The organism is Brachybacterium netajii (SeqCode) (genome assembly GCF_054114245.1).
In genome coordinates, this window is the sequence record NZ_JBSYXB010000002.1 from 57,672 (window position 1) to 516,674 (window position 459,003).

General features: G+C 72.3%; 401 protein-coding genes, 6 tRNA genes, 1 other RNA gene, 1 pseudogene and 1 riboswitch (2 of these 410 running past the window's edge). Of the genes and pseudogenes, 213 read left to right on the forward strand and 196 right to left on the reverse strand.

The features are described 5' to 3' along the window. The 7 genes from ACXET9_RS04020 to ACXET9_RS04050 form a co-directional block, all read left to right on the forward strand. Positions 1–632 carry the 3' portion of a M20/M25/M40 family metallo-hydrolase gene (locus ACXET9_RS04020; protein ID WP_457885066.1) on the forward strand. Its footprint begins 784 nt before the window's first position, so the window shows 632 of its 1,416 coding nt (coding positions 785–1,416); its start codon lies off the left edge, out of view; the stop codon is at positions 630–632. Then, positions 625–894, forward strand: a complete 270-nt coding sequence (locus ACXET9_RS04025; protein ID WP_457885067.1) for a hypothetical protein — start codon at positions 625–627, stop codon at positions 892–894. Before ACXET9_RS04020 ends, ACXET9_RS04025 begins: the two co-directional genes overlap by 8 nt. Positions 895–1,063: 169 nt before the next feature. Further along, entirely contained in the window at positions 1,064–1,420 is a 357-nt protein-coding gene (erpA, locus tag ACXET9_RS04030; RefSeq protein ID WP_457885069.1) for an iron-sulfur cluster insertion protein ErpA, read from the forward strand. 364 nt (positions 1,421–1,784) lie between these two features. After that, positions 1,785–2,714: an aa3-type cytochrome oxidase subunit II gene (ctaC, locus tag ACXET9_RS04035; RefSeq protein WP_457885070.1), complete on the forward strand. Its 930-nt coding sequence runs from the start codon at positions 1,785–1,787 to the stop codon at positions 2,712–2,714. Continuing rightward, entirely contained in the window at positions 2,711–4,426 is a 1,716-nt protein-coding gene (gene ctaD, locus ACXET9_RS04040) for an aa3-type cytochrome oxidase subunit I (protein WP_457885072.1), read from the forward strand. The genes ctaC and ctaD overlap by 4 nt, the downstream gene beginning before the upstream one ends. Before the next feature lie 3 nt (positions 4,427–4,429). Then, on the forward strand, positions 4,430–4,846 hold the full coding sequence (gene ctaF, locus ACXET9_RS04045) for an aa3-type cytochrome oxidase subunit IV (protein ID WP_457885073.1): 417 nt from the start codon (positions 4,430–4,432) through the stop codon (positions 4,844–4,846). A gap of 263 nt (positions 4,847–5,109) precedes the next feature. Then, complete coding sequence (locus tag ACXET9_RS04050) at positions 5,110–5,400, forward strand: hypothetical protein (RefSeq protein ID WP_457885075.1); 291 nt, start codon at positions 5,110–5,112, stop codon at positions 5,398–5,400. A 991-nt stretch (positions 5,401–6,391) separates the two neighbouring features. Here ACXET9_RS04050 and qcrB read toward each other — a convergent pair. The 4 genes from qcrB to ctaE form a co-directional block, all read right to left on the reverse strand. Continuing rightward, positions 6,392–8,068 (reverse strand): cytochrome bc1 complex cytochrome b subunit, encoded by a 1,677-nt coding sequence (qcrB, locus tag ACXET9_RS04055; protein WP_457885077.1) that lies wholly within the window; start codon positions 8,066–8,068, stop codon positions 6,392–6,394. Positions 8,069–8,072: 4 nt separating this feature from the next. Next, positions 8,073–9,131 carry a cytochrome bc1 complex Rieske iron-sulfur subunit gene (gene qcrA / locus ACXET9_RS04060; protein ID WP_457885857.1) on the reverse strand — a complete coding sequence of 353 codons (1,059 nt, stop codon included), beginning with the start codon at positions 9,129–9,131 and terminating at the stop codon, positions 8,073–8,075. A gap of 11 nt (positions 9,132–9,142) precedes the next feature. Continuing rightward, entirely contained in the window at positions 9,143–9,943 is an 801-nt protein-coding gene (gene qcrC / locus ACXET9_RS04065; RefSeq protein ID WP_457885078.1) for a cytochrome bc1 complex diheme cytochrome c subunit, read from the reverse strand. Between the two features lie 88 nt (positions 9,944–10,031). Next, the gene (gene ctaE / locus ACXET9_RS04070; RefSeq protein ID WP_457885080.1) at positions 10,032–10,763 is read right to left on the reverse strand and encodes an aa3-type cytochrome oxidase subunit III; all 732 of its coding nucleotides are present in this window, start codon (positions 10,761–10,763) and stop codon (positions 10,032–10,034) included. A gap of 224 nt (positions 10,764–10,987) precedes the next feature. Between ctaE and trpD the strand changes: the two genes are divergently transcribed. Further along, positions 10,988–12,070, forward strand: a complete 1,083-nt coding sequence (gene trpD, locus ACXET9_RS04075) for an anthranilate phosphoribosyltransferase (protein ID WP_457885081.1) — start codon at positions 10,988–10,990, stop codon at positions 12,068–12,070. A 121-nt stretch (positions 12,071–12,191) separates the two neighbouring features. Here the strand turns inward: trpD and ACXET9_RS04080 are convergent, their stop codons facing one another. The 3 genes from ACXET9_RS04080 to ACXET9_RS04090 all read right to left on the reverse strand — a co-directional run bounded on the left by ACXET9_RS04080 (position 12,192) and on the right by ACXET9_RS04090 (position 16,173). After that, entirely contained in the window at positions 12,192–12,473 is a 282-nt protein-coding gene (locus tag ACXET9_RS04080) for an Lrp/AsnC family transcriptional regulator (protein WP_457885083.1), read from the reverse strand. A gap of 54 nt (positions 12,474–12,527) precedes the next feature. Then, complete coding sequence (locus ACXET9_RS04085; protein ID WP_457885084.1) at positions 12,528–14,273, reverse strand: DEDD exonuclease domain-containing protein; 1,746 nt, start codon at positions 14,271–14,273, stop codon at positions 12,528–12,530. A 91-nt stretch (positions 14,274–14,364) separates the two neighbouring features. Continuing rightward, positions 14,365–16,173 (reverse strand): AMP-dependent synthetase/ligase, encoded by a 1,809-nt coding sequence (locus ACXET9_RS04090; RefSeq protein ID WP_457885085.1) that lies wholly within the window; start codon positions 16,171–16,173, stop codon positions 14,365–14,367. Between the two features lie 140 nt (positions 16,174–16,313). Here ACXET9_RS04090 and ACXET9_RS04095 point away from each other — a divergent pair, with 140 nt between their 5' ends. Beyond that, the gene (locus tag ACXET9_RS04095; protein ID WP_457885087.1) at positions 16,314–17,249 is read left to right on the forward strand and encodes an ROK family glucokinase; all 936 of its coding nucleotides are present in this window, start codon (positions 16,314–16,316) and stop codon (positions 17,247–17,249) included. A gap of 58 nt (positions 17,250–17,307) precedes the next feature. On the opposite strand, the gene ACXET9_RS04100 is transcribed toward ACXET9_RS04095, so the two are convergent. Next, the gene (locus ACXET9_RS04100; RefSeq protein WP_457885088.1) at positions 17,308–17,946 is read right to left on the reverse strand and encodes a hypothetical protein; all 639 of its coding nucleotides are present in this window, start codon (positions 17,944–17,946) and stop codon (positions 17,308–17,310) included. Then, the gene (locus tag ACXET9_RS04105; protein WP_457885090.1) at positions 17,943–18,719 is read right to left on the reverse strand and encodes an alpha/beta hydrolase; all 777 of its coding nucleotides are present in this window, start codon (positions 18,717–18,719) and stop codon (positions 17,943–17,945) included. The genes ACXET9_RS04100 and ACXET9_RS04105 overlap by 4 nt, the downstream gene beginning before the upstream one ends. A gap of 74 nt (positions 18,720–18,793) precedes the next feature. Between ACXET9_RS04105 and ACXET9_RS04110 the strand changes: the two genes are divergently transcribed. Beyond that, positions 18,794–19,510, forward strand: a complete 717-nt coding sequence (locus ACXET9_RS04110; RefSeq protein WP_457885091.1) for a lysophospholipid acyltransferase family protein — start codon at positions 18,794–18,796, stop codon at positions 19,508–19,510. Positions 19,511–19,584: 74 nt separating this feature from the next. Beyond that, positions 19,585–20,979 (forward strand): class II 3-deoxy-7-phosphoheptulonate synthase, encoded by a 1,395-nt coding sequence (locus ACXET9_RS04115; protein WP_457885093.1) that lies wholly within the window; start codon positions 19,585–19,587, stop codon positions 20,977–20,979. A 174-nt stretch (positions 20,980–21,153) separates the two neighbouring features. Here the strand turns inward: ACXET9_RS04115 and ACXET9_RS04120 are convergent, their stop codons facing one another. Further along, complete coding sequence (locus ACXET9_RS04120; RefSeq protein WP_457885095.1) at positions 21,154–23,271, reverse strand: PASTA domain-containing protein; 2,118 nt, start codon at positions 23,269–23,271, stop codon at positions 21,154–21,156. Positions 23,272–23,403: 132 nt separating this feature from the next. On the opposite strand from ACXET9_RS04120, the gene ACXET9_RS04125 reads away from it, so the two are divergent. Next, positions 23,404–23,757: an Rv2175c family DNA-binding protein gene (locus ACXET9_RS04125; protein WP_457885096.1), complete on the forward strand. Its 354-nt coding sequence runs from the start codon at positions 23,404–23,406 to the stop codon at positions 23,755–23,757. Positions 23,758–23,822: 65 nt separating this feature from the next. Here ACXET9_RS04125 and ACXET9_RS04130 read toward each other — a convergent pair whose 3' ends face one another. Then, positions 23,823–24,980: a polyprenyl synthetase family protein gene (locus ACXET9_RS04130; protein WP_457885098.1), complete on the reverse strand. Its 1,158-nt coding sequence runs from the start codon at positions 24,978–24,980 to the stop codon at positions 23,823–23,825. Positions 24,981–25,114: 134 nt separating this feature from the next. On the opposite strand from ACXET9_RS04130, the gene ACXET9_RS04135 reads away from it, so the two are divergent. The 11 genes from ACXET9_RS04135 to ACXET9_RS04185 all read left to right on the forward strand — a co-directional run bounded on the left by ACXET9_RS04135 (position 25,115) and on the right by ACXET9_RS04185 (position 36,832). Next, positions 25,115–26,422, forward strand: coding sequence for a hypothetical protein (locus ACXET9_RS04135; protein WP_457885100.1), 1,308 nt, complete (start codon positions 25,115–25,117; stop codon positions 26,420–26,422). 2 nt (positions 26,423–26,424) lie between these two features. Beyond that, the gene (gene metX, locus ACXET9_RS04140) at positions 26,425–27,618 is read left to right on the forward strand and encodes a homoserine O-acetyltransferase MetX (RefSeq protein WP_457885858.1); all 1,194 of its coding nucleotides are present in this window, start codon (positions 26,425–26,427) and stop codon (positions 27,616–27,618) included. Between the two features lie 66 nt (positions 27,619–27,684). Continuing rightward, positions 27,685–28,125, forward strand: a complete 441-nt coding sequence (locus ACXET9_RS04145; protein WP_457885102.1) for a universal stress protein — start codon at positions 27,685–27,687, stop codon at positions 28,123–28,125. A 163-nt stretch (positions 28,126–28,288) separates the two neighbouring features. Then, positions 28,289–29,686 (forward strand): RNA polymerase sigma factor, encoded by a 1,398-nt coding sequence (locus ACXET9_RS04150; protein WP_457885104.1) that lies wholly within the window; start codon positions 28,289–28,291, stop codon positions 29,684–29,686. A 1-nt stretch (position 29,687) separates the two neighbouring features. Next, the gene (locus ACXET9_RS04155) at positions 29,688–30,257 is read left to right on the forward strand and encodes a GNAT family N-acetyltransferase (protein ID WP_457885106.1); all 570 of its coding nucleotides are present in this window, start codon (positions 29,688–29,690) and stop codon (positions 30,255–30,257) included. A gap of 129 nt (positions 30,258–30,386) precedes the next feature. Next, entirely contained in the window at positions 30,387–31,229 is an 843-nt protein-coding gene (locus ACXET9_RS04160) for an HAD family hydrolase (RefSeq protein WP_457885108.1), read from the forward strand. After that, positions 31,226–32,098 carry a MurR/RpiR family transcriptional regulator gene (locus ACXET9_RS04165; protein ID WP_457885110.1) on the forward strand — a complete coding sequence of 291 codons (873 nt, stop codon included), beginning with the start codon at positions 31,226–31,228 and terminating at the stop codon, positions 32,096–32,098. The genes ACXET9_RS04160 and ACXET9_RS04165 overlap by 4 nt, the downstream gene beginning before the upstream one ends. After that, positions 32,085–33,029, forward strand: coding sequence for a carbohydrate ABC transporter permease (locus ACXET9_RS04170; RefSeq protein WP_457885112.1), 945 nt, complete (start codon positions 32,085–32,087; stop codon positions 33,027–33,029). The genes ACXET9_RS04165 and ACXET9_RS04170 overlap by 14 nt, the downstream gene beginning before the upstream one ends. Before the next feature lie 88 nt (positions 33,030–33,117). Further along, positions 33,118–34,461 carry an extracellular solute-binding protein gene (locus ACXET9_RS04175; protein WP_457885113.1) on the forward strand — a complete coding sequence of 448 codons (1,344 nt, stop codon included), beginning with the start codon at positions 33,118–33,120 and terminating at the stop codon, positions 34,459–34,461. Between the two features lie 86 nt (positions 34,462–34,547). Next, a complete protein-coding gene (locus tag ACXET9_RS04180) occupies positions 34,548–35,486 on the forward strand; it encodes a carbohydrate ABC transporter permease (RefSeq protein ID WP_457885115.1) in 939 nt (312 codons plus the stop codon). Further along, complete coding sequence (locus ACXET9_RS04185; RefSeq protein ID WP_457885116.1) at positions 35,483–36,832, forward strand: MBL fold metallo-hydrolase; 1,350 nt, start codon at positions 35,483–35,485, stop codon at positions 36,830–36,832. Before ACXET9_RS04180 ends, ACXET9_RS04185 begins: the two co-directional genes overlap by 4 nt. 147 nt (positions 36,833–36,979) lie before the next feature. On the opposite strand, the gene ACXET9_RS04190 is transcribed toward ACXET9_RS04185, so the two are convergent. Continuing rightward, a complete protein-coding gene (locus tag ACXET9_RS04190; protein WP_457885117.1) occupies positions 36,980–37,198 on the reverse strand; it encodes a DUF7455 domain-containing protein in 219 nt (72 codons plus the stop codon). A 129-nt stretch (positions 37,199–37,327) separates the two neighbouring features. Between ACXET9_RS04190 and ACXET9_RS04195 the strand changes: the two genes are divergently transcribed. Genes ACXET9_RS04195 through ACXET9_RS04205 form a run of 3 tightly spaced genes read left to right on the forward strand, consistent with a single transcriptional unit; the run spans position 37,328 to position 41,228 of the window. Then, positions 37,328–39,463 carry a DNA gyrase/topoisomerase IV subunit B gene (locus ACXET9_RS04195; RefSeq protein WP_457885119.1) on the forward strand — a complete coding sequence of 712 codons (2,136 nt, stop codon included), beginning with the start codon at positions 37,328–37,330 and terminating at the stop codon, positions 39,461–39,463. Further along, positions 39,460–40,245, forward strand: coding sequence for an imidazole glycerol phosphate synthase subunit HisF (hisF, locus tag ACXET9_RS04200; protein ID WP_457885121.1), 786 nt, complete (start codon positions 39,460–39,462; stop codon positions 40,243–40,245). The genes ACXET9_RS04195 and hisF overlap by 4 nt, the downstream gene beginning before the upstream one ends. Then, positions 40,242–41,228, forward strand: coding sequence for a metallophosphoesterase (locus ACXET9_RS04205; RefSeq protein ID WP_457885123.1), 987 nt, complete (start codon positions 40,242–40,244; stop codon positions 41,226–41,228). The genes hisF and ACXET9_RS04205 overlap by 4 nt, the downstream gene beginning before the upstream one ends. A gap of 32 nt (positions 41,229–41,260) precedes the next feature. Here the strand turns inward: ACXET9_RS04205 and ACXET9_RS04210 are convergent, their stop codons facing one another. The 5 genes from ACXET9_RS04210 to ACXET9_RS04230 all read right to left on the reverse strand — a co-directional run bounded on the left by ACXET9_RS04210 (position 41,261) and on the right by ACXET9_RS04230 (position 46,828). Continuing rightward, on the reverse strand, positions 41,261–41,644 hold the full coding sequence (locus ACXET9_RS04210) for a hypothetical protein (protein WP_457885124.1): 384 nt from the start codon (positions 41,642–41,644) through the stop codon (positions 41,261–41,263). 287 nt (positions 41,645–41,931) lie between these two features. Continuing rightward, positions 41,932–42,090 carry a hypothetical protein gene (locus ACXET9_RS04215; protein WP_457885126.1) on the reverse strand — a complete coding sequence of 53 codons (159 nt, stop codon included), beginning with the start codon at positions 42,088–42,090 and terminating at the stop codon, positions 41,932–41,934. Positions 42,091–42,203: 113 nt separating this feature from the next. After that, on the reverse strand, positions 42,204–43,064 hold the full coding sequence (locus tag ACXET9_RS04220) for a D-hexose-6-phosphate mutarotase (protein ID WP_457885127.1): 861 nt from the start codon (positions 43,062–43,064) through the stop codon (positions 42,204–42,206). A 145-nt stretch (positions 43,065–43,209) separates the two neighbouring features. Continuing rightward, positions 43,210–44,325, reverse strand: a complete 1,116-nt coding sequence (locus ACXET9_RS04225; protein ID WP_457885129.1) for a hypothetical protein — start codon at positions 44,323–44,325, stop codon at positions 43,210–43,212. A gap of 46 nt (positions 44,326–44,371) precedes the next feature. Next, a complete protein-coding gene (locus ACXET9_RS04230) occupies positions 44,372–46,828 on the reverse strand; it encodes a DNA gyrase/topoisomerase IV subunit A (RefSeq protein ID WP_457885130.1) in 2,457 nt (818 codons plus the stop codon). Between the two features lie 113 nt (positions 46,829–46,941). Between ACXET9_RS04230 and ACXET9_RS04235 the strand changes: the two genes are divergently transcribed. The 3 genes from ACXET9_RS04235 to ACXET9_RS04245 all read left to right on the forward strand — a co-directional run bounded on the left by ACXET9_RS04235 (position 46,942) and on the right by ACXET9_RS04245 (position 51,510). Continuing rightward, positions 46,942–49,659, forward strand: a complete 2,718-nt coding sequence (locus ACXET9_RS04235; RefSeq protein ID WP_457885132.1) for a bifunctional acetate--CoA ligase family protein/GNAT family N-acetyltransferase — start codon at positions 46,942–46,944, stop codon at positions 49,657–49,659. Between the two features lie 104 nt (positions 49,660–49,763). Continuing rightward, positions 49,764–50,345 (forward strand): DUF5998 family protein, encoded by a 582-nt coding sequence (locus ACXET9_RS04240; protein ID WP_457885134.1) that lies wholly within the window; start codon positions 49,764–49,766, stop codon positions 50,343–50,345. 4 nt (positions 50,346–50,349) lie between these two features. Continuing rightward, positions 50,350–51,510 (forward strand): alkaline phosphatase family protein, encoded by a 1,161-nt coding sequence (locus ACXET9_RS04245; RefSeq protein WP_457885135.1) that lies wholly within the window; start codon positions 50,350–50,352, stop codon positions 51,508–51,510. A gap of 90 nt (positions 51,511–51,600) precedes the next feature. On the opposite strand, the gene sepH is transcribed toward ACXET9_RS04245, so the two are convergent. Continuing rightward, on the reverse strand, positions 51,601–52,989 hold the full coding sequence (gene sepH, locus ACXET9_RS04250; protein WP_457885137.1) for a septation protein SepH: 1,389 nt from the start codon (positions 52,987–52,989) through the stop codon (positions 51,601–51,603). Between the two features lie 318 nt (positions 52,990–53,307). Between sepH and ACXET9_RS04255 the strand changes: the two genes are divergently transcribed. Beyond that, complete coding sequence (locus ACXET9_RS04255) at positions 53,308–53,607, forward strand: DUF4193 domain-containing protein (RefSeq protein WP_457885139.1); 300 nt, start codon at positions 53,308–53,310, stop codon at positions 53,605–53,607. A gap of 145 nt (positions 53,608–53,752) precedes the next feature. On the opposite strand, the gene ACXET9_RS04260 is transcribed toward ACXET9_RS04255, so the two are convergent. Beyond that, the gene (locus tag ACXET9_RS04260) at positions 53,753–54,343 is read right to left on the reverse strand and encodes a DUF3093 domain-containing protein (protein ID WP_457885141.1); all 591 of its coding nucleotides are present in this window, start codon (positions 54,341–54,343) and stop codon (positions 53,753–53,755) included. A gap of 73 nt (positions 54,344–54,416) precedes the next feature. Here ACXET9_RS04260 and dut point away from each other — a divergent pair, with 73 nt between their 5' ends. The 5 genes from dut to acnA all read left to right on the forward strand — a co-directional run bounded on the left by dut (position 54,417) and on the right by acnA (position 61,173). After that, complete coding sequence (gene dut, locus ACXET9_RS04265; protein ID WP_457885142.1) at positions 54,417–54,926, forward strand: dUTP diphosphatase; 510 nt, start codon at positions 54,417–54,419, stop codon at positions 54,924–54,926. A gap of 2 nt (positions 54,927–54,928) precedes the next feature. Beyond that, positions 54,929–55,660 carry a DUF3710 domain-containing protein gene (locus tag ACXET9_RS04270; protein ID WP_457885859.1) on the forward strand — a complete coding sequence of 244 codons (732 nt, stop codon included), beginning with the start codon at positions 54,929–54,931 and terminating at the stop codon, positions 55,658–55,660. Then, the gene (locus tag ACXET9_RS04275) at positions 55,657–56,439 is read left to right on the forward strand and encodes a DUF3159 domain-containing protein (RefSeq protein WP_457885144.1); all 783 of its coding nucleotides are present in this window, start codon (positions 55,657–55,659) and stop codon (positions 56,437–56,439) included. The genes ACXET9_RS04270 and ACXET9_RS04275 overlap by 4 nt, the downstream gene beginning before the upstream one ends. Before the next feature lie 168 nt (positions 56,440–56,607). After that, complete coding sequence (locus tag ACXET9_RS04280) at positions 56,608–57,930, forward strand: class I SAM-dependent RNA methyltransferase (RefSeq protein WP_457885146.1); 1,323 nt, start codon at positions 56,608–56,610, stop codon at positions 57,928–57,930. Positions 57,931–58,374: 444 nt separating this feature from the next. Beyond that, positions 58,375–61,173, forward strand: a complete 2,799-nt coding sequence (gene acnA / locus ACXET9_RS04285) for an aconitate hydratase AcnA (protein ID WP_457885147.1) — start codon at positions 58,375–58,377, stop codon at positions 61,171–61,173. A 232-nt stretch (positions 61,174–61,405) separates the two neighbouring features. On the opposite strand, the gene ACXET9_RS04290 is transcribed toward acnA, so the two are convergent. The 4 genes from ACXET9_RS04290 to ACXET9_RS04305 all read right to left on the reverse strand — a co-directional run bounded on the left by ACXET9_RS04290 (position 61,406) and on the right by ACXET9_RS04305 (position 64,263). Next, positions 61,406–61,885: a hypothetical protein gene (locus tag ACXET9_RS04290; RefSeq protein ID WP_457885149.1), complete on the reverse strand. Its 480-nt coding sequence runs from the start codon at positions 61,883–61,885 to the stop codon at positions 61,406–61,408. A 244-nt stretch (positions 61,886–62,129) separates the two neighbouring features. After that, on the reverse strand, positions 62,130–62,927 hold the full coding sequence (locus tag ACXET9_RS04295; RefSeq protein WP_457885860.1) for an SDR family NAD(P)-dependent oxidoreductase: 798 nt from the start codon (positions 62,925–62,927) through the stop codon (positions 62,130–62,132). A 2-nt stretch (positions 62,928–62,929) separates the two neighbouring features. After that, on the reverse strand, positions 62,930–63,211 hold the full coding sequence (locus ACXET9_RS04300) for a hypothetical protein (RefSeq protein WP_457885151.1): 282 nt from the start codon (positions 63,209–63,211) through the stop codon (positions 62,930–62,932). Between the two features lie 143 nt (positions 63,212–63,354). Next, a complete protein-coding gene (locus tag ACXET9_RS04305) occupies positions 63,355–64,263 on the reverse strand; it encodes a LysR family transcriptional regulator (protein WP_457885153.1) in 909 nt (302 codons plus the stop codon). Between the two features lie 134 nt (positions 64,264–64,397). On the opposite strand from ACXET9_RS04305, the gene ACXET9_RS04310 reads away from it, so the two are divergent. From ACXET9_RS04310 to ACXET9_RS04325, 4 genes are all read left to right on the forward strand, one after another. Continuing rightward, positions 64,398–65,435 (forward strand): alcohol dehydrogenase catalytic domain-containing protein, encoded by a 1,038-nt coding sequence (locus ACXET9_RS04310; RefSeq protein ID WP_457885155.1) that lies wholly within the window; start codon positions 64,398–64,400, stop codon positions 65,433–65,435. Beyond that, positions 65,432–66,778, forward strand: coding sequence for an MFS transporter (locus tag ACXET9_RS04315; RefSeq protein WP_457885156.1), 1,347 nt, complete (start codon positions 65,432–65,434; stop codon positions 66,776–66,778). Before ACXET9_RS04310 ends, ACXET9_RS04315 begins: the two co-directional genes overlap by 4 nt. After that, positions 66,775–67,860: a flavin monoamine oxidase family protein gene (locus tag ACXET9_RS04320; protein WP_457885158.1), complete on the forward strand. Its 1,086-nt coding sequence runs from the start codon at positions 66,775–66,777 to the stop codon at positions 67,858–67,860. The genes ACXET9_RS04315 and ACXET9_RS04320 overlap by 4 nt, the downstream gene beginning before the upstream one ends. Before the next feature lie 187 nt (positions 67,861–68,047). Continuing rightward, complete coding sequence (locus tag ACXET9_RS04325; protein WP_457885160.1) at positions 68,048–69,964, forward strand: 1-deoxy-D-xylulose-5-phosphate synthase; 1,917 nt, start codon at positions 68,048–68,050, stop codon at positions 69,962–69,964. Between the two features lie 98 nt (positions 69,965–70,062). Here ACXET9_RS04325 and map (ACXET9_RS04330) read toward each other — a convergent pair whose 3' ends face one another. From map (ACXET9_RS04330) to ACXET9_RS04350, 5 genes are all read right to left on the reverse strand, one after another. After that, complete coding sequence (gene map / locus ACXET9_RS04330) at positions 70,063–70,884, reverse strand: type I methionyl aminopeptidase (protein ID WP_457885161.1); 822 nt, start codon at positions 70,882–70,884, stop codon at positions 70,063–70,065. Next, a complete protein-coding gene (locus ACXET9_RS04335; RefSeq protein ID WP_457885162.1) occupies positions 70,881–71,891 on the reverse strand; it encodes a COX15/CtaA family protein in 1,011 nt (336 codons plus the stop codon). Before ACXET9_RS04335 ends, map (ACXET9_RS04330) begins: the two co-directional genes overlap by 4 nt. Positions 71,892–72,035: 144 nt before the next feature. Continuing rightward, positions 72,036–72,845: an ABC transporter permease gene (locus tag ACXET9_RS04340; RefSeq protein ID WP_457885164.1), complete on the reverse strand. Its 810-nt coding sequence runs from the start codon at positions 72,843–72,845 to the stop codon at positions 72,036–72,038. Next, entirely contained in the window at positions 72,842–73,747 is a 906-nt protein-coding gene (locus ACXET9_RS04345; RefSeq protein WP_457885166.1) for an ABC transporter ATP-binding protein, read from the reverse strand. Before ACXET9_RS04345 ends, ACXET9_RS04340 begins: the two co-directional genes overlap by 4 nt. A gap of 66 nt (positions 73,748–73,813) precedes the next feature. Then, entirely contained in the window at positions 73,814–74,890 is a 1,077-nt protein-coding gene (locus ACXET9_RS04350) for a glutathione S-transferase family protein (protein ID WP_457885168.1), read from the reverse strand. A 484-nt stretch (positions 74,891–75,374) separates the two neighbouring features. Here ACXET9_RS04350 and ACXET9_RS04355 point away from each other — a divergent pair, with 484 nt between their 5' ends. The 6 genes from ACXET9_RS04355 (at position 75,375) to ACXET9_RS04380 (ending at position 80,398) form a co-directional block, all read left to right on the forward strand. Further along, a complete protein-coding gene (locus ACXET9_RS04355) occupies positions 75,375–76,136 on the forward strand; it encodes a helix-turn-helix transcriptional regulator (protein WP_457885170.1) in 762 nt (253 codons plus the stop codon). Then, the gene (gene sufB / locus ACXET9_RS04360) at positions 76,133–77,560 is read left to right on the forward strand and encodes a Fe-S cluster assembly protein SufB (RefSeq protein WP_457885171.1); all 1,428 of its coding nucleotides are present in this window, start codon (positions 76,133–76,135) and stop codon (positions 77,558–77,560) included. Before ACXET9_RS04355 ends, sufB begins: the two co-directional genes overlap by 4 nt. Further along, the gene (sufD, locus tag ACXET9_RS04365) at positions 77,560–78,873 is read left to right on the forward strand and encodes a Fe-S cluster assembly protein SufD (RefSeq protein WP_457885172.1); all 1,314 of its coding nucleotides are present in this window, start codon (positions 77,560–77,562) and stop codon (positions 78,871–78,873) included. Before sufB ends, sufD begins: the two co-directional genes overlap by 1 nt. Next, positions 78,873–79,211 carry a non-heme iron oxygenase ferredoxin subunit gene (locus tag ACXET9_RS04370; protein WP_457885174.1) on the forward strand — a complete coding sequence of 113 codons (339 nt, stop codon included), beginning with the start codon at positions 78,873–78,875 and terminating at the stop codon, positions 79,209–79,211. The genes sufD and ACXET9_RS04370 overlap by 1 nt, the downstream gene beginning before the upstream one ends. Positions 79,212–79,278: 67 nt before the next feature. Then, positions 79,279–80,037 (forward strand): Fe-S cluster assembly ATPase SufC, encoded by a 759-nt coding sequence (sufC, locus tag ACXET9_RS04375; protein WP_457885176.1) that lies wholly within the window; start codon positions 79,279–79,281, stop codon positions 80,035–80,037. Positions 80,038–80,068: 31 nt separating this feature from the next. Beyond that, positions 80,069–80,398, forward strand: coding sequence for a metal-sulfur cluster assembly factor (locus tag ACXET9_RS04380; protein ID WP_457885178.1), 330 nt, complete (start codon positions 80,069–80,071; stop codon positions 80,396–80,398). A gap of 75 nt (positions 80,399–80,473) precedes the next feature. On the opposite strand, the gene ald is transcribed toward ACXET9_RS04380, so the two are convergent. Then, positions 80,474–81,589: an alanine dehydrogenase gene (gene ald, locus ACXET9_RS04385; protein WP_457885180.1), complete on the reverse strand. Its 1,116-nt coding sequence runs from the start codon at positions 81,587–81,589 to the stop codon at positions 80,474–80,476. Between the two features lie 191 nt (positions 81,590–81,780). Here ald and ACXET9_RS04390 point away from each other — a divergent pair, with 191 nt between their 5' ends. The 28 genes from ACXET9_RS04390 to pyk all read left to right on the forward strand — a co-directional run bounded on the left by ACXET9_RS04390 (position 81,781) and on the right by pyk (position 113,924). After that, a complete protein-coding gene (locus ACXET9_RS04390; RefSeq protein WP_457885182.1) occupies positions 81,781–83,385 on the forward strand; it encodes an ABC-F family ATP-binding cassette domain-containing protein in 1,605 nt (534 codons plus the stop codon). Positions 83,386–83,518: 133 nt separating this feature from the next. Further along, positions 83,519–84,130 carry a MarR family transcriptional regulator gene (locus tag ACXET9_RS04395; protein WP_457885184.1) on the forward strand — a complete coding sequence of 204 codons (612 nt, stop codon included), beginning with the start codon at positions 83,519–83,521 and terminating at the stop codon, positions 84,128–84,130. Between the two features lie 178 nt (positions 84,131–84,308). Next, positions 84,309–84,866, forward strand: coding sequence for an elongation factor P (gene efp, locus ACXET9_RS04400; RefSeq protein WP_457885186.1), 558 nt, complete (start codon positions 84,309–84,311; stop codon positions 84,864–84,866). A 1-nt stretch (position 84,867) separates the two neighbouring features. After that, positions 84,868–85,404, forward strand: coding sequence for a transcription antitermination factor NusB (gene nusB, locus ACXET9_RS04405; protein WP_457885187.1), 537 nt, complete (start codon positions 84,868–84,870; stop codon positions 85,402–85,404). 152 nt (positions 85,405–85,556) lie between these two features. Further along, positions 85,557–86,156 (forward strand): bifunctional pyr operon transcriptional regulator/uracil phosphoribosyltransferase PyrR, encoded by a 600-nt coding sequence (pyrR, locus tag ACXET9_RS04410; RefSeq protein ID WP_457885188.1) that lies wholly within the window; start codon positions 85,557–85,559, stop codon positions 86,154–86,156. Continuing rightward, positions 86,153–87,109, forward strand: coding sequence for an aspartate carbamoyltransferase catalytic subunit (locus tag ACXET9_RS04415; protein WP_457885190.1), 957 nt, complete (start codon positions 86,153–86,155; stop codon positions 87,107–87,109). Before pyrR ends, ACXET9_RS04415 begins: the two co-directional genes overlap by 4 nt. Next, positions 87,106–88,470 carry a dihydroorotase gene (locus ACXET9_RS04420; protein ID WP_457885192.1) on the forward strand — a complete coding sequence of 455 codons (1,365 nt, stop codon included), beginning with the start codon at positions 87,106–87,108 and terminating at the stop codon, positions 88,468–88,470. Before ACXET9_RS04415 ends, ACXET9_RS04420 begins: the two co-directional genes overlap by 4 nt. Further along, positions 88,470–88,985 carry a PH-like domain-containing protein gene (locus tag ACXET9_RS04425; protein ID WP_457885194.1) on the forward strand — a complete coding sequence of 172 codons (516 nt, stop codon included), beginning with the start codon at positions 88,470–88,472 and terminating at the stop codon, positions 88,983–88,985. Before ACXET9_RS04420 ends, ACXET9_RS04425 begins: the two co-directional genes overlap by 1 nt. Beyond that, positions 88,982–90,166: a glutamine-hydrolyzing carbamoyl-phosphate synthase small subunit gene (carA, locus tag ACXET9_RS04430; RefSeq protein WP_457885195.1), complete on the forward strand. Its 1,185-nt coding sequence runs from the start codon at positions 88,982–88,984 to the stop codon at positions 90,164–90,166. The genes ACXET9_RS04425 and carA overlap by 4 nt, the downstream gene beginning before the upstream one ends. After that, positions 90,166–93,525, forward strand: coding sequence for a carbamoyl-phosphate synthase large subunit (carB, locus tag ACXET9_RS04435; protein WP_457885197.1), 3,360 nt, complete (start codon positions 90,166–90,168; stop codon positions 93,523–93,525). Before carA ends, carB begins: the two co-directional genes overlap by 1 nt. Continuing rightward, a complete protein-coding gene (pyrF, locus tag ACXET9_RS04440; protein WP_457885199.1) occupies positions 93,522–94,382 on the forward strand; it encodes an orotidine-5'-phosphate decarboxylase in 861 nt (286 codons plus the stop codon). The genes carB and pyrF overlap by 4 nt, the downstream gene beginning before the upstream one ends. Positions 94,383–94,594: 212 nt before the next feature. Beyond that, the gene (mihF, locus tag ACXET9_RS04445) at positions 94,595–94,921 is read left to right on the forward strand and encodes an integration host factor, actinobacterial type (RefSeq protein ID WP_457885201.1); all 327 of its coding nucleotides are present in this window, start codon (positions 94,595–94,597) and stop codon (positions 94,919–94,921) included. Continuing rightward, positions 94,918–95,523, forward strand: coding sequence for a guanylate kinase (gene gmk, locus ACXET9_RS04450; RefSeq protein WP_457885203.1), 606 nt, complete (start codon positions 94,918–94,920; stop codon positions 95,521–95,523). The genes mihF and gmk overlap by 4 nt, the downstream gene beginning before the upstream one ends. 84 nt (positions 95,524–95,607) lie before the next feature. Then, entirely contained in the window at positions 95,608–95,970 is a 363-nt protein-coding gene (rpoZ, locus tag ACXET9_RS04455; protein WP_457885205.1) for a DNA-directed RNA polymerase subunit omega, read from the forward strand. A 45-nt stretch (positions 95,971–96,015) separates the two neighbouring features. Beyond that, positions 96,016–97,386: a bifunctional phosphopantothenoylcysteine decarboxylase/phosphopantothenate synthase gene (locus ACXET9_RS04460; RefSeq protein WP_457885206.1), complete on the forward strand. Its 1,371-nt coding sequence runs from the start codon at positions 96,016–96,018 to the stop codon at positions 97,384–97,386. Then, entirely contained in the window at positions 97,383–98,591 is a 1,209-nt protein-coding gene (gene metK / locus ACXET9_RS04465) for a methionine adenosyltransferase (protein WP_457885208.1), read from the forward strand. The genes ACXET9_RS04460 and metK overlap by 4 nt, the downstream gene beginning before the upstream one ends. Further along, positions 98,588–98,968 (forward strand): phosphoribosyl-AMP cyclohydrolase, encoded by a 381-nt coding sequence (hisI, locus tag ACXET9_RS04470; RefSeq protein WP_457885210.1) that lies wholly within the window; start codon positions 98,588–98,590, stop codon positions 98,966–98,968. The genes metK and hisI overlap by 4 nt, the downstream gene beginning before the upstream one ends. After that, positions 98,965–100,602, forward strand: coding sequence for an anthranilate synthase component I (locus ACXET9_RS04475; protein ID WP_457885212.1), 1,638 nt, complete (start codon positions 98,965–98,967; stop codon positions 100,600–100,602). The genes hisI and ACXET9_RS04475 overlap by 4 nt, the downstream gene beginning before the upstream one ends. Beyond that, positions 100,599–101,276, forward strand: a complete 678-nt coding sequence (locus ACXET9_RS04480) for a Trp biosynthesis-associated membrane protein (protein ID WP_457885214.1) — start codon at positions 100,599–100,601, stop codon at positions 101,274–101,276. Before ACXET9_RS04475 ends, ACXET9_RS04480 begins: the two co-directional genes overlap by 4 nt. Positions 101,277–101,387: 111 nt before the next feature. Beyond that, positions 101,388–101,627, forward strand: a complete 240-nt coding sequence (locus tag ACXET9_RS04485; protein WP_457885216.1) for an HGxxPAAW family protein — start codon at positions 101,388–101,390, stop codon at positions 101,625–101,627. After that, positions 101,624–102,091, forward strand: a complete 468-nt coding sequence (locus ACXET9_RS04490) for a DUF2752 domain-containing protein (protein ID WP_457885218.1) — start codon at positions 101,624–101,626, stop codon at positions 102,089–102,091. Before ACXET9_RS04485 ends, ACXET9_RS04490 begins: the two co-directional genes overlap by 4 nt. A 40-nt stretch (positions 102,092–102,131) precedes the next feature. After that, positions 102,132–102,962: an indole-3-glycerol phosphate synthase TrpC gene (gene trpC, locus ACXET9_RS04495; RefSeq protein WP_457885219.1), complete on the forward strand. Its 831-nt coding sequence runs from the start codon at positions 102,132–102,134 to the stop codon at positions 102,960–102,962. Next, a complete protein-coding gene (gene trpB / locus ACXET9_RS04500) occupies positions 102,962–104,398 on the forward strand; it encodes a tryptophan synthase subunit beta (RefSeq protein WP_457885221.1) in 1,437 nt (478 codons plus the stop codon). The genes trpC and trpB overlap by 1 nt, the downstream gene beginning before the upstream one ends. Next, positions 104,395–105,219: a tryptophan synthase subunit alpha gene (gene trpA / locus ACXET9_RS04505; RefSeq protein ID WP_457885223.1), complete on the forward strand. Its 825-nt coding sequence runs from the start codon at positions 104,395–104,397 to the stop codon at positions 105,217–105,219. Before trpB ends, trpA begins: the two co-directional genes overlap by 4 nt. A 5-nt stretch (positions 105,220–105,224) precedes the next feature. Beyond that, positions 105,225–106,154 carry a prolipoprotein diacylglyceryl transferase gene (gene lgt / locus ACXET9_RS04510; RefSeq protein ID WP_457885225.1) on the forward strand — a complete coding sequence of 310 codons (930 nt, stop codon included), beginning with the start codon at positions 105,225–105,227 and terminating at the stop codon, positions 106,152–106,154. A 129-nt stretch (positions 106,155–106,283) separates the two neighbouring features. After that, a complete protein-coding gene (gltB, locus tag ACXET9_RS04515) occupies positions 106,284–110,864 on the forward strand; it encodes a glutamate synthase large subunit (RefSeq protein WP_457885226.1) in 4,581 nt (1,526 codons plus the stop codon). Continuing rightward, positions 110,857–112,335: a glutamate synthase subunit beta gene (locus tag ACXET9_RS04520; RefSeq protein WP_457885227.1), complete on the forward strand. Its 1,479-nt coding sequence runs from the start codon at positions 110,857–110,859 to the stop codon at positions 112,333–112,335. The genes gltB and ACXET9_RS04520 overlap by 8 nt, the downstream gene beginning before the upstream one ends. A 119-nt stretch (positions 112,336–112,454) precedes the next feature. Further along, positions 112,455–113,924 (forward strand): pyruvate kinase, encoded by a 1,470-nt coding sequence (gene pyk, locus ACXET9_RS04525; RefSeq protein WP_457885229.1) that lies wholly within the window; start codon positions 112,455–112,457, stop codon positions 113,922–113,924. A gap of 542 nt (positions 113,925–114,466) precedes the next feature. Here pyk and ACXET9_RS04530 read toward each other — a convergent pair. Further along, positions 114,467–114,549: transfer RNA gene (locus ACXET9_RS04530), tRNA-Leu, on the reverse strand. Positions 114,550–114,672: 123 nt separating this feature from the next. On the opposite strand from ACXET9_RS04530, the gene ACXET9_RS04535 reads away from it, so the two are divergent. Both ACXET9_RS04535 and ACXET9_RS04540 read left to right on the forward strand, forming a co-directional pair. Then, positions 114,673–115,323 carry an ANTAR domain-containing response regulator gene (locus ACXET9_RS04535; protein ID WP_457885230.1) on the forward strand — a complete coding sequence of 217 codons (651 nt, stop codon included), beginning with the start codon at positions 114,673–114,675 and terminating at the stop codon, positions 115,321–115,323. An 86-nt stretch (positions 115,324–115,409) separates the two neighbouring features. Next, entirely contained in the window at positions 115,410–116,780 is a 1,371-nt protein-coding gene (locus tag ACXET9_RS04540; RefSeq protein WP_457885232.1) for an ABC transporter substrate-binding protein, read from the forward strand. 18 nt (positions 116,781–116,798) lie between these two features. Here the strand turns inward: ACXET9_RS04540 and ACXET9_RS04545 are convergent, their stop codons facing one another. Next, the gene (locus ACXET9_RS04545; protein ID WP_457885234.1) at positions 116,799–117,254 is read right to left on the reverse strand and encodes a hotdog fold thioesterase; all 456 of its coding nucleotides are present in this window, start codon (positions 117,252–117,254) and stop codon (positions 116,799–116,801) included. A gap of 54 nt (positions 117,255–117,308) precedes the next feature. Between ACXET9_RS04545 and polA the strand changes: the two genes are divergently transcribed. The 7 genes from polA (at position 117,309) to aroD (ending at position 126,518) form a co-directional block, all read left to right on the forward strand. Then, positions 117,309–120,002, forward strand: coding sequence for a DNA polymerase I (gene polA, locus ACXET9_RS04550; protein WP_457885236.1), 2,694 nt, complete (start codon positions 117,309–117,311; stop codon positions 120,000–120,002). Positions 120,003–120,234: 232 nt separating this feature from the next. Continuing rightward, positions 120,235–121,716: a 30S ribosomal protein S1 gene (gene rpsA / locus ACXET9_RS04555; protein ID WP_457885238.1), complete on the forward strand. Its 1,482-nt coding sequence runs from the start codon at positions 120,235–120,237 to the stop codon at positions 121,714–121,716. 166 nt (positions 121,717–121,882) lie between these two features. Next, a complete protein-coding gene (locus ACXET9_RS04560) occupies positions 121,883–122,713 on the forward strand; it encodes an HAD-IIA family hydrolase (RefSeq protein ID WP_457885240.1) in 831 nt (276 codons plus the stop codon). 71 nt (positions 122,714–122,784) lie between these two features. Next, positions 122,785–124,017: a chorismate synthase gene (aroC, locus tag ACXET9_RS04565; protein WP_457885242.1), complete on the forward strand. Its 1,233-nt coding sequence runs from the start codon at positions 122,785–122,787 to the stop codon at positions 124,015–124,017. After that, positions 124,014–124,553, forward strand: coding sequence for a shikimate kinase (locus ACXET9_RS04570; protein ID WP_457885243.1), 540 nt, complete (start codon positions 124,014–124,016; stop codon positions 124,551–124,553). The genes aroC and ACXET9_RS04570 overlap by 4 nt, the downstream gene beginning before the upstream one ends. Further along, entirely contained in the window at positions 124,550–125,653 is a 1,104-nt protein-coding gene (gene aroB / locus ACXET9_RS04575) for a 3-dehydroquinate synthase (protein WP_457885245.1), read from the forward strand. Before ACXET9_RS04570 ends, aroB begins: the two co-directional genes overlap by 4 nt. Positions 125,654–125,669: 16 nt before the next feature. After that, on the forward strand, positions 125,670–126,518 hold the full coding sequence (gene aroD / locus ACXET9_RS04580) for a type I 3-dehydroquinate dehydratase (RefSeq protein ID WP_457885247.1): 849 nt from the start codon (positions 125,670–125,672) through the stop codon (positions 126,516–126,518). A 251-nt stretch (positions 126,519–126,769) separates the two neighbouring features. Here aroD and ACXET9_RS04585 read toward each other — a convergent pair whose 3' ends face one another. Continuing rightward, positions 126,770–127,750 (reverse strand): trimeric intracellular cation channel family protein, encoded by a 981-nt coding sequence (locus ACXET9_RS04585; protein WP_457885249.1) that lies wholly within the window; start codon positions 127,748–127,750, stop codon positions 126,770–126,772. Positions 127,751–127,800: 50 nt separating this feature from the next. Between ACXET9_RS04585 and coaE the strand changes: the two genes are divergently transcribed. Both coaE and uvrB read left to right on the forward strand, forming a co-directional pair. Then, positions 127,801–128,445, forward strand: coding sequence for a dephospho-CoA kinase (coaE, locus tag ACXET9_RS04590; RefSeq protein WP_457885250.1), 645 nt, complete (start codon positions 127,801–127,803; stop codon positions 128,443–128,445). A gap of 9 nt (positions 128,446–128,454) precedes the next feature. Further along, entirely contained in the window at positions 128,455–130,560 is a 2,106-nt protein-coding gene (gene uvrB / locus ACXET9_RS04595) for an excinuclease ABC subunit UvrB (RefSeq protein WP_457885253.1), read from the forward strand. Positions 130,561–130,590: 30 nt separating this feature from the next. On the opposite strand, the gene ACXET9_RS04600 is transcribed toward uvrB, so the two are convergent. The 4 genes from ACXET9_RS04600 to ACXET9_RS04615 form a co-directional block, all read right to left on the reverse strand. Next, positions 130,591–131,061 (reverse strand): hypothetical protein, encoded by a 471-nt coding sequence (locus ACXET9_RS04600; RefSeq protein WP_457885255.1) that lies wholly within the window; start codon positions 131,059–131,061, stop codon positions 130,591–130,593. A 119-nt stretch (positions 131,062–131,180) separates the two neighbouring features. Further along, complete coding sequence (locus ACXET9_RS04605) at positions 131,181–131,510, reverse strand: hypothetical protein (RefSeq protein WP_457885256.1); 330 nt, start codon at positions 131,508–131,510, stop codon at positions 131,181–131,183. Between the two features lie 301 nt (positions 131,511–131,811). Further along, positions 131,812–133,545 carry a bifunctional 3'-5' exonuclease/DNA polymerase gene (locus ACXET9_RS04610; RefSeq protein WP_457885861.1) on the reverse strand — a complete coding sequence of 578 codons (1,734 nt, stop codon included), beginning with the start codon at positions 133,543–133,545 and terminating at the stop codon, positions 131,812–131,814. Positions 133,546–133,601: 56 nt separating this feature from the next. Further along, positions 133,602–134,258: an MBL fold metallo-hydrolase gene (locus tag ACXET9_RS04615; protein ID WP_457885258.1), complete on the reverse strand. Its 657-nt coding sequence runs from the start codon at positions 134,256–134,258 to the stop codon at positions 133,602–133,604. A 445-nt stretch (positions 134,259–134,703) separates the two neighbouring features. Here ACXET9_RS04615 and uvrA point away from each other — a divergent pair, with 445 nt between their 5' ends. From uvrA to secG, 9 genes are all read left to right on the forward strand, one after another. Continuing rightward, the gene (gene uvrA / locus ACXET9_RS04620; protein WP_457885260.1) at positions 134,704–137,583 is read left to right on the forward strand and encodes an excinuclease ABC subunit UvrA; all 2,880 of its coding nucleotides are present in this window, start codon (positions 134,704–134,706) and stop codon (positions 137,581–137,583) included. Between the two features lie 23 nt (positions 137,584–137,606). After that, positions 137,607–139,571: an excinuclease ABC subunit UvrC gene (gene uvrC, locus ACXET9_RS04625; RefSeq protein ID WP_457885262.1), complete on the forward strand. Its 1,965-nt coding sequence runs from the start codon at positions 137,607–137,609 to the stop codon at positions 139,569–139,571. Continuing rightward, positions 139,568–140,464 (forward strand): RNase adapter RapZ, encoded by an 897-nt coding sequence (rapZ, locus tag ACXET9_RS04630; protein ID WP_457885263.1) that lies wholly within the window; start codon positions 139,568–139,570, stop codon positions 140,462–140,464. Before uvrC ends, rapZ begins: the two co-directional genes overlap by 4 nt. After that, positions 140,461–141,600, forward strand: a complete 1,140-nt coding sequence (locus ACXET9_RS04635; RefSeq protein ID WP_457885265.1) for a gluconeogenesis factor YvcK family protein — start codon at positions 140,461–140,463, stop codon at positions 141,598–141,600. Before rapZ ends, ACXET9_RS04635 begins: the two co-directional genes overlap by 4 nt. Further along, positions 141,584–142,552, forward strand: a complete 969-nt coding sequence (gene whiA, locus ACXET9_RS04640; RefSeq protein ID WP_457885267.1) for a DNA-binding protein WhiA — start codon at positions 141,584–141,586, stop codon at positions 142,550–142,552. The genes ACXET9_RS04635 and whiA overlap by 17 nt, the downstream gene beginning before the upstream one ends. A gap of 273 nt (positions 142,553–142,825) precedes the next feature. After that, complete coding sequence (gene gap, locus ACXET9_RS04645; protein WP_457885268.1) at positions 142,826–143,830, forward strand: type I glyceraldehyde-3-phosphate dehydrogenase; 1,005 nt, start codon at positions 142,826–142,828, stop codon at positions 143,828–143,830. Between the two features lie 150 nt (positions 143,831–143,980). Continuing rightward, positions 143,981–145,183 carry a phosphoglycerate kinase gene (locus ACXET9_RS04650; protein ID WP_457885270.1) on the forward strand — a complete coding sequence of 401 codons (1,203 nt, stop codon included), beginning with the start codon at positions 143,981–143,983 and terminating at the stop codon, positions 145,181–145,183. Beyond that, positions 145,180–145,956: a triose-phosphate isomerase gene (tpiA, locus tag ACXET9_RS04655; protein ID WP_457885272.1), complete on the forward strand. Its 777-nt coding sequence runs from the start codon at positions 145,180–145,182 to the stop codon at positions 145,954–145,956. Before ACXET9_RS04650 ends, tpiA begins: the two co-directional genes overlap by 4 nt. 187 nt (positions 145,957–146,143) lie before the next feature. After that, entirely contained in the window at positions 146,144–146,392 is a 249-nt protein-coding gene (secG, locus tag ACXET9_RS04660; protein WP_457885274.1) for a preprotein translocase subunit SecG, read from the forward strand. A gap of 323 nt (positions 146,393–146,715) precedes the next feature. On the opposite strand, the gene pgl is transcribed toward secG, so the two are convergent. The 4 genes from pgl to tkt form a co-directional block, all read right to left on the reverse strand. Then, on the reverse strand, positions 146,716–148,446 hold the full coding sequence (gene pgl / locus ACXET9_RS04665; protein WP_457885275.1) for a 6-phosphogluconolactonase: 1,731 nt from the start codon (positions 148,444–148,446) through the stop codon (positions 146,716–146,718). Further along, complete coding sequence (gene zwf / locus ACXET9_RS04670; protein WP_457885277.1) at positions 148,443–150,005, reverse strand: glucose-6-phosphate dehydrogenase; 1,563 nt, start codon at positions 150,003–150,005, stop codon at positions 148,443–148,445. Before zwf ends, pgl begins: the two co-directional genes overlap by 4 nt. A 74-nt stretch (positions 150,006–150,079) precedes the next feature. Beyond that, positions 150,080–151,201 carry a transaldolase gene (gene tal, locus ACXET9_RS04675; protein ID WP_457885278.1) on the reverse strand — a complete coding sequence of 374 codons (1,122 nt, stop codon included), beginning with the start codon at positions 151,199–151,201 and terminating at the stop codon, positions 150,080–150,082. Between the two features lie 94 nt (positions 151,202–151,295). Further along, positions 151,296–153,395 carry a transketolase gene (tkt, locus tag ACXET9_RS04680; RefSeq protein WP_457885280.1) on the reverse strand — a complete coding sequence of 700 codons (2,100 nt, stop codon included), beginning with the start codon at positions 153,393–153,395 and terminating at the stop codon, positions 151,296–151,298. A gap of 528 nt (positions 153,396–153,923) precedes the next feature. Here tkt and ACXET9_RS04685 point away from each other — a divergent pair. The 10 genes from ACXET9_RS04685 (at position 153,924) to ACXET9_RS04730 (ending at position 163,760) form a co-directional block, all read left to right on the forward strand. Beyond that, positions 153,924–154,877: a heme o synthase gene (locus tag ACXET9_RS04685; protein WP_457885282.1), complete on the forward strand. Its 954-nt coding sequence runs from the start codon at positions 153,924–153,926 to the stop codon at positions 154,875–154,877. Next, complete coding sequence (locus ACXET9_RS04690; protein WP_457885284.1) at positions 154,874–155,830, forward strand: site-specific tyrosine recombinase XerD; 957 nt, start codon at positions 154,874–154,876, stop codon at positions 155,828–155,830. The genes ACXET9_RS04685 and ACXET9_RS04690 overlap by 4 nt, the downstream gene beginning before the upstream one ends. A gap of 160 nt (positions 155,831–155,990) precedes the next feature. After that, entirely contained in the window at positions 155,991–156,863 is an 873-nt protein-coding gene (locus ACXET9_RS04695; protein ID WP_457885285.1) for a ParA family protein, read from the forward strand. 116 nt (positions 156,864–156,979) lie between these two features. Continuing rightward, a complete protein-coding gene (locus ACXET9_RS04700) occupies positions 156,980–157,792 on the forward strand; it encodes a pseudouridine synthase (RefSeq protein ID WP_457885287.1) in 813 nt (270 codons plus the stop codon). Continuing rightward, a complete protein-coding gene (locus ACXET9_RS04705; RefSeq protein ID WP_457885289.1) occupies positions 157,789–158,955 on the forward strand; it encodes a prephenate dehydrogenase in 1,167 nt (388 codons plus the stop codon). Before ACXET9_RS04700 ends, ACXET9_RS04705 begins: the two co-directional genes overlap by 4 nt. A gap of 20 nt (positions 158,956–158,975) precedes the next feature. Further along, complete coding sequence (gene der / locus ACXET9_RS04710; protein ID WP_457885290.1) at positions 158,976–161,192, forward strand: bifunctional cytidylate kinase/GTPase Der; 2,217 nt, start codon at positions 158,976–158,978, stop codon at positions 161,190–161,192. 132 nt (positions 161,193–161,324) lie between these two features. Next, the gene (locus tag ACXET9_RS04715; protein WP_457885292.1) at positions 161,325–162,254 is read left to right on the forward strand and encodes an NINE protein; all 930 of its coding nucleotides are present in this window, start codon (positions 161,325–161,327) and stop codon (positions 162,252–162,254) included. A 69-nt stretch (positions 162,255–162,323) separates the two neighbouring features. After that, positions 162,324–162,611: a hypothetical protein gene (locus tag ACXET9_RS04720; protein ID WP_457885294.1), complete on the forward strand. Its 288-nt coding sequence runs from the start codon at positions 162,324–162,326 to the stop codon at positions 162,609–162,611. A gap of 52 nt (positions 162,612–162,663) precedes the next feature. Next, the gene (locus tag ACXET9_RS04725; protein ID WP_457885296.1) at positions 162,664–163,137 is read left to right on the forward strand and encodes an NUDIX hydrolase; all 474 of its coding nucleotides are present in this window, start codon (positions 162,664–162,666) and stop codon (positions 163,135–163,137) included. Continuing rightward, complete coding sequence (locus tag ACXET9_RS04730) at positions 163,134–163,760, forward strand: hypothetical protein (protein ID WP_457885298.1); 627 nt, start codon at positions 163,134–163,136, stop codon at positions 163,758–163,760. Before ACXET9_RS04725 ends, ACXET9_RS04730 begins: the two co-directional genes overlap by 4 nt. 52 nt (positions 163,761–163,812) lie before the next feature. Here the strand turns inward: ACXET9_RS04730 and ACXET9_RS04735 are convergent, their stop codons facing one another. Then, complete coding sequence (locus ACXET9_RS04735; RefSeq protein WP_457885300.1) at positions 163,813–164,706, reverse strand: formyltetrahydrofolate deformylase; 894 nt, start codon at positions 164,704–164,706, stop codon at positions 163,813–163,815. A 76-nt stretch (positions 164,707–164,782) separates the two neighbouring features. Next, positions 164,783–165,844, reverse strand: coding sequence for a helix-turn-helix domain-containing protein (locus ACXET9_RS04740; protein WP_457885302.1), 1,062 nt, complete (start codon positions 165,842–165,844; stop codon positions 164,783–164,785). A 194-nt stretch (positions 165,845–166,038) separates the two neighbouring features. Here ACXET9_RS04740 and chrA point away from each other — a divergent pair, with 194 nt between their 5' ends. Further along, entirely contained in the window at positions 166,039–167,286 is a 1,248-nt protein-coding gene (gene chrA, locus ACXET9_RS04745) for a chromate efflux transporter (RefSeq protein WP_457885304.1), read from the forward strand. 114 nt (positions 167,287–167,400) lie between these two features. Here the strand turns inward: chrA and ACXET9_RS04750 are convergent. Next, positions 167,401–167,474 (reverse strand) — tRNA-Pro (locus ACXET9_RS04750). A 195-nt stretch (positions 167,475–167,669) separates the two neighbouring features. On the opposite strand from ACXET9_RS04750, the gene ACXET9_RS04755 reads away from it, so the two are divergent. The 7 genes from ACXET9_RS04755 (at position 167,670) to ACXET9_RS04785 (ending at position 173,167) form a co-directional block, all read left to right on the forward strand. After that, complete coding sequence (locus tag ACXET9_RS04755; RefSeq protein WP_457885306.1) at positions 167,670–168,782, forward strand: intradiol ring-cleavage dioxygenase; 1,113 nt, start codon at positions 167,670–167,672, stop codon at positions 168,780–168,782. A gap of 178 nt (positions 168,783–168,960) precedes the next feature. After that, a complete protein-coding gene (locus ACXET9_RS04760) occupies positions 168,961–170,022 on the forward strand; it encodes a DUF881 domain-containing protein (RefSeq protein ID WP_457885308.1) in 1,062 nt (353 codons plus the stop codon). Further along, on the forward strand, positions 170,019–170,351 hold the full coding sequence (locus ACXET9_RS04765) for a small basic family protein (protein WP_457885310.1): 333 nt from the start codon (positions 170,019–170,021) through the stop codon (positions 170,349–170,351). The genes ACXET9_RS04760 and ACXET9_RS04765 overlap by 4 nt, the downstream gene beginning before the upstream one ends. Then, positions 170,348–171,103, forward strand: coding sequence for a DUF881 domain-containing protein (locus tag ACXET9_RS04770; protein ID WP_457885312.1), 756 nt, complete (start codon positions 170,348–170,350; stop codon positions 171,101–171,103). Before ACXET9_RS04765 ends, ACXET9_RS04770 begins: the two co-directional genes overlap by 4 nt. A gap of 127 nt (positions 171,104–171,230) precedes the next feature. Then, entirely contained in the window at positions 171,231–171,674 is a 444-nt protein-coding gene (locus ACXET9_RS04775) for an FHA domain-containing protein (protein ID WP_457885314.1), read from the forward strand. A gap of 67 nt (positions 171,675–171,741) precedes the next feature. Next, positions 171,742–172,368, forward strand: a complete 627-nt coding sequence (ftsR, locus tag ACXET9_RS04780) for a transcriptional regulator FtsR (RefSeq protein WP_457885316.1) — start codon at positions 171,742–171,744, stop codon at positions 172,366–172,368. Between the two features lie 214 nt (positions 172,369–172,582). Beyond that, a complete protein-coding gene (locus ACXET9_RS04785; RefSeq protein ID WP_457885318.1) occupies positions 172,583–173,167 on the forward strand; it encodes a MerR family transcriptional regulator in 585 nt (194 codons plus the stop codon). A 196-nt stretch (positions 173,168–173,363) separates the two neighbouring features. Here the strand turns inward: ACXET9_RS04785 and ACXET9_RS04790 are convergent, their stop codons facing one another. After that, positions 173,364–174,155 (reverse strand): ParA family protein, encoded by a 792-nt coding sequence (locus ACXET9_RS04790; RefSeq protein ID WP_457885320.1) that lies wholly within the window; start codon positions 174,153–174,155, stop codon positions 173,364–173,366. Between the two features lie 156 nt (positions 174,156–174,311). Between ACXET9_RS04790 and ACXET9_RS04795 the strand changes: the two genes are divergently transcribed. Beyond that, positions 174,312–175,334: a methyltransferase gene (locus ACXET9_RS04795; RefSeq protein WP_457885322.1), complete on the forward strand. Its 1,023-nt coding sequence runs from the start codon at positions 174,312–174,314 to the stop codon at positions 175,332–175,334. A gap of 39 nt (positions 175,335–175,373) precedes the next feature. On the opposite strand, the gene ACXET9_RS04800 is transcribed toward ACXET9_RS04795, so the two are convergent. Further along, complete coding sequence (locus ACXET9_RS04800) at positions 175,374–176,051, reverse strand: TIGR03085 family metal-binding protein (protein ID WP_457885324.1); 678 nt, start codon at positions 176,049–176,051, stop codon at positions 175,374–175,376. A gap of 69 nt (positions 176,052–176,120) precedes the next feature. Here ACXET9_RS04800 and ACXET9_RS04805 point away from each other — a divergent pair, with 69 nt between their 5' ends. After that, a complete protein-coding gene (locus ACXET9_RS04805; RefSeq protein WP_457885326.1) occupies positions 176,121–176,759 on the forward strand; it encodes a TetR/AcrR family transcriptional regulator in 639 nt (212 codons plus the stop codon). Positions 176,760–176,896: 137 nt separating this feature from the next. On the opposite strand, the gene ACXET9_RS04810 is transcribed toward ACXET9_RS04805, so the two are convergent. From ACXET9_RS04810 to ACXET9_RS04835, 6 genes are all read right to left on the reverse strand, one after another. After that, positions 176,897–178,003, reverse strand: a complete 1,107-nt coding sequence (locus ACXET9_RS04810; protein WP_457885328.1) for a Gfo/Idh/MocA family protein — start codon at positions 178,001–178,003, stop codon at positions 176,897–176,899. Next, positions 178,000–178,737 carry a sugar phosphate isomerase/epimerase family protein gene (locus tag ACXET9_RS04815; protein ID WP_457885330.1) on the reverse strand — a complete coding sequence of 246 codons (738 nt, stop codon included), beginning with the start codon at positions 178,735–178,737 and terminating at the stop codon, positions 178,000–178,002. Before ACXET9_RS04815 ends, ACXET9_RS04810 begins: the two co-directional genes overlap by 4 nt. Positions 178,738–178,990: 253 nt before the next feature. After that, positions 178,991–179,992, reverse strand: a complete 1,002-nt coding sequence (locus ACXET9_RS04820) for a sugar phosphate isomerase/epimerase family protein (RefSeq protein ID WP_457885332.1) — start codon at positions 179,990–179,992, stop codon at positions 178,991–178,993. A gap of 72 nt (positions 179,993–180,064) precedes the next feature. Then, positions 180,065–181,204: a Gfo/Idh/MocA family protein gene (locus tag ACXET9_RS04825; protein WP_457885334.1), complete on the reverse strand. Its 1,140-nt coding sequence runs from the start codon at positions 181,202–181,204 to the stop codon at positions 180,065–180,067. 104 nt (positions 181,205–181,308) lie between these two features. Beyond that, on the reverse strand, positions 181,309–182,280 hold the full coding sequence (locus ACXET9_RS04830; protein ID WP_457885336.1) for a PAC2 family protein: 972 nt from the start codon (positions 182,278–182,280) through the stop codon (positions 181,309–181,311). Between the two features lie 136 nt (positions 182,281–182,416). Next, a complete protein-coding gene (locus ACXET9_RS04835; protein ID WP_457885337.1) occupies positions 182,417–183,220 on the reverse strand; it encodes a sulfite exporter TauE/SafE family protein in 804 nt (267 codons plus the stop codon). A gap of 77 nt (positions 183,221–183,297) precedes the next feature. Here ACXET9_RS04835 and ACXET9_RS04840 point away from each other — a divergent pair, with 77 nt between their 5' ends. From ACXET9_RS04840 to ACXET9_RS04850, 3 genes are all read left to right on the forward strand, one after another. Further along, entirely contained in the window at positions 183,298–183,918 is a 621-nt protein-coding gene (locus ACXET9_RS04840) for an HAD-IA family hydrolase (RefSeq protein ID WP_457885339.1), read from the forward strand. A gap of 199 nt (positions 183,919–184,117) precedes the next feature. Continuing rightward, on the forward strand, positions 184,118–186,625 hold the full coding sequence (locus ACXET9_RS04845; RefSeq protein WP_457885341.1) for an FtsX-like permease family protein: 2,508 nt from the start codon (positions 184,118–184,120) through the stop codon (positions 186,623–186,625). A gap of 5 nt (positions 186,626–186,630) precedes the next feature. Continuing rightward, positions 186,631–187,347, forward strand: coding sequence for an ABC transporter ATP-binding protein (locus tag ACXET9_RS04850; protein WP_457885343.1), 717 nt, complete (start codon positions 186,631–186,633; stop codon positions 187,345–187,347). A gap of 10 nt (positions 187,348–187,357) precedes the next feature. Here the strand turns inward: ACXET9_RS04850 and ACXET9_RS04855 are convergent, their stop codons facing one another. Further along, positions 187,358–188,344 (reverse strand): TerC family protein, encoded by a 987-nt coding sequence (locus ACXET9_RS04855; protein ID WP_457885345.1) that lies wholly within the window; start codon positions 188,342–188,344, stop codon positions 187,358–187,360. 205 nt (positions 188,345–188,549) lie between these two features. Between ACXET9_RS04855 and ACXET9_RS04860 the strand changes: the two genes are divergently transcribed. Beyond that, the gene (locus ACXET9_RS04860) at positions 188,550–189,116 is read left to right on the forward strand and encodes a maltokinase N-terminal cap-like domain-containing protein (RefSeq protein ID WP_457885347.1); all 567 of its coding nucleotides are present in this window, start codon (positions 188,550–188,552) and stop codon (positions 189,114–189,116) included. Here ACXET9_RS04860 and ACXET9_RS04865 read toward each other — a convergent pair whose 3' ends face one another. Beyond that, a complete protein-coding gene (locus ACXET9_RS04865; protein ID WP_457885348.1) occupies positions 189,117–189,869 on the reverse strand; it encodes a DinB family protein in 753 nt (250 codons plus the stop codon). Between the two features lie 747 nt (positions 189,870–190,616). On the opposite strand from ACXET9_RS04865, the gene ACXET9_RS04870 reads away from it, so the two are divergent. From ACXET9_RS04870 to ACXET9_RS04880, 3 genes are all read left to right on the forward strand, one after another. Then, the gene (locus ACXET9_RS04870; RefSeq protein ID WP_457885862.1) at positions 190,617–191,642 is read left to right on the forward strand and encodes a carbohydrate ABC transporter permease; all 1,026 of its coding nucleotides are present in this window, start codon (positions 190,617–190,619) and stop codon (positions 191,640–191,642) included. Then, positions 191,639–192,526 carry a carbohydrate ABC transporter permease gene (locus ACXET9_RS04875; protein WP_457885350.1) on the forward strand — a complete coding sequence of 296 codons (888 nt, stop codon included), beginning with the start codon at positions 191,639–191,641 and terminating at the stop codon, positions 192,524–192,526. The genes ACXET9_RS04870 and ACXET9_RS04875 overlap by 4 nt, the downstream gene beginning before the upstream one ends. Before the next feature lie 144 nt (positions 192,527–192,670). Further along, positions 192,671–194,038, forward strand: a complete 1,368-nt coding sequence (locus ACXET9_RS04880; protein WP_457885352.1) for an ABC transporter substrate-binding protein — start codon at positions 192,671–192,673, stop codon at positions 194,036–194,038. A gap of 78 nt (positions 194,039–194,116) precedes the next feature. On the opposite strand, the gene ACXET9_RS04885 is transcribed toward ACXET9_RS04880, so the two are convergent. From ACXET9_RS04885 to ACXET9_RS04895, 3 genes are all read right to left on the reverse strand, one after another. Further along, positions 194,117–194,893 carry a queuosine precursor transporter gene (locus ACXET9_RS04885; protein ID WP_457885354.1) on the reverse strand — a complete coding sequence of 259 codons (777 nt, stop codon included), beginning with the start codon at positions 194,891–194,893 and terminating at the stop codon, positions 194,117–194,119. 55 nt (positions 194,894–194,948) lie between these two features. Further along, the gene (locus ACXET9_RS04890) at positions 194,949–195,746 is read right to left on the reverse strand and encodes a GH25 family lysozyme (protein WP_457885355.1); all 798 of its coding nucleotides are present in this window, start codon (positions 195,744–195,746) and stop codon (positions 194,949–194,951) included. 177 nt (positions 195,747–195,923) lie between these two features. After that, on the reverse strand, positions 195,924–196,628 hold the full coding sequence (locus ACXET9_RS04895; protein ID WP_457885357.1) for a TetR/AcrR family transcriptional regulator: 705 nt from the start codon (positions 196,626–196,628) through the stop codon (positions 195,924–195,926). A 245-nt stretch (positions 196,629–196,873) separates the two neighbouring features. On the opposite strand from ACXET9_RS04895, the gene ACXET9_RS04900 reads away from it, so the two are divergent. Together ACXET9_RS04900 and ACXET9_RS04905 are read left to right on the forward strand one after the other, a co-directional pair. Further along, the gene (locus ACXET9_RS04900) at positions 196,874–199,783 is read left to right on the forward strand and encodes an MMPL family transporter (RefSeq protein ID WP_457885359.1); all 2,910 of its coding nucleotides are present in this window, start codon (positions 196,874–196,876) and stop codon (positions 199,781–199,783) included. Further along, the gene (locus ACXET9_RS04905) at positions 199,780–202,680 is read left to right on the forward strand and encodes an ABC transporter permease (RefSeq protein WP_457885361.1); all 2,901 of its coding nucleotides are present in this window, start codon (positions 199,780–199,782) and stop codon (positions 202,678–202,680) included. Before ACXET9_RS04900 ends, ACXET9_RS04905 begins: the two co-directional genes overlap by 4 nt. A 50-nt stretch (positions 202,681–202,730) precedes the next feature. Here ACXET9_RS04905 and ACXET9_RS04910 read toward each other — a convergent pair whose 3' ends face one another. The 5 genes from ACXET9_RS04910 to ACXET9_RS04930 all read right to left on the reverse strand — a co-directional run bounded on the left by ACXET9_RS04910 (position 202,731) and on the right by ACXET9_RS04930 (position 211,091). Continuing rightward, positions 202,731–206,177 (reverse strand): error-prone DNA polymerase, encoded by a 3,447-nt coding sequence (locus ACXET9_RS04910; protein WP_457885363.1) that lies wholly within the window; start codon positions 206,175–206,177, stop codon positions 202,731–202,733. Between the two features lie 267 nt (positions 206,178–206,444). Further along, the gene (locus tag ACXET9_RS04915; RefSeq protein ID WP_457885365.1) at positions 206,445–208,226 is read right to left on the reverse strand and encodes a Y-family DNA polymerase; all 1,782 of its coding nucleotides are present in this window, start codon (positions 208,224–208,226) and stop codon (positions 206,445–206,447) included. After that, positions 208,223–209,155: a hypothetical protein gene (locus ACXET9_RS04920; RefSeq protein ID WP_457885367.1), complete on the reverse strand. Its 933-nt coding sequence runs from the start codon at positions 209,153–209,155 to the stop codon at positions 208,223–208,225. The genes ACXET9_RS04915 and ACXET9_RS04920 overlap by 4 nt, the downstream gene beginning before the upstream one ends. Before the next feature lie 236 nt (positions 209,156–209,391). Beyond that, complete coding sequence (locus ACXET9_RS04925) at positions 209,392–210,129, reverse strand: hypothetical protein (RefSeq protein WP_457885369.1); 738 nt, start codon at positions 210,127–210,129, stop codon at positions 209,392–209,394. 326 nt (positions 210,130–210,455) lie between these two features. Next, a complete protein-coding gene (locus tag ACXET9_RS04930; RefSeq protein WP_457885370.1) occupies positions 210,456–211,091 on the reverse strand; it encodes a DUF6318 family protein in 636 nt (211 codons plus the stop codon). A 239-nt stretch (positions 211,092–211,330) separates the two neighbouring features. On the opposite strand from ACXET9_RS04930, the gene ACXET9_RS04935 reads away from it, so the two are divergent. After that, positions 211,331–211,570 (forward strand): PspC domain-containing protein, encoded by a 240-nt coding sequence (locus ACXET9_RS04935; RefSeq protein WP_457885372.1) that lies wholly within the window; start codon positions 211,331–211,333, stop codon positions 211,568–211,570. 55 nt (positions 211,571–211,625) lie between these two features. Beyond that, the gene (locus ACXET9_RS04940; RefSeq protein WP_457885374.1) at positions 211,626–212,054 is read left to right on the forward strand and encodes a MarR family winged helix-turn-helix transcriptional regulator; all 429 of its coding nucleotides are present in this window, start codon (positions 211,626–211,628) and stop codon (positions 212,052–212,054) included. A gap of 48 nt (positions 212,055–212,102) precedes the next feature. On the opposite strand, the gene ACXET9_RS04945 is transcribed toward ACXET9_RS04940, so the two are convergent. Together ACXET9_RS04945 and ACXET9_RS04950 are read right to left on the reverse strand one after the other, a co-directional pair. Next, positions 212,103–212,930, reverse strand: a complete 828-nt coding sequence (locus tag ACXET9_RS04945; protein ID WP_457885863.1) for a TrmH family RNA methyltransferase — start codon at positions 212,928–212,930, stop codon at positions 212,103–212,105. A 90-nt stretch (positions 212,931–213,020) separates the two neighbouring features. Then, the gene (locus ACXET9_RS04950; protein ID WP_457885376.1) at positions 213,021–213,815 is read right to left on the reverse strand and encodes an ABC transporter ATP-binding protein; all 795 of its coding nucleotides are present in this window, start codon (positions 213,813–213,815) and stop codon (positions 213,021–213,023) included. A 115-nt stretch (positions 213,816–213,930) separates the two neighbouring features. Here ACXET9_RS04950 and ACXET9_RS04955 point away from each other — a divergent pair, with 115 nt between their 5' ends. Further along, positions 213,931–215,457: an RNB domain-containing ribonuclease gene (locus ACXET9_RS04955; protein ID WP_457885378.1), complete on the forward strand. Its 1,527-nt coding sequence runs from the start codon at positions 213,931–213,933 to the stop codon at positions 215,455–215,457. A gap of 2 nt (positions 215,458–215,459) precedes the next feature. Then, entirely contained in the window at positions 215,460–216,239 is a 780-nt protein-coding gene (locus ACXET9_RS04960; protein ID WP_457885380.1) for a hypothetical protein, read from the forward strand. 30 nt (positions 216,240–216,269) lie between these two features. On the opposite strand, the gene glgA is transcribed toward ACXET9_RS04960, so the two are convergent. Then, positions 216,270–217,466, reverse strand: a complete 1,197-nt coding sequence (glgA, locus tag ACXET9_RS04965) for a glycogen synthase (RefSeq protein ID WP_457885382.1) — start codon at positions 217,464–217,466, stop codon at positions 216,270–216,272. A gap of 79 nt (positions 217,467–217,545) precedes the next feature. Between glgA and glgC the strand changes: the two genes are divergently transcribed. Both glgC and serB read left to right on the forward strand, forming a co-directional pair. Beyond that, positions 217,546–218,784 carry a glucose-1-phosphate adenylyltransferase gene (gene glgC, locus ACXET9_RS04970; RefSeq protein ID WP_457885384.1) on the forward strand — a complete coding sequence of 413 codons (1,239 nt, stop codon included), beginning with the start codon at positions 217,546–217,548 and terminating at the stop codon, positions 218,782–218,784. Between the two features lie 199 nt (positions 218,785–218,983). Continuing rightward, positions 218,984–219,658 (forward strand): phosphoserine phosphatase SerB, encoded by a 675-nt coding sequence (serB, locus tag ACXET9_RS04975; protein WP_457885386.1) that lies wholly within the window; start codon positions 218,984–218,986, stop codon positions 219,656–219,658. A 94-nt stretch (positions 219,659–219,752) separates the two neighbouring features. Here the strand turns inward: serB and ACXET9_RS04980 are convergent, their stop codons facing one another. Both ACXET9_RS04980 and fabG read right to left on the reverse strand, forming a co-directional pair. After that, the gene (locus tag ACXET9_RS04980) at positions 219,753–220,280 is read right to left on the reverse strand and encodes a SixA phosphatase family protein (RefSeq protein ID WP_457885388.1); all 528 of its coding nucleotides are present in this window, start codon (positions 220,278–220,280) and stop codon (positions 219,753–219,755) included. 60 nt (positions 220,281–220,340) lie between these two features. Beyond that, positions 220,341–221,066 carry a 3-oxoacyl-ACP reductase FabG gene (fabG, locus tag ACXET9_RS04985; protein ID WP_457885390.1) on the reverse strand — a complete coding sequence of 242 codons (726 nt, stop codon included), beginning with the start codon at positions 221,064–221,066 and terminating at the stop codon, positions 220,341–220,343. A gap of 127 nt (positions 221,067–221,193) precedes the next feature. Here fabG and ACXET9_RS04990 point away from each other — a divergent pair, with 127 nt between their 5' ends. The 5 genes from ACXET9_RS04990 (at position 221,194) to ACXET9_RS05010 (ending at position 225,973) form a co-directional block, all read left to right on the forward strand. Further along, entirely contained in the window at positions 221,194–223,056 is a 1,863-nt protein-coding gene (locus ACXET9_RS04990) for a hypothetical protein (RefSeq protein ID WP_457885392.1), read from the forward strand. Next, positions 223,053–223,565 (forward strand): hypothetical protein, encoded by a 513-nt coding sequence (locus ACXET9_RS04995; RefSeq protein ID WP_457885394.1) that lies wholly within the window; start codon positions 223,053–223,055, stop codon positions 223,563–223,565. The genes ACXET9_RS04990 and ACXET9_RS04995 overlap by 4 nt, the downstream gene beginning before the upstream one ends. After that, entirely contained in the window at positions 223,562–224,701 is a 1,140-nt protein-coding gene (locus tag ACXET9_RS05000) for an SURF1 family cytochrome oxidase biogenesis protein (protein ID WP_457885396.1), read from the forward strand. Before ACXET9_RS04995 ends, ACXET9_RS05000 begins: the two co-directional genes overlap by 4 nt. Next, positions 224,673–225,485 carry a glycerophosphodiester phosphodiesterase family protein gene (locus ACXET9_RS05005; protein WP_457885398.1) on the forward strand — a complete coding sequence of 271 codons (813 nt, stop codon included), beginning with the start codon at positions 224,673–224,675 and terminating at the stop codon, positions 225,483–225,485. Before ACXET9_RS05000 ends, ACXET9_RS05005 begins: the two co-directional genes overlap by 29 nt. A gap of 137 nt (positions 225,486–225,622) precedes the next feature. Beyond that, a complete protein-coding gene (locus ACXET9_RS05010; RefSeq protein WP_457885400.1) occupies positions 225,623–225,973 on the forward strand; it encodes an RNA polymerase-binding protein RbpA in 351 nt (116 codons plus the stop codon). 100 nt (positions 225,974–226,073) lie between these two features. Here ACXET9_RS05010 and ACXET9_RS05015 read toward each other — a convergent pair whose 3' ends face one another. The 9 genes from ACXET9_RS05015 to ACXET9_RS05055 form a co-directional block, all read right to left on the reverse strand. Then, positions 226,074–226,718 carry an FxsA family protein gene (locus ACXET9_RS05015; RefSeq protein WP_457885402.1) on the reverse strand — a complete coding sequence of 215 codons (645 nt, stop codon included), beginning with the start codon at positions 226,716–226,718 and terminating at the stop codon, positions 226,074–226,076. 16 nt (positions 226,719–226,734) lie between these two features. After that, positions 226,735–227,520, reverse strand: coding sequence for a polyprenol monophosphomannose synthase (locus ACXET9_RS05020; RefSeq protein WP_457885404.1), 786 nt, complete (start codon positions 227,518–227,520; stop codon positions 226,735–226,737). Next, entirely contained in the window at positions 227,520–229,154 is a 1,635-nt protein-coding gene (gene lnt / locus ACXET9_RS05025; RefSeq protein ID WP_457885406.1) for an apolipoprotein N-acyltransferase, read from the reverse strand. The genes ACXET9_RS05020 and lnt overlap by 1 nt, the downstream gene beginning before the upstream one ends. Then, a complete protein-coding gene (locus ACXET9_RS05030; protein ID WP_457885408.1) occupies positions 229,151–229,927 on the reverse strand; it encodes a hypothetical protein in 777 nt (258 codons plus the stop codon). Before ACXET9_RS05030 ends, lnt begins: the two co-directional genes overlap by 4 nt. A 64-nt stretch (positions 229,928–229,991) precedes the next feature. Further along, complete coding sequence (locus ACXET9_RS05035; RefSeq protein ID WP_457885410.1) at positions 229,992–233,045, reverse strand: DEAD/DEAH box helicase; 3,054 nt, start codon at positions 233,043–233,045, stop codon at positions 229,992–229,994. Further along, on the reverse strand, positions 233,042–234,043 hold the full coding sequence (locus ACXET9_RS05040; protein WP_457885412.1) for a diacylglycerol/lipid kinase family protein: 1,002 nt from the start codon (positions 234,041–234,043) through the stop codon (positions 233,042–233,044). Before ACXET9_RS05040 ends, ACXET9_RS05035 begins: the two co-directional genes overlap by 4 nt. Further along, positions 234,040–234,936, reverse strand: coding sequence for a twin-arginine translocase subunit TatC (tatC, locus tag ACXET9_RS05045; protein WP_457885413.1), 897 nt, complete (start codon positions 234,934–234,936; stop codon positions 234,040–234,042). The genes ACXET9_RS05040 and tatC overlap by 4 nt, the downstream gene beginning before the upstream one ends. A gap of 79 nt (positions 234,937–235,015) precedes the next feature. After that, positions 235,016–235,357 carry a Sec-independent protein translocase subunit TatA gene (gene tatA, locus ACXET9_RS05050; RefSeq protein ID WP_457885414.1) on the reverse strand — a complete coding sequence of 114 codons (342 nt, stop codon included), beginning with the start codon at positions 235,355–235,357 and terminating at the stop codon, positions 235,016–235,018. A gap of 146 nt (positions 235,358–235,503) precedes the next feature. Further along, positions 235,504–237,513, reverse strand: a complete 2,010-nt coding sequence (locus tag ACXET9_RS05055) for a WYL domain-containing protein (RefSeq protein ID WP_457885415.1) — start codon at positions 237,511–237,513, stop codon at positions 235,504–235,506. A gap of 69 nt (positions 237,514–237,582) precedes the next feature. Here ACXET9_RS05055 and ACXET9_RS05060 point away from each other — a divergent pair, with 69 nt between their 5' ends. Then, the gene (locus tag ACXET9_RS05060; protein WP_457885416.1) at positions 237,583–238,716 is read left to right on the forward strand and encodes a DUF3866 family protein; all 1,134 of its coding nucleotides are present in this window, start codon (positions 237,583–237,585) and stop codon (positions 238,714–238,716) included. A gap of 21 nt (positions 238,717–238,737) precedes the next feature. Here the strand turns inward: ACXET9_RS05060 and ACXET9_RS05065 are convergent, their stop codons facing one another. The 16 genes from ACXET9_RS05065 to ACXET9_RS05140 form a co-directional block, all read right to left on the reverse strand. After that, positions 238,738–239,169, reverse strand: coding sequence for a PH domain-containing protein (locus ACXET9_RS05065; RefSeq protein WP_457885417.1), 432 nt, complete (start codon positions 239,167–239,169; stop codon positions 238,738–238,740). Positions 239,170–239,329: 160 nt separating this feature from the next. After that, positions 239,330–240,187: an ATP phosphoribosyltransferase gene (gene hisG / locus ACXET9_RS05070; protein WP_457885418.1), complete on the reverse strand. Its 858-nt coding sequence runs from the start codon at positions 240,185–240,187 to the stop codon at positions 239,330–239,332. 113 nt (positions 240,188–240,300) lie between these two features. Then, a complete protein-coding gene (locus ACXET9_RS05075; RefSeq protein WP_457885419.1) occupies positions 240,301–240,564 on the reverse strand; it encodes a phosphoribosyl-ATP diphosphatase in 264 nt (87 codons plus the stop codon). A gap of 102 nt (positions 240,565–240,666) precedes the next feature. After that, on the reverse strand, positions 240,667–241,371 hold the full coding sequence (pnuC, locus tag ACXET9_RS05080) for a nicotinamide riboside transporter PnuC (RefSeq protein WP_457885420.1): 705 nt from the start codon (positions 241,369–241,371) through the stop codon (positions 240,667–240,669). A 95-nt stretch (positions 241,372–241,466) separates the two neighbouring features. Further along, a riboswitch (FMN riboswitch) is annotated at positions 241,467–241,585 on the reverse strand. Positions 241,586–241,657: 72 nt separating this feature from the next. Further along, positions 241,658–242,344 carry a ribulose-phosphate 3-epimerase gene (gene rpe, locus ACXET9_RS05085; RefSeq protein WP_457885421.1) on the reverse strand — a complete coding sequence of 229 codons (687 nt, stop codon included), beginning with the start codon at positions 242,342–242,344 and terminating at the stop codon, positions 241,658–241,660. A 38-nt stretch (positions 242,345–242,382) separates the two neighbouring features. Beyond that, on the reverse strand, positions 242,383–243,957 hold the full coding sequence (locus tag ACXET9_RS05090) for an RsmB/NOP family class I SAM-dependent RNA methyltransferase (RefSeq protein WP_457885422.1): 1,575 nt from the start codon (positions 243,955–243,957) through the stop codon (positions 242,383–242,385). After that, complete coding sequence (gene fmt / locus ACXET9_RS05095) at positions 243,954–244,925, reverse strand: methionyl-tRNA formyltransferase (RefSeq protein ID WP_457885423.1); 972 nt, start codon at positions 244,923–244,925, stop codon at positions 243,954–243,956. Before fmt ends, ACXET9_RS05090 begins: the two co-directional genes overlap by 4 nt. Before the next feature lie 40 nt (positions 244,926–244,965). Continuing rightward, positions 244,966–247,053 (reverse strand): primosomal protein N' family DNA-binding protein, encoded by a 2,088-nt coding sequence (locus tag ACXET9_RS05100; protein WP_457885864.1) that lies wholly within the window; start codon positions 247,051–247,053, stop codon positions 244,966–244,968. Between the two features lie 119 nt (positions 247,054–247,172). Continuing rightward, the gene (locus ACXET9_RS05105; RefSeq protein WP_457885424.1) at positions 247,173–247,553 is read right to left on the reverse strand and encodes an FKBP-type peptidyl-prolyl cis-trans isomerase; all 381 of its coding nucleotides are present in this window, start codon (positions 247,551–247,553) and stop codon (positions 247,173–247,175) included. A gap of 85 nt (positions 247,554–247,638) precedes the next feature. Then, positions 247,639–248,601, reverse strand: a complete 963-nt coding sequence (locus tag ACXET9_RS05110; RefSeq protein ID WP_457885425.1) for an FKBP-type peptidyl-prolyl cis-trans isomerase — start codon at positions 248,599–248,601, stop codon at positions 247,639–247,641. Positions 248,602–248,715: 114 nt separating this feature from the next. Continuing rightward, on the reverse strand, positions 248,716–250,107 hold the full coding sequence (gene pafA / locus ACXET9_RS05115; protein ID WP_457885426.1) for a Pup--protein ligase: 1,392 nt from the start codon (positions 250,105–250,107) through the stop codon (positions 248,716–248,718). A gap of 94 nt (positions 250,108–250,201) precedes the next feature. Continuing rightward, the gene (locus tag ACXET9_RS05120; RefSeq protein ID WP_457885427.1) at positions 250,202–250,390 is read right to left on the reverse strand and encodes a ubiquitin-like protein Pup; all 189 of its coding nucleotides are present in this window, start codon (positions 250,388–250,390) and stop codon (positions 250,202–250,204) included. 93 nt (positions 250,391–250,483) lie between these two features. Next, on the reverse strand, positions 250,484–252,118 hold the full coding sequence (gene dop, locus ACXET9_RS05125; RefSeq protein WP_457885865.1) for a depupylase/deamidase Dop: 1,635 nt from the start codon (positions 252,116–252,118) through the stop codon (positions 250,484–250,486). A 101-nt stretch (positions 252,119–252,219) separates the two neighbouring features. Then, the gene (gene arc, locus ACXET9_RS05130) at positions 252,220–253,767 is read right to left on the reverse strand and encodes a proteasome ATPase (RefSeq protein WP_457885428.1); all 1,548 of its coding nucleotides are present in this window, start codon (positions 253,765–253,767) and stop codon (positions 252,220–252,222) included. A gap of 79 nt (positions 253,768–253,846) precedes the next feature. Next, the gene (locus tag ACXET9_RS05135) at positions 253,847–254,917 is read right to left on the reverse strand and encodes a tRNA (adenine-N1)-methyltransferase (protein ID WP_457885429.1); all 1,071 of its coding nucleotides are present in this window, start codon (positions 254,915–254,917) and stop codon (positions 253,847–253,849) included. A 43-nt stretch (positions 254,918–254,960) separates the two neighbouring features. After that, on the reverse strand, positions 254,961–256,124 hold the full coding sequence (locus ACXET9_RS05140; protein WP_457885430.1) for a site-2 protease family protein: 1,164 nt from the start codon (positions 256,122–256,124) through the stop codon (positions 254,961–254,963). 237 nt (positions 256,125–256,361) lie between these two features. On the opposite strand from ACXET9_RS05140, the gene ACXET9_RS05145 reads away from it, so the two are divergent. Further along, the gene (locus tag ACXET9_RS05145) at positions 256,362–257,171 is read left to right on the forward strand and encodes a PAC2 family protein (protein WP_457885431.1); all 810 of its coding nucleotides are present in this window, start codon (positions 256,362–256,364) and stop codon (positions 257,169–257,171) included. Positions 257,172–257,257: 86 nt separating this feature from the next. On the opposite strand, the gene mshC is transcribed toward ACXET9_RS05145, so the two are convergent. The 3 genes from mshC to ACXET9_RS05160 form a co-directional block, all read right to left on the reverse strand. Continuing rightward, positions 257,258–258,514 (reverse strand): cysteine--1-D-myo-inosityl 2-amino-2-deoxy-alpha-D-glucopyranoside ligase, encoded by a 1,257-nt coding sequence (gene mshC / locus ACXET9_RS05150; protein WP_457885432.1) that lies wholly within the window; start codon positions 258,512–258,514, stop codon positions 257,258–257,260. A gap of 43 nt (positions 258,515–258,557) precedes the next feature. Then, the gene (locus ACXET9_RS05155) at positions 258,558–259,430 is read right to left on the reverse strand and encodes an undecaprenyl-diphosphate phosphatase (protein WP_457885433.1); all 873 of its coding nucleotides are present in this window, start codon (positions 259,428–259,430) and stop codon (positions 258,558–258,560) included. 250 nt (positions 259,431–259,680) lie between these two features. Further along, positions 259,681–260,010 carry a DNA primase gene (locus tag ACXET9_RS05160; protein WP_457885434.1) on the reverse strand — a complete coding sequence of 110 codons (330 nt, stop codon included), beginning with the start codon at positions 260,008–260,010 and terminating at the stop codon, positions 259,681–259,683. 185 nt (positions 260,011–260,195) lie between these two features. Between ACXET9_RS05160 and ACXET9_RS05165 the strand changes: the two genes are divergently transcribed. Beyond that, positions 260,196–260,438, forward strand: coding sequence for a DUF5703 family protein (locus ACXET9_RS05165; RefSeq protein ID WP_457885866.1), 243 nt, complete (start codon positions 260,196–260,198; stop codon positions 260,436–260,438). A gap of 75 nt (positions 260,439–260,513) precedes the next feature. Continuing rightward, a complete protein-coding gene (locus tag ACXET9_RS05170; protein ID WP_457885435.1) occupies positions 260,514–261,014 on the forward strand; it encodes a hypothetical protein in 501 nt (166 codons plus the stop codon). A gap of 29 nt (positions 261,015–261,043) precedes the next feature. Here the strand turns inward: ACXET9_RS05170 and ACXET9_RS05175 are convergent, their stop codons facing one another. The 13 genes from ACXET9_RS05175 to ACXET9_RS05235 all read right to left on the reverse strand — a co-directional run bounded on the left by ACXET9_RS05175 (position 261,044) and on the right by ACXET9_RS05235 (position 273,070). Next, positions 261,044–261,925, reverse strand: coding sequence for a TrmH family RNA methyltransferase (locus ACXET9_RS05175; protein ID WP_457885436.1), 882 nt, complete (start codon positions 261,923–261,925; stop codon positions 261,044–261,046). Further along, positions 261,922–262,401 carry a tRNA (cytidine(34)-2'-O)-methyltransferase gene (locus tag ACXET9_RS05180; protein WP_457885867.1) on the reverse strand — a complete coding sequence of 160 codons (480 nt, stop codon included), beginning with the start codon at positions 262,399–262,401 and terminating at the stop codon, positions 261,922–261,924. Before ACXET9_RS05180 ends, ACXET9_RS05175 begins: the two co-directional genes overlap by 4 nt. Before the next feature lie 128 nt (positions 262,402–262,529). After that, positions 262,530–262,618, reverse strand: a tRNA-Leu gene (locus ACXET9_RS05185). Between the two features lie 93 nt (positions 262,619–262,711). Beyond that, positions 262,712–263,137: a hypothetical protein gene (locus ACXET9_RS05190; protein WP_457885437.1), complete on the reverse strand. Its 426-nt coding sequence runs from the start codon at positions 263,135–263,137 to the stop codon at positions 262,712–262,714. 100 nt (positions 263,138–263,237) lie between these two features. Further along, complete coding sequence (locus tag ACXET9_RS05195; protein ID WP_457885438.1) at positions 263,238–264,161, reverse strand: shikimate dehydrogenase; 924 nt, start codon at positions 264,159–264,161, stop codon at positions 263,238–263,240. A 4-nt stretch (positions 264,162–264,165) separates the two neighbouring features. After that, a complete protein-coding gene (gene mltG, locus ACXET9_RS05200) occupies positions 264,166–265,371 on the reverse strand; it encodes an endolytic transglycosylase MltG (RefSeq protein WP_457885439.1) in 1,206 nt (401 codons plus the stop codon). Continuing rightward, entirely contained in the window at positions 265,368–265,955 is a 588-nt protein-coding gene (gene ruvX / locus ACXET9_RS05205; protein ID WP_457885440.1) for a Holliday junction resolvase RuvX, read from the reverse strand. Before ruvX ends, mltG begins: the two co-directional genes overlap by 4 nt. Next, positions 265,952–268,642, reverse strand: coding sequence for an alanine--tRNA ligase (alaS, locus tag ACXET9_RS05210; protein WP_457885441.1), 2,691 nt, complete (start codon positions 268,640–268,642; stop codon positions 265,952–265,954). The genes ruvX and alaS overlap by 4 nt, the downstream gene beginning before the upstream one ends. A 130-nt stretch (positions 268,643–268,772) precedes the next feature. Then, positions 268,773–269,399 carry a 30S ribosomal protein S4 gene (rpsD, locus tag ACXET9_RS05215; RefSeq protein WP_457885442.1) on the reverse strand — a complete coding sequence of 209 codons (627 nt, stop codon included), beginning with the start codon at positions 269,397–269,399 and terminating at the stop codon, positions 268,773–268,775. Positions 269,400–269,535: 136 nt separating this feature from the next. Next, positions 269,536–270,921, reverse strand: coding sequence for a replication-associated recombination protein A (locus ACXET9_RS05220; RefSeq protein WP_457885443.1), 1,386 nt, complete (start codon positions 270,919–270,921; stop codon positions 269,536–269,538). Between the two features lie 28 nt (positions 270,922–270,949). Continuing rightward, a complete protein-coding gene (locus ACXET9_RS05225) occupies positions 270,950–272,053 on the reverse strand; it encodes a quinone-dependent dihydroorotate dehydrogenase (protein ID WP_457885444.1) in 1,104 nt (367 codons plus the stop codon). Between the two features lie 97 nt (positions 272,054–272,150). Then, a complete protein-coding gene (locus ACXET9_RS05230; protein ID WP_457885445.1) occupies positions 272,151–272,711 on the reverse strand; it encodes a hypothetical protein in 561 nt (186 codons plus the stop codon). Continuing rightward, positions 272,708–273,070: a hypothetical protein gene (locus ACXET9_RS05235; RefSeq protein ID WP_457885446.1), complete on the reverse strand. Its 363-nt coding sequence runs from the start codon at positions 273,068–273,070 to the stop codon at positions 272,708–272,710. The genes ACXET9_RS05230 and ACXET9_RS05235 overlap by 4 nt, the downstream gene beginning before the upstream one ends. A gap of 107 nt (positions 273,071–273,177) precedes the next feature. Here ACXET9_RS05235 and ACXET9_RS05240 point away from each other — a divergent pair, with 107 nt between their 5' ends. From ACXET9_RS05240 to sucB, 3 genes are all read left to right on the forward strand, one after another. Beyond that, entirely contained in the window at positions 273,178–274,632 is a 1,455-nt protein-coding gene (locus tag ACXET9_RS05240; protein WP_457885447.1) for a leucyl aminopeptidase, read from the forward strand. Positions 274,633–274,877: 245 nt separating this feature from the next. Then, a complete protein-coding gene (gene lpdA, locus ACXET9_RS05245; protein ID WP_457885448.1) occupies positions 274,878–276,281 on the forward strand; it encodes a dihydrolipoyl dehydrogenase in 1,404 nt (467 codons plus the stop codon). A gap of 19 nt (positions 276,282–276,300) precedes the next feature. Then, positions 276,301–278,001 (forward strand): 2-oxoglutarate dehydrogenase, E2 component, dihydrolipoamide succinyltransferase, encoded by a 1,701-nt coding sequence (sucB, locus tag ACXET9_RS05250; protein ID WP_457885449.1) that lies wholly within the window; start codon positions 276,301–276,303, stop codon positions 277,999–278,001. Positions 278,002–278,173: 172 nt separating this feature from the next. Here the strand turns inward: sucB and ACXET9_RS05255 are convergent, their stop codons facing one another. Then, positions 278,174–280,099 carry a hypothetical protein gene (locus ACXET9_RS05255; RefSeq protein WP_457885450.1) on the reverse strand — a complete coding sequence of 642 codons (1,926 nt, stop codon included), beginning with the start codon at positions 280,097–280,099 and terminating at the stop codon, positions 278,174–278,176. A 192-nt stretch (positions 280,100–280,291) separates the two neighbouring features. Here ACXET9_RS05255 and lipB point away from each other — a divergent pair, with 192 nt between their 5' ends. From lipB to ACXET9_RS05270, 3 genes are all read left to right on the forward strand, one after another. After that, positions 280,292–281,053, forward strand: coding sequence for a lipoyl(octanoyl) transferase LipB (lipB, locus tag ACXET9_RS05260; protein WP_457885451.1), 762 nt, complete (start codon positions 280,292–280,294; stop codon positions 281,051–281,053). Between the two features lie 65 nt (positions 281,054–281,118). Continuing rightward, on the forward strand, positions 281,119–282,141 hold the full coding sequence (gene lipA / locus ACXET9_RS05265) for a lipoyl synthase (RefSeq protein ID WP_457885452.1): 1,023 nt from the start codon (positions 281,119–281,121) through the stop codon (positions 282,139–282,141). Positions 282,142–282,170: 29 nt separating this feature from the next. Next, positions 282,171–282,899, forward strand: a complete 729-nt coding sequence (locus ACXET9_RS05270; protein WP_457885453.1) for a DUF4191 domain-containing protein — start codon at positions 282,171–282,173, stop codon at positions 282,897–282,899. Positions 282,900–283,324: 425 nt separating this feature from the next. On the opposite strand, the gene ACXET9_RS05275 is transcribed toward ACXET9_RS05270, so the two are convergent. After that, entirely contained in the window at positions 283,325–283,759 is a 435-nt protein-coding gene (locus ACXET9_RS05275; protein WP_457885454.1) for an RDD family protein, read from the reverse strand. Between the two features lie 269 nt (positions 283,760–284,028). Between ACXET9_RS05275 and glnA the strand changes: the two genes are divergently transcribed. Further along, entirely contained in the window at positions 284,029–285,459 is a 1,431-nt protein-coding gene (gene glnA / locus ACXET9_RS05280) for a type I glutamate--ammonia ligase (protein ID WP_457885455.1), read from the forward strand. A 129-nt stretch (positions 285,460–285,588) separates the two neighbouring features. On the opposite strand, the gene ACXET9_RS05285 is transcribed toward glnA, so the two are convergent. The 9 genes from ACXET9_RS05285 to ACXET9_RS05325 all read right to left on the reverse strand — a co-directional run bounded on the left by ACXET9_RS05285 (position 285,589) and on the right by ACXET9_RS05325 (position 298,450). After that, complete coding sequence (locus tag ACXET9_RS05285; protein ID WP_457885456.1) at positions 285,589–287,136, reverse strand: glycoside hydrolase family 5 protein; 1,548 nt, start codon at positions 287,134–287,136, stop codon at positions 285,589–285,591. A 340-nt stretch (positions 287,137–287,476) separates the two neighbouring features. Next, the gene (locus ACXET9_RS05290; RefSeq protein ID WP_457885457.1) at positions 287,477–288,487 is read right to left on the reverse strand and encodes a LacI family DNA-binding transcriptional regulator; all 1,011 of its coding nucleotides are present in this window, start codon (positions 288,485–288,487) and stop codon (positions 287,477–287,479) included. 69 nt (positions 288,488–288,556) lie between these two features. Continuing rightward, positions 288,557–290,158, reverse strand: a complete 1,602-nt coding sequence (locus ACXET9_RS05295) for an ABC transporter permease (RefSeq protein WP_457885458.1) — start codon at positions 290,156–290,158, stop codon at positions 288,557–288,559. Then, positions 290,155–291,198 carry an ATP-binding cassette domain-containing protein gene (locus ACXET9_RS05300; protein ID WP_457885459.1) on the reverse strand — a complete coding sequence of 348 codons (1,044 nt, stop codon included), beginning with the start codon at positions 291,196–291,198 and terminating at the stop codon, positions 290,155–290,157. Before ACXET9_RS05300 ends, ACXET9_RS05295 begins: the two co-directional genes overlap by 4 nt. 189 nt (positions 291,199–291,387) lie before the next feature. Then, the gene (locus ACXET9_RS05305; protein WP_457885460.1) at positions 291,388–292,305 is read right to left on the reverse strand and encodes a hypothetical protein; all 918 of its coding nucleotides are present in this window, start codon (positions 292,303–292,305) and stop codon (positions 291,388–291,390) included. A gap of 31 nt (positions 292,306–292,336) precedes the next feature. Then, positions 292,337–295,456 (reverse strand): bifunctional [glutamine synthetase] adenylyltransferase/[glutamine synthetase]-adenylyl-L-tyrosine phosphorylase, encoded by a 3,120-nt coding sequence (locus tag ACXET9_RS05310; RefSeq protein ID WP_457885461.1) that lies wholly within the window; start codon positions 295,454–295,456, stop codon positions 292,337–292,339. Between the two features lie 33 nt (positions 295,457–295,489). Then, positions 295,490–296,827, reverse strand: a complete 1,338-nt coding sequence (locus ACXET9_RS05315; RefSeq protein WP_457885462.1) for a glutamine synthetase family protein — start codon at positions 296,825–296,827, stop codon at positions 295,490–295,492. A 272-nt stretch (positions 296,828–297,099) separates the two neighbouring features. After that, positions 297,100–297,714, reverse strand: a complete 615-nt coding sequence (locus tag ACXET9_RS05320) for a hypothetical protein (protein ID WP_457885463.1) — start codon at positions 297,712–297,714, stop codon at positions 297,100–297,102. 178 nt (positions 297,715–297,892) lie between these two features. Then, on the reverse strand, positions 297,893–298,450 hold the full coding sequence (locus tag ACXET9_RS05325; RefSeq protein ID WP_457885464.1) for a hypothetical protein: 558 nt from the start codon (positions 298,448–298,450) through the stop codon (positions 297,893–297,895). 171 nt (positions 298,451–298,621) lie between these two features. On the opposite strand from ACXET9_RS05325, the gene panB reads away from it, so the two are divergent. After that, entirely contained in the window at positions 298,622–299,449 is an 828-nt protein-coding gene (gene panB / locus ACXET9_RS05330; RefSeq protein ID WP_457885465.1) for a 3-methyl-2-oxobutanoate hydroxymethyltransferase, read from the forward strand. Positions 299,450–299,540: 91 nt separating this feature from the next. On the opposite strand, the gene ACXET9_RS05335 is transcribed toward panB, so the two are convergent. Further along, positions 299,541–299,723, reverse strand: a complete 183-nt coding sequence (locus ACXET9_RS05335) for an SPOR domain-containing protein (protein WP_457885466.1) — start codon at positions 299,721–299,723, stop codon at positions 299,541–299,543. A gap of 38 nt (positions 299,724–299,761) precedes the next feature. Between ACXET9_RS05335 and map (ACXET9_RS05340) the strand changes: the two genes are divergently transcribed. Both map (ACXET9_RS05340) and ppgK read left to right on the forward strand, forming a co-directional pair. Continuing rightward, positions 299,762–300,649 carry a type I methionyl aminopeptidase gene (gene map / locus ACXET9_RS05340; protein ID WP_457885467.1) on the forward strand — a complete coding sequence of 296 codons (888 nt, stop codon included), beginning with the start codon at positions 299,762–299,764 and terminating at the stop codon, positions 300,647–300,649. 131 nt (positions 300,650–300,780) lie between these two features. After that, positions 300,781–301,566, forward strand: coding sequence for a polyphosphate--glucose phosphotransferase (ppgK, locus tag ACXET9_RS05345; RefSeq protein WP_457885468.1), 786 nt, complete (start codon positions 300,781–300,783; stop codon positions 301,564–301,566). A gap of 79 nt (positions 301,567–301,645) precedes the next feature. Here ppgK and rnpB read toward each other — a convergent pair. Then, positions 301,646–302,002: RNase P RNA component class A (rnpB, locus tag ACXET9_RS05350), an RNA gene on the reverse strand. Between the two features lie 133 nt (positions 302,003–302,135). On the opposite strand from rnpB, the gene yaaA reads away from it, so the two are divergent. Beyond that, a complete protein-coding gene (gene yaaA / locus ACXET9_RS05355; RefSeq protein ID WP_457885469.1) occupies positions 302,136–302,939 on the forward strand; it encodes a peroxide stress protein YaaA in 804 nt (267 codons plus the stop codon). A 96-nt stretch (positions 302,940–303,035) separates the two neighbouring features. Here yaaA and ACXET9_RS05360 read toward each other — a convergent pair whose 3' ends face one another. From ACXET9_RS05360 to ACXET9_RS05370, 3 genes are read right to left on the reverse strand one after another with little or no spacing between them, the layout of a single operon-like run. Then, positions 303,036–303,872, reverse strand: a complete 837-nt coding sequence (locus ACXET9_RS05360; protein WP_457885470.1) for a Nif3-like dinuclear metal center hexameric protein — start codon at positions 303,870–303,872, stop codon at positions 303,036–303,038. Continuing rightward, positions 303,869–304,345, reverse strand: coding sequence for a Fe-S cluster assembly sulfur transfer protein SufU (sufU, locus tag ACXET9_RS05365; protein ID WP_457885471.1), 477 nt, complete (start codon positions 304,343–304,345; stop codon positions 303,869–303,871). The genes ACXET9_RS05360 and sufU overlap by 4 nt, the downstream gene beginning before the upstream one ends. Then, complete coding sequence (locus ACXET9_RS05370) at positions 304,342–305,619, reverse strand: aminotransferase class V-fold PLP-dependent enzyme (RefSeq protein WP_457885472.1); 1,278 nt, start codon at positions 305,617–305,619, stop codon at positions 304,342–304,344. The genes sufU and ACXET9_RS05370 overlap by 4 nt, the downstream gene beginning before the upstream one ends. Before the next feature lie 144 nt (positions 305,620–305,763). Here ACXET9_RS05370 and ACXET9_RS05375 point away from each other — a divergent pair, with 144 nt between their 5' ends. Next, entirely contained in the window at positions 305,764–306,006 is a 243-nt protein-coding gene (locus ACXET9_RS05375) for a hypothetical protein (RefSeq protein WP_457885473.1), read from the forward strand. Here ACXET9_RS05375 and ACXET9_RS05380 read toward each other — a convergent pair. The 3 genes from ACXET9_RS05380 to ACXET9_RS05390 all read right to left on the reverse strand — a co-directional run bounded on the left by ACXET9_RS05380 (position 305,990) and on the right by ACXET9_RS05390 (position 309,480). Continuing rightward, positions 305,990–308,770, reverse strand: a complete 2,781-nt coding sequence (locus ACXET9_RS05380; RefSeq protein ID WP_457885474.1) for a cation-translocating P-type ATPase — start codon at positions 308,768–308,770, stop codon at positions 305,990–305,992. The two genes, ACXET9_RS05375 and ACXET9_RS05380, sit on opposite strands and share 17 nt — an antisense overlap. Before the next feature lie 188 nt (positions 308,771–308,958). Then, a tRNA-Val gene (locus tag ACXET9_RS05385) sits at positions 308,959–309,032 on the reverse strand. A gap of 31 nt (positions 309,033–309,063) precedes the next feature. Then, the gene (locus ACXET9_RS05390; protein WP_457885475.1) at positions 309,064–309,480 is read right to left on the reverse strand and encodes a DUF3052 domain-containing protein; all 417 of its coding nucleotides are present in this window, start codon (positions 309,478–309,480) and stop codon (positions 309,064–309,066) included. A gap of 424 nt (positions 309,481–309,904) precedes the next feature. On the opposite strand from ACXET9_RS05390, the gene aceE reads away from it, so the two are divergent. From aceE to ACXET9_RS05415, 5 genes are all read left to right on the forward strand, one after another. Next, positions 309,905–312,649: a pyruvate dehydrogenase (acetyl-transferring), homodimeric type gene (gene aceE, locus ACXET9_RS05395; RefSeq protein ID WP_457885476.1), complete on the forward strand. Its 2,745-nt coding sequence runs from the start codon at positions 309,905–309,907 to the stop codon at positions 312,647–312,649. 190 nt (positions 312,650–312,839) lie between these two features. Then, a complete protein-coding gene (locus ACXET9_RS05400; protein ID WP_457885477.1) occupies positions 312,840–313,781 on the forward strand; it encodes an ACP S-malonyltransferase in 942 nt (313 codons plus the stop codon). A 2-nt stretch (positions 313,782–313,783) separates the two neighbouring features. Next, entirely contained in the window at positions 313,784–314,785 is a 1,002-nt protein-coding gene (locus ACXET9_RS05405; RefSeq protein WP_457885478.1) for a beta-ketoacyl-ACP synthase III, read from the forward strand. Between the two features lie 131 nt (positions 314,786–314,916). Continuing rightward, positions 314,917–315,165 (forward strand): acyl carrier protein, encoded by a 249-nt coding sequence (locus tag ACXET9_RS05410; RefSeq protein WP_457885479.1) that lies wholly within the window; start codon positions 314,917–314,919, stop codon positions 315,163–315,165. Between the two features lie 81 nt (positions 315,166–315,246). Continuing rightward, entirely contained in the window at positions 315,247–316,488 is a 1,242-nt protein-coding gene (locus ACXET9_RS05415) for a beta-ketoacyl-[acyl-carrier-protein] synthase family protein (protein ID WP_457885480.1), read from the forward strand. A 53-nt stretch (positions 316,489–316,541) separates the two neighbouring features. On the opposite strand, the gene ACXET9_RS05420 is transcribed toward ACXET9_RS05415, so the two are convergent. The 9 genes from ACXET9_RS05420 to dusB all read right to left on the reverse strand — a co-directional run bounded on the left by ACXET9_RS05420 (position 316,542) and on the right by dusB (position 324,869). Continuing rightward, a complete protein-coding gene (locus tag ACXET9_RS05420) occupies positions 316,542–317,033 on the reverse strand; it encodes a DUF3145 domain-containing protein (RefSeq protein WP_457885481.1) in 492 nt (163 codons plus the stop codon). A gap of 85 nt (positions 317,034–317,118) precedes the next feature. Continuing rightward, entirely contained in the window at positions 317,119–317,607 is a 489-nt protein-coding gene (locus tag ACXET9_RS05425; RefSeq protein ID WP_457885482.1) for a peptide deformylase, read from the reverse strand. Then, on the reverse strand, positions 317,604–318,089 hold the full coding sequence (locus tag ACXET9_RS05430; RefSeq protein WP_457885483.1) for an OsmC family protein: 486 nt from the start codon (positions 318,087–318,089) through the stop codon (positions 317,604–317,606). Before ACXET9_RS05430 ends, ACXET9_RS05425 begins: the two co-directional genes overlap by 4 nt. 102 nt (positions 318,090–318,191) lie before the next feature. After that, positions 318,192–318,264, reverse strand: a tRNA-Asn gene (locus ACXET9_RS05435). Between the two features lie 118 nt (positions 318,265–318,382). Next, positions 318,383–319,546: a LacI family DNA-binding transcriptional regulator gene (locus ACXET9_RS05440; RefSeq protein WP_457885484.1), complete on the reverse strand. Its 1,164-nt coding sequence runs from the start codon at positions 319,544–319,546 to the stop codon at positions 318,383–318,385. A gap of 214 nt (positions 319,547–319,760) precedes the next feature. Then, a tRNA-Ile gene (locus ACXET9_RS05445) sits at positions 319,761–319,834 on the reverse strand. A 421-nt stretch (positions 319,835–320,255) separates the two neighbouring features. Further along, positions 320,256–322,256 (reverse strand): DNA primase, encoded by a 2,001-nt coding sequence (dnaG, locus tag ACXET9_RS05450; RefSeq protein ID WP_457885485.1) that lies wholly within the window; start codon positions 322,254–322,256, stop codon positions 320,256–320,258. 1 nt (position 322,257) lies between these two features. Then, entirely contained in the window at positions 322,258–323,619 is a 1,362-nt protein-coding gene (locus tag ACXET9_RS05455) for a deoxyguanosinetriphosphate triphosphohydrolase (protein WP_457885486.1), read from the reverse strand. 8 nt (positions 323,620–323,627) lie between these two features. Continuing rightward, entirely contained in the window at positions 323,628–324,869 is a 1,242-nt protein-coding gene (gene dusB / locus ACXET9_RS05460; RefSeq protein ID WP_457885487.1) for a tRNA dihydrouridine synthase DusB, read from the reverse strand. 392 nt (positions 324,870–325,261) lie between these two features. Here dusB and ACXET9_RS05465 point away from each other — a divergent pair, with 392 nt between their 5' ends. The 8 genes and pseudogenes from ACXET9_RS05465 (at position 325,262) to ACXET9_RS05500 (ending at position 333,080) form a co-directional block, all read left to right on the forward strand. After that, the gene (locus tag ACXET9_RS05465) at positions 325,262–326,266 is read left to right on the forward strand and encodes an LLM class flavin-dependent oxidoreductase (RefSeq protein WP_457885488.1); all 1,005 of its coding nucleotides are present in this window, start codon (positions 325,262–325,264) and stop codon (positions 326,264–326,266) included. A 38-nt stretch (positions 326,267–326,304) separates the two neighbouring features. Beyond that, positions 326,305–326,442: pseudogene (locus tag ACXET9_RS05470) on the forward strand (ROK family transcriptional regulator); the annotation flags it as partial. Between the two features lie 54 nt (positions 326,443–326,496). Next, positions 326,497–327,408: an ROK family protein gene (locus tag ACXET9_RS05475; protein WP_457885868.1), complete on the forward strand. Its 912-nt coding sequence runs from the start codon at positions 326,497–326,499 to the stop codon at positions 327,406–327,408. 247 nt (positions 327,409–327,655) lie between these two features. After that, positions 327,656–329,686, forward strand: a complete 2,031-nt coding sequence (locus tag ACXET9_RS05480) for a beta-galactosidase (protein ID WP_457885489.1) — start codon at positions 327,656–327,658, stop codon at positions 329,684–329,686. Positions 329,687–329,941: 255 nt separating this feature from the next. Next, on the forward strand, positions 329,942–331,033 hold the full coding sequence (locus ACXET9_RS05485) for a sensor histidine kinase (protein ID WP_457885490.1): 1,092 nt from the start codon (positions 329,942–329,944) through the stop codon (positions 331,031–331,033). Further along, a complete protein-coding gene (locus ACXET9_RS05490; protein WP_457885491.1) occupies positions 331,033–331,731 on the forward strand; it encodes a response regulator in 699 nt (232 codons plus the stop codon). The genes ACXET9_RS05485 and ACXET9_RS05490 overlap by 1 nt, the downstream gene beginning before the upstream one ends. A gap of 113 nt (positions 331,732–331,844) precedes the next feature. Next, positions 331,845–332,345: a hypothetical protein gene (locus ACXET9_RS05495; RefSeq protein WP_457885492.1), complete on the forward strand. Its 501-nt coding sequence runs from the start codon at positions 331,845–331,847 to the stop codon at positions 332,343–332,345. A gap of 27 nt (positions 332,346–332,372) precedes the next feature. After that, positions 332,373–333,080 carry a YceI family protein gene (locus ACXET9_RS05500; RefSeq protein ID WP_457885493.1) on the forward strand — a complete coding sequence of 236 codons (708 nt, stop codon included), beginning with the start codon at positions 332,373–332,375 and terminating at the stop codon, positions 333,078–333,080. A 135-nt stretch (positions 333,081–333,215) separates the two neighbouring features. Here the strand turns inward: ACXET9_RS05500 and ACXET9_RS05505 are convergent, their stop codons facing one another. Beyond that, on the reverse strand, positions 333,216–334,607 hold the full coding sequence (locus ACXET9_RS05505; protein ID WP_457885494.1) for a glycine--tRNA ligase: 1,392 nt from the start codon (positions 334,605–334,607) through the stop codon (positions 333,216–333,218). A 135-nt stretch (positions 334,608–334,742) separates the two neighbouring features. Here ACXET9_RS05505 and ACXET9_RS05510 point away from each other — a divergent pair, with 135 nt between their 5' ends. The 5 genes from ACXET9_RS05510 (at position 334,743) to ACXET9_RS05530 (ending at position 338,659) form a co-directional block, all read left to right on the forward strand. Next, on the forward strand, positions 334,743–335,732 hold the full coding sequence (locus tag ACXET9_RS05510; RefSeq protein WP_457885495.1) for a metal ABC transporter substrate-binding protein: 990 nt from the start codon (positions 334,743–334,745) through the stop codon (positions 335,730–335,732). Continuing rightward, on the forward strand, positions 335,729–336,601 hold the full coding sequence (locus tag ACXET9_RS05515; protein ID WP_457885496.1) for a metal ABC transporter ATP-binding protein: 873 nt from the start codon (positions 335,729–335,731) through the stop codon (positions 336,599–336,601). Before ACXET9_RS05510 ends, ACXET9_RS05515 begins: the two co-directional genes overlap by 4 nt. After that, positions 336,598–337,506, forward strand: coding sequence for a metal ABC transporter permease (locus tag ACXET9_RS05520; RefSeq protein WP_457885497.1), 909 nt, complete (start codon positions 336,598–336,600; stop codon positions 337,504–337,506). The genes ACXET9_RS05515 and ACXET9_RS05520 overlap by 4 nt, the downstream gene beginning before the upstream one ends. 125 nt (positions 337,507–337,631) lie before the next feature. Then, a complete protein-coding gene (locus ACXET9_RS05525; protein WP_457885498.1) occupies positions 337,632–338,018 on the forward strand; it encodes a Fur family transcriptional regulator in 387 nt (128 codons plus the stop codon). Then, positions 338,015–338,659 (forward strand): DedA family protein, encoded by a 645-nt coding sequence (locus ACXET9_RS05530; protein ID WP_457885499.1) that lies wholly within the window; start codon positions 338,015–338,017, stop codon positions 338,657–338,659. The genes ACXET9_RS05525 and ACXET9_RS05530 overlap by 4 nt, the downstream gene beginning before the upstream one ends. 10 nt (positions 338,660–338,669) lie before the next feature. Here ACXET9_RS05530 and ACXET9_RS05535 read toward each other — a convergent pair whose 3' ends face one another. The 4 genes from ACXET9_RS05535 to ACXET9_RS05550 form a co-directional block, all read right to left on the reverse strand. Continuing rightward, the gene (locus tag ACXET9_RS05535; RefSeq protein WP_457885500.1) at positions 338,670–339,470 is read right to left on the reverse strand and encodes an isoprenyl transferase; all 801 of its coding nucleotides are present in this window, start codon (positions 339,468–339,470) and stop codon (positions 338,670–338,672) included. 94 nt (positions 339,471–339,564) lie between these two features. Then, entirely contained in the window at positions 339,565–340,299 is a 735-nt protein-coding gene (recO, locus tag ACXET9_RS05540) for a DNA repair protein RecO (RefSeq protein WP_457885501.1), read from the reverse strand. Between the two features lie 12 nt (positions 340,300–340,311). Continuing rightward, positions 340,312–341,139 carry a methyltransferase domain-containing protein gene (locus ACXET9_RS05545; protein WP_457885502.1) on the reverse strand — a complete coding sequence of 276 codons (828 nt, stop codon included), beginning with the start codon at positions 341,137–341,139 and terminating at the stop codon, positions 340,312–340,314. A gap of 88 nt (positions 341,140–341,227) precedes the next feature. Then, a complete protein-coding gene (locus ACXET9_RS05550) occupies positions 341,228–342,154 on the reverse strand; it encodes a LysR substrate-binding domain-containing protein (protein WP_457885503.1) in 927 nt (308 codons plus the stop codon). 219 nt (positions 342,155–342,373) lie between these two features. On the opposite strand from ACXET9_RS05550, the gene ACXET9_RS05555 reads away from it, so the two are divergent. Then, positions 342,374–343,513 carry an EamA family transporter gene (locus tag ACXET9_RS05555; RefSeq protein WP_457885504.1) on the forward strand — a complete coding sequence of 380 codons (1,140 nt, stop codon included), beginning with the start codon at positions 342,374–342,376 and terminating at the stop codon, positions 343,511–343,513. 69 nt (positions 343,514–343,582) lie between these two features. Here ACXET9_RS05555 and leuA read toward each other — a convergent pair whose 3' ends face one another. The 7 genes from leuA to ACXET9_RS05590 form a co-directional block, all read right to left on the reverse strand. Beyond that, positions 343,583–345,292 carry a 2-isopropylmalate synthase gene (gene leuA / locus ACXET9_RS05560; protein ID WP_457885869.1) on the reverse strand — a complete coding sequence of 570 codons (1,710 nt, stop codon included), beginning with the start codon at positions 345,290–345,292 and terminating at the stop codon, positions 343,583–343,585. Between the two features lie 295 nt (positions 345,293–345,587). Further along, positions 345,588–345,929, reverse strand: coding sequence for a hypothetical protein (locus ACXET9_RS05565; protein WP_457885505.1), 342 nt, complete (start codon positions 345,927–345,929; stop codon positions 345,588–345,590). A 4-nt stretch (positions 345,930–345,933) separates the two neighbouring features. Next, entirely contained in the window at positions 345,934–346,959 is a 1,026-nt protein-coding gene (gene era / locus ACXET9_RS05570) for a GTPase Era (RefSeq protein ID WP_457885506.1), read from the reverse strand. Next, positions 346,949–348,292 (reverse strand): hemolysin family protein, encoded by a 1,344-nt coding sequence (locus ACXET9_RS05575; RefSeq protein WP_457885507.1) that lies wholly within the window; start codon positions 348,290–348,292, stop codon positions 346,949–346,951. Before ACXET9_RS05575 ends, era begins: the two co-directional genes overlap by 11 nt. Positions 348,293–348,320: 28 nt before the next feature. After that, positions 348,321–348,782 carry an rRNA maturation RNase YbeY gene (ybeY, locus tag ACXET9_RS05580; RefSeq protein ID WP_457885508.1) on the reverse strand — a complete coding sequence of 154 codons (462 nt, stop codon included), beginning with the start codon at positions 348,780–348,782 and terminating at the stop codon, positions 348,321–348,323. Between the two features lie 2 nt (positions 348,783–348,784). Beyond that, a complete protein-coding gene (locus ACXET9_RS05585) occupies positions 348,785–349,831 on the reverse strand; it encodes a PhoH family protein (RefSeq protein WP_457885509.1) in 1,047 nt (348 codons plus the stop codon). 6 nt (positions 349,832–349,837) lie between these two features. After that, on the reverse strand, positions 349,838–350,200 hold the full coding sequence (locus tag ACXET9_RS05590; protein ID WP_457885510.1) for a histidine triad nucleotide-binding protein: 363 nt from the start codon (positions 350,198–350,200) through the stop codon (positions 349,838–349,840). 77 nt (positions 350,201–350,277) lie between these two features. Between ACXET9_RS05590 and ACXET9_RS05595 the strand changes: the two genes are divergently transcribed. Further along, complete coding sequence (locus ACXET9_RS05595) at positions 350,278–350,820, forward strand: NADPH-dependent FMN reductase (RefSeq protein WP_457885511.1); 543 nt, start codon at positions 350,278–350,280, stop codon at positions 350,818–350,820. Between the two features lie 123 nt (positions 350,821–350,943). Here ACXET9_RS05595 and ACXET9_RS05600 read toward each other — a convergent pair whose 3' ends face one another. The 3 genes from ACXET9_RS05600 to hrcA all read right to left on the reverse strand — a co-directional run bounded on the left by ACXET9_RS05600 (position 350,944) and on the right by hrcA (position 354,085). Continuing rightward, the gene (locus tag ACXET9_RS05600) at positions 350,944–351,765 is read right to left on the reverse strand and encodes a 16S rRNA (uracil(1498)-N(3))-methyltransferase (protein ID WP_457885512.1); all 822 of its coding nucleotides are present in this window, start codon (positions 351,763–351,765) and stop codon (positions 350,944–350,946) included. A 55-nt stretch (positions 351,766–351,820) separates the two neighbouring features. Then, a complete protein-coding gene (gene dnaJ / locus ACXET9_RS05605; protein ID WP_457885513.1) occupies positions 351,821–352,948 on the reverse strand; it encodes a molecular chaperone DnaJ in 1,128 nt (375 codons plus the stop codon). A 105-nt stretch (positions 352,949–353,053) separates the two neighbouring features. Then, entirely contained in the window at positions 353,054–354,085 is a 1,032-nt protein-coding gene (gene hrcA, locus ACXET9_RS05610) for a heat-inducible transcriptional repressor HrcA (protein ID WP_457885514.1), read from the reverse strand. Between the two features lie 137 nt (positions 354,086–354,222). Between hrcA and ACXET9_RS05615 the strand changes: the two genes are divergently transcribed. The 3 genes from ACXET9_RS05615 (at position 354,223) to ACXET9_RS05625 (ending at position 357,120) form a co-directional block, all read left to right on the forward strand. Further along, positions 354,223–355,113 carry a DUF3097 domain-containing protein gene (locus tag ACXET9_RS05615; protein ID WP_457885515.1) on the forward strand — a complete coding sequence of 297 codons (891 nt, stop codon included), beginning with the start codon at positions 354,223–354,225 and terminating at the stop codon, positions 355,111–355,113. Positions 355,114–355,266: 153 nt separating this feature from the next. Continuing rightward, the gene (locus ACXET9_RS05620; protein ID WP_457885516.1) at positions 355,267–356,004 is read left to right on the forward strand and encodes a DUF4870 domain-containing protein; all 738 of its coding nucleotides are present in this window, start codon (positions 355,267–355,269) and stop codon (positions 356,002–356,004) included. A 123-nt stretch (positions 356,005–356,127) separates the two neighbouring features. Beyond that, positions 356,128–357,120: a hypothetical protein gene (locus ACXET9_RS05625; RefSeq protein ID WP_457885517.1), complete on the forward strand. Its 993-nt coding sequence runs from the start codon at positions 356,128–356,130 to the stop codon at positions 357,118–357,120. Here the strand turns inward: ACXET9_RS05625 and hemW are convergent. From hemW to ACXET9_RS05650, 5 genes are all read right to left on the reverse strand, one after another. Further along, positions 357,065–358,234 (reverse strand): radical SAM family heme chaperone HemW, encoded by a 1,170-nt coding sequence (gene hemW / locus ACXET9_RS05630; RefSeq protein ID WP_457885518.1) that lies wholly within the window; start codon positions 358,232–358,234, stop codon positions 357,065–357,067. The genes ACXET9_RS05625 and hemW overlap by 56 nt on opposite strands. Beyond that, positions 358,231–358,980, reverse strand: coding sequence for an MOSC domain-containing protein (locus ACXET9_RS05635; protein ID WP_457885519.1), 750 nt, complete (start codon positions 358,978–358,980; stop codon positions 358,231–358,233). Before ACXET9_RS05635 ends, hemW begins: the two co-directional genes overlap by 4 nt. Beyond that, positions 358,977–360,851 (reverse strand): translation elongation factor 4, encoded by a 1,875-nt coding sequence (gene lepA / locus ACXET9_RS05640; RefSeq protein WP_457885520.1) that lies wholly within the window; start codon positions 360,849–360,851, stop codon positions 358,977–358,979. The genes ACXET9_RS05635 and lepA overlap by 4 nt, the downstream gene beginning before the upstream one ends. A gap of 134 nt (positions 360,852–360,985) precedes the next feature. Then, positions 360,986–361,906, reverse strand: coding sequence for an alpha-E domain-containing protein (locus ACXET9_RS05645; RefSeq protein ID WP_457885521.1), 921 nt, complete (start codon positions 361,904–361,906; stop codon positions 360,986–360,988). Next, positions 361,887–363,539, reverse strand: a complete 1,653-nt coding sequence (locus ACXET9_RS05650) for a circularly permuted type 2 ATP-grasp protein (RefSeq protein WP_457885522.1) — start codon at positions 363,537–363,539, stop codon at positions 361,887–361,889. Before ACXET9_RS05650 ends, ACXET9_RS05645 begins: the two co-directional genes overlap by 20 nt. Positions 363,540–363,644: 105 nt before the next feature. Between ACXET9_RS05650 and ACXET9_RS05655 the strand changes: the two genes are divergently transcribed. Together ACXET9_RS05655 and rpsT are read left to right on the forward strand one after the other, a co-directional pair. Beyond that, complete coding sequence (locus ACXET9_RS05655; protein WP_457885523.1) at positions 363,645–364,391, forward strand: type II toxin-antitoxin system PemK/MazF family toxin; 747 nt, start codon at positions 363,645–363,647, stop codon at positions 364,389–364,391. 299 nt (positions 364,392–364,690) lie between these two features. Continuing rightward, positions 364,691–364,957: a 30S ribosomal protein S20 gene (rpsT, locus tag ACXET9_RS05660; RefSeq protein ID WP_457885524.1), complete on the forward strand. Its 267-nt coding sequence runs from the start codon at positions 364,691–364,693 to the stop codon at positions 364,955–364,957. A gap of 109 nt (positions 364,958–365,066) precedes the next feature. Here the strand turns inward: rpsT and holA are convergent, their stop codons facing one another. The 8 genes from holA to ACXET9_RS05700 all read right to left on the reverse strand — a co-directional run bounded on the left by holA (position 365,067) and on the right by ACXET9_RS05700 (position 376,205). Further along, positions 365,067–366,053: a DNA polymerase III subunit delta gene (holA, locus tag ACXET9_RS05665; protein ID WP_457885525.1), complete on the reverse strand. Its 987-nt coding sequence runs from the start codon at positions 366,051–366,053 to the stop codon at positions 365,067–365,069. A gap of 32 nt (positions 366,054–366,085) precedes the next feature. After that, positions 366,086–368,539: a ComEC/Rec2 family competence protein gene (locus ACXET9_RS05670; protein ID WP_457885526.1), complete on the reverse strand. Its 2,454-nt coding sequence runs from the start codon at positions 368,537–368,539 to the stop codon at positions 366,086–366,088. Continuing rightward, positions 368,536–369,486 (reverse strand): helix-hairpin-helix domain-containing protein, encoded by a 951-nt coding sequence (locus ACXET9_RS05675; RefSeq protein ID WP_457885527.1) that lies wholly within the window; start codon positions 369,484–369,486, stop codon positions 368,536–368,538. Before ACXET9_RS05675 ends, ACXET9_RS05670 begins: the two co-directional genes overlap by 4 nt. 117 nt (positions 369,487–369,603) lie before the next feature. Continuing rightward, positions 369,604–370,281 (reverse strand): vitamin K epoxide reductase family protein, encoded by a 678-nt coding sequence (locus tag ACXET9_RS05680; RefSeq protein ID WP_457885528.1) that lies wholly within the window; start codon positions 370,279–370,281, stop codon positions 369,604–369,606. A 55-nt stretch (positions 370,282–370,336) separates the two neighbouring features. Next, entirely contained in the window at positions 370,337–371,332 is a 996-nt protein-coding gene (locus tag ACXET9_RS05685) for an NAD-dependent epimerase/dehydratase family protein (protein ID WP_457885529.1), read from the reverse strand. Beyond that, the gene (locus ACXET9_RS05690) at positions 371,329–373,965 is read right to left on the reverse strand and encodes an alpha/beta fold hydrolase (RefSeq protein WP_457885870.1); all 2,637 of its coding nucleotides are present in this window, start codon (positions 373,963–373,965) and stop codon (positions 371,329–371,331) included. The genes ACXET9_RS05685 and ACXET9_RS05690 overlap by 4 nt, the downstream gene beginning before the upstream one ends. Before the next feature lie 56 nt (positions 373,966–374,021). Next, positions 374,022–375,053 (reverse strand): 3-oxoacyl-ACP synthase III, encoded by a 1,032-nt coding sequence (locus tag ACXET9_RS05695; RefSeq protein WP_457885530.1) that lies wholly within the window; start codon positions 375,051–375,053, stop codon positions 374,022–374,024. Between the two features lie 195 nt (positions 375,054–375,248). Continuing rightward, entirely contained in the window at positions 375,249–376,205 is a 957-nt protein-coding gene (locus tag ACXET9_RS05700; protein WP_457885531.1) for a sugar phosphate isomerase/epimerase family protein, read from the reverse strand. A gap of 133 nt (positions 376,206–376,338) precedes the next feature. Here ACXET9_RS05700 and ACXET9_RS05705 point away from each other — a divergent pair, with 133 nt between their 5' ends. Continuing rightward, positions 376,339–376,977: a thymidine kinase gene (locus tag ACXET9_RS05705; protein WP_457885532.1), complete on the forward strand. Its 639-nt coding sequence runs from the start codon at positions 376,339–376,341 to the stop codon at positions 376,975–376,977. Between the two features lie 45 nt (positions 376,978–377,022). On the opposite strand, the gene ACXET9_RS05710 is transcribed toward ACXET9_RS05705, so the two are convergent. After that, positions 377,023–377,433: a hypothetical protein gene (locus ACXET9_RS05710; RefSeq protein WP_457885533.1), complete on the reverse strand. Its 411-nt coding sequence runs from the start codon at positions 377,431–377,433 to the stop codon at positions 377,023–377,025. A 247-nt stretch (positions 377,434–377,680) separates the two neighbouring features. On the opposite strand from ACXET9_RS05710, the gene ACXET9_RS05715 reads away from it, so the two are divergent. After that, entirely contained in the window at positions 377,681–381,139 is a 3,459-nt protein-coding gene (locus ACXET9_RS05715; RefSeq protein ID WP_457885871.1) for a bifunctional proline dehydrogenase/L-glutamate gamma-semialdehyde dehydrogenase, read from the forward strand. Positions 381,140–381,255: 116 nt separating this feature from the next. Here the strand turns inward: ACXET9_RS05715 and ACXET9_RS05720 are convergent, their stop codons facing one another. After that, positions 381,256–382,635 carry a UTP--glucose-1-phosphate uridylyltransferase gene (locus ACXET9_RS05720; RefSeq protein WP_457885534.1) on the reverse strand — a complete coding sequence of 460 codons (1,380 nt, stop codon included), beginning with the start codon at positions 382,633–382,635 and terminating at the stop codon, positions 381,256–381,258. 145 nt (positions 382,636–382,780) lie between these two features. Here ACXET9_RS05720 and metG point away from each other — a divergent pair, with 145 nt between their 5' ends. Then, complete coding sequence (gene metG, locus ACXET9_RS05725) at positions 382,781–384,574, forward strand: methionine--tRNA ligase (RefSeq protein WP_457885535.1); 1,794 nt, start codon at positions 382,781–382,783, stop codon at positions 384,572–384,574. Between the two features lie 73 nt (positions 384,575–384,647). Beyond that, on the forward strand, positions 384,648–385,868 hold the full coding sequence (locus ACXET9_RS05730) for a Fic family protein (RefSeq protein ID WP_457885536.1): 1,221 nt from the start codon (positions 384,648–384,650) through the stop codon (positions 385,866–385,868). A 17-nt stretch (positions 385,869–385,885) separates the two neighbouring features. Here the strand turns inward: ACXET9_RS05730 and ACXET9_RS05735 are convergent, their stop codons facing one another. The 6 genes from ACXET9_RS05735 to ACXET9_RS05760 all read right to left on the reverse strand — a co-directional run bounded on the left by ACXET9_RS05735 (position 385,886) and on the right by ACXET9_RS05760 (position 392,463). Continuing rightward, positions 385,886–387,406 (reverse strand): MDR family MFS transporter, encoded by a 1,521-nt coding sequence (locus tag ACXET9_RS05735; protein WP_457885537.1) that lies wholly within the window; start codon positions 387,404–387,406, stop codon positions 385,886–385,888. A 141-nt stretch (positions 387,407–387,547) separates the two neighbouring features. Beyond that, entirely contained in the window at positions 387,548–388,366 is an 819-nt protein-coding gene (locus ACXET9_RS05740; RefSeq protein WP_457885538.1) for a PIG-L deacetylase family protein, read from the reverse strand. A gap of 9 nt (positions 388,367–388,375) precedes the next feature. Further along, positions 388,376–389,452, reverse strand: a complete 1,077-nt coding sequence (locus tag ACXET9_RS05745; RefSeq protein WP_457885539.1) for an FAD-dependent oxidoreductase — start codon at positions 389,450–389,452, stop codon at positions 388,376–388,378. A 69-nt stretch (positions 389,453–389,521) separates the two neighbouring features. Then, positions 389,522–390,850, reverse strand: a complete 1,329-nt coding sequence (locus tag ACXET9_RS05750; RefSeq protein ID WP_457885540.1) for an O-acetylhomoserine aminocarboxypropyltransferase/cysteine synthase family protein — start codon at positions 390,848–390,850, stop codon at positions 389,522–389,524. 109 nt (positions 390,851–390,959) lie between these two features. Then, positions 390,960–391,592, reverse strand: a complete 633-nt coding sequence (locus ACXET9_RS05755; protein WP_457885541.1) for a DNA-3-methyladenine glycosylase I — start codon at positions 391,590–391,592, stop codon at positions 390,960–390,962. Between the two features lie 10 nt (positions 391,593–391,602). Further along, the gene (locus ACXET9_RS05760; RefSeq protein WP_457885542.1) at positions 391,603–392,463 is read right to left on the reverse strand and encodes a siderophore-interacting protein; all 861 of its coding nucleotides are present in this window, start codon (positions 392,461–392,463) and stop codon (positions 391,603–391,605) included. Positions 392,464–392,564: 101 nt separating this feature from the next. Between ACXET9_RS05760 and ACXET9_RS05765 the strand changes: the two genes are divergently transcribed. Beyond that, entirely contained in the window at positions 392,565–394,025 is a 1,461-nt protein-coding gene (locus ACXET9_RS05765; RefSeq protein ID WP_457885543.1) for a phytoene desaturase family protein, read from the forward strand. Positions 394,026–394,053: 28 nt separating this feature from the next. Further along, a complete protein-coding gene (locus tag ACXET9_RS05770; RefSeq protein WP_457885544.1) occupies positions 394,054–395,547 on the forward strand; it encodes a peptide MFS transporter in 1,494 nt (497 codons plus the stop codon). Positions 395,548–395,566: 19 nt separating this feature from the next. On the opposite strand, the gene ACXET9_RS05775 is transcribed toward ACXET9_RS05770, so the two are convergent. Further along, complete coding sequence (locus tag ACXET9_RS05775; RefSeq protein ID WP_457885545.1) at positions 395,567–396,424, reverse strand: endo alpha-1,4 polygalactosaminidase; 858 nt, start codon at positions 396,422–396,424, stop codon at positions 395,567–395,569. A gap of 63 nt (positions 396,425–396,487) precedes the next feature. Here ACXET9_RS05775 and dhaK point away from each other — a divergent pair, with 63 nt between their 5' ends. From dhaK to dhaM, 3 genes are read left to right on the forward strand one after another with little or no spacing between them, the layout of a single operon-like run. Next, positions 396,488–397,486 carry a dihydroxyacetone kinase subunit DhaK gene (dhaK, locus tag ACXET9_RS05780; protein WP_457885546.1) on the forward strand — a complete coding sequence of 333 codons (999 nt, stop codon included), beginning with the start codon at positions 396,488–396,490 and terminating at the stop codon, positions 397,484–397,486. A 19-nt stretch (positions 397,487–397,505) separates the two neighbouring features. Then, positions 397,506–398,144 carry a dihydroxyacetone kinase subunit DhaL gene (dhaL, locus tag ACXET9_RS05785; RefSeq protein WP_457885547.1) on the forward strand — a complete coding sequence of 213 codons (639 nt, stop codon included), beginning with the start codon at positions 397,506–397,508 and terminating at the stop codon, positions 398,142–398,144. Continuing rightward, positions 398,141–398,563 (forward strand): dihydroxyacetone kinase phosphoryl donor subunit DhaM, encoded by a 423-nt coding sequence (dhaM, locus tag ACXET9_RS05790; protein ID WP_457885548.1) that lies wholly within the window; start codon positions 398,141–398,143, stop codon positions 398,561–398,563. Before dhaL ends, dhaM begins: the two co-directional genes overlap by 4 nt. Here the strand turns inward: dhaM and ACXET9_RS05795 are convergent. The 4 genes from ACXET9_RS05795 to ACXET9_RS05810 all read right to left on the reverse strand — a co-directional run bounded on the left by ACXET9_RS05795 (position 398,550) and on the right by ACXET9_RS05810 (position 402,778). Continuing rightward, positions 398,550–399,596, reverse strand: coding sequence for a LacI family DNA-binding transcriptional regulator (locus ACXET9_RS05795; protein WP_457885549.1), 1,047 nt, complete (start codon positions 399,594–399,596; stop codon positions 398,550–398,552). The genes dhaM and ACXET9_RS05795 overlap by 14 nt on opposite strands. Positions 399,597–399,663: 67 nt before the next feature. Then, entirely contained in the window at positions 399,664–400,527 is an 864-nt protein-coding gene (locus tag ACXET9_RS05800) for a carbohydrate ABC transporter permease (RefSeq protein WP_457885550.1), read from the reverse strand. A gap of 5 nt (positions 400,528–400,532) precedes the next feature. Further along, complete coding sequence (locus ACXET9_RS05805; RefSeq protein WP_457885551.1) at positions 400,533–401,468, reverse strand: carbohydrate ABC transporter permease; 936 nt, start codon at positions 401,466–401,468, stop codon at positions 400,533–400,535. Further along, positions 401,465–402,778, reverse strand: coding sequence for an ABC transporter substrate-binding protein (locus ACXET9_RS05810; protein WP_457885552.1), 1,314 nt, complete (start codon positions 402,776–402,778; stop codon positions 401,465–401,467). The genes ACXET9_RS05805 and ACXET9_RS05810 overlap by 4 nt, the downstream gene beginning before the upstream one ends. Before the next feature lie 166 nt (positions 402,779–402,944). Between ACXET9_RS05810 and ACXET9_RS05815 the strand changes: the two genes are divergently transcribed. From ACXET9_RS05815 to ACXET9_RS05845, 7 genes are all read left to right on the forward strand, one after another. Beyond that, positions 402,945–404,975, forward strand: a complete 2,031-nt coding sequence (locus tag ACXET9_RS05815) for a beta-galactosidase (protein ID WP_457885553.1) — start codon at positions 402,945–402,947, stop codon at positions 404,973–404,975. A gap of 125 nt (positions 404,976–405,100) precedes the next feature. Next, entirely contained in the window at positions 405,101–405,853 is a 753-nt protein-coding gene (locus tag ACXET9_RS05820) for a CPBP family intramembrane glutamic endopeptidase (RefSeq protein WP_457885554.1), read from the forward strand. A 155-nt stretch (positions 405,854–406,008) separates the two neighbouring features. Continuing rightward, on the forward strand, positions 406,009–406,557 hold the full coding sequence (locus tag ACXET9_RS05825) for an HNH endonuclease (protein ID WP_457885555.1): 549 nt from the start codon (positions 406,009–406,011) through the stop codon (positions 406,555–406,557). A gap of 78 nt (positions 406,558–406,635) precedes the next feature. Beyond that, on the forward strand, positions 406,636–407,907 hold the full coding sequence (locus tag ACXET9_RS05830) for an ABC transporter substrate-binding protein (RefSeq protein WP_457885556.1): 1,272 nt from the start codon (positions 406,636–406,638) through the stop codon (positions 407,905–407,907). A 16-nt stretch (positions 407,908–407,923) separates the two neighbouring features. Further along, positions 407,924–408,796, forward strand: a complete 873-nt coding sequence (locus tag ACXET9_RS05835; protein WP_457885557.1) for a carbohydrate ABC transporter permease — start codon at positions 407,924–407,926, stop codon at positions 408,794–408,796. After that, on the forward strand, positions 408,793–409,653 hold the full coding sequence (locus ACXET9_RS05840; RefSeq protein WP_457885558.1) for a carbohydrate ABC transporter permease: 861 nt from the start codon (positions 408,793–408,795) through the stop codon (positions 409,651–409,653). The genes ACXET9_RS05835 and ACXET9_RS05840 overlap by 4 nt, the downstream gene beginning before the upstream one ends. Before the next feature lie 149 nt (positions 409,654–409,802). Then, a complete protein-coding gene (locus ACXET9_RS05845; protein ID WP_457885872.1) occupies positions 409,803–410,132 on the forward strand; it encodes an NUDIX hydrolase in 330 nt (109 codons plus the stop codon). Here ACXET9_RS05845 and ACXET9_RS05850 read toward each other — a convergent pair. Continuing rightward, entirely contained in the window at positions 410,121–411,815 is a 1,695-nt protein-coding gene (locus ACXET9_RS05850) for a cation:proton antiporter (protein ID WP_457885559.1), read from the reverse strand. The two genes, ACXET9_RS05845 and ACXET9_RS05850, sit on opposite strands and share 12 nt — an antisense overlap. A gap of 81 nt (positions 411,816–411,896) precedes the next feature. Between ACXET9_RS05850 and ACXET9_RS05855 the strand changes: the two genes are divergently transcribed. After that, positions 411,897–413,453, forward strand: coding sequence for a UDP-N-acetylglucosamine 1-carboxyvinyltransferase (locus tag ACXET9_RS05855; protein WP_457885560.1), 1,557 nt, complete (start codon positions 411,897–411,899; stop codon positions 413,451–413,453). 31 nt (positions 413,454–413,484) lie between these two features. Here the strand turns inward: ACXET9_RS05855 and ACXET9_RS05860 are convergent, their stop codons facing one another. The 3 genes from ACXET9_RS05860 to ACXET9_RS05870 form a co-directional block, all read right to left on the reverse strand. Beyond that, on the reverse strand, positions 413,485–414,243 hold the full coding sequence (locus tag ACXET9_RS05860) for a sulfite exporter TauE/SafE family protein (protein ID WP_457885561.1): 759 nt from the start codon (positions 414,241–414,243) through the stop codon (positions 413,485–413,487). A 117-nt stretch (positions 414,244–414,360) separates the two neighbouring features. After that, positions 414,361–416,214, reverse strand: coding sequence for an HNH endonuclease signature motif containing protein (locus ACXET9_RS05865; protein ID WP_457885562.1), 1,854 nt, complete (start codon positions 416,212–416,214; stop codon positions 414,361–414,363). 419 nt (positions 416,215–416,633) lie between these two features. Next, positions 416,634–417,458, reverse strand: a complete 825-nt coding sequence (locus ACXET9_RS05870) for a sugar phosphate isomerase/epimerase family protein (RefSeq protein ID WP_457885873.1) — start codon at positions 417,456–417,458, stop codon at positions 416,634–416,636. A gap of 105 nt (positions 417,459–417,563) precedes the next feature. On the opposite strand from ACXET9_RS05870, the gene ACXET9_RS05875 reads away from it, so the two are divergent. After that, complete coding sequence (locus ACXET9_RS05875) at positions 417,564–418,211, forward strand: TetR/AcrR family transcriptional regulator (RefSeq protein WP_457885563.1); 648 nt, start codon at positions 417,564–417,566, stop codon at positions 418,209–418,211. Between the two features lie 37 nt (positions 418,212–418,248). On the opposite strand, the gene aqpZ is transcribed toward ACXET9_RS05875, so the two are convergent. Together aqpZ and ACXET9_RS05885 are read right to left on the reverse strand one after the other, a co-directional pair. After that, positions 418,249–418,989: an aquaporin Z gene (gene aqpZ / locus ACXET9_RS05880; protein WP_457885564.1), complete on the reverse strand. Its 741-nt coding sequence runs from the start codon at positions 418,987–418,989 to the stop codon at positions 418,249–418,251. A 115-nt stretch (positions 418,990–419,104) separates the two neighbouring features. Further along, positions 419,105–419,806, reverse strand: a complete 702-nt coding sequence (locus ACXET9_RS05885; RefSeq protein WP_457885565.1) for a hypothetical protein — start codon at positions 419,804–419,806, stop codon at positions 419,105–419,107. Positions 419,807–419,989: 183 nt separating this feature from the next. On the opposite strand from ACXET9_RS05885, the gene ACXET9_RS05890 reads away from it, so the two are divergent. The 8 genes from ACXET9_RS05890 to ACXET9_RS05925 all read left to right on the forward strand — a co-directional run bounded on the left by ACXET9_RS05890 (position 419,990) and on the right by ACXET9_RS05925 (position 430,833). Beyond that, complete coding sequence (locus ACXET9_RS05890) at positions 419,990–420,727, forward strand: hypothetical protein (protein WP_457885566.1); 738 nt, start codon at positions 419,990–419,992, stop codon at positions 420,725–420,727. A gap of 24 nt (positions 420,728–420,751) precedes the next feature. Then, a complete protein-coding gene (locus tag ACXET9_RS05895; RefSeq protein WP_457885567.1) occupies positions 420,752–422,269 on the forward strand; it encodes a DUF1846 domain-containing protein in 1,518 nt (505 codons plus the stop codon). A 40-nt stretch (positions 422,270–422,309) separates the two neighbouring features. After that, positions 422,310–422,819 carry a hypothetical protein gene (locus ACXET9_RS05900; RefSeq protein ID WP_457885568.1) on the forward strand — a complete coding sequence of 170 codons (510 nt, stop codon included), beginning with the start codon at positions 422,310–422,312 and terminating at the stop codon, positions 422,817–422,819. 54 nt (positions 422,820–422,873) lie between these two features. Then, on the forward strand, positions 422,874–423,269 hold the full coding sequence (locus tag ACXET9_RS05905) for a (deoxy)nucleoside triphosphate pyrophosphohydrolase (RefSeq protein ID WP_457885569.1): 396 nt from the start codon (positions 422,874–422,876) through the stop codon (positions 423,267–423,269). A gap of 67 nt (positions 423,270–423,336) precedes the next feature. Next, positions 423,337–426,261, forward strand: a complete 2,925-nt coding sequence (locus ACXET9_RS05910) for a DEAD/DEAH box helicase (RefSeq protein WP_457885570.1) — start codon at positions 423,337–423,339, stop codon at positions 426,259–426,261. 45 nt (positions 426,262–426,306) lie between these two features. Then, a complete protein-coding gene (locus ACXET9_RS05915; protein ID WP_457885571.1) occupies positions 426,307–427,014 on the forward strand; it encodes a GNAT family N-acetyltransferase in 708 nt (235 codons plus the stop codon). Positions 427,015–427,142: 128 nt separating this feature from the next. Beyond that, positions 427,143–428,801, forward strand: a complete 1,659-nt coding sequence (locus ACXET9_RS05920; RefSeq protein ID WP_457885572.1) for an NERD domain-containing protein — start codon at positions 427,143–427,145, stop codon at positions 428,799–428,801. Further along, complete coding sequence (locus ACXET9_RS05925; protein WP_457885573.1) at positions 428,794–430,833, forward strand: GMC oxidoreductase; 2,040 nt, start codon at positions 428,794–428,796, stop codon at positions 430,831–430,833. Before ACXET9_RS05920 ends, ACXET9_RS05925 begins: the two co-directional genes overlap by 8 nt. 13 nt (positions 430,834–430,846) lie before the next feature. On the opposite strand, the gene ACXET9_RS05930 is transcribed toward ACXET9_RS05925, so the two are convergent. The 3 genes from ACXET9_RS05930 to ACXET9_RS05940 form a co-directional block, all read right to left on the reverse strand. Further along, positions 430,847–431,674 (reverse strand): peptidase C39 family protein, encoded by an 828-nt coding sequence (locus tag ACXET9_RS05930; RefSeq protein ID WP_457885574.1) that lies wholly within the window; start codon positions 431,672–431,674, stop codon positions 430,847–430,849. Then, on the reverse strand, positions 431,667–432,734 hold the full coding sequence (locus ACXET9_RS05935) for an iron-siderophore ABC transporter substrate-binding protein (protein ID WP_457885575.1): 1,068 nt from the start codon (positions 432,732–432,734) through the stop codon (positions 431,667–431,669). Before ACXET9_RS05935 ends, ACXET9_RS05930 begins: the two co-directional genes overlap by 8 nt. A 159-nt stretch (positions 432,735–432,893) precedes the next feature. Beyond that, on the reverse strand, positions 432,894–433,718 hold the full coding sequence (locus ACXET9_RS05940) for a helix-turn-helix domain-containing protein (protein WP_457885576.1): 825 nt from the start codon (positions 433,716–433,718) through the stop codon (positions 432,894–432,896). A gap of 153 nt (positions 433,719–433,871) precedes the next feature. Here ACXET9_RS05940 and ACXET9_RS05945 point away from each other — a divergent pair, with 153 nt between their 5' ends. Next, entirely contained in the window at positions 433,872–435,440 is a 1,569-nt protein-coding gene (locus ACXET9_RS05945) for a DHA2 family efflux MFS transporter permease subunit (protein ID WP_457885874.1), read from the forward strand. Positions 435,441–435,526: 86 nt separating this feature from the next. After that, positions 435,527–436,678 carry a hypothetical protein gene (locus ACXET9_RS05950; RefSeq protein ID WP_457885577.1) on the forward strand — a complete coding sequence of 384 codons (1,152 nt, stop codon included), beginning with the start codon at positions 435,527–435,529 and terminating at the stop codon, positions 436,676–436,678. A 100-nt stretch (positions 436,679–436,778) separates the two neighbouring features. Here the strand turns inward: ACXET9_RS05950 and ACXET9_RS05955 are convergent, their stop codons facing one another. Next, complete coding sequence (locus tag ACXET9_RS05955; protein WP_457885578.1) at positions 436,779–438,161, reverse strand: TM2 domain-containing protein; 1,383 nt, start codon at positions 438,159–438,161, stop codon at positions 436,779–436,781. A 273-nt stretch (positions 438,162–438,434) separates the two neighbouring features. Between ACXET9_RS05955 and ACXET9_RS05960 the strand changes: the two genes are divergently transcribed. From ACXET9_RS05960 to ACXET9_RS05975, 4 genes are all read left to right on the forward strand, one after another. Next, positions 438,435–439,064 (forward strand): TetR/AcrR family transcriptional regulator, encoded by a 630-nt coding sequence (locus ACXET9_RS05960; protein ID WP_457885579.1) that lies wholly within the window; start codon positions 438,435–438,437, stop codon positions 439,062–439,064. Then, complete coding sequence (locus tag ACXET9_RS05965; protein ID WP_457885875.1) at positions 439,064–440,785, forward strand: MDR family MFS transporter; 1,722 nt, start codon at positions 439,064–439,066, stop codon at positions 440,783–440,785. Before ACXET9_RS05960 ends, ACXET9_RS05965 begins: the two co-directional genes overlap by 1 nt. 218 nt (positions 440,786–441,003) lie before the next feature. Next, complete coding sequence (gene recQ, locus ACXET9_RS05970; protein WP_457885580.1) at positions 441,004–443,052, forward strand: DNA helicase RecQ; 2,049 nt, start codon at positions 441,004–441,006, stop codon at positions 443,050–443,052. Between the two features lie 44 nt (positions 443,053–443,096). Next, positions 443,097–444,137, forward strand: coding sequence for an SMP-30/gluconolactonase/LRE family protein (locus tag ACXET9_RS05975; protein WP_457885581.1), 1,041 nt, complete (start codon positions 443,097–443,099; stop codon positions 444,135–444,137). Between the two features lie 40 nt (positions 444,138–444,177). Here the strand turns inward: ACXET9_RS05975 and ACXET9_RS05980 are convergent, their stop codons facing one another. From ACXET9_RS05980 to ACXET9_RS06020, 9 genes are all read right to left on the reverse strand, one after another. Further along, a complete protein-coding gene (locus ACXET9_RS05980) occupies positions 444,178–444,759 on the reverse strand; it encodes a mycothiol transferase (protein ID WP_457885582.1) in 582 nt (193 codons plus the stop codon). Between the two features lie 112 nt (positions 444,760–444,871). Then, positions 444,872–445,246: a DoxX family protein gene (locus tag ACXET9_RS05985; RefSeq protein ID WP_457885583.1), complete on the reverse strand. Its 375-nt coding sequence runs from the start codon at positions 445,244–445,246 to the stop codon at positions 444,872–444,874. Between the two features lie 97 nt (positions 445,247–445,343). Next, entirely contained in the window at positions 445,344–446,060 is a 717-nt protein-coding gene (locus ACXET9_RS05990) for a sirohydrochlorin chelatase (RefSeq protein ID WP_457885584.1), read from the reverse strand. Continuing rightward, a complete protein-coding gene (locus tag ACXET9_RS05995) occupies positions 446,057–446,923 on the reverse strand; it encodes a uroporphyrinogen-III synthase (RefSeq protein ID WP_457885585.1) in 867 nt (288 codons plus the stop codon). The genes ACXET9_RS05990 and ACXET9_RS05995 overlap by 4 nt, the downstream gene beginning before the upstream one ends. A 53-nt stretch (positions 446,924–446,976) precedes the next feature. After that, complete coding sequence (nirD, locus tag ACXET9_RS06000) at positions 446,977–447,408, reverse strand: nitrite reductase small subunit NirD (protein WP_457885586.1); 432 nt, start codon at positions 447,406–447,408, stop codon at positions 446,977–446,979. Further along, complete coding sequence (nirB, locus tag ACXET9_RS06005; RefSeq protein WP_457885587.1) at positions 447,405–450,020, reverse strand: nitrite reductase large subunit NirB; 2,616 nt, start codon at positions 450,018–450,020, stop codon at positions 447,405–447,407. The genes nirD and nirB overlap by 4 nt, the downstream gene beginning before the upstream one ends. After that, positions 450,017–450,922, reverse strand: a complete 906-nt coding sequence (locus ACXET9_RS06010; RefSeq protein ID WP_457885588.1) for a formate/nitrite transporter family protein — start codon at positions 450,920–450,922, stop codon at positions 450,017–450,019. The genes nirB and ACXET9_RS06010 overlap by 4 nt, the downstream gene beginning before the upstream one ends. Before the next feature lie 225 nt (positions 450,923–451,147). Next, positions 451,148–451,576: a cupin domain-containing protein gene (locus ACXET9_RS06015; RefSeq protein WP_457885589.1), complete on the reverse strand. Its 429-nt coding sequence runs from the start codon at positions 451,574–451,576 to the stop codon at positions 451,148–451,150. Positions 451,577–451,656: 80 nt separating this feature from the next. Beyond that, positions 451,657–452,550 carry a LysR family transcriptional regulator gene (locus ACXET9_RS06020; RefSeq protein ID WP_457885590.1) on the reverse strand — a complete coding sequence of 298 codons (894 nt, stop codon included), beginning with the start codon at positions 452,548–452,550 and terminating at the stop codon, positions 451,657–451,659. Between the two features lie 70 nt (positions 452,551–452,620). Here ACXET9_RS06020 and ACXET9_RS06025 point away from each other — a divergent pair, with 70 nt between their 5' ends. The 7 genes from ACXET9_RS06025 (at position 452,621) to ACXET9_RS06055 (ending at position 458,916) form a co-directional block, all read left to right on the forward strand. After that, the gene (locus tag ACXET9_RS06025; protein ID WP_457885591.1) at positions 452,621–453,856 is read left to right on the forward strand and encodes a YeiH family protein; all 1,236 of its coding nucleotides are present in this window, start codon (positions 452,621–452,623) and stop codon (positions 453,854–453,856) included. A 90-nt stretch (positions 453,857–453,946) separates the two neighbouring features. Then, a complete protein-coding gene (locus ACXET9_RS06030) occupies positions 453,947–454,384 on the forward strand; it encodes a TOBE domain-containing protein (RefSeq protein ID WP_457885592.1) in 438 nt (145 codons plus the stop codon). Next, positions 454,381–455,178: a molybdate ABC transporter substrate-binding protein gene (modA, locus tag ACXET9_RS06035; protein WP_457885593.1), complete on the forward strand. Its 798-nt coding sequence runs from the start codon at positions 454,381–454,383 to the stop codon at positions 455,176–455,178. The genes ACXET9_RS06030 and modA overlap by 4 nt, the downstream gene beginning before the upstream one ends. Before the next feature lie 102 nt (positions 455,179–455,280). Further along, positions 455,281–455,976, forward strand: a complete 696-nt coding sequence (locus ACXET9_RS06040) for an ABC transporter permease (RefSeq protein WP_457885594.1) — start codon at positions 455,281–455,283, stop codon at positions 455,974–455,976. Then, positions 455,973–457,112 (forward strand): sulfate/molybdate ABC transporter ATP-binding protein, encoded by a 1,140-nt coding sequence (locus ACXET9_RS06045; RefSeq protein WP_457885595.1) that lies wholly within the window; start codon positions 455,973–455,975, stop codon positions 457,110–457,112. Before ACXET9_RS06040 ends, ACXET9_RS06045 begins: the two co-directional genes overlap by 4 nt. A 44-nt stretch (positions 457,113–457,156) precedes the next feature. Beyond that, complete coding sequence (locus ACXET9_RS06050; protein ID WP_457885596.1) at positions 457,157–458,227, forward strand: cation diffusion facilitator family transporter; 1,071 nt, start codon at positions 457,157–457,159, stop codon at positions 458,225–458,227. Further along, the gene (locus ACXET9_RS06055) at positions 458,224–458,916 is read left to right on the forward strand and encodes an endonuclease III (RefSeq protein ID WP_457885597.1); all 693 of its coding nucleotides are present in this window, start codon (positions 458,224–458,226) and stop codon (positions 458,914–458,916) included. Before ACXET9_RS06050 ends, ACXET9_RS06055 begins: the two co-directional genes overlap by 4 nt. A gap of 4 nt (positions 458,917–458,920) precedes the next feature. Here the strand turns inward: ACXET9_RS06055 and ACXET9_RS06060 are convergent, their stop codons facing one another. Continuing rightward, positions 458,921–459,003 carry the 3' end of an N-acetyltransferase family protein gene (locus ACXET9_RS06060; RefSeq protein ID WP_457885598.1) on the reverse strand. 469 nt of this gene lie beyond the right edge of the window, so 83 of the gene's 552 nt are visible here — the last part of the coding sequence; its start codon lies beyond the right edge, outside the window; the stop codon is at positions 458,921–458,923.

Genomic DNA, 459,003 nt, shown 5'->3' on the forward strand with positions numbered 1-459,003 from the left:
CCGGGCTGGTGCGGGCGGATGACCCGACGGTGGAGATGACCGAGGCGGACTATCGTCGCGACGCCGGCGTCCCCGAGGGGCTCGAGCTCTCCGGCACCGGGCCGATCGCCGCGCGGCTGTGGACGCGTCCGGCGCTGTCGGTGATCGGCATCGACGCGCCCAGCATCCGCGACGCCTCCAACACCCTGGTGCCGGTCGCGAGCGCCAAGCTCTCGCTGCGCATCCCGCCGGGCGAGGTCCCCGCCGACGCGATGGACGCGCTCCAGGCGCACCTGGAGGAGCGGGCGCCGAGCACCGCTCAGGTGACCGTCCGTCGCGGGGAGGAGGGCCGACCGTACGGCGCCCGCCTCGACGGCCCCGCCATGGACCTCGCCCGGGCTGCGCTCGCCGCCGCCTGGGGCGTCCCGGCGGTCGACACCGGCCTCGGCGGCTCCATCCCCTTCATCGCGGACCTGCTCGAGGTGTTCCCGTCGGCCGAGGTCCTCGTCACCGGCGTCGAGGACCCGCAGTCCCGCGCCCACGGCATCGATGAGTCGCTGCACCTCGGTGAGTTCGCCCACGTCTGCCTCGCCGAGGCGCTGATCCTCACCGGTGCGACCGCGCTGCGGCCGGAGGAGGGCTCCGATGCCTGAGGCGCCCCGCGACGGCGGCTCTCGCAGTCCGCAGGTGTCGCCGATCACGGTCCCGCTGCTGCTCCTCGGCCTGCTCGTCGGATTCTTCGCGGGCTATCTGCTGGCGTGGACCGGGGCGATCGTGGTCGGCGTCCTGCTGCTCGGCACGCTGTCGATGGTCCTCTCCGGACGCTCGCGGGACGCCGCCGCGGCGCTCGCCGTCGGAGCGGTCGGCGGATACGTCATCGTCCTCGCCCTCGCGTTCTTCCGCGGCGTCATGTGATGCAGAGGCAGGGGCAGGGACCTTCGTCGGATCATCCCTCGGATCGTCTGTCGGATGGCCTGTCGCCCCGGGCCCGAGCCGCAGCCACGACCGGTTCGCGTCACACGCCCGCCCCCTGCGGGCTCCGCAGGCGTACTCTGGACGCACACCGTTCTTCGAGGAGGACCTCATGACCAGTACGACCGAGCTCCCGACCGCCGCTCACGGAGTGACTCTCACCCCCGGTGCCGCGTCGAAGGTCTCGACCCTGCTCGAGCAGGAGGGGCGCGACGACCTGCGCCTGCGCATCGCCGTGCAGCCGGGCGGATGCTCCGGGCTGATCTACCAGCTCTACTTCGACGAGCGCCTGATGGACAACGACCTCACCGTCGACTTCGACGGCGTCCAGGTCGTCGTGGACAAGATGAGCAGCCCCTACCTCTCCGGCGCGGTCATCGACTTCGCCGACACCATCGAGAAGCAGGGCTTCACGATCGACAACCCCAACGCGCAGAGCTCCTGCGCCTGCGGCGACTCCTTCGCCTGAGCCTCGGAGCGGCGCATGAGGCCGCTCATCCAGGAGGTCGGCCGACGAGCCCGGTCGGACGGTGCAACTGCACCGTCCGACCGGGCTCGTCCCGCATCCGGGAGCAACGTTCGCGTCACAGTCGAGTGATCTGGTCGAAGTGGTGCGCGCCGGTGGTCGGAACACTCTCGGAAGCACGTATGATGACGGGGTGCCGTCAAGTGGTGGTCGCTGTGCGCCCGCCAGGACTCCTTCCTCAGAGGAGTGCGGCACCATGGGCATGCATCGGCCCATGCGAGTACCAGCTCCGCCCCGCGGGGCCGGCGGTCGCCTCAGCGATCGGTCGGCGCCGACGGCCGGAGACATCGAGCGGAAGGTCATCTCTGTGATCCCCCAGGCCCCTCAGCGCTCACGGCGCGGACGCCGCATGATGGCGACAGGCGTCGCTCTGGCAGTCCTGATCCTCTCCGGCTGCACGGACAAGCAGCTGCGGGGCTTCATGCCGGGATACGACGACGGTCAGGTCACCAACCAGACCGAGCGCATCACCAATATGTGGGTCGGCTCCTGGTCGATCCTGGTCATCGTCGGCCTGATCGTGTGGGGCCTCGCCATCTGGTGCGCGGTCGCGTACCGCCGTCGCAAGAACGACACCGGCTTCCCGATCCAGCTGCGCTACCACGTGCCGCTCGAGCTCATGTTCACGCTGCTGCCCGTGGTCATGGTGCTCACCTTCTTCTACTTCACCCAGCGCGACATCCACGAGATCGAGGCGCTCGACGACAATCCCGATGTCGTGATCAACGTCGTCGGAAAGCAGTGGAGCTGGGACTTCAACTACGTCACCTACGACGTGCACGAGCCCGCCGGCGTGCAGTCCTTCGAGACCGGCCAGGAGGGCGCCGCCGAGTCGCTGCCCGTCCTGTACCTGCCGGAGGGGCAGACGGTCGAGTTCCGCCTCGACTCCCGTGACGTCATCCATTCGTTCTGGGTCGTGGACTTCCTCTACAAGAAGGACATGATCCCGGGGCGCACCTCGACCTTCCAGATCGTCCCCACCCGTGAGGGCACCTACGACGGCAAGTGCGCGGAGCTGTGCGGCGAGTACCACTCCGACATGCTCTTCAACGTCGAGGTCGTCTCCCTGGAGGAGTTCGAGGCGCATATGCAGGAGCTCGAGGACCAGGGCTACGTCGGCGAGCTCGGCGTGGACCTCAACCGCAATCAGGAGGACTGGAGCATGCGCGAGGCCTACGACGAAGGCGTCGCCGCGACCCGCGGAGGCTCCCTGGCCGGACAGGAGGGCGACAAGTGAGCGCCCGCACCGCAACTGCCGAGTCGACGCCCACGGCGCCCGCTCGCTTCGAGGAGCCCCAGCGCGGCAGCGCGGGGAAGCTGATCTTCAACCTCCTCACGACGACCGATCACAAGCTGATCGGCATCATGTACATGGCGATGGCCTTCGCGTTCTTCTGCTTCGGCGGAGTGCTCGCGCTGATGATCCGCGCCGAGCTCTGGGAGCCCGGCCTGCAGGTCGTGGTCTCCAAGGACCAGTACAACCAGCTGTTCACCATGCACGGCACGATCATGCTGCTGATGTTCGGCACGCCGCTGTTCAACGGCTTCGCCAACTACCTGGTGCCGCTCCAGATCGGCGCCGTCGACATGGCGTTCCCGCGACTGAACATGTTCGCCTTCTGGCTGACGCTGTTCGGCTCCCTCATCGCGGTCGGCGGCTTCCTCACCCCTCAGGGTGCGGCCTCCTTCGGCTGGTTCGCCTACGCGCCGCTGTCCGACACCACGTTCACCCCTGGCCTGGGCGGTGATCTATGGGTCTTCGGCTTGGGCTTGCAGGGCTTCGGAACGATCCTCGGATCGGTCAACTTCATCACCACGATCATCTGCATGCGCATGCCCGGCATGACCATGTTCCGCATGCCGATCTTCACCTGGAACGTGCTGGTCACCGGCATCCTCGTGCTGATGGCGTTCCCGCCCCTGGCCTCCGCGCTGCTCGCGCTCGGTGCTGATCGACGCTTCGACGCGCAGATCTTCAACCCCGAGAACGGCGGGCCGATCCTCTGGCAGCACCTGTTCTGGTTCTTCGGCCACCCTGAGGTGTACGTCCTCGCGCTGCCCTTCTTCGGCATCGCCTCAGAGATCATCCCGGTCTTCTCCCGCAAGCCGATGTTCGGCTACAAGTCCCTGGTCGGCGCGACGATCTCCATCGCCGCCCTGTCGGTCACGGTGTGGGCTCACCACATGTACACGACCGGTGCGGTCATGCTGGACTTCTTCTCCTTCATGACGATGCTGATCGCGGTGCCCACCGGCGTGAAGTTCTTCAACTGGGTCGGCACGATGTGGAGAGGGTCGATCACCTTCGAGACGCCGATGCTGTTCACGCTCGGCTTCCTCACGACCTTCCTCTTCGGCGGCCTCACCGGCGTCATCCTGTCCTCGCCGGTCCTGGACTTCCATATCTCCGACACCTACTTCGTCGTGGCGCACTTCCACTACGTGGTGTTCGGAACGGTCGCCTTCGAGATGTTCGCCGGCTTCTACTTCTGGTGGCCGAAGTTCTTCGGCTACAAGCTGAGCGAGCGCATCGGCAAGATCCACTTCTGGCTGCTGATGATCGGCTTCCACATGACCTTCCTGATCCAGCACTGGCTGGGCGTGGAGGGAGCACCCCGCCGTTACGTGAACTACCTGGCGGAGGACGGCTTCGAGTGGATGAACCAGATCTCCACGATCGGCGCCTTCATCCTCGGTGCCTCGACGCTGCCGTTCATCCTCAACGTCGTGCTCACCCACCTCAAGGGCAAGAAGGTCGAGGTCGACGATCCGTGGGGCTACGGAGCCTCGCTCGAGTGGGCGACGTCCTGCCCGCCCCCGCGTCATAACTTCCACTCGCTTCCCCGCGTGCGCTCCGAGCGCCCGGCCTTCGACCTCCACCACCCGGAGATCGCCGCGCAGGATCACATGCTGGGCGAGGAGCCCGTGAAGAACCCGAGGAGCAACTGACCCATGAACGCATCCGCGCGCATCTTCTACATCCTCTGCGCCTTCTTCGTCGTGGTCGCCATCGCCTACGGCGTCGTCACCGGGCGCAACCAGCCGATGGGGATCGAGCCGGTCGGCTTCGCCACCCTCCTCGGTGCCGGTGGCCTGGGCGGTCTCATCGGCATCTTCCTGACGCTCAACACGCGGGCCCACAAGGATCGCCCGGAGGATCGTCTCGACGGCGAGGTCTCCGATCAGGCCGGTGTCCAGGGCAGCTTCGCTCCCTACAGCTGGTGGCCCCTCTGGGCCGCCGCTGGTGCGGCGCTGTGCTTCCTCGGCGTCGCCGCTGGCTGGTGGATCTTCGCCGGGGGCCTCATCCTGGCCTTCGTCGGCATCATCGGCTGGGTCCTGGAGTTCTCCTCCGGCCACCACGCGCACTGATCCCGGCGGCCTCGGCGCCGACTGCAGGACGAGGGCCTTGCATCGATTCTTCGATGCGAGGCCCTCGTCGCGTTCCCGAGCTGTCGGGAGCCGGAGGCGGTGCGGCCTCGCCGAAGCGGAGGAATCAGGGACTGCGTGACGCCGGCCCTTGGGTATGCTCAGGGCGCAGACGAGGCATGCAGCGAGCGCACATGTGCAGATGCCCGGCCAGGAGCGTCGGAGGCGATGGCGCGGGGCTGGGGGAGCGAAGGGGGACAGAGCGGATGCTCAAGAGCAGGAAGACCATTCAGGAGCTGGCCGACGAGGACCTGCAGCGTGCCTTCCCGGAGAGCGGGTCGAGTCTCGACACGGCTCTGGACTGGGCACGCGGACAGCTCGACGACGCTGCGCTGGATCCGCAGCGCACTCCGTTCGCCGCTGCGCAGCTGCTCCATCGGCGGAACAGACGTCTGAGGATCGCCACCGCTCGCTACCTCGTCGAGCAGCTCCGGCGAGCTCACGGCGAGGAGCCCCGCCCTGCGCGTGGACCGCGCTGGAAGAACCTTCTGCGCTGAGACGTCGTGGACGGACCTCACGGCGCTGAGCCTCGCCGTGGGGTGTTGTCAGCGCGGGGTGGCCAGCGAGGGTAGAGCCGGCCAGCGCGCGGGCTCTTCTCCTGAACTGTTCCTCCGGTGACTCGGCAGGGCGGGGAGAGGAGTCGAGATCACGCCGGAGGGGCGGCCTGCACCGTCTCCCTCCTGGGTGGAGCTTCCCGACATGGCCCCGCATCATGGAGGCGCCGTGAGACAGCAGCCGGTGAGCCGCTGGAAGCGGATCACCGCGAGCTCATCGACGATGCATCGACTGCACACGGGCGACAGGCAGGCTAGCGATCGGTTGGAGCGGAAGCAACGAGGGAAGCACTCACTCCGCACAGCACAACTGTAATGCACGATAAGATGCTCGATCGCGTTCACGCATTGTAGGGGTGTGACTCTGGGCATCGGGAGGCCGGCGCTCTGGACCGACGGCCTCGTGGCGCGGGGAGGAGGGCGGCCCTGGCTGGATAGGTTCGATCCCGCGCTGGGGGGGGCACGCTCGATGCACGCCGCTTGCTCAGTCGTCCGCCCCCAGATGGCTGCCGTGTCCCGGGCCGGCACGATCGCCGGCCCCAGGGGCACATGTCAGTGGCCCCCACGATGACGAATGCTCGCTCAGCGGGGCAGGGAGCACAGGCATCGGGCCGTCCCGGGGGAGTGGGGGCATCCGCGCGTCGGTCGTCGGCAGACGGCGACAGCGAGCCGGCCGACCGAGCGTGCCAGCGGAACGGCAGAAGGCACCGTCGCCTGGACGCCGGGAGCGAGCTCCTCACCTCGCGGCGAGACGGCTTCGCTGCCGCCGCATTCTGGAACGACTCTGTGGGGGATGCCGCGCTGCGATGGGCCGCGCCGGGAAGCGCCCGTCTCGACCTCCCCGGGCGGCACATGCACAGGGCCCCGGGAGAACCGAAGTTCTCCCGGGGCCCTGTGGATTGCCGTCACCTGCGCGGGCGCAGGACCAGGTCGGTCAGTGGACCGCCTTCTCGGCAGGCGTGCGGTAGTCGCCGCCCGTGACCTCGTCGATCTTGTGCTGGTCGTGGTGCGCGTGCTCGGTGGCCTCGCGCAGCTCCGAGGGCGTGATCGGCTCGATGCTGTCCTTGAAGAAGAACGAGGTCGCCTTCGCACGGAGCGAGGAGACGCCGTTGCCGGCCTTGAGCGGACGGAACGTGTCGTGCTGGACCAGGACCCAGCGGTCGTACTCGTTCAGCGGCTCGTGGATCTCCAGCATCTCGCCGCTCTCGGTGCGGACCACGCGAGAGGTCTCGACGCCGTGCAGCGCGAGCTGGCGCTTGTGGCGCTGGATCGAGATGCACACGCGCTTCGTGATCCAGAACGTCAGGACCGGGCCGACGAAGAACGCGATGCGGAAGAACCAGGTGAGGTTGTTGATCGAGAGATGCAGCGCGATGGCGATGAGGTCGTTCGTCGCCGCGAGAGCCAGGATCAGATAGCTGGTGATCCAGCCGACGCCCAGGCCCGTGCGGACCGGAGTGTTGTACGGCAGGTCCAGGACGTGGTGCTCGCGATCGTCTCCGGTCACCCAGGCCTCGATGAAGGGGTAGAGGGCGAGGAACGCCATCAGGCCGCCGTAGACCACGATCGGGAGCAGGATGTTCAGCGAGATCACGTAGCCGAAGATCGTGAACTCCCAGCCCGGGATAAGGCGGAGTCCGCCGTCGGTCCAGAGCATGTACCAGTCGGGCTGCGAGCCGGCCGAGACGGGGGAGGGGTCGTACGGACCGTAGATCCACACGGCGTTGATCGCCGTCGTCGCGGAGATCAGCGTGATGATGCCGAAGACCAGGAAGAAGAACCCGCCCGCCTTGGCGGTGTAGACGGGGAACAGCGGGAAGCCGACGACGTTGCGGTCGGTGCGACCCGGGCCCGGGTAGTGGGCGTGCTTGTGCGCGACCAGCATGACCAGGTGGATCGCGATGAGTCCGAGGATGATCGCGGGGATCAGCAGGATGTGGATCGTGAACAGGCGCGGGATGATCTGAGTACCGGGGAACTCGCCGCCGAACAGCAGCATAGACATGTAGGTGCCGATGATCGGGACCGCCTTGAAGAGGCCGTCGATCACGCGCAGGCCGTTGCCGGAGAGCACGTCGTCGGGGAGGGAGTAGCCGGAGAAGCCGGCGAACATGCCCAGGACCATGAGCGTGAAGCCGACGAGCCAGTTCAGCTCACGGGGCTTGCGGAACGCACCGGTGAAGAACACGCGGAACATGTGCACGAAGATCGCGACCATGAACACGAGCGCTGCCCAGTGGTGCATCTGCCGGAACAGCAGGCCGCCCTTGACCTCGAACGAGATGTGCAGGGTCGACTCGAACGCACGGCTCATATGAAGCCCCTGCAGGGGCTCGTAGGGGCCGTTGTAGATGACCTCCTCCATGGAGGGGTCGAAGAACATGGTCAGGAACGTGCCCGAGATCAGCAGCACGACGAAGCTGTAGAGAGCCACCTCGCCGAACATGAACGACCAGTGGTCGGGGAAGATCTTGCGGGCGAAGAACTTGACCAGGCCCGCTCCGCCGACGCGCGAGTCCAGGAACTCGCCGCCGACGCTTCCGAGCTGGAGAGCGCGGCTGGGCTTCTCGCCGGCGGTCTGGGACCGGGAACCGGATGTCGTGGTCGTCACGTGATCACTTGTCCTTGTGGATGTCCCAGAAGCTGGGACCGATCGGATCGAGGAAGTCGCCGGCGGCCACGAGGTAGCCCTCGGAGTCCACTTCGATCGGCAGCTGGGGGAGCGGACGGTGCGCCGGGCCGAAGATGACCTTCGCGCCATCGGTCACGTCGAACGTCGACTGGTGGCAGGGGCACAGCATGTGGTGCGTCTGCTGCTCGTAGAGGGCCACGGGGCAGCCCACGTGGGTGCAGATCTTCGAGAAGGCGAGGATTCCCTCGTAGCCGTTGTCCAGGCTGTCCTGGTCCTTGCCGAGCGCCGGGTCGATGCGCACGATCACCGTGGCGGCCTTGGCGCGCTCCTCCATGAAGTTCTCGGTCTCATGGGTGAGGTCCTCGGGCATCACGTGGAAGATCGAGTTCATGACGACCTCGGACGCCTTGATCGGCGTGCCGTCGTGATCGCGGGCGAGGCGCATGCCGGCGCGCCAGAAGGTGTGGTGCAGCTTGTTGCCGGGCAGCGGGCCGAGCGTCGACAGCGGTGCGAGGACCGCGATCGGCAGGGCCGCGAGGGCGGCGACCATCGACGTGACGATGAGCGGACGGCGTCCGATGCCGGACTCGTGCAGGCCGTCGGTGATCATCTCGACCGCGGTCTCGCGCGTCTCCGCATCGCCCTCGAGGGCATGGCGCTCCTCGACCATCTCCTCGTCGGGCATGAGGGTCTTGGCCCAGTGGACCGCGGCGGCGCCGATGAAGAACACGCCGACGGCGAGTCCCAGGCCCGTGATCAGGTTCGACCACCACAGGGCGTCGGTGCTGCCGGTCTCCGCGAAGATGTTCTTCCCGGTCGGCGTGACCAGGAAGTAGGCGAGGACGAAGACGACCGTGCCGATGACGGAGAGGAGGAAGAGGCCGGCGACGACGCGCTCGGCGCGCTTCTCGGCGCGGGGATCGGAGTCCGCCTGGCGGTGGACGTGCGGCGGGAGCCCCGGGTTGGGGAAGCCGCCGTCCTCCTTGGGGACGATGGCGCTGACGCCCTTCGCGGGCGAGCTGCCGTCGAGGTTCTGGTTCATGTCCTTGGTGCTCACTTGGCCTTCGCCCCCAGCCACACGGCGGTGCCGGTGAGGAGGGCGAGGATGATGGTCCAGGCGTACAGGCCCTCGGTGACGGGGCCGAGGGAGCCGAGCGAGATGCCGCCGGGGGTGCCGTTCTCGTCGATCTGCTCGAGGTAGGTGATGACGTCGCGCTTGTCCTCGGCGGAGAGGTTCGAGTCGCTGAACACGGGCATGTTCTGCGGGCCGGTCTCCATCGCCTCGTACACGTGCTTCGCCTCGAGACCGGTGACCTCGGGCGCGAACTTGCCGTAGGTCAGAGCACCGCCCTGGCCGGCCGCGTTGTGGCACATGGCGCAGTTGATGCGGAAGATCTCGCCACCGCGCGCGGCATTGCCCTCGGAGGTGTCGAGGTACTCCTCATCGGGCACGGCGGGGCCGGCGCCGAGGGAGGCGACGTAGGCGGCGAGCTGGCTGATCTGCTCGTCGGTGAACTGCGCGGGCTTGCGCTGGGCCTGGGCGCCGGCGTTCTGCATCGGCATGCGGCCGGTGCCGACCTGGAAGTCGACGGCGGCGGCGCCGACGCCGATCAGCGACACGCCGAGCGTGTTGCCGTCGGAGTCCACGAGGCCCTCGGCGTTGGTGCCATGGCAGGTGGCGCAGTTGGCGAGGAACAGCGCCTCGCCCGCGTCGATGTCGTCCTGCGTGTAGCCCTCAGCCTGGGCGGTGCGCGGCTGGAACGCGACGTACAGCCCGCCGGTCGCGACGAGCGCGAGCAGCAATATCACGAGTAGTGCCATCGGGTGATGACGACGTGCGGCGAGTGCCTTCACGGTTCGGACCTCGATTCGTGGAGGGGACGAGCGGGGGAGGGGTGGAGGGCGAGGGCGTCGGGGCCGGGGGCCCCGTGCGATCTCAGCATCAGAAGATGGTCCAGTTGAAGACGACGTTGATGACGTGGTCCGGGTTGAGGCTCGTCATCAGCGGGTCGAGCATGTACACGACGAAGAAGAGGCCGATCCAGACCACGTCGACGAAGTGCCAGTAGTAGGACAGGCAGATCACCGAGATCTGCTCGTGCTGCGTGAACTTCTTCGCCGAGAACAGGCGCATCAGCACCATGAGGAAGGCGATGAGGCCGCCGAGCACGTGGAGGCCGTGGAAGCCGGTCGACAGGAAGAAGACCGAGCCGAAGGGGCTCGACGACATCGTCACGCCCTTGTGGACGAGCTCGGCGTACTCGAAGGCCTGACCGGACACGAAGACGGCGCCCATGAGGAAGGTGAGCACGAGCCACTCGACGGTGCCCCAGCCGGCGGGGTTGAAGATCGAGCCGATGCGGTGCTTCCGCGGGGCGAAGACCCGGCCGCCGGGGAGGCGGCCCTCGGCCATGAAGACGGCCATCTGGCAGGCGAACGAGCTCGCGACCAGGATGATGGTGTTCACGAGGGCGAAGCCGTGCGTGAAGTTGCTCTGTCCGTCGGCGAACGTGTCCGGCACCATCGAGCGGAGCGTGAAGAACATGGCGAAGAGTCCGCCGAAGAACATCAGCTCGCTCGAGAGCCAGACGATCGTGCCGATCTGCGTCGGATTGGGCCGGCCGACCGCGGGGGCAGCGGCAGCAGGGCGCTCGGTCAAGGTCGCAGTAGTCACGTCACCACTTGTCGTGTCGTCAGTTTCGGTGGTCCAGGTCACGACTCCCAGGCACACCGCAGGGCTCAGCCCTGGGCGGACTCGGCCAGCATATCCCTCCTGACGGCGTGTCACGAACCCAGACACGGGATGGAAGCTCCCCCGTGCGCCGCGTGTGACGTATCCGTGATCCGAGGCGTGACCGGGCAGACCCTTCCGGTGCTCCGCAATGCGATCATCGGGTCATGAGCGAGAACACTCCGACCTGGCCCGGGATCACGTCGCGTCTGGTGCGCGGCGAGCAGCTGGGGGCGCGCGAGGCGGGATGGGCGATGGACGAGGTCATGTCCGGCGGTTCGACGCCGGTCCAGCTCGCCGGCTTCCTCGTCGCCCTCCAGGGGAAGGGGGTCAGCAGCGAGGAGCTGGCGGCCCTCGCCGACTCGATGGTGTCCCATGCGCGCGAGATCGACGTCCCCGCGCGCTCGATCGACATCGTCGGCACCGGCGGCGACATGGCGCAGACCGTCAACATCTCGACGATGGCGGCTCTCGTGATCGCGTCGACGGGCCGGACCGTCGTCAAGCACGGCAACCGGGCGTCCTCCTCCAAGTCCGGGACGGCCGACGTCCTCGAGGAGCTCGGCGTGCGGCTGGATCTGGCCGTCCCGCAGGTGCAGGCGATGATCGCGGAGGTCGGCATCACCTTCCTGTTCGCCCAGGTGTTCCACCCCTCCATGCGCTTCGCCGCCGAGGCGCGCAAGGGGCTCGGCATCCCGACCGTCATGAACATCCTCGGGCCGATCACCAACCCGGGGCGGCCGGGGGCGAGCGCCGTGGGCGTCGCGGACATCGCGGTCGCCCCGATCGTGGCCGGGGTCTTCGCGGAGCGCGGCACCTCCGCGCTGGTCTTCCGCGGGCGGGACGGGCTCGACGAGCTGACCGTCACCGCGCCGTCGGATGTCTGGGAGGTGCGCGGAGGCGAGGTGCGTTCCCATGTCCTGGACCCGCGCGAGGTCGTCGGCATCGAGCTCAGCCCGGCGGACTCGCTCCGCGGGGGTGACGCCGTGCACAACGCGGACGTCGTGCGCCGGGTCTTCGCCGGCGAGACCGACGGCCGGCTGCGATCGGTGCGCGAGGCGGTCCTGCTGAACGCGGCCGCCGGCGCGGTCGCCTTCGACGGCATCGGCGAGGTCGCCGAGGACGGCTTCCTCGAGCGGATCGGCGCCGCCTACCGCGAGGCGGAGGAGGCTCTCGAGTCGGGCCGGCCGACGGACCTCGTGTCCCGCTGGGCCCGCGCATCGCAGGAGGCGTTCGACGCCGCGGTCTGAGCCGCGGTCGACCGGGCGACGAGGCCGCCGTCCGAGGCGGTGCCGGGGGACGTGCGGAGACGAGGAGGGCCGAGGGCGCATCGCGCTCCCGGCCCTCCTCCCGTCTCGGCGGTGCTCGACCTCAGCTGTCGATGCCGAGGTCGAAGGCGGCGTCGAGGTCGCGCTTCGAATAGGTGCGGAAGGCGATGTTGGTGCTCGTGTCGAGCACGCCCTCGACCTTGCTGAGGCGGTCGGCGATGACGTCGGCGAGCTCGTCGTGGGCGCGGACCTTGACGACGGCCACGAGGTCCACGTCGCCCGTCACCGAGTAGACCTGCTCCACGCCGTCGAGGTCGACGATCTCCTGGGCGACCTCGGGAATGCGGTGGGGCTCGACGATGATCGAGACGATGGCCGTGATCATGGGATCTCCTCTGGACGCGGCGCCGGAGCGCCTCGGGCATGCGATGGCACGAGCCTATTCCCTCGCGGCCTGCGCGGTGCGTGCGAAGACCTCGGCGAGACGCTCGGCGGAGAAGCGGGCGCGGGCGGGGACCTCCCAGGAGCCCTCGCAGAGCACGGTGCGCACCCCGTCGCCCTCGAGCCATCCGAGGAGCAGCTCGGTCTCCTCATGGTGGCCCTGGCACAGCGGCCCGGCGAGCTCCTCCTCGCCCTGGCCCGTGAGGGCGAGGGCGCGGGCGGCGGCGAGCGGATCGGCGCGATGGGGGACGAGCAGGGTGCCGGAGAACCGGCCGCGGCGCACGGCGAGGAGCTCCCATCCCCGACCGCCGACGACGGGATCGCTGCTGGGACGAGCGGCGATCAGGAGCGGCACGCGAGAGATCGCACGCAGGCGGGCGGCTCGGCGCGCGGCGCGGAGATAGGCGTCGGCGGTGCGACGGACCCGGTCCGCGTCCTCGTAGCGGCCGGCGCTCGAGTGCACCCGCATGCGCGACGCCGCGTGGACGAGGACCTCCTCGGGATCCTCGAGCATCGCGCGGCGGACCCGGTCGCGATGCCCGCCCCGGCGACCCTGCGCCCCCGCATCACCGGTCCCGTCGGGGCTGCTAGAGCCGTCGGGGCCGACAGAGCCGACAGAGCCGTCGGAGCCGTCGGGCGGATCGTCGAGCCGGCGGCCGCCGAAGGAGGAGCCGGAGCCCAGCACGGCATCGGTCAGGAGCGCGCGCAGGGGTTCGACGTCGTGCCGCGAGGCGAGCGGGCCGATATGGGCGGTGCCGTCGGCCTCGTCGCGGGCCAGCCGTGCGGCGCGCAGGCCCTCGCGGCCGCTGCCCAGGCGCAGCCAGAGGGCCTTCTCCGGGCGCAGGGAGCGGCGGTTCGACGGAGGCTTCTCCCGGCCGATGATGCGCAGCTCGCGGACGGCCGCCTCGGTGGGGGTGACGCACTCGATGACCCGGATCTCCTCGGCGCGGGGGAGCATGTCCAGGACGCGGCGCCGGGTCTCGGCGGCCGTGAAGTAGGTGCGCACCCGCGAGCGCAGATCGCGGGAGGTGCCGACGTACAGCACGGAGCCCTCGGCGTCGAGGAACTGGTAGACGCCCGGCACCGAGGGGATGGACTCCGCGAGGTGCTTCTTGCGCAGCTGCACCGGGGTCGCGCGCCGGTGCGCGGAGACCAGGTCCTCGAGGGTCGAGGCGCCGTGCGGTCCCAGCCGGGCGATGATGGCGTGGAGCACGTCGACGGTCGCCCGCGCGTCCGAGAGGGCCCGGTGATCCGGGGTGATGGAGGCGCCGACGTGCGCCGCGAGGGTCCCGAGCCGGTGGTTCGCGACCTCGTCGCGCCGGTAGACCGTGCGGGCGAGCGCGAGCGTGTCGAGCACGGCGGGATCCGGCCAGGCCACCTCGCAGACGGCCGCCTGCGCGCGCAGGAAGCCGATGTCGAAGCGGGCGTTGTGCGCGACCAGGGCCGCATCGCCGACGAAGTCGAGGAACATCGGGAGGACGGCGTGGATGCGCGGGGCGTCGGCGACCATCCGGTCGGAGATGCCGGTGAGCGAGGCGACGTAGGCGGGGATCGGGCGGCCGGGGTCGACGAAGCTGCGGAACTCCCCGAGCACCTCGCCGCCGCAGACCTTGACCGCGCCGATCTCGGTGATCGCATCGCTGGCCGGGTCGGTGCCGGTCGTCTCGAGGTCGACGACGACCAGGGTGGCCTCCGCGAGCGGGGTGCCGAGATCGTCGAAGCTGAGCTGGCGGCGGGCGGGCATGCAGGCAGGGTACGACGCAGCCCCGACAGTCCGAGCGGTCGGACGGCCGGGGCCGCGAGGTTCTCCGCAGGGGCGCAGAGCAGCCCGAGGATCAGGCGGGCTTGCGGGGCGTCGAGTAGATGTCCTCGATGACCCCGGCGAAGTCCTTGACCACGACGTTGCGCTTGAGCTTCAGCGACGGCGTGAGGTAGCCGTTCTCCTCGGTGAAGTCGGTGTCGATCACCCGGAACACGCGGATGGACTCCGCCCGGGAGACCGTCGAGTTGGCCTTGTCGACGACGGTCTGCAGCTCGGCGAGGACGCGCTGGTCCGTCGCGGCCTCCGTGACCGTCAGCTCCGGAAGGCCGTTGTTCTTCAACCAGGTCGGCAGCATCTCGGCGTCGAGGGTGAGGATCGCCGCGACGAAGGGCTTCTGGTCGCCGGTCACGATGCACTGGCTGACCAGCGGATGCGAGCGCAGCTGGTCCTCGAGCTGGGCGGGGGAGATGTTCTTGCCGCCCGCGGTCACGATGACCTCCTTGGAGCGCCCGGTGATGGTGAGGGAGCCGTCCTCGTCCAGGGAACCGAGATCGCCGGTGCGGAACCATCCGTCGCGCAGGGCCTCGGCGGTGGCCTCGGGGTTGTCGTGATAGCCCTTGAAGACCATCACGCCCTTGACGAGGATCTCGCCGTCGTCGTCGATCGCCACGGTCGCGCCGGGCAGCGGGGGGCCGACGGTTCCAGGCTTGACGTTCCAGGGCAGGTTCACGCCCACCGGGGCGGTGGTCTCGGTCAGGCCGTAGCCCTCGAGGACGGTCACGCCGATGCCGCGGAAGAAGTGCGCCAGGCGCGAGCCCAGCGGTGCGCCGCCGGAGACCGCCCACGAGACCTGCCCGCCCATGGCATCGCGCAGGGTGCTGTAGACGAGCTTGTCGAACAGGCGGTGCTTGAGCTTCAGCAGCGCGGGCACCTTGCCGGCGGACTCGGCCTTCGACCAGGCGATCGCGGTGTCCGCGGCCGTGGCGAAGATCTTGCCCTTGCCGCCGGCGATGGCCTTCGCCTCGGCGCCGTTGTACACCTTCTCGAACACGCGGGGGACCGCGAGCAGGAAGGTCGGACGGAAGGCCTGGAGATCGGGCAGGAGGTTCTTCGTGTCCGCGGTGAAGGCGGTCGTGACCGGCCAGGCGATCGCGAGCACGGTCAGCAGACGGGCGAACACGTGCGCCATCGGCAGGAACATGAGCATCCGGGAGCCCGGCGGGAGGACGTGGTCGCCCAGCAGGGTCAGCGCGCTGCGCGTGGTGTCCACGAAGTTGGCGTGGGTGAGCTCGGCGCCCTTGGGGCGACCGGTCGTCCCCGAGGTGTAGATGATCGTGGCGACATCGGCCATGCGGCGGGAGGTGCGACGCTGCTCGAGCACGTCGTCGTCGATCTCCTCGCCGCGCTCCTTGAGCTCGTCGAGGATGCCGTCGTCGATGACGCCGATGCGGTCGAGATGGGGGAGCTCGCCGCGGACGGACTCCATGTCCTCCCGATGGCGGGTCTGCTCGACGAGGGCGAAGCGCGCCTTGGAGTTCGAGGCGATCCACTGGATCTGGCTCGGGGAGGAGGTCTCGTAGATCGGGACGCTCACGCCTCCGGCCCACCAGATCGCGAAGTCCGCGAGGGCCCACTCGTAGCGGGTGCGCGAGAGGATGGCGACGACATCGCCGCTCTCGACGCCGACGGCGATCAGCCCCTTGGCGACGGCGCGGACCTCCTCGAGGAACGCGGCGGAGGACATGGGCGCGTAACCGCCCCGTCCGTCGGCCCTCTCGAAGACGGGGACGCCCGCGTCGGACGCGACGCGTCCGAGCAGGAGGTCGGTGGCGTTCTCGTCCTCGCGGCTCTGGTGCTGTGCGGCGGTGCCGTACTGCTTCATCGAATCTCCTTCGATCCGGACGGGCCCCAGCTCTTGTCAGCCGGGGACGCTCGCCCGGAAGCGCTGGTGGGTCCTGGGGATTCTACGTCAGCGCACCCTACGATGGTCCTGACATTCGGGGACGACCAGGAAGGGAACACATGCTCTCCATCGGTGTGGACATCGGCGGGACCAAGATCGCGGCCGGGGTGGTGGACGAGGAGGGGCGGATCATCGCCTCGACCACGCGCAGCACTCCGGCGACGGACGCGGAGCTCATCGAGGCGGGCGTCGCGGACGCCGTCGCGGAGCTGCGCGCCGATCACGAGGTGATCGGCGTGGGCGTCGGCGCGGCGGGCTTCGTCGACGCGGATCGCCGCACCGTCCGCTTCGCGGCCAACCTCGCCTGGCGCCAGCATCCGCTGGCCGACCGCATCGAGGCGCTCGTGAACCTCCCGGTCGTCGTCGAGAACGATGCCAACGCGGCCGGCTGGGCCGAGTACCGCTTCGGCGCGGCGCGGGACGCCGAGCACATGCTCATGGTCACCGTCGGAACCGGTCTGGGAGGTGCCGTCGTGCTCGACGGCCGGCTGCTGCGCGGCTCCGGCGGCTTCGCCGGGGAGATCGCCCACATGACGGCGGTCCCCGACGGCCAGTGGTGCGGCTGCGGTCGTCGCGGCTGCCTCGAGCAGTACACCGCCGGCACCGCGCTCGTGCGCGCCGCCAAGCATCGGGCGAAGACCGGCGACCCCGTCATGGCCCCGCTCATCGAGGCGGCCGGCGGCCGGGCCAAGGACATCGACGGACCCCTCATCACCGGGCTCGCCCAGCAGGGCGATCCCGCATCGATCGATCTGATCGCCGAGCTGGGCGATGCGCTCGGACGGGGCGTGGCATCGATCGCCGCCCTGCTGGACCCGAGCGTCGTGGTCGTCGGCGGCGGCGTCGTGGCCGCCGGGGAGCTCCTCATCGGCCCGGCGCGGAAGGCTTTCGAGGCCGACGTCACCGCGAGGATGCACCGCGACATGCCGGAGTGGCTCGCCGCGAGCATGGGCAACGACGCGGGCATCGTCGGCGCGGCGGACCTCGCTCGCTGAGGACGCGTCCAGGATCGGCGCGACGGCGCCGGGGTCCGGTCCGAGCTCCGGCTCGAGATCAGACCTCGGCGCCGTCGTCGTCGCTGCGGTCCGTCGGCACCTTCATCAGCAGGGCCACCAGGCCGCCGAGCGCGGCGGCGCCGCCGAGCCATCCCAGCCACACCGGCAGCGTGTCGGAGACGGCGACCACCAGGAGCAGCGCGAGCCCGCCCAGCAGAGCCGTCCAGCCCCACAGCGTCCCCGAGGTGCCCTCGGGGAGATCGGGATCCGGCTCGATGAAGTCTCCCGGGAGCGGGATGTCGTCGTCATCGTCCCCGTCGAGCTCGGCGTGCCCGGTGCGGGGGCGGGACGGGGGACCGTCGGCCGCCCGGCGCCGCCGGCCTGCGCCGCCGGCGGCACCGGCTCCCAGACCCCCGGCCGACGGATGCGCGGCCCGGGCGCGCGCCCGCGCGTCGGCCGACGGCGGCTCGGCCGGGCTGTCCGGTCCGTAGGAGCCGAAGGCGTCGTCGGCCGAGGGGGCCGACGGAGCGGAGGGTGCGGACGAGGAGGAGCCGCGGCCCGCGGACGGGCCGTCGTCGGCGGCGGGCTCCTTCGGCGCGCGCCCGGGGCGCAGCACCATGCCCTCGCCCTCGAGCATGCGGGCGAACTCCGCATCGACGTCGCGCGGGTCCCTCCGGCCCTCCTCGGGAGCGGTCATCGACCCTCCCGAGCGGGCCGGGGCACGTGCTGGTCCAGGAAGCGCGCCGAGTTCTCGAAGAGCAGCTCGGCGTCGTGGTCCAGCGGCACCAGATGATGGCTGCGCGGGAGCGGGAGGCGCTCGACCTCGCCGCGGACGCCCGCGGCGACGATGTCGCTGTCCGTCGGCGGCACCGTGTGGTCGACGCTCGAGGTCGCGAGCAGCAGGGGGACCTCGATCGCCCCCAGCCCGGCCCGGGTCCGGGAGAAGAGGCGGCGCAGCTCGCCGATCGAGCGGACCGGGAGCCGGTCGTAGGCCTCCTCCTCGGCGCCCTCGAGGGCGATGTCCGAGCCGATCCCCGCCAGGGAGGGGAGCACGCGGGAGAGCGGACGCGCGATCCTGGCGACGGCGGGCAGGGTCATCCCCGGATTCACGGCCACGATCGCCGCGATGCGACCGCGCAGCTCCGCGTCCTCCGCGAGGGCCAGGGTGAGCGCCCCGCCCATCGAGAGCCCCCCGATGGCGATGGGACCGTGGGACTCCGAGAGCTCGAGCGCGGTCTCCCGCAGGGCGCCGTACCACTGGTCGGATGTGGTCGTGGACATCTCCTGCCAGGTGGTGCCGTGACCGGGGAGCAGGGGGAGCTCGACCTCCCAGCCGAGGGCGGCATGGTGCTCCGCCCAGGGTCGCAGGGACTGGGGCGATCCTGTGAAGCCGTGGCACAGGAGGAGGCCGCCGCGCGGACTAGAGTGACCCCGGGCGCGCCAGGGACGGGACATTTCGCTGAACGCCATGGGTCCATCGTCGCACTCGCGCCGACCGTCCACATCCCGGTTCCCCCGCTCGAGCATCCCCGCAGGAGATTCCCGTGCTCTACGACATCGCCAAGCCGCCCGTCGCGGCCCTGCTCCGCCTCGTGTGGAAGCCGGGCATCGAGGGCGCCGAGAACGTCCCGGAGGACGGCCCGGCGATCCTCGCCTCGAACCATCTGGCCTACTCCGACACCGTGATCCTGCCGGCGCAGCTGCGGCGCACGGTCCACTTCCTCGGCAAGTCGGACATCTTCGCCGGAGGATCCCCGGTGAACGCCGTCCTCGCCCGGATGATGCGCGGCCTGAACGTCATGCCCGTGGACCGTTCGGGCGGGCGGGCCTCGGCGACCGCGATCGAGGCGGGTCTCGAGGTGCTGCGCGCCGGCGATCTGCTGGGCATCTACCCCGAGGGGACGCGGAGCCCCGACGGGCGGCTCTATCGCGGGAAGACGGGCGTCGCCCGGTTCGCCCTCGCGACCGGTGCGCCGATCATCCCGGTCGCGATGCTCGGCAGCTTCGAGGCCCAGCGCGGCCGCCGATACATCCCGCGCCGGAGCCCCCGCATCCGCGCCGTGCTCGGCGCGCCCGTCGACGCCGCGGCGATCGCCGCCCGTCTCGAGGGGGCGGAGGAGGCGCGCGTGCTGCGGGCCGTGACCGACGAGGTGATGGAGCGGATCCGGGAGATCTCGGGGCAGGAGCAGGTCGACGAGTACGCCGCCGATGTGAAGCGGCGGCTGCGGGCCGAGGCGGCGCAGCAGCGGCCGACGGGCTGAGCGCGAGCGTGATGCCGGTCCCGAGCGCCGGGACGCGGGCTCCGCGCACGGGCGCGCGCCAGTACCCTGGGAGGGTGACTCAGTACAGCCCCGGCGCCCCCGCTCGTGCGCACTCGTTCTCCCTGTCCGCGGCAGACGACGGCCTCGCGGCGCTCGGCGCATGGCGCGAGCTCCCGCGGGTGCAGCAGCCCACCTGGCCGGATGAGGGCGTCCGCGCCCAGGTCTTCGACCAGCTCCGTGCCGCGCCCCCGCTGGTCTTCGCCGGCGAGGTGGACGTGCTGCGCAGCCGGCTCGCGGCCGCCGCACGCGGCGAGGCGTTCCTCCTGCAGGGCGGCGACTGCGCCGAGACCTTCGCCGAGTCGACGGCCGATCGCATCCGCAACAAGATCCGCACAATCCTGCAGATGTCCGCGGTGCTCACCTACGGCGCCTCGGTGCCGGTGGTGAAGATGGGCCGGATGGCGGGCCAGTTCGCCAAGCCGCGGTCCTCGGACGTGGAGACCCGCGACGGGATCACCCTCCCGACCTACCGCGGGGACGCGGTCAACGACTACGCCTTCACCGAGGAGTCCCGGATCCCCGATCCGAACCGGCTGTGGAGGACCTACACCACCAGCGCCTCGACGCTGAACCTGATGCGCGCCTTCACCGGCGGGGGCTTCGCGGACCTGCGCGAGGTGCACTCGTGGAACCGCGGCTTCACCTCCGGGCCGGGCTACGACCGCTACGAGGAGCTGGCGGCGCAGATCGACAAGGCCATCCGCTTCATGGACGCCATCGGCGCCGACTTCGACGCGCTCAAGGTCGTCGAGTTCTACGCCTCCCACGAGGCCCTGCTGCTGGACTACGAGGAGGCGATGGCGCGCATCGACTCCCGCACCGGCGAGATCTACGGCTGCTCCGGACACTTCCTGTGGATCGGCGAGCGCACCCGTCAGCTCGACGGCGCGCACGTGGACTTCATGTCGCGCCTGCGCAACCCCATCGGCGTGAAGCTCGGCCCCGACGCCTCGGTCGACGATGCCCTGCGCCTGATCGACAGGCTCGACCCCGAGCGCGAGCCGGGCCGTCTGACCTTCGTCTCGCGCATGGGTGCGGGCAAGGTCCGCGACCGCCTGCCGGCGCTCGTCGAGGGCGTGCGGGACGCCGGCGCCCAGGTGGCGTGGGTGACCGACCCGATGCACGGCAACACCATCACCTCGAGCAACGGCTACAAGACGCGGCGCTTCGAGGACATCCTCGATGAGGTCGTCGGGTTCTTCGAGGTCCATCAGGCGCTCGGGACGACCCCGGCCGGCCTGCACATGGAGCTCACCGGCGATGACGTCACCGAGGTGCTCGGCGGTGCCGGCGAGATCGACGAGGCGGGTCTCGCGCGCCGCTACGAGACGGTCGTGGACCCGCGCCTGAACCATCAGCAGTCGCTCGAGCTCGCGTTCCTGGTCGCGGAGATGCTCTCGCGCCGCTGAGCCGGAGACGCCGCCTCGCTGCGGCCGACGCCACGGCCCCTGCGGCCGACGGAAGGGCCCGACGCCTCGGCGTCGGGCCCTTCCGCGTCGGTGATGGGTCGATGATTCCGTCGGCCCGTCGGCCCGTCGGCCCGTCGGCCCGTCGGTGCGCCGGCGCGTCGGTGCGCCGGCGCGTCAGAAGATGGTGATGGTGATCGTCGAGCCCTTGGCGAGCTCGCTGCCGGCCTCGGCGGACTGCTGGTAGACGAGGTCGAAGACCGGGTCGTCGTTCTCGTACTCGACGGTCACGGAGAAGCCGGCGGCCTGGAGGGCGGCGACCGCATCGGCCTCGGTCTTCTTGAAGACGTCGGGGACGGTCACCATCTCGGGACCGAGCGAGGTGACCACCGAGACGGTGTCCCCGCGGTAGGCGGTCCCGGAGGCGGGGCTCTGGGAGATGACGGCGCCGGCCGGGACCGAGCCGGAGTACTGGCTCGTCGAGGTGACGACGAAGCCGCGGCCCTCGAGGGTGCTGCGGGCCTCGGAGCCGCTGCGTCCGACGACGGACGGGATGGAGATCGGTTCGCGGCCCTGGGAGACGACCACATGGACCTCTCCGCCTGCGGGGAGCTCCGCGGCGTCCTGCTCCTGGGAGATGACGACGCCGGCGGCGACGGTCTCGGAGTAGGCGGGGTCGTCCTCGACGATCACGAGGCCGAGGGCCTCGATCTGCGCGGTCGCGTCCTCGAGGGTCTCGCCCTCGACCTCCGGCACGGTGAACAGCTCCACGCCCTTGGAGACGACGAGGCGGACGTTCTCGCCCTTCTTCACCGTGGTCCCGGCCGCGGGGTCGGCGGAGATGACATGCCCGGCGGGGACGGTGTCGTCGAACCGCTCGACGGTGCGGACCGACAGGCCCGAGGCATCGAGCATCGCCTCGGCGTCCCGCAGCTGCGTCCCGGCGAGCACGGGGATGGTGCGGTCGGCACCGGGGCCGGTGTTCGCGTACCAGCCGTAGCCGGTCCAGCCGCCGGTGGCGAGGGCGCCGACCAGGACCAGCCAGGCGAGGGCCGCGAGCGCGGGGGAGCGTCGGCGCGCTCCCTGTCGCAGGTGCCGTCCGCGGCGCCCGCGGGGCCGGCGCAGGACCACCGTGTTGGGGCCGGCGGACTCGTCGTCGGCGGAGCGGGCATCGCCGGAGGGACGGTCGGTGTCGGTGTCGGTGTCGGTATCGCTGTCGGCAGCGGTCCCGTCGGCTCCGCCGTCGGGCGGCCCGTCGGAGTCGGCGGCGTCGAGGGCGCTCTCCGCGTCGACGGCCGGTGGGAGGGCGCCGCCCCAGGAGGGCGGGAAGACGCGCGCATCGCCGTGGAGCTCGGCGACGATCTCGTCGAGGGAGGCGGTCAGACGGGGCACCTCGCCGGTGTCCGGGTCCGAGATCGGCCGCGGGCGGCCGTCGAGCGCCGCGGGGGAGAGCTGCGACTGCAGCTCCCGCACGCTCCGCAGGAGCTCCGAGGCGCTCGCCGGACGCTGCTCCACCCGTCGGTCGCTCGCCCAGGTCACGAGCGCATCCAGCTCCCGGGGAACGCCCTGGGCGCGGACGGAGGGCGCCGGGATGTCCTCGTGCACGTGCTGGAAGGCGATGTGGACGGGCTGATCGCCGAGGAAGGGCTGCGATCCCGTCAGCATCTCGAAGAGCACCACGCCGAGGGAGTACAGGTCGCTGCGCTCGTCGCAGTGCCCGCGGGTGACCACTTCGGGGCTGATGTAGGCGACGGTCCCCAGCAGCGTCGTGCTCGCTGACGAGTTCGAGGTGCCGATCGCGCGCGCGAGACCGAAGTCGGCGACCTTCACGACGCCCTCCGGGTCGATCAGGATGTTCTCCGGCTTGATGTCGCGATGGACGATCCCTGCGGCATGAGCCGCGACGAGCGCTTCGAGGACCTGGGCCGTCACATCGAGCGCATCGCCGACGGTGAGCCGGCCCTCCTCGGTGATCCGCGCACGCAGAGTCTCGCCCTCGACGAGCTCCATGGCGAGGTAGATCCGGTCCTCGTCGGAGCCCTGGTCGAAGACGCCGACGACATTGCGATGGGCGAGCCGCGCGGCGCTGCGGGCCTCGCGCGCGAAGCGCCGACGGAAGTCCTCGTCCTGCGCCAGATGGGGGTGCATGATCTTCAGCGCCACGACCCGGTCCAGCCGCTCGTCGTGGCCCCGATAGACCGTCGCCATGCCGCCGCGCGCGATCGGCTCCTCGACCCGATAGCGGTCGTCGAGGAGCTGGCTGATGCCGGGGGAAGTCGACGTCGCCGAGCTCACGAGGCCACCATAGGAGGCGGCGGTCCCGGGGGTCGGTTCCGACACGATCCGAGGGCCCTGCTGTGGCGAGGCCGACGGCCGGGCGGCAGCGGTCGGCTCGCCCCCGCCGCGCGGACGTGGCACCCTTGCGGTGTGAATGCGCTCGACGATCTCATCTCCGACTGGCTGACCCTGCCCGATGCCGCCCTCGTGCTGGACATCGATGTCTCCAAGGTCCGCCGCCTCATCGACGAGGGCGCTCTCGTCGCCGTGCGCCGCGGGGATCCCGTAGTCCGCTCCATCCCGGCCGAGCTGCTCCTCGACGGCGCGGTCGTCCCGCACCTCCCCGGCACCGTGACGGTGCTGCGCGACGGCGGGTTCGACGACGCCGAGCTCCTCGCGTGGCTCTTCACCGCGGACGAGACCCTCCCGGGTCGGCCCATCGACCATCTGCGCCGCGGCCAGCGCGGCGAGGTCCGACGACGGGCGCTGGCGCTCGCCTTCTGACGCTCGCGGTCAGGCGCGCGACCAGGTCGGGCCGTTGCCCGAGAGCACCGGGCCGCGGCCCGGCCTCAGACCGGCAGCGAGGCGACGTCGGTCGCCTGCGCCGCCAGCCTCGCGAGCCCCTCGACGCCCGGGCCCGTGAGGCCCCTCGCCCCGGTGAGCAGCGCCTCGGCGCGGCGCGCGCGTTCGCGGACGTCCTGCGCGACGGACGCCACAGCGCCGGTGGACACCATCAGTGCGTGCACGGCCGCCACCTGCTCCGGATCCGCCGCGGGGTCCCCGACGGTCCGGCCGATCAGCGCCCGGCCCGCGTCGTCGGCGGCCGCGAGGGTGCGTGCGAGGAGCACGGTGCGCTTGCCCTCGACGATGTCCCCGCCCAGCGGCTTCCCGGTCGCATCGACGTCGCCGACGACGCTGAGGAGGTCGTCGCGCAGCTGGAAGGCGGTGCCGACCTCGACCGCCCAGGCGGCGAGGTCCTCCAGCGCCTCGCCGCTCGCGCCCATCAGCGCCGCGCCGATGCGGACGGGGCGGAGCACCGTGTAGGGGACCGTCTTCCAGCGGATGACCGACAGGGCCGCCGACTCCTCGTCCCCGGTGGATCGGAATCCGCCGGCCTGGTGGAGGATGTCGAGGTACTGGCCCGACATGACCTCGGTGCGCAGGAGATCGAACTCGTCGAGCCCGCGCAGGGCGTCCTCGGCACGCAGCTCCCCGCCGGCCTCGCGGACCAGACGGGCGGCGACCTGCTCGGCCCAGGTCAGGGAGAGATCGCCGAGGACGATGGCCGTGGCCACGCCGAACTCCTCGGGGGAGCCGCCGAGGGAGGCGGTGCGGTGCGCCTCCGCGGCGGCGATATGCAGGGCGGGGCGACCGCGGCGCATCGGCGAATGATCGATCACGTCGTCGTGCATGAGGGCCGCCGCCTGGACGAGCTCGATGGCGGCCCCGGCGCGGGCCAGGGCCTCCGTCCGCTCCTCCGAAGGAGCCGAGCCCAGAGCCGCCGCCCCCGCCCAGAAGCAGAAGCGGGGACGCAGGAGCTTGCCGCCCACCAGGTAGCCCTCCAGGGAGTCGACCAGGATGGTCGTCTCGGGGGCGATCGCCCGCAGCCGCTCCCGCTGCTCGAGGAGGAGCGAGCTCTGGATCGCCTCGATGCGTTCGACCAGGCGGCGGTCGAGATCCTGGGCGGCGGGAAGGGGATGGGCGCTGTGCGCGCCGTGCGTGGTCATCGGGCTGGCACCTCCATGGGGACTCCTCCGATCCTCCCACGTCCGCACCGCGCGGCACTCCTCCCCAATCCGTCGTCGTCCACAGAAGAGACCGTCGTCTCCCGTGCGCATCGCCCGTGCGCCACTGTCGGGGCATGACGACGCACAGCATCTCCGGCCCCGCCCCGCTCCGCACCTCTCCCCAGGCCCCCTCCGCCGACGGCGATCCCGTCGGAGGCGACCGGCGGTTCTCGACCGACGACCCCGCGGCCCTGCTCGCCGAGACCCGTCGGGCGCTGCGCCGTCCGGTGCGCGACTCCTTCGTCCTGATCGCCCATGACGGGCCGGGCAGCAGGCCGACGTTCGCCCGCTCGGCCCTGCGGTTCCTGCTCGCCGACGATGCGATCGACGTCCTCGAGCATCAGTTCGCCGTCCTCCGCGACGCCGGATCGAGCCGGGCGACGGCCCTGGTCGTGATCGGCGACGGCCGCGACGACATCCCGGAGCCGCTGCTCGACGAGTGCGCCGAGCGCCTCGCTCCGCTCGTCATCGCCACCGCCGGCCTCATGCTCCCCGACCCCTTCCCGCTCGACGCGGTGTGGGTCCTGGCGGGCGGCCGAGCCCGGCAGGTCCTCCCCGCCGGCCAGGACGACGGGGACTGGGTCGTGGCGATCTCCCCGGCACTCGCGCTCGCACCGCGCGAAGAAGGCGATGAGGGCGACCCGGCGGAGTGCGACGCGCTCGATCCCGAGACGCTCCGGCGGATCGTCCCGGTCGTCGGCCGAGCCCTGCGCAGCGAACGGCACGGGCCGGACGGCGCTCCGAGAGCCGACGGACGCCGCCGTCCGTCGGAGCGGCACGAGGGCGCAGAGGACATCGCCGAGCTCTTCGCGCTCGCCCGCGGAGCCATCGCGCGGCTGCGCGGCACCGGGGGAGCGCCGGACGCGCCGACGGGAGGGTCCGTGACGGACTGTGAACTCGTGGCACGGCTGCTGGCCGCGCTCGGCGCGAGCGCCGACCACTGGTCGCTGTGGGAACGGTGCGCCGAGCACGGAACGGCCTCGGATCCCCGCGGCGAGGATCTGCTCTCGCGGATCGTCGAGGACCCGGACTTCGCTCCCCATCCCGATGTCGTCGCTGGTGGGGAGTGGTTCCGGAGCCTGGAGGACATGCGCCTGCTGTGCGAGGAGATCCTGCAGGAGGAGCGCTCCGACACGAATCCGCGCGTCCTCGAGGCATGGCGAGGGCTCACCGTGGTGCTGTGCCTGCTGGACTGGTGGAACCATCACCTGGCGGCCGCCGGCGATCTCATCGACGAGCTGCGGGAGCACGATCCCGCGTCGCGTCTGGCACTCTTGCTGATGCGCCTGATCGACGTCCCCCTGCAGCCGGCCTGGCGGCCCTCTGCGCACTCGACGTCATCCTCGGCGCACGCAGCAGGGAAGGAGCAGCAGAGTCCGTGACGATGACCAGCGATCGGCAGAACGAGGCCGAGGCACGCGCTGCCGGCAGGACGGACGACGCTCCCGCCGGCGATGACGACGTGCGGTCGGACGGCGCCTGGCGCCCTGCCGACGGTCCCGGAGACCGGCGCTTCGCCGAGATCGGTCCGCTCCGTCTCGAGAGCGGCGCCGTGCTCGATCGCGTCACCATGGCCTACGAGACCTGGGGCGCGCTCGACGCCGATCGCAGCAACGTCGTCCTCGTCCTCCACGCGCTCACCGGCGACTCCCATGTCCGCGGCCCCGCCGGCCCCGCGCACCCCAGCCCCGGCTGGTGGGAGGACCTGATCGGGCCGGGCCGGTCCATCGACACCGACCGCTGGTTCGTCATCGCCCCGAACGTCCTGGGGGGATGCCAGGGCTCCACCGGTCCCAGCTCCCCGGGCCCCGACGGGCGCCCCTGGGGCTCCCGCTTCCCCTCCTTGACGATCCGCGACCAGGTCGCCGCCGAGCACGCCCTCTGCGCACAGCTCGGACTGCACCGGATCGCCCTGGTCGTCGGCGGCTCCATGGGCGGCATGCGCGCGGTGGAGTGGGCCGTGACCCACCCCGAGGAGGTCCAGCGCCTCGCCGTGCTCGCCAGCTCGGCGCGCGCGAGCGCCGATCAGATCGCCTGGAACTCGGCGCAGATCGCCGCGATCCGCGCCGACGCGGGCTTCCACGGCGGCGACTACTACGACCTGCCGGCGGAGGAGGGCCCCCATCGCGGGCTCGGCGTGGCCCGGCGCATCGCGCACACCACCTATCGGACCGCGACGGAGCTCGAGTCCCGCTTCGGCAATCGCGCGCAGGGAGATGAGGACCCCCTGGCCGGGGGCGGCCGCCACCAGGTCACCAGCTACCTCGACCATCACGCCGCGAAGCTCGCCCGCCGCTTCGACGCGAACTCCTATCTCGTCCTGGCGCAGTCCATGAACACGCATGACGTCGGACGCGGGCGAGGCGGCACCGCCGCAGCGCTCGCCGCGGTGCGGGCGCGCACGCTCGTCGTCGCCATCGACTCCGACCGGCTGTTCCCGCCCGAGCTCGTCCACGAGATGGCCGAGCACATCCCCGACGCCCGGTGGGGACTGGCCCGATCCCCGATCGGGCACGACGCCTTCCTCGTCGCGCATCAGGACCTCCAGGAGTGGATCGCACAGCTCCTGGACGGATAAGCTGACCGGACCCGTCGCCGGGGATGCGTCCCCGGTGCCCGCTTCATCCCCAGGGGGAGCTTCCGCATGACCATCGTGGTGGGCTACTCGCCGTCCGGTCAGGGGAAGGCCGCGCTGCGCGCCGCCGTCCGCGATGCCCGACGCACGCATCAGGACGTCGTGGTCGCGTCGCACCAGTACTTCGACGCCGAGGCCGGGGGCCCCGCCGTCGCCGACGAGGCCGCTGTGCGGGAGGCGCTCGCCGAGCTCGGCGAGGAGGGCCTCGAGGATCTGGACATCACGGTTCGCGACGGCGAGGGTCAGGACATCGGAGACTTCCTCCTCGCACTCGCCGAGGAGCTCTCCGCACGCCTGCTCGTGATCGGCCTGCGCTGGAAGTCGCCCATCGGCAAGCTCAACCTCGGCGCCTCCGCGCGCCGGGTCGTGATGGGAGCCCCCTGCCCGGTGCTGGCGGTCAAGGAGCCGGAGGCGGCGAAGCCCGCCCCGGCCTCCCGCGGGTGGGCCTGACCGCTCATCGCGCCGCGCACCGGCACTGCGCATCAGCACGTCCGTCCCATCGCGCTCCCGGCGCCCGTCCGTCGCGCCGACAGGGGCTGAGTCGGGCTGGGAATAGAACGCTCGGCAGGGCGTTATACTCGACAGGCTTGACGGCACCGTGCCCTCTTGCGCCATGAACCGGTCGACCACCGGTCGACGGCGCACCGCGGACCCGTCAGCCGCGCCGAGACGACCGACCGCCCGAGAGTGCCGGCGCACCACCAGGTGCGCCGCCGGAAGAAGGAACTCTGTGACTCCCGCCAAGACTGCCTCGAAGAGCACTGGGACCGCCCGCGCTGCCTCCACGACGAAGACCGCCGAGGACGCAGGCGTCGACGAGACCGCCGCGACCGAGGAGGCCGCCGCGACCGAGGAGAAGCCCGCGCGCAAGACCGCTGCGAAGAAGAGGGCCGCCTCCACGACGCGGTCCAGGACGACCCGTGCGACCAAGGCGAAGACCGCCTCGGAGAGCGACGACGCCCGGGCCGACGGCGACGACGACTCCGAGGAGGAGACTCCCGCGAAGTCCGCCGCCGACGACAAGGTCGAGGCCTCCGGCGGCTTCGTCTTCAGCGCCGGCGAGGACGACTCCCCGGCGCAGCAGGTCGTCACCGCCGGCGCCACCGCGGACCCGGTCAAGGACTACCTCAAGCAGATCGGCAAGGTGGCGCTGCTGAACGCCGCCCAGGAGGTCGAGCTCGCCGAGCGCATCGAGGCCGGCCTGTTCGCCGAGCAGCTCCTCAAGCGCGACGAGTCGATCGTCAAGACCAAGAAGGGTCGCGAGCTCGCGATCATCGCCGAGGACGGCCGCGCTGCCAAGGATCACCTGCTCGAGGCGAACCTCCGCCTCGTCGTCTCGCTGGCCAAGCGCTACACGGGCCGCGGCATGCTCTTCCTGGATCTCATCCAGGAGGGCAACCTCGGTCTGATCCGCGCCGTGGAGAAGTTCGACTACTCCAAGGGCTACAAGTTCTCGACGTACGCCACCTGGTGGATCCGTCAGGCGATCACCCGCGCCATGGCGGATCAGGCCCGCACCATCCGCATCCCGGTGCACATGGTCGAGGTCATCAACAAGCTCGCCCGCGTGCAGCGGCAGATGCTCCAGGACCTGGGCCGCGAGCCCACCCCGGAGGAGCTGGCCAAGGAGCTCGACATGACCCCCGAGAAGGTCGTCGAGGTCCAGAAGTACGGTCGCGAGCCGATCTCCCTGCACACCCCGCTCGGCGAGGACGGCGACAGCGAGTTCGGCGACCTGATCGAGGACTCGGAGGCCGTCGTCCCGGCCGATGCCGTCAGCTTCACGCTCCTCCAGGAGCAGCTGCACTCGGTGCTGGACACCCTCTCCGAGCGCGAGGCCGGTGTGGTCTCCATGCGCTTCGGCCTCGAGGACGGGCAGCCGAAGACCCTCGACGAGATCGGCAAGGTCTACGGCGTGACCCGCGAGCGCATCCGTCAGATCGAGTCCAAGACGATGAGCAAGCTGCGTCACCCCTCGCGATCCCAGGTGCTGCGCGACTACCTCGACTGAGGTGACGCGCGAACTATCGACGGACGGCGCCGGCACCCCGGGAATGGGGGTCGGCGCCGTCCGTCTGCATCGGGTGGGTCCACAGGACTGGGAATCCCACCGTGACCTGCGGCTGGACATGCTGCGCGCCGACCCAGACGCCTTCTGGGCGCGAGCGGACCAGCTCTCCGCCTGGGATGAGGCGGACTGGAGGCGGGACGCCGCCGGGCCCCGTCGACATATCCAGGTCCGCCGGGGCGGTGCGGTGCTGGGCGGGATCGGCGTGCTGCCCGAGGGATACACCCCGGAGCACCCCCTCCCTGCGGACGCCGTGCATCTCGTCTCCCTCTGGGTGCGGCCCGCCGCTCGCGGCACCGGCCTGTCCGCCCTGCTGCTGCAGGGTGCAACGGAGCTGGCGATGGAGCTCGGGCGTCCGCGCCTGCTCCTCGACGTCGACGCCCGCAACATCCCCGCGCGTCGGCTGTACGAGCGCAGCGGCTTCCGCGCCACGGGGGCGGAGGAAGCGCGCGAGGGGACCGGCAGCCGGTGGATCGAGTACGGCGCCGACGCGCGGAGCATCGCCGGCGCCTGAACGCCGGACCGACCGCGGAGCCGCGTCCGGGATGGACGGCAGGGACGCCCGATGAACGACCGATGAACAGTCGTTCCATGAGCCGTTGAAACTCTGGTCACCTGTTCCAGCCGTGCGTACGGTGGCCATGTGATCAGCACCAGCATCCGGACGGCAGGCCGCCCCGTCGCCGTCCTCGACCTCGACGGAACGGTCGCTCTCGGCGACGGCCCCGCCCGGGCGTATGCAGAAGAGGCCTTCGCGCGCATGGATGCGGCGCAGGGGATGGCCGCCTCCGCCGCCTTCGCCGCCTGGATGGCGGGCGAGACGCAGGACGTCCACGCCGACGCCTACAGCGCCGTCGCCCGGCTCGCCGCCGCACTGCCCGCGCAGGACCTCCAGGAGGCCTACCTCGCCTCCCGTCGTCGCCTCGAGCGGGAATCGCTGGGGGAGAGCACGCCGGCGCGTCTGCGCGACGCGCTCGCGATCATGCGCGGCGCCGACATGGAGATCGTGCTCCTGACCAACTCCCCGGAGGTCGGGATCGGTGCGCTCCTGGGGCGTCTGGGCCTCGAGGACGCCTTCGACCAGGTCGTCGTCGACGCCGGGAAGCCCGCCCGGATCGGCGAGCACATGGCGGTGCTGCTGGGCGAGCAGCCGCCCCATCGGCTCCTCTCGATCGGCGACCACCACGCCAACGACATCGCGCCCGTCATCGCAGCCGGCGGCGTGGGAATGCTCATCACCGGATCCTGGGGGAGGGGCACGGACGCGGAGCATCCCGCGCACGCCTCCGCACCGACCTTCGACGCGCTGCTCCCGGCGATCAGCGACTACTGCGCGGACATCGACGGCGTCGGCACCGCCGCGACGATCGGCTCGCCCGACGTGCGCGGCGCGTTCGACGTGCACGGTGCGTCCGACGTGCGCGGCGCGTCCGACGCACGCGAGGCTGCGGACGAGCGCGACGCTGCAGATGGGGGCATCGCATGAGCACCGGTCCGGCGAACTCCCCGTCCGCCGCCCACGAGGATGCGGTGACGGCGCGCATCGGCGCGCTCCTGCACTCCCTCGGCCCTGCCGAGAAGCAGGTCGCCCAGGCGATCCTCGCGCATGCGGAGCAGATCCCCGACCTGTCCACGCAGGGCCTCGCGGATCTCTCCGGCACCTCCCGCGCGAGCGTCGTGCGCGCCTGCCAGACCTTCGGATACACCGGGTTCCAGCAGCTCCGGATCCTCATGGCCCGCGACAGCACCCTCGCCCGCCCCCACGCCGCGGGCGGGGAGGTGCCGGGGTCCCCGATCCAGGCGATGGGGACGCTCGTCGCGGATCTCGCCGGTGCCGCCTCGCTCCTGGACGCCGCCCAGCTCGAGGCGAGCATCGGGGACCTCGGCGCCGCGCCGAGGATCCTCGTCGCCTCCGGCGGCCTGAGCGCACCGGTCGGAGCCGATGCGGCCGCGCGGCTGCTGCGCCTGGGATGCACGGTGCTGGCGCCCTCGGATCCGCTCGAGGCGGAGATCGCCGCGAGCCTCCTGGGACCGGGCGACGCGTGCCTGGTCATCAGCGCCTCCGGCACCAACGCCGAGGCCGTCCGCACCGCGCGCCGCGCCGCCGCCCGGGGTGCGCAGGTGATCGCACTGGTCGCGGCGCTGGGCACCCCGCTCGAGGAGATCGCGACGCGCACCCATGCCGTCGCCGTCCCTCCGCGGCCCGTCGTCGAGGACCTCGCGATCCCGACCCGTCTCGCCCTGCACCTGCTGGTGGAGGCGCTCGCCGCATCCCTCGCGGTCGGCCTGGGCGAGAGCGGGATCAGCGCCAGCGTCCGCACCCTCGAGGCGGCGAGCGACCATGTCCACGAGTGAGCTGACCGCCCCGGCCCCCGCGGCATCCCCGGCTCCTGCGCGGCGCCGCGTCCCGCGCGCCCTGACCTCCCCGATCGCGTACCTGCTCGTCGCGCCGGCCCTGATCATCTTCGGGATCTGGACGATCTTCCCGACGCTCTACACGTTCCGTCTGTCGCTGTTCGACTGGAACCAGCTGAATCCCGCGATGAGCGAGTTCATCGGCCTGGACAACTACGAGCAGATGATCACCGGCGGGACGATCCCCTCGTTCTGGGAGACCGCCCGGGTCAGCCTCTACTTCGTCCTCGCGAACGTGGTCGTCGGCACGGCCCTCTCCCTGGGCCTCGCCCTCCTGGTGCGGCGCGGCACGCGGGTCATGATCGCCGCCCGGACGAGCTTCTTCCTCGCCTATATTGCTCCTGCCGTCGCGACCGCGCTGATCTGGATGTGGATCTTCAACCCGCGCTTCGGCATCGCCAACGCCCTCCTCGGCGTCGTGGGCCTGGGCCCGATCGACTGGCTGGGCGATCCGCAGTGGGCCATGCCCTCGATCATCATCTACTCCGTCTGGCACGAGGTCGGCTTCCTGGTCCTCGTCTTCCTGGGCGGGCTGCTCACCACGAGCGGCGAGCTGTCGGAGGCCGCGAAGGTCGACGGCGCCGGCCCCCTCCAGGAGTTCCTCCACGTCACCTTCCCGCAGCTGATCCCCTACGTCGCCTTCGTCGTGGTGATCTCCTCGATCTCCTCGCTGCAGGCATTCACCCAGTTCTTCGTCCTCACGGGCGGGGGACCGGGGTACACCACCTCCACCCTCGGGTTCCAGCTCTACCAGCAGGCCTTCGTCCTCGGGAACACCGGGTACGCGGCCGCCCTCGCGGTGGTGCTGTTCCTCATCACCCTGCTGCTGTCCATCGGCCAGCTGCGCCTCTCGGCCCGCCTGGGCCGATGACCTCTGACTGACCCCTGACTGCCCTCCGACCGATCCTCGACGCCCTCCGCGCCGACCGCTCCCTCATCCGTCCCCTCAGGAGGACCCCATGACCGCCATCTCCCGCTCCCAGCGCCTGACCCGTCGGACCGTGCTCGGCGCCGCCTCCGCGGCCGCCGGCGTGCTCGCCCTCGCCGCCTGCGGCAGCTCCTCCGACGACGCCTCGGGCGGCTCCGACTCCGGATCCGGCACCGCCTCCGGGGAGGTCCCCGTCCTCGACGAGGACACGGACGTGACGATCACCTTCATGCACGCCATGTCCTCCGGCACCCAGAAGCCCGCCCTCGAGGCCATCGTCGCGGCCTTCCGGGAGGAGCACCCCAACGTCACCGTCGAGCTGCAGGACCAGCCCGACTACGGCACCCTCCAGACCAAGACCAAGGCGCAGGTCGCCGCCGGGACCGCGCCCACGATCGCGCAGGCCTACGAGAGCTGGGCGGCGGAGTACGCGGACTCGCAGGTGATCGTCCCCCTCGATGCCTATGCGGCGACCAGCGAGGACCTCGCCGGCTTCGCGTCCGGCGTCGTCGAGGACCTCAAGCTGCCCGACGGCCAGACCTGGATGTGGCCCTTCAACAAGTCCGTGGTCGTCGTCTACCGCAACGCCGCCATGGTCCCCGACGCCGCGGCCACCTGGGACGAGTTCGCGACCGCTGCGAAGTCCGCCTCCGCCGACGGGGTCGTCGCCCTGTCCATCGACCCGGGCTCCGCCGCCGGCCCCGCGGGCGGCACCGCGCTGTTCGAGATCCTCGCCGAGGCGATGGGCGGACCGGTCTTCGCGGCCGACGGCACGCCCCAGTTCGACGGTCCCGGCCCCGTCGCCGCCCTCGAGTACCTCGTGGACCTCAAGGATGCCGGCGCCCTCGCGACCGGCACCGGCTACCCGGGCCAGGAGGCGCTGGGTGCGGAGAAGGGCGCCTACGACGTGTCCTCCGTCGCCTCGTACCCCTTCAACCTCGACGCCGTCGGCGGGAAGTTCGAGATGGCGGTGGATCCGCTGCCCGAGGGCTCCGCGGGCACGGCGAACCAGCTCGCCGGCACCAACGTCGTCCTCTTCGCCGCGGCGAGCGATCAGGAGAGGGCCGCCGCCTGGGCGTTCATGACCTTTCTGACCTCGCCTCAGCAGCAGGCCAACTGGGCCGAGGCGACCGGGTACCTGCCCGTCAGCTCCGCCTCCCTCGAGCTCGAGCCGCTGAAGACCGCCGTGTCCGAGCGCCCGTGGATCACCGACGCGCAGGCGCAGCTCGACGTCGCCTCCGCCCTCCCGGCGGTCTCGACCGTGCAGGAGGCCGCCGGTCTGCTCGCCGTCGCGCTCGGCGAAGCGCTGCAGGGCACGACCGCCCCGGCCGATGCGCTCGCGACCGCCCAGCAGCAGGCATCGGGCCTGTCCTGATGCGGTGACGGTCCGGCCGGGCGGGGAGCACCTCGCCCGGCCGGACCGACCTCTCCGATCACTCGTCCCAGGAGCACCGAGGAACCATGAGCGTCCGCACGCGCCGCGCCCCGAGCGCCGTCGTCGCCCCGAGCGTCGTCGGCCCGAGCGCCGCACCCGCCCTGCCGCGCCGCCGTCGAAGGATCCGTCCGGGCGGCATCGCGCTGCAGATCGCCGCGGGTCTGATGGGCCTGCTGTTCGTGCTGCCGCTGCTGTGGACCGTGTTCACCTCGATCTCCGCCGCGCAGGATGTGTACACGATGCCGCCGGTGCTGCGCGGCCCCGCGCAGTGGGGCCATCACGTGAGCGCCGCGATCGACAACTACACGCGGGCCTGGTCCGCCGCCCCCTGGCTGGTCTACTTCCGCAACACGGTGCTGATCGCCGGCAGCGTCGTGGCGCTCACCCTCGCGACCTCCCTGCTGGCAGGGTTCGCGTTCGCCCGCATGCGCTTCCGCGGCCGCGGGCTGCTGTTCCTCGTGGTCATGAGCGTGATGATGGTGCCGCAGACCGTGCTGCTGGTCCCCAACTTCCTGCTCGCCCAGAAGATGGGCCTGTACGACACGTACGCGATCCAGATCCTCCCGTGGGGCGCCTCCGTGTTCGGGATCTTCCTGCTGCGGCAGTTCTTCAAGACCCTGCCCGACGAGATCTTCGAGGCCGCGGAGCTCGACGGCGCCGGCGCCGTGCGGATGCTCGCCCAGGTCGCGGGGCCCCTGGCGATCCCCACCCTGATCTTGGTGGGGCTGAACGCCTTCATGGGGTCCTGGAACGCCTTCATCTGGCCCTACTTCATGACATCGACCGACAGCCTGCGCCCCATCGAGGTGGGCCTGCAGAACTTCCAGGGCGAGAACGGCAACGACTGGACGGGGCTGAGCGCGGCCGTCGTGTTCACGACCCTGCCGGTGATCGCGCTGTTCCTGTTCCTGCAGAAGTACTTCGTGCAGGGCGCGTTCGGCACCGAAGGAGCAGTCCGAGGATGAGCACGACCATCACCGTCCACGGCGGCGTCCGCGTGATCGGGGGGACGAAGATCCTCCTCGAGACGGAGACCGCCCGCGTGCTGCTGGACGTCGGCAGCGACATCGTCGAGGGACCGGATCTGCTGCGCGCCCCCGTGCAGGAGCGCTCGGCGACCGCCGCCGCTGACCGGATCCGGCTGGGCCTCGCCCCGCGGATCCCCGGCCTGTTCGATGCGGACCGGCTCGCAGCGGTCGGACCCGGCGCCGACGAGATCCGCGCGCTCGCCGCCCCGGACCCGCGGGGCCTGACCGTGGTCCTCTCGCATGCCCATATCGACCATGACGGGCTGCTGCCCCTGCTCGCGGCCGAGGTCCGGGTGCTCGCGCATCCGGAGACGATCTCGCTGCATGCGGCCCTCGAGGAGGCGGAGCTGACGCCTCCCGGCACCGCGGCGCGGCTGACCCCTCTGCCCGCAGGGGAGAGCGTGCAGATCGGCGACCTCGAGGTGAGCATCCACCGGGTCGACCACGACATCCTCGGAGCGGTCGGGACGATCGTCCGCGCTCCCGAGGGCGTGCTCGCCTACACCGGGGACATCAACCTCCATCGCGGCGGCGGGGAGCGCACCCGCGCCTTCATCGAGGCGGCCCGCGGAGCGGATGCGCTGGTGTGCGAGACGACCATGCTGAGCTTCGATCCACTTCCCGCAGAGCCCCGCAGCGAGCAGGAGGTCGCCGAGATCGTCGTCGGTGCGCTGACCGCCGTCCCGGGCTCCCTCCACCTGGTCAGCGCCTATGAGCGCGACGTGGAGCGCGCCGCGCTGCTGATCGGCGCGGCGCAGGAGGCCGGACGCACCCTCGTCTGGCCGGGCCGGCATGCCGCGGTCCTCACGGCGATGGGTGTCGAGGGCGTGGCGACCTGGGACGGGAGCAGGCCGCAGAGCGCCGCGCAGGGGAGGGCGGGCGCGCTCGCGCTCTCCCGCGGCGCCTGCTCCGTCGGCCTCGACGCGGTCCTCGCGGCGCCCGGGGGCTTCCTCGTGCAGGCGGATCCCGCGGACATGCCCGCGCTGCTCGATCTCCCGCTGGGGGAGGGCTCGGCGTGGATCCACAGTCAGGGCGAGCCGCTGGGGCCGTTCATGCCGGACTGGCAGCCGTGGCAGGACTGGCTCGCGCACCGGGGCGTCGTCCCGGTCCCGGCCGGGTCCTCCGGCCATGCGGGTCCGGCCGCCCTCGCGGAGATCGTGCGGGGCATCGGACCGGGTCGGGTGATCGCCGTCCACGGCTTCCACCCCGAGCGCCTGCAGATCGAGGGCGTGCCGACGGTGCTGCCCGAACTGGGGGAGGGCGTCCCGCTGCGCGGCGCCTGAGGGGCGCGCCGCGCCCGAGGGCAGGACGCACCCGGGGACGGTGCGAGCCCGGGGACGGTGCGAGCCCGGAGAGGGGACGAGCCCGGCGGACCGTGGTGGCGGTCCGCCGGGCTCGTCCGACGTCGGCTGCGGAGGCCGTCGGGAATGTCAGTCCTCGACCGGCTCCGGCTTGGCGTGCAGGCGCTCGGTCTCGTCGATGACCTCTGCCGCGACGTCGCGCAGGGCGTCGGCGTGAGCGCGCGCGTGGTGGGCGCAGAACAGAAGCTCGCCGCCGACCTGGAGCAGCACCTTGACGTACGCCTGGGCGCCGCAGCGGTCGCAACGGTCCTTCGCAGTCAGCCGGGGGGCTTCGAGAGTGAGGTTCATGGTCCTTTTCTAGCATCCGCTCCGCCCCGGGACGAGGGCTCTGCGCCCTGGTTCGCTGGCGGCGCAACGAACGTGTGAGCGGGGCCCCAATGGCGGGCTCCGTCGGTCCCTGCCCGTAGAATCGCCAGGGTGTCCAGCTCCAGTGAACCTTCGAAGCCCGCCCGCTCGTCCACGGCGTACGACGCCCGCAACCTCCAGGTCCTCGAGGGCCTCGAGGCGGTGCGCAAGCGTCCGGGAATGTACATCGGCTCGACGGACTCCCGGGGACTCATGCACTGCCTCTGGGAGATCCTCGACAACGCCGTCGACGAGGCCCTCGCCGGCCATGGCGAGTCGATCGCCGTCGTCCTGCATCCCGATGCCTCCGTCGAGGTGCGCGACACCGGTCGCGGCGTCCCCGTCGACACCGAGCCGAGGACGGGCCTGACGGGCGTCGAGGTCGTCTACACCAAGCTCCATGCGGGCGGGAAGTTCGGCGGCGGGTCCTATGCCGCCTCGGGCGGCCTGCACGGCGTGGGCGCCTCCGTCGTCAACGCGCTCTCCGCGAGGCTCGACGTCGAGGTCGACCGGGCGGGCAAGACGTATGCGATGAGCTTCCGGCGCGGTCAGGCGGGCGTCTTCGAGGATGGCGAGGAGGGCCCATCGCCCGACGCCCCGTTCACCGCCGCCGACGGACCGGGCGAGCTGCGCATCGTCGGCAAGGCGAAGCGCGGGGTCACGGGCACGCGCGTCCGCTACTGGGCGGACCCGCAGATCTTCATCAAGGGCTCTCATTTTGCGCTGGACGAGCTGCACCGGCGCGCCCGCCAGACGGCGTTCCTGGTGCCGGGGCTCGAGATCGCGGTCACCGATCAGCGGCCCGAGCGCCTGCCCGATCAGCCCGCGACGCGCAGCTACCGCTATGCGGGCGGCATCGGCGAGTTCGTCGAGTACCTCGCCCAGGATCAGAAGATCACCGACGTCATCCGTCTGCAGGGGACCGGCGAGTACACCGAGACGGTCCCCGTGCTCGACGCGCAGGGCCACATGGTCTCCACGGAGGTCGCCCGCTCCTGCGACGTCGACATCGCCCTGCGCTGGGGCTCGGACTACGACACCACCCTGCGCTCCTTCGTGAACATCGTGGCCACGCCCAAGGGCGGCACCCATGTCACCGGCTTCGAGCAGGCGCTGGTCAAGACGCTGCGGAAGCAGGTCGAGAACCAGGCGCGCCGCGTCAAGTTCAACGCGAAGAACGAGAAGATCGAGAAGGACGACACCCTCGCCGGTCTGACCGTCGTGGTGAGCGTGCGCATCGACGAGCCGCAGTTCGAGGGGCAGACCAAGGAGGTCCTCGGCACTCCGGCGATCCGCCAGATCGTCGCGCGGGTTGTGGAGGAGCGGCTGACGGAGTTCCTCACCTCGACGAAGCGGGGCGAGAAGGAGCAGGCCGCGCTCGTCGTCGACAAGGTGGTCTCGGAGATGCGCGCCCGGATCGCCGCGCGCATGCACAAGGAGGTCTCGCGGCGCAAGAACGCGCTGGAGTCCTCGACCATGCCCACCAAGCTCGCGGACTGCCGCACCACCGACGTCGACCGCTCCGAGCTGTTCATCGTCGAGGGCGACAGCGCCCTGGGCACCGCGAAGAACGCCCGCTCCTCGGAGTTCCAGGCGCTGCTGCCGATCCGCGGCAAGATCCTGAACGTCCAGAAGGCGTCGATCACGGACATGCTGAAGAACGCCGAGTGCGCGGCGATCATCCAGGTGCTCGGCGCCGGCTCCGGCCGGACCTTCGACCTCGATGCCGCCCGCTACGGGAAGGTCATCATGATGACCGACGCCGACGTCGACGGCGCGCACATCCGGACCCTGCTGCTGACGCTCTTCCACCGCTACATGCGCCCGCTCGTGGAGGCGGGGCGCGTGTACGCGGCGGTGCCGCCGCTGCATCGGGTGGAGATCATCCACGGCGGGAAGCGGAAGAACGAGCTGGTCTACACGTACTCCGAGGCCGAGCTCCAGAAGCTCCTCGCGAGCCTCGAACGGCGAGGCAAGAAGTACAAGGAGCCGATCCAGCGCTACAAGGGCCTGGGCGAGATGGACGCCGACCAGCTGGCGGACACCACCATGGACCCGCACCATCGCACGCTGCGGCGAGTGCGGATCGAGGACGCCGAGGCGGCCAGCGCGATGTTCGAGCTCCTCATGGGCTCCGAGGTCGCTCCCCGCAAGCAGTTCATCATCGAAGGAGCCGAAGAGCTCGACCGAGAGAGGATCGACGCATGACCGTCGCAGCCCGAGTCATCCCCTGCCTGGACGTCGACGCCGGACGCGTCGTCAAGGGCGTGAACTTCCAGAACCTGCGCGATGCCGGGGACCCTGTCGAGCTCGCCGCCCGGTACGGGCAGGAGGGGGCCGACGAGCTCACCTTCCTCGACGTCACCGCGTCCTCCGGCGGTCGCGACACCATGATCGAGGTGGTCCGTCGGACCGCCGAGCAGATCTTCATCCCGCTGACCGTCGGCGGCGGCGTCCGCTCCGTCGAGGACGTGGACCAGCTGCTGCGGGCCGGCGCCGACAAGTGCGGCGTGAACACGGCCGCGATCAGCCGTCCCGAGGTGATCGGCGAGATCTCCCGCCGCTTCGGCAATCAGGTGCTGGTGCTGTCGATCGACGCCCGACGCGTCACCGACGAGACGCCCGAGGGCACCGCGCGCAGCGGCTCCGGGTTCGAGGTGACCACCCACGGCGGACGTCGCGGCACCGGGATCGACGCGATCGCGTGGATCCGCGAGGTGACCGAGCGCGGCGCCGGCGAGATCCTGCTGAACTCGATGGACGCCGACGGCACCAAGGACGGCTTCGATCTCGAGCTGATCCGCCTGGCGCGGCAGGCGACGAGCCTGCCGCTGATCGCCTCCGGCGGTGCGGGACGGGTCGAGCACTTCCCGCCCGCCGTGCACGCCGGCGCCGACGCGGTCCTCGCCGCGAGCGTCTTCCACTTCCAGGAGATGACGATCGGCGAGGCGAAGGCCGCGATGGCGGCCGACGGCATCTCCGTGCGGTGAGCGCGCCCCTGTCGGTCGCGGCGCGGCGCCCCGAGGCGGGAGGCTCCCGGCGTCGGCGGCTCGCCTCGTCGGCGCTGGTCGTCGCCCTGGTGCTGCTGCTCGGCGCGGGCTGGCTCCTGTGGGACAACCGCCGCCTCGTCGTGACCGAGTACGAGATCGCCGTCGCCTCGGCCCCGGAGGCCGGGGGCCTGCGCATCGCGCAGGTCTCCGACCTGCACGCCGCGGATCATGGATCGTTCCAGGACGATCTCGTCGACGCTATCACCGCGAGCGACCCGGACCTCATCGCGCTGACCGGCGACCTCGTCGATGTCCGCACCGCCGACATCGCCCCCGTGCTCGACCTCGTCGGACGGCTCAGCGCGATCGCGCCCGCCTACTTCGTGCTCGGCAACCATGAAGCCGACTCCGTGCTCCGGGACGAGCTGCTGGAAGGGCTCGAGGACGCAGGCGTCATCGTCCTGCGGGACGAGGCGACGACGCTCGAGATCCAGGGCCGCGAGGTCACCGTCGTCGGCCTCGACGATCCCCGCGTCGCCGCCCGCGAGGGCCGCGAGCGCGAGGACCCGGCGACGGTGCTCGACCGCATCCTCCCCGCGGAGACGGCATCCGACGGGGCCGATGGCTCCGACGAGGCCGACGGATCGGGCCGGGACGGTCGGGCGACCGAGCCCCGCCCGGGTCCTGTCGTGCTGCTCGCCCACCGTCCCGAGCTCCTGGACAGCTACGCCGACGCCGATGCCGGCGTGGACGTGGTGCTGTCCGGGCATGCGCACGGCGGACAGGTGCGTCTCCCGCTGATCGGTCCGCTCGTCGCCCCGCACCAGGGCTGGTTCCCCGAGCTCACCGAGGGAGTCCACCGCCGCGGCGACATGTCGATGGTGATCAGCCGAGGGCTCGGCAACAGCATCATCGGCGTCCGGGTGGGCAACCCCCGTGAGCTCGTGATCGTCGACCTCACGCCGGATGCCGTGCGGATCTGACCGCAGCGACGCGGCGAGGCCGATGACGGCGATCAGCGCAGCATGCCGACGCCGGAGAACAGCAGGGTGTGCTGGTGGCGCTCCTGCTCCTGGGCGCGAACCCGTTCGATGGAGCGCTCGCGGAGCACCGTGCGGGCGATCCGCGAGGAGCGCCGGCGCAGGAGGAACCGGGCGGCGCGTACGACGGAGCGATCGGGCTCGGGGGCCCCGTCGCTCGTCAGGAGCGCGTCGACGGTGCGGCGCAGCTCCAGCAGGTCGGCGCGGAGCGCCGGGTCGACCTGCGACGCCGGGATGATCGGCGCCGCAGCGGTGGGCAGGTCGCGGGCGACGACGGGCGCGTCCGCGAGATCGAAGCGCACCGCGCTGGTCGGCGCCTCGAGATCGGTGAGGGGAGTGAGGACGGTCGTGGGGGTCATGAGCTTCTCCTGGAGGGATCCGGTGCTCCGAGCGTGCTCCGCGGAGAGGACCGTTGCTGTCCTCGAAACGGAGCCCGCGGGACGGAGCGCGCGGAAGCGGGGGATGCGGGGAGGGGAGGGGACGCCCGACCCGATCGCAGACGCGCCGGGGTGCTGACGGGCATGTCGGCGGGCATGCTGACGCCCGGGCGCGTCGGAGCGTGCCGGACTGTGTCGGGGTGCGGGCGGTGGGGGCCCGCCGGCGGTCGAGGGCCCGCGCCGCGGCGGGTGGGCTCGCGGCCGGCGGATCAGCGGGCGCGGAGGGCGGTGACGTCGGCGTCGCGTCGGACTCCGCCGGACGCATCGCGCACGGCGGCACGGCCGTGACCTCGGCGGAGAGCCGAGGCCGAGCCGATGCGGGGCGCCGGGCGGGCGGGCATCGGGATGAGGGGCGTCGTGGTCTCCATAGGAGGATTCGATCAGGTGCGCGGGCGCCGGGCAAGCGAATAAACGCCGCTCCCCGCCGACGATCCGAGGAGCGCGGGCGGGGAGCGGCGGGGTGTCGCGGGGTGCGGAGAGGTCAGGCCTCGATGCGGTAGGTGACGCCGAGCGTGTGCGTCTCGCCGGCGGCGAGGGCGACGAAGCGGTCCTTGTTCACGGCGGGTTCGACGCAGACGAACTGCGGCCAGGCGTCGTCGGGGATGTCGGCCATGCCGGCGGCGAGCTCGGCCCAGGGGTTCCACACCACGGTCGTGGCGGAGCCGCGGGGCGTCGAGACGATCGTGCGGCCGGCGTCGACGACGCGGATCTCGCCGTCGGTCGCGAAGATGCGGTCCGTCGAGCCGGTCAGGCGCAGCGCGCCCTCGGGCTGGAGATCCTCGACGAGACCGCGGGTGTTGTCGAGATAGGAGGCGCCGCCGACGCCCTCGATCGCGATCTCCCGCACGTCGGAGACGGCCAGGTAGGTGTGGAGGGCGGCCTCGAGCTCGAGGGCGGCGCCCCCGGCGGTGATCGCGAGGTCCAGCGACAGCTCGCGGCCGATGCGGACGCTCAGACGGGCGGTGAGGTCGTCGTGGCCGTCGGGCGTGACCAGCTCGAGGACCGCTGCGTCGGCCTCGACGACGGCGGAGACGAGCTCCCAGCGGACGTTGCGGAGCCAGCCGTGCTTGACCTCCTGGTCGCCGCCGCGTCCGGGACCGAACCAGGGCCCGACGAGCGGGATGCCGCCGCGGATCGCGGCCCCGGCGCCGAAGGCGGAGGCGGGGCTCAGCCACAGCACCTCGGAGCCGCCGGCGGGGACCCAGCTGCTCACGTGGGCGCCGTCGAGATGGATGACGGCGGAGGCCGCGGGGATGTCGACGACGACGGCGTCGGCACCATGGTCGACGGCGAGCACCACGCCGGACGGGAGGGAGGGGGAGGAAGCATCGGGAGACGTCATGGGAGCCATCTTCCCACCGCGCCCGGCCGGTCCGCGGGCGCGGCCGTCTGTTGCCGCCCGATGCCCTCGGCTCTCGGCTCTCGGCCCTCGCCCTGCGTGGGCCTCAGTGCTCAGCTCCGAGCGCTCAGCTCCGAGGGCGCAGCGCTCAGCCCTCGGCGGCGGCCGCGTGCTCGTCGACGCCGGCGGCGGCCGCCGCGACCATGCGGATGAACAGGAGCAGCCAGACGTAGACGATGACGGCGGCGCCCATCTCGAAGGCGGTCATGTTCAGGTAGCCCGGTCCCAGGTACAGCACCACCGCGGTGAGCAGCAGCCCCAGCGCTCCGACGGTGACGGGCAGCAGCGCGCCGGGGAGGCGCCGCAGGAGGGCGGGCACGACCAGCAGGGTGATGCCGAAGACGATCACGAGGGTCTGGGCGACCACGTCGTGCCAGAGCACGCTCACCGTCCGCGAGATGAGCGCGACGAGCGCGACGAGGACGCCGAGGGCGGTCAGCAGGGTGCTGACGACGGTCGTCTTCCAGCGGGGCTCGCCGGCGGCCGCGGCCCAGCGCGAGAGGTCGTGCGCGATCAGCTCGGCGACCACGACCAGTGCGGCGCCGGTGAGCAGGAGCGTCATGTTGAAGATGAGGCTGGCCGTGTCCTCGCCCTCGCCGAGCTCGGAGAAGTACCGCTCCCACCAGTAGGGGTCGGGGGCGTTCATCGCGCTGGTGAGGACTCCCACCGTCATGAACACCGCCAGCAGGGTCGCGAGCGAGCGGCCGTCCAGGGCGGAGACGGCGGCGGAGATGACGTAGCAGGCCGCGCCGGTGGCCGCGGCGACCCAGAAGGCACCGGCGAAGCGATCCAGGGCGACGCCCACGAAGGCCGACTGGAAGACCCCGAACAGGGCGCTGACGAGGAAGAGCCCCAGCACGCCGAACAGGAGCGAGAGCCCGATCGTGTCGATCGTGCGCCGCACCCGATGGCGCCCGTGCGGGAAGGCGAGCGCCTCGGGGGCGAGCACCGTCAGGACGAGCGCCGCGGTGATGCTGCCGCAGGCGAGCACGGAGACGGCCGCGACCTGCCCGATGGAGCCGGCTCCGCCGAGAGGGGCGGTGCCGCGCAGCACGATCGCGCCCACGATCGCACCCACCACGGCGCCGGCCCCGCCGAGACGGACATGGAGGGTCTCCGCGCGGGACGCGAGCGAGACGAACGCTGAGCGAGGAGCGCGCGGAGCGTGCGGGGGCCGGGGTGCGGGCGGGGCGGAGGAGGTCACGGGAGCATCCTGCCGCGCTTCGCCCGCGCTGTCTGCCCCGTCCCGGTCAGCCGACTGCGGCGATCGGGACGGCGACGGGCGTGCCGGAGCCGTCGCGGCGGCCGACCGGCTCGGGCAGGTCGATCGGCTGGCCGGCCTCCGAGCAGGCCCGTGCCGGATGGGCGACGACCCAGGCGCCGATCAGCGCGTCCTCGCCGCGGAGGAACCGATGACAGCGGACGCCGCCGGTCGCACGGCCCTTCGCCGGGTACTCGGTGAAGGCGGAGATCTTCAGCGATCCCGTCTGCAGGGTGGGCAGGGTCGCGGAGCTGCCGGCGATGGTGACCACGTCCGCCGGGGCCGTCACGTCGATCGCGCCGAAGGCGATCACGCGGGCTCCCGCGGCCAGCTTGATGCCGGCGACGCCGCCGGCCGCACGGCCCTGCGGACGCACTCCCGAGGACGGGAAGTGCAGCAGCTGCGCGTCGGACGAGATCAGGACCAGATCGAGGTCGGCGTCGTCCTCGAGGTCGACGACGCCGACGACCTCGTCGCCCTCCTTCAGCGTGATGATCTCGAAGCCGTCGGCCTTCGGGAAGTCCAGCTGGACCCGCTTGACGACGCCCTGGCGGGTGCCCAGGGCGATCGCACCGCCGCGCTCGATGTCGGCGCCCTCGGTGCGGATCAGGCCGATCAGGCGCTCGCCCGGAGCGACGTCCACGAGATCCGCGAGCCGCGTCCCGCCGGCGAGCGAGGGGGACTGGGCCGTCGGGGCGAGCGTCGGCAGGTCCACGACGGACAGGCGCAGCACGCGCCCGGCGCTGGTCACGGCCCCGACCTCCGAACGGGTGGAGGTCAGCACGTCCGCCACGATCACGTCGTGCGCGGAGCGGTTCGCGTCCCGCAGGATCGCCTCGTCGCCCGCGACGCGCGCGACGAGGCCGGTGCCGCTGAGCAGCACGCGGCAGGGCTCGTCGGCGACCTCGAGCGAGGCGCCCGCGACGATCGCGGGCTGGTCGGCGGCCTCGAGCAGCACCGTCCGGCGCGGTGTCCCATGCTCGGCGGCGACCTGGGCGAGCTCCGAGGAGACCAGGGCCCGCAGCACCGTCTCGGAGCCGAGGATCTCCTGCAGCTCCTCGATCTCGCGGCGCAGCTCGTCCCGCTCGGTCTCGAGGTCGACCTGCGAGAAGCGGGTCAGACGGCGCAGGCGCAGCTCGAGGATGTACTCGGCCTGGCGCTCCGACAGGTCGAACACGCTCATCAGCCGCGTGCGGGCCGCCTCGGCGTCATCGCTCGTGCGGATGATCTGGATCACCTCGTCGATGTCGACGATCGCCAGCAGCATGCCCTCGACGAGGTGGAGCCGGTCCTGGCGGCGGCCCAGACGGTGCTCGGTGCGCCGGCGCACCACATCCAGCCGGTGGGCGACGAACACCTCGAGCAGCTGCTTGAGACCGAGGGTGCGGGGCTGGCCGTCGACGAGGGCGACGTTGTTGATGCCGAAGGACTCCTCCAGCGGCGTGAACCGGTACAGCTGCTGGAGGACGGCCTCGGGGTCGAAGCCCGACTTCACCGTCAGCACGAGCCGCAGCCCGTGGTGGCGGTCGGTGAGGTCCTGGTAGTCCGTGATGCCCTGGACCTTCTTGGACTGGACCGCGTCCCGCAGCTTCTCGGCGACCTTCTCGGGGCCCACCTGGTAGGGGAGCTCGGTGACGACGATGCCCTTGCGACGGCTGGTGACGCTCTCGACCTTCGTGGTCGCGCGCATCTTGAACGAGCCCCGGCCCGTGCGATAGGCGTCACGGATGCCGTCCAGCCCGATGATCCGACCGCCCCCGGGAAGATCCGGTCCCGGGACGAAGCGCATCAGCTCCTCGAGGTCCGCCTCCGGATGGTCGATCAGGTGCCGCGCCGCGGCGATGGTCTCGACGAGGTTGTGCGGGGCCATGTTGGTCGCCATGCCCACCGCGATCCCGGCCGCGCCGTTGACCAGCAGGTTCGGGTACTGCGCCGGCAGCACCTCGGGCTGGGTGAGCTGATTGTCGTAGTTCGGCACCATCTCGGCGACGTCCTCGTCGAGCGAGGCGGTCAGCAGCTGCGCCGCCGGGGCCGGACGGGCCTCCGTGTAGCGGGCCGCGGCCGGCCCGTTGTCGAGCGAGCCGAAGTTGCCGTGGCCGTCCACGAGAGGGAGGCGCATCGAGAAGTCCTGCGCCATGCGCACGAGCGCGTCGTAGATCGCGGTGTCGCCGTGCGGGTGGAGCTTGCCCATCACCTCGCCGACGACGCGCTGGCTCTTGACATGCCCGCGGTCGGGCCGCAGACCCATGTCGTCCATCATGTAGAGGATGCGGCGCTGGACCGGCTTGAGGCCGTCGCGGGCATCCGGCAGCGCGCGGGAGTAGATCACCGAGTACGCGTACTCGAGGAACGACGTCTCCATCTCGCTGGTGACGTCGATGTCGACGATGGTGCCGTCGACGGCTTCTTCCTCGGGGGTTGACGCGGTGCTTCGTGATCTGGCCATGGAGGACATCATGGCGCATGACCCCGACCGCCCTGCGCTCCGATCCGCCCCGCCGGGGCGTGAGACCGGTCAAACCCGCGACCGCAGCACCCTGCGGCGATAGGATCCCGGACATGGCGGAGAGGCATGGCGGGCGACGGACCGGGCGACGGGGCTCCTCCGCCGCGTCCCGATCCCATCCGGCCTACCCTGCCCACTGGGAGGCGGACATCGCGCTGCGCGACGGCTCCGCCGCGCATCTGCGGCCGATCCGGCCCCAGGACGCCGCCGCGCTCGCCGAGTTCCATGAGCGCCAGTCCGAGAACTCCCGGTACCTGCGCTTCTTCGCGCCGATGCCGCGCCTCTCCCCGCGCGACCTCGAGCGCTTCACCGTCGTCGACCATCGCGACCGCGTCGCCTTCATCGTGCTCGTCGGCGAGGAGATCATCGCCGTCGCCCGCTACGACCGCACCGGGGCCGACGAGGCCGAGGTCGCCTTCAACGTCTCCGACGCCCGTCAGGGGACGGGCGTGGGATCGGTGCTCCTCGAGCACCTCGCGGCGGCGGCCAGGGAGCGGGGCATCGCGGTGTTCACCGCCGAGGTCCTCCCGCAGAACACGCGCATGATCAACGTGTTCACCGATGCCGGCTTCGACGTCCGCCGCACCCTCGACGACGGGGTCGTGCTGGTCTCCTTCCGCATCGACCCCACCGCCCGCTCGCTCGCGGTGATGGCCGAGCGCGAGCACCGCGCGGAGGCCCGGGCGATGGAGCGGCTGCTGCACCCCTCCTCGGTGCTCGTCGTCGGCGCCTCCACCCGGGCGGACTCGCCGGGAGGCCGCTTCCTCGCATCCCTGGACCGCTCCGGCTACCGCGGCGTCGTCCACGTCATCGCCCGCGACGCCTTCGAGCTGCGCGGCCGGCGCGCGCAGGCCCGGATCTCCGACGTCGTCGGGCCGGTGGACCTCGCGGTCATCGCCCTGCGCCGCGAGGCCTGCCTCGACGCGATCGACGAGTGCGCCCGCATCGGCGTCGGCAGCGTCGTCATCCCGACCGAGGGACCCTGGGACGACGACGAGGGCCGCCGCCTGCAGCGCGAGATCGTCGCCCGCGTCCGCCTGCACGGCATGAGGCTGCTGGGACCGGGCTCCTTCGGCTTCCTGCGCACCGACGCGGAGGACCCGCTGAGCGTGTCCCTCTCCCCGGCGATGCCCCGGCCGGGCTCGATCGCCCTCGCCGGGCAGTCCAGCGCCCTCTCCGCGATGCTCCTGGCCGGCGTCGACCAGCGGGGCCTGGGCATCCACGAGTTCGTCGCCGTCGGCAACCGCGCCGACGTGTCCCTCAACGACACCCTCCAGCACTGGGAGGACGACGAGCGGGTCGACGTCATCGCGCTCGCCCTCGAGTCCATGGGCAACCCGCGCAAGTTCACCCGCATCGCCCGCCGCCTCACCCGGCGCACCCCGCTGATCGTGCTCCGCCCCCCGGGCCTGCACGTCAGCGGCACCCCGGGCCATGACGTGCGCCCCTCGACCCTGCCGCGGCGCGCCCTGGACCAGGTGCTGGCCTCCGCCGGCGTCGTGCGCACCGGCAGCGTCGACCACCTCATGGACGTCGTCGACGCCATCGGCCGCCAGGGCCTCCCGCAAGGGCCCCGCGTGGGCCTGCTCTCCAACACCGCCGCTCTCGGCGCCGCAGTCCGCGGCGCCGCCGACGAGGTCGGCATGCAGGTCGTCGTCGACAACCGCAGCGTCCCCCTGGGCACCGATCCGCGACTCGTCCAGCGCGCCTTCACCTCCATCGCCGGCCCCGGCCACGCGGACCTCGTCATCGCCGGGATCCTCGACCCCCTGACCTCCGACCCGGTGGACCAGCTGCGGGAGATGGCCGTCGTCGCCCGACACAGCGAGGTCGCCCTCCTCGTCGTGCTCATCACCACCCACCAGCGCATGCAGGAGGTCCAGCGCGCCGTGCGGGAGGACCCGACGCTGCCCCCGGTGCATCCCACCGCCTTCGACGCCGTGCGCGCCGGCGCCGGGATGCTCGCCGCCGCCCTCCGCCCCGCCGTCGACGAGGAGGAGCCCGCCCGACGGGACGACATCGACCTCGCGGCCGCCCGCGAGATCGTCGACGCCCACCTCCCCGACGAGGCCGGCACCCAGCGCGCCCTCGACCCCGAGGCGACCGCCGCGCTGCTGCGCTCCTACGGGATCCCCGTCCCGGTGAGCGCCCCCGCCGGCACCGTCGAGGAGGCGGCGGAGTCGGCCTCCCGGATCGGCTACCCGGTCGCCCTGAAGAGCACTGACCCCGTCCTGCGTCACCGCACCGACCTGGGCGGCGTGCGCCTGGACATCGAGGACGAGGAGCAGCTGCGGCACGCCTTCGGCCGCATGCGGCGCGACCTGTCCTTCTCCGGCGCCGAGCTCGAGGTCCAGCAGATGGCCCCCGCCGGGGTCCCGATGGTCGTGCGGAGCGTCGAGGACCCCTCCCTCGGCCCGGTCGTCTCCCTGTCCGTCGCCGGCGACGCCACGGACCTCCTCGAGGACATCGCCTACGCCATCCCGCCGTTCAGCGAGCAGGCCGCGGCGCAGCTCGTCGACGCGCCCGCGAGTTCCGTGAAGCTGCGCGGCCTGCGCGGCCTGCCCGCGGCGGATCGTGCCGCGCTCGCCGACGTGGTGGTCCGGGTCGGCCTGCTCGCCGAGGACCATCCGGAGATCGCCTCCCTCGAGCTCTATCCGGTGCTGGTCGCCCGGGAGGGCGTGACCGTCGTCGGCGCGAGCGCGACCGTCGCGAAGGCCCCGAACCGCACCGACGGCAGCCGTCGCGCGCTCGCGGGACCGGCCGGCTCCTGACCGACGTCCGCGGCGCACCGCGACCGCCTCCGGCGCGGGGCCGGCACGGGTCCGACGCGTCCGGTGCGTCCGACGGGCGGCGGCCTGCATGGGAGACTGGGGGCATGACCTCCGAGCTGCCTGCGAACCTCATCGCCGATCTCGAGACCGCGGGCTACTTCCCCCAGACCGCCGCGCAGAGCGTGAGCCTCTCGTTGCGCGGAGCCTCCGTGCTCGCTCACCTGGTGCGGCCCGAGACCACCTTCGACGGACCCGAGGTGCGTCGCCACCTGACCGTCCTCGTGCTGACCCCGACGCACCTGCTGGTCACCCATCTGGACGATGATCCGGCCGATGCGCTCAACCCCAGCCAGGTCGTCTCCACGACGGAGCGGATCCGCCTGCGCCGGATCACCGGCACGGGCCTGTCGCAGGTGTTCGACACCGACGGCTCCCGGGTCCCCGGCGAGGAGGCCGAGATCACGATCGGGCTCACCTGGGACGGCACCCGCCGGATCGATCTCGAGCGGGCGATCTGCGAGGACCCGTCGTGCCAGCTCGACCACGGCTACACCGGCACCACCGCCCCCTCCGACCTCGCCCTGCGCGTGAGCGCGCTGGCGGACGGTCCCGACGCCGTCCAGGCCGCGCTGGCCTTCCACGGGCGCCTCGTCGATGCGGTCGACGAGCTCGACCAGGGCCGCTGAACGCATGGCCGGCATCGTCGATCCCGTCGATCCTGCGGGTCCCGGCCTTCCCGACGGATGGCCCTCCGATCTCCTGCCGCCGCCCTTCGCCGGAGGCGCCCGGCCGGAGCTCCTCGACGTGCTCGCGCCGCTCGCCCCGGCGGAGACCGTCGGTCGCGATGTGGTGGTGCTGCTCGACGGCGTCGGTGCGGAGCTGCTGGCCGCGCATCGCGCGCTGACGCCGGTGCTGCGACGGCTCGCCGACGAGACCCGCGCGGTGCGCACCGTCTTCCCCTCGACGACGGCCACGGCGATGGTCTCCCTGCATACGGCGAGGCCGCCCGTCGAGCACGGCGTCATCGGATGGGTCACCCATGACCCCGCCACGGGACTCGCCCTCAACCAGATCCAGGGGGACCGGGCGGTGGATCCGCTGCGGTGGATGCCGCTGACGACACCGGTGGAGGCCTCCGGCCGGCGGGCGTTCCAGGTCGCGCCCTCCAAGCATCAGGGGTCGCACCTCAGCCGCGTCGCCTATCGCGGATGGGGATTCGTCGGCCACGGCGCGCACGATCGCGCCGATGCGACGGTGATCGCCGTCCGCCGCGCAGGGCCTGACGGACTCGTCCACCTGCACGTCGACGACGTCGACCATGCCGGCCACGTGCACGGGGTCGACAGCGAGCCCTGGCGCGCCGCGCTGGCGGAGGCCGATGCGCTGCTGGGCACCCTCCTGCGCCGTCTCCCGGCGGGGACGCGCCTGCACGTCACCGCCGACCACGGGATGGTCGACACGGATCCCGCGCACACCGTCGACCTCGCCGACCATCCCGCGCTGCAGGATCTCGCGGTGACGGTCGCCGGGGAGTCGCGGGCGCTCGCGCTGGGAACCCGAGGCGCCGAGGAGGCCGCGGCCCTCGAGGCGGGGCTCGCCGAGCTGCTGGGGGAGCGGGCGCTCGTGCTGGGGCGCGAGGCGCTGCTCGCCGCCGGACTGCTGGGACCGCCGGGGCGGCGGCCGGGCGCGGAGATCTCCGGGAGAGTGCCGGACGTCGCCGTCCTCGCTCGCGGACGCTGGATCGTCGACGACTTCAGCCGTCGCCCGGAGTCCGCGCGACGACTGGTGGGCGTCCACGGCTCGCTCACGAGCGCCGAGGCGCTGATCCCGTTGCTGCGCACGACCGTCTGAGACGCGCGACCGTCCGACCCTTCCGGACGGGACGAGGAGCCCGGACGGAGCCTGGGGACGGGGGCGCAGGGAGCGCCCGTCCGCCGGAGCTCAGTCGTGCTTGGAGCCGAAGACGATCTCGTCCCAGCTGGGGATCGAGGCCCGCTTCGACCGGGACTTCGCCGGCTTGCGCGCCGGTGGCTCGCGCCGTTCGCCGTCCCCGGCACGGCCTTCGTCATCGTCCCCGCGGTCGTCGCGTGCGGCACGTGCGCTCCGCGCACGCCTTCCCTCGGCATCCGAGCCGTCGGCATCCGAGCGCTCAGCATCTGAGCCCTCAGCCTCCGCGTCCTCGGCATCTGCGCCGTCGGGAGCGCTGCTCGCGCGGTCGTCGGCGGACGCGAAGCCGGGGAGGGCCGTGAGATCCACGGTGTCCTGGTGATGCAGCGCCGCCCGGGCGGGCGAGGCGGACGACGCGGAGGAGGCGGACGGTGCTGAGGGGTCCTCCCCGGAGGAGACGCGCGCGGCGCTCTCGTCCTCCCGGCGCTCGTCGACGCTCCGGTCGGCCTCTCCGCCGGCGCTGCGAGCGCCGTCGGCGGCATGCTGCTCGTCGGCGCCGTCGACGCTGCGGCGCTGCCAGCGCGGGGAGAGGGGGCTGGCGGGGCGGTCGTCGTCGGCCTCCTCCTCGAGGGTGGACCAGACCGTCGCGGCGTCGGAGCTCTCCGTCTCCGGCGGCGGGACGGAGCGGAGGCCGCGACGCGCGTTGAGCGCATCGAGGTCGGCCTCGCTGAAGGAGCGGTCGGGCGAGGACGAGGCGGAGCGCCGGGCGGGCGAGCCCCCGCGGCGGATCCGGGGGGCGCCGTCGTCGAACTCGCCGTCGGCCTCCACGTCGTAGACGCTGGTCTTGACCGCCATCAGGCGGGCCCGGCCGCGGACCGGCTCCGGGGGAGCGTTCTCGTCGCTGATCCAGCGGGCTTCGTCATCGACCGGCGAGATCGTGCGGGCGTCGAGATCGGCGACCCAGTGCGCCTGCCGGGTCCGACCGGCCGCGGCGAAGGTGAGCTCGAGGGTCCAGGTCCCGTCCGTGCGCCGCCAGGCATCCCAGAGGACGTCCTGCGAGGCCTGCCGTGCGGTCAGCCGCTCGGAGACCACGGTCGCCAGGTCCGGCCCTCCGCGGCCGACGGGGAAGGTGCGGGCGCGATGGGCCGTCCACTCGCGCTCGGCGATGACCGGGCCCTCATAGCGCCGCACATGCTCCACGGCGACCTGGTGGGCTTCCGCGATGTCCTCGGCGCTGCGACCGGAGCGCAGCATGATCTGGATGTCCCGAGGGCGCAGCGGTGCCGGCTCCCCGGTGCGGACGGCGCCCAGGGCGGGCCGGTCGCGGCGGACCGCGGCGCGCAGCGCCTCGTCGATGGGCAGGGCGTACCGCTCGCCGTCGGAATCGACGAGGACGACATGCATCCCGTCGTCGTGGATCCCGTCGAGTTCGAGCTCTCGCATCGTGGTCCTCTCGGTCGAGCCGGCTCGGGTGCGCCCAGGGCGTCTGGCACAGGACCCTAGCGCGCCGACCTCCGCGCTCGTGGGACGCGGCCCTCGACGCTCCGGCGCCCGGAGGTCGCGGAGATCCGGAGCGCGGGGGACGCCGGCCGCGGAACCGGAGGCTCTGTGTTGTCCGACCCATCCGCTTCTGCAATAATGCCGCCGCATTCGGCGTTGCGATGCGAACCGGCCCGGGTAGGGAGTAGGCGCCTCCTTCGCGCAGCATTGCCCCTCGCACCAGGTCGGACGACCTCATGGACAACCAGGAACGGACCGTAGATGGCCACTGATTACGACGCCCCGCGCAAGAACGACGACGAGTCGAACGACGACTCGATCGAGGAGCTGAAGGGCCGACGCAACGAGGCCGCGACTCCCGCGGTGGACGAGGACGAGGCCGAGGCCGCCGACTCGTACGAGCTGCCGGGTGCGGACCTCTCCGGCGAGGAGCTCTCGGTGCGGGTCCTCCCGCGCCAGGCCGACGAGTTCACCTGCGCCAGCTGCTTCCTCGTGAAGCACCGCAGCCAGATCGACCACGTCGAGGGCACGCTCATCATCTGCAAGGACTGCGCCGCCTGAGCCGACGCCCCCGGACGACTCCGGAACCCTGAACGGCGCCCGCCCCCTGCTGAGGGGGCGGGCGCCGTTCGTCGTTCGTCGTGGAGGGCGGCTCCGGCGCGTCGCGCGGGGCCGAGAGGCGTGGGCGGCCTCGAGGACGGGGGCGTCAGGCCGTGCGGCCCGCCCGCTGGCGGGCGGCGCGCAGCGCCAGCGCAAGATCCGCGGGGGCGCGGGAGGACAGCACCCAGGCGGTGGTCGGATCCTCCTCGTCCTGCACCTCGACGCGCAGGCCCCCGTGGATCCAGCCGCGGGTGCAGTGATGGGCGAGCGGGTCGAAGCCCGTGCTCATGGTCCGATCCCAGTCCTCGCCCTCGACCGTCTCCGGCTCCCCGAGATAGGCGACGTCGATGCTCGCGCGCCCGGCGGAGAGACGGGTCCCCTCGACCAGCAGCAGGGGGCTGGCGCCGATCCCGACCGCGATCATCGCGCCGATCCCGACGACGCCGACGATCACCGAGGCGATGGTCGACAGCGGCACGATCACCACGCCGAACAGGGCACCGAACGCGATCAGTACGACCCAGGTGCCGATCCCGGGCGTCAGGCGCTCGCGGTACGCCGGAGCGTCGGCGAGGGGCGCCGCCGAGGACGAGGAGGCGGCAGGCTCCTCGGGCGATGCGGCGCCGGCCCCGGAGGACGATGCGGGGGACGGCGCGGGTGAGGAGGTCAGGGGGGAGTCCCCGGCTGCAGCGGACATGGGGTCATCGTCTCATGCACAGCCTGGACGTCCGATGGAGCGAGCGCGGGCGCGGAGCCTCTAGTCTGGGGCCATGTCTGCTGTGACCCCGACGGGCGCCGCGCTGCGCGCGGCGGACCCGGAAACCGTGCCCGACCTGCGCATCCGGCTCGAGCCGGGCGCTCCGCTGCCGTCCCGCGCCCATGCTGACGATGCGGGCCTCGACCTCGTCAGCGCGGAGGACGTCGAGATCGCCCCCGGCGGGCGCGCGCTCGTGGACACGGGCATGGCCCTCGCGCTCCCAGCCGGGACCGTCGGCCTCGTGTGCCCGCGCTCGGGCCTCGCCGCCAAGCATGGCGTGACGGTCCTGAACGGTCCCGGCATCGTCGATGCCGGCTATCGCGGGACGATCCGCGTCGCGCTGCACAACACGGACCTCGAGCATCCGGTCTCCCTCGTCCGCGGCGACCGCATCGCCCAGCTGGTCATCGTGCCGTTTTTCGCCCCGGCGCTCGCGATCGTCGACGAGCTCGAGGACACCGAGCGGGCCGATGCCGGCTTCGGCTCCACCGGCGGGCACGCCGCGTCGACCCGGGAGGCATGAGCATGGGACTGTTCTCCCGCAAGGGCCGCAGGAGCGGCGCCGACGACACCGCGGATCCGACGACGGAGGCAGGCGCCGGAGCGTCGGCCGACTCCTCGTCGGCGGACGCCGCGAGCTCCGCGGCCGCGCCCCGCGAGGGCGGTCCCTACGACGAGCACGATGCGCCGGAGGCCGACCGCATCGACCTCGGCGCCCTGCAGGTCCCGACGGTCGAAGGCCTCGAGCTGCGCATGGAGGTGGACCAGCGGACGAACGCCGTCACCGGCGCCAACCTCGTCCTCGACGGCTCCTCGATGCAGGTGCAGGCCTTCGCCGCCCCCAAGTCCCGCGGTCTGTGGGACGAGGTGCGCGGCTCGCTGCGCGACTCCGTGGTCAAGCAGGGGGGCACCGCCGAGACCCGGGACGGCGTGTTCGGCAAGGAGCTGATCACGCGCCTGCCGGTCAAGCGCGCCGACGGCCGCACCGGCTACCGTCCGGCCCGGTTCATCGGGGTCGACGGGCCCCGCTGGTTCCTCCGTGCGATCCTCACCGGCAAGGCGCTCGGGGACGCGGACCAGTCCGCGCGCTTCGAGGAGCTGCTCTCGCAGATCGTGGTCGTGCGCGGCGGCGAGGCGATGGCGCCGCAGGAGCTGATCCCGCTGCATCTCCCGGGCCAGCGCCCGGGGCTGATCCCGCAGCGGGCGCAGTCCCTCGACCCCCTCGAGCGGGGTCCCGAGATCACCGAGATCGGATGAGCGCGACGTCCGAGCGCCCAGACGACGCTCATCGGGCCGGCGGCGACGCCCCGCAGGCCGGCGGCGAGACCCCGCGGGGCGGGGGAGCACCCGGGAGCGGGCTCGGCGGCGTGCTACGCCAGGAGCAGTTCTCCGTGTCCGACGCCGTCGGCGGGCCGCGCGGGATCGCCGAGTCCGTGATCCCGACGCTGCTGTTCATCGTCCTGTTCGTCGTGACCCGCTCGATCACCGTCGCCGCGATCGCCGCGGTCGGCGTCGTGGTCATCGCCCTGGTCGTGCGGCTCGTCCAGCGGCAGAGCCCGGCCGGGGTCCTCGGGGGCCTGATCGGTGTGGTCCTCGGAGCGGTCCTCGCCATCCGCTCCGGCGACGGCACGGACTTCTACGCCCCCGGCATCGTCATCAACGCGGTCGCCCTCGTGCTGATCGGGGTCTCGCTCGCGGCGCGCCGGCCTCTCGTCGGCCTCCTGGTCGCGATGCTGGATCCGCGCATGGAGGACTGGGCGCAGGACCCCGACGCCCGCCGCGTCTACACGCGGGCCACCGTCCTGTTCGCCGGGCTGTACGCGGTCAAGCTGGCGGTCCAGATCCCGCTGCTGCTGACCGGGCAGGTCGCGGCGCTCGGGGTGGCCAAGCTGGTCATGGGCCTGCCGGCCTTCGCCCTGCTGGCCTATCTCGTGTGGCTCATGCACCGGGCCCTGCTGGCGCGGCGCGGGCACGGGAGCCCGACCGCCGAGGATTCCGCGGATCCCGAGGGACCCGAGGGCCCCGAGGAGCCCTGATGGCCCTCGACATCCCCCGCCCCGCTCGCCGGGAGGGTCGCGATTCGATGCCGATCCGCCCCGAGGATGCCACCGCTGTCCGTATCGCGGTCATCCGTCTGCGAGACTGATCGCCGAATACTGCGCGCGCACGCCGCGGCTTCCCGCCGCGGAGGAAGGGAGCGGGACATGAGCCCCGATGCTGACGGGACGATGGGCGGAGCGCCCGCCGACGGTCGACTCCTCACCCTGACGGTGGGCCCTCCGGCCGCCGGCGGCACCTTCGTCGCCCGCCATGAGGGGCGGGTGGTCTTCGTGCGCGGCGCCGCCCCCAAGGAGACCGTGACGGTCCGCCTGCTCGACGATCCCGAGGCGCAGGCGTCGGCGCGCTACTGGCGCGCCGAGGTCATCGAGGTGCTCGAAGCGGGCGTCGACCGCGTCCCCACGGTGTGGGACGAGGCCGGCGGCGACGGCGTCGGCGGCGCGGAGTGGGCGCACATCGCGCTGCCCGCCCAGCGTCGGATCGCCTCCGAGGTGATGCAGGAGCTGCTCGGGCGCGCGGGGGTGAGCAGCTATCCCCTCGACCAGGTCCAGGTCGAGCCGGCTCCGCATGACGTCGACGGCCTGGGGTGGCGGACCCGCGTGCGCTTCGCCGTCGACGCCGACGGACGGGTGGGCATGCGCGGCTGGCGCTCGCACGACGTGCGCGACGTCGGCGAGAACCCGCTCGCGGCCCGGGCCATCCGCGACCTCCGGCTGGGGGAGTGGACCGCTCCCGAGGGCACCGAGGCGATCGATGCGATCGCTCCCTCCACCGGTCCGGCGGCCGTGGTGGTGATCGGTCGGGATCTCGATCCGGAGACCCTGGTGATCCCCGAGGCCTGGGGCGATGCCGACGTCTCGGTCCGCACGGCGCGCGGGATGGTGCCGGTGCGCGGCGACGGCATCGTCCGCGAGCGCGTCGGGGAGCGGCTCTTCGAGGTCGGCGCGACCGGCTTCTGGCAGGTGCACCGGCGGGCGGCCGAGCTGCTCAGCGAGGTCGTCGGGGCCGTCCTGAAGGCGCCCCGCGGCGGCAGCGTCTGGGACCTCTACGGCGGCGTGGGGCTGTTCGCGGCGGTCGCCGCCGAGCAGGTCGGCGTCGAGGGGAGCGTGATCACGGTGGAGGGCAACAGGAGGGCATCCGCCCATGCCGCAGTGAACCTCGAGGACCTCCCGCAGGCGTCCACGGCGACGGCCGACGTCACCGACTGGGTGCGTGCGCGCCGCGGCGGCGTGGACGTCGTCGTCCTGGATCCTCCGCGAGCCGGAGCGGGACCGGAGCTCATGGAGCTGCTGACCTCCACGGTGCGTCAGCGCATCGTGTACGTCTCGTGCGAGCCGGCGACCCTCGCCCGCGACCTCGTGGTCGCCGAGAAGGCCGGCTGGCGGATCGCGGACCTGCGCGCCTTCGACCTCTTCCCGCACACGCATCATGTCGAGTCGGTGACCGTGCTCGAGCGCGCTGCCTCCTGAGGCGAGCGCACCCGAGGTCCTGAGGCCGGCGCGCCTGCGGCGGGGCCGTTCCGGAGCGATCCGGGGCGGCCCCGCCGTCGTCGTCGGAGCGGCGCCGGGGTCCGCGGCGAGGCGGGTCCGGCGTCGTCGCGCGGGGGACCGAGCGCCATCCGCAGCATGATCACCGAATTGCGCGAGGAGGAAGTTCGGAAATGGCTGAGGGTCACCTTCTTGAATGCGGACCGCGAGATCCATCTCATGCCGCGCCTCGGCGTTCCGCAGAACCCGCAAGGGCGGGGCATGGTACAGTTATCTTGACGTCAAGATAGTTGATCGGCGACGATCCTCGATGCATCTGCCGAGGTCACGCGGGCCGCAGCCCGGCAGTCGCGCCGGGGCGGCCATGGATGCTGTGAAGCCGATTACGATGGACGAGTTCGCCAATCCATAGAAGGAGCGTGCCCAGTGAGCACAGTCGACTCATTCTCCGCGAAGCAAGAGCTCAGCGTCGGAGGAACCGACTACGAGATCTATGCGCTCGACGCCGTCGAGGGCGCCGAGAAGCTGCCCTACAGCCTGAAGATCCTGCTGGAGAACCTGCTGCGCACCGAGGACGGTGCCAACATCACGGCGGAGCACGTGCGCGCTCTCGCCGCCTGGGATCCCGCGGCGGACCCGTCGGTGGAGATCCAGTTCACCCCTGCCCGCGTGATCATGCAGGACTTCACCGGTGTGCCCTGCGTGGTGGACCTCGCGACGATGCGAGAGGCCGTGCAGGACCTCGGCGGCGATCCTGAGCGCATCAACCCGCTGGCGCCCGCCGAGATGGTCATCGACCACTCGGTGATGATCGACGTCGCCGGCCGCCTCGACGCGCTCGAGCGGAACATGGAGCTCGAGTACGAGCGCAACCGTGAGCGCTACCAGTTCCTCCGCTGGGGCCAGACCGCCTTCGACGACTTCAAGGTCGTGCCCCCGGGCACCGGCATCGTCCACCAGGTCAACATCGAGTACCTGGCGCGCACCGTCATGACCCGCGAGGTCGCCACGGGCGAGGGCACCGTCCTGCGGGCGTACCCGGACTCCTGCGTCGGCACCGACTCGCACACCACCATGGTCAACGGCCTGGGCGTGCTGGGCTGGGGCGTCGGCGGCATCGAGGCCGAGGCCGCCATGCTCGGCCAGCCGGTCTCCATGCTGATCCCGCGCGTCGTGGGCTTCAAGCTCACCGGGCAGATCCCGCCGGCCGCCACCGCCACCGACGTGGTGCTGACGATCACCGAGATGCTGCGCCAGCAGGGCGTGGTCGGCAAGTTCGTCGAGTTCTACGGCGAGGGCGTCGGCCAGGTGCCGCTCGCCAACCGCGCCACGATCGGCAACATGAGCCCCGAGTTCGGCTCGACCTGTGCGATCTTCCCCATCGACGAGGTGACCGTCGACTACCTGCGCCTGACGGGCCGCTCCGAGGAGCAGCTCGCCCTCGTCGAGGCCTACGCCAAGCGCCAGGGCCTGTGGCATGACCCGTCGGTCGAGGCCCAGTACTCCGAGTACCTCGAGCTCGACCTGTCCACGGTCGTCCCCTCGATCGCCGGCCCGAAGCGCCCGCAGGACCGCATCGTCCTGACCGAGGCGAAGGAGTCCTTCCGCCAGGTGCTCCCGGCCTACGCCGGTCACCCGGAGCGCGTCGCCGACAGCGGTGACGTGGCCGGCACCTTCCCGGCCTCGGACCCGGCCGCGCAGGATTCGGACAACGACTCCGGCGGCCGTGCCGTCGAGCACGCGTCCGTCCGCGGTCGCGCCTCGCAGCCGACGCCGGTCAAGGGCACGGACTTCTCGATCGATCACGGCATCGTCTCGATCGCCTCGATCACGTCCTGCACCAACACCTCGAACCCGTCCGTGATGATGGCCGCGGGCCTGCTCGCCCGCAACGCCGTCCAGCGCGGCCTGACCACCAAGCCGTGGGTGAAGACCTCCATGGCTCCGGGCTCCCAGGTCGTCACGAACTACTACACGAAGGCCGGCCTCTGGCCCGACCTCGAGCAGCTCGGCTTCCACCTGGTCGGCTACGGCTGCACCACCTGCATCGGCAACTCCGGCCCGCTGGCGCCCGAGATCTCCGAGGCGATCGCCGAGAACGACCTCGCCGTGACGGCCGTCCTCTCGGGCAACCGCAACTTCGAGGGCCGCATCAACCCCGACGTCAAGATGAACTACCTGGCCTCCCCGCCGCTGGTCATCGCCTACGCGCTCGCGGGCACGATGGACTTCGACTTCGAGAACGACCCGCTGGGCACCGATGAGGACGGCCAGGAGGTCTACCTCAGCGACATCTGGCCCAGCCCGACCGAGGTCGAGCAGGTCATCGGCGAGAACATCACCCAGGAGATGTTCTCCGAGGACTACAAGGACGTCTTCTCCGGCGACGAGCGCTGGCGCGGGCTGGAGACGCCCGAGGGCGCCACCTTCGCGTGGGACGACGACTCCACCTACGTGCGCAAGCCCCCGTACTTCGAGGGCATGGGCGCGCAGCCGGAGCCGGTCCAGGACGTCACCGGCGCGCGCGTGCTCGCCAAGCTGGGCGACTCCACCACCACGGACCACATCTCGCCGGCCGGCGCGATCAAGGCGGACTCGCCCGCCGGGCGCTACCTGCGTGAGCACGGCGTGGAGCGCAAGGACTTCAACTCCTACGGCTCGCGCCGCGGGAACCACGAGGTCATGATCCGCGGAACGTTCGCGAACATCCGCATCAAGAACCAGCTGCTCGACGGCGTCGAGGGCGGGTACACGAAGAACCTCCTGACCGGCGAGCAGGAGTTCATCTACGACGCCGCCCAGGCCTACGCGGAGCAGGACATCCCGCTCGTGGTCCTGGCCGGCAAGGAGTACGGCACCGGCTCCTCGCGCGACTGGGCCGCCAAGGGCACCAAGCTCCTCGGCGTCGAGGTCGTCATCGCCGAGAGCTTCGAGCGCATCCACCGCTCGAACCTCATCGGCATGGGCGTGCTGCCGCTGCAGTTCCCCGCCGGCGAGACCGCCGACTCCCTGGGGATCGACGGGACCGAGACCTTCTCGTTCACCGGCATCACCGCGCTGAACGAGGGCACGACGCCCAAGACGGTCGCGGTCGTCGCCGAGAAGGCCGACGGCACCACCGTCGCCTTCGACGCTGTCGTGCGCATCGACACCCCCGGCGAGGCGGACTACTTCCGCAACGGCGGCATCCTGCAGTACGTGCTGCGCTCGCTCGTCGCCGCCTGACGGCGTCGCCGGCCGCGCGCGGTCCTCGGTGAGGGGACGGGGCGCGGCCGGTGCATCGTCCGAAGGAGATCGCCCCGCCCGGCAGTTCCGGGCGGGGCGATCCCGCGTCTGCGGAGGTTCAGCTCGAGCATGGCGTCCTCGGCGTCCTCGGCGTCCTCGGCGTCGTCGATGCCGAGGGCGTCCTCGTCCCTGCAGCTGCCGCTGCTGGTGAGCCGGTGGAGCGTCCCGGCGATCAGACGTCCAGCCAGTCCATCGCGAAGCCCTCGATCTGATCGCGCGGCAGGACGATGGCGTACCGTCCGTCGGGGACGCGCTTGCGGAAGCCCGCGATGAGCACGCCGATGTCGGGGAGGAGGACTCCCTTGCCGCCGCGGCCCTCGACGGACCGCTCGCGCGCGAACAGCTCGTCGAAGCCCGCCGTCGAGAGGATCTCGATGCCGTCGTGGAAGACGGGGACGTACGCCGCACCGCCCAGGCGCTCGGTGACGGCCCTGCCTCTGCCGGGCTTGAACACGTAGATCGCGGTGAGGGCGCCGGACTCGTCGTCGAACTCGTACTCGGTCGCCCCGCGGACCTCCGTCGTGATCTCCAGAATGCGGTCGTGCGAGGAGCGATCCGGCGGTCCGGCGACCGCAGCGACCTGGGCGGGACTCATCCCGAACCGCACGTCGTCGACGCCCTCGAAGGGGATGATCCGATGGCTCTGCAGCATGGGGCGCCCTTCCGTCGCGGATATCGGCGCCAGCCTAGCGGGGTGATCAGCCGAGCTGGTCGGCCGGGCGGAGCAGGACCTCGTCGATGACCAGGTGCCGCGGCCGCGCGAGGACGAAGGCGAGGACCTCCGAACGCTCCGATGCCGGGCGATCCCGACCGCCTGAGCAGGACGACGCGACGCACCGCACCCGCCCCCGCGACCAGGTGGTGCGCGGGGGCGGGTCCGGCGTCCGGAGGACGGATCAGCTGCGTCCGGCCATCACTCCGCCGTCGGCGTCCCAGATCGCACCGGTCACCCAGGCGCTCTTCTCGGACAGCAGGAAGGCGGCGATCTCGGCGATCTCCTCGGGGATGCCCACGCGGCCGAGCGGATGGAAGGAGTCGAAGCCGCTGATGGCCTCGTCGACCTCGTCCGCGGGGATGAACCCCTCGTAGATCGGCGTCCGCACGACGGCCGGGGCGATCGCGTTGACGCGGATCCGGTGAGGGGCGAGCTCCATGCCCAGGTGCTGGGTCAGGGAGTGCAGTCCCGCCTTGGCCATCGAGTATGCCGACGAGGGCGTGGCGGCGACTGCCTGATGCGCCCACATCGACCCGAGGTTGACGATCGCCCCGCCCTCGCCGCGCGCGACCATGGTCGCCGCGACGGTCTGGGTGATGAAGAACGTCGCCCGATTGATGTCGAGGTAGGAGTCGTAGTCGTCCTCCTCGAGATCGAGGAAGGACTTCGGCACGAACACCCCGGCCGCGTTGACCAGCATCGTGGCGTCGGCATGCTCCGCGGTGAGCTGCTCGCGAAGCCGTGCGACGTCGTCGGGGTCCGTGAGGTCCGCGGCCAGAGCGTGCACGGCGTGCCCGTGGCGCACCAGGCTCTCGCGGGCGGTGTCGAGCTTCGCCCGATTCCGTCCGACGAGGACGAGGTCCGCACCTTCGGACGCGGCCTTCTCGGCGATGGCGAGGCCCATGCCGCTGGTGCCGCCGACGACGATCAGCGTGCGACCCGCGAAGGTCGAGGCGTTCTTCTCGTTCTCGGTGCCCATGGTCACGCGGTCTCGTAGATGCGGACCTGGGGCTCGGCCTGCAGCAGCGGGGACAGGCCGGCGACGACGTCCTCGGTGAACAGGGCGGAGGAGAGATAGGCCTCCGCCTGGGCGACGGTCTCGAAGCCGTGGAGGACCTGGACGTCCTCGTCGCGCACGAGGAGCTCCTTGCTCGTCGCGCCGGGCACGGTGTCGAGGAAGGGCTGCTTGTACTGCGTGTAGACGCCGGCGGCGGCCGGGCGGTCGCCCTCGTCGACGATCAGGGTGATCTGCAGATAAGCCATGGTGATGCTCCATCTCCTGGGGTCGGTTCCGGCCGGTGGACCGGCCGTGTGCCCTCCACGCTAGGAGCGGTGCGGCGTGCTGCGACAGACGAGAAGATCGAATATCGCCATAGGGAACATGAATGACGAAGGCGGCGCAGGGGTCAGGCCCGGGGCTGGACGAGCCGGTCGGCGAGGTCCTCGAGCTCGGCGGCGACCGGCGAGGCCGGATCCCAGACCGCCTCGTAGAAGATCTCCAGGATCTGGCCCTCCGGGTCGAGGAGCTCGCGGTGCGGCGCATCGGGGGAGGCGAGCTTGGACAGGGGGAGCATCGCGGATCCGAGTCCGAGATGGGACCACTCCTCGAGGACCCGGTAGCTGCCGGCCTCGCCGGGATAGGCGGTGGCCGGGATCTCATGATCGGCGATCAGGCTGCGGGTGAAGGTCGTCAGCCCGCAGGTGTCGGGCAGCATGATCAGCTGCCGACCGGCGAGCTCCTCGAGCACGGCGGGCCCGTGCCCGGTATGCGGCTCGACCAGGACCAGCGGCTCGGAATCGATCACCCGATGGGAGTAGCGCGGCATCGGCCCCACGGAGGGCACGACGATGAGGTCGAGGTCGCCGTCGACGAGGGATGCGCGCAGCTCCTCCATGTTGGCCTCGCGCAGGACCAGCTGGCGGTGCGCATCCTGCTCCTGCTCGGGTCGATCGCAGACGGCTCGATAGGCGCTGGCGACGAGCTTGGGGTTGATCAGCGGGGACACGCCGACCCGGACCGCCTCCGGAGCGGGAGCGTTCCAGCGGGTCGCCTCGGCGCGGACATCGTCCAGCGCAGCCAGCACATGGTCGATCCGCGGCAGCATCGCCGTGCCGAACGGGGTCGGCGTCACCCCGCGGGGAGAGCGGTCGAACATCTTCGCGCCGAGGCTCTCCTCGAGCGCGGCGACCCCGTTGGACAGCGCCGGCTGGGTGACTCCGGAGGCTCTCGCCGCGGCGCTGAAGGACCCGGTCTCCGCCACCGCTCGCACGTATCGCATGCCCTCGACGCTCATCCGTCTGTTCTGTTCAGCCATACGGAGATGTTATCGCCGGATTCGATCTCCTCCTCTACCGCGCTCGCGATCGCCTGCGTAGCGTCGCGGAGGATGGCCGCTCGTGCGGGAGCACGGGCCCATCGTGAGCAGGAGCATCGGAGGGAGGGAGCGCGGTGGGAACCACGGCGACGATGATGAGGGTCCGACGACCGGGCGGCGAGCTCCTCGCCGAGCAGGTGCACAGGGACGACCCCGCGGCCGGCTGGGTCGCGATCGAGGTCTCCGCGAGCGGGCTGTGCGGGGCCGACCTCGGCACCGCGGCCGCCGAGCACGCCTCCGCCCCGGTCACGCCCGGGCACGAGATCGCCGGGACGATCTCCGCGATCGGTCCTGCCGTGCGGGGATGGCAGATCGGAGACCGGGTCGCCGTCGGCTGGTTCGGCGGCGGGTGCGGACGCTGCCGCAGCTGTCGCACCGGCGACGTCGTCCACTGCCCCGAGCGCCGGATCCCCGGGATCAGCTACCCCGGCGGCTGGGCCAGCAGCGTCCTCGTGCCGGCCGACGCGCTGGCGCGCATCCCGGATGAGCTCGGCTTCGTCGAGGCCGCTCCGATGGGGTGCGCCGGCGTCACGGCGTTCAACGCCGTCCGCGGCGCGGGCGTCCCCGTCGGCGGGAGGCTGGCCGTCTTCGGCATCGGCGGCCTCGGCCATCTCGCCGTCCAGTTCGCCGCCGCCTCGGGGTACGAGGTCGTCGCGATCGCCCGCGGCCCGGAGCGCGAGGGCGCCGCGCGGGAGCTGGGCGCCTCCCACTACCTCGACAGCGCGTCGATTCCTCCGGGCGAGGCGCTCCGCGACCTCGGCGGGGTCGACGCCATCATCAGCACGGCGTCCTCGACCGAGCCCGTCGCCGAGCTGATCGCCGGACTGCGACCGCATGGGCGACTCGTGCTGGTCGGCGTCGACGGGGGCGCACTCGCCCTCCCCGTCGCGCCGATGGTCATGAACGCCCTGACCGTGACGGGCCATCTCACGGGCAGTCCCGCCGACACCGAGCAGGCCATGGGCTTCGCCGTCCGCCACGGCATCCGCCCGATCACCCGGACCGTCCCGCTCACCGAGGCTGCGACCGCCCTCCAGATGCTCCGCGACGGCGGTGCACGCTTCCGTCTCGTCCTCGAGAACATCCCCGACCCCAAGGATCCCCACGCATGACCACGACGTCCGCACTCCTCCGGCCACCTCGGAGCCGAGTCCAGCAGCGCACCATGATCGTGCTGGTGGTCATGCAGATCATCGGCACCATCGGCGTCGGGGTGGCCCCATCGATCGGCATCCTCATCGCCGGCGAGATCACGCAGGACGAAGCCTGGGCCGGACTCGCGCGCACCGCCAGCACGCTGGGCGCGGCCGTCATGGGCATACCGCTCGGCGCTCTGGCCGCCCGCCGCGGACGACGCGTCGCGCTCTCCAGCGGCTGGTGGACCGCCGCCGCGGGCAGCGCGCTGCTCGTCCTGGCCGCGCAGCGCAGCCTCATCGTGCCCCTGTTCATCGGCCTGTTCCTCATGGGAGCGGGTCTGGCGGTGAGCCTCCAGGCGCGGTTCGCGGCGACCGACCTCGCCGAGCCCCGCCAGCACGGCCGCTCCCTCGCCCTCGTGGTCTGGGTGGGGACGATCGGATCGGTCCTGGGCCCCAACCTCGCCGTGCCCGGCCGCCTGGTCTCCTCCGCCACCGGACTCGGCCTGTACGCCAGCGCCTTCCTCATCGCCGCCGCCTGCATGGCGATCGCCGGACTCGTCTCCTTCGCGCTGCTGCGGCCCGACCCGCTGCTGACGGCGCAGCGCGATGCCGCCTCGTCGGCCGCCGGACCGGCCGACGGCGCCGCTGCCGGATCGGCCGACGGCGCCACCGCAGGAGCGGTCGCCGGGCGCTCCGCCGCGCCGCCCGCCGGGGGCCGTCGGGCCGGCGCGCTCGCCCGGACGTTCGCCGAGCTGCGCAGGAACCATGCAGCCCGCTATGCGGTGGTGGCGATCGTGTCGGCGCAGATCGTCATGGTCTCGATCATGACGATGACCCCGGTGCACATCACCCATCAGGGCGGCTCGGTCGAGATCGTCGGGCTGACCATCAGCCTGCACATCATCGGCATGTACGCCTTCGCGCCGTTGGTCGGACAGCTCGTCGACCGCCTCGGCCACCGCGCCACGATCCTGATCGGCCTGCTGATCCTCCTCGTCTCGCTCCTCCTCGGAGCGGCTCGATCCGACGGCACCGGCTGGATCATCGCCTCGCTCATCCTGCTGGGCCTCGGGTGGTCGTTCGTGAACGTCGCCGGCTCCGCCCTGTTCAGCGCCGTCGTCTCCGCCGAGTCCCGTGCGGCCTCGCAGGGCGGCGTGGACGCCCTGTCGAACCTGTGCGGCGCGACCGCCGCCTTCGCCGCCGGGCCCCTGCTCGCCGCCACCTCGTTCCCGCTCCTGTCCGTCCTCGCGATCGTCGCCCTCGTGCCGCTCGCGGTCCTGGTCATCGCCCGCGCCCCGCAGAACGGGGCCGGATCATGAGGCCCGAGCAGAAGCCCCTCGGCGCCGACGTGATCGTCGTCGGGGCCGGCGCCGCCGGCCTCTCCGCGGCCGACGCGCTCCTCCGGGACGGGCACGACGTCCTCGTCCTCGAGGCCCGCGACCGCGTCGGCGGACGCGCCCGCTCCCTCGAGATCGAGGAGGGAGCGATCGAGCTGGGAGCCACCTGGTTCTGGAGCGACGAGCCCCTCGTCCGGGATCTGACCGAGCAGCTCGGCCTCGCCGTGTTCGCCCAGCATCTCGACGGCGATGCGATGTACGAGGGCCATCAGGTGCAGCGCCTGGAGGGCAATCCCATCGACGTGCCCGCCTCCCGCTTCGTCACCGGGGCCCAGGGCCTGCTCGACGCCGCCGCCCGACGCCTCCCCGACGGCGCCGTGCGTCTCGGCGAGCCGGTCGTGTCGATCGCGGTCGACGCGGCCGGCGCGCTCGTGAGCACGTCGGAGCACCGGTATCGGGCCGCGCACGTCGTCCTGGCCGTCCCCCCGGCGCTCGCGGTCGAGCAGATCTCCTTCTCGCCCGAGCTCCCGCAGCCCGTCCGACGCATCGCCGAGAGCACGGCGGTGTGGATGGGCGGCGTCGTGAAGGCCGTCGCCGTGTACGACCGGCCCTTCTGGCGCGCGGCAGGCCTCTCGGGCTCCGCGATCAGCCATGTCGGCCCCTTCCGCGAGTTCCATGACCACAGCGGCCCGGACGGCTCCCCGGCGGCGCTCTTCGCCTTCGCCCCGGCCGGAGGGCTCCTCGCGCGCGACCAGGAGGGGATCGCCGCAGCGCTGCGCGAGCAGCTCACGCGGATCTTCGGTCCCGAGGCGAGCCATCCGCAGGCGGTCCGTGCGGTCGACTGGAGCGCCGAGCGATACACCCAGCCCGCAGCCGGGAGCGCGGCGGCCACCAGCGGCTTCGGACATCCCGTCTACGACGAGCCGGTGCACGGCCGCATCCGCTGGGCGTCGACCGAGACGTCGCCCGTCCATCCCGGCCACCTCGACGGCGCGCTCGCCGCCGGGCTCCGCGCCGCCGAGGCCATCCGGCGTGCGCCCCGGTCGGCCGGCCGGGGCGCATGACGACGAGCATCCGGGCCGATCCTGCGCACCCCTGCGCGAGAGATCTGCACTGCGTTGCAGACGCCGAGAGGCACCCGTGAAACCCCGGTGAAGATGTGCACAGATGTGACCATGCTGGCCGTCGTCACTGGTCAATGCGACGTAGGGTGATGCCGTCCCTCATCCCCGCAGCGACGGAGGCCTCATCGTGTCCACGCTCAAGGACCGGATCGTCGGCACCGATGCCGAGACGATCCCGTCGGACCCCGATGCATTGCGCGCCCTCGACGCCGCAGAGCTCCCCGAGCTCGCCCGTCGGCTGCGGCGGCGCCTGGTCGAGGTCACCTCCCGCACCGGCGGCCACCTCGGGCCGAACCTCGGCGTCGTCGAGCTCACGATCGCCCTGCACCGCGAGTTCCGCTCCCCGCGCGAAGCGATCGTCTTCGACACCGGGCACCAGGCCTACGTGCACAAGATGCTCACCGGCCGCTCCGAGCTGCTGGGCCTGCGCCGCGAGGGCGGCCTCTCCGGGTATCCCGACCGCGGCGAGTCCGCGCACGACGTGGTGGAGAACTCCCACGCCTCGGGCTCCATCGCCTGGGCCCACGGCATCGACCGCGCCCGCCGTGCCGCAGGGGACCCTGCGGTGGCGCTCGCCGTGATCGGCGACGGCGCGCTGACCGGGGGAGTGGGCCTCGAGGCCCTCAACGAGCTCGCGAGCGACGCAGGCAGCCGCACCGTCGTCGTGCTCAACGACAACACCCGCTCCTACGCCCCGACCGTCGGCGGCCTCGCCGCCCATCTCGGGGCGCTCCGGGCCGGCGCGATCGCGCCCGGCGCGGACGTCTTCACCGCCCTGGGGCTGACCTATATCGGCCCGGTCGACGGCCATGACCTGGACGCCCTCGCCCTCGCGCTCTCCCGTGCACGGGCCGCGGCCGAGGATCCCCGCACCGCCGGCGTCGTCGTGCACGTGCTGACCCGTAAGGGCGCCGGCTACGACCCCGCCGAAGCCGATCAGACGGACCACTGGCATGCCACCGGTCCCTTCGAGATCGAGCCCCCCACGCAGGCGGAGGTCTTCCCGCCGGTCGACGCTCCCGCCCCGGCGACCACCTGGACGGCGCGCCTGGGCGCTGCGGTGCACGCCGCGGCCCGCGCCGACGACCGGGTGATCGCGATCAGCGCCGCCATGGTCGACCCCGTCGGCCTCACCCCGATGCAGCGGGAGATGCCCGAGCGCGTGCTCGACGTCGGCATCGCCGAGCAGCTCGCCCTCGACACCGCCGCCGGCATGTCGCGCGGCGGTGCGAAGCCCGTGGTCGCCCTCTACGCGACCTTCCTCAACCGTGCCCTCGACCAGCTGCTGCTGGACATCGCCCTGCACGACGAGGACGTCACCCTCACCCTCGATCGCGCCGGCGTGACGGGCGACGACGGGCCCAGCCACCACGGCGTCTGGGATCTCGCGCTCGCCTGCCAGGTGCCCGGGATCGCCGTCTGGGCGCCCCGCGACGGCGACCGGCTGGACGCGGCGGTCGCCTCGGCGCTGGCGGTCCGCGGCCCCAGCATGGTGCGCTTCCCCAAGGGAGCCTGCCCCGCCCCGATCGCCGCGCGGGCGACGATCCCGGCGGGGGAGGTGCTCCACGGCGCACCGGTGGGGATCGGCGCGGCCGACGACGCGGCTGACGACGCGGCCGACGACGCGTCCGACGGCGCGGCTCCCGCCGCGGACGGTGCCCCGGATGTGCTCGTCGTGAGCATCGGCGCGCTCGCGGACCGGGCGGTCGACGCCGCGCGGCGCGTGGAGGAGCAGCACGAGGGGCTGCGGGTGATGGTCCTCGACCCCGTGCAGGCGCTCCCGCTGTCCGAGGAGCTCCTCGCCCTGGCGTCGAGCGCGCGCGTCGTCGTGACCGTCGAGGACGGGATCGCCGAGCGGGGGATCGGTGCGGCCCTCGGGGTGCGGCTCGCCCAGCGGGCGAGCGCCTCGGCGCCGGCGCCGGTGCTGCGCACCCTCGGGGTCGCCCACGAGTTCGTCCCCCATGCACGCCGCGATGCGATCCTCATCGATCAGGGACTGGACGTCGACGGCATCGCGCGGTCGATCGAGGGCGCCCTGCGCTGATCCGCCCCTGGAGCCGCCGCTGAACCGCGCCTCGGCCGCCCCTCAGCTGCTGCCGCCCCGTTCCGACGCGCGCGCGGCGAGGCGTCGGATGCCGACGGTCAGCCGAGCGAGCTGCGCGGGGAGGGGTCGTCGGCGCGCGCGGTCAGCACGATCGGATCGCCGTCGGTGACGTAGAGGGTGTGCTCGGCGTGCGCACCGCGGGAGCCGTCGGCCGACAGCTGCGTCCAGCCGTCGGCCGGGTCCACCACGAGCTCGGCGGTCGTGGGGATGAGGAACGGCTCGACGGTGATCAGCTGGCCGGCCACGAGCCGCGCGCCCTCGCCGGGCGTCCCATGGTTCGGGACGAAGGGCGCCTCGTGCATCGTGCGTCCCACTCCGTGGCCGCCGAAGCGGTCGTTGATCGCATAGCCCAGGCGGTGCGCCTCGGTCTGGACCGCATGGCCGATGTCGCCGACGGTGCGGCCCGCGCGGACCTGGTCGATGCCCGCCCACATCACGCTCTCGGTGTCGCGGATGAGCTGCAGGTCCTCCGCGCGCGGAGACCCCACGGCGATCGAGAGGCAGGAGTCGGCGACCCATCCGCCCAGCGAGATCGCGAAGTCCAGCGACAGCAGGTCGCCGTCGGCGAGGACCCGGTCGTACGGGCGGCCGTGCAGGACGCCGTCGTTGACGGAGGTGCAGATGACCTTCCCGAAGGGGGAGGCGCCGAAGACGGGGTGGTAGTCGATGTAGCAGCTGGTCGCGCCGGCCTCGCGGATCAGGCGGTGGGTCTCGGCATCGACGTCCAGCAGATTCCATCCCACGTCGACGACCTCCCGCAGATGCGAGAGGACCTCGGCGACGAACGCGCCCGCGGGCTGCGCCTGCGCGAGGGTCGGCAGCTCGCGCGCGCTCTCGCGGCGGCGTCGTCCGAGGATCATCGGGCGTCCTCCGCCGGTCGCCAGCTGTACAGCGAGACGCAGACCCAGGCGATCCCGGCGGCGAAGAGGCCGGCGCCGAGCATGTGCAGGCCCACCAGCACCTCCGGCAGGCCCGTGAAGTACTGGGCGTAGCCGATGAGGGCCTGGAGAGCGGTGATGCCGACGAGCGTCCAGGCGGCCGTCCGTGCGATGCGGTGGATCTTGACCAGGTGCAGGGCGATCAGCAGGCCCACCAGGAGACCGCAGAACAGCATCACGGCATCCGCATGCAGCCAGGAGATGGTGCGGGCGTCGAAGGGGAGGCGCTCGGGGGCGACGTCGTCGCCGGAGTGCGGGCCGGTCCCGGTCACGAGGGTCCCCAGCACCAGGATGAGGAATCCGACGCCGGACATCACCCAGGTCATCCAGTGCAGCGCCCCGGGGACGAGCGAGCGGCGGCGCGGCTCGTCGCCGTCGTAGAGGCGATGCACCAGCAGCGTCGACAGCGCCACCAGGATCGGGGAGATCAGGAAGTGAGGGCTCACGGCGCCCGGGTGGAGGTCGGCGTACACGACGACCATGCCGACGATCGCCTGCACGGCGGTGCCGATGAGCGGGGTCAGCGCGAGCCAGAACATGCTGCGGCCCTTGTGGCGCAGCCACAGGACGGCGATCAGCAGCAGGGCGACCGCGAAGACGCTCAGCACGCCGGTGAGGGCGCGGTTCCCGAACTCGATGAAGGGGTGGATCCCCGCCTCGAGGGTCAGCTCCGGGGTGAACTCGCCCGGCTCGCAGTTCGGCCAGCTCGAGCAGCCCAGGCCGCTCGCCGTCAGGCGGACGACGCCGCCGGTGACGATGATGCCGATCTGGCACACCAGGTTCCCCCAGAACACGATCGCCGCGATCCGCGCTCGCGCCGCCGGCGACCGGCCGACGGTGCGTTCCCCCGAGAGGGTGATCCGTCCGACGCGCTCGACGGGAGCGGAGGAGACGGGGCGGTCGTCGGCGACGGTCGGGGAAGGGGTCATGACCCCGATCCTAGGACGCGGACCTGAAGGTCCTGCCTCGCACCGGGACCGATCCCGCACGGATCACACGGTCCCTCCCCGATCTCTCCGGCCGGGACAGCCCCCGGTCGGCGTCGGAGCGTCGCGGGTGCTCGAGAGCCCGGTTCAGGAGTCGGTCCAGCGGAACCAGCGCACGACGGCGAGGGCTCCGAGCACCGCCCACAGCGCCAGCACGATCGCTGAGCCGATCGAGAAGTGCGCACCAGCGAGGCAGGCGCGCATGAGCTCTCCGAGGGCGCCCGAGGGCAGGAGATCCACCAGCCCGCGCAGGAAGCGCGGCATCGCGGCGGTCGGCAGCGCGATGCCGCCGACGCCCACGAACAGCACGAACATGAGGTTCGAGACGGCGAGCACCGCCTCGCTGCGCAGGGTCCCGGCGACGAGCAGGCCGAGCGATCCGAAGGCGATCGTCCCGGCGATCCAGACGGGGATCGCCGCGAGGACCCCGGTGATCTCCGGGCGCCAGCCGAGGACCAGCGCGAGCAGTCCGAGAACGATCACCTGCAGCACGTGGATCGCGAGGGTCGCGAGGACCTTGCCCGCGAGATAGCCGTCCCGTCCCAGCGGGGTGGTCGCCACCCAGCGCAGCACGCCGTTGCGGCGGTCGAAGCCGGTCTGGATCGCCTGCGAGGTGAAGGAGGTCGACACGAGGGCCGTGGCGAGGGTCGCGGCGACGGCGGTGTCGATGGCAGCGGTGCCCTCGAGGCGTCCGATCGGGAGCAGACGGAGGGCGATCAGCACCATGGCGGGCAGGGCGATCGCGACCATCAGCTGCTCGCCGTTGGCGAGCAGCGTGCGCGTCTCGAGCCGGGCGTGGGCGAGGACCCGTCGCAGGGCGGGCGCGGGGGCGGGAGCGGGTCGGGCCGTCGTCGGCGACGGGGTCGGGGCCGGGGTCGGCGAGGGGGTCGGGCTCATCGGGTCTCCGCCTGTTCGTCCATGAGGTCCAGGAGCACGGCCTCGAGATCGGCGGCGGCACCGGCCGAGACCTGGAGCCGGGCGCCGTGGCGGGCGGCGGCCTCGCGCAGGTCGCGCTCGAGGGCGTCCCGCGCGGCGGCGGGGAAGCCCGTGGCGGTGGCCCGCAAGGGCACGGCGCCGCCGGTTCCCTGGTGCGAGGCGACGACGTCCTCGACGGTGCCGGCGGCGAGTGCGCGCCCGCGGGCGATCACGCAGACCTCGTCGGCCAGGCCCACCACATCGTCCATCAGATGGGTGGTCAGGAGCACTGCGGTCCCGGTCTCGGCGAGGCTCCGCACGAGACGGCGCACGCGCCGTCGGATCGAGGGGTCCATGCCGGCCGTCGGCTCGTCGAGGAACACCAGCTCAGGGCGTCCGACGATCGCGAGGGCCAGGGCGAGGCGCTGGCGCTGGCCTCCGGAGAGCCGCCGCACGAGGGTGCCGGCGAACTCGTCGATGCCGAGGTACTCGGCGACCTCGTCGACGTCGAGGGGATCCGCGTGCAGCGACGCGCCGTAGCGCAGCAGCTGCATCGCGGCGGCGCCGGAGGCGAGGCCCCCGTCCTGGATCATGACGCCGACGCGCGCGCGATGCTCGGGACCCGCTCGCCAGGGGTCGACGCCGAGCACCTGCAGCGAGCCCGCGTCGGGGCGCAGCAGGCCCGTCGCGCAGGAGATCGCGGTGGTCTTGCCGGCGCCGTTCGGGCCCAGCAGCGCGGTGATCGCGCCGCGCTCCGCGCGCAGGGTCAGGCCGTCGAGCGCGCGGACCGAGCCGAAGGACAGCGTCAGGTCCTCGAGGAGGAGAGCCGCGGAGCCGGGCCCGGTCGCGGGCGGCACGGCGGGGGAGGGGGAGGTATCAGCCATGGCGCGCCCATCGTAGGCCGGGTCGGCGGACCCATCCTGGATGGACGCTCCGCGGCCGGAGGGGGTTCAGCGGCCGGTCGTGCTCAGCGGGGTGTGAGCGGGGTCGACGACCTCGGCGGCCAGCGGCGGCAGCGGGGCCGTGCCCTCGGGGCCCCAGGTGTCGGTCTCGAAGCGGTCGCGGTCATGGGCGTCGACGAAGCCCGACAGGTCGGGGCCGAGCGGCACCACCTGCGTCGGGTTGATGTCGGTCTGCACCGCGTAGTAATGCTCCTTGATGTGCTGGAAGTCGACCGTGTCGCCGAACCCCGGGGTCTGGAAGAGGTCCTTGGTGTAGTTCCAGAGGTTCGGCATGGTCGCCAGCGGCTGGCGGTTGGCCTTGAAGTGGGCGAAGTAGACGGGGTCGAAGCGCACGAGCGTGGGGAACAGACGCACGTCGGCCTCCGTGATCGTGGAGCCCATGAGGTAGCGGGAGCGGGAGAGGCGATCCTCGAGCTCGTCGAGCGCCGCCCAGAGCGCGCGGTACTCGCGCTCGTAGTCCGCCTGGGTGCCGGCGAAGCCGACCTTGTAGACGCCGTTGTTGACGCGGTGGAGCATCCAGCGGTTCAGCTCGTCGATCTCCTCGCGCCGCGCCTCGGGGTAGAGGTCGGGGGCGCCCTCGCGGTGGTGATCGCTCCACTCGGTGGCGAGGTCCAGCGTGATGCGCTGGAAGTCGTTGGTGACGACGGCGCCGGTGGGAACGTCGACGATGGCCGGGACGGTGATGCCGCGGGGGTAGTCCGGGAAGCGCGCGAAGTAGGCCTCCTGGAGCCGCTCGATGCCGAGCACGGGGTCCTTGCCGCCCTCGTCGAGGTCGAAGGTCCAGGAGCGGCGGTCGTGGGTGGGGCCCGCGACCGCCATCGAGAGCGCGTCCTCGAGGCCGAGGAGGCGTCGGGAGATGATCGTGCGGTTCGCCCACGGGCAGGCGCGGGAGACGGCGAGGCGGTAGCGGCCGGCCTCGACCGGCCAGCCGTCGCGGCCGTCGCGGGTCACCCGGTCGTCGATGTAGGTCATATCGCGGGCGAAGGGCTTGCCCTTGCTGACATAGCTGCCCGCCTGATCGTTCTCGTCCTTCAGCGGGGCGTCCTGGGTCCGGGGCTCGGTCATGGCTCTCGCTCTCCCTCTCGTCGATGGCGTCGCCGCACAGGATAGTTGAAAGACAAACTACAATTCAAGGGGAGGTGTCGCGGGCGACGTCCCGCCGCGCGCGGCGGACAGGGCAGTCGGGTTGATCGGGGCGGCCTGGGGAGTGATCCTGCGCACATCATGCACGGTGACGGGGAATTACGCACGGTCGACGGTTCGTAAGGAAGGTTCGCCTTGGTTGCATCCTGGTCGGAACGCGGGATGCTTGAGGGGTGCGGTGGCGCATCGGCTCTGCCGTCGGCGCGATCTCGTGCGGCGGTGACCCTCGTCATGTTCGACGATCGAGCAGCGGATGCGCGTATACTGGACAATGTACATTCTTGGACGAGATGCAGGTCTGAGGGGATCCCGCGCGGTCGGCGGAGCTCACCCCGATCCGGAACGGCCTGAACCGCTCCGGGACCCGCATCCGACCGGAACGACCATCGCAGGGAAGGAGGGGGTCATGAACCAGATCGTCGACGACGCCGTCGCCGCTGTCGACCCCGTGCGCGGCGGCGAGCCGCGCGACACCCGGGAGCGCCTGATCGAGGCGATCTCCGCGCACGGACCCATCACCGCCCGGCGCCTGGCCGAGAGCTTCGGGCTGACCAGCGCCGCCGTCCGACGGCATCTCGCGTCCCTCGAGGCCGACGGGATCATCGCCGAGCACGACGTCCCTGTCGCTCAGCGCGGCCGCGGCCGCCCGAGCAAGGCCTTCGTGCTCTCGAAGTCCGCGCACGAGGAGCTGCCGGGCGGTTACGACGAGCTCGCCGTGATGGCCTTCGACGAGCTCGCGCGCATCGGCGGGGAGGAGGCCGTCGAGCGCATGGCGGACCGCCGGGTCGAGGACTGGCAGCGCCGGGTGGCCGAGAAGGTCGCCGAGCGCGAGGCGGCGGGGGAGACGGTCACGCTGTCGCGGCGGATCGAGCTGCTCGCCGACCTCCTTACCTCGCGCGGCTACGCCACCACGATCCGTCCCCTCAGCGTCCCGCTCCCGGCGCCGGGCTCCCGCGCCGGCGGGACCCGCACGCTGGTGACCGCCCAGCTGTGCCACGGCCACTGCCCCGTCCTGGACGTGGCCGCCGACCATCCCGAGCTGTGCGAGGCGGAGACCCGCGTCATCGCCCGCATCATCGGGTCACCTGTCCAGCGCCTGGCCACCCTGGCCCAGGGCGCGCACGCCTGCACGACTCATATTCCGCTCACCGAGGGAAGGACATCATGACGAGCGCACCAGAGAAGCTCACACAGGACGAGATCATCGACTCCGTGGGCCAGTACGCCTACGGATGGCATGACGAGGACGCGGCCGGAGCCTCGGCCCGCCGCGGCCTGAACGAGGAGGTCGTGCGCGACATCTCCTCCAAGAAGAGCGAGCCCGACTGGATGCTCCAGCGTCGCCTCAAGGCGCTGCAGCTGTTCGACAAGAAGCCGATGCCGAGCTGGGGCGCCGACCTCTCGGGGATCGACTTCGACGCCATCAAGTACTTCGTGCGCTCGACGGAGAAGCAGGCGAGTTCCTGGGAGGAGCTGCCCGCGGACATCCGCGAGACCTACGACCGCCTGGGCATCCCCGAGGCGGAGAAGCAGCGCCTCGTCGCCGGCGTCGCCGCGCAGTACGAGTCCGAGGTCGTGTACCACCAGATCCGCGAGGATCTCGAGGAGCAGGGCGTCATCTTCGTCGACACCGACACCGGTCTGCGCGACTATCCGGAGCTCTTCGAGGAGTACTTCGGCACCGTCATCCCCTCCGGGGACAACAAGTTCTCGGCGCTGAACACCGCCGTGTGGTCGGGCGGCTCCTTCGTCTACGTCCCCAAGGGCGTGCACGTGGAGATCCCGCTGCAGGCCTACTTCCGGATCAACACCGAGAACATGGGCCAGTTCGAGCGCACGCTGATCATCGCCGACGAGGGCTCCTACGTGCACTACGTCGAGGGCTGCACGGCGCCGATCTACAAGTCGGACTCGCTGCACTCGGCCGTCGTCGAGATCGTCGTGAAGAAGGACGCCCGCGTCCGCTACACGACGATCCAGAACTGGTCGAACAACGTGTACAACCTGGTCACCAAGCGCACCACCGTCGAGCAGGGCGGCGTCATGGAGTGGGTCGACGGCAACATCGGCTCGAAGGTCACCATGAAGTACCCCGCCGTCTGGCTGATGGGCGAGCACGCCCGCGGCGAGACGCTCTCCATCGCCTTCGCGGGCGAGGGCCAGCACCAGGACACCGGGTCGAAGATGGTCCACATGGCGCCGCACACCTCGAGCTCGATCGTCTCGAAGTCGGTCTCGCGCGGCGGCGGCCGCAGCTCCTACCGCGGGCTGGTCCAGGTCATGCCGGGCGCGGAGCACTCCGCCTCGACCGTGCTGTGCGATGCGCTGCTGGTCGACCAGATCTCGCGCACCGACACCTACCCGTACGTCGACGTGCGCGTCGACGACGTCCAGATGGGCCACGAGGCCACCGTCTCCAAGGTCTCCGAGGAGCAGCTCTTCTACCTGATGAGCCGCGGCATGGAGGAGACCGAGGCCATGGCGATGATCGTGCGCGGGTTCATCGAGCCCATCGCCCGGGAGCTGCCCATGGAGTACGCCCTCGAGCTGAACCGCCTGATCGAGCTGCAGATGGAAGGAGCAGTCGGCTGATGACAGCCTCTGACACGTTTGATGTGAAGGGTGCCGCGACCGCGGACGAGACCGCAGGAGCCGGGAACGCGGCCGGAGCCGCCCCCGAGGCGGCTGCCGCGACCCTCCTCGCGGAGGCCCCCGCCGCGCCGGAGCTCGAGGACGAGGGCCTCGCCCTGCCGGGCGAGGAGAAGAAGAAGGGCGAGCCCAGCCGCGCCGATCGGATGCGCTCCTCCGACGTGGCCGCGCACCCGGTGCCGGTCAGCAAGATGGAGGAGTGGCGCTTCACCCCGCTGCGCCGCTTCGCGCCGCTGTTCGAGGACGTCGCCACCGACGACCGCGAGGGCGACCCCGCGGTGGACTACGCGCTGGACCTGCCCGAGAACGCGCCCGCCCCGTCGACCCTCGCCCTCGGCGAGGCGCCGCGCGGCTCCGTGCTGGTCCCCGAGGACCGGGCCACGGCGATCGCCACCTCGCGCACCGAGCAGGCCCTGCACCTGGTCGCCGCGAAGAACACCGCCTACGACACGCCGTTCCGCGTGGACATCACCGGCCGCGGCGCGGACCGGCGCGGCAACGCGCACCTGGTGATCGAGGCGGAGGAGTCCTCCTCCTCGATCGTCGTGCTGTACCACACCGGTTCGGTGCAGTACGCGCAGGACGTGGAGATCATCGTCGGCGACAACGCGCAGATGACCGTGATCACCGTCCACGACTGGGACGACGACGCGATCCACATCGCGCAGCACCACTCCCGCGTGGGGCGCGATGCCCGTCTCAAGCACGTCGCGGTCACCCTCGGCGGCAGCGCGGTGCGCCTGAACACGATCGGCGAGTACGCCGCCCCCGGCGGCGAGATCGAGAAGCTCGGCCTGTACTTCTCCGACGAGGACCAGTTCTTCGAGAACCGCCTCTTCATCGACCACAGCGCCCCCCGCTGCACCTCCAACGTCGCCTACAAGGGCGCGCTGCAGGGCAAGGGCGCGCGGTCCGTGTGGGTCGGCGACGTGCTGATCCGCAAGGAGGCCGAGGGGACGAACACCTACGAGCTCAACCGCAACCTGGTGCTCACCGAGGGCGCCCGCGCGGACTCGGTCCCCAACCTCGAGATCGAGACCGGCGAGATCGAGGGCGCCGGCCACGCCGCCGCCACCGGTCGCTTCGACGACGAGCAGCTGTTCTACCTGCGCGCTCGCGGCATCCCCGAGATCGAGGCGCGACGCCTCGTGGTGCGCGGCTTCTTCGCCGAGATCATCCAGCAGATCGACGTCCCCGAGGTGCGAGAGCGCCTCTCGGCCGCGATCGAGGACGAGCTCGCACGGAGCATGAACTGATGACGGACGCCTTCGTCCCCGTCGCCGCCCTGGCGGACCTCGCCCCCGGCGAGGCGATCGATGTCGTCGTCGACGGGATCGAGATCGCCCTGGTGCGCGACGAGGACGGCGGCGTCCACGCCCTCGAGGACCTCTGCTCGCACGATGAGATCGCGCTGAGCGACGGCGACGTCGAGGGATGCACCATCGAGTGCTGGAAGCACGGCAGCCAGTTCGACCTGGTCACGGGTCGCCCGCTGCAGCTCCCGGCCGTCCTGCCCGTGCGGGTCTTCCCCGTGCGCATCGATGAGGGCACCGGTCGGATCCTCGTGGATCCGACCGCTTCCCCCGCCACCTGAACACCCCGGGCGCCGACGCGGCGCCCGCCCACGCTGTCACCAGAACCTCTGGTCAAGGAGAACTTCCATGTCTGTCCTGGAGATCAAGAACCTCCACGCCACCGTCGAGACCCCCGAGGGGACCAAGGAGATCCTCAAGGGCGTCGACCTCACCATCAAGGGCGGCGAGACCCACGCGATCATGGGCCCCAACGGCTCGGGCAAGTCGACCCTCGCCTACGCCCTCGCGGGTCACCCCAAGTACGAGATCACCGAGGGAACCGTCACCCTCGACGGCGAGGATGTGCTCGAGATGAGCGTCGACGAGCGCGCTCGCGCCGGCATCTTCCTCGCCATGCAGTACCCCGTCGAGGTCCCCGGGGTCACCGTGTCGAACTTCCTGCGCACCGCCAAGACCGCGATCGACGGAGAGGCGCCGGCGCTGCGGACCTGGGTCAAGGACGTCAAGGGCGCCATGGACGACCTCAAGATGGATCCGGTCTTCGCCGAGCGCAATGTCAACGAGGGCTTCTCCGGCGGCGAGAAGAAGCGCCACGAGATCCTGCAGATGCAGCTCCTCAAGCCGGCCATCGCGGTCCTCGACGAGACCGACTCCGGCCTCGACGTCGACGCCCTGCGGATCGTCTCCGAGGGCGTGAACCGCGCCAAGGAGACCACGGACGTGGGCATCATGCTGATCACCCACTACACCCGCATCCTCAACTACGTGAAGCCCGACTTCGTGCACGTCTTCGTCAACGGCCGCGTGGCCGAGGAGGGCGGCCCGGAGCTCGCCGAGCGCCTCGAGAACGAGGGCTACGACCGCTACCTCGCCGGCGCCAACTGACGCCGGCCCCGCACCGCACCAGGAGGTTCCCATGAGCGACACCACTCCGGCGGCGACCGTCTCCGTCGAGGACGTCACCGAGGCGATGAAGGACGTCATCGACCCCGAGCTCGGGATCAACGTCGTCGATCTCGGCCTCGTCTACGGCGTCACGGTCGAGGACGGCAACGCCGTCATCGACATGACCCTCACGTCGGCGGCCTGCCCGCTGACCGACCTGCTCGAGGAGCAGACCTTCGCCGCGCTGGATCCCATCACGGAGTCCCACCGCATCAACTGGGTGTGGATGCCGCCGTGGGGCATGGAGAAGATCACCGAGGACGGCCGCGAGCAGCTGCGCGCGATCGGCTTCAACCTCTGAGGCGAGCCTTCTCGTCGACGCGCGGAGGGGGCCCGGGGAGATCCCCGGGCCCCCTCCGCGCCTCTGCGTCCGGGCTCAGCCGAGCACGGACGCGAGGGGGACGCTCTCGATCCCGTGCGCCTCTCCGACGCCCTGCTGGAGCAGAGCCCCGCGGTGCGTGCTCAGCCCCGCGGCGAGCGCGGGATCGCCCCGCAGGGCCTCCTTCCAGCCGTGGTCCGCGATCCGCAGGACATAGGGCAGGGTCGCGTTGGTCAGGGCCGTCGTCGCGGTCACCGGCACCGACCCGGGCATGTTCGCCACGCAGTAGAAGACCGAGTCGTGGACTGCGAAGGTGGGATCCGAATGGGTCGTCGGCCGCGACCCCTCGAAGCATCCGCCCTGGTCGATCGCGACGTCGACCAGCACCGACCCCGGCTTCATCGTCGCGACCATGTCGTCGGTGACGAGCTTGGGCGCCCGACGGCCGGGCACGAGCACCGAGCCGATGACGACATCCGCCCGGGCGACCTGCTCGCGCAGATCCAGCGCCGTCGAATAGCGGGTGCGGATGCCCCCGTGGTGCATCGCCGCGATCTCCGAGAGCCGTCCCAGGCTCACGTCCATCACCGTCACCTCGGCATGCAGCCCGAGCGCCATCAGCGCCGCCTGCTCGCCGACGACCCCGCCGCCGATCACCAGCACCTCGGCCTCGCCGGTCCCCGGCACCCCGCCCATCAGGATGCCCGAGCCGCCCAGAGGCGCCATCAGGTGGTACGCGGCGACCTGCGCGGCGAGCCGGCCCGCGATCGCGCTCATCGGCGCCAGCAGCGGCAGCGACCGGTCCGGTAGCTGCACCGTCTCGTAGGCGATCGCGGTGGTGCCCGAGCGCAGCAGCGCCTCGGTCAGCTCCCGATCCGCCGCCAGATGCAGGTAGGTCAGCAGCACCTGGTCCTCGCGCAGCAGAGCGTGCTCCGCGGGGAGCGGCTCCTTGACCTTCACGATCAGCTCCGCGCGCTCCCACACCTCCGTCGCCGACGGGAGGACCCGGGCCCCGGCCCCGGCGTAGTCCTCGTCCGCGATCCGCGCGCCGCGGCCCGCTCCTGCCTCGACGAGCACCTCGTGCCCGCGGGCGACGAGCTCGTGCACGCCCGCCGCGGTGAGGCCCACCCGGTTCTCGCTGTCCTTGATCTCGCGGGGAATCCCGATGCGCATCCCTCAGCCCTCCGATCCTCTCCGGCCCGTCGACGCTGACGGCTCCGCTCCCAGCATGGCACGGGGGGATCGGGGTGTGGCGCTGGGCACCGGAGCGGAAATGCGCGCGCCGCGACGGCGCGCGCGGACCTAGACTTCCAGGGGCCCCGCCGGGCCCGCCGCCCCCTCCCCGGACTAGGAGCACCCATCCCGTGATCACCGTGCGCGACCTCGCCATCCGAGTCGGAGCCCGCCTCCTGATGGACGACGTCAGCTTCCAGGTCACGCCGGGGGACAGGGTCGGCCTCGTGGGCCGCAACGGCGCCGGCAAGACCACGCTCACCAAGGTCCTCTCCGGGACCCTGCCCGCCACCGAAGGCAGCATCGAGGTCACCGGCGAGCTCGGCTACCTCCCGCAGGACACCCATAGCGGGGACGACTCCGAGTCCGTCCTCGCTCGCATCCTCTCCGCCCGCGGGCTCGACGACGTCCTGGCCAAGCTGCGCCGCGCCGAGGAGGAGATGGGCGACATGAGCCTGTCCGAGGCCAAGCGCGAGAAGGCCATGAACCGCTATCCGCTGCTCGAGGCGGAGCTCGAATCCCGCGGCGGATACGCCGCCGAGGCCGAGGCCAAGCGCATGGCCGCGAACCTCGGGCTGCCCAACCGCATCCTCGAGCAGGAACTCGGAACCCTCTCCGGCGGCCAGCGCCGCCGCGTCGAGCTCTCCCGGATCCTCTTCTCCCAGGCCGAGACGATGATCCTCGACGAGCCCACCAACCACCTCGACGCCGATTCCGTCGTGTGGCTGCGCGACTACCTCATGACCTACCGCGGCGCGCTCATCGTCATCAGCCATGACGTGCAGCTGGTCGAGCAGGTCGTCAACAAGGTGTTCTACCTCGACGCGAACCGCCAGCAGATCGACGTCTACAACATGGGCTGGAAGAACTACCTGCGCCAGCGCGAGGACGACGAGAAGCGCCGCAAGCGCGAGCGGCAGAACGCCGAGAAGAAGGCCTCGGCGCTCACCGCCCAGGCGGAGAAGATGCGCGCCAAGGCCACCAAGGCCGTCGCCGCCCAGAACATGCTCAAGCGCGCCGAGCGGATGCTCGACGGCGTCGAGGGGGAGCGGCAGAAGGAGAAGGTCGCCTCGCTGCGCTTCCCCAAGCCCGCCCCCTGCGGGAAGACTCCGCTCATGGCCGAGGACCTCTCGAAGTCCTACGGGAGCCTGGAGATCTTCACCGGCGTCGACCTGGCCATCGACCGCGGCTCCCGGGTGGTCATCCTCGGCTTCAACGGCGCCGGCAAGACCACCCTGCTGCGCATCCTCGCCGGTGCCGACCAGCCCGACACCGGCGGCATCATCCCCGGGCACGGCCTGCGCATCGGCTACTACGCGCAGGAGCACGAGACCCTCGACGGCGACCGCACGGTCCTCGAGAACATGATGAGCGCCGCGATCGAGCTCCCCGAGGTCGAGGCCCGCAAGATCCTCGGCTCCTTCCTCTTCACCGGCGACGACGTGCACAAGCCCGCGGGCGTCCTCTCCGGCGGCGAGAAGACGCGACTCGCCCTCGCGACCCTGGTCGTCTCGAGCGCCAACGTGCTCCTCCTCGACGAGCCCACGAACAACCTCGATCCGGCCAGCCGCGAGGAGATCCTCGGCGCGCTCGCCGCCTTCGAAGGGGCGGTCGTCCTGGTCTCGCACGATCCCGGAGCCGTCCGCGCGCTGGCGCCGGAGCGCGTGCTGCTCATGCCCGACGCCGTCGAGGACCTCTGGAACGCCTCCTACGAGGAGCTCATCCAGCTCGCCTGAGCTCGTCCGGCTCGCCTGAGCTCATGACTCGCTGCCGACGGCTCACCGCCGACGGCAGGGCCATGTACGCCCTCGACAGACGAATAATCATGTAGCGGCGATATCGCTGGATATCGGCTGATATCATCGCGGCATGCTCGTGCTCTCCTTCTCGCCCCATCGCAGCCGGCGGGGCGACGATCCGCTGCCGGCGCTCGCCGAAGCCCTCGCTCCCATCGGGCTGCGCCGCCCGGTCGAGCGGACCCTGGGCCGCGATGCGATCGCGCTCGCCGATCGCGCGGAGAGCGCCCTGGATGCGGTGAGGGCCGCCGCGGAGCTCGGCGGCTGGTGCGTCGGCGTCGGCGTCGGCCCGGTCGACCTGCCGCTCCCGGAGGAGACGCGGGCGGTGTCCGGCGGGGGAGCGGAGGCCTCCGCCGCCGCGCTGCGGGATGCCCGGGCGACGAGCCAGGTCCCGCTCTCCGTGCAGGCCTCCGACGAGCGCCATGCGAGCACCGCGGCCGACGCCGAGGGCGTGCTGCGGCTGATCGGCTGGATGGTCGCGACCCGGAACCGCGGCCAGTGGCGGGCGGTCCACGCGCTGCGCGAGCATCCGCGGGCGACCCAGCAGGAGCTCGCGGAGCTGCTCGGGATCACGCAGCAGACCGTCTCGCGGGCGATCAAGACCAGCGGATGGCGCGAGGAGTCCGCCGCCGTGCCGCTCGTCGAGCGACTGCTCTCCATGATCGACCTCACCTCGCGGTCGTGATCCGCGGCGCGGCCGGTCGGGGCCGCGCAGGCCGGCGTCGGCCGCGCGCTATCCTGGTGCGCGCGTCGTCCGACGACGACGTGCGCACGTCGCCCCGCGACGGCGCGCCACCCGCATTGCACAACGAGCACACCGCCACGGGCCGTCCCATGCCCCGGCGGATACCCCGAGGAGACCCATGGCGACGACGAACGACCTCAGGAACGGCATGGTGCTGAGGATCGACGGCAACCTCTGGCAGGTTGTCGAGTTCCAGCATGTGAAGCCGGGCAAGGGCCCCGCCTTCGTGCGCACCAAGATCAAGAACGTCCTGTCGGGCAAGACGGTCGACAAGACCTTCAACGCCGGCGTCAAGGTCGAGACCGCGAACGTCGACAAGCGCGACATGCAGTACTCGTACCTCGACGGCGACCTCTTCGTCTTCATGGACACCTCCACCTGGGAGCAGACCAACGTCGCGGCCGACCTCGTCGGCGACGCGAAGGACTTCCTGCTCGAGGGCCAGGACGTCGTCATCGCCTTCAACGACGGCCAGGTGCTCTACGTCGAGCTGCCGGCGAGCGTCGTGCTGGAGATCTCGCACACGGAGCCGGGCCTCCAGGGCGACCGCTCCAACGGCGGCACCAAGCCCGCGACCCTCGAGACCGGCCGCGAGATCCAGGTGCCGCTGTTCCTGGAGACCGGCGTGAAGGTCAAGGTCGACACCCGTTCCGGCGACTACCTCGGGCGAGCCTGACGTGACCGAGGCCCCCGACCCCGCGGCGGGGTCCCCCGCCAAGGGACCCGGACTGCCCCTGCCCGGACGCGAGGGGGAGGAGGTCGCGTTCGAGCGCACCGTGCCGGCTCGCACCGACCGCCTGCACTCGCGGACCCGGGAGCGGATCCGCGCGCTCGACGTCCTCTTCGAGGCCGACGCCCGTCGCCTGCCGGTGATGGACGTGCTCGAGGAGCGCATCGTCCGCACCGCCGCGCAGACCCCGCTGCCGATGCGGGCGCGCGAGCTGGTCGCCGTCTATGCGCGCCACGTCGAGGAGATCGACGAGCAGATCGAGACGCACTCGCGGGACTGGCCGCTGCACCGCATGCCGGCGGTCGACCGCGCGATCCTGCGCCTCGGTGCCGCCGAGGTGCTGTTCGACGCGCCCGAGGCCGAGCGGGGACCGATCATCGGCGAGTACACGAAGATCGCCGAGGCGCTCTCGACGGATGACTCGCCGCGCTTCGTCAACGGGCTGCTGCAGCGCCTGCTCGACCTGCGCGACCTGCTGGGCTGACGAACGGGCCGCAGGGTGCTCTTGCGCACTCCTGCGGTCCGAGGGGCGGTCGGGCTCCCGGATGCCGGCCCCGGCGTCCTACACTCGAACCGGTCCATCCGGGCCGAGCCCCTTTAACGACACGTCCTGTGAGGCGTGGAAGGGAGAGAACGATGAACGATCCAGCAGACCGCACCCGCATCCTGGGTGAGGACGAGATCCGCCGGGCGCTCGTGCGCATCGCCCACGAGATCCTCGAGAGCGGCCATGGGGCCGACGACCTCGTGCTCCTGGGCATCCCGCATCGCGGCGTGCCGCTGGCGCACCGCCTGGCCGGGCACATCCTGGCCGCGGAGGGCATCGAGCGGCCCCTTGCGGACATCGCCGGTTCCCTCGACATCACCATGTACCGCGACGACCTGCGCCGGAACCCCACGCGGGAGCCGAGCCCCACGTCCATCCCGCGCGGCGGGATCGACGGACGCACCGTCGTCCTGGTCGACGACGTGCTCTTCTCCGGGCGCACCGTCCGCGCCGCGCTCGACGCGCTCAGCGCCATCGGCCGCCCGGCCGCCGTGCGCCTCGCGGTCCTCGTCGACCGCGGGCACCGCGAGCTCCCGATCCGTGCCGACCACGTCGGCAAGAACCTCCCCACCTCCCGCGACGAGCGCGTCCACGTGCACCTGCTCGAGTCCGACGGCGAGGACGCGGTCGACATCGTGCGCCCCTCCCGCGGCGACGCCCGCGACGCGGCCGGGGAGGCTCGCGCATGAGGCACTTCATCTCCATCGCCGACCTCTCGCGCGAGGAGGCGGTCTCCGTCCTCGCGACCGCCGAGCACATGGCCGACACCCAGTCGCGCAGCATCCGGAAGCTCCCGGCGCTCGTCGGCTCCACCGTCGTGAACCTCTTCTTCGAGGACTCCACGCGCACCCGGATCAGCTTCGAGGCCGCCGCGAAGCGGCTCTCGGCCGACGTCATCAACTTCTCCGCCAAGGGGTCGAGCGTCTCCAAGGGCGAGTCCCTCAAGGACACGGCCCTGACGCTGCAGGCGATGGGCGCGGACGCGGTCGTCGTGCGCTCGTCCTCGTCCGGCGCGGCGCACCTGCTCGCCCACGCCGGATGGATCGATCAGCCGATCATCAACGCCGGCGACGGCGCCCACGAGCATCCCACGCAGGCGATGCTCGACGCCTTCACCCTGCGTCGTCACCTGCGTCCGGGGGATCCCACCGCCGGGCTGGACGGCCTGCACGTGGTGATCGTCGGAGACATCCTGCATTCCCGCGTCGCACGCTCGAACGTGCTGCTGCTGACCCTGCTCGGCGCGCGCGTCACGCTCGTCGCGCCGCCCGCGCTGGTCCCCGTCGGCGCCTCCGCCTGGCCGTGCGAGGTCCTCTACGACCTCGACGAGGCGCTCGCCGCCGGACCCGATGCGGTCATGATGCTGCGTGTCCAGCGCGAGCGCATGGTCGGTGGCGGCTTCTTCCCCACGGAGGGCGAGTACGCCCGCCGCTACGGGCTCACGACGGCGCGCGCCGCCTCGCTGCCCCCGCGCACCATCGTTCTGCACCCCGGCCCGATGAACCGCGGCTTCGAGATCGCGGGCGACGTCGCCGACTCCGACCGCAGCGTCATCGTGGAGCAGGTCGCCTCCGGCGTCTTCGTCCGCATGGCCGTCCTGTACCACCTGCTCGCCACCGATGCCCGGGAGGATGCCCGATGATCAGCACCGCGACCGCACCCGATGACGATTCCGCGAGCACTCGCGGGACCGGCTCCGCGCAGGAGCGCCGTGCGCTGCTCGTGCGCGGCGGCCGCCTCTACGGCGAGGACGTCCTGGACGTCCTCGTCGAGGACGGTCTGATCCGCGCCGTCGGCACCGCGCTGGAGGCGCCCGCGGGCGCCGAGGTGGTCGACGCCGAGGGCTGCGTCGTCCTGCCCGGCCTCGTGGACCTCCACACCCATCTGCGCGAGCCCGGCGGCGAGGAGGCGGAGACCGTCGACACCGGCACCCGCGCCGCCGCGCTGGGCGGCTTCACCGCCGTCCACGCGATGGCCAACACCACGCCGACCGCCGACACCGCGGGCGTGGTCGAGCAGGTCGCGCGCCGCGGCGATGCGGCCGGATGGTGCACCGTGCGCCCCGTCGGCGCCGTGACCGTGGGGCTCCAGGGCGAGCGCCTGGCCGAGCTCGACGCCATGGCCAGCTCCCGGGCCCGCGTCCGCGTGTTCAGCGACGACGGCAAGTGCGTGCACGACCCGGTGCTGATGCGCCGCGCGCTCGAGTACGTGAAGACCTTCGACGGCGTCATCGCCCAGCACGCGCAGGACCCGCAGCTCACCGCCGGCGCCCAGATGCACGAGGGCGTCGTCTCCGCGGAGCTCGGGCTCGCCGGCTGGCCGGCCGTCGCCGAGGAGTCGATCATCGCGCGCGATGTCCTGCTCGCCCAGCACGTCGGCTCGCGCCTGCACGTGTGCCATCTGTCCACCGCGGGCAGCGTCGACATCGTGCGCTGGGCGAAGGAGCGGGGGATCGACGTCACCGCCGAGGTGACGCCGCACCATCTCCTGCTGACCGACGAGAGCGTGCGCGGCTTCGACGCCCGCTACAAGGTGAACCCGCCGCTGCGCACCCAGGAGGACGTCGAGGCGGTCCGCCGGGGACTGGCCGACGGCACGATCGACATCGTCGCCACCGACCATGCACCGCATCCGCGCGATGCCAAGGACCGCGAGTGGGACCAGGCCGCGATGGGCATGACCGGCCTCGAGACCGCGCTGTCGACGGTGCAGGCGACGATGGTCGACACCGGCGCGCTGACCTGGCGCGACGTGGCCCGCGTGATGTCGGAGGCCCCCGCGCGGATCGGCCGCGACGAGGACCAGGGACGTCCGCTGGCGGCCGGCGAGGTCGCGAACCTCCTGGTCTGGGATCCCCGTCCCGTGCGGACGGTCGACCCGTCGCAGCACGGCTCCCGCAGCCGCAACAGCCCCTTCGCCGGCAGGGAGCTGCCCGGAGCGAACCGTCTCACCGTCCACCACGGACGGGTCACGGTGCGCGACGGCGCCCTGGCGGGCATCTGATGGACCAGATCGTCCCGGTCCTGCTGCTGCTCGCGCTCTTCGCGGTCGCGCTGCTGCTGATGCGGTGGGGCTGGAGGGCGAGGGCGCGCCGGCAGTCCGGACTGCCGGCGCCCGAGTCCCCGGTCCGCTCCGCGGACTGGAGCGTCGAGGACACGGCCGACGGCGTCTACGTGAGCACCACGCTCGCCGGCGGCCCGCTCGATCGCGTCGCGGCCCACGGCCTCGGCACCCGGTCGACGGCCCGCGTGGAGATCGGCCATGACGCCGCGGGCGACCGCGACGCCTGGGCCATCCGACGCCAGGGCGCCCGCGACCTCCTCATCCCCGCGGACGCGATCGAGGAGATCGCCTCCGCCCCCGGCATGGCCGGGAAATGGGTCGGCGGCGACGGCCTGCTGGTGATCCGCTGGCAGCTGGGCGACCAGCTGCTGGACACCGGGCTGCGCCTCGACCACCGTGCCGACCACGACAGACTTCTCCGCATGACCCCGCTGCCCCGGAAGGAGCACCCATGACCGCCACCACCACCACCCCGCGCCGCCGGCGTCAGGTCGACCCCGCCCTGCTGGTCCTCGAGGACGGGACCGTCCTGCGAGGCGAGGCCTACGGTGCGCGCGGCGCGCGCCTGGGCGAAGTGGTCTTCTCGACCGGCATGACCGGCTACCAGGAGACCCTCTCCGATCCCTCCTACGCCGGCCAGATCGTCGTCCAGACGGCGCCGCACATCGGCAACACCGGCGCGAATGCCCAGGACATGGAGTCCCGCCGTGTCTGGGTCCGCGGCTATGCCGTCCGCGAGGCCAGCCGCATCGCCTCGAACTGGCGCTCCGAGCAGAGCCTCGACGACCTCCTGGTCTCCGAGGACGTCGTCGGCATTGCCGGGATCGACACCCGCATGCTCACCCGCATCCTGCGCGAGCAGGGCTCCATGCGCGGCGGCATCTTCTCGGGCGACTCCCTCGCCGCGGGCGAGGACGCCCTGCTCACGCAGGTGCGGGAGCAGCCCGGGATGAGCGGATCCAGCTTCGTCGACGAGGTCACGATCGCCCAGCCCGTCGTGCTCGAGCCCGAGGGCGAGGTCATCGGCACCGTCGCGGCCGTCGACCTCGGCATCAAGGGCGCCTCGCCCCGCAACATGCTGAACCGCGGCCTGCGCGTGCACCTGCTGCCGGCGAGCACGACCCTCGAGGAGCTCCTCGCGGTCGAGCCCGATGCGGTCTTCTTCTCCAACGGCCCCGGCGATCCCGCGGCCGCGACCGCCCAGGTGGAGCTCCTGCGCGGGGTCCTCGACGAGGGCCTGCCGTTCTTCGGCATCTGCTTCGGCAACCAGCTGCTGGGCCGCGCCCTCGGCTTCGGCACCTACAAGCTGAAGTACGGCCACCGCGGGATCAACCAGCCGGTCCTCGACAAGGAGACCGGCAAGGTGGAGATCACCTCGCAGAACCACGGCTTCGCGGTCGACCTGCCGATCGAGGGCGAGCACGTGGCTCCCCACGACGGCGGCCGCTACGGCCGGGCGATCGTCTCCCATGTCGGGCTGAACGACGACGTCGTCGAGGGCATCCGCTGCCTGGACCTGCCCGCCTTCTCCGTCCAGTACCACCCCGAGGCCGCGGGCGGACCCCACGACGCCTCGTACCTCTTCGACCGCCTGGTCGCGCTCGTCCGCGAGCGCGCCGTCTCCAAGGAGTCCTGATGCCCCGCCGCTCCGACATCTCTTCCGTCCTCGTCATCGGGTCCGGACCGATCGTCATCGGCCAGGCCGCCGAGTTCGACTACTCGGGCACCCAGGCCTGCCGCGTCCTGCGCGAGGAGGGCCTGCGGGTCATCCTGGTCAACTCCAACCCGGCGACGATCATGACCGATCCGGACATCGCCGACGCCACCTACATCGAGCCGATCGACCCCGACGTCATCCGCTCGATCATCGCCGCCGAGCGCCCCGACGCGATCCTGCCGACCCTCGGCGGGCAGACGGCGCTGAACGCCGCCGTCGCGCTCTCCGAGAACGGGACCCTCGAGGAGTTCGGCGTCGAGATGATCGGCGCGAGCCTCGACGCGATCCAGAAGGCCGAGGACCGTCAGCTCTTCAAGGAGGTCGTCGACCGCGTCGGCGGCGAGTCCGCGCGCTCGGTCATCTGCCACACCATGGAGGACCTCCTGGCGGGTGCCGAGGAGCTCGGCTACCCGATGGTCGTGCGACCCAGCTTCACCATGGGCGGCCTCGGCTCCGGCATGGCGTACGACGAGGAGGACCTGCGCCGCATCGGAGGCGACGGCCTGCACTACTCGCCGACCACCGAGGTCCTCCTGGAGGAGTCGATCCTCGGCTGGAAGGAGTACGAGCTCGAGCTCATGCGCGACCGCGCCGACAACTGCGTGGTCGTCTGCTCCATCGAGAACGTCGACCCCGTGGGCGTGCACACCGGCGACTCCGTCACGGTCGCGCCGGTGCTGACCCTCACCGACGTCGAGCTGCAGAACCTGCGCGATCTCGGCATCGGCATCATCCGCGAGGTCGGCGTCGACACCGGCGGCTGCAACGTGCAGTTCGCGGTCCACCCCGACACCGGCCGCGTGGTCGTCATCGAGATGAACCCGCGCGTGTCCCGCTCCTCGGCGCTCGCCTCCAAGGCGACGGGGTTCCCGATCGCGAAGATCGCGGCGCGCCTCGCGATCGGCTACACGCTCGACGAGATCCGCAACGACATCACCGGCACCACCCCGGCGTCGTTCGAGCCGACGCTCGACTACATCGTCGTCAAGGTGCCCCGCTTCGCCTTCGAGAAGTTCCCCGCGGCGGACCCGACGCTCACCACCACCATGAAGAGCGTCGGCGAGGCGATGGCCATGGGCCGCAGCTTCACCGAGGCGCTCGGCAAGGCCCAGCGCTCGCTCGACGTCAAGGGCGCGGTGCTCTCCTACGAGGGCCTGCCGCCGAGCGCGGCCGAGGTCTCCGAGCTCATCGACGCCTCCCGGGTGCCCACGGACACCCGCCTGGTCGCCATCGCCCGCGTGCTGTGGGCGGCGGCCGAGGGGATCGTGGATCCCGCCGAGACGATCGAGCGGCTCTTCGAGGCCACCGCGATCGACCGCTGGTTCCTCGACCAGCTCCTGCTGATCGCCGAGCTCGCGGCCGACGTGCGCGGCGCCGAGGTGCTCGACGCGGAGCTGCTGCGCGACGCGAAGCGCCACGGCTTCTCCGACGACCAGATCGGCGCTCTGCGCGGGCAGCACGGGGACGTCGTCAAGGGCGTCCGCGAGGCGCTCGGCATCAATCCCGTCTACAAGACGGTCGACACCTGCGCCGCGGAGTTCGCCTCGCGCACGCCGTACCACTACTCCTCCTACGACCAGGAGACGGAGGTCGAGCCGCGCGAGCGCCCTGCGATCCTGATCCTGGGCTCGGGACCGAACCGCATCGGCCAGGGCATCGAGTTCGACTACTCGTGCGTGCACGCGGCCCTCGCGCTCGGCGACCGCTCGCTGCCCGACGGCGGCTACGAGACCGTGATGGTCAACTGCAACCCCGAGACCGTCTCGACGGACTACGACATCGCCGATCGCCTCTACTTCGAGCCCCTCACCTTCGAGGACGTCGTCGAGGTGTACGAGGCCGAGAAGGCCGCCGGGCCCGTCGCCGGCGTGATCGTCCAGCTGGGCGGCCAGACGCCGCTCTCGCTGGCCCGTCGCCTCGAGGCCGAGGGCCTGCCGATCATCGGCACCAGCCCGGCGGCGATCGACCTCGCCGAGGACCGCGGCCACTTCGGCTCCGTCCTCGCGGACGCCGAGCTGCCCGCCCCGCCCTACGGCACCGCCTGGGGCCTGAACGACGCCCTCGAGGTCGCCCGCGAGGTCGGCTATCCGGTGCTGGTGCGTCCGAGCTATGTGCTCGGCGGGCGCGGCATGGAGATCGTCTACGACGAGGCCCAGCTCATCGACTACGTCGGCCGCAATCTCCCCGAGGGCGGCCGTGCGGAGGCGCCGATCCTCATCGACCGCTTCCTCGACACCGCGATCGAGATCGACATCGACGCCCTGTACGACGGCGAGGAGCTCTACGTCGGCGGCATCATGGAGCACATCGAGGAGGCCGGCATCCACTCCGGCGACTCGGCCTGCACGCTCCCGCCGGTGACCCTGGGCGATGCCGTCCTGGATCGCATCCGCGAGTCCACCCGCCTGATCGCCGAGGGCGTGGGCGTCCGCGGCCTGCTCAACGTGCAGTACGCGCTCAGCCAGGACATCCTCTACGTCCTCGAGGCGAACCCGCGCGCCTCCCGGACGGTGCCCTTCGTCTCGAAGGCCACCGGCGTGCACCTCGCCCGTGCGGCCTCGCTCGTCATGGCGGGCTCGACGATCGCGGATCTGCGCCGCGACGGCATGCTGCCCGTCGAGGGCGACGGCACCCACCTGCCCGACGACTCGCCGATCTCCGTCAAGGAGGCCGTGCTGCCCTTCAAGCGGTTCCGCACCGCCCAGGGCCGTGTCGTCGACTCGCTGCTCGGCCCCGAGATGCGGTCGACCGGCGAGGTCATGGGCATGGACGCGACCTTCCCGCTGGCCTTCGCGAAGTCCCAGCTGGCGATCTCGGGCCAGGGCCTGCCGACCTCCGGCAGCGTCTTCGTCTCGGTCGCCGACGGCGACAAGCGCAGCCTCGTGCTGCCGGTCGCGCGGCTCGCCGCGCTCGGCTTCGAGATCCTCACGACCACGGGCACCGGGCGCGTCCTGCGCCGCTCCGGCATCCCCTGCACCGTGCTGCGCAAGGCCTCCGAGGCCGGCGAGGGGCAGAGCGTGATCGACCTGCTCGAGGAGGGCGCCATCGATCTGGTCCTGAACACGCCCTCGGGCTCCGACGCACGGGCCGACGGCTACGCGATCCGTGCGGCGGCGACCAGCATGGACGTCCCGATCATCACCACCGTCCAGGAGTTCCAGGCCGCGGTCCAGGCCATCGAGGCCCTCCCGGTGGAGCCCTTCGACGTGATGAGCCTGCAGGAGCACACCCGCGTGCTCGACGAGCGGCGCGCGGTCCCCGCCGGGGCGCGCGCATGAGCGGGGGAGCGCAGGCCGTGCGGTCCCTGTCCTTCGGCGAGCGTCTGCAGGCGTCGACGGCCGAGCACGGTCCCGTCATCGCAGGCGTGGATCCCCACGTCGCGCTGCTCGAGGCCTGGGGCCTGCCCGACACTCCCGACGGGCTGCGCTCCTTCTCCTGCGCGGTCCTCGAGGCTGTCGCGGGACGGGTCGCGGCGATCAAGCCGCAGTCGGCCTTCTTCGAGCGCCACGGCTCCGCCGGCGTCGCGGTCCTCGAGGACCTCCTCGCCGCGGCCCGCGAGCAGGACGTCCTGACCATCCTCGACGTCAAGCGCGGGGACATCGGCTCGACGATGGCGGCCTACGCGCAGACGCACCTGCGACCGGGCGCGCCGCTCGAGGCCGATGCGATCACCGTCAGCCCGTACCTCGGCGCGGGCTCGCTCGAGCCCGCGGCCGAGCTCGCCCTCGAGCACGGCAAGGGGCTGTTCCTGCTGGCGCTGACCTCCAACCCCAGCGGGCCCGAGGTCCAGCACGCCCGGGCCGCCGACGGCACGCCGGTGGCGCTGGCCGTGGCGCGACACGCCGAGCGGATCGGCGGAGGAGATGCGGATCGCTGGGGGAGCGCCGGCCTGGTGGTCGGGGCGACCGTCGGCTCCGCCTACGAGGACCTGGGGCTGCGCGAGGCCGCACCGAGCGCCCCGCTGCTGGCCCCCGGCTTCGGCGCCCAGGGCGCAGGGCCGGCCCAGCTGGCCGAGGTCTTCGGCTCCAATGCAGGTCACGTGCTGGTTTCGCTGTCCCGAGGGCTTCTCGCCGCAGGGCCGGAGGTCTCCGCGCTGAGGGCACGGGCGGAGGAGCTCCGACAGAGCTACTCCTGAGTCAGCCCGGAGTCCCCGCAGCACCTCCGTGGCCCGCGGGGACTGCCTGCGGAACGATCCGCGCAGCCCCTCCTCCGAGTGTCGAAACGCACCGGACCAGGGGCTGCGCGTGTCTTTAGTGGGTTCCGCCACGATTGTGGGGTTACGCTCTACGCACACGCGGGGCCTGCCGGCCCGCGCGCTCCACCAGCACAGAACAAGAGGTAAGAACAGTGGCTCTCCCTCCCCTCACCCCTGAGCAGCGGGCCGATGCCCTGAAGAAGGCCGCCGAGGCGCGACGTGAGCGCGCGGCCATCAAGGCCCGCCTGAAGGAAAGCGCCGGCCGCCGCAGCGAGGAGATCAAGAAGGTCCTCGAGGAGGCCGAGACCAACGAGGTCATCGGCCGCCTGCGCGTGGCGGCCCTGCTGGAGGCCCTCCCGGGCGTCGGCAAGGTCAAGGCCCAGCAGATCATGGAGGAGATCGGCATCTCCCCCTCGCGCAAGATCCGCGGCCTGGGCTCCCACCAGGCGGAGAAGCTCGTCGCGCACTTCTCCGAGTGACCGCTCCCTCCGCTCCCGACGGGGCCGGCACCTCCCCGGTGCCGGCCCCCGTCACGGTCCTCGCCGGCCCCACCGCCGTCGGCAAGGGGACGGTGTCGGCCGCGATCCGGGCCCGTTACCCGCAGATCTGGCTCTCCGTCTCGGCGACGACCCGCGCCGCGCGCCCCGGCGAGGTCGACGGCGTCCACTACCGCTTCGTGGACGACGACGAGTTCACGCGCCTGGTCGAGACCGACCAGATGCTCGAGTGGGCCGTCGTGCACGGTCGCAACCGCTACGGCACGCCGCGCGGTCCGGTGCAGGAGGCCGTCGCCGACGGCCGCCCGGTCCTGCTCGAGATCGACCTGGCCGGTGCCCGGCAGGTGCGCCGCACCCTGCCCGGCGCGCGCTTCGTGTTCCTCGCCCCGCCGGACTGGGACACGCTCGTCGAGCGTCTCGTCGGGCGCGGCACCGAGGACGCGGAGGAGCGCGAGCGCCGGCTGGAGACCGCCCGTCGCGAGCTCGCGGCCGAGGGCGAGTTCGACGTGACCATCGTCAACGACGAGGTCGATCGCGCGACCGACGAGCTCGCCGCCCTGATGGGCGTGCGCGACCTCACCTGACCCTGCGGCGCCGGGACCTCGCGCTTCCTCGACGGAAGGCGTATCCTGGAGCGTCGCACGCCCGATTTCGATGAAGGGACTTCCGTGGCCGGAACCGTCGCACAGCCCGAAGGCATCACGAACCCGCCGATCGACCGTCTCCTGGAGACCGTCGACTCGAAGTACGCCCTGGTGCTGTACTCGTCCCAGCGGGCCCGTCAGATCAACGCGTACTACTCGCAGCTCTCCGAGGGCCTGCTCGAGTTCGTCGGCCCCCTGGTCGACGTCGAGAACCAGGAGAAGCCGCTGTCGATCGCGCTGCGCGAGATCGACGAGGGCCTCCTGACCGTCCGCGAGGTCGACGAGGAGGAGTTCGCTGCGGTGAACGAGCCCGATCCCGACGCCCCCGCACCGCTGAAGCTCGGTGACGACGCCCCCGAGGTGCCGCTCACCGACTTCGGCTTCTGACCGACGCCGAGAGCACAACCGCCCCACCAGCGCCGCGGAGGAACGATGAGCAGCGTGCAGCGCACCCTGTCCGGAGCTCGTGTCGTGGTGGGGATCGGCGGCGGCATCGCCGCCTACAAGGCCGCGCACCTCGTGCGCGGCCTCGTCGGTGAAGGGGCCGATGTCCAGGTCCTGCCCACGCGATCGTCGCTCGAGTTCGTGGGCGCCGCCACCTGGGAGGCCCTCAGCCATCATCCCGTCCGCACGAGCGTCTTCGAGGACGTCGACCGGGTCGCGCATGTGCGCACCGGCCAGGAGGCGGACCTCGTCGTCATCGCGCCGGCGACGGCGGATCTGCTCGCCCGCCTGCGCGCGGGCCGCGCCGACGACCTCCTGAGCGCCACGCTGCTGGTCGCCCGCTGTCCCGTCGTCGTCGCCCCGGCGATGCACACCGAGATGTGGGAGCACCCGGCGACCCGCGAGAACGTCGCGGTCCTCCGCGAGCGCGGGATCACGGTTCTCGAACCGGCCGTCGGCCGTCTGACGGGACCGGACTCCGGGCCCGGCCGCCTCCCTGAGCCCGCAGCGATCCTCGAAGCGGCGCGCTCCGCCCTCGCCGCTCCGCGCGCCGGGGACCGTGCGGGAGACGAAGCAGGCTCCGACTACCCGGACGGCTCGGGCAGCACGGTCGGCCTGGAGGGGTCGGTCCCGGTGCGGGACCTCCTCGGGCGCCGGCTGCTGATCACCGCCGGCGGCACCCGCGAGGAGCTCGATCCGGTGCGCTTCCTCACCAACCGCTCCTCGGGCCGGCAGGGCTGGGCCCTCGCCCAGGCGGCGCTCGTGCGGGGCGCCGAGGTGCGGCTGCTCGCCGCGAACGTCGGGCTCGACACCCCGCCCGGGGCGCAGCGGATCGACGTGGGCAGCGCGGCGGAGCTCGCCGCGGCCGTCGAGGAGCACCTGGGGGAGTGCGACGCGCTCGTCATGGCCGCCGCGGTGGCCGACTTCACCGCCGCGGATCGCGCGACGGAGAAGATCAAGAAGACCGGGGACGCGGAGGACGACGTCCCGGTCCTCGCCCTGCGCCGTACGCGCGACATCCTGCGTCACAGCGTGCTCGCCCGCGAGCGCGCTGCCGCCGAGGGGGGAGCGGCGGGGGCCCGCGGGATCCCGGCGATCGTCGGCTTCGCGGCAGAGACCGGCGGAGGCGGTCGCAGCGCCCTCGAGCTCGCCCAGGAGAAGGCGCGCCGGAAGGGTGCTGACCTGCTGGTCTTCAACGACGTCAGCCGCGGTGTCTTCGGCGCCGCGGACAACGACGTGCGGATCCTCGACGCCGCCGGCGAGCACGTCGCCGATGCCGCGGGCAGCAAGGCCGTCGTCGCCCACGCTGTGCTCGATGCGCTCGTCACCCGGCTGTCCCCAGTACCCTGGGACGCATGACGTCCAGCGACCTGCGCACCTTCACCTCGGAGTCCGTGACCGAGGGCCACCCCGACAAGATCTGCGATCAGATCTCCGACGCGATCCTCGACGACCTGCTGGCCCAGGACACCACGGCCCGCGTCGCCGTCGAGACGATGGTGACCACCGGGCTCGTCCACGTGGCCGGCGAGGTCCGCACCGAGGGCTACAGCGACGTCGCGCGGATCGTGCGCGACGTGATCCGCGAGATCGGCTACGACTCCTCCGAGAAGGGCTTCGACGCGGACTCCTGCGGCATCGAGGTGTCGATCGGCTCGCAGAGCCCCGACATCGCCGCGGGCGTCGACGAGTCCTGGGAGCACCGCGACGGCGGCTCGCACGAGGCCCTCGCCGGGCTCGGTGCGGGCGACCAGGGCCTGATGTTCGGCTACGCCTGCTCGGACACGCCCGAGCTGATGCCGCTTCCCGTGCACGCCGCGCACCGGCTCTCGGAGAACCTCTCCGCCGCGCGGCGCGACGGCGTCCTGCCCTACCTGCGCCCCGACGGCAAGACCCAGGTCTCCATCGGCTACGACGACGACGGCGTGGCCCGCTCGGTCGAGGCCGTCGTGGTCTCCAGCCAGCACGACGAGGACGTCGACGTCGACAGCCAGCTGCGCCCGGGCATCCGCCGGGTCGTCATCGCCCCCGTGCTCGAGGAGCTCGCGGGGATCGGCCTGGACGTCTCCGACGTCGACTTCCACATCAACCCCTCGGGCCGCTTCGTCATCGGCGGGCCCAAGGGCGATGCCGGCCTGACGGGGCGCAAGATCATCGTCGACACCTACGGCGGCATGGCCCGGCACGGCGGCGGCGCCTTCAGCGGCAAGGACCCGAGCAAGGTGGACCGCTCCGCGGCCTACGCGATGCGCTGGGTCGCCAAGAACGTCGTCGCCGCGGGACTCGCCGAGCGCTGCGAGGTCCAGGTGGCGTACGCGATCGGCGTCGCCGCTCCCGTCGGCCTCTACGTCGAGACCTTCGGGACCGGCTCCGTCCCGGACCGGCAGATCGCCGCCGCGATCGAGAAGACCTTCGACCTGCGCCCCGCGGCGATCATCGAGGAGCTCGACCTGCTGCGCCCGATCTACGCGAAGACGGCCGTGCACGGACACTTCGGCCGCGAGCTGCCGGAGTTCACCTGGGAGCGCACCGAGCGGGCCGAGGACCTGGGGCGCGCGCTGTGAGCGAGGCGCCCGTCCTCGCCCCGGAGATCGCCGAGCGCCTGAAGCGCGATGAGCACGGACTGGTCGCCGCGATCATCCAGGACGCGGGCAGCCGCGAGGTCCTCATGCTGGCCTGGATGGACGAGGAGGCGCTGCGCCGCACCCTCACCACCGGGCGCGTGACCTTCTGGTCGCGATCGCGGGGCGAGTACTGGCGCAAGGGGGACACCTCCGGCCATGTGCAGTGGGTGCGCTCGGTCGCCCTGGACTGCGACGGCGACGCGCTGCTGGTGCAGGTCGACCAGATCGGTGCGGCCTGCCACCGCGGCACCCCCACCTGCTTCGACGGCGGCGATCTCGATGCGGTCGCCCTGGACACGACGGAACGAGACCGATGATCAGCGATCCCACGACGGACGGCGGCGCGCCCTCCGAGAGCCCCGAGGTCCCGGCGGATCCGGAGACTCCGGAGGAGGAGGCGTACCCCGAGCTGGTCGGCGGGCACGAGGGCGATGCCGTGGGCCTCGTCCAGCCGGATCTGGAGACCTTCCGCGCCCTCGCCGCCCGCCAGCGGGTCGTCCCCGTGACGGTCCGCCTGCTGGCGGACGAGGACACGCCGGTCTCCCTCTACCGCCGGCTGACCGAGGGGGAGGACGCGCGCGGGACCTTCCTGCTGGAGTCCGCCGGCGAGGGCGAGGACTCGCGCTGGTCGATCATCGGGACGCGCGCCCGGGCGGTGCTGACCGAGCGCGACGGGAAGGCCCACTGGATCGGGGACGTCCCCGCCGACGTCCCCGTCGACGGCTCCCCGGTGGAGGCGCTGCGCGCCGTCACCGATGCCTTCCGGGCCGCCCGGATCCCGCACCTCCCGCCCTTCACCGGCGGCATGGTCGGCTTCATCGCCTACGACGCCGTGCGCCACTGGGAGAAGCTGCCCGACGCGCCGCCCGACGAGATCGGCATCCCCGACCTCTCGATGCTCCTCGCCGAGGACGTCGTCGTGCACGACGCCCACGACGGGACCGTGCTCCTGGTCGCGAACGCCCTGAACCTCAACGCGACCGAGGACGGCGTGGACGCCGCCCACCGGGACGCGGTCGCGCGCCTCGAGGCGATGCGGGAGCGCCTGCGGCGGCCGCTGAGCTCCTCGGCGATGGTCTACGAGACGATCCGCGACGTCGAGCCCAAGGCTCGCACCGCGCAGCTCGAGTACGAGGACGCGGTGCGCGAGGCCGTCCGCGACATCGTCGACGGCGAGATCTTCCAGGTCGTCCCGTCCCAGCGCTTCTCGGTGCCGACGGCGGCCGACCCGCTGGACGTGTACCGGGTCCTGCGGCGGATGAACCCCAGCCCCTACATGTACCTCCTGCGGACGGTCGACGCCGACGGCGCTCCGATCGATGTCGTCGGAGCGAGCCCCGAGTCCCTCGTGACGGTGCGCGGACGCACGGCGACGACGCATCCGATCGCCGGTTCGCGCCCCCGCGGAGCGACGCCGGAGGAGGACCAGGCCCTCGCCGAGGAGCTCCTCGCCGACCCCAAGGAGCGCTCGGAGCATCTGATGCTCGTGGACCTCGCGCGCAACGACCTGCAGCGCTTCTGCGATCCCGGCACGGTGGTCGTCCGGGATCTGATGCACATCGAGCGCTTCTCGCACATCCAGCACATCGTCTCGACGGTCACCGGGCATATCCGCGAGGGCGCCCTCGCCTACGACGCGCTGCGCTCGACCTTCCCCGCGGGCACCCTGTCGGGTGCGCCGAAGCCGTCCGCGATGGCGATCATCGACCGTCTCGAGCCCGTGCGCCGCGGCGTCTACGGCGGCACCGTCGGCTATATCGACTTCGCAGGCGACATGGACATGGCGATCGCGATCCGCACCGCCGTCGTGAAGGACGGCACCGCCCATGTTCAGGCCGGCGGCGGCGTGGTCGCCGCCTCCGATCCGACCATGGAGCATCGCGAGTCCCAGTCGAAGGCGGCGGCCGCGCTCCGCGCCGTGGCCTCCGCCGACACCCTCCGCCGCGCATGAGCGCCGCGGACGGGGCCGACGGGACCGACGGGGCCGAGCGGAGCGCCCCCCGCAGGGGACCGGGTCGGAAGGTCGTGGTGCTCGCGGGGCTGGTCGCCGCCGGAGCGCTCGCGGGCGCGACCCGCACCCCCTGGATCCACGCGGCGGCTCCCTCGCTCACCGGTTCCGCGCAGTCCGTGGAGGTCACCGGCGCGGACGCCGCCCCCGCGGTCGTCGCGCTCGCACTGGTCGCGCTCGCCGCCGCCGCGGCGACCTCGCTCTCCTCGCGCTGGCTGCGCTTCGTCACCGGTCCGATCCTCGTGCTGGCCGGGATCGGGGCGGCGGCCTCCTCCGTCGCCGCGGCGCTGGACCCGGCCTCGGCCGCGGCTTCCGCGGTCTCCTCGGCCACGAGCGTCGTCGGCGGGGACGTGACCGCGACGTCCACCGCGTGGCCCTGGGCGACGCTCGTGCCGGCGGCGCTGGTGGCGCTGATCGGCGTGCTCGTGCTGCTGGTCGGCGGGCGCTGGCCCCGCGGCAGCCGCTATCGCAGCCCGGCGGTCCGCACCGCCGCCGATCCCGAGCAGGATCCGGCGGCGGCATGGGACGCGCTCACCCGCGGGGAGGACCCGACCGAGGACGATCCCGCGGCCTACGACCCTGCGGCCGACGCCCCCGCGGACGACGGCCGGGGATGAGTCCCGTCACCTCCGGGAGCCTCCCACCGGCGCGGCGGCGGTCGCCGGGCCCGTCGCGTGGTGACGACGTGGCAGAATGACCCCGACCGAGTCCCGAGCTGGAGAAGGACGATGAACAAGACCTACACCGTGCCCCCGCCCCCGCCCCACAACGAGGGCAAGACCGTCGCCGCCTGGACCCTGACCCTCACCGTCGTGCTCGGTTCGGTCCTGGTCGCCTTCGGCATGGTCCTCCCGATGATGGCCCTTATCGGCGTCGGCACCGCGGTGATCATCCTGGGCATCGTGGCGGGCATCGTGCTGTCCATCGCCGGCTTCGGCAAGAAGCGCACCAAGGCCACCGCCGCGTGACCTCGGCGGTGCGTCCCCCGCACGGCGGCGCCCCCGACGGGGCCCGCCGCGGGGGAGCGCACCGCGCGCTGCTGCCGATGGGGATCCTCCTCGGCGGCGGGGTGCTCGCGCTCGGGATCCAGAGCGTGTTCGACCCCTTCCGGCAGGACATCCCCCTGTGCCCGGTCTACCACCTGACCGGCCTGTACTGCCCGGGCTGCGGCGCCACGCGCGCCGTCCACGCCCTGATCGACGGCGATCTGCTGCTCGCGATGCAGAACAACGTCCTCATCGTGATCGCGGCGCCCCTCGTCGTCCTGGGTCTCCTATGGTGGACGGTGCGGCGCATGCTGGGCCGCCCCGCCCTGCCGCTCCCGTCGACGCGCACGATGCTCGTGCTCGTCGCCCTGGCCGTGCTGTTCGCCGTCCTGCGCAACATCCCGGCCTTCTGGTTCATCGCCCCTACGTCCCTCGTGGGCGCCTGACCGGCCGTCCGCCGGTCGGTCCCCGCCGCAGGAGCCGCTCGTGACCCTCACCGGTACCGTCCTCGACGACATCATCGCCGGAGTGCGGGAGGACCTCGCCTCCCGTCGCGCCGCCGTGCCCGCCGCCGCCGTCCGCGATGCCGCGGTCGCCGCCGCACCGGCCCTCGACGCGCGCGCCGCCCTCGCCGGCGACGGCGCCACCATGGGCCTGATCGCCGAGGTCAAGCGCGCCAGCCCCTCTAAGGGCGAGCTCGCGACCATCCCCGAGCCCGCCGTGCTCGCCGGCACCTATGCCGACAGCGGAGCGAGCGCGATCAGCGTCCTCACCGAGGAGCGACGCTTCCGCGGGACCCTCGCCGACCTCGACGCGGTGCGCGAGCGGGTCGCCGTGCCGGTGCTGCGCAAGGACTTCGTGGTCGACCCCTACCAGGTCGACGAGGCGCGAGCCCACGGCGCCGACCTCGTGCTCCTGATCGTCGCGGCCCTCGAGGACGCGCAGCTGGCCGAGCTCGACGCGCAGATCCGCGAGCTCGGCATGCAGTCCCTCGTGGAGACCCACACCCCGGAGGAGCTCGAGCGGGCGCTCGCCCTCGATGCGGGCATCGTGGGCGTCAACGCCCGCGACCTCAAGACGCTGGACGTCGACCTCTCGCGCGCCGCCGCGCTGCTGCGCTCGATCCCGGCGGGTCCGCTCGCGATCGGCGAGTCCGCCGTCGCCTCCGTCGCCGACGTCGAGGCCTACGCCCGAGCGGGCGCCGACGCGGTCCTCGTGGGCGAGGCGCTCGTGACCTCCGGCGATCCGGCCGCGGCCGTCGCCGCCTACCGCAGGGTCGCGCGCCGCGGCCGTCCCGTCGAAGGAGCCGTGCTGTGATGGACGAGAAGACCCCGGGTCCTGTGACTCCGACGGCACCGACGACTCCGGCGGCCGCGAGCCCGGTGCTCTCCCGCGCCGAGGCGGCCGTGCTGCCCGATCTGACCCGTCCCGAGGGCGCGCTGCGCGCCGAGGCGGGCCCGTACTTCGGCGGCTTCGGCGGCCGGTTCCTGCCGGAGGCGCTGGTCCCCGCGCTCGATGAGCTCACCGAGTTCTACGAGAAGGCGATCGTGGACCCCGAGTTCCTCGCCGAGCTGCGTCGGCTGTCGGCCGAGTACACCGGCCGTCCCTCGCTGCTGAGCGAGGCGCCCCGCTTCTCGAAGCTCGCCGGCGGCGCCCGGATCCTCCTCAAGCGCGAGGACCTGAACCACACCGGCAGCCACAAGATCAACAACGTCCTCGGGCAGGCGCTCCTGACCCGCCGGATGGGCAAGACGCGCCTGATCGCGGAGACCGGGGCGGGGCAGCACGGCGTCGCCACCGCGACCGCGGCCGCCCTCTTCGGCCTGGACTGCACGATCTACATGGGGGAGGAGGACACCGAGCGCCAGGCCCTCAACGTCGCCCGCATGCGGCTGCTGGGGGCGGACGTCGTCGCCGTCTCCCAGGGCTCGCGCACGCTCAAGGACGCGATCAACGAGGCCTTCCGCGACTGGGTCGCGAACGTCGAGACCACCCACTACCTGCTGGGCACGGTCGCCGGACCGCATCCGTTCCCCGTCATGGTGCGCGACTTCCACCGGATCATCGGCGAGGAGGCGCGCGCCCAGGTCATCGACCGGACCGGTGCGCTGCCGGACGCCGTGGTCGCCTGCGTGGGCGGCGGCTCCAACGCCATGGGCATCTTCCACGCCTTCCTCGACGACGCGGACGTGCGCCTGATCGGCTGCGAGGCCGGCGGCGAGGGCATCGCCTCGGGCCATCACAGCGCGACGATCGGCGGCGGCTCCCCGGGCGTCCTCCACGGCGCCCGCAGCTACGTGATGCAGGACGAGGACGGCCAGACCATCCCCTCGCACTCGATCTCCGCGGGCCTGGACTATCCCAGCGTCGGGCCGGAGCACGCCTGGCTGGCCTCGATCGGTCGCGCGGAGTATCGTGCGATCGACGACGGCCCCGCCATGGAGGCCTTCGCGCTGCTGTCGATGACCGAGGGCATCATGCCGGCCATCGAGTCCGCCCACGCCCTGGCCGGAGCTCTCGAGCTCGGTCGCGAGCTGGGCGAGGGCGCCGTGATCGTCGTGAGCCTCTCCGGCCGCGGTGACAAGGACGTCGACACCGCCTCCCGCTGGTTCGGCCTCATCGGCCGGGATGCCGAGGGGGAGGGCGACTCCCTCCCCGCGGTGCACGGGGACCTCGCCGCGCTGCGCGCCCTGGCGCGCTCGACCGCAGACAGCACCGGCACCGCCCGGGGAGAGCAGGAGGCCCAGCGATGACCGCCACCGACACCGCGCGCCTGCGCGCCGGCGACGCGATCGACGCCGCCCGGGCCGAGGGCCGTGCCGCGCTCATCGGGTATCTCCCCGTCGGATTCCCCGACCTCCAGGGATCCATCGACGCCGCCGCGACCCTGATCGACCACGGCGCGGACATGATCGAGCTCGGACTGCCCTACTCCGATCCGGTCATGGACGGCCCCGTCATCCAGCGGGCCGCGGGCGCGGCGCTGGCCGGGGGCGTGCGCAGCCGCGACGTCCTCACGGCCGTCGAGGCGCTCTCGGGCCGCGGCGCGGCGATCCTCGTCATGTCCTACTGGAACCCGATCCTCGCCTACGGTCCCGACGCGTTCGCGCGCGATCTGGCCGCCGCGGGCGGCGCGGGCGTGATCACCCCCGACCTCATCCCCGACGAGGGCGAGGACTGGATCGCCGCGAGCGAGGAGCACGGCGTCGACCGCATCTTCCTGGTCGCCCCGAGCTCGCCGCGCGAGCGCCTCGAGCATGTCGTCTCCCATACCCGCGGCTTCGTCTACGCCGCGAGCACGATGGGCGTGACGGGCACCCGGGCGAGCGTCTCGAGCGCGACCGAGGGGCTCGTCCAGCGCACCCGCGACGCCGGTGCGCGCAACGTCTGCGTCGGCCTCGGCGTCTCCACCGGCGATCAGGCGGCCGAGGTCGGCGCCTACGCCGACGGCGTCATCGTCGGCTCCGCCTTCGTGCGCCCGCTCCTCGAGGCCGACCGCGGCGACCTGTCCGGTCTCGCCGCGGTCGCCGACGACCTGCGCGCCGGCGTCGAGCGCGCCCGGACGGGAGCCTGACCGCCATGATCCCCAGCTCCCCGATCTCCTCGGTCTCGCTCGGACCGCTCACGGTGCACTTCTATGCGATCTGCATCCTGATCGGCATGGGGGTGGGCCTGAAGTGGGCCACGGCGCGCTGGGTGCGCCGCGGGGGCAGCGCCGACGACCTCTTCGACATCGGGTTCGTCGCGATCATCGCCGGCATCGTCGGCGCCCGGATCTGGCATGTGCTGACCTCCCCGGCCCCCTTCTTCGGGGAGGGCGGGAACCCGATCGCCGTGCTGTACATCTGGCAGGGCGGTCTGGCGATCTACGGCGGCGTCGCCGGAGGCGCGCTGGCCGTGCTGGTCATGGCGCGGAGGAAGAAGGTCTCCTTCGCCGCGCTGGCGGACACCATGGCCCCCGCGCTCCTGGTCGCCCAGGCGATCGGGCGCTTCGGCAACTGGTTCAACCAGGAGCTGTACGGCCCCGCCACCGACGTCTGGTGGGCGTGGGACGTCACCTGCGTGACCAACGGGGAGCGGATCTCCGGCTGCGTGCCGGGCACCTACCATCCGACCTTCCTCTACGAGCAGCTGTGGAACATCCTCGCGGTGATCGTGCTGCTGCTCGTCTCCCGGCGCTTCCAGCTCGCCGGCGGACGCGTCTTCTGGCTCTACGCGGCCCTCTACTCCGTGGGGCGCGCGATGATCGACTCGATCCGCACCGAGCCCGTCCTCATGCTCGGGTCGCTGCGCATCCACACCGTGGTCGCCCTCGTGATGGCGATCATCGCCCTCGCCATGCTCGTCTTCCTCACCCTGCGCAGGCGTCGCCGCGGCGGCGAGGCCGTCGCCGCCGACGGCTCCTTCGCGCTGCCCGCCCAGACCGAGGGCAACGGCTCCGACGAGGACGAGGTCGAGAGGTCCGGCACGCCCCCTTCCGCGGGCTCCGCCTCCGCCTCCGGCGGCTGAGACCAGCGGCCCTCCCGCGACGCACGCGTCGACGGACGAGGACGACGGTCCGGCCCCCGGATCATCGTCGAAACCGAGAAGGGCAGCCCTGCGCTGCACCGCCCCTCGGCCGTCCCGGAAGGGCCCCGCATGATCCCCCTCGACTCCCGATACTCCGACCTCCCCTCCGCGCAGGGCCTCTACCGTCCCGAGAGCGAGCTCGACTCGTGCGGCGTCGGCATGGTCGCCACGCTGCGCGGAACCCCCGGGCACGACATCGTCGAGCATGCGCTCACCGCGCTGCGCAACCTCGACCATCGCGGCGCGGTGGGGGCGGAGGAGAACACCGGCGACGGCACCGGCATCCTGCTGCAGATGCCCGACGCCTTCCTCCGCGCCGTCACCGGCCTGGAGCTGCCGGCGGCCGGGGCCTACGCCTGCGGCATCGCCTTCCTCCCGCAGGATCCCGCCGAGCGCGAGCGCACCCTCGAGGTGCTCTCCCGCATCGCCTCCGAGGAGGGCCTCGTGGTCCTCGGCAGCCGCGAGGTGCCCGTCGTGGACGGTCTCGTCGGCCCGTCCGCGCGCGCCGTGCAGCCGCACTTCTCCCAGATCGTCCTGGTCGATGCCGCGGGCGTGCGCGAGGGCCTCGCCCTCGAGCGGGCCGCCTTCGCGGTCCGCCGCCGCGTCGAGCACGCCACCGCGGCCTACTTCCCGTCGCTGTCCACGCGGGTGATGGTCTACAAGGGCATGCTCACCCCGCTGCAGCTCGACGAGTTCTTCCCCGATCTGCGCGACCCGCGGATGGCCACCGAGCTCGCGATCGTCCATTCGCGCTTCTCGACGAACACCTTCCCGGCCTGGCCGCTCGCGCACCCCTTCCGCGTGCTCGCCCACAACGGGGAGATCAACACGGTCATCGGCAACCGCAACCGCGTGCGCGCCGCCGAGGGCTCCATGGACACCGACGTGTTCGGCCCCGACTTCCGACGACTGCTGCCGGTGAACTCCGAGGGCGCCTCCGACTCCGCGAGCCTGGACGAGCTGCTCGAGCTGCTGCTGCTCTCGGGCCGCCCCCTGCCCCATGCGCTGATGATGCTGGTGCCCGAGGCATGGGAGAACGATCCGACGATGGATCCGGCGCTGCGGGCGTTCTACGAGTACCACGCCTCGCTCCAGGAGCCGTGGGACGGTCCCGCCTCGATCGTCCTGACCGACGGCCGCCTCGTCGGCGCCCGCCTCGACCGCAACGGCCTGCGCCCGCTGCGCTACTGGGTCACCGACGACGATCTCGTGGTGCTCGGCTCCGAGGCCGGGCTCATCGACGTCCCCCGTGCGCGGATCGCGCGCACCGGTCGCATCGCGCCGGGGGAGATGTTCCTCATCGACCTCGACCGCGGGGAGATCGTGCCGAGCGACGAGGTCAAGCACGAGATCGCCGTCGCCCGTCCCTACGGGCGCTGGCTCGCCGAGCAGAAGGTCCCGCTCGCGGAGCTGCCGGCGCGCGAGCACATCACGCACAGCCGCTCCTCGGTCTCGCGCCGCCAGCAGACCTTCGGGTACACGGAGGAGGAGCTGCGGGTGCTGCTCGCCCCCATGGCCTCGAAGGGGGCCGAGCCGCTCGGCGCCATGGGCACCGACACCCCGATCGCGGTGCTCTCGGACCGGCCCCGTCTGCTGTTCGACTACTTCACCCAGATGTTCGCGCAGGTGACGAACCCGCCGCTGGATTCGCTGCGCGAGGAGATCGTCACCTCGCTGGGCGCGGCGATCGGCCCGGCCCGCAACCTCCTGGCGGAGACGCCCGAGCATGCCCGGCAGCTCTCGCTCGACTTCCCGATCATCGACAACGACCAGCTCGCCGCGATCGTCGACGTGCGCTCCCACGAACGCACCTCCGACTTCCGCACCGTGCGGCTGAAGGGCCTCTACCAGGTGGTCGGGGGCGCGCCGGCGCTCGAGGAGCGGCTCCAGGAGATCTGCGAGGAGGCCGTCGCGGCGATCCGCGAGGGCGCGACCTTCCTGGTCCTCTCCGACCGCGACGCCAACCAGCTGCTCGCCCCCATCCCCTCGCTGCTCATGACCAGCGCCGTCCAGCACCACCTGGTCCGGGCCGGGCTGCGCACCCGGGCCGCGCTCATCGTCGAGGCCGGCGACGTGCGGGAGGTCCACCACGCCGCCCTGCTGATCGGCTACGGCGCGAGCGCGATCAACCCGTACCTGGCGATGGAGAGCGTCGAGGAGCTCGTGCGCCGCGGCGTCATCAGCGACGTCGACGAGGCCGGCGCGGTCCGCAACCTGAACCGCGCCCTCGGCAAGGGCGTCCTGAAGATCATGTCCAAGATGGGCATCGCGACCGTCGCCTCCTACCGGGGCGCCCAGATCTTCGAGGCCGTCGGCCTGTCCCAGGCCCTCGTCGATGCCTGGTTCCCCGGCACCGACACCCGCATCGGCGGCATCGACCTCGAGGTGATCGCCGCGGAGAACGCCGCCCGGCACGCCGTCGCCTACCCCGTCGAGGGCGTGCGCCTGCCGCATCGTCGGCTCCCCGTCGGCGGCGAGTACCAGTGGCGTCGCGAGGGCCCGCCGCACCTGTTCACCCCGGAGGCGATCTTCCGCCTCCAGCACTCCACGCGGAACCGCCAGTACGAGGAGTTCCGCCAGTACACCGACGAGGTCGACGACCAGTCGCAGCGGCTGATGACGATCCGCGGCCTGCTGCGCCTGCGGACCGACGCCGCGCAGGCGATCCCGATCGACGAGGTCGAGTCCGTCGAGGCGATCACCCGGCGCTTCATGACCGGCGCGATGAGCTACGGGTCGATCTCGCAGGAGGCCCACGAGACCCTCGCGATCGCCATGAACCGCCTGGGCGGCATGTCCAACAGCGGCGAGGGCGGCGAGGACCCCGAGCGCCTCCACGACCCCGAGCGCTCGAGCGCGATCAAGCAGATCGCCTCCGGCCGCTTCGGCGTCACGAGCGAGTACCTGACCTTCGCCAAGGACATCCAGATCAAGATCGCCCAGGGCGCGAAGCCCGGCGAGGGCGGCCAGCTGCCCCCGGAGAAGGTCTACCCGTGGATCGCCCGGACGCGGCACTCGACACCCGGGATCGGGCTGATCAGCCCGCCCCCGCACCACGACATCTACTCGATCGAGGACCTCGCCCAGCTGATCCACGACGCGAAGTCCGCGAACCCCGCGGCCCGCGTGCACGTCAAGCTGGTCTCCCGCTTCGGCGTGGGCACCGTCGCCACCGGCGTCTCCAAGGCGCACGCCGACGTGGTGCTGATCTCCGGCCACGACGGCGGCACCGGCGCGAGCCCCCTGAACTCGCTCAAGCACGCCGGGACGCCCTGGGAGATCGGTCTCGCGGAGACCCAGCAGACGCTGCTCCTGAACGGCCTGCGCGATCGGATCACCGTCCAGGTCGACGGGCAGATGAAGACCGGGCGCGACGTCGTGATCGCCGCGCTGCTGGGCGCCGAGGAGTTCGGCTTCGCCACCGCTCCGCTCGTGGTCACCGGCTGCGTCATGATGCGCGTCTGCCACCTGGACACCTGCCCGGTGGGCGTCGCGACCCAGAACCCGGAGCTGCGGGCGCGCTTCACCGGGCACGCCGACCACGTCGTGAACTTCTTCCTGTTCATCGCCCAGCAGGTCCGCGAGCATCTCGCCTCCCTGGGCCTGCGCTCGATCGACGAGGCCGTGGGCCGCATCGACCTGCTGGGCTTGGCCGAGTCCTCCGAGGCGATCAGCGCCCTCGCCGCCGCCAAGCGCGACGGCCTCGACCTCGCCGCGATCCTCGCCGCCCCCGAGATCAAGGAGGGCGACCACGTGCGGCGCATGCGCGGCCAGGACCACCACCTGGACCTCGCGGCCGACCACCCGTGGATCGCCGCGGCCGAGGGCGTGCTCTCCGGGGCCGAGTCCTCGGTGCGCATCGCCGACACCGTCCGCAACGTCCAGCGCACCACCGGGACGCTGCTGGGCCATGAGGTCACCCGCCGCACCGATGGCGCAGGACTGCCCGAGGACGCGATCACCGTCGACCTCGAGGGCACCGGTGGCCAGTCCTTCGGCGCCTTCCTCCCCGCGGGCGTGAGCCTCCATCTGACGGGCGATGCCAACGACTACGTCGGCAAGGGCCTCTCCGGCGGCATCGTCGCGATCGGCCACGGGGCCGGGACCGCGGCCTCCCTGGAGTCGGCGACGATCGCCGGCAACACCTGCGCCTACGGGGCGACCAGCGGGCGCCTGCTGCTCGCCGGGCGCGCGGGGGAGCGCTTCGGCGTGCGCAACTCGGGGGCCACGCTCGTCGTCGAGGGCATCGGCGACCACGGCGCCGAGTACATGACCGGCGGCGCGATCGTGATCCTCGGACCCACCGGACGCAACCTCGGGGCCGGCATGAGCGGCGGCACGCTGTTCGTCCTGGACCTCGACCGCGAGCGGCTGAACCCCGCCGACGCGCGGACCTTCGAGATCACCCCCGTGCGCGAGGAGCACCGCGGGTTCGTCCTCGAGGCGATCCGCGAGCATCGGCGACGCACGGGATCCGACCGCGCCGCCGCGCTCCTGGCCGACGAGGACGAGCTCTTCGCCCGCCTGACGCAGATCGCCCCCCGCGCCTTCCTGCGCATCACGGACCTGCGCGAGCAGGCCCTCGCCGACGGCATCGACCCCGACTCCAACGAGATCTGGAACACCATCATGGAGGCCACCCATGGCTGATCCGCGCGGATTCCTCCGCTACCGAGAGCGCGAGCTCCCCCAGCGCCGCCCCGTGCCGGTGCGCCTGATGGACTGGCGCGAGGTCTACGAGGCCCGGGAGAAGGGGACGCTGGGCGTCGTCTCCCGCCAGGCGGGCCGCTGCATGAACTGCGGCATCCCGTTCTGCCATCAGGGCTGCCCGCTGGGCAACCTCATCCCCGAGTGGAACGACCTGGTGTATCGCGAGGACTGGCGCGAGGCCGCCGAGCGGCTCCATGCCACGAACAACTTCCCCGAGTTCACCGGTCGCGCCTGCCCGGCCCCGTGCGAGTCGAGCTGCGTGCTCGGCATCAACCAGCCGCCGGTGACCATCAAGAACATCGAGGTCTCGATCATCGACCGGGCCTTCGAGGAGGGCTGGGTCGAACCCGTCGAGGCGACGCGTCAGACCGGTCGCTCCGTCGCCGTCGTCGGCTCCGGACCCGCCGGGATGGCCGCCGCCCAGCAGCTCACCCGCGCCGGCCATTCGGTGGTCGTGCTCGAGCGCGACGACCGCCTCGGCGGCCTCCTGCGCTACGGCATCCCCGAGTTCAAGCTCGAGAAGCGCCATGTCGACCGGCGTCTCGAGCAGATGCGCGCCGAGGGCACCCGCTTCCGCACCGGCGTCGACGTCGGCGGGACCGGCGAAGGGGCGGTGGGCGTCGAGGAGCTGCGCACCCGCTACGACGCGATCGTGCTGGCCACCGGCTCGACCCGGCCGCGGGACCTGCCGGTGCCGGGACGGGACGCGATCGGCATCCACCCGGCGATGGAGTACCTCACCCAGGCCAACCGTCTCGTCGAGGGCGATGTGCTGGAGGACGCGATCGACGCCGCCGGCAAGGACGTCGTCATCATCGGCGGCGGCGACACCGGGGCGGACTGCCTGGGCACCGCGCTGCGGCAGGGGGCCCGCTCGGTGACCACCCTGGCGATCGGCACCCAGCCGCCCAGCGAGCGCGACGAGAGCCAGCCCTGGCCCACCCACCCCGTGCTGTTCGAGGTCTCCACGGCGCACGAGGAGGGCGGGGAGCGCTCCTACCTCGCCTCCACCACCGGCTTCGAGGTCGACGAGGAGGGGCGCGTGACCGGTCTGAAGGTCGCCCGCACCGAGATCCGCGACGGTCGCCGCAGCGCCGCCCCCGGGACCGAGATCGTCATCCCCGCGCAGCTCGTGCTCGTGGCGATGGGCTTCACCGGGCCGGAGCAGGGGGGCCTGCTCGATCGCCTGGGGGTCGCGATGACATCCCGCGGCACGATCGAGCACGACGGCAGCTGGGCGACTAGCGTCGAGGGAGTCTTCACCGCGGGCGACTGCGCCCGAGGTCAGAGCCTGATCGTCTGGGCGATCGCCGAGGGCAGATCCTGCGCCGCAGCGGTCGATGCGCACCTGATGGGCGGCACGTCGCTGCCCGCCCCGGTGCGCTCGGGTGATCATGCCCTCACAGTGTGAAAGACTATGTCCTGAACACGCGACGCTGCGTCCCTCTGAAGGGCCCTCTCGTGGTGCCCTCCGGAGGGACCCGCGGCCCTGATCCGCACTGAACACGCACTACTTACAGATGGGTTGACATGCGCAAAGCGAAGATCGTCTGCACTCTCGGTCCCGCGACGAACACCTACGAGCAGATCCGCACGCTGATCGACTCGGGGATGAACGTCGCCCGGATGAACCTCAGCCACGGGTCGCACGAGGACCACGAGCTGGTCTACGCGAACATCCGTCGCGCGGCCGAGGACCTGGGCAGGAACGTCGCGATCCTCGTCGATCTCCAGGGTCCGAAGATCCGTCTGGGCCGCTTCGCCGACGGTCCCCACCAGCTCGAGGTGGGCGACACCTTCATCATCACCACCGAGGACATCGTCGGAACCCGCGAGCGCGTCTCGACGACGTTCAAGGGCCTCCCGGGCGACTGCCGCCCCGGCGACGTGCTGCTGATCGACGACGGCAAGGTCTCCGTGCGCGTCACCGACGTGTCCGACACCGACGTCACCACGGTGGTCGAGGTGCCGGGCCCGGTCTCGAACAACAAGGGCATCAACCTCCCCGGCGTGGCCGTGTCCGTCCCCGCCATGAGCGAGAAGGACATCGCCGACCTCCGCTGGGGCCTGCGCCTCGGTGCGGACCTGATCGCCCTGTCCTTCGTGCGCGACGCGCACGACATGGATCAGATCCTCGCGATCATGCAGGAGGAGGGGCGTCGCGTCCCCGTCATCGCCAAGATCGAGAAGCCGCAGGCCGTCCGCGCCCTGCGCTCGATCGTCGGCGCCTTCGACGGCATCATGGTCGCCCGCGGCGACCTGGGCGTCGAGCTCCCCCTCGAGCAGGTCCCGCTCGTCCAGAAGCGCGCGATCGAGCTGGCCCGCCGCAACGCGAAGCCGGTCATCGTCGCCACCCAGGTGCTCGAGTCGATGATCGAGAGCCCCCGGCCCACCCGCGCCGAGGCCTCCGACTGCGCCAACGCGATCCTCGACGGCGCCGACGCGGTCATGCTCTCGGGCGAGACCAGCGTGGGCAAGTACCCCTTCGAGGCCGTGCGCACGATGGCCCGCATCGTCACCAACACGGAGGAGAACGGCGCCGACCGCATCCTCCCGCTCGGCACCATCCCGCACACCCGCGGCGGTGCGATCACCCGCGCGGCCGCCGAGATCGGCGACCAGCTCTCCGCGCAGTACCTGGTCACCTTCACCGAGTCGGGCGACACCGCGCGCCGCCTCGCGCGCCTGCGCCCGACCATCCCCCTGCTCGCCCTGACCCCCTACCCGGAGGTCGCCCGTCAGCTGTCGCTGTCGTGGGGCATCGAGGCGCACCTCGTGCCGATGCAGGAGGACACCGACCAGATGATCGCCAAGGTCGACGAGCTCCTGCGCGAGCAGAAGGGCCTGCAGAAGAACGATCTCGTCATCGTCGCCGCCGGTTCGCCCCCCGGCCTGCACGGCTCGACCAACTCGCTGCGCGTGCACCGCATCGGCGACCTGGACGGCACCGAGTCCGCCCGCATCGAGACCGAGCACATCAACGCCGGCACCCAGGCCTGATCGCCGCGCCCCCTCGGGGCGCCGCATCCGCAGGAGCGGGGCATCCGTCGCAGCAGCGACGGGTGCCCCGCTCCCGCATTCCGGGGCCCTCGCGCGGGAGCACCACCGCGCTCGGAGTCCCCTGGCGCGGCAGCTCCGCGCTCGGAGGGCGGCGGCGGAGGGACGGCAGGGGGACCACCGAGTGCGGAGGGTCACGCGGCGGATCGCGCACGGCGGAGCGGACCGGCCGCCGGCGGGAGGCGTGCGACACGGCGCGCGGAGGGACGGCGGGTGCGCGCGCCGGAGTCGGGATCGTCGGCGGCCTCCGGCGGAGACGGATCGCGGGTGCTCGCGATCGGTCCGGATGCGGCGCGCCGGGGATGCCGGAGCATCGGGCCGCGCATCGGGCTCGCCCGGCCTCGCGCAGAACGGCGAGCCCGTGAGAATCCGGGAACAGGGCTGGTCAGCGGGAGGAGCCGCGGCCTCTGCCGACGGGGACCGCTGCGTCCCCGAGGCCCTCGCGCCGCTGCGCCGCGCTCGTCCGATCGCGGACGAGCGCTGGGTGCCGGATGCGGGACTCGAACCCGCACGCCCTCTCGGACAGCGCATTTTGAGTGCGCCGCGTCTGCCATTCCGCCAATCCGGCTCGAGCCCTCGTGGTCGAGGGCTGGATTAGGATACCGCTGAAGACCACCGGGTCTGCGCTCCCGCTCGCGGGCATCGCCGCAGGCCCGTGCCGCAGACGTTCCTACCGAAGACACAGGGTGACATGAACGACGACATCGCTTCCCTTCCCGCCGAGAACGAGGACCTCGCGTCTCCCGAGACCGAGGCGCCGCGACGCACGGCCGTGGTGGCGGAGGACGAGAGCCTCATCCGCATGGACATCGTCGAGACCCTGACGGAGGCCGGCTACGAGGTCGTCGCCGCCGTCGGCGACGGCGAGAGCGCGGTGGCCAAGGCGCGCGAGCTGCGCCCCGACATCGTCGTGATGGACGTGAAGATGCCCCAGGTCGACGGCGTCACCGCCGCCGAGCGCATCGGCGAGGAGAACCTCGCGCCGGTCGTCATGCTGACCGCCTTCTCGCAGGCCGAGCTCGTCGAGCGCGCCCGCGACGCCGGCGCCATGGCCTACGTCGTCAAGCCCTTCACCCCCGCGGACCTGCTGCCCGCGGTCGAGATCGCCATCTCCCGCTACCAGCAGATCACGCAGCTCGAGTCCGAGATCGCCGACCTGGGCGAGCGCTTCGAGACCCGCAAGCGCGTGGACCGCGCCAAGGGCCTGCTGCAGACCAACATGGGGCTCTCCGAGCCCGAGGCCTTCCGCTGGATCCAGAAGACCTCCATGGACCGTCGCCTGACGATGCGCGAGGTCGCCGACGCCGTCGTCGACCAGCTGGGCGGCCAGACCAAGGAGTGACCCGGCCGGGGACGCACGTCCCCGCGGGACGAGAAGCCGGGACCGCCCCCGGGGGAGGGGGCGCATCGGCGAGGGGGCAGGAGCAGATGGTGCTGTCACGACGCACGCTGGTGCGCTCGCTCACGGCTGGCGCGCTGGGAAGCGCCGCACTGCCGGTGCTCGCCGCCTGCGACGCCCTGTCGGGGCCCGCGGGCCCCGACTCCGACTCTCCGACCTCCACCGCCCCCGCCACGCCGACGGAGCCCCTGGTCCTCGGCCAGATCGGCTCCTCGGTCGGGTGGACCGCCGCCGTCGAGGGCACGATCGCTCTCGCCGTCGGCCAGGCGCTCATCGACGTCAACGCGACCTACGGCGGGGTCTTCGGCCAGCCGGTGGTCACCGCCGGCACCCGGCACGTGGTCGAGGACGTCGACGAGGACCTCGCAGGCGTCGTCGACGAGCTCGCCGCGGCCGGCGCGGGCGCGGTCATCTGCTCCCTCCCCGAGGAGGTCATGCTGACGGCGGCGCCGCTGCTGGCCGCCGCCGGCATCGCCGTGATCGACGTGACCACCTCCTCGCTGGAGCTGCGGGAGCCGTCGGTGGAGACCGCCGGGATGCTCGTGCGCCTCTCGCCGAGCACCCGCGTCATCGCTGCCCGGCTCGCCGGCGAGGCGCTCGAGGACTCCTCCTCCGCGCGAGCGGGGGAGAGGGGGAGCGTCGCCGTCGTCCACGACGGCACCATGCTCGCCGTCGATCTGATCGCCCGGCTGTCCACGATCCTCGCGCCGCAGGGCGGTGAGGTCATCCTCCAGGACACCCTCCCCGCCGCCGCGCTCGCCGAGGAGGTCTCGGCTCTCGCAGCGACCCTCGCGGAAGCGCATCCGGCGCTCCTGCTGATCCACGGATCCGCCGCCGACAGCGCCGCCCTCGCCGCGGCGGTCCACACCGCGACCCTAGGAGACGACGGTCGCACGGACCAGCAGATCCCCGTCCGGATCGCGCCCGCGGCGACCGTCGACCAGCGCGACGCGGACCTCGGGGAGGCCGCCCTCGCCCAGGTGTCCGGATGGATGCCCGGCGGCGAGCTCGGCGACGCGCACATCCGGATGATGCTGAACGTGGATCCGACGCTCGCACGCTCGGCCTTCCCCTACTCGCAGCTGGCCTACGACGCGGTCATGATCGCGTGCATCGCCGCGCAGAGCGCCCTGTCGGGCCGCGGCACCGACATCGCCGCCGCGATTCCGCAGGTGCTCTCCGGGTCCGCGGACTGCGACAGCCTGGGGTCATGCTCGACGGAGATCGATGCCCGGCGTCGTGCGGGGGAGACCGCGTCGATCGCCTACACCGGCGTCATGGGCTCCCTCGTCCTCGGGCCCGACCTCGATCCCGCCTCCGGGTCGCTGCGGACCTACGGCTACGCCGACGACGGGTCGCTGACGCTGCTGGGCGACACCGCCTACGAGGACGAGGGCTGACCGCCCGCGTTCCCGTCGTCAGCGCGGAGGCAGCAGCATCGTCGAGACGGTGATGGTGCTCAGCAGCGTCCCCGCCTCGTCGTGCACGTCCACCAGGTAGCTGGCGACCTGCCGCCCGGCATGGCGGACCGTGCAGGTCGCCCGCACCGCACCCGAGCGCGCGGAGCGATGGTGCAGGGCGCTCACCGACGTGCCCACCGCCTGGGCCCCCTCCCCGTGGACCTCCCGCGCCCGCAGGATCGCCGCGAACGAGCCGACGGTCTCCGCCAGGGCGATCGTCGCACCGCCGTGCAGGAGGCCCGCCGGCTGCGTGTTCCCCTCCACCGGCATGGTCATGGTGCCGCCGTCGGCCGAGAGCGTCTCGATGCGCATGCCCATCCGCTCGACGAGCGTGCCCTCGCACATGTGTTCGAGCTCGGCGCGGAGAGCAGGGTCGAGGGAGGGCGGCGGGGGAGTCGATGAGAGCTGATCCATGCCCGCAGGGTGCCATATGGGCGCAGGTCCGGCCGACGTGGGAGACTGCTCCGCATGAGTGCGAGCCAGGGCAGCGGACAGCGGATCCTCCTCATCGACGGCCATGCGATGGCGTTCCGGGCGTTCTTCGCCCTGCCCGCCGACGGCTTCAGCGACGGACGGGGCCAGGCCACCAACGCCGTCTACGGCTTCACCCGCATGATCATCAATGTCGTCGCCTCCGAGCAGCCGACGCACGTGGCGGTCGCCTTCGACCTCCCCGGCGGCACCTTCCGCGACCGCATCTACGACCAGTACAAGGCCGGCCGCGACGAGACCCCCGCCGAGTTCAAGGGCCAGATCGCCCTCATCCAGCAGGTCCTCGACGCCCTCGGCGTCGCCTGGTTCACCGTCGAGGACTACGAGGCTGACGACATCATCGCCACCTTCGCGACCCGCGCCGAGGCCGACGGCCGCGAAGCGCTCATCGTCTCGAGCGACCGCGATGCGATCCAGCTCGTCACCGACAACGTCACCCTCCTCCAGCCCGTCAAGGGCGTCACGGAGATGCGCCGCATGACCCCCGCGGCCGTCGAGGAGAAGTACGGCATCCCGCCCGAGCGCTATCCCGACATGGCCGCCCTCGTCGGCGAGGCCGCCGACAACCTCCCGGGCGTGCCCGGCGTCGGCCCCAAGACCGCGGCCAAGTGGATCCTCGCCCACGGCGACCTCCCCGGGATCATCGCCCACGCCGACGAGATCACCGGCAAGGCCGGCCAGTCCCTCCGCGACCACCTCGAGGACGTCGAGCGCAACCGCCGCATGAACGAGGCCGTCCGCGACCTCGAGCTGCCCGGCGGCGAGGAGCGCTGCTCCCTCGGCCGAGGCGACGCCGTCGCCCTCGCCGCGGTCTTCGACGAGCTCGCCTTCGGGCCGACGATCCGCCGCGACGTCCCCGCGATCCTGCTCGGCGAGGACGCCGAGGCTCCGGCGGCCCCGGAGCGCGAGCTGCCCGAGATCCGCCGCCCCGCGGACGGCGAGGTCCCCGCCCTCCTCGCCGGCGACTTCGCCGACGGCGCGGCGCTGGCCTCGGAGGGGCGCTGGGAGCTCGGCCAGGGCGACGCGACCGCCCTCGCCCTCGCCACCGAGTCCGCGATCGCGGTGCTCGACCTCACCGCCCTCGACCAGTCGGCCGAGCGCGCGCTCGCCGACTGGCTCGCCGACGCCTCGATCCCCAAGACGGCGCTCGACACCAAGGCCCTCGCCCATCAGCTGGCGGGGCGGTCGCTGCGCGTCGCGGGCTGGCGCACCGATCTGGCGATCGCCGAGTTCCTGTGCCGTCCCGACCAGCGGCCCACCGATCTCGCGGGCCTCGCGATGCGGCATCTGCAGGAGGATCTGCAGGTGGAGTCCGTCGCCGCCCAGCAGGAGCTGGACCTGGGGGAGGACGAGGACTCGGGCGCCGAGCGGCTCGGCCGCGCTGCGGACGCCGTGCTGCGGATCGAGGCGATCCTGCGCGCCGAGCTGGAGGAGCATGCCGCGACCTCCCTCCATGACGACCTGGAGCTCCCGCTCGCCCAGGTGATCGGGACGATCGAGGAGACCGGCATCGCCGTCGAGGACGGCGTGCTCGCGCAGCTCGACGCGCAGCATGCGCAGGAGCAGGAGCGGGTGGCCGAGTCGGCGTTCTCGCACATCGGCGGCGACCGCATCAACCTGGGCTCTCCGAAGCAGCTCCAGGAGGTGCTCTACGAGCGCCTCGGCCTGCCCAAGGGGCGGCGCACCAAGACCGGGTACAGCACCAACGCCGAGACCCTCGTGGACCTCTTCGACAAGACCGGCCACCCCTTCCTCTCGGACCTGCTCGCGCACCGCGATGTGACGAAGATGCGTCAGATCATCGACACGCTGCGCCGGTTCATCTCCCCGGAGGGGCGCATCCACACGACCTTCCACCAGAACATCGCGGCCACCGGCCGCCTGTCCTCGAACAACCCGAACCTGCAGAACATCCCCACCCGCACGGAGGAGGGCCGGCGCATCCGCTCGGCGTTCCGCCGCAGCGACGGCTTCGTCGCGCTCATGACCGCGGACTACTCGCAGATCGAGATGCGCATCATGGCGCACCTGTCGGAGGACGCGGGCCTGATCGAGGCCTTCCGCTCCGGAGAGGACCTCCATCGCTTCGTCGCCTCGCGGGTGTTCGACGTCGAGCCCGAGGAGGTCGACGGCGCCATGCGCTCGAAGACCAAGGCCGTCAGCTACGGCCTCGCCTACGGGCTGAGCGCCTTCGGCCTCGCGCGCCAGCTGCGGATCTCGCAGGCGGAGGCGACCTCGCTGCGGGACGGCTACTTCGAGCGCTTCGGCGGGGTGCGCGACTACCTGCGCGAGAGCGTGGAGAAGGCGCGGGAGACCGGATACACCGAGACGATCCTCGGGCGCCGCCGGTACCTGCCGGACCTCACCAGCGACAACCGCCAGCGTCGCGAGAACGCCGAGCGGGTCGCGCTGAACTCCCCGATCCAGGGCAGCGCCGCGGACATCATCAAGCTCGCCATGCTGCGTGTGGACGAGCTCCTGCGCGAGCGCGGGCTGGCCTCGCGGGTCCTGCTGCAGGTCCATGACGAGCTCGTGCTCGACGTCGCCGACGGCGAGGAGGAGCAGCTGCGCGCCCTCGTCGCCGAGGGCATGGACGGCGCCTATGCGCTGTCGGTCCCGCTCGAGGTCGGCATCGGGGTCGGGGACACCTGGCTCGACGCGGCGCACTGAGGAGCGCGGGCCGGGCGCGGGGCGAGCGCAGGCCGGGCGCGGCGCACTGAGACCAGCCCCATCCTCGTGGGCGGCGTATTCCCTCGCGCTCGGCCAGTGCGGCTGGTAGGCTCTATGAGGTCTGTGCGTGGGAATCGTCCCCGCATCGCCCCGGCGCATCCGGGACATCGCCCGCACGACCTGCTTGTCCATCATTCCTACTCGTACCTGTCCCGACGGAGTCCTTACCTACATGACCGAGACCACGACCCCCCAGATCGCCATCAACGACATCGGCGGCGCCGACGAACTCATGGCTGCCATCGATGCGACCATCAAGTACTTCAACGATGGTGACATCGTCGAGGGCACTGTGGTGAAGGTCGATCACGACGAGGTCCTCCTGGACATCGGCTACAAGACCGAGGGCGTCATCCCCTCGCGCGAGCTGTCCATCAAGCACGACGTCGACCCCGGTGAGGTCGTCGAGGTCGGCGACGAGATCGAGGCCCTCGTCCTCCAGAAGGAGGACAAGGAGGGTCGCCTGATCCTGTCCAAGAAGCGCGCCCAGTACGAGCGCGCCTGGGGCACGATCGAGCAGATCAAGGAAGACGAGGGCGTCGTCACCGGCCGCGTCATCGAGGTCGTCAAGGGCGGCCTCATCGTCGACATCGGCCTGCGCGGCTTCCTCCCCGCCTCCCTCGTCGAGATGCGTCGCGTCCGCGACCTCCAGCCCTACGTCGGCCAGGAGATCGAGGCGAAGATCATCGAGCTCGACAAGAACCGCAACAACGTGGTCCTGTCGCGTCGCGCCTACCTCGAGGAGACCCAGTCCGCGGTCCGCTCGGACTTCCTGCAGACCCTGCAGAAGGGCCAGGTCCGCGAGGGCGCCGTGTCCTCGATCGTCAACTTCGGCGCGTTCGTCGACCTGGGCGGCGTGGACGGCCTCGTGCACGTCTCCGAGCTGTCCTGGAAGCACATCGACCATCCGTCCGAGGTCGTCGAGGTGGGCCAGAAGGTCAAGGTCGAGGTCCTGGACGTCGACATGGACCGCGAGCGCGTCTCCCTGTCGCTGAAGGCGACCCAGGAGGACCCGTGGCAGCTCTTCGCCCGCACCCACGCCATCGGCGAGGTCGTCCCGGGCAAGGTCACCAAGCTGGTTCCCTTCGGTGCGTTCGTCCGCGTCGAGGACGGCATCGAGGGCCTCGTGCACATCTCCGAGCTCGCGCAGCGTCACGTGGATCTGCCTGAGCAGGTCGTCACCGTCGACCAGGACGTCTTCGTCAAGGTCATTGACATCGACCTCGAGCGTCGCCGGATCTCGCTGTCCCTCAAGCAGGCCAACGAGGGCGTGGACCCGGAGGGCGACGACTCGACCTTCGATCCCGCGCTCTACGGCATGGCCGCCGAGTATGACGAGAACGGCGAGTACAAGTACCCCGAGGGCTTCGACCCGGAGACCAACGAGTGGCTCGAGGGCTACGACGCGCAGCGCGAGGAGTGGGAGGGCCAGTACGCGGCCGCCTACGAGCGCTGGACCGCTCACAAGTCCCAGGTCGCCGAGGCCATCAAGGCCGACGAGGAGTCCGCGAACGCCCCGGCGGCGAGCGCGTCGACCTCCTCCTCGACCCCGGCTCCCGCCCAGGCGTCCTACCAGTCGAGCTCGTCCGACGAGGGCACCCTCGCCTCCGACGAGGCGCTGGCCGCTCTGCGCGCCAAGCTCACCGGCAACTGATCGGCGCGGCTGCGGCCGCATCGACCATCCGACGGCCCGGCTCCCCCTTGCGGGGGTGCCGGGCCGTCCGGCATTCCCGGTGCTCCGGCGTCCTCCGGCGTCCTTCGGTCACCACGGGACGGCGCGGACGGCCGCTCCGCCCCCGCGGAGGTGCGAGACTATGCGCATGACCACTGCTCTCGATCACTCACCGATCCATTCCTGGCTGACCGACATGGACGGGGTGCTCGTCCATGAGCAGGCCGCGCTCCCTGGCGCCGCGGAGTTCATCGCCGAGCTGCAACGCTGCGGCCGTCGCTATCTGGTGCTGACCAACAACTCGATCTTCACGCCGCGGGACCTGCGCGCCCGCCTGTCCCGTGCGGGCATCGACCTCCCCGAGGAGGCGATCTGGACCAGCGCCCTCGCGACCGCGCAGTTCCTCTCCGAGCAGTCGCCCGGGTCCACCGCCTATGTGATCGGCGAGGCCGGGCTCACCAGCGCGATGCACGACGCCGGCTTCATCCTCTCGGACTCCGACGCCGAGTTCGTGGTGCTGGGGGAGACGCGCACCTACTCCTTCGAGGCGATCACCCGCGCGATCCGCCTGGTGGGCGAGGGCGCGAAGTTCATCGCGACGAATCCCGACGTCACCGGGCCCAGCACCGAGGGCCCGCTGCCGGCGACCGGCGCCGTGGCCGCCATGATCACGGCCGCGACCGGCATCTCCCCGTACTACGTCGGCAAGCCCAACCCGCTGATGATGCGCACGGCGCTGAACCGCATCGGCGCCCATTCGGAGACATCCGTGATGATCGGCGACCGAATGGACACCGATGTGAAGAGCGGCCTCGAGGCGGGCATGCGCTCGATCCTCGTGCTCACGGGCTCCACGAAGGTCGAGGACATCACCTCCTACCCGTACCGGCCCACGGAGGTCCTCGACGGCATCGCCGACGTGGCGCAGCTCGTGGAGCGGATGAGCCCGTCGCCGGAGGTCGAGCTCGGCGAGGACTGAGCTCGCCCGGCGGTTCCGGGGGCGTCGGACGTCGCGACGGGCGAGGGCGGGACCGTGAGAGAATCATGGGCATGCTGCGCTGGTACACGGCCGGGGAATCCCACGGCCCCTCCCTCATCTCCCTGCTCGACGGCCTTCCCGCCGGGATCGAGCTGAGCAGCGACGACCTGCGCTCGGCGCTGGCTCGTCGCCGTCTCGGCCACGGCCGCGGGAGCCGTCAGAAGTTCGAGCAGGATGTCCTGACGATCCATGGCGGGCTCCGCCACGGCCGCACGATGGGCTCTCCGCTGGCGATCGAGGTCGCGAACTCGGAGTGGCCCAAGTGGGAGAAGGTCATGAGCGCCGACCCGGTCGCGCGCGAGGACCTCCTGGTCGACGCCGGCACCGGCGACGAGCGCGAGATCGCGCGCAACCGTCCGCTCACGCGGCCCCGTCCGGGGCATGCGGACCTCTCGGGCATGCTGAAGTACGGCTTCGAGGACGCCCGGCCGATCCTGGAGCGCGCGAGCGCGCGGGAGACCGCGGCCCGGGTGGTCGCCGGTCGCGCCGCCGCCGCCCTGCTGGAGCAGGCCGCGGGCATCCGTCTGGTCTCCCACACGCTCTCCGTGGGCTCGGTCCGCGTCCCCGACGACGCCGCGCTGCCCACTCCCGATGACGGCTCGGCGCTGGACGCGGATCCGCTGCGCTGCCTCCACGGCGAGACGTCCGCGGCGATGGTCGCCGAGGTCGACTCCGCGAAGGAGGACGGCGACACCCTCGGCGGCGTCGTCGAGGTCCTCGCCTACGGCGTGCCGGTGGGTCTCGGCTCCCACACCCAGTGGGACCGCAAGCTCGACGGTCGGCTCGCGCAGGCCATCATGTCCATCCAGGCGATGAAGGGCGTCGAGATCGGCGACGGCTTCGCGACGGCCGCCCGTCGCGGGTCCGCCGCGCACGACGAGATCCTCGTCGCCGGGGACGACCCGCGCTACCCGCGGGCCACGAACCGCGCCGGCGGGCTCGAGGGCGGCATGAGCAACGGGCAGATCATCCGCGTGCGTGGCGCTCTGAAGCCGATCTCGACGGTCCCGCGGGCGCTGCGCACCGTCGATGTGGCCACGGGCGGCGAGGCCGTCGCCAACCATCAGCGCTCCGACGTGTGCGCCGTCGCTCCGGCGGCGGTGATCGCCGAGGCGATGGTCGCGCTGACCCTCGCCGATGCGCTGCTGGAGAAGGCCGGCGGCGACAGCGTCGAGGAGATCCGCGCGCACCTCGCGGAGAGCGAGCGCCTGCAGGCACGTCTGTCCTCGCCGTCGACGCCGTGACCGGCCCGCGCGTCGTCCTGCTCGGCCCGATGGGCGCGGGAAAGACCAGCATCGGGCGCGAGCTCGCCGCTCTGCTGGGGGTCGGCTTCGCCGATCTCGATGCGCTGATCGTCGAGGCCGACGGCCGTCCGATCCCGGAGATCTTCGCCGCCGACGGCGAGGAGGCCTTCCGCGTCCTCGAGGCGCGCGTCCTCGAGGACGCCCTCGTCGATCACGATGGCGTCCTCGCCCTCGGCGGCGGCACGATCACCCATGAGCGCTCGCGCGCGCTGCTGCGCGGACGCCCGGTCGTCATGCTCGAGGTCGACGAGCGCACGGTCTCCCGGCGCATCGGTCGCGGGCACGGTCGGCCCCTGCTCTCCGGCGGCGATCCGATGGAGCGCTGGCGGAGCCTGAGCGCCGAGCGGGATCCGCTCTACCGGGCCGCGGCCCGCTGGCATGTCGATTCCGCGCATGGCAGCGCGACCGCCGTCGCGCGCCGCATCATCGAGATCATCGAGCGGGACGCCCCCGCCCGTGAGGAGGAGAGAGCATGAGCACCCCCGAGGCACTCGCCACGACGGTCATTCCCGTGGGCACCCCCACCGGGAGCTATGACGTCCTGGTGGGCCGCGGCCTGCTGGGGCGCATCGCCGAGCACGTGCCCGAGCGGGCGCGTCGCGTGGTGGTCGTCCATCAGCCGACGCTGCGGGACATCGCCGAGCAGCTCCGCGAGGCGATCGCCGAGAGCGGTCGCCAGGCCTTCCTGGCGGAGGTCCCCGACGGCGAGGAGGCGAAGACCGCGCAGGTCGCCGGCTTCCTGTGGCAGGTGTGCGGTCAGGCGGAGATCTCCCGCACGGACCTCGTGATCGGCCTCGGCGGCGGCGCCGCCACCGATCTCGCGGGCTTCGTCGCCGCCAGCTGGCTGCGGGGCATCGATGTGCTGCAGGTGCCGACCACGGTCGCCGCGATGGTCGATGCCGCCGTCGGCGGGAAGACGGGCATCAACACCGCCGAGGGCAAGAACCTGGTGGGCGCCTTCCACACGCCCATCGCCGTGATCGAGGACCTCGACGTCCTCGCGGGACTCGGGGCGAACGACGTCGCGGCGGGCCTCGCCGAGGTCGTCAAGGGCGGCTTCATCGCCGACGAGCGGATCCTCGAGATCGTCGAGGAGGATCCCTCGGCCGTGCTCGACACGTCCTCGGCGGCGTTCCGCGAGGTCGTCGAGCGCAAGATCCGCATCAAGGCGCGCGTGGTCTCCAACGACCTCAAGGAGTCGGGCGAGCGGGAGATCCTCAACTACGGGCACACCCTCGGCCATGCGATCGAGCGCAACGAGCGCTTCCAATGGCGCCATGGCGCCGCGGTCGCGGTGGGCATGGTGTTCGCCGCGGAGCTGTCGCATCTGGCGGGCAAGCTCTCGGAGGAGGAGGTCGACCGGCACCGGTCGATCCTGACGTCCCTGGGCCTGCCGACGACCTACCGCGGCCGCCAGTGGCCGAAGCTCGAGGACGCGATGAAGCGCGACAAGAAGACGCGCGCCGGACTGCTCCGCTTCGTCGTCCTCGATCGCATCGGCAAGCCCTCCCGTCTCGAGGGCCCGGATCCCGCACTGCTGCTCGCGGCCTACTCGGCCATCGCGGCCGACGACTGAGGGCTCGGAGGATCGCATGGTCGCGCAGGACGGCAGGACCCCGCCGGGCGGCGGGACGGCCCCGGTCGGAACTCGACCGGACGGCGCCGGCGCGCCGGTGATCGTGCGGGGCATCGAGCTCGGCCGCGGGCGACCGGAGATCATCGTCCCGCTCGTCGGCGCCGACGAGCGGGCGCTGCTCGCGCAGACGGAGGCCGCCTGCGCGAGCAGCGCCCGCCTCCTCGAATGGCGCCTGGATCTGTTCCGTCCGGACCTCGCGGACACCGCGGCCCATCGCCGTGCCGTGCTCGCGGCCCTGCCGGTCCTGCGGGAGCGCATGGGGGAGGAGCGTGCGCTGCTGGCGACCTTCCGCACGTCCGCCGAGGGCGGGACCCGGGAGATCGCCGACGATGATCTCGCCGCCCTGCTGCTGGCTCTCCTGGCCGAGCCCGGAGGCGCCGTCGACCTCGTGGACATCGAGACGGCGCGCGAGGAGCGGGTCGTCGCCGCGGTCGTGGAGGCCGCGCATGCGGTCGGAGCAGCCGTCGTCGGCTCCTTCCACGACTTCGCGGGAACGCCCCCGCAGGAGGCGCTCGAGAGCATCCTGCGCGGGCAGCGCCGCGCCGGCGCGGACGTCCGCAAGATCGCCGTCACGCCCCGCGACGCGCGGGATGTGCTCGCGCTGCTCGGGGCGAGCACAGCGGTCGCCGCCGACGGCGAGGGCCCGCACATCGCGATCTCGATGGGCTCCCTCGGCGCCGTCAGCCGCATCGCCGCGGAGACCTTCGGCAGCGCCGCGACCTTCGCCGCGGTCGGCGGGGGATCGGCGCCGGGACAGCTCGGGGCCGACGACGTCGCCCGCATGATCGCGCTGCTCCGCCCCTGACGCCCCCACCGGCGCCGCCCCTCGGCGACGTCCCTGACTCCGCTCCCGATATCGGCCTCGGTGCCGCGGGACCTGCCGTCGGGACCGGACGAGCCCCCGTGCACCGCCCTGCGGCGGCCGGGGGCTCGTCTCTTTCCTCTGAATCCCTATCCTCTCAGCCCGCTCATACGGTCCTGACCTGCAGGGACGCGAGCTAGCCCTCAAGGTGAACTGGAGGGTGAGTGTCGTGGGCGGTGCGGGCCCTCAGGGTCTCATCGAGGGTCGGAGTCGCCGCTGTCGCTGCTGTCGCTGCTGTCGCTGCTGTCGCTGCTGTCGCTGCTGTCGCTGCTGTCGCTGTGGCCGTGGTCGCTGTGGCTGCGGGTGCCAGGGCCGTCAGGGCCGTCGGCGCCGGGCGGGTCCGCCGGCGAGTCGGGGCTCGCGAAGGCGCGCTGCTCGTAGGCCGCCGCGTCGGCGTCGTGGATGCGGACGTCGTCGGCGAGGTCATCGACATCGGCGTCGATGATGGGGATCGCGCCCGTCTCATGGGCGACCCGTCGGCGCTCGGAGCGGCGCGTGCGGCGCACCAGGGCCTTCAGCTGCGCGGAGGACAGGGTCACCTGCCACTCGCCGTGCGCCGGGAGCTGCCAGCGCCACCAGGCCGCCGCGCCCGCGAGCAGGGCGCCGAGGGCGACGGCGACGAGGACCATGGGGGAGGGCAGGCGCAGCGCGATCACGATCCAGGTGCCGATCGCGGTCACCAGCGCCCCGGTGGCGTACAGGGGGCCGCCGCCGAAGATCGCCGGGATCCGTCCCACCAGGACGTCGCGGATGACCCCGCCGCCGACGGCGCTGGTGACGCCCAGCAGGATCGCCGGCAGCGGATCCAGGCCGTAGCCGATCGACTTCGCGGTCCCCGTCGCCGCCCACAGGGCCATCGCGGCGATGTCGAGTGCGGTCACGGCGCGGCGCCACCAGGAGCCCTCGGGGGAGACGAGGAAGGCGACCAGCGAGCCCGCGAGCGCGCAGGCGAGATACCAGGGGCCGTCGAAGGCCGCGGGGGTGCCGTAGTTCAGGATGAGGTCGCGCACGAGTCCGCCGCCGAGCCCGGCGGCGATCCCGATGATCGCGAAGCCGACGACGTCGAAGCGCAGTCGCGCCGCGAGCGCGCCCGAGGCGAGCCCCATGACGAACACGCCGATGAGGTCCAGGGTGCGCAGCAGATCGTTGGTGACGAGCAGTTCCAGGGGGTCCACGGCTCGACGGTAGCCGGAGGGCGGGGACCCGGCGACCGTACGATCGATGCATGACATGGATGCGCATCGGTCTGACCGGCGGGATCGGCGCCGGGAAGTCCGCCGTCGCCCGGATCTGGCGCGACGCAGGTCACCGGGTAATCGACCTGGATATGCACTCGCGCGCGGTGCTCGACACCCCCGGAGAGGGCCTGGAGGAGGCGATCGCGCGCTTCGGCGAGGAGTACCGGGCCCCCGGCGGCACGGCCGACCGCGCCGCCCTCGCACGCCTGGTGTTCGCCGACGCCGACGCCCGTGCCGATCTCGAGGCGATCGTCCTCGCCCGCGTCGACCTCGCCGTCGCCGCCGAGGAGCGCGCGGCCTGCGACGCCGGGGAGGAGCTCGTGATCCACGACAGCCCGCTGCTGCTCGAGAAGCGCAGGGATGCGGACTACGACGCGATCGTCGCGGTCCTCGCCCGGCGCGAGGACCGCATCGCTCGGGTGATCGCGAGCCGGGACCGGGACCGCGCCTACGTCGAATCCGTGATGGCGGCGCAGACGAGCGACCTCGAGCGGATCCGTCGGGCGGACCGCCTGGTGCTGAACACGGGGGATCGGGAGACCCTGGCCCGCCGCGCCCGCCACGCGCTCGCCGGAGTGCTCGCCGGCGCGGTCCGGGACGTGCGTGCTCCGCGCGTCGGCTCCGCGCCGTAGGCTCGTCCCATGCGTCCTGTCACCGATCTGGTCCGCGCCGAGCATCCCTTCGAGGTCGTCTCCGAGTACTCGCCCTCGGGCGATCAGCCGCAGGCGATCGAGGAGCTCGCCCGCCGCATAGAATCCGGTGAGCAGGACGTCGTGCTGCTCGGCGCCACCGGCACCGGCAAGAGCGCCACCACAGCCTGGCTGATCGAGAAGCTGCAGCGGCCCACGCTCGTCATGGCGCACAACAAGACCCTCGCCGCGCAGCTCGCCAGCGAGTTCCGGGACCTCCTGCCGAACAACGCGGTGGAGTACTTCGTCTCGTACTACGACTACTACCAGCCCGAGGCGTACGTCCCGCAGTCGGACACCTACATCGAGAAGGACTCCTCGATCAACGCCGAGGTCGAACGGCTGCGCCACAGCGCCACGAACTCGCTGCTGACCCGCCGGGACGTCGTCGTGGTCTCCTCGGTCTCCTGCATCTACGGCCTGGGCACCCCGCAGGAGTACGTCGACCGGATGGTCCAGCTCTCCCGCGGGGACCAGGTCGACCGCGACGAGCTGCTGCGCCGCTTCGTGGACATGCAGTACGACCGCAACGACGTCGCCTTCGAGCGCGGCACCTTCCGGGTGCGCGGGGACACCGTCGAGATCATCCCGATGTACGAGGAGCTCGCGATCCGCATCGAGTTCTTCGGCGACGAGATCGATGCGCTCTACACGCTGCATCCGATGACGGGAGAGGTCATCCGCGAGGAGGACCACATCCACATCTTCCCCGCCTCCCACTACGTCGCCGGTCCCGAGCGGCTCGCGAAGGCGCTGGACTCCATCGAGGTCGAGCTCGGCGAGCGGCTCGAGGAGCTCGAGGGGCAGCAGAAGCTCCTGGAGGCGCAGCGGCTGCGCATGCGCACCAGCCATGACCTCGAGATGCTCCGGCAGACGGGCTCCACCAACGGCGTGGAGAACTACTCCCGGCACCTCGACGGCCGCGGCCCCGGCACCCCGCCGAACACCCTCATGGACTACTTCCCCGAGGACTTCCTGCTGGTGATCGACGAGTCCCATGTGACGATCCCGCAGATCGGCGCGATGTACGAGGGCGACCGCTCCCGCAAGCGCACCCTCGTCGACTTCGGCTTCCGCCTGCCCTCCGCCCTCGACAACCGGCCGCTGACCTTCGCCGAGTTCACCGAGCGCACCGGCCAGACCGTCTACCTCTCCGCCACGCCGGCGGAGTACGAGCTGGGTCGGGCCGACGGCGTGGTCGAGCAGATCATCCGGCCGACGGGCCTCGTGGATCCCGAGGTCATCGTCAAGCCCGTCAAGGGGCAGATCGACGACCTCCGCGAGGAGATCGAGAAGCGGGTCCAGCGCGACGAGCGCGTCCTGGTCACCACCCTCACCAAGCGCATGGCCGAGGACCTCACCGACTACCTCCTCGAGAACGGCGTGCGGGTCCAATACCTCCACTCCGACGTCGACACCCTCCGCCGCGTCGAGCTGCTGCGGTCCCTGCGGCTGGGGGAGTACGACGTGCTCGTGGGCATCAACCTGCTGCGCGAGGGCCTGGACCTGCCCGAGGTGTCCCTCGTCGCGATCCTCGATGCCGACAAGGAGGGCTTCCTGCGCTCGCGCACCTCCCTCATCCAGACCATCGGCCGCGCCGCCCGCAACGTCTCCGGCGAGGTCCACATGTACGCCGACCGGATCACCGACTCCATGCAGGCGGCGATCGAGGAGACCAACCGGCGCCGCGAGAAGCAGATCGCCTACAACACCGAGCACGGCATCGACCCCACGCCGCTGCGCAAGAAGATCGCCGACGTCACCGACATGCTCGCCCGCGAGGACATCGACACCGACACCCTCATGGCCACCGACTACCGCTCCGGCAAGGAGCGGGTCGCCCGCGACCGGGCCCGCGCGAACGCCGTCGACGCCGTCTCCGGGCGCCAGGTCGACCTCGGTGACGATCCCGTCGGCGCCCTCACCGGCATGATCGACGAGATGACCGCCCAGATGCACCAGGCGGCCGAGTCGCTGAACTTCGAGGTCGCGGCGCGCCTGCGCGACGAGGTCTCCGAGCTGAAGAAGGAGCTGCGGCGGGTGCAGCGGTCCTCCTGACCGGCACGGATCGTCGCCGCTCCGCGCCCCTCAGAGCTCGACGCTGAAGGTGTAGTTCGTGCCGCCGTCGAGGCTCGGGGTGCCCATGCGCAGCTCCTCGCCGACGGGGATGTCGAACTCCGTCACCGACGGCGTGTTCCAGTCGACGTCGAAGGCGTCCGGGCGCAAGGGCGCCAAGGATTCGGTCGACCGGAGCCGGAGGCCCGCGCGGGAGATCTCCACGACCGTGAACACCATCCGGGTGGATCCGCCCGGGTCGGCCACCTCATCGCCCTCGGCGACCACGAATATCCTGGTCACCGGGTCCGGCTGCTCGATGGACCAGCCCGTCCACCCGGCGGAGACGATGGTCAGGGTGGCGCTCCCGACCGGGAGGAGACCGGTGATCGTCGAGCATCCGCTCAGGGCGAGCGCCCCGGCCCCCAGCAGCGGCAGGGCCAGCAGGGAGCGGCGATCGAATGCTTGCTCGATCATGGCGGGCTCCGCGGTCGTCGTCATCATCGCCCTCCTCGAGGTCGTCCCCGGAAGCGAGCGTAGCCACGCCCCTCACCGCCGACCATGGGGAGCAGTCCCCATGCGCCACGTGCGGACCGCCCTTCCCGCCTGCGCCCTCGGCGGCGTCAGTCCAGATAGGTGACGGCGAACGTGGTGCCCGCGTCCATCGTCGGCGTTGTCATCTCGATCGTCCGGCCGCGGTCGACGCGGAACGTCGTCTGCTTCGTCCGCAGATCGATGCCCCCGCCCTCCGACCGCTCCGAGAGCGGATCGTTCGAGGTCAGCGTCAGCCGCTCCGCCGTCAGCCGCGTCACCGTCAGCACCACGCCGAACGGTGCCTCCCCCAGATCGAGCACGTCCCCCTCCTCGGCCTCGAGGTCGACCGTCACCGGCTCGGGCTGCTCCTCCGACCACCCCGTCCAATCCGAGATCACCACGCGGAGAGAGGCGATCACGGGCTCCTCGCCCCCGAGGAGCGAGCATCCCGGCGCCGTCACCGCCGCCACCGGCATTGCCGCCATCACGGCGAGCAGACGCCGACGCGACGGCAACCCAGCCCCCGGAGCCCCCGCAACCCGCGCCGTCGGACCGCCCGCCCGCAGATCGCCGTCTCGTGCCCCCGCATCCTGCGCACCCATCTCGTTCCCCCTCCTGCTCGATTCCCCTTGCGAAGAGCCTAGGTCAAGAGTTGAGGGTCGAGAGTCGAGGGTCGGGGGGCTGGGGGCAGGGGAGCAGAGAGGCAGAGGCGTCGGAGCGTCACTTCTCCGCGGAGCGCTCGCCGATCACCAGATCCAACGGGAACTCCACCGCACTGCCCGGGAACAGCAGCCGCCCCGCCGCCTCCGCCGCCGCCCGCACCGCGTCCGCCGCCGCCTCCGCCTGCTCCGCCGGCGCATGCACGATCACCTCGTCGTGCAGGAAGAACGCCAGATGCGCTCGCCGCGAGAACACCGGACCCGAGGGCACCGCCGCCCGCTCCGCCGGCACCGGCGCGAACCCCGCAAGCCGCAGCCGCAGCCCCGCCATCCACGACAGCGCCCACTCCGCCGCCGTCCCCTGCACCACGAAATTCCGCGTGAACCGCCCCCGGTCCCGCGCGATCCGCCGTGCTCGGTCCTGCTCCCGCGGATCGGCATCGCTCCCGTACGCCGACGCCTGCAGCGCCCGCCACTCAGGCTCCGGCTCCGGAGACGAGCGCCCCAGCCACGTCGAGACCGTGCCGCCGCGCTCGCCGACCCCCGCCGCCCCGTCCACCAGCGCCATCGCCGCCGGGAAGCTCTGCCGCAGACGCGGCACCACCCGGCCGCTGTCCCCGGTGGTCCCGCCGTACAGGGCGCCCAGCACCCCCACCTTCGCCTCCTGCCGGGTCGCGACGATCCCCGCCTCCACGATCCCCGAATACAGGTCCTTCCCGGCGCCCGCACGGATCATCGCCGCATCGTCGGCCATCGCCGCCAGCACCCGCGGCTCCAGCTGCGAGACATCCGCGCTGACCAGCAGCCACCCCGGATCCGCGCGCAGCGCCGGACGCAGCTGCCGCGGGATCTGCAGCGCCCCGCCGCCGCTGGACGCCCACCGCCCCGTCACCACCCCGCCCGGCACATACACCGGCCGATACCGACCCTCGTGGACCCACTCGTCGATCCACGTCCACCCGTTCGCCGTCAGCAGCCGCGAGAGCTTCTTGTACCGCAGCAGCGGCTCGATCGCCGGATGCTCATGCTCCATCAGCTCCCACTGCGAGGTCGAGGCGACATCGATCCCCGCCCGACGCAGCGCCCGCAGCACCCGCGGCGGAGAATCCAGCACCAGCAGCGGATCCCCGAGCGCCGAGCGCACCTCCGCCGCCGCCTCCACCATCCGCACCGGCGCCTGACCCGACGACGGCCGCGGACCCAGCTGCGAGGCGAGGATCCGATCATGCTCCGGCACATCCCACGGGATCCCCGCCGCATGCATCTCCGAGGCCACCAGCGCCCCCGCCGACTCCGCCGCCACCAGCAGCCGCAGCGCGCTCGGCGCCGACGACCCCGCGATCGCCGCGAGCTGCCGACGCAGCTCCGCCAGCGCCTCCTCGACCCCATGGGGCACATCCCCGGGGCGCGCCGTCCCGCCGTCGAGCTCGAACAGCGCCGCCTCCGCCGGACGCCCCTCCGCCAGATGCTCCAGCGGCACCTCCCACTGCACCGCCCCCTGCATCGCCCCCTTCTCCACCGCGCTCGCATGGCGCAGGATCATGTGCACCAGCCGCAGATCATGACAGCGCTCGAGCGTCACCCCCGCCGCCAGCAGCCGCGGATACCAGGCCGCCGCATCGCTCCACACCCACCGCGGCGCCCCCGTCGCCCCGCCCGCGCGCTCCCGCAGCGCGACCTCCGCCGGCAGCTCCTCCGCCGTGACCGCGACCCGCCCCCTCTCCGTCCCGTCAGCGGCGAGATCGACCAGAGCCGTCCGACCGTCGTCGGCCCGGCCCAGGACGCACCAGTGCACCGCCCCCGAGCCGGACCCCGACGACTGCCCCGGGACTCCCGACGGCTCCCGCAGGCTCACCAGCCGCGCTCGCGCCACGCGCCCAGCGCAGGACGCTCCGCCCCCAGCGTCGTCGCATCCCCATGCCCCGGATGCACCTCCGTCGCATCCGGCAGCCGCGAGAACACCCGCTCCTCCACATCCGCCAGCAACCGCGCGAACCGCACCGGATCCCGATCCGTCTTCCCCACGCCTCCGGGGAACAGCGAGTCACCGGTGAACAGCAGGGGAGCGACATCCACCGCCGCAGCGCCCTCCAGCGCCGCGCCCGACCGATCCGCCTCCCACAGCAGCGCCACCGACCCCGGCGTATGCCCCCGCAGCGCGATCACCTCCAGACGCTGCACACCCAGCACGATCACATCCCCCTGCCCCAGCAGACGATCCGTCGCCACCGCGATCTCCGGCGCATCCTCCGCCCCCGCCGCCGTCGACGCCCCCGTCGCCGCGACCACCTCCGCCAGCGCCCCCACATGATCGTGATGCGCATGCGTCGTCACCACCGTGCCCAGACGCCCCGACCCCTCGCGCACCAGCGCCAGCAGCCGCTCCGGCTCCGCCGCCGCATCCACCAGCAGCTGCTCGCCCGTCGCTGTGCACGTCAGCAGATACGCATCGTTGTCCATCGGCCCCACCGACGCCTTGCGCACCGTCAGACCCGGACGCTCGATCACCGCAGACTCCCCATGCGCAGCGACATGCCACGCCGGCGCCGACGACGCCCCAGCATCCGCAGACCCGGAGACAGCAGCGACAGGAGAACCGGAGGAGGCAGGAACGCCAGGGGAGCCGGCCGAAGGAGACAGAGGAGACAGAGGAGACAGGGGAGCGGACGGGCGATGCTCGGTCATGCACCCAGTATCCCGCCCTGCCCGCCGCCCCTCGCCGCAGCCGCCGATGGTCCACCGCCCCCTCGGAACCGTCGGTCGAGTCTGCACCGTCGGCCGCGCATGCGCTCGCCGACGCCGCATTCGCTCGCCGGGGCGCAGGCCGCGCTCGCCGGGACGAGCGGCCGCCCCCGGCGCCCGGAGGCCCGGGGGAGCAGCACGCCGGGGGAGTGAGGAACGACCTTCTGCGAACGTCTGTTCGAACAGGGGGTGGCGTGCCTAGGATGGGCCGGTGACTGAAACGCTGGTGGTCCGCGGAGCGCGGGAGCACAACCTCAAGAACGTCGACATCGAGATCCCCCGCAACAGGCTGGTGGTGTTCTCCGGCCTGTCGGGCTCGGGGAAGAGCTCCCTGGCCTTCGACACGATCTTCGCCGAGGGGCAGCGGCGCTACGTGGAGTCTCTCTCCGCGTACGCCCGGCAGTTCCTCGGGCAGATGGACAAGCCCGCCGTCGACCTCATCGAGGGCCTCTCCCCGGCGGTGTCGATCGACCAGAAGTCCACGAACCGCAATCCGCGCTCGACCGTCGGCACCATCACCGAGGTCTACGACTACCTCCGTCTGCTGTTCTCGCGCACCGGCGTGCAGCACTGCCCCGTGTGCGGCGAGCAGGTGAGCGCGTCCTCGGCCGAGCAGATCGTCGACGAGCTCCTCGACGAGGAGCGGCATCCTGCCGGGACCCGCTTCCAGCTGCTCGCCCCCGTCGTCCAGGGCCGCAAGGGCGAGCACGCCGACCTGCTGAGCTCGCTGCGCTCCCAGGGGTACGCGCGCGCCCGCGTCGACGGTGCGGTGCGGCGCCTCGACGAGGAGATCGTCCTCGACAAGAAGTTCAAGCACACGATCGAGGTCGTCGTCGACCGTCTCGCCGCCAAGCCCGACTCCCGGCGCCGCCTCACCGACTCCGTCGAGACCGCCCTGCGCCTGGCCGAGGGCATCCTCGTCGTCGACTTCGTGGACCGCGAGGAGGACGATCCCGAGCGCAGCCGCCGCTTCTCCGAGAAGCGCGCCTGCCCCAACGGCCACCCCATCGCGATCGACGACATCGAGCCGCGGACCTTCTCCTTCAACGCCCCCTACGGCGCCTGCCCCGAGTGCACCGGCATCGGCATGCGCCTCGAGGTCGACCCCGAGCTCGTGATCCCCGACGAGGACCTCACCCTCGCCGAGGGCGCCATCGCCCCCTGGACCATGGGCTCCTCCGACCATCATCAGGAGATCATGACCGCCCTCGCCGAGGAGCTGTCCTTCTCGATGGACGTCCCGTGGCGGGCGCTGCCCGAACGGGCGCGCGAGGCGCTGCTGCACGGCAAGGACCACAAGGTCCACGTGAAGTACCGCAACCGCTTCGGTCGCGAGCGCACCTACTCCACGGGCTTCGAGGGCGTCATGGGCTTCCTCGACCGCCGCCATTCGGACACCGAGTCCGACTGGGCGAAGGAGCGCTACGAGCAGTTCATGCGCGAGGTCCCCTGCCCGGCCTGCAAGGGCGCGCGCCTGCGCCCCGAGGTGCTCGCGGTGACCGTCGGCGGACGCTCGATCGCCGAGGTCTGCGACATGTCCATCCGCGACGCCCTCGCCTACGCCCAGGACCTGCGGCTCGGCGTGCGCGATGCCGCCATCGCCGACGAGGTCCTGCGCGAGATCCGCGCGCGCCTCGGCTTCCTGCTCGACGTGGGGCTCGACTACCTCTCCCTCGCCCGCGCCGCCGGGACCCTCTCCGGCGGCGAGGCCCAGCGCATCCGCCTGGCCACGCAGATCGGCTCCGGTCTCGTGGGCGTCCTCTACGTGCTCGACGAGCCGTCGATCGGCCTGCACCAGCGCGACAACGAGCGGCTCATCGCGACGCTCACGCGGCTGCGGGACCTCGGCAACACCCTCATCGTCGTCGAGCACGACGAGGACACCCTCAACGCCGCCGACTGGATCGTCGACATCGGCCCCCTCGCCGGCGAGCACGGCGGGCATGTCGTGCACTCGGGCTCCGTCGAGGAGCTCAAGCGCAACCCCGAGAGCCTCACCGGGCGCTACCTCAGCGGCGAGCTCGCCATCCCCGTCCCGCCCGTGCGCCGACCGATCGACCGCGACCGGATGCTGAAGGTCGTCGGCCCCCGCGCCAACAACCTCCAGGGCATGGACGTCAGCATCCCGCTCGGCGTGCTCACCGCGGTCACCGGCGTCTCCGGCTCCGGGAAGTCGACCCTCGTCAACGACATCCTGTACGCGGTGCTCGCCAAGGAGCTCAACCGCGCCCGCATCGTGCCCGGCCGCCACAAGCGCGTCACCGGTCTCGAGCACCTCGACAAGGTCGTGCACGTGGACCAGTCGCCCATCGGCCGCACCCCGCGCTCGAACCCCGCGACCTACACGGGCGTGTGGGACCGCGTGCGCACCCTGTTCGCGCAGACCACGGAGGCGAAGGTGCGCGGCTACACCGCGGGCCGCTTCTCCTTCAACGTCAAGGGCGGGCGCTGCGAGGCATGCTCGGGCGACGGCACGATCAAGATCGAGATGAACTTCCTGCCGGACGTCTACGTCCAGTGCGAGGTCTGCCACGGCAACCGGTACAACCGGGAGACCCTCGAGGTCCACTTCAAGGGCAAGAACGTCGCCGAGGTGCTCCACATGCCGATCGAGGAGGCGCTCGAGTTCTTCGACGCCGTCCCCGCGATCCGCCGCCAGCTGCAGACCCTCGTCGACGTCGGCCTCGGGTACGTGCGCCTCGGGCAGAGCGCCACCACGCTCTCCGGCGGCGAGGCCCAGCGGGTCAAGCTCGCCTCCGAGCTGCACAAGCGCTCCAACGGCCGCACGATCTACGTGCTCGACGAGCCGACGACGGGGCTCCACTTCGCCGATGTGCACAAGCTCCTCGAGGTCCTCGGCGGACTCGTCGACAAGGGCAACACCGTCGTCGTCATCGAGCACAACCTCGACGTCATCAAGAGCGCCGACCACCTCATCGACATGGGTCCGGAGGGCGGCGACGGCGGAGGCCGCGTCGTCGCCTCCGGCACCCCGGAGAAGGTCGCCGAGGTCGACGGCTCCTACACCGCCCGCTTCCTCAAGCCCCTGCTGGCCAGCGGGCGCGGCGGGGCCGCGGCGACGGCCGGCTGAGCCCGGCAGGAGGCACGAGCAGCATGGCCGATCCGGCGACCTACCGTCCGGCCCCGGGGACCATCCCCACCTCCCCGGGGGTGTACCGGTTCCGGGACGATCACGACCGCGTCATCTACGTGGGCAAGGCGAAGAACCTGCGCCAGCGGCTGTCCAACTACTTCCAGGACCTCAGCGCCCTGCACGAGCGCACCCGGCGGATGGTCACCACCGCCGTCCGCGTCGAATGGACGGTCGTGGGCACGGAGGTCGAGGCCCTCACCCTCGAGTACACCTGGATCAAGGAGTACGACCCGCGCTTCAACGTCAAGTTCCGCGACGACAAGTCCTATCCCTATCTGGTGCTGACGATGGGGGAGAAGGTGCCGCGGGTGCACATCACCCGCCGGCCCCGTGCCAAGGGCGACAAGGTCTTCGGCCCGTATCCGCAGGTCGGCGCCATTCGCGAGACCCTCGACCTGATGCTGCGGGTGTTCCCCGTGCGCAGCTGCTCCGCCGGGGTGTACCGGCGCGCCGAGCGCTCCGGCCGCCCCTGCCTGCTGGGCTTCATCGGCAAGTGCTCCGCCCCCTGCGTCGGGGACATCTCGGAGGACGAGCACCGCCGTCTCGCCGAGCAGTTCGCCGACTTCATGGCCGGCAACACCGCCACCTATACGCGCGACATCGAGCGCCGGATGAAGGCCGCGGCGGTGGCCATGGACTACGAGGCCGCCGCGGCGCTGCGCGACGACCTGCGCGCCCTCGAGAAGGTCATGGAGAAGAACTCCGTCGTCCTCTCCGATGCCACCGACGCCGATCTCGTCGCCCTCGCGCAGGACGAGCTCGAGGCCTCCGTGCAGGTCTTCCACGTGCGCGGCGGCCGCATCCGCGGCCAGCGCGGCTGGACCGCCGAGATCCTCGACGAATCCCGCCCCGAGGACCTCGTCGAACGGGCACTGACCACGCTGTACACCGAGGGCGCCGCGCCCCGCGAGGTGCTGGTCCCGGTCCTTCCGAGCAACCTCGACCAGGTGCGCGAGCTGATCGGGCACCCGGTCGACCTGCGGGTTCCGCAGCGCGGCGAGAAGAAGGACCTGCTCGCGACCGTCACCGCCAACGCCGAGGAGGCGCTGCGCCTGCACCGGCTCAAGCGCACCGGCGACCTGACCGCCCGCACCAAGGCGCTCGAGGACCTCGGAGAGGCCCTCGACCTCGCCGAGCCGCCCCTGCGCATCGAGTGCTACGACGTCTCCCACTCCCAGGGGACCAATGTGGTCGCCTCCCAGGTCGTCTTCGAGGACGGGCTGCCGAAGAAGAGCGAGTATCGGCGCTATTCGGTCACCGGCGAGGCCGCCCGCGACGACACCGCCTCGATGCACGACGTCATCACCCGCCGGCTGAAGCACCATCTGAATCCGCCGGAGAAGACCGAGGAGGAGGCCCGCCGCTTCGCCTACCCGCCCTCGCTGATCCTCGTCGACGGCGGCCCGCCGCAGGTGGCGGCGGCCCAGCGCGCCTTCGACGAGCTCGGTGTGACGGACATCGCGCTCGCGGGCATCGCCAAGCGTCTCGAGGAGATCTGGCTGCCGGGCGAGGACTATCCCGTGATCCTCCCGCGCACGAGCGAGGCGCTGTTCCTCGTCCAGCGACTGCGCGACGAGGCCCACCGCTTCGCGATCAGCTACCACCGCTCCAAGCGCGGGCGCGCGATGCACGCGAGCGCGCTGGACGGCATCCCGGGGCTCGGGCCGGCCCGTCGGCGGGCACTGCTGGACCGCTTCGTGACGGTCTCCGCCGTGCGCGCCGCGAGCGTCGAGGAGCTCCAGGAGGTCGCGGGGATCGGGCCCGCGCTCGCGACGCATATCCAGGTCGCGCTACGATCCGAGGACGGGACGTCGACCGACGCCGAGGCTCTCGACGTCGTGGTGGACATGGCGACGGGGGAGATCCTCGAGCGGGAGGAGGCGACCCGCGACACCGACCCCGCGCCGGAAGGAGAGCGACCGTGACAGCTCAGGAGTCCACGGGCCCCCGCACGGAGACGACCGGAGAGGTCGTCATCATCACCGGACTGGCAGGAGCCGGCCGTGAGACCGCAGCCCATGCCCTCGAGGACATGGGCTGGTACGTCGTCTACAACATCGCGCCGCAGCTGATCCCGACGCTGTACGAGCTGCAGGCCACCGCCCAGGGCCGCGACAACCGCTTCGCCGTGGTCGTCGACCCCCGCTCGGGGCCGTTCTTCTCATCGCTGTCCGACGTCGTCGCGCAGATGCGCGGCATGGACCTGCGCCTGCGCCTGGTGTTCCTCACGGCCGACGAGGCCACGCTCGTGCGCCGCTTCGACTCGGTGCGGCGCCCGCATCCGCTGCAGGGCGACGAGGGCGTGCTCGAGGGCATGCGCCGCGAGCGCGAGATGCTCGCGCCCTACCGTCGGATGGCGGATCTCGTCATCGACACCTCGCCGCTGAACGTCCACCAGCTGACGATGAAGATGCGCACCGTCTTCGGGACGAGCGCGGAGCAGCGGCTGACCGTGACCGTGCTCTCCTTCGGCTTCAAGTACGGCATCCCGCTGGAGGCCGATCACGTCTCCGACGTGCGCTTCATCCCCAACCCGTACTGGATCCCCGAGCTCAAGCCCAAGCGCGGCACCGACCCCGAGGTCGCGGACTTCGTGCTGGGCGACGCCAACGCCGCCGAGTTCGTCGACCGCTACCTGGAGATGATCCGGCCCGTGCTGCGCGGCTACAGCGCCGAGAACAAGCACTTCACGACCCTCGCGATCGGCTGCACCGGCGGCAAGCACCGGTCCGTGGCGATCACCGAGCGGATCAGCGAGGATCTGCGACGGGCCGGCCACGCGGTCCGGATCCGCCACCGCGACCTGGGGCGCGAATGAGCATCGTCCCTCGCTCCGGAGGCCGTCGGCCCACCGGCCCCGTCCGCTTCTCCCGCACGCGACGCTCCCGGCGGCGGTCCGGGCCCGGGCCCCTGCGCGTGGTCGCGCTCGGCGGCGGCCACGGCCTCGCCGCGACGCTGCGGGCGCTGCGCCTGCTGACCGACGACATCACGGCCGTGGTCACCGTGGCCGACAACGGCGGATCCTCCGGGCGCATCCGCACGGAGATGCCGGTGCTGCCCCCGGGCGATCTCCGCATGGCCCTCGCAGCGCTCTGCGAGGACTCCGAATGGGGGTCCATGTGGGGCGATGTCATCCAGCACCGCTTCGACACCAGCGGCGAGCTGGCCGGGCACGCGCTGGGGAACCTGATGATCGTCTCGCTCTGGCAGATCCTCGAGGATCCGATCGAGGGCCTCGACCGGATGGGGGAGCTGCTGGGCGCGCGCGGACGCGTGCTGCCGATGGCCCTCGATCCGCTCGACATCGAGGCCGATGTGCTCGGCCCCGACGGCGTGACCCGCCCCGTCCGCGGCCAATGGCAGGTCGCGACGGCCGACGGGCGCATCGACCGGGTCCGCCTGGACCCGCCGCGCCCGCGCGTCGCCCAGGATGTGCTGGATGCGATCGACGGCGCCGACTGGATCATCCTCGGCCCGGGCTCCTGGTACACCTCGGTGCTGCCGCACCTGATGGTCCCCGAGATCGCCGAGGCGATCCGCACCAGCCCCGCCCGTCGCTGCATCACCACGAACCTCTCGGTGGGGCACCAGGAGGCCGAGGGCATGACCAGCCTCGACCTGCTCGAGGTCCTGCTCGACCGCGCTCCCGGCACCCGCTTCGACGCGCTCGTCGCTGACCCCACCGCCCTCGACGACGCCCTCGCCCTCGCCGACGCGGCCGAGGAGAAGGGCATCCGCACCCTGCTGCGGCAGGTCAGCGTCGGCGACGGCACCGCCACCCATGATCCCGTGCGGCTCGCCGCCGCCTACCGCGACGTGTTCGACGACGTCTACGCCGACGTCGAGGTGTACGCCGACGCCGATGCCGACGCTGAGCCTGAGCCCGCGACGATGCACGACCTGCCTGCCGACCGCCCGACCCCCGAGGAGGACCCCGATGGCGCTGACCGGTGACGCCAAGGAGGAGCTGAGCCATCTGGAGGTGACCCGGCCCTCGGCCCGCAAGGCCGAGGCCGCGGCCATGCTCCGCTTCGCAGGAGGACTGCACCTGGTCGCCGGCCAGGTCGTCGTGGAGGCTGAGCTCGATTCCGCCGCCGTCGCCCGGCGTCTGCACCAGACGCTCGCGGAGATGTACGGGCATCGGGCGGAGCTGGCGGTGCTCGCCCCCTCCGGGATCCGCCGCACCACCCGCTACGTCGTCCGCGTGGAACGGGAGGGCGGGATGCTCGCCCGCCAGACCGGCCTGCTGGACGCCCGCGGGCGTCCGGTGCGCGGCATGCCCCCGGCGGTCGTCGGCGGAGCCTCGGTCGACGCCGAGGCGGCGTGGCGCGGGGCGTTCCTCGCCCGCGGCAGCCTCACCGAGCCCGGGCGCTCCTCCGCCCTCGAGCTGTCCTGCCCCGGCCCCGAGGTCGCGCTGGCGATGGTCGGCGCGGCCCGCCGGCTGGGCGTCGCCTCGAAGGCCCGCGAGGCCCGCGGCGCCGACCGGGTGGTGCTGCGGGACGGCGACGCGATCGCTGCGCTGCTGACCCGCATGGGCGCGCACCAGACGGTCCTCGCCTGGGAGGAGCGCCGCACCCGGCGCGAGGTGCGCGCGACCGCGCACCGGCTCGCGAACTTCGACGACGCGAACCTGCGCCGCTCGGCCCGGGCCGCGGTCGCCGCGGGTCAGCGCGTGCAGCGAGCCCTCGAGATCCTCGGCGATGACGTCCCCGAGCATCTGCGCGCCGCCGGGGACCTCCGTCTCGCGCACCGGCAGGCGAGCCTGGAGGAGCTGGGCCGCCTCGCGGACCCGCCGATGACCAAGGACGCGGTGGCCGGTCGCATCCGGCGCCTGCTCGCCATGGCCGACAAGCGCGCCGAGGAGCTCGGGATCCCGAGCACCGAGGAGGCCGCGGGGGAGGACTGATCGGGTGCCGGACCGGCGCCGTGCCCGGGCCGCTCCGCTGGATCGGCGGGCGATCGACCGTGTGACCTGCGTCGTCGTCGATCGCGGGGTACTGGTCCCGGGATGCGTCCGCGGATGCCGCGTTCAAGGACCGAATACCTGCGTCACCGGGCTCACACCATTGATAAGATCATCGCGGTCGTCGGTCAACGCCGGCACCGTCCGAGCGTACAAGGGCGTGCGCGCCACCCCCTGTCCACACTTCGCAGATGGTCTGTGAAACTAGGAGGAACCGTGACCATTAAGGTCGGCATCAACGGATTCGGTCGAATCGGGCGCAACTTCCTGCGCGCCGCTCTGGCTCAGAACGCTGACATCGAGATCGTCGGCGTGAACGACCTGACCGACAACGCGACTCTGGCGAACCTCATCAAGTACGACTCCATCGGCGGGGTGCTGCCCCTCGAGGTCTCGCACGACGAGAACACCATCACGGTCGGCGACAAGGTCATCAAGGCGTACGCCGAGCGCGACCCGAAGAACATCCCGTGGGGCGAGATCGGCGCTGACGTCGTCATCGAGTCCACCGGCATCTTCACCGACGCCGAGAAGGCCAAGGCCCACATCGAGGCCGGCGCCAAGAAGGTCATCATCTCCGCTCCGGCGAAGAACGAGGACGCGACCTTCGTGATCGGTGTCAACGAGGGCGACTACGACCCCGCGAACCACCACATCATCTCCAACGCCTCCTGCACCACCAACAGCCTCGCGCCGGTGGCGAAGGTGCTGAACGACGAGTTCGGCATCGTCAAGGGCCTGATGACCACCATCCACGCCTACACCTCGGACCAGGTGCTCCAGGACGGCCCCCACAAGGACCCGCGCCGTGCACGCGCCGCCGCCCTGAACATCGTCCCCACCACCACCGGTGCGGCCAAGGCCGTGGCGCTGGTGCTCCCGGAGCTGAAGGGCAAGCTCGACGGCTACTCGCTGCGCGTGCCGGTCCCCACGGGCTCCATCACCGACCTCACCTTCGAGGCCTCCCGCGAGGTCACGATCGAGGAGATCAACGCTGCGGTGAAGAAGGCCGCCGAGGGCCCGCTCAAGGGCGTTCTGCGCTACACCGAGGACCCGATCGTCTCGAAGGACATCGAGGGCGACCCGCACTCGTCGATCTTCGACTCGCAGCTGACCAAGGTCAACGGCAACCTGGTGAAGATCTTCGCCTGGTACGACAACGAGTGGGGCTTCTCCAACCGCCTCGTCGAGCTCTCGCAGCTCGTCGGCAAGTCCCTCTGATCCGTTCGTCGTCGTCCTGACGACCCGGAGCATCCCGGAGCCCGCCGGCCACCGCCCCGAGGGGCAGGCGGCCGGCGGGCTCCGCTCGTCCCCGGTCCCCGCGCGCGGTCGCACCGCGGCCGCGACGGGCCCTGACCTGAAGGAACCACCGTGCTGAAGACCATCGAGTCCCTCGGCGACCTGCGCGGCAAGCGCGTGGTCGTCCGAGCCGATCTCAACGTGCCGCTGGACGGCACCACCATCACCGACGACGGCCGCATCCGCGCGGCCCTGCCGACCCTGACCCGTCTGGTCGAGGCCGGCGCGAAGGTCGTCGTGATCTCCCACCTGGGTCGTCCGAAGGGCGCCCCGGAGGCCAAGTACTCCCTCCAGCCCGTCGTCGCCCGCCTGGGCGAGCTGCTGGGCCAGGAGGTCGCCTTCGCGACCGACACCGTCGGCGACTCCGCCCGCGAGACCGTCGCCTCCCTCGAGGAGGGCCGCGTGGCGCTCCTGGAGAACCTCCGCTTCAACCCGGGCGAGACCGCGAAGGATGAGGCCGAGCGCCTCGTCTTCGCGCAGGCCCTCGCGGAGCTCGGCGACGCCTTCGTCTCCGACGGATTCGGCGTCGTCCACCGCAAGCAGGCCTCGGTCTACGAGCTCGCGACCCTGCTGCCCTCGGCGGCCGGCCAGCTGGTCCTCGGCGAGGTCGAGTCCCTGCGCAAGGTCACCGATGAGCCGGCGCGTCCCTTCGTCGTCGTCCTCGGCGGCGCCAAGGTCGCGGACAAGCTCGCGGTGATCGACAACCTGCTGGGCAAGGCCGACCGCATCCTCATCGGCGGCGGCATGGCCTACACCTTCCAGAAGGCTCGGGGCTTCGAGGTCGGCAACTCCCTGCTGGACGAGGAGAAGCTCGACATCGTGCGCGAGTACATCGAGCGCGCGGAGGCGCAGGGCGTCGAGCTCGTGCTCCCGGTGGACACCACGATCGCTCCCGACTTCGGGCCCGACGTGCCGTCCTCGGTGGTCGCCGCCGACGCCATGCCGGCCGACCAGGAGGGCCTGGACATCGGCCCCGCGACCGCGGAGCTGTTCGCCGCGAAGATCGCCGATGCGGCGACCGTGTTCTGGAACGGCCCCATGGGCGTGTTCGAGTTCGAGAAGTTCGCGTCCGGCACCAAGGCCGTGGCGCAGGCCCTTGCGGATGCGCCGGGCTACACCGTGGTCGGCGGCGGAGACTCCGCCGCGGCCGTCCGCCTCCTCGGCTTCGACGAGGGAGCGTTCTCGCACATCTCCACCGGCGGCGGTGCGAGCCTCGAGCTGATCGAGGGCAAGGAGCTGCCGGGCATCGCGATCCTCGAGGAGGGCACCAAGTGAGCACCCGAATTCCGCTGATGGCGGGCAACTGGAAGATGAACCTCGACTGGAAGCAGGGCCTGGCCCTCGTCGAGGAGCTCGGCGACCTGCTCAAGGACGTCGACACCGACGCCGTCGAGGCGGCCATCCTGCCGCCCTTCGTCGACATCCGCACCGTGCAGACCGCGGTCGACGCCGGCAAGCTCCCGATCGCCTACGGCGGCCAGGACATCTCCGAGCACGAGTCCGGCGCCTACACCGGCGAGACCTCCGGCTCGATGCTGAAGGCCCTCGGCGCCACCTACGCCGCGGTCGGCCACTCGGAGCGCCGTCAGTACCACGGCGAGACCGAGGCGATCACCAACGCCAAGGTCAAGGCCGCCTTCGCCGCCGGGCTCGTCCCGATCCTGTGCGTCGGCGAGCCGCTCGAGGAGCGCAAGGCCGCCAAGCAGGTCGAGTACTCTCTCGCGCAGGTCGAGGGCGGTCTCGAGGGCCTGAGCGCCGAGCAGGTCGCGCAGACCGTCATCGCCTATGAGCCCGTCTGGGCCATCGGCACCGGCGAGGTCGCCACCCCAGACGATGCGCAGGAGGTCTGCGCGGCGATCCGCGAGTGGGTCCGCGGCAAGCACGGGGACCAGGCGGCCGACGCCGTCCGCGTCCTCTACGGCGGTTCCGTGAAGTCCTCCAACGTGGCCGAGCTGATGCAGCGTCCCGACGTCGACGGCGCGCTCGTCGGCGGCGCCTCGCTGAAGGCCGATGAGTTCGCGAAGATCGTGGGCTTCCAGAAGGCCTGATCCTGAAGGCCGGATCCTGAAGGCCTGATCCTGAAGGACTGATCGCTCCGGCGATCTCGAGAGCCCGTGCGGTCGGCGTCCCCGCCGTCTGCACGGGCTCCTCCTGTGACGGGCCGGACCGTCACGCGTTCGGACCGTCGAGTATGCTGGACCGGTCATTCCGACACCGTGGAAGGTGAACCTCTTCGTGGACCTGAATCTCCTGAGAACCGTCCTGCAGGTGCTGCTGGGCATCTCGAGCCTGCTCGTCGTGCTGCTCGTCCTGCTGCACAAGGGGCGCGGCGGCGGTCTCTCGGACATGTTCGGCGGCGGCGTCTCCTCGTCCGCCAGCGCCTCCGGCGTCGCCGAGCGCAACCTGAACCGTCTGACCATCACGCTCGCCATCCTGTGGGCGGCATGCTGCGTGGGTCTGGGCATCATCGAGCGCTTCATCTGAGCCCCTGAGCTCGCGGGCGGATCGCGCCGCACGGCGGCGCCCGCCCGTCCCCGCTGACACGAAGGGCCGGTCACCATCACGGTGACCGGCCCTTCGAGCATCACGGATGTCTTGTGTGCATTTGTGTGCATCTGTGTGTAAGGCGTGACTGTGGTTGTGCCGCTGCTCGGGACCACGCTCGGGACCGCGCCCGGGACCGCGCCCGATGGCGACGGTCGGCGGTCGGTCTCCGCCCCGGACGAGCGACGGCGCCGGACCGGGAGCAGATGCTCCGCGATCCGGCGCCGTCGGCGGGCCCGGGATAGGGCGGGATCGGTGCCCGGTCAGGCTCCTGCGTGCGCGCCGAGGCCCGAGGCCGCAGCCTCGTCGAGGTACCAGGTGGTCGACTCGAGGCCGCGCACCGCCGAGGCGGGGGCGGTCCACGGGGCGATGCCGCCATGGGCGAGGACGACAGCATCGGCCTTGTCCGCACCGGCGACCAGGAGGCCGACATGGCGGGCCGAGTTCAGCACCGGCCAGGTCAGGGACACGCGCTGGGACGGGGGCTTCGGCGAATCCTCGACCGCGACGGCGCTCGCGCCCGTCTCGTGCTGATCCGGGTGCTCCGGGAACAGCGAGGCGACATGGGCGTCGGGGCCGACGCCCAGCCAGAGCACGTCGAAGAACGCGTGCCCGCGGGTGCGGAACGGCTGATCGCCGCCCGCGGCGTCGAGCTGCTGCCCGTACCAGGCGGCGGCGTGGGACAGCGACATGCCGTCGGCGGTCGAGGGCATGACGTGGACGTTGCGCGCGGGGAGTCCGGCGGCCGCGAGCGGCTCGAGCAGGCTTGCACGCACGGCGACCTCGTTGCGATCGGCGTCGTCGGGGCCGACGAAGCGCTCATCGCCCCACCACAGGTGCACGGCCGAGAGGTCCACGCCGGCCGCGGCGATCGCCGCGGGGAGCGCGGCGGCGGCCTTCGTGCCGACGGTGCCTCCCGTGACGACCATATGGGCGACGGAGCGCTCGGCGACGGCCGTGGCGAGGGCGGAGGCCGCCTCGCGAGCCGCCGTCGCGGCGACCGCGTCGGCATCGGCGAGCACCTGGTCCACGGGCTCGGGCTTGCCGGTCGCGAAGGTCGCGGCGTCGTCGATCCCGCTGAAGGCGTGGGCGAGGACCTCGCCGTAGACCTCGTCGGGATCGAGGCGGCGCAGCTCCTCGGCGAGCAGCTCGTACAGCGAGCGGCGCGGCATCGTGACATGCTGGCCGTGCTCGTCGCCGGGCAGCGAGAGCAGCACGGTCTCGGGGGTGTTGCGCTGCAGCGAGATGACGCCGTCGGCGCGGTGCAGGTGCACGCCCACGACGCCGCGGGTGCTCGCCTGATCGGCCGGACGGTCGATCAGCTCGACCTCGACCTCGAGGGCCTTCTCCAGCCAGGCCTTCATCAGCACGACCGACGGGTCGGAGGGCGAGCCCGCGACCTGGACCGCGGTGGGCCGGGAGACGGGCGTGACCTCGTAGGTGCTCGCGATCAGGCCGCGCCACGTGGTCAGGCGCGACCAGGCGAGGTCCGAGTCGCCGCTCGCGTGCCCGCGGCGCAGCCGCTTGAGCACGGCGAGGGAGTCCTCGGCCGCGGCGGAGTCCGTGATGCGACGCTGGGACATGGAGCCCAGGACGTCGTGCACGGGGGAGGACGGCGCGTTCTCGGGCCACCAGGTGACGATCGGGGCGTCCGGCAGCAGCAGCGGCATGATCAGGGTGTCCAGCGAGGACATGATCTCGCCGCGGGCGCGCAGGATGACGATCTCCCCGGCGCCGGCATCGCGGCCCACGCGGATCTCGGCGTCCAGGCCGGCGGTCTCCGCCTGCGGGTCCGCGTCCACGACGAGCACCCGAGCGGGGTGCTCGTGGCTCGCGCGGACCGCGGCCTCGAGAGGCGCGTCGATGTCGTCGCCGGTCGCGACGATGATCAGCGTGAGGACCCGGCCGATGGTGGTGGCGCCGAAGGTCTCCCGCATCTCGATCATCTTCTTGTCGATCGCGGATGCGGTGGTGTCGGTCAGAGTGGTGATCACGGTCGCCTCCAGGCGCGTCCGTCGCGAGCGAGCATCTCGTGAGCGGTGTCCGGTCCCCAGGAGCCCGGTCGGTAGGGGGCGGGCGGCATGTGCTCGGCCCAGTACTCGGAGATCGGGTCGAGCACCTTCCAGGAGAGCTCGACCTCCTTCTGGCGCGGGAACAGCGGCGGGTCGCCCAGCAGCATGTCCAGGATCAGGCGCTCGTAGGCCTCCGGGGACTCCTCGGTGAAGTTCTGGCCGTACGCGAAGTCCATCGTCACATCGCGCACCTCCATCTGCGTGCCGGGGACCTTGGAGCCGAAGCGCATGGTCACGCCTTCATCGGGCTGGACGCGGATGACGATCGCGTTCTGGCCCAGGTCCGCCGTGTCCGTGGAGCGGAAGGGCAGGAACGGGGCGCGCTTGAAGACGACGGCGATCTCGGTGACGCGTCGTCCCAGGCGCTTGCCGGCGCGGAGGTAGAACGGCACGCCGGCCCAGCGGCGGGTGGCGATGTCCACGCGGAAGGCCGCGAAGGTCTCCGTGACGGAGTCGGCGGGGATGCCGTCCTCCTCGAGGTACGAGCGCACCTCCTCGCCGCCCTGCCAGCCGCCCGCGTACTGGCCGCGCGCGGTGTGCGCGCCCAGGTCCTCGGGCAGCTCGATGGCGGAGAGCACCTTCTCCTTCTCGGCGCGCAGGTCCGAGGCGCGGAAGGAGACGGGCTCCTCCATCGCGGTCAGCGCGAGCAGCTGGAGCAGGTGGTTCTGGATGACGTCGCGGGCGGTGCCGATGCCGTCGTAGTAGCCCGCGCGCGAGCCGATGCCGATGTCCTCGGCCATCGTGATCTGCACGTGGTCGACGTAGCTGGCGTTCCACACCGGCTCGAACATCTGGTTCGCGAAGCGCAGCGCGAGGATGTTCTGCACCGTCTCCTTGCCCAGGTAGTGGTCGATGCGGAAGACGTCCTCGGGACGGAAGACCTGCTCGACGACGTCGTTCAGCGCTCGGGCCGACTCGAGGTCGTGGCCGAAGGGCTTCTCGATGACGACGCGGCGCCAGGATCCGTCGCGCGGCGTGTTCAGACCCGAGCTCGCCAGCTGCGAGCAGACCTTCGGGAAGGCATCCGGCGGGATCGAGAGGTAGAAGGCGTGGTTGCCGCCGGTGCCGCGCGTGCGGTCGAGCTCGCCGACGACCTCGGTGAGCCGCTCGAAGGCGGCCGGATCGTCGAACGTGCCGGTCACGAAGCGCAGGCCGCCGCGGAGCTGCTCGAAGACGCTCTCGTCGAAGCCGGTGCGGGAATGCTCGGAGACGCTCTTGCGGACGTAGTCCGCGAAGTCGTCGTCGGACCAGTCGCGACGGCCGTAGCCGACCAGGCCGAAGCTCGGCGGCAGCAGGCCTCGGTGGGTGAGGTCGTAGATCGCGGGCAGGAGCTTCTTGCGCGCGAGGTCGCCGGTGACGCCGAACATCACCATGGAGCTCGGACCGGCGATGAGCGGCAGACGGCGATCGCGGGAGTCGCGCAGGGGGTTGCCCGCGGTCTCCTCGGTCGCCCCTGCCTGGGGGGCGCTGTTTTCAGTCACTGTGGTCCCTTCCTGGACACGGACAAGGCGGGCACGACCTGCCGGGACAGCAGATCGTGCCCGCAGGGGGGAGATCAGGCGCGGGTCGACTCGATCGAGGCGGACACCGTGCCGAGCAGGTCCTCCCAGGCCTGCTCGAACTTCTCGACGCCTTCGCGCTCGAGCTTCGCGAACACGTCCGCGAGGTCGACGCCGGCCTCGGCCACGCGGGCCAGGACGGCCTCGGCGGCCTCGGCCGCTGCGGCGTCGACCGCGGGGGCGAGCTCGGAGTGGTCGGCGACGGCCTCGAGGGTCTTCTCCGGCATGGTGTTCACGCTCGGGGAGGTGACGAGGTTGTCGACGTAGAGGGTGTCGGAGTAGTCGGGGTTCTTGACTCCGGTGGACGCCCACAGCGGGCGCTGCACGTTGGCTCCCTTGGCCTCGAGGGCGGCGAAGCGCTCCGAGGAGAAGGCCGTCAGGTACTCGCCGAAGGCGGCGCGGGCGTTGGCCACGCCGGCCGAGCCGCGCAGCGTCTCGGCCTCGCCGCCCAGCGCCTCGAGGCGCTTGTCGATCTCGGCGTCGACGCGGGAGACGAAGAACGAGGCGACCGAGTGGATCGTCGACAGGTCGATGCCGGCCGCGGCGGCCTTCTCGAGGCCCGCGAGGTAGGCGTCGACGACGGCGAGGTAGCGCTCGACGGAGAAGATCAGCGTCACGTTGACGCTGATGCCGCGCGAGATGACCTCGGTGATCGCCGGCAGGCCCTCGAGGGTCGCGGGGATCTTGATCATGACGTTCTCGCGGCCGACGACCTCGAAGAGGTGCTCGGCCTGCTCGATGGTCTTCGCGGTCTCGTGCGCGAGGCGGGGATCGACCTCGATGCTGACGCGGCCGTCGAAGCCCTCGGAGGTGCGGTAGATGTCGGCGAAGAGGTCCGAGGCGGCGCGGACGTCGTCCGTGGTGAGCACCTCGATGACGCCGTCGACGTCCTTGCCCTCGCTCGCGAGGCGGGCGACGTCCTCGGTGTACTCCGTCGAGCCGGAGATCGCGGCCTGGAAGATCGAGGGGTTGGTGGTCACGCCGACGACATCGCGGGAGGCGATGAGCTCGGCGAGGTTGCCGGAGGCGAGGCGGGAGCGGGAGAGGTCGTCGAGCCAGATGGAGACGCCGGCCTCGGAGAGGGCCTGGGTGCGGGGATTGCGGGTCGCGGACGACATGCTGTGTTCGTTCCTTCCGGATGCGGGATGCATCCTTGGCGATCGATGGGGGAGAGCGGCGGGGCGGGGCCGTGCGGCCCCGCCCCGCTGCGGGTCAGGCGCCTGCGGAGGCGAGGGACTCCTTGGCGGCGGCCACGACGGCCTCCGGGGTGAAGCCGAACTCGCGGAAGAGCGTCTTCGCGTCGGCGGACGCGCCGTAGTGCTCGAGGGAGACGGCGCGGCCGTGGGTGCCCAGGAAGCGGTACCAGGGCATCGCGATGCCGGCCTCGACGGTCACGCGGGCGGCGACCGAGGAGGGGAGCACGGACTCCTTGTACTCGTCATCCTGCTCGTCGAACCACTCGACGGACGGCATCGAGACCAGGCGGGCGGGAATGCCCTCGGCCTCGAGCTGCTTCTGCGCCTCGGCGGCGTACTGCACCTCGGAGCCGGTGGCGATCAGGATGACCTGGGGGGCGCCGGTGGAGGCGTCCTTCATGACGTAGCCGCCCCGGGCGAGGCCCTCGGCGCCCGCGTACTCGGTGCGGTCGAAGGTCGGCAGCGCCTGGCGGGAGAGGATCAGGCCGACGGGGCCGTTGTCGCGCTCGAGCAGGGCCTTCCAGGCCTGGGCGGTCTCGTTGGCATCGGCCGGGCGCACGATCGACAGGTTGGGGATCGCGCGGTAGGCGGCCAGGTGCTCGACCGGCTGGTGGGTCGGGCCGTCCTCACCGAGGCCGATGGAGTCGTGGGTCCACACGTAGGTGGCCGGCGTCTTCATCAGCGAGGCGAGGCGCACGGCGCCGCGCATGTAGTCGGCGAACTGGAAGAAGGTGCCGCCGTAGGGGCGGGTGAGCCCGTGCAGCGAGATCCCCGAGAGGATCGAGCCCATGGCGTGCTCGCGGATGCCGAAGTGCAGCGTGCGACCGTACTTGTCGCCGGCGAACTCGGAGGAGGAGCGCTCGGAGGGCAGGAAGGACGGCTCGCCCTTCATCGTGGTGTTGTTCGAGCCCGCGAGGTCGGCGGAGCCGCCCCAGAGCTCGGGCACCACGCCGGCGAGGGCGTTGAGGACCTGGCCGGAGGCGGCGCGGGTGGCGACGCCCTTCTCGGAGGCCTCGAAGGACGGGATCGCCTCGGCGAAGCCCTCGGGCAGCTCGCGCGCGACCAGGCGGTCGAGCAGGGCGGCCCTGTCGGCGTTGGCGGAGCGCCATGCCTGGTAGCCCTTGTCCCACTCGGCCTGGGCGGCGACGGCGCGGTCGGCCAGCGCGCGGGTGTGCGCGAGGACGTCCTCGTCGACCTGGAAGGTCTGCTCGGGGTCGAGGCCGACGGCCTTCTTCAGACCCGCGACGCCCTCGGCGCCGAGCTTGGCGCCGTGGACCGTGTGGCTGCCGGCCAGCTCGGGGATCGGCCAGCCGATGACCGTGCGCAGCCGGATGAAGGTCGGCTTGTCGGTGACCTTCTGGCCCTCGAGGATCGCGTCCTTGAGCGCCGCGACGTCCTCGACGTACTCGGTGCCGCCGTTGGTCCAGTCCACCGTGCGGACGTCCCAGCCGTAGGCCTCGTAGCGGGCCGCGGTGTCCTCGGTGAAGGCGATGGAGGTGTCGCCCTCGATGGAGATCTCGTTGTCGTCCCACAGGACGATGAGGTTGCCCAGCTGCTGCGTGCCGGCGATGGAGCTGGCCTCGGAGCTCACGCCCTCCTCGAGGTCGCCGTCGGAGGCGATCACGTAGGTGAAGTGGTCGAAGGGGCTGGTGCCCTCGGCGGCCTCGGGATCGAGCAGACCGCGCTCACGACGCTGCGCCATGGCGAAGCCGACGGCGGAGGAGATGCCCTGGCCGAGCGGGCCGGTGGTGATCTCGACGCCGGAGGTGTGGAAGTTCTCGGGGTGGCCCGGGGTCTTCGAGCCCCAGGTGCGCAGCTCCTCGATGTCCTTCTTCTCGAGGCCGAAGCCGCCGAGGAAGAGCTGGATGTACTGGGTCAGGCTCGAGTGGCCCGCCGACAGCACGAAGCGATCGCGGCCCAGCCACTGGGGGTCGCGGGGATCGTGGCGCATCACGTCCTGGTAGAGCAGGTACGCGGCGGGGGCCAGGCTCACCGCGGTGCCGGGGTGGCCGTTGCCCACCTTCTCCACCGCATCGGCGGCGAGCACGCGGGCGGTGTCCACGGCGCGCTTGTCGAGGTCGGTCCAGCCTGCAGGAGCCTTGAACGAATCGGTCACGGGGAATGGTTCCTCTCTCCGGATGACGGCGGGATGCCGACGGACTGTGGACTCCTCGCATCCGCAGAGCGCCCGGCAGCGCAGGGCGGCCGACTGCGGGATCGGAGCAACGCTCCCTACCTTAAACTCCTGCGCCGCTGCGGCCACACCGTGTACCGCCCGTTGCCGTCCTGTTGTCTTCGCTGTCGGCGAACATTCGAGCAAGCGCTTGCCGCCGTTCGTGCACTCCTCACCTCGACGGATCCGCGGCTGGAGGCGGGGCGGGGAGCTGGAGCGATGGGGCGCGGAGGCCTCCCGCGGAGGCGCTCGGCGGGCGGTTCGAGCGCGGACCGGCGGGCTGCGCCGATGTGACGGGACAGACCGCAGGATCGGGCGCGTCGGACGACATGGAGCGTCACGGAGGTGAGCCGACAGACTCCGGGTGCTCCGACTCACCCGGGTCGGAGGTCCCTCCCGGTGATGCGAACCCCTACTATGGAGAGGTTGCACGCGGTGCCGAGCCGCGATCACGAGGAAGGACGGTGGGCGGTGACCGCCACCCAGGGAGCGTCGACCAGCAGGGCAGGCCGCAGCGAGGGCGGGTCCGATCCGCGAACGCTCAAGGGGACGGTCCGCGCGTACGTCGCGCTGACCAAGCCGCGGATCATCGAGCTGCTGCTCATCACCACCATCCCCACGATGTTCCTCGCCGCGGGGGGCTTCCCCTCCTGGTGGCTCATCGTCGCGACGATGGTCGGCGGCTATCTCGCCGCCGGCGGCGCGAACACGCTGAACATGTACCTCGATCGCGACATCGACGCGAAGATGAAGCGCACGCGCAACCGCCCGATCGTCACCGGCGAGGTCTCCCCGCGCGCCGCGCTGGTCTTCGGCATCGTGCTCTCGATCGTCTCCGCGCTGTGGCTCGGGCTCCTGGTGAACTGGATGTCCGCCGCTCTCGCCGTCGGGGCGATCCTGCTGTACGTCGTGTTCTACACGATGATCCTCAAGCGCCGCACCAGCCAGAACATCGTCTGGGGCGGGATCGCGGGCTGCATGCCCGTGCTCATCGGCTGGTCCTCCGTGACCGGGACGGTCTCCTGGACGGCTGTGCTGCTGTTCCTGGTCATCTTCTTCTGGACGCCGCCGCACTACTGGCCGCTGGCGGAGAAGTTCACGAAGGACTACGCGGACGCGGGCGTCCCGATGCTCCCCGTCGTGGCGAGCCGCAGCAAGGTCGCCGGGCAGATGCTCATGCACACCGGCCTCATGATCGCCTCGAGCCTCGCGATCATCCCGCTGGGCCACACCGGCTGGGTGTACGCCATCGGCGCGGTCGCCTCCGGCGCGTGGTTCGGCTACCTCGTGGTGCGCTACGCGATCCGCACCCGCAAGGGCCTGTCCGGTCGCAAGCTCGGCCCCATGACCGTCTTCCACGGCTCCATCACCTACCTCACGGTCCTCTTCGTCGCCCTCGCGATCGATCCCTTCGTGCAGCTGTGAGGCCCGGCGACGGCCGCCAGCTCGAGCAGTACCTCGCGCATCTGCGCGTCGAGCGCGGGCTGTCCGCCAACACCCTGGCCGCCTACCGGCGCGATCTGACCCGCTATCTCGCACATCTCGAGGGGCAGGGGATCGAGCTCGCCGGGGTCGTGCCGCAGGATCTCTCGGAGCACCTGCAGGCGCTGCGCACCGGGTCCGACGGCGGGAGCCCGCTCGCGGCGTCCTCCGCGGCGAGGGCCCTCGCGGCCGTGCGCGGTCTGCACGCCTTCCTCGACGCGGAGAGCGCCTCGAGCGCGGGGGACCCCTCCCGCTCGATCCCCGCTCCGACCCTGCCCGGGCGGCTTCCCCACCCGCTCGAGGTCGATCAGGTGGTGGCGCTCCTGGAGGCCGCGAGCCTGCCGGGCACCGGAGCGCTCGCGACCGAGCGGGCGCTGCGCGACCGCGCGCTCGTCGAGCTCCTGTACGGGCTCGGCGCCCGGATCTCCGAGGCCGTCGGGATCGACGTCGACGACATCGACCGCGAGCAGCGCGCAGCCCTCCTCCGCGGCAAGGGCGACAAGCAGCGCGTCGTGCCCGTCGGCCGCTATGCCCTCGAGGCGCTCGACGCCTACCTGACGCGGGCGCGTCCTGCCCTCGCCGCGCGCGGGAACGGGGGAGCGGCCCTCTTCCTGGGGTCGCGCGGAACCCGTCTGACGCGGCAGGCCGCGTGGCAGATCGTGCGGGACGCCGCGGCGGCCGCCGGTCTCGAGGACCTCGCCGAGCCCATCAGCCCGCACACGCTGCGGCACTCGTACGCCACGCACCTCCTCCAGGGAGGCGCCGACGTCCGCAGCGTGCAGGAGCTGCTCGGGCATGCTTCGGTGACGACGACGCAGCTGTACACCCAGGTCACCGTGGACTCGCTGCGGGAGATCCACGCAGGTACCCACCCTCGCGCAGGTTCTGGGGCTTAGACTTGCCGGGCGAGCGGCCGGACCCCCAGGGGCTCCGGGCCCCGTCCCTCCGCCGCCGACGGCGCACGTGCGCGACCCCGGTCAGGCCGGAGACGCCCGAGGGCGCGACGGACCTCGCCCACGACCATCCCGACCACGACGCCGACGACAGGACAACGACGTGAGCGCGACCTCCCACCAGCAGCTGGACATCGACCTGGGGCCCACGGGCCGCCCGATGCCCGAGCTGCCGGAGCCCGGACAGCTGGACGGCCACGGGCCGGCACGGATCATCTCGATGGTCAACCAGAAGGGCGGGGTCGGCAAGACCACCAGCGTCATCAACCTCGGAGCGGCGCTCGCGGAGCTCGGCCGCCGCGTGCTGCTCGTCGATCTCGATCCGCAGGGAGCGCTCAGCGCCGGCACCGGCGTGAACCCCTACGACCTCGATCTCACGGTCTACAACCTGCTGATGGAGCGCGGGCACGAGGTCCGCGACGTCATCCAGGAGACGAGCACGGAGAACCTCGACGTGCTGCCGGCGAACATCGACCTCTCGGCGGCGGAGGTCACCCTCGTCAACGAGGTCGCCCGCGAGATGGCGCTCGCCCGCGTGCTCAAGCCCGTCATCGACGACTACGACGTCATCATCATCGACTGCCAGCCGTCTCTGGGCCTGCTCACCGTCAACGCCCTCGCGGCCAGCCACGGCGTGATCATCCCGCTGGAGGCCGAGTACTTCGCTCTGCGCGGCGTGGCCCTCCTGGTGGAGACCATCGAGAAGGTGCAGGACCGCATCAACCCGAAGCTCGAGATGGACGGCATCCTCATCACGATGTTCGATCCCCGCACCCTGCATGCCCGGGAGGTGTGCCAGCGCGTGGTCGAGGCCTTCCCCGACAAGGTCTTCCACACCACGATCAATCGCACCGTGAAGTTCCCCGATGCCTCCGTCGCCGCGGAGCCGATCATCACCTTCGCCTCGACCAACAAGGGCGCCGAGGCCTACCGGCAGCTCGCGCGCGAGCTGATCCATCGCGGCGGAGCCGCCTGATGGCCGGCGAGGAGCGCGGGCAGGGCCGAGGTCAGGGACGGGGACGAGGGCAGGGGACGGGTCGGGGCGGCGCCCCGCACCGTCGTCGGCGCAGCGCCTTCACGCCGCCGAAGGAGGTGCGGCTGCGCACCGAGGACGGGGCGCCGGCGCGCACCCGGCCGGCCGCCGAGGGGCACGAGGAGGCCGAGATCCATCGGGAGGAGGGCGAGCGGCTGCAGAAGGTGCTCGCCCGGGCGGGCTTCGGCTCCCGCCGCGCCTGCGAGGCGATCATCGCGCAGGGCCGTGTGAGCGTCGACGGAGAGATCGTCGCCGAGCAGGGCGTGCGGATCGACCCGACGACGCAGGCCGTGCACGTCGACGGTCGTCGTCTGCAGCTCGACGACGGGAAGCTGACCGTGGTGCTGAACAAGCCCCGTCATGTGGTCAGCGCGATGGCGGACCCGGAGGGCCGACGGGACCTCACGGAGTTCGCGGCGCCGTATTCGCATCGGCTGTACCACGTCGGCCGCCTCGACTACGAGACCGAGGGGCTGCTGCTGCTGACGAACGACGGCGAGCTCGCCCATCGTCTGACCCACCCGAGCTTCGAGATCGAGAAGACCTATGTCTGCCGCTTCGACGCTCCCGGCGGCCCCCCGCGCGGCCTGGTCAAGGCGCTGCGGGACGGCGTGGAGCTCGAGGACGGCCCCGCCCGCGCCGACCGGGCGCGGATCCTCGCGCAGGACGGTCGCGAGGCCGTGGTGGAGGTGACCCTCCACGAGGGGCGCAACCGGATCGTGCGCCGCATGTTCGCCTCCCAGGGCTTCGAGCTGACCCGGCTCATGCGCACCCGCATCGGGCCCGTGCTGCTGGGCGATCTCGCCCCCGGGCAGACCCGCGAGCTGACCTCGAGGGAGCTGGGCACGCTGATGGCGGAGGTCGGTCTGTGAGCACGGACGGCCTGTCCGCGCCGTCCGCGACGTCCGCCGCGGACTCCGGCCTGCCGTGCACCGTCCGCATCATCGGCGTCGGGCTGATCGGCGGCTCGCTGGGCCTCGCGCTCACCGCCGCCGGGGTCGACGTGCAGCTGCAGGACGTCTCCCCGGGGACGACGGCGCTGGCGGTCGAGCTCGGCGTCGGCAGCATCGCCGGCGAGGGCGCGGCCGCGCCGGAGCTCGTCGTCGTCGCCGCCCCGCCCGATGTCGCCGCTGAGCTCGTCGCGCAGGCGCTGCGCGCGCATCCGCAGGCGATCGTCGCGGATGTCGCGAGCGTGAAGCGGACGGTCCTGGAGGGGCTCCGGCTCCGTCGCGACCAGGGGGTCCTGTCCGACGACGATCTCGCCCGGTATGTCGGCGCGCATCCGATGGCGGGACGGGAGGTCTCCGGCGTGATCGCCGCGCAGGCGGATCTCTTCCTCGGCCGTCCGCTCGTCGTGTGCCCGCATGCGACCTCCCGGCCGCGCGGAGCCGCCATGCTCAAGCGGATCGCCGTGGAGCTCGGGGCGCTGCCGGTCGTCATGGACGCCGAGCGCCACGACACCGCCGTCGCCCATGTCTCCCATGCCCCGCAGGTGATGGCGAGCCTCCTGGCCACCCAGCTCCTCGACGCCGACGAGGGGGCGCTCGAGCTCGCCGGGCAGGGTCTGCGGGACTCCACCCGCATCGCGGCCTCGGACCCGCGGCTGTGGGTCGAGATCCTCAGCGCCAACGCCGCGGCGCTGCTCCCGGTCCTGCGGGGCCTGTCGGACCGGCTCGACGAGGTGACCGAGGCGGTCGCGGCGCTGACGGGAGATCCGGCCCCCGAGCGCGGATCGCGGCGCGCGGTGGCGAGCCTCATCGCCGACGGCAACCGGGGCGTCGGCCGCATCCCCGGGAAGCACGGTCGCGGGACCGATGCGTTCGTCACGCTGACCGTCCTCGTCCCCGACCGCCCGGGCGAGCTCGCGCGCCTGCTCACGGAGATCGGCGAGATCGGCGTGAACCTCGAGGACCTGCATCTCGAGCATTCCCTCGGCCAGCCCGTCGGCCTCGCGCACATCGCGATCGACGGGACCCATGAGGCCCTGCTCACGGGGGAGCTGCGGGTTCGCGGCTGGACCGTCGCGGAGGCCTGAGGGACATCTATCCTTGGGGGATGGATTCCCCTGACACCGTCCCCGCCCCTGCCCGCCGCGGCGTCTCCGTCGCGATCGACGGCCCGGCCGGCTCGGGGAAGTCCACCGTCGCCCGCCGCATCGCCGAGCAGAACGCCGGCGGCGTCCTCGACACCGGCGCCATGTACCGGGCCGTGACCTGGCTGTGCCTCGAGGACGGCGTCGATCTGGACGATCGCGAGGCCGTCGCCGCCGTCGCCGAGGGCATCGACCTCGAGATCGGCACCGATCCCGAGGGCGCCCGCGTCGTCGTCGCCGGCCGCGACCTCACGGCGGAGATCCGCACCGAGCGCATCAGCACCGCGGTCAGCGCCATCGCCACCAACACTCTCGTGCGCCCGATCCTGCAGCGGCGCCAGCGCGAGCTTCTGCGCTCCGTCGCCGATGAGCGCGGCCTGTGCGCCGCGGAGGGTCGCGACATCACGACCGTCGTCGCCCCCGACGCCGACGTGCGGGTGCTGCTGACCGCGAGCGACGAGGCGCGCATGGAGCGCCGTGCCCGCGAGCTCTCCCTCGAGGACTCCGAGGAGACGCGCGAGCGCATGCGCGACCAGGTGCTGCGCCGGGATCGCGACGACTCGACGGTCTCGGAGTTCCTCACCGCCGGAGAGGGCGTCGTCGCCGTCGACACCACCGATCTGGGGATCGATGACGTCGTCGCACGGGTCCAGGGCCTCATCGACGCCGTGCGCGGCGACGACGAGGAAGCATCCGTCCCGGCGGTCGAGGTCGTGCGCACGGTCGCGGAGGACTCCGACGGCCATCCGAGCGACGAGGCCATCGAGGCGGCCCTGCGTGCGGGCCTGTCCGACTTCGAGCTCGATGAGGAGGATCTCGCGCTGCTCGCGGGGGACGAGGACGAGCTCTACTCCGCCGCCCCTGCCCGCAACCTTCCGGTCGTCGCCGTCGTCGGACGCCCCAATGTCGGCAAGTCCACGCTGGTCAACCGCATCCTGGGCCGTCGCGAGGCGGTCGTCGAGGACAGGCCCGGCGTCACCCGCGACCGCGTCTTCTACGAGGCCGAGTGGGCGGGTCGCGATTTCTGGCTCGTCGACACCGGCGGCTGGGAGGATCGGGTCGAGGGCATCGCCTACCGCGTCGCGGAGCAGGCGGAGATCGCCGTCGAGCTCGCCGACGTCGTGATGTTCATCGTGGACGCCAACGTCGGCATCACCCAGACCGACGAGCAGATGCTCAAGGTCCTGCGGCGCACCTCGCATCCCGTCGTGCTGGTCGCGAACAAGGTCGACGACCAGCGCGGCGAGCTCGAGGCCGCGGGACTGTGGAACCTCGGCCTCGGAGAGCCGCATCCGGTCTCCGCGCTGCACGGCCGCGGCTCCGGCGACCTGCTCGACGCCGTCATGGCGGTTCTGCCGGAGGAGGGCCGCGGCGCTCCCGTGGACAACGGACCGCGGCGCATCGCGCTCGTCGGCCGCCCGAACGTCGGCAAGTCCTCGCTGCTGAACCGTCTCGCGGGGGAGAACCGGGTGGTCGTCGACGATGTGGCGGGCACCACCCGCGACCCGGTCGATGAGAAGATCACGCTCGGCGAGAAGGTCTGGACCTTCGTGGACACCGCCGGCATCCGCCGCCGCGTGCTGCAGTCCCAGGGCGCGGACTACTACGCCTCGCTGCGCACCCGGGCGGCGCTGGACCGCGCCGAGGTCGCCGTCGTGCTCCTCGAGGCCTCGGAGACGATCTCCACCCAGGATCTGAAGATCATCGACATGGTCCTGGAGTCGGGCCGCGCGCTCGTCCTCGCCTTCAACAAGTGGGATCTGCTGGACGAGGAGCGGCGTCTCCAGCTCGAGGGCGAGATCCAGCGGGATCTCGCGCATGTGGCCTGGGCTCCGCGGGTGAACCTCTCCGCGAAGACGGGCCGCCACGCCGAGAAGCTGGTGCCGGCGATCGAGATGGCGCTCGAGTCCTGGGACCAGCGCATCCCCACGGGCCGCCTCAACGCCTTCCTCGGCACCCTCGTCGCCGCGCACCCGCATCCGCTGCGCGGCGGCAAGCAGTCCCGCATCCTCTTCGCGACCCAGGCGCGGACCCGTCCGCCGCGGTTCGTGATCTTCGCCTCGGGCTTCCTCGAGCACGGCTACCGCCGCTTCATCGAGCGCCGCCTGCGCGAGGAGTTCGAGTTCACCGGCTCGCCGATCGTCATCGGCGTGAGGATCCGCGAGAAGCGTCGACGCTGACGAGCGTCCCCGGCGACGCCGTCGCCTCCGTCCCGGGTCCGGGCCTGCCGCAGCGACGGCACCGCCCGGGCCCGCCGCGTCGGCCGACGGGCCGAGTGTCGTGCACCACGGGCGAGCCGTTACGCTGTCCCCATGAGCACCACGGGCGACAACGGATCCTGGAACGACCAGCAGCCGGAGGGCGCGGACGCGCAGCACTCCGACGCACAGCAGTACGGGCAGCAGAACCCGTACGGGGCAGTGCCGCAGAACCCCTACGGCGAGCAGGCCCCGGCCGTCGAGAGCGCTCCGAGCGCGCAGGACCCGTGGGCCGCCCCCGCTCCGGCGGCCGAGGCCGCACAGGATCCGTGGGCCGCCCCGCCGGCGCAGGAGCCCGCCCCTGCCGAGCAGCCGCCGGCGGAGGCGACCCTCGTCGACCCGGTTCCGGCGTACGGCCAGCCCGCCGCGTCGGCCGGCGATCCCTACGGGCAGTCGGCCCCCGATCCCTACGGCCAGTCGGCCCCGTCCGCCGCGCCGGCAGCGTCCGCCGCTGACCCCTACGGCCAGTCGGCCCCGTCCGCCGCGGATCCGTACGGCCAGTCGCAGCAGGCCTGGTCCGCGGCCGCCCCCGAGGCCGCGCAGGGCGCCCCGGCGAGCGATCCCTATGGTCAGCCCGGCGTCCGGCAGGGCGTCGATCAGGCCGCGCAGCAGCCGTACGGCCAGCAGTCCGCGGACCAGCAGGCCTTCAGCGCGGCATCCGCCGGGCAGGCCCCGTACGGCCAGCAGTCCGCCGGACAGGCGCCCTACGGCCAGCAGCCGCCTGCCGGGCAGGTCCCGCAGGCCGGTGTCGCCGGTCGTCAGCCCCAGAGCCGCCTCCTCGTGGGGCTGCTGGGCATCTTCCTCGGAGGCTGGGGTGTCCACCGCTTCCTGCTGGGGTACACCAAGATGGGCGTCATCCAGATCATCGTGACCGTCCTCACCTGCGGCCTCGGATCGCTGTGGGGTCTCGTCGAGGGGATCATGATCCTCGCGAAGTCGGAGAGCTTCCAGCGCGACGCCCACGGCGTCCCGCTGGTCGACTGACCACGGGCAGACTGACCTCGTGCCGTCGTCTGCGGACGGACGGCCCCGGCCGATCGAGGAGATCGACCCATGAACCATCCCTATCCCTACACGGGAGATCAGAGCTCCATCCGGACCAGCGCGATCATCCTGATCATCGTCGGCGCCGTCTGCGGCGGCATGATCCCGACGATCTTCGGCATCATCGCGCTCGTGCAGCTGGACACGAACCCCGCCTCGGCGCGGCAGATGAACAAGGTCGGCTGGATCGTGTTCTGGGTGCTGCTGGCGATCTCGGTGCTGGCGATCATCGCCTACATCGCGTTCATGGTGCTGATGTTCGGGGTCTTCAGCATCCCGGTCATCACCGGCGGCTGAGCGCGGCGGCGCCCGTCCTGCCCGTCCCGCATCCCGCCGAGGAGCCCGCCCCATGCCCACGCCCGACTTCGTCCTGCGCCTGCGCGAGCACATCGGTCACGATCTGCTCTGGATGACCGGGGTGACGGCGATCGTGCTGGACGCCGGACGGCGCCGGATGCTCGCCGTGCGGCGCGTCGACGACGGCCAGTGGACTCCCATCACCGGGATCATCGACCCCGGTGAGGAGCCGGCCGTCGCCGCCGAGCGCGAGGTGCTCGAGGAGACCGGCACCGTGTGCCGGGCGCGTCGGCTCGTGGACGTCCGCACCCTCGCTCCCATGACCTACCTCAACGGCGATCGCGCGCAGTACCTGGATCTGGCGTTCGTCTGCGAGCACGTCGAGGGGGATCCCCATCCCGCCGACGGCGAGAACTCCGAGGCCCGCTGGTTCGACCTGGAGGCGCCGCCGCCGATGAACGACCGCTTCCGCGAGGTGCTCGCGATCGCGCTGGCCGACGAGCCGGAGGCCAGGTTCCGCCGATGAGGCAGAACGAACCGCTGCCCGGGACCCGTGTGCTGATCCCGCTGGTGGCGGATCCGGCACGTCCCGAGGACCGCGCGGAGGTGCGGGTCGTCGCCGCGCCCCGCCGCGATCTCGTGCGGAACGGCGGACCGCTCAGCGCGCCGCTGCGGCCGGCCGCTGACGCTCTCCTGGTGGACGTCCGCGTCGGCGGGCGCACCGTCATCCCCGGGGCCTGGGTGCAGCGCGAGGTGATGGAGCGGGGGGAGCCGATCGCCCCGCGCTCCGTGACCGAGCAGGATCTGCGGCCCCCGGCGGTCATCGTCGGCGACAGTCCGGAGGCGGTGCTGCACTGGGGGGAGACGGTGTGGCCGCTGCCCCTGGGGCCGACGCTCGCGATCCCGGCGTCGGCCCGGCTGTCCCCGCATCCGCTGTCGCGCCTGCGTCGGCTCGCCCTGGTCGCGGCCGGGAGGCGTGCGGAGGTGGGGCTCACGCTGTGGCGCGACCCTGCCTTCGAGATCCCCTGGCACGATGTGCGGATGCTGCCCCACGCCTCCTGGTGGTTCGACAGCGCGCAGGTGCCCGCGGGCATGCGCTATGCCGATGCGGAGGCCGCCCAGGGGGTCGGGAGGGCGCGCCGGCTCTGACCGGCCGACGGGCCGCCCGCCGACGGGCCGTCTGCCGGCGCCGGGTGCGGGATCAGCGGAAGACGATGGTGCGCTGGCCGTCCAGCAGCACGCGCGACTGGGCGAACCAGGTGATCGCCGTGCGCAGCGTGCGCACCTCGGTGTCCTGGCCGAGCGCCATCAGCTCCCGCGGCGAGCGGGTGTGGTCCACGCGGATCACGTCCTGCTCGATGATCGGCCCCTCGTCGAGGTCGCCCGTGACGAAGTGGGCGGTCGCGCCGATCTGCTTCACGCCGCGCGCGTACGCCTGCCGGTAGGGGTTCGCGCCCTTGAAGCCGGGCAGGAACGAGTGGTGGATGTTGATGCAGCGTCCCTCGAGCTCCGCGCACAGCTCGGGGGAGAGGATCTGCATGTAGCGGGCGAGGACGACGAGCTCGATGTCGTGCTCCTCGATCGCCGCGCGGACCCGGTCCTCGAAGGCCGCCTTGTCCTCAGCAGAGGCGATCGGCCGGTGCTCGAAGGGGACGCCGTGGAAGGCGGCCAGCGGGGCCATCGTGTCGTGGTTGGCGAGGATCAGCGGGATCTCGATCGGGAGGTGCCCCTGATCCTTCTGGAACAGGATGTCGTTGACGCAGTGCTTCGCCTTGGACGCGAGCACGAGGGTCCGCACCGGGCGGCCGACGACGTCGATGCGATGCTCCATCCCGTAGCGGGCGACGACGGGGGCGAGGACCTCCTCGAGACGCTCCCGCGAGGCGGCGGTCGTGACCTCGACGCGCATGTAGAAGCGGTGCGTGGCGCCGCTCTCGAACTGGCGGCTCTCCCCGATGTTCCCGTCGATCTCGACGACGGCTCCGGTGATCGCATGGACGATGCCGGGGCGGTCCTCGCACACGAAGGTGATCACGTAGGTGCGAGAGGTGCCCTCCGCGAGGGCGTCGGGGGCGGGGGAGATCGTGCTGTCCATGGGCAGAACTCTAGACGGTGCGCAGGGCCGTGACGGCGTCGCCGTCGCCGGGGGAGGGGAGAAGGAGGGGATCGCCTCAGACGGACCAGCCGGCGGCGCGCTCGGCGAGCACATCCATGAGCTGCTCGGCCTCCGCGCGGCCCCAGCTGCGCAGGGTGAGGAGATCGGCGAGGATCAGGGCCGTGGGGGCGAGGTCCTGCGCGAGGACCGCGTCGTCCTGCGGGACGGCGAGGACGACGTCGGCATCGGCCGGTTCGCACGGCAGCAGGCCGAGGGCATCGGCCGCCGCGGTCACGGACTCCGCGTACAGGGCGAGCAGACGGAGCGGGAGGGCGGGCTCCTCGCCGCCCGGCAGCAGGCGGTGGGCGGCCTCGGACCCCGTCAGCGCGGTCCGGACGGGGATGCTCCGGCGCTGGGCGAGGATCCGCTCCATGCCATGGGGGGCCACGAGATGCGTGACCGCGTGGTTCGAGCCGGCGAAGGAGTAGTCCCGCGCCCAGCGCTCGACCAGGGCGCGCCGGTCCACGCCGGTCACGCCGCCGCCCGCGACCCGCTCGACCACGCCCTCGTTGGCGAGCGTCGGGAGCAGCTTCGACACGGAGCCGGGGGAGACGCCGGCGATCCCCGCCAGCTCCCGCACCCCGAGCGGAGCATCGTGCTCGCACAGCGCGCGCACGATGCGGGAGACGGCCACGCCGTCCAGCCGGATGATCGCTGAAGGCGTCCCCGCCCGCGGCGACGTCGACGCCCCCTGCCCGGTGAGGAGGACGAGGGGGCCCTCGCTGAGGATCCGCACCCAGCCGGACGAGTCCGCATAGCTCATGCCGTCCTCCTCGAGGGCGGCCCGCAGAGCGGGACCGATGTAGTCCGAGACGAAGAGCAGGGGGAGGCCGACCTGCCGGCGCTGCTCGCGCAGCGCAGGGAGGAGCTGTCCGACGGGGCAGCCCGAGGGACGCGCCTCGACGCAGAAGGCCGCGCGCTCCTCGCCGGGGCCGACGAGAGAGACCAGCGCATCCGCCGGGACGTCGGCCGGGGCGACCTCGCGCAGCAGCCTCCAGCTCGCCGGCAGCAGGCGCTCGATGCTGTGGAGCGCATCGCCGAGAACCTGCGGATCACGCCGTGCATTGATTCGAGACATGGGAAACATCATAGCGCAGGAAACAGGGTCGGGCGCGGCTCCGCCTCGCCCGACCGCCCCGACGCGGGGCGGAGCGCAGGACGACCGGCGTTCACGCCGACGATGCGATGCGTTCCCACGCCTGACCTAGGCTGACGTCTTCTCCCGGTCGTGCGCCCGCGCACCGGACGCCGCTCGAGAGGACGCCTGAGACGATGACCGACGCCGATCCCGCTCCCGACCACGCGTCCGCCGCGGTCGCGGCCTCAGGGCGGGGCACCGCGGGGGAGGTCCTGCGGGTCTTCCTCCGGCTCGGCGTGACGTCCTTCGGCGGGCCGATCGCCCATCTCGGCTACTTCCGGGCCGAGGTCGTCGACCGACGCCGTTGGATGAGCGAGGGGGAGTACGCCGACCTCGTCGCCCTCAGCCAGTTCCTCCCGGGGCCGGCCTCCAGCCAGGTCGGCTTCGGCATCGGGCTGCACCGTGCCGGCGTGCGCGGCGCGCTGGCCGCCTTCCTCGGCTTCACCCTGCCGTCCGCCGTGCTGCTGGTGGCCTTCGCCCAGGGGGCGGCCCTGATCGACGGCCCGATCGGCCAGGGGGTCCTCTCCGGGCTGAAGATCGTCGCCGTGGCGATCGTCGCGCAGGCCGTCCTCGGCATGGCGAGGACGCTGGCCCCGGATACGCGTCGCGCCTCGATCGCCGCGGCCGCGGCCGTGGCGGCGCTGCTGGTGCCGGGAGCGTACGGCCAGGTCCTCGCGATCGTCCTCGGCGTCGTCGCCGGTCTGCTCCTCTGCCGGAGCGGAGCGGTGCGGGAGGAGGGCTTGCTGCGCTTCCCGGTCGGCCCGCGGACGGGCGCGGCGTGCCTGATCGTGTTCGCGCTCCTCCTGCTCGGCGGTCCGCTGCTCGTGCACGCCACCGGCTCCGGCGACATCGCCGTGTTCGACGCCTTCTACCGGTCCGGCGCCCTCGTCTTCGGCGGCGGCCATGTCGTGCTGCCGCTGCTGCAGGCCGGCGTGGTCGACCCCGGCTGGATCGACGAGCAGCAGTTCCTGGCCGGCTACGGCGCCGCGCAGGCGGTCCCCGGACCCCTGTTCACGGTCGCCGCCTATCTCGGAGCCCTCTCGACGGCTGGGACGGGCGGCGCGGTCGGCGCCGCGATCGCGCTGGTGGCGATCTTCCTGCCCGGCATGCTGCTCCTCGTCGGCGTGCTGCCCTTCTGGAACGCCCTCCGCACGCGCTCGTGGGCGCAGTCGCTCATGCGCGGTGCGAACGCCGCCGTCGTCGGGATCCTCGCCGCCGCCCTCTACGATCCAGTCTTCACCTCGGCGATCACCGGGCCCGGCCCGTTCTGCCTCGCCCTGATCTGCTTCGTGCTGCTTCTGAGCTGGAAGCTGCCGCCGTGGGTGATCGTGATCGTCGGCGCCGCCGGGGGAGCGCTGCTGGCGGTGCTCCCGGCGGTGTGAGGCCGTTGCTCGGTCCTCGGTCCTCGGGCGACGGCGAGGCCGCGCCGCCGACGGTGCCGCGCAGAGAAAGAAACAAGCCCTGGTGAGACGAAGAGTCTCACCAGGGCTTCTCGGTCGGGCTGACAGGATTTGAACCTGCGACCCCTTGACCCCCAGTCAAGTGCGCTACCAAGCTGCGCCACAGCCCGAGGTTGTCCGTCACCGGAGCAACGAGCTAAACCCTACCCCCGACCTGGCCGAAAGCGGAAATCGAGAGGCACGTGACGTGCCGCACGCCCGCTCGGCAGGATGCACAGCAGGCGCACAGGGGAACCCCAAGAACGCGCTATCGCCGGTCCATAGCGTCGACGACGTCCACCGACGACTCTGACGAGGAGAAGCACATGACCGATCGAGATCCGCGACTCGAGCAGGCGCCCGACGGCACGCTCAGCTATCAGGGGCGCACGCTCGCCCATCAGGACGAGCCGCTGGCCGACCAGGGCCTCGGCTTCGACCTCGCCACCATGGTCGGCCGTCGGCGAGCGCTCGCGCTCCTGGGGGCGGGGGCCGCGGCCACCGGCCTCGCCGCCTGCAGCACGAGCGACGGCTCGACCTCCGCGGAGGACTCCGCGGCCTCCGACGGCGGCACCTCCACCACCACGGCCGACGGCGAGATCCCCGAGGAGACCAACGGGCCGTACCCGGCCGACGGCACCAACGGGGTCACCGTGCTCACGGAGTCCGGGATCGTCCGCGCCGACATCACCTCGAGCTTCGGCGATTCGACCACCACGGTGCCCGGGGTGCCGATGACCCTGACGCTCTCCATCACCAACCTGAACGAGGACAACGCGCCGTACGAGGGCATCGCCGTCTACATCTGGCACTGCACCGGGGACGGCCTGTACTCGCTGTACTCGGAGGGGCTGGAGGAGGAGAACTTCCTGCGCGGCGTCCAGGTCGCCGACGCCGACGGGAAGGTCACCTTCACGAGCATCTGGCCGGGCTGCTACTCGGGCCGCTGGCCCCATATCCACTTCGAGGTCTATCCCGACGTCGACTCCATCACGAGCACCGACAACCTCCTGGCCACGTCGCAGGTCGCGCTCCCGCAGGACGTGTGCGAGGAGATCTACGCGCTGGAGGACTACGACGGGTCGACCGAGAACCTCGCGAACATCACCCTGGACTCGGACAACGTCTTCGGCGACGACGGCGGCGAGCTGCAGCTCGGCACGGCTGAGGGCGACACGGCCGACGGGTACATGGTGACCCTCGACGTCGCGATCGATCCCACCACGGAGCCCGGGGTGACCGATTCGGCGCCGTCGGGCGGCGGAGGCGGAGGCATGGGCGGCTCCGACGCCGGCTCCGGGCCCTCGGACGGCGGCGGCATGGGCGAGCCCCCGAGCGGCGGCATGGGCGGGGCCTCCGACGGCGGCGGTGCGGAGCCGTCGTCGTGGTCCGACGGAGAGGGCTCGCTCGTCGGCAACCAGCTCGTCAGCTCCCGCTGACCCTCCAGCTCCTCTGAACCTGCAGGACCTGTAGGACCTGCAGGCCACGCAGAGCCGGCCGGTCCTTCCGCGCCCGGCGCACCCTGATCCTCGGGGTGCGCCGGGCGCCCTGCTGCGCAGTGCTGTGCGGGGCCGCTGCGCAGAGCCGCGCGAGGCGCCCGGCCGCTAGGGTGGCCGCATGCCCGAGCACACGCCCCGGACCTCCGCCGCGCGACCGAGCTCCGACGCGCGCCCGAGCTCCGACGACGGGCCGGACAGCGAAGCGCGACCGAGCCCTGCGGCGAGAGGCCCGAGGGCGCGGCGCATCGGTCCGCTGCGCGAGGAGCACAGCACGCCGCACGGCGAGACCCCGTACTCGCCGGTGTCGATGCTGCGAGCGCTGACCACGGATCCGCTGGACGTCGAGGAGCTGCGCGGGACCGACGGGCGCCATGAGGAGACGCATCCGCCGGACACCCGCCTGACGCGGGTGATGACCGTCTGCGCGGCGATCGCCCTGGGGTTCGCGGTCGCGGTCTCCGCGGTCGACCTGCGCGCCGATGCCGTCGCCGAGGACAGTCCGCGGGCGCTGCTGCGCGAGCAGGTCGAGGCGTCCGAGGCCCGGGTCGATGATCTGACCGCGCGCCAGCAGGAGCTCGAGGGGGAGATCGCCGCTCTGCAGGAGACGGTCCTCTCCGGGGCCGACGACGGCTCCGCCGAGCGGATGGCGGCGAGCGAGATCGCCGCGGGGGCCGTCGCCCTCGCCGGCCCCGGCGAGGTGCTGACGCTGGACGACTCCGTCGCGCTCCCGGCCACGCCGGGCGTCGAGGAGGGGACCGTGAACCGCGTCACCGACGGCGATCTGCAGATCGCCGTGAACGGGCTCTGGTCGGCGGGGGCCGAGGCCATCGCGATCAACGGGCAGCGCGTCACCGCGACGACGGCGATCCGCACCGCGGGATCCGCGATCCTCGTCGACTTCCGGCCGCTGTCCCCGCCGTACCGGATCGTCGCGCTGGGGGACGCCGACGCGCTGCGGAGCGGTGTCGAGGCCGGTGAGGCGGGGGAGTACCTCGCGGAGATCGCCTCCCGGTACGGGATCCGCACGTCCTGGGAGAGCTCGGATGAGCTCGACGTCCCGGCGCGCGCGACCGGTACCCTGCGGGAGGCGACGGCGGGCCCGTCGACCGAGCAGGAGGCCGAGCAGGAGACCGAGCGGGAGGCGGATGCCGCGCCCGCCGAGGAGGAGGGGGACTCATGATCGCGATCATCGGGCTGCTGCTCGGACTCGTGGTGGGGGTGATCGTCCAGCCCGATGTGCCGGTGGTGCTCCAGCCCTACCTGCCGATCGCGGTGGTCGCCGCGCTCGACACCCTGGCCGGCGGTCTGCGCGCCGCCCTCGACGGGAAGTTCGACGCCCATGTGTTCATCACGTCCTTCCTGTTCAACGTCCTGATCGCGGCGTTCCTCGTGTTCCTCGGGGATCAGCTGGGCGTCGGCTCGCAGCTGTCCACGGCCGTGATCGTCGTGCTCGGCATCCGGATCTTCTCCAACGCGGCCGCGATCCGTCGCAGCCTCCTGCGCTCATGAGCGACGGCACCCGCACTCCGGGGACTCCCGAGGAGCAGCGCCGGGCGTGGGCGCGGCTGCGTCGGTCGCTGCGCCCGCGGGCGACGAGCCGTCAGCTGATCGTGGGGGTCCTCTGCTTCCTCGTGGGCCTGTCGGTCGTCGCGCAGGTCCGCCATCACGATGCCTCGTCCCTCGACGGGGCGTCCCAGCAGGAGCTGGTCCGTCTGCTCGACGAGTCCGATCGCCATGTCTCGGACCTGGAGTCCCAGAACGAGGATCTCGACCGGACGCTCGAGGCCCTCCAGTCCGACCGCGAGGACGGCGTGGCCGCGCAGAACGCGGCGCAGGAGCGCCTCGAGGATCTGGAGATCCTCGCCGGGACGACGCCGGCGCACGGCCGCGGACTGGTGATCCGGATAGGGGATCCGCAGCGGGGCGTTCGTGCGAGCACCCTGCTGGGTGTCGTCCAGGAGCTGCGCAACGCGGGAGCGGAGGTCATCGAGGTCGGCGGTGTGCGCGTGGTCGCCTCGACCTCCGTGACGACCTCGGCCGCGGGTGTGCTGGAGGTCGACGGCACGGAGCTGCCGGTGCCCTTCGAGATCCTCGCGATCGGCGATCCGGCCGTGATGGAGCCGGCGCTGAAGATCCCCGGCGGCGCCGCCGACGACATCGCGGCCGACGGCGGGACGTTCACGGTGAGCGTCTCGCAGGACGTCAGCATCGACGCGGTGGTGGTCCTCGACGGCTCCGAGCGCTCCTCGGTGGTCAAGTGATCGTCAAATCCTGGCTCGAAGGACCTGCTTGGGCCCGGATCGCCCGTTTGGCGTGCGAGGATGGACGCGCTGTAACCTTGGGCGTCCGAAATCCGGAAGCGGCCGCAGGGCAGGGAAGGGGTGCACGGTGTCGATGAATGCCGAGTGGAACGACGACAATCTCGATCACACGTCGAAGCTCAGCGCGATCTCGCCCGACGACCCGGTCGAGGACACGGAGCCCGGCCTGACGTCGCAGGATCGCAAGGCGATCGAGAATCTTCCGCCGCGCAGCGCGCTGCTGATCGTCGGCAAGGGGCCGAACCTCGGTGCCCGCTTCCTCCTGGATGCGGACACCACCGTGGCCGGCCGCCACCCGAACTGCGAGATCTTCCTCGACGACGTGACCGTCTCGCGCAAGCATGCGGCCTTCGTCCGCGACGGCGACGGATTCCTCGTGCGCGATCTGGGTTCGCTCAACGGCACCTATGTCGGGCGCGACCGCGTCGACGAGGTCCGCCTCGAGCCCGGCCAGGACGTGCAGATCGGCAAGTACCGCCTGACCTACCACCCCTTCCACGAGACGGAGTGATCGGATGCCGGCCTCTGCTCCGCGCAGGTCGGGCGCCTCGCCCTCGGCGCGGTTCAGCATCGGCCAGGTGCTCGAGAGCGTCCGGGACGAGTTCCCGGACCTCTCGCATTCCAAGCTGCACTACCTCGAAGCGGAAGGGCTGATCAGCCCTCAGCGGACTCCTGCCGGGTACCGGAAGTACTCCTCCGCCGATATCGAACGGCTGCTGTTCGTCCTGCGTGCGCAGCGCGATCGGTTCTGGCCGCTCAAGGTCATCAAGGAGCACCTGCTCGAGCACGGGGTGGATTCCGAGGTCACCTCGATCGCCTCCCGCCCCGGCCCCTCGAAGACGGTGCGTCCGGTGCGGATGGATCGTGCCGAGCTCGCGGAGGCGGCCCGGGTCGACGAGGACTTCCTCGCCGAGCTCGAGCAGTACGGCATGCTCCCCGAGGCGCTGCAGTACGGTGCCGCCGAGCTCGAGATCGCCACCGCCGCACGGGACCTCGCCGCGGTGGGTCTCCACCCGCGTCACCTGGTGATGCTGCGCACGTCCGCCGAGCGCGAGGCCCACATGATCCGCTCCGTCGTCACGCCGCGGGCTCGCTCGAGCAGCGCCGCCGCCCGCGGCGAGGCCGAGGACTTCGCCCGGGACCTCGGAGAATCGATGATCTCCCTGCACAGCGCCCTGCTCCGCACGAAGCTGCGCGGCGGCTGAGGCACCGGGGGCGAGGGCGGACGCAGCAGCGCCGGTGACGTGCAGGTCGCCCTCCGCCCGAGGGGTCGGCTGCCGGCCGACCGAGTTCTGGCGCTGTCCGTCACCATGCCGTGATCTTCACGCGGCGCGGCACTGTCGGCGCCGTCGATCCGCGCGCTACCCTGATCGAGAGCTCTCGCCCTTCCCTGCGGAGAGCCGGATATCGGAGGTAGCTGTGAACGCCACTCATGGCGATGATCGGACGGCGCAGTCCACCGTCCCTGCTGAGCCCCAGCAGGGCGTGCTCTTCGACGAGGTCGTCGACATGCCCGGCGAGCTCGGGTACCGCGGCCCCGCCGCATGCAAGGCGGCCGGGATCACCTATCGCCAGCTCGACTACTGGGCGCGCACCGGCCTGGTCGAGCCGAGCGTCCGCGCCGCCAAGGGCTCCGGCAGTCAGCGCCTCTACGGCTTCCGCGACGTGCTCGTCCTCAAGGTCGTCAAGCGCCTCCTCGACACCGGGGTCTCCCTGCAGCAGATCCGCGTGGCCGTGGCGGCCCTGCGCGAGCGCGGCATCGACGATCTCGCCCAGATCACCCTCATGAGCGATGGCGCGAGCGTCTACGAGTGCACCTCCGCCGAGGACGTCTTCGACCTGGTCCAGGGCGGTCAGGGAGTCTTCGGCATCGCCGTCGGCCGCGTGTGGCGCGAGGTCGAGAACGACCTGGCGGTCCTTCCGGGCGTCGACCCGGCGGACGACGCAGAGGTGGCCCTGCACGACGAGCTCGCGGCGCGACGCCGCTCCCGTCAGGCCGGCTGACCTCCTCCGACGGCGAGCCCACAGCCGCCGCGCACCGCTCGACGACGGACAGCAGAGACGGACGGCGAGCCCCGGGAAGGGGGCTCGCCGTCCGTCTCTGCTGTCGGCTGCCGAGGCGCCGTCCCCGCGGCAGACCGGAAGGCCCGGCCCGCAGGCTCGATGACGGCGGAGCGCGCCCCGGAGCGCGAGGCTCCGATCAGGAATGCTGGCGCGAGTCCAGGACCGTCCGCAGCAGCGCGTCGAAGTCGGCGGTGAGGCGCTTCCCGGATGCTCCCTCGTAGCGGTGCAGGGGCACCGCGCCGCCCTGGGCCTGCTGCAGGCCGACGCGCTCCTCGATCACGGGCTCCAGGACGAGGTCGCCGAAGAGCTCGCGGAGCTCGGCGAGACGGTACTGATGCTCGACCGAGCGCGGCCGGTAGCGGTTCACGACGAGCCCGAGCGGCATCAGCCGCGGCGCCAGACCGTCCTGGTGCATCTCCGTGGCCAGCTTCAGCGCGCGGTCCGCTGCGGTGACGGCGAAGAACCCCGGCTCCGAGACGACCAGCGAACGGTCCGAGGCGGCCAGCGCCATCTGCGTGAGCCCGTTCAGCGACGGCGGGCAGTCGATGAGGACGAGGTCGTACTGATGGGTGCGCTTGTCCAGCGCCTCGCGCAGCCGGCGGACCTCACGGGTCGTCGCCGTCGGCGCATCCATGAGCGCCGAGCGGTTCGTGCCCGGGATGATGTCGAGATGGGAGGGCGCGTCCTCCGCCCAGGGCGTCGGCACGATCGCCCGGTCCACGGTGTCCGTCCTCGGAGAGGAGATCACCTCGGCGATGTCCAGGCCCGTCGCGGTGACGCCGGTCAGGCCCAGGGTCGAATCGCCCTGCGGATCGAGATCGATCACGAGCGTGTTCACCCCCTGATGCAGAGCGGCGGACGCCAGTCCGAGGGTCACCGACGTCTTGCCGACGCCGCCCTTGAGGGAACACACACTCACGATGAACACGGTGGCAGTCTACCGATCGCTGTCGCGCCCGCGCTCAGCGACGCGGGGACGGACAGCGGTAGTCTTCCTCTGGCCCCGCATCCGCACTCGCATGGACCGGCGTGGACTCGCAAGGACCCGCGCGCCCGGCCGACCACGACTTCACGGCAGGACGGCATGGACACGCAGCAGGAGATCGTCCTCGAGGTGCTCGAGGGGTGCGCGGACAGCGCCGCCCAGGAGGCCTCGCCGCTCGGCCCCGTCCGCATCGTCGGTCCGACGGAGCTCACCCTGCGCTGCGACGATCTCGACGCGGTGCGCTCCCTGCGCTGCGTCGTCGCCGCCTATGCGGCGATCACCGTGCCCGCCCGGCGGCCCCGCGAGCTGCTGGAGACCTCGGTGACGCGGCGCATCGCCGCCGTGCTCGAGGCCGTGCGGAGGCAGCGGCCCCGCCAGCGCTTCCACGGACTCCGGCTCGCCGCCGCCGGATCCTCGACCCCGGAGATGCGACGCATCGCCGAGGAGCTCGCGCAGCTGGCCGGGCTCGAGGTCGACGAGACCGACGGGGACCAGCTGGTCCGGGTGCGGCGCGCCGACTCCCCGGAGCCGGCCTGGCAGGTGCTCGTGCGCACGACCCCTCGGCCGCTCGCGACCCGCGCCTGGCGCACGGTGAACTATCCCGGCGCCGTGAACGGCACCATCGCGGCGAGCGCGCTGCAGATCCTGGGTGTCGGGCCGGAGGACGCGCTGCTGGACATGACCTGCGGCTCCGGCACCTTCCTCATCGAGCAGCTCCACCGCTCCGCGCCGCGGCGCGCCGTCGGCGTGGACCTGGATCCGGCGGCGATCGACGCTGCCCGTGCCCACCAGCGGGCGGCGCGGCAGAAGGGCCGCATCGACTGGATCGTCGGAGACGTGCGGGAGGTCGAGCTCGAGGGCGGCTTCACCCGGATCCTCACGAATCCGCCCTGGGGCACGCTCCACGGCGACCACGAGACCAATCAGAGCCTGCTCGTCGACCTCCTCGATCGCGCCGGCCGGCTCGCGGCGCCCGGCGCGCGGCTCGGGATCCTCACCCACGAGATCCGACGCATGCACGCCGCCCTCGACGAGATCGCCGGCCCCTGGCATCCCGTGCTCGAGCATCGCTTCTTCCAGAAGGGGCATCACCCTCGGCTCTTCGTGCTCGAGCGCCGCTGAGGGCGGCGACCGGGGCCGAGCACGCCGCCGCGCCGTCGGTCAGAGGCCGCGGCGACCCTCGGCGAGCGCGCGCCGTGCCGCGTCGTCCCCCTCGATGCGTACGCGGGCGACGTCATCGCGTCCGCTTACCCACAGCAGCAGCTCGAGCGGGTCGCCGAGCACGCGCAGGGAGCCGCGGGAGGCGCGACGGCCCCCGGCGGCACGCCGGATGCCGCCCTGCGGTGAGACGAGGGTGACGTCGGCGGGGATGCGCATCATCGCGCGGGAGAACAGGCTCACCGCTCGCCAGGTCCTGTCGAGGGTGCGTGCGTCGAGGGTGCGGGGTTCCCAGCCGTGCTGGGCGCGGAGCAGGTCCTCGTGGTGGATGAGGAGCTCGGCGTCGCCGGAGAGGGCGTCGGTGCAGCGGGCGGGTGAGGCGGCTGGAGGCCCGGCGCGCAGCAGGTCGACCTTCTGCTCCCAGGGCAGGGCCAGGAAGGCGTCGTCGGCGGAGGCGGCCTTCTCGCCGAGGGGACCGGGCAGGCGGCGTCCGATCATCAGGTGGGGGAGTCGCTCGCGGTGCAGGAGGTGCTCGAGGAGCTCGAGAGCGTCCCAGCCGGGGAGGATCGTCGGGGCGGTCGGACCGAGCCGGGAGAGATCGTCGGCGAAGTCGGCGCGCTCGTCATGGGTGGTCGACGGGGCGGGCGACAGGGCGGGCGACGGGGCGGTGGAGCTGGTCATGTCTCCACACTAGGTCCGTCGCCGCGCGGCGCGGGGGTCCGGGGCGAAGCCTGGCCGTAGTCTGGGAGTATGAGCGATCGACCGGCCCCGCAGCGTCCGGCCCCGCGCAGCTACCTCAAGGGGGAGGAGCGGCGCGCGGAGATCCTGGATCGGGCGATCGAGGTGATCGCCGAGCAGGGCGCCGGCGCGTCCCTGCGGGCGATCGCGGAGTCGCTCGGGGTCTCCCATGCGGCGCTGCGCTACTACTTCTCCTCGCGGGATGAGCTGCTGGTGGAGGTGTATCGGGAGCATGAGGCGCGCAACGATGCCGCGGCCGCGGAGCGGGATGCGGGGAGGGAGCCGGCCGGTCCGGCGCCGGTGGCGTCGATGGAGAGCGGTGCGGAGCGGAACCGGGCGATCCCGGGGCTCGTGGAGCTGTATGCGACGCTGACGACGGATGCGCTGCGGGGCGAGCTGCATCCGCATGCGCAGGAGTTCATCACGGCGCGCTTCCGGAACATCCGGGCCAGGATCGCGGAGGAGGTGCGGGCGGCGCAGGCGCTGGGGGCGGTGGCGGAGGACATCGATCCGGTCGCGGCGGCGGCGCTGGTGATCGCCGCGTCCGACGGTCTTCAGCTGCAGTGGCTGCTGGACCCGGAGGAGGTCGACATGCGGCGCGGGCTGAACCTGCTGGAGCGGATCCTGCCGTCGACCTCGTCGACCCCGTAGGGCGAGGCGGGACCGGGCGGAGCCGGCCCATCGGCTGAGCATCAGCCCGATGGGGACGAGGATCCCGATGCGGATGAGGACGGGGCGCGCACCGCCTGAGCGGTGCGCGCCCCGTCCTCGTCGGGCGGTGCCTCGGATCAGAGGGAGGCGGTCCGGGGGTCCCAGCCCTCGGGGAGCGGCGCGACGGCGCCGACCTCGGAGGTGATCGCGACGGGCTCGCCCGTGCGGGCGGCCTCGTCGATCCCCAGGAGGATGTCCAGCACATGCGAGGCGACCGCGCCGGAGGCGCGCTCGGTCTCGCCCGCGCGCAGCGAGCGGACGAGGTCGACGACACCGGTGCCGCGCGCGTAGTCGCCCTCGGGGGCGGCGAGGGTCTCGGGCTCGTCGGAGCCGGCCCGGTAGAGGGTCGAGTCGCCGTCGAAGTTGTTGGGGTCGGGGAGCACGATGGTGCCCTCGGTGCCGTTGATCTCGACGAAGCCGGCGCGCGGGAGCGCGTGCTGGAAGGACAGGGTCGTCTGCGCGGAGCGTCCCTGGCCGAACTCGACGAGGGCGGCGTGGTGCGTGGGCACCTCGACGGGGAACTCCTCGCCCTCGCGGGGACCGGAGCCGATCACGCGGGTCTCGTGGGACTTCGAGGAGACCGCGTGGACGCGGGTCGCCGAGCCGAAGACGTGCACGAGGGTGGTGATGTAGTAGGGGCCCATGTCGAACAGGGGGCCGGCGCCCTTGGCGTACAGGAAGTCCGGGCCCGGGTGCCAGGCCTCGGGGCCGGGGACGTGGAACATCGTGATCGCGGTCAGCGGGGTGCCGATATCGCCGCGGGCGATCGCGCGCAGGCCGTTCTGGATGCCGGGGCCGAGCACGGTGTCCGGCGCGCAGGCGACGCGGACGCCGGCGGCGTCGGCCGCGGCGAGGAGCTCGCGGGCGGACTCGTGGTCCAGGGCGATCGGCTTCTCGCTCCACACGTGCTTGCCGGCGGCGACGATCTGCTGGCCGACCTCGGTGTGGACGGCGGGGATGGTCAGGTTGATGACGACCTCGATGTCCTCGCGGGCGAGGAGCTCCTCGACGCTGCCGTGGGCGGCGACGCCGTACTTCTCGGCCTGGGAGGCGGCGCGCTCGGCGTCGATGTCCGCGATGAAGCGGACCTCGACGTCGGGGAAGCGGGTGAGGTTGTCGAGGTACTGGGTCGAGATGTTCCCGGCCCCGATGATGCCGATGCCGGCGGGGGTGGTGGTGCTCATCGGTCGTTCTCCTTCAGCCATGCGAGCGAGGTGGTGATTCCTTCGAAGACGTCTCCGGCGTACGCGTCGAACTCGACGACGCGGACGGCGGCGGGCGCGGCGGCGAGGATCGCGGCGACGTCGACCTCGCCGGATCCTGCGGGCTGCTGACGGGCGGTGTCGCCGTCGAGCGACCCGTCCTTGACGTGGATCAGCTGCACGCGGTCGCCCAGGCGCTCGAGCAGCGCGGGCACGTCGGCGCCGCCGACGGCCGCCCAGTAGGTGTCGACCTCGAGGACGGTGCGCGGGTCCAGGAGGTCGACGAGGACCTCGAGGGCGTGACGGCCGTCGATCAGGGTGGACAGCTCCCAGGCGTGGTTGTGGTAGCCGAAGCGGAGCCCCCGCTCCGCGGCGAGCGCGGTCAGCTCGCCGATGCGGGCGGCGGTCGCGGCGATCTGCTCGGCGTCGGCCCAGCGCTCGGCGGGGACGAAGGGATCGATGACGATCTCCAGGCCGAGCTCGGCCGCGGCATCGAGGATGGAGATCGGGTCCTCGGCGTCGATGACGGGGGCGTGGCCGGAGAGAGCGGTCAGACCGGTCGCGGCGAGGGCGGCGGCGTACTCGTCCTTGCGCAGGTGGAAGGCGTAGGGCTCGACGCGGGTGAAGCCGATCTCCGCGAGGCGGGCGATGGTGCCCGCGAGGTCGGTCTCGATCGCCTCGCGCACGGAGTACAGCTGGACGGAGGGTGCGGACACGGAAGCTCCTTCGGTTCTGGTCTCGTCCGGGACTGCGGCGGGCGGGCGCCGCGGCGCGCTCCCACCATCAAGAATCTTCCAGTGGAAGATTCTCTGTCACGGGAAGTGTACGCGCTCGGCGACCGGACGGGGAACCGGGCCGCGATGTGTCCGGGGACACGCCCGTCGGTGCGGACCCGGAGCCGTCCTCGACGCGGACCGGCCGCCCGTCGCGAGGGCGACGGGCGGCCGGTGGAGGCGGGGCGAGCCCCGGTCAGTCCTGCTGGGAGAATGCGGCGTCGAAGGAGGTCTCCGAGATCGGGTAGTCGAGGCTCCGGAGGAACGCGAGCGCCTCCTCGGCGCCGTGGAGGCGGTCCATGCCGGCGTCCTCCCACTCCACGGAGATCGGGCCCTCGTAGCCGATCGAGCGCAGGGCCCGGAAGGCGGCGTCCCATGGCACATCGCCGCGGCCGAAGGAGACGAAGTCCCAGCCGCGCCGGGGATCGCCCCAGGGGAGGTGGGAGCCCAGGCGGGTGTTGCGCCCGGTGATGCGCACACGGATGTCCTTGCAGTCCACGTGGTAGATCCGGTCGGCGAAGTCGGTGATGAAGGAGACCGGATCGATCTCCTGCCACATGAAGTGGGAGGGATCCCAGTTCAGCCCGAAGGACTCGCGGTGCCCGATCGCCTCGAGGGCGCGCTGCGTGGTCCAGTAGTCGTAGGCGATCTCCGAGGGATGCACCTCGTGGGCGAAGCGCACCCCGCACTCCTCGAAGACGTCGAGGATCGGGTTCCAGCGGTCCGCGAAGTCCTGGTAGCCCTCGTCGATGACCTGCTGGGGGACCGGCGGGAACATCGCCACGTACTTCCAGATCTTCGATCCCGTGAAGCCGATGACGGTCTTCACCCCGAGCTTCTGCGCGAGGCGGGCGGTGTTCTTCATGTCCTCGGCCGCGCGCTGCCGCACGCCCTCGGGGTCGCCGTCGCCCCAGACGTCGGCGCCCACGATCGCCTGGTGGCGGAAGTCGATCGGGTCGTCGCAGATGGCCTGGCCCTTGAGGTGGTTGGAGATCGCCCAGCACTTCAGGCCGTGCTTCTCCAGGATGCCGAGGCGCTCGGCGATGTAGTCGTCGTCGTCCCAGCGGCTCGCGTCGAGGTGCTCGCCGGAGACGGCGATCTCGAGGCCGTCGTAGCCCCAGCCGGCGGCCAGCTCGGCCACCTCGTCGAGGGTGAGATCGGCCCACTGGCCGGTGAACAGGGTGTGCGGGTGCGCCATGGTGCAGGTCCTCGCTGTCGTCGGTGACGGATGGTCGTGCGGTCGTTCAGTCGTGCGGGTCGGGAGGGGAGGTCAGAGGCGGACGGTCGCGCCGTCGGCCGCATGGGAGGCGATCACGGCGTCCAGCACGCGCTGCAGCTGGAGACCGTCCTCGAATCCGGGGGAGAAGGGCTCGCCGCCGTCGATCGCGAGCAGCAGGTCGCGCGCCTGGTTCGTGAAGGAGTTCTCCCAGCCGAGGACATGCCCCTGCGGCCACCAGGCGTCGACATAGGGCTGCTCGGGCTCGGTGACGAGGATGCGCGTGAAGCCCTGCTCGGCGATCGGCGCGGTCGCATCGAGGAACCACAGCTCGTTGAGGTTCTCGAGGTCGAAGCTCAGAGAGCCCTTCGTCCCGTAGACCTCGACGCTCAGCTGGTTCTTGCGGCCGGTGGCCATGCGGCTGGCCTCGACTGAGGCGATCGCGCCGCCGGACAGCTCGAGGGTCGCCCAGGCGGCGTCGTCGACGGTGACGGCCTCGGGGCCGTCGGCGCCCGGACGCTCGGGGACCATCGTCGCCAGGCGCCCGCGGACCGCCGTGACCCGCTGGCCGGTCAGGTACTGGATCTGGTCGATCGCATGCGAGCCGATGTCGCCGAGCGCACCGGAGCCCGCCGTCTCCCGGCGCAGGCGCCAGGTCATCGGGGAGCTCGCGTCGACGAGCCAGTCCTGGAGGTAGGAGGCGCGCACCTGGCGGATCTCTCCCAGCCGCCCGTCGGCGACGATGTCCCGCGCCAGGCGCAGCGCGGCGACGCGGCGGTAGGTGTGCCCGAGGGCCGCGACCTGTCCGCGCGCCCGGGCGGCCTCGGCGGCGGCGACCATGCGCTCGGCCTCGTCGGGATCGTTCGCCAGCGGCTTCTCGCACAGCACATGCTTGCCGGCCTCGAGCGCGGCGATCGCGATGTCGGCGTGCAGGAAGCCGGGCGTGCACACATCGACGATGTCGACGTCGTCGCGGGCGATCGCCTCGCGCCAGTCGGTCGCATGCTCCTCCCAGTCCAGGCGTCGGGCGGCCTCGGAGACGGCCTCCTCATCGCGGCCGACGATCACCCTGCGGGCGATGTCGGGGACGTCGAAGGCGGCGGAGACGGTGCGCCACGCCTGCGAATGGGCGCGGCCCATGAAGGCGTAGCCGATCAGGGCGACGCCGAGCGGACGGTCGGTCGAAGCGGTCACGTGATCCTCCTGCGATCTTTTAGTTCGCAAGACACACTATGTCGCGGACCACGTTCCGTCCATGAGGCCGGCGAGCGCGCCCCCCCCGCCGACGGGTGCTCGGGTCAGGAGTCGCCGGAGGGGCCCGCGGGCGCGTCGCCCGTGTCGCCGTCCTGGTCCTCGGCCTCAGCCGGATCCCCGTCCGTGCTCTCGGCATCGTCCTGGCCGAGGCCGGCGAGGAACTGCTCGACCTCGGCGGCGATGTCGTCCGCGCGCGGCACCTCGAGGCCGCCCCCCTCGATGAGCATCCGGTCGTAGCGCGACTCGAGGCCCGCGAGCATCTCCTGCAGCTGGGGCGCATCCTCGACCTGCGCGGCCACGGACTCGCGGACGGGGACCGCCTGCGCCTCGAGGGCGTCGAACGGGATCTGCGGCCCCTTCTCCTGCCCGACCGCGCGCAGCAGCGCGATCGCCGCATCGGGGTAGGGGATCTCGTGGAGGTACTGGGGGACATGCGCGACGAGGCCCACGACCTCGTGCCCGGACTCCGCCAGCCGCAGCGTCAGCAGCGCCGTGAACGGCGCGCGCAGACGGAACGACCCCGGCATCGTGCGCCGCACCTCGATCGAGTCCGGGTCGCCGGCGAACCGCGTCACCGGCATCTCGCGGGTGTGGGGGACCGGGGCGGGGAAGCTCTGCAGCAGCAGGGTGCGCTCGACGCCGAGCTGCTCGACGACGATCCGCAGCGCACTGGCCATCCGCTCCCACTGGAACGACGGCTCCGGACCGGTGAGCAGGAAGAACGCCTCGCCGTCGGGATCGGTGACCTCATGCAGGAGGATCTCCGGCGCCTCGTACTCGTCGAAGTGGTCGAGGGACAGCGTCACCTCGGGGCGTCGGCCCGCGTAGTCGTACACCTGATCCATGTCGACCCGGCCGACGACCCGGCTGGGGAGGGAGTTCAGGAGATGGTCGTCGACGATGCCCTGGGCGGCGCCCGCATCGCTGAAGGCCCCGAGGGTCACCAGCAGGGTGCGGCCTCGCAGAGCGCGCGAGTCGACATGGCGCTCATAGCTGAACAGGGTCGTCGGATCCATGGTGACCTCCGGACGTCGTGGTGGATGACATCCCCGTCAACGACGTCGGACAGGACCGTATTCCCCGACGCCCGACGCCCGACGCCCGACGCCCGACGCCCGACGGGCGGGCTCCGCCCGCACCCCGCCCGTCGGCTCACCGCAGCAGCTGCACCGTGTCGACGGCGAGCCGCACGGCGAGCGCCGCGGTGACGACGAGGAACACGATGCGCACGAAGCCCGAGCCGTGGCGGAGGGCCAGCCGTGCGCCGAGGTACCCGCCGGCGATGTTCGCGAGCGCCATGACGGCGCCGAGCACCCACCACACCTGGCCCTGGAGCCCGAAGACGAGCAGCGCCCCGAGGTTGGTGGTGAGGTTCGCGAGCTTCGCGTGGACGCTGGCCTCGAGGAACCCGTAGCCGAGGAGGGCCACCATCAGGATGATGAAGAAGCTCCCGGTGCCCGGACCCAGCAGGCCGTCGTAGAGGCCGACGCCGAGGCCGATCCCCGCGGTCCGCAGCACATGACCGCGGCCGCGGTGGCGCGGCGCATGGTCCAGCCCCATCGCGGGGCGCGCGAGCGTGTACGCACCGACGCCCAGCAGGGCCGCGAGCACGATCGGGGACATCCATGCCTTGGGGATCGCGCTGGCCATCCCGGCGCCCGCGGCACTGCCTAGCGCCGCGCACAGCACGAGCGGGGCGACCGTCGCGGCGACCGGCATCACCCGGCGCACGTAGGTCGCCGCCGAGACCGCGGTGCCGGCGGCGCTGGCGACCTTGTTCGTCCCCAGCACCGTCGCCGTCGAGGTCTCGGCCGGCAGCCCCGTCAGGAGCGCGGGCAGCTGGATCAGCCCGCCGCCGCCGACGACGGCATCCACCCAGCCGGCGACGAAGGCGGCGCCGACGAGCAGCAGGAGGGTCAGGGCGCCGAGCGAGGCGAGCTGGTCGAGCAGGGGCATGGGCACAGTGAACACCGTCCATGGGCGAGCGGGCCCGATCCTGTCCTGATCCGGCCCGATCCTGGCACCATGGGCGCATGCGCACGGTGATCTGGGACCTCGGCGGGACGCTCGTGGACGGCTATCCGGATGTGGACCGCGCCCTCGCGGACGCCTCCGGTGCCCCGATCGAGGAGGTCGCTGCGCTAACCCGCATCTCCAGCGGCCACGCGATCACGGTGCTGGCCGCCCGCGCCGACCTCGAGACGGAGGTGCTGCGCCGCGCCTACGACGACGTCAAGGAGACCTGGCGGCGCGTGCCCCCGCCCGCCATGGACGGCGCCGTCGAGGCCCTCGCCGCGGTGCGCGCCGGCGGAGGACTGAACCTGGTGGCCACCCATCGCGACCGTCGCAGCGCCGAGCAGCTGCTCGGTGCGCTCGGACTGCAGGTCGACGACATGGTCTGCGCGCCCGACGGGTTCGCCCGCAAGCCCGATCCCGCGATGACCCTCGCCCTGCTCGAACGCCATGAGCTGGACCCGGCACGATGCCTTGCCGTCGGCGATCGGCCCGCCGACGTGGAGGCCGCGGAGGCCGCCGGCGTGCGCGCCCTCCTGCTGGTCACACCGGGCATCGCCCTCGAGGCGCCGGGCACGGAGCGGATCGGTTCGCTGCGCGATCTGCTCGGCCCGCGCGGCCTCCTCACCAGCGGGCGCTGAGGACGGGACGCCGGACGGGGCGCGTCCGGCGGGGGAGAGCCCGCGCCGCGCCTGGGGGATCGCCCCCGGGTCAGCGGGGAGGAGGGCCGGATCGCCCCCGGTCCGCGCCCGGACCAGGCTGGGAGGTGCCTGAGGGCCACCGGGAACCTGTCCCGGACCGCGCGCTGCGCGGCGCCCGATCCCGAAGGATGCGCTGCCGATGCTCCCCCGTCTCGCCGTCGCCGGACTCCGTCGCGACCTCACCGCCACCGTCGTCCTCGGGATCCTCATGATCGCGTCGGTGATGCTCGCCGCGACCGGAGCCGGACTGCTGACCCGCCTCGCCGGCTCCTCGGACCGCCTGCTCGATCACGCCGACGCCCCTGACCTCGCCCAGATGCACACCGGTGAGCTCGACGACGCCCAGGGGGCCGCCCTGCGCGCGTTCGTCGACGAGCGTCCCGGCATCCTCGCCCACCAGGTGAGCGACCTGGTGACGCTCGACGGCTCCTCGCTGCTCTTCGACGGCGTCTCGCAGGCCGACAGCCTCCAGCAGAACTCCCTGACGGTCCCGACCCCTGAGCGCGACCGCCTGCTGACCGTCGACGGCGACGTCCTGGCCGCGGTCGAGCCCGGGACGGTGTGGATGCCGGTCCTCTACGCCGTCGAGGACGGGCTCGCCGTCGGGGACACGGTGACCGTCTCCGCGCCCGACGGTTTCCGCCTGAGCCTCGAGGTGGCGGGGTTCGTGCGCGACTCCCTCATGAGCACCGCCTTCGCGAGCTCCAAGCGCCTCGCCGTGAACCCGCAGGACCTGCAGGCCGTGGCGGCGAGGACCGGGACGAGGGAGCACCTCATCAGCTTCTGGATCGACGAGGACGTCCTCACCGCTGCGGCCCTGTCGGCGCAGTATGCGGAACGCGCGGAGACCACGGGCGGGGAGGCGGAGACCACGGGCGCAGATGCGGGGGAGAGCGCTGGGACGAGCGCAGGGGTCGCCCTGCCCGCGAACGGGCCCATGCTCGATCGCGGGGCGTTCCGCCTGTTCATGATGATCGGCGAGGGGCTGGTCGCCGGCGCGATGATCCTGATCGCCGTCCTGGTCGCCGCGGTCGGGGCCCTCTGCCTGCGACTCGGCGTGCTCACCGTGCTCGAGCGCGACCGCCCGGAGACCGGGGTTCTGCGGGCGATCGGCGTCCCGGACGGTGCTGTCGCTCGCCTGCATCTGCTGCGCATCGCCCTGGTGTGCGTGCCCGCCGGGCTGCTCGGGCTCCTGGGGGCGCTCCAGCTCGAGCCGGTTCTCGGCGCGCGGCTGACCCGGTTCACCGGCGAGAGCGCGAGCGCTCCCGTCGTGCTCGCCGCCGCGGCGACCTCGCTGCTGATGGTCGCGGCGACCCTCGGGACGACGGCGCTGCTGCTGCACCGACTGCGCCGCGGCAGCCCGGCGTCCCTGCTGCGGACGGGAGGCACGGCTCCGCGTCGGGCACGGCGGGTCCGGCCTCGCACGCGCCGGCCGCTGCTCGCGCGGCGCGGGGTGCCGGCGAGCGCCGTCCTCGCCGTGCGCGGCATCCGTCGCAGCATCGATCGCAGCATGCTGCTGGTCGGCGTCTTCGCCCTGTGCACGATGCTCGTCGTCATCCCGAGCGCGATCGCCACGACGCTCGCATCGCCGAGGATGCTGACCTCCCTGGGCATCGGGCCCGTCGACATCCTCGTCCAGTCCGCCGCGGCGGAGGATGCCGAGGACCGCTTCGCCGCCCTCCGAGAGGAGCTGGCCGAGGACCCGGACGTGCGGGAGACGCGCAGCGATCGGATCATGCGTCGGCAGATGGTCACCGCCGTCGGCGAGCGCATCGCCATGCCCGTCACGGAGGGGGAGCGGGGCGCCCTCGACTCGGAGTACGCGGAGGGGAGGGCACCGACGGTCGAGGGCGAGATCGCCCTGTCCCTGCTCGCCCTCGCGGAGACGGGCACCTCCGTCGGCGACACCCTCACCATGGTCCGCGGCGGGGATGCCGGCACGGCGGTCGAGGTCGAGATCGTCGGCGCCTACCAGGACCTCACCGACGGCGGCGTGACCGCGCGCATCCAAGCGGAGCCGACGGGTGCGCACGCTGCGCAGGGAGAGGCGGAGATGGTCATGCGGCACACGATCGGGATCGTCGTCGCACCCGGCGTCGATGCAGCGACGTTCGCGCGGGAGCTCGCGGAGGCTCATCCGGGCCTCGAGATCGCGGAGACCGAGGAGTATCGCGACCAGCTCCTGGGCTCCCTCGCGGAGCAGATGACCGGTGCATCGCGGATCGCGCTCCTCGCGGCGACGGCCCTCGCCGCGCTGATGAGCGCGATGGTGCTGCGTCTGGAGATCGCGGCCGGACGCGCCTCGATCGCCGTCCAGAGGGATCTCGGTCTCGGCGACGGGCTGGTCATGAAGCGCTTCACGCTGCAGATGCTGATCGTGCTCGCGCTGGGGATCGTCGTCGGAGCGGCCGCGGGGGAGGCGATGGGGCAGGGCCTGCTGAACCTCGCTCTCGAGGCCTCCCTCGCCGGTCCCTCCGGGATGCTCCAGGGGGCGAGCAGGATTCGGCTCGAAGGGATCACCGCGACGACCGCGGCGCTGCTGCCCGCGCTGATGGTGGCCGTCGTCGGCGCGACATCGGTGCTGACCGTCGTCGCGGCGCTGCGAGCAGCGGACAGGAACCGCCGGAGAGAAGGAGCGGAAGGATGAGAGAGATGAGCACGAGCACGAGCACGAGCACGAGCACGGGGGCAGGAGCGGATGTCGTCCTGCGCGCGCAGGGCGTCGAGCAGCGCTTCGGCGAGGTCGAGGTGCTCCGAGGCGTCGACCTCGCGGTGCACCGCGGGGAGATGGTCGCGCTCACCGGCGCCTCAGGCAGCGGGAAGTCCTCGCTGCTGGAGATCCTGGGCGGGCTCGAGCGCCCGACGGGCGGGCAGGTCGAGATCGGCGGGGCCGCGCTCGTCGGCCTCTCCGCGCGGCGCCTCGCCCGCCTGCGGCTGGAGAGGATCGGATTCGTCTTCCAGCAGATCCGTCTGCTTCCCGCCCTGACGCTGCTCGAGAACATCGTGCTGCCGGGGATCGTCGCCGGCCGGGAGCCGCGGGCCGTCGTGCATGCGCGCGCCCGCGCGACGATGGAGGAGCTGGAGATCGGCCATCTGGCGTCGCGGCGCCTGGGGGAGGCCTCCGGCGGTCAGCTGCAGCGCGCCGGGATCTGCCGGGCGCTCATCAACCGGCCCCGGATCCTCCTGGCCGATGAGCCCACCGGCGCCCTGGACGCCGCGGCGACCGGCTCCGTGCTCGACGCCCTCGATCGCCTGCGGCAGGACGGCATGACCATCGTGATGGTCACGCACGAGGCCGACGTCGCCGCCCGGGCGGACCGGGCGCTGCCGCTGGTCGAGGGTCGCCTGGCCCCGGGGGAGGCGCTCTGAGCGGGTGCGCTCAGGCGGCCCGCCCCGCACCGCTGTCGCGGCGCGCGTTGACGATGATCGAGACCAGGACGGAGGAGCCGATTGCGACCAGGATGAACACCAGCGACAGCCAGATCGGGATCTCGGGGATCCGCTGGAGCACCTCGAAGCCCGGGATGAAGCCCAGCGGCGCCTCATGGATCGCATGGACCAGCAGCTTCACGCCGATGAACCCGAGCACCGCGGCGATGCCGTACTGCAGGTAGGTCAGGCGGTCGAGCATGTGGCCGAGCAGGAAGTAGAGCTGGCGCAGGCCCATGAGCGCGAAGATGTTGGCGGTGAAGACCAGGAACGGGTTCCGGGTGACGCCGAAGATCGCGGGGATCGAGTCCAGCGCGAACATGACGTCGGTGATGCCGAGGGTGATGAACACCAGCAGCATCGGCGTGAACATCTTCTTGCCGTCCACCACGGTGCGCAGCTTGTTGCCGTCGTAGTCGTCGGAGACCGAAAGGACCTTCTGGACCCTGCGCATGATGAACGAGTCGGAGTCCTCGTCCTCCTCGCCGAACGCCTGCTTCCATGCGGTGTACAGCAGGAAGAGGCCGAAGAGGTAGAAGATCCCGGTGAAGTTGTCGATGATGACGGCGCCCGCGAGGATGAACAGGCCGCGGGCGATGAGCGCGATGATGATGCCCACCATCAGCGCTTCCTGCTGGTAGCGCCGGGGAACACCGAACTTCGCCATGATGATGATGAAGACGAAGAGGTTGTCGATGCTCAGCGAGTACTCGAGCAGCCAGCCGGTGACGAATTCGGAGGCGGGCGCCGTCCCGCCCACGAAGTAGAGGACGACGGCGAAGGCCAGGGCCAGGCCGACGTAGAAGCCGATCCACGCGGCGCACTCCTTCATGGAGGGCAGGTGCGGGCGCTTGATGACGAGCAGGAGATCGGCGAGGAGGATCGCGCAGAGCACGACCAGCGCCCCGATCTCGAAGCCGAGGTGCAGTTCTCCCATGGGATGTCCTTCGTGGCTCTGGGGGCGGGGTCTCCGAGTCGGAGGAGTCGGAGGAGGCGGGCGGGCACCTCTGCGCGCGACGACGTCGATGCGGGTGCCGCTGGTCAGGCTACCCCTCGTCGCTGGTCTTCACCCCGCACTCGCGAGGGACTCGCCGGGCGCCGGCACCCGCCGGCCGCCTTCGCACGGACGGTATCGTCGAGCCATGGCGATCATCCACCGGGCCCAGATCACCCCGAGCAAGACCGAGGTCCTGCGGGACTTCCTGGCATCCAGGGAGTGGGGGAGCACCGAGGAGATCGAGGTCCTCGGCGCCTACCGCTTCGACGATCCCGACGGGGAGGTCGGTGTCGAATGCCACCTCGTCCGCGCCGGCGACGAGGTGTTCCACCTCCCTCTGACCTACCGCGGCGCACTCTCCGCGGTGATCGAGGAGGCGCCGATCGCGACGATGCAGCATTCGGTGCTGGGGGAGAGGTTCGTCTACGACGGCCTCGCCGACGAGGTCGCGCTGAGCTGCTTCCTGCGTGCCCTGTGCGGAACGCAGCAGCAGGCCGAGCTGGACGTCTACGACGGCGCCACCCAGATCGCGGTGCGACCGCAGAGCGTCCGGCTGAGCCTCGAGACCGATGAGGGCGCCGCGGCGCCGTCGGAGCAGGAGCTCCTGGACGGCGAGGCGTTCACCATCGCGCGGACCGTCGGCGGGCTCGACGGCGCGGTCCGTCTGCGGGCGGCCTGGGACGGCGGGGACGGGATCGTCGCCGCCGTCTGATCAGGATGCGGGGGAGCGGCGCTCCTCCAGCAGGGCCAGATCGCGCCGGATATACCGCAGATGGGCCCATTCCTCCTCGAGGATGACGCGGAGGCAGTCCCCGACGGTCGGCTTCCAGCCGTCGCCGCCCCAGGGATCGCGGCGCTCCTCATCGAGCAGCTCCGCCGACGCGTCGGCGAGGAACGCGGTGACCCTCTGCTGGCGCTCGGCGCGGACGGCGAGGACCTCATCGACCTCCGGCGCCTCGGCGCGGAAGATCGACATGTCGAACCCCATCTCGGCCGCGCCGGTGAAGATCAGCCCGATCTCATGGAACGGCTGCTCTTCGCCGTGGATCCCGCGGCCGAGCCAGGCGTCGGTCGCGAGGATCAGATGCCGCAGCGTCTGGACGAGCGACCATTCGTCCTCGACATGCGCATCGAGCAGTTCCGGGGGAGTCGTGCGCAGCGTCTCCTGCCAGGCGGCCCGCACCGCCTCCCAGCCGTCGCGCAGCCCGTCCGGGGTCGTCGCGCGCTGGAGAGCGCGCCCCGGGAAGCGCCGGTCGAGCTCGGCCTCGACGAGGGGCACCACGTCGACGCCGTTGACGAGGAGCGTGCCGAAGGAGAGATCGTGGCTGTCGATGTCGAGACCGTCGACATCGACGCCGCGCATCGTGACGCCGCGGACGTCGGAGAAGCGCAGCCGGGCGCCGCGGAAGCTCGCGCGGACGAAGCTTGCGCCCGCGAACTCATCGGTGCTGGACCAGGTCGTCATCGTCATGTCCTCCGCCGTCGTGCGTCGAGATCCTGCATGCGCCGACGAGCCTCGTCCGTCGCGGCACCTGCGTCAAGAGCGTTCGTCCTGCCGGCGCATGAAGGTCGGTGGTGTTGCGGAAGATGCCTGGTGGGAGCGCTCCAGGGGAGCACTCCTCGCACTCAACTTTACATAACGTACATTATCGGCGAACAGGTCGTGCGGTGGGAAGGGATGCGACGGGCCGTCGCCCACCGGAGATTCGGCGCATGAAAAAAGGTGATCGCGAGGTTTCGGACTCCCATCCGTGCAGCGTGCCCGAGCACCCGGTGCGGCGCGGAGGGCGCAGTGGGTGCGTCGGCCATCCCGATGGCGCGGCCGTGGCGGGCGCGGCGTCCGGGGGTCGTGCCGCGGTGGACGCCTCGAGCTGCCGACTGCCGACCGGACGTCGCGATGTCCGGCGCGGACGCTCTGTCGCGCCGGTCCGACAGTCCTCCGACGCCTTCTCGGAGTCCTCCGATGTCTCCGGGGCGATGGCTGATCACTCGGAGGCTGCAGGCGTCAGGCTGTCCGGACCTGATTCTCGACAGCTCCGAACATGATGTCGGGATGGTCCTGTCCTTCTCTGCCGTCCCCGAGGTACCGTGAAATATATGAGCAGGGTCACTTCTTGTGGCGTCTTGCGACGAGATTCATGTGGTGCTCACTCGTCCGACCCTTCTCGGACACGTGCGGTCCGTCGCTGCGACACCGTCGTGACCTGTGATGATGCCGCCCCCGAGCAGAGACGGGGCGCTTACGGAACCGAGGTGCGGATTGACGACGACAACTCCCGACAGGGCGGCCGAACCGGGCGCCGCTCCCCCGTCGCCCGTCGGATCCCGCGACGCCGCCCCCGTCCGCCGCCGACGCGGGATCTCCGCCCGCGCACGGCGCGACGCGATCTGGTTCCTCGTCCTCGCCGCCCCGAACATCCTGCTGATCGCACTGTTCACCTATCGGCCGCTGCTGACGAACATCTCCTACTCGATGCTCGACTGGACCCTCGGCTCCACGTCGGCGACCTTCATCGGTCTGGACAACTACCGCGAGTTCTTCACCTCCGACGCCGGCCTGACGAGCCTGCGCATCACCGTCGTGTTCACGCTCGTGACCGTCGGCGGATCCATGCTCCTGGGCCTGCTGCTGGCCCTCGCCCTGAACGCGAAGCTGCCCGGCACCACCCTCGCCCGTGCTGCGGCCTTCGCCCCGTACGTGCTCTCCGGCGTCGGCGTCGGCCTCGTCTGGCTGTTCATCTTCGACCCGAACTTCGGCGCGCTCGCCTGGGTCCTCCGCCAGATCGGGCTGTCGAGCCCGCAGTGGGTGCTCGACCCGACGATGGCGCTGATCATGGTGATGATCGTGTACGTCTGGAAGAACCTCGGCTACTGCGCGATCGTCTACCTCGGCGGCTTGCAGTCCCTGCCCGAGGAGATCATGCAGGCGGCCGCCCTCGACGGCGCGGGCACGGTGCGCCGCTTCTGGTCGATCTCGCTGCCGCTGCTCTCCCCCACCACGTTCTTCCTGCTGATCACGACGATGCTCTCGAGCCTCCAGGCCTTCGACATCCTCCGTGTCATGACGCCCACGGGGCGCGGCACCAACGCCCTGATCTTCGAGTCCTACCTGCAGGCCTTCGGCGGCTACTCGCGGGCCGGATACTCCGCAGCGATCTCGGTGGTGCTCTTCGTGATGCTCATCGTCATCACCGTCGTCCAGATCCGCTATGTCGAGAAGAAGGTGCACTACGCATGAGCGCCGCCACCGCCCCCGCCGTCCGCTCCCGCCGCAACGGCCCCTTCTCGCAGCAGAACATCGTCGCCACGCTCGCCGGCGGCTACCTGCCGCTGCTCGTGGCGACCGCGATCGTCGTGCTCCCGCTGCTGTGGATGGTCGTCAGCTCGTTCAAGTCGCCGCACGAGATCCTGTCCCAGGACCTCCACGTCCTGCCCGCCGACCCCACGCTCGAGAACTATCGCGTGGCGATGACGAGCGTGCCGATCCCGCGCTTCTTCCTGAACTCGCTGTTCATCACGATCGTCGCCTCGACCATCAAGCTCACCCTCGCGATGCTGACCGCGTACGCGCTGGTCTTCGTCCGCTTCCCCTTCAAGCGGATCATCTTCGTCGGCATCCTCGTCGCGCTGATGGTCCCCCCGCAGGTCGCGATCCTGCCCAACTACGTGCTGATCGCCGGCTGGGGCGGGGTGAACACCTACTGGGGCATCATCCTCCCGGGCCTTGGCACCGCTTTCGGCACCTTCCTGCTGCGCCAGTACTTCATGACGATCCCGCCGTCGATCCTCGAGGCCGCCTCGATCGACGGCGCCGGGCACTGGCGCACCCTGTGGCGCATCGTCGCCCCGATCTCGCTGCCTTCGATCGCGACCGTCGCGCTGGTGACGATCGTGTCCGAGTGGAACGACTACATCTGGCCGCTGATCATCACCACCGAGTCCTCGATGATGACGCTCCCCGTGGGCCTGACGACCCTCCAGAACTCCGAGGGGAACACCGGCTCCGGCTGGGGCATCCTCATGGCCGGCACCGTCGTCGTGATCGTCCCCGTGCTCGTCGTCTTCGCGCTCCTGCAGCGGTACATCGTCTCCGGCCTGACCCAGGGAAGCGTCACCGGCTGAGACCCTCCGTCTCCCCCGTCCGTCGGCGACGCCCTGCCTCCGGCTCCGACCCTCGACCTCTCCTCGACCCTGACCATGCCCCCGACCATGCCCAGAAACCCTCACCCTCATCCTCAGCCTGACCCACCCTCGAAAGGATCCCCCATGACCATCCAGCTCCCCTCCCGCCGTTCCGGCCTGCACCTCCCCTCGCGCCGCAACGTCCTCGGCCTCGGCGCCCTCGGAGCCGGCCTCGGCGCCCTCGCCGCCTGCGGCGGCCCCTCCGTCGGCGGATCCGACAGCTCCGACTCCGGCAGCTCGGCCGCCGAGGAGATCGACTACTCGAGCATCGAGCCCGCCACCGAGATCGACTTCTGGACCAACCACCCGGGCGGTTCGAAGGACGTCGAGGCCGAGCTCATCGCCAAGTTCACCGAGGAGACCGGCATCACGGTCAACCATGTGACCGCGGGCTCGAACTACGAGGAGATCGCGCAGCGCTTCCAGACCGCGCAGGCGGCGAACTCGGGCCTGCCCGCCGCCGTCGTCCTGAGCGACGTGTGGTGGTTCCGCTACTTCATCAACGGCAACATCGTCGCCCTCGACCCGCTGATCGACCAGATCGGCATCGAGGTCGACGACTACCGCGACGCCCTCGTGGCGGACTACCAGTACGACGGCAAGCAGTGGGCGCTCCCCTACGGCCGCTCGACGCCGCTGTTCTACTACAACAAGCAGCACTTCGCCGACGCCGGCCTCGAGGATCGCGCTCCCGAGAGCTGGGAGGAGTTCGAGGAGTGGGCTCCGCAGCTCACGCAGGGGCAGACCGCCTACATGTACCCCGACCTCGCCGGCTACGCCGGGTGGACGCTGCAGAACGTCCTCTGGGGCCGCGGCACCGCCTGGTCCGACGAGTGGACGCTCACGGTCAACGCGCAGGAGACCATCGACGCCATGCAGTGGGTCCAGGACTCGATCTACGACTCCGCCTGGGGCGAGGTCGCCTCCTCCGACTCCGCGGACACCTTCGCCGCCGGCGTGTGCTCGACGACGATCGCCTCCACCGGCTCCCTCGTCGGCGTGCTCGAGGCCGCTGACTTCGAGGTCGGCGTCGGCTTCCTCCCGGCCGGTCCGGTCGACGGCCCGGTCTGCCCGACGGGCGGCGCCGGCCTCGGCATCCCCTCGGCCATCACCCCCGAGGAGCAGCTCGCCGGCGCCATGCTGATCGAGTACATGGGCCGCCCCGAGTCCACGGTCGCCTTCTCCGGCGCGACCGGCTACATGCCGCTGCGCAAGAGCGCGGACATCTCCGAGCTGCTCGCGACCACGCCGCAGATCCAGACCGCGATCGACCAGCTCGAGGTCACCCGCACCCAGGACTACGCGCGCGTGTTCCTCCCCGGCGCCGACCAGGAGATGGCGAACGCCGTCGCCGGCTTCGCCACCTCCCAGGGCGATGTCGCCGAGTCGCTCAACGCGCTCCAGGAGACCCTCGAGGGCATCTACACCAAGGAGGTCGAGCCCAAGCTCTGACCGTCCTCGCGATGCAGGAGCGCCCCGCCGTCACGGACGGCGGGGCGCTCCCGTCTCTGCGGGGCCGGAAGCGAGGGCTCAGGCGCTCTCGACGGCGGCCGCCTCGCGCAGGCGCTGCTGGTAGGTGGGGTCGGTGCGCTTGAGCCAGCGGATGACGCGCGAGGTCACCGGGATCATCGCGTACTGCACCAGGACCTTGTAGACGAAGCCGAGGACGGTGTACTCGGCCCACTGCTCGATCGAGGTGATGCCGATCGCCGCGGAGGCGATCGTGCAGAAGAGGATGGTGTCGACGAGCTCGCCGAGGCCGCTCGAGGCGAACAGCCGGCCGATCAGGCCCGGCTCCCCGCTGCGACGCTTCATGCGGCCGACGACGAAGGAGTTCAGCGACTGGCCGGCGAGGAAGCCGACGAGTCCGGCGAGGACCACGATCCAGACGGGGCCGAGGGCGACCTCGAGAGCCGCCTGCTTCGCGAGGCCGTACTCGTCCGGGAAGGGCGGCAGCGCGATGATCACCCAGTAGGCGACGGAGGCGAGGATCGAGGCGGCGAAGGTGGTGAGGATGGCGCGGCGGGCGGTGCGCGGCCCGTACAGCTCGGTGACGATGTCGCCGAGGACGTAGGCCAGGGGGAAGAGGAAGAAGCCGCCGTCGGTGATGATCTCGAACCCTGTGCCGGGCACGTTCCCGAAGCTGACGCCCTTGGCGGCTCCGATGCCCGAGAGGATCACCACCGCGACCATGGCGGCGAGGAGGATGTCGAAGTGCGAGCTCCCCCGGTCGGCGTAGACGGCGCCGGCCGGGCGTCCAGACACGGGCGGGAGGGTGCGGGGACTGATCTGATCTGCAGTGTTCACCGGGGCAGGCTACACAGCGCCCGGCCCCCTCGCCGAGCGCGCGTGACCGGGACGATCAGATGCCGTGCGCGTCGTAGTCGGCGCTCGAGACGAAGCTCTCGAACTGCGCCTCGTCGCCGTGCCAGAGGATCGAGTCGCCGGCGAAGGGGCCGGCGTCCGAGTACTGCCACAGGTCCCAGGCCCACCAGTTGCCGGGCAGGTTCGTCGGGGCCGTGGACTGGTAGGCGGCGAGGACGAGGGGCGTGTTCGTCGGGGTCCAGTCCCCCACCACGTCGTCCCACCAGTGCGCATTGGTGTAGACGACGGGGCGACGGCCCACGAGGTCGCGGTAGCGGACGAGGAACGTGGAGATCCATTCCCGCATCTCCTGCCGGGAGAGGCCGTAGTCGCGGGGCAGGCTCCCGTACGCCTCGAAGTCGACCATGCCGGGCAGGGTGATGCCGTCGGCCGTCCAGGAGCCGCCATGGGCGAGGAAGAAGTCGACCTGCTCCTCGGGGCCGCCGGAGTCGGGGCGGGCGAAGTGGTAGCCGCCGCGGATGATGCCCGCGTTCGTCGCGCCGATGTAGTTGGTGTTGAAGGAGCCGTCACGGTAGCTGCGGCCCTCGGTCGCCTTGATCCAGGCGAAGCGGGAGCCGCGGGAGATCTGCGATGCCCAGTCGACGGTCCCCTGCCACCCGGAGACGTCCTGGCCGCGGATCCCTCCGGCGGCGCTGGCGGCGACGGGGATCGCGGCGCCTGCGACGGTGAGGGCGGCGGCGCCGGCCGCTCCCATCACCCCGCGGCGCAGGACGGAGCGCCGTCCCTCGTCGATCACGGGCGGCGTGGCGGCATGGCGCGGTCGGTACGAGGACATCGGGTGCTCCTGGGGAAGGGGAAGCAGGGGACGCCGGATGGGACGACCGTCACATCCGAGCCCCCACCGTACGGGCCGACCCCTTGGTGACGGCACTCTCCAATCCCCTGGCGTGTCGCAGGTCGGGCCCCGCGGCCCAGTCTCTGCGGCCCAGTCTCCGCGGCCCAGCCCTGCCGCTCAGCCCTCGAGGGCGCCGAGGTCGGTGGCGCGGGCGGGCTCTCCGGGCTCGCTCGGGAGGGTGAGGAAGGCGTGCACGGTGCGCAGGATCATCACCGAGGCGAGCTCCGTGATGTCGCGGCCGTCGAGATGCTCGCGCAGCAGGAGGTCCGTGAAGATGCCGACGATCAGCTGGGCCAGGTCCTCCGTCGGTACGGCGAGGCGGTAGGGCGAGATCTCCAGGCCGAGCTCGATCAGGCGGCCGATCTCGTCGCGCATGAGGCTGCGCTGGACGATGAGCTCCGCCCGGTAGGTCTCGTCGCGCAGCGAATGGGTGACCGCCTCGGAGTACAGCAGGTACCACTGCCGTCCGTAGGGCCGGATCGCCTCGAAGACGGCGACCAGGACGATCGCGTCGTCGTAGTCGTCGAGCGGGGCGCAGGGGTTCGCGAGCGGAATCGCGCGCTGCGCCGCCTCGCGCACCTTCTCGCGCAGCTCGGCGGTGACCGCGGAGAAGAGCTCGATGAAGACCTCCTCCTTGTCGGAGAAGTTCGAGTAGAACGCGCCGCGCGTGAATCCGGCGGCCTTCGTGAGGTCGTCCACCGTCGCCCCGTCGAGGCCCTTCTCGACGAAGACGTTCAGGGAGGCGCGCACGAGCCGCGTGCGGGTGTTCTCCTTGCGCCGCGTGCCCGGGGCCTCGGGCATCGGGTCGAACAGATCGGTCATGGCTCCTCGCGGGGTCGGAAGCCGACAGGCGGTGCCGGTCGGTGGCGGAGGTGATCCACGCCGCATGCCTCCCTGGGAGACCGGCATGGGATCGGAGCGCTAGTATCGCACCGATACATTCGTGTATCCAGTGCGTCGCTGTCTTGAGGTGAGGTGGAGCGCGGCCGGCCACGGCCTTCCCGCTCCCCCGCCCAGCGCCACGATGCGCCCGCCCATCGCTCCCCGCCCTCGCCCCTGGAGGCCGTGTGTCCTCGTCCCTGTACCGCCTCGGCCGCGCCATGGCCGCCGCGCGCTGGAAGGTCGTCGCCGTCTGGACCGTGCTGATGGTCGCCGTCGGCGCCCTCGCCGTCGGCCTCGGCGGCAGCTTCTCGACCGCCTTCGAGATCCCCGGCACCGAGGCCCAGGCCGGCATCGACAGCCTCGACACCCGCTTCCCCGAGATGGCCGGCGCCAGCGGCCAGATCGTCTTCCTCACCGAGGACGGCAGCGCCGTCGACGACCAGCAGGACGCGATCGACGCCGTCATGGAGCAGATCGCCGACGTCCCGGACGTCGAGGTCGCCCCCTCGCCCTTCGACGAGACCTCCCCGGGCATCCGCGACGAGGCGGGGACCGCGATCATCGCCCAGGTCCAGATGGACGGGCAGATCGGCGACTACTCCATGGACTCCGTCGAGGAGATCCAGCGGATCGTCGACGACGTCGCCGCCGAGCATCCCGGCCTCGAGGCCCGCCTCGGAGGCACCATCCTCCAGAGCGCGGAGATCCCCTTCGGCATCGGCGAGGTCGTCGGCATCCTGCTGGCGCTGATCATCCTCGCGGTCGTGTTCCGCTCCTTCGTCCCCGCCGCCATCCCGATCGTCACCGCCGTCGTCGGCGTCGGCATCTCGATGATGGCGCTCATGGCCCTCGCCTCCGGCCTGGAGATCCCCTCGGTCACCACCTCGCTCGGCGCGATGCTCGGCCTCGCCGTCGGCATCGACTACGCCCTGTTCATCCTCTCCCGCCACCGCGACCAGCTCGCGCGCGGGGCCGACGTGCGCGAGTCCGTCGGCGAGGCGCTCGCGACCTCCGGCAGCGCCGTCATCTTCGCGGGCCTGACGGTGATCGTCGCGCTCGTCGGCCTGTTCGTCACCGGCATCCCCTTCCTGACGGTCATGGGCGTCGCCGCCGCCGGCACCGTCGCGCTGTCCGTCGTCGTCGCCCTGACCCTGCTCCCCGCGATCATGGGGATCCTCGGCGAGAGGCTGCGGCCCCGCCGCATCCGCCGCCTCATGGCGGAGCACGGCGGGACGCTCCCCGAGGAGCACGCCGACAGCGTGGAAGGCAGCGAGGAGGGCGGCGAGGCCGACGGCGAGGGGGCCGGAGAGCGCGCGACGCAGTCGGCGACCTCCCTCGGCGCCCGCTGGGTGCGCCTGGTCACCAAGGTGCCGGCGGTGACGATCCTCCTGGTCGTCCTCGCGCTCGGCTCCCTCGCCATCCCCCTCAAGGACCTCGAGCTCGCCCTCCCCGACCAGGGCACCGAGGAGGTCGGCACCCCCGCGCGCGACACCTACGACCTCATCGCCGAGCGCTTCGGCCCCGGCTACAACGGCCCCCTCCTGGTCACTGCCGACATCATCAACACCGACGACCCGCTGCAGGTCGTCGAGGACCTCGAGGCCGAGATCGCCGCGATGGACGACGTCCGGGAGATCCAGATCGCGACCCCCAACCGGGGCGCCGACCTCGCCGTCATCTCCGTCATCCCCGAGGGCGGTCCCACCGAGCAGTCCACCAAGGACCTCGTCCAGGCGCTCCGCGACGCCGCCGACGGATGGGAGGAGGAGCACGGCATCTCCGACATCACCGTCACCGGCGCCGCCGCCGTCGGCATCGACACCACCGACAAGCTCTCCGCCGCCCTGCTCCCCTTCGGCATCCTCGTCGTCGGCCTCTCCCTGATCCTGCTCGCCCTCGTCTTCCGCTCCGTCTGGGTTCCGATCAAGGCATCGCTGGGCTACCTGCTCTCCGTCGGCGCCGCCTTCGGCGTCACCGCCATGGTCTTCGAGTACGGCTGGTTCAACGCGCCCCTGAACGTCACCGTCAACGGACCCGTCGTCGCCTTCATGCCGATCATGGTCATGGGCGTCCTGTTCGGCCTCGCCATGGACTACGAGGTCTTCCTCGTCTCCCGCATGCGCGAGGAGTACGTCCGCACCGGCGACGCCCGCGGCGCCATCGAGCGCGGATTCACCGGCAGCGCCCCCGTCGTCATCGCCGCCGCCCTCATCATGACCAGCGTCTTCGCGGGCTTCGTCACCTCCGGCTGGTTCATGCTGCAGCCGATCGCGGTCGCGCTCGCCGTCGGCGTGCTGGTCGACGCCTTCGTCGTGCGCATGACTCTGGTCCCCGCGGTGCTCGCCCTGCTCGGCGACCGCGCCTGGTGGCTCCCGGGCTGGCTCGACCGCCTGCTGCCCACCGTCGACGTCGAGGGCGAGGGCCTCGCCGCCGTCCTCGAGCACCGCCACTGGACCGAGATCCACGGCGAGACCGCGCTGCGCCTCGAGGACACGGTGGCGCCGCTGATCGGCGCGGACGGCACCCTCGGCCCGCTCACGGGGGCCGTCTCCCCCGGCACGCTGCTGCTCGTGCGCAGCCCCGACGACGCCGCCCGCCGCACCTTCCTCGAGCTCGCCTCCGGGCGCCTCCAGCCGATCTCGGGGCTGCTCGCCCTCCACGACAGCCTCGCCCCCGATGACCTCGGCGCCATGCAGGCGCAGGTCCATCGCATCGGCGAGGGCGAGGACATGATCGCCCGGATCACCGGCATCGAACGCGTCGAACGGGCCGGCACCGGTCGGGACGTGCACGCCGTCGTCGTCATCGACGACGCCGCGGACCTCGCCCGCCCCGCCGTCCTCGCCGCCGGCGCAGTCGATCGCCTCGAGGGCCTCCTGCGCGACGGCGCCGCCGTCATCGTCGGCTCCCCCGGCGACGACGACGCCGCGACCGCCGAGATCGAGCGCGCGATCATCGACCGGCTCGACGACCCCGCCCGCTGCATCGCGCTGCGCGTCGAGCGCAGCCATCCCGTCGACACCGCCTCTGCCGCCGTCCCCGGCGCTGCCTCCGACCACGACTCCGACACCGCCTCCGAAGGAGCCCTGGCATGACCGCCACCGGCCGCCCGTCCCTCCGGCATCCCCGCTCGCTCATCGTCATCCTGCTGCTGCCGCTGCTCGTGGTCGGCGTCGGGATGTGGGCCCTGACCGGACGCCTCGACAAGCTCGACGAGGTCCCCGCGGCCGTCGTCAACCTCGACGAGGGCACCGTCATGGAGGTCGACGGCGTCGAGCAGACGGTCCCGCTGGGCCGCGCGCTCGCCGGGGCGCTCACGCAGCCCGGCACCGCCTCCGCGACCGACGACTCCGACGTCTCCGACGACGAGGTCTCCTCGATGCTCGACGGCGCCGGCTTCGACTGGCGGCTGACCACCGAGGAGGACGCCGAGGCCGGGCTGAAGGACGGCACCTACGCCGCCGTCGTGGTCATCCCCGCGGACTTCTCCGAGGACCTCGCCTCGATCGGCTCGACCGACGCGGTGCAGGCGCGCATCGAGGTCCGCACCAACGACGCCTCCGGCGCGCTCGAGGGCGCGATCGGCAGCGCCGTCGGCTCCGCGGCCGCGAGCTCGATGGGCACGACCTTCACCGAGCAGTACCTCGACGGCATCTACGTCGGCTTCAACGACCTCCAGGAGAGCTTCTCCGAGGCCGCCGACGGCGCACAGGACCTCGCCGACGGCGCCTCCGACCTCTCCGACGGCACCGGCGAGCTCGCCGACGGGACCGCCGACCTCTCCGACGGCGCCGACCAGCTGGCCGACGGCGCCTCCGACCTCTCCGAGGGCACCGGCGAGCTCGCCGACGGGAGCGCCCAGCTGGCCGACGGCACGGGCGCTCTCGCGGACGGCCTCGACCAGCTCGCGACCGGCGCCGACGCGCTCGACTCGGGCACCCTGGGGCTGGCCTCGGGCCTCTACGACCTCGCCGACGGCACCGAGGACCTCGCCACCGGCGTCGACGGCATCGACACCGCCCTGAACGGCGACGGCTCCGCCGAGAACCCCGGCATCGTGGGCGGGGCGCAGCAGCTCGCCGACGGCCTCGCCGGCTCCGGCACCGCCGAGGACCCGGGACTCGTCGCAGGCGCCGACGCGCTCGCCGACGGCACCGACGAGCTCGCCGCCGGGGCCTCCGATCTCTCCGACGGCGCCAGCACCTACGCCGACGGCGTGCAGACCGCCTACGACGGGCTCGCGCAGGGCCTCGCGGGCGACGGCACCGCCGAGAACCCCGGCATCGCCGGGGGCGCGAGCGGACTCGCCGACGGCGCCACCGCGCTCTCCAGCGGCGCCGCCGCGCTCGGCACCGGTTCCCAGCAGGTCGCCGACGGCGCCGCACAGCTCAGCGGGGCCCTCGACGGCCCCCTCAGCGCCGAGCAGCCCGCGGAGCTCTCCTCCATGACGGACGCCGCCGCCACGGTGACCGAGCAGTGCACCGCCGAGGGCGATGCGGCGCTGTGCATGCAGGCCGCACAGGTCCTCGCCGGCTATTCCGCCGCCGTCGACCAGGGCCTGCACGGGGACGGCACCGCCGAGAACCCGGGCCTCGTCGCCGCGACGCAGGGCCTCGCGACCGGCATCGCCGGCGACGGCACGGCGGAGAACCCGGGCATCGTCGCGGGCGCCGAGCAGCTCGCGACGGGTGCGACCTCGCTCTCCGAGGGCGCGACCGCCCTCTCCGACGGCCTGGACCAGGCCTTTCTCGGCGACGGCTCTGCCGAGAACCCCGGCCTGGTCGGCGGAGCGGACTCCCTCGCCGACGGGGCCGAGCAGCTGTCCACCGGCACCGGCGACCTCTCCGACGGCGCCCGCGGCCTCGCCGACTCCCTGCCGGCCGTCGTCGACGGCGTCGCGCAGCTGAGCGACGGCCTCGGCCAGCTCGGCGACGGCGCCTCGCAGCTCTCCGAGGGAGCGGGCCAGCTCGCCGACGGCTCCCGGCAGAGCGCCGACGGCGCCTCGCAGCTCTCCGACGGAGCGGGGCAGCTCGCCGACGGGACGCGCCAGAGCGCGGACGGTGCGAGCGATCTCGCCGACGGCACCTCCGAGCTCGCCGACGGGACCGCGACCCTCGCCGACGGGGCGACCGGCCTCGCCGACGGCACCCGGGAGCTCGCCGACGGCACCTCCGAGCTCGCCGACGGGGCCGCGGAGCTCGACGACGGCGCCGGGCAGCTCGCCGACGGCTCGCAGGAGATGGCCGACGGGCTCGCCGACGGCGCCGACCAGATCCCCACCTACACCGAGGCCGAGCGCGAGAGCATGTCGGCCATGGGCGCCGCGCCCGTCGGCTCGTCCACCACCCGGTCGAACGAGGCCTCGGGGGCCGCCACCGCGACCTTCCCCTTCGTGGTCGCGCTCGCGCTGTGGCTCGGCGCCTTCGCCGTGTTCCTGCTGCTGCCGGCGCTCTCCCGCCGGCTGCTCGCCTCCGCCGTGCCGATGTGGCAGGTGGTGCTGCGCTCGATGCTGCCGGGCCTCGCGATCGTCGGCGCGCAGGCGATCGCCGTCCTCGCGGTCCTCACCGCGATCGGCATCGACCCGGTCTCCCCTCTCGCGGTGGGGCTGATCACCCTGGCGGGCGCGGCCATGTTCGTGGCCGTCCACCAGGCGCTGCTGGCCGTGTTCGGGGAGCGGACGGGCCGGGTGCTGTCCGTCCTGCTGCTCGTGCTCCAGGTCGTGATCCTCACGGGGATCCTGCCCACGGCGACCGCCCCCGCGGCGCTGCAGGCGATCAGCGGCTTCATGCCGATCTCGATCGTCAGCCAGGGGCTGGTGCACGCCTCCCTCGGCGGCACGGTCACCTCCACCTCCGCGACCCTGCTGACGATCATCGCCTGGTTCGCGGGCGCGCTCGCGGTGGCGCTCGTCGCCTCCCGCGGCGCGCGGATGCTGCGGCCCTCGCACGGGAAGCTCCCGGTGGACTCCCGCAAGGAGCCCGTCGCCGCCTGACCGCACCCCGGTCCCGCCGCCCCGTCGGTCCCGCCGGCGGGGCGGCGCGGTCAGCGGAAGTCGCGGGAGGAGCCGGCGGCGACGAGGTCGAGCGGGGCGACGTCGTCGGCCACGAGGCTCACCGCTCCCGAGGCGTTCTCGACGATGCCCCGCAGCACGACCGTGCGGGAGGTGCGCAGCAGCGCCCGGTGCCGGGTCCAGAAGCCCTCGGAGCAGATCACGTTGAGGATCCCGGTCTCGTCCTCGATGCCGAGGAAGGTGACGTTGCCGGCGGTCATGGGCCGCTGACGGTGGGTGATCACGCCGGCGGTCCGGACCCGCGAGGAGTCCTCGACGTCCCGCAGGGCGCGGATCGGGAGCACGCCGTCGGCTCCGAGGCGCTCCCGCACCAGCGCCATCGGATGATCGGCCAGGGTGATGCCCGTGGCCCAGGCGTCGGCGGAGGCGAGCTCGGCGTCGCTCATGCCCGGGAGCATCGGTGCGCGGGCTCCGACGCTCAGGTGCGGGAGCGTCTCCGGGGACTCCTGCGCGGCGGCTCCCGCGGCCCACAGGGCGCGACGCCGCGAGGAGGCGAGAGCATCCAGGGCCCCGGCGGTCGCGAGCGCCTCCAGCTGGCGGGCGCTGAGCGACACCCGGCGGGCGAGGTCGGGGACGTCGGCGAAGGCTCCCCCGCGCTCGCGCTCGGCGACGATCCGCTCGGCGAGGGCGGTGCCGATCCCCCGCACCTGGTCCAGGCCGAGGCGGATGGCGGGCCCGCGCGCGGCCGCCTCCCCCTGCACCTGCGGTCCCGGCGCGTCGCCGTCGATCCGGTAGGGCCGATGCTCGTCGTCGGTCTCCAGATCGGTGCGGGCGCGGCTCGCGAGCACGTCGGGGCCGCGGGTGAGCACGCCGTGGCGGCGGGCGTCGGCGACGAGGGACTGCGGCGAGTAGAAGCCCATGGGCTGGGAGCGCAGCAGCGCGGCGGTGAACGCGGCCGGGTAGTGGCACTTCAGGTACGAGCTCGCGTACACGAGATACGCGAAGGAGTAGGCGTGGGACTCGGGGAAGCCGTAGTTCGCGAAGGCCAGCAGCTTGCGGTGGATCGCCTCGGCGTCCTCCCCGACGATGCCATGGTTCGCCATCCCCGCGAAGAGGGCGTCGGAGAGCTCGAGCATCTTCTCGGTGGAGCGCTTGGAGCCCATGGCCCGGCGCAGGCGGTCGGCCTGGGCGGGGGTGAAGTCGGCGACGTCGACGACCATCTGCATCAGCTGCTCCTGGAACAGCGGGATCCCGAGCGTCCGTCCGAGGGACCTCTCCAGCAGCGGATGCAGGAAGGTGACCTCCTCCTCGCCCGCGCGGCGCCGGATGTAGGGGTGCACGGAGCCGCCCTGGATGGGGCCGGGGCGGATCAGCGCGACCTCGACCACGAGGTCGTAGAACTCGCGCGGCCGCAGCCGCGGGAGGGTCGAGATCTGGGCGCGGGACTCCACCTGGAACACGCCCACGCTGTCCCCCTCGCAGAGCATGTCGTAGACCGCGGGGTCCTCCTGCGGGAGGGTGCGCAGCTCGAACTCCTGCCCGTGGTGCTCGGCGACGATCCGCAGCGCATGGTCCAGCGCCGTCAGCATCCCCAGCCCCAGCAGGTCGAACTTGACGAGCCCGGCGTCGGCGCAGTCGTCCTTGTCCCATTGCAGGACGGTGCGGTCCGCCATCGCCGCCCATTGCACGGGGCACACCTCGATCACGGGGCGGTCGCACAGCACCATCCCGCCGGAGTGGATGCCCAGGTGCCGGGGCGCGTCCCGCAGGCGGCGGGCCAGGGCGACGACGTCGGAGGGGACGTCGGCCTCGTCGAGGGAGGAGAAGGAGCGCTCGATCCGCTTCGAGAAGGCGTCCTGGGAGCCCGTGTCGTAGCCGAGCGCGCGGGCGGCGTCCCGCACGGCCAGCTTCGCGCGATAGGTGATGACGTTGGCGACCTGGGCGGCGTTCTCCCTCCCGTAGCGGTCGTAGACGTGCTGGATGACCTCCTCGCGGCGGTCGGAGGCGATGTCCACGTCGATGTCCGGCGGGCCGTCCCGCTCCGGGGCGAGGAAGCGCTCGAACAGCAGGTGATGGCCCACGGGCTCCACAGCGGTGATCCCCAGCGCGTAGCAGACGGCGCTGTTGGCGGCCGATCCGCGGCCCTGCGCGAGGATCCCCTCGCGGCGGCAGAAGTCCATGATCTCGTGGACGATCAGGAAGTACCCCGGGAAGTGCAGGTCGCCGATGACCTGCAGCTCGTGGTCGATCTGCGCCCAGGCACCGGGGACCCGCTCCGGATTCTCCGGACGTTCCGGATGCTGGGGATCGGGGCGCGGACCGTAGCGCTCGCGGCCCTCGACCTCGACCAGCTCCCGCAGCCAGCTGGTCTCGTCGTGCCCCGCGGGCACCGGGAAGGGAGGCAGATCGGGGGCCAGCAGGCGCAGGTCCAGGGCGCACTCCGCACCGATCCGGGCGGCCTCCGCGACGGCGCGGGGATAGCGCGGCAGCAGCTGCAGCATCTCCTCGCCGCTGCGCAGATGGCAGGGCCGCGAGGAGAGATGCGGGTCGGCCTCCTCGAGCGGGACGCCGGCCCGCAGCGCCGCATGGGCGTCGGCCAGGCGCTTGTCCGCCGGTCGCGCGCCGTGCGCGTTCGTCGTCGCGACGACGGGGAGGACCGTCTCGTCGAGGCCCCGCTCCTCGCGCACCAGGCGGGCGCCCTGGACCAGGGCGTCGTGGAGCTCATCGGCCTCCGCTCCCCCGCCGACGATCAGCTCGACGGCGACATTGCCCTCCCCGAACAGGTCCAGCAGGCGGGCGATCTCCGTGGCGGCGGCCAGCGCCGCGCCCTCGAGATCCCCGGTCGCCAGCGCTGCGGCGGCGGCCCGGGGCACGGCGCCCTTGCGGCAGCCCGTGAGGATCTGCCAGCGGCCCTCGCGGGCGAGCCGCGAGAGCTCGGACAGGCGGTAGCGGGGGGTGCCCTTCGTGCGGCCCTCCAGGTGGGCGCGCGCGATCGCCGCGGACAGCGACCGGTAGCCCTCGTCGTCGCGCACGAGCACGAGCAGGTGCTCGCCGTCGGGATCGGGGACGCCGGTGCGGGGCGCGGAGAGCACGGGGACGGTGCCGGCGGTGCTCGCGCCGGGCTCGAGACCCAGGGTCAGCTCCGCGCCGAAGACGGTGGCGATCCGCTGCTCGGCGGCGGCGCGGAAGAAGCGCACCGCCCCGGGCAGGCCGTCGTGGTCCACGAGGGCGAGGGCGCGCAGGCCCAGCCGGGCGGCCTGATCGACCATCTCCTCAGGGCTGGAGGCGCCGTCGAGGAAGCTGAAGTGCGAGTGGGCGTGCAGCTCGGCGTACTCGACCATCTGCGCGGGACGGTAGGGATCCGGCGCGCGGCCGGTGCGTTCGACGACGATCGGCGGGGAGACGAGCTCCGCCGGACGGTCCGAGAGGATCGCCTCGATGTCCTTCCACGCGGGCGGCCCGAGGAACCAGCGGCTCATGGGCGGCCTCCGCCGGTCGGGCCCTTGCCGGCCGGGGCTTCGTCGGCAGGGACCCCGCTCATTGGGCCCCTGTCGGCCGGGGCCTCATCGGGAGAACGATGACACGCATCGCACATTGCATCGAATACCCCTAGTACACATGAATAGTGCTGTATGGCGCGCGTCAGTCCCGCCGTGTGTGTATTTGTGTGTAAAGACCTCCTGTCGATCGCCTCGGCTGTGCCGGTGGCGTCGGTCGTGCTCGGCGCATCAGCTCTATCGGTCATGTCAGTCATAGAGGCCTTCGATCGTCCAGACGCCGGCGCGCGAGAGCGCCAGCAGGCCGACGCTCTCACCGCTCGCTGCGCCCACCAGGAGCTGCAGGCGGGCACCGCGATGCCCCTCCGTCGTCCACCAGCGCTCGTCGACGACGGCGGGCGCCCCGTGCGCGAGCACGGGATGCTCCGTGCCGCGACGCAGTCCCGCCCGCTCGAGCGCCGGCGCCGCGGGATCCTCGAGGCGCAGCAGCGACGGCGGAGCGCTGAGCAGCCCGCGGGCGGTGACCACGACGGGCGCGCCGTCCGCGTCCAGCAGCTGCGCTCCCGGCCGCTCGCGGAAGACCGTCGCCGGCGCAGGACGCGGCAGCGAGCCCGGCCAGGGCCCCTCCCTCCGTGCAGGGCGCTCGCTGCGCCAGGGCACCAGGCGCACCTCGTCGACGAGCAGACGGCCGCCGACGAGCGCCGGCACCTGCACGGCCTCCTCCCCGGCGAGGCCCTGCGCACGGGCGAAGGCGCGCTCCGCCCGCTGCGCCGCCTCCCCGGCGCTCCCCCAGAGCGCGGGCGCGCTCTCCCCCGCCGGGGCCAGCTGCGCGGGCTCGAGCGCGATCCGCACGATCGCGCCGGTCGCGGGCCCGCCCAGCCGCGCCCGGGTGATCCAGCCGTCGCACTGCCAGCGGATGCGGTCGACGACGTCGGCGACGGACAGGGCGCCGTCGTGCCGCCAGGTGCGCTCCATCTCCTCGCCGCTCTCGGTGAGCGCGAGGATGCGCAGCCGCGTGCACACCAGCCCCCGCTCGACGAGCATCCGATGCAGGCGCTCCGCGAGCGGGCGTGCGACGAAGGCGGCCTGGTCGGTCCGCACGAGCGGGGTCTCCAGCACGCTCTCCACGCTCATCGGCTGCTCGGGATGGTGCGCGGCCGGCGGTGCGGGCTCCCCGCCGCGGGCGAGCAGGTGCAGCCCGGCGACGTCCGGCCCGAAGCGGTCGGCGACGGCGACCGCGGGAAGCGCCGCCAGGTCGCCGAGGGTGCCGATGCCCAGTCGTCGCAGCAGATCGATGGTCTCAGCGAGGTCCAGGGGGCGCTCGGCGCGCACGGCCGACGGCTGCCCGCGATGCCCCCAGCCGGGCCCGACGGGGGCCCGACGCAGGGTGTCGATCCCGTGCGGGGCGAGGTAGTCCGCGCTGCGGCCGGGTCGGACGATGCGCCCGGGGTCGGCGGCGATCAGGGCGGCGAAGGGGCCGTCGGCGATGCCGACGCCGGCGTGCCAGCCGGTGATCTCGGCGACCGCGTCGATGATCCGCTCGGCCAGCGCCTCCTCTCCGCCGTGATGGCGGGCGGGCCCGCGCGCGGTCATCAGCAGCACGCCCGGGCGCAGCACGTCGACGCCCGCGGCCACGGTGTCCACGGCGGCGGCGACCAGCTCGAACAGACTCGACTCGTGCTCCCTGTCCGCTTCCAGGACGAGCGCCTCGGGGCAGGCGGCGCGGGCGGCGCGCCGCCGCATCCCCGGCATCGCCCCCGCCTCACGGGCCGCGGCGTCGGCATGCGTGACGCGGTGGCGATCGATCAGCAGGACGGGGCGCTCCGGCGGGGCGGGTGAGCCAGGCGGGGCGGGTGAGCCAGGCGGGGCGGGCGGCGCGGACGGGGCGGAGGCCTCCTTCTCGGCGCGGCGCTGATGGCGGTCCAGCGCGGCCAGCAGCGGCCATTCCGGGATGGTCACCGCGACGGTCCGCGTGGCGGGGAGAGCGGCAGGAAGGGCCGCGGGAAGGACGGCAGGGAGGGGCGTGCTCATCCGGCGGCCCTGCTCACCATGCGCAGCGCGGGGTGGGCGGCGACGGGGGCGGTGGCCTCGGCGGCGGCCGTCGCAGCTGCGGTGGGGGTGGCGGGGGCGATCGCCTCGATCATGCCCATGGCCTGCGGGAGGAGGACCTCGACGCTGTTCTCTCCGGCGATGCCGCGCCCGCGGGAGACGACCTCCAGACGCCGACGACGGATCCTCCCGCTCCCGGCGCCGAGGCCTTGCCAGTCGAGCGATGCGGAGGACAGGGCGATGTCGGCGCGGCCGGGAGGCGCGGCGGCGAGGACGAGGGTGTCGGCGGTCCGGGCACGACCCAGGAGGCTGCGCCAGAGCGCGGGCGCGAGCTCGAGGCCGGGGCCCAGCACGAGCACGCCGACGCCGTCGACGAGCGCGGTGAGCACCTTCGGCACCTGCTCCCCGAGGACGGGGGCGACCGCCAGACGATGCGGATCCAGCCCGGCGTCGATCGCAGAGCGCAGGCCGAGATCGGGCATCCCGGCGACCGCGCACCAGCCGTCCTCCCCCGTCGCGGAGACGGCGAGGGACAGCAGCAGCGAGGTGCTCGCCGCTCCGGCGACCGCGACCGAGCTGCCGGCGCGCAGGCCCCCTCGGGGGAACAGCGGGGCGAGCGGGCCCGGGGCAGGCAGATGGGTGCCGGCATCCGGCGGGGCGATATCAGGGGCCGTCGCCGGGGAGAGGGCGGCGGCTGCGGCGGAAGCCGCCGGCGAGAGCGCAGAGGGCGCGGCCGACGGCGGGCGGGAGGCGGGATGCACACCGCCGATGCTGCGCAGCGCGGTGCGATCGATCCTTCCGCCCCAGCGCGCGGCGCGGTGCTCGGCCGCTCCGAGCGCGGCGCGGGCGCGCGCGAGCTTCTCCGCGCGCTCCTCGTCGCCGCTCGCACGCACCTGCAGCTGCACACCCATGGATCCGCCTCCGTCCTGCCAGGATCCGACATCGAACTCGAACCTCAGTTCGAATGAGCGTTCGAACCCTACGCCTCCCGCTTGAGCCTCTCAAGCGATGCAGGTCGTGACTTCGAACATCCGTACGAATGATGTCGAAGGGGTGTGACAGGCGGAGCGGGACGGGCGGAGGCGGGCTTCGGCGGCGTGGGGCTACGAGGAAGATAACGGGGCTGGGTGGAGCGGGTGCGGGTGAGTCAGATGGTTCGCTGCTCCGCCTCGGGGTCGAGGGGCCCTTCCGTGTCCGGCGTCCGTGCCGGGATCCACGGGTCCGCCTCCTCGTCCACCGGCACGTCCCCGTCCACAAGCCGCGACTCGAACGACTTCGAGAAGATCGCCACCGGATCCGAGGCCACCTCGATCGTCCCCACGATGTCCTGCCATTCCCCGCCATCGACCGAGAACTGCCCCGCGAACGTCGTCGTCAGCTCGATGTCGTACCACCCCTCATACCGGTACTCCGACGACACCGCCTCCGACGGGAACGGCTCCCCCGGATCCGACGTCACGATCGACGACCCATCCCCCAGATCCCACCGGAGCTCCACCGGCATCGCTCGCACCCGCACCGGCACCCCCAGCAGCTCCGTCTCCAGCACCTGCGTCCGCGTCTCCGCATACAGCACCACCACCATGTTCACCGGAACCCACCCCACCTCCGGCCCCGCATGCGCCACCAACCCCTCCACCGGCAACCGCGCAAAATCCTCCTGCGACACCGAGATCACGATCGGCGCACCATCCGCATCGACGGGCACCCCATCGACGATGCACCCATATCCCGTGAGCTCATCGGTCCCCGCAATGGTATCCACGAAGGAGTACGAGACCGTACTCCGATCCTCTCCATCGTCCGGAACGTCCGCCGCACTCGCCGCCGTGTGCGCATTCGCGACCACATCCCCGCCCGCACCCTCGGTGATCGTGTAATCCACACCCTGCGCGCACGTGCCCGCCTCAGCACTGCAGTCAAGAATCCGCGGGCCATCAGGTCGCTCCCCATCGGGCCCCACGTCATAGTTGTCCGTACATGAGGATGCTGACTGGTTCTTCGTGTAGTCAGTGCATGTGAAATGGGTGACGTGGGAAGGGTTTTCGCTATGCGAGCCGGAGCCTCCGATAGCATCCGCCAGTCTCCCTTCCGCATGTATATCCACCGCGGATTCGCCGTTCTGGGCGGTCACTCCTGCGTTCGCGGGTGTGCTGAATTGAGTTAAGGCGATCAGGGTCAGGATGAATGTGGCGCGAGCTGCTCCTGCTCTCATTCTGTAGCACTGTTTTCGTTTAGTATCGAAAGATCATCGATGATCCATTTGTCGTCCATCCAGTCTAGTCCGCCGGCGGCGGAGTAGAGGAGTTCACCTTCGTGTTCAATCTCCCCGGCCTGCTCCCCGGGGACTGTGTGGCTGGAGACTCTGAAGGTGTACCCGACGATCATGTCAAAGTCATCATGGCTCTCCGCAGATACGTCAATGTCAATAATCTCGGCCCTTGACCAAAATTCGCCTCTTTGGGTGTAGGATTCTATGTCTTCTGCTACCTGGATGCAGGTTTTGCAGCTCTCGCTTTGCATGGCTGTGAGTAGTGAGCTCTCGCCGGTCTGCTGTCCCCAAAATATGAGGGCCACGTAATACCGGAAGGCCTGCTCCGCCCCTTCCGGCGTGTTCTCGTCCATGCCTGCGAAGTCCGCCGGGTCAGGGGCGGGGATGTCTGAGGCTGCGTCTGGCTCCTCTTCGGCATCCTCCGCCCCACCGTCGTCGGACACCCCGCCGCCGTCACCGAGCGCGATCGTGGATGGCGGGTCGGTGATCGGTCCGTCGGTCGCGTCGCCGCAGGCGGCGAGAGCCAGGGCGAGGACCGCCGCGGCGGCCGTGCGGGTGAGGAGTCGGCGGGTCATCGGCGGCCTTCCGTTCGGACGAGGGGTTCCCGGCACGCTAGTCAGAGCGGCGGCATCGCCGCCACGGGCCGGCGCGGAATGTGGATAACCGGCGCTGGGGAGCGACAGTCCGGTCGTCGGCCCGTCGGCCCGTCGGCCCGTCGGACTCCCCTCCTCCCGGCGCACGGGGGGGGATCCCCACCTCGCCCCGATGGCCAGCACCAGCGCGCCGGGGCTCGCCCGCGCGTAGCGTCGACGGCATGACAGCCTTCTTCGACCTCATCCGCGACCTGCGCTTCCGCCGCGGGCCCCGACGCCTCCTCGCCGGTATCGGCGGTGGCCTCGCCGAGACGTTCGGGATCAACGTCTGGCTGGCCCGCGTCCTGGTCCTGGCGTCCTTCCTGCTGCCGGTGCTGGGCGTCGGCGCCTATCTCGTGGCTTGGCTCCTGCTCCCCTGGCGGGACGGCACGATCCCCCTGGAGCGCGCGCTGACGCGCTGACGCCGACGTCCTGACGCCGACTCTCGGGCGCCGCCGAGGACGGTACCGTGGCGGCATGAGCACTGCGGAAGCTGCGCTCGCGGAGGCCCGTGACCTCGCGCGGATGATGGTCGTCGTCTCGGAGCGGGCCCGGGCCGACTTCGCGACAGCGGTCGCGCCCTTCGGCGTGCCGCTGCAGACGGCGCGCGCCCTGCTGGTGCTGACGGAGCCGCAGTCGATGCGCCACGTCGCCGCCGAACTGGGCTTCGACCCCTCCCACGTGACCGGCATCGCCGACGACCTCGAACGACGGGGACTGGCGGTGCGCATCCCGGGGAAGGACCGACGGGTGAAGCTGCTCCAGCTCACCGACGACGGCGAGGCCCTGCGTCGACGCATCGCAGCGGCCGTCGACGAGCAGGCGAGGTTCGCCCGGCAGCTCGACGCCGAGCAGAAGCGCCAGCTGAGGGAGATCCTGGAGGCGCTCCTCACCACGACGGACTGACCGCCGGGACCCGGCCGGATGCGGTGCGAAGGCCCGACCGGGGGACGCCTACCGCGTCGCGTAGAACGCGACCGCTGAGCTCGCCGCGACGTTCAGCGAGTCCACGCCGTGCATCATCGGGATCGTCACCCGACGGTCGAGCAGCCGATCGGTCGCGGGCGCGAGCCCGGGCCCCTCGCTGCCGAACACGAGAGCGAGCCGGTCATGGTCCTCGGCGACCAGCTCGTCGAGGGGAATCGCACCCTCGCCCAGGGTCATCCCTGCGACCGTGAAGCCGGCATCCTGCAGCGTCGCGATGCTCCCCGGCCAGGACTCGATGCGCGTCCACGGCACCTGGAAGACGGTGCCCATGGAGACGCGGACGCTGCGGCGGTACAGCGGGTCGGCGCAGGTCGGAGTCACCAGGACCGCGTCGACGCCCATCGCGGCCGCAGAACGGAAGCAGGCGCCGACGTTCGTGTGGTCCACGAGCCCTTCGAGCACCGCGACCCGGACCCGTCGCGGCGCGGCCCCGACGGCCCCCGTCGCCGCAGGCGCGCCGTCGGCCCCCGCATCACCGGCCACCCCGGCCTCCCCGAGGATGCTCGCGAGCAGCTGCGCAGGATCCGGCAGGACCGGACGGTGCATCGCCGCGAGAGCACCGCGATGCAGATGGAAGCCGGTGATCCGCTCGAGCAGCGCCTCATCGCCCACGAGCACGGGCGCCTCCGGGAATCGCGCATAGAGCGGAGCGAACTTCTCCAGCCACTTCTCGGACATGAGGAACGAGCGCGGCGCCATGCCCGCATCGATCGCGCGCGAGATGACCTCGAAGCTCTCGGCCATGAACAGGCCGCGCTCGACCTCGACGCGCGAACGCAGGCGCACGTCGGTCATCCGCAGATAGTCGTCGAGCGCAGGATCGGAGGCGTCGTCGATCCGGCGCAGCTGCGACGGGACAGGCTGCTCGGTGCTCTCCCCCACCGGTCAGTCCAGAGAGAGGGAGCGGGCGGTGAAGCGCTGGCCGCGCTTCTCGGCGACGAGCGGCAGGCCGAAGGTCGCGGTGAGGTTCTGCGAGGTGAGGGTCTCCTCGATCGGGCCGGCCGCGACGAGAGCGCCCCGACGCAGCAGCGCGACATGCGTGTAGCCCGGCGGGATCTCCTCGACATGATGGGTGACCAGCACCGTCACCGGGGTCGCAGGATCCTTCGCGAGACGGCCGAGGGTGCGCACGAGGGCCTCGCGGCCGCCGAGGTCCAGACCGGCGGCCGGCTCGTCCAGCAGCAGCAGCTCCGGATCGGTCATGAGGGCGCGGGCCGCCAGGACGCGCTTGCGCTCGCCCGTGGAGAGGGTCCCGAACATGCGGTCGAGATGGGCGCCCATCCCGAAGGCCTGCAGCAGGGTGCGCGCACGATCGAGGTCGAGATCCTCATAGGTCTCCCGCCAGCGGCCCACGACGCTGTACCCGGCGGTGACGACGACGTCGAGCGCCGTCTCCTCCACGGGGATCGTCTCGGCGAGCTCCTGGGAGGCCAGGCCGATCAGCGGACGCAGCTCGAACACATCGACCTTGCCGAGCTGCTCGCCGAGCACGGAGACCGTCCCCGAGGTGGGGTGCAGACGCGTGGAGAGCAGGCGGATGAGCGTCGACTTGCCGGCCCCGTTGGGGCCGAGGACCGCCCAGCGCTCGCCCTCGGCGATCTCCAGGGACACGGAATCGAGGATGTTGCGTCCGTTGCGTCGGACCACGACGTCGGAGAAGGAAGCTGCAGCGAAGGCCATGGCCCGAAGCCTATCGCCCGGGCGCCCCCGAGGCGGAGCCCGCCGTAGACTGGCGCGGCCGCGAACCGCCGTGGAGCATCGCGGATCCCGCGAACCGAGCGCCGAGGAGGCCGCAGTGCCGCACCGTCCCGTGACCCTGCACGCCGAACGCGGCGCCGTCGCCCTCGAGATCATCCGCCGCGGCGTCGACGAGCTCCTCGCCGCCGCCGACGACCTCCCGCGGGACTTCCCCGCCGAGGTCCTCGCCGCCGCGGAGGACGCCGCCCAACGGAAACCCGGCACCGACATCGCCGACGACGCCCGCCGCGACCTCACCGGCGTCCCCTTCGTCACCCTCGACCCCGCGAGCTCCACCGACCTCGACCAGGCGATGCACCTCGAGCGCAGCGGGACCGGCTATCGGGTGCGCTACGCGATCGCCGACGTCCCCTGGTTCGTCGCCCTCGACGGGCCCGTCGACCAGGAGGCCCGTCGCCGCGGCGCGACCGTCTACCTCCCCGACCGTCGGATCCCCCTGCACCCCGAGGTGCTCTCCGAGGGCGTCGCCTCGCTCCTGCCCGATCAGGACGCCCCGGTCTTCGTCTGGAGCCTCGACCTCGACGAGCGCGGCGAGGTCGTCGGCGTCGACCTCGAGCGCGCGCTCATCCGCTCCCGCGAGAAGCTCGACTACGAGGGCGTCCAGACCGCGCTCGACGAGGGGCGCGGGCACCCGCAGATGCTCCTGCTGCAGGAGATCGGCGCGCTGCGCGCGCTCCTCGAGGCCGAGCGCGGCGGAGCGAGCCTCAGCATCCCCGAGCAGGAGGTCGAGGCCGACGGCGACCGGATCCGCCTGACCTGGCGCAGCATCGCCCCCATCGAGGACGCCAACGCCCAGATCTCGCTGATGACCGGCATGGCCGCAGCCGCGCTCATGATCGAGCACGGCGCCGGGATCCTGCGCACCATGCCGCCCGCCGATGACGCCGCGATGGACCGCTTCCGGCGGCAGGCCGAGGCCCTCGGGATCGACTGGCCCGACGGCCTCCCCTACGGCCGGTTCCTGCGCACCCTGGACTGGCACGAGCCCTCCCATCTGGCGCTGCTGAACTTCGCCGGCTCCCTCTTCCGCGGCGCCTCCTACGCCGCCTTCACCCGCGCCGAGGAGCTCCCCGAGGACACCGTCCAGGCCGCGATCGCCGCACCCTACGCGCACACGACGGCGCCCCTGCGCCGGCTCGTGGACCGCTTCGTGCTCCTGGTCTGCCACGCCCACGCCCGCGGCGAGGCCCCCGATCCCGTGCTCCTGAACGCGCTCGCGGCGCTCCCGGAGATCATGCGGACCACCGGCGGCCGCGGCGGCGACCTCGAGCGCCGCGCGATCGACCTCGTGGAGATCGCCGCGCTCTCCGGATGGGTCGGCGAGGAGATCGACGGGACCGTCATCGAGCGCCGCGAGGCCTCGAGGAAGCAGGACGGCTCGCTCAACGCCCCCGTGCGCGTCGAGGTGCAGATGATCGACCCGCCGGTCACGGCGTGGGTCCCGATGGACGCCGCGCTCGGGGAGACGGTGCGGATCCGCGTGGTCTCCGTGGACCCGGTCGCGCGCCGTGCAGAGCTCGCTCCCGCGGATGCCGAGCCCGCTCCCGCGGATCAGGAGGGATGACGATGGCGCGCGATGCCGGACGCGACCTGGTCGCGCTGCCCCGGGCCGCGGTCCTGATGCTGTGGGCCGCCGCCTACCTGCGCGGGGACATCGGCCCCGACGACGCCGCCGACCTCTCCCGCGGTGCGGACCGCACCGAGGACGGCGGCGAGGGCGTGGACCTCTTCGACTGGCTGACCTCGCTGCGCCGGCTCCCGCTCGCGCAGCTGCGCCTCGTGCTGCCGGTCCCCGGACGGCTCGCCGGGCTCGTCGGCCCGCCGCCCGCCGTGCCGGCGGCGCTCGAGGCCGAGCAGGCGATCGTCGTGACCGCGGCGGGGATCGCCGATCACACGCTGGTGCCGGAGATCGTCCCGACGCCGACCGTCCGCGGACGCGTGCAGCGGGTCTCGTGGCAGCGCTTCGCGGCGCCCGCCGGCGCGCATGTGCCGCCCCCGGCGTCCTCGGGCACCGCCCGGGAGGAGCTGCTGCGCGCGCTGCGCCGGGCCGCGGACTCCGCCGTCGACCTCGACCTCGTCCCCGACGAGCCCGTCGAGCTCGCCCGCGTGCCCGAGCGCTGGGCGGCGACGGGCCTGCCCCGCCATCTCGAGGGCGCGGACTCGCATCTGCTGGTGCTCGCCGCCCGCACCCTGCTCCTCGTCCAGGACGAGCTCGCCGACGAGGACCGGACGGTCTCCCTCGGCGAGGGGACCGCCCGGCGGGCGCTGCTGGCGGAGCTGCAGGACGCCTCCCGCATGGCCCTCGTCGAGGTCGTCGAGCGGATCGTGCACGCCGAGCTGCTCTGAGGATCCCGACGGGCCCGTCGGACCGGAGGATCAGGCGCTCTGCTGCGCGATCACCATGCGGTAGACGTCGAGGGTGCGCTCGGCGATCGAGGTCCAGGAGAAGTGCTCGGCGGCGCGACGGCGGGAGGCCTCACCCATCTGCTTCGCGCGCTCGGGATCGGAGACCATCCGGGTCAGGGCCGCGGCGAGATCCGCGACGAAGGCGTCGGGGTCCACCGGCGTGCCGGTGCCGTCGGCGACCTGCTCCAGCTCGACCAGGTAGCCGGTCTCGCCGTCGACGACGACCTCGGGGATGCCACCGGTCGCCGAGGCCACCACGGGGATCCCGCAGGCCATGGCCTCGAGGTTCACGATCCCCAGCGGTTCGTAGATGCTCGGGCAGGCGAAGGTCGTCGCATGCGAGAGCAGCTGCGTGAGCTCGCCGCGCGGCAGCATGTCGGTGATCAGGTGAACGCCCTGGCGGGTGCGCTGCAGCTCGGTGACGAGGCCGTCGACCTCGGCGGCGATCTCCGGGGTGTCGGGAGCGCCCGCGCACAGCACGACCTGCACGTCCTCGGGGAGCTCGCGGACCGCGCGCAGGAAGTAGGGCAGACCCTTCTGGCGGGTGATCCGGCCGACGAAGACGATCGTCGGCGCCTCGGGGTCGATGCCGCGGGAGGTGAGCGCCGAGGTCTCCGGATTGGGTTGCCACACGTCGATGTCGATGCCGTTGTGGACGACATGGACCTTCCGGGGGTCGACGGACGGGTAGGCGCGCAGGATGTCCTCGCGCATGCCCGCGGACACGGCGATGACCCCGGCCGCGCCCTCGTAGGCGGAGCGCTCGGCGAACGAGCTCAGGCGGTAGCCGCCGCCGAGCTGCTCGGCCTTCCAGGGGCGCAGCGGCTCGAGGGAGTGCGCCGAGAGGATGTGCGGGACCCCGTGCAGCAGCGAGGCGATGTGGCCGGCGAAGTTCGCGTACCACGTGTGGGAGTGGATGAGGTCCGCTCCGGCGCAGTCCTGCGCGATGAGCAGGTCGGTGCCGAGGGTGGCGAGGGCGGCGTTGGCCCCCTCGAGCTCAGCGGGGGTGCGGTACGAGAAGGTGCCCTCCTCGTCCCGGTCGGCGCCGAACGCGCGCACCTGCACGTCGATGTGCGGGCGCAGGACCCGGGTCAGCTCGGCGACGTGCACGCCGGCTCCACCGTAGATCTCCGGGGGGTACTCCTTGGTCAGCAGGTCGACGCGCATCCGTCGGTCTCCTTACGGTCTGGGGGGATCATCGCCGCTTCGGCGTGATCAGGGCCACTTCTGCATTATCCTCGATGTCATGCCCAAGAAGGTCCTCGCCATCGTCCTCGCTGGAGGCGAGGGGAAGCGGCTGATGCCGCTGACCCTCGACCGTGCCAAGCCCGCCGTCCCGTTCGGCGGCATCTACCGCCTCATCGACTTCGCCCTGTCGAACATCGTCAACTCCGGCTATCTGCGGATCGTCGTGCTGACCCAGTACAAGTCCCACTCCCTGGACCGCCACATCGCCCAGACCTGGCGGATGAGCTCGCTGCTGGGCAACTACGTGGCGCCGGTGCCCGCCCAGCAGCGCATGGGCAAGCACTGGTTCCGCGGCTCGGCGGATGCGATCGCCCAGTCCCTCAACCTCATCCATGACGAGAAGCCCGACTACGTGGTCGTCGTCGGCGCCGACAACATCTACCGCATGGACTTCTCGCAGATGCTCGACGCGCACATCGAGTCGGGTCGCTCCTGCACCGTCGCGGCGATCCGGCAGCCGATCGAGCTGTCCGACCAGTTCGGCGTGATCGAGACCGACCCGTCGGATCCCACCACCATCACCGCCTTCGTCGAGAAGCCGAAGGAGACCGAGGGGCTCGCCGACGATCCCGCCTCGATCCTGGCGTCCATGGGCAACTACATCTTCACCGCCGACGCCCTCGTCGAGGCCGTCACCCGCGACGCCGAGGACGAGGACTCGCAGCACGACATGGGCGGCGACATCGTCCCCTCGTTCGTCGCCCGGGGCGATGCCGCCGTCTACGACTTCATCCGCAACGACGTCCCCGGCTCCTCGGACCGCGACCGCGACTACTGGCGGGACGTCGGCACCCTGGACGCCTTCTACGAGGCGCACATGGATCTCATCTCCGTGCACCCGGTCTTCAACCTGTACAACGACCAGTGGCCGACCTTCACCGGGCACCGCAACGCGCCCCCGGCGAAGTTCGTCCATGCGGGTCCCGGCCGCGTCGGCTCCGCCGTCGACTCCGTGATCTCCCCCGGCGTCGTGGTCTCGGGCGCCCAGGTCTCCAGCTCGGTGCTCTCGCCCGGGGTCCGCATCAACTCCTGGTCCAACGTCTCGGACTCGGTCCTCATGGACGATGTGACCGTGGGGCGGCACTGCCAGATCCATCGGGCGATCATCGACAAGGGCGTGGTGGTCCCGCCGCGCACCCAGATCGGGCTGGACCCCGAGAAGGACCGTGCGCGCGGCTGGGTCGTCACGGAGTCGGGCATCACCGTGATCGGCAAGGGCACCGTCATCGAGCCCTGAGCCCGACCGGACGAGGGCTGGCGGGGGCGCCGGAGGCATCGGCCTCCGGCGCCCTTCGCCGTGCCGGAGCCCGGATCCCGAGCGCCGGGACGAGATGGGGCGACACGGTCTCGCGCGCTCCGGCATGATCGGATCCGACAGGACGATCGTCGGCGTCGAGCGCGCCGCCCCGACCAGGAACGCGAGCACCGAACCCCGCATGAGCACCTCCAGCGACTCCCCGAGCACCGTCACCGGGATCCTCATCTCCGACGTCGACTCGACGTTCCTCACCCAGGAGGTCATCGAGCTCGTCGCCGAGCACGCCGGCGTCCGCGACGAGGTCGAGCGGATCACCACCGCCGCGATGCGCGGGGAGCTGGACTTCTCGCAGTCGCTGCGAGCGCGCGTGACGCTCCTCGAAGGGCTCGACGAGGCGGTCATCACCCAGGTCCGCTCCGTGCTGGTGCCGACGGACGGCGCCGTCGAGCTGATGCGTCGCGCGAAGGCGGCCGGCTGGGTGACGGCCCTCGTCTCCGGCGGCTTCCACGAGATCATCGACGACCTCGCCGCCGAGGTCGGCATCGATCTCGTCGTCGCCAACCGCTTCGGACTGCGCGACGGACGCTTCACCGGCGAGGTCGAGGGCCCGATCGTCGACGGCGCCGCGAAGCTGGCCACGCTGCGCGAGCTCGCCGAGCGCCATGCGGTGCCGGTCTCCCGGATCGTCGCGATGGGCGACGGCGCCAACGATCTGCCCATGGTCGAGGCCGCGGGCACGGGGATCGCCTGGAGGGCGAAGCCGGCGCTGCGCGAGCGCGCGGACGTCGTCCTCGAGGGTCCCTCCCAGCTGGACGCCTGGCCCTATCTGGAGGCCGCCGCCGCGCGCGGCTGATCTCCTCGCCGTCGGCCTCGGCACGACGCCGACGGCCTCCGCACGACGATGGGGCGGCCCGGTCCATGGACCGGGCCGCCCCATCGTCGAGCGCTCAGGGCCGCACGATGGTGTGCAGCGTCAGGGAGTCCTCCCCCAGGTTCTTCCACTTGTGCAGCGGGCCCGAGAGCACGCCCATCGCACCGGTGGGCATGCCGATGCGCGCCTGCGCCGCCGACCCCGGATCGGAGTCGCCGTCGGCGAGGTGGGAGACCAGCATCGCCATCGTCGGCTCATGCCCGATCACCATGGCCACGGTGCAGGAGCTCTTGAGCTCGTGCAGGAGGTCGAGGACCTCCACCGGACCACCGGTGTAGATGTCCTCGTGGAAGGTGACCTTCCCGTCGAACCCGGGCATCGCCTCCCGCAGCGCCTCCCAGGTGCCGCGGGTGCGTGCCGAGTCCGACACCAGCACCCGCGTGGGGCGCACGCCCTGCGACTCGAGGTACTCCCCCACCAGGCGGGCCTGCGCCGCGCCGCGGTCGGCGAGCTGACGCTCCTGATCGGGGCGGCCGCCGCCGGACTCCGCCTTGCCATGGCGCATCAGCAGGAGGAGGCGACTGTCGGGGTCTTGGGAGGACATGGGGGTGCGATCACACCTTCGTTCGACGGAGGGACGAGGCCCGTGGCCCCGGAGGTCGGTTCAGTGTCCCATGCCCAGGCCGCCGTCGACCGGGATCACGGCACCGGAGATGTAGGACGCCTCATCGCTCGAGAGGAACGCGACGACCTTGGCGACCTCCTCGGGCGCGGCGAAGCGACCCGCGGGGATCGTCTTCTTGTACGTGGCCTGGACATCCTCGCTGAGGGCCTGCGTCATCTCGGTGTCGATGTAGCCGGGGGCGACGACGTTCGCGGTGATCCCCCGCGACCCGAGCTCGCGCGTGAGCGCACGGGCGATGCCGATGAGACCGGACTTCGAGGCGGCGTAGTTCACCTGGCCGGGCGAGCCGTAGAGGCCGACGACGGAGGAGATCAGCACGATGCGGCCCTTCTTCTTGCGCATCATGCTCTTGATCACGCGCTTGACCGTGCGGAACGAGCCGGTGAGGTTCGTGTCCAGGACCTGCTCGAAGGAGTCGTCGCTCATCCGCAGCAGGAGCTGGTCGTCGGTGATGCCGGCGTTGGCGACGAGCACCTCGATGGGGCCGTGCGCGGCCTCCGCGGCGGCGATCGCCTCGTCGAGGCTCGCGCCGTCGGTGACGTCTGCGGCGAGGGTCAGCGCACCCTCCGGCCCGCCCTGTCCCGAGCGGCTGGTCACGGCCACCCGGTCCCCGCGGCGCAGGAACTCCTCGGCGATGGCGCGGCCGATGCCGCGGTTGCCTCCGGTGATGAGCACGCTGCGGGGTTCGGTGGTGGTCTCGGTCATCGGGACTCCTCGTCTCTGTACGGGGCGGGTCGGGCTCGGTGCTCTACGATACGGGTCGAGAGCATGCCGGGAGCCTAGGGGGGATTCCCGGCAGTCAAGGCTTCATCCCGTCGGAAGGGGCATCCCCATGGCCTACCGCTTCAACCCGCCGCCGAACTGGCAGATCGACGACCCGCAGTGGTCTCCGCCTCCGGGGTGGCAGCCGGATCCGGCCTGGGGACCGGCACCGGACGGGTGGAACTTCTGGGTCGACGCGGAGACCGCTCCGGCGGCGCCCGCGACCGAAGCGCCTGCGCAGGAGCCCGCCGTCGAGCCGGAGCCCACGGTCGAGCCCGAGCAGGCAGTCGATCCGGAGAGCGCTTCTGCGCAGGAGAGCGTCGACGACGACGCCACCCGCGTGGCGACCACCGCCCAGCAGCCCGAGGCGCCGGTGGATGAGCGGCCCGACTCCGCGCTGCCGCAGGGCGATGCTCCCCAGCCGGCGGAGGCCCAGCCGGAGGCGCAGCCGCCGGCCGTGGACGACGACGCCACCCGTGTGGCGACTCCCGTCGAGCAGCCGCTGACCGAGCAGGCGCCTGCCGAGGCGTCGTCGACGGAGCCCGAGCTCGTCGAGGAGCCCCTCGCCGCCGCGCCGGCCGTCGAGCCGGATTCGACTGTCGACGCGCCGGCCGTCGAGCCGGAGCCGGCTGTCGACGCGCCGGCCGTCGAGCCGGAGCCGGCTGTCGACGCGCCGGCGTCGCTGGACGAGCCCGTCGCGAGCAGCGACGTGGAGTCCGACGTCGTGGCATCGGAGCCCGAGGTCGAGGCTCCCGCGGTCTCCGCCCCCGTGACGGAGCCCTCCGCCGATGCTGCTCCCATCGAGCAGGAAGCGGATGCCGCGGATGGGCTCGAGCCCACGCAGCCGATGGCTGCGCCCGGGGAGACGGCCGAGTATGCGGGGCCCGATCTGGAGGCCGACCTCGCGCAGCCGACTCCGTATGAGTCTGCTCCCGGTGAGCCCGGGTACGGCGATGTCGATCCCGCACCGGAGCAGGCGCCTGCGGAGGACCACGCATCGGCCGTCGGCCAGGAAGCCCCTGCCCCGGGATACGGCGAAGCGGCTGCGCAGCCCGCGGGCTATCAGGACCATGGCTATGGCCAGGCCTCGCCCGCGCAGGGATATGGCCAGGCTTCGCCCGCGCAGGGCTATGGCCAGGCCTCCCCCGCACAGGGTTACGGCCAGGCCTCCCCCGCTCAGGGTTACGGTCAGGCGTCCCCGGCGCAGTCGTTCTCCGCAGGGTCGGCATCGGCTGACAGCGCGAACTGGTCGGCGAGCACCGGCACTGGCGAGCAGCCGCCGCGGAAGGGCGTCGTGGCGCGCTTCTGGTGGGTGGGGTGCGTCATCCTCCTGCTCCTCGCCCTCCTCGTCGTGATCGTCGGCGGCGGCATCTACCTGTTCAACAGGGACAGCTCGACCCAGGGCCAGGGAACCGCGACGACGACGCAGGAGGAGACCGGCGAGGATACCACCACCGCGGACGAGACGACGGAGGAGACGACGGAGGTGGTCACCCCGACCAACCTCGCGACCGTCGCCGCGGACGCCGAGCCGGTCGACGTCGTCAGCTCCGACGGCACCGGCACGGTGACCGTCTCCATGGAGTGGGTCGCCGACGAGGAGATCCCGAGCGAGTACGGCGGCACCGTGACGCCCTCGGAGAACGGGGACGAGTACCTCGTGGTCACCGCCCGGATGATCGTCGAGGACGGCACGATGGACTTCAACTCGTACAACTTCGAGGTCGTCACGCCCTACGGCGGCACCCTCAGCCCTGCGCTGGCGACCTACGAGCTCGAGGGCTCCGGGCTCGACTACGACGCCCCGACGACGTTCTCCGCCGGCGAGGAGTACACGATCCAGATCCTCTTCGATCCCGCGAAAGCCGGTGGAATGACGCTCGAGTACGACAACTACACCGACGTGAAGACCTGGGACATCCCCGCGTCGTGAGCCCCCGTTTCAACCCGCCGCCGAACTGGCCCGAGCCGCCCCATGACGGGTGGGTCCCGCCGGAGGGCTTCCAGCCGCCCTACACCTGGGGCCCGGTGCCCTCCGGCTGGCGGCTGTGGATCGATGACGAGGCCGACGCCGCGAAAGGCTCCCCTGCGAACGTGCCGCAGGCCCCGCTGCAGCGCTCGGAGGATGTCCCCGCCAGCGGCGCTCGGCCTCGTCCGAGGATCGAGACGTACCCTGTCGCGGTGATCAATCCCGGCATGTGGTCCCAGAACCACCTCGAGGACGAGGACTACGGCTTCGGGCCGGCGACCCCCCGACGCGATCGGCCGCGCCTGCGCCTGGCCATGACCATCACGGCGACGGCCCTCGGCTTCGCCCTCGCGGCCGCGGTGGCCGTCGGCTTCGTGCAGCTGACCGATTTCGCCATCGAGGACCTGCCCGGCATGGTCACCGGAGCAGGATCCCATCTCGCAGGCGCCGATGGCGTCGCGGGGCGGTCATGAGCTCGGGGAACGATCAGCGCCGATCCGGAACCGCCCTCCCACCCGCCGCCTCCTCGGACAGCACCCGATCGGTCCTGCCCCAGGAGGAGCGCCGCGAGATCCGCCGACGGGCGATCCTCAGCCGCGACACCCTCATCGCCGTGATCGCCGTGCTGCTGTGCGCGGCGGTCTGCGTCGGCCTCGGTCGCTGGCAGTACGGCCGCTTCGAGGACAAGCGCGAGAGCGCCGCGATCGTCGAGGAGAACTACAGCGCGGATCCCGTCGCCCTCGACACCATCCTCTCGAGCCCCGACGAGGAGCTCGCCGACGGCGAGGAATGGACGGTCGTCCGCCTCCACGGCAGCTACTGCTCCTCCCCCGACTGCGTCCTCTACGTGCGCAACAGGACCTACAGCAGCACCGTCGGCTTCTACCAGCTGGTGCCCTTCATCGCCGACGACGGCACGCAGCTGCTCGTCGTGCGCGGCTGGGTCCCCGGCGATGACGAGGGCGCCGTACCCGCGGATGCGCCCGCCGTCCCCGACGGGGAGATCACCGTGGACGTCCGACTCCGCCCCGCCGAGCAGGTCCTCTCGCAGCGATCCAACCCCGAGGGGCAGGTCCAGACGATCACGCCCGAGGAGGTCGCGGGCATGGTGCCCGGCCTCGGGGACGGCCTCATGCTCACCGTGTACGGCGAGCTCGCCGCCGAGGATCCTGCCGGGGAGAGGCCCATGGCCCTCGAGAAGCCCGACACCTCGCTCGGCAACCATCTCTCCTACGCGTTCCAGTGGTGGGTCTTCGCGCTCTTCTTCCCGGGCGCGCTCATCTACCGCACGCGCCGCGTGATCCGGGACGAGGAGGAGGACGCCCTCGACGAGCTCCGTCGTCAGGAGAGCAGCGCCGCGGCCGCATCCGCCGCTCCCCTCGGCTCCTCGCCGGGCGCTGGAGCCGCGGCCGACGCTGCCGACGCTGCCGCTGCCGACGGCGCCGGCGCAGACGACGCGGGCACGGCCACGTCGAGGACCGCCGCCGACCGGTCTCCGGCGCCCCGCCGGGCCGACCGTGCCGACCGACCCCGCCGCCGCGTCTCCGTGCGCGCCCGCGGCATCGACGAAGAGGAAGAGGATGCGATCATCGACCAGCACCGGGGCTGACCGCCCCGAAGGGACCACCTCGCGGTTCCTCCCCGGGGAGCGTCCGCGCCGGATCGCGCATCGGGGCCTCGCGCTCGACGGCGCCGAGAACACCCTGCGCGCCTTCGCCGACGCTCTCGCCGCCGGGGCGACGATGCTCGAGACCGACACCCGGGCGACGGCCGACGGCCTCGCGCTGGCGGTCCACGACGAGACCCTCGACCGGATCGCCGGCGACCCCCGCCGGATCGACGAGCTCACCGGCGGCGAGGCCGGCGCCGTGCGCCTCCCCGGCGACGAGCCCCTCGCCCTGCTCGAGGACGTGCTGGGCACCTTCACCGGCGTGCCCATCAACATCGACGTCAAGAGCGCCGACGCCATCGGTCCCGCCGTCGCGGCGGTCGTGCGGACGATGAGCGCGGGCCGCATCTGCCTCACGAGCTTCGACGGCGCGATCGCGCGCCGGGCTGCGGAGGAGGTCCGACGGGTGACCGGGACGATGCCGATGCGGAGCCCCTCGAGCGGGGCGATGGCGGCCTTCGTCGCCGCCCGCGCCGTGGAGGCGCCGCAGCGGGTGATCGACCGTCTCCTGAAGCCCTACGGGGCGCTCCAGGTCCCCGTCACCCATCGCGGAGTGCCCGTCGTCACGCCGGCGAACATCGCCGCCGCTCACCGCGCCGGATGCGAGGTCCACGTGTGGACGGTGGACGACCCTGCGCTCATGCTGGAGCTCCTGGTCAGCGGCGCAGATGGTATCATCACCAACCGCGTCGACCTGCTCTGCGAGCTGCTGGACGCCCTCTGATCCCGCGGCGCCCGTCGTCGCCGCGCCCTCGCCTGCCCCGAGGGGAATAGTCCCTGCTCGAGGGACGTTGAACCAGGGCAGACCTCTGCGGGCGTGCCGTCGCCCCACTCGAACCACCGGCAGGAAGCGAGAACCGCATGAGCAGCCGAAGCCTGCGAGGGACCCGTCTGGGCTCCCTCTCCATGGAGACCGACGAGGGCGTCCTCGCCGCACCGCGCCAGGAGGCCGTCTACGACTGCCCCAACGGCCACACCATCGTGCTTCCCTTCTCCGTCGAGGCCGAGGTGCCGGCGATCTGGGAGTGCCGCTGCGGCACCACCGCCGTCCAGCGCGACCGCGAGCGTCCCGAGGAGAAGCCGGGCAAGCCCGTGCGCACCCACTGGGACATGCTCCTCGAGCGTCGCAGCGAGGAGGACCTGCAGGTCCTCCTCGACCAGCGCCTCGAGCTCCTGCGTGCCGGGAAGCTCCACCAGCGCCGCCACTTCTGAGACCGGACCCGTCGAGCGCGGCTCGCTCGGGATCGGCAGAGCCCCCGCATCGTCCATGGACGATGCGGGGGCTCTCTCGTGCGCGCCGGGGTCGCCGGGGTCAGCGCGGGGTGATGGTGGGCGGAGTTCCGTTCGCACCGTCGTCGCCGGTGCGCGGGGACGGCCGTCCGGTCGACGTCGAGTCGATGATGATCTCGCCGTCGATCACTCCCCCGGCGTCACGGCGGTAGAGGACGCTGCGGGTGCGCTCCGCGCCGCCCCCGACGCCCATCGCCTTCACCGTGCGCCGCTGGACGGGGACGATCAGCAGCACGATCCCGACGATGTCGGTGAGGATCCCCGGGAAGAAGAAGAACAGGGCCGCGAGCATGGTGAAGGCCGGCCGGGAGAGATGGTCCTGGACGTCGCCGCGGCCGCCGATCGCTCGGATCACGGAGCGCAGGCGGACGAAGGACTGCTGTCCAGCGGCCACGAGCAGGGCGACGCCGACGATCCAGCCCAGCACGATGATCAGCACCGACCACCACAGGCTCCAGCGGACGCCGATCACCACGAGGAGGGCGATCTCGACCACGCCGAGGACGACGATCGCCGCGGGGACGAGGGATCCCCAACGGGATCCCTTCGCACCGCGCGACGAGGGGCTCCCAGCACCCGAGGACGAGGCCCCTGATGACGAGGCTCCCGACGATGCGGGCCCGGACGAGGCCGAGCCGCCTCCTGTCGACCTGGATGCAGTGCTCATGGGAGATCCCCCTTCGTCAGCGGCCTCCAGCGTAGCCCAGCAGTCCGAGCACCTGCTGGGTGCGATGGGCGGCCCCCCAGAGGGTCACCTTCACGAGCGCCTCGCGCACGATGCCGGAGCTCATCTTGCTCACGCCCTCGGCGCGCTCGTCGAAGTCGATGGGCACCTCGGCGATGACGGCGCCGGCGGCGCGGGCGCGCCGGGTCATGTCCACCTGGAAGCAGTAGCCCTGGGAGGCGACGTCCCCGGCCATGAGCTCGCGCAGCAGGTCGGCGCGGAAGGCGCGGAAGCCTGCGGTGGCGTCGGCGACGCCCAGCCCGAGCATGCCCCGCACATACAGGTTCGCTCCGCGCGAGAGGATCAGGCGGTCCAGCGGCCAGTCGTGCACCCGTCCCCCGGGGACCCAGCGCGATCCGATCGCGAGGTCGGCGCCGCGCCGGACGGCCTCGAGCAGCCCGGGGAGCTGCTCGGGACGATGGGAGGCGTCGGCGTCCATCTCCACGAGCACCTCGTAGCCGCGCTCCAGCCCCCAGGCGAAGCCGGCGAGATAGGCGGGGCCGAGGCCCTGCTTCGCGGTGCGGTGGAGCACGTGGACGTTCTCGTCCGCGGCCGCCTGCTCGTCGGCCCACTGCCCCGTGCCGTCCGGGGAGGCGTCGTCGGCGACGAGGACGTGCGCGTAGGGCACGGCGGCGCGCAGCCGTGCCAGGGTGCCGGGAAGGGCCTCGCGCTCGTCGTAGGTGGGGATCACGACGAGGGTCGCCGGCGGCGGAGCGGTCGACGGACGGGAGATCGGAGTGGTCATCAGCGGCCCTTCTGAGAGGAACGACCGCCCGCGCGCTGCGCGCGGACGGCGGAGGAGGAGCGGAGCCCGCGGCGGCGGGAGGCGAGCGCACCGAGCCAGCCGAGCCCGCCGAGGACGCCGAGCCCGATGGCGGTCCAGGAGCCGGCGGCCACGGCGGGCGTGATCCCGGTGCGCAGGGGGACGTCGGCGAGCAGGGAGCCCTGCTCCCAATGCCCGACGTAGGCGAGCTGACGGCCCTCGGGCGTGAAGATCGCCGACTCCCCCACGGTGGAGATGTGCACGATGCTGCGTCCGGAGACGACGGCGAGGACCTTCGCCTCGGCGAGCTGCTGGGCGGCTTCGTCGGACTCTCCGAACAGGGCGTTGTTGGACTGCACGACGACCACCTCGGCACCGTCGCGGACCGTGTCGAACACCAGCGAGTCGTAGGCGATCTCGAAGCAGATCAGCACGCCGACCCGGCCCTCGCCGAGGCCCAGCTCGCCGAGGTCCATCACGCCGACCTCATCGCCCGCGATCATGTCGCGGCCCACGAGATCGACCTTGTCGCTGAACTGCCGGAAGAAGTCCCGGAAGGGCACGTACTCGCCGAAGGGCACGGGGTGGCGCTTCGCGTACTCGTACACGGCCTCGCCCTCGGAGTCGAAGAGCATCGAGGCGTTGATCCGCCGGTCCTCGCCGACGGCGTACTGGGTGCCCACCAGCAGCGGGGCGCCCGCGGCGTTCGCGGCCTGCCCGAGGGCGGAGGCGCGGTAGAGGTCCTGTCGCGGATCGACCTCGGTGGAGTCCTCCGGCCAGACCACGAGGTCGATGTCGGTCCCGTCCTCCGTGGCGCGGTCGATGACGTTCCAGGTCTCCTCCATGTGGTTGTCGAAGACGCCCTCGGGCATGACCATCGTCGCGGGGTCGATCTGGTCCATGTTCCCCTGCACGGCGGCGATGGTCATGGTGCTGCGGTCCGCGGGAGCGCGGTTGACCGGGAGCGGGACCACCACCGTGGACAGCACGAGACCGACGGCGAGGGCCAGCGGCCACACGCCGGCGATGCCCATCAGCCCGCGCCGGCGCCGGCTGAGCAGCGCCATCATCCCGTGCAGGAGCAGCTGGCCGATCATCGCGACGACGAATGCGAGGCCCGCGGTGCCGATCCACGGACCGAGGTTCAGCAGGGGCGAGTCCGCGAGCGCGAAGGCGGTCGCCCCCCAGGGGAGCCCGCCCCAGGGGACGGAGCTGCGCAGCGCCTCGACGCCGACCCACAGGGCCGAGACCACGATCGCTGTCGTCCAGCTCAGGCCCCGGCGCACCATGACGGTGCGGGCGAGGATGCCGAACAGGACGATGTAGAGCGCCTCGAAGACGCCCAGCGCGACCCACGGGAGGGTGCCCGCGTAGGTGTTCGCCCAGATCGTCAGCGGGACGAAGAAGGCCAGGCCCCAGACGAGGGAGACCAGCAGCGACATCCAGAACGAGCGCACCAGCAGCGCGGCGCTGAGCAGCGCGAGCGAGACCGGCAGCAGCATCCACAGGTCGTAGGGCGGGAAGGCCGCCAGGCAGGCGAGCCCGCCGAGCGCCGCGCACAGCAGCGCCATCGGCCAGGGGGTGGGATCGAACTCGTCCTCGTCGGTCGCGGTCATGCTCCTGCCTGCCGGTGGAGCGCGCCGAGGTCGTGCACGATGCGGCCGTCGACGACGGTGCGCAGGGCCCGCGGGGAGCCCTGGTCGAGATCGGGCAGCAGCGGGGTCCGTGAGCGGGGGTCGGTCGACCAGGTCTCGATGCGGTCGCCGTGTCCGCGCACGGTGAGATCCCAGGGCTCCCACAGCACGAAGGTGGCCTCGATGCCGGTGCGCAGGTCCCCGGGATGGCGATGGCCGGCGACTCGCTGGCCGCCGCGGGTCGCGGCGAGGAACGCGGCCCGATCGCTGATGCGCTGGGACTCCTCGCCGAGATGGGCGGCGCTGCGCACCCAGCTCCAGGGATCGGCGGCCTCAGGTGCGCCGGCGGATCCGAAGGCGAGGGGCGTGCCCTCCCCGAGCAGATCGAGATAGGGGGCGGACTCCGTGACGGGGGCGATCACGCGGACGCCGTCGCGCTCCCCCGTCGGACCGGCCAGGCGGCGGACGACCCCGCGCGCCGCGGCGTCGGCATCGGCGTCGGGATCCGGGGCGGAGCCGTCGGCGGTCGCGGCGGCGTCGACGAAGCCGGGCGTCATGAGGCAGCCGGTGGCGTCGACCTGCAGCGCGTCGGCGTGGAGGACGGCGGCGGTGTCCGCATGGCCGATCCAGGCGATCAGCCCGTCGGCGACGAGCACGGCATCGGCCTCGGGATCCGCGGTGCTGTAGAGGACCATCCCCGTGTACAGCGTCGAGGGCAGCGCTCCCGACAGGTCCGGGGGCGGCGTCATCGTCATCGCTCGATCTCCTGGGTCGTCTTCGTCTTCGTCTTCGTCTTCGTCGTCGCCGGCGCGCCGGCGCTCATCGATCGATCTCCTGGGCGACCAGTCCGCGCCGCACGCCGGCGATCGCGGCCCGCGCGGTGCCGCCGAGGCGCTCGTCGGCCGTCAGCTGATCGAGCAGATCGATCACCTGACGGCAGTGGCGCACGAAGTCGCCGGGGGCGAGATCGGCGTCGCCGAGCGCGGCCGCGAGGTGCGCGCCCCGTGCCCAGCGATGGACGATCGCCGCCACCGAGGGGTCCGGGGGCGGTGTGGGGTCCACGCCGTGGCGGGTCTGCGCCGCCTGCAGGCGCTGGGCGACCGCGGTGGAGGCATCGATCGCGGCGACCGCCGCGGGATCGTCGACGAGCTCGGGCGCGCGCCCGTCGTCCCGTCGGGACTCGCGGACCGCCGCCGAGACCACGGCGGCGAGACCGGCGGGATCCAGCCCCGCCCAGGCCCCGTGCTCGATGCACTCGGCGATCATCAGATCGCGATCGCTGAACAGCCGCCGCAGCCGCAGTCCGCGCTCGGTGGGGATGAGCGCCGTGGGGGTATCCGGATCGTCGGCGTCGGGGTCTCCGCCCTCTGGGCCGGGGCCGATGCCGGGGCCGGGGCGGGCGGACTCCTCCCGATGGAGGTAGCCGAGCTCGACGAGGAGGTCGGCGAGGCGGTCGAACTCGCGGGCGAGCGAGCTGGTGCGTCCCTCGATGCGGCGCTGCACTCCGGCGAGCTCCTTGCGCGTCCCGCGCCAGCGGCCGACCCAGCGCAGGTGGGAGGCCAGGTCGGGGCAGTCCGCGCAGGGATGCGCGGCGAGCTGCTCGCGCAGGCGCTGGAGCTCGGCGTCCTCCGCAGCGGTGGACGGGGTCCGCTGCGCGCGGCGCCGGACCTCGGCGCGGGCGTCGTCGTCGCGCCCGGAGAGCCGCTGGCGCAGGGCGGCGGCGGTGTCGCGCCGCACCTTCGTCGTGCCGAGACGGTCCTGGCGGGGCAGCTTCATGGTGTCGACCACGGCGGGCGGCGAGGGCACGTCGCCGGGACGGAGCGTGCGCCGTCGGCCCTCGACGTCCAGCAGGTCGACCTGCGGCCCTCCGAGGACCTGGCGATCGATGTCCAGGACGACGGCGTAGCCGCGGCGCTTGCCGCCGGGCAGCGCCACGATGTCCCCGCGCTGCAGCGAGGAGAGGGTGGAGCGGGTGCGGTCGCGGTCCTTCGCAGCGCGCTCCCGGGACAGGACCCGCTCGCGCTCGGTGATCCGCTCGGCGATGGCCGCGTAGGCGAGGAGGTCTCCCCGCTCGCAGGTCAGGGCCTCGCGGTAGGAGGCGGCGGCGTCCTCGAGCTCGCGGGCGCGGCGTGCGAGGCCGACGACGGAGCGGTCGGCCTGGAACTGGGCGAAGCTGGTCTCGAGGGTCTCCCGCGCCCTGCCCAGGTCGAAGCGCTCGAGGAGGTTCACAGCCATGTTGGCGGTGGGATGGAAGGCGGAGCGCAGCGGATAGGTGCGGCGGGAGGCGAGCGAGGCGACGGCGTTCGCGTCGAAGCCGCGACCGGCGACGACGACCGCATGCCCCTCGACGTCGATGCCGCGCCGCCCGGCCCGGCCCGTGAGCTGCGTGTACTCGCCGGGGGTGAGGTTGGCGTGCTCGACGCCGTTGAACTTCACGAGCTTCTCGAGGACCACGGAGCGGGCGGGCATGTTGATGCCGAGAGCGAGCGTCTCGGTCGCGAACACGACCTTCACGAGGCCCTCCGCGAAGAGCTCCTCGACGATGGTCTTCAGCAGCGGCAGGATGCCCGCGTGATGGGCGGCGTAGCCGTCGAGCATGGCGCGGCGGAACCCTGCGATGCCGAGCACCTCCTCGTCCTCCGGGCCGATCGCGGAGAGCCGTTCGTCGAGGATGCGGCGGATCGCCCGGCGCTCCTCGTCGGTCGTCAGGCGCAGACGGGCCTGGGCGCACTGCCGCACGGCGGCTTCGCAGCCCGCCCGCGAGAAGATGAAGACGATCGCAGGGAGCAGCGCGGCGTCGTCAAGCATCTCGATGACATCGGTGCGCCGCGCGGCGCGCGGGGTCCGCCCGCGGTCGCCGCGCCCGTCCCGGCCGCGGTCGCCGTGCTGGTGACGGTCCTCGGGCCGACGGCCGTCCTGACCGCGGAAGTCGTCGTACCGGCGATCGCCGTGGCTGCCGTGGCCGCCGCGACCATGACGCTGGCCGGAACCGCGGGGACGGTGCCGGCCCTGGGTGCCGCGACGGCCTCCGCCGTATCCGCGCCGGTCGCGGCCCGGGCCGCGCCCTCGGCCCCCGGGGCCGCCGTCGTCGAGCATCATGCTGCGCGAGGTGAGGCGCTCGACCTCAGGGTTGACCTCGCGGTCCGCGCGGGCGCCCGGACCGTGGGAGACGACGGCCTCGCCGTCGTCGCCGATGAAGAGGTCCAACAGCTGATCGCCGACGACCACGTGCTGCCACAGCGGCACCGGACGGGTCTCCGAGAGGATCACCTCGGTCTCGCCCCGGACCTCCTGCAGCCAGGCGCCGAACTCCTCGGCGTTCGAGACGGTCGCCGAGAGCGCCACCAGCTGCACGCCGGGGTCGAGATGGATGATGACCTCCTCCCACACCGGTCCGCGCAGACGATCGGCGAGGTAGTGGACCTCGTCCATGACCACGAAGCCGAGGCCGTTCAGGAGCTCGGAGTCCGCGTAGAGCATGTTGCGCAGCACCTCGGTGGTCATCACCACCACCTCGGCATCGGGACGCACGGAGGTGTCGCCGGTGAGCAGCCCCACCCGGTCGTGGCCGAGCCACTCGACGAGCTCGGAGTGCTTCTGGTTCGACAGCGCCTTGATGGGGGCGGTGTAGAAGACCTTCCGGCCCTGGGCGAGGGCGAGGTGGACGGCGAACTCCCCCACCACCGTCTTGCCGGCGCCGGTGGGCGCGGCGACCAGCACCGATCGGCCGCTCTCGAGCGCCCGGCAGCCGTCCAGCTGGAAGGGATCGAGCGCGAAGGCGTAGCGGGCGGTGAAGCGGCCCAGCTCGGACTCCGCCAGCTTCTGCTCGGCGCGCCAGGCGGCGTACTGCTCGGACGGGGACGGCGGGGTCATCGCGGTCCTCCCTTCCATCGGGTCCCGATGCCGGCGGGCAGGGTCGCGGGCTCGGCGGAGGCGGTGGCGGCGCCCTCGAGGTCGGCGAGCAGGCGCACCGCTCCCGGGAGCACCCGCGCGGTCAGCGGGAGCAGCGAGGTCGCCTCGCCGTCGGCGTAGGCGCGCAGCGTGCGCCCTTCCCGCAGACCGATCGTGACCTCGCGGACAGCCGTCACCTCGAAGCCGTCGATGCCCAGGTGGGAACCGGAGAACACGCGGGGGAAGAAGCGCATGAGCCCGGCGCGGCCCAGGCCGGACAGCGTCACGAGCTCGAGCGTCCCGTCGTCGACGCGGGAGTCCGGGGAGACCCGCATCCCGCCTCCGTAGGTGCCCGAGCTGCAGAGCGAGACCAGGGTCGCGTCGATCTCGCGGCGCTCTCCGCCGTCGGCCTCGATCCAGTAGGGCAGCGGCCGGAAGGAGACCAGCTCGCGCATCATCGCGGTGGTGTAGCGCAGCGCGTGGCCTCGCCCGGCCCGGTTCGCGCGGGCGTTGACGAGGGCGTCGAAGCCGAGGTTCACGTTGCCGAGGGCGAGCGTGCGGTGGACGGGGCCGGCGTCCGAGGCCGAGACGATCTCGATCGCGTCGATCGTCACCACGGGCCGGGACAGGGCGCGCAGGAGGACGCGCGTCGCGGCCTCGGGATCGTCGAGCGGCAGGCCGAGCGCCCGGGCGAGGTCGTTGCCGGAGCCAGCGGGGACGATGCCGAGCCGCACCGGGGTGCCGGCGACGATCTCGGCGCCGAGGGCGACGGTGCCGTCGCCGCCGACGACGACCAGCGCGGTGAGGGTGTCCCGCACATCATGGGCGCGGGCCCGGGCCGTGCTCGCCGTCGGGGCCGAGAGATCCACGACGGAGATGCCGGCGAGGCGCAGCAGATGGCTCACCTGACGGCCGACGCGGTGCGCTGCCCCCTGAGCCGCTGTCGGGTTCGACAGCAGCCCGACGCGCAGTCTGCTCACCTGTCCTCCGGATCGTCCAGTCGCTCGGGAGCGTCGATCGACTCGACCTCGTCATCGATCGTGCTGGCGGTCTCGTCGTCGAGGTCGTCGTCCTCGCCCGGTCGCGGATGCCGCTTGTCATGGATGATCGAGATCACGACGGCGGCGAAGAACAGCGAGGAGATCGCCGAGGACATGCCGATCAGCGTGACCGGATCCGGTGTCGGGACCATGACCGCGGTGAAGCCGAAGCACAGGAAGATAACCCAGCGCCAGGCCTTCAGCATCGACGTGCCGCGGATCAGGCCCATGAAGTTCAGCAGGACCAGGACGACCGGCATGACGAAGGCGATGCCGAAGGCGAGCATGGTCTTGACGACGAGCGACAGGTACTCGTCGTAGGGGATGATCTGCGAGGTGCCGTCCTCGGTCGGCGTGAAGCTCATGAGGACCGGGACCAGGTTGGAGACCGCCCAGTAGCCGGCGATGCAGCCGATGAAGAACAGCGGGATCGCCGCGCCGAAGAAGCCCAGCGCATAGCGGCGCTCGTTCTTGTGCAGGCCCGGCATGATGAACAGCCAGACCTGCAGGATGATCACCGGAGATGCCAGGATCAGGCCGATGTACGCGGCCATCTGGAGCTTCACGTTGAAGCCCTTGGCCACGCCCTGGAAGTTGATCATCGCCTGCAGGTCGGAGTCCTCGCCGGCGGCGAGGATGGGGGCGCGGATCGCGTCGTACACCCACGGGAAGAGGAACCAGCCGACGACCGACAGCAGGACGACCGCGACAGCGCAGATCACCAGTCGGTTGCGCAGCTCGACCAGGTGCGATCCGAGGGACATCCTCCCCTCGGGATCCTTCTTCTGCCGCTTCTTCCCGGCCTCACCCTTCGCGCCCGTTGTGCTCGCCACGAATGTGCTCCTCCAGAGTTATGGGTCCGGACCGCCGACGGCCCGGACCCGTCATGCCCGCCGACGGGCGGGATGCGTCTCAGTCGCGACGGTAGGTGTTGTCGTCGTCGTCGCGGGAGCGGACGGCCTCGCGGTCCTGCTCCTCATCGCGGGGATCGAACTCGCGGTCGCGCGAGGAGCGCGCATCGCTCTGACGGGAGGAGCTCGAGGAGGAGCGGCGGTCGCGCCGGTCGTCCTCGTCCTCGTCGTCCTCGTCGTCCCTGCCGGCCTCGTCGCCGCGCAGCTCCTCGACCTCGCTCTTGAAGATGCGCATCGACTTGCCGAGGTTGCGGGCGAGGCCCGGGAGCTTCCCCGCGCCGAAGAGCAGGACCACGACCAGGAGCAGGATGATGAGAGCCGCAGGGTTGCGGAACAGATTCATGGAAGTACCTTTCAACAGCGCCGTCCGCATGCACGGCTCAGTCCATGGTCCCACAGTGGACCGTGCATCGCCGTGCCGTGGGGACGGCGACTCGTCCCACCGTGTGATGTCGACCCACCGTGTGATGGGCCATATAAGCGTAGCGCCTAGTTCCTGTGTGCCGGACGAGACGAGTCCCGTGCCACGATCACGATCGTGTCTCTCAGGTCACGCGGGAGGAGCACCTCCGCGGCGCCCGCGGATTCGAGGACGGCGTCGACCAGAGCGGCTCTCACCGGATGCTCCAGACGGGCGTAGACGAGAGGGCCGTCGCCGTCGCGCAGCTCCGCCGCGGCGAAGGACTCGGCGATCCAGCGCCCGGGGGCGTCGAGCCGCAGCCAGACCTCGCCGTCGACCGTCCCGCGCAGGTCGGGGCCGGTCCCCTCCTCGGACAGCCGGCCGGGCGCGTCCGCGGGGAGGATCTCGACGATCCGGTCGAGCCGGAACTGCCGCTCGTCGCCCCGCAGCTCGCAGTGGGCGCGCAGATAGGAGCGGGTGCCGTCGGTCTCGATCGCGATCGGCCGGATGGTGCGCACGCTGGTCCCCGCCGAATCCGGCGCGGAATAGCGGATCGTGAGTGTCCCGCCCTCCGTGCGGAGCGCCTCTCCGACCGCCGCGAGCACGGCGTCGGCGCGGGATGCGGTCCGGGTGCCGGCATCCTCGGCCGCGCTCCCCGTTCCGGTTCCCGTCTCCTCCGCGGGAGAGGCCGCCTCTGCCGCCGGCGCCCCGTCGGCGGAGGCCCCCAGCTCCGCACGCAGCTTCGCCGTCGCGCTCGCGACGAGACCGGCGGTCTCCCCCGCCGACGGCTCGAGCGCGGAGAGGCCCGCCAGGAGCGCCGTGATCTCCGTTCGGCTCAGGCGCAGTGCGCGACGGAGGGGCTCGGCGTTGCGGACCCTCACCACGCCGTGCTCCCATTCGGCCTCGATGAGGTCCTGCTCCCAGCCGGTGGCGAAGTCCCCGCACAGGAACAGGACCTGCAGATCCTTGATCAGCTGCTTCTCGGAGATGCCGAGGGCGCCGGCGAGCTCGGCCGTCTCGACCTCGTCGCGGCTCATGACGTAGGACGCCTCGCTGATCAGCCGCGAGAGGTGATCGCCGGCGGCCGTGGGCGTGCGGATCCGTCGGGCGTCGCGCGGGACGGCGGCCTCGAGCGCGGCGAGATCCGGCGAGGCGGCATGGGCGTCGGCGATGTCGCCGAGGACCGCGGAGATCTCCTCGCGCCAGAGCACCGGCTCGACCACCTCGATCCAGCGGATGTCCGCGAGCGCCAGACGCCGGGCCGCGGAGCGCGGCATCGCCGGCAGCTCGAGCGTCCCGTCATCGAGGGCCGCGCCCGCGAGATCACGCAGGGCGAGGGCCTTGTACGGGGCGGCGCGGACGATCATCCGCTGCTCGCCCTCCGGGTTCGCGTGCATGGACTCGAGAGCAGTGGAGAGCGCTGTCGCGAGGCTGACGTCGGCCGGCCGCGGATGCGCGGCGACCGTCCTCACCTCCGGATAGCTCTCGATGCGGGAGGCGCGGAAGATCCGCGGGGCCTCGCGGTCGAGGTCCCAGCCGTGGACGTACCAGTGGCCGTCGTGGACGCCGACGGCCCACGGCTCGACATGCCGGTTCGCGCGCCGGTTGTCGGTGCCGCGGTAGTCGAAGCGCACTGCGCGCCCGGCGGTGACCGCCTCCAGCAGCGGGGTCAGCACGGGCAGCGACTCGACCGTGCCGCGCGGGGTCCGGCGCAGCAGGTCCGGATCGGCGTCGTGCCCGAGGCTGAGGAGCTTGGCGCGGACCCGGCGGGCGGCCCCGCCGGCGGCCGCATCGTCCCAGGCGCGGCTCGCCGCCAGCAGCACCGTGTACTCCTCGCGGCTGAGATCGAGGACCGCATCCCCCGCCGCCGTGTCGATCCGGTAGTACACGGTGTTCTGGTCGAAGAGATCGGTCTCGGTGCTCAGCGGGAGGCCGAGATCGAGGATCTGCGCCTTGTCCCGCTCGAACATGCGCTCGGCGGCGGCATCCGCCTCCCGGTACTCGGGGATCGCGGCGAACAGCTTCGCCCGGTCGATCCGCCGGCGCGAGCCGATCGTCATGATGACGTTGAGGAGTCTCTCCGTGCTCTTGGCAGCCACCCGGTCAGAGTACCGGCCGTGCGTTCGGCGCGGCGGAGGATTCCGGCTCCTCGCCCGTACCCTGGGGACATGCTGCGATGGGAACGGGGAACAGTCGTCGAGGTGCGGGACTCCTGGCCGGGGGTCGTGCGCCTGCGCGTCGCGATCACGAGCGCCGCTGGGGCCGCGGGCGCCGGGGAGTCGGTCGCGGCGCTCGCCTACCCCGAGCTCACGGGAGCCCCGCAGGTCGGCGAGCAGGTGCTGCTGAACACGAACGCGCTCCGCCGCGGCCTGGGGACCGGCGGCGAGGCCCTCGTCGTCGCCCGGCCGGACGCTCTGCCGGAGGCCGACGAACCGGCCGGGCACATGGTCAAGGCCCGCTACACGCCCATGCAGACGATGGTCGACGCCATCGACGACCCGTCCGGCGAGCACCACGACCTGCTCCAGGACGCCGACGACCTCGCCGGCCTCCCCGTCGTCGTCGCCGACCTCCACTCGGCGCTGCCCGCCGTCGTCGCCGGCATCCGTGCGCAGGCGCCGTCGGCGCGGATCGTGCACGTGCACACCGATGCTGCGGCGCTGCCCGCCGCCTTCTCCCGCACCGCGGCGGTGCTGCGGGAGGAAGGGCTCATGGAGGCGACGATCAGCGTCGGACAGGCCTTCGGCGGCGATCACGAGGCCGTCACCGTCCACTCCGCGCTGCTGGCCGCCCGCCTCGCACTCGGAGCCGACGTCGTCATCGCCGTCCAGGGGCCCGGCAACCTCGGCACCGGCACCGCCTGGGGCTTCTCGGGCGTGCAGGCCGTCGAGGCGCTGCATGCCGCGAGCGTGCTGGGCGGGGTCCCGATCGCGGCGTTGCGGGTCTCCGGCGCGGACCCGAGGCCCCGGCACCGGGGGCTCTCGCATCACGCGTCGACGGTGCTGGGGCGAGCCGCCCTCGCTCCCCTGCGTCTGCCCGTGCTCTCCCCCGCCGACCCTCTCAACAGCGCTTTTCATGCGTCTGTCGCCGAACAGGTTCGTGAAGAGATCGTCGAGCTCGGTCGTGCGCGCGGCATCCTGCACGCGGTCGAGGAGATCGATGCCGACGGGCTCCTCGCGGCGCTCGCCGCGCTCCCGGTGCGGCTGTCGAGCATGGGACGGGGCCTGGAGGAGGATGCGGCGCCCTTCCTCTACCCGGCGCTCGCCGGGCGCGCCGCGGGACGGCTGCTCGACGCCGGCTGAGGAGCCGTCCCGCGGTCCGGGTCAGCCGCTGCCCGGGAAGTCCTCCGGGGACGCCTCCCCGCGCTGGCGGATGAGCCGGCGGAGACGGTGCGCGGCGGCCACGGCGCGTCGGCCGTCGGCGGTCGATATCGCCATCGTCGCGAGCGTCGTGCCGTCGGCGAGGTCCAGGTGCGCCCAGGGGTCGCCCATCGGATAGCCGACGTCGACGATCTCCGCCCATTCGAGGGTGCGGGAGGACAGATGGTTGCGGACCTCGAGGGTGTGCTCGCGCGCGACGAGGCGAACGCGCGCCTCGAGATGGCAGATCAGCAGTCCCAGCACGCCCAGCAGGATCAGGGCGGTGCGGCCGCCGAGGGAGAAGCCGGGGATCTTCAGCGCCCACCAGGAGGTGCCGCCGAGCATGATGAGCCCGGTCGGGTAGCCGACGAGGCGCACCATGAGCGGGCGCAGCACGATCGTGTCCCCCGGGCGATCCGGCTCGGACCCGGACGGACCGTCCCCTCCCGGTCCGGAGCCCGTCGGACCTCCTCCCGCCGGACCCGAGTCCGTCGGCCCCGAGGGGGACGACGGACCGTCGGGGCCGTGCGGGCGGGACATCGGTCGCCGCGGCAGGTCAGATGCGGCAGGCCTGGATCGCGGTGACGAGGATGGCGCGGGCGCCCACCTCGTACAGGTCGTCCATCATGCGGTGGGACTGACGGCGCTCGACCATCACGCGCACGGCCGACCATTCGCCGTCCCGCAGGGGCGAGACCGTCGGCGACTGGAAGCCGGGCGAGATCGCCACGGCGCGCTCGAGGAGGTCGGAGGGGATGTCGTAGTCGAGCATCACGTACTCGCGGGCGACGAGCACGCCGCGCAGACGGCGCTCGAGCACCTCGAGGGAGTGCTGGGCGTCGGCGTCGAGGGTCATGCCGGGGCGCGAGAACAGCACGGCCTCCGAGGTCATGATCGGATCGCCGAAGGGCTCCAGGCCGGCCTGGCGGAGCGTCGTGCCGGTCTCGACGACGTCGGCGATCACGTCCGCGACGCCGAGCCGGATGGAGGACTCCACCGCGCCGTCGAGGTGCACGACCTCCGCGGTGATCCCGTGCTCTCCCAGGTGGTCCTGGACGAGGTTCTCGTAGCTGGTGGCGATGCGGACGCCGGCGAGCTCGCCCACGCTCGCATGCTGGCCCACGGGCGCGGCGAAGCGGAAGGTGGAGCGGGCGAAGCCGAGCGACAGGATCTCCTCGGCCGGGGTGCGGGAGTCGATCAGCATGTCCTGGCCGGTGATGCCGACGTCGACGGTCCCGGAGCCCACGTACACGGCGATATCGCGGGGGCGCAGGTAGAAGAACTCGACGTCGTTCTCATGGTCGACGACGACGAGCTCCTTGGCCATGCCGCGACGACGGTAGCCCGCCTCCTGCAGCAGGTCGGCGGCGGGCTCGGACAGGGCGCCCTTGTTGGGGACTGCGATGCGCAGCACGGTTCCTCCTTCGCCGCGCGGCGGCGCGCGCGAGCGGATGGTTCAGGCCGGACGAGCGTCCGGGGACGGCGGGGCGGACCGCCTCGGAGCGGTCCCGGAGCAGGCGGACCGGCTCAGAGCTTGCGGTAGACGTCCTCGAGGGTGAGGCCCTTGGCGACCATCATGACCTGCACGTGGTAGAGCAGCTGGCTGATCTCCAGGGCCGCGTCGTCGAGGGTCTCGTGCTCGCAGGCCATCCAGACCTCGGCGGCCTCCTCGACGATCTTCTTGCCGATCTGATGGACGCCGCCGTCCAGCTCCCGCACGGTGCCCGATCCCTCGGGACGGGTGCGTGCCTTCTCGGTCAGCTCGGCGAACAGCGCTTCGAAATCCTTCACGCGCCCAGGGTACTGGTCCGCGCACGCCGACGGCGCCGCCGCCCGTCGGACGGACGTCGGACGGACGTCGGACGAGCGGCGGACGAGCGGCGGACGGTGCCGTCAGCGGCGGCGGACCGTCGGATCCAGATGCGCGGTCTCGACCTCGACGCTCCGCGCCCGGTCCTCGCTGCGGCGCACCCGCCACCACACGAAGAAGCCGGTGAGGGTGAAGCATCCGTAGAAGATGTACATGAAGGCGCTCGCGTAATAGCCGGCGCTGACCAGCAGCGGCACGCCGACGATGTCGACGGCCACCCAGATCAGCCAGAACTCCACCCAGCCCTTGGCCATGCCGAAGGTCGCCAGCAGCGAGCCCATGAAGATCCAGGCGTCCGCCCAGACGGGCTCGTACGAGCCCAGCGCCCGGAAGAGCGGGGTGAGCAGGGCGGTGCCGCCCACGAGCACCACCACCAGCAGGGCGCGGGTCCCCCAGGAGGCCCATCGCGGCTCGACGGCGGTGCCGCCGGAGTCCTTCGCCTGCTTCCAGCGGATCCAGCCGTAGACGGCGGTGGCGATGAACATCACCTGACGGCCGGCCTGGCCGTAGAGGTCGATGCTGGCGGGGCTGCCGAAGACGGTCCCCAGGAACACGGTCAGCAGCAGCACGTTGCCGACGATGCCGATGGGCCAGGCCCAGACCTTGCGGCGCATGCCGCCCAGCGCGCTGAGCAGTCCGAAGACGTTGCCGAGCACTTCGCGCCAGAGGATGAACTGTCCGCCCGCGAACTCGATCTTCGCGTCGAAGAGCCACTGCAGGAGATCCATGAGGGTCCTTTCTCCCGTCGGATGCAGTGGCTCCGGGGGAAAAGGGATCCGGCACGCCGACGGCGGCGCGCTCGGGCGCGCTCGACGGCATGCAGGACGTGCGCCTCTCATCCAGGCTTTCACTGTCGGTGCCGGAGTTCCACCGGCTCCACCGCTGGCGCGGGTCGCGGACTATCACCGCCGGCTCGGATTTACACCGACCCCGGAGCACGTCACAGGATGTGACCGACCCACGATATACCTGGTCGCAGCCCCGCCGCCGTGATGGAGACGACAGCCGGCGGCGTCAGTGCGCGCCGTGCGCGGAGGCCAGCTCCCGCAGCGCGGCGATCTCCTCGGCGGCGTCCTGCGCCCGGTAGATCGCGGACCCGGCGACGAACACGTTGGCGCCCGCCTCGGCGCAGCGCTCGATGGTCTCCCGGCTCACGCCGCCGTCGACCTGGACCGAGACCTCGAGGTTCGCCTCCGAGATCGCCCGTCGGGCCCGACGGATCTTCGGGAGCATCGTCTCGAGGAAGCTCTGGCCGCCGAAGCCGGGCTCGACGGTCATGATCAGCAGCATGTCGAACTCGCCGATGACGTCGAGCAGCGGCTCCACCGGGGAGGCGGGCCGCAGCGCGACGCCGACCGCCGCGTTCTTGCGCCGCAGCTCCCGTGCGAGCCGGATGGGCGCGGCCGCGGCCTCGAGGTGGAAGGTCACCGAGGAGGCGCCGGCCTCCGCGAAGGCCGGGGCCTCGCGGTCGGCGTCCGCGATCATCAGGTGCGCGTCCACGGGGATGGGGCTGCGCTCGACGATCTGCTCGACCATCGAGGTGCCGAAGGTGAGGTTCGGGACGAAGCGGTTGTCCATCACGTCGACGTGGACGCTGTCGGCGGCGGCGATCCGGTCGAGCTCCTCGCCGATCCGCATGAAGTCGGCGTTGAGGATGCTGGGGTGGATGTAGTGGCCGTCGGTGGCGTAGGCGGGGCTCATCGGGATCGGGGGTCCTTCCGTCGGGGCGCGGGGCGGGGTCAGGAGGCCGCGGGCAGGCGGCGCAGCAGGGCGATGAACATGGCGTCGGTGCCGTGGACGTGGGGCCACAGCTGGACGGAGGGGCCCTCCCCCAGCTCGGCGTCCTCGCGGGCGCCGGGGAGGATCCCCTCGAGGACGGCGGGGCGCGCGTCGAGCTGCTCGACGTCGTCCCGTCGGCGCAGCACGTCGGCGACCACGAGCCGGGTCTCCGCCGCATGCGGGGAGCAGGTGACGTAGGCGACGACGCCGCCGGGCGCGGTCGCGTCGAGCGCGGAGCGCAGCAGATCCCGCTGGATGACGCCGAGATGGCCGATGTCGCCGGGCGTGCGGCGCCAGCGCGACTCGGGCCGACGGCGGAGCGCGCCGAGGCCCGAGCAGGGCACGTCCGCGAGGACGCGCGAGAAGCGGCCCGGGAGCTCGGCGCCGATGCAGGTGCCGTCGGCCGTGCGGGTCTCGATCTCGCAGCCCGCCTCGCGGAGGGTCTCCACGGCCCGGTCGACGAGCTCGGTGCGATGCTCCTGCAGCTCGACGGCCAGGAGGTCGGCGTCGTGCTCGATCGTCAGGCCGCCGAGCAGGGCGGTCTTGCCGCCCGGGCCCGCGCACAGGTCGAGCCAGTGGGCGTCGTCCGCGAGGACCGCGTCGTCGGCGCCGGCGGCGAGGGCCAGGGCCATCAGCTGGCTGCCCTCGTCCTGCACGGCCGCGCGTCCCTCCCGCACGGCGTCGAGGCCGCCGGGATCGCCCGAGGGCCAGGAGGCGGCGAAGATGCTCAGCCGCCCCTGCGAGGCCCCGGAGTCGATGAGCTCGTCGAGGTCGGTGAGCCCGGGACGCATGACGAGGGACACCGCGGGGGCGGCGTTCTGCGCGGCCAGTAGCTCGTCGATCTCCCCCGGGTCGCGGCCGTGCGCCGCGAGCGCCTCGGTGAGCGCCCGCACCACCCAGCGCGGATGCGAGTGGACGACGGCGAGGTGCCCGGTGGGGTCGGTCTCGCGGTCCGGGGCGACCTCGGGGATCCACTCCTCGAGGGTCCTCTCCCCCACCCGGCGCAGGATCGCGTTGGCGAAGCCGGCGGCGCCCGCCCCGACCTCCTGACGGGCCAGGGCCACGGTCTCGGAGGTGGCCGCATGCGGCGCGACGGCCATGTCCAGCAGCTGGTAGGCGCCCAGGCGGAGCACGTCCAGCAGGGCGGGGTCGATGTCCTCGAGCGGACGGTCGGTGCAGGCGGCGATGATCGCGTCGAGGCGGCCCTGGGCGCGCAGGGCGCCGTAGAACAGCTCCGTGGTGAACGCGGCGTCGCGACCGGAGACGCGATGGCGGCGCAGCAGGCGCGGGAGGACGAGGTTCGCGTAGGCATCGTCCTCGCGGACGGCGCGGAAGCCCTCATAGGCGACCTGGCGGGCCGGCGTGGTGCGGCTCCTGCGCTCGGAGGGGCGCTGCTCGGACCAGCCGCGGCGCGGCCCGCCCTCGCCGCGCGAGCCCGACCGTTCGCGGCCACGGGCGTCGCGGCGGCGTCCGCCGTCGCGGTCTGATCGCCCGCCCTGACGGCGGTGGTCCTGGCGGTCGTCGTCGCGGGTCATGCGCGCTCCTCGGAGGTGGTGCTGTCGGTGTCGTCGGGGGCGCCGAAGGCGGGGGCGTCGCCCAGGGCGGCGCCGCGGGCCCAGTCGGCGGCGCGCATGGCGCGCTTCCCCGCGGGGGCGACGGTCCCGAGCGCGAGCGGCGTCGTGCCCGTGCCGACGAGCAGGTGCCGCTTCGTCGCGCGCAGCGTCCCGGGGGCGAGGCGCGGGGCATCCGCCGGGAGCTCCTCGAGGCCGAGGACCTTGAACCGGTCGCCGTCGAGCAGCGTCCAGGCGCCCGGGTCGGGGCTCATGCCGCGGATATGGGCGCTGACGCGGTCGGCGGGAAGGGACCAGTCGATGCGGGCCTCGGCGGGTGTGAGCTTCGCGGCATGGGTGGCCAGCGCATGGTCCTGCGGCGCGGCGACGGCGGTGCCGGCGGCGATCGCATCGAGGGTCTCGACGAGCAGCTCGGCGCCCTGCACGGCCATCGCCTCGAGGAGCTCCCCGGAGGTCGTGAGGGGGCCGATCGGCGACGGGGCGCTCGCCAGGACGTCCCCGGTGTCGAGGCCCTCCTCGATGCGGAACACGCTGATGCCGCTGGCGGAGGCGCCCGACAGCACGGCCCGCTGCGCGGGCGCGGCCCCACGCCACTGCGGCAGCAGGGAGAAGTGCAGGTTGATCCAGCCGTGGGCGGGGATGTCGAGCGCGGGAGCAGGGATCAGCTGGCCGTAGGCGACGACGGGCGCGACATCGGGCGCGAGGTCGCGCAGACGCTGCTGGACCTCGGGATCGCGCAGGCTGCGCGGGGTGATCACCTCGATGCCCTCCGCGTCGGCGAGGGCGCGCACGGGGCTGGGGCGGAGCTTCCGGCCGCGACCGGAGGGGGCATCGGCGCGCGTGAGGACTGCGACCACCTCGTGGTCGGAGTCGAGCAGCGCGCGCAGGGACGGGAGGGCGGCCTCGGGGGTGCCGGCGAAGAGCAGACGCATGATGCCCCCAGTCTAGGTGCCCGTCGGGGCGGCCCCGAGGTCAGAAGACGTCGGGCGGGTCCAGGCGCACGCGCAGGGACCCGCGCTCCTTGCGGGCCGACCGGCCGGCGACGCCCGCTCGCAGCGCATCCGCGAGCTCCCGGGAGCGGCGCGGCTCGATGCGCAGCACCGCCCGGGCGCGGCCGCGGTCCTCCCCCGCCTCGAGGTCGACGGGCCCGAACACGGAGACGCCGTCGGGCAGGTCGACGGTCTCGAGGAAGGTGCGGCAGGCCTCGCGGTCCCCGACGACCTCGGCGACCCGCGAGAACGGCGGCAGATCCAGCTCACGGCGATCCTCGAGCACACGGTCCAGGAAGAGCCCGGAGCGGTGCGCGACGAGATCGCGGATCGCCGGGAGGGTCTCCGTGCCCACCACGAGCACCTCCCCGCCCTCGGCCGCGGGGCGCACCAGGGCGATGGCCGCGCGCCAGCGGCGGACCGCCTCGACATCGGCGTCATAGGCCGCGCGGCCCAGCATCGCATCGGCGTCGAGGAGGACGGCGGCGGCGTAGCGGCCTCGCGGGCACGGCTCCGCGCCCGGCGTCGACACCACGATCGCCCCGTCCTCCACGGCGACGTCCTCGAGAGGGCCGTGGGCTCCGCCGGCGATCTGCAGGTGCGCGTCGGGGAAGGTGCGCCCGAGCTCCTCGGCGGTGCGGGCGGAGCCGACGACCATGGCCCGCACCCCGGTGCGATCGCATTCGGGGCAGCGGTAGCCGTCCTCGCGGCGGCCGCAGACCCCGCACTGCAGGGGCCCCGACCGGCCCCGCACCGTGAGCGGCGCCGAGCATTCGGGGCAGCGGGCGCGCGTGCCGCAGAACGTGCAGGCGACCGCCGGCGCATACCCCGATCGCGGGACCTGGACGAGCACCGGGCCCCGGGTCATCCCCTGGCGGATCACGCGCAGCGCCTCGCCGGGGATGCGGGTGCGTCCGCCGGGGCCCTCGCGGTCGCGCAGGTAGCGGTCCATGGCGATGATGCGCGGTCGCACGAGCGGCATCGGCGCCGGCACGGGGCTCAGGTCCACGAGGTGGCCGGCGTCGACCAGGGTCCGCACCGCGACGGACTCGGTGGAGGAGACCAGCAGCAGCGCGGCCCGCTCCTCCCGGGAGCGGCACTGCAGGACGGTGCGCGTGTGCGGGTACGGGGAGCGGGGCTCGACGAGCAGGTCGTCGGACTCGTCGAGGCAGATGATCAGCCCCAGGTCCCGCACCGGGGCGAAGGCGGCCGAGCGGCTGCCCAGCACGATCCGCGAGGCGCCCCGCAGGATGCGCCGGTACGTCCGATAGCGCTTCTCCGGGCCCTCGGTGCCGGAGAGGACCTCGTGGGCGAGGTCGCGCTCGTCGAGGGCGCGCGAGAGCCGTGCGATGTCGCGCTGGTCGGGAGCGACGACGAGGACGCCGACGGACGGGTCCGCATCGGCGATCGCGTCGGCGACGACGACGGTCCACGGATCGGCCGCGTCCAGGACGATCGATGCTCGCGGGACAGGTCCCTCGGCGCTCCCCGCCCGGGCGACGAGCGCGGACAGACCCGTGTAGCGGTCCCCCGGCCGGGGCGCGGCCGGGGCCTCCGCCCCGCTGTCCTCTGCTGTGACGTCCTCTGCTGTGACGTCCTCTGCTGTGACGTCCTCGGCCGTGCTGCCCTCGTCCGCGCTCGCTGCGGCCTCCGCCCGGGCGGCCTCGGCGGCGGCCTCGGCCTCGGCGGCGGCGCGGTCGGCCTTCTCGGCGCGGGCGTGGCGCGGCGGGAGCGCGAGGCGCAGCACGTCGCCGACGGTGCCGGCGCAGCGCTCGGCGATCTCCTCGCAGGCGCGCAGCAGCCGCGGCGGCATGACGACGTCGTCGGACACGAGCCGGGTGAGCGCCGCGAGCGGCCGATCGGTCGAGGGCTCCGCCCGGCGCTCGAGGACGATCCCCTCGGTGTCGCGGCCGGAGAAGCGCACCCGCACGCGCATGCCCGGGCCGGCCTCCGCGGTCGCCGGGGTGACCGCGTACTCGAAGGGGCGGTCGAGGTGCGGGAGCACGCCGATCAGGCGCACGCTCGCCACCGGCAGCTCGTCGACGACGTCGAAGCCGGCGGTCGTGCGCAGGCCGGAGCCCCGGGTCGTGCCGGAGCGGCTCGGCCCGGGGCCGTCGGGGACGACGACGGCGGGGGCGGGAGCCTCGAAGAGGCCCTCCTGCTCCCCCGCCGCGCCGGTGGTCGGGGTGATCAGCGCTTGTGCACCGCCACCAGGTCGCACACGAAGATCAGCGACTCGCCGGGGGCGATGACGGGCGGGGCGCCGTGCTCGCCGTAGGCCAGGTGCGAGGGGATGTCCAGCCGGCGGCGGCCGCCGACCTTCATGCCCTGGACGCCCTGGTCCCAGCCGCTGATGACCTGGCCGACGCCGAGCTGGAAGCGCAGCGGCTGGCCGCGGTCCCAGGAGGCGTCGAACTGCTCGCCGCTGGCGTGGGAGACGCCGACGTAGTGCACGTCGACGACGTCGCCGCGACCGGCCTCGTCGCCTTCGCCGACGATCTCGTCGGTGATGATCAGCTCGGTGGGCGCCTCGCCCTCGGGGAAGTCGATCTCGGGCTTGCTGCGGGTCATGGGTCCTCCTGGGGTCGGGACGGGTACGGACGGTTCAGCGGATCAGCGGATCAGCGGGGGCGGCACCGGAGGCGCCGGCCCCGTGTCACGCGCTGTAGGGGCGAGCGGCGTCGAGGACGTCGATCACGAAGATGAGGGTCTGGTCGGCGAGGGCGCTGGTGCTGCCCTCCTCCGTGGTGCCGTAGGCGTCGGCCGGCGGGATCACGAGCATGACCTGGCTGCCGACGGCGAGGTCCAGCAGATGATCGTCCCAGCCGGGGATGACCTGGCTGGCGCCCTGCGTGAAGGAGAAGGTGGTGCCGGCATCCCAGGAGGAGTCGAACTGGGTGCCGTCGGACCACTGCCAGCCGGTGTACGCCATCGTCAGGTAGTCGCCGGCCTGGGTGACGTCGCCGGTGCCCTGGATGAGGACCTCGCGGACGGTCTCGGTGGGGGCGTCGCCGGTGGGCGTCGAGTCCAGCGACGGTGCACCGTCCTCCGCGAGGGTGACGGTCGGGAAGTCGCCGGAGACCTCCTGCGCCTCCCCCTCCGCGCGCAGCGAGGGGATGACGCGGTCGACGTCCGCCACCTGGACCAGCGAGTAGGTGGTGCCGGAGGTGTCGGTCTGCCAGCCGGCCATGGCGAAGCGCGAACCCACCGTCACCGTCTGGAAGAACGCGAGGGCGGAGTCCCCGATGGCGTCGGCGCTCAGCGTCAGGGTGTTCGCCGAGGCGCCCTGCCACCACGACTGCAGGGTCTCCCCGGTGGAGGCGTCGACGTACATGCTGCGCAGGATCGCCACGTCGCCCTCGGCGAGGGCGTCGCCGTCACCCGTGACGACCAGCGTCGCGTCGGCCGCGTCGATCGTCAGCGGCGGGGTGAACTCCACCGTCGGCTCGGCCCCGAGGTCGTCGCCGATGGTGACGCCGTCGAGCGAGCTGCCCGTGAGCCCGGTGCCCCCGTCGGAGGCGTCGGAGCCGGTGCCGTCGGTGTCGTCGCTGCAGGCGGCGAGGCCGATCGCGGCGGTCGCGGCGAGGGCGGTGGTGAGCAGGGTGCGGCGGCGGATCACAGAGGGCCTTTCGGGTCAGCGGGGTCCCGGGCGGGGACGCGGGGTCCAGGGTACGGTCTGGACCCCGGAGGAGTCTCGGCTCTTCCTGGGAAAGAGCCCGGGGGCGCGGGACGGTCAGGCGGGCGGTGCCTGCTCGCCCGCCGCCGTCCCGGCGGCGCGGATCTCCTCGAGCAGGGCATCGACCTCGGGCGCGCTCGTGGCGAACGGGTCCAGCACCTGCACCGGCATCGCGCCGGGACGGGTCAGCCGCAGCGTGGTCCAGTCCACGACGTGATCCACGCCGAGCTCCTGGGCGAGCGTCACGACCTGCCCGCGCAGGTGCGCGCGGGTGGTCGTGGGCGCGATCTCGCGGGCCCGCTCGATCCGCTCCTCGTCCAGCACGTGCGGGGCCAGGCCCCGCCTCTGCAGCGCCTGGAAGACGCTGTGCGCGGGATCGATGTCGTGATATGCCAGGTCCAGGCGCTCGACGGCCGGGTCCTCGAGGGCGATCCCCCGGCGTTCCCGCACCTGTGCGATCAGCGTCTCCTTGATCGCCCAGTCGAGGTTCCGCTGCGCCCACGAGCGGTCGCCCGTGCGCACGGCGTCCAGCGCCCGCTGCCAGTCCTCCAGCACGTCCTGCTCGTCCTCGTCGGCGACGGTCGCGGCGAGGTCCAGCCAGCGCTGCTGGACCTCGAGCGCGGTGGTCGTCCCCCCGGCCGCGGTCGGCAGCGGGGCCGAGCCCGTGAGATCGCGGGCGACCGTGCGGATCGCCGCGATGTCGTCGGCCAGGGACGAGTCCGGCAGCGCGCGCCCCGACTCGATCAGCCGCAGCACGAGGTCGGTCGTCGCGAAGCGCAGGCGCGTGGAGACCTCGCTCATCGTCGAGTCCCCGACGATGACGTGCAGGCGCCGGAACCGGGTGGGATCCCCGTGCGGCTCATCGCGCGTGTTGATGATGGGGCGGGTGCGCGTCGTCGCCGACGACACCGCCTCCCACATGTGGTCGCTGCGCCGCGAGAACACGAAGGAGCCCGTGCCGTCCTCCTCGCGCACCACTCCCCCCGCACCGGTGACGATCTGGCGGGTCACCAGGAACGGCAGCAGGAACGCGGGCAGGCGCGTGAACTCGCCGCGCCGGTCCACCAGATAGTTCTCGTGCGAGCCGAAGGCGTTGCCCGCGGAGTCGACGTTGTTCTTCAGCAGGTGGATCACGGCGTCCTGGCCGTCGGCCGCGAGGCGCGCATTGGCCTCCGCGACCAGATCCGCGAGGATGCGCTCCCCGGCGCGGTCCTGCGCGACCAGGTCCCACCAGTCGTCGCACTCCGCCGTCGCGTACTCCGGATGGGAGCCGACGTCGAGGTACAGCCGGGCGGCGTTGCGCAGGAAGACGTTGGAGGAGCGGCCCATCGCGACCACCGGACGGAAGAGCTCGCGGGCGGCCGCCTCCGGCTCGAGCGCCCGCGTGCCGTCGGAGGCGACGCACACGAGCCCGTACTCGGTCTCCAGACCGCCGACGCGGCGCCGCATCAGCGCACCCCGCCGGTCGTCGCCCGACGGACCGTCGGTCCCGTCGACGGGGCCGCGGCCCGACCCGCGAGAGCGCCCGCGAGCGGCCGGGCGGTCACTGGCCGCCCTTCTGCACGAAGGAGCGCACGAAGGTCTCGGCGTTGGACTCGAGGACCGCGTCGATCTCGTCGAGGAGGTCGTCGGCGGCCTGCGCCGAGGCGAAGGTCTGCCCGCCGGCGAGGGCGTCGTCGGCGCTCTCGTCGCCGTCGCGGGCACCGGGGGCGTTCAGGGACTGCTGGGACATGATGCTCCGATCATCGGGACCGCCCGGCGCGGGGCCGGGAGCGGAGGGTCGTGTGTGTATCTGTGTGCGTGCGGGTATGCGCAGGCGTCGGCCTCAGCCGCGCTCGACGGCGGCGCGGAGCGCCGCGGCGATCTCCTCGACCGGAGCCGAGGGGTCGATGCCATTGTCCTCGCACCAGCGCGCGGAGCCCAGACGCGGATCCGCCAGACGGAGACGGAGGCCGCCCTCCTCCCCGGCGAGGGTGATCGCATCCCAGCCCGCGGAGGGGACCGCCGCGCGATGCTCGGCGATCAGCCTCCCCCGCAGATGCGCGCGGGTCGAGGCGGGAGGCGTCGTGACGGCGGCGCGGACCTCCGCCTCGTCGACCAGGGCGGGCACCGCCCCCGCCGCGCGCAGCCGGTCGAACAGCCCGCGGCCCGGCCGCAGATCCGAGTACTGCAGGTCGATCGCGAGCAGCCGCGGATCCGACCAGTCGAGCCCGTGACGGGCGCGATAGCGCTCCAGCAGCTGCAGCTTCGCGACCCACTCCACGCGCGAGGCGGCCGACATCGGATCGTGCTCCAGCAGATCCAGGATCTCCCGCCACGAGCCGACGACCTGCGCGGTCTCCGGATCGGTCAGGTCCGCGCGCGCGGACACCGCCTCGAGATGCGCGCGCTGGATCTGCAGGGCGGTCAGCTCGCGACCGTCCTGCAGCGGAACCGTCGTGCGCAGGCTCGGATCATGGCTGATCGCCCGCACCGCCGCCACCGGATCCGCGAGGGCGAGATCCGGCAGCAGCGGGGCGCCCTCGCGATGGCCCGCCTCGAGCGCCGCGAGCACCAGCGAGGTGATGCCCAGCTTGAGGAAGGTCGACTCCTCCAGCAGGTTCGCGTCCCCGATGATCACGTGCAGCCGACGGAACCGGGCGGCATCCGCGTGCGGCTCATCGCGCGTGTTCACGATCGGCCGGTTCAGCGTCGTCTCCAGCCCGATCTCGGCCTCCATGAAGTCCGCGCGCGAGGACAGCTGGAAACCGGGCTCGGTGCCGCGCGTCCCGCGACCCACCCGGCCCGCGCCGACGAGCACCTGCCGGGTCGCCAGGAACGGCAGCAGCGCCGCGCACACCTCCTCGAAGGGGACGGCGCGATCCAGCAGATAGTTCTCGTGGGTGCCGTAGGAGGCGCCCTTCCCATCGGTGTTGTTCTTGTACAGCGCGACGTCGGGGATCCCGTCGGCGCCCTCGAGGATCTCCATCGCGCGCCGCGCGACGAGCTCCCCCGCCCGATCGGCGACCACGGCCTCGCGGGCCCGCATCACCTCGGGAGCGGAGTACTCCGGATGCGCATGATCCACGTACCAGCGGGCGCCGTTGACCAGCACCGAGTTCCCCACCGACCGCTGCACGGCCCAGGCCAGCACCTCGTCGTCGGCCCCCTCGGGGGCGACATCGGAGCCGACGACCGGGCCGTCGAGCTCGACCGAGGGCAGATGCGCATCGCGGACCTCGTCGGTCAGCTGCGTCGGATGCGCGGCCGCGCGCTGGATCTCGAAGCCGCGGGCGTCCCGCAGCGGCGACTCGTCGCCGTAGTCCCAGCGCACGCGCCGACCCCGCTCCCCCTCCTCCTCGGCCAGCAGCGCATAGGCGCCGACGACCAGATGCGACAGCAGGATCGCGCCCGCCGCCCCCGCCGTCGCCCGCTCCTCGAGATCGGCATGCAGGACGCCGAACTCCGTCTCGATGCCCATCGGACGCTCGGTCGTGAGACCGCCCGTCGGCGCCGCCGGGGCGCCAGCAGCGCCCGTCGCGCCGGCCGCGCCGGTTCGATCGGCCGCATTCGTCATGCCGGTCATGCGCGCTCCTCCTCGTGACGGCGCAGCGGGATGATCGCCTCGACCTTGCGGCCGCGGCGCCCGGACACGCGGGACCACTGCTCCGGGTTCTCCGCCGAGGGCATGTCCTCGTTCTCGGCGAACTCCGCCGCGATCGCCTCGTGCAGATGCTCCAGGGCGATCCCGACCTCGCCGGTCGCGATCTGCTGCTTCACGGCGTTCTTCTTCGCCCGGTCGACGATGTTGCGCAGCGTCGCCCCCGAGACCAGATCCCGGAAGTGCAGGGTCTCGGCCCCGCCGTCGGCGTACTCGACCCGCACGAAGGCCGAGGCCGGCCCCCCGTCGTAGATCCGCGCGACCGCCGCATCCAGCAGCGCCTCGCGATCATCCCGCAGCGGGACGTCCTCGCCCAGGTACAGGCCCAGGATCTCCCGGCCCGAGCGCTCGTCCGGCCGACGCACCCGGATCTTCACATCCAGCCGCCCCGGCCGCAGGATCGCCGGATCGATCATGTCCTCGCGGTTCGACGCGCCGATCACGATCACGTTGTCCAGACCCTCGACCCCGTCGATCTCCGCGAGCAGCTGCGGGACGATCGTCGTCTCCACATCGCTGGACAGCCCGCTGCCGCGCGTGCGGAACAGCGCCTCCATCTCGTCGAAGAACACCACCACGGGATGATCCGCGGCCGCCTTCTCCCGAGCCCGCTCGAAGACCAGCCGGATCGAGCGCTCCGTCTCGCCGACGTACTTGTTCAGCAGCTCCGGCCCCTTGACGTTCAGGAACGCCGAGTTCGCCAGCGCCTCCTCGACCGACACCCCGCGCACCTCCGCGCTGCGCAGCACCAGCTCATGCGCGACGGCCTTCGCGATCATCGTCTTGCCGCAGCCGGGAGGGCCGTACAGCAGCACGCCCTGCGGAGGACGCAGACCGTAGGTGCGATAGAGATCCTGCTGCAGGAACGGCAGCTCGACCGCATCGCGGATCGTCTCGATCTGCTCCGAGAGCCCGCCGATCTGCGCGAAGGAGACATCCGGGACCTGCTCCAGGACCAGATCCGTGATCTCCGCGCGATCGATCTGCTCGATCACCAGCAGAGCCTTCAGATCGACCAGGACATGGTCCCCCGGATGCAGCACCGCATCGGCGACCGCCCCCGACCGGCGCAGCACCCGATGATCATCGGGTGCGACCGCGACCAGCACCCGCGAATCCGCGAGCGCCTCCAGCACCGGCACCACATTGCCGGCATCCGCCCGCGGGACCGCCTCCACCGCCGCGAGCGCCTCGTTCAGCCGCAGCTCCGCCCCGGGCTCGAGCGCCTCGAGATCCAGGGAGGCCGACGTCGCCACCCGCAGCCGACGGCCGTTGTGCAGCACATCCACCGTGGTCCCCTCGGCGCGACGCAGGAAGGTCGCGTACGAGTTCGGCGGATCCCCCACCCGCTCCAGATCGGACTTCAGCTCGACGATCTGCGCGCGGGCGGCCCGCAGGCTCGCCGTCAGCCGATCGTTCTGCGCGGCGAACCGCTCGAGCTCGGCGGTCATCTCGGCGTAGGTCTTCATCCTCGCGCCTCTCCTCCTCGTGCGTGATGCGACGGCCGGGCCGACGACGGGAACCTCCCCGCGGCCTCGGACGCCGTCCTCAGCGGTCGCGGCCCTGGCGGATGTCGCGCAGGGCCCGCTTGATCTTCCGAGGGGCGACGCCGCGCTCGCCGATGTCCTCGGCGGTCCACTCGCCGACGCCGCCGCCGAAGCCCTCGTTGTCCGGATGGTTCAGCTCGGCCTCGTCCCGGGAGCCCGGGGCGGGGCGGGTGACGCGGCGCAGCGCGTCGGTGCCGTGGGCGGTGCGACGAGCCGTGAGCAGGAAGCCGGTGTGGGCGTTCATGCGGTGCTCGGGCCGCACGGCGAGGCCCTCGAGGTGCCAGGGCCGGACGAAGGACTCCCAAGCATAGGGCTCGGTGAACTCGCCATGGTCGCGCAGCGCCTCGGCGGTGCGCGAGAGCTGCGTGACGGTCGCGACGTAGGCGAGGAAGACCCCGCCCGAGACGAGGACCTCGGCGGCCGCGTCCACGCACTCCCAGGGGGCGAGCATGTCCAGCACCACGCGGTCGACGGCCGGCCCCTCGGGGGCGAGGGTCGGCGCCACGTCCTGGAAGTCGCCGAGGGAGAGCTGCCAGGCCGGGTGCGGGCCGCCGAAGAAGGTCTCGACGTTCTCGCGGGCGACCTCGGCGAAGTCCTCGCGGCGCTCGATCGAGTGGACGGAGCCCTCCGGGCCGACGGCGCGCAGGAGCGCCGTGGTGAGGCCGCCGGAGCCGACGCCCGCCTCGAGGACGCGGGCCCCGGGGAAGATGTCCCCCCACATGAGGATCTGCGCCGAGTCCTTGGGGTAGATGATGGCGGCGCCGCGCGGCATCGAGAGCATGTAGTCCGCGTAGAGCGGGCGCAGCGCCTGGTAGCGGTTGCCCGCCGTGTCCTCGACGACGCTGCCGTCCTCGGCGCCGATCAGGTCGTCGTGGCGCAGCACGCCGCGGTGGGTGTGGAACTCCCCGCCGTCCTTGAGGGTGATCGTGTGCAGGCGGTTCTTGGAGTCCGCCAGCTGCACCTTGTCGCCCAGCGCGAAGGGGCCGGTGCGGTCCAGGCCGCGGCGAGGTGCGCGCGGGGCGGGACCCTGCCCGGCGGCGGGGGCGTCGGTGTGCTCGGGCGAATCGCTCATGGCCGCCAGCATATGCGGATCGACGCGCAGGCGAACGGCGGGTTCACCGTCCGCGCAGCAGCGAGTTCACCTGCGCGGACAGGATCACACCGAGCAGCGCCCCGCCCTCCTCGCGGACCAGGTACGCGGCCCGCGGAGCGTCGAGCATCGCGCTGATCAGAGCATCGCCGCGCAGGTCCGCGGACAGGGTGCCGACGGGCCCCAGCGGGCGCGAGACCGCGCTGAGCGGCGTGCGGTCGCGCTCGAGGGCGGGGACCCTCGCGAGGGCCGACGGATCGATGCCGCGGGCGATGGGCTCTCCGCCGGCGGCCGCGGCCGGGACCAGGAGCAGCGTCTCCTCGGCGTCGGGCAGCCCGATGATGCTCGAGACGGGATGCCGAGGATCCAGCAGCGGAGGCCGGCGCGCGAGGGAGCGGGCGTCCATCGTCTCGATGCGCTGGGCGACGTCGGCGCCGCGCAGGGCCTGGCTCGCCCCCTGCCACAGCATCATCGCGATCACCGCGGCCCAGACGATCGTGATGAGGCTCGTGCTGTCGGCGCCCCTCGTCCCGTCCCCGGATGCTCCGAGGCCCGAGACGCGCCACAGCGGCACGGCGATCACCGCGGCGGCGATCACGCGCCCCGTCCAGGCGGTGATCCGCGTGCCGAGGGGCCGGTTGCGCAGCACGGCGCCGAGCGCCGACTCGACCGCTCGGCCGCCGTCCATCGGGAGTCCCGGCAGCAGGTTGAACACCGCCAGCGCCATGTTGAGGTAGGCGCAGAAGGTCCAGAACAGGACCCCGGCCGACTCGGAGCCGAGACCCGCGCCCGAGCCGGCCCCGGTGCCGGCGACGGCCGCCGCGAGGGCGCAGACCCCGGCGAGCAGCAGGTTCGCGCCGGGGCCGGCGAGGGAGATGAGCGTCGACCCCAGCGAGCCGACGCGATCGCCGCGATACTGCGTATGTCCTCCCCACAGCGTCAGGGCGATGTGGTCGACGGTGCCGCCGAAGGCACGGGCGGTGAGCGCGTGCGCGAGCTCGTGCACGAGCACGGACAGGATCATGAACAGCGCGATGCCCAGCGAGAGCAGGATCGCGACGGTGGGGCTCGACGCCCCGCGAGAGAGCACCGGGTGCACGATCAGCGCGAGGACGGCGACCGTCAGCACGGTGCCGGGGCTGACCCGCACCGGGGGCAGCGCTCCCAGCCTGAGCTCGGGGCTCTTCATCCGCTGGCTCCTCCTGGGCGTCGTCCGACAGACGCCCCGTCAGCACGCCCTGCGGCGCTCGGGTGGGCGCACGCCGACGGGCGTGCGCAGGGGCCCGGCGAGGATATCCGCCGAGCCTGCACCGCTCCTGACTCCTCTGCACCCTCCCGCGCCCCTCCGGGCCGCTCCCGCCCCTCCGGGCCGCTCCCGCCCCTCCGGGCCGCTCCCGCGCCCCGGCCGCGGACCTATGATCGATCCATGAGCCGTATCGCCATCACCGCTTTCAGCGGCTGGAACGACGCGGGAGAGGCCGCGACCGGTGCCGTCGAGCACCTGCTGGAGGTGTGGCCGTCCCGTCCGGCCGGCGCGGTCGATGCCGAGGACTACGTCGACTTCCAGGTCTCCCGCCCCGAGATCCGCACGACTGACGAGGGCCACCGCGTGGTCGACTGGCCCGACACGCTGCTGTACATCGTCACCCCGCCGCGCGGGCCCGAGCTGGTCGTCGTCACCGGGCCGGAGCCCTCCCTGCACTGGAAGCGCTTCTGCGACGAGATCCTCGAGCAGCTGCAGCTGCTCGACGTGCACGCCGTGGTCTCCCTCGGAGCCCTCCTCGCGGATGCTCCCCACACCCGTCCGCTCCCGGTGAGCGCCCAGGTCGAGCCCGGAGCGGCGGAGCGCGTGCAGGACGACACCCTGTACGAGGGACCGGTCGGGGTGCCGACGATCCTCGCCCGTCGCACGACGAGCGCGGGAATGCGCACCATCAGCATCTGGGTGCAGGTGCCCCACTACGTCTCGCAGAACGCCTCCCCGAAGGCGGTGCTCGCGCTGCTGCGGGAGCTGCAGGACTCCGTGAGCGCGCACATCCCGCTGGAGGAGCTCACCGAGGACGCCGAGGCATGGGAGCGGGGCGTGGACGACCTCGCCCGCACCGACGAGGACATCGCCGACTACGTGTCCCGTCTCGAGCGCGCCCAGGATGCGGCGGACCTCCCTGAGGCCAGCGGCGACGCGATCGCCCGCGAGTTCGAGAAGTTTCTGCGGCGGCGCCGCGAGGAGGGCTGAGCCCTCCGGCCGACGTCGCTCCGCTTCGTCGGCCGCTCGTCGACCGGAGCCGGGCCCGCTTCGGCAGCGGGCCCGGTGGGGCGGACTCAGCTGCGCAGATCGATCCCCAGCAGGGCGTCCACCGCGGCGGCGACGTCGCCGGGACCCTGGACGTCGGCGTCGGCGTCGGACAGGACCGGCGCGCAGCCCTCGGCCCAGGCGTCGAGCGCGTTCAGGGCCGTCGGGGTGTTGAGGTCGTCGCGGAGAGCGGCGCGGACCGCCTCGACGGTGACCGGGCTGAGGTCGCGCCGAGCGGCCGCCTCGCGGTAGGAGGCGAGGCGCTCGATCGCATGCTCGAGCTCCGCATCCGCCCATTCCCAGTCCGAGCGGTAGTGGTGGGCGCTGAGCACGAGGCGGATCGCCGCCGGGTCGACGCCCTCGCGCACCAGGCGGTGCACGAAGACGAGGTTGCCCAGCGACTTGCTCATCTTCTCGCCCTCATGGGCGACCATGCCGACATGCGGGTACGTGCTCGCGAATCCGCGGCCGAGGGCGACCGCATGCGCGGCGCTCAGGTCATGGTGCGGGAAGATCAGGTCCCGGCCGCCGCTCTGGATGTCGAAGGGCAGGCCGAGCCCGTCGGAGGCGATGCACACGCACTCGACGTGCCAGCCGGGCCGACCGCGACCGAGCTCGCCCGCCTCCCAGGCGGGCTCCCCCGCACGCTCGGCGCGCCACAGGAGCGGGTCGAACGGGCTGCGCTTGCCGGGCCGGTCCGGGTCTCCCCCGCGCTCGGCGAAGACCTCGAGCATCTGCTCCTCGGTCCAGCCGGACACGTCGCCGAGGGCGCCGTCGACGGAGAGGTCCAGGTACCAGTCCTCGCCGTCCGCGTCCGGGGTCGGGACCCGGTAGGCGCGTCCCCGTTCGCGCAGCGCGTCGACGGTCCCGACGATGCGGTCCATCGCCTCGGAGACCGAGAGATAGGTGCTGGGCGCGAGGATCCTCAGCGCCTCCATATCCTCGGCGAAGAGCGCCGACTGCTCGGCGGCCAGCTCGCGCCAGTCCACGCCGTCCCGCGCGGCGCGCTCCAGGAGCGGGTCGTCGACGTCGGTGACGTTCTGGGCGGCCTCGACCTCGAGACCCGTGTCCACGAGCACCCGTCGCATCAGATCGGCGGCGTGGTACGTGGCGGCGTGGCCCAGGTGGGTGGCGTCGTACGGGGTGATGCCGCAGACGTACAGGCGCGCGATGCCGGGCATGATGGGCACCACCGGAGCGATCCGGCCTGTCCTCGTGTCGTGCAGTCGCAGCGGTCGCGACGACGGGGGCAGCGGGGTCAGGGCGGGAGAGGTCCAGGAGCGCACCCGTCGATCATACGGGCTCCCCCTCGCCCCGGAGCGGTTCCTCTCAGGCTCCGCCCAGGGGGTCGATCACGCCGCTGACCAGCAGTCCGAGGAGGATGACACCGGCGACGATGCGGTAGATCACGAAGGGCATGTAGGAGCGGTTCTCGATGAGCCGCATGAACCAGACGATGACCGCGTAGCCGACGCCGAAGGCCACGAGGGTCGCCACGATGATGGCGCCGAGGCCCGGCGACCCGGCGGCGGCCGCCGCCGCGCTCCCCTCCGCGGTGAACAGCGCGGGCACCTCCTTCGCGGCCTTGTAGAGGCCGGAGGCGAACACCGCGGGCACGGCCAGCAGGAAGGCGTAGCGGGCGGCGGCCTGCCGCGTGTAGCCCATGACGAGGCCCGCGGTGATCGTGCCGCCGGAGCGGGAGACGCCCGGGATCAGCGCGAGCGCCTGCGCGATGCCGAAGGTGATGCCGTCCTTGACGGTGAGCTCGTCGAGGTCCTTGTACTGCGGCGCGAAGCGGTCCGCGAAGCCCAGCAGGATGCCGAACAGGATGAGCATCGTCGCCGTGATGTACAGGTTCCGCAGCGAGTAGTCGATCTGGTTCTCGAACAGCAGGCCCAGCACGCCGATCGGGATGGAGCCGAGGATCACCAGCCAGCCCATCCGCACGTCGGGATCGGAATGCGGCAGCCTGCCCGCGATCGCCCGGCACCAGCGCCCGATGATCCGCGTGATGTCCTTCCAGAAGTAGATCAGCACCGCGGTCTCGGTGCCGAGCTGGACGATCGCGGTGAACGCGGCGCCGGGATCGCTGCCCGGCTCGAGGAGCTCGCCGATCACGCGCAGGTGGGCGCTCGAGGAGATCGGCAGGAACTCGGTCAGACCCTGGACGATGCCCAGGATGATCGCGTCGAGGAAGGACACAGGCACTCCTTGCGGGCGCCGGTCGGAGAGGGCTCCGACGGCGGACCGAGGTCGAGCGGATGAGAGGGGCGGGCGGGGTGCGCGCCGCGGCTCCGGAGGATGCCGCTCGCTCGGCAGGGGTCGAGACGCGGCGTCCCGGATCGCGGGAACGGCCTCGGACAGAGTACGCGGCGCCGGGCCGTGGGCCCGACGCCGCGAAGGGTGATGGCGGTGAAGATCCGGTGAGGAGATCGCGCGGAGGAGGCCGGGCTCAGCGGCCGGACTCCTCCTCGCCCTCCTCGAGGTCGTCGTCGAAGTCGTCGTCCTCTTCGTCGTCGTCCTCGTCGTCATAGTCGTCGAGGTCATCGAGATCGTCGAAGTCGTCGTCGTCCTCGTCATCGCCGTCGAAGACGATGAGCGGGGTGGCGACGTCGTAGGCGTCGAAGAGGGCGTCGTCGTAGGTGTCGAAGGCCGAGGCGAGCTGCTCGGTGGCAGCCTCCAGGGCGGGATCGTCGTCGCCTCGCGAGGCGGAGGCGGCCTCGTAGTGACGTTCCAGGGCGGCGATCAGCGCAGCAAGAGCGGAGCGAGGATCCGTGTTCATGCTTGGACCGTACTACCTCGATGGGCACAATGGACAGCGCAGGAGCCAGGTTCGATGCCATCGTCCTCGCGGAGTCCCCGCGGGGGCGGGGCCGCAAGGAGGAGGCGCCGTCCGTGCCAGCAGTCCGTCGTCCCGGGAGCGGGCCTCCCATCGGCAGCATCGTCCACGTGCGCGACCCGCGGGGCATGCCCGATCTGCCGCTCGAGAAGGGCCGCCGCGCCGAGGACTACGAGTTCCAGATCATCACCGTCCCTCCGCGGACCCCGCTCTCCGCCGTGCGCGCCACGCTCGCCGACGAGGCCGAGTACGGCCGCTGGGAGCTCGCCCGCACCCGCCTGTACTACGGCGGCGGGAAGAAGGTCTGGATGCGTCGACGGATCATCCGCGTCCGCTCGACCCTCGGCGAGGTCGAACCCCACCGGTTCTGAGCCGGACGTCGGCCGGTCATCCACAATCGGCCCGACGGTGCGGCGCGCAGAGCGCGGTTCTGCTGGGATGGGCCGATGCCCGACACCGACCCGATGCTGCTGGCGGTCCTCGCGATCGCCTACCTCCCGCCTGCGGTCGTGCTCTCGCGCATCGATGCCATGGAGCATCGTCTGCCCAACCGCTGGGTGCTGCTGCTGACAGCGTCGACAGGCACCGGTCTCGGGGCGCTCGCACTCCTGCAGCCCGCGGCCCGGCCGGGGCTGCGCGCGGCGCTGGTCCTCGCCGTGCTCCTCGGGCTCGGCGCGATCGTGATCGCCCTGATCGCTCCGCCGCTCCTCGGCATGGGCGATGCCAAGACCGTGCCCGTCGTCGTGCTCGCCTCGGCGTCGCTCGGGGGCGAGGCTCTGGTGGGGGCCATGCTCGGTGCGATCCTGCTCGCCGGGGCCCTCGGCGCCCTCGTGCTGGCGGTCTCGCGCCGCCCGGGGACGCGATTCGCCCTGGGGCCGGTCCTGCTGGCGGCGCCCTTCCTGGGCCTGCTCGGGGCGCCGACGGTCTCCGCGGCGCTCGGGACCTGACGCCTCCGCATCGTGCTCGGGCGATGCGCTCAGGCGCCTCGCTGGCGGCGCAGCTCATACAGCGCGATCGATCCCGCGATCGCGGCGTTCAGCGAGCTGGCGCTGCCGGTCATGGGGATCTCGGCGACCTCGTCGCAGGCCTCGCGCCAGCCGGCGCTCATCCCGACGGTCTCGTTCCCGACGACGATCACCACGGATCCGCTCAGGTCGAGGTCGGAGACGAGACGCCCGCCGGCCTCGTCGAGGCCGACCACCGTCCACTCCTGCCCGTCGGCCCGCAGCGCGTCGATCCGATCGAGGAGGTCGCGATGCGAGGCCAGGCGGAGGACGGGGAGGGCGAAGATCGATCCGGTGCTGGCGCGGATCGCCGCGGGATCCCACGCATCGGCGCTGTGCCCGGTGGTGATCAGGGCATCGGCGCCGAGGGCATCGGCCGTCCGCGCGAGGGAGCCGATGTTCCCGGGGCTCGACGGGCGGTCGAAGGCGACGACGACGGTGCCCGGGGCCGTGGGCAGGCGTGCGATGTCGTCGGAGGGGACGGCCGCGACGGCGAGGACCTCCGGGGCGCCGTCCTCCCGCTCCCCCAGCTCGGCCAGGAGCTCGGGGGCGAGCTCGACGACGGGCGCCGTCGCCGTCGCCAGGAGCTCCTCGGCCCAGGCGGAGCGCTGGGGGCGGCCGTCGACGAGGAGAGTGCGGATCTCGACGCCGTGCGCGAACGCCTGGGTGATCGGGCGCACGCCCTGGATGATCATCTCTCCGCTGCGCGTCCGCTTGGTCCGGCTGCGCAGCAGGGCCTCCCACTGCTGGAAGCGGGCGTTGCGCCGCTCGATCCGGGCCGGGGCGGCGTCCCGCCGGGGGCGCTGCGCAGATCCGGTCCCTCGTCCGGAGCGGCTCGGTGCGCGGCCGCTCATGCGTGCGGCCCCTCTCCGGCCCCGGAGAAGCCCTGCTGCCGCCAGGCCTCGTAGACGGCGATCGACGCGGCGTTGGCGAGGTTGAGCGAGCGTCGTGCAGGGAGCATCGGGATCCGCACCCGCTGCGTGATGCGCGGATGCGCCATGACGGCCTCGGGGAGCCCGGTGGGCTCGGTCCCGAAGAGGAGCACGTCGTCCTCGCGGTAGGCGATCCGGTCGAAGGTCGTCTCCGACCGCGCGGTGAAGGCGAACACCCGGGATTCCGGGACGGCGGCGAAGGCGGCGTCGATGTCCGGATGGATGCTCAGATCCGCCAGATCGTGGTAGTCCAGGCCGGCGCGGCGCAGCTTGGCGTCCTCGAAGTCGAAGCCGAGCGGCTCGATCAGATGGAGGCGGGCACCGCTGACCGCGGCGAGGCGGATCGCGTTGCCGGTGTTGCCGGCGATCACCGGTTCATGGAAGAAGACGTGGACCATACCGGAGATCATGGCACGTCCCGTGCCTGCGTCCCGGGCCTGCCTTCCGCATGAGCTCCGGGCTCCGAGCCCGGAGGAGACCCGGGATGCACGAAGGGCCCCGACTCTCGTCGGGGCCCTTCGCCGTGTGGTGTCCGAGGGGGGACTTGAACCCCCACGACCTAATACGGTCACTAGCACCTCAAGCTAGCGCGTCTACCAATTCCGCCACCCGGACAGGTGATCGCTCGCGGCGACAGAAAGAACATTAGCACCCCATCGGCGCTGGTCCTAACCGAAATGGGCCCTCCGGGTCCGGAAGTGGGGACCGTCACGCCGAGGCGTGCGCGGACTCCCGATCGAGCACGCCGTGCAGGAGGTCCAGAACGCGGTCGATGCGCTCCGTCAGCACGGAGGGGTCGCTCTCCGGCATCCGCTCGACGAGATCCTGCAGCGAGGCGGTGCACAGCGCGAGCATCGTCGGGTCCGGGGAGACCAGGAGGCTGGGTGTCCAGCGGGAGATCTGATCGAGCACCTCCCCCAGCTCGTCGGCGGCGGCATGGAGGCGCTGCGAGAGCAGCTCGACGCGCGCCTTCGCCGCGAGGGCGGTGCAGCGGCGCAGCAGCGGAGTCGTGACCTCGGGGAGCAAGGGGGCGAGAGGCTGCTGCGGGCCCTCGGAGGACGGGATGATCGGACGGTCCGGTCGTCGGCCGACGATGTCGACGCTGCGCGATCCGCTCGCTCGATCCAGGTCCATGGGTCACGTCCTCGTGGTCGGTGCCGGCGGCGGAGGCATCCGCGCCTCCCGCGACTTTACATCCCCTTTACCCGGCAGGACAAGGATTTCCAGACGGTTGTCAGCTGTGGCGCGCGAGCTCCGCGCGGGCCGCGGCGAGCATCGCGGGAACCGGGGCGGCGGGCACCCCGATCATGGACCTGACCTGCATATCCGCCTGATGGACGAGCATCTCGAGTCCGTCGGCGACGTCGGCTCCGGCGCGTCCCACCAGGGCCGCCAGCGGGGCCGGCCACGGATGGTAGAGGACGTCGAGGAAGGTGCGCGGAGCGGGCAGATCAGGGTGCTCCGCCCAGGTTCGGGCGAGGGCCTGGGCGCCGGGGAGCGCGAGCGCGCTGATGACGACGTCGGAGGTCAGCAGCTCAGAGGAGCTCTCCCAGGCGATGAGGCGCGGAGCGACGCCGCTCTCGCGTGCGAGGTCGGCGACCGGTACCAGCTTCTCGGGGCTGCGGGCGCTGAGGAGGATCTCCTCGGCGCCGAGCTCGGCGAGGGCGGCGACCGCGCTGAGGGCGGTCGCCCCGGAGCCGAGCACGCCCGCACGGCGCACCCCGTCGGCGCCGTGGTCGCGCAGAGCGGCGACGATCCCGTGGACGTCGTGATTCTCGGCCCGCCAGGTTCCGTCCTCGCGGCGCAGCAGCGTGTTGGAGATGCCGAGGCGCCGGGAGGTCGCGTCGCGCTCGGTCGCGAGCTCGAAGGCCTCCCGCTTGTCGGGCATCGTGACGCTCAGTCCGTCGAGCGCGGCGCCCGGGCCGCTCGCCAGGAAGGCGGCGAGCTCGCCCTCCCCCACCTCGTGACGGACGTACTCGGCGTCGTCGACGCCGAGATCGCGATACGCCGTGCTGTGCAGGAGCGGCGAGAGCGAGTGCGAGATCGGGGAGCCGACGACGGCGAATCGTCGAGGCCTCCCGCTCCCGGGCCGGGTCCGGGGCTCGGTCCCGGTCGCGGTTCCGGGGACGGTCTCGACGGCGGGGTCGGGGACGCTCACGTGATCAGCCCTCCTCGTCGCGGCTGGCGGCCCACTCGCGCCACTCCGCCACGTTCTGGTCGTGCTCCGCGCCGGTCTCCGCGAACTTCGTCTCGCCGGTCTCCGTGTTGACGGTGACCCAGTACAGCCAGTCCCCCGCCGGCGGATCGAGCGTCGCCTGCAGCGTGGCCAGCCCCGGGTTGGAGATGGGCCCGATGGGGAGCCCCTCGTGGTAGTACGTGTTGTACGGGTTGTCCGTCGCACGCTCCTCGGGCGTGGTGGAGACGACCTCGCTGCCCGTGAAGTAGGCGACCGTCGAGTCGAGCTGCAGCTTCATCGGCGTGCCGCCGGCCTCGCCGACGCCCGCGAGCCGGTTCTCGATGGTCCGCACGACCTTGCCGTAGTCGTCCGTGTCGGCGGCCTCCTTCTCGGCGATCGACGCGATGGTGAGCACCTTGTGGTAGTCGGCGGGCTCGACGCCGAGGCCCTCGAGCTGCTCCTCCATCCGCTCCCACATCTGGGTGATCATCTCGGCCGCGGTGGCGTCCTCGGCGAAGTCGTAGCGACCGGGCCAGAGATAGCCCTCGAGGCTGCCGGCGGCGTTCTCGGGGATGCCGAGCGCCGTGTAGTCCGCGGCCGCGGCCTCGAAGTCCTCGACGGGGACGCCGGTGGCCTCGGAGAGGATCGGCCAGATCTGCGAGGCGCGACGGCCTTCGGGGATGATCACGCGGTGCGCCGCGAGGCTCGAGGGGTCCAGCAGCAGCGCGAGCGCATCGGAGGACTTCATCTCGAGCTTGAGGCGGTAGAGGCCGGGCTCGATCCCGGAGGCGTCCGGCGAGTTCGAGAAGGCGGTGATGAAGGGACCGGCGGTGAGGATGACGCCCTCGTCGACCAGCGTGGAGGCGATGTCGGTCCCGGTGTCCCCGGAGGCGACCTCGATGACCACCTCGCCGCTGCCGGGGCCGGGATAGTCCTTCTCCTGCGCCTCCATGCTGATGTTGGAGGTCAGCCATCGATAGCCGAAGACTCCGCCGATGCCGAGGCCGCCGACGACGACGAGGACGAGCAGCACGGGCAGCAGGGCTCGGAAGGGCGAGCGGCGGGGCGCCGTCGCCGTGGCGCGCCGTCGTCCGTGACGGCGATCGCCCACGGAATGCGGGCCCTGCTTCTCCTGCTTCCGGTCCGACTGACCGGACACGATCTCCTCGAAGCTGACGTCCTCGTCGCTCACCTGTTCTCCTGCTGATCGGGGGCGTCGGATCGCGTCGGGTCGCGATCGACGGTCTCCTGGGTCTCCTGGGTCTCCTGGATCTCCGAGGCCTCCGGGGTCTCGGCGGGCTCCACGAGCTCGCCCGCCCGCCGTCCGGTGCTGCGTTCGATGTCCAGCGCCTGCTGGAGGATCAGGACGGCGGCGACCTGGTCGACGACCTGGCGGTGCTTGCGGCCCTTGCGACCGGAGCTGTGCAGCGCCTGGTGGGCGGACACGGTGGTCAGCCGCTCGTCGATCATACGGATCTCGACGGGTTCCGTCTCGTCGGCGAGCGAAGCGGCGAGCTGCTCGGCGACGTCGCGCGCCTTCGCCGCGGCCGCGCCCTCGGCGCCGCTGAGCGATCGCGGCAGACCGACCATGATGGCGCGGGCTCCGCTGTCGCGGGCCTCGGCGACGATGCGGGAGACCGCCTCATCGCGCGGGACGGTCTCGACGGGCGTGGCGATCAGCCCGTCCGCATCGCTGCGTGCGAGGCCGACGCGGACGTCGCCGACGTCCACGCCGAGCCGGACCGCGCGGGGAAGGCCCTTCTCGTCCTCGCTCATGCCGGGACGATCGCCTCGATCGCGCCGCGGATGGCGGAGAGCGCCTCGCCGGACCGCGCCGGCTCACCGCCACCGCCCTGCGCCATGTCGTCCTTGCCGCCGCCGCGGCCGCCCATGGCCTCGGCGCCGGTGCGCAGGAGAGCCCCGGCCTTCAGCCCCGCCTCGCGGGCGGAGGCGCTGGTCGCGACCACCAGGGCGGCGCGGCCGTTCTCATGGCCGGTCACGGCGACGACCGTCGGCGCGTCCTCTCCGAGGCGTGCGCGGAGATCCTGGGCGAGAGTGCGCAGATCGCCCGCGGGGACGCCTTCGCCCGCGTCGTGCGCGAGCAGGCGCACGCCGGCGACGTCGACGGTCTGCTCGACGAGGCGACCAGCCTCGGCCTGCAGCTGCTGGCCGCGCAGCGCGGAGAGCTGCTTCTCCATGTCCTTCAGGCGCTGGGTCATGGCCTTCACGCGCTCGGGGATCTCCTCGGTCGAGCCGACCTTGAGCAGATCGGTCAGCTGCGAGACCAGCGCGCGCTCCTTGGCGCCGTGGCGGTAGGCGGACAGGCCCACGAGGGCGTCGACGCGGCGGACGCCGGATCCGATCGAGGACTCCCCCATCAGCTGCACGGTGCCGATGGCGCCCGTGGAGGCCACGTGGGTGCCCGCGCACAGCTCGCGCGACCAATCGCCGCCGATGGAGACCACGCGCACGATGTCGCCGTACTTCTCGCCGAACAGGGCCATCGCGCCCAATGCGCGCGCCTCGTCGATCGGCATCTGACGGTCGGTCACCTCGAGCTCCTGCTGCAGCATCGTGTTGACGCGGCCCTCGATCTGCTCGAGCGCGGAGCGCGGCACGGACTGGCCGTACCGGAAGTCGAAGCGCATGCGGCCGGGCGAGTTCTCCGACCCCGCCTGGGTGGCGTTCTCGCCGAGCTCCTCGTGCAGCGCCTGGTGGACCATATGGGTCGCGGTATGGGCGCGGGCGATCGCGCCGCGGCGCTCGACGTCGATCGTCGCGACGGCCGCGGCGCCCGGACGCACCTCGCCCTCGACGAGCCGGCCGCGATGGACCGGGAGGCCCTTCACGGGTGCCTGGACGTCGTCGATCTCGACGATGCCGCCGCTGGCGAGGGCGATGCGGCCCTGGTCCGCGAGCTGGCCTCCCATCTCGGCGTAGAACGGGGTGGTGGCGAGCACGATCTCGACGTCGGCCGGAGCCTGGACGGCGTCGACCAGCTGCCCGTCCACGAGCACGGACTCGACGGTCGTGGCGACGGTGGACTCGGTGTAGCCGAGGAACGGGACGGCCTCGCCGCGCTCGCCCAGCAGACGGTTGTAGAGCGCGGTGTCGGTGTGCCCGGTCTTCTTGGACGCGGCGTCGGCGCGGGCGCGCTCGCGCTGCTCCCCCATGGCGGTGCGGAAGGCCTCCTCGTCGACGGACAGGCCCACCTCCTGCGCCATCTCGAGGGTCAGGTCGATCGGGAAGCCGTAGGTGTCGTGCAGGCGGAAGGCGTCCTCGCCGGCGACCTTCGCGCTGCCCTGCGCCTTCACCTCGCGGACGACCTGGTCGAAGATCGCGGTGCCGGCGACGAGGGTGCGACGGAACGCGTCCTCCTCGCCGTAGACGACGTCGCTGATGCGCTCGAAGTCCGTGGCGAGGGTCGCGTAGGACTCCGTCATGACGGACTGCGAGACCGGCAGCAGCTCGGGCATCGCGGGCTTGTCGTAGCCCAGCAGGCGCACGGAGCGGACCGCGCGGCGGATGAGGCGGCGCAGCACGTAGCCACGGCCCTCGTTGCCCGGGCGCACGCCGTCGCCGACGAGCATCATCGCGCTGCGGACGTGGTCGGCGATCACGCGGAGGCGGACGTCGTCCTCCGGGTTCGCGCCGTAGGTGCGACCGGTGAGCTCCTGCGCCTTCTCGATCACGGGGAAGACCTGGTCGGTCTCATACATGTTCTGCTTGCCCTGCAGCAGGTAGGCGACGCGCTCGACGCCGAGGCCGGTGTCGATCGACTTCTGCTCGAGCTCGCCGAGCAGCGGATAGTCGCCGTTCGCGCTCTCGCCGCGCAGGTACTGGTCGAAGACGAGGTTCCAGAACTCCAGGTAGCGGTCGCCGCCCGGGTCGACGTTCCCGCCGACCGCCTCGGGACCGTACTCGGGGCCGCGGTCGTAGTGCCACTCGGCGCAGGGGCCGGCGGGACCGGGCTGCCCGGTGGACCAGAAGTTCTCCTCCTTGGGGAGACGCACGATGTGCTTCGGATCCAGACCGATCTTGCGGGTCAGGACGTCGTAGGACTCGGCATCCTGCTCCCACAGGGTGACCCACAGGCGATCGCCCTCGAGCCCGAAGCCGCCCTGCTCCTGGGGCGTGGTGATGAGCTCCCAGGCGAGGTCGATCGCCCCCTCCTTGAAGTAGTCCCCGAAGGAGAAGTTCCCGGCCATCTGGAAGAACGTGCCGTGGCGCGTGGTGCGGCCGACGTTCTCGATGTCATTGGTGCGGATGCACTTCTGCACGCTCGCAGCGCGGGCGTACGGAGCCTTCTCCGTGCCCACGATGTACGGGATGAAGGGGACCATGCCGGCGACCGTGAAGAGGATCGACGGATCGGAGGAGACCAGCGATGCGCTGGGCACGATCTCGTGCTCCTTCGAGCCGAAGTAGTCGAGCCAGCGGCGATGGATCTCGGAGGTGCGCATGGTCGGGAAGGTCCTTCCTGGGGCGCGGCCGGCTCAGACGTGCCGCGAGCGGGGATATGGGGACGCGAAGGCCCCGGTCAGGGTACCGGAGTACTCCTGCCGGGGCCTTCGAGCGTCGAGAGCGGGAGGCTCAGCGCGCGTAGTACTCGACGACCATCTGGACGTCGCAGGTCACGGGGACCTCAGCGCGCTTGGGGCGCGCGACCAGCTTGGCCTTGAGCTCCGGCAGATCGACCGAGAGGTAGCTCGGGGTGGCGGCGAGGACATCGGCGTTGCCGCCCTCGGCTGCGATCTGGAAGGGCTCCATGGCCTGGGACTTGGGCTTGATCTGGATGGTCTGGCCCGGCTTCACGCGGAAGGAGGGACGGTCCACCAGCTTGCCGTCGACCAGGACGTGACGGTGCACGACGGCCTGACGGGCCTGGAGGGTGGTGCGGGCGAAGCCGGAGCGCAGGACGAGCGCGTCGAGACGCATCTCCAGCAGCTCGACCATGCTCTCGCCGGTCAGACCGGCTTCCTTCTTGGCGTCCAGGTACGCGCGGTGCATCTGCTTCTCGCGGAGGGCGTACTGGGCGCGCAGGCGCTGCTTCTCGCGCAGGCGGACGGCGTAGTCGGACTCGGTCCGGCGGCGGGCGCGGCCGTGCTCGCCCGGGGGGTACGGACGCTTCTCGAAGTACTTGACCGACTTCGGGGTCAGCGGGAGCCCGAGAGCTCGGGAGAGTCGCGCCTGGCGGCGCGCGCGGGTGACGTTGGTCACGAGGTCTACCTCTGTGTTTCGACGGGGGTGTGAATCCAATGAAGCAGCCGCGGATTCAGCGTCCGACTCTACCGCAGGCATCGGCTGGGCTCAACGCCCGATGCCGCAGGTCGGCGCGGATCTCCTGTGGGGTCGCTCACGACCCGCCGCTCCCGGTGCTGCGGGAGCGCACGATCCGACGCAGCGCCTCCACCCGGCGGGCGGTGGCGGCCTCCGCTCCGTGCTGGCCGGGGCGGTAGTAGTCCACCCCGACGAGGTCGTCGGGCGGGTACTGCTGCGCGGCGACGCCGTGCGGAGCATCGTGCGCATAGAGGTAGCCGTCCCCGTGGCCCAGCGACTCGGCCCCGGCATAGTGCGCATCGCGCAGGTGCGCCGGGACCCCCTGGCCGCGACCCGCCCGCACATCGGCGATCGCCGCGTCCAGAGCCCGGTAGGAGGCGTTGGACTTCGGGGCGGTCGCGATGTGCACGACGGCCTGCGCGAGCGGGATCCTGCCCTCGGGCATGCCGAGCATCTGGACCGCCTGCATGGCCGCGACGGCGACCTGCAGCGCGGTGGGGTCGGCCATGGCGACCTCCTCGCTCGCCGCGATCACCACCCGGCGGGCGATGAACCGCGGGTCCTCCCCCGCCTCGATCATCCGTGCCAGATAGTGCAGGGCCGCGTCGACGTCGCTGCCGCGCATCGACTTGATGAAGGCGCTCGTGACGTCGTAGTGCTGGTCGCCGGCGCGGTCGTAGCGGATCGCCGCCCGGTTGACGGCCTGCGCGAGCGTCTCCGCGTCGATCTCCGCCGAGCCCTTCATGAGGGCGGCGGCCGCCGCGGCCTCGAGGGAGGTGAGGATCTTGCGGGCATCGCCGCCGCCCAGCCGCAGGAGCGCCTCGCGGGCGTCGTCGGCGAGGGCGACGGCGCCGCCGAGCCCGTGCTCGGAGGCGAGGGCCCGGTCCACGAGCTCGTCGAGATCCGCCCTCGACAGGGGCTCGAGCGTCAGCACGATCGAGCGCGAGAGCAGCGGCGAGATCACCGAGAAGTGCGGATTCTCCGTGGTGGCGGCGATGAGCGTGACCCAGCGGTTCTCGACGCTCGGCAGCAGGGCGTCCTGCTGGGACTTCGAGAACCGGTGGACCTCGTCCACGAACAGCACGGTCTCCCGACCGGTGGTCCGCAGGCGCGAGCGCGCCCGGTCGACGACCTCGCGGATGTCCTTCACCCCTGCGAGGACGGCGGACACCTCGACGAACTCGCGGTCGCCGGACTGCGCGACGACGTACGCGAGGGTCGTCTTGCCGGTGCCCGGCGGTCCCCACATGATGACCGAGGCGGGGGCCGTCCGGGAGTCGTCGGCCGCGACCAGCCGCCGTAGGGGGCTTCCCTGCTCGAGGGCGGCATGCTGCCCGACCACCTCCTCGAGCCCGCGCGGGCGCATGCGCACCGCCAGCGGCGCCCGGTGATCCCGGTTGCCATCGCTCAGGGTGCGCGGCGCCGGAGCATCGCCCCCCAGGGAGAAGAGGTCCTCGTCCATGGTCCCAGGGTAGGCGGAGCCGGATGCTTCAGCTGTGCGCGAGCTCCCGGGCGAGGCGACCGGGCCAGGACGGTCCCTCGTAGATGAGGGCGGTGTAGCCCTGGACCAGATCGGCGCCGGCGGCGAGGCGCTCGCGGACGTCCTCGGCCGTGACGACGCCGCCGCAGCTGATGATCGTCGCGCCCTCGGGCAGCTCGGCGCGCAGGAGGCGCAGCACCTCGAGAGAGCGGTCGGCGAGGATCGGACCCGAGAGGCCTCCGGCGCCGATCGCCTCGATGCGAGCGCGGTCCGTGGCCAGGGAATCGGGGCGCGCGATCGTGGTGTTGGTCGCGATGACGCCGGCGAGGCCGACCTCGGCGGCGAGGCGCGCGATCGCGATGACGTCCTCGTCATGGAGGTCCGGCGCGATCTTCACGAGCACGGGGACATCGCGTCGCAGCCGCCGCTCCGCCTTCGCGGCCTCCTCGAGGACCGCCTCGAGGACCGGTCGCAGGGACTCGGTGGACTGCAGGTCCCGCAGGCCGGGCGTGTTGGGGCTGGAGACGTTGATCGCGAGATAGCTCGCGTACGGGGCGAGCAGCTGCGCGGAGAAGCGGTAGTCGTCGGCCGCGTCCTCGAGGGCGGTGGCCTTCGTCTTGCCGATGTTCACGCCGATCACGGCGCGCTGGCCGCGCTCGGTGCGCCGGGCGGCCGCGAGCGACTTCGCGAGCGCCTCCGCCCCATGGTTGTTGAACCCCATGCGGTTGATGAGTGCCCGATCCTCGAGCAGGCGGAAGCTCCGCGGACGCGGGTTCCCCGACTGCGGGCGCGCGGTGACGGTCCCCACCTCCACATGGCCGAAGCCGAGGTCGAGGAGCGCGAGCGGGACCTCGCCGTCCTTGTCGAAGCCTGCGGCCATGCCCAGCGGGCTGCGGTGCTCGTGCCCGAGCGCCGTGAAGGGCGCCGGCGTCGGACGCATCGGATGCGCGACCCGGAACACGGCGCGCAGCAGCGCGGGACCGCCCGGGAGGCGGTGCGCCGTCCTCAGCGCGAGGACCGTCAGATGATGCGCGGTCTCGGGGTCGGTGCGGCGCAGGACATGCCGGAACAGCACCGAGTACAGACGGCTCGTGGGGGTCGGGTTCGTGCTCACGCGCCTAACCGTACGCGTTCCCCGGACGCTCCCGTCGGGACCGCCTGCGGGACGGGACCGCCTGCTCGTGGGATCGGAGGCGGGACGGCGTCGGAGGTCAGCCGCGCGCCGCGGCCCGATGCCTGCTGCGCAGGATGTAGACGAGCGCGATGACCGGAAGCGCGAGCGGCACGTACCCGTAGCCGCTCCCGAAGCCCGACCAGACGGTCGCGTCCGGGAACAGCTCCGGATCCGCGATCGTCAGCGTCCCGACGACGAGCACCCCGAGGAGCTCGACGAGCACGAGCGCGAGCGCGAGCGGGCTCTCGCGACCGCCCCGCGCGAGCACTGCGGTCACGGCGATATAGGTCACCGCCGCCACCAGCGACAGCAGGTACGCCACGGGGGCGACCTCGAAGCGGGTGCCGATCTGCACCAGGCTCCGTGCGGTGGCGGCCAGGGCGAAGAGCCCGTAGACCAGCAGCAGGACCGTCGTGAACCCGCGCGAGCCGCGGGGGGCACGGCCGGACCGCTCCGCTCCGTCCCGCCGGGCCCGCCCGCCCTGCGCGGCGGCTCCCTCGCCGGTGCTCCCGATCCCGGTGTCGGCCATGGGTGCTGTCTCCTTCGTCGTGCTCATCAGCGCATCGGGGCCGCCCTGATGGGCGCCGGCGCCGGTCATGCGAAGCCTCCGGCCCAGATCTGATGCACGCGCATCTCGAGGACCAGCGAGGTGAGGCTCGCCACCGCGATCGTCAGGCTCCCCCACCGGGATCGCTCCCACACGGAGATCCAACCGGCCGCCAGCGGCAGCGCGACCGCGGTCAGCAGATATCCGTACAGGGTGATCGGATCGTCGACGACCCCGCCCGCGAGATCCCGCACGCCCAGCGCGACAGCCTGGACCAGCCAGACCAGGAACACGGCGGCGGCGGCACCGAGGAGCACGAGATCCGCGCTCAGGTCCTTGGCCGTGTAGTAGATCGCGAGGACGGCGGCGAGAGCGCTCACCGCATACACCAGGATGCTCAGCACCAGCATCGTCGGACCCGACCTCCACAGCCGTCGATCCCTGACGCCCCACGTCCCCGACGGCTGGGGCGGGCGCGGCCGTCGGAGTGCTCCGGGCCGATGCCTACGATAGGGCCATGCCCCTGATCACCGTTTCCGAAGCATCCGTGAGCGATGTCTCCGCCGATGTCCTCGTCCTCCCCCTCCTCGCCGGAGCCGACGACGCCCCCGCCGTCGTCCCCGGGCAGGAGCAGCTCAGCGCCGCCCTGTCCGACTCCATCGCCGCCCTCGAGCTCCCGGGCGGCCGCGGAGACCTCCAGCGCCTGCCCTCCGCCGGACTGACCTCCGCCGGCACCATCCTGCTGGTCGGCCTCGGCGGCCCGGACCTCTCCGCGATCTCCGCCGAGGACGTCCGCCTGGCCTACGGCGCCGCCACCCGCTCGATCCGCTCCGCCACGGCCGCGATCGTCCTGCCCGGAGGAACCCCCGAGCAGGACGCCGCCGCCGTCGAGGGCGCCGCCCTGGGCGCCTACGCGTACACGGCGCTGAAGTCCGAGCCCGCGACCGTCGTCGACTCGGTCGTCGTCCTCGGCGACGCCGCCCTCGCGCCCGTCGTCGAGCGCGCGCAGATCCTCTCCGACGTCGTCGACCTCACCCGTGACCTCGTGAACACCCCGCCGAACCTGCTCTACCCGGCCGAGTTCGCGCGCCGCGCCCAGGAGGCCGCCGCGGATCTCCCCGTCGAGGTCACCGTGCTCGACGAGAAGGAGCTCGCGGACGGCGGCTACGGCGGCATCGTCGGCGTCGGCCAGGGCTCGGCCCGCCCGCCCCGCCTCGTCCGCGTCGCCTACGCCCCCGAGGGCGCGACCGCGTCCGTCGGCCTCGTCGGCAAGGGCATCACCTTCGACACCGGCGGCATCTCCCTCAAGCCCGGCGCCGGGATGGAGGACATGACCTCCGACATGACCGGAGCCGCCACCGTCCTCTCCGCCGTGCTCGGCGCCGCCCGCCTCGGGCTCGACATCAAGGTCACCGCGCACCTCGCGATCGCCGAGAACATGCCCGGCGGAGGCGCCCAGCGCCCCGGCGACGTCGTGACCATGCGCAACGGCACCACCGTCGAGGTCCTCAACACGGACGCCGAAGGTCGCATGGTCATGGCCGACGCCCTCGTGGACGCCGTCGCCGAGGGCCCCGACCTCGTCCTCGACGTCGCGACGCTCACCGGCGCGGCCATGGTCGCCCTCGGCAAGCGGACCGCCGCAGTCCTGGGCACGGACTCCGCGCGCGAGATCGTGCTCGACGCCGCCGGACGGACCGGCGAGCTCTTCTGGCCGCTGCCGCTGCCCGCCGAGCTCCGACCCGACATCACCGGCCGCATCGCCGACCTCCGCAACATCGGCGCCGGCCGCTGGGGCGGGGCCCTCACCGCCGGCCTCTTCCTGCGCGAGTTCGTCGGAGACGCCGAGTGGGCCCATCTGGACATCGCCGGCCCCTCCTTCGCCGACGCCCCGCTCGGCTACATGGGCAAGGGCGCCACCGGGATGAGCGTGCGCACCGTGCTGCAGGTGCTGGAGGACCGCGCCTCCTGACGCTCACCGCACTCCGGCCGCGCTCCGCGCGCCGCCCACTGCGCCCCGGAGGCGCCGGGTTCGCCGACCAGCGGACTCGGCGCCCCGGGGCGCAGGCGTGAGGTGCGCGGCCTTCGCGCCCCGGAATCTGCCGTCCGGGCGTCCTCGCGGCCTGTCCGTGGCCTAGCATGGGACCCGCAGGCGGCGCCCGGGGCCGACGGCCGCGCGCGCTGCACGACAAATCGCACTCACCGAGGAGCACACAGGTGGCGGATACAACCACTGACCAGTACGACGTCGTGATCCTGGGCGGTGGCAGCGGCGGCTACGCGGCCGCGCTGCGAGGAGCCCAGCTCGGCCAGAAGATCGCTCTCGTGGAGAAGGACAAGCTCGGAGGCACCTGCCTCCACCGCGGCTGCGTCCCCACCAAGGCCCTCCTCCACGTCGGAGAGGTCGCCGACGCCCCCTCCGAGGGCTCCGAGCTCGGCCTCGACATCTCCCTGAACTCCGTGGACGTCACCAAGGTCCTCTCGTTCAAGGACCGGATCATCTCCCGCCTCCACAAGGGCCTCCAGGGCCTGGTGAAGTCGCGCAAGGTCGACTACATCGAGGGCTTCGGACGCCTCACCGGCCCCAGCACCGTCACCGTGGAGACCGCCGACGGCATCCGCCAGCTGCAGGGCAAGAGCATCATCCTCGCCACCGGCTCCTACTCGAAGACCCTCCCGGGCCTCGACCTCGGCGGCCGCATCCTCGACTCCGAGGCCGCCCTCCAGCTGCCCGAGATCCCGAAGAACCCGATCATCCTCGGCGGCGGCGTCATCGGCGTCGAGTTCGCCTCGGTGTGGAAGTCCCTCGGCGCGGAGTCCGTGACGATCATCGAGGGCCTCCCCCACCTCGCCGCCAACGAGGACGAAGCCCTCTCCAAGGCCCTCGAGCGCGCCTACAAGAAGCGCGGCATCGCCTTCTCCCTCGGCATCTTCTTCGACAAGGCCGTCCAGCACGACAACGGCGTCACCGTCACCCTCGCCGACGGCACCGTCTACGAGGGCGACTACCTGCTGGTCGCCGTCGGCCGTGGCCCCGTCACCCAGGGCCTCGGCTACGAGGAGCAGGGCATCGCCATGGATCGCGGCTTCGTGCTCGCGGACAAGGAGACCCTCGAGACCAACGTGCCCGGCATCTACGCCGTCGGCGACATCGTCCCCGGCCTCCAGCTCGCGCACCGCGGCTTCCAGCAGGGCATCTTCGTCGCCGAGCGCATCGCCGGCCAGAACCCGGCCCCGATCATCGAGTCCGGCATCCCGCGCATCACCTACTGCGAGCCGCAGCTCGGCTCCGTCGGCCTCACCCAGAAGCAGGCCGAGGAGCAGTTCGGCGCCGAGGGCGTGGAGTCCTACGAGTACAACCTCGGCGGCAACGGCAAGTCCCAGATCCTCGGCACGACGGGCTTCATCAAGCTCGTCCGCGAGAAGGACGGCCCGATCGTCGGCGTCCACATGATCGGCTCCCGCATGTCCGAGCTCATGGGCGAGGCCCAGCTCATCGTCAACTGGGAGGCGTACCCCGAGGACGTCGCCTCGCTGATCCACGGCCACCCCTCGCAGCACGAGGCCATGGGCGAGGCCGCGCTCGCGCTCGCCGGCAAGCCGCTGCACGCCCACGCCTGACCCAGGAGGAGAAACCCCTATGTCTGAAACTGTGAAGATGCCCGCTCTGGGCGAGTCCGTGACCGAGGGCACCGTCACCCGGTGGCTCAAGGCCGTGGGCGACACCGTGGCGGTCGACGAGCCGCTGCTCGAGGTCTCGACGGACAAGGTCGACACCGAGATCCCCTCCCCGGTCGCGGGCGTCATCGAGCGCATCCTGGTCGAGGAGGACGAGGACGCCGAGGTCGGCGCCGATCTCGTCGTCATCGGCGACGGCTCCGCCGATGCCGGGTCCGACGACTCCGGCGCGGCTGCTCCTGCCGCGGAGGAGGCCCCGGCGCCTGCGCCCGAGGCGGCTCCTGCACCCGCCGCCGAGGCGGCTCCGGCCCCCGAGGCTCCTGCCGCCGGCTCCGCTGCCGGCGAGGAGATCACCATGCCGGCACTGGGCGAGTCCGTGACCGAGGGCACCATCACCCGGTGGCTCAAGGCCGTGGGCGACACGGTCGAGGTCGATGAGCCGCTGCTCGAGGTCTCGACGGACAAGGTCGACACCGAGATCCCCTCCCCCGCCGCCGGCACGCTCCTCGAGATCCGCGTCCAGGAGGACGAGGACGCCGAGGTCGGTTCGGTCCTCGCGGTGATCGGCTCCGGCGCCGCGGCTCCGGCCGCCCCCGCCGCCCCGGCCCCGGCTCCGGCGGCTGCAACTCCGGCCCCCGCTCCGGCTCCGGCCCCCGCTGCTCCGGCTCCTGCGGCCGCCCCGGCCGCCGCTCCGGCTCCCAAGGCCGACGAGTCCGTCTCGGGCGCCGAGTCCTCCGGCTATGTGACCCCGCTGGTGCGCAAGCTCGCGGCGGAGTCCGGCGTGGACCTGTCCTCGGTGAAGGGCACCGGTCTCGGCGGCCGCATCCGCAAGCAGGATGTCCAGCAGGCCATTGAGGCCAAGAAGGCCGCTGCCGCCGCTCCGGCTCCCGCCGCTGCTGCCGCTCCGGTCGCCGCCAAGGCACCGGCCGCGGTCCAGGTCTCCCCGCTGCGCGGCACCGAGGAGAAGATGACGCGGATCCGCAAGGTCACCGCGCAGCGGATGATGGAGTCCCTGCACTCGCAGGCCCAGCTCACGACCGCGGTCGAGGTGGACATGACCCGCATCGCCAAGCTGCGCGGCAAGGCGAAGGACTCCTTCGCCCAGCGCGAGGGTGCGAAGCTGACGTTCCTTCCGTTCATCATGCAGGCGGCGGTCGAGGGCCTGAAGACCTACCCGAAGATCAACGCCTCCATCGACGGCGACATGATCAAGTACGCGGCCAGCGAGAACATCGGCATGGCGGCGGACACCGAGCGCGGCCTGGTCGTGCCCGTGATCAAGAACGCCGGCGACCTGAACCTGGCGGGCCTGGCGCGCCAGATCGGCGACCTCGGCGGTCGGGCGAAGGGCAACAAGCTCACCCCGGACGACCTCCAGGGCGCCACCTTCACGATCACCAACACCGGTTCGGGCGGTGCCCTCTGGGACACGCCGATCGTGCCGAGCCCGCAGGTCGGCATCCTCGGCTGCGGCACCATCGTCAAGCGTCCGGCGGTCATCCAGAACGCCGAGGGCGATGACGTGATCGCGATCCGCTCGATGATGTATCTCTTCCTCTCCTACGACCATCGCCTGGTCGACGGCGGCGACGCCGCCCGCTTCCTCACCTTCATGAAGAAGCGTCTCGAGGAGGGTGCGTTCGAGGCCGAGCTCGGCCTCTGATCGCATCGCACGATCGTCCGGGCCTCGGCCCGGGCGACGCGCAGGAGCCCGGCACCATGACGGTGCCGGGCTCCTGCGCGTCCGGGGCGAGGAACTGCTCCGCCGCTGCCGCCCGCTCGTCGCTCAGCGGTCGTCGCTCAGCGGTCCCGGCGCCGGCGGGAGCAGCGGATGCTCACGCGTCGGCGGCCGACGGCTCGGTCTGGGTGATGATCCAGGCGTCGCCGTCCTCGACGAGGCGGAGGTCGACGCCGACGGCGCCGGCGTCCTCCACATGCTCGACGGTGCCGTCCTCGCGGGTGAGGTCGTGCGCGGGCGTGGACATGACCACGTGCAGGACCAGGGTTCCGTCGCTCGGGCCCTCGAGGACCGCGGCCTCGTGGACGACGGGTACTCCGCCGGAGACCTCGACCCCGGCATAGGCATCCCGCGCATCGTCGTCGGCGTCCCGTGCGGCGGTCCCGGCCTTGCTGACCGGCTCGTCCGAGGCCCCGGTGATGTAGGCGTACCGGGCCTCGACCAGGTCGATCGCCAGGGCGGTCGGGTCCTCGATCGCTCCGGTGCCGTCGGCGGAATCGTCCTCCGCCTCGGCCGCGGGGGTCCCGTCGGCGTCGGTCGCGGCGGGAGTCGACGTCGCGGTGCGCACCGGAATGGGTCCTTCCGCCACGGCGCGCGTCGAGCTGGTCGCGTACCACGAGCCGGCACCGAAGGCGCCGCCGGTGAAGAGGACCGCGGCGGCCCAGAGCCCGAAGAAGCGTGCGCGGCGCCGCTGCTTGTTGCGGACGAGGCCCTCGCGGGCGCCGAGACGATCGAGGGCTGCTGCCCGCTTCATCATCTCCTCGCCCTCCCCGGCGATCGATCGGAAGGTCGGGACGCGTGCGGACGGAGAGGAGGTCGACGAGGACGTGGTCCCGGGCCGGGTCGACGAGGACGACGATGAGGACGAGGTCGAGGGTCGAGAGCCGGTGCGCGAGGTCGACAGAGGGGTGCCCGTGCTCGGCGGAGGGGTCCGGGGCGCTGCGGATGGTGCGGCGGGGACCGTCCGGACCGGCGGTGCCGACGGTGCTGGGGTCACGGGCGCCGCGGTCGGTGCAGGCGACGCCGCGGGCGGTGCCGCGGGCGGGATCGGGTCGATTGAGTCGGCGGGAGAGAGCCAGGGATCGAGACGGGAGCCCGGATCGTCGGCCGCCTGCCCGAGATGATCGTCGATCAGCGCGGGGAGCCCGGAAGCCGTCGGCGGCTCGGAGGCCGTCGCAGGTGCTGCGGTCGCACGCGGCTCTGAGACCGGAATCACAGGGTTCTGGGGGGTGGTGACGGGCGCGGGAGCGGCCGACGGCAGGGTCGGAGGGGTCGCGCTTGGCGCGGCGGCAGGAGCCGCCGCGGACGGCAGAGGCGGATGGGACTGCGCCGTCGGGGCGGCGACGGGGCGCCGGGTCGACTGCGGGACGACCGGAACGGAGCCGGTCCTCGAGACGGCGGGCTGCGAACCCGTCTCCCGGACGGCGGGCAGGGAGCCCGTCCGCCGGACGGTCGGCAGGGAGCCGGTGGAGGAGACGGCGGGCAGCGATCCCGTGGGCGGGATGGCCGGACGGCGCAGCGTCCGATCGGGGTCGTGCAGGACGGAGTCCGTCCAGCGATGGTCGGCATGCGCCTCCGCCGAGGAGGTCGACGGCGTCAGGCCTGAGAGGTCCAGGACGACGACCGTGCCGTCGTGCCGCAGCCCGAGGCCCGATCCGTGCGGCGCCCCGAGCACCCATCCGCGCTCGTGCAGGGCATCCAGCAGCTCTTCGACCTGGAAGCGGGCATCCGCGAGGGCCTCGCGCTCGTGCGCGCTGGGCGCCGTGCCCAGGGCGCGCCGACGACCGCCGGCGCCGACGGTCCCGGACACGCCGAAGGGCGTGGCCGACTCCCGGTCGTATCCGTCGTGCTCGACCGAGAGCACGGCGGGGACGGCGACGATGCCGTCCAGCTCGAGTGCCGCGAGGAGCTGCAGCTCCTCGCGGATCTCCTCCAGTCCCTGGTCCGAGAGCGCGCGCACGCGGAGGAGGCGCTCGGTGCCGATGACGATCTCCCGCTCCTCGCGGAATCCGTCATGGCGCACGATGCGCTCTCGCGTGGCCCCCGAGCGCCGTCCCCGGACCGGGGTGCCCCGAAGCGGCATGCTCAGCTCGAAGTGCTCCCGGTTCATCCCGTCCATAGGGGGCACTTAACACCACTCCGGCGCACTGCGCCATAACTATCCACAACGTGAAGGTCAGGCGTCCGCCCTATGGACACGCAGTAGTGTGGAGGAGTGCTCGACGTGATCCGCCTCGGTTTCAGCGACCCCCTCCCCGGCGGCGATCGCCATGAGGAGTTCGGCCTCCCGCCCGGCCCGGTCGAGTTCCGCGCCGCCTGGGACATCCAGCGCTCCGTGCATGCGGAGGTGGTCGCGGGCACGCGTCCCCCCACGCTCCTCCTGCTCGAGCATCAGCCGGTGTACACGGCGGGGAAGCTCACGGCCGACCATGAGCGGCCGCGCGACGGCGCCCCCGTCGTCGACATCGACCGGGGCGGGAAGATCACCTGGCACGGACCGCAGCAGCTCGTCGGCTATCCCATCGTCACCCTGCCGGCGCCGATCGACGTCGTCGGCTTCGTGCGGGCCCTCGAGCGGTCGATCATCGACGTCTGCGCCGAGATCGGCGTCCCGACCGTCCCCGTCGACGGGCGCAGCGGCGTCTGGGTCGTGCCGTCGGGCGCCGGGGCGACAGGCGAGGACGCGCTGGCCGCGACGAGTGGGCCGGGCGCGAGCGGCGAGCATGACCAGGAGCGGAAGATCTGCGCCATCGGACTGCGGGTCTCGAAGCGCACGACGATGCATGGCTTCGCCCTGAACTGCGCGAACGACCTCTCCTGGGCCGAGAACGTGATCCCCTGCGGGATCGACGACGCGGGAGTGACGAGCTTCAGCCGCGAGCTCGGACGCCGCGTCCCGGTCGCAGAGGTCCTCGACGTCGTCGAGGACGCGCTCACCGAGCTGGTGGCGCACCGCACCACCGTGCGGGCGCGCTGAGCTCCCCCGCCCTGTCCCGCGCTCGATAGACTGCCGGGACAGTCCGATGGCGAGGAGGAACGAGCGTGACGATCGCTCCCGAAGGTCGGCGCATGCTGCGCGTGGAAGCGCGCAATGCCGAGGTCCCGATCGAGCGCAAGCCCGAATGGATCAAGACCCGCGCGGTGATGGGCCCCGAATACTCCGAGATGAAGCAGCGCGTGCACGGTCGCGGTCTGCACACGGTCTGCGAGGAGGCGGGCTGTCCGAACATCTTCGAATGCTGGGAGGACCGCGAGGCCACCTTCCTCATCGGCGGTGATCGCTGCACCCGGCGCTGCGACTTCTGCGACATCGCCACGGGCAAGCCGCTCCCCGTCGACCCGATGGAGCCGTTCAAGGTCGCCCAGTCCGTCAAGGAGATGGGACTGCGCTACTCCACCATCACCGGCGTCGCCCGCGATGACCTGCCCGACGGCGCGGCCGGCCTGTTCGCGCGGACCTGCGAGCAGATCCACGCGATGAACCCCGGGACCGGCGTCGAGCTCCTGATCGACGACATCAAGGGCGACGGCGAGGCGCTCCAGCAGGTGTTCGACGCCAAGCCCGAGGTCTTCGCGCACAACCTCGAGACGGTCCCGCGGATCTTCAAGCAGATCCGCCCGGCCTTCCGCTACGAGCGCTCGCTCGACGTCATCTCCCTCGCGAAGTCGCAGGGGATGATCACCAAGTCCAACCTCATCCTGGGGATGGGCGAGACGACCGACGAGATCCTCGACTCCCTCGAGCGCCTGCGCGCCGCCGGCTGCGACATCATCACCATCACGCAGTACCTGCGTCCCTCCAAGCTCCACCATCCCATCGACCGGTGGGTCAAGCCCCAGGAGTTCGTCGAGCTCTCCGAGGCCGCTGACGAGATGGGCTTCCTGGCCGTCATGGCCGGGCCGATGGTCCGCTCCTCGTACCGCGCCGGCAAGCTCTGGGCGCAGTCGATGCGGAAGCTCGGACGCGAGATCCCCGAGAACCTGCGGCACCTCGATCAGGACCAGCCGGCGCGTCAGGAGGCGGCCTCGGTCGTCGCCCGCCTCAGCGCGTCCTCGAGCCGCTGACCGTACCCCCGAGAGGAACCTTCCACCCCATGGCCCGCAACCGCGACAAGAGCGCCTCCGAGGAGGCGACGCCGAAGAAGACCGGCCGCATCCGGCAGATGATCGATGTCTTCAAGTACACGCAGGAGATCGACCGCACCACGGCACCGTGGATGCTCGGTGCGGTCGCCGCCTCGATCGTCGTCTGCATCCTGCTGAGCTGGCTGGTCTTCAACAGCCCCTGGTACGGCATCTTCATGGGCGTCCTCGTGGGCATCCTCGCGGCGATGCTGATCCTCGCCCGCAAGGCGGAGCGCGCCGCGTTCAGCCGGATCGAGGGCCAGCCCGGCGCGCCGCTCGCGGCGATGCAGTCGATCCGCCGCGGATGGAACGTCTCCGAGGAGCCGGTCCAGGTCGACCCGCGCAGCCAGAAGATGCTCTTCCGGGCCTCGGGCCGCGCCGGCATCGTCGTCGTCGCCGAGGACGCCTCGAACATCTCGATGAAGCTCCTGGAGAAGGAGCGCCGCTCGATCCGCCGCGTCCTGCAGCAGGAGGGCGTCCCCGTCCATCAGATTGTCGTCGGCGAGGGCGACGGGGAGATCCCGCTGCACAAGCTCCCCTCGCACATGATGCGGATGAAGAAGGTGCTCACCCAGGCCGAGGCCTCCCAGGTGGCCAAGCGCCTCGCCGCCCTGCAGCGCTCGATCCGGCAGTCAGTGCCCAAGGGCATCGATCCGATGCGCGCGCGCCCGAACCGTCGGGCGATGCGAGGCCGCTGAGCCGCACGCCCGCAGCATTCCCCCGGACCCCCGGTCGGCACCGCCGACCGGGGGTCCGTCGTCTTCTCGCATGCTTCGCGCTCGTGCGCACGTCATCGCGGACCCGGTCGTGGCGGGCATGGCCGACGGGCACGGCCCGCGGGATCTCGGGTTCCGTCCGCCCCCTGGCCGTTACCTGGCTGTTACATGCGTTATCTAACCGTTACACTTTGTATATGTGCAGGTCAGAGAGTCTTCAGTGGAAAGTCCCTGCGAGGGGCCTCCGGCGCTGCAGAGCGCCGGGACGGTTGCGGAGGACCGCTCAGGGCGACCGGAGGGCAGCGCATCACGGCAGAGGAGGAGCCCCCCCCGGCGCGCTCGACGGAGGTCCGGCTGAGGGGCGTCACCGGGTCGATCCGGAGGGGCGGCGGGAGCCGCCGCGGGACTCAGGCGCGCACGACCGCGGTCCCGGCCGCGACGTCGTGGAGGGGCTGGCGGTCGCGGTTCCACACGACCGCGGGGATCACCAGCAGCATCAGCGCGGTGCGGATGAGGGACCGCACGATCATCGGCGATCGGCCCCGGACGGGCAGGACCCGCAGGCCGAGGACGAACTGCCCGGGAGTCGCCCCGAAAAGCGTCTGGAACAGCAGATTCAGTGCGGCGAAGATCGACAGCGTGGCCACCGAGTCGTACGAGAAGAGGAGCATCGAGGCGGCCACTGCGAGGCTCCAGTCGATCACGAGGCCGAGGAGCCGTCGGCCGAAGCCGGCGACGGAGCCGGGGCCGTCGGCGGGGAGGCCGAGGGCTGCTCCCCTGACGTACTCGGGGTCGCCGGGGGCGCCCTCCATCCACGAGCCGAGGTCCTTGCGATCGATCACCCCCGAAGCCTATCCGTCGCTCTCGGGCGTCGAGCCGCCGCTCCCCCGCCCGGTGCCGGACCTCACCGTCCGGGCGATCCCCGGGGGCCGTTCCGGGACTCCCATCGGGACGATGCGGGGCGGAGCGGCTCCCGGAGTACCGCTCCGCGATCCCCCTAAGCTTGTGCGCACCGGCACTCCGTGCCCGGCCCCCGGACGATGCGGGGGCACCGATGGCCCTGCGGGGTACGACAGCACGAAGCGCACCGCACGGTGCGGATGGAGGAGATGTGTTCAGCAATCCCAGCGAGGTCGTCAAGTACATCGAGGAGGAGGGCGTCGAGTTCATCGACATCCGCTTCTGCGACCTGCCCGGCGTCATGCAGCACTTCAATGTGCCTGCCAGCTCGTTCGACGAGGAGGCGATCGCGACCGGCCAGCTCTTCGACGGCTCGTCCATCCGCGGCTTCCAGGCGATCCACGAGTCCGATATGAAGCTCGTGCCGGACCTCGAGACCGCCTACATCGATCCCTTCCGCGAGCGGAAGACCCTCATCATCAACTTCTCGATCGTGGACCCGTTCACGGACGAGCCCTACTCGCGCGACCCGCGCACGGTCGCCGCGAAGGCTCAGGAGTACCTGACCTCGACCGGCATCGCCGACACGGCGCTGTTCGCGGCCGAGGCCGAGTTCTACATCTTCGACGACGTCCGCTTCAAGACCGGCATCAACTCCGGCTTCTACGCGATCGACTCCGACGAGGCGTCCTGGAACACCGACCGCGACGAGTCCGAGTTCGGCGGCAACCAGGGCTACAAGACGCGCGTCAAGGGCGGCTACTTCCCCGTCCCGCCGAACGATCAGATGGCGGACCTGCGCGACGAGATCTGCACCGTGCTCAGCGCCACCGGCCTCGAGGTCGAGCGCGCCCACCACGAGGTCGGCACCGCGGGCCAGCAGGAGATCAACTACCGCTTCAACACGCTGCTGAACGCGGCCGACGACGTCATGAAGTTCAAGTACGTCGTCAAGAACACCGTGTGGAACGTCGGCAAGACCGCGACCTTCATGCCCAAGCCCCTCTTCGGCGACAACGGGTCGGGCATGCACACCCACCAGTCGCTGTGGAAGGACGGCGAGCCGCTGTTCTTCGACGAGCGCGGCTACGGCGGCCTCTCGGACATCGCCCGCTGGTACATCGGCGGCCTGATCGAGCATGCCCCCTCGCTGACCGCGTTCACGAACCCGACCGTGAACTCGTTCAAGCGCCTCGTGCCCGGCTTCGAGGCCCCCGTGAACATGGTCTACTCGGCCCGCAACCGCTCCGCGGCCATCCGTATCCCGGTCACCGGCTCCTCCCCGAAGGCCAAGCGCATCGAGTTCCGCGCGCCCGACCCGTCGGCGAACCCGTACCTCTCCTTCGCCGCGCAGCTCATGGCCGGCATCGACGGCATCCGCAACCGGATCGAGCCGCCGGAGCCGATCGACAAGGACCTGTACGAGCTGCCCCCGGAGGAGCACGCGCAGATCAAGCAGCTGCCCGAGTCCCTCGGTGCCGCGCTCGACGCCCTCGAGGCGGACCACGACTACCTCACCGAGGGCGACGTCTTCCCCGAGGACCTCATCTCGACCTGGATCGAGCTCAAGCGCACCACGGAGATCGATCCGTTCCGCTTCCGCCCGCACCCCCACGAGTTCGAGCTCTACTACGACATCTGAGCCTCATCCGAGCCTCGGAGAGTCCGCAGGAAGGCCCCCGGTCCGCACAGCGCGGATCGGGGGCCTTCCCCCGTTCCCGGGGCTCTCCGAGCGCTCATGTCGCACGGGGAGTGCACGGGGAATGCACGCTCAGGAGGTGCGGACGCCGTCCAGGTAGACCGCGGTCTGGCCGGAGCTGTTCAAGGAGGAGACGAACTGGATCCCGATCTCCCGCACGGACCCGCGATCGGCCACGGAGGAGAGCGGGAGGGTGAGCGTCGTGCCGGAGGTCGACACGGTGGCCGATCCGCTGTCCGTCCAGGCCCAGGCGCTGCCGGTCTTCACGTAGAGCTTCGCGTGCAGGCCCGAGCCCACGTCGCCCCAGGCTGCGCGGCGGACTGTCGCGGTGAGCGAGGAGGCCGAGCTGAGACTCCTGTCGCCGGTCAGGTGCACGTAGTGCTGGGAGCCGGAGGACATCATGATGTCCGCCTTGAGCGAGGAGGCGCCGTCGGCCGACCATTCGTCGGACTGCCAGGGGCCGCCCAGGAGGCTGTCTCCGCTCCAGGATCCGATGCCGTCCTCGAAGTCGGCGATCGTGGCGGCGCCCGAGCCGCCGGTGCCGCCATCGGTCCCGCCGGTCTCGCCGGTGCCGCTGTCGCCGCCGGAGCCGGTGTCCCCGCCGTCGCATGCGCCGTCCTGGCGCCACTCGGCGTAGGGGGCGGAGGCGACCAGGATGTCCTGGAGGAAGGTGCCGGCGGCGGTGTTCCCGCCGGAGCCGGTGAAGATGCTCGCGCCCTCCTCCTTGTCGTTGACGGCCCAGTTCGCCCAGGAGATGAGGTTGACGTTCATCCAGTCGAGCCACTCGTTGGTGGATTCGTAGTCGATGGCGCCGTCGCCGGAGGCGTCCACGAAGCCCATCTCGGTGACGAACAGCGCGATGCCGGAGGCGAGGGCGGCGTCGGCCTTCGCTCGCAGCGCGCTGCCGTGGCTGCCCGCGTAGAAGTGCAGCGTGTAGGCGATGTTGCTGTGGGAGGTGATGCGGTCGGCGGCGGCGTGGTCCACGTCCTGCGACCAGGTCGGGGTGCCGACGACGATCAGGTTGTCCGAGTGGGCGCGGATGGCGGGGATGACCTGCTCGGCGTACGCCTTCACGGTGCTCCAGGAGACCTGCTCGGGCTCGTTGAAGATCTCGAAGACGACGTTGTCGTAGCCGCCGAACTCCTGGGCCATGCGGGAGAAGAAGTCGATCGCGGCCGAGGGGTCGTTGAAGGCCTCATGGGCGTGCCAGTCGATGATCACGTAGATGCCGCGGGCGATCGCCGCATTCACGACGGTCCGGATGAGGGCCTCGTCGGAGGTGCTGTAGGGCTGGCCGGAGGTCTGGATGCCGTAGGCCGCGCGGACGACCTCGGCCTTGTAGGAGTCGACGAGGGTGTCGATCGTCCCGGCGGTCCACCACTTCGCGGACCAGTTGCTCCAGAACATGCTGGAGCCCTTCACCATCACAGGCTTCCCGGTGCGGGAGCCGTTGATGCGGTTGCCCGAGACGACCATCTTCCCGTAGTGGCTGACGGGATCGGAGCAGCCCGCGGCCCGGGCCGGAGCCGCCGGGGACAGGGTCGCGACGGCGGGGGCCGCGGCGAGGGCGGCGGTCAGGCCGAGCATGAGGCGTCGGGAGAAGAGCGCCGATGCAGTCACCGGTGTCCTTTCGCGGGTCGACGGCGCGTTCGGAGGGAGCGGTCGAGGCTCCGGGTGCAGTGCGGCGGATGCGCGGCATCGCGCCCCGTCCACGCCTCCCCGAAAGTTCGCTGATCTCCGAAAGCGCTATCGCCCTGGGTGCGGAAAAGGAGGGGCGGTTCCCCTCCTCGTCCACGCGCGTCGCGACGATGCCGGCGCGCGTGGTCCGTCTCACTAAAGCCGAGCGGCGCAGCGGGTGTCAAGCATCGCACTGCAGGTCAGCCGGATTGTCGGCTTTGCGGCCCGGTCGCCGGTCAGCCCGGTTGCCCGACGGCAGGGCGGAACGGCGCCTCAGTGGCCGTCAGTCGCATTGCGGAGCGGCGGCCGTGCTGTCGCGGACGACCAGCTCGACGCCGATGGTCTCCTGCGGGGGATCCGCCTGGGGGTCCTCGATCATGCGGATCAGGCTCTCCCCCACCTTGGCGCCGATCGCCGAGACGTGCTGGTCGACGGTGGTGAGGTGCGGGAGCGTCATCTCCGCGACGAAGGTGTCGTCGTACCCGACGACGGAGACGTCCTCGGGCGTGCGCAGACCGGCCTCGTGCAGCGCGCTGAGGGCGCCGGCGGCCATGAGGTCCCCCGAGCAGACCACGGCGGTGAACGCGACCCCGCAGTGGAGGATGCTGCGCATGGCCCGGTAGCCGCCGGCGTCGTCGTAGGTCTCGGTCTCCTCGAGATCGGGGTCATGCGCGATGCCGTGCTCGGCGAGGGCCGTGCGATAGCCCTCGGCGCGTTCACGGCCCACGAGGAAGCGCTGATCGCCGGAGAGGAAGGCGATCCGACGGTGGCCGAGCGCGACCAGATGGTCGACGGCGATGTGCGTGCCCTGGCGGTTGTCCGAGGTGACGTAGCCGGTGCGGGGGCCGAGGACGGCGCTGTCGATGAGCACGAGGGGGATGTTCGTGCTGACCAGTTCGCGCAGCGCCGGCTCGTCGGGGTCGATGCCGAACACCGCGACCCCGTCCACGCTGCGGCTCATGCAGTGGCGTGCGAAGGAGTAGTTCTCGTCCTCGGTGTTGGGTGAGAGGAACAGCAGGTCGTAGCCGGTGCCGTCGAGGGAGCGGCGCAGGCCTTCGACGAGGTGCGCGATGAACGGCGTGGTGAGGGCGTCGATCAGGAACAGGCCCATGGTCCAGGAGCGGCGCTTGACGAGGCTGCGGGCGACGACGTTGGGCCGGTAGTCGAGCTCCTGGATCGTCCGGGTGACCCGCTCGCGGGTCTCGCGGCTGACGTCGGGATAGTCGTTCATCACCTTGGAGACGGTCGATACCGACACTCCGGCCTTCTCGGCCACCTCGCGCATCGAGATCATCGCAGTCCTCTCACACGCTCCAGGATACGACGAGCGGCTGAGGGGCGAGGATCGGCGCCGCCCGGGACGTCACCCGGTGACCAGATCGCGCCGACGGATCCCGATCAGACCGATCCCGGTGAGGACCGCGGCGAGGGCGAGCAGCAGTGCCGCCGGAGCGAGATCGGTCGTGGCCCCGGGCTGCATCGGTGCGTGCTGGAACGGCGAGAGGTCGAGCAGCGCGTCCGGCAGACCGAGCAGATCGCCCAGCATCATCACCGTCGCGCTCCAGATCAGCAGGATCCAGGTCAGCGGCGCCGCGCGGGGGAACCATCCGTGCAGCGCGATCGCGAGGCCGCCGTGGACGGCGATCGCGGGCAGCTGGAGCAGTGCGAGGAGCAGCAGCTCGCCCGCCCAGCGGCCCTCGCCGGTCGCGGCGACGACGCCGAGGCCGACGGACAGGCCCAGCAGGGCCTGGGACGCGATGACACCGAGGAGGACCGCTCCTGCCCAGCGCAGCACGAGGCCGATGCGGGAGCCCCCGCCGAGCAGCACCGCGGCGAGGCGCCCGGAGAGCTCCTCGGTGCGGAGCCGCAGCAGTCCGGAGATCAGAAGCCCGGTCGGACCGAGGGCGACCAGTGCGAGCGCGTAGCCGGCGAAGGAGGCGACGAGGGCGTCGTGATCCAGCGGTACCCAGTCGCCGATGCTCGGGATCGCATCGATCATGTCCTGGATCGAGGTGGCGAGCGTTCCGAAGCCGACGCCGAAGAGTGCGAGGCCGACGGTCCAGGCGATCGTCGAGGGGGCGAGCAGGCGCACCGCCAGTCCCTGGGGCGACAGCAGTCCTCGTCGGGCCCGAGGGCGGCCGGGGCGCGCGCTGCGGAGCCCGGCACCCAGATCCCGTCGTCGGTGGAGCGCTCCCGCGGCCGCGAGCAGGAGCCCGGCGGCGACGATGCTCGGAAGCAGCGGCCAGAGGCGGAGGTCGACGAGGACGCGGGTCTGCTGCGCCCAGGCGAAGGGCGAGGTCCAGGAGAGCCAGCTCCCCTGCCGATCAATGGCGTCCCCGAATCCGCGCAGGACGAAGGCGAGGGCGATGGTGCCGAGGGCCATGCCCGATGCCGAGCCCGCATGCTCGGAGATCTGCGCGCAGACCGCCGCGACCGCGCCGAAGACGAGCCCGGTCAGACCGGTGGCGGTGCCGACGACCAGTGCGTCGGCCGGCGGAGCGCTCTCGATGAGCAGGCCGGCGGTCGTGGCCGCCCCGAGGGCGAGGTCGGCGAGGAGCAGGGTGCAGGCGGCGGCGAGGGGCGGCGCGAGCCGTCCCGTCGGCAGCGAGACCAGGAGCTCCGCGCGTCCCGACTCCTCCTCCGCACGGGTCAGGCGGACGACCAGGAGCACGCTCATGATCGCGGCCGGCAGGAGGAGGTAGAGGAACAGCTCGTTGGCGACCATCGCCCAGAACGTGTAGTGCTCCAGTGCGAAGGCCGGGCCGGTCATCATGACCGCGGCGGGATTGTCCAGGAGCTCGGCTCTGGCGTCGAGCGCCGCCTGGTCGGGGTACGCCTGCCGGACCGCGGCGACCGACGCCGGGATGAGCACGAGATAGCTCGCGGTCCAGCTCGCGATCGAGCGTCGGACGAGCCGCAGGTGCAGACGCAGGATGCCGCCGAAGCCCGTCGATGCGCTGGTCATGGCCGATCCGCCCGGTGCGACCCTCGAGCTGAGGTCGAGGGATCGGGGACCGACGGGTCCGACCCTGAGGTCGAGGTCGAGGTCGTCGTCTCCCCCGTCCCGTAGTGGCGCAGGAAGAGCTCTTCGAGGGAGGGCGGGGCGATCGACAGGCCGGTCGCCCCGATGCCGAGCAGGACCGGCAGGACCTGCGGGACCGCGTCGTCGTCGATGTCGAAGCGCAGGCGGGTCCCGTCGACGACGAGCCCGTGGACCCCCGGCAGGGCGCGGAGCGCCGCGAGCGGATCCTCCTCCTGCCGGTCCTCCCCCTCCCGCGGCGCCGGGTCCCGATGCGGCAGCGATGCTGCGACGGAGGACCGGGTGAGATGACGCAGCTGCGGGAGCGTGCCGCTCTCGACATCGCGGCCGGCGCGGATGATCGTCACCCGGTCGCAGAGCTTCTCCACCTCCCCGAGGATGTGGCTGGACAGGAGGACGGTGCGGCCCTCCTCGCGCAGCGCCCGGATCTCCTCGGTGAAGACCGCCTCCATCAACGGGTCCAGGCCCGAGGTCGGCTCGTCCAGCAGCAGCAGCTCGACATTGCGCGAGAGCGCTGCGACGAGGGCGACCTTCTGGCGGTTGCCCTTCGAGTAGGTCCGGCACCGCTTCGTGGGGTCGAGGTCGAAGCGCTCGAGGAGGCGGTCCCGTCGTCGGCGCAGCGCCGCCGCCCCGCTCCGGGCCTCGGAGCGGGTGAGGACGTCGATGGCCTCGCCGCCGGTGAGGCCGGGCCAGAGCACGGTGTCGCCGGGGACGTAGGCGAGGCGGCGATGGATCGCGACCGCGTCGGTCCAGGGGTCCATGCCCAGCACGCTCGCGCTGCCCGAGGTGCGGCGGAGCATCCCCAGCAGGATCCTCAGCGCCGTGGACTTCCCGGCGCCGTTCGGGCCCAGGAAGCCGGTGACCTGCCCTGCGGGGACGCGGAGGGAGAACCCGTCCAGCGCTCTGACCGGACCGAAGGTCTTCGTCAGCTCGTGCACCTGCACGACGTCGTCGTCGTCGGCCATGGACGCTCACCTCTTCGCGCTCGTCTTCCGGACTGCTCGCCGGCGGTCCGCGGGACGGTGATGCCCGGCACGGGAACCGATAGCTCGGGATCCGACGGCTCGGCTCCTACGCTAGGCCCGTGAGGCGGCGCCGTCCATGCTCCCGGTATGACGGACCGCGGAGCGATGAGCCGGAGCGATGAGCCGGGGTCAGCCGAGGCCGTCGAGGCCGCCCTTGGCGCGCAGCAGGGAGACCAGCAGGTCCTTGGGTCCGCTGGTCGCCGCCAGGGCGCACTCCTCGGGCTGGAAGCTCCAGGCGGAGCGGAGGGACCGGAACACCTCGAACTCGGCGTCCCCGGTGCGCAGCGGCACGACGGAGTAGCCGCCGGCCTCGGGGAGGTGGATGACGAAGGCGCCCGTCAGCTCGGGCATCTCGCGGATCGTGCCGTCGTCGTCGAGGAGCTGCTCGGCGCGGGTGACGGCGACGCCCTGGAGGGCGTAGTCCCCGCGGACCTTCTTCGAGGTCTTGATGTCGCCGCTGAGGAGCGTGCCGCCGATGCGGACGATGGCGTCGGTCGTCCCCGCATACCCGACGGAGTGGTTGACGACGGTCTGCTCGACCTCGACGAACTCCGGCTGGTAGTCCCGCAGGAAGGCGTCGTAGCCGTCGAGGCGCACGTCGGCCCGGTCCAGGAGCGCGTCCATGCTCTTCTCGGTCGCGAAGGCGCCCTGCTCCTCGCGCATGCTCTCGGCGACGGCGCCGACGTCGCCGCGGGAGGGCCGGGCGCCGTCCAGGGCCCAGCGCTCGCAGGCGGCATGGACGAGCGTGCCGAAGTCCGCGGCGGAACGGGTGTGCTCCGCGGCGGCGGCGGCGATCCGCTTCTGCGTCCCCCACCGGTCCCGCGCGACCCGGGAGATCTCCGCCTGCGCCCGATCGGGGTTGCGGTCGAGCCACGCGTACATGTCCAGGGCGCGCTTCGAGGCCATGGTCGCGTACCAGCCCTGGAGATGGTCCTTCGCCCGCATCCCCGCCACGGTGGTGATCGAGGGATACATCAGCGGGCCGTCGGGCTCGAGGCGGTACATGCGGCCGCGCGGGGTGTCCGCGCTCAGTCTCGGGGTCGTCACGGCGTCCAGGGTACGCGGTCGGGCCGGCCGGTCAGGGTCCCTCCGTCTCCGCGGTGCCGTCGCCGAAGATGATCTCCTCCGCGACGTTGCGGGCCCGCCGCGTCACCCGCAGGTACCTCTCCTCGAGATCCGCGGCGGACGCGTCCTCCCCGTCGATCAGCAGGGCGACCGCGCGCAGATCGTTGCGATCGGTGGGCAGGACGTCGGTCTCCCGCCCCTTCCACAGCAGGGTCGCACGACGGATCAGCCAGGCCAGGCCCCAGGCGTCGGACAGCTCGCGCGCCTCGTGGTCCGGGAGCAGCCCCGCCGCCGCTGCCGCCTCCAGCACGTCCAGCGTGCTCGTCGTGCGCAGCGCCTCGACCTCGTGCCCGTGCTCGAGGGCGATCAGCTGCGCGCACCATTCGACATCCGTCATCCCGCCCCGGCCGAGCTTGAGATGCCGCGAGGGATCCGCGCCCCGCGGCAGCCGCTCCGACTCCACCCGTGCCTTCATGCGCGCGATCTCCCGTCGCTGCGCGTCGGCGAGCCCGCCGGCGGGATACCGGTGACGGTCCATCTCGGCGACGATCTCCGCGGCGAGCTCCTCCGAGGCGACCACCGGGCGTGCCCTCAGCAGCGCCTGCCGCTCCCAGGTCAGCGCATCCCGCCGGTAGTAGTCCCGCCACGCGTTGACGCTGCGGGCCAGCAGGCCATTGCGTCCCTCGGGCCGCAGATCCGCGCTGACGCGCATATCGGTGCCCGCGGCGGGCGCGTTCAGCAGCCGCTGCACCTGCGCGGCGACGGCGACCCCGATCGGCCCCGCCTCCTCCCCGGCTCCGCGGTCGACGACGAGGAACTGCACATCGGCATCGGAGGCATAGCCCATCTCCGCGGCGCCGAAGCTGCCCATCGCGATGATCCCCACCTCCACGCCGAGCGCGCGCGCCGGATCCGAGCGCCGCTCCCGCAGTCGGTGCGCGGTGCCGAGATCGACGACGCCGACGCCCTCGAGGGCCCCCGTGCCGGGATCGATCGCCCCCCGCTCCCGCGCGACCGCGTGGTACGCGACCAGGAGCCCCGCCTCGAGGACCGCCTCGGCGATGTCCGTGAGCGCGCGAGCGCACTCGCGAGGCGTGATCGTCTCGGTGAGCTGCGCGAGCGCGACGCGGAGGAGCTCCCGCTCGCGCGTGCGCCGCAGCACGTCCCGCGCCGCCTCGACGGTCTCGACCCGGCGGATCACCGCGAGGAACTCGCGCCCGAGCACCTCCCGGGTCAGCGGCCGCAGCTCCTCGTCGCGCGAGAGCCAGCGGACCGCCTCGGGGATCTGCTCGAGCTGCTCGCCCGCGAAACGGCTGCCCGAGAGCACCCGCGTCAGACGCTTGGCGGCCGTGCCCGAGTCCCGCAGCATCCCCAGATACCAGTGGGCCGAGCCGATCGTGTCCGAGAGCCGGCGGAACATGAGCAGGCCGAGATCGGGATCGGTGCCGTCGGCGAACCACTGCAGCATCGCCGGCAGCAGCTGGCGCTGGATCGCGGCCCTCCGGGAGATCCCCTCGGTGAGCGCCCGGATATGGGAGAGCGCCCGGGCACCATCCCGGTAGCCGATCGCGGCGAGGCGCTCGGCGGCGGCCTCCGGGCTCAGACGGATCTCGTCGTCGCTCAGAGTCGAGGACGTCACCAGCAGCGGCCGGTAGAAGATCTCCTCATGGAGCTGGCGCACCCGACGTCGCGTGCGCTGGTACGTCCTCTCGAACTCCTCCTCGCCCAGACGCATCGTGCGGGCCAGACGCCGCAGATCCGCCTCCGCGGTCGGCAGCACCTGCGTGCGACGCAGACGATGCAGCTGCATCCGATGCTCCACGCTCCGCAGGAACCGGTAGGCCGCATCCATCTCCTCCCGGTGCCGGCGCGAGATGTACCCGCCCTCCCCCAGCCGCGCGAGCGCATCCAGGGTCGTGCGGACATGGAGCCGCTCGTCGGCGCGCCCATGGACCAGCTGCAGCAGCTGGACCGTGAACTCGACGTCCCGCAGACCTCCCGGACCCAGCTTGATGTTGCGGTCGACCTCGCCCCGCGGGATGTGCGCGACCACCCGCCGACGCATCGCCCGGGAATCCTCGACGAACCCCTCCCGGGTGGACGCCTGCCAGATCCAGGGCCGGACCATGTCCTCGAAGCGCGCACCGAGGTCCCGGTCCCCCGCCGCCGCCCGCGCCTTCAGCAGCGCCTGGAACTCCCACGAATGCGCCCACGTCCCGTAATAGCGCCGATAGGAGTCGAGGGTCCGCACCAGCGGACCGTCCTTCCCCTCCGGCCGCAGATTCGCGTCGACCTGCCACAGCGAGCCCTCCGACGTCCGGTCCGAGCAGACGCGGGCGAGCTCCCGTGCGAGCGCCGACCCGATCTGCACGAGATCGGTCTCCTCGCAGGGCTCGTCCGTCGAGGCGGGCGCGACCACATGCATCACGTCCACATCGGAGATGTAGTTGAGCTCGCGCGCCCCCGTCTTCCCCATCGCGATCACCGACCAGCGCACCGCCGCCTGCCCGTCCACGACGGCCCGGGCGATCGCCCCGGCCGCCTCGAGCGCCGCATCGGCGAGATCGCTGATCGCCGCCGAGACCTGCGGCAGCAGGGATGCCGGATCGACGGCGGCCACATCGGCGGCCGCGATCTGCAGGAGCCGTTCGTGATACGCCACCCGCAGCGCATCACGGCCCTCCCGCCCCGAGAGCTCCGCGACCGCGGCGTCGGCCTCCGGATCCGCACCCACCGCCCGCAGCAGGTCCGCACGCACCTGATCGCGCGGGATCGCCAGAGCATCATCGCCCGTGCGCAGCGCGGCCAACCGATCCGGATGCCGGGTGAGGAAGTCGCCGAGCGCGACCGAGGTCCCCACCAGGCGCACCAGGCGCTCGCCGGGGCTGCCGGGTTCCCCGACGCTCGCGAGGAACTCGTCGACCAGGGCGCCGTCCCCAGCGGCCTGCGCGGCCTCCGCCAGACGCAGCAGCCCCAGCACCGCGTCATCGCCGTCGGGCGTCGCCCCGATCGCGCGCGCGGCACGCGGCCCCAGAGCCGCCAGCGCCGGCTCCGCCAGGAACCGCTGGACGCGGTCGGTGCGGCTGAACCCCAGACGGGCGAGCGACCCCGTCGTCGTGGGCGGCTCCCTCATGCGGCGACCCCTCTCGCAGACGATCCGGCGCGCTCAGACACGACCGAAGGTGGACTCGAGCTCCTGGAGCGTGACCTGCTCCCGATAGCGGGCCCACTCGGCCCGCTTGTCGCGCAAGAAGAACTCGAAGACCTGCTCGCCGAGGGTCTCGGCCATCAGCTCGCTGGTCTCGAAGCGCTCGAGCGCCCGGAACAGATCCGTCGGGAGCGGCTCGATGCCCATCGCCTGGCGCTCGCGGTCGGTCAGCTCCCACACCGCGTCCTCGGCGCCCTCGGGCAGCTCGTACTCCTCCTCGATGCCCTTCATCCCCGCCGCCAGCAGCACCGCGAAGGCGAGATACGGGTTGGCCGCCGAGTCGGCCCCGCGGAACTCGATCCGGGAGCTCGTGCCCTTCGTCGGCTTGTGGAACGGCACCCGCACGAGCGCGGACCGGTTGTTGTGCCCCCAGCAGACGTAGCTCGGCGCCTCCTGCGCGCCCCACAGCCGCTTGTACGAGTTCACCCACTGGTTCGTCACCGCGCAGTACTCCGGCGCATGACGCAGCAGGCCCGCGATGAACTGCCGGCCCATCCGCGACAGGCCGAACTCCGCGCCGGGCTCATGGAAGGCGTTGCGCCCGCCCTGGAAGAGCGACAGATGGGTGTGCATGCCCGATCCCGGATGCTCGATCATCGGCTTGGGCATGAAGCTCGCGACCTGATCCATCGTCAGCGCCACCTCCTTGACCACCGTGCGCAGCGTGATGATGTTGTCCGCCGTGGTCAGCGCATCCGCATAGCGCAGATCGATCTCGTTCTGCCCCGGGCCGTTCTCGTGATGCGAATACTCCACCTGGATGTTCATCGCCTCGAGATGCTGGATCGCCGAGCGCCGGAAGTCCTGCCCGTTGCCCCGATGCACATGGTCGAAGTAGCCGGCCTGGTCGATGGGCCGCAGCGGCTCCCCCGCCTGGAACTGCTCATGGAACAGGTAGAACTCGATCTCCGGATGCACGAACAGCTCCAGCCCCTTGGCCTCCGCCTTCGCGAGCGCATCGCGCAGCACCCGCCGCGGATCCGAGGCCGCGGGCTCCCCATCCGGGGTGAGGACGTCGCACATCATCCGCGCGGTCGCATTCGACGTCCCCCGCCAGCCCAGCATCTCGAAGGTCGACGGGTTCGGACGCAGCAGCATGTCCGACTCGTAGCTGCGGGTCAGGCCCTCGATCGTGGACCCGTCGATCCCGATCCCCTCGGTGAACGCGATCTCCAGGTCCGACGGCGAGATCGCGATGGACTTCAGCGTCCCCGCGATATCGCAGAACCACAGCCGGATGAAGCGCACGTCGTGGTCGGCAACGCGGCGGATGACATCGTCGTGGAGTTGTTCCATGCGCACAGTCTGCAACACCCGCGCCTCCCCCGCCCACGAGGTCACAGCGCGGTCACGGCCCGACGGCCGCCCCCCCCTGTCCGCCATGGCCCGGATGCCGCACCCGGCCCGACGGCCGCCGGACGCGCCGACGGGCGGCCCCGCAGGATGCAGGACCGCCCGTCGGACGGAGCCGGGCGCGGGGCGCCGGACGACCACAGCCGCCGACGATGCGCCCCGGCCGTCGAGCCTCGGCCCGGGAGCGTCAGCTCCGGAGCGTCAGCTCGGAAGCATCAGCCCACCGAACCGGAGACGTACCAGTTCCCGTCGGACGCCTTCGTGAGCACCATCTGGCTCGAACCGGACGCGCCCACGGTGATCGTGCCGTCCTCGTTGGCCTCCGCCGTCAGCGTGTCCTCGGTGACCAGAGCGACGAGCTCCGGCGTGAAGACGTCCATCATCCCCGTGGACTCGATCTGCTCGCCGCACGCGGCCAGCTCATCATCGGCGTAGGGCTCACCCGTCGCCGCATTGATCGCGAAGCTGCACGCAGCCTCCGCATCCTGGTCGCCGAGAGCGCCGAGGAAGCCCAGCACCTGGGACTTCGCCGCCGAGAGGTCCTCGTCGGTCACGTCCCCGGAGGCCGCGTCATCCGACCCGGTCTCATCGGTCTCATCGGTCTCATCGGTCTCCTCGGAGGTCTCCTCGGTGGTCTCCTCGACCTGGTCCTCGGTGGTCTCCTCGGCGGTCGTCTCCTCCGCCGTAGTCTCCTCCGCGGTGACCTCGGCGTCGGTGGTGGCGGTCCCCTCGTCGCCCCCGGAGCTGCAGGCGGCGGCGCCGACGGACAGGGCCACGGCCCCGATCCCGACGGCGAGAGCGCGCGTGGACCTGCGGATATACGTGGTCATGAGCGATTCCTTCTCTCATGGGCAAAGCACTGTGCGTTCCCCCTAGGGGCAAGACCCTGCCACACAACCGCCCGCCGCGCATCGACCGCGCAGGACCTGGAACGAGGAGCGGACGCCGGGAGCACCGAGCAGACCCGCTCCGCGCCGCCCCTCAGCAGGCCAGCCCGTCAGACGGCCGTCAGTCCGTCTCGTCGGGGACGATCGCCCACTCGCCGTCCGAGACCTCCGTCAGGACCAGCGTCGAGGACCCCTCCACGGTGACCGCCACCGTGCCGTCCTCCTGCCTCGACGACTCCAGCGTCCCCACGGTGATCTGCGCGACGACATCCTCGGTGAAGGACTCCATCACCCCGTCCTCCTCCAGATACGCCGCGCAGGAATCCAGGGCCTCACCCGCCAGCGGCGCGCCTGTCGACGCATCCAGCAGCATGCCGCAGGCCCCCTGCGCATCCTGCGCCGCGAGCGCCTGGAAGTACGCCACGACCCGCTCCTCGGCCGCGAGCAGATCCGGATCCGTGCTCTCGTCCCCGCCCGCATCCGACGCCGCGGAGACCGACGACCCGCCGGCATCCGACGCCGACGAGGACGAGGAGGATGCCGTCGCGCTCGCCGAGCTGCTGGCCTCGGCGTCCCCGCCGGTCCCGGCGGAGCTGCAGGCGGCCGCTCCCGCCGCGAGGGCGAGAGCGCCGAGACCGACGGCCAGGGAACGGGTGCTGCGACGGAGGAGGATGCTCATACTCCGATCATCGCAGGCGCCCCTGGACGCTCCCTCCCCGCCTCGCCTCATCACCGGGCGCGCACGCCCTCCGCCCGCGCGGCACCGCCCCGCATGCACGCCCCCGATGCACCACAATGGACCAGCGGTCAGCACCTCGACCGCTCGTCTACCCCGTCCCAGGAGGACATCGTGACCTCAGCCCCCGGCAGCGGCTCCGTCGGCCCCCGGAAGGTGCGCCTGCGCCATCTCCAGGAGGCCAAGGAGCACCACCGCCCCTTCACGATGCTCACCGCGTACGACCAGTACTCGGCCCGTGCCTTCGAGGCGGCCGGCATCGACGCCCTCCTCATCGGCGACAGCGTCGGCACCACCGTCCTCGGCCACGCCAGCACCACGGCGACCACCCACCAGGACATGCTCACCTTCACCGGGGCGGTCGCCCGCAGCGTGACCCGCCCGCTGATCGTCGCCGACCTCGCCTTCGGCACCTACGAGACCGGCCCCCTCGACGCCGTCCGCCACGGCGTCGAGCTCATCCGCGCCGGCGCCGAGATGGTCAAGCTCGAAGGCGGACGCGTCATCGCCCCGCAGATCCGCGCGCTCGTCGATGCCGGGATCCCCGTCATGGGCCACCTCGGCTTCACCCCGCAGTCGGTCAACGCCCTGTCCGGGCATCGGGTCCAGGGCCGCGACGCGGCCGACGCCGACCGCCTGGCCGAGGACGCGCTCGCCGTGCAGGAGGCGGGCGCCTCCGCGATCGTGCTCGAGCTGGTGTCTGCGCCCGTCGCCGCCCGGGTCACCGAGGTGCTCTCGATCCCCACGATCGGCATCGGCGCGGGCGCGCAGTGCGACGGCCAGGTGCTGGTCTGGCAGGACATGGCGGGCCTGTCGGGCTTCGAGGGGAAGTTCGTCAAGGCGTTCGCGCACCTGGGGCGCGATCTGCAGCAGGCGGCGGAGGCATACCGCGAGGAGGTCATCGCGCGCGCCTATCCGGGCACCGAGCACACCTTCGAGTGAGGCCGACCGATCGAGCCCATCCGATCGAGCCCATCCGAGTGATCCCGCTCGGCCCGCCGGGAACGGATCCGGCGGGCCGAGCGGTCTCCGATCAGTCGTCCCAGGCGGCGTCCTCCTCGTCCCAGGAGCTGTTGCGGGCGGCGGCCCTCTGGAGAGCATGCTCGGCCTCTGCGCGTGTGGCGTAGGGACCCATCAGGTCCTTGGCCGGCGACTGCGCGCCCTCCTCGACGCTGCGGGTCTCGAGGTTGTAGTAGTACTGCGTCGGCTCGCTCATGGCGGACCCCTTCCCTCGGCGATGAGACACTGGTGCCCATGACTGTAAAGCAGGTGTGGATCCGTCCTGAAGGCCGTGAGCTCCTGGTGCCCGGCACCCTCTCCCCGCGGCGCCCGGTGCCCGAGCGGATCGAGCGTCCCGAGTACGTCGGCAAGGACGAGGCGGTCTCCGACTCCGGTCCCCGCGTGCAGACCCCGGAGATCGTCGAGCGGGTGCGCGAGGCCTCCCGCATCGCGGCGCTCGCGCTGCAGGCCGCCGGTGAGGCCGCGGTCCCGGGCGTGACCACCGATCGCATCGACGCGGTGGTGCACGAGGTGCTCGTCGACAACGGCGCCTATCCCTCGACCCTCGGCTATCTCGGCTTCGAGAAGTCGTGCTGCACGAGCCTCAACGAGGTCATCTGCCACGGCATCCCCGACTCCACCGTGATGCAGGACGGCGACATCCTCAACGTCGACGTCACCGCCTTCATCCACGGCGTCCACGGCGACTGCAACGCGACCTTCCTCGTCGGCGACGTGGATCCCCGGGCGCAGGCGCTCGTCGAGAAGGCGGAGGAGGCCATGCATCGCGGCATCCGCGCGGCGAAGCCCGGCCGCGAGGTCAACGTGATCGGCCGGGTCATCGAGAAGTTCCTCGCCCGCCACGGCTACGAGTCGGTGCGCGACTACACGGGCCACGGGGTCGCCGAGGGCTTCCACAACGGCCTGGTCATCCCCCATTACGACTCCGCACCGATGTTCGACGACGTCATCGCCGAGAACATGACCCTGACGATCGAGCCCATGGTCACGATCGGATCGCAGGACTGGGAGCAGTGGGACGACGGCTGGACCGTCGTGACCGCGGACCGCGGGTTCTCCGCGCAGTTCGAGCACACGATGGTGATCACGGCCGACGGTCCGGAGCTGCTCACCGTCGTGTGAGCCGTCCGCCGTCCGCCGAGCACGGCGCGAGAGGCGGACGGTGCCGTCGTCGGCCCGGATCTTTGGCACACTGTGCGCAGGTCCGTCCGACGGGCGGCCCCGGACCCGGCGCACCGGGACGAGGACATGCGATGAGCAAGGCGAAGCAGAAGCTGGCGTTCGGCATCGACATCGGCGGCAGCGGCATCAAGGGCGCCCCGGTCGATCTCAGGAAGGGCCGGCTGGACGCCGATCGCCTGCGGATCCCGACGCCCCAGCCCTCCACCCCCGACGCGGTCGCCGACACGGTGCGGGATCTCATCGGCAGCTTCGAGATCGACGAGGGCATCCCGGTCGGGGTGACCTTCCCGGCCGTGATCCAGGGCGGCGTCGCCCAGACCGCCGCGAACGTCGACGACGCCTGGATCGGCACGGACGCCGACGCGCTCTTCACCGAGCGCACCGGCCACGACGTGTTCGTCGTCAACGACGCCGATGCCGCGGGCATCGCCGAGATGGAGTTCGGCGCCGGCCGCGGCCAGAAGGGCGTGGTCCTGGTGACGACGCTCGGGACCGGCGTCGGCAGCGCGCTGTTCGTCGACGGCGAGCTCGTGCCCAACACCGAGCTCGGGCACATCCCCTTCGGCGACTCCGACTACGAGAAGCATGTCGCCGACTCCGCGCGCGAGCGCGACGACCTCGACTGGGAGGCCTGGGCCGAGCGCCTCCAGGAGTACTACGCGCTGCTGGAGTTCCTGTTCAGCCCCGACCTGCAGATCGTCGGCGGCGGCGTCTCGAAGAAGCATGAGAAGTTCCTGCCGCTGCTGGACCTGCGGGCCCCGATCGTCCCCGCGCAGCTGCGCAACGAGGCCGGCATCATCGGTGCCGCGGCCCTCGCGCGGCACGAGGTCAAGCGCGCGGCCAAGGCCGCGAAGTAGGGAGCATCCGGCCCTGGGACCCCATGACGACGGGCCCGCCGCGAGCATGTGCTCGCGGCGGGCCCGTCGTCTCGATCAGGGGACCAGCCGGCCTGTAAGCCGGGTTCTGTGATCAGCAGTCATCCATCTCGGATCGCCGTCGCCGACGACCTCCAGCGGCCTACCCGGGGACTCGGGCCGGCACCCTCGGACGTCCCCTGTCTGGCCTTGCTCCCGGTGGGGTTTGCCATGCCGACCCCGTCACCGGGGCCGCGGTGGTCTCTTACACCACCCTTTCACCCTTGCCTCCCCGCCCGAGGGCGGTGAGGCGGTCTGCTCTCTGTGGCACTGTCCCGCGGATCGCTCCGGGTGGGTGTTGCCCACCACCGTGCCGGACGGAGCCCGGACTTTCCTCGGCCTCGGGTCACCCCGAGGACGCGACTGCTCGGCCGACTGGTCCGCCGACCATCCTACGCCCGACCGGCCCCGCGCCCCGTCGCCGTGCGCCCACGGCGTGCTCCGAGGTGACGTGCGCGACCTCTCGTCGCGGCGGGTCCGGGACGCGACGCGCGCTCCTCGACAATGGACGGGTGCTGATCCTGCTGCCGCCCTCGGAGACCAAGACCCGCCCCGACGCCGCCGAGCGCTTCGCCATCGAGTCCCTCGCCGAACCCGCGCTGCGCGCGGATCGCGCGACGATGCTGCGCGCGGCGATCCGCACCGCCCGCTCCGCAGGAGCCGCCGAGCAGCTGGGCGTCCCCGCCTCCTCCCCCGAGCTCGTCGGTCGCATGGCCGCCCTGGAGGAGGAGCCCGCGGGTGCTGCGCTGTCGGTGTACTCGGGTGTCCTCTACGACCAGCTGGACGCGCACCGGCCGATCCCGGCGGATCGGCGGGTCCTCGTGCAGAGCGCCCTGCTGGGCGTCGTCGATGCGGCCGTCGACCGCATCCCCGCCTACCGCCTCTCCGCCGCTTCGCGGGTGTCCCGCCTGGGGGCGGCCGGCTCCTGGTGGGGTCCGCGGCTGACGACGCATGCCGCCCGGCTCCTCGCCGAGCAGGCCGACTCCTCCTCCCCCGTCGTCATCGACTGCCGCTCGGGCTCCTACCGCTCGATGATGCGTCTGCGCGGGAACGATGCCGTGCGCGTCCTCGAGGTCGCTCCCGTCCAGGAGAAGGGCGGGCGGCGCACGGTGATCTCCCACGACGCCAAGCGGTATCGCGGGATCGTCACGGATCTGCTGCTCGCCGCGGCCTCGGCCCCGGCGGATGCCGACGAGACCGTCGACCTGCTCCGTGAGGGCTTCGCCCGGCAGACCGGGCGCGGCACCGGGGCCGGCGCCGGCTTCGGTGTCGAGCTCGACGGCGACCGCCTGATCGTCATCGATCGCGTCGGCTGAGCAGGGCCGCGTCGGTCGATCCTCGTCTCGTCTCGTCTCGTCTCGCCCCGTTCTCGTCTTCGCCCGACCTCGGACCGGCGCACCCTGCCGCGGAGGTCAGATGCGGCCGCCCCAGGGGTCCGAGGTGCGCGCGGTGACGGAGACCTCGAGATGCGGGAGCGTCTCGCGCAGCAGCGCCGCGGCCTCGGGGAGCCACAGGGCCTCGCTCGCGGCATGCGGCACATCGATGAGGGCGGCCACCACGGCCGGAGCGGCGGCGGACTCCAGATGCTCGAGCACGGGGTGATGACGCAGGTCCGAGGTGATGTACACGTCGGCATCGGTCGCCTGGACCGTCGGCAGGAGCGAGTCGCCGGCCCCGGGGCAGACCGCGACGGTGCGGACCTCCCGCCCCGCATCACCGGTATGGAGGATCCCGCGGGCTGTCTCCGGGACGAGCGCTGACACCCGCTCGGCGAGCTCGCCGACGGTCGTGGCCTCCGCCAGCTCACCGATCGCGCCCATGCCGTGCAGAGCCGATCCGTGGGCGGCGGTCTCCGGCCGCGTCGGCGCCGCGAGGGGCCGCGCCTCGTGCAGGCCGAGCGCCCGCACCCAGGCGCCGACGGTCCCGCGGGTGGACCGGTCGACGTTCGTGTGGCCGCACCACAGGGCCGTGCCGGCACGCAGCAGATCGGTGACCACGCGCCCCTTCCCCTGATCGGCGGGGAGGAAGCTGGCGCCGCGCAGCAGCAGCGGATGGTGGGTCACGAGCAGGTCCGCACCGTCCTCGACAGCGTCGCGAGCGACCTCGACGGACGGGTCGACGGCGAGGAGGACGCGCCGGACCTCGGCCTCGCGCTCCCCCAGCACGAGACCCACCCGGTCCCAGGACTCGGCCCACTCCAGCGGATATGCGCCCTCGAGGACGGCGAGGACCTCGGCGAGGGTGCTCATCGGCGGCCCAGGGTCTCGGCCTCGATGAGCGCCGCCCGGTAGGCCTTCCAGGGCATCAGCACGCACTTCACCCGCGCCGGGAACTTCGCGGCGCCCATCAGCGCGACGCCGTCGCCGATCAGGTCCTCGTCACCGTCGAGACGGCCGCGGGAGCTCATGACCGCCTCGAAGTGCTCGCGCACGGGCTCGACCTCGGCGACGGTGCGGCCGATCAGGAGATCCGCCATGATCGAGGCGGAGGCCCGGCTCATCGCGCAGCCGATCGCCTCGTAGGACACGTCGGCGACGCGGAGCTCCTCGCCCTCGCCCGCCAGAGCGAGGCGCAGGGTGATCTCGTCCCCGCAGGTGGGGTTGACGTGATGGACCTCGGTGTCGAAGGGCTCGCGCAGACCCGCATGGAGCGGATGGCGGTCGTGGTCCATCACCAGCTCGGTGTAGAGCGAGCTGAGCGGGTTGCCGGGCGGTGGGGTCACGAGAGTCCTCGGAAGAAGTCGACGGTGCGGGCGACGCCCTCGACGAGGGCGTCGATCTCCGCAGGGGTGGTGTGGACGGAGACGGAGGCGCGCGTCGTCCCGTGCAGGCCGTAGCGGCGATGCAGCGGCCAGGCGCAGTGGTGGCCCACGCGCACCTCGATGCCGAAGGTGTCGAGCACCTGGCCGATGTCGTGGGGATGGCGTCCGTCGAGGGAGAAGGAGATCGCGCCCGCGCGATCGGCGGCGGGCCCGGGCCCGATGATCCGCAGGCCCTCCACGCCGGCGAGTCCGCGCAGCGCCCGATCCACGAGCGCCCGCTCGTGCTCGGCGACGGCCTCCATGCCCAGGGCGGAGAGGTAGTCGCAGGCCGCGGCCAGCCCGACGGCCTGCGAGATCGGCGGGGTGCCCGCCTCGAACCGCGCCGGCGGCTCGGCGAAGGTCGTGCGCTCCATCGTGACCAGCTCGATCATCGAGCCGCCGGTGAGGAACGGGGGCATCGCCGCGAGATGCTCGTAGCGGCCCCAGAGGACGCCGATGCCCGTCGGCCCGAGCATCTTGTGCCCGGACAGCGCCGCGAAGTCGACCCCGAGATCGGCCAGGTCCACCGGCATATGGGGAGCGGACTGGGCCATGTCCAGGACGGTCAGCGCACCGACGGCGCGAGCGGCCGCGACCAGCTCCGCCACCGGGTTCACCGTGCCGAGCACATTGGACTGATGGGTGAGGGCGAGCACCTTGGTGCGCTCGGTGAGCAGGCTCTCGAGATCCGTCAGATCCAGGGTGAAGTCGTCGGCCAGGGGGATCCAGCGCAGGGTCGCCCCCGTCCGCCGGGCGAGCTCCTGCCAGGGGACGAGGTTCGCGTGGTGCTCCATCTCGGTCACGAGGATCTCGTCGCCCTCGCCGACCCGCAGATGCTCCGGCGTGGACGCGTCCCCGTTGCCCAGGGAGCCGGCGACGATGTTCAGCGCCTCGGTCGCGTTGCGGGTGAGCACGACCTCCTCGGGCCGCGGCGCGCCGATGAAGCGGGCGATGGTCTCCCGAGCGCCCTCGTAGGCATCGGTCGCCGCCTCCGCCATCCGGTGCGCGCCGCGCTTGACCGCGGCGTTGTCATGCGTGAGGAACGCGACCTCGGCATCGATGACCTGCTGCGGGCGCTGCGAGGTGGCGCCGGAATCGAGATAGATCAGCGGCGTCTCCTCATCGAGCCGACGGGAGAGGATGGGGAAGTCCGCGCGGACGGCCTCCACATCGAACGTGCGGATCGGTGCGCTCACGGGCGGGTCTCCTCCTACGACGGCACGACCGGGAGGGTCGCGCACGGCCCATCCAGTATAGGAAGCATCCAGGCTCGGCGGCGGGGCCGTGAGACCCTGTCCTGGCCCCGCACGGAATGCCCGGGGTGTCCGAGACGCTGGGGAGTGAGAGACATCGACACCCTGATCCTGCTGCTGTTCGCGCTCACGATCGCCGCCGTCCTGCTGGTGGCCGTGACGCAGATGATCGCAGCCCGCCGACGGGAGCAGGAGGCGACGCAGCAGCGCCGCCCGCGCACCTCCCTCGAACGGACGAAGGACGCCCGGACGACGCTGATCTGGGCGGTCGCCGCCCTCGCGCTCCCCTGCCTGCTGGCTCTGGCCTACCTGCTCACGCGCTCGTCCTGACCCGTCCGGCGCCGGCCGGAGGGACGTCGGCCGGAGGGACGTCGGCCGGGCCCTCGCCGGTCCCGCGCTCGGGCGCGACCACCCGCAGGACCGCCTTCGCGGCCTCCGCGAGGAGGAAGACGATCACGGCGCCGACGACGACCTTCCCCCACGCCGCCGCGCCGATCGGCGCGGAGCCGAACCACGTGTGCATGAACGGCGCATAGGTGAAGACCAGCTGCAGCACCAGCAGCGCGCCCGCAGCGATCCACACCATCCGGTTGCCCTGCAGGGCCCGCAGCCGCAACGACGACCCGCCGAGGATCCGGCACGAGAAGAGGAACGCCAGCTGACCGAGGGCGAGCATCGCGACCGCCGTCGTCTGCGCCTCGGCATAGGCGGCGCCGCCGTCCCGCTCGAGCAGGAACAGCAGGAGCGTCATCCCGCCGATCAGCAGCGAGGCGAAGCCGATCAGCGCCCAGGAGCGACCCACCAGGACGGGCTCGTCCCGGTTCCGGGGCGGACGGCTCATGGTGCCGGGCTCGACGGGCTCGGTCGCGAGCGGCAGAGACAGCGTCACCGCCGTCACCAGATTGATCCACAGGATCTGGACCGGAGAGAGCGGGAGCGCCAGACCGCCCAGCACCGCCACCAGGATCACCAGCGACTGGGCACCGTTCGTCGGCAGCAGGAAGACCACGGACTTGCGGATGTTGTCGTAGATCCGACGCCCCTCCTCCACCGCCTTCTCGATGGTCGCGAAGTCGTCGTCCGCCAGCACGATGTCGGCGGCCTCCTTGGTGGCCTCCGTCCCCTTGATGCCCATCGCGATGCCGACATCGGCCCGCGTGATCGACGGCGCATCGTTCACGCCGTCGCCCGTCATCGCCACGACCTCCCGATGCGACTGCAGCGCCCGGACGATGCGGATCTTGTGCTCGGGGCTCGTGCGCGCATACACGTCGACATCCGGCGCCGCGACCCGCAGCTCCTCCTGGGACATCTCCTCGAGCTCGGGCCCGGTCAGCGCGCGCACCTCCCCCTCGGCAGGAGCGATGCCCAGATCGCGGGCGATCGCGACCGCGGTGCCGACATGGTCGCCCGTGATCATCGCGACCCGGATGCCCGCGGCATGGGCGTCGGCGATGGCATCGCGGACCTCCGGCCGAGGCGGATCGATGATGCCGATGAGCCCCAGCATCACCAGGTCCTCCGCATCCTCGAGCACCAGCGACCCGTCCTGCGGACCGCGGCTCGGACGCGCCGCCGCAGCCAGCACCCGCAGGCCCCGCCCGGAGAGCTCCTCGATCCGACGCTCCCAGCCGTCCCGGTCGAGCGGTGCCCGGCCGCCGTCGCCCGTGCGCTCGGCGATCGAACGGTCCAGCAGCCGGTCGGGAGCCCCGACGACGTGCACCGCGCGCTCGCCGTCGTCGGTCGTGTCGAGGGTCGCGGCGAACTTGTGCGCGGACTCGAAGGGGACCTGGGCGACGCGCCGGCCGGGCCTGTCCATCCCGGCCTTCGCGGCGAGGACCGTCAGGGCGCCCTCGGTGGGCTGGCCGACGATGCCCCAGCCGTGCTCCCCCTGCTCGAGGCGAGCATCGTTGCACAGGGCGGAGGCGATGACGAGCTCGCGCAGATCCGGCATCGTCTCCAGATCGGCGGCGGTCCCGTCGACGGAGACACGGCCCTCGGGGGCGTACCCGGTCCCCTCGATGTCGGCCCGTCGATCGCGCGTGACCACGACGGACGCCGTCATCTCGTTCTGCGTGAGCGTCCCCGTCTTGTCGGAGCAGATGACGGTGACCGCGCCGAGGGTCTCCACCGCGCTCATCCGACGGGTGATCGCGCGGCGCCGCGCCATCTGCTGCACGCCCAGCGCCAAGGTGATCGTGACCAGCGCCGGGAGCCCCTCGGGGACCGCGGCGACCGCGAATCCGATGGCTGCCGAGAGCAGCTCGTCCACCGGGAAGTCATGGATCAGGCGACCCACGACGATGATCGCGAAGGCGAGGACGCCGATCGCGATCGACAGCCGCTTGGCGAGCTGCTCGAGCTGCGCGGCGAGCGGCGTCACGAGCTTCTCGACCCCGCTGACCATCGCGGTGATGCGGCCGAGCTCGGTGCCGGCACCGGTCTCGGCGACCACGCCGATGCCCGTGCCGGCCGTGATGATCGTGCCCGAATGGAGCATCGAGGAGCGATCGCCGATGCCGGCGTCCTCCCCCACCTCCTGGACGCTCTTCGCCGTCGGCTCCGACTCCCCGGTCAGCGCCGCCTCGTCGGCCTGCAGGCCCGTCGCCCGCAGCACCCGCAGATCCGCCGGGACCCGGTCGCCCGATCGCAGACGGACGACGTCCCCCGGGACCAGCGCCTCCGCGTCCACGACCGTCCATGCGCCGTCGCGGCGCGCCTGGGCGTCCAGCGACATCATCGAGCGGATCGAGTCGAGGGCCTCCTCGGCGCGCCCCTCCTGGATGAATCCGACGGTCGCGATCGCGACCGCGGCCACAGCGATCACGGCGAAGTCGACCCAGTCGCCGGTGATGGCCTTGAGGACGGCCGCGGCGAGGAGGATGTAGATCAGGATGTCCTGGAAGTGGGCCAGGTACCGCTTCCACAGCGGACGCTTCTCCGCCGCCGGCAGGGCGTTGGGGCCGTGACGGCGCAGGCGCTCCGCGGCCTCGACGGAGGTCAGGCCCTCGGAGGAGCTTCCGAGCTGCGCGAGCAGATCGTCCGGCGTGCTCGCATGCGGAGCGGGGCGGGGGCGGGACAAGTCGTCGGACATCACGGGCGGGAAGCCTCCTCGGACGGGACGCCCCGGCATGCGTGCCGGGACCTCCTCAGCCTAGGAGCGGTGAACCCACCGCGTACAGGACGATCGTCCGCGGAGCACGCGGAGAAGACGGATCTCGCGGGAACCGCGTCCGTGCGGTCCTCCGACGCCTGATGCGTGCACGACCTAAGGTTCTCGGGTGGGACGTGAGGGGCTCGAACCCCCGACCCCCTGGGTGTAAACCAGGTGCTCTGACCAGCTGAGCTAACGTCCCCGGCGGGACCGCCGGAACGGTCCCTGCGGCCTCAGCTGCGGGTGGCCAGGCGCGTGCCCGTCCAGTCCGCGGCGAGGCTGACGGTGCTCATGACCCGCAGGCCGGCGATGTTCGCGGCCTCCTGCACCTCGTTCGGGCGCACATGGCCGTCGCGGCCCGCCTTGGGCAGCAGCAGCCAGATCGGGCCGCCGGCGGCGAGGGCGGTGGGGGCGTCGACGAGGGCGTCGGTGAGGTCCCCGTCCCCTTCCCGCCACCACATGACCACGGCGTCGACGATCTCCTGGCAGTCCTCGTCCTCGAGATCCTCGCCGAGGGCGTCCTCGATCGCGTCGCGCAGATCGAGGTCGACGTCGTCGTCGTAGCCGAGCTCCTGGACGATCTGGCCCGAGGAGAGGGCCAGCACCTCCGCGATGGAGCTGGACGGATGGGCGTCGGCCGACGGTGACAAGAAAGGACTCCTTCAGAAGGGAACAGATGATGACGTGCGAATGGCGCAGATCCCCCTCGGACCGCGGATCCCCGGGTCCGAGCGGTTCGGCGCGCGCCCGATTCTATGCCACGTCCGCTGGTCGTGCATCGGCACCCGGGGAAGAGCGTCGGCCGTCTCCTCCGACGGCCGTGCGGGGGCTCCGAGCACGGGACCGCACGGTCCGGTTCCGCGCGGCGCACGGTCCGTTCATCACGACGTCGGAAGCCGTTCCGACCTCGAGCGGCCCGTGTCTGGGGTAACACTCACAACTCGCCTTCCCTACCCGCTGGTCACCGTCCCGTGCTTGTACTCTGAAAGGACCACGGCACCCGGAGCGCGTCCAGCGATGTGCACCTGCTCCCCCCGGGGCCGGTCCGTCGCCTCCCATAGAGAGAAGGACAGTGTGAGTTCGCAGGAGACCCCTCGTCCCATCGGCATCAACCTGCCCAGCCATGCGCAGGACCCTGATCCCGAGGAGACGCGCGAGTGGCTCGATTCGTTCGACGGGCTCGTCGAGCACCGCGGCGAAGAGCGCGCCGCGACGATCGTCCAGAATCTGATCCAGCACGCCCGCCAGCAGGAGCTGGAGCTCCCGGAGTCCCTCACCACGGACTACGTGAACACCATCGGCGCGGACGAGCAGCCCGAGTACCCGGGCGATCTCGCCATGGAGCGCGAGCTGCGCGATCTGCTGCGCTGGAACGCCGCGATGGTCGTCCACCGCGCCCAGCGCCCCGGCGTGTCCGTCGGCGGGCACCTCTCCAGCTACGCCTCGATCGCGAACATGTACGAGGTGGGCTTCAACCACTTCTTCCGCGGCCGCGACCATGAGGGAGGCGGCGACCACGTCTTCTTCCAGGGCCACGCCTCCCCCGGCATCTACGCCCGCGCGTATCTGATGGGCCGTCTGGACGAGAACCGCCTCGACGGCTTCCGCCAGGAGTTCTCGCACGAGGGCGGCATGCCCTCCTACCCGCACCCGCGGGCGATGCAGGACTTCTGGGAGTTCCCCACGGTCTCGATGGGCATCGGCCCGGTCAACGCGATCGAGCAGGCCTCCTTCGACAAGTACCTCCAGAACCGCGGTCTGAAGGACACCTCCCAGCAGCACACCTGGGCGTTCCTCGGCGACGGCGAGATGGACGAGGTCGAGTCCCGCGGCGCGCTGCACATCGCCGCCAAGGAGCACCTGGACAACCTGACCTTCGTCGTCAACTGCAACCTGCAGCGCCTCGACGGCCCGGTCCGCGGCAACGGCAAGATCATCCAGGAGCTCGAGGCGCAGTTCCGCGGAGCCGGCTGGAACGTCATCAAGGTGATCTGGGGCTCGGGCTGGGACCCGCTGTTCGACGCCGACTCCGACGGCGCCCTCACGGACCTCATGAACATGACGCCCGACGGCGACTTCCAGACCTACCGCGCCGAGTCCGGCGGCTTCATCCGCGACAACTTCTTCGGCCGCGACCCGCGCACCAAGGCGATGGTCGAGGACATGTCGGATGACGACATCTGGTGGAAGCTCAACCGCGGCGGCCACGACACCCGCAAGATCTACTCGGCCTTCAAGGCCGCCATGGAGCACAAGGGCCAGCCCACGGTCATCCTGGCGCACACGATCAAGGGCTACCGCCTCGGCAAGAGCTTCGCGGGGCGCAACGCGACCCACCAGATGAAGAAGTTCACCCTCGAGGACCTCAAGGCGCTCCGCGACACCCTGCAGATCCCGGTGAGCGACGAGCAGCTCGAGTCCGGCAGCGTGTACGACGCGCCGCTGTACAAGCCGGCCGACGATGCGCCGGTCATGCAGTACCTCAAGCGCCGCCGGAGCGAGCTCGGCGGAGGCGTCCCCTCCCGCCGGACGACCCACGCCCCGCTCGAGCTGCCCGGCGACAAGGCCTACGAGGTCGCCCGCCGCGGTTCCGGCAAGCAGGAGATCGCCACCACGATGGCGCTCGTCCGGCTCGTCAAGGACCTCATGCGCGACAAGACGACCGGCAACCGCTGGGTGCCGATCATCCCCGACGAGGCCCGCACCTTCGGCATGGACTCGCTGTTCCCCTCGGCGAAGATCTACAACCCGGACGGTCAGAACTACCTCTCGGTGGACCGCGACCTGCTGCTGGCCTACAAGGAGTCCACCTCCGGCCAGATCAAGCACATGGGCATCAACGAGATCAGCTCGACCTCGGCGTTCACCGCCGCGGGCACCTCGTACGCGACCCATGACTTCCCGATGATCCCGTTCTACATCTTCTATTCGATGTTCGGGTTCCAGCGCACCGGCGACTTCTTCTGGGCCGCGGGCGACCAGATGGCCAAGGGCTTCGTGATCGGCGCGACCGCCGGCAAGACGACCCTCGCCGGCGAGGGCCTGCAGCACATGGACGGCCATTCGCCGATCATCGCCTACACGAACCCCGGCACGGTCATCTACGACCCGGCCTACGGGTACGAGATCGGGCACATCATCCGTGACGGCCTGCAGCGCATGTACGGCGAGGACGACCGCCTCCAGGAGGTCTTCTACTACATCACCGTCTACAACGAGCCGATCGTGCACCCGGCCGAGCCCGAGGGGCTCGATGTCGAGGGCCTGCTCAAGGGCATGTACGAGCTCGAGAGCGCGCCCGAGGGCGACGGTCCCGTGGCTCAGCTGCTCGCCTCCGGCGTCGGCGTCCCGTGGGCGCGCCACGCGCGCGAGCTCCTGGCCGAGGACTGGGGCGTGCGCTCCGCGGTCTGGTCGGTGACCTCGTGGACCGAGATGCGCAAGGACGCCCTGGAGGCGGAGAAGCACAACCTCCTGCACCCGGAGGATCCGCGCACCCCGTGGATCTCCCAGCGACTCGAGGGCGTGCAGGGTCCGTTCGTCGCCACCTCGGACTACGACTTCATGGTCCCGGACATGATCCGCGAGTGGATCCCGGGCGCCTACGGCGTGCTCGGCGCCGACGGCTGGGGCTTCTCGGACACGCGTCCGGCGGCCCGTCGTCACCTCAAGATCGATGCGCACTCGATGGTCGTCAAGGCCCTCCAGCTGCTGGCCCGCGAGGGCAAGGTCGATCCGTCGCTCGTGCGCCAGGCGATCGACAAGTACGATCTGGGCAACGTCAACGCCGGGGAGTCCGGCTCCTTCGGAGGCGACTCCTGATCGACTGATCCGCGAAGGGCCGTCCGTCCTGCGGGACGGACGGCCCTTCGCGCGCCTGTCGGCGCGCCGGCACCCTGTGGGGTGCCCGGGCGCCTCCTGTCCCGTCGGCTCCGTCCGCGCCGTGTCCGTGCGACGGTCCGAGCGCTCGAGCGCCGACCGTCCGTCCTTCCCTTCTCCCTGGAGGTTCCCCGTGCTCGCCATCGTCTGTCCCGGACAGGGTTCGCAGAAGCCCGGATTCCTGTCCCCGTGGCTCGAGCTCCCCGGCGTGCCCGACACGCTCGGTGCGCTCTCCGAGGCCGCCGGCATCGATCTGATCCGCCACGGCACCGAGTCCGACGAGGACACGATCCGCGACACCGCCGTGGCCCAGCCGCTGCTGGTCGCCGCCGGCATCATCGCCGAGGGTGCGCTGCGCGGGGACGAGCCCCTGCGGGCGGATGTCCTCGCGGGACACAGCGTCGGCGAGGTCACGGCGGCCGCGCTGGCCGGTGTGCTGTCCGCCGAGGACGCCCTGCGCCTCGTCGCCGTCCGCTCGCAGGCGATGGCCACGGCCGCCGCGCAGACCCCCACGGGCATGGCCGCCGTCGTCGGCGGAGTGCGCGACGAGGTCGTCGCGGCGATCGAGCGCCACGGGCTCCACCCCGCGAACATCAACTCCGCCGCGCAGGTCGTCGCGGCCGGCTCCCTCGAGGCGATCGCCGCTCTCGGCGAGGACGCCCCGACCCGCGCCCGCGTGATCCCGCTGAAGGTCGCCGGGGCCTTCCACACGCCGTTCATGGCCGCCGCCCGGGAGGAGCTCGCCGCCTTCGCGCCGTCGCTCTCCCCCGCCGATCCGATCGTGCCGCTGGTGTCCAACGCCGGCGGCGAGGTCGTGGAATCGGGCGCCCGCTATCTCGAGCTGATCGTCAGCCAGGTCGCCTCGCCGGTGGACTGGGAGGCCTGCTCGGGCGTCCTGCGCGACCGGAGCCTGACGGCCCTGATCGAGGTCGCCCCCGGCGGGACCCTGACGGGTCTCGCCAAGCGCGAGCTCAAGGGCGTCGCGACCCTCGCGCTCAACACCCCCGACGATCTCGAGACGGCGCGTGCGCTGGTCGCCGAGCACGCCGGCACCGCCGCCACCGAGGAGAACTGATCATGGCCGTCTCCCTGCGCCCCCACCCGACCGTCGCCGGCTCCAAGGTCCTCGCCTACGGCGCCGCCCGCGGCGATCTGACCGTCCCCAACGACGACCTCGTCGGGCCGATCGACTCCTCCGACGAGTGGATCCGGCAGCGCACGGGCATCGTCACCCGCAAGCGCGCGAGCGAGGACGTGGGCGTCAAGGACCTCGCTCTGCAGGCGGGTCGCGAGGCGGTCGAGCGCTCGGGGATCGACATCGAGACCCTCGACGCGATCATCGTCTCGACGATCACGTTCCCCTACCCGACGCCGTCGCTCGCGACGCTGCTGGCGGGCGAGCTGGGCCGTCCCGACGTCATCGCCTACGACATCTCGGCCGCCTGCGCGGGCTTCTGCTACGGCATCGGCCAGGCGGATTCCCTGATCCGCTCCGGGAGCGCCCGCAACGTCCTGGTCATCGGCGCGGAGAAGCTCTCCGACTTCGTCTCCCCCACCGACCGCTCGATCTCGTTCCTGCTGGGCGACGGCGCCGGCGCGGCCGTCGTCGGTGCGAGCGAGGAGCCGCTGGTCGGCCCCACGGTCTGGGGAAGCGACGGCGACAGCTGGAGCACGATCCGGATGACCGGATCGCTCACGGACTTCCGCGACGGCAAGGGCCCCTGGCCGACCCTCGAGCAGGACGGCCGCACCGTCTTCCGCTGGGCCGTGTGGCACACCGCGAAGAAGATCCGCGAGATGCTCGAGCAGTCCGGCCTGACGGTCGACGACATCGACGTCTTCGTCCCCCACCAGGCCAACATGCGCATCGTCGACGAGCTGGTCAAGCAGCTCAAGCTGGGCGAGGACGTGGTGATCGCGCGCGACATCGCCGAGACCGGCAACACGTCGGCCGCCTCGATCCCCCTGGCCACCCATCGACTGATCGAGGAGGGCGCGGCGAAGAGCGGCGACGTCCTCGTCCAGTTCGGCTTCGGCGCGGGCCTCGCCTACGCCGGCCAGGTGATCGTCCTCCCCTGAGGCTCGATCACGACGAGGGGCCATGTACCCCTTGTCACCCCGCTCGGACATTCCGAGCCAGCGCTCCTGCCGCACCCCGCGGCACGGGTAGTCTGTGACCGCCACACCACCGCTTCCACCAAGGAGAACCCATGGCACACACCGAGAACGAGATCCTCGAGGGCCTCGCCGAGATCGTCAACGAGGAGACCGGTGTCGCCACGGAGGACGTCAAGCTCGACAAGTCCTTCACGGATGACCTGGACATCGACTCCATCTCGATGATGACGATCGTCGTCAACGCGGAGGAGAAGTTCGACGTGCGGATCCCCGACGAGGAGGTCAAGAACCTGGCCACCGTCGGCGACGCCGTCCGGTTCATCGCGGGCGCCCAGTCCTGAACCCCGCCAGGCGCCCGGGACCCTGTGTCCCGGGCGTCATGCATTCCCTCTGCCCCCGACCGCTCGTCCCGGAGGTCCGCCATGACCGCTCCCCGTCCCCGTGTGGCCGTGACCGGCCTCGGCACCGTCAACCCTCTCGGCGGTGACGTCTCCAGCACCTGGGAGGCCGCCCTCGCCGGCACCTCGACGGCGCGCACGCTCGACAACGACTGGAAGGACCGCTACGGCCTCTCGGTCGACTTCGCCTGCGAAGTCGGCATCGACCCGTTCGAGGTCCTCCCCCGCCACGAGGCGAAGAAGCTCGACCCCTCGGGCCGGCTCGCCCTCATCGCCGCCCGCGAGGCCTGGAAGGACGCCGGCACCCCGGAGGTCGACGGCGAACGCCTGGGCGTGGTCGTCGGCACCGGCATCGGCGGTGTCTGGACCATCCTCGACCAGTGGGACGTGGTCCGCGAGCGGGGCGCGCGCCGCGTGAACCCCTTCACCGTGCCGATGCTGATGGCGAACTCCTCGAGCGCGCACATCGAGATCGAGCTCGGTGCGAAGGCCGGCGCGCACACCCCCGTCTCCGCCTGCGCCTCGGGCGCGGAGGCCGTCGCCCAGGGCTTCGACATGATCCGGTCCGGTCGGGCCGATGTCGTCGTCGTCGGCGGCACCGAGTCCTGCGTGCACCCGCTGCCGCTGGCGAGCTTCGCGAACCTCCGCGCGCTGTCCACGCGCACGGACGATCCCGAGCACGCCTCGCGTCCCTATGACGTCGACCGCGACGGCTTCGTCCTCGGCGAGGGCGCGGCGATCCTCGTCCTCGAGACCGAGGAGCACGCGAAGGCCCGCGGGGCGCGGATCTACGGCTACGTCTCCGGTCGCGGCATGGCGTCGGATGCGTACCACATCTCCGCGCCCTCGCAGGACGGTCAGACCCGGGCGATCCGGGAGGCCGTCGCCGACGCCGGCATTGAGCCGGTCGACGTGGTCCACGTCAACGCGCACGGCACCTCCACCCCGCTCGGCGACATCGGCGAGCTGCAGGCGGTCCAGGCGGCGCTCGACGGCGTCACGGACCAGGTGGTCGTGACCTCGACGAAGTCGATGACGGGACACCTGCTCGGCGGTGCCGGCGCCCTCGAGTCGGTCTTCTCCGTGCTCGCGGCCCACCACCGCGTCGCGCCGCCGACGATCAACATCGAGAACCTCGACCCCGAGACCCCGATGCGGATCGCGCAGAACGCTCCGGCGGAGCTCCCCGGTGGCGACATCGCCGTGCTGAACAACGCGTTCGGCTTCGGCGGCCACGACGTCGCCGTGGTGTTCACGAGCGCCTGAGCGCGCACGCTCCTGAGCGGGCCGTCCTCCTTCCGGAGGGCGGCCCGTCGGCGTCAGCCGACGCGGTGGAGCCAGCGCATCGGCGCACCCTCCGCCGCATGGCGATAGATCTCCAGCTCCTCGTCCCACGGCTCGCCGAGGGCGATGCCGAGCTGGCGCGGGAGGTCCCGAGGGTCTCCGTCGCAGCGCTCCATGCAGGCGCGCACATGATCCTCGGTGAGCATGGTGTTCCCGGCATGGTCGATGACCGCATGATGGATCCCGAGCTCCGGGGTGCAGCACCAGCGGGAGCCGTCGACGGTCGCCGTGGCGTGCTGGACGATCTCGAAGCGGACCTCGCGCAGGCCTCGCAGGGCACTGGCGAGATGCGCGCCCGTGCCCTCCCGGCCCTGCCACCCCGTCTCGGCGCGCAGGAGCGCGCGACCGACGGGCTGCTCCTCCCAGCGGAGGCGCAGCGGCATGCCGAGCACGCCGCTCGCCGCCCACTCGATGTGCGGGGTCAGAGCACGCGGAGCAGAGTGGATATGCAGAACACCCTGAGTCATCTCGTTCCTTCCGGTCACCGATGCGTCTTCCCCAACGTTCGGCGTCCGTCCCGGTCGCGAGATGATCGACCGGGTGCCTCAGAGACTAGAGGGTCTCCCGGATGCGGCGCAACGCCTGCTTCCGCACCGACCGCTCCAGGCCGTCGATGTAGAGGTGGCCGTCGAGGTGCCCGACCTCGTGCTGGATGAGGCGCGCGGTGATGCCCTCCCCCGCGAGCTCGATCTCGTTCCCCTCGACGTCGCGGCCCACGCAGCGGGCGAATGCGGCACGGGTGCGGGGGTACCAGAGGTTCGGCACCGACAGGCAGCCCTCATCGCCCTCCTGGAGGTCGTCGGAGAGCTCGACGATGACCGGATCGAGGATGCAGCCGATGCCGAGGTCCTCGAGGTTCCAGGAGAACGCGCGCCGGGTGATCCCGATCTGGTTCGCCGCGACACCGGCCCTGCCCTCGTCGTCGACGGTGTCGACGAGATCCTGGACGAGGGTGCGGACGCTGTCGGTGATCTCGCCGACGGGATCGCAGGGGGTGCGGAGCACCGGATCGCCGACGATGCGGATGGGACGGATGCTCATGCGCGCTCTCCTTCGGTCTCGGGGGCGGTCTCAGGCGCCCCGAGCAGCTCGTGGTCGACCTCCACGCCGGGCACGACGGTCCGCTCGACGGTGCAGCCGACGGCGATGGCGCGGCCGAGGACCTTCGCGATCCGCTCGATCTCGGGGCCGCTGAGGCCGTCGAGGTCGAGCTGGACCTGCTCGGCGATGCGGTCGTACCGGTTGGTCTCGGGATCGGACTGCCCGTGCGCCCACAGGCGCATGGGGAAGTCCTCGCCGAGCCGACGGGAGAGGTTGACGTCGGCGGACATGCCGGCGCAGCCGATGAGGGCGAGCTTGAGCAGCTCCCCGGGATCGATCTCGCCCTCGCCCAGGCCGATCGGGATCTCGACGCCGCGCTGGTTCCGGCCGATGAGGCGGCGCGATCCGGTGCGGTCCGCCCAGACGCTGCCGGGGCCGAAGGCCTCAGGCGTCTCGAAGCGGTCGTCGGGCGTGACGGGCATGAGCCGGCTCCTCGGGCGCGGTGGACGGGACGGGGCCGGTGGTGGTCCCGGGAAACGCATCAGCCCCGGGGATCTCCCCCGGGGCTGATGTCTCCTGCTGGGCTCCCGCGACTGGACTTGAACCAGTAACCGTTCGATTAACAGTCGAATGCTCTGCCGATTGAGCTACGCGGGATCAACGAGAAGAACTCTATCAGAGGTCTGGACCGCCCCGCACACCGAAACAGCCTCCGACCGGCGAATATGACCTAGATAACGCCACCGGCCGGGCGCCGTCGCGGAGAGGCGGAGGCTCAGGCGGGGACGCTGCGGGCGGCCGTCGGGCCCTGCGACGGGCCCAGCGCCGAGGCCGGCGGCTCCGCCTCCGCCGCGGGGATCCCGCCGAGGCGCGCGAGCGCCGTCGAGTCGCGGACGACCAGATGCGGTTCGATGACGCGGTCCTCCGAGGCAGCGACGCTCCCCGTGGCTCCGATGATCTCCAGCAGGCGGGCCGCGGTCACCCGGCCGTAGACGACCGCGGAGCGCCCGATCGCCGTGATCGACGGACGGTGCGCCGCCGCGAGCGGCGAGTCCTCGAAGCTGGCGATCGCCATGTCCTCGGGGATCTCGACGCTCTGATCGTGGAGGACGCCGGCGCCGGCGAGGGCCATCTCGTCGCTGTCGTAGATGATCGCGGTGGGTCGGTCCGCCTTCTCGAGCAGCGCCCGGGTGGCATGGGCGGCACCCTCGGCGCCGAAGCCCGCCCGTTCGATCCGGCCCTCGGCGCCGTGCTCGGCGCAGAGGTCGCGGAAGGCCTTGTCGCGCAGCGTCGTGTGGAGGTACTCGGTGTTGCCGGCGATGCGCGCGATCCGACGGTGCCCCTGCGCGACGAGATGCTCGACGAGCAGCCGGGCGGCCAGCGCCTCATCGACGTAGACGGCGGGGAGCGCTCCGTGGTGGCCGGGACCGCCGACGACGAGGGCTGGCTCGCCGAGCTGCTCGAGGGCCGGGACGCGCGGGTCGTCCACCAGGAGGTCGACGAGGACGACCCCGTCGACCCGACGCTGAGCGAACCAGCGCCGATAGGTGTCGATCTCCGCAGCGGTCGAGTCGACGATCTTCATCTGCAGGGAGTAGTCGGCGGCACTGAGCACCTCCTGGAGGCCGGCGACGAAGGCTCCGAAGAAGGCTTCCGCGCCGAGCACGTCGGCCGGACGCGCCAGGATCATGCCTGCGGTGCGCACCGGGGCGCCGGCGAGAGCGCGCGCCGCATGGGACGGCTCCCACTCCAGCTCCTCGGCGATCTTGATGATCCGGGCTCGCGTCGCGTCCGACACTCCGGGCCGACCGTTCACCGCGAGGGACACCGCTGCCGCGGTCACGCCGGCTCGGCGGGCGATGTCCGCGATCGTGACGCGCTTCCCGCGGCCGGTCCCGCGAACAGGCGCTGTGGCGCCGGACTCCGATGTGCTGTCCATGGATACGAGGGCCTCTCCGTCGACGGTCCCGCAGACAGGGGCGCGCTCCCCTGCACTGCGACTGGCTGCGCACGGAGCGGCCGACGATCATCGGCGATCGCTCCACGGTGCGCATCCCAGCATCCCGCACGTCGGCACCGCTCCCCACCCCTGTCCGACGGGAGGACAGGATGCACCGCTCGTCCCGCGGCGCGGCGGCGCGCTGATGGTCTCGTAGGCCAGGAGGGGCTTGAACCCTCGACCGACGGATTATGAGTCCGCTGCTCTGACCGGCTGAGCTACTGGCCCTGGGCCCTCTGCGGAGGGCGCGAGCGAATCTATCACGGGGCGCCCCTGTGACCTGGAACGACGACCGGCGATGAGCATCGCGGACAGTCGGCGAGGACCCCTCTGCGTCCTTGCTCCCCTGCGCTGGGTCGAGGGTCGTGCGGCGTGAGCGGAGCGAACGCCCCCCGACTGTTTCTTCCGTTTGCGCGTTTCTCCTCCCTCAAAACACTTGTCCTGAAGGAGGTCGACGAGACGCACTCCTCGGGGATGCGAGCGGACGGCGAGCTGGGATCCGGTCAGACAGCTCGGTCGGGGACCTGATGCGACGGTGTCGCTTCCTCCGCCGCGGGCCGTCCTTCGCCGTGCGGCTCCGCTCCTCGGCACGGCCTGCGCGCACCGCGTGCGCTGCTCCCCTCCCCCAGCGGCGCGGCGCGCCCGCCGGTCAGTCGTCGAGGGCGCGCAGCGCCCGACGCCTCTCCTGCACCTGGGCGAGGCGTCCGAGGATCTCCTGGTAGCGCTCCGGGTCCGAGGGGTCCGTGCGCTGCAGCCGCTGCTTGAGGACCGAGTACTCGCGGGTGATCGAGAGCTCGGTGAGGCGGTCCAGGAGGGAGTCCCCGAGGCGTTCGAGGCCCTTCTCGTCGCGCGCGGGGAGCGAGAGGTTCGCGATCTCGACGATCAGCGGTCTGACGGTCTCCCCCGCGATCTCGAGCACCTGGTCGAGATACCGCGCCGGGTGGAGGGTCCCGTCGGTCGCGTCGAGGAGGGTGCCGGCGGCGAGCATGACGTCCCAGACGCCCTGCAGCGCCGGCACGTGGAAGGCGTCGTCCGGCAGCGCCCCCACCTTCGTGGTGTCCAGCAGCTGGGGGGCCTGCATCATGACGGCCAGGGACTGGACCTCGACCTGGCCCACGGGATCGCGGGGGTTGACGACATCGGCGATCCGGACCGTCGGCGCGGGAGCCTCGGCGCCGTCCTCTGCGGACGCGGGAGAGCCCGCTCCCCGGCCCTGCTCACGGGCCTCGTCGGCAGACGTCCGCCTCCCCTCCCCCGGCGCTCCGTGCGCACCCCGACCGTCGCCGCGGGCCGCATCGTGCACGGCCCGCAGGACGGTGCGCTCCTCCATGCCGAGCCAGCCGGCGAGGCGCCGCGCGTACTCGGGACGCATCGCCCGGTCGCGGATCCGGGCGACGACGGGAGCGGCCATCCGCAGCGCCGTCACCTGGCCCTCGACGGTGTCGAGATCGACCTGCGCGATCGCCGAGCGGATGGCGAACTCGAACAGGGGCCGCCGGGAGTCGATGAGGTCGACGATCGCCTGGTCGCCGCGGGCGATGCGCAGCTCGCAGGGGTCCATCCCGCTGGGCTCGACCGCGACATAGGTCTGGGCGACGAAGCGCTGATCCTCCTCGAAGGCGCGCAGCGCGGCCTTCTGCCCGGCGGCGTCGCCGTCGAAGGTGAAGACGACCTCCCCGGCGAGACCGTGCCCGTCGGTGTTCAGCCGGAGACCGGCCGAGGGGTTGGTGTCCCCCATGACGCGGCGCACGATGCGCACGTGCTCGGTGCCGAAGGCGGTGCCGCAGGAGGCGACCGCGGTGGTCACGCCCGCGAGATGCGCCGCCATGACGTCCGTGTAGCCCTCGACGACGACGACGCGGTGCTGCGAGGAGATCGACTTGCGCGCCAGGTCCAGGCCGTAGAGGACGTGCGACTTGCGGTAGATCGCCGTCTCGGGGGTGTTGAGGTACTTCGGTCCCTGATCGCTCTCCAGCAGCTTCCGGGCGCCGAAGCCGATGGTGCTGCCGGTGATGTCCCGGATCGGCCAGACCAGGCGTCCGCGGAAGCGGTCGTACACGCCGCGCTGGCCCTCGGAGACGAGCCCGGAGGCGATCAGCTCCTCGTCGGTGAAGCCGCGCCTGCGCAGCACCGAGGTGATCGCGTCCCAGCCCTGCGGCGCATAGCCGACGCCGAAGCGCGCGGCGGCCTCCTGGTCGAAGCCGCGCTCCATGAGGAAGCGTCGGCCCACCTCGGCCTCCGCCCCGCCCAGCTGCTCGCGGTAGAACTCCTCGGCGATGGCATGGGCGTCCAGGAGACGTCGGCGGGTCCCGAAGTCGGGCCGGTCCGCGTCGCGGCCGCCCTCCTCGTAGTGCAGCTGGACGCCGTAGCGTCCGGCGAGCATCTCCACGGCCTCGACGAAGCTGAGATGGTCGATCTTCTGGACGAAGGAGATCACGTCCCCGCCCTCGCCGCAGCCGAAGCAGTGCCAGTGGCCGAGCTGCGGGCGGATGTGGAAGGACGGCGTCTTCTCGTCGTGGAACGGGCACAGGCCCTTCATGGACCCGATCCCCGCGGTGCGCAGCGTGACGTGCTCCCCCACCACCTCGTCCAGGCGGGCGCGCTCGCGCACCAGGTCGACGTCGCTGCGCCGGATCAGTCCCGCCGCCATGTCACAGCTCCGATCCGAGGCCGGGCAGCGGGGTGTCCGCCGCGGTGACGTGGGCGGTGCCGCCCTGGAAGAGCATCTCGTGCAGGCGTCGGGCGGTGACGTCGGTGAACGAGGCGATCTGGTCGACGACGACGCGGCGCCGCGCGTCGTCGTCCGCGGCGTCCTCCCACAGCTCGGCGAACAGCGGGCTCAGATGCGTGGTGCCCGTGTTCCACAGCTGCGCGTAGAGATCGCGGATGATCTCCTCCTGCTGCTCGTAGACGGGCTGCTGGGAGGCGGAGGACATGACGTATGCGGCGGCGAGGCCCTTGAGCACGGCGATCTCCAGCCGCGTCCCCTCGGGGACCACCGCGTCGCCGCTGTAGCGCGAGAGCGGCGCCTCGCCGTGGGCGCTCCGCGTGGCCCACACGACGGAGCGGGTGAAGCGGCCGATGAGCTGGCTGGTGAGGTCCTTCAGCGCCGCCGCCGAGCGCATCGTGCCGGTGAACTCGCGCAGCCAGTACGTCTCGGCCTCGAGCCGGCGCAGGGCTTCGTCGAGCGCCTCGATGCTCTCCCCCGGCATGTACCAGTCCTGGACGACGAACAGCGCCGCGTCCCGCTCCATCGGGTCCGCGAGCCGTCCCAGGTCCAGGGTGCCGCCCATGATGGCGTCCTCGACGTCGTGCACCGAATAGGCGATGTCGTCGGAGAGGTCCATGACCTGGGCCTCGAAGCACTTGCGACCCGGGATGGAGCCCTCGCGGGCCCAGCGGTACACGTCGAGGTCGTCGGCGTAGGCGCCGAACTTCGGCGAGTCGGGATCAGGGCCCTCGCCGCGGGCCCACGGGTACTTGATCGCGGCGTCGACAGCGGCCCGGGTCAGGTTCAGGCCGTACGGACGGTCCCCGCCGATCACCTTGGGCTCGAGCCGGGTGAGCAGGCGCAGGGTCTGCGCATTGCCCTCGAAGCCGCCGAAGGAGGAGGCGATGTCGTCGAGCACCTTCTCGCCGTTGTGGCCGAAGGGCGGATGGCCGAGGTCATGCGAGAGGCAGGCCGCGTCGACGACATCGGGATCGCAGCCCAGCTCGAGGCCGATGTCGCGGCCCACCTGCGCGACCTCGAGGGAATGCGTGAGGCGGGTGCGGACGAAGTCGTTCGCCCCGGCGCCCAGCACCTGGGTCTTGGCGCCGAGGCGGCGCAGCGCCGAGGAGTGCAGGACGCGCGCCCGGTCGCGCTGGAAGGGCGTGCGGGACTGCGACTTCGGGGGCTCGGGGGCCCAGCGCTCTAGATCCTCCGGCCGATAGCCGGTCGGAGGCAGCGTGCCGTCCTCCCCGGCGAGCGCGGCGGCGCGGTCGGTCGGGGCGAGGGGGAAGGTGTCGGTCATGGGGTCGCTCAGCCTCCGGAGGTGTCGAGCTCGGCCTCGTGGAGTCGGGCGCGGTGCTCGTCGGAGAGCTCGCGGGAGTCCATCCAGCCTTCGGGGCAGACGGCGTTCTTGGGGGTGCCGGAGCGGCCGCGGGGGCCTTCGACGGCGGCGCCGGGGTAGGGGATGTCGGGGTCGAGGTCGGAGAGCTTGGCGTCGAGGTCGGCGAGGGATTCCATGGTGGCGAGGCGGTGGCGCAGCTCGCCGCCGACGGGGTATCCCTTGAAGTACCAGGCGACGTGCTTGCGGAGGTCGCGGAGGGCTCGTCCTTCGTCGTCGTAGAACTCGATGAGGAGTTCGGCGTGGCGGCGGAGGATGCGGGCGACGTCGCCGAGGGAGGGCTGGACGCGGGCGGGCCTGCCGGCGAAGCCGGCGGCGAGGTCGGCGAAGAGCCAGGGGCGGCCTTGGCAGCCGCGGCCGACGACGACGCCGTCGCAGCCGGTCTCGTCCATCATGCGCAGGGCGTCCTCGGCGGACCAGATGTCGCCGTTGCCGAGGACGGGGATGTCGGTGACGAGCTGCTTGAGCTCGGCGATGGCGTCCCAGCGGGCCTGGCCGGAGTAGTGCTGCTGGACGGTGCGGCCGTGGAGGGCGATGGCGGCGGCGCCGACCTCCTGGGCGATGAGCCCGGCGTCGCGGAAGGTCTGGTGGTCGTCGTCGATGCCGATGCGGGTCTTGACGGTGACGGGGCGGCCGTCGGCGGCCTCGACGGCGGCGGAGACGATGCGGGTGAAGAGCTCGGTCTTCCAGGGGAGGATGCCGCCGCCTCCGCGCCGGGTGACCTTGGGGACGGGGCAGCCGAAGTTGAGGTCGATGTGGTCGGCGCGGTCGCGCTGGACGAGCATCTCGACGGCGCGGCGGACGGTGGCGGGGTCGACGCCGTAGAGCTGGACGGAGCGGGGGGTCTCGCGCTCTCCCATGGTGACCAGGCGCCAGGACTCGCGGTGGTCCTCGACGAGGGCGCGGGTGGTGACCATCTCGGAGACGTAGAGGCCGCCGTCGTCGTCGCTGTGGAGGGCGCCGAACTCTCGGCAGAGCAGGCGGAAGGCCATGTTGGTGATGCCTGCCATGGGGGCGAGGACGACGGGGGTGTCGACGGTGTGGGGCCCGATGGTGAGGGGTCGCCGGATGGGCGCGGCGGGGCGGTCGGCGTCGGTGCGGGGGTGCGGGCCGGCCGGGGCGGGGTGCTGCTGGTCGCTGTGGAGGAGGGTCATCGTCTCTCGATCATCCCATCCCGGCGGGCGTCGGACGAGGCCGGAGGGCCGTGATGTGGGTCCAGCGGGGTGGGGACGGGGTGGGGAGGAGTGGTCGGGGTGCGGGTCGGGGTCGGGACGATGGTGGTCGCCGCGGGGGTGTCGGCGCTGGCAGACTGGGATGATCCAGGGAAGCCCCGACGGCGAGCTGCTCCCGCGCTCGCTGCGTCGTCCTCAGTCTCAGGAGCATGGTCATGGCCTCGTCGCCCGTCGTCCCGTCCGCGTCGTCCGCGTCGTCCGCGGCTTCCTCCCCCGCGGCGTCCCCCTCCTCTGCCGCGTCTCCTGCGGCTGCCGGGTCCTCGTCGCGGGCGCTGCCGCGGATCGGGGCGGTCGCGCAGGTCGATCACACGGGGGTGGAGGCCGTGGCGGGCGGTGGGGTGCGCAGCGCGGGCCTGGTGGCCGGTCGGGAGGTGCTGGCGCGGGCGGAGGAGCTGGGGTACGACGTGGCGTATGTGCGCTCGCGGCATCTGCAGGATGCGCTGTCCTCGCCGCTGATGTTCCTGGCGGCCCTGGGTCAGCATCTGCGGCGGATCGAGCTGGGGACGGCGGTGATCCCGCTGCGGTTCGAGAATGCGGCGCGGCTGGCGGAGGATCTGGCGACGGCGGATCTGCTGCTGGGCGGTCGGCTGCGGCCGGGGGTGGCGCCGGGGTATTCGGCGAAGGACGCGATCTATGCGGGGGCGTTCGGTGCGCTCGCGGGGGATGCGGGGGTGCACAGCGAGCGGGTGCTGCATGAGCTGTGCCGTCTGCTGGACGGGGAGATCGTGGCGCGGGCGGATGGGCGCATCGAGGGGGTGGATGCGGGGACGCCGCTGCGGGTGCGGCCGCAGTCCCCGGGGCTGCGCTCGCGTCTGTCGTACGGGGCGGCGGGGGCGGAGCGGGCGGCGCTGTCGGGGTCGCTGGGGCTGGGGCTGCAGCTGGCGACGATGGTGCCCGATGACGGGTCGGGGCGGTCGTTCGAGCTGCTGCAGCGGGAGGTGCTGGAGGCGTATCGGGAGGCAAGCCGCGCGGCCGGCCATGGGGAGGGGCATGTGATGGTGTCGCGGCAGGCGATCCCGGTGCGGAGCGAGGAGGATCTGGAGCGGTACGTGTCGCTGATCCCGCGGGAGCGGTCGGCGGCGCCGGGGACGACCGGCGAGTTCCGCGGGCAGGAGATCGGCGGGCGCGGGGCGGTGTTCGGTCAGGCGGTGATCGATGATCCGGGGACGGTGGCGCGGGCGCTGCTGGCGGATCCGGTGGTGCGGGAGGCCGATGAGCTGGTGCTGGTGCTGCCGTTCGGGGCGGGCGTCGAGGAGCAGTGCGGGGTGCTCGAGGTGTTCGCGCAGGATGTCGTCCCGCATCTGGCCGTCGCCCTGTGAGCGCGGCGGAGGCGGCCGGCTCGGCGTGGAGCTGGCCGGTGCTGCGCGACGCGCAGCGGACGATCCTGCTGGATCTGCTGGTGCACGGGCGTCGGTCGCGGGCGGATCTGGGGCGGCGCTCGGGGCTGTCGCGGGCGAGTCTGAGCCGTCTGGCGCGGGAGCTGACGGAGCTGGGGTTCGTGCGGGAGATCGGTGCGGTCCCGGACGGGGCGCGGGGTCGTCCCTCGGAGATGATCGAGATCGTGCCGGGCGGGGCGTCGTTCCTGGGGTTCAAGCTGACGGGCGATGCGCTGTACGCGGCGGTGATCGATCTGGCGGGCGAGGTGGTGCGGGTGGCGTCGGGGGAGCTGTCCGACACCTCCCCCGAGGCGGTGATCGAGCAGATCGCGCGGGCGACGGCGGCGCTGCGGGGGCGGCATCCGCGGCTCTCGGCGGTCGGCGTGTGCCTGGCGGGCGATGTCCGTCATGATCCGTCGCTGGGCGCGGTGGTGACGGATTCGGCGTTCCTGGGCTGGGATGAGACGCCGCTGCAGCGTCCGCTGGCGGAGGCGACGGGTCTGCCGGTGGCGATCAGCAACGATGTGCAGGCGCTGACGATGGGTCATCACTGGTTCGGGGCGGGGCGCGGGACCTCGTCCCTGGCGGTGCTGGGGCTGGGCGCCGGGATCGGCTGCGGTCTCGTGCTCGAGGGCGGTCGGGTGGACGGGGCGAACGGGCATCCGGGCAAGGTGGGGCATCTGCCGGTGGGCCTGGACGATGCGCGCTGCGATCACGGGCATGCGGGATGCGTGTCGGCGTATGTGACGATCCCGGCGATCCTGCGGCGGCTGGGGGCGGAGGACTTCGAGGCGGTGCTGGCGGCGCATGCGGAGCAGGATCCGGAGGCGGTCGCGGCGCTGCGGCGGGCGGCGGTGGCGCTCGGGGCGGTGGTCGCGACGATCACGAACCTGGTCGATCCGGAGCGGGTGGTGGTCACCGGGGAGGCCCTCGCGGTCGCGCGACTGCATCCGGACGTGCTGGAGGGGGCGGTCCGGGAGCGTCTGGATCCGTCGTCGGTCGCTCCGGAGATCGTGTGCCCGGACTTCGCGTTCACGGACTATGCGCGGGGGGCGGCGGTCACGGCGCTGCATGCTCTGGTCTGATCGGGCTGGAGGCGCAGGCGCGGGAGCAGACGCAGGAGTTGACACTTTGTTTCCGTCGGACACAAAATGGTCGGGTCGCCGGTCGGGCTCGAGAACGCTTTCGGGCTGGCGGTCCGACGACGCAGACGCAGGAGACGGACCCGCGGACCGGCTCGACGACGACCCCGCACCGTCCTCCTGCGACCGAGCATCTCCCCACCGGCCCTCCCCTGCCGCACGACCGCCCACCACCCTCCGAGGAGCACCGATGACCCCTCAGCCCTTCGCCCCGCCGCAGCTGCTGTTCGGCGGCGACTACAACCCCGAGCAGTGGCCCCGCGAGGTGTGGGCCGAGGACGTGGAGCTCATGCGCCGCGCCCGCGTCAACACCGTCACGCTCGGCGTGTTCTCCTGGTCGAAGCTCGAGCCGACCGAGGGCGTCTACGACTTCTCCTGGCTCGACGAGGCGATCGCCCTGCTGACCGAGGCGGGCGTCGGCTTCCTGCTGTCGACGCCGACGGCCTCTCCGCCGCCGTGGTTCACCCTCGCCCACCCCGAGGCGATGCCGGTGCGCCCCGACGGCTCGGTCCTCGCCCACGGCTCCCGCGACACCTACGCGATCTCCGCCCCCGCGTACCGCGAGGCCTCCCGTCGGATCGCGCGCGCCCTCGCCGAGCACTACGGCGAGCACCCGGGCCTGCGCGGCTGGCATGTGCACAACGAGTACGGGACCCTCGACTACGGCCCCCATGCCGCCGCGGCCTTCCGCACCTGGCTCCAGGCCCGCTACGGCGACATCGACGCCCTCAACGCCGCCTGGACCACCGCCTTCTGGTCCCAGCGGTACAACGGCTTCGAGGAGGTCCTCCCGCCGCGGGACACCCAGTACCTCCACAACCCGGCCCATGCGGTCGACTTCCGCCGCTTCTGCTCCGACGAGATGCTCGCGGCGATGGCCGAGCAGCGCGACGAGATCCGCGCCAACGGCTCCCGGGCGCCCATCACCACCAACTTCATGCTGCCCACCTGGAACCACCTCGAGCAGTGGTCCTGGGCCGACGAGCTCGACGTGGTCTCGATCGACCACTACCTCGACACCCCCGGCCCCGACGGCGAGACCCACGTCGCCTACGGCTCGGACCTCACCCGCTCCTGGGCAGGCGGCCCCTGGGTGCTCATGGAGCAGAACGCCCGCGGCATCATCACCGCCGACCGCACCTACGCGAAGTCCCCCGACCGGATGATCCGCAACGCCCTCGGATACATCGCGCGCGGTGCGCAGTCGGCGCTGTTCTTCCAGTGGCGCGCCTCCGCCGGCGGCGCCGAGCAGTGGCATGGCGCGCTCGTCCCCCACGCGGGCGGCGACGACGAGCAGTTCGAGAGCGTCGTCGAGCTCGGACGCATCCTCGAGGCCGTCTCCGAGGTCACCGCTCCCCCGGCCGACGGGATCCTCAACCCCGCCGAGATCGGCATCCTCTGGCATGCCGACTCCTGGTGGACCATGGAGACCCCGACCATGCCGCACGACGGCATCACCTACCGCGACGAGGTCCGCTCGGCGCACCGCGCCTTCTGGCGGGCCGGCCTCGCCACCGACTTCGTGCGTCCCCTCGCCGACGTCTCGCGGTACTCGCTGCTGGTGGTGCCCGCCCTGATCGTCGTCACCGACGAGGTCGCGGCCTGGCTGCGCACCTATGTCGAGGCCGGCGGCCGCCTCGTGGTCACCTATCTCTCGGGCCTCGTCGACGAGCACCAGCGGGTCGGCCTCGGCGGCTACCCGGCCGCGCTGCGGGATCTGCTCGGCATCCGCGTCACCCAGCACCTGCCGCTCGCCGAGGGCGAGGCCGTCGCCCTGTCCGACGGCTCGAGTGCGACCGACTGGGTCGAGCGCGTGCAGGCGCGCGACGCCGACGTGCTGGCGACCTACGCCGACGGACCGGTCGCCGGGCTCCCGGCCGTGACGGAGGCCCGGGCGGGCTCCGGCAGCGCGCTCTACCTCTCGGCCCGTCTGGAGCAGGAGTCCCGGGACCGGCTGCTGGCCTCCCTCGCGGAAGCGACCGGCATCGCCCCCGTCGTCCCCGGGGCCGCCGAGCGCGGGGTCGAGGCCGTGCGCCGACGCTCCGCCGACGCCGACCACCTCTTCCTGCTGCATCACGGCGAGCGCCCGGTCGCGGTCACCGCGGCCGGAACCGACCTGGTCACGGGGAGCGAGGCCGACCTCGGCCTGCGCCTCGAACCGGGCGGCGTCGCCGTCCTGCGCGTAGCCCCCGGCGCCGGCGCCGAGATCGCCGAGGCCTAACCCGTCCTCTTCCGGCCCCGTGGGCCCGGCGCACTGCCGGGTCCACGGGGCACGGAATGCGGTGACCGGGCCCGACATCGCACCGGCCATGGACTCGACCTCCGCCCCATCGCGCCGCTGACGCCTCGATGCGTCCGGACGCACCGCCCCTCGCCGCCGCCTACGGGGAACTGCTGCGCACCGCCATGCTCGGCGAGGCCGAGACGGGTCCGGGGCGTGTCCGGGGTCGGGGCGGCGTGCGCCTATCCTGACGCGGTGATCTCGCTGCCCGTGCACCTCGTCGCGATCGCTCTGTGCGCGGTGTGGCTCTCCCGCGTGGATGCCTCGGTCCCGGGACTCGTCCTGGGGACGGGTGCGCTCCTGTGCTGGGCCGTGGTCCAGGTCCTTCGGGCGCGGGGTCGCAGGGGCCTCCCCGCGGAGGTCGCCGCCGGCGGCGCAATCCTCCTGGGCACTGCCGCGCTGGGGCCGACCGCGGGGGCGTCGCTGCCGGCCGCGATCGTCGCCCTGGTGGCGCTGCCCGGGAACGCCTCCGCTCCGATGCCGCGGAAGGCAGCGGTCCTGCTGCTGGGGGCGGGTGCGGCGATCGCCTCGCTCGCCCTGTCGGAGGCGACCTGGCAGGACACGGCGGCGATGCTCGGCGGGCTCGCGCTCGGCGCGACCGGCGGTGTCGCTCGGGCTCAGCGGGATATCGCGCGGGCGCGGTCCCAGCAGCTCGCCGAGCAGGAGGCGCGCGTGGCGATGGCCAGGGACCTCCATGACGTCCTCGCGCATGGTCTGGGCGGGACGGTGGTCCAGCTCGATGCGATCGAGGCGCTCCTCGAGGCCGGGCGCGTCGAGGAGGCGGGGCGCCGGGTCGCCCTGACCCGTCGGCTGGCCGTGCAGGGGCTCGGCGAGGCCCGGGCCGCGGTCGCCGCGCTGCGGGAGGTCGCGCCTCTTCCCGAGCGGCTCGCGACGGTCCTCGCGCAGGTGCGCGCTCAAGGTGCGCAGGTCGATGCGGAGATCCTGCTGGATGCCGAGGAGCCGGTGTCCGATGAGGCGGCGCTCGCGCTGGTGCGTCTCGTGCAGGAAGGCTGCGCGAACGCGCGCCAGCATGCCCCCGGTGCACCGATCGCTCTGCGCATCGGCCGACGGGGAGGGACCCTGACGGCGCGGCTCGCCACGGCCCTTCCCGCGGACCCGCCGGCCGATGAGCGCATCGGCCCGCGCGGGAACGGGCTGCCGGGGCTGCGGGAGAGGTTCGCACGGCTGGGCGGGCGCGTGCGGGCGGGGCGGCGCGGGGACGAGTTCGTACTGGAGGCGATGCTGCCGGCGGTGCCCGCGCCGAGGCTCGAGGAGGAGGGATCGTGATGCAGGAGATCGTCCGGGTGGTGGTCGTCGATGATCAGGACATCGTGCGCGACGGGCTCGTGACCGTCCTGTCGCTGCAGGAGGGCATCGAGGTGGTGGGCGAGGCGCGCGACGGGACGGAGGCGGTGGAGCTCGTCGGCCGGCTGGATCCCGACGTGGTCCTGATGGATCTGCGCATGCCCGGCATGGGCGGGGCCGAGGCGACCGCGGCCCTCGCCGCCTCCGGGGCACGGGCCGGTGTGCTGGTGCTGACGACCTTCGCCGACGATGCGGATGTCGCCGGAGCGCTGCGGGCCGGGGCACGGGGGTACCTCACGAAGGATGCGGATCGTCGGCAGCTGGCCGATGCGGTGCGTTCCATCGCCTCGGGGCAGGCGGTCTATGCGGCGGAGGTGGCGTCGCGGCTGGTGCGAGGGCTGTCGGCGCGGCAGGCTCCCCCGCCGGCTCCGGAGCCCCCGTCCGCGTCGACGGACGCACCGTCCGGCAGGCCGCCGGGCGGGTCGGTCGGCGCGAGGTTCCCGCAGCTGACCGCACGGGAGGCGGAGGTGCTCGCGCTCGTGGCCGAGGGGCTCGGGAACCGGGAGATCGCGGCACGGCTGTTCCTGGGGGTGTCCACCGTGAAGAGCCACATCAACGCGATCTTCGCGAAGCTCGGCGTGCGCACGCGGGCACAGGCGATCGCGCTCGTGCTCAGCTGAGGTCGAGGCGGGAAGGGTCGGGTGGGTCAGGTGGAGGCTCCCCCGCCCGCCTCCACCCGGATCTCCACCCGCGGGCGGTGCCGCTCCGAGGGCGTCCGGGCGAGAGTCGGGTCATGGAAACCAGCACCGTCCTCACCGCCCTCCTCGGCATCCTCGCGATCCTCTGGATCCTGTTCCGTCAGCTGCAGCCGCGCCGGCTGCGGCAGCGACCCACCGCCCCGATCGTGCTGATCATCATCGGTCTGGCGCAGACCTCGCACCATCTCGACGCCGGCACCGTCCCGGCGATGGATCTGCTGCTCCTGCTGGCGAGCCTCGCCGTGGGCGCGGCCCTCGCGCTCTGCCGCGCGGCGCTGACCCGGCTGTGGATCGCCGCCGACGGGACGGCCATGCGTCAGGGGACCTGGGCCACGGTCGTACTGTGGATCGTGTCGATCGCCTCGCATCTGGGCATCGATGCCCTCCAGCAGGACGCGGGACTGGGCACCGCATCCCTCCTCGTCTACCTGGGCGTGATCCTGCTGGTCCAGCAGGGCATGCTGCTGGTGCGCGCGACGGGCCGCGGCATCCTCGGCGAGCGCTCAGCGGATGCACAGGCTCCCACCGGCGCATGAACAGGTTGACTCTTCTACGATCAGCGCATGAACGCATCCCGTGCCTCCCTCCTCCGCCGACCTCTCACCTGGGTGGTCGCCGGCGTCGCCGTGATCGTCCTCGCGCTGGGGGCCTTCTTCATCGGCACCCGGATCTACGCGGCCCAGCAGAACGCGTCGGCCGCGGAGGCGTACACGGCGTCCACGACGTCCGCGGCCGAGGCGAGCGCCGGCGACATCGCCGGGAGCTGGAGCATCGCCGACGGCTCGGAGGCCGGGTACCGGGTGGAGGAGGTCCTCAACGGGCAGGACGTCACCGTCGTCGGCCGCACCGAGGACACCAGCGGCAGCATCACGATCGACGGCACGACGCTGACCCAGGGCGAGATCACCGTCGACCTCACGACCGTCGCGACCGACGAGAACGCGCGCGACGAGTACTTCCGCAGCACCGCGGTCGACACCGGCACCTACCCGGAGGCGACCTTCGCCCTGGACGGGGACGTCGACCTCGCCGCCCTCGCGGCCGACGGCACGCAGACCGCGACCGTCGCCGGGACCCTGGAGATCAACGGGCAGACGCAGGGCGTGCAGATCGAGCTGACGCTGACGCGCACCGCCGAGGGCACCCTCGAGGTCGTCGGATCCAGCGACGTGACCTGGGCGGACTACGGTGTCGAGGCGCCGAGCCTCGGGTTCGTGACGGTCGAGGACGCGGGGCAGATCGAGTTCTCGCTCGTCCTCGAGCAGAGCTGAACCCAGCTGACCTGAGCCGACGTCCGCCGGCAGCGCGGGGCGGAGCGCGACGGCCGACGGCCCGGTCCCCTCAACGGGGACCGGGCCGTCGGCCGTCCGGACGGGCGGCGCCTGCGAGAGGCGCCGCCGGCGGGATCAGGCGCCGATCAGGCGCGCGGCGAGGTAGGACTCGACCTGGTCCAGGGCGACGCGCTCCTGCGCCATGGTGTCGCGCTCGCGGATCGTCACCGCCTGGTCCTCCTGCGTGTCGAAGTCGACGGTGATGCAGAACGGGGTGCCGATCTCGTCCTGGCGGCGGTAGCGGCGGCCGATCGCCTGCGAGACGTCCATGTCGACGTTCCAGTGCTTGCGCAGGTCGGCGGCGAGCGCCTCGGCGCGCGGGACCAGGTCCTCGCTCTTGGACAGCGGCAGCACGGCGGCCTTGACGGGCGCCAGGCGCGGGTCGAGCTTGAGGACCGTGCGGACGTCGACGCCGCCCTTGGTGTTGGGGGCCTCGTCCTCCGTGTAGGCGTCGACGAGGAAGGCCATCATCGACCGGGTCAGGCCGAAGCTCGGCTCGATGACGTACGGCGTGTAGCGCTCGTTCGCGGCCTGGTCGAAGTACTGCAGCTTCGTGCCGGATGCCTCGGTGTGGCTGCCGAGGTCGAAGTCGGTGCGGTTGGCGATGCCCATGAGCTCGCCCCACTCCGAGCCCTGGAAGCCGAAGCGGTACTCCAGGTCGATGGTGCCGGCGCTGTAGTGGGCGCGCTCGTCCTCGGGGACGTCGAAGCGACGGAGGTTGTCGGGGTCGATGCCGAGGTCCACGAACCAGTTCCAGCAGGCCTCGACCCAGGTGCGGAACTGCTCGTCGGCCTCCGCCGGCGGGGTGAAGAACTCGATCTCCATCTGCTCGAACTCGCGGGTCCGGAAGATGAAGTTGCCGGGGGTGATCTCGTTGCGGAACGCCTTGCCGACCTGGCCGATGCCGAACGGGGGCTTCATGCGCGAGGCGGTGACCACGTTGTTGAAGTTGACGAAGATGCCCTGGGCGGTCTCCGGGCGGAGGTAGTGCAGCCCGGCCTCGTTGTCGACGGCGCCGAGGTAGGTCTTCATGAGGCCCGAGAACTGCTGGGGCTCGGTGAACTCGCCGCGGGTGCCGCAGTGCGGGCACACGATCTCCGCCATACCGCCCTCGGGCGCGCGGCCCTTCTTCTCCGTGAAGGCCTCGATGAGGTGGTCCTCGCGGTAGCGGTTGTGGCACTGGCGGCACTCGACCAGGGGGTCGGTGAACGTCGCGACGTGGCCGGAGGCCTCCCACACGCGCTTGGGGAGGATGATCGAGGAGTCCAGGCCCACCATGTCCGCGCGCGACTGCACGAAGGTGCGCCACCACTGCTTCTTGATGTTCTCCTTGATCTCCACGCCGAGGGGCCCGTAGTCCCACGCGGACCGGGTGCCTCCGTAGATCTCACCGGCAGGGAACACGAAGCCGCGCTTCTTCGCGAGGGCGATGACGTTGTCCAGAGTGCTGGCGGGGGCCTTGGCCACGGGGATTCTCCTGGTGACGGGTGGTACGGAACTGCACCAGCATACCGACGACCCCCTTGTGACGGTGCCCACGAAGCGGCCTGCTCAGCGCCCGTTCGCTTGCACCGCCCCCTCCCACTGGTGAGAATGATTGTCATGTCGCTTCAGTTCTCCCCCCGCCGCCGCACCCTCCTGTCCCTCATCGGCCTCGGCGCCGGTGCCGGGCTGCTGGCCGCCTGCGACGCCTCGGACACCTCCGGATCCGACGGGATCACCGTCGTGACCACGTGCTATCCCCTCGACTTCCTCGCCTCCCGGGTCGGCGGCGATCGCGTCGCCGTCACGGACTACTCCACCCCGGGCGCCGACGCCCACGGCCTCGAGCTGTCGGTCAAGCAGACCCTCGAGATGCAGGAGGCCGACCTCGTCCTCCAGATCCCCGGCCTCCAGACCGCGGTCGACGACGCCATCTCCTCCCACGGGGACGACAATGTGCTCGATGTCTCCGACGCCATCGAGATGCTCGCCTCCTCCGGGGACGACGAGCACGATCACGCCGACGAGGACGCCGACGCCGACGCGGGCTCCTCGGACGACGGCGGCTCCGAGGACGATCACGACCACGACCTCGCCGGCACCGACCCCCACATCTGGCACGACCCGGACCGCATGGCGCAGATCGGCGACGCGATCGCCGAGCGGCTCACGGCCCTCGACCCCGACGGCGCCGACGACTACGCCGCGGGCGCCGCATCGCTGCGCACGGACCTCGAGGCCCTCTCCGCGGAGCTCGAGGAGTCCTTCGGCGCCGTCGACGGCGACCGCACCTTCATCACCAGCCACACCGCCTTCGCCTACCTCGCCGACCGCTTCGACCTCCACCAGGTCGGCATCACCGGTGTGGATCCCGAGACCGAGCCGTCCCCGCAGCGCCTCCTCCAGCTCGAGGCCATCGTCGAGGAGGAGGGCGTGACGACGATCTTCTTCGAGACCACCGCCTCCCCCAAGGTCGCCCAGACGCTCGCCGATTCCATCGGCGTCGCCTCCGAGGAGCTCGACAACCTCGAGACCCAGCTCAGCGAGGACGCCGACTACCTCCAGGTCATGCGCGAGAACGCCGCCAAGCTCGTCGCGAGCTGGTCATGAGCTCCACCGTGCGGCGCCCCGCCGCGGCCGAGGACCTCGCGCATCCCGAGACCACGCCGCAGCGGACCGCCCGACCCTCCCAGTCCGCCCGGTCCGCCTCACCGGCCTCTGCCGACGGTCCCCCGCTGATCGTCGTCGAGGACGCCCGCGTCCAGATCGGCGGGACCGAGATCCTCCACGGCGTCGACCTCTCCGTCCACCGGGGCGAGCTGGTCGCGCTGATGGGCGCCAACGGCTCCGGCAAGTCCACCCTGCTGCGCACGGTCCTCGGCATCCTGCCGCTCGCCTCGGGGACCTCCCTGCTGTTCTCCACGCCCTCGCGGCGCCTGACCGCGCACGACCGCCTCGGCTACGTCCCGCAGGACAACCCCGCCCCCGGGTCCATCCCCACCACCGCCCGCGAGACCGTCGCGACCGGCCTGCTGGGATCGCGCTCCTGGTTCCTGCGCAAGCGGGACCCGCGGATCGCCCGGGCGCTCGCAGCGGTCGGCATGAGCGACTACGCCGACCGTCCCATCACCCGCATGTCCGGCGGGCAGCGGCGCCGCGTCATGATCGCCCGCGCCCTCGTCCGCGATCCCGAGCTGCTGGTCCTCGACGAGCCCTTCGCCGGCATCGACCTCGAGACCCAGGAGCTGATCGCCGCCCTCTTCCGCGAGCTCAGCGCCCGCGGGACGACGATCCTCGTGGTCCTCCACGAGACCGGTGCGCTGGCCGGCGACATCACCCGCGCGGTCGTGCTCGACCACGGCACCGTCGCCCACGACGGCTCCCCCTCCGCCCGCCCGGCCCTGGACCCCGGTCACGACCATGTCGGGCCCGTCGACGAGATCGACGAGTGCCTCGGACAGGAGATCGACCCCGCATGACCCCCCTGGACATCCTCACCTCCGACATCCTGCGCTACCCGCTGATCATCGCCGTGCTGATCGGCCTGACCGCACCCGTCGTCGGCACCTTCCTCGTGCAGAAGCGGCTGTCGCTGCTGGGCGACGGCCTCGGCCATGTCGCCCTCACCGGCGTCGCCGTCGGCTGGCTCGTCGGCGCCTGGACCTCCGCGACCCCGTCGGACCTGCTGGCCATCCCCGGCGCCCTCGCCGCCTCCGTGATCGGCGCGCTCGCCATCGAGTACGTGCGGGAGATCGGCCACACCAGCCGCGACGTCGCGCTCGCGATCCTGTTCTACGGCGGCATCGCCGGCGGCGTCGTCATCATCAAGCTCGCCGGCGGCACCTCCCAGAACCTCATGGGCTACCTCTTCGGCTCCCTGTCCACCGTGACCCGCTCCGACCTGCTGATCACCGTCGTGCTCGCCGTGATCGTCCTCGCCGTCGGCCTCGGGCTCGGAGGCCTCCTCTCCGCCGTCACCGGCGACGAGGAGTTCGCCCTCGCCTCCGGGCTGCCCGTGCGCGCCGCGAACGTGCTGGTCGCGATCATCGCGGCCCTCACCGTGACCCTGTCGATGCGCATCGTCGGCGCCCTCATGGTGTCCGCGCTGATGATCGTCCCCGTCGCGGCGGCCCAGCAGATGGTCGTCGGCTTCGCCCGCACCATGCGCACCGCCATGGCGATCGCCGTCGTGTGCGCGCTCGCGGGCCTCCTCGTCACCGTGTACGTGGACCTCCCGCCCGGCGGCGTCATCGTCCTGCTCACGATCGCCGTCTACGTGCTGGGGATCATCGTCAAGGCCGTCCGCAGCAGCCGCCCCGCCCCCGGGGAGGCGCCCGCCGCCCCGGCCCGGACAGTCGGCGCCGGCGTCGGCGCCACCTCCTGAGCGGATCCGTCCAGCAGGCGCCCGGGACGCTCCCGGACCCGGGCACGTAGGGTGGGGCGGAGGCCACCGGAGCGGAGGAGACCGAGGTCATGGCGGAAACAGCAGGCACGGGAGACAATCGGCCCATGCAACGGAACACGCGTCAGCGCTCAGCGATCCTCGAGACTCTCGCGCAGCAGGACGAGTTCCGCAGCGCCCAGCAGATCCATGAGCAGCTGCGCGCCGACGGCGAGACCGTGGGCCTGGCGACCGTGTACCGCAACCTCCAGTCCCTCGCGAAGGACGACCGCCTCGACGTGCTGGTCTCCGACGAGGGCGAGGCCCTGTACCGCCAGTGCGAGGCCAGCGGCCACCACCACCATCTCGTCTGCCGCGAATGCGGGCGGACCGTCGAGTTCCTCGCCCCCGAGCTCGAGGCCGCGATGACCGCGATCGCCCGGCAGCACGGCTTCACCGACCTCGACCACACCCTCGAGGTCTTCGGCCTGTGCACGGAGCACGCCGCGCGATGATCGCCTGGATCCAGTCGCTGCCCATCGTCCCCGCCGTGCTGTTCTTCTACGGCGTCATCCTGATGCGCGCCGGCGGGACCTACGCCCTCGGCCGCGGCTTCCGCCGCCTCGCCACCGGCGGACAGGCCGCCGAGCGCGCCGACGACGGCACGACGGACGCCTCGCCAGGCACAGCCGACGCGACGGACGCGACGGAGGATCGGGGCCTGCGGACGCGGATCGCCGCCTTCCTGTCCTCCGACCGGATCTCCCGCGCGACCGACACCGTCAACCGCTGGGGCGCGCCCGTGGTCGCGCTGAGCTTCCTGACCGTCGGCTTCCAGACCGCCGTCAACGCGGCCGCCGGGCTCAACGCCATGCCGCTGCGCCGCTACCTCCCGGCCCTCGCCGTCGGCGGACTCGCCTGGGCGCTGATCCACGCGACCGTCGGCCTCGCGGTCGCGCTGGCCTGGGTGAAGCTGTTCCTGTTCGACCCGTGGGTCGCCGGAGCCGTCACGGTCCTCGCGATCCTCGCGATCGTGCTGCTCATCCTCCGACGCCGCACCCGAGGCCGCCCCGACGCGGCGAGCCCGGCGAGCGTGGCGAGCCCGGCGCGGCCCGCCCCGGAGACCTCTCGGCAGAGCGAGCCCGCCGCCTCCTGAGCGCTCCCGCTCAGACGCTCTGGGACGGGGCGTCGACAGCACCCCCGTAGCGTCGGTCCCGGCGCGCGTACTCGACGATCGCGCGCCACAGCACCACGCGGTCGACGTCGGGCCACAGCTCGGGGACGAACACGAGCTCCGCGTACGCCGCCTGCCACAGCAGGAAGTTCGACGTGCGCTGCTCGCCGCTGGTGCGGATGAACAGGTCCACATCCGGCATGTCCGGGTCCGTCAGATGCGTCGCGAAGGATGCCTCGGTGATGCCGCGCCCGCGGATCCGACCGGCGCGCGCGAGCTCGGCGATCTCGCGGACCGCGTCGACGATCTCCGCCCGCCCGCCATGGTTCACGCACATGTACAGCGTCATGCGCGTATTGCCCTGGGTGAGCTCCTCCGCCTCCTTGAGCTCCCGGATCACGGACCCCCACAGACGCTGCTCGCGCCCGATCCACACGATCCGCACCCCCCAGGAGTTCAGGGTGTCGCGCTGGCGCCGCAGCACCGAGCGCGAGAATCCCATGAGGAAGCGCACCTCCTCCGGCGAGCGCTTCCAGTTCTCCGTGGAGAAGGCGTACGCGGACAGGTGCGTCACGCCGACCTGCAGCGCTCCGGCGACGACGTCCAGCAGCGCCGCCTCCCCGGCCTCGTGACCGGCGGTGCGGGGCAGCCCGCGCTGGTTCGCCCAGCGGCCGTTGCCGTCCATGACGACCGCGACGTGCCCGGGGATGAGGGCGGCGGGCAGCGCGGGCGCCTGCTGGCCGCTGGGATGGTCGTAGGGCTCGAGGAAGCCGGGGGCGGGAGTGCCGGGCATGGGGTCCTCCGGGGTCGGGCGCTCGGGGCGCGGCGGCAGGGCGGTCGGGCAGGTGGGACGGATCGGATCCGACGGGCGTCGGGCGCGAGCGCCCTCAGCGTTCGACGTAGCCGAGAGAGCGCACGGAGCGCTCGAGGTGCCAGGTCACGGTGTCGGCGATGATCCGGGCCGCCTCCTGCGCAGTCGTGTCGTCGGCGGTCAGGACATTGTCCCAGTCCCCGGCGAGCAGGAAGATCATGTGCTCGATCGCACTCTGCCGCACGGCGATCGCGCCGGGGCGCCGGCAGGGGGTGCAGACGAGCCCGCCGGCACGGATGTCGAGGGCATGGTGGGGGCCGGGGGCGCCGCAGGAGGCGCAGACGCGCAGCTCGGGCGCCCAGCCGGAGAGGGCGAGGGTGCGCAGGAGGTACGAGTCCAGGACGAGCGGGGCGGGGACCGTGCGTGCGGCCATGGCGCGGAGCGCGCCGACGAGCATGAGGAAGCCGCGCGGGGACGGGTCGACGACCTCGTCGGTGAGCCGGTCCGCGGTCTCGAGCATCGCGCTGGCGGCCGTGAACCGGCCGTAGTCCTCGCAGATCGGGCCGGCGAACGCCTCGATGGTCATCACCTGGGTGACGGTGTGGAGGGAGCGGCCGGCATGCAGCTGGACGTCGACGAGGGTGAAGGGCTCCAGGCGGGCGCCGAAGCGGCTGCCGGTGCGCCGCACCCCCTTGGCGACCGCGCGGACCTTGCCGTGGCGGCGGGTGAGCAGCGTGATGATGCGGTCCGCCTCGCCGAGGGGATGGGTGCGCAGGACGATCGCGTCGTCCCGGTAGAGCTTCTGCTGCATGGTCCTCGGAGTCTACGGCCGACGGCCGACGGCGAAGACGCGGCGGAAGGGCAGGACCACGCCTCGTGGGTCCTCCGGGTAGGCCTCGCGCAGCGCGGCCTTGTAGTCGGCGACGAACCTCTCGCGCAGGGCCGGCTCGAGGGCCTGCAGCACCGGGCGGGCTCCGGTCCCGCTGATCCATGCGAAGACGGGGTCGGGCCCGGAGAGGACGTGCAGGTAGGTCGTCTCCCAGGCGTCGGCGGTGCAGCCGAGGTCCTGCAGGGCGCGGAGGTAGGTCACGGGGTCGTGCGAGGCGGGGCGGGCGACCTCGGCGGTCGCCTCCGCATAGGGCGCTCGGGCGGCGATCTCCCGCAGCAGCGTGTGGCTCGGCTCGGTGAAGTTCCCCGGGACCTGGAGGGCGATGGTGCCACCGGGGGCGAGCATCGCGACGAGGCGCTCGAGGAGGGCGAGATGTCCGGGGACCCACTGCAGGCTCGCATGGGCGAGGAGCAGGTCGACGCTCTGCGGGGACTCCCAGTCGCGCAGGTCTGCGAGCTCCGTCTCGATGCCGTCCACGGTGCGGGCGCGCTCGATCATCGCGGGGCTCGAGTCGACGGCGACGGTCCGCGCCCCGGGCCAGCGCTCGGCCAGGCGGGCGGTGAGGGTGCCGGGCCCGGCGCCGAGGTCGACGATGAGGCGGGGCTCCTCGGGGGCGACGCGCTCGATGCGGGCGAGCAGCTCGTCGAAGGGGCGCGAGCGCTCGTCGGCGAAGCGGAGGTACTGGCCGGGATCCCAGGACGGGGCCGACGGGGCCGACGGTGCGGAGTCGGGGGTGTTAGCGGAGTCGGCGGGCGTGGTCATGGTCGGGCTCCTCGGGACGGCATCGATGCGCGCATTTATCTTGACTTCAAGATATCTCAGGCGGGCGGGGTCCGCGGGGCGCGGGAGCTCACGGCGAGAGCGCGTCGATCCTCACCGCCGGGCGCTCGCGGCGCGCGGCCTCCTGCAGAGCCGCGCGGAAGGCGCGGATCGCCGGATGCGAGGAGCGGCCCGAGCGCGCGGCCGTGAAGATGCCGCGGCGCGGGTCCCCGGGCAGGCGCAGCAGATGGGTCCCGGCGAGGTGCTGGCCGGCGAGCAGCTCGGGGATGAGCGCGGCCGCGTGCCCCGAGCGCACGAGGTGCCCCTGGAGGAGCGGGTCCGCGGTCTCGAAGCGCACCCGCGGCTCGAAGCCCGCCGCCCGCAGCGTCGCTCGGGCCCAGAGGCCCGTCGGGGTGTCCTCGGGGTCGAGCGCCCAGTCCGCCTCGGCGAGATCCTCCAGGCGGCGGGGATCGGCGAGGGGACCGACGAGCGGGACCGCCAGCAGCAGCGGGTCGGTGATCAGATCCTCGTGGTCGGCGCCCTCGCGGCGCGGCTCGGGCACGCCGGGATAGTCCTCGCCGAGGATCACATCGGTCTCGCGCGCGAGCAGGGTCTCGAACGCCGGACCCACCTCCCGCTGCGCGAGGTCCACGCGAAGCTGCGGGCTCGAGACGGCGAGCAGGGTGAGCGCCTCGGGCATGATCGTCGCGAGCACCGAGGAGAACGACGCGACGCGCAGGGTCCCCTGCGTCGGACCGCGGGACTGGGCGAGGTCGGACTCGGCGGCCTCCAGCGCCTCGAGCACCCGTTCGGCATGCTCGACGAGGACGAGGGCGGCATCGGTCAGATGGAGGCGCCGGCCGACCTTCTCGACCAGCTGCGTGCCGGCCTCCTGCTCGAGACGGGCGAGCTGCTGGGAGACGGCCGAGGCCGAGTAGCGGTGCACCGCTGCGACCTCGGACACGGTCCCGAGGCGATGCAGCTCGCGCAGCAGATGCAGACGATGGACGCTGAGCACGACCCCTCCTTCCCGACGGCCTCCTCGGCCGTCCCAGGATTCCGGCATCTGCGCAGGTCGGAGCCTCCCTCCGAAGAGAGGGACGCGGCAGGGCGCCGGGCGATTCCCACGCCGGACCGCCGCATACGTCCCATCCTACCGATCATGAAGCTGAGCTTCACGGAATCCTGCTCGCACCCTCGATGGACCGGATGGTCGACGGCGGTGCACAGTGGTCCTGTGACAGCTCCCCGTTCCCTCCGCCCCTCCCTCACCCGCTCGGGCTCCCCCGCCGGGCCGGTCCTGCTCATCCTCGGCTCCTGCGTCTCGCTGCAGGTCGGCGCCGCGCTCGCGACCCGCCTGTTCCCCGAGCTCGGCTCCTGGGGGACGACGGCGCTGCGCCTCGGCCTCGCCGCGGTCGTCCTGCTGATCATCGTGCGTCCCCGCCCGCAGCGTCTCCGCCGCGAGCAGTGGCTCGCGATCCTCGCCTTCGGCGTCGTCATCGGCGGGATGAACGGCAGCTTCTACGCGGCGATCGAACGGATCCCGATCGGAACGGCCGTCGCCCTCGAGTTCCTCGGACCGCTGACGGTCTCCGCCGTGCTCTCGACCCGGCGCAGCGACATGCTGTGGGTGCTCCTGGCCCTCGCCGGCGTCAGCCTGTTCGGCCTGGAGTCGCTCCTCGGCTCCGCCCGCCTCGACCCCCTCGGCGTCCTCTTCGCGCTCGTCGCCGCGCTCTTCTGGGGCCTGTACATCCTCGCCAGCGCCCGCGTCGGCCGCCTCGTCCCCGGACAGGACGGCCTCGCGCTCGGCATGGCCATCGGCGCCCTGACGGTGCTGCCGCTCGGCGCCGGCGGCGCCGTCGTCGGCCTCACCGATCCGCGGCTGCTGGCCCTCGCCGTCGGCACCGCGGTCCTCGCCTCCGTGCTCCCGTACAGCCTGGAGATGGCGGCGCTGCGCCGCCTGCCGCGGAACGTCTTCGGGATCCTGCTGAGCCTCGAGCCCGTCATCGCGCTCCTGGCGGGGATCCTCCTGCTGTCGCAGGGCGCCTCCCTGCTCCGCGTCATCGCCGCCGTGCTCGTCGTCGGCGCCAGCGTCGGCGTCACCCTCACCGCCCGTGCCGCCGCCCCGGATGCCCCGCAGCCGGCGGACGAGGAGCCCGGATGGGAGCTGCCCGCCCCGGCGCACGCCGCGCTCACCGGCGAGATGCCGGTGATCACCGAGATGATGCTCGCCGCTGACTCCGCCGCCTCCGCCGACTCCGCCGACTCGACGGATGACGCCGCTCGCAGCGCCCGGACCGCTGGTGCCCCGGCCGCGGCCGCACCTGCCGCGGCCGCCCGCGCCGAGAGCGCGACCGAGGACCCCGGCCGCGCATGACGGCGCCGCCGCCCGGGAGCAGCTCCCGGACGGCGGCGCAGGGCGCGGAGCGCCGGTCGGCCTCGTGCCTCAGACGCGCGCGCGGAACTCCCGGTTCAGCGCCGAGACGATCGCCTCGAGGGAGGCCCGGATGATCGAGCCGTCGATGCCGACGCCCCAGAAGATGCGGTCGCCGATCTCGCACTCGACATAGGCCGCGGCGAGGGAGTCGTCGCCCTCGGTCAGCGCATGCTCGGCATAGTCGAGGATGCGCACGGGGATCTGATGCTCCCCCAGCGCCTTCACGAAGCCGTCGAGGGGGCCGTTGCCGATGCCCGTGACCTCGCGCTCGGTGCCGTCGACCACGAGCGCGACGGTGATGCGGTCGTCGCCCTCCCCCGTGGACTCCTGGTGCAGACCGTTGAACCCGAACCGGCCCCAGCGGCGCTCCACGTCGGGGGCCGGCAGGTACTCGTCGACGAAGGCGTCCCACAGCTGCTCGGGCGAGACCTCGCCGCCCTCGGAGTCCGTGCGCTGCTGCACGATCCCCGAGAACTCGATCTGCAGGCGACGCGGCAGATCCAGCCCGTGCTCGGTGCGCAGCAGGTAGGCCATGCCGCCCTTGCCGGACTGCGAGTTCACGCGGATCACGGCCTCGTAGGAGCGGCCCAGGTCCTTGGGGTCGACCGGCAGGTACGGCACCCGCCACTCGGCATCCGCGAGGGCGATGCCGGACTTCTCGGCATCCGCCTCCATGCGCTCCAGGCCCTTCTTGATGGCGTCCTGGTGGGAGCCCGAGAAGGCCGTGAACACGAGGTCGCCGCCATAGGGGCTGCGCTCGGGCACCGGCATCTGGTTGCAGTGCTCGACGGTGCGACGGACCTCGTCGAGGTCGCTGAAGTCGATCTGCGGATCGATGCCCTGGCTGAACAGGTTCAGCCCCAGCGTCACCAGGTCGACGTTGCCGGTGCGCTCCCCGTTGCCGAAGAGGCATCCCTCGATGCGGTCGGCACCGGCCAGGTAGCCCAGCTCGGCGGCGGCGACACCGGTGCCGCGATCGTTGTGCGGGTGCAGCGACAGCACGATCGCCTCGCGGCGATCGAGGTTCCGGTGCATCCACTCCACGGCGTCCGCGTAGACGTTCGGGGTCGCCATCTCCACCGTCGCCGGCAGGTTGATGATCATCTTCGCCTCGGGCGTCGGCTTCATGACGTCGATGACGGCGTTGCACACGCGCAGCGCGTACTCGAGCTCGGTGCCGGTGAAGGACTCCGGGGAGTACTCGTAGGTGATCGCGGTGCCCGGGACGGTCTCCTCGTACTTCTTGCACAGCAGGGCGCCCTGCACGGCGATGTCCAGCACCGCATCCTCGTCGGCGCGGAAGACGACGTCGCGCTGCACGATCGAGGTCGAGTTGTACAGGTGCACGACGGCGCGGGCGGCGCCCGAGATCGCCTCGTAGGTGCGCTCGATCAGATGCTCGCGAGACTGCGTGAGCACCTGGATCGTGACGTCCTCGGGGATGCGATCCTCCTCGATGAGGGTGCGCACGAAGTCGAAGTCCGTCGTGGAGGCCGAGGGGAACCCGACCTCGATCTCCTTGTATCCCATCTGCACGAGCAGCTCGAACATGCGCAGCTTGCGCTCGGAGTTCATGGGGTCGATCAGGGCCTGGTTGCCGTCGCGCAGGTCGACCGCGCACCAGCGCGGCGCACGGGTCGCACGGCGGGTGGGCCAGGTGCGGTCCGGCAGCTCCACGGCGATCTGCTCGTGGAACGGGCGATAGCGGTGGATCGGCATGCCGGAGGGCTGCTGCGGGGCGTCGCCCAGGGGGCCGACGACGGGGATCGAGGGATCCGCGACCGCAGGGATGGTGGTGGAGTCGTTCATCAGGGGTCCTTCGCGAGGGATGTGCCGGATGCCGGGCAGAGCGTCAGCCGCGGCGGGGTCCCGGCGATCAGGTCCCGTCGCGGCGGATAAGCAGGAGGTTCGATCCACTCACGTCCGCCACGGTAGCACCGACCTCGCCCCTGCCCGTGTCCCGACGCGATCCGAGACGGACCGAGGACCTGCGGAAGGAGCGCACGGGCCCGCCTCAGCCCAGGGACAGCAGCGCGAGCAGCGCGCCGCCGCCGATCAGCACGAGGATCAGGGCGAGCGCGAGCACCGCCCCGCGCCGGCCGGGCGGCGCGGCGAGCGCGAGCGCGACCGCGCCGGCGACGCCGACGGGGAGCGAGAGGAGGGTGGCGCCGATCGCGGCGAAGCCGTGGGGGTCCGATGCCCCGGATCCCAGGATCGAGCTCGCGACCATCGCCGCGAGCAGCAGCCAGAGGAGCGCCGCCCCGCCGGCGAGGACCGCACCGAGGATCCTCACCACGAGGCCCGACGGGGAGCGCGACGCCTCCGCGCCCCCGCCGGGCGGATTCGGGACGGCCATGGCCTCAGAAGCCCAGCCGGCCCAGCTGCTTGGGGTCCCGCTGCCAGTCCTTGGCGACCTTGATCCGCAGGTCGAGGTGGACCTTGCGGCCCAGCAGCGCGTTGATCTCGGAGCGGGCGCGGGAGCCGACCTCCTTCAGACGGGAGCCGCCGCGGCCGATGATGATGCCCTTCTGGCTGTCGCGCTCGACGAACAGGCTCGCGCGCACCACCAGCCGGCCCTCGCCGGGCGCGATCTCGGCGAAGGGATCGCCGTCGGGATCGGTCTCGACGACCTCCTCGATCACCACGGCGATCGAATGGGGCAGCTCATCGCGGACGCCCTCCAGGGCGGCCTCGCGGATGAGCTCGGCGATGCGGTCGTCGCGGGACTCCTCGGTGAGCTGGTCGTCGGGGTACAGCTGCGGCCCCTCGGGCAGCTGCGCGGCGATCACCTCGAGGAGCACGTCGACCTGATGGCCCTGCACCGCGGAGATCGGCACGATCTCGTCGACGTCGAGGAGCTCCTGGACGCTCAGGAGATGCTCGGCGAGCGCGTCGCGGGAGACCAGGTCCGTCTTCGTGACGATGGCGATGACGCGGGGGCCGCGGCGGCCGCGGCGCATCTCGGCGAGGTCCTCGGCGATGAAGCGGTCCCCGGGGCCGATCTTCTGGTCGGCGGGGAGGCAGAAGCCGACGACGTCGACCTCGCCGAGGGTCTCGCGCACGAGGTCGTTCAGCCGCTCGCCGAGCAGGGTGCGGGGGCGGTGCACGCCGGGGGTGTCCACGAGGATGATCTGCGCGTCGGGGCGGGTGACGATGCCGCGGATCGCGCGGCGCGTGGTCTGCGGCTTCGAAGAGGTGATCGCGACCTTCTCCCCCACCAGCGCGTTGGTCAGCGTGGACTTGCCGACGTTGGGGCGGCCGACGAGCGCCACGAAGCCTGAGCGGTGCAGGGCATCCGCTGCCGGCCCGCTCGTCGGACCGTTCGTCGGCTCTTTCGTCGGATCGTCCGTCGGATCCGGGGTCGGGTCGGGTGCGTCAGCGGTCATCGTCGTCCTCCAGGGGGCGCTCGTCGGGGTCGTCGTCGGTGCGGAGCGACCGCGACACGATCAGGGTGGACAGGCGGCGGCGCCTGCCCGAGGTCTTCTCGGCCTCCAGGCGGAGGCCGGCGATGTCGCCGCGGGAGCCGACGATCGGGACGCGGCCGATGGCCTTGCCGAGGAGGCCGCCGATGCTGTCGACGTCGGGGTCCTCGATCGTCAGGCCGAACAGGTCGCCGACCTCGGACAGGCCCTCGCGGGCGGGGACCCGGAAGCGGCCGTCGCCGAGGTCCATGATCCCCGGTTCCTGGGGATCATGCTCATCGGCGATCTCGCCGACGATCTCCTCGACGACGTCCTCGATGGTGACGATCCCGGAGACGCCGCCGTACTCGTCGACGACGACGGCGATGTGCACGTGGGAGGCCTGCATCTGCCGCAGCACCTCGTCGGCTGGGACGAACTCGGGCACGAAGCGGGCCGGGCGCATGATCTGCTCGACCTCGAGGTCGGGGCGCGGATCCCAGGGCGAATGGACCTCGCGGATGACGTCCTTGACGTAGAGCATCCCGCGGAGGTCGTCGAGGCTCTCCCCCACCACGGGCATGCGCGAGAAGCCCGAGCGGACGAAGGTCCGCAGGGCCGTGCTCGCACTCGTCCCGGCGGGCAGCGAGACCATGTCGGTGCGCGGCACCATGAGCTCGCGGACCATGGTGGTGCTGAGCTCGACGACGCCGTGGATCATCGAGCGCTCGTCGGCCTCCAGGTGCTCGTTCTCGAGCGCCCGGTCGATCTCGCGGCGGGCCCGGGCGGCGGACTCGTAAGGGCCGGCGCCGGTGCCCGGGGTGAGGGCCGCGCCGATCCGCAGGGCGCCGCCCGCGAGCGGGCCCAGCACGGTCCGTGCCGCGGTCGTCGCCCGGTGCACGGAGATCACGGCGACCTCGGTGCCGCGCCGGGCGACCAGGCGCGCGGCGACCGTCCGGGCGAGGAACACCAGCAGGGCGCCGCCGACGACGCCGACGAGCGCGCCGAGGCCGATGGAGCGCAGGGCGGGGGCGCCGGCGAGCAGCAGCTGCACGATCGCGCCGAGGGAGACCACGACGAGGGCCGCGGCGAGCACGGCGCCCGCTTCGATGGCCGCGAGGGTCCGCTCGGCGTCCTCGTGCTGCGCCAGCACCGCCCGTCGGCGCTCCCGCGGATGGTCCTCGAGGGCCCGTTCGAGGGCGCTCCGGGAGGCGGCACGGTGAGCCGTGTCGGCCATCGCCATGGTCGCCGAGGCCGCGAGGCCGACGAGCACCAGGGCGGCGAGGCCGAGGACGGCGAGGAGCACGGGGGCGGTCACCACCCGGGACGGGGGGCGTCGGCCGCGGTCATGCCTCGCGCCGGGAGGCGAGGAAGGTGAGCAGGAGCTTGCGCTGGAGGTCGAACATCACCGTGCGCTCGTCCTCCTCCATGTGGTCGTAGCCCAGCAGGTGGAGGATGGAGTGGCAGGTCAGCAGCAGCATCTCCTCGACGGCGCTGTGGCCGGCCTCGGCGGCCTGCTTCGCGGCGACGCTCGGGCAGAGCACGACGTCCCCCAGCAGCCCCTCGGGGGCGGGATGCTCGGCGGTGCCCGGGGTGAGCTCGTCCATCGGGAAGCTCATGACGTCGGTCGGGCCGGGGAGGTCGAGCCACTCGATGTGGAGCTTCTCCATCGCCGGCTCGTCGACGAAGAGGATCGACATCTCGGTCGCAGGGTTCAGGTGCATCGCCTCGAAGACGAAGCGCGAGAGGTCCACGAACTCCAGCTCGTCGACCTCGTAGGTGGTCTCGTTGCGGATCTCGATGGTCATGATCAGGCTCCCTTGGTCGAGCGATGGCGGGAGTCGCGGGTCCCGCCCGGCCCGACCTCCCAGCGGCCGTAGGCCTCGACGATGTCGCTGACCAGACGGTGGCGGACGACGTCGCGGGAGGACAGGCGGCAGAAGGAGATGTCGTCGACGCCGGAGAGCACCTGCTCGACGACGCGCAGCCCGGAGCGCTGAGCGCCGGGGAGGTCGACCTGCGTGACGTCGCCGGTGACGACCATGGTGGAGTTGAAGCCCAGGCGGGTGAGGAACATCTTCATCTGCTCGGGCGTCGTGTTCTGCGCCTCGTCGAGGATGATGAAGGCGTCGTTGAGGGTGCGCCCGCGCATGTAGGCGAGCGGGGCGACCTCGATCGTCCCGGCGCCCATGAGCCGCGGGATCGACTCGGGGTCGAGCATGTCGTGGAGCGCGTCGTACAGCGGCCGCAGGTACGGATCGATCTTCTCGTTCAGCGTGCCGGGGAGGAAGCCCAGGCGCTCGCCCGCCTCGACGGCGGGGCGCGTGAGGATGATCCGGTTGATCTGCTTGCTCAGCAGCTGCTGGACGGCCATCGCGACGGCGAGGTACGTCTTGCCGGTGCCGGCCGGGCCGATGCCGAAGGTGATGGTCGAGGACTCGATCGCCTCGATGTACTTCTTCTGCCCGAGGGTCTTAGGGCGGATGGTGCGCCCGCGCGAGGACAGGATCGTGCGGGAGAGGACCTGATCGATCTTCTGGCCCTCGGCGCGGTCGTCGCCGTAGAGGCTCGCGGCCCGCTGGACGGCCTCCGCGGTGACCGCGTGCCCGGTGGAGGCGAGCTCGATCAGCGAGCGCACGATGTGCTCGGAGCGGCGCAGCGCGTCCTCGGTCCCGCGGAGGGTGACCTGGTGGCCGCGCACATGCACATCGGTGTCGGGGACGGCGTCCTCGAGGGCCGCGAGGGCCTGGTCGTTCTCCCCCAGCACCTGGAAGGGGCTGAGGTGGTCGGGGATCGCCAGACGGCGCTCGACCGTCTCGGGAGCGCGGCCGGGAGCAGGGGTGAGCGCGTCAGGCACCGGGCGTCACAGGTTCCCTTCTGCGAGCGTCCCGCCCGCGAGGACGTGCGCGTGCACGTGGAAGACGGACTGGCCGGCGGAGGCGCCGGTGTTGAGCACGAGGCGGAACTCCCCGTCGGCGAGCTCGTCGGCGACCTTCCCGGCGACGTCGACCACGTGCGCGAGGCCCGCGGGGTCCTCGGCGAGCGCCCGCACGTCGCGGCGGTGCTCGCGCGGGACCACGAGGACGTGCACGGGCGCCTGCGGGTGCAGGTCGCGGAAGGCGATGACCGACTCGTCCTCGTGGACGCGGTCGGAGGGGATCTCTCCGGCGACGATCCTGCAGAAGATGCAGTCCGGGTCGCGGAGCTCGGGGGCGGTGCTGCTCATGGGAGCGAGTCTAGTGGAGCGACGCAGGACACATTCGTACGGGGAACACCGCTACCGGCCAGTACGTTCCTGTGACCATGACGAAGATCGGAATCATCACCGCCTCCGCCCGCCCGAACGCCGTCTCGACGCATGTCGCTGACTGGGTCGCCTCGGCTGTCGGCGAGCGCTTCGAGGTCGACCGCATCGATCTCGCGCAGGTCGCCCTCCCGGCCTACGACGAGGCCTTCCCCCCGCGCAGCGGGAACGCCAAGACCACCGAGCACGGCATCGCCTGGTCGGAGCGCGTCGAGGCCCTCGACGCCGTGGTGATCGTCACCCCGGAGTACAACTACTCCTACCCCGGCATCCTCAAGAACGCCGTGGACTACCTGATCACCGAGTGGACCGAGCTGCCCACGGTCCTCGTGGGCACCTCCTGGGGCGGGGGCGCGCGCGTCCTCGAGAAGCTCGAGGAGCTCATGAAGGCCGTCGACGCGGACGTCATCGGCACCGTGGGCCTCGCCTTCGGTCAGGACGTGTCCCCCGAGGGCGTGCTGTCCGTGGCCGATGAGAAGGCCGCGCAGCTGGTCTCCGCCCTCGATCGCGTCGAGTCGCTCGTGGGCTCCTCCGTCGCCTGATCCTCGTCATCGGCGCCCGCCGGGCGCCCCGATCGCGAAGGGCCGCTCCCCCTCGAGGGGAGCGGTCCTTCGCGCGTCCGGCGGGGAACGGCTCGAGCGCCGGGCGCGGGCCGGCGCGGGGCCTCAGCCCCAGCGGCCGACGAGCGTGCTGATCACGGCGATCGCCGCGGGCCCGGCGGTGGAGGTGCGCAGCACCTCGGGGCCGAGCAGCACGCTGCGGGCGCCGGCCTCGCGCAGGGCGTCGAGCTCCCGCTCGGAGATGCCGCCCTCGGGGCCGACGACGAGGACGATCTCCTCGATCGCCGCGGCGGACCCCGGGGCGGCACCGGAGGCGGCACCGGGGGCGAGGGCCCGCAGGTCCGCGGCGAGGCTCATGAGCCCCACCGACTCCTGCTCGTGGAGGGCGAGCACGAGGGCGCCGCGCGCGGCGGCCTCGCGGACGGTGCCGATGACGGCGGTGCCGGCGACGGGCTCCTCGACGACGGGGATGCCGGGGCGGCGGCACTGCTTGACGGCCGCGCGGACGGTCCCCTCCCAGCGGGCGCGTCCCTTGCGGAGCTTCTCCCCGCGCCACACGGAGACGGAGCGCTCGGCGATCCAGGGGACGATCCGGTCGACGCCGAGCTCGGTCGCGGATTCGATCGCCTGCTCGTCGCGGCCGCCCGTGGCGAGGGCCTGGACGAGCGTGAGCCGCGGGCTGCGCGCCGCCGGGGCGGAGGGGTCGGCGAGGAGGACGAGGTCGAGCTCCTCCTTGCGGGCGGCGGAGACCTCGGCCAGGACCTGCCGGCCGGGGGCGTCGGTCAGCAGGACTCGTTCGCCGGCGCCGATGCGGGCGACCTTCGCGGCATGGCGGCCCTCCTCGCCGGCGAGGACGAGGGCGTCGCCGGCGCGCGCGGTCTCGAGCGCTCCGTCGAGGACGAGGAATCCGGGCGGGGTGGTGGGCATGACGTGCTCCTCGAGGACGGACGGGGCGGGGCCGCGGCCCCGCCCCGTCGGCGGATCACAGGTCGCGCAGGCGCTCGCGCAGCTTGGCGAACGGGCGGGAGCCCTTGTGGCGGCGGGTGCTCTCGTCGCCGCGGAGCGCCGCGAACTGCTCGAGCAGCTCCCGCTCCTCGTCGGTGAGCCCCTGCGGGGTGACGACGCTGAGGACGACGCGCACGTCGCCGCGCTTCTCGCGGCGCAGCGGGGTCACGCCGAGGCCCTTGAGGGTGACCTCGTCGCCGGCCTGGGCTCCGGGGCGCACCTCGATGTCCTGGACGCCGTCGAAGGTCTCCAGCGGGATCGTCGCGCCGAGCGCGGCGGAGGTCATGGGCACCTCGAGGGTGGTCACGAGGTCGTCGGCCTCGCGGGAGAAGACGTCGTGCTCCTTGACGGCGAGCTCGACGAAGAGATCGCCGGAGGGTCCCCCGGCCTCGCCGACCTCGCCCTCGCCGCGCAGCTGGATGCGGGTGCCGTTCTCGACGCCGGAGGGGATGCGCACGGTGACGGTGCGCTCGGCCGGGGTGCGGCCGTGGCCGGAGCAGGCCGTGCAGGGCGACTCGATGACGTCGCCGTGGCCCTCGCAGGTGGGGCAGGGGGCGGTGGTGACCATCTGGCCGAGGAGCGACTGGGCGACGCGCTGGACGTGGCCGGAGCCGCTGCAGGCGGTGCAGCGGGTGGGAGAGGTGCCGGGCTCGCAGCAGGAGCCCTGGCAGCGCTCGCACAGCTCGGCGGTGCGGAAGGTGACCTTCTCCTCGGTGCCGAAGACGACGTCGCGCAGCGTGATGCGGGTGCGGCGCAGGACGTCGCCGCCGCGGCGCTGGCGCGGGATCGGCCCCTGGTTCCGGCCGCGCATGCCGGCGGCGCCGGCGAACATGTCGAAGATGTCGTTGACGTCGAAGCCGCCGGCACCGCCGAAGCCGGGGAAGCCGCCGGCGCCGCCGGATCCGCCCATGTCGTACTGGCGGCGCTTGTCCTCGTTGGAGAGGGTCTGGTACGCCTGCGAGACCCGCTTGTAGCGCTCGGCCGCCTCCGGGTCCGGGTTCACGTCCGGGTGGAGGGTGCGGGCGAGCTTGCGGTAGGCCTTCTTGATCTCGTCGGTGGAGGCGTCCCGGGAGACTCCGAGCAGCTCGTAGTAGTCGTCGTTCACGGTGAAGGGTGTCCTTGCCGGTGGTTCGTGGGCGGGCGGGCGCCTGCGCGGGGGCGCGGCAGGCGGAGCGGGCGGGCGGGACCGACGGGGTGCCGGCCCGCCCGGTCACTCGAGATAGCGGGAGACGTAGCGGGCGATGGCCTGCACGGTCGAGATGCCGGCCGCATAGTCCATGCGGGTGGGACCGAGGATCGCCAGATGGGATCCGGCTCCGTAGCCGGCGCCGACGACCGCGGCCTGGTTCAGGGCGCGGTCGCGCAGCTCGGAGCCGATGCGGACCTCGACGGCCCCGGGCGAGACGTGCATGTCGGTGAACAGGCGCAGCAGCACCAGCTGCTCCTCGAGGACGTCCAGCAGCGGCTCGACGTCGCGGGCGAAGTCCTCGGCGGAACGGGCGATGTTCGCGGTGCCCGCGAGCATGATGCGGTCCTCGGCGCGGGTCGCCGCGAGCGCGACGATCGCCTCGGCGACCTCGACGGCGGCGGGCCGGTCGACGTGCGGGACGCTCTCGAGCATGTCCTGCAGGGGGACGGCGAGGTCGGTGACCTCGCGGCCGGCGACGGCCCGCAGGAGCTGGTCGCGCAGGTCGGCGTAGAACTCGGCGCCGCGGGGCGCGAGGATCGGCACGGTGCGCTGGTCGACGCGCCCGGATTCGGTGATCAGGACGATCAGCAGCAGGGAGTCGGCGACCTTCACGAGCTCGACGTGGCGGATGCGGGCCTGCCGGCGCGCCGGGTACTGCACCATCGCGACCTGCTGGGTGAGCTGGGCGAGCAGGCGCACGGTGCGGCCGAGCATCTCCTCGACGTCCCCGGCGTCCTCGAGCAGCGCCTGGATGGCACGGCGCTCGGGCGCGGACAGCGGCTTGATGGTCGCGACGTGGTCGACGAAGGCCCGGTAGCCCTTGTCGGTGGGCACGCGGCCGGCGGACGTGTGGGGCTGGTGGATCAGCCCCTCCTCCTCCAGCACCGACATGTCGTTGCGGACGGTGGCCGCGGAGACTCCCAGCTCGTGCCGCTCCAGCAGCGACTTCGAGCCGACGGGCTCGCGAGTGGACACGTAGTCCTCGACGATGGCTCCGAGGATCTGCAGCTTGCGGGTGTCCGTCCCCCTCACCTCCTGGTCTGGCGCGCGCATCGGGCGCGTCTCGCATGGTCGTCCGACGGTCCCCTGCGGCCCCTGGCGGACGTGGCACTCGGGGCCGTCGAGTGCCAATCCTACGCCCCGCGAGGACGCGTTCCAGGAGGTGTTCGCCACGGGTGTACGGTGCGAGGATGCCTTCCGCACCCGATCGCTTCCCCGACCGGTACGGCCGCGACGTGCTGTCCTCCGGTCCTCCGTCGCACCATCGTCGCCGCCCCGTCCCGCAGGAGATCCCGGTCCGCCGCGACCTCGTCGTCGAGGACGCCGCCACGGGCTTCACCGGTGCGATCACCCGGCTCGAGAAGATCGCCGGGGACATCGTCGTCGAGCTCGAGGACGGCCACGGCCGCCGCCGCTCCTTCCCGCTGGGACCGGGCTTCATGATCGACGGGAAGCCCGTCGTCCTCACCCGTCCCGTCGCCCGGAAGGACGCGGCGCCGAAGATCTCGGCCAGCGGCTCGGTCTATGTCGAGGGCGCTCGCGCCCGCACGGCCCGCGCCTCGCGGATCTGGGTGGAGGGCAAGCACGACGCCGAGCTCGTCCAGAAGGTGTGGGGCCATGATCTGCGCATCGAGGGCGTGGTCGTCGAGATGCTCGACGGCGCCGACAACCTCGTCGAGCGCGTGCAGGAGTTCGCCCCCTCCCCCGAGCGCCGCATCGGCGTCCTGGTCGACCACCTCGTCGCCGGATCGAAGGAGACCCGGCTGGCGGAGCAGGTCATGCGCCTGCCGGGCGCGCGCGGGAACGTGCTCGTCCTCGGCCACCCCTATGTCGACGTGTGGCAGGCGGTCCGCCCGGCCCGCGTGGGCCTCGAGGCCTGGCCGCACGTCCCGCGCGGCATCGACATCAAGGTCGGCTCGCTGCGGGCGCTGGGCTGGCCGCACGCCGACCAGGCCGACATCGCCCGCGGCTGGCAGCGGATCCTCTCGACCGTCCGCTCCTACGCCGACGTCGAGCCCACGCTCTCCGGGCGCATCGAGGAGCTCATCGACTTCGTGACGGTCGACGGCGCCGGCGGCTGACGACGGCCGGCGCTCGAGCGGCCGGCCGCCTGGGGGAAATCCCCCGGTCATCTCGGAGGGAGCCCGCGGAGACGCCGGACGCAGGAACCCTCTACTCTGGGCTCATCGACCACCGCCGGATGCACGGCCCGGCCCGTACCGAGGAGCGCCACCATGACGCAGAACCCCGCCCCGACCCCCGACGGCCAGCATCCGTACGACCCCTTCGCGGGCACGTCCGCCGACCCGGCCGTCTCCGCCTCCGCCGCCGATGCCCCGCAGGCGACCCCCGCCCCCGCGGCCCCGCAGTCCCCGTACGGCACCGCGTCCTCGGCGGATCCCTTCGCGCAGCCGGCCCCGCAGCAGGACGGGTTCGCACAGGCCGCTCCCCCGTCCGGCGGCTACCAGCAGCAGGCCCCGCAGGCGGGCGGCTACGCACAGCCCGCTGCCGGCGCCCCCGCCGGCCAGCACCCGGCCGAGTCGCCTCTGCCGGCCGGCTTCGCGGGCCTCTACGAGGGCACGCTGTCCGGCCAGGGCACGACGCCCTCGGACTCGCGCATGTGGTCGATGTTCGCCCATCTGTCCGTGGTGCTCGGCTACATCGTCGGCGCCGGATTCCTCGGCTGGGTCGGCCCGCTGGTCATCTTCCTCATGTACAAGGACCGCGACCGCTTCGTCCGCTACAACGCGGCCGAGGCGCTCAACGCGGCGATCGCGACGGTCATCATCGAGATCGTGCTCGCGATCGTCCTGACGATCTTCACGCTGATCACCTTCGGGATCGGCGGATTCGCGTTCCCGCTGATCTGGGTGCCGGCGATCCTGCACGGCGTGTTCGCGATCATCGGTGCGGTGAAGACCAATCAGGGCACCTGGTGGAACTACCCGATCAACATCCGTCTGGTGAAGTGACCGCCCCTTCGCAGACACCCCCTCACGGCGCCCGCCTCGTCCTGGACGAGGCGGGCGCCGTCGTGAGGAGCGCAGTGAGCCGATATCGTGCTCTGTGTCCAGCCGTCGCACAGTGAGGCACCGATGACGGACTCTCCGGCCCCCGATCCGCGCCAGCGCCCTGCCCCCGCCGATCTCGGCGATCCCCGATCCCCCGGCGCCCCCTGGGATCCGCAGCGCTCGCCGGGATCGGTCCACGATCAGCCGGTCCAGCCGGCATCTCCCCCGCCGCCCTCGGCCGCACTGCCCTCGGCCGCGCCCTCGAACGGGGGCGGCTGGCGCGACATGCTGGGCGACGACGCCGTGCGGATCTCCCGAGGGACCCGCGCGCTCTGGGACCGCCGCGCCGAGACCCGTTCACGCATCGCCCAGGGCGGTCAGGAGCTCGCCGGACGCAGCCGGGAGATCGCGCAGAGCGGACGCTCTGCGGCATCCAGCGCCTGGAGCGCCGCCGCCCCGACGGGGGCGCAGGCCGTCGGTGCCGTCCGCACCCGGGCCGGTGGAGCAGTGCGCAGCGCCGCCGACGCCGGACGGCGCGCCGGAGAGCTGCGGATCGGCCCCGATGGGCGCCCTCACATGCCCCGCGCACTGATCTTCTCCGCGGTCGCCGCGATGCTGGCAGCGTTCCTCATGGCGCTCACGGTCCTGCTCAGCGCCTTCGGGGCGGGGAGGACGCTGCGCGTGATCGCCTGGCTGACGGACGACACCGGCATCCGCGCCCTGGAATGGGTGCACACGATCAGTTCGGGCATCGCCGGTCTGATCATGCTCGTCGGCACGCTCCTCGGGCTCGCCATCGCCGCCGTCTTCGGGATCTACGCGTGGCGGGTCCTGCGGGGGACAGGACGAGCACGCTGGGTGGCGCTCGCCGCCGTGGTCTGCGGCTCATTCACCGCGCTGCCGGTCGAGCCCCTGCTAGGAGCCCTCTTCCTGCTGGTGTCCGGGACGAGCGTCCTGCTCGCCTTCCTGCCCGCCTCCCGAACGTGGTTCGCCCACCGGCGTGCGCTCCGGAGCGCACAGCTCATTCCACGAGGTCCCGGATCACCGCATCGGCCATCAGCCGTCCGCGGCGGGTGAGCACGGCGCGACCGTCGGCGAGCGCCCCGGGGTCCAGATGCCCGCGCTCGCGGTGGACGTCCACCATGTGCCGCCGGCTCGCCGGCACCGCCTCGATCTCCAGGCCGTCGACGATCCGCAGCTCGAGCATGACCCGCTCGAGGGCGCGGTCCTCGGCGGAGAGCCGCTCGCTCTCCTGCACGGGCAGGGCGCCCTCGGCGAGGCGCGCGGCGTAGCGGCTGGGGTGCTTGACGTTCCAGGAGCGCTGCCCGTCGCGGTGGCGATGCGCCCCCGGGCCGATCCCCCACCAGTCGGTCCCGTGCCAGTACGCGAGGTTGTGGCGAGAGCGGTGCTCGGGGGTGCGCGCCCAGTTCGAGACCTCGTACCAGCCGAGGCCGTCCGCTGCGGCGAGGTCGTCGACGAGCTCGTACTTGTCGGCCATGTCGTCCCCGTCGGGCTCGGCGACCTCCCCGCGACGCAGCTTGCGCGCCATGGCGGTGTTGCCCTCGATGATCAGCGAGTACGCGGAGAGGTGGTCGATCCCGCAGGCGAGCGCCGCGCGGACGGAGGTCTCGACATCGGCGAGGGTCTCCCCCGGCGTGCCGAAGATGAGGTCGAGGCTCACGTCGAGACCGGCCTCGCGGGCCCAGGCGACGACCTGCGGGACCCGCTCGGGGTCGTGGGTGCGATCCAACGTCGCGAGCACGGAGCGGACGGCGGACTGCATGCCGAAGGAGACGCGGGTGATGCCGCCGTCGGCGAGGCGCTGGAGGGAATCGCGGGTGACGGAGTCGGGATTGGCCTCGGTGGTGACCTCGGCGCCCGGGGCCAGCGGGATCAGCGTGCGGAGGTGGTCGAGCATCGCGACCAGGTCCTCGGCGGGCAGCAGGGTGGGCGTGCCGCCCCCGAAGAAGACCGTGCCCACGCGCTGGTAGTCGTAGCCGGCGGCCGCGTCGTCGGCCCGCTGGAGATCCATCTCGCGCATGGCGTTGGCGGGGTACTCCCGCTGGGAGCCTCCGCCGCCGAGCTCGGTCGCGGTGTACGTGTTGAAGTCGCAGTACCCGCAGCGCACCGCGCAGAAGGGCACATGGATGTAGACCGACAGGTCGTCCGTCGGCCGCAGGGCGGCGCTCATCGGGCGGCTCCGACGGGCGTGCCGCGTCCGGTGGAGCGCAGCGCGGCGGGGACCTCGAGGCCGTGGGGGCTCAGGGCGCGATCGATCTGCCGGGCGGTGCCGTCGTACAGCACCGCGCCCGTGTCCTGCGCCCAGTCCAGCAGCAAGCGGGCCTGCTGCGGGGCGAGGCCCCGGAAGGTGTCGCCGATGGTGACCCCGTGGTCGGGGCGGGCGATCACCTCGATCGCGTCGCCGGCGCTCACGGCACCCTCCTCGACGACCGCGAAGTAGGCGCCGCAGCGCCCCTCCTCGGTGAACCACCGGCCCCACCGGGGATCGCCCATGCGGGCGCTGAAGGTGCCGCAGGGCTGGCGCGCGCAGGTGCCCTCGACGATCGCCGTGCCGATCCGCCAGCGCTCCCCGACGACGGTCTCGTCGGTGTCCTGGCCGGTCGAGACCAGGTTCTCCCCGAAGAACCCGTCGGGCAGATCCTCGCCGCGCTCGGCGGCGTAGGCCGCGCGGACCTCGCGGGAGAAGGCGTAGACGGCCTTGAAGATCCCGCCGTGGTGCTCGCGGTCGCCCTGCACGTCGCCGAGGACCCCATGGGTCAGCAGCCGCACGGGGGCCGACGACGGCCGCTTGTCGATGCCGCTCATGAGCGAGCGCTCCGGCACCGGGAACAGCTGCGCGACCGTGCACACCGCGGCGATCGTCCCCCCATGGGAGGCGTCGATCGCGACGTCGAGCCGCGGCCCGACGGGGCTCACTTCTTCTTCCCGTCCTTGCTGGGCTCGGCCGCGTCGGACGAGAGGGCGGCGATGAAGGCCTCCTGCGGGACCTCGACGGATCCGATGTTCTTCATGCGCTTCTTGCCCTCCTTCTGCTTCTCCAGGAGCTTGCGCTTGCGGGAGATGTCGCCGCCGTAGCACTTCGACAGCACGTCCTTGCGCATCGCGCGGATGTTCTCGCGGGCGATGATGCGCGAGCCGATCGCGGCCTGGATCGGCACCTCGAACTGCTGGCGCGGGATGAGGTTCTTCAGCTTCCCGGCCATCTCGACGCCGTAGTGGTAGGCCTTGTCGCGGTGGATGATCGCGCTGAAGGCGTCCACGGGCTCGCCCTGCAGGAGCATGTCGACCTTGACCAGGTCCGCGGTCTGGGAGCCGGAGACGTCGTAGTCGAGCGACGCGTAGCCCTTGGTGCGGGACTTCAGCTGGTCGAAGAAGTCGAAGACGATCTCCGCCAGCGGCAGCGTGTAGCGCAGCTCCACGCGGTCCTCCGAGAGGTAGTCCATGCCGCCGAGGGTGCCGCGCTTGGACTGGCACAGCTCCATGACCGCGCCGATGAACTCGGCGGGCACCAGGATCGTGGCCTTGGTGATCGGCTCGCTGATCTCGTGGACCTTGCCCTCGGGGAAGTCCGAGGGGTTCATGACCTCGACCTCCGTGCCGTCCTCCATGACCACGTGGTAGACGACGCTGGGGGCGGTGGAGATGAGGTCGAGGTCGAACTCGCGCTCGAGCCGCTCCCGCACGATCTCCAGGTGGAGCAGGCCCAGGAAGCCGACGCGGAAGCCGAAGCCGAGGGCGGTGGAGGTCTCCGGCTCGTAGACGAGCGCGGCGTCGTTGAGCTTGAGCTTGTCCAGGGCGTCGCGGAGGACCGGATAGTCGGAGCCGTCGATCGGGAACAGGCCCGAGTAGACCATCGGCTTGGGGTCCGCGTAGCCGGCGAGCGGCTCCGTCGCTCCGCGCACCGAGGTCGTGATCGTGTCGCCGACCTTCGACTGGCGCACGTCCTTCACGCCGGTGATGAGGTAGCCGACCTCGCCGGGGCCGATGCCCGAGGTCGGATGCGGCTCCGGGGAGCTCACGCCGATCTCCAGCAGCTCGTGGTGCGCGCCGGTGGACATCATGTCGATCCGGTCGCGGGAGCGCAGGTAGCCGTCGACGACGCGGATGTAGGTGACCACGCCCCGGTAGGTGTCGTACACGGAGTCGAAGATCATCGCGCGGCAGGCGGCGTCGGGATCGCCCTCGGGCGCGGGCAGGGTGCGCACCACGTGGTCGAGCAGCTCGGGGACGCCCTGGCCGGTCTTCCCGGAGACCCGCAGCACGTCGTCGGGGTCGACGCCGACGAGCTGGCCGATCTCGGCCGCGTACTTCTCCGGGTCCGCGCCGGGCAGGTCGATCTTGTTCAGGACCGGGATGATGGTGAGGTCGTTCTCCATCGCCAGGTACAGGTTCGCCAGCGTCTGCGCCTCGATGCCCTGGGCGGCGTCGACCAGCAGGATCGCGCCCTCGCAGGCGGCGAGCGAGCGGGACACCTCGTAGGTGAAGTCGACGTGGCCGGGGGTGTCGATCATGTTCAGCGAGTAGTTGGTGCCGTCGACCTGCCAGGGCATGCGCACGGCCTGCGACTTCACGGTGATGCCGCGCTCTCGCTCGATGTCCATGCGGTCGAGGTACTGGGCGCGCATGGCGCGGTCCTCGACGATCCCGGTGATCTGCAGCATCCGATCGGCCAGGGTGGACTTGCCGTGGTCGATGTGCGCGATGATGCAGAAGTTGCGGATGCGCTCCTGGGGCGTCGACGCGGGCTGGATGTCCCGGGCCTCATCGGCAGCGATCCTGGGGGTCACCGGCGGCTTCCTCTCACTCGGGGCGCGCGCCCGTCGGCGCGCTGAACGCCGACCATCGTCTCACGGGGACCTCGCGCTCCGCGCCCCGGCCGCCGCCGGGAGGTCCGACGTCACAGCCGCCCCGTCCGCCCGCCTCAGGCCTCGGCATGGAGATAGGTGCTCGCCAGGGAGCGCGTCGCCGCGGCGGTGACCAGCTGCAGGCGCTCCATCTCGGCGGCGAAGTCCGCGGCGATCTCCTCGTAGGAGCGGTGGCGCAGGCTCGCCAGGGCGCGCCCCACGATCCTCCGCGTCGGGTCCTCGGTGCCGAGCCGGTCCAGAGCACGCCCGTGCAGGCGGCTGAGCACGGCGAGCGCCCGGTCCAGCTCATGCAGGCAGTGCGCGACCGAGCGCGGGGAGGCGGAGTCCAGGAGCAGGAAGGCGAGCACGTCGTCGGAGGCGATCAGCCCCCGGTAGGTGCGGATGTAGGCCTCCCAGCCGCCGGCGCAGCGCAGCAGCTGCACGCAGGCCTGCTCGGAGGTGTCCTCCCGGTCGTGGGCGGCGAGCAGGCGCGCGGTCATGTCGATCCGTTCGACCATCCGGCCGATGACGAGGAACAGCCACGCCTCGTCGCGGGTCATCGTGGAGTCGACGAGCCCGCCGATGACGGCGCAGCGGTCCTTGGCGACCCGGAACACGTCGTGCATCCGCGAGGGGCTGATGCTGCGGGGCATGTTCATGGCCGTCGTGTTCAGCGCCTCCCAGACCTCCGTGGGCAGCACCTCGCGGGCGCCGCGGGCGTTCTCGCGGGCGATCCGGAGGGAGCCGGCGACGGCGGAGGGGTTCTCGCGGTCGGCGACCATGCGGTCCAGGACGCCCTGCACGTCGGGCGCGCGGCCGGCGTCCGCCGTCGGCCGGGCGCCGAACAGCGCGAGCACCTCGGCGAGGTCGCCGGCGGCGCCGCGGCCGACGTCCTCCGTGATCGCCTGCAGTCGCACATCGAGGATGCGGGCCGTCTGGTCGGCGCGCTCGACATAGCGTCCGATCCACAGCATGGCGTCAGCGATCCGGCTGAGCATCCTCGTCCCCCTCCTCGATCTCGATCATCGCGATCGCGCTGGTGATGGGCGGCGGCTCGGCCGCGCCGGACCGGCCGTCCGCCGCATCCCCGCGGCCGGTCTCCACGGGCGCGTCCCCGTCGTCGTGCTCGAGGACGCGCAGCTGGCCGGTGCTGGTGGGGACCTCGATCCGGACGGGCCGCTCGGCGCCGAGGACCCAGGTGTCCTTCGAGCCGCCGCCGCGGGAGGAGTTCACGATCAGCTCCCCGCGCGGCAGCGCGACCCGGGTGAGGCCGCCGGGCAGCACGTGCACCGCCTCGCCGTCGTTCAGGGCGAAGGGCCGCAGGTCCACATGCCGCGGCTCCAGCCCGTCCTCGACGAGGGTGGGGATGGTGGAGAGCTGCACGAGCGGCTGCGCGATCCAGCCGCGAGGATCGGCGATGATGCGGGCGCGCAGGGCGGCGAGCTCGACCCGGGTGGCGACGGGCCCGATGACGATGCCCTTGCCGCCGGAGCCGTCGACGGGCTTGAGGACGAGCTCGTCGAGCCGGTCGAGGACCTCGGCCCGCGCGGCGGGCTCCTCGAGCCGCCAGGTGTCCACGCCCGGGAGGATCGGCTCCTCCTGCAGGTAGTAGCGGATGAGGTCGGGGACGTAGGTGGTGGTGAGCTTGTCGTCGGCGATGCCGTTGCCGATCGCGTTGGCGAGCACGACGTTCCCGGCGAGGACGGCGCGGACGAGACCGGGCACGCCGAGCACGGAGTCGGGACGAAAGACCTCGGGGTCCAGGAAGTCGTCGTCGGTGCGCTTGTGGATGACGTCGACGCGGCGGAGCCCGGCAGTGGTGCGCATGTAGACGCGGTCAGAGCGGACGACCAGGTCCCCGGCCTCGACGAGCTCCACGCCCATGGTGCGGGCGAGCAGCGAATGCTCGAAGTAGGCGCTGTTGTACCGGCCCGGGGTGAGGACGACGACGGCGGGCTCCTCGCCGGCGGTGTCCGGGGCGGCCGCGCGCAGCGCCGCCAGAAGGCGTCCGGGATACTCGCCGACGCTGCGGACCCGGCGCCCCGCGAACAGCTCGGGGAAGGTGTGGACCATGGCGCGACGGTTGGACAGGACGTAGCTGACGCCGCTGGGGGTGCGGACGTTGTCCTCGAGGACGCGGAAGCCGCCGGTGCCGTCGCGCACGAGGTCGATGCCGGAGACGTGGATGCGCACTCCGTTGGGCGGGCGGTAGCCGCGCATCGCCGCCGACGTCCGCGCCGACACCGAGGCGGGCCGCTCGAGCAGGGACGCCGGGATCACGCCGTCGGCGACCGCGCGACGGTCGGTGTGGACGTCGTCGAGGAAGGCCTCGAGGGCGCTGACCCGCTGGGCGATGCCCGCGGACACCTCCGCCCATTCCTCGCCGGCGATCACGCGCGGGATCGCGTCGATCGGGAAGGGGCGCTCCTCGCCGGCGTGGTCGAAGGTGATGCCCCGGTCGAGATAGCTGCGCGCGAGCGACTCGGTGCGCTGGCGGAACTCGTCCTCGCCGAGGGCGGCGATCGCTTCGTGGAGGAAGCCGTAGACGGGGCGGGCGGTTCCGTCGGGGGCGATCATCTCGTCGCCGTTGGCCCCGGCACCGGCGCCCCACAGGAGCGAGCTGGAGGACATGGCTACCATCTAACACCGTCCCGGCGGATGCCGTCCCGGCCTGCGGCGTCGTGTCCGCGCCTCCTCCGCCGCCCTTCCCGTCCCGTCTCCGAGGATCGAGCACCCATGTCCTTCACCTCCCGCCTCGCCGCGCTGCTGCGCTCGGCGACCCGCTCCCCCGCCGTCCGACGGGCCGCCCGCGATCTCGGCGAGGCCGCCCTGAAGGCGGCGACCGAGGACCACGCCGACGCCTCCTCCGGCACCGGGACGGCACCCGGCAGGACCGCCTCGACGACCGGGAGGAAGAACGCGAAGAAGGCACCGAGCAGGACGTCGAGCGCGACGGCCCCTGCGCCGGCGAAGCCCGCGCCCACGCCCGCGTCCTCCACGCGCTCGGAGCAGGCATCGGCATCGGCGGATGCGACCGTGCTCGCGGACCGCTCCGGCTCGGCCCCGCTGGCGATCACCTATGCGCCCCATGCGGACGATGTCGCCGATCCCGGCGAGATCGTGTGGGCATGGGTCCACTACGAGGAGGACATGTTGCAGGGCAAGGACCGTCCGGTGCTGATCATCGCGGAGGAGCCGGCCGCGGCCGGAGGAGCCGACGGCACGGGCGCCGTGCTGGTGGCCCTCATGCTGACCTCCCGGGACCGGACGCCCTCGGGCGGGACCGCGACCGATGAGCACGGCGCCACCTGGGTGGACATCGGCTCGGGAGACTGGGATCGCCAGGGGCGGGAGTCGGAGGTCCGCGCGGACCGGCTCCTGCGGCTGTCGCCGGGCGGTGTGCGCCGCGAGGGTGCACGGCTGGACGCCGACCGCTTCGCCCGGGTCGCCGCGGAGGTCCGACGGACCCACGGCTGGGCCTGATCCCCGCCGCCGTCGGACGCTCGGCGCCCGTGCCCGATGGGATGCAGGACACGCCCGCCGTCTGCTGACCGACCGATGTCGCTCTGGTAGAGTCCTTCGACGTATGTGTGACATACCGCGAGGTGTGCGCGCCCCGTCCGACCTACCGTGTCCGGGTCTGGCGGCCAGTGCGACCCGAGCGAGTAGCCGTGGCAGCGTCCCGGCACCGACGTCTCCAGGCGATCCCCACCGCCCGTCCCCGTCGGAGCCGGTCCTCAGCAGCCGCGGGAGTTCCTCCACAGCATCAGAGAAGAGTCTTCGTGGCAAACATCAAGTCCCAGATCAAGCGGAACAAGACGAACGAGAAGGCTCGCCTGCGCAACCGCGCGGCGAAGTCCGAGCTCAAGACGTACGTCCGCAAGGTCCGCACCGCTGTCGCCTCCGGCGACGCCGCGGCGGCCGGCGAGGCCCTGCAGGCCGCGTCCCGCAAGCTGGACAAGGCCGTCTCCAAGGGCGTCATCCACAAGAACCAGGCCGCCAACCGCAAGTCGGGTCTGGCCAAGCTGGTCGCCTCCGTCGAGGCCTGAGCCCCGCTCTACCTCGTGAAGGGCCCCGCGCACTCCGGTGCGCGGGGCCCTTCACCATGCCGTCCCCCGCGTCACCGGCGGGGGCTGCGGCGTCGGCGGGGCGGGGGCCTCAGCGCGCGCGGCGGGCGCGGCAGATCTCCATCACCATCCGCTGCACCGACCAGCGGGGATCGCGACCGGCGCCCTTGACCTCGTGGTCGGCGACGGCGACGGCCTCGATGGCGCGCGCGAGGGAGCGGTCGTTCCAGGCACGCGCCTCGCGGGAGAGGTTGCGCAGCATCCAGTCGGGCATCCCGAGGGTGCGGGCGCTCGCCCCCGGCGCGGTGCTCTTGGCGAGGGAGCGGACCTTGGAGGCGATCGCAGCGACGATCGGCACGGGATCGGCCCCGGCGAGCTGCGCCTGCTGGAGCAGCTGGAGCGCCTCGGTCTCGCGGCCCGCGATCGCGGCGTCGGCGACCGCGAAGGCCGTGGACTCCACGCGTCCCGCGGTCAGGGCATGCACGTCGCGGACGCCGATGGGTGCGGCCGGCTCCCCCGGGTCCGGGGTGGTGTCCTCGATCAGCTGGCGGCTGATCGCGGCGAGCTCGGCGAGGTCGGTGCCGAAGGCGTCCACGAGGGCGGTCACGGCATCCGGCTGGACGCGGCGATCGGCGCGGGCGAACTCGGCGGCGACGAAGGCCTGCTTGTCGGCGGCCCGCTTGACGGGGCTCGCGTCGACGCGCGGGACCCCGGCCTTCTTCAGGGCGTCCAGCAGCTTCTTCCCGCGGTTTCCGCCGCGGTGGACCAGCACGAGGGTCACGTCCGGCTCCGGGGCCGGCAGGTAGGCGAGGATCTCGGCGATCAGCGACTCGGGCGCCGACTGCAGCTCGGGGACGATCACGAAGCGTCCTTCACCGAACAGCGACGGGCTGGCGACCTGCGAGAGCGCGCCCGCGGTGAGCGCCTCCCCGGCGAGCTCGTGGACGGCGACCTGCGGGTCGGCCTCGCGGGCGAGCCCCCGCAGGCGCTGGACCGCGCGATCCGCGATGAGCGCCTCGGTGCCGTGCACCAGGACGACCGGGGCGAGGGCGACGCTGTGCCACTCGACATCGCTCACGGGTTCTCCTTCTCGGTGGGGGCTGGTCGATCCTATCGGCCCGGGCCGACGGACCGGGGCGCGCCGGGATCCGCCGCGGGGACGATCACGGTGCCGTGGACGTCGGTGCGGGCGATCCCCGCCCCGAGGCGGCCGAGCATCGTGAGGGTCTGCTCGGTGGGGTGCCCGAAGGTGTTCTCCCTGCCCACGGTCACCAGGGCGATCCGCGGCGCGAGGGCGGTGTAGAGATCCGCGTCCTGGTGGCGGGACCCGTGATGGGCGACCTTGACGAGGTCGGTGCCCGCGGTGATCGCCCCGCCCGGGTCCAGGGCGAGCAGCTCGGACTGGGCGGCGGGCTCGAGATCGCCGAGGGCGACCAGGCGCGTGCCGTCGGACCAGCGGGCGGACACCGCGATCGAGCAGTCGTTGGCCCCGTCGGTCTCGGAGGACGACTGCTCGCGCAGCGAGGCGGCCCGGGAGGCCTCCGCCGACGGCGGCCACAGCACCTCGATCTCGAGCGACCCCAGCAGCGTGCCCGTCCCCGTCGTCGCGACCTCCGCGGGGACGCCCGCGGCGACCGAGGAGGCGGCGGCGTCGATCGGGCAGATCCACTGCCGCAGCGGGAGGCGGTCCCCGCGGAGGGCGGCACGGCCCCCGGTGTGATCGGCGTGGGGATGGGTGAGGACCAGCAGATCGATCCGGTCCACGCCCAGCAGGTCGAGGCATGCGGTCAGCGCCGCAGGATCCGGGCCGGTGTCCACGAGCACGGTGCGCTCGTCGCCCGCGGTCCCGGTGCGCAGCAGCATCGCATCGCCCTGGCCGACGGCGCAGGCGGCGACGATCCAGGGGTCCTGGTCGCGCAGGGGCGCGCTGCGTCCGACGCCCCAGGCGAGCACCGCCACCGCGACCGCCGCGCACGCCCAGCGGGTGAGCCGGCGGCGACGGGTCGCGACGGCGAGCGCGAGGGCAGCGAGGATCCCCAGGCACGCCAGCACGCCGATCGCGCCCTCGGCGACGGGGATCCTCGACAGCGGCAGCGCGTCCGCGGTGCGGGCGATGATCAGCACCAGGTGCGCTCCCCCGCCGCCGAGGCTCATCAGCCCGGCCGCGCCGTCGGGCCAGAGCAGGCCGACGGGCAGCGAGATCAGGCCGATCACGGTCACCGGGCCGACGATCGGATCCACGAGCATGTTCACGGCGACCGACCACAGCGAGATCTCGGGGGCGAGCAGGATCAGCACCGGCGTGCAGGCGAGCTGGGCGACCAGCGGCACCGCGAGCACGAGGCATGCGGCGTCCCCGAGCCGGTCCCTGCTGAGCTCACGGATCGCCCGGGCGAGCGGCGGGGCCGCCAGCAGGATCGCCGCGGTGGCGAGAGCCGACAGCAGGAAGCCGATGCTCGCAGCGGTGATGGGGTCGAGGACGGACCAGAAGGCGACGGCGAGGGCGAGGCAGGCGACGGGCGAGGCCCGCACGCCGAGGAAGCGGGCGGCCAGCAGCGGCGCCGCCATCGTCGCCGCCCGCTGCACCGAGGGCTCGTCGCCGACGAGCCAGACATAGGCGGCCATCGCGACGGCCGCGGCGGCGATCCGGGGACGACGGCGGACGCCCGCGAGCAGCAGCGGGATCGTCACCGCCGCGATCACCAGGGCGATGTTCGCCCCGGAGACCGCGACGAGATGCGAGATCCCGGCCCGGCGCATCATCTCCTCGGCATCCTCGGAGAGCCCGTGGGTGTCTCCCGTGGTCATGCCCCGCACGAGGGCTCCCTCGTCCGACGGGAGATGCGCGGTGGCGGCGCGCGCCCGGACGCGGAGTCCCTCGCGGGCCCGGTCGAGGGCGCCGGTGATGCCGCTGCGCGGGATCACGGTCGCGCGGGTCGCCTGCAGGATGAGGAGGTCGCCGTCGGCGCGGAGCCGTCCGCGCACGAGCACGTCCGCACCGTCACTGGCCGCGGACAGCGCCGCGGCGGCGTCCCCGTCGGCGCTGAGGAGGATCGGCACCGAACCCGGCAGCGTCATCTCCTGCGCGCCGATCCGGACCGGTCCGCGGATGCTGCGGGCGCTCGCCCGGACCCCGGTGCGCGCCCAGGCGGGGCCGGTGGCCGGGGTCTCGGGGTCCGTGCGGAGCGTGAGGGCGAGCTCGACGACGACGCCGTCCTCGGCGGCGCCGGCGAGCACGTCACGGGTCGTGCTCGCCCGTTCGAGGGCGGGAACGAGCAGCAGGCAGGCGATCAGCACGAGACCGAGGTGCGCCATGAGCGCGCTGGAGCGGCCGCGGCGTCCGAGGGCGACCACGGCGGCGAGGACGCCGCTGGTCAGCAGCGCTGCGGCCGCGACCGCGGCGCCCTGGCCGAGGATCGCGCCGATCACCGCGAGCGCCCAGACCGCGGTCGCCCCGGGCAGCAGCCGCAGATCCCCGTGCCGCAGCCCGCTGCGCGGTGCGGCAGGGGCAGGAGCGGCGGCGGAGGCTGCTGCCGGTGCAGGAGTCGGCGCTGCGGCGCTCATCCGACGGTCGCCGCGGGGCGGATCTGCTCGAGCTTGGCGGTCCCGATGCCGGAGACCTCGAGGAGGTCGTCGACGCTGGCGAAGGGGCCGTTGGCCTCGCGATGATCGACGATGCGCTGGGCGATCGCGGGCCCGACCCCGGGCAGTCCCTCCAGCTGCGCGGCGCTGGCGGTGTTGAGGTCGATCAGGGCGCCGGTCCCGTCGGCGGCGGCCCCCTCGCCGGCCGCCGAGGAGGTTCCGCCCGCGCCCGTCGAGGAGGGGGTCGCGGTCGGTGCGGGCAGCTCCTCCCCCGGTGCGGGGACGCGCACCTGCTCGCCATCCTCGAGGATCCGTGCGAGGTTCAGCGCCCCCAGATCCGCCTCGTCGGTCGCCCCGCCCGCCGCTCGGACGGCGTCATCGACCCGCGATCCTGCCGGGAGGCGCACCACGCCCGGTGCGGTGACCTGCCCGGACACGTGCACGACGATCTCCGCAGACCCAGCAGACCCAGCGGATTCAGCAGACCCGGAGGATTCCGCGCTCGTCGTCGGGAGATCCGAGGCACCGGCGGTGGCGGATGCCGAGGAGGCCGAGGAGGCCGACTCGGTCCCCGCCTCGGCGGGCCCCGCTCCGGCGAGGTCGTCGGCATCCGTCGGGCTCTCGAGCACGACCGTCGCGGAGGGCTCCTCGAGCGGGACCGCGGAGCCGCTGCCGGAGAGGTGCACGACGCCGATGCCGATCAGCACCAGCACGCCGACGCCCACCAGCGAGGACGGCGAGGGCGCGGGGAATCGTCGGCGTCGGCGCGGGGCCGCGGTGCGGTCGCGCTGCTCGAGGAGGGGACCGGGATCCTGGACTCGCTCCGCAGTCTCCGCGGCCTCCGGGATCTCCACGGCCTCCGCGGACCGCTGGTGGCGACCGCCCCGGGCCGAGGGGCGGGAGCGCCGGGTTCTCGATGCTGCTCTCATGCCCGCAGGCTAGGGAGCCTCCCGTCCTCCCCGCCCGTGCTCCGTGCCCGCTGGGGACGGAGGGCCGTTGGGGAGGAGCATCACGGCCGCAGGATCGGCCGCGGGATCAGCCGGGCGTCAGCGCAGCCCCAGCATGGTCATCCACTGGGGCAGGAAGGCGAGGGCGATGAGCACGATGACCAGGAGGTACCACAGCAGCGACAGGACGATCCAGTGGCGCAGGATGTTCGCGAGCGGCCGCGGGAGCCGCAGGTCGCCGTCCTCGATGGTGTGCGCGAGGGTCGCGAAGAACATGGGCGCGGTCGCGGTCCACACGACCATGCACCAGGGGCACAGCGCCTTGATCACGTACAGCGCCGAGTAGGCGAGGAAGTGGATGAAGGCGAAGGCGAAGGTCATCCCGCCCAGCCGCGCCCAGCGCATCCACGTCGGCAGGCGCATGCCGCTGATCATGAGGGAGCCGAGCACGCCCATGATCGCGTAGCCCGCCAGGCCGATCGCCATGTTGGGCACCCCGAGGGCGTCGGACTGCCAGGTCATCATCACGTTCCCGCAGGAGATGAACGGGTTGATGTCGCAGCCGAGGGTCGCCCCGGGGTTCTCGAGCAGGTAGAGCTTGTCGACCATGAGCGTCATCGCCGCGATCCAGGCGACGAGACCGGCGACCAGGAGCACGGCGCCGGTCAGGGGGGCGCTCGCACGGGGCGCCGCGGAGCGCTCCGCGGCGAGCTCGGCGTCGATCTCGGCGAGCAGCTCCGCCTCGTTCGGATCCTCGGATCGGGTGTTCTCGCTCATCAGCTCGGACCTTCCAGGGGTCGACGACCGGGCAGCGCTCTGCTCAGGGCTCTGCTCAGGCGCTCAGGGGATGGGTGCGGTACCAGGCGGCGAGGCGGGCGAAGCCCTCCTCCATGGACACCTCGGGCCGCCACCGCAGGCGCTCCCGGGTGCGGCGCTGGTCGAACCAGTGCGCGGTGGACATCTGCTCGGCGAGGAACTCCGTCATCGGCGGCTCGTCCTGGCCGGGGCGGACCTCCCAAATCCGTTCGACGACGCGACCCGCGGCCCGGCCGAGAGCACCCGGGATCCGCAGCCGCGGCCCCGGCACGCCCGCGGCCTCGCAGAAGCCGGTGAAGACGTCGCGGACGGTGCGGGGCTCGCCGTTGGTGATCACGAAGCTCTCGCCGTGGACGTCGTCGATCCGGTCGAGGGCCGCGACGATCGCGCCCGCCGCGTTGTCGACGTAGGTCGTGTCGATGAGGGCCATGCCCTGGTCGAGCAGCGGCAGGCGCCCGCTGCTGGCGCGGTCGACGATGCGGCCCACCAGCTGGGTGTCCCCCGGGCCCCACACGATGTGCGGCCGCACGGAGGTCACCTGGAGGCCGTCGGTCCCGTCGGCGGCCATGGCGAGCAGCTCGGCGGCGGCCTTCGTGCGGGCGTAGGGCCCGCGGGCGTGCGCGGGATCCGCCGGTCCGGCGTCGGCGCCGACGATCGCGCGGCCCAGGTGCGCGACCGACGGGGAGGAGACGTTCACGAGGTCGCCGCCGCCGCGGGCGCGGAGCGCGTCGACGAGGTGGCGGGTCCCCTCGATGTTGACCTGCCGGTACTCCTCCTCCGGACCGGAGATGGAGACCTTCGCGGCCAGGTGCACGACCGCGTCGACGCTCTCGACCGCCCGTCGGACGTCGTCGACGGAGGTCAGCGACCCCTGGACGTCGGCGATCCCCGGGAGCGCGGCGGGCCGCCGCTGGAAGGCGAGGACCTCGTCGCCGCGATCCCGCAGGAGCTCGGCGACCGCGCCGCCGAGCATCCCGGAGGCGCCGGTGACCAGGACGCGGCGCCGGCTCACAGGGCGTCCGCCCGCTCGCCGCGGAGCGTCTGCTCGGACCAGCGCGAGAGCGCGGCGCGGTCGATCTTCGAGTTGTGGCGGATGTCCGTCGGCAGAGCGCGCGTGGTGAAGACCGCGGTCACCTCGGCGCCGGAGCGCTCGCGGACGGCCCGTCGGATCGCCTCCTGCAGCGGCGCCTCGGCGGGGCGGGGCCGGGTCGCCTTCCCCGGCCGGTAGTCGTCCTGGGTCTCGACGATCACGACGACCTGCTGGGTGCCGCGGGGGCCGACGACGGCGGCGCCCGCGCGGCGCACCGTCGGGACCGCCTCGGCGGCCTCCTCGACCTGCACGGGCGTGAAGAGGCCGTCGGCGGTCGCGAGGACGTGGGCGGTGCGGCCCTCGATCCACAGGCGTCCGGCCTCGTCGAGGTGGCCGACGTCGCCCGTGGCGTGCCAGCCCTCGAAGCGCATGGACGTACGGGTCGTGCGCCACAGCATGAGGTAGCGGTCGCGCACGTGCGGGGCCCGCACGAGGACCTCCCCGGTGACGCCGGCCGCGGAGGTGATCTCCCCGGTGGTCTCGCCGTCCTCGTCGAGGGCGGCGATCGCGATCTCCACCCGCGGGACGGGGGTGCCGACGCAGACGCCGGAGCCCTCGCCCGCGGCCTCGATGCCCGCCAGGTCGATCGCCGCGACCGCGAGGCACTCGGTCATCCCGTAGGGGGTGAGCGCCGCGGCCTCGGGCATGATCTCCGTCAGCCCGCGCAGCAGGTGCGCGGGGATCGGGGCGCCGGCGGAGAAGAAGCTCGCCGCGCGCGCGAGCGCCGCCCGGCGCGCGGGGTCGAGGTCCTTCGCGGTCTCCAGGATGTTCCGCAGCGCCGCCGGGGCCGTGAACACGGCGGGCGAGCCGAGGGCGGCGACCGCATCGGCGAGCGCCGCGGCGGTCAGGTCCCCGGGACGGGTGATGTCCATGTCGGGCACGACGGTCGGGGCGCCGAGCGCGGGGCCGAGCAGCGCGAAGGGTGCGAAGCCGGCGACGAGGCCGCGCTCGGGATCGAGCTGGAGGGTGTCCCCCACGGCGGTGAACATGGCGCTCATCTGCGCGTGCGTGTAGACGGCGCCCTTGGCGGGGCCGGTCGAGCCGGAGGTGAACAGCACGGCGGCGTCGGCGTCCGCAGCGGGCCATTCGGCGTCCAGCGGGGCGCCGAGCTCGCGCATCTGCGATCCCTCGGCGGCGAGCTGCGCGATCGAGGTGTCGATCCCGAGCACGCGGCGGTCGACGCTCGGGAGCTGCTCGACGCTGATGCGGCGGCCGGGCCAGCCCAGGGCCCGGGCGCCGGCGAGCGCCTTGGGGATCCCGATGATCCAGTCCGGGTGGGAGCCGACGACGGCGCGGGAGAGGCCGTCGATGCCGAGGCCGGCGTCGGCGATCACGGCGACCGCGCCGATGCGCAGGCAGGCGTACAGCACGGCGGTGAGGTCCGCACCGGGGGTGATGAGGACGCTGACGCGCTCCCCGGGGAGGACGCCGTGGGCGAGCAGGCCGGCGGCGATGTCGTCGACGCGCTTGTTCAGCAGGGCCCAGGTGATCTCGCGGGCGGGCTCGCCGTCGGCGCCGATCTCGACGACGGCGGGGCCGTGGGCATGGGCGGGGTCCGCGGCGAGGCGCACGAGGGCCTCGCCGACGTGGCGGACGGGCGCCTGCTCGGCGTAGGCGGAGACCGGGGTCGCGCGGACGCTCACGTCGACGGGGACGGTGGGGTCCTCGCCGAAGGTGTCGGCGAGCCAGTCGGCGACGGTCCCGGCGACGTCGGCCTCCTCCCAGACGAGGTGGCTGGTGCGCTCGAAGCGGTGGACGTCGGCGTGGGGGACGCGCTCGATGAGGTCGCGCAGGTAGCGGTCGGAGAAGGTGACGTCCTTGGGGCCCCAGGCGAGCAGGGTCGGGACGTGCAGGTGGCGGATGCCCTCGGCGAGCCGCTCGAGGGTCGCGCGGGAGGGGTGGCTCGCGGTGTCGGGGATGTCGGCGACGAAGGCCTCGATGCCCTTGCGGCGGGCGCGGCCGCGGTAGGGGGCGAGGTAGGCGGCGCGGACCTCGGGGGCGATCGCGTCGCCGGAGAGCGCGAGGGTGGTGCGCAGGAAGGCGTCGGTGAGCGAGGTCGAGGCGGGCAGGAAGCCGGGCGAGGTCGCGAGCTGGAGGGCGCGCGGGAGCTGCTCGCCGAGCTCCTGGTGGATGCCGGTGTTGGTCAGGACCATGCCGACGACGTCGTGGCGGTTGTCGAGCGCCCAGCCGGTGGAGACGATGCCCCCCCAGTCGTGGCCGACGGTGACCACGGGCCCCTGGATCGACAGCGCGTCGGTCAGCAGCGACAGGTCGGTGATGCGGTCCTGCAGGCGGCGGGTGGTGCCGGTGCGCTCCGACCAGCCCATCTCGAGCTGGTCGACGGCGATCAGGCGCCACGGGATGTCCTCGCGCACGAGGGACCGGAACAGCAGCGAGTAGGTGGGGTTGCCGTGCACGGCCAGCAGGGTGCCGCGGGGCTCGACGCCGCGCTCCTCGAGCAGCGGCAGGGAGTCCAGCAGGTGCCAGCACCGCAGCTCGCCGGCATGGTCGCGGACCTCGACGCTGCGGTGGATGCGCGGGTCGACGCCCGGCATGTCGGGATTCGCCAGGTCCTCGGGGATCACGGCGCGGCGTCGGCCGGAGGGGGCGCTCACCACTGCACCTCCATCATCGCGGTGTTCAGTCCGGAGCCGACGCCCATGAGGAGCACGCGCTCCCCGCGGGCGATGCGGTCCTGGTGGTGGGCGAGGGTCATGGGGACCGCCTCGGCGGCGATGTTGCCCCAGTCGGGGAAGGTCACCGGGATGCGGTCCATGCCGACGCCGGTGATCTTCGAGAAGTTGCGGGTGTACACCATGGACACCTGGTGCGGGACGATGTGCTCGATCCCCTTGAAGTCCAGGCCGTCGTCGTTGGCGCCCTTCCAGGTGTCGAGGATCAGCGAGATCCCGTTCTCCAGGAGGCCCGCGGAGTCGGTCTGCATGTCCTCCATGTCGCCGATGCAGAGCTCGTGGTGCTCGGTGCCGGCGCGTGCCTGGGTGACGGTGAGGCGGTGGCCCTCGGGGTGCTCGTCGGCGGGGCCGAGGACGGCCGCGGCGGCGCCGGAGCCCAGGGTGAGGGAGGCGAAGCGGTTGTTGAAGTCCGCGCGGGTGGCGCTCTTGGAGTTCAGGCGGTCGATGGTGCCGCGCTGGACCTCCTCGATGTCCTCGGCGCCGACGATCAGGGCGTACTTGATCTGCCCGGAGTCGATCATCCCGGCCGCGACGGTCATGGCGTTGACGAAGCCGAGGCAGGCGTTGGTGATGTCGAAGCTGAGGCAGCTGCGCGGCATGCCGAGCGAGTGGTGGACCTGGGCCGCGACCGCGGGCTCGAGGTGCTGGCGGGAGACGGACGCGTTGATGAGCAGGCCCACCTGGTCGCGCATGATGCCGGCCTTGGCCATGGCGCGCTCGGCGGCGAGCACGATGCCCTGCTTCCAGCCGTTCTCCGTGTCCTTCCACCAGCGGCGCTCGTAGACGCCGGCGACGCGCTGCAGGACGCCCTTGGGCAGGCGCAGCCGCTTGCGGGCCGGGGCCAGCATCTCGTCGATCTCATCGGAGGTGACGGTCACCTGCGGGAGGCTCATCTCCACCGCGAGCAGCGACGCGTTCCTGTGGACGATTGCCGTGTTGCCGTTCCCCATCTGCGTGCGCTACCTCGTTCGTCATTCGTCGTTCGTCGTGCGTGGCGGGTCTCGTGGCCCCGGTCGACGGCGGCCGGGCCACGGCGCGCCCGACGGAGGGCGCGTGCACCGGCATTGTTCCACCGGTGCCTGGAGGGGAGGTGGACGGGTGGCCGAACACACCCGGGCGGGGTGTCCGACGCCACGCCGCGCCTCTCAGTCCTGCTCCTCGTCCTGCTCCTCCTCGAGGTGGTGGCCCAGGTGGTGGCGGGCGAAGAGCAGGCACTGGCGGAGCATCCGCTCGCGGGCCTCGCCTCCGCCGGCGCCGCGGGTGTTGATCTCCAGCAGCACCGACCCGCTCCAGCCGCGGTTGGCCAGGCGCCGCAGGACCTCGGCGCAGGGCTGGTTGCCCTCTCCGGGCGGCAGGTGCTCGTCCTTGGTGGTGCGGCCGGAACCGTCGGCCAGGTGCAGGTGGGTGAGGCGGTCCCCGAGCCGGTCGATCATCTCCAGCGGGTCGTCGCCGGCGGTCGCCGCATGGGAGAGGTCCACGGTCACGTGGGCGTAGTCCTCGTCGGTGGGGTCGTGGTCGGGCAGGTAGACCATGACCTCGCGCAGGCCCGTGCGCCACGGGTACATGTTCTCCACGGCGATCGCCACGCCGTAGCGCTCCTCGAGCTCGGCGACGCCGCCGACGAACTCCTTCGCGTAGGAGCCCTGCCAGCGGAAGGGCGGGTGCGCGACGACGGTGGGGACGTCGAGCTCGACGGCCATCTGCACCGTCCGCTCGATCTTCACCCAGGCGTCGCGGCCCCACAGCCCCTGGAGGAAGAACAGGGTGGGGGCGTGCAGAGACATGATCGGCTGGTCGTAGCGCTCGGCGTAGCGGCGGAGGGTCGCCGGATCCTGGCTGTCCTTGGGGTAGGACACCATCACCTCGACGCCGTCGTAGCCGATGCGGTCGGCGAGGCGGAAGCACTCCTCGACCCCGGCGGGGAACACCGACGAGGAGGACAGCCCGACGGGCACGTGCCGCGCCGGATGCTGCTCGCTGCGGGGATCACCGGCGGAGAGCCGACGGTGCAGGGCGTCCCGGCCGGACCGGTGCGCAGCGCTGGGGCGGGTGATCGGCTTGCGGGGAGCGCTGCGCTCCCCCTTCTCCTGACGCGGACTCACGGGACCTCCCTCGACGGCCGCTGCGGGGCGACCTGCTCAAGTATGCAACGCCCGAGCGCCCCTAGACTCAGGATCACGCCCGCGCACGGGCTCCCCCGCCCTCCCCTCTGCCGACTCGGAGCGATCTCCCCGCATGGCCAAGCTGCATTTCAAGTACGGAGCGATGAACTCCGGGAAGTCCGACACCCTCATCAAGACCGCCTACAACTACGACGAGCGCGGCCTGGCGACGATCACCGTCAAGCCCGCCCTGGACACCAAGGGCGAGGACTGGGTGGTCGCCCGCGGCGGCGCGCGACGGAAGGTGGACGTCCTCGCGGGCGCCGAGGAGGACCTGCGCGCCCGGATCCTCGCGGAGGCCGACGCGCTGGGCCGGGCACCGCTGCACTGCGTGCTCGTGGACGAGTCCCAGTTCCTCGCGGCCACGCAGATCGACGACCTGCTCCTCGTCGCGAAGCTCGAGGACATCTCGGTCATCTGCTACGGGCTGCGCACGGACTTCCGCACGCGCGTGTTCCCCGGTGCGCAGCGCCTCCTGGAGCTCGCCGACAACATCGAGAAGCTGCCGACGATGTGCCGCTGCGGCGCGCAGGCCGAGTTCAACTGCCGCCTGGTGGGCGGCCGGCACGTGTTCGAGGGCGATCAGGTCGCGATCGACGGCGACGCCGCGATCTCCTACGAGTCGCTGTGCGGGCTGTGCCTGCTCGAGGAGCAGCGCGCCGCCGGCAGCACCGTCCTCGGCCGCCCCGGACAGGACGACGCCCGGGCCTGAGCGATCGGATCCGAGCGCCCGGACCCGGACACCCGGATCGGGACCTCAGGAGCTCAGCGGAGCCTGGTCCCCGACCTCGGCGTCGCCGCCCGAGACGCCGTCCGCGGCCCGGTCCGCGCCGTCGGCCGCAGCATCGGCGTCGGCGTCGTCGAGCAGGCCCATCAGCTCGTCCTCGCCGCCGTCCCCGACCACGCGGTCGCGGGCCGCGCCGGCGGCCCCCGCCACGGCGCTGCGGGCGCCGGCGGCGACGTCGGGTGCCTTCTCCTTGACCGCGGTCGCGGCGTCGTGCGCGGCGCGGCTCGCGACGTCGCGGGCCGCGGCCGCCCGGCGCTGCACCTCGGGGTCGTGGACGACCTGCCGGGCCGTCCGCTCGAGGGAGTCGTAGGGGCCGCGGCCCAGTCGCGAGCCGACGACCACGCCGACGGCCACGCCCGCCAGGAAGATGAGCTTCTTCATCGGTGCCTCCGAGGCTGAGGGGAGAACTGCACAGAGGGTCGCATCGTGCCACAGATCACTCCGAGGACGCTGGACGCCGCGGGAGAGCCCGGGATGCCGGGCCCTCGGCGCTCCCCCGGATGGGACCGCACGCGTCCCGCGGAGGATCTACGATCGGCGGAGGGGCGATGGGGCCCCGAGGGGCGCTGCGCCCCGCCCCGCCGAGCGATCGCCGCCATCCGCGGCGACGAAGGAGGTCACCGTGCCGATGCCGTCCCGTCAGAACCCCGGTCGTGACGAGCTCCTGAGCACCCGTCTCACCATCGAGGACATCGCCGAGCAGGTCCGCATCTGGATCGCCGCGGCCGCCTCCCGCCCCGTCCCCCCGCCGGCCCGGCTGCTCTCCGAGATGCTCCGCGACCCCCGCGGCCTCGAGTTCGCCGTCGCGTTCGTCGACCGGGTGATCCGCCCCGAGGACCCGCAGGCGGCGGCTATCGAGCTGCGCCGCCTCGCCCAGGATCCGCCCGCCTTCCTCCCGCCCGGCCTGCGCCGCGTCATGGCCCTCGGCGGCACCGCCTCCGCGCTCGCCCCGCAGGTCGTCGTCCCCGCCGCGCAGCGGGTGATGCGGGAGACCGTCTCCCATCTGATCCTCGACGCCCGGCCCAAGCCGCTGGGCGCGGCGATCGCCCGGCTCACCGCCGACGGGACGCGCCTGAACCTGAACCTGCTGGGCGAGGCCGTCCTCGGCGCGCAGGAGGCCGCGCGCCGCCTGCAGGGGGTGCGCGAGCTCATCGCCCGCGAGGACGTCGACTACGTCTCCATCAAGGTCTCCTCCGTCGTCGACCATCTGCCCCTGTGGGCCGCCGCCGAGACCGTCGACCACATCGTCGACACGCTCCTGCCGCTGTACGTCGACGCCTCCCGCGGCCCGCATCCGACGTTCCTCACGATGGATATGGAGGAGTACCGCGACCTCGAGCTCACGCTGCAGGTCTTCGAGCGGCTCCTGTCCCGCCCCGAGCTCGCCGGATATCGCGCCGGCCTGGTGCTGCAGGCCTACCTGCCCGATGCGCCGCGCGCCCTCGAGCGGCTGCGGGCCTTCGCCGAGCGGCGCGTCGGCGCGGGCGGCGCACCGATCAAGGTGCGCCTGGTCAAGGGCGCGAACCTCCCGATGGAGAAGGTCGAGGCCGCCCTCCACGGCTGGCGGCAGGCGCCGCTGGAGACCAAGGAGGAGACCGACGCGCAGTACAAGCGGCTCGTCCTGAGCGCCCTGGACCCGGCCGCGCTCGAGGCCGTGCACATCGGCGTCGCCGGGCACAACCTCTTCGACATCGCCTTCGCGCATCTGCTCATGCGCGAGCGCGGCATCCGGCCCGGACGCGGCAGCGGCGTCGAGTTCGAGATGCTCGCGGGCATGGCCCCGGGCCAGCAGGCCGTCGTCCGCGAGGCGACCGGCACCATGCGGCTGTACGTCCCCGTGGTCGCGCCCGCGCACTTCGATGTGGCCGTGTCGTACCTGGTGCGGCGGCTCGAGGAGGGCGCCTCCCCCGAGAACTTCCTCTCGGCGCTCTTCGACCTCGATGAGCGTCCCGACCTCGTCGACCGCGAGAGGAATCGCTTCGCCCGCTCCCTCGACCGGGCGCTGCGGGAGCGCTCGGTGCCCACCCATCGCGATCAGGACCGTGCGGCGGAGGGCCGCGGCGGGCTGCCGGAGCTCGGCTCCGGCACCCTGCCGACGGTCCCCGGCCGCTTCCGCAGCACCCCCGACACCGACCTGTCGGTCCCCGCGAACCAGCAGTGGGCGGCGGCGCTCGCCCACCGCCTGCGCGGCTCCCGCCTCGGTCTCGCGGAGGCTGACGCCGCCCGCGTCGTCGCCCGCGAGCAGGTCGACGCCGCGATCTCCGCGGCCCGCGCCGCGCAGGGCACCTGGGAGGAGCTCGGGGCCGAGCGCCGCGGGGCGGTCCTGCGGCGCGTCGCCCGCACCCTGGCCGCGCACCGCGCCGACCTGCTGGAGGTCATGGCCTCCGAGACCGGCAAGACCCTCGCCCAGAGCGACCCCGAGGTGTCCGAGGCGATCGACTTCTGCCTCTACTACGCCGAGCAGGCGGAGGTCCTCTCCCGGCGCCGGGACGTCCGCTTCCGATCGCGCCCCCTCACGCTGGTCGCCCCGCCCTGGAACTTCCCCGTCGCGATCCCCAACGGGGGCGTCATGGCGGCGCTCGCCGCCGGCGGGGCCGTCGTCCTCAAGCCCGCACCGCAGGCGCGACGCTGCGGCGCGCTGCTGGGACGCCTCCTCCACGAGGCCGGGGTCCCGGCCGGGGTGCTGCAGGTCCTCGACGTCCCCGAGGACGAGATCGGCCGCGCCCTCATCACCGACGAGCGGATCGACCAGCTGATCCTCACCGGCGCCTTCGAGACCGCGGCCCTGTTCGCCTCCTGGCGCCCCGAGCTGCGGATCCTCGCCGAGACCAGCGGGAAGAACGCGATCGTCGTGACGCCCTCGGCCGATCTCGACCTCGCCGTCCGGGACGTGGTCGCGAGCGCCTTCGGGCACGCCGGCCAGAAGTGCTCGGCCGCCTCCCTGGTGATCCTCGTCGGCTCGGTCGCCCGCTCCCGCCGCTTCGACGCGCAGCTCGCGGACGCCGTGCTGAGCCTCCACGTCGGCCCGCCGACCGACCCGACCGCGCAGATGGGCCCCGTGGTCGAGGAGCCCGGGCCGAAGCTCCGCGCAGGCCTGTCGGACCTCGGCCCCGGGGAGAGCTGGCTGACGGCCCCGGAACCGCTCGACGGGACCGGGCGCCTCTTCTCCCCCGGGGTCCGGGTGGGGGTGCGCGAGGGCTCGGACTTCCATCGCACCGAGCACTTCGGCCCCGTGCTGGGGATCATGCGCGCCGCGACCCTCGAGGACGCCGTGCGGATGCAGAACGGCACCGGCTACGGGCTCACCGCCGGCCTGCACTCCCTGGATCCCGAGGAGATCGCCTGGTGGACCCAGCACGTCGAGGCCGGGAACCTCTACGTCAACCGCGGGATCACGGGCGCCGTCGTCGAGCGCCAGCCCTTCGGCGGCTGGAAGCGCTCCGCCGTCGGCCCCACCGCGAAGGCCGGCGGCCCCGGCTATCTCGTCCGCCTGATGCGGGCGGAGGACCCGGAGGAGCTGCAGGGGGCCGACGACGAGGCCTGGCTCGCCGCCGCCCGCCACGGCGACCGCGAGGCGATGCTCGCGGACTTCGGCCCGCGGGACGTGCAGGACCTGCACGGGGAGATCGACGTGCTGCGGCACCTGCCGCTGCCGGTGCTCGTCCGCGCCGCCGCGGATGCCCGCCCCGTGCACCTGCGGCGCGTGCTCCATGCGGCGGCGACCGCCGGCGCCCCCGTGGAGATCTCCGTCGCGACCGCGGAGCTCGAGCGGACGGCGCTCGCCGCGGGGGCCGCCCCCGCGGACGTCCGGCGCGAGGACGACGCGTCCTTCGCCGACGCCTTCGCGGGCATCGCGCAGGAGCGGGTGCGACTGATCGGCACGGTCGGCACGGCGCTCGCCCGCGCGCACTCCCGCCGCATCGAGGTGGCGCTGTTCGCCGACCCCGTCGTCGCCTCGGGCCGGGTGGAGCTGGCCGCGTTCCTGCGCGAGCAGGCGATCAGCGCGACCGCCCACCGCTACGGGACCCCGCTGCCGCATCCCCTCGACCTCACCGGCGGCGCCGGCTACCAGCGCGGGCCGCGCTGACCCGCGCTGGTCGTCAGGAGTCATCGGGCAGCGCGCCGACGCACGACGGGCCGGGCGGATCCTCGCGGATCGGCCCGGCCCGTCGCCTGCGCCGTCAGCCGGCGGCGGTCACCGGCTCAGACGGTGCCCACGCGAGCGCCCTCGGGCACCTCGCCGCCCTCCTCGCCGAGGACCGCACGGCCGATCACCGTGACGTCCGCGCCGAAGGTCCAGTCGCCCTGGACGTCGAGGCTCACCGCATCCTTCAGCGAGGGCACGCCGTGCGCGAAGCGGGGCTCGAAGTCGCCGATCAGCTTGTACGGCCCCGAGGCGAGGGACACCTCGGGGATCGCGGCGGCCCGCTGCACGAGGGCGAAGCGCTCGTCGAGCTCGTAGAGGTCCGAGCGCACCAGCAGCAGATCGCTCGTGGCCTTCACGGGCAGGAAGCGGTCGCGGCCGACGACGATCGCGGTCGCGCCGTCGAACACCTCGATGGCGGCGCCCATCGCGGCCTCGATCTGGAACACCGGGGTCGAGGTCTTGTCCGCCGGGTCGACGGTCTTCTCGTTGCGGATCAGCGGCAGCCCCATCACGCCGTCGCGCTCCTTGAGGATCGCGTCGAGCTGCTCGAGGTCCCACCACAGGTTGTTCGTGTGGAAGAACGGATGGCGGTCCTCGTCGGTGAAGAAGTCCATCTGATCCGCCGGGGTCTGCGCGGTGTCGCGCAGGATCAGGCGCCCGTCGGCCTTGCGGATCGCCAGATGCCCGCCCTTGCGGTCGGCGATCGTGCGGCGGCACAGCTCGGCCGCGTAGGGGGCGCCGGTGGAGGCGAACCAGGCGGCGATCTCCGGGCTCGGGACGGTGCCGAGGTTGTCGGAGTTGGAGACGGAGGCGTACTTGAAGCCGGCGTCGAGGAGCTGCTGGAGCAGGCCCGAGGTCTGCAGGGCGGTGTAGATGTCGCCGTGCCCGGGCGGGCACCACTCGAGGTCGGGGTCGGCAGGGTGGTCCACCGGCGTCAGGTCGTCCTGGCGGAGCTTGGGCTCCTTGTTCTGCAGGAAGTCCAGCGGGAGGTCGCCGACGGGGAGGTCCTCGTAGCGGGCGAGGGCGGAGAGGGTGTCCTCGCGGGTGCGGAACGAGTTCATGAAGACCAGCGGGAGGCGGGCGCCGGTGGCGGCGCGCGCCGCGCGGACCTGCTCGACGATGATGTCGAGGAAGGTGCGGCCGTCGCGCACCGGCAGCAGCGACTTCGCCTGGTCCATGCCCATCGACGTGCCGAGGCCGCCGTTGAGGTCGATGACGACCAGCTTGTCGAAGGCCTCCTTCGCCTGCTGCGGATCGACCACGACGTCCTCGAGGCGGGGCGGATCGAGATAGGGCTCGATGGTCTCCTCGGGGATGGAGCCGGTGACCCCCTCCTCGAGCTGCTGGTAGTAGTGGGAGAACACGGCGATCGCCGTGGGCGCCACGCCCGCGTCCGCCATCTTCGCCTGGGCGGCCTGAAGTCCTTCGATGCTCATGCTCACAGCGTATCGGCTCCGTCACGTCCGCCCGTCCCCGGACCGCTGCGCGGGAACGCTCCGAACCAGTTCTGTACGAGCTCAGTACGAGCTCAGAACGGGCTCCCGCACGAGGAGCGCCCGGGCTCCCCTAGAATCGTCGACCATGAGCACAGTCCTGTCCGCGGTCGCCTGGCCGTACGCCAACGGTCCCCGCCACATCGGTCACGTCGCCGGCTTCGGCGTCCCCTCCGACGTCTTCTCGCGCTACATGCGCATGGCGGGCCACGACGTGCTCATGGTCTCGGGCACCGACGAGCACGGCACCCCGATCCTGGTCGAGGCCGACAAGGAGGGCGTGACCGCCCGCGAGCTCGCCGACCGCAACAACCGCATCATCGTCGAGGACCTGGTCGCGCTCGGACTGTCCTACGACCTGTTCACGCGCACGACGACCCGCAACCACTACCAGGTGGTGCAGGACATGTTCGTCGCCGTCCGCGACAACGGATACATGATCGAGCAGACCACCTCCGGGGCGATCTCCCCGTCGACCGGTCGCACCCTCCCGGACCGCTACATCGAGGGCACCTGCCCGATCTGCGGCACCCCGGGCGCCCGCGGCGACCAGTGCGACGCCTGCGGCAACCAGCTCGATCCCACCGACCTGATCGACCCTGTCTCGCGCATCAACGGCGAGACCCCGGAGTTCATCGAGACCACCCACTGGTTCCTGGACCTCCCGGCGCTCGCCGCGGAGCTGGGCCGCTGGCTCGACGAGCGCGAGGCGACGGGGCTGTGGCGCCCCAACGTCATCCGCTTCAGCCAGAACATCCTCAAGGACATCAAGCCCCGCGCGATGACCCGCGACATCGACTGGGGCATCCCGGTGCCGGGCTGGGAGGACCAGCCCACCAAGCGCCTGTACGTCTGGTTCGACGCCGTCATCGGCTACCTCTCGGCCTCGATCGAGTGGGCCCGCCGCTCGGGCGACGCCGAGGCCTGGCGGAAGTGGTGGAACGATCCCGAGGCCCTGACCTACTACTTCATGGGCAAGGACAACATCGTCTTCCACTCGCAGATCTGGCCGGCGGAGATGCTCGCCCAGAACGGCGAGGGCGACCGCGGCGGCGAGCCCGGGAAGTTCGGCGAGCTGAACCTGCCCACGGAGGTCGTCTCGAGCGAGTTCCTGACGATGGAGGGCAAGAAGTTCTCCTCCTCCAAGGGCATCGTGATCTACGTGCGCGACGTCCTCTCCCGCTACCAGCCCGATGCGCTGCGCTACTTCATCTCGGCGGCGGGCCCCGAGAACCAGGATGCGGACTTCACCTGGTCGGAGTTCGTCTCCCGCACCAACAACGAGCTGGTCGCCGGCTGGGGCAACCTCGTCAACCGCACCGCCGCGATGATCGCCAAGAACGTCGGCGAGATCCCCGCCGCGGGCGAGCTCGAGGACGTGGACCGCGCGCTGCTCGAGCAGATCGAGGCGGGCTTCGCCTCCGTCGGCTCGCTCATCGAGGCGCACCGTCAGCGCGCGGCGATCGGCGAGGCCATGCGCCTGGTCGGCGAGGCCAACCGCTACGTCTCGGAGACCGAGCCCTTCAAGCTGAAGTCCGAGGAGCAGCGCCCCCGCCTGCTGACGATCCTGCACGTCCTCGCGCAGGCCGTCACCGATCTGAACACGCTGCTCTCCCCGTTCCTGCCGTTCTCGGCCAACGCGGTGGAGAAGGCCCTCGGCGGAGATCTCGAGATCGCTCCCCTGCCGCAGCTGCAGGACGTCGACGATCTCGACGGCGGCCCCGGCTACCCGATCATCACGGGCGACTACACGGCCGTCCCGGCCTGGGCGCACCGCGAGGTCGGCGTCGGCCAGAAGGTCGCCAAGCCGTCCCCGATCTTCGCGAAGCTCGACCCGAGCATCGTCGAGGAGGAGCTGGAGCGCCTCTCCCCCGGCGAGTGAGCCCCGGGAACTGTGCAGAGGATCCCTCCTTGTTTACACTTCTTCCAGGAAACGTCAACAAGGAGGGATCGTCATGTCCGGGCCCGCAGCCCTGCCGATTCCCCCGCTCGACCATCGGGACGGCCGCTGGACCGTCCCCGACGACGGGCTGATCTCCCGCCGCGCACGCGCCGCCGGCACAGGTCCCTACCGGGCTGCGCTCCCCGCCAGGATCGCTGCACTCGACCTCGCGCTGCCCGGCGATCTCGCCGCCGACATCGCCGAGGCCGAGGCCGCGCTCGTGGCGCTGGATCGCGAGGCCGCAGCGACCCTGGCGCCCTCATCCATGCCGACGCTCGGACCGATGTCGGCGATCCTCCTGCGCACCGAGTCCGCCTCGTCCTCGCAGATCGAGGATCTCACCGTGGGTGCACGGCAGCTCGCGCTCGCGGAGCTGAAGGAGTCGACGAGCGCGAACGCCCGCCTGGTGATCGCGAACGTGCGCGCGATGGAGGCGGCGCTCGCCCTCGCCGAGCAGCTCGACCTCGCCGCGGTGCTGGACATGCACCGGGCCCTGCTGACCACGGACGCCGTGCACGGAGCCGATGCCGGTGCGCTCCGCGAGCAGCTGGTGTGGATCGGTCGCAGCGCACTCTCGCCCGTCGGCGCCGTGCACGTCGCCCCCGAGCCGCAGGACGTCCCGGCGGCGATGGAGGACCTCCTCGCATTCATCGCCCGCGACGATCTGCCGCCGCTGCTGCACGCCGCGATCGCCCATGCCCAGTTCGAGACGATCCATCCGTTCACGGACGGGAACGGGCGCACGGGCCGCGCCCTCGTCCACGCGATGCTGCATGGCAAGGGACTGCTGCGCACGCTCACGCCGCCGATCTCGGCGGGGCTGCTGAGGGAGCTGGACGCCTATACCGGGGCGCTGACCGTCTTCCGCGCCGGGGACGCCCGCCCGATCGTCGAGCAGTTCGCGCAGGCGGCGCGCTATGCCGCGGTGACCGGGGCCCGGCTGATCGCGGATCTCGCCGCGGAGCTCGAGGCCTCCCGCGAGCAGCTCGGCGCTCTGCGCCCGCAGGCCCTCGGCCGACGCCTGCTCCCGCAGCTGATCGGCCAGCCCGTCGTCGATGCGGCCTACGCCGCCCGGGCGCTGGACTGCGCGCCCTCCTCGGCGCTGCGGGCCATCGGACAGCTGGAGGCCGCCGGCGTGCTCGTCGAGCGCACCGGCGGCCTCCGCAACCGGGTCTGGCAGCATCCGGGGATCCTCGCGGTCCTGGATGCGTATGCGGCGGCGATCCGCCGCTGAGGGTCAGCCGCTGAGGGTCAGTGGCCCACCACCGCCGGGGCGCCCTCGTCCTCGTCGGCCGGCTTGCGCACGAACCAGGCGAGCACGACCGGCACCAGCGCGATGCACGCGCCCACCAGGAAGGCCGCGCGCGCCCCGGGGGCGCCGGCCGCGGAGGTGCTGAGCCCCTCGGCCTCGCCGGCGTGCAGCACCGATGAGTACAGGCCGATGAGGATGGCGACGCCCGCGGCACCGCCGACCTGCTGGAGGGTGTTCAGCGCCGCCGACCCGTGGGAGTACAGGTGCGGGCGCAGCGAGCCGAGCGCCGAGGAGAACAGCGGCGTGAAGGACATGGCGAGGCCGACGGACATGACGGCCTGCACGACCATCAGCAGCTCCCACGGGGTGCTCGCGCCGACGGTCGTGTAGAACCAGAGCGCGGCGGCGATCATCAGCGTGCCGGGCACGAGCAGGACGCGGGGACCGCGCGCGTCGTAGACGCGGCCCATGACGGGGCCGAGCACGCCCATCAGGATCGAGCCGGGCATCAGCACGATGCCGGACATGGTCGCCTCGAGCCCGGCGACGTCCTGCAGGTACAGGGGCAGCAGGGTGAGGGTGCCGAACATGGCCATGGCGAGGATCGCCATGATCAGCACGCCGATCGCGAAGGTCCGGGAGCCGAAGACCCGCAGGTCCAGGAGGGCGTCGTCGCGACGCTGGAGAGAGCGCTGGCGCAGGGCGAAGACGACCAGGAGCACGAGGCCCGCGGCGATCGCGATCGCCCCGGTGGTCTGGGCGCTGGTGCCGGGGATGACGGCGCCGCCGCCCTCGGCGGAGCCGAAGAGGCTGAGCCCGTAGACGGCGCCGCCGAAGCCGAGCGCCGAGAGGATCACCGAGAGCACGTCGAGGGGCGCCTCGGTGGTCTCGCCGAGGTTCGTCATCCACTTCGCGCCGAGCGCGAGGGAGACCAGCGCGATCGGCAGCACGATGCCGAACAGCCAGCGCCAGCCGAGGGAGTCGAGGACGAGACCGGCCATGGTCGGGCCGATCGCGGGGGCGAGCGAGATGACCAGGCCGACGCGGCCCATCATGCGGCCGCGCGAGCGGGCGGGCACGACGGTCATGATCGTGGTCATCAGCAGAGGCATCATCACGCCGGTGCCGCCGGCCTGGACGATGCGGCCCAGCAGCAGGATCGTGAAGCCGGGCGCGATCAGGCAGATCAGGGTGCCGAGGGTGAAGCAGGCCGAGGCGGCCAGGAACACCTGGCGGGTGGTGAAGCGCTGCAGCAGGAAGCCGGTGGTGGGGATCACCACCGCCATCGTGAGCATGAAGGCGCTGGTGAGCCACTGGCCGAGCTCCGGCGGGATCCCGAGCTCGACGTTCAGGTGCGGGATCGCGATGCCCATCGTGGTCTCGTTGAGGATCGCGACGAAGGCGGCCACCAGCAGCAGCCAGATCACGCGCATGGCGCGCGGGTCGATGTCGGGGGCCGGGGTCGACTCCGGGACGGACGTCGCCGTCGCGCCGTCGGTCGGGGTGTCGGTGCGGGTCATGGAACTCCTGCGGGAAGCCGCGCGGCAGCGCGGGCGGGGTGGGGAGGGCGGGGCGGTGCCCGGTCGAGCACGGTCGAGCACGGTCGAGCACGGTCGATCGCCGTCTGCTCGACCGACGGCGCAACGACGCCGCCCGGAACCTTATTCCCGGCCCGCCCGCGCGGTCGAGCGGTTTTCCCGCTCCGCATCCCGTTCGCCGCCCCGGGGCCCACCGAGACCGCCGAGGTCGTGGACCCGCAGCGCGACCGCCCACTCGGTCCCGGCGGCGCGGCCGCCGGCGGCGAGGGCGCCGGGGATGAGCTCCTCGGGCGCCGGATGGCCGGTCACGTGCTCGAGGTAGGCGGCGTGGCAGCGGAGGGAGGCGATGGCCGCGTCGACGTGGGTGCGGCCGACCGTCTTCGCGTGCGTCGGCGCGGCGGCCCCGGCGACGAGGGCTGCGCGGGTGCTCCACGGGACCAGACCCTCCTCCTCGAGGAGCTCCCGGAACACCCAGGGATTGGCGGCGTCGCGGGCTGCGTCGACGGCGGCGAGTCCCGCGGCGCGATGGTCGGCCTGGTTGAGCATGCCGTAGGCCTCCACGTCGAAGGTCGTCGTGAGCAGCAGGTCGGGGCGCACCTGACGGATGACGCGGGCGATGTCGCGGCGCAGCGGGAGGCCGTGCTCGAGCATCCCATCGGGGTGGTCCAGCATCCGCAGCTCGCTGACGCCGACCTGCCGGCAGGCGGCCTCCTGCTCCCGGGCGCGCAGCGGGGCGACGATCTCGGGGGCCTCGGCCATCCCGGCCTCGCCGCGGGTCAGCAGCAGGTAGGCGACCTCGACGCCGGCCTCGGTCCAGGCGGCGACGGCCGCAGAGGTCCCGTACTCCATGTCGTCGGGATGGGCGACGACGCACAGCACGCGGCGCACCTCGTGGTCGGGCAGGGGCGGGAGCGGGGCGGTCGTCGGCGTCGTCGTCGTCATGCTGCCAGCCTAGGCGCGGACCGGCGTGCGCTCGAGGATCGCGGCGACGGCCGCCCGGCCCGCCCGGTTGGCGCCGATGGTGGAGGCGCTGGGTCCGTAGCCGAGCAGGTGGATGCGCGGGTCCTCGGCGACGGCGGTGCCGTCCATGCGGATGCCGCCGGCGGGGCCGTGCAGGCGCAGCGCGCGCAGGTGCCGCAGCTCGTGGCGGAAGCCGGTGGCCCACAGGATCGCGTCGAGCGCCGTCACGGTGCCGTCGGCCTCGACGACGCCCTCCGGGACGATGCGGGGGAACATCGGGCGGCGGGCGAGGATCCCGCGACGGTCGGCCTTGCGCAGGGCCGGCGTCCAGGCCAGGCCCGTCGCCGAGACGACGCTGCGCACGGGCAGGCCGCGGGCGACGCGCTCGGCGACGCCGGCGACCGCCTCCCGTCCGAGCTCCGGCGTGAAGGGGCGGTCCGCGAAGACGGGCTCACGGCGCGTGTACCAGAAGATCTCGGCGACCTCGGCGAGCTCGAGGAGGAACCCGAGGGCGCTGATGCCGCCGCCGACGATGCCGATGCGCAGCCCGGCGAGGTCCTCGGCGGCGGTGTAGTCGACGGTCCGCAGCTGCCGTCCGCGGAAGCTGCGCGCCCCGGGGACCGCGGGCACGAAGGGGCGGGTCCAGGTGCCGGTGGCGTTCAGCAGCGTGCGGGTGCGGATCGGGGCGAGCTCCCGGCCGTCGGCGCCGATCGAGCGGACGATCAGCGGGCTGGTCCGGTCCCCCGGCTGCTCGTCGCGCACGTCGATCACGCGGACGGGACGCTCGACCCGCAGGTCCTCGAGCGCCTCGTAGGAGGCGAAGTAGGCGGGCAGGGCGAGGTTCGCCGGTGCCTCCTCGTCCACGGGGACGATCGGCATGCCGGGCAGCTCGGCGATGCCGTTCACGGTCGCCATGGTCAGGCTGTCCCAGCGGTGGCGCCACGCCCCGCCCGGTCCGGCCTCGGCGTCGAGCACGGCGATCGGTCCGACGCCGCGCCGGCGCAGATGATGGGCGGCGGAGAGACCCGCCTGGCCGGCGCCGACGACGAGCGCCTCGAGTTCCCGCATCTCCTCCATGTCCGGGGCAACCCCGGCGAGCGCCGCGGTGTTCCCCGAGGTGGCAGGAGTCGCAGGCGTTCAGCACGCGGGGACGGCCTCCGCGTTCTCAGAATGCTCAGAATGCTCAGCCAGGGCGGCGACGGCGGCGAGGCCGCGCTCGAGGTCGGCCCAGAGGTCCTCGAGCCCTTCGAGGCCGACGCTGAGGCGCACGGTGCCGGGGACGACGCCGCAGGCGAGGCGCTGCTCCTCCGTGAGATGCGAGTGGGTGGTGGCGCCGGGGTGGCACACCAGGGAGCGGACGTCGCCGATGTTCACGGCGATGGTCCACAGCGTCAGCGCGTTGGAGAAGGCCTCGGCGGCGGCCTCCCCGCCCTCGAGGTCGATCGAGAAGACGCCCGCGGTGCCGTGGGGGAAGTCGCGCGCGACCAGGTGGTGGTCGGGGCGGCCGGGGCGGTCGGGGTGGTTCACGCGCAGCACCCCGGGGGCCTCGGCGAGGCGGGCGGCGAGCGCGGAGGCGCTGGCGCTGATCGCGGGCATGCGCAGCGCGAGGGTCTCGATGCCGACGAGCACCTGCTGGGCGCTCGCGGCGGGGAGGGTGGCGCCGAAGTCGGTCATGTACTTGGCGCGGGCGTAGGCCAGGAGGCCGGAGCCGCCGCGCTCGTACTCGTCGGCGAAGGTCACGTGGAAACGGCGGTTCGGGCCGGTGATGCGGCTCCAGCGCTCGGGACATCGGCGCGGGTCGAAGCGGCCGGTGTCGACGATGAGCCCGGCGATGGTGGTGCCGTGGCCGGCGAGGTACTTGGTGGCGGAGTGGACGACGACGTCGGCGCCGTGGTCGCCGGGCCGGTACAGGACGGGGCTGGCGAGCGTGGAGTCGACGACGACGACGATCCCGGCCTCATGGGCGATCTCGCTGATGGCGTCGAGGTCGACGAGCTCGGCGCCGGGGTTCGCGATCGACTCGAGCAGGAAGACGCGGGTCTCCTCGCGCACCGCCTCGCGCCAGGCGTCGAGGTCCCAGGGGTCGACGACGGTGGTGGTCACCGAGAGGTCGGCGAGGGTGTCGTCGAGGAACTCGGTGGTGCCGCCGTAGAGGCGGGCGGAGGCGACGACGTGGGTGCCGGGCTCGAGCAGCGCGCACAGGGCGATGGTGGTCGCGGCCTGGCCGCTCGCGACGGCGATCGCGGCGATCCCGCCCTCGAGCGCGGTGATGCGGTCCTCGAGGATCGCGGTGGTGGGGTTCCCGGAGCGGGAGTAGGCGTAGCCCTCGGCCTTGCGCGCGAACAGGTCGCGCAGCGAGGCATGGTCGGGGTGCGCGTAGGCGCTGGTGGCATAGATCGGGGGCGCGACGGCCCCGTGGTCGCCGGCGGCGGCGTCCCAGCCGGCATGGATGGCAGCAGTGCTCACAGCGCTCACATCGTCCTCCCGTTTCCTCTGACGGGATCACTGTGCGCCGCCGCGGGGGCGGGGCGCGAGATGTGTGACGTCCTGTGACGGGATGCAGGTCAGAGCAGGCTCAGGCCCGCTCCCCCGCCTCCGTCCAGAGTCCGGAGCATCCGCGCCGGTGGGAGCCGACGAGGTGGGTGTCGACGATCCCGATGGCCTCCATGAGGGCGAACATCGTCGTAGGGCCGACGAAGCGGAATCCGCGGGCCTTGAGGTCCTTCGCGAGGGCGATGGACTCGGGGCTCGTCGTCGGGACGTCCTCCGCCCGGTGGGGCACCGGGGTGCGCGCGGGACGGTGGGACCAGACGAGGTCGGCGAGGGTCGTGCCGGGCCCCTCCTGCCCGCGCAGGGCGAGGGCCGCGCGGGCGTTGGAGACGGTCGCCTCGATCTTCCCGCGGTGGCGGATGATGCCGACGTCGCCGAGCAGGCGCTCGACGTCGGCGGCGTCGAAGGCGGTGACCGCCTCCACGTCGAAGCCGGCGAAGGCGCGCCGGAAGCCCTCGCGGCGGCGCAGGATCGTGGCCCAGCTGAGCCCCGACTGGAAGCCCTCGAGGGCGAGGCGCTCGAAGACGCCGCGCTCGTCGCGCACGGGCAGGCCCCACTCGGTGTCGTAGTAGTCCCGCAGGTCCTCGTGCTGGGACGCCCAGACGGGCCGTGCCAGGCCGTCCGGCCCCACGACGAGGCCGGTACCGCTCTCCGCCACGGTCACCGTGTCAGCCGTCGATCTGGCCGATGGGCTCGCGCTTCTCGGCCTGGAACTGGTCCTCGACGCGGCCGAGGGCCCAGTAGGCGGAGACCGAGATCGCGTCGCGCGGGATGGCGCGCTCGCCGACGAGCAGGCGGCGCAGCTGCTTGGTCAGCCCGCGCTCGGCGTGGCAGAAGACGCCGAGGCCGTCGGTCTCGGCGAGGTCGAGGGCACGGACCTCCTCGAGCAGCTGCTCGCGCTCCCCGATCACGTAGCGCAGCTCGACGCCTGCGGGGCGCTCGAGCTCGAGCGCGTCCTCGGCATGGTCGAGGTGGACCAGGGCGATGCCGCGCGCCTGCGGGTCCGCGACGGCGAGGTGCTCGAGGGAGGCGGCGATCGCGGGCAGCGCCGAGTGGTCGCCGATCAGCAGGTGGCGGGCGGTCTCGGCGAGCGGGGAGTAGCCGCCGCCGGCGCCCATCAGCGCGACGAGGTCGCCGGGCTGCGCCTCGTCGGCCCAGCGGGAGGCGACGCCGGCGCCGGCGCCGTCGGTCTCCCCGTGCAGCACGACGTCGATCTCGATCGCGGAGGCGGCGTCATCCCAGCGGCGCACCGTGTAGGTGCGGCGCACGGGCAGCGACTCGGGGGCGCTCTCGCGCAGGGCGTCGAGGTCGTAGGGCGGGTGCAGCCCGGTCGCGGGATCGGCGATCAGCAGCTTGACGTAGGCGTCGGTCTGCTGGTTGCGGTTCAGGTGCACGAAGCCCTCGCCGCCGAGGCGGAGGCGCAGCAGGCTCGGCGAGACGCGAGACTTGGAGATCACCTCGAGGACGGCCTGCGGCCGCGCGGGTCGGCGCTTCTCGGGGGACGGTGCGGTCGTGGCGACGGGTTCCATGCCTCCACCCTACGATATTACGCGCGTTGACCTTTGCGTATTGATCGGGAGGCGAGACGGCGGAAGGCAGGACGGTGGGCGGCCCGGCATAGGCTCGCCCTATGCCCGAGATCCCGGACTCCGTCGTCGTCGGCAGCGGCCCCAACGGGCTGGTCGCCGCCGTGACGCTCGCCCGCGCGGGCCGTGAGGTGCTCGTGCTGGAGGCCGAGAGCACGATCGGCGGCGGCGCGCGCACCGTCGATCTCGGCCTCGCGAGCGGGATCGTGCACGATCTCTGCTCGGCGGTGCATCCCCTCGCCGCGGCGAGCCCCGCCCTGGCCGGCCTCGACCTGGACCTGCGGGTGCCCGAGGCCTCCTTCGCGCATCCGCTGGACCGGGAGCCCGCGGCGATCGCCTGGCATGACCTCGAGCGCACCGCCGCGGGACTCGGCGCCGACGCGCGCGCCTGGCGACGCCTGATCGGCCCGCTCGCCGAGGAGGCCGACGCCGTCGTCGCCCTCGCGCTCTCGGACAAGCGCTCGGTCCCCCGCCCGCTGCGCTCGGGGCGGGGCCTGCGCACGGCGGCCCGCTTCAGCGCCTCCGTCGCGCTGCTGGGGACGCGCGCCGAGGACCTGCCGCTGCGGACCGAGCGCGCCCGGGCGCTGCTGACGGGGGCGGCCGCGCACGCGATCGGCCCGCTCCCCTCCCTCGGCGGCGCCGGGACCGCGCTGCTTCTCACGACGCTCGCCCATGCCGGCGGCTGGCCGGTCCCCGTCGGCGGCTCGCAGGCGATCGTCGACGCGCTGGTCGCCGACCTGCGCCGGCACGGCGGCCGGATCGCGACCGGGCACCGGGTGCGCTCGTGGCGGGACGTGCCGCCCGCGCGCACCGTCCTGCTCGACACCCCGGCGCGCGCCGCCGCGGACATCCTCGGCGCGCGACTTCCCCGCGGCCGTGAGCGGGCCCTGCGCCGCTTCCCTCCCGGGCCGGGCGCCGCGAAGGTCGACTTCGTGCTCGCGGGGCCGGTGCCGTGGCGGGATCCCGAGGTCGGCCGCGCCGGCACCCAGCACCTCGGCGGGACCCGCGCGGAGATGGCGCGGGCGGAGGCCGCGGTCGTCGCCGGGCGGATGCCCGAGCGGCCCGTCGTGCTCGTCTCGGATCCGTCGGTCGCGGACCCGACGCGGATCGTCGGGGGCCTGCGTCCGCTGTGGAGCTACGCCCATGTCCCGTACGACCATCCGGGCGATCCGGTCGAGGTCGTGACCGCGCAGATCGAGCGCTTCGCCCCGGGCTTCCGCGATCTGGTGGTCGCCGCCCGCGGGGTCCCGGCCGCGCGGATGCACGAGCACAACCCCTCGCTCGTCGGCGGGGACATCGCGGCGGGCACCGCGAGCCTCGCCAGGATGCTGGCCCGGCCGTCGGCCGCCCCGGATCCGACGCTGCTCGCGGACGACGGCACCACCCGCTGGATCCTGTGCTCGGCGGCGACGCCGCCCGGTCCCGGCGTGCACGGGATGAGCGGGCTCCACGCCGCCCGTCGCGCGCTCGACTTCTCACACGGCACGGACCCGTCGTTGCCCTGAGCGCCGGGCCGACGGAGAATCTCATCCCGTGAATTCCTCCGAGACACCCGAGAGCCCTGAGAGCTCCACGACCCCGCTCGACGCGAGCGACCCCGCCGCCCGGACGTTCCTCGGCCAGCCCCGGCCGCTCGCGAACCTCTTCAGCGTGGAGATGTGGGAGCGCTTCAGCTTCTACGGGATGCAGGGCATCCTCGCCATCTACATGTACTTCTCCGCCACGCAGGGCGGGCTCGGCCTCGACGAGACCGTCGCGGCGGGCATCGTCGGCGCCTACGGCGGCTCGGTGTACATCTTCTCGATCGTCGGCGCGCTCGTCGGCGACCGCCTGCTCGGCCCCGAGAAGACCATGTTCTCCTCGGCGATCCTCATCATGCTCGGCCACCTCGCCCTCGCGCTCGTGCCGGGGGTGCCCGGGCTGGTCCTCGGCCTGCTGCTCGTGGCCGTCGGCTCGGGCGGCCTGAAGGCGACCTCGGCGACGCTCGTCGGCGACCTCTACTCCGTCGACGATCCGCGCCGCGACGCCGGCTTCTCGATCTACTACATGGGCGTGAACATCGGCGGCCTGCTGGGCCCGCTCGTCACGGGCCTCGCGCAGAAGACCTGGGGCTTCCACCTCGGCTTCGGCCTCGCCGCGATCGGCATGGCCATCGGCCTGACCCAGTACGCGCTGACCCGCCGCTCGCTGCCGGCGACCGTGCACCGGGTGCCCGATCCGCTGCCGCGCCGCGCCTACCCGGTCTGGGCCGGGGCCGCCCTCGCCGCGATCGCGCTGATCCTCGTGCTCGTGCTCACCGGGGTCGTGAACCCCGGGAACCTCGCCGACGTCGTCGCGGGCCTCGCGATCGTCGCCGCGGTGGTGATCTTCGCGCTGCTGCTGACCTCGAAGAAGGTCGACTCCGACGAGCGCTCCCGCGTCCTCGCCTTCATCCCGCTGTTCATCGGCGTCGCCGCGTTCTTCGCCCTGTTCCAGCAGCAGTTCACCGTCATCACGCTCTACTCGGACGCCCGACTCAACCGCGACCTCATGGGCTGGGAGATGCCGATCTCCTGGGTGCAGTCGTTCAACCCGTTCTTCATCATCGTGCTGGCGCCCGTCTTCGCGGCCCTCTGGACGAAGCTCGGCACCCGCAACCCCGCCACCCCGGTGAAGTTCTCCTTCGGCATCATGCTGATCGGCCTCGCCTTCCTGCTGTTCCTGCCGATGGCGTCGGTGGCGAGCGTGCCGGTGCTGTGGATCGCCCTGATCATGCTGGTGGCTACCCTCGGCGAGCTGTCGCTCTCCCCCGTCGGGCTGTCCCTCGCCACGAAGCTCGCGCCCCGCGCCTACCCGGTGCTCATGATGGCGCTGTTCTACCTGGCCACCGCCCTCGGCACGGCGCTCTCCGGCTCCCTCGCGCAGTTCTACTCGGCCGATGCGGAGGTCGCCTACTTCGGCGTCCTGGGCGCGGTCACGATCGGGATCGGCCTGGTCATGCTCGCGATCGCGAAGCCCGTCGGACGGGCCATGCGCGGCGTGCGCTGATCGTCCCGGGCCCGCAGGCTCAGACGGCGTCCTCGCACGCCCGCCGCAGGTGAGCGTCCTCCGACGGCGGCACCAGATCGCGGTCGCGCAGGATCGTCAGCGGCGCCCGGTCCGGGTCCGCGCAGACCTCCTCGAAGGAGATCCCCTCCTCCTCGAGCGAGTCCGGGTACTCGACCTGCAGGACCGCGTCCCCGTAGACGTCGGTGTAGTCGGCGCACTCCCGATAGGCGCCGCACTCCTCGACGACGGCGAGGTCGAAGCCGAGCTCCTCGCGGGCCCGTTCGGAGACCTCCGGGGTGTTCTTCTGCGCGATCGCGAGGCCCTCGGCGTGCGCGCGCTCGACGTAGGCGCCGGCGAGCGCGAGCGCGTCCTCCTCGTCGATGCCGTCGATGCGGGTGAAGGTGTCGAGGTTGTCGATCTCGACGGCGTCGTAGCCGTCCTCGGCGCAGGTCGAGATCACCGGGCCGATGCGGTCGAGGATCTGCGCGCGGGACTCCTCGGTCGCGGGGTCGAGGATCTGCTCGTCGGGCCAGTCGGGGTCGATGACGGGCTCGCCGTCGGCGTCGCGGAGGATCGCGTCGGGGGCGTCCGCCCAGAGGTCCTCCTCGCCGGGCTGGGTCTGGAAGCCGTTGACGTAGCAGATCGAGTAGGCGCCCTCGAGGGGCGGGTCGCCGGCGTCGCGGACGACGACGGCGAGGTCCTCCCCGACCGCCTCCGGATCGGCGGCCCCGCCGAGCTGGTAGTCGAAGCCGCCGCCCGACGGCAGCGAGGAGAGGGCGGGAGCGGGGCTCGCCGCGCAGGACGAGGCGATCAGGCAGAGCAGCGCGGGGACGACGAGGAGGGACGGGCCGGGGAGCACGGAGCGCAGTCGGGACACGCCCCCATCCTCCCCCGCCGGGGAGCGAGACGCGCATCACATCGGGCGCTACGCTTCGGAAGCATGAAGAAGCTCATCAACTCCCCCGACGACGTGGTCGTCGACGCGCTGCGCGGCATGGCCGTCGCCCATCCCGAGGAGCTCGACGTCGACGTCGAGAACCGGATCGTCTACCGCGCCGTCCCGAAGGACCGGGGGAAGGTCGCGATCGTCTCCGGCGGGGGCTCCGGGCATGAGCCGCTGCACGGCGGCTTCGTCGGCCTCGGCATGCTGGACGCCGCCTGCGCCGGGGAGGTCTTCACCTCCCCCGTGCCCGATCAGATCCTCGCGGCGACCACCGCCGTGGATCGCGGCGCCGGGGTCCTGCACGTGGTGAAGAACTACACCGGCGATGTCATGAACTTCGAGATGGCGGCGGAGCTCGCCGCCGCCGAGTCCGACATCGAGGTGACCGCCGTGGTCACGCACGACGACGTCGCCGTGGAGGACTCCTCCTATACGGCGGGCCGGCGCGGCGTGGGCGTGACCGTGCTGCTGGAGAAGATCGCCGGGGCCGCGGCCGAGGAGGGCCTGGACCTCACGGAGGTCACGGAGATCGCCTCCCGCGTGTCCTCCTACGGCCGGTCGATGGGCATGGCGCTGACCAGCTGCACGGTGCCCGCCAACGGGAAGCCGTCCTTCGATCTGCCGGAGGACGAGATGGAGATCGGCATCGGCATCCACGGGGAGCCGGGCCGCCACCGGGAGAAGATCGCCCCGGCCTCCGAGATCGCCCGCAGCCTGGTCGAGCCGATCCTCGAGGAGCTCCCGGGCGAGGGCCCGGTGCTGTGCTTCCTCAACGGCATGGGCGCAACCCCGCTGATCGAGCTGTACGTCATGCAGGCGGAGGTCTCGCGCCTGCTGGACGCGGCGGGCGTGCAGCAGACGCGCACGCTCGTCGGCGACTACATCACGAGCCTGGACATGGCGGGCTGCTCGCTGACGCTGCTGCGTCTGGACGAGGAGCTCACGCGCTTCTGGGACGCCCCGGTGCGCACGCCGGGACTGCGACGCGGGATCTGAGGGAGCAGAGGGAGCAGAGATGGACAGCACCAGCAGCAGCAGCACCACCACGATCACCGTCGACGACCTGCGCGCCTGGCTGCGGCGCAGCGCCGAGCTGATCGAGCAGGAGGCCGCGCATTTGACCGAGCTCGACGCCGCCATCGGCGACGCCGATCACGGCGCGAACATGGCGCGCGGCTTCCGGGCCGTGCTCGAGGTCCTCGACGACGAGAGCCTGAGAACCGTCGACGCCCTCCTGAAGAAGGTCGGGATGACGCTGGTCTCGCGCGTCGGCGGCGCCTCCGGTCCGCTGTACGGCACGTTCTTCCTGCGCCTGGGGACCGCCGCCCCGGGCGCCGAGGAGCTCGACGCCGCGGCCTTCGCCGACGCCGTCGCCGCGGGCATCGAGGGCATCGCGCAGCGGGGCCGCGCCGAGCAGGGCGAGAAGACGATGCTGGACGCGTGGTATCCGGCCCTCGCCGCGCTGCGCGAGGGCGGCGTCGCCGCGGCCGCCCGGGCCGCCGAGGAGGGGCGCGATGCCGCGATCGGCCTCCAGGCCACGAAGGGACGCGCCTCCTACCTGGGCGAGCGCTCGATCGGGCATGTCGACCCGGGATCGGAGTCGACGGTCCTGCTGTGGCGGGCCGCCGCGGAGACCCTCGGGGGTGCGGCATGACCGGGATCGTCGTCGTCTCGCATTCGCGGCCGCTCGCGGAGGCCGCGGTCGCGCTCGCCGCGCAGATGCTCGGCGGGGACGGCGGGCCGCGGCTCGAGGTCGCGGCGGGGCTGTCGGAGACGGAGCTGGGCACCGATGCGCTCGCGATCCAGGAGGCGATCGAGCGGGCGGCCGACGCGCAGGGCGTGCTGGTGCTGATGGATCTGGGCAGCGCGCTGATGTCCGCGGAGATGGCGCTCGAGATGCTCGATCCGGAGCTCGCGGGCCGGGTCCGCCTGAGCCCGGCGCCGCTCGTGGAGGGGCTCGTCGGGGCGGCCGCGGTCGCCGCCGGCGGCGCCGACCTCGAGCGGGTCGCCGCGGAGGCCGAGATCGCGGTCGAGGCGAAGCGGGCCCATCTGGCGACCCTCAGGCGGGACTGACCTCGCCTCCGCGGTCGGTCGACGCACGCGCGACGAGCTCGACGGGCACCACCGCGGCGGTGCGGACGCCCGCCGCGGCCTGCTTGTCGAGCACGTCGACGAGCTCGGCGGCGATCCGGTCGAAGTCCTGGCGGATCGTGGTCAGCGCCAGCTCGTCCGCCGGGTCGGCCGGGGAGTCGTCGAAGCCGCCGACGAGCACGTCGCCGGGCACCGTGCGGCCGCTCTCCCGGACGGCGGCGATGACGCCGCGGGCCATGCGGTCGTTGCCCGCGAAGATCCCGTCGATCTCCGGGTGCTCGGCGAGGAGCTCGGCGGCGAGGCGGCGTCCGCTCTCGCGGGAGTAGTCGCCGTGGCGCACGGCGACGAGCTCGGCGTCCCTGCCCGCCTCCTCGATCGCGGCGCCGAAGGACTGCGGGCGCAGCAGCCCGCCGGGAGTGTGCGCGGGGCCCGCGATGACGGCGAGGTGGCGGGCGCCGCGGGCGAGCAGATGCTCGGCCATGGCGCGTCCGCCGGCGGAGTCGTCGGCCGCGACATAGGAGACGCGGTCGTCGATCCCCGCGGGCGCGCCGATGTTCACCAGCGGGATCCCCGCGTCGAGGATGCGTTCGACGAGCCGGTGCTCGGGCTGCGCGGAGGCGGTGACGGCCCCGTCGACGCTGCTGGTGCGCAGGAACGCCTCGGCGCGGTCGGCCCCGGAGGAGTCCCCTGCGAGCAGCAGCACGAGGGTGCGGTCGCGGGCGGCGAGGGCCTCGCCGACCTTCTCCACGAGGGCCTCGAAGTTCGGGTCCTCGAAGAAGCGGGCCGGGCTCTCGTCGATCACGAAGGCGACGGTGCCGGTGCGGCCCGTGCGCAGGGAGCGGGCGGTGGAGCTGGCGACGTAGCCGGTCTCGCGGATCGCCCGGGCGACGGCGCGGGAGGACTCGGGCGAGACCCAGCGACCGCCGTTGAGGTACCGGGAGACGGTGCCGGTGGAGACGCCGGCCCGCTGCGCGACCTCGGAGATGGTGGGCCGCTTGCCCGCTCGTGCTGCCATCGCTGTCCTCCTCGGTCCGCGACCGCGTCCGCGGCCCGTCCCCAGTATGGACGAGCCGCGGAGGCGATCAGCCCTTGACCGCGCCGCCGGTCAGGTCGCTCTGCCAGTACCGCTGCAGCAGCAGGAACAGGGCGATCAGCGGGAGGATCGCGACGAGCGCGCCGGTGATGACGGTCGTGTACATCGCCGGCTGCGAGGCGCCCTGGTTCATGAGCGTCGACAGGCCCACGGTGATGGGGAACAGCCGATCGTCGCCGAGCATGATGTACGGGAGCATGTAGTTGTTCCAGATCCCGACGAACTGGAACAGGAACACGGTGACCAGGCCCGGCATCATCATCGGCACCGCGAAGCGGGTGAAGATGCGGATCTCCCCGGCGCCGTCGGTGCGGGCCGCCTCGACCATCTCCCGCGGCACCGAGGCCCCGGCGTAGATGCGGGCGAGATAGATGCCGTAGGGGTTCAGGATGCTCGGCAGCAGCACCGCCCAGTACGTGTTGGCGAGGCCCGCCTGCGCGAAGAGCAGGTACTGCGGGACCGCGAGGATCACCGAGGGCAGCAGCACGCCGGCGAGGATCGCGTTGAAGAACAGCCGCTTGCCGCGGAAGTCGAACAGCGCGAGGCCGTAGCCCGCGGCGGCGGACACGACCGTGGAGAGCACGGCGCCGCCGACGGCGTACAGGACGGTGTTCAGCCCCCAGCGGAGGTAGAGCCCGTCGCGGTAGGCGAAGAGGTCCCCGATGTTCTCCAGCAGGTGCGAGGACGGGGCGAGGGTGAAGGTGCTGAACAGCTCGTCGGCGCTCTTGGAGGCGGCGATCAGCACCCACACCACCGGCAGCAGGCAGTACAGGGCGCCGAGCACGAGGACGCCGGTGGCGAGGACGGACGGCTTCTCGGCGCCGACGGCGCGGGCGGGGGTCGTGGTGGTCATGGGGCTCAGCGCTCTTCCTGGGCGAAGGCCTGCCCGCGCACGAGGCGCAGGAAGCCGAAGGAGATGACGAAGGTCGCCAGCGCCACCAGCACGGAGCCGGCCGAGGCGGTGTGGATGTCGTTCTCGATGAACGCGTCGCGGTATATCCGCATGAGCGGCGACCAGGTCGTGGAGATGGAGTTGGTCAGGGGCTTCAGGAGCATGGGCTCGGCGAACACCTGCAGCGTCGCGATGATCGAGAACACGCAGGTCATGATCAGCGAGGGCAGGATCATGGGGATCTTGACCCGCAGGGCCGTCTGCAGCTCGCCGCAGCCGTCGAGGGTCGCGGCCTCGTACAGCTCGCCGGGCACGGAGCGCAGCGAGGTGTAGAGCACGACCATGTTGAAGCCGGTCCCGCCCCAGATGCCGATGTTGGCGATCGCCAGCAGCACCAGCTGCGGGGAGAGCACATCGGGCAGGCTGCCGCCGAGGGCGTCGGCGACATAGTGGAAGGGGCTCGTGCCGGGGAGGTAGAGGAAGCCCCACAGCAGCGAGGAGATCACCGCCGGCACCGCATAGGGCAGGAAGATGGAGATCCGGGCGATGCGGCGGAGGCGGGCGCGCCTCGAGTCCAGCAGCAGCGCGAACAGCAGCGCGAGGCCGAGCATCGTGGGCACGAGCACGAGCCCGTAGACGAGCACCCGTCCGGCGCTGGCGAGGAACTCGCTGTCGGCGAGCACGGCGGCGTAGTTCTGCAGCCCCGCCCAGGCGGGGACGCGCCCGCCCTCGCCGAGGCCGAGGCCGACGACCTCCTCGCGCCGCAGGCTCGTCCAGAGCGCGTAGAGGATCGGGATCGCGAGGAACAGGACGAAGCAGATCGCGGCGGGCGCGATGAAGAGATAGCCGAAGCGGTCGGTGCGTCGGCGGAGCGATGTCGTGGGTGCGGTCCTGGTGCTCATGCGAGCTGGTACCCCTGGCTCTCGAGGTCGGCGACGGTGCCGGCGTGGACGGTGGTGACGGCCTCGGCGAAGGCGGCGGCGGTGCCCGTCCGGGCGGCCACGGCGAAGGCGTCGTTGAACAGCGAGTAGGCGACGTTCACATTGGGTCCGAAGACGAAGGGCTGCACGCCCTCGGCGTTGCGGGCGGACAGCTCGTAGAAGTCCGGCTGCTCGGCGAAGAAGGCGGGCGGCTCGGCGAGCGCGGCGGGCGCGGCGACGAGGTCGGCGGGGAACACCCCGGACTCGCGCACGAGGGCGAGGACGCCCTCGTCGCTGGTGTTCATCCATTCGGCGAAGCGGACGGCCTCGGCCTGGTGGGCTCCGCCGATGACGGCGGCGGTGGTGGACCCGCCCCAGTTGCCGGTCGCGTTCGCGCCGGCCTCCCACTGCGGGATCGGGGCCATGCGCCAGTTCCCGGCGGTGGATCCGGCGTTGCCCTCGAGCACGCCCGGCGCCCAGGCCGCCGAGACCCAGCCGACCTGGGTGCCGGCGTTCAGCGCGGCGTTCCACTGCGGCGTGTACATGGGGTCGACGGACAGCACGCCCTCCTCGACGAGGCCGCCCCAGAGCGCGGCGACCCGCTGCGTGGGCTCGGCGTCGATGTCGACCCTCCAGCGCTCGCCGTCGATGCCCCACCAGGAGGCGCCGGCCTGCTGGGCGAGGCCGACGAACAGGCCGGGGTCGGTCGAGGAGAAGGTGCCGAGGTACATCGAGGGATCGGCCGCGTGGATCGCGCGGGCGCAGTCGGCGTAGTCGTCCCAGGTCTCGGGGGCGGACAGGCCGAGGTCGTCGAAGACGTCGGCGCGGTAGTAGAACTGCAGCGGCCCGGTGTCCTGAGGGACGGCGTAGACGCCGTCGGCGATCGAGACGGCGGACCAGATGCCCTCGGAGAAGCGACCCTCGGTCGCGGGGTCGAGGTCGCCGGAGATGTCGGCGATCGCGTTCGCCGCGACCAGCGAGGTGAGGGCCTGGTACTCGGCCTGGACCAGATCGGGGGCGCCGTTGCCGGCGCGCACGGCGGTCAGCAGCTTGGTGACCGCGGCATCGCCCGCATCCTGCCGGGAGACGAGGACCTGGACGTCGGGGTTCTGCGCGTTCCAGAGCGCGACGACCTCCTCGATGCCCGGGGCCCAGGTCCAGAAGGTCAGCGCGGTCCCGTCGGGGCTCGCACCGCCGCTGCCGCTGCCGCAGCCGGCGAGGGCGGCCGCGGCCAGCCCGGCTCCTGCTCCGGCGAGGAGCCGGCGCCGCGTGGGATGTCCGGCACTCGTCATGAACGCCTCCTTGCGTCGTGACCGCCCGGGGCTCGGACGGTGCTCCGCGGAACTGTAGAACTGTGATCGTTTCCAGTCAAGACCCGACGCCCCAACCCCGAGACCGAACGGGCTCCCTCATGGAGCCGGTTGCAACTTCCGCGCTCGCATGCCACAGTTCCGCATCATGAACCGTGATCGTTTCCAGGCATCGTCGCCCCTCGGGTCCGCGACCGACCCCCGCCCCGACTGGCCCCTCGGCGTCGAGGGGCTCGTCCACGGCGGCGACTACAACCCCGAGCAGTGGCCCCGCGAGACCTGGGCCGAGGACGCCCGCCTCATGCAGGAGGCCGGCGTGAACCTCGTCAGCATCGGGATGTTCTCGTGGGCGAGCCTCGAGCCGCGCCGCGGCGAGTTCCGCTGGGAGTGGCTGGACGAGGTCGTCGAGACGCTCCACGCGCACGGGATCCGCATCGACCTGGGCACTCCCACTGCCGCTCCCCCGGCCTGGTTCTTCCGCGAGCACCCGGAGGCGCGCGTCGTCGACCGCGCAGGGAACGCCCTCGGACCGGGCTCGCGCGGCATGGCCTGCCCGTCGGCCCCCGCCTACCGGGAGGCCGCCACCGGCATCGCCCGCCGTCTCGCGGAGCGCTACGGCGACCATCCGGCGCTGGCCCTGTGGCATGTGCACAACGAGTACGGCGCGCCCGTCGGCGAGAGCTTCTCGCCCTTCGCGCAGGAGGCCTTCCGCGCCTGGGCTCTGGCCCGCCACGGCGGGCTCGAGGGTGTCAACGAGGCCTGGGGCACGCGCTTCTGGGGCCAGGTCTTCGGCGAGGAGGCGGACATCCATGCACCGCTGCCGACGCCGTCGATGCAGAACCCCTCGCTCGAGCTGGACTGGCGGCGCTTCAGCTCCGAGCAGATCCTCGAGTGCTTCCGCGCCGAGCGCGACGTGCTGCGGGAGATCGCCCCGCACGTGCCCGTCACGACCAACGTCATGGCGCACACCTGCCCGAACATCGACCTGTGGCGCTGGGCCGACGAGGTCGACGTCGTCGCCAACGACCACTACCTGATCGCGGCCGACGCCCGGAACTTCGTCGAGCTCGCACTGGACGCCGATCTCACCCGATCCCTCGCCGGCGGCCGCCCGTGGATGCTCATGGAGCATGCGCCCTCGGGCGTGAACTGGCAGGGCCGCAATGTCGCCAAGCGGCCCGGCGAGATGGCCCGCAGCGCGCTCTCGCACGTCGGCCGCGGCGCCGACGCCGTGATGTTCTTCCAGTGGCGCGCCTCCCGCAAGGGCGCCGAGAAGTTCCACTCGGCGATGGTCCCCCACGCCGGCACCGGCAGCCGGATCTGGAAGGAGATCGTCGCCCTCGGCGGCACCCTGCAGGATCTCGCCGCGCTGCGCGGATCCCGCGTGCGCTCCGAGGTCGCGATCCTGTGGGACTGGGAGTCGCACTGGGCGCAGGACCTCCCCTGGCGGCCGGCCGACGACTTCAGCCACCGCGCGCAGATCCAGACCTGGTACGAGCGGCTCTGGCGGGACCATGTGAGCGTCGACTTCGCGCACCCCGAGAGCGACCTGTCCGACTACCGGCTCGTCCTCGCCCCCGCCTCGTACCTGCTGACCGATGCGGCGGCCGCGAACCTCGACGCCTACGCCCGCGGCGGCGGACAGCTGGTCGTCGGCCCCTTCTCGGGCGTCGTGGACGCCGAGGACGGCGTGCGCGCCGGCGGGCTCAACGCCGCCCTCGCCGGGGTGCTCGGCGCCGAGGTCCACGAGTTCTGCCCGCTGCGCGCGGGCGACACGGCCGTCGCCGACCTGGACGGCGCGCCCCTCACCGCCCGGATCTGGACCGAGGACGTGCGGGCGACGAGCGCCGAGGTCCTCGCCCGCTTCGCCGACGGCCCGGTCGCCGGCGGCGCGGCCCTGACCCGCCACGACGTCGGCGCCGGCACAGCCTGGTACGTCGCCGCCGATCTCGACGTCGAGGATCTCGCCCCCGTCCTCGCGGGCCCCCTCGCTTCGGCCGGCATCACGATCCGCGACCTCCCCGCGGACGTCGAGCTGCTCGAGCGCGTCGGCGAGGACGGCACCCGCTTCCTGATCGCCATCAACCACACGGCCGAGGACGCCTCCCTCCGGATCGACGACGGCACGTCCCTCGACGTCCCCGCCGGCGCCGTCCGCACGCTCCGCATCCCCGCCTGATCATCCCCGGGGCGGAGTCGAGCGACACATCGGCTCCGCCCCGAGCCCGATGCCCCACCGCCGCTGCTCGCGGAAGGATGCTCCTGTGCCGCAGGGAGCGGCCGGGACGCACCGAGGAGCGGGCGATGAGCAGTGACGGGACAGGATTCCTGGAGAAGGTCCGGGCGGAGGAGCTGCCGACGAGGCTGCGCTGGGGCGCGCCGGAGTGGGTGGCTCTGGCCTCGGTCCCGGCGATCTTCCTCGGCGGCTGGCTGAGCTCGCTCGTCACCGACGACGTCGGCGTCCGCGCCGTCGCCGACACCCTCCTGCGGGTGGTCGTCTTCGTCGCCGTCGTGGTCCTGAACCGCGAGCGGCTGGGTCGGCATTGGACGGCGTTCTGGCGGGCCCCGGTGCGCAGCCTCGCGATCGTCCTCGCCGGCATGATCCTCATCCAGGTCGTCATCAGCGTGCTGGGCTCGCTGCTGCGCGGCGCCACCGGCTACAGCGCCTCCGGCGCGGCATCGTCGGACGCGAGCGCGTCCGTCGCCTTCGCGGTCCTGCTGATCGCATCCTTCGGGCCGACGGTGACGGCGCTGATCGAGGACTTCGCCTTCCGCCACACGCTGATGATGACCTTCCCGGCATGGAACCGGTGGTGGACGGCCGCCCTGCTGGTGATCGTCAACGCGCTGCTCTTCGGTGCGGTCCACTACAACAACTTCGGCGGGCATCTGGTGCTGACCCTCAGCTACGCGGGCGCCGGACTGCTGATGAACCTGACCTATCTGTGGACGCGGAACATCTGGCATGTGCTGCTCATGCACGGCCTGAACAACCTCATCCTCGGCGGTCCGATCGTCGTGATCCTCGCCCAGGCGCTCGGTGCCGCCGTCGGCTGAGAATCGGGGACGACCTCTCGGTGGCCGCAGGAGGTCCGTCGACTGAATTCCGGTCTCCGCCGTCCAACACGACGGGAAATCGTTCGCCCTCCGCAATCCGCGAACGGCATACTGAACCACGGAGCGCATCCCGGATATCCGAGGAGGTGTCGGCGATGGCTCAGGTCAGAGTGTTCAACAAGGGCTACGACGTGGACACCGGCATCGGCGAGATGCTGCACACCACGAGCGTGCGCCACGCCTTCGGGATGATCCGCCGCGGCGTCGCGGTCCCGGTCGAGCTCGCCTTCCTCGAGGATCGCATCGTCCCCACCGTCCTCGAGCTGACCCGCGAGCTGAGCGGTGCCTGGGTCGAGGGCATCGGCTCCCGCTCGATCGGCTTCTCCTACCGCGCGGTCCATGAGCGCGACGGCTGGACCTGCACCTACTGCGGCCGCGGGGTCTCGAAGACTCCGCCGCGCGATGCGCTGCTGGCGACCGTCGACCACGTGCTGCCGTCCTCCCGCGGGGGCGAGTCCTCATGGCTGAACCTCGTGTGCGCGTGCAAGGAGTGCAACAACCGCAAGGCCGATCGGACCCCCGAGGAGGCCGGGATGCCGCTGCGGCACGCGCCCTTCGACCCGACCCGACGCGCCGAGTTCTCGCGCGGGGCTCGCGTTCGGCGCATCCACCCCCTAGTCTGGCCCGACCGCACATCGGCGTGACGGGACTCACGTCCCTTCGCGTGTGCGCATCGTCGATACGAAACGACGATCCTCTGTCCGACCAGCACGAAGGAGACGATGATGTCCTCTTCCACCCCTCCCGGCCTGCAGGTGAGCCGGCGCGGCCTGCTGCGAGCAGGCCCGCTCCTCGCCACCGCGGGCCTCGCCGGCTGCAGCGGCTCGGGCCGACGCCCGGTGACCTTCTACCAGTCCAAGCGCGAGGCCATCCAGTACTTCGCGGGCCTGCTCACCGACTTCGACGCCCAGCACTCCGACCTCCGCGTCATCCACGACATCTCGACGAACCTCTCGGCGAGCTTCGTCCGGCAGAACCCGCCGGACCTCGCCTGCCAGAACTACAACCTGGAGATGGCCCGCTTCATGGAGCGCGGAGCGCTGAGCGATCTCGCCGACATGCCCGAGGCGGCGCTCATCCGCGAGGACGTCCAGGACCTCGCCGACTGGTATCCGACCTATGAGGGTCGCACGAGCGTCATCCCCTTCTCCGTCGCCGGCGCCGCCGTCATCTACAACCGCACGATCTTCGCCGAGCACGATCTCGAGGTCCCCACGACCTGGAGCGACTTCCTCGACGTGTGCCAGACCCTGCAGGACGCGGGCGTCACCCCGATCTACGGCACCTTCGCCGACGCCTGGACCGTCAACCAGGGCATGTTCGACTACACCGTCGGCGGGATGATCGACGTGCGGTCGTTCTACGACACGATGAACGAGATCGGCGAGGACGTCGGCCCGGACTCCGAGGTCTCCTTCCAGAGCACGATGCTCGAGCCGATCCGGCGGATGCTCGAGCTGCTCCCCTTCCACCAGGACGACGCCTCCTCCCGCTCCTACGGCGACGGCAACACCGCCATGGCGCGCGGCGAGGCGGCGATGCTCTTCCAGGGACCGTGGGCGCTGGCCGAGGTCGAGAAGACCGGGTCCGACGTCGACCTGTCGACCTTCGCGCTGCCCGCCACCGAGGATCCCGACGAGCGGAAGATCCGCGTGAACATCGACCTCTCGCTGTGGATCCCCGAGGCCGCGGACCAGCAGGAGGGCGCCCGCGAGCTGCTCTCGTACTTCATGACCCCCGAGGTGCAGAACCCGTACAACGAGGCGCTGCTCGCCCTCGGCACCACGAAGGACGCCCCGCCCGCGACCGATGAGCGGATCGCCCCCATGCAGGAGTTCTACGACGCCGGGATGATCACCTGCGGTCCCTCGCAGTTCATCCCCTTCACGATCCCGTGGGAGAACTACCTGCAGTCGATCATCTACGGCGCCGATCCGGAGACGGTGCTCGCGCGCCTGGACTCCGACTGGGCGCGCCTGGCCTACCGCTCCTGAGACCGAGGACGCTCCCATGAGACATTCGCACCGCACCGACCCGATCTACTACCTCTTCCTGTTCCCCGCGCTCGCGATCTTCACGCTCGCGATCACGCTCCCCGCGGCGATGGGCTTCTTCTACTCGTTCACGAACTCCATCGGATTCGGGGACTGGGAGTTCATCGGCCTGCGGAACTACATCGCCGTGTTCCGCGACCAGGGGATCCTGAGCGCCTACGCCTTCACCATCGGGTTCTCGCTCGTGACCGTGATCGTCGTGAACATCCTCGCGTTCTCCCTCGCCCTCGGGCTCACCTCGAGGATCCGCTTCCAGACGCTGCTGCGCACGGTCTTCGTGCTGCCGATGGTGATCTCGGGGATCATCATCGCCTTCGTCTTCAAGTTCCTCTTCGCCACCACCCTCCCGGCGATCGGACAGGCGCTCGGCATCGACGTCCTCTCGACCTCGCTGCTGGCGAACGAGAACCTCGCCTGGGTCGCGATCGTCATCGTCACCGCCTGGTCGACGATCCCCGGGACGATGCTCATCTACATCGCCGGGCTCGTGACGATCCCCGGGGAGATCTACGAGGCCGCCTCGATCGACGGCGCGAACCCCGCCAAGCGGCTCTGGCACGTCACGCTGCCGCTCGTGTCCGGGTACATCGTCATCAACACGATCCTCGGCTTCAAGAACTACCTCAACGCCTACGACATCGTCGTCGGCCTCACCGACGGCGGTCCCGGCACCTCCACCCGCACGGTCGCGATGTCGATCTTCAAGGGATTCGGCGGCGGCGACTACGGCTACCAGATGGCCAATGCGGCCGTCTTCTTCGTCATCAGCATCATCATCGCCCTGATCCAGCTGCGGATCACGCGCGGGAGAGCGAGCTTCGGAGCATGAGCACCACGACCCCCGCCCGCCGCCGCTCCCGCATCGGAGCCGACCGGCCGAACCTCCCCGCCACCGTCATCCTGCTGGTGTGCTCGCTCGCGGTGCTCGTCCCGCTGCTGGTCACCATCAACATGGCCCTGAAGACGGATGCCCAGGCCGTCGAGGGCGAGGCCTTCGCCCTGCCCGCGCCGTTCTCCCTGACCGGCTTCGTCCAGGCCTGGACGCTGACGAGCTTCCCCCGCTCGCTCGCCATGTCGGCGCTCATCACGCTCATCGCGGTCGTCGGCGAGATCGTCATCTCCTCGCTCGCGGCCTATGCGATCGTCCGCAACTGGGATCGCCGCCTGTTCCGCTGGTCGTTCTTCTACCTGCTCGCGGCGATGTTCATCCCGTTCCCCGTCGTCGCGCTCCCCCAGGTGAAGCTCACCGGCCTGGTGGGGCTCGACAACCCGATCGGCGTGGCGCTGCTGCACATCGTGTTCGCGCTGGCGTTCAACACGATGCTGTTCACAGCGTTCCTGCGATCGATCCCGATCTCGCTCGAGGAGTCGATGCGGGTCGACGGCGCCGGCACCGGGCAGGTGTTCGTCCGGCTGATCCTGCCGCTGCTGGGGCCGATGTCGGCGACCGTCGGCATCTTCGCGTTCCTGGGATCGTGGAACGACTTCATGATGCCGAGCCTCATCACCTCCGATCCCACCCAGCAGACCCTCCCGGTGCTGCAGAACATGTTCCAGTCGCAGTTCAACAACAGCTACAACATCGCCTTCGCGAGCTATCTGATGGCCATGGCGCCGGCGATCATCGTGTACCTGTTCACCCAGCGCTGGGTCATCTCGGGGCTCACCCAGGGCGCCGTGAAGTAGGGGCGCGGCGGGCCGGCCGGGCGGGACGTACTCTCGGTCCCATGCACTTCACCGAGTACGACACCCGCCTGGCCGCCTACGCCGTGATCGTCGACGAGCGCGAGCGGATCCTGCTGAGCTGGTTCAACGGCTCGACGCCCGGGTGAACCCTGCCCGGCGGCGGGGTCGAGTTCGACGAGTCCTGCGAGCAGGCCGTGGTGCGGGAGGTGCTCGAGGAGACCGGCTACACCGCCGAGCTCGGCGCGCTCCTCGCGATCGACACCCGCACCTCGCCGCGGCACGAGGCCTCGGGCCGTCCGTGGCGCTCCGTGCGCGCGATCTACACGGCGCGCATCACCGGCGGCACCCTCGGCACCCTCGAGGTCGGCGGCACCACGGACCGCGCCGAGTGGATCCCGCTCGCCGAGCTCGACCAGGCCGGTCCCCGCGTCGACCTGGTCGGCGCCGCGATCGCGGCCTGGCGCGCCTCAGCCCTCTGACAGCCGCGCCATCCCCTGGTCCAGCTGCTTCTGGGCGGCGGCGATGGTGCGCGAGTCGTAGCCGCCCATGGAGCGGGCCTCGTTGAGGGCGTCCTGCTGGGCGTCCATGAGCGCCTGCAGCAGCTCGAGCTGCTGGACGCGGACGCGGTCCTCGGGACGGTCCTCGTCGGCCGGACGTCGCATCCGCTCGCGCATGGCGGCGAGGACGTCGTCGTCGAAGGCGGTGCCGTCGCGGCGGCGCAGCTCGTCGTTGTCGAGCACCTGCGAGGCGGCGGCCTCGGAGAGGTCGCCGAGGAGCAGCTGGAGCTCGCGGCGGGCCTGCTCCTCGTCGGTCCCGCGGATGCCGAGCACCCGGATCAGCAGCGGCAGGGTGCCGCCCTGGCCGACGAGGGTCAGGAGCGCGACGACGAAGGCGAGCAGGATCAGCTGCGTGCGGTACGGGAAGTCCGTCGGCAGCGACTGGGCGGCGGCGAGCGTGACGACGCCGCGCATACCTGACCAGGCGAGGACGGCGCCGCCGCGCCAGCCGAGCCCGTTGTCGATGTAGAAGCGCGCGTCGGCGTGCTCCCGGCGGAGCCAGCGGGTGACGCGGGGCGCGCGCGGATGCTGGGCGAGGCGCTCGTCGTTCTCGACGTGGTCGAGCATCTCCTGGTAGCGGTGGATCATCCGCTCGCTCGTGGCGCGGCGCCGCTTGAGCCGGAAGAGGACGGGGACGACGACGGCGATCCGGACGATCCCCAGCAGGATCGTGACGAGCACGCCGATCCACACGGCGTTCCAGACCGACAGGCCGACGTCCTCGACGGCATCGGTGAGCGTCACCAGCTGCAGGCCCATCAGCAGGAACACGCCGTTCTCGAGGAGCAGCTGGATGGTCAGCCAGTTGGTGCGCTCGGCGCTGCGGTCGGCGGCACGGAGCTTGCGGGCGCTGGTGGCGCCCGTGATGAGGCCCGCGGCGACCACGGCGATCACGCCGGAGGCGTCGACGGCCTCGGCGGGGAGGAAGGCGATGAAGGGAACGGCGAAGGAGATGGCGGTGCTTAGCGCCGGCTGGTCGATCTTCGAGCGGACCCAGACGGACACGACGCCGACGATCGCGCCGATGACGATGGCCACGGCGACGGCGTAGGCGAAGTCGCCGAGGGCGTGGGTGAAGGAGAAGGCGCCGGCGGTCGCGGCGACGGCGGTGCGCAGCAGCACGAGGGCGGTCGCGTCGTTGACCAGGCCCTCGCCCTCGAGGATCGTCAGCAGGCGCGGCGGGAGGCCGAGGCGCTTGCCGATCGCGGTCGCGGCGACGGCGTCGGGCGGGGAGACGACGGCGCCGACGGCGATCGCGGCGGCGATGCTGAGGTCGGGGAAGATCCACCACAGCAGCAGGCCGACGGCGAAGGCGGAGGCGAGCACGAGCAGGACCGAGAGCGCACCGATGGTCCCGATGTCCCGCCGGAGGTCGATGACCGGCATGTTGACGGCCGCCGAGTAGAGCAGCGGCGGGAGCACGACCGCGAGGATCCATTCGGGCTCGGGCGCGATCGGGGGCATCCCGGGGATCATGCTCAGGCCGAGGCCGACGAGCAGCAGCAGGATCGGTGCGGCGACGCCGAGCTTCCCGGCGAAGTAGGAGACGGCGACGATGATGAGCACGGCGACGACGGCGACGAGCTCGAGTCCTTCGATCGACATGGGGACCATTATGCGGGCGGTGACGCACGACTCGTCGAGACCGCCTCCCCCGATATCTCATGGATGAGATAACCTCTGCGCATGACCGACACCCAGACCGTCGACGAGTCCGATCTGACCTACCGCGCTCGGATCGGCGCCCTCATCCGCGATGCCCGCCAGCACTCGGGGCTCACCCAGACCCAGCTCGCCGAGCAGCTGGGCACGAGCCAGAGCGCCGTGAACCGGATGGAGAAGGGCCAGCAGAACTTCACCCTGGACATGCTCTCCCGCGTCGGCTCCGCGCTCGACTCCGAGCTCGTGGGCCTCGGCGCGTCCGGTCCGAGCCATCTGCGGGTCCACGGCGAGACCACGCTGTCCGGCGCGATCGACGTGAAGAGCTCGAAGAACGCGGGCGTCGCCCTGCTGTGCGCCTCGCTGCTGAACACCGGCACCACGATCCTGCGCAAGGTCGCGCGGATCGAGGAGGTCAACCGGCTGCTCGAGGTCCTCACCTCGATCGGCGTGCGCACCCGCTGGCTCAACGAGCACAACGACCTCGAGATCGTCGTCCCCGAGTCCCTGGACCTGGGCTCGATCGATGCGGCCGCCGCGCGCCGCACCCGCTCGATCATCATGTTCATGGGTCCGCTCATGCACCGCGAGGAGGAGTTCCAGCTCCCCTACGCCGGCGGCTGCGACCTCGGCACCCGCACCGTCGAGCCCCATATGACGGCGCTGCGCCCCTTCGGCCTCGAGGTCGTCGCCGCGGAGGGCCACTACCAGGCCCATGCGACGCCGGGCGCGGGCCCTTCCCGGCCGATCGTGCTCACCGAGCGCGGCGACACCGTCACCGAGAACGCCCTGCTGGCGGCGGCCCGCTACGAGGGCGAGACCGTCATCCGCAACGCGAGCCCGAACTACATGGTCCAGGACCTGTGCTTCTTCCTCGTCGAGCTGGGCGTCGAGATCGAGGGCATCGGCACCACGACCCTGCGCGTGCGCGGCCGCTCGCAGATCCGCACGGACGTCGAGTACGCGCCCAGCGAGGACCCGATCGAGGCGATGAGCCTGATCACCGCCGCGATCGTCACGGATTCGAGCATCACGGTGCGCCGGGTGCCGATCGAGTTCATGGAGATCGAGCTGGCGATCCTCGAGGAGATGGGCTTCCGCTACGAGCGCTCCGAGGAGTACATGGCGGAGAACGGGAAGACCCGTCTGGTCGACATCACGACCTTCCCCTCGACGCTGAAGGCGCCGATCGACAAGATCCATCCGATGCCGTTCCCGGGCCTGAACATCGACAACCTGCCGTTCTTCGCGGTCATCGCGGCGACGGCGGAGGGCCGGACCCTGCTGCACGACTGGGTGTACGAGAACCGCGCGATCTACCTGACCGAGCTCACCAAGCTGGGCGCGAAGGTCCAGCTGATGGATCCGCACCGCGTGCTGATCGAGGGCCCGACGCACTGGTCCGGCGCCGAGCTCGTGTGCCCGCCGGCGCTGCGTCCGGCGGTCGTGGTGCTGCTGGCGATGCTCGCGGCGAAGGGCACCTCGGTGCTGCGCAACGTGTACGTCATCAACCGCGGCTACGAGGATCTGGCCCAGCGCCTGAACGCCCTCGGCGCCCGGATCGAGACCTTCCGGGACATCTGAGGGGCCCGCGGGGAGGTCCCGGCGCTCGCGCTCAGGCGCCGACGATGAGCGCGAGCGCGGAGACCACGGTGAGCCCGAGGATCGCCTTCTCGAAGACCTTCTGCGGGACCCGCTGGGCGATGCGTCGGCCGACGAGCGCGCCGCCGATCACGAGCGGCGCGAGCAGCAGGTCCATCAGCAGGTATTCGACGCGGAACAGTCCGAGCGAGGCCGAGAACGGCAGCTTGAGGATGTTGATGACGGCGAAGAACCAGGCGGAGGTGCCGAGGAAGGTCATCACGGGCATCCGCATGGCGTAGAAGTACATCGACATCGGCGGTCCGCCGGCGTTGGCGACCATGGTGGTGAAGCCGCCGAGGGAGCCGTAGGCGATGCGGGAGAGGCGGCCGACGGGCGGGGCGTCGTCGTCGGGGTCGGGGACCTTCTTCGCGCCGGTGCGGCGGCGCCAGACGGTGATCGCGACGAGCAGCAGCAGGATGACGCCGATGCCGCCGCGGACGGCGCCGGCGTCCGCGAGGGCGAGGAACAGGGCGCCGATGATGAGGCCGACGGCGACGCTGGGGATGAGCCGCACGAGGGTCTTCCAGTCGGGCTCCCGGCGGTACATCCACAGGGCGATCCAGTCGCCGAGGATGAGCAGCAGCAGGAGCGCCGCGGTGGACTCCTTGGGCGGGAGCGCGATCGCGAACAGGCCGACGGCGATGGTGCCGGCGCCGGGGAGCGCGGACTTGGAGAAGCCGACGACGAGCGCGCCGAGGACGACGAGGAGCCACTCCCCCGTGCTGAGCACGGGCAGGTGGGCGAGGAATCCGGAGATGAGGGGCCTCCCGGGGTTGGACGACGACGAGGAACCCTACTCCCTGCATCGATGCCGACGGCCCGGTGCCCGCGGGTTGTCAGCGGGTCGTCAGAAGGGCGGCCGCGTCGATGGCGGGGCGGTGCCGGCGAAGAGCGGGTCGCCGAGCAGGATGTGCAGCGGGATCGGGTCCGGCGGGGTCGGCGGCTGCTCGTCGGCGCTGGGATCGGGCGGGGCATCGGAGAAGGAGCGGACGATGTCCTCCCACACCTCCTGCTCGCGCTCGTCGAGGGCGATGCTCGCGAGCATCGCCGCATGCAGCGGGGTGATGAGGTCGTGCTCGGCCTCGATGCCCTCGAGACGTCGGCCGCGGACGATCCAGGTGCAGGTGCCGTCGGGGGCGCGGAGCACGTCGAGCTCGCCGTCGGTCTTCATCCGATGGTGGGGTCGGCAGAGGCGGTGGAGGTTCTCGACGGCGGTGGGTCCGCCGCGCTCGGGGTGCGCGTGGTCGAACTCCTCGATGTGGTCCATCTCGCCGACGCCGCCGACGTCGACGATGCAGCCGGGGACGGCGCAGACGGGGTTGAGCAGGCGCAGGTGCTCGGCCATCTCGGCGGTGGGCCGGTACTGGCGGGCGGGGACGGGGAGGAAGCGGCCGTCGGCGGGGTCGGTGAGGATGCGGTGCCAGACGGGCTCGTCGGCGGCGAGCTTGCGGGCGAGGGAGGCGGGCAGCGGGTGGATGCCGCCGATGACGGCGGGGGCGTCGGAGCGGCCGAGGAGCGTCAGCATCGGCACGACGACCTGCAGGCGGTAGCGGGAGCCGCGGGTGTCGACGCCGGGGGTCGCGAGGACGGTGCGCTGGAGGATCGCGTAGCGGAGGGCGCCGAGCCCGGAGGCCCGGCCGGCGTCCTGGGCCTCGCCGTCGAGGTCGAAGGGGACGGGCTCGTCGGCGTCGAGGGCGCGGCGCTGGGCGTCCTGCACGGAGCGCGCGGCGAGGTCGAGGCGGCGGGAGAGGTCGAGGATCTCGGGGAGGGGCCCGGTGACGGTGAGGCTCGCGGTGCCGTCGCCGTCGGGGTCGACGTCGAGCTGGACGTGGCGGCGGCGCAGCGGGCTGGGCTCGTCGGTGCGGTCGCGGAACCAGGCGATGAGCAGGCCGAGGTTCCGCAGGAAGGTGGCCATGGAGATGTTCTCGAGGTCCCATTCGCTCACGCGTGCGTCCACGAGGATCCGCTGCTCGGCGGTGAGGCGGCGGACGCGGCGCAGCATGATCTCGTGCCATTCGACAGGGAAGTGCCCCTGCTCGAAGCGGTCGAAGGTGCGGTGCATCTCGGAGACGGCGGTGACGGCGTCCCGCAGGAGAGCCCTCGCGCGCGGGAGGGTGACGCGGCGGGCGTCGGCGACGAGGAGGGCGAAGGCGTCGCCGGCGGGGTCCGGGTCCTCGTCGTCCCAGAGCAGGGCGGTGCTGCGCAGCTGCTGGGCGTGGACGCGGTTGATCTCGGCGCGCATGCCGTGGAGCTCGCGGGCGGCGAGGGCCTCGAAGGAGTCGGGCTCGACCTGGGCGCGGGCGGCGAAGGCGTCGGGGTCGTGCGGCCGACAGGCGCGGACGGGCTTGCACGGCGGCAGGAGCTCCGCCTCGCGCTCGCGCCGGCCGAACCGGCGGCCGGCCGCATAGCCGCGGGCGGCGCCGGAGCGTTCGCCGCGGGTTCGGCCGGCGCGCTGCCCCGCATCCCAGGCGGCGGAGCGGGCTCGGCCCATGCCGGCGGGCTTCACGGCGCGTGCGCGGTCGTGCGGGTCGAGGATCCGGCCGGCGACGTCGGCGCCGAAGGCCGACGGCGGTGCGGCGGCCGCGGGAGCCTCCTCGGCGATGACAGCGGCGAGACGGTCGGCGAGGAGGCGGGTCGCGGCGCCGAGGACGCGGGCGGCCGGGTCGAGCGGCGTCGGCGCGGGAGAGCACGGCTGCGGCAACAGGTGCGGTGCTGGACGCACAGCGGCGAACGGGCGGAGGCCTCCCCCGGATGCGGCGCGACGCGAGCGCGCGCGGGGTCGGGGTCGGGCGTCCCTCCTGCGTGCCATGGCCCCTCCTCCCGGGGTGGACGGCGCCGTCCTCGGCGCCGATGGAGCAGGTCCGAGGGCGGGATCGGCGGAGGGTCGCCAGAACGGCACGACGGCCACCCGACGCCCCCAGAAACCACCCCTGGCCTGCGACGACTCCTCCATCATAGAACAGTCGTTCGAGCGGCGCCACCCCTGTGGACAACTCGATCCGGGCCGATGATCCGGGGTGTTGACCCTTCGCGCCGCCGGCCTCTCCCGGCAACGACGACGGGGCGGGGCGGAGCCGTTCCCGACTCCTCCCCGCCCCGTCCCGGGCGATCCGCGGTCGATCAGACGGCGAGGCCGTTGTCGATCAGGAAGCGGTAGCTGTTCTCGACGTCGGCGAAGACGTCGCCGGGGGCGTTGTCGTACTCGATGACGGCGTACTTGACGTTCGTCGCGGCCTGGAGGGCCTCGACGGTGGGGACGTCGCCGGTGCCGGCGTGACGCTGGTCGAGGTCCGCCGAGGAGAAGGCGGGGGCGCCCGGGGCGAAGGGGTTCGCAGCCGGCGCGACGCCGTCCTTGACGTGCACGGCGACGAGGCGGTCGCCGAGCTCGCGCACGAGGGAGACGACGTCCTGGTCGCCGACGAGGGCCCAGAAGAGGTCGAGCTCGATCTCGACGTCGGCCGAGACGAGGGAGAGGAAGTACTGGTAGGCGGTCTTGCCGTCGAAGCTCGCGACGAACTCCTGGGCGTGGTTGTGGTAGCCGACCTTCAGGCCGTACTCCTCGGCCTTCTCGGAGGCGGCGTTGAGACGGTCGGCGATGTCCTTCACGCCGTCCTCGGTGAGCCAGCGCTCGGCGGGCACCATCGGGTCGATGACGGTGGACATGCCGATCTCGGCGGCCGCCTCGAAGACCACGTCCTGGCTCGGGGTGGGGATGGAGCCGTCCGGGGTCCAGAGCTCGTCGGAGAGCAGGGGCGCATGGCCGGTGGGCGAGGCGAGGCCGGAGGCGTCGAGCGCGGCGCGGATCTCCTTCGGCCGACGGACGAAGTCGAAGGCCTCGACGTTCTTCAGGCCGATCGCGGCCAGGCGATCGAGGGAGCCGGCCATGTCGGCGGTGAACTCGGCGGCCAGGGTGTACAGCTGAACGGATGCGAGGGGCAGGTTCACGAAGGTGACCTTCTTTCTTGACGTCGTCGCCGCCCGCGCGGGCGCTGGAGGAAACGCTAGCATCGAAAACCTTCCGACTGAAGGTTTTAGCGGTACAGTCTCGGCATGGACAGCGACGAAGCCTCCTCCCCCACCAGCTCCGCCCCCGCCGAGCGCCCGATCATCGGCCGGGCGGGCTCCTACTCCAAGGGCGTCGCCCGGCGCCAGGAGATCCTCGACCGCGCGATCGAGGTGTTCCGCGAGCGCGGGGCCGACGGCACCTCCCTGCGCCGCATCGCGACCGCGATCGGCGTCTCCCATGCGGCGCTGCTGCACTACTTCGATTCCCGCGAGCAGCTGCTCGTCGCGGTCTACGAGCACGCCGAGGCGCAGCGCGACTCGGCGGAGGACGTCTTCGGCGAGGCGACCACCGCGCTCGACGTCATCGTGCATGCGGCGATGATCAACGTCGAGGTGCCGGGCTTCGTGGAGCTGTACTCGACGCTCGTCGCGACCGCGCTCGCGGTCGAGGGCTCTCCCGCCCACGAGTTCTTCACCGTGCGCTTCGACAGCATCCGCGGGGAGCTCGCGGACAAGCTCCGTGCCGGGCAGGAGGCGGGGACGGTGCGCGGGGACATCGACGCCGAGGCCATGGCGGCCCTGCTGGTCGCCGCCTCGGACGGCCTGCAGATCCAATGGCTGCTGAAGCCCTCGATCGAGCTGCAGCGGACCCTGGAGACCTTCGCCGTGCTGCTGGCCCCGCCGGCCCGCTGAGCAGGACGGCGGGGACGGCGGGATCGACGGGACCGCGTCAGCTCTTCGCGGCGAAGAGCGCCTTGTGGCCGAGGCCGGCGATCGCGGCGCCGACGAGCGGCGCGAGGATGAACAGCCACACCTGCTTCAGCGCACCGGTGTCGAAGACCGCGACGGCGATCGAGCGGGCCGGGTTCACCGAGGTGTTGGTGATCGGGATGGCGACCAGGTGGATCAGCGTGAGGGTGAGGCCGATCGCGAGCGGGGCGAAGCCGGCCGGGGCGCGGCCGTCGGTGACGCCGAGGATCACCCAGAGGAAGATCGCCGTCAGCACGATCTCGATGATCGCCGCGGAGAGCAGGCTGTAGCCGCCGGGCGAGAGCTCGCCGTAGCCGTTGGTGGCGAAGGAGCCGGCCGCGGTGGGGTCGATCGAGAAGCCGTCGGCGCCGGAGGCGACGACGTAGAGCACGACGGCGGCGACGAGGCCGCCGACGACCTGCGCGCCCCAGTACGGCAGCAGGAGCTTGGCCTCGAGGCGGTTCGCGAGAAAGCAGCCGAAGGAGACGGCGGGGTTGAAGTGGCCGCCGGAGATGTGGCCGACGGCGTAGGCGCCGGTCACGACCGTGAGGCCGAAGGCGAGGGCGACGCCGAGGAATCCGATGCCGAGGTGGGTGCCGTCGGCGTTGAGGAAGCCGGCGGCGAAGATCGCCGAGCCGCAGCCGCCGAGGACGAGCCAGAAGGTGCCGAGGGCCTCGGCGGCGAGCTTGGAGAGGAGGGAGGGGGAAGGATCTGCGGACACGGGGACCTCCGGGGGTTCCGGTACACGGGCGCGGATTCCGGGAATCGGCCCCGGGGCGCGCTGTGGAGTCTTCCACGCGAGGAGACTCAGGTCACGTCTCCGTTCTTCCACGGACTCAGGCCCAGGGGTTCGACTGGATGCGCGCGGCCCCGTGCTCCCGCCAGACCGCATGCTCGAAGGCCTCGGCCGAGACGCCCCGCGGGGCCGTGTCGCAGGCGGCGCGGACCATGGCGACCGCGTCCTCCTCGGCGATCGCCTGCCGGGTCCCGTCGGCGCCGCGGACATCGAGGCCCGAGCGGGACAGGACGGCGTCGACGAAGCGACGCAGCATGTCGCCGGTGGACGCCTGCGGGTGCCCGGCGAGCAGCGGGATGTGCGCGGTCGCGACCGCGCCCTGGCGGCCGATGCGCTGGAGGGCCTGCTGGACCGCCGGCAGCGGCTGACGGCGCAGGTCGGAGGCCGTCGCGACCGCGGGATCGAGGGAGAGCAGGGCGTGGGCGGCATCGAGCACGGACTGCGCCTTGGGGCGGGCGCCGTCCCGGGCGGGGCCCATGACCGCCGCGATCTGATCGGCGTCGAGCTCGGCGAGGGCGCGGAGGTCGTCGGCGATCGCCGGGTGGGTGTCGACGAGGGTGCGCGCGTCGGCGAAGGCGCGCTGCGCGCAGGGCTCCTTCTGGAAGCGGGGACGGACCGAGAACACGGCGGCCAGGAGCGCCTCGCCGATCCGACCTCGCACCGCCGTCGGGTCGACCGCGAACTCCTCCTCGCTGATCCCCGCCACGGCGGTCAGGATCGCCTGGAGCTTCGGATCGGTCATGTACACCGCGGTCCCCCTCATGAGATCGACGCCACCGGACCGACGCCGCAGGCGGCACCGGGATCACGAGCAAAAAGTCCGTCGACGACTTTATCCGATCGGAGGGCGCGCCCGGTTGCGCGTCCGTGCCCCGCCGGGTCCAATGGGGTGACCCGCCCCACCTCCTCTCCCCCGGAGTCCCCCATGCGCCCGCTGGCCGCCCGCACGCTCGCCGCTCTCGCCGTCCCTCTGCTTGCCCTCGGACTCGCCGGCTGCGGCGAGGAGGATCCCGCCGACCCGACCGTCACCCTCGAGTCCACCTCCGAGGAGGCCACGACTCCCGAGCCGACGACGGACGAGCCGACGACGGAGGAGGCCACCTCCGAGGAGCCGACCGCGGAGGATCCCGCGGCCACGGAGATCGCCCTCATCTGGCCCGATGACAGCTGGGACATGCAGGAGGTCGGCACGGACCTGTGCGACGGCGGCGACTTCTCGAGCATCTCGCCGAGCGGCTACTCGATGCAGGAGGACATGTTCACCTGCGGGACGACGGCCTCGAGCCTGCTCGCCTGCCTCGTCGACGACGATGCGACCGTCGTCTGCATCACCAACGGGACGGGGAAGACGGGCGTCACCTTCTCCTCGCCGACGGCGGTCGACGACGACACGACGGTCTACGCGAGCGAGGGCGTGCCGCTCCCGCTGTACGTCGATCTCGTGGACGGGACCCGCTGCACGGCGCTCTCCCACGACCATGACCAGCACTGGGACGACTGGTTCAGCTGGTACTCCTGCGACGACGGCTCCGAGCTGCTGACCGAGCTGGAGATCTTCGGGACCTTCGACGAGCGCTCGGACCTGTGGACCGTGCAGCGCTCGACCGACAAGGGCGAGCCCGTCGAGGACCATGTGGCGGTCGCGTCCTTCGCAGGAGTCTGAGAGCCCCGGTGCTAGCGTGCCGGGGTGACCTCCGTGGATTCCTCTGCACCTGCCCGTCGCGTCGGCTTCGATCGCGAGAAGTACATCGAGCTGCAGTCGCAGCACATCCACGAGCGGCGCCGGGAGATCGGCGGGAAGCTCTACCTCGAGATGGGCGGGAAGCTCTTCGACGACATGCACGCCGCACGCGTGCTGCCGGGCTTCACGCCCGACAACAAGATTGCGATGCTGCACCGTCTGAAGGACGAGCTCGAGATCCTGGTGTGCCTGAACGCGAAGGACCTCGAGCGCCAGAAGGTCCGCGCGGACCTCGGCATCACCTATGAGGACGACGTGCTGCGCCTCATCGACGTGTTCCGCGAGGCCGGCTTCCTCGTCGAGAACGTCGTGCTCACGCAGCTCGACGACGCGAACCAGGTGGCCGTCGCGTTCATGGAGCGGCTGGAGCGGCTGGGCCTGAAGGTCGCGCGGCATCGGGTGATCCCCGGCTACCCGCAGGACGCGGCCCGCGTGGTCTCCGAGCAGGGCCTCGGGGTCAACGAGTACTCGGAGACCAGCCGCGACCTGATCGTCGTGACCGCGCCCGGCCCGGGGTCGGGCAAGCTCGCGACCTGCCTCTCGCAGATCTACCACGACCATCAGCGGGGCATCGCCGCCGGGTATGCGAAGTTCGAGACCTTCCCGATCTGGAACCTGCCGCTCGAGCATCCCGTGAACCTCGCCTACGAGGCCGCGACCGTGGATCTCGCCGATGTGAACCTCATCGACCCGTTCCATCTGTCGACCTACGGCAAGCAGGTCACCAGCTACAACCGCGACGTGGAGGTGTTCCCGCTGCTGCGCACGCTCCTCGAGCAGCTCACCGGCTCCTCCCCCTACGCCTCCCCCACCGACATGGGCGTGAACATGGCCGGGCACTGCATCGTCGACGACGAGGCCTGCCGCGAGGCGTCCCGGCAGGAGATCATCCGGCGCTACTACAAGGCCCTCGTCGACGAGCGCATCAACGATCTCGACGACACGCTCAGCCAGCGGGTCGGGATGGTCATGAGCCGGGCCGGCTGCACCACCCGCGACCGCGCCGTCGTCGGCCCCGCCCTCGCCGTGCAGGAGGCGACGGGCGAGCCCGCCTCGGCGATCGAGCTGGCCGACGGCACGATCATCACGGGGAAGACGTCCCCGCTGCTGGGCTGCTCCGCGGCGATGCTGCTGAACGCGCTCAAGCATCTGGCGGGCATCGACCCGGAGGTGCGGCTGCTCTCCCCCGACTCGATCGAGCCCATCCAGACGCTGAAGACCGAGCACCTGGGCTCGCGCAACCCGCGCCTGCACACCGACGAGGTGCTGATCGCGCTGTCGGTCTCGGCGTCCGACGACGAGAGCGCCCGCCGCTCCCTCGCGGCGCTGAAGAGCCTCGCCGGCTGCGACGTGCACACCACGACGATCCTCGGCGAGGTCGACGAGAGCATCTTCCGCAACCTCGGGATCTCCGTGACCTCGGAGCCGACGTTCCAGCGCAAGGGCCTCTGGCACAAGCGCTGAGGCCTGGACGCGGGGGCGCCCGCGGGGTTGGATGGCGGGCATGAGCGATATGCCCGATCCTGCCGACGACGATGCGGCGGACGCCCCGTCCTCGCATCGCGCGCGGACGGTCGCGGTCATCGCCTGCGTCCTCGGGCTGGTCGTCGGCCTCGGGATCGGCGGCGCCGTCGGCCTCTTCGGCCGCGACAGCGACCTGGCGGTCGCGTGCACGGAGATCGGTGCATCCGACGGCGTGAGCGTGCGGCTCGACGAGGCCGCGCTCGCGGGCGCCGCCTCGGCGCGCGTCACCGCGACCTCCGGGAGCCACGTCTCGAGCGTCGAGCAGGTGGTCTCGGCCGACATGCCCGACGTCTGGCTCGACGTGCCCGCCGCCGAGATGACCGCGCTCGACGCCGTCGCGATCGAGGTCATCGGCGATCCGGGCCTCGAGGCCTCCACCGATGACGTCGCCGATCCCGCGGTCGTCAGCCCCAACGGCGATCAGTGCGAGCCGCATGCGCGGCAGCTGGCCTATGTCCTGGAGGACGGGGAGCTCGTGCGGCAGGAGTGACGGCGGGGACGGCTACGCTGGCCGGGCCGGCCCCTCTCACCACCAGGAGCATCGATGTCCCCGAGCACTCCCCTCGTCGTCGTCGGCGCGATCATCCGGGACGGCGACACCGTCTTCGCCGCCCGACGGAACCCCGAGCGCAGCGCCGGCGGGCTCTGGGAGTTCCCCGGCGGCAAGGTCGAGCAGGGCGAGTCGCATGAACAGGCCCTCGTCCGCGAACTCCGTGAGGAGCTCGACGTCGACGTCGCCGTGGGCGCCCTCGCGGCCCGCTGCACGACGCCGCTCGGCGCACGGCTCATCGACCTCGCCTGCTACTGGGCGACCCTCGACGGCGACGCCCCCGTGGCCAGCACCGACCACGACGCCTTCCGCTGGGTCCCGCTCACCGAGCTCGACGGGCTGGACTGGTCGCCGGCCGACGTGCCGATCGTCGACGCCATCCGGCTCTGACCCGCGCTCCATCACCTCCCACCCTCATACAAAGGATCCGTCAGCGTTGGCTCTCTCCAGGGACCTATTGACCGCCGATCTGCATTTCGGTTTCGTCGACTACACCACTCCGTCCCAGCGCCTATACCACCCGACGCTGGTGAGGAACGATGACTCCGACACGATGCTGCGGGCGATCAAGCATGAGCTTCGCCATGCGACCTCGTTCCTCTTCTCCGTTGCTTTCCTGACACCGGGAGCACTGGGCCTCCTCAAGCAGGATCTTCTGGACTTCCCTGGCCAGGGAACGATCATCACCTCGGACTATCTCGGATTTAACCATCCGAACATGTTTCGTGAACTTCTGCAGTTCCCTCAGCTCGAGGTCCGCGTCGTCGAGAGTGACGCCGGATTTCACGCCAAGGGATATCTCTTCCAGCAGGGCGCGGAGCAGGCAGCAATCATCGGAAGCTCCAACCTCACCCGGAACGCTCTCCTCGTCAATGAAGAGTGGAACTTACGGTTTAGCGCGATGCCGGATGGCGACATCACGAGGCAGCTCTCTGACGCTATCGCTGCCCAGCGGCGACGCTCCATCCCGCTGAGCTACCGGTGGATCGACGAATATGCCGCACGGTGGGATCCACAGAACTCTTCCGCAGAACGCGAAGCAGGCCTGCCGTCGCTTCTGCCGACCGGGACGCTCTACCCCAACGCGATGCAAGCCGAGGCCCTTGACGCGATCCAGGCGGTCCGCGATGCGGGATCGTCACGCGCCCTCGTCGTCTCCGCCACGGGGACTGGGAAGACCATCCTCGCAGCCTTCGCCACCCGGGCCATCAATCCACCACGGTTCCTCTTCGTTGCTCACCGGGAGCAGATCCTGTCGAAGGCCCGTGAGGAGTTCGCCCGCGTCCTGCCGGGCGGGATGGATGGGATGAGCCTCGTTGCCGGCGGTCGGGCGATACCGGATACCGGGCACGTCTTCGCGACCGTCCAGTCACTATCCCGACCGTCCACACTCGAGACCATTGATCCTCACGACTTCGATCTGGTGATCGTTGACGAGGTCCATCGGTCCGGCGCAGCCTCCTATCTCCGATTCCTCGACCACCTCTCCCCACGTTTCCTTCTTGGGCTCACCGCGACCCCGGAGCGCACGGACTCCTTCAACGTGTTCGAGCTCTTTGACTACACCGTGCCGTACGAGATTCGGCTCCAGCAGGCACTGGAGAACGACATGCTGGCTCCGTTCACCTACTACGGGGTTGACGACTATGTCGACGAGGAGGGGAACACGGTCGGCGACGACGCCCCGATCTCGCGCCTCGCAGGGCCGGAGCGCACCCGCCATATCGTCCAGACTCTTGAGCAGTACGGACATGTCGGCGACGCAAAGGGCCTCATCTTCTGTTCTCGCATTGAGGAAGCTCAGCAGCTGTCACGACGCCTCAACGACGCCGTCGTCCATGGCGCGCGGCTTCGCACACGCGCCCTGAGCGGCGCCGATCCCCTCGTCGAGCGAGAGGCCGCCGTCGCCGCATTAGAGAACGGCGATCTCGACTATCTCCTCACGGTCGACATCTTTAATGAGGGCATCGACATCCCGTCGGTGAACCAGGTCGTCATGCTGCGACAGACCCAGTCGAGCATCGTCTTCACCCAGCAGCTTGGCCGAGGTCTCCGCAAAGCCGTCGGCAAGGATCACCTACGCGTCATCGACTTCATCGGTAACTACGCGAACAATTTCATGATCCCGATCGCTCTCTTCGGCGACAGTTCGCTCAACAAGGACGTCCTGCGGAAGAAGATCATCGAGGCAGAGACCGCGGGATCGATTGCCGGCGTGTCGAGCGTGACCTTCCAGCCTGTCGCCCGACAGCGCATCTTCGACGCACTTTCCGAGGCCCGTCTCGACAGCATGCCCAACTTGAAGCGTGCGCTGCATGACCTCGAGCAACGCCTCGGGACGGTTCCCCGGCTCTACGACTTCGCACGCTTCGAGACCGTTGATCCGGTCCTCATCGCGACGAAGCGGAAGACAAACTACTGGGACTTCCTGGTCGCGGCGAAGAAGGTGGACGTCGCCCCGGTGGTGAGCGAGCAGCACTTCCTGACCTTCTTATCGTTCGAGATCCTCAACGGCAAGCGCCCCCATGAGCTCCTCATCCTCCAGCATCTCCTGCGGACGACCGAGTCGTCGGTACGGGATCTTGAGGTTGTCCTCGAGACGCAGATCGGCGAGGTCTCGACGGCCAGCTTCGCGTCTGCCATTCGACTGCTCGACTACTCCTTCTCCATCGAGCAGGAGAAGAAGCGATACGGGCAGGTCGGCGTCCTCACCCGACATCAGGACCGCATTCGCCTCACGCCGGAGTTCGCCACTCTCTATCAGGCCGGGGGACACTTCGCGGCACATGTCGACGACGTCATCGAAACGGGACTACATCTCGCACGGCATCGTTACTCGTGGAACCGGCCGCTGACGGTTGGGGAACGGTACTCCCGGAAGGATGCCTGCCGACTCTTGAACTGGGGGTCGAATCAGCAAGGCGTCATCTTCGGGTACAAGCTGGATCCTGCAACGAACACCTGCCCTGTTTTCGTCACCTACCACAAGGACGATCAGATCGCAGATTCCCTCGCCTATGGCGATGAGTTTCTGGACCAGCGCAATCTACGATGGTTCACGCGTTCTGGGCTTACTCTTCAAAGCAAGGAAGTCCGCGCTCTCTTGGACACCGAGAGCCCTGCGGACCTGCACGTCTTCGTCAAGAAGGACGATGCCGAGAGCTCGGAGTTCTACTACCTCGGCCAGGCACGCCCGCATGACGCTCAGGAAGAGACGATGCCGTCAGCCAAGGGTGTCCCGCACGATGTTGTCACGATGCGCCTCGCCCTCGACTCCCCCGTCGGCCCCCACCTCTACGACTACCTGACCAGCACCACCAAGGCGAGGGTCGGGGCGGAGCACAGGGAAAACCTCTCGACCCCGGGTGCTCGGCTCGGCTAGGTTCGGGCGCGGCTCTGCTCGATCGCCGGAAGGTGCTCCGCCCTCATGTTCACGCCGCTCCTGCTCGCCCACTGGCTTCCCGCCGGCGCCGACCTGCCGGATGAGGGCGAGGCGGCCGTCGTCGTCGATCCCGAGCTCCCGGCGAACCGGTCGCTGTCGCTGCTGCATCTCGACGGCGGAGGCACCGTGCTCTCCGTGACGCCCGCGCGGGCGGAGGAGCTCGCCGTGTCCGACGGCGAGCGGATCGCCATCGCCGAGCTCACCGCCCGGATCGCGCGCGCCGGGATCGCGCTGAACGATCCCGACTGCGTGTTCCACCTCCCGCGCCAGGAGCAGGCCGTCCTCGCCGGCGAGGAGCGCGTCCCGGGGACCCGTGCGCTCAGCGCCGACGATGCCGCCTCGTTCGCCGCCTTCGCCGAGGCGGCGCCCCCCGCGGACCTCGACGAGGCCTTCATCGAGCTCGACCACTGGCTGGTGCACGGCACGTTCGTCGGCGAGCGCCTGGCGTCGGCGGCGAGCATGTACCCGTGGAGCGGGACTCGGCTCGCCGATCTCGGGGTGATCACGCTGCCGGAGCATCGCGGGCAGGGCCTCGGGCGGGCGACAGTGCGGGCGATCAGCGCGGAGGCCCTCGCGCGGGGATACGAGCCGCAGTACCGCTGCCAGCTCGAGAACACGGCCTCGGCCGCTCTCGCACGTGCCGCCGGGTTCGTGCTGCTGGGCACCTGGGAGGTCGTCGACTCCGCCGACTGAGGGCCCGTCGGCCGCGATCGGCGGCGCTCCGGCGGACTTCGCGGAGTCCCACCACCCGTCCGGAATGCCCGATAGCCTGGAGATCCGCAGCGATGACGCTGCGTGTCGTCACCTCGAGGAGGCGTCCCGTGCCGCATCTGCTCCCCGAAGCCCCTGCCTTCGTCTCGAGCGCCGAGGAGGCCGTCTGGGAACGGCTGCGCGAGCAGCTCCCGGCGGATGCCACCCTCATCGCCGGCCAGCGGATCACCGCCCGGGGGCGCGAGATCGAGATCGATCTGCTGGTGCTGTGGCCCGGCGTCGGAACCGCCGTGATCGAGGTCAAGGGCGGGCGCGTCGGCGTCGCGGACGGCGTGTGGACGCAGTCCGACCGGCACGGCGCCCACCGTCTCGAGCCCTCGCCCATCGAGCAGGCGCAGCGGGCGAAGCATGAGCTCGTGCAGTACCTCAACGCCACCTCCTCGCGGGTCATCGGGCGCACCGCGCATCTGGTCGCCCTGCCGTACACGCAGCTGCCCGCGGACTGGCACGTGCCGGATGCGCCGCGGGAGCTCGTGCTGGACGGCACGGATCTGGAGGATCTGCCGGAGCGGATCGCCGTGGCGCTGCATCGTCAGGAGAAGGCCGGGTACATCCCGCTCGATGCCGACCAGCGCGACCATGCGGTGACGATGCTGCGGCGCACGCATCGGGCCCTGGAGAACGTCCAGCTCGCCTCCCGCGAGATCGAGGACCGCGGCAACCAGCTCACCCGGGAGCAGGAGCGGGCGATCGGGATGCTCCGCTTCCAGCATCGTGCGCAGATCATGGGCGGCGCCGGTTCGGGCAAGACGCATCTGGCGATGATCAAGGCGCGCACCCTCGCCCGGGACGGCTTCCGCTCGGCCCTGCTGTGCTACTCGCGCGGTCTCGCCCGGTACTTCCAGCTGCTCGCCTCGACGTGGCCCGAGGAGGAGCGGCCGGCGTTCGTCGGGCTCTTCCATGATCTGCCGGTGCACTGGGGCGTCGAGAACGTCGACGAGTTCAGCGGCGATGCCGCCACCTACTACGAGCACCATCTGCCGCAGCGTCTCGCGGATGTCGCCCGCGAGCAGCCGCCCGAGCAGCTCTTCGACGCGATCGTCGTCGACGAGGGGCAGGACTTCGCCGACGCCTGGTGGGACGGCCTGCTGCCCTGCCTGCGGGATCAGGCCACCGGGGTGCTGTTCGTGTTCACCGATGAGCACCAGAGCGTCTTCGACCGCGAGGGCGTCGCCCCGATCACCCTGAACCCGTTCCCGCTGGACGACAACCTCCGCTCCACGGCGGCGATCGCCCGCACCTTCGCGCCCCTGACGCCGATCGACCAGACGCCGCGGCTGCCCGAGGGCGAGCCCGTGCGGTACGTCCGCGCGAAGACCTCCGAGGCGGTCGCGGCGGCCGACGATGCCGTCGAGCGGCTCATCGAGGAGGGCTGGGAGCCCGGGGACATCGCCCTGCTGACCACCCGCAGCCGGCATCCCGAGCAGGTCGCGCGGATCGAGCATGCCGGCTTCGACGGCTACTGGGACGAGTTCTTCGCCGGCGAGGACGTCTTCTACGGGCATGTGCTGAACACCAAGGGCCTCGAGCGGCGCGTCGTCGTGCTCGCCGTCAACGGCTTCCACTCCGACGAGCGGGCCCCGCATCTGCTGTACGTCGGGCTCTCGCGGGCGCGTTCGCTGCTCGTCGTGGTCGGCGATCCCGGGGAGATCTGGGATGCGGGCGGCGACGAGGTGTGGCAGCGGATCAGCGGGGGCGCGGATGCCTGATCCGGGGCCCGGGACGGAGTCCGACCGCCTGCGCGCCGAGGCCGGGCTGCTGCGTCCGCGGATCGCGCGCGTGCTGGATCCGGGGTTCGCGACGCATGCGCTGGTGGACGATCTCGTGGACCGGCTGCAGGCGCTGGATGCGAGCGCGCCGATCGGCTGGGTCGATCGGGTGCTCGCCGCGCAGGCCGACGATGCGGCCGACGAGCAGGCGGTGCGGGCGATCGTCGGGGACCTCCTGTACGAGCGGGGCCTCGCCCCGGAGCGGGTCGGGCCGACGCTCGCCCCGCACGTCGAGGCCTGGTCGCCGCCGGCGCCGGAGCGGCTCGAGCCGCTGCTGATCGACCATGCGTCGCTCGCCTCCCCCGCCGATCTGCGGGAGCGCTACGACGCGATCGTGATCGGCTCGGGTGCGGGCGGGGGCGTGGCCGCGCAGGTGCTCGCCGAGTCGGGGCGCAGCGTGCTGGTCGTCGAGCGCGGGGGCCTGCCGGCGCGGCGCTCCCTGCTGGTCGACCATCTGCGCACCCCGCGGGCGGGGCTCGGCCTGCCACCGTGGTCGGGGCCGGCGACCGGCGCCGAGGTCCGCGCGACCCGCGTCGGGCCCGCGGAGGCCGGGGCGGACTGGGTCGATGCCGTTCCCGGGCAGTGGGCCTGGAACGACAACGCGATGACGATCGGCGGCGGCACCCGCGTCTACGGCGCCCAGGCCTGGCGGTTCGGTCCGCGGGACTTCGCGATGGCCAGCACCTACGGTGTGCCCGAGGGCTCCTCCCTCGCCGATTGGCCGATCTCCCACGACGACCTCGAGCCGTACTACGCGCGCATCGAGCGGATGCTCGGCGTCAGCGGCGGGCCGTCGACGGATCCGTGGGAGGGGCCGCGCTCGGCGCCGCTGCCGATGGGGCCGCTCGCACGGTCCCCGCTGGGGAACCGTCTGCAGACGGCCGCGGCGCGGATGGGGCTCGGCACGCAGCCGGTGCCGCTGCTGGTCAACAGTGCGCCCTACGGCGGGCGCGCCGCCTGCATCCGCTGCTCGCAGTGCGTGGGCTTCGACTGCCCCGTCGGCGCGCGGGCCGGCAGCCACAGCACGACGCTCCCCGCGGCGCTCGCGACCGGACGGGCGACCCTGCTGCCGGGCGCGCAGGCCTCACGGGTCCTCGTCGGACCGGGCGGGCGGGCGCGCGGCGTCCTGCTCGTCGGCGACGACGGCGGGATCTGGCGGCGCGAGATCGCGACCGGGCTCGTGGTGCTCGCCGCGGGGGCGATCGAGACGGCCCGGCTGCTGCTGGACAGCGCGACCGCCGAGCATCCGGACGGGCTCGGCAACGATCACGACCAGGTGGGCCGGCATCTGCAGGGGCATGCCTACGGGGGTGCGACCGCGCTCTTCGACGAGCCGGTCGTGGACCTGCGCGGCCCGGGCGTCGACATCGGCACCGCGGACCTGCGGCACGGGAACCCGGGGATCGTCGGCGGCGGGATCCTCGCCGACGAGTTCGTGCCCACCCCCGCCTCCACCCAGCGGATGCTGCGCGAGACGGGCCTGCTGGATCCCGACGTCACCGTCGGCTCGGCGGAGGCGGAGCGGGCGATGCTGCGGATCGGCCGGGTCATGGGGCCGATCCAGGAGGTCACGACCGCCGACGCGCGCGTGCAGCTCGATCGCTCCCGCACCGACCGCTTCGGCCGCTCGCTCGTGCGGCTCTCGGGGAGCCTGCACCCGGAGGACCTGCGGGGCCGCGACCTGCTCTCGGCGCGGGCCGCGGACTGGCTGCGGGAGGCGGGCGCCGCGCAGGTCGTGCCGATGGCGCCGATGACCTGGCCGACCCCCGTCTCCGCCGGGCAGCATCAGGCGGGGACCTGCCGGATGGGCGAGGATCCCGCGCGCTCCGTCGTGGATCCGACGGGCCGGGTGTGGGGCCTCGAGGGGGTGGTCGTGGCCGACGGCTCCGTGCACGTCACCAACGGCGGGGCGAACCCGGTGCTGACGATCCTCGCCAATGCGCTGCGGATCACCGAGCTCGCCGCCCCGTAGAGGCGATGGATGCCTACCCGACGATCACGGCGCCGCGGTAGCCGTCGTCGTGGAGGCTCGCGAGGACGTCGAGGTCCGCGTCGGCGATCGGCAGGAGATGGGAGGCGGCCGGGTCGGCGCCCTCGTCGACCCAGGGGTCCTCCACGAGGATCACCCCGTCGAGGGCCTCCCGGCAGAGGACCCAGTGGGGCACCTCGACGCCCATCCACTCCTGCAGCGAGATCAGCAGCAGCACCTGCCGGCCGGTCTCGAGCGCCTCGCGGAGCTCGGCGATCGTGAGCCGCTCGCGCGGGGCGGGGATGCCGAGGGCGCGGGCGTCCTCGCGGAAGGCGAGCTGGAGGAGCTGGCGCCAGGCGGCCTCGTCGGCCGCGAGATGCTCGAGCATGACGGGCCGCTCGACGTCCAGGCGGATCTCCAGCGGGAGCTGCGGGTGCGCGCGGCGCAGCGCGACGGCGAGGCCGTAGGGCTCGATCGAGGGATGGTTCGTCGCCTGCTGCCAGAGCCGCAGCTCGGCGGCGCGGGAGGCCTCCTCGTCGGCGGGCTCGTCATCGGCGAGCGCCATCAGCGCGGCGGCCGCGCCGCAGGAGAAGGGCGCGCACTGGCGGCGATGCGGCGGGGCGGGCGCGGCGGGACCGGGGATCAGCCAGTGCATCGCGCCGTCGTGGACGACGCGGGCCGCGCCCTCGGCGCGGGCGACCGCGAGCAGGGCATCGAGGACGGTGCCGGCGGGGGCGCTCCCCGACCCCTCCAGCTCCTCGACGCTCCAGCTCGCGGTCCGGGGGCGGGCGGAGATCCGTGCGGATGCTCCGCCCGCCAGCTCGACGGTCCGGTGCTCAGGCACCGGTGATGGCGTCGACGTAGGCGTCGATCGCCTGCTCGCAGGAGCGGGGGCCGCCGGCGCCCCAGATCCGCGGCGGGAACTTGTGGACGCGGCCCTCCTGGACGGCGGGCAGGGAGGTCCAGATCTCGTTCTTCTCCATCTCCTCGACGTAGCTGCCGGCGCCGTCGTCGTTTGCGTAGAAGAGGTTCGCGTCGCCGACGGCGGTGAGGCCCTCGAGGTCCGTGGAGGTCAGGCCGTAGTCGGGGTAGACGCCGCCGGTGCCGTAGTCGGCCTCGATGTCCGCGTCCCAGGCCGGGGTCAGGCCGAGCTCCTTGCCGAGCTCGGTGAACAGGGCGCCGTCGGTGTAGGGGCGGATGGTGAGGTTGCCGCTGTCGACCCAGCCGTCGAAGAAGAGGAAGTCGGTGGTGGGCAGGTCCGCGCCCTCGACCTCGGCCTTGGCCTCGGCGAGGTGGGTCTCGAACTCGTCGACGACGACGTCGGCGCGCTCGCTGCGGCCGGTGGCCTCGCCGATCATCGTGAACACCGAGAGCATGTTGCCGATCGGGTCCTCGGGGTCCGCGCCCAGGGTCGCGAGGACGGGCACGCCGCCCTCCTCGAGCTGGGCGATGATCTCGTCGTCGGCGCTGAAGGCCTCGACGACGATGAGGTCGGGGTCCAGGGCGTAGATGGCGTCGAGGTCGGGCTCCTCGCGGGCGCCGATGTCGGCGACGCCCTCGGGGAGGACCTCGGCGCTGTCCCAGGTGGTGAAGCCCTCGGCGTCGGACACGCCGACGGGGGCGACGCAGAGCGTGAGGGCGTCCTCGATCTGCTGCCACTCGAGCACGACGATCCGCTCGGCGGGCTCGTCGAGCTCGACGGTGCGGCCGACGCCGTCGACGAGGCTGACGGGCTCGGTCGAGGTGGCGGTGGTGTCCGCCGCGCACTCGTCGGAGATGGCCGCGGCGGCGTCGGAGGCCTGCGCGGTCGGCTCGTCGACGGCGGTGGTGCCGCAGGAGGCGAGCACGAGGGAGGCGGCGGCCGCGGCGAGGGCCGCGGACGCGATGCGGGGCAGAGCGGACATGAGGTCCTTCCGGGAACAGGGGCGGGCGGGGCCCGCGCTGCCGCAGGACCCCGCAGAGGAGGTGAGGGCAGCCTTGCCTCGTTCAGCGTAGAGAGGGTTGCGAATGTCCGCAATCACGGGGAGGGGACAGGCGATGCGCGAAAACGGCCACCCGTCGGGTCAGCGGCGAGCGGCGAAGGCGCCGGGCGTGGTGCCCATGACGCGGGAGAAGGCGGCGATGAAGGTGCTGGGCCGGCCGTAGCCGAGCAGCAGCGCGACCTCCTGGACGCTCTCCCCCTCCCCCAGCAGCTGCAGCGCCTGATGGACCCGCAGCATCTGCCGCCAGCGCCCGAAGGTCAGCCCCGTCGACTGCCGGAACGCGCGGGTGATGGTCCGCTCCCCCAGCCGCAGCTCGCGCGCCCAGTGCTCGAGATCGCGCGGATCGGCAGGATCCGCGAGCAGCGCCTCGGCGATCGGCGCGATCCGCGGATCCGCGGGCACCCGCAGCTCGAGCGGATCGGCCGACGGCACGAGCACGTCCATCACCACGGCCTCGGTGCGCGAGCGGGCACCCGCATCGAGGTCGGTGCGGGTCAGGCGCAGCAGCAGGGACTCGAGCACCTCGTCCATCTCCAGCACGCGCGCCTCCTCGAGCCCGGGCGGCGGATCCTCGACCGCGAAGAAGGCATCGCACAGCTCCACGTCGGCCGTCAGCCGGCCCGCATGCGCGGTGCCCGCCGGCAGCCAGAGGCCACGGCCCTCGGGGACCGTCAGCAGCCGCTCCCCGACGCGGGCGCTCATCGTCCCGCCCCGCACCCACACCAGCTCATGCAGCGGATGGGTGTGCTCGGGGAACTCGGTGGGCACGTCCGCCGAGTGCTTCTCCGCATGGATGACGAAGGCGGCGGGCGCATCCTCCGGCAGGCCCGCCGCCTCCAGCACGACGGTGCGGGGCTCGCGGCGCCAGGCCCCGAGCCCCGCACCGTCGGTGCGCGCAGCGGTCATGGCGCGGAGATTACCGTCTCCTCCATTCGCCCTGCGCTCACCGGGCAGGCGTAGATTGCGTCCGGCGCTCCGCCCCCGGGGCGACGACCCGCCTCCCCGAAGGGTGCCCGCATGACCGACGCCTCGCCCCAGAACGCCCAGGACACCCAGGCGATGCAGGATGCCGCCGCGCCCGCCGCCGCGGAGCCGGGGCGCGATCCGCGCCTGGACCGGCCCTGGCCGGCGCTGTGGTCGATCGTCCTGGGGTTCTTCATGATCCTCGTGGACACCACCATCGTGACCGTCGCGATGCCGCACATGCAGGTCGCCCTCGACGCCGACCTCTCCTCGCTCATGTGGGTCACCAGCGCCTACCTGCTCGCCTACGCCGTGCCGCTGCTGATCACCGGGCGCCTCGGCGACCGCCTCGGCATGAAGACCATGTACATGGCGGGCCTCGGCGTGTTCACCCTCGCGAGCCTGTGGTGCGGGCTCTCCGGCAGCGTCGAGATGCTGATCATCGCCCGCATCGTCCAGGGCCTCGGCGCCGGCATGATGACCCCGCAGACGATGTCCATGATCACCCGCATGTTCGCGCCCGCGCAGCGCGGGCAGGCGATGGCGCTATGGGGCGCGACCGCGGGCGTCGCCACGCTCGTCGGCCCCCTCGCCGGCGGCCTCCTCGTCGACGGCCCCGGCTGGGAGTGGATCTTCTTCGTCAACATCCCCGTCGGCCTCATCGGCCTCGCGCTCGCCTGGCGCAACGTCCCCGCCTTCTCCCGGCGCGCGCACTCCTTCGACTGGCTCGGCGTGGTGCTCTCCGCCGTCGGCCTGTTCCTGCTGGTGTTCGGCATCCAGGAGGGCAACACCTACTCCTGGGGCACCATCACCGACTCGCTGCGCATCGGTTCGCTGGACACGCACGTGCCGGTCTCCGTGCCCGGGCTGATCAGCGCCGGCGCGATCATCATGGTGCTGTTCGTCGTATGGCAGGCCGTGAACCACCGCGAGCCGCTCGTGCCGCTCTCGCTGTTCCGCGACCGGAACTTCTCCGTCGCCAACATCGCGATCGCGATGATGGGCGCGACCGTCCTGACGCTGTCCTACCCGATCACCATGTACTTCCAGCGGGTCCTCGGCATGTCCCCCACCGAGGCGGCGCTCATGACGGTCCCGATGGCGCTCGTCTCCGGCGGCCTCGCCCCGGTCGTCGGGAAGCAGATGACGCGCATCAACCCGCGCTGGATGGCCGTGGTCGGCTTCGCCTCCCTCGCCGGCGGGCTCTTCTGGTTCTCGCGGATCATGACGCCCGACGCCGGGATCGTCCTGCTGCTGCTGCCCTTCGCCCTCGTCGGCCTCGGCAACGCCCTGATCTGGGGGCCGCTCTCGTTCACGGCGACCCGCAACCTGCCGCCCTCGCAGGCCGGCGCCGGCTCCGGCGTGTACAACGAGACCCGACAGATCGGCTCCGTGCTCGGCTCCGCCGCGATCACGACGATCATGACCGACCGGATCGCGGCCCGCTTCACCGAGGCGCTCGGGGCCGACGCCGCCTCCGCGGGCGGCGGCTCCTTCTCCGAGGGCTCCGCCGCCGAGGCGCTCCCGGACATGCTCCAGGCCCCCTTCGCCTCCGCCATGGCCGACGCCATGCTCCTGCCCGTGCTGCTGTCCCTCGTCGGCGTCGTCGCCGCCCTCCTCCTCGGCAAGCCCGTCGACAAGGGCGCCTGGGCGAAGGACGCCTGAGGCGCATCGGGCGGCGTCGGCCGGCCGGCGGAGCGGCGGTCGCGGATATCCTGGGCGGCACCTGACACGTTCGAGGGGGAACCGACATGTCCAGCACACCCGGCCCGTACCCGCCCGCACCCGGCCCGAGCTCCGGTCCCGGGTCCGGTCCCGGCAGCCCTGCTCCCGGCAGCTGGACCCCGGCGCCCGCGGAGGCGCCACGCAGCCGCAAGGGCCTGTACATCGGCCTCGGCATCGGCTGCGGCGGGCTCCTCCTGATCGGGATCGTGATCATCGCGCTGGTCCTGTTCCTCACGCTGCGCGGCAGCTCCGGCACCGCGACCGGAGGCGGCGGAGGCGAGGAGACCACTCCTGCCGCCACCCCCGAGGAGCAGGCGACCGCGCTGGTCACGGAGTACATGGCAGCCCTCGAGGCCGGCGACTCCGCGACCGCGCTCGAGCTCCTGGGCCCCGACGACGCCACGGTCCTGTCCACCACGGCCTACGATGCGGCGCTCGCCGCGGCCCCGGTCGCCGACGTCGTGATCGACGCTCCCGTCATGTCCACCGCCAGCGGCACCGTCACCGCCGAGTACACCGTCGGCGGCACCCCTGCCATGCAGGAGTTCCTCGTCAGCGACTATGACGCCGACGACGTCTACGAGCTCGAGCCCATGTACACCTACGAGAAGGTCCCCGCGAGCCTCAGCGGCCTGGGCCTCTCCCTCGCGGGCGAGGCCGTCGAGGACGGGGACTCGCTGTACCTCCTGCCCGGCAGCTACGAGCTCGGCGTCGGCAACGAGTACTTCACCCTCGATCCGGCCGAACCGCTCGTGGTCCTCAGCGCGAACGACGTGGGCGACTGGCCCGAGGCGGCGCTCACCGATTCCGGGCTCGAGGCGTTCCGCGGCGCGGTGCAGTCCGCCGTCGACGAGTGCATCGCGATGACCACCCTCACCTCCGGCTGCGGCCTCGATCCGATCTCCCCGGCGGAGGACTCCAACGGCATCATCGCCGAGGAGGGCACCGTCGCCCGCGTCCTCTCCGACGACGCCCAGCGCACGATCGACACGATGGTCCCGACCCCGTCCTACGACGAGCCGACGTACGTGCAGGGCCAGTCGATCGGCAGCGTCGACACGACCATGAACTGCACCCAGGACGGCGTCGCCGGCACCTGCTCGCTGTGGTGGGGCAACACCATCTCCGCCCCCAGCGTCGACATGGCCGACCCGGAGCTGCCCGTCACCTGGAGCTGACGCTGGCGCAGAGACTGACAGGACGAGGGAGGCCCCGGCTGCATGCCGGGGCCTCCCTCGTCGTCCTGCGCGAGCGGGATGGCGCGCGCGAGGGGCCGACTCAGCCGATCTTCTCCAGGGAGGAGAAGCTGATGATGTAGTCCGGGGAGTCGATCGACATGGCCTCGGTCAGGTTCGACGTGTAGTAGCAGGCGTCGTTCCCGTCAGACCCCGACTTCAGCGTGCCGGAGAAGCGGACGCTGTCGCCCGGCACGAGCCCGAGAGCCTGGTCGTAGAGGTCGGTGCCCTGCTCGATGAGCGTGTTGTCCGCATAGTCGGAGAGCGCGTTGTTCCAGGTGCCGATCTCGATGTCGTCCTCGATGGAGACGGTCACGACGGCCTTGCCCTCGCCGTTGGCGTCGACCGTCACGACGGTCCCGATCCAGCCCTCGACGGCGCCGCCGGGGACGTCGCTGCACAGCGCGTCGCTGCGGACGTTCAGCACATTGGCCCTCTGCAGGTCGGTCTCGGCCCCCTCGGCCTCGACGCGTCCCGTCTCGACGGCATCCGACATGGCCTGCTGCGCGGCCGGCACGTCGGGCAGGACCTCCTCGGCGGGCGCCTCCTTGACAGGGGCCTCCTCGACGGGAGCCTCCTCCGCGACGGTCTCGGCATCCGCAGCGACCGCCTCGTCGGCGACCGGAGCCTCCTCCGCCTCCGCCTCCGCCTCGGCGTCGGCCTCGGACGCCTCGGTCGATGCGGTGACGACGGTCTCCGAGGAGGCCGACGTGCTGTCCGAGTCGCCACTCGATCCGTTCACGATCGCGAAGACCACATACAGCACGATGACGATGGGCGTGACGATCCACGACACCACCTTGGCGCGCTCGTAGTTCGCGAGCGGTCGCCCGAGGCTGTCGCGGCCGCCGCCGCCGATCAGGATCAGGACGTCGATCAGCGACCAGATGCCGGCACCGCCGCAGGTGATCAGCTTGAGGAAGCCCAGACCGATGAACCCGCGGTAGAAGCGGTCGACGCCGAGGTTGCCGAGGAAGAGCGCGAGCAGCCACGCCGCCACGAAGTCCTTCTGCGGCTTCTGCACGAAGGTGATCGGCGGTGCGCCGGCCGGAGGCATGGCGTAGCCCGGAGGCATCTGCTGCTGAGCGTAGGGCTGCTGACCGTAGAACTGCTGGGGCTGCTGCTGGCCGTAGGGCTGCTGCTGGCCGTATCCCGGCTGGGGCTGCTGGCCGTAGGGCTGCTGCGGTGACGACTGGCCGTACGCCTGCTGGGGCGCACCGTAGCCCTGAGGGGACGGTGAGGGGTACGACTGCTGCGCCGACGGCTGACCATAGCCGTGGGGGGACTGCTGGCCGTAGCCCTGCGCAGACTGCTGCCCATAGCCCGGCTGGGGCTGCTGGGGCTGCTGGGGAGTCTGCTGCGGTCGCCACTGCTGCTCGGGCTGCAGGGGCTGACCGTCGTGCGGCGGGGGGATCGGGGAGGACATGGGGATTCCTAGGGGATGGAGGCGCGGGGGGAACGCCCGTTCGACAAGGGTGGGGCAGGCCCAGAACATCGCTCTGATCTGGGGGAAGCGACTTCTTTTTGGCCTGACAGGAAGATAACCGACAGGTCGGACATTCCTGAAACCGAAGGGCACCCCCGGACGTCGCGACCCCATGCGGCGCATCGATCCGCCGTCGGCGCGATGTCGGCCCTGTGACCGACGAGACCGCACCTTGCCTTGATGCACAATCTGCACGAGTGCAATAATGCATGAGTGCATACAACAGAGCTGAGCCTCCGCGAGCGGCAGCGCCTCGAGACCTTCGAGCGACTCCACCTCGCCGCGGCGTCGCTCGCCGAGACCGAGGGCATCGCCGCCGCGACCGTCGACGCGATCGCCGAGCGCGCCGGCGTCTCGCGGCGGACGTTCTTCAACTACTTCCCCGGCAAGGAGGACGCGATCCTCGGGCTCACCCGCCCGCAGATCCCCGCCGAGGTCCTCGAGGGAGCCCGGTCCATCGACCTCGACGCCCCGGCCGACGACCGCTTCCGACGCGCCGTGCACCTGCTGGTCGCGACGACCCGCGCCTCGCGCAGGACCGTCGGAGGCTTCGCCCGTCGGCGCGAGCTCATCGAGCGCATGCCCGAGCTCGGCGGCCGGCTGAAGCGCCAGTCGCAGGAGATCCAGGACCTCGTCCTCGAGCAGCTCGCCGGCCCCGACACCCCGCTCGGCGAGCGCGTCGCCCCCGATCTCGACCTCGACCGCGCCCGCGCGCTCGTCCTGCTGGCCGCCGCCGTCATCCGGTACGCGTTCGAGCAGGACCCCCAGGTCTTCGAAGGGGACGACCCGTCCGCCTTCGACCCCACCATCGCCCTCTTCCGCTCCATCCTGAAAGAAGCGTGATCCCCACGTCCGCTGCACCTGCAGTCCCCCAGCTCCAGGCCGAGGAGGCGAAGCCCTCGGGCCGGACCATCGCCCTGCTCTTCGTCGGCCTCATGGTCACGATGCTCATGGCATCGCTCTCCCAGACCATCCTGTCCACCGCCCTGCCCACGATCGTCGGCCAGCTCGGCGGCGTCGAGCAGATGACCTGGGTCATCACCGGCTACATCCTCGCCTCGACGGTGATGATGCCGGTCTACGGGCGCGTCAGCGACATCGTCGGCCGCAAGCCCACGCTGATCGCCGCGATCGTCCTGTTCATGATCGGCTCCGTGTTCGGCGCCCTGACGACCTCGATCGACCTCCTCGTCGTCGCCCGCGTCATCCAGGGCCTCGGCGGCGGCGGCCTCATGATCCTCTCGCAGGCCGCGATCGCCGAGGTCGTGCCCGCTCGCGAGCGCGGCCGCTACATGGGCATCATGGGCGCCGTCTTCGCGGTCTCCTCCGTGGCCGGTCCGCTCGTCGGCGGCTGGCTCACCGAGGGTCCCGGCTGGCGCTGGGCGTTCTGGCTGAACATCCCGCTGGGCGTCCTCGCGATCGTCGCCGTGGCGCTGTTCCTGCACCTCCCCCGCCCTGTCCGCACCGGACGCGCGAGGATCGACTACCTGGGCATGGCGCTGATCGCCGCGGCCACCGTCGCGATCGTGCTGGTGTGCACCTGGGGCGGCAGCGAGTACGTCTGGGCCTCCCCGCAGATCCTCGGCCTGATCGCCGCGGCCGTCGTCCTCGGCGGACTGTTCGTCCTGGTCGAGTCGAAGGCCGAGCAGCCGGTCATCCCGCTCGCGCTCTTCCGCAACCGCAGCTTCGTGCTCGCGACCTTCTCGGGCCTGCTCACCGGCATCGCGATGTTCGGCGTGCTCTCCTACATGCCGACGTACATCCAGATGGTCGTCGGCGTCTCGGCGACCGTCGCCGGACTGCTGATGATCCCGATGATGGGCGGGCTGCTGATCTCCTCGGTGATCTCCGGCCAGCTGGTCACCCGCACGGGCCGCTACAAGATCTTCCCGCTGATCGGCTCCGCGGTCATGGCGCTCGGCCTCTGGGCGATCTCCACGATGACCATCGACACCCCGACCTGGGTGCTGTGCACGTACGTCGGCATCTTCGGGATCGGCCTCGGACTCGGCCAGCAGATCCTCATGCTGATCGTCCAGGACGCCTTCCCGGTCCGCATCGTCGGCACCGCGACCGCCGCCTTCAACTACTTCAAGCAGGTCGGCGCGACCGTCGGCTCCGCGGTCGTCGGCGCCGTGTTCGCCACGCGCCTGACGAGCCTGCTCACCGAGAACATGACCGCGGCGCTCTCCACGGCCAGCCCTGAGGACCTCGCCGCGGCCGGCGGCCTCGACGCGAGCACGCTGACTCCGGCGGCCGTGCTCGACCTGCCCTCCTCGATCCGCATCCCGATCATCACCTCCTACAACGAGGCGCTGCTGCCGATCGTGCAGTGGCTGGTCCCGCTCGCCCTCGCGGTCATCGTCGTGATGCTCTTCGTCAAGGAGAAGGCGCTCTCGGAGACCATCGACCGCAGCGCCGAGGAGACCTCGATCATCGCCGAGGACGCCCCGGCCGTCGCCTCCGCGGCGCTCGAGGAGGCCGTCGTCGACGGCGATGCCCTCGATGGGGCTGCGCGCGATGGGGCTGTCCGCGAGAAGGTGCCCGCGACCAGCGGCGTCTGACACCCCCTCGAGGCCGATCCCCGAGATCCCGCAGGTGACGCGCCGGTACATGCCAGATTCTCGGCATGCACCGGCGCGTCGCCATGTCCCCCGACGTGCGGGCGGGGTGGAACGGGAGGAACGGGGCACGGCGCACGAGCGAGGCCGGGAATGCGACCTGTCCACACCCCATTCCGCCGATGCGCGGTGCGACGGGCGGGGACCCTAGAGTGGAGAGCATGGAATTCGCCCGTGCCGCCGACCCCGATGAGGTATTCGCCCCCGACGAGGACTACCCCCCGTTCCCCGACGAGGACTACCCGGAGGATGCGGGCTACGCGGGCGGCCGGTCGCCGGCGGGCGCCCCGTGGTCGTCAACACCGGCGCCGGCGAGCGCCGCGACGGCAGCGGCCGCCTGGGAGGCGGATCCCGAGGCGCCGCTCGGGCAGCGGGCGCTGCGGATCCTGTCGACGGTCTTCGGGTACGACGCCTTCCGCGGCGAGCAGGCGGAGATCATCGAGCAGGTCGCGGGCGGCGGGGACGCGATCGTCCTGATGCCGACCGGCGGCGGCAAGTCGCTGTGCTACCAGATCCCCTCTCTGCTGCGGGAGGGCACCGGGATCGTCGTGTCCCCGCTGATCGCGCTGATGAGCGACCAGGTCGCCGCGCTCGAGGCCAACGGCATCCGGGCCGCGTACCTGAACTCCACGCTCGAGCTCCATGAGGCGCAGGCCGTCGAGCGGCGGCTCCTCGCCGGGGAGATCGACCTGCTGTACATGGCGCCGGAGCGGCTCGTGCTGCCGCGCACCGTGCGGCTGCTGCAGCAGGCGCACCTGGCGCTGTTCGCGATCGACGAGGCGCACTGCGTGTCCCAGTGGGGGCACGACTTCCGGCCCGACTACCTGGGGCTGAGCATGCTCGCCGAGACCTTCCCGGGCGTGCCGCGGATCGCGCTGACCGCGACGGCCACGGAGGCGACGCACCGGGAGCTCACCGAGCGACTGCGGATGCAGGAGGCCCGCCACTTCGTCTCCAGCTTCGACCGGCCGAACATCCAGTACCGGATCGAGCCGAAGGATCGGCCCCGCGAGCAGCTGCTGCGGCTGATCGCCGCCGAGCACGAGGGCGAGTCGGGGATCGTCTACTGCCTCTCCCGCAAGAGCGTCGAGCAGACCGCCCAGTGGCTCGTCGACCGCGGGATCCCGGCGCTGCCGTACCACGCGGGCATGCCGGCCGAGGAGCGCCTGCGCAACCAGGAGCGGTTCCTGCGGGCCGACGGGCTGATCATCGTCGCGACGATCGCCTTCGGCATGGGCATCGACAAGCCCGACGTGCGCTTCGTCGCCCATCTCGACCTGCCCAAGTCCATCGAGGGCTACTACCAGGAGACGGGCCGTGCGGGCCGCGACGGGCAGCCGTCGACCGCGTGGATGGCCTACGGCCTCGGCGATGTCGTCAGCCAGCGGAAGTTCATCGACGGCGGCGTGGGCGGCGAGGACTTCAAGCGCAACGCCCGCGCGCATCTCGACGCGATGCTCGCGCTGTGCGAGACGGTGACCTGCCGGCGCAAGCAGCTGCTGCGGTACTTCGGGCAGGAGATGGAGGGCGAGCGCTGCGGGAACTGCGACACCTGCATCGCCCCCGCGAGCACCTGGGATGCGACCGTCGCGGCGCAGAAGCTGCTGTCGACGCTCATCCGGCTCGAACGCGAGCGGGATCAGCGCTTCGGCTCGACCCAGGTGATCGACGTGCTGCTGGGCCGTGACAACGAGCGCTCGCGCCAGTCCCGGCACGACGAGCTGAGCGTGTGGGGCATCGGCCAGGAGCTCACCGAGCGGGAGTGGCGCTCGGCGCTGCGGCAGCTGATCGCCCGCGGGATCGTCGAGGCGGTCGGCGAGTACGGGGTGCTGGTCCCCGGGCCGGGCGCCGGGCCCGTGCTGCGCGGGGAGCAGGCCCTCGAGCTGGCCGTCGACCGCACCCCGCGGAAGGCCTCGCGCTCGCGCGGCGGGGCGGGAGCCGGGGCGGGCAGGTCGGCCGGGTCCCGGGCGGCGGAATCCCTCGAGCCCGCGCAGCAGGAGGTCTTCGAGGCGCTGCGGCGGTGGCGCACCGAGGTCGCCAAGGAGAAGCAGATCCCGCCGTACATGGTGTTCTCCGACGCCACCCTGGTGGGGATCGTCGAGGCGCGGCCCTCCTCGATCGGTGCCCTCGGCGGCGTCAGCGGGCTGGGCGCGAAGAAGCTCGCGACCTACGGCGACCAGGTCCTCGAGGTGCTCGCCGAGCAGTCCTGACCAGCCCGCTGTATCGTGAAGGAGCGCACATCGAAGGAGATCCTGTGACGACCTCTGCCGCCGACGGCACCATCCTCCCTCCGACGCTCCTCCCCCAGACGCTCGAGACCCCGACCTCCCCGCTCCTCGCCGAGGGCGCCCGCCTCGAGCTCGTCGCCACCGGAGCCCGCTGGGCCGAAGGGCCCGTCTGGCTGGCCCGGCGACGCGCTGTCCGCTACAGCGACATCCTCGGCAACCGCATCCTCGAGTTCTCCGAGGAGACCGGCGAGACGACCGTCTTCGCCGAGGACGTCATGTACACCAACGGGCGCACCCTCGACCTGCAGGGCATGATCGTCACCTGCTCCCACGGCAAGCGGTCGATCCAGCGGGACCGGGCCGTCCGGCCCGGGGACGTGCATCGTCCGCGGGAGCTGGTGGAGAAGTGGGACGGGCACCGCTTCAACTCCCCCAACGACGTGATCGTCGCGTCCGACGGGGCCATCTGGTTCACCGATCCCTCGTACGGCATCCATCGCCCCGGCGAGGGGTACGCCGGCTACGAGGAGTACGGGGACCGGTACGTCTTCCGCTATGACGAGTCCACGAGCGAGGTCCGCCCCGTGGTGATCGACGTCGAGGCGCCCAACGGGCTCGCGCTCTCGCCCGACGAGACGCTCCTGTACGTCGCCGACTCGTCGGCCTCCCCCTCGAACCCCGACCGCGCCGCCTCCTCCGACTCCCGGCCGCGGGGCCATGCGCTGCGCGTGTACGACCTGGTCGAGGGGAGGCATGCGAAGAACGGCCGGGTGCTCGTCGAGGTCTCCCCCGGCGTCCCCGACGGGCTCAAGGTGGATGCCGAGGGCCGGATCTGGTGCTCCAGCGAGTCCGGCGTGCAGGTCTTCTCGCCGGCCGGCGAGCGCCTGCTGGACCTGCCCGTCCCCGAGCGCACCGCCAACCTGTGCTTCGGCGGCGACGACGGCACGACGCTGTACATCACCGCCACGACCGGCCTCTACCGGATCGCCACGACGACCCGCGATGCGACGACCGTCGCCCGCGCCGGCAGCCCCCTGGGCGGGGCGCCGGAGGAGATCATCGGCTGAGCGCCATCGCATCGCGTCGCTGCGACGCCGCGGTGCTGGCTCAGGCGCCCCAGCCCGCCGGCGGCCAGCTCTCCCCGGCGGCGAGGGCGTTGAGCTCGTAGGCGATCCTCCCGTCGATGCTCTCGCGGAGGATGTCGGCGTGCCCGGCGTGGCGCGCGAACTCCTCGACGGCGTGCAGGGAGCGCCACCGCACCGTCCACTGCTCCGCGCCGGTGAACCAGGGGGCGTCGGGGACGGGCATCGGAGTGTCGGGGTCGGCGGCGCGGATCGCGGCGGCGAGGCCGTCGGCCGCACGCTCGAGCTCGGCGATGAGCAGGTCGACGGTGTCATCCGCCCGCAGCGCCTCGGGGGCGAGTCCGCCCTCGGCCATGGCCCGCGCGGGGTCGACCGCATCGGCCGCAGGCAGCTCGGGGGCGGCGCGGACGGCGGCGGCGATGCCGTCGGCGATGAAGATGCAGTGCCGGGCGAGGGCGCCGAGGCTCAGGGAAGAGGCGCTCGGCACCGTCCCGAGCTGTGCGGGATCGAGGGCGTGCAGGCAGATGGCGACCTGGCGGATCTGCTGGGCGGCGAAGACGGCGAGGCTGTCGCGCTCGTCGGTCGTGTCGGGGGTCAGGAAGGGCATGGCGGGCTCCTCACGGTGGGTCCGGGGCTCCTTCTCGTCCCCGGCGCAGGACCAGTCTTCGCGAGCGCGCGGACAGGACCTGTCCGCAGAGCCTGTCCGCGGCCCCGAGGAGTCAGAACGGGTACGGACCCATGCGGCCCCAGGCGACGAGGGTCGCCGCCGCGGCGAGCAGGATCGGGCCCGCCATGATCGCGATCCCGTCGCCGCGGCGCACGTGCACCAGCAGCGCGAAGACCATCATGATCGCTAGCGCGGCGGCCGCGCAGGCCGTGAGGATCGGGGCGATGCCGAGCAGTCCCGGGAGGATCAGTCCGACGGCCCCGAGGATCTCGAGGGCGCCGATGCCGCGCACGACATTCAGCGGGAAGTCCTCCACGAAGGGAGTGATCCGCACGAGCCGCTCCCGGCTCACGATGAGCTTCGAGGCGCCGGTGGTCGCGAAGACCGCCGCGAGCACCCCGGCGAGGATCCACAGCACGATGTTCATCGGTCCCTCTCCTTCGACGAGCCGGTCCCGGAGCTCCGCCCCGGGGGGACTTGCCAGTATCCTCCGTCGGCGGCCCGCTGTCAGGCGACCGGCCTCGTCAGGCGACCGGCACGGGGAGCCGGGCCGCGGCCTCGCGGTAGCGCTCGAGGATCACGTCGACGACGTCGTCGTCGACCCCGAGCGGGGCGGAGACGAGATCGGCGCCGGAGCGCACCACGAGGTTCGCGAAGTGCCCGGGGGCGAGGACGTAGCTCGCGGCGATCACGCGCTCGGCGCCCGCGGCGCGGGCGGCGGCGACGGCCTCGGGCAGGCGCGGGCTCGTCCCGGCGCCGTAGCCGAGGGTCACGGGGACGGGCAGCTCGGCGGCGAGGAGGGCGCGCATCTCCTCGCAGGCGCGCGCGGCGGCCGGGTCCGACGAACCGGCGGCGGCGAGGACCACATGGTCGCCGGGGCGCTGTCCGGCATCGCCCCCGGGCAGCTCGCGCAGCCGCCGCAGGAGGGTGCGGACGAGGGCCGGGTGCGGTCCCATCGCCTCGGCGGCGACGACCTCGGGGTGGGGTGCGACGGCGCGGGCGATGTCGACGCCGGTGTGGAATCCCGTGGACAGCAGCAGCGGGACGACGACGGCGGGACCGTCGGCGACGGCCTGCTCGACGACGCCCGCGATCTCGTGGTCCTCGACGTCGACGACGGCGGGGATCACGCGCGTGCCGGGGAGGTGCCCGGCGAGCCGCGCGATGATCGCGGTCACCGCCTCGCGGCCCTCGGCGAAGCGGGTGCCGTGGGAGCAGGCGATCAGGGCGGGCGCGGTCATGAGGATCCTTCCGGGGCGGCCTCGCGGGTGTCGTAGTGGTGGACGACGGCGCGGATGAGGGCGCCGAGGCGCGCCCGCTCGGGCATCAGCACCTCGAGCCCCTCGGCCTGCAGGGGCAGGGCGGTGACGGGGCCGACGGCGGTGACCAGGAGGTCGCCGGAGGCGGCGACCGCGCGGACGGCGTCGACGGCGCCGATCTCGCGGGCGGCATCGAGCCAGCCGGTGGCGCCGGGCGCGGAGGTGAACACGAGGGCGTCGACCTCGCCGGCGGCGGTCCGCTCGACGGAGCGGCGCACGCCCTCGGGGTCCGGGGACGGGCCCCAGCGGTAGACCGTGAGGCTCGTGACGAGGCCGCCGAGCTCGGCGGCCAGCTCGTCGAGGCCGTCGGCGCCGGCGCCGTGGTGCTGGATGGCGATGCGGCGGCCGTCGGTGTCGAGGGTGCGCAGGTGCTCGCCGATCTCGGCGGCGGTCTCGGAGGCGGCGACGAACGAGGTCGTCAGCCCCGCGCCGACGACGGCGCCGCGCGCCTTCGGGCCGCGCGCGAGGATGCGCGCCCCGAAGAGGGCGTCCCGCAGCGCGTCGGCGAGGCCCGCGGCCTCGGCCGCCTCGAACCAGCCGCGGAAGCCGATGCCGGTGGTCGCGATGACGATCTCCGGCGGGTCGGCGATCAGCTCGCGGGTGCGCTCGAGCAGCGCCGCGTCGTCGATGTGCGGGATGGTCGAGAGGGCGGGGGCCCGCAGCACGCGGGCCCCGTGCCGCTCGAGGGCCGCGGCGAGCTCGTCGGCCCGACGGTCCACGGCGATCACGATGGTGCGGCCCTCGAGCACGGCGGAGAGCTGCTCGGGGCGGAGGTCATGTCCCATGGGGGCATGCTCTCCCACCCCGGCCCCGGCATCCAAAGCCGGATGAACCGATGTCAACGCGCCGCGGTCCACAGCAGCTCGACCTCGCCGGATCGCACGCGCGCCTCCCACGCCCGCAGGTGGCCGATCTCCCCGGCCTTGGGCTCCTTGCCCTGGGTGTCGAGGCACTCCCCCGTCGTCAGGTCGAAGACCTGCTTGTACAGGGGCGAGGCGACGGTGGGGGCGCCCGCCCGGGAGCCGACGATCCCGCGGGAGATCACGTTCGCGCCGCTGTAGGGGTCATGGTTGGCCACGGCCCGGACGCTCCCGTCGTGCAGGAGGAACAGGGCCACCTGCACGTCGTCGACGAGGGCCGCGCGCCCCCGCTCGATCTCCAGCGCGGCGACCGGGCAGACGGGCGCCCAGGCCGCGTCGGGGACGGGATCGGGCTCGAGGCTGGAATCGGGATGGGGCTCGAGGCTGGGGTCGAGGGTCGGCGTGGTCATGAGCGCACCTCCAGTCGGGTTCCGGCGATGAGGACGCCGCCGGCGGCGCGGTCCTCGGGGCTCGCCGGGCGGATCTGCCCGCGCTCGGGCACATAGGCGAGGTCGGGGTCGGGCGTGGTCGGGGCGTTGACGAAGGACTGGAAGCGCTGCAGCTTCTCCGGGTCCGCGAGGGTCGCCGCCCATTCGTCCTGGTAGGAGTCGACGTGAGCGGCCATCGCCGCATCGAGGTCGGCGCAGATGCCGAGGCTGTCCTCGATGATCACGCGGCGCAGCTCGTCGATGCCGCCCTCGAGCGCCTCGACCCAGGGGGCGGTGCGCTGGAGCTTGTCGGCCGTGCGGATGTAGTACATGAAGAACCGGTCGATGAGGCGCACGAGCTCCTCGTCGGACAGGCCCTCGGCCAGCAGGTCCGCGTGGCGCGGGGTCGCACCGCCGTTGCCGCCGACGTACAGGTTCCAGCCGTTGGCGGTCGCGATGATGCCCGCGTCCTTGCCGCGCGCCTCGGCGCACTCGCGGGCGCAGCCGGAGACGCCGAGCTTGAGCTTGTGCGGGGACCGCAGGCCGCGGTACCGCAGCTCGAGGTTCACGGCCATGCCCACGGAGTCGAGGACGCCGTAGCGGCACCAGGTGGAGCCGACGCAGGACTTCACGGTGCGCAGCGACTTGCCGTAGGCCTGGCCGGACTCGAAGCCGGCGTCGACCAGTCGGGTCCAGATCTCCGGGAGCTCCTCGAGGCGGGCGCCGAACATGTCGATGCGCTGGCCGCCCGTGAGCTTCGTGTAGAGGCCGTAGTCGCGGGCGATCTCGCCGATGGCGATGAGGCCCTCGGGGGTGACCTCGCCGCCGGCCATGCGCGGGACCACCGAGTAGGTGCCGTCCTTCTGCATGTTCGCCATCACGTGGTCGTTGGTGTCCTGCAGGGCGGCGTTGCCGCCGTCGAGGACGTGCCGGGAGGGCACGAGCACCGCGAGGATCGAGGCGATCACGGGCTTGCAGGTGTCGCAGCCGCGGCCGGTGCCGAAGCGCTCGAGGATCCCGCTGAAGGTGTCGAGGCCGGAGACCTGGACCGCGTCGAACAGCTGGCGACGGGACATGTCGAAGTGCTCGCACAGGGCGGTGGAGACGGTCTGCCCGGTCTTGGCGAGCTCGCCGTCGATCAGGCCCTTGAGCGCACCCACGCAGGAGCCGCAGGTCGCGCCCGCCTTCGTGCAGGACTTGATCGAGGCGACGTCGCAGCAGCCCTCCTCGCGGACGGCCTCGCGGATGCGGCCGGCGGTGACGGAGGCGCAGGAGCACACGACCGCCTCGTCGGGCAGCTCGGCCTGGATGACCTCGAGTCCGTCGGAGGGCAGCAGGTAGGCGGCCGGGTCGCCGCCGAGGGCGCCGCCGACGAGCGGGCGCAGCGCCCCGTACGAGGAGGCGTCGCCGACGAGCATGCCGCCCAGGAGGGTCGTCGCGTCGTCGGACAGCACGAGCTTCTTGTAGACGCCGTGGATCGGGTCCGCGTAGACGACATCGAGGGCGCCCGGGGTGGTCGCGAAGGCGTCGCCGAAGCTCGCCACGTCGACGCCGGAGAGCTTGAGCTTCGTGGAGAGGTCGTAGCCGGGGAACGCGGCGTCGCCGCCGAGGAGGCGATCCGCGGCGACCTCGGCCATCGCGTAGCCGGGGGCGACGAGGCCGACGCAGGCCCCCTCGAAGCTCGCGACCTCGCCGATCGCCCAGATCGACGGATCGGAGGTGCGGCAGCCCTCGTCGATCTCGACGCCGCCGCGGCCGCCGAGGGCGAGGCCCTCGACGCGGGCGCGGCCCTGGGCGGCGCCGCGGCCGCGGGCCAGCTCGTCGCGGGGCCGGACGCCGATGGAGTACACGACGATGTCGGCGAGGGTCGAGCGGCCGTCCTCGAAGAGCACCTTGCGGATGTTCCCGTCGGGGCCGGCGAGCACCTCGGAGGTGCGCGACAGGGTGTGGACCTCGATGCCGCGCTGCTCGATGAGGCGGCGCAGGGCATTGCCGGCGGGCAGGTCCAGCTGTGCGGACATGAGGCGGTCGGCGGACTGGACGATGACGGCGGAGGCGCCGAGGCCCTGGAGCGCGCCGGCGGCCTCGAGGCCGAGCAGGCCGCCGCCGATGACGACGCCGCGGACGGGGCGCCCGAGCTCCTCGGTGCGCCGTGCGACGGCCGCCTTCAGCTCCTCGACGTCCTCGATCGTGCGGTAGACGAAGGAGCCGGGCAGGTCGCCGCCCTTGACCGGCGGCCGCACCGCGTACGACCCGGTCGCGAGGACCAGCCGGTCGTAGGGGTGCTCGGCGCCGCCCGCGGTGCGGACCAGCTTGCGGGTGCGATCCAGCTCGGTGGCCTGGTCGCCGCGGATCAGCGTGACCCGGGGATCCTCGAGGACGGACTCGTCGAGGTGGAGCTCCTCGGGGGCCGCGCCGCCGAACAGCTTCGAGAGGTTCACGCGGTCGTAGGGGGTGCGGGGCTCGTCGCCGATCACGGTGATCCGGACGGCGTCCTCGGTGCGGGAGAGCAGGCTCTCGACGAAGCGGTGCGCGACCATGCCGGCACCGACGACGACGATCCGCTCGCCGCCCAGGTAGCGGGGGGCGCTCATCGGGTCGCTCCGGCGATCTCGGTCTGCACGGCGCTGGCGGCGGGGACGGCGCCGGCCGGCACCATCGGATCCCGGCCGGTCCGCCGCGAGGTGGCCGCGGTGCGGTACGGGGCGGTGCGGCCGTGGGTGACGTACAGCGCGAGGCCGACGAACACGACGCCGCCGACGAGGTTGCCGACGACTGTCGGGAGCTCGTTCCACAGCAGGTAGTCCATGAGCGTGAAGTCGGCGCCCAGGAGCAGACCGGAGGGGAAGAGGAACATGTTGACGATCGAGTGCTCGAAGCCCATGTAGAAGAACAGGGTGATCGGCAGCCACATCGCGACGACCTTGCTGATCAGGTCGTCGGTCATCATCGCGGCGACGACGCCGGTGGAGACCATGAAGTTGCAGAGCATCGCGCGGACGAACAGGGTCAGCATGCCGCCGGCGCCGTGCTCGGAGTAGCCGACGGTGCGGCCGTGGCCGATCTCGCCGATCGCGAGGCCGACCTCGCTCGGCGGCGAGGTGAAGCCGTAGGTGAAGTAGATGGCCATCAGGACGGCGATCGTGAGGGCGCCGGCGAAGTTGCCCAGGAACACCAGGCCCCAGTTGCGGGCGACGGCGCCGACGGTGACGCCGGGCCGCTTGGCCAGCAGCGCGAGCGGCGCGAGGGTGAACACGCCCGTGAGCAGGTCGTACCCGAACAGGTACAGCAGCACGAAGCCGATCGGGAAGAGGAGCGCTCCCAGCAGCGGCTGACCGGTCTGCGTCGAGACCGTGACCGCGAAGGCCGCACCGAGGGTGAGGAACGCGGCGCCCATGAAGGCGCGGATCAGGGTGTCTCGCGTGGAGAGGTTCACCTTGTGGGCACCTGCGTCGACCATGCGTTCGACGAGGTCGGCGGGCTTGACGTACGACATCGGGACCTCCGGGGTGTCGGGGGCTCAGCCTGCTCGTCGTCGAGCGGCGGGAACGCGGCAAAGCTATTCCCGGCCCCGCGCGGCCCCGTCATCCCGGAGGGCCCGTGACCTTCCTGTGACACGACGTCTCGGAGGCGTCCGCATCCCGGAAGGGGGCGGATCGGGGCGCGATCCGACCCCGTCCGCCCTCCGCTGCCGTTCTCCGCACTCGCTCTCCGCGCCTGCTCAGGCGGGCGGCGCCGTGCGGATCTGCAGCGACTGCCGGCGCCGGTGGACGGTCAGGTACTCGAGCCCGTCCTCGCCCGCGCGGAAGCCGCGGACGGTGCGGCGCGGGAGGAGCACGATCTGCCCGGGGTGCAGGGGCGTCTCGCCGTCGTCGGTCGTGAGGGTCCCGGAGCCGGAGACCACGTGGACGAGCGTGTCGACCTCGGCGCCGAGGTGCGGGGCGATGGCGTCGCCGGCGGGCAGGCGGATGACGTTCGAGTCGAGCTCGCGGCCCGGCACGTCGATCGACCAGACGGCGCCGCGAGCGGGCTCCGCGGGCAGCGCGGTCGTGTCGGCGAGGACCTGCGGGAGGCCCGGCGCCTCGGGCGCGGGATCGGCGGAGCGTGCGCCAGCGGAACGTGCATCGGCGGGATGGGGATCGGCGGGCATGGGACCTCCGGGATGCGAGGGGGACGACGGGACCCTCCGATCCTCCCCCACGCCGTCCCGGCCCGCCGCGCCCGATGGGCTCACCCGTCGAGCGCGACCTCCACGAGCCCGGCGGCCGGGCCGCGGAGCCGCCGCGGGCCCGTCCACACCGCGGTCAGGGGGCGGCGCATGGGCTCGCCCTCGAGGTCGACGCGCACCAGCTCCCCCGCGGCGAGCTGCGCGCGCACCGCGAGGATGCTCAGCACCGCCGGGGCGATGCCGGCCGCGACCGCGACCTTCACGGCGCCGATGCCGCCGAGGACCTGCGCGGGCTCCACCTCGGCGGCTCCGCCGACGAGCTCCTCGTAGGTGTCGCGGGTGCCGGATCCGCCCTCGCGCACGACCAGCGGGGTCGCGGCGAGCTCCGCGCGCGGCAGCGGGCTCCGTCGGGCGGCCCAGGGATGGTCCGGCGCGACCACGACGACGAGCTCGTCGCGGTGGACGGTGACCGCATTGACATCGCCGGGGATGTGCAGGGTCTCGATGAAGCCGAGCGAGAGATCGCCCGCGCGCACCCGCTCGAGCACGCCCGTGGAGTTCAGGACCAGCGGCTCGACCCGCACGAGGAGGTCGACGCGGCGGAGCCGGGCGAGCCAGGCCGGCATGAGGTTCTCGGCGATCGTGAGGCTCGCGCCGACGGCGAGCTGATGCCCCTCGTCGCCGCGCGCATGCTGCAGCCAGGACGAGAAGGAGCGGGCGGAGGCGAGCAGCTCGCGGGCATGGGCCGCATAGAGGAGCCCCGCGGAGGTGGGCCGGGATCCGCGCGCTCCGCGGTCCAGCAGCGCCATCCCCGCTTGCGCCTCGAGCTGCGCGATCGTGCGCGAGGCGTTGGGCTGATGGATGCCGAGGCGGCGGGCGCCCGCGCCGAGGCCCCCCTCGTCGACGACGGCGACGAACAGCTCGAGCGCGGCCAGGTTGGGCAGGACCTCAGTCATATCATCATCGTATGCCCTGATCCGCAGGTCATGTCTACCGGATATGGCTCGGCACCGGGACGCTGGATCCATGAGTCACGACGTGAAGATCCTGCCCGCAGGAGCCGACGGCGCGGCGACGGTCGCGGCGACGGTCGCTGGGGGCGCCCCCGCGCCCACTCCCGCCGACGGCTCCCACGGCGCTGCGCGGCGGGAGCGGTGGACGCGTCTGCTGCCCGGGCTCGGCATCGCCCTCGGCGTCGCGGTCCTCGCGCAGCTGATCTCTCCGCACATCCCGCTGCTGAGCCCGCTGATCATCGCGATCATCGTCGGCGTCGCCGCGGCGAACCTGGTCCCGCTGCCCGCCGCGACCGCCCCCGGCTTCGCCCTCGCCTCCCGCGGTCTGCTGAGGGCGGGGATCGTGCTGCTGGGCCTGCAACTCTCCCTCGCCGACGTCGCCGCGCTGGGTGCGCCGACGATCCTCATGGTCGTCGCGATCGTCGCGATCGGGATCCTCGGCACCCTCGCGCTCGGGAGGATCCTGCGCGTCGGTCGCACGCTGACGCTGCTGATCGCCTGCGGCTTCTCGATCTGCGGGGCGGCGGCCGTCGCCGCGACCGCCGGCGTCCTCGAATCCGACGACCCCGACGGACGAGACGGACGAGACGGACGAGCCGGAGGAGCCGGGCCGAGCGAGGCCCTCGAGCGGGACACGGTCACCGCGGTCGCGCTGGTGGTGCTCTTCGGCTCGCTCATGATCGCGGCCATCCCCGCGGCCTCCTCGCTCCTGGGCCTGGGCGCCGAGGACGCCGGCCGCTGGGCCGGCGGATCCATCCACGAGATCGCGCAGGTCGTCGCCGCCGGCGGACTCATCGGCGGCGGGGCGCTGTCCACGGCGGTGGTGGTCAAGCTCGCCCGCATCCTGATGCTCGCCCCCGTCATGGCGACGCTCGGCCTCGCCCGGCGACGCGCGCAGCGGGTCGTCCCCGCCGCCGGGATCCCCTCGCTCGCCGACGGCCGCGATGAGCACGACCGTCGGGAGGCGTCGTCGGTCCCGCAGCGCCGTCGGCCCCCGCTGGTGCCGCTGTTCGTGATCGGCTTCCTCGCTGCGGTGCTGCTGCGGACGCTCCTGCCGCTGCCGGAGGCTCTGCTGTCCCTCGCGTCGACCGCGCAGACGACGCTCCTCGCGGGGGCGATGCTGGCCCTCGGCTGCGGGGTGCGCCTGCGCAGCCTCCTCCGGATCGGTCCGCGTCCGATCCTCCTGGCGTCGCTGTCCACGCTGCTCGTCGCCGGGATCGCTCTCGTCGGAGTCCTGCTCATCGCATGAGGCCCGACGCATGGGAGCGGTGATCACGACACAGCAACTGCTCCCGACCGAGGCCGAAGGTCCCGCAGGTGCGTGCCTAGGATGGACGGCATGACGCAGCTGCGAGTACGCGATGCCGCCCTGTTCCTGGGAGTCAGCGAGGACACCGTCCGGCGCTGGATCGACCGAGGATCGGCCACGGCCACCACCGATGCGACGGGCCGCAAGGTCCTCGAGGGGACGGAGGTCGCGCGGCTCGCCCGCGAGAACGCCGTCGCCCCCGGGGCCGACGGCGCCACGCGCAGCTCCGCCCGGAACCACTTCACCGGCATCGTCGTCAAGGTCACCGCGGACACCGTGATGGCCCAGGTCGAGATGCAGTGCGGGCCCTACCGCGTGGTCTCGCTGATCTCCAGCGAGGCTGTCCGCGAGCTCGGGCTCGAGCCGGGCAGCGTCGCCACCGCCTCGGTCAAGGCCACCAACGTCGTCATCGACGCGGCCGCCCTCGAGGACATCCACCCCCTTCCCGAGAACGGACACTCCGCATGAAGCGTCTCCTCACCGCCGCCGCGGCGGCCCTCGTGCTGCTCGGCACCGCGACCGCCTGCTCCTCCGGCTCCGACGATGCCGACGCCGCGAGCGGCGGCGCCTCCGGCGCCGCGACCGAGACCACCCTGACGGTCTACGCGGCCGCCTCGCTGCAGGTGCCCTTCGAGCAGATCGGTGAGGAGTTCGAGGCCGCCCACGAGGGCGTCACGGTCCAGTTCAGCTTCGCGGGCTCCTCGGACCTCGTCTCGCAGATCCAGCAGGGCGCCCCGGCGGACGTCCTCGCGACGGCCGACACGAACACGATGGACGACCTGGTCGCCGACGGCCTGAACGCCGAGGAGCCGGTCGACTTCGCCACCAACACGCTGATGATCGCGGTCCCCGCGGGCAACCCGGCGGGCGTCGAGACCCTCGCGGACCTCGCGGATCCCGACCTCAAGCTCGTCATCTGCGCCGAGCAGGTCCCCTGCGGCAACGCCACGAAGAAGGTCGCCGAGGCCGCCGGCCTCACCCTGACCCCGGTGTCCGAGGAGCAGAGCGTCACCGACGTGCTCACCAAGGTCAGCTCCGGCGAGGCCGACGCCGGCCTGGTCTACGTCACCGACGTGGCCAAGGCGGGCGACGCCGTCGAGGGCATCGCCTTCGACGAGTCCGCCGAGGCCGTGAACACCTACCCGATCACCACGATCGAGGGCTCCGAGAACGCCGAGCTCGGCCAGGAGTTCGTCGCCTACGTGCTCGGCGACGGGCAGACCGCGCTCTCCGACGCGGGCTTCCTCGCCCCGGGGGAATGATCTCCCGGTGACCGTCCCTGTCGAGACGCCGGCACGCTGCCCCGCTGGGCGATCGCGCCCGCCGCGATCGGCGCGCTGTTCGTCCTGCTGCCGCTGGTGGCGATGGCCTCGCGCGTGAACTGGGCGGAGTATCCCGCCCTCATCACCTCGGAGAGCTCGCTGGCCGCGCTCTGGCTCTCGCTGCGCACCGCCGCCACCACCGCCGTGCTGTGCGTGCTGCTGGGCGTGCCGATGGCCGTGGTCCTCGCCCGCTCGACCATGCCCGGGATCTCGGTGCTGCGCGCGATGGTGCTGATCCCCCTCGTGCTGCCGCCCGTCGTCAGCGGCCTCGCGCTGCTGTACACCTTCGGGCGCCAGGGGCTGCTGGGCTCGACCATGTCCGTGCTCGGCGTGCAGATCGCCTTCTCCACCGCCGCCGTCGTCCTCGCGCAGACCTTCGTGGCGCTGCCCTTCCTCGTGCTGAGCCTCGAGGGGACGCTGCGCACCGCCGGCACCCGCTACGAGCAGTCCGCGGCCTCCCTCGGCGCCCGTCCCACGCGCGTGCTGCTGCGGGTGACGCTCCCGCTGGTCGCCCCCAGCCTCGTCTCGGGGACCGTGCTGAGCTTCGCCCGCGCCCTCGGCGAGTTCGGTGCGACCATCACCTTCGCGGGCTCGCTGCAGGGCACCACCCGCACCCTCCCGCTCGAGATCTACCTGCAGCGCGAGGTCGAGCCCGACGCCGCCGTCGCGCTCTCGTTCCTGCTCATCGTCGTGGCGGTGCTCGTCATCGCCGCCGCCCGGAGGAGGCCGTCCCTGTGAGCCTGCAGATCCATGCGAGCGTCCCCGAGCGCGGGGTCCAGATCGACCTCGAGCTCGATCTGGTCGCGCCGACGGGCGCTGCGAGCGCCGTCGCGATCGTCGGCCCCAACGGCGCCGGGAAGTCGACGCTGCTGCAGCTCGTCGCCGGGCTGCTGCGGCCCCGCGACGGCCGCATCGTCCTGGACGGGCGCGTGCTCGCCGAGGTCGAGGCCGGGCGCACCCGCACCTGGGTGCCCGTCCATGCGCGCCGCATCGCCACGCTCTCCCAGGACCCGCTGCTGCTGCCGCATCTGACGGCGCTCGGGAACGTCGTCTTCGCGCTGCGCTCCCAGGGGGTCTCCCGCCGCGGCGCCGCGGCCCGGGCCCGTGCGCTCCTCGCCGAGCTGGGGCTCGCCGAGTTCGCCGATCGTCGGCCGAGCCAGCTCTCCGGCGGCCAGGCGCAGCGGATCGCGATCGCCCGCGCGATCGCCGCCGAGCCCTCGCTGCTGCTGCTCGACGAGCCCATGGCCGCGCTCGACGTCGACGTCGCCCCCGTCATCCGCGAGCAGCTCGACGCGGTCCTCGAGACGACGCCCGCGCTGCTCGTCACCCACGACGTGCTCGACGCGATCACGCTGGCCGAGCAGATCGCCGTGATCGAATCCGGCGCCGTCGTGTCCCACGGGCCCGCCCTCGCGCAGCTCGCCCGTCCGTCGACGACCTTCGCCGCCCGCTTCGCCGGGCTGAACATGCTCACCGGCGTCTGGGCGGACGGCGCCGTCGAGCTCGCCGACGGCGGGCGCCTGCCCGGCGGATCCGGGCACGCCGACGGCGAGAGCGTCCGCGCGGTCTTCCGCCCCTCCGCCGTGCGTCTGCTGGGCACGGCCCGGGAGACCCCGCCCGCCGCATCGCATGCGCTCCTGCACCGCACCGTCCGCCGGCTCGAGCCCCATGGCGACCTCGTGCGCGTGCGCACCGAGGACCTCTCCGCGGATCTCGCCCCGCATCGCATCGCCGAGCTGGGCCTGCGCCCCGGGGATGCAGTGCGCGCGGTGATCCCGGCGGAGGACGTCTCCGTCCACGCCGTCTCGGGGCGGTCCGCAGCACCCGATGAGCAGCCCGCCGGAGAATCCTCCGGGGAGCCCGCCCGCGTCTGAGGGCGGCGCCCCGTGCGCTCCGGGGATCGGCGCACAATGGGGCGATGAGCGCCGCGCACTCCCCCGCCGTCCCGGACCCCGCTCGGCCCGGATCCGCTGAGCCCGGATCCGGCGGCAGCTCCCTGACCGTGCTCCTCGCCTTCGGCGCGAACCTGCTGGTCGCGATCGCGAAGACGGCGGTCGCGGCGGTCAGCGGATCCGCCTCGATGCTCGCCGAGGCCGCGCACTCCTGGGCCGACACCGGCAACGAGATCTTCCTGATCATCGGCGAGCGCCGCTCCCGCCGTCCGGCGGATGCGAGCCATCCGCTGGGCTACGGCCGCGACGGCTACGTGTGGGCGATGTTCGCGGCGATCGGCCTGTTCGCCCTGGGGTCGGCGGTGTCGGTGTGGCACGGGATCATCTCGCTGGGCGCCGAGGAGAGCGGCGAGGCGCAGTACGGGTGGGCGTACCTGGTGCTGGGGATCTCCTTCGTGCTCGAGGGCACGAGCTTCCTGCAGGCGCTGCGGCAGGCGCGGACGGGGGCGCGGGCGCGCCGGATCAGTCCGCTGCGGTACGTGCGCACGACCTCGGATCCGATGCTGCGGGCGGTCTTCTCCGAGGACACCTGCGCGCTGGTCGGTCTGCTGCTCGCCGCGGGCGGCATGGCGATGCACCAGGTCACGGGCGATCCGGTGTGGGATGCGATCGGGTCGATCCTGGTGGGCATCCTGCTGGGCCTGGTCGCGATCATGCTGATCTCGCGCAACACGGCCTTCCTCACGGGCGAGGGCGGGTCGCCGCTCGCGCGTCAGCAGGTCCTCGAGACGCTGCTGGAGCATCCGGACATCGAGTCGGTCAGCTTCCTGCACACCGAATGGGTGGGCGCGGAGCAGCTGTTCGTGATCGCCTCCGTGGACCTCGTCGGCGATCTCCCGGAGTCGGTGCTGCAGGAGAAGGTCCAGGCGGTCGAGGACCTGCTGGAGTCCCGGCCGGCGGTCCGCCGGGCGATGCTGACGCTGTCGCGGCCGGGCCCGCAGGAGCATCTCGCGCCGGAGCCGCTGCCGGACTGGTACGACGACGAGGACGCCCCCGCCGCGGAGCGGTCCCGGGGAGCGGACGGGGACCGAGGGTGAGCATCCCCGCCGGGCTGGACCTCGTCGACCTGCGCGCCCTGCACGCGGACCTCCTCCAGCGCCATGGCCCGCAGGGATGGTGGTGGCCCGGGGAGGAGCCGTTCGAGATCGCCGTCGGCGCCGTCCTCGTCCAGCGCTCCCGCTGGGAGCAGGCGTCGCTCGCGGTCGAGACGCTGCGCGGAGCGGGCCTGCTGGCACCCGCCGCTCTCGCCGAGGCCGACGAGGAGACGGTGCGCGCCCTCGTCCGCCCCGCCGGGTTCCCCTCCTCGAAGCCGCGGCGCGTGCTCGCCCTCGCGCGCTGGATGCGCGACCACGGAGACCTGACGGTCACAGCGGCTGCGGACCGGCCGGCGGAGGGAGATCGACCGGCGGCGTCCCTGGACGATGCCGCGCTGCGCCTCTCCCTGCTGGGCGTCGAGGGCGTCGGCGAGGAGACCGCCGATGCGATCGCCCTGTACTGCTTCGCCCGGCCGGTGCTGGTGTGCGACGAGTACGCGCGGCGCCTGCTGCGCGAGCGCGGGCATCGCGTGCCCGGCACCTATGCGGCGTTCCGGCGGGAGATCGCGCCGGCGGTGGCTCGGGCGGGATTCTCCGTCGAGGAGCTGGCCGAGCTGCACGGGCTGATCGTCGAGGAGGGCAAGGTCCGGGCGGCGTCGCGCGGACGACGAGCCCGGCCCTCGGGAGCCTGAGGCGTCAGGCGGGCTCGTCGGCGCCGACGGGTGCGGGGCGGTCGTCGAGGACCAGCTGGAGCAGCGCGAGGTCGAGCCAGCGCCCGA

Bases quoted from the DNA above. Each gene is read 5' to 3' on its own strand.
- ACXET9_RS04025 (WP_457885067.1), top strand. From the start codon at position 625: ATGCCTGAGGCGCCCCGCGACGGCGGCTCTCGCAGTCCGCAGGTGTCG.
- erpA (WP_457885069.1), top strand. From the start codon at position 1,064: ATGACCAGTACGACCGAGCTCCCGACCGCCGCTCACGGAGTGACTCTC.
- ctaF (WP_457885073.1), top strand. From the start codon at position 4,430: ATGAACGCATCCGCGCGCATCTTCTACATCCTCTGCGCCTTCTTCGTC.
- ACXET9_RS04050 (WP_457885075.1), top strand. From the start codon at position 5,110: ATGCTCAAGAGCAGGAAGACCATTCAGGAGCTGGCCGACGAGGACCTG.
- qcrA (WP_457885857.1), bottom strand. From the start codon at position 9,131: ATGAACCAGAACCTCGACGGCAGCTCGCCCGCGAAGGGCGTCAGCGCC.
- trpD (WP_457885081.1), top strand. From the start codon at position 10,988: ATGAGCGAGAACACTCCGACCTGGCCCGGGATCACGTCGCGTCTGGTG.
- ACXET9_RS04080 (WP_457885083.1), bottom strand. From the start codon at position 12,473: ATGATCACGGCCATCGTCTCGATCATCGTCGAGCCCCACCGCATTCCC.
- ACXET9_RS04085 (WP_457885084.1), bottom strand. From the start codon at position 14,273: ATGCCCGCCCGCCGCCAGCTCAGCTTCGACGATCTCGGCACCCCGCTC.
- ACXET9_RS04090 (WP_457885085.1), bottom strand. From the start codon at position 16,173: ATGAAGCAGTACGGCACCGCCGCACAGCACCAGAGCCGCGAGGACGAG.
- ACXET9_RS04095 (WP_457885087.1), top strand. From the start codon at position 16,314: ATGCTCTCCATCGGTGTGGACATCGGCGGGACCAAGATCGCGGCCGGG.
- ACXET9_RS04100 (WP_457885088.1), bottom strand. From the start codon at position 17,946: ATGACCGCTCCCGAGGAGGGCCGGAGGGACCCGCGCGACGTCGATGCG.
- ACXET9_RS04105 (WP_457885090.1), bottom strand. From the start codon at position 18,719: ATGGCGTTCAGCGAAATGTCCCGTCCCTGGCGCGCCCGGGGTCACTCT.
- ACXET9_RS04130 (WP_457885098.1), bottom strand. From the start codon at position 24,980: ATGACCACGCACGGCGCGCACAGCGCCCATCCCCTTCCCGCCGCCCAG.
- ACXET9_RS04135 (WP_457885100.1), top strand. From the start codon at position 25,115: ATGACGACGCACAGCATCTCCGGCCCCGCCCCGCTCCGCACCTCTCCC.
- metX (WP_457885858.1), top strand. From the start codon at position 26,425: ATGACCAGCGATCGGCAGAACGAGGCCGAGGCACGCGCTGCCGGCAGG.
- ACXET9_RS04145 (WP_457885102.1), top strand. From the start codon at position 27,685: ATGACCATCGTGGTGGGCTACTCGCCGTCCGGTCAGGGGAAGGCCGCG.
- ACXET9_RS04150 (WP_457885104.1), top strand. From the start codon at position 28,289: ATGAACCGGTCGACCACCGGTCGACGGCGCACCGCGGACCCGTCAGCC.
- ACXET9_RS04165 (WP_457885110.1), top strand. From the start codon at position 31,226: ATGAGCACCGGTCCGGCGAACTCCCCGTCCGCCGCCCACGAGGATGCG.
- ACXET9_RS04170 (WP_457885112.1), top strand. From the start codon at position 32,085: ATGTCCACGAGTGAGCTGACCGCCCCGGCCCCCGCGGCATCCCCGGCT.
- ACXET9_RS04175 (WP_457885113.1), top strand. From the start codon at position 33,118: ATGACCGCCATCTCCCGCTCCCAGCGCCTGACCCGTCGGACCGTGCTC.
- ACXET9_RS04180 (WP_457885115.1), top strand. From the start codon at position 34,548: ATGAGCGTCCGCACGCGCCGCGCCCCGAGCGCCGTCGTCGCCCCGAGC.
- ACXET9_RS04185 (WP_457885116.1), top strand. From the start codon at position 35,483: ATGAGCACGACCATCACCGTCCACGGCGGCGTCCGCGTGATCGGGGGG.
- ACXET9_RS04190 (WP_457885117.1), bottom strand. From the start codon at position 37,198: ATGAACCTCACTCTCGAAGCCCCCCGGCTGACTGCGAAGGACCGTTGC.
- hisF (WP_457885121.1), top strand. From the start codon at position 39,460: ATGACCGTCGCAGCCCGAGTCATCCCCTGCCTGGACGTCGACGCCGGA.
- ACXET9_RS04210 (WP_457885124.1), bottom strand. From the start codon at position 41,644: ATGACCCCCACGACCGTCCTCACTCCCCTCACCGATCTCGAGGCGCCG.
- ACXET9_RS04215 (WP_457885126.1), bottom strand. From the start codon at position 42,090: ATGGAGACCACGACGCCCCTCATCCCGATGCCCGCCCGCCCGGCGCCC.
- ACXET9_RS04220 (WP_457885127.1), bottom strand. From the start codon at position 43,064: ATGACGTCTCCCGATGCTTCCTCCCCCTCCCTCCCGTCCGGCGTGGTG.
- ACXET9_RS04230 (WP_457885130.1), bottom strand. From the start codon at position 46,828: ATGGCCAGATCACGAAGCACCGCGTCAACCCCCGAGGAAGAAGCCGTC.
- ACXET9_RS04235 (WP_457885132.1), top strand. From the start codon at position 46,942: ATGGCGGAGAGGCATGGCGGGCGACGGACCGGGCGACGGGGCTCCTCC.
- ACXET9_RS04240 (WP_457885134.1), top strand. From the start codon at position 49,764: ATGACCTCCGAGCTGCCTGCGAACCTCATCGCCGATCTCGAGACCGCG.
- ACXET9_RS04245 (WP_457885135.1), top strand. From the start codon at position 50,350: ATGGCCGGCATCGTCGATCCCGTCGATCCTGCGGGTCCCGGCCTTCCC.
- sepH (WP_457885137.1), bottom strand. From the start codon at position 52,989: ATGCGAGAGCTCGAACTCGACGGGATCCACGACGACGGGATGCATGTC.
- ACXET9_RS04255 (WP_457885139.1), top strand. From the start codon at position 53,308: ATGGCCACTGATTACGACGCCCCGCGCAAGAACGACGACGAGTCGAAC.
- ACXET9_RS04260 (WP_457885141.1), bottom strand. From the start codon at position 54,343: ATGTCCGCTGCAGCCGGGGACTCCCCCCTGACCTCCTCACCCGCGCCG.
- dut (WP_457885142.1), top strand. From the start codon at position 54,417: ATGTCTGCTGTGACCCCGACGGGCGCCGCGCTGCGCGCGGCGGACCCG.
- ACXET9_RS04270 (WP_457885859.1), top strand. From the start codon at position 54,929: ATGGGACTGTTCTCCCGCAAGGGCCGCAGGAGCGGCGCCGACGACACC.
- ACXET9_RS04275 (WP_457885144.1), top strand. From the start codon at position 55,657: ATGAGCGCGACGTCCGAGCGCCCAGACGACGCTCATCGGGCCGGCGGC.
- ACXET9_RS04280 (WP_457885146.1), top strand. From the start codon at position 56,608: ATGAGCCCCGATGCTGACGGGACGATGGGCGGAGCGCCCGCCGACGGT.
- ACXET9_RS04290 (WP_457885149.1), bottom strand. From the start codon at position 61,885: ATGCTGCAGAGCCATCGGATCATCCCCTTCGAGGGCGTCGACGACGTG.
- ACXET9_RS04295 (WP_457885860.1), bottom strand. From the start codon at position 62,927: ATGGGCACCGAGAACGAGAAGAACGCCTCGACCTTCGCGGGTCGCACG.
- ACXET9_RS04300 (WP_457885151.1), bottom strand. From the start codon at position 63,211: ATGGCTTATCTGCAGATCACCCTGATCGTCGACGAGGGCGACCGCCCG.
- ACXET9_RS04305 (WP_457885153.1), bottom strand. From the start codon at position 64,263: ATGGCTGAACAGAACAGACGGATGAGCGTCGAGGGCATGCGATACGTG.
- ACXET9_RS04315 (WP_457885156.1), top strand. From the start codon at position 65,432: ATGACCACGACGTCCGCACTCCTCCGGCCACCTCGGAGCCGAGTCCAG.
- ACXET9_RS04320 (WP_457885158.1), top strand. From the start codon at position 66,775: ATGAGGCCCGAGCAGAAGCCCCTCGGCGCCGACGTGATCGTCGTCGGG.
- map (WP_457885161.1), bottom strand. From the start codon at position 70,884: ATGATCCTCGGACGACGCCGCCGCGAGAGCGCGCGCGAGCTGCCGACC.
- ACXET9_RS04335 (WP_457885162.1), bottom strand. From the start codon at position 71,891: ATGACCCCTTCCCCGACCGTCGCCGACGACCGCCCCGTCTCCTCCGCT.
- ACXET9_RS04340 (WP_457885164.1), bottom strand. From the start codon at position 72,845: ATGAGCCCGACCCCCTCGCCGACCCCGGCCCCGACCCCGTCGCCGACG.
- ACXET9_RS04345 (WP_457885166.1), bottom strand. From the start codon at position 73,747: ATGGCTGATACCTCCCCCTCCCCCGCCGTGCCGCCCGCGACCGGGCCC.
- ACXET9_RS04350 (WP_457885168.1), bottom strand. From the start codon at position 74,890: ATGACCGAGCCCCGGACCCAGGACGCCCCGCTGAAGGACGAGAACGAT.
- ACXET9_RS04355 (WP_457885170.1), top strand. From the start codon at position 75,375: ATGAACCAGATCGTCGACGACGCCGTCGCCGCTGTCGACCCCGTGCGC.
- sufB (WP_457885171.1), top strand. From the start codon at position 76,133: ATGACGAGCGCACCAGAGAAGCTCACACAGGACGAGATCATCGACTCC.
- sufD (WP_457885172.1), top strand. From the start codon at position 77,560: ATGACAGCCTCTGACACGTTTGATGTGAAGGGTGCCGCGACCGCGGAC.
- ACXET9_RS04370 (WP_457885174.1), top strand. From the start codon at position 78,873: ATGACGGACGCCTTCGTCCCCGTCGCCGCCCTGGCGGACCTCGCCCCC.
- sufC (WP_457885176.1), top strand. From the start codon at position 79,279: ATGTCTGTCCTGGAGATCAAGAACCTCCACGCCACCGTCGAGACCCCC.
- ACXET9_RS04380 (WP_457885178.1), top strand. From the start codon at position 80,069: ATGAGCGACACCACTCCGGCGGCGACCGTCTCCGTCGAGGACGTCACC.
- ald (WP_457885180.1), bottom strand. From the start codon at position 81,589: ATGCGCATCGGGATTCCCCGCGAGATCAAGGACAGCGAGAACCGGGTG.
- ACXET9_RS04395 (WP_457885184.1), top strand. From the start codon at position 83,519: ATGCTCGTGCTCTCCTTCTCGCCCCATCGCAGCCGGCGGGGCGACGAT.
- efp (WP_457885186.1), top strand. From the start codon at position 84,309: ATGGCGACGACGAACGACCTCAGGAACGGCATGGTGCTGAGGATCGAC.
- pyrR (WP_457885188.1), top strand. From the start codon at position 85,557: ATGAACGATCCAGCAGACCGCACCCGCATCCTGGGTGAGGACGAGATC.
- ACXET9_RS04415 (WP_457885190.1), top strand. From the start codon at position 86,153: ATGAGGCACTTCATCTCCATCGCCGACCTCTCGCGCGAGGAGGCGGTC.
- ACXET9_RS04420 (WP_457885192.1), top strand. From the start codon at position 87,106: ATGATCAGCACCGCGACCGCACCCGATGACGATTCCGCGAGCACTCGC.
- ACXET9_RS04425 (WP_457885194.1), top strand. From the start codon at position 88,470: ATGGACCAGATCGTCCCGGTCCTGCTGCTGCTCGCGCTCTTCGCGGTC.
- carA (WP_457885195.1), top strand. From the start codon at position 88,982: ATGACCGCCACCACCACCACCCCGCGCCGCCGGCGTCAGGTCGACCCC.
- carB (WP_457885197.1), top strand. From the start codon at position 90,166: ATGCCCCGCCGCTCCGACATCTCTTCCGTCCTCGTCATCGGGTCCGGA.
- pyrF (WP_457885199.1), top strand. From the start codon at position 93,522: ATGAGCGGGGGAGCGCAGGCCGTGCGGTCCCTGTCCTTCGGCGAGCGT.
- ACXET9_RS04460 (WP_457885206.1), top strand. From the start codon at position 96,016: ATGAGCAGCGTGCAGCGCACCCTGTCCGGAGCTCGTGTCGTGGTGGGG.
- metK (WP_457885208.1), top strand. From the start codon at position 97,383: ATGACGTCCAGCGACCTGCGCACCTTCACCTCGGAGTCCGTGACCGAG.
- ACXET9_RS04475 (WP_457885212.1), top strand. From the start codon at position 98,965: ATGATCAGCGATCCCACGACGGACGGCGGCGCGCCCTCCGAGAGCCCC.
- ACXET9_RS04480 (WP_457885214.1), top strand. From the start codon at position 100,599: ATGAGCGCCGCGGACGGGGCCGACGGGACCGACGGGGCCGAGCGGAGC.
- ACXET9_RS04485 (WP_457885216.1), top strand. From the start codon at position 101,388: ATGAACAAGACCTACACCGTGCCCCCGCCCCCGCCCCACAACGAGGGC.
- trpB (WP_457885221.1), top strand. From the start codon at position 102,962: ATGGACGAGAAGACCCCGGGTCCTGTGACTCCGACGGCACCGACGACT.
- trpA (WP_457885223.1), top strand. From the start codon at position 104,395: ATGACCGCCACCGACACCGCGCGCCTGCGCGCCGGCGACGCGATCGAC.
- lgt (WP_457885225.1), top strand. From the start codon at position 105,225: ATGATCCCCAGCTCCCCGATCTCCTCGGTCTCGCTCGGACCGCTCACG.
- gltB (WP_457885226.1), top strand. From the start codon at position 106,284: ATGATCCCCCTCGACTCCCGATACTCCGACCTCCCCTCCGCGCAGGGC.
- ACXET9_RS04520 (WP_457885227.1), top strand. From the start codon at position 110,857: ATGGCTGATCCGCGCGGATTCCTCCGCTACCGAGAGCGCGAGCTCCCC.
- pyk (WP_457885229.1), top strand. From the start codon at position 112,455: ATGCGCAAAGCGAAGATCGTCTGCACTCTCGGTCCCGCGACGAACACC.
- ACXET9_RS04535 (WP_457885230.1), top strand. From the start codon at position 114,673: ATGAACGACGACATCGCTTCCCTTCCCGCCGAGAACGAGGACCTCGCG.
- ACXET9_RS04540 (WP_457885232.1), top strand. From the start codon at position 115,410: ATGGTGCTGTCACGACGCACGCTGGTGCGCTCGCTCACGGCTGGCGCG.
- ACXET9_RS04545 (WP_457885234.1), bottom strand. From the start codon at position 117,254: ATGGATCAGCTCTCATCGACTCCCCCGCCGCCCTCCCTCGACCCTGCT.
- polA (WP_457885236.1), top strand. From the start codon at position 117,309: ATGAGTGCGAGCCAGGGCAGCGGACAGCGGATCCTCCTCATCGACGGC.
- rpsA (WP_457885238.1), top strand. From the start codon at position 120,235: ATGACCGAGACCACGACCCCCCAGATCGCCATCAACGACATCGGCGGC.
- ACXET9_RS04560 (WP_457885240.1), top strand. From the start codon at position 121,883: ATGACCACTGCTCTCGATCACTCACCGATCCATTCCTGGCTGACCGAC.
- aroC (WP_457885242.1), top strand. From the start codon at position 122,785: ATGCTGCGCTGGTACACGGCCGGGGAATCCCACGGCCCCTCCCTCATC.
- aroB (WP_457885245.1), top strand. From the start codon at position 124,550: ATGAGCACCCCCGAGGCACTCGCCACGACGGTCATTCCCGTGGGCACC.
- aroD (WP_457885247.1), top strand. From the start codon at position 125,670: ATGGTCGCGCAGGACGGCAGGACCCCGCCGGGCGGCGGGACGGCCCCG.
- coaE (WP_457885250.1), top strand. From the start codon at position 127,801: ATGACATGGATGCGCATCGGTCTGACCGGCGGGATCGGCGCCGGGAAG.
- uvrB (WP_457885253.1), top strand. From the start codon at position 128,455: ATGCGTCCTGTCACCGATCTGGTCCGCGCCGAGCATCCCTTCGAGGTC.
- ACXET9_RS04600 (WP_457885255.1), bottom strand. From the start codon at position 131,061: ATGATGACGACGACCGCGGAGCCCGCCATGATCGAGCAAGCATTCGAT.
- uvrC (WP_457885262.1), top strand. From the start codon at position 137,607: ATGGCCGATCCGGCGACCTACCGTCCGGCCCCGGGGACCATCCCCACC.
- ACXET9_RS04635 (WP_457885265.1), top strand. From the start codon at position 140,461: ATGAGCATCGTCCCTCGCTCCGGAGGCCGTCGGCCCACCGGCCCCGTC.
- whiA (WP_457885267.1), top strand. From the start codon at position 141,584: ATGGCGCTGACCGGTGACGCCAAGGAGGAGCTGAGCCATCTGGAGGTG.
- tal (WP_457885278.1), bottom strand. From the start codon at position 151,201: ATGTCGTCCGCGACCCGCAATCCCCGCACCCAGGCCCTCTCCGAGGCC.
- der (WP_457885290.1), top strand. From the start codon at position 158,976: ATGGATTCCCCTGACACCGTCCCCGCCCCTGCCCGCCGCGGCGTCTCC.
- ACXET9_RS04715 (WP_457885292.1), top strand. From the start codon at position 161,325: ATGAGCACCACGGGCGACAACGGATCCTGGAACGACCAGCAGCCGGAG.
- ACXET9_RS04720 (WP_457885294.1), top strand. From the start codon at position 162,324: ATGAACCATCCCTATCCCTACACGGGAGATCAGAGCTCCATCCGGACC.
- ACXET9_RS04725 (WP_457885296.1), top strand. From the start codon at position 162,664: ATGCCCACGCCCGACTTCGTCCTGCGCCTGCGCGAGCACATCGGTCAC.
- ACXET9_RS04730 (WP_457885298.1), top strand. From the start codon at position 163,134: ATGAGGCAGAACGAACCGCTGCCCGGGACCCGTGTGCTGATCCCGCTG.
- ACXET9_RS04735 (WP_457885300.1), bottom strand. From the start codon at position 164,706: ATGGACAGCACGATCTCCCCCGCCCCCGACGCCCTCGCGGAGGGCACC.
- ACXET9_RS04740 (WP_457885302.1), bottom strand. From the start codon at position 165,844: ATGTCTCGAATCAATGCACGGCGTGATCCGCAGGTTCTCGGCGATGCG.
- chrA (WP_457885304.1), top strand. From the start codon at position 166,039: ATGACCGACGCCGATCCCGCTCCCGACCACGCGTCCGCCGCGGTCGCG.
- ACXET9_RS04755 (WP_457885306.1), top strand. From the start codon at position 167,670: ATGACCGATCGAGATCCGCGACTCGAGCAGGCGCCCGACGGCACGCTC.
- ACXET9_RS04760 (WP_457885308.1), top strand. From the start codon at position 168,961: ATGCCCGAGCACACGCCCCGGACCTCCGCCGCGCGACCGAGCTCCGAC.
- ACXET9_RS04765 (WP_457885310.1), top strand. From the start codon at position 170,019: ATGATCGCGATCATCGGGCTGCTGCTCGGACTCGTGGTGGGGGTGATC.
- ACXET9_RS04770 (WP_457885312.1), top strand. From the start codon at position 170,348: ATGAGCGACGGCACCCGCACTCCGGGGACTCCCGAGGAGCAGCGCCGG.
- ACXET9_RS04795 (WP_457885322.1), top strand. From the start codon at position 174,312: ATGGACACGCAGCAGGAGATCGTCCTCGAGGTGCTCGAGGGGTGCGCG.
- ACXET9_RS04800 (WP_457885324.1), bottom strand. From the start codon at position 176,051: ATGACCAGCTCCACCGCCCCGTCGCCCGCCCTGTCGCCCGCCCCGTCG.
- ACXET9_RS04805 (WP_457885326.1), top strand. From the start codon at position 176,121: ATGAGCGATCGACCGGCCCCGCAGCGTCCGGCCCCGCGCAGCTACCTC.
- ACXET9_RS04810 (WP_457885328.1), bottom strand. From the start codon at position 178,003: ATGAGCACCACCACCCCCGCCGGCATCGGCATCATCGGGGCCGGGAAC.
- ACXET9_RS04820 (WP_457885332.1), bottom strand. From the start codon at position 179,992: ATGGCGCACCCGCACACCCTGTTCACCGGCCAGTGGGCCGATCTCACC.
- ACXET9_RS04830 (WP_457885336.1), bottom strand. From the start codon at position 182,280: ATGGATCCGACGACCCTGTTCAGCTATGAGCGCCATGTCGACTCGCGC.
- ACXET9_RS04835 (WP_457885337.1), bottom strand. From the start codon at position 183,220: ATGCCCCTGCTCGACCAGCTCGCCTCGCTCGGCGCCCTGACCCTCCTG.
- ACXET9_RS04840 (WP_457885339.1), top strand. From the start codon at position 183,298: ATGCGCACGGTGATCTGGGACCTCGGCGGGACGCTCGTGGACGGCTAT.
- ACXET9_RS04845 (WP_457885341.1), top strand. From the start codon at position 184,118: ATGCTCCCCCGTCTCGCCGTCGCCGGACTCCGTCGCGACCTCACCGCC.
- ACXET9_RS04850 (WP_457885343.1), top strand. From the start codon at position 186,631: ATGAGCACGAGCACGAGCACGAGCACGAGCACGGGGGCAGGAGCGGAT.
- ACXET9_RS04855 (WP_457885345.1), bottom strand. From the start codon at position 188,344: ATGGGAGAACTGCACCTCGGCTTCGAGATCGGGGCGCTGGTCGTGCTC.
- ACXET9_RS04860 (WP_457885347.1), top strand. From the start codon at position 188,550: ATGGCGATCATCCACCGGGCCCAGATCACCCCGAGCAAGACCGAGGTC.
- ACXET9_RS04865 (WP_457885348.1), bottom strand. From the start codon at position 189,869: ATGACGACCTGGTCCAGCACCGATGAGTTCGCGGGCGCAAGCTTCGTC.
- ACXET9_RS04870 (WP_457885862.1), top strand. From the start codon at position 190,617: ATGCCGCCCCCGAGCAGAGACGGGGCGCTTACGGAACCGAGGTGCGGA.
- ACXET9_RS04875 (WP_457885350.1), top strand. From the start codon at position 191,639: ATGAGCGCCGCCACCGCCCCCGCCGTCCGCTCCCGCCGCAACGGCCCC.
- ACXET9_RS04880 (WP_457885352.1), top strand. From the start codon at position 192,671: ATGACCATCCAGCTCCCCTCCCGCCGTTCCGGCCTGCACCTCCCCTCG.
- ACXET9_RS04890 (WP_457885355.1), bottom strand. From the start codon at position 195,746: ATGTCCTCGTACCGACCGCGCCATGCCGCCACGCCGCCCGTGATCGAC.
- ACXET9_RS04895 (WP_457885357.1), bottom strand. From the start codon at position 196,628: ATGACCGATCTGTTCGACCCGATGCCCGAGGCCCCGGGCACGCGGCGC.
- ACXET9_RS04905 (WP_457885361.1), top strand. From the start codon at position 199,780: ATGACCGCCACCGGCCGCCCGTCCCTCCGGCATCCCCGCTCGCTCATC.
- ACXET9_RS04910 (WP_457885363.1), bottom strand. From the start codon at position 206,177: ATGAGCCGCTGGTTCCTCGGGCCGCCCGCGTGGAAGGACATCGAGGCG.
- ACXET9_RS04915 (WP_457885365.1), bottom strand. From the start codon at position 208,226: ATGAGCACGCCCCTCCCTGCCGTCCTTCCCGCGGCCCTTCCTGCCGCT.
- ACXET9_RS04920 (WP_457885367.1), bottom strand. From the start codon at position 209,155: ATGGGTGTGCAGCTGCAGGTGCGTGCGAGCGGCGACGAGGAGCGCGCG.
- ACXET9_RS04930 (WP_457885370.1), bottom strand. From the start codon at position 211,091: ATGACCCGCCGACTCCTCACCCGCACGGCCGCCGCGGCGGTCCTCGCC.
- ACXET9_RS04935 (WP_457885372.1), top strand. From the start codon at position 211,331: ATGACAGCCTTCTTCGACCTCATCCGCGACCTGCGCTTCCGCCGCGGG.
- ACXET9_RS04940 (WP_457885374.1), top strand. From the start codon at position 211,626: ATGAGCACTGCGGAAGCTGCGCTCGCGGAGGCCCGTGACCTCGCGCGG.
- ACXET9_RS04945 (WP_457885863.1), bottom strand. From the start codon at position 212,930: ATGACCGACGTGCGCCTGCGTTCGCGCGTCGAGGTCGAGCGCGGCCTG.
- ACXET9_RS04950 (WP_457885376.1), bottom strand. From the start codon at position 213,815: ATGGCCTTCGCTGCAGCTTCCTTCTCCGACGTCGTGGTCCGACGCAAC.
- ACXET9_RS04960 (WP_457885380.1), top strand. From the start codon at position 215,460: ATGGCGCGCGATGCCGGACGCGACCTGGTCGCGCTGCCCCGGGCCGCG.
- glgA (WP_457885382.1), bottom strand. From the start codon at position 217,466: ATGCGCGTCGACCTGCTGACCAAGGAGTACCCCCCGGAGATCTACGGT.
- glgC (WP_457885384.1), top strand. From the start codon at position 217,546: ATGCCCAAGAAGGTCCTCGCCATCGTCCTCGCTGGAGGCGAGGGGAAG.
- serB (WP_457885386.1), top strand. From the start codon at position 218,984: ATGAGCACCTCCAGCGACTCCCCGAGCACCGTCACCGGGATCCTCATC.
- ACXET9_RS04980 (WP_457885388.1), bottom strand. From the start codon at position 220,280: ATGTCCTCCCAAGACCCCGACAGTCGCCTCCTCCTGCTGATGCGCCAT.
- fabG (WP_457885390.1), bottom strand. From the start codon at position 221,066: ATGACCGAGACCACCACCGAACCCCGCAGCGTGCTCATCACCGGAGGC.
- ACXET9_RS04990 (WP_457885392.1), top strand. From the start codon at position 221,194: ATGGCCTACCGCTTCAACCCGCCGCCGAACTGGCAGATCGACGACCCG.
- ACXET9_RS05000 (WP_457885396.1), top strand. From the start codon at position 223,562: ATGAGCTCGGGGAACGATCAGCGCCGATCCGGAACCGCCCTCCCACCC.
- ACXET9_RS05005 (WP_457885398.1), top strand. From the start codon at position 224,673: ATGCGATCATCGACCAGCACCGGGGCTGACCGCCCCGAAGGGACCACC.
- ACXET9_RS05010 (WP_457885400.1), top strand. From the start codon at position 225,623: ATGAGCAGCCGAAGCCTGCGAGGGACCCGTCTGGGCTCCCTCTCCATG.
- ACXET9_RS05015 (WP_457885402.1), bottom strand. From the start codon at position 226,718: ATGAGCACTGCATCCAGGTCGACAGGAGGCGGCTCGGCCTCGTCCGGG.
- ACXET9_RS05020 (WP_457885404.1), bottom strand. From the start codon at position 227,520: ATGACCACTCCGATCTCCCGTCCGTCGACCGCTCCGCCGCCGGCGACC.
- lnt (WP_457885406.1), bottom strand. From the start codon at position 229,154: ATGACCGCGACCGACGAGGACGAGTTCGATCCCACCCCCTGGCCGATG.
- ACXET9_RS05030 (WP_457885408.1), bottom strand. From the start codon at position 229,927: ATGACGATGACGCCGCCCCCGGACCTGTCGGGAGCGCTGCCCTCGACG.
- ACXET9_RS05035 (WP_457885410.1), bottom strand. From the start codon at position 233,045: ATGACCCCGCCGTCCCCGTCCGAGCAGTACGCCGCCTGGCGCGCCGAG.
- tatA (WP_457885414.1), bottom strand. From the start codon at position 235,357: ATGAATCTGTTCCGCAACCCTGCGGCTCTCATCATCCTGCTCCTGGTC.
- ACXET9_RS05060 (WP_457885416.1), top strand. From the start codon at position 237,583: ATGCTGCGATGGGAACGGGGAACAGTCGTCGAGGTGCGGGACTCCTGG.
- pnuC (WP_457885420.1), bottom strand. From the start codon at position 241,371: ATGGATCTCCTGCAGTGGCTCTTCGACGCGAAGATCGAGTTCGCGGGC.
- rpe (WP_457885421.1), bottom strand. From the start codon at position 242,344: ATGAGCCCCGCCTACGCCACCGACGGCCACTACATCCACCCCAGCATC.
- ACXET9_RS05090 (WP_457885422.1), bottom strand. From the start codon at position 243,957: ATGACCCGCGACGACGACCGCCAGGACCACCGCCGTCAGGGCGGGCGA.
- fmt (WP_457885423.1), bottom strand. From the start codon at position 244,925: ATGCGTCTGCTCTTCGCCGGCACCCCCGAGGCCGCCCTCCCGTCCCTG.
- ACXET9_RS05105 (WP_457885424.1), bottom strand. From the start codon at position 247,553: ATGACCCGCAGCAAGCCCGAGATCGACTTCCCCGAGGGCGAGGCGCCC.
- pafA (WP_457885426.1), bottom strand. From the start codon at position 250,107: ATGCGGCGCCGCGTCGGCGGTCTGGAGACCGAGTACGGGCTCGTGTGC.
- ACXET9_RS05120 (WP_457885427.1), bottom strand. From the start codon at position 250,390: ATGTCCCAGCAGTCCCTGAACGCCCCCGGTGCCCGCGACGGCGACGAG.
- dop (WP_457885865.1), bottom strand. From the start codon at position 252,118: ATGGGCATCGAGACGGAGTTCGGCGTCCTGCATGCCGATCTCGAGGAG.
- arc (WP_457885428.1), bottom strand. From the start codon at position 253,767: ATGAAGACCTACGCCGAGATGACCGCCGAGCTCGAGCGGTTCGCCGCG.
- ACXET9_RS05135 (WP_457885429.1), bottom strand. From the start codon at position 254,917: ATGAGCGATTCGCCCGAGCACACCGACGCCCCCGCCGCCGGGCAGGGT.
- ACXET9_RS05140 (WP_457885430.1), bottom strand. From the start codon at position 256,124: ATGAAGAGCCCCGAGCTCAGGCTGGGAGCGCTGCCCCCGGTGCGGGTC.
- ACXET9_RS05145 (WP_457885431.1), top strand. From the start codon at position 256,362: ATGAGCCGTATCGCCATCACCGCTTTCAGCGGCTGGAACGACGCGGGA.
- ACXET9_RS05160 (WP_457885434.1), bottom strand. From the start codon at position 260,010: ATGAACACGGATCCTCGCTCCGCTCTTGCTGCGCTGATCGCCGCCCTG.
- ACXET9_RS05165 (WP_457885866.1), top strand. From the start codon at position 260,196: ATGCCCGATCTGCCGCTCGAGAAGGGCCGCCGCGCCGAGGACTACGAG.
- ACXET9_RS05170 (WP_457885435.1), top strand. From the start codon at position 260,514: ATGCCCGACACCGACCCGATGCTGCTGGCGGTCCTCGCGATCGCCTAC.
- ACXET9_RS05175 (WP_457885436.1), bottom strand. From the start codon at position 261,925: ATGAGCGGCCGCGCACCGAGCCGCTCCGGACGAGGGACCGGATCTGCG.
- ACXET9_RS05180 (WP_457885867.1), bottom strand. From the start codon at position 262,401: ATGGTCCACGTCTTCTTCCATGAACCGGTGATCGCCGGCAACACCGGC.
- ACXET9_RS05190 (WP_457885437.1), bottom strand. From the start codon at position 263,137: ATGGACCTGGATCGAGCGAGCGGATCGCGCAGCGTCGACATCGTCGGC.
- ruvX (WP_457885440.1), bottom strand. From the start codon at position 265,955: ATGAGCGAGGACGAGAAGGGCCTTCCCCGCGCGGTCCGGCTCGGCGTG.
- alaS (WP_457885441.1), bottom strand. From the start codon at position 268,642: ATGCGCACCTCCGAGATCCATCGCCGCTGGCTCGACTACTTCGGCTCG.
- ACXET9_RS05220 (WP_457885443.1), bottom strand. From the start codon at position 270,921: ATGGACGAGGACCTCTTCTCCCTGGGGGGCGATGCTCCGGCGCCGCGC.
- ACXET9_RS05230 (WP_457885445.1), bottom strand. From the start codon at position 272,711: ATGACCGGCGCCGGCGCCCATCAGGGCGGCCCCGATGCGCTGATGAGC.
- ACXET9_RS05235 (WP_457885446.1), bottom strand. From the start codon at position 273,070: ATGCTGGTGCTGAGCATCCTGGTGTATGCGGTGAGCGCTCTCGCCGCC.
- ACXET9_RS05240 (WP_457885447.1), top strand. From the start codon at position 273,178: ATGCCCCTGATCACCGTTTCCGAAGCATCCGTGAGCGATGTCTCCGCC.
- sucB (WP_457885449.1), top strand. From the start codon at position 276,301: ATGTCTGAAACTGTGAAGATGCCCGCTCTGGGCGAGTCCGTGACCGAG.
- ACXET9_RS05270 (WP_457885453.1), top strand. From the start codon at position 282,171: ATGGCCCGCAACCGCGACAAGAGCGCCTCCGAGGAGGCGACGCCGAAG.
- ACXET9_RS05290 (WP_457885457.1), bottom strand. From the start codon at position 288,487: ATGATCTCGATGCGCGAGGTGGCCGAGAAGGCCGGAGTGTCGGTATCG.
- ACXET9_RS05295 (WP_457885458.1), bottom strand. From the start codon at position 290,158: ATGACCAGCGCATCGACGGGCTTCGGCGGCATCCTGCGTCTGCACCTG.
- ACXET9_RS05300 (WP_457885459.1), bottom strand. From the start codon at position 291,198: ATGGCCGACGACGACGACGTCGTGCAGGTGCACGAGCTGACGAAGACC.
- ACXET9_RS05310 (WP_457885461.1), bottom strand. From the start codon at position 295,456: ATGAGGGAGCCGCCCACGACGACGGGGTCGCTCGCCCGTCTGGGGTTC.
- ACXET9_RS05315 (WP_457885462.1), bottom strand. From the start codon at position 296,827: ATGGAACAACTCCACGACGATGTCATCCGCCGCGTTGCCGACCACGAC.
- ACXET9_RS05320 (WP_457885463.1), bottom strand. From the start codon at position 297,714: ATGACCACGTATATCCGCAGGTCCACGCGCGCTCTCGCCGTCGGGATC.
- ACXET9_RS05325 (WP_457885464.1), bottom strand. From the start codon at position 298,450: ATGAGCATCCTCCTCCGTCGCAGCACCCGTTCCCTGGCCGTCGGTCTC.
- ACXET9_RS05335 (WP_457885466.1), bottom strand. From the start codon at position 299,723: ATGAGCGAGCCGACGCAGTACTACTACAACCTCGAGACCCGCAGCGTC.
- map (WP_457885467.1), top strand. From the start codon at position 299,762: ATGACTGTAAAGCAGGTGTGGATCCGTCCTGAAGGCCGTGAGCTCCTG.
- ppgK (WP_457885468.1), top strand. From the start codon at position 300,781: ATGAGCAAGGCGAAGCAGAAGCTGGCGTTCGGCATCGACATCGGCGGC.
- ACXET9_RS05360 (WP_457885470.1), bottom strand. From the start codon at position 303,872: ATGAGCACCCTCGCCGAGGTCCTCGCCGTCCTCGAGGGCGCATATCCG.
- ACXET9_RS05380 (WP_457885474.1), bottom strand. From the start codon at position 308,770: ATGTCCGACGACTTGTCCCGCCCCCGCCCCGCTCCGCATGCGAGCACG.
- ACXET9_RS05405 (WP_457885478.1), top strand. From the start codon at position 313,784: ATGGCCGTCTCCCTGCGCCCCCACCCGACCGTCGCCGGCTCCAAGGTC.
- ACXET9_RS05410 (WP_457885479.1), top strand. From the start codon at position 314,917: ATGGCACACACCGAGAACGAGATCCTCGAGGGCCTCGCCGAGATCGTC.
- ACXET9_RS05415 (WP_457885480.1), top strand. From the start codon at position 315,247: ATGACCGCTCCCCGTCCCCGTGTGGCCGTGACCGGCCTCGGCACCGTC.
- ACXET9_RS05420 (WP_457885481.1), bottom strand. From the start codon at position 317,033: ATGACTCAGGGTGTTCTGCATATCCACTCTGCTCCGCGTGCTCTGACC.
- ACXET9_RS05425 (WP_457885482.1), bottom strand. From the start codon at position 317,607: ATGAGCATCCGTCCCATCCGCATCGTCGGCGATCCGGTGCTCCGCACC.
- ACXET9_RS05430 (WP_457885483.1), bottom strand. From the start codon at position 318,089: ATGCCCGTCACGCCCGACGACCGCTTCGAGACGCCTGAGGCCTTCGGC.
- ACXET9_RS05440 (WP_457885484.1), bottom strand. From the start codon at position 319,546: ATGGACAGCACATCGGAGTCCGGCGCCACAGCGCCTGTTCGCGGGACC.
- dnaG (WP_457885485.1), bottom strand. From the start codon at position 322,256: ATGGCGGCGGGACTGATCCGGCGCAGCGACGTCGACCTGGTGCGCGAG.
- ACXET9_RS05455 (WP_457885486.1), bottom strand. From the start codon at position 323,619: ATGACCGACACCTTCCCCCTCGCCCCGACCGACCGCGCCGCCGCGCTC.
- dusB (WP_457885487.1), bottom strand. From the start codon at position 324,869: ATGACCCTCCTCCACAGCGACCAGCAGCACCCCGCCCCGGCCGGCCCG.
- ACXET9_RS05475 (WP_457885868.1), top strand. From the start codon at position 326,497: ATGATCGAGATCGTGCCGGGCGGGGCGTCGTTCCTGGGGTTCAAGCTG.
- ACXET9_RS05480 (WP_457885489.1), top strand. From the start codon at position 327,656: ATGACCCCTCAGCCCTTCGCCCCGCCGCAGCTGCTGTTCGGCGGCGAC.
- ACXET9_RS05490 (WP_457885491.1), top strand. From the start codon at position 331,033: ATGCAGGAGATCGTCCGGGTGGTGGTCGTCGATGATCAGGACATCGTG.
- ACXET9_RS05495 (WP_457885492.1), top strand. From the start codon at position 331,845: ATGGAAACCAGCACCGTCCTCACCGCCCTCCTCGGCATCCTCGCGATC.
- ACXET9_RS05500 (WP_457885493.1), top strand. From the start codon at position 332,373: ATGAACGCATCCCGTGCCTCCCTCCTCCGCCGACCTCTCACCTGGGTG.
- ACXET9_RS05510 (WP_457885495.1), top strand. From the start codon at position 334,743: ATGTCGCTTCAGTTCTCCCCCCGCCGCCGCACCCTCCTGTCCCTCATC.
- ACXET9_RS05515 (WP_457885496.1), top strand. From the start codon at position 335,729: ATGAGCTCCACCGTGCGGCGCCCCGCCGCGGCCGAGGACCTCGCGCAT.
- ACXET9_RS05520 (WP_457885497.1), top strand. From the start codon at position 336,598: ATGACCCCCCTGGACATCCTCACCTCCGACATCCTGCGCTACCCGCTG.
- ACXET9_RS05525 (WP_457885498.1), top strand. From the start codon at position 337,632: ATGCAACGGAACACGCGTCAGCGCTCAGCGATCCTCGAGACTCTCGCG.
- ACXET9_RS05530 (WP_457885499.1), top strand. From the start codon at position 338,015: ATGATCGCCTGGATCCAGTCGCTGCCCATCGTCCCCGCCGTGCTGTTC.
- ACXET9_RS05535 (WP_457885500.1), bottom strand. From the start codon at position 339,470: ATGCCCGGCACTCCCGCCCCCGGCTTCCTCGAGCCCTACGACCATCCC.
- recO (WP_457885501.1), bottom strand. From the start codon at position 340,299: ATGCAGCAGAAGCTCTACCGGGACGACGCGATCGTCCTGCGCACCCAT.
- ACXET9_RS05545 (WP_457885502.1), bottom strand. From the start codon at position 341,139: ATGACCACGCCCGCCGACTCCGCTAACACCCCCGACTCCGCACCGTCG.
- leuA (WP_457885869.1), bottom strand. From the start codon at position 345,292: ATGCCGATCCACCGCTATCGCCCGTTCCACGAGCAGATCGCCGTGGAG.
- ACXET9_RS05565 (WP_457885505.1), bottom strand. From the start codon at position 345,929: ATGGCCGTCCCGAATCCGCCCGGCGGGGGCGCGGAGGCGTCGCGCTCC.
- era (WP_457885506.1), bottom strand. From the start codon at position 346,959: ATGACCGCTGACGCACCCGACCCGACCCCGGATCCGACGGACGATCCG.
- ybeY (WP_457885508.1), bottom strand. From the start codon at position 348,782: ATGACCATCGAGATCCGCAACGAGACCACCTACGAGGTCGACGAGCTG.
- ACXET9_RS05590 (WP_457885510.1), bottom strand. From the start codon at position 350,200: ATGAGCAGCACCGCCCCCGAGCTCCGCGACCCGGACTGCATCTTCTGC.
- ACXET9_RS05595 (WP_457885511.1), top strand. From the start codon at position 350,278: ATGACGAAGATCGGAATCATCACCGCCTCCGCCCGCCCGAACGCCGTC.
- ACXET9_RS05600 (WP_457885512.1), bottom strand. From the start codon at position 351,765: ATGCCCACCACCCCGCCCGGATTCCTCGTCCTCGACGGAGCGCTCGAG.
- hrcA (WP_457885514.1), bottom strand. From the start codon at position 354,085: ATGCGCGCGCCAGACCAGGAGGTGAGGGGGACGGACACCCGCAAGCTG.
- ACXET9_RS05615 (WP_457885515.1), top strand. From the start codon at position 354,223: ATGCCTTCCGCACCCGATCGCTTCCCCGACCGGTACGGCCGCGACGTG.
- ACXET9_RS05620 (WP_457885516.1), top strand. From the start codon at position 355,267: ATGACGCAGAACCCCGCCCCGACCCCCGACGGCCAGCATCCGTACGAC.
- ACXET9_RS05625 (WP_457885517.1), top strand. From the start codon at position 356,128: ATGACGGACTCTCCGGCCCCCGATCCGCGCCAGCGCCCTGCCCCCGCC.
- hemW (WP_457885518.1), bottom strand. From the start codon at position 358,234: ATGAGCGCCGCCCTGCGGCCGACGGACGACCTGTCGGTCTACATCCAT.
- ACXET9_RS05645 (WP_457885521.1), bottom strand. From the start codon at position 361,906: ATGCTCAGCCGGATCGCTGACGCCATGCTGTGGATCGGACGCTATGTC.
- ACXET9_RS05650 (WP_457885522.1), bottom strand. From the start codon at position 363,539: ATGTCCTCCAGCTCGCTCCTGTGGGGCGCCGGTGCCGGGGCCAACGGC.
- ACXET9_RS05655 (WP_457885523.1), top strand. From the start codon at position 363,645: ATGTCCTTCACCTCCCGCCTCGCCGCGCTGCTGCGCTCGGCGACCCGC.
- ACXET9_RS05670 (WP_457885526.1), bottom strand. From the start codon at position 368,539: ATGAGCGCCGCAGCGCCGACTCCTGCACCGGCAGCAGCCTCCGCCGCC.
- ACXET9_RS05675 (WP_457885527.1), bottom strand. From the start codon at position 369,486: ATGAGAGCAGCATCGAGAACCCGGCGCTCCCGCCCCTCGGCCCGGGGC.
- ACXET9_RS05680 (WP_457885528.1), bottom strand. From the start codon at position 370,281: ATGAGCGAGAACACCCGATCCGAGGATCCGAACGAGGCGGAGCTGCTC.
- ACXET9_RS05690 (WP_457885870.1), bottom strand. From the start codon at position 373,965: ATGCCGGGCGTCGACCCGCGCATCCACCGCAGCGTCGAGGTCCGCGAC.
- ACXET9_RS05695 (WP_457885530.1), bottom strand. From the start codon at position 375,053: ATGGGGAACGGCAACACGGCAATCGTCCACAGGAACGCGTCGCTGCTC.
- ACXET9_RS05705 (WP_457885532.1), top strand. From the start codon at position 376,339: ATGGCCAAGCTGCATTTCAAGTACGGAGCGATGAACTCCGGGAAGTCC.
- ACXET9_RS05710 (WP_457885533.1), bottom strand. From the start codon at position 377,433: ATGAAGAAGCTCATCTTCCTGGCGGGCGTGGCCGTCGGCGTGGTCGTC.
- ACXET9_RS05715 (WP_457885871.1), top strand. From the start codon at position 377,681: ATGCCGTCCCGTCAGAACCCCGGTCGTGACGAGCTCCTGAGCACCCGT.
- ACXET9_RS05720 (WP_457885534.1), bottom strand. From the start codon at position 382,635: ATGAGCATCGAAGGACTTCAGGCCGCCCAGGCGAAGATGGCGGACGCG.
- metG (WP_457885535.1), top strand. From the start codon at position 382,781: ATGAGCACAGTCCTGTCCGCGGTCGCCTGGCCGTACGCCAACGGTCCC.
- ACXET9_RS05730 (WP_457885536.1), top strand. From the start codon at position 384,648: ATGTCCGGGCCCGCAGCCCTGCCGATTCCCCCGCTCGACCATCGGGAC.
- ACXET9_RS05735 (WP_457885537.1), bottom strand. From the start codon at position 387,406: ATGACCCGCACCGACACCCCGACCGACGGCGCGACGGCGACGTCCGTC.
- ACXET9_RS05740 (WP_457885538.1), bottom strand. From the start codon at position 388,366: ATGACGACGACGACGCCGACGACCGCCCCGCTCCCGCCCCTGCCCGAC.
- ACXET9_RS05745 (WP_457885539.1), bottom strand. From the start codon at position 389,452: ATGCGGGAACTCGAGGCGCTCGTCGTCGGCGCCGGCCAGGCGGGTCTC.
- ACXET9_RS05760 (WP_457885542.1), bottom strand. From the start codon at position 392,463: ATGGAACCCGTCGCCACGACCGCACCGTCCCCCGAGAAGCGCCGACCC.
- ACXET9_RS05765 (WP_457885543.1), top strand. From the start codon at position 392,565: ATGCCCGAGATCCCGGACTCCGTCGTCGTCGGCAGCGGCCCCAACGGG.
- dhaK (WP_457885546.1), top strand. From the start codon at position 396,488: ATGAAGAAGCTCATCAACTCCCCCGACGACGTGGTCGTCGACGCGCTG.
- dhaL (WP_457885547.1), top strand. From the start codon at position 397,506: ATGGACAGCACCAGCAGCAGCAGCACCACCACGATCACCGTCGACGAC.
- dhaM (WP_457885548.1), top strand. From the start codon at position 398,141: ATGACCGGGATCGTCGTCGTCTCGCATTCGCGGCCGCTCGCGGAGGCC.
- ACXET9_RS05795 (WP_457885549.1), bottom strand. From the start codon at position 399,596: ATGGCAGCACGAGCGGGCAAGCGGCCCACCATCTCCGAGGTCGCGCAG.
- ACXET9_RS05800 (WP_457885550.1), bottom strand. From the start codon at position 400,527: ATGACCACCACGACCCCCGCCCGCGCCGTCGGCGCCGAGAAGCCGTCC.
- ACXET9_RS05805 (WP_457885551.1), bottom strand. From the start codon at position 401,468: ATGAGCACCAGGACCGCACCCACGACATCGCTCCGCCGACGCACCGAC.
- ACXET9_RS05810 (WP_457885552.1), bottom strand. From the start codon at position 402,778: ATGACGAGTGCCGGACATCCCACGCGGCGCCGGCTCCTCGCCGGAGCA.
- ACXET9_RS05815 (WP_457885553.1), top strand. From the start codon at position 402,945: ATGAACCGTGATCGTTTCCAGGCATCGTCGCCCCTCGGGTCCGCGACC.
- ACXET9_RS05820 (WP_457885554.1), top strand. From the start codon at position 405,101: ATGAGCAGTGACGGGACAGGATTCCTGGAGAAGGTCCGGGCGGAGGAG.
- ACXET9_RS05825 (WP_457885555.1), top strand. From the start codon at position 406,009: ATGGCTCAGGTCAGAGTGTTCAACAAGGGCTACGACGTGGACACCGGC.
- ACXET9_RS05830 (WP_457885556.1), top strand. From the start codon at position 406,636: ATGATGTCCTCTTCCACCCCTCCCGGCCTGCAGGTGAGCCGGCGCGGC.
- ACXET9_RS05835 (WP_457885557.1), top strand. From the start codon at position 407,924: ATGAGACATTCGCACCGCACCGACCCGATCTACTACCTCTTCCTGTTC.
- ACXET9_RS05840 (WP_457885558.1), top strand. From the start codon at position 408,793: ATGAGCACCACGACCCCCGCCCGCCGCCGCTCCCGCATCGGAGCCGAC.
- ACXET9_RS05850 (WP_457885559.1), bottom strand. From the start codon at position 411,815: ATGTCGATCGAAGGACTCGAGCTCGTCGCCGTCGTCGCCGTGCTCATC.
- ACXET9_RS05855 (WP_457885560.1), top strand. From the start codon at position 411,897: ATGACCGACACCCAGACCGTCGACGAGTCCGATCTGACCTACCGCGCT.
- ACXET9_RS05875 (WP_457885563.1), top strand. From the start codon at position 417,564: ATGGACAGCGACGAAGCCTCCTCCCCCACCAGCTCCGCCCCCGCCGAG.
- ACXET9_RS05885 (WP_457885565.1), bottom strand. From the start codon at position 419,806: ATGACCGATCCGAAGCTCCAGGCGATCCTGACCGCCGTGGCGGGGATC.
- ACXET9_RS05890 (WP_457885566.1), top strand. From the start codon at position 419,990: ATGCGCCCGCTGGCCGCCCGCACGCTCGCCGCTCTCGCCGTCCCTCTG.
- ACXET9_RS05900 (WP_457885568.1), top strand. From the start codon at position 422,310: ATGAGCGATATGCCCGATCCTGCCGACGACGATGCGGCGGACGCCCCG.
- ACXET9_RS05905 (WP_457885569.1), top strand. From the start codon at position 422,874: ATGTCCCCGAGCACTCCCCTCGTCGTCGTCGGCGCGATCATCCGGGAC.
- ACXET9_RS05915 (WP_457885571.1), top strand. From the start codon at position 426,307: ATGTTCACGCCGCTCCTGCTCGCCCACTGGCTTCCCGCCGGCGCCGAC.
- ACXET9_RS05925 (WP_457885573.1), top strand. From the start codon at position 428,794: ATGCCTGATCCGGGGCCCGGGACGGAGTCCGACCGCCTGCGCGCCGAG.
- ACXET9_RS05935 (WP_457885575.1), bottom strand. From the start codon at position 432,734: ATGTCCGCTCTGCCCCGCATCGCGTCCGCGGCCCTCGCCGCGGCCGCC.
- ACXET9_RS05940 (WP_457885576.1), bottom strand. From the start codon at position 433,718: ATGACCGCTGCGCGCACCGACGGTGCGGGGCTCGGGGCCTGGCGCCGC.
- ACXET9_RS05945 (WP_457885874.1), top strand. From the start codon at position 433,872: ATGCAGGATGCCGCCGCGCCCGCCGCCGCGGAGCCGGGGCGCGATCCG.
- ACXET9_RS05950 (WP_457885577.1), top strand. From the start codon at position 435,527: ATGTCCAGCACACCCGGCCCGTACCCGCCCGCACCCGGCCCGAGCTCC.
- ACXET9_RS05955 (WP_457885578.1), bottom strand. From the start codon at position 438,161: ATGTCCTCCCCGATCCCCCCGCCGCACGACGGTCAGCCCCTGCAGCCC.
- recQ (WP_457885580.1), top strand. From the start codon at position 441,004: ATGGAATTCGCCCGTGCCGCCGACCCCGATGAGGTATTCGCCCCCGAC.
- ACXET9_RS05980 (WP_457885582.1), bottom strand. From the start codon at position 444,759: ATGCCCTTCCTGACCCCCGACACGACCGACGAGCGCGACAGCCTCGCC.
- ACXET9_RS05985 (WP_457885583.1), bottom strand. From the start codon at position 445,246: ATGAACATCGTGCTGTGGATCCTCGCCGGGGTGCTCGCGGCGGTCTTC.
- ACXET9_RS05990 (WP_457885584.1), bottom strand. From the start codon at position 446,060: ATGACCGCGCCCGCCCTGATCGCCTGCTCCCACGGCACCCGCTTCGCC.
- ACXET9_RS05995 (WP_457885585.1), bottom strand. From the start codon at position 446,923: ATGGGACATGACCTCCGCCCCGAGCAGCTCTCCGCCGTGCTCGAGGGC.
- nirD (WP_457885586.1), bottom strand. From the start codon at position 447,408: ATGACCACGCCGACCCTCGACCCCAGCCTCGAGCCCCATCCCGATTCC.
- nirB (WP_457885587.1), bottom strand. From the start codon at position 450,020: ATGAGCGCCCCCCGCTACCTGGGCGGCGAGCGGATCGTCGTCGTCGGT.
- ACXET9_RS06010 (WP_457885588.1), bottom strand. From the start codon at position 450,922: ATGTCGTACGTCAAGCCCGCCGACCTCGTCGAACGCATGGTCGACGCA.
- ACXET9_RS06015 (WP_457885589.1), bottom strand. From the start codon at position 451,576: ATGCCCGCCGATCCCCATCCCGCCGATGCACGTTCCGCTGGCGCACGC.
- ACXET9_RS06020 (WP_457885590.1), bottom strand. From the start codon at position 452,550: ATGACTGAGGTCCTGCCCAACCTGGCCGCGCTCGAGCTGTTCGTCGCC.
- ACXET9_RS06025 (WP_457885591.1), top strand. From the start codon at position 452,621: ATGAGTCACGACGTGAAGATCCTGCCCGCAGGAGCCGACGGCGCGGCG.
- ACXET9_RS06030 (WP_457885592.1), top strand. From the start codon at position 453,947: ATGACGCAGCTGCGAGTACGCGATGCCGCCCTGTTCCTGGGAGTCAGC.
- modA (WP_457885593.1), top strand. From the start codon at position 454,381: ATGAAGCGTCTCCTCACCGCCGCCGCGGCGGCCCTCGTGCTGCTCGGC.
- ACXET9_RS06040 (WP_457885594.1), top strand. From the start codon at position 455,281: ATGGCCTCGCGCGTGAACTGGGCGGAGTATCCCGCCCTCATCACCTCG.
- ACXET9_RS06050 (WP_457885596.1), top strand. From the start codon at position 457,157: ATGAGCGCCGCGCACTCCCCCGCCGTCCCGGACCCCGCTCGGCCCGGA.